Genomic DNA, 395347 nt, shown 5'->3' on the forward strand with positions numbered 1-395347 from the left:
TCATGCAATACTTCAATTTTACTACGGCTTTTTTTAGGAACTAAGATAAAATCAATATTTTGTGCGAGAACCTGTTTAGGTTCGATATGAGCATATTGAGGATTTTCCATATACTTTTTCAAAAATGGCTTTAGTTTTTCTGGAATCGTCGCAGAAAAAACAAGTATTTGAAGATTCTCCGGCATTCTGCTTGCAATTTGATCCACGTCTTCAATAAATCCCATTTCAAGCATGAGATCTGCTTCATCGATAACAATTGACCTGGCTGTATGAACAAATAATGCTTGTTCTTTTACAAGATCATTAATTCTGCCGGGTGTACCGACAACTACTTGAGGCTGGAATTTAAGTTTGTCAATTGCACGCTGCTTGTCCGTTCCTCCAACAAAACACTTGCTAGTAATAGACTGATTAAACCGATCTGTGATTTTTACCACTTCATGATGGATTTGCTTAGCCAACTCGCGTGTTGGTGCGGTTATGACAAATTGAACTTCATTTCTTTCCTGGTCAAGTCCATCTAAAAGCGGCAGCAGATAGGCATGTGTTTTTCCGGTTCCAGTCTGGGATTGCCCAATTGCACTTTGACCCTTTTTAATCATAGGGATCATTTTTTCTTGTATAGGTGTCGGTTCATGGAAACCTAAAGCGTTAATTGCTTCATCTATAAAAGGTTTAAATTCGTATCTTTTAAATGCTTGAGACATACGTCGATCACTCCTTTTTCATTATCCTCGATCAAATGAATCTTGGATGTGTCCAAAACTCTATTATAGTCAAGTTTATCACAAAACACCAGAAACGATTTTTAGGACTTAGATTAGAAGGACTACCCTTCCTCTTTTATTAAAATTGCATATACTGAATTAGGCATCAATGTAAAGCGAGGCGAAAAAAATGAATCGGAGACAAAACATTTCAAATACAGGGTTTCAACTGCCCGCTGGATTGCGGTCTCAGCATCAGTCATTCAATCAATTTTCTCAACGACAATCAATGGGTCCTTTTAGAGGCGTGTCACCTTTTTCTCAACGTCAGCAGCCAGCGCAGAAAAAAGGATTGTTTTCAGCTTTTGGCCGTCAGAAACAGCAGGGACAGGGTGGATTGAGAAATCTCTTTCAAGGAGCAGGGAACTCTTCATCAAATCAACTAACCCCTTTTTTTTCAAGTGCAAGTGAACCTGCCTCTGCTTCAAGAGGAATTGCTTCTCTGCTTTCCGGCGGGGGAAACTCAGGCTCTGGTGTAGCAAGTGCTCTCTCAATGGAAAGTATTCAAAGATGGGTTGGCAGTACGCAGCAAATGATACAAACAGCTCAGCAGGCTCTGCCTATGATACAGCAATACGGACCTCTGGTGAGAAATTTTCCTGCAATGTGGAAGCTCTACCGCAGCCTGGGTAGTGAAGAGAAAGATAGCGGTGAAGATTCTTCGATTGATGAGAAAGATGACCTGGCAGCAATTGAAAAAGGCAGTGATTTAGCTCAAAATACAGCGGTAGAGAAACCAAAGCCTGTAAAACCTAAGACCTCTGTACCCAGGCTCTATGTTTGAGTTTGACTAATAATATTTGTTCGCAGTGGTTAACTCCTTTATAATGATCATATACAGATCGTTCAAGTAGGAGGATTTTAATGAATACAATTAAAATAACACCAAGAGGCTATTGTTACGGTGTAGTGGATGCCATGGTTATCGCGCGAAATGCGGCAATGGACAAATCGCTGCCAAGACCGATTTATATACTAGGCATGATTGTACACAATAAACATGTAACAGATGCATTCGAAGAAGAAGGAATCATCACACTAGACGGCGAGAATAGAAAAGATATTTTAGAACAAGTAGAGGAAGGAACCGTTATCTTTACTGCACACGGTGTTTCTCCTGAAGTTAGAGAAATTGCTAAGCAGAAAGGGTTAACTTCCATTGATGCAACATGTCCTGATGTCACCCGCACACATGACCTGATCAGAGAAAAAGAGGCTCAAGGCTACGATGTCGTTTATATAGGGAAAAAAGGACATCCCGAACCTGAAGGGGCTGTCGGAGTTGCACCTTCAATTGTACACTTAATTGAAAAGCCATCTGATGTTGAATCTCTTGTCATTTCTAACGATAAAATTATCGTGACGAATCAGACGACGATGAGCCAGTGGGATGTACTTGAAGTAATTGAAAAAGTAAAAGAAAAATATCCTCAGACTGAAGAACATAAGGAAATCTGCCTGGCTACTCAGGTAAGACAAGAAGCTGTAGCTGAGCAGGCAGGAGCTGCAGATGTCCTGATTGTCGTTGGTGACCCTATGAGCAATAACTCTAATCGTCTGGCCCAGGTCTCACAAGACATTGCTGGGACACCTGCCTACCGCGTAGCCGATGTATCAGAAATAAAATCGGAATGGCTGACAGGCGCACAAACAGTTGCGGTTACTGCTGGCGCCTCTACACCTACTCCGATCGTTAAAGAAGTAATGAACTATGTGAATCAATTTGATTCAGAAGACAAAACAACCTGGCTGAATGAAAAGAAAGTTCCGCTTTCAAAAATACTGCCAAGAATAAAAACTCCTACAAAGCCGATAACTATCATGCCTTATCCGGCAAAAACCATGAATGCAGATAAATAAATCCCTATCAATATGGCTGGCAGCCGGACTTTATATCCGCTCTGCCAGCCTATTTTTGACGTAATGAATATCCTCAATCAGCTAAAAACATTCATTTCGCTTCAGTCAAACTGATTACTCCTTTTTCACAACGAATTATTTAAATGAAAAAGGATCTGTATTTAGAGACGATGCGATAAATTCCACTTCAAATCCTTTTTCCGCACATCTATTCCTCATTTCATCCGCGGTTCCATTTTTCATCACTTTTTCTATATTATGACCAGGATCCACGATAGACAGTCCCATTGAAGCAGCATCGTGAGCAATATGATAATCCACATCTCCAGTAACAAAAACATCAGCACCGCTGAACTTTGCAGCTTTCATGTATTTATTTCCCGTTCCGCCAAGAACTGCCACCTTTTGAATTGGAGCAGAAAGATCCCCTACAAACCTTAAAGAAGGCACGTCGAATTGTGTTTTAACAAAATCTATGAATTCATCAAGAGTCATTTTGTTTTCTAAAATGCCTACCCTGCCAAGTCCCATCATATTTCCTTTTCTTGATTCCACAAACAAATCATAAGCCGCTTCTTCGTAAGGATGCGCTTTTAGCATAGCGTTAATGACGTTTTTCTCAGTTGAATCCCAAATGATTGTTTCTATTTTTACTTCCTTCACTTCTTCCAGTTCATTTACTTCACCAATGTAAGGATCAGCTCCATCAACTGGCATAAAGCGTCCAGTGCCACGGCTAGTGAAACTGCAATGCGAGTACTCTCCTACTTGTCCGCCTCCAGCCTCTGCCATTGCAATTCGGACTTTTTCTGCGTGGCTTTCAGGTACAAATACAACTAATTTTTTCAAACGATCCTCTTTAGTTGGTACAAGAACTTTTGTGTTTGACAGCTTTAGTTGCTTAGCAAGCCAGTCATTTACTCCCCCGTCCGCTACATCCAGGTTTGTATGCGCAACATAAACTGCGATATCATGTTGAATAAGTTTTGCGATCAGTCGACCCTCCGGAACATCTGTCTGGATCGTTTTAAGGGGCCGGTAAATGATTGGATGATGTGCAATAATCAGTTTCACACCTTCTCTAATTGCCTCATCAACTACATCTTCAAGCACATCGAGCGCGACCAATACTTTTTCTACCTTCTGATTCAGTCTGCCGATTTGCAAACCTACCGGATCGTTGTCCATCGCAAGATTTTTAGGTGAAAACTGTTCGAAAACTTCAATTATTTCATACCCGTTTACTTTTTTCTTCATCCTAAAACCTCCTCTACGATTTTTATTTTCATTTTTAATTCCTCTTTTTTCGTTTCGATCATGGGGGATGGTTCTGCTTGATCAAGCTGATTTAAGATCCTCTCCCACTGTTTGTATTCCTCCTGCCACTTTTGGCGAAACACTGCAGAATTACCTTTCATTAAAAATGGGCCGAGCAATCGTTCTGTATATGAGAGCTGAATATTATTATTTGTCGGTTCTGCTACAAGAATCTCGTATATTTTCCCATCTTCCTCCAAAATATCTTCAGCTGACAGTTTCCAATAATTGTTTGTCAGCCAGTCTCTTAATGAAATGGCACTTATATTAGGCTGAAGAATTAATCGTTTTACACCGGGTAATAGACTCTTCCCGTCCTCTAAAATTTGGGAGATTAACGGACCGCCCATACCGGCAATCGTAATTACATCAACTTCATCCTTTTTTAAAACTGCCAGTCCGCTTCCTTTTCTAACGTCAATCCAGTGCTGTAAACCATCTTGAGCAACTTGTTTTATCGCCGATTGATAGGGGCCTTCAACAACTTCACCTGCAATCGCTGAAGCTGCTACCTTTTTTCGAACTAAATAACATGGCAGGTACGCATGATCTGAGCCTATATCAGCTACAACAGATCCGGCAGGCACGAAGGATGCTACTGCAGCTAATCGTTTAGATAATTGATCGCTGTTCATTTTTCCACCTCTAGATTAAATGATAAAGGGGCGCACCACGTTTAATGGCCGCCCCTTTTTATTGAATAAACTAAATCAAATCAGATCGTGCGAGTCAAAAAAAGGATTATGCTCCTTCTTCTGTACCTTCCTCGCCGCCTTCTTCAGATTCTTCTTCAGAACCTTCTTCTTCAGATCCCTCTTCTTCAGAGCCGCCTTCTTCAGAGCCGCCTTCTTCGAGACCGATTTGAGCTACCCATTCCGCCATAGCGTCTGCATTAGCGTCGTCTACCTGTCCGCCGGGCATTGCTCCTTTACCATTCAACATAATGTCAGCAATTTCGCTTTCATCAAGACGTTCGCCGACCCCTTCAAGAGCAGGACCAGTTCCGCCTTCATAGTTTTCACCATGACAGCCTATGCAGGTTGACTGGTAGTGAGCCTCAGGATCAAAATCTCCTCCGCCAGCTTCTTCACCGCTGCCTTCTTCTTCGGCTGCTTCTTCAGACTCGTTCAACCCTTGGATAGACATAAAAAACACCACGCCAAATCCAAGAACCATGATCAGTAAAAATGGTATTATAGGATTTTTATTCATACAGTACCCTCCCTTTTAAAAAAATTATGTAGCAATCATTCTTATGAATGCAAGTTGATCACTACATATTTTACTTTACTTTTCGACAATCGGAAAGACCCAATACTCAACTTTTCCCTTTTTGTCGCATTTTAGACACAAAGAAAATGTATTTTTTTTAAAAGGGTTTATTTCCAGTAATTTTACTGACAGCCGATTTCCCGTGAAATAACCATTCTTTGGACTTCAGACGTCCCTTCTCCAATTTCAAGAAGTTTTGCATCCCTTAAGTATCTTTCTACATGATACTCTTTCATATACCCATATCCTCCATGAATTTGTATTGCCTCATCACAAACTTCCATACAGATTTCAGAAGCGTATAGTTTCGCCATAGAAGCTTCCTTGGTAAACTTCTTTCCTTGATCCTTCAGCCACGCTGCTTTATACACCATGGTTCTGGCCAGTTCTATTTTCATTGCCATATCAGCTAATTTAAATTGCGTCACCTGAAAAGAAGAAATGGGCCTGCCGAATTGATGACGTTCTTTTGAGTAACTGAGCGCTCGCTCGTATGCTCCTTGTGCAATCCCTACGGCCATTGCAGCAATTCCGATACGTCCGCCGTCCAACGTGATTAAAAACTGTCTAAACCCCTCTCCACGCTTGCCAAGCAGATTCTCTTGCGGTACTCTAACATCCTCGAGTACAAGCTCAGTGGTATTGGAAGAATGCAGTCCCATCTTTTCATAATTATCAATAACTTTAAATCCTTGTGCATCTGTAGGAACAATGATCGCACTAATTTCTTTCTGCCCGTCATTCATCCCGGTAATGGCAGTCAAGGCAAGATATTTTGCCCAGCTGGCGTTTGTAATATAGCTCTTATTTCCATTGATAATAAAATCTTGTCCTTCTTCTTTAGCGCTTGTTTGCGTTCCCCCAGCATCTGAACCGGCATTCGGCTCGGTTAAACCAAAAGCGCCAAGCGATTCTCCAGAACAAATCTGAGGCATATACGCTTCTTTTTGTTTGTCGGTGCCAAACATATGAATAGGCGCTCCTCCAAGCGAGATATGAGCTGAGTACGTAATCCCTGTTGATCCGCAAACACGGCTTAATTCTTCTGTAACAATCGCAAAACTTGTTGTATCAGCTCCTGCACCTCCGTATTCTTCGGAAAACGGAAGTCCCATCATCCCCAATTCCCCTAATTGCTTTAGTTCATTTTTTGGAAATGCTTTTGTCCGGTCACGATCCAATGCTCCAGGAGCTACTACTTCCTGTGCAAATTCACGTATCGTTCGCTGAATCATTTGCTGTTCTTGTGTGAGTTCAAAATTCATGTTCATCCCCCTTATTTGTATCCGCTTTCATTTCTATTATAAGAGAAAAACGACTCAATCTACAAGTTTATCTCAATCTATCGAAAATATTGATAGAAGCTTATGATTAATGCAAGCAGCCCCAGTACCCCTGCTGCAAGTAAATACCGGATCTTAAACTTCAAGCCCATCAACATCCATGCTGAACATTGAGTGAGGATCAGTAAAAATAAAACATGAAGTTTGTCAGAAAAATAGCTTTCCCACATATGTACACTTTGAAAAAGAATAATAAAAATGGCTGTAACAATTAACAAATGTCTTAAAATATTGGTTGTTTTATTTTTAAATCCATAGATGAGAAGAAAAACGACAAAAATCGATAAAAACGCTGTTTGCAAAATAACAGATAACTCAGTAAAATTGAAAGCAACCAGAGAAAGTATTGATAGACATAGTAATGTGATTGAGAATAAAAGGGAAGACAAATTCTTTTTAGCCAATAAAGAAGGCTGCTTTTTTGTTTTATAAATTTTTTCACTCGTTTCTTCTCCCTGATTGTAAAGGGCGATAAGATAGTCACAGTAGTGTGGAGGAAGCATCTTATTCGTTTTCCAGTAGAGAATCTCAGTTGTAATAATTTCTTTTCTACGCTCTTTCATGAAAACAGCTCCTATTTTAAAATTCATAAAAAAAGCCAATTCCCTTTTTCCAAAGAGAATTGGCAAATAAGCCTATTCCAGAAAGTCTTTTAACCGCTTGCTTCTGCTTGGATGACGAAGTTTTCTAAGCGCTTTTGCTTCAATTTGACGAATCCGTTCCCGGGTCACACCAAATACTTTACCAACTTCTTCTAATGTGCGGGTGCGTCCATCATCGAGTCCGAAGCGCAGTCTCAAGACATTTTCTTCACGATCTGTTAATGTATCCAGAACATCTTCCAATTGTTCTTTAAGAAGTTCATACGCAGCGTGCTCAGAAGGAGACTGAGCTTCTGAATCTTCAATGAAATCTCCAAGATGTGAATCATCCTCTTCACCAATCGGTGTTTCTAACGACACAGGTTCCTGAGCTATTTTCAAAATTTCTCTTACTTTTTCAGGTGTAAGATCCATTTCTTCTGAAATTTCTTCAGGCGATGGTTCACGGCCCAAGTCTTGCAGAAGCTGGCGTTGAACACGAATCAACTTGTTAATTGTTTCCACCATATGAACCGGTATCCGAATCGTTCTGGCCTGGTCAGCAATCGCACGGGTAATCGCTTGTCTGATCCACCATGTAGCATAGGTACTGAATTTAAATCCTTTGCTGTGATCAAACTTTTCAACTGCCTTAATTAAGCCCATATTACCTTCTTGAATAAGGTCAAGGAACAGCATGCCTCGCCCAACATATCTTTTTGCAATACTTACAACAAGTCTTAGGTTTGCTTCTGCCAAGCGTCTTTTGGCCTCATCGTCTCCCTGTTCAATCCGCGTAGCAAGTGAAATTTCTTCCTGAGCGGACAATAAATCCACTCTGCCGATTTCTTTAAGATACATGCGGACGGGGTCATTAATTTTAACACCTGGAGGAACACTTAAATCATTCAGATCGAATTCTTCCTCTTCTTCTTTACCCAATTCAGTAACACTTGGGTCCCCTTCAGTGCCTTCTTTTACCACTTCTACGCCCTGTTCACCCAACTGTTCATAGAACTCATCCATTTGGTCACTGTCAAGTTCAAAACTTGCTAACTTTTCTGCGATATCTTCAAGGGTTATTTCACCATTTTTTTTACCGGCTTCAAGCAGCTGAGCTTTGATTACATCAATTGTAATTACTTCAGTTTCTGATTGTTTGGAACGTGTTGACTTTTCAGCCATTAGTCCCCCTCCTTCCAAGCTTGCACGACTTTATCTTTTCAAAGCTTTCCGCAAATGAATAATTTCCATTCCGATTTCTGCAGCTTTTCTGAAATCATTTTTACGTTCTGCTTCTTTTTCTTCCACTTCTTTTTCCTTTATCTTCAACAACTTTTGGTATTTTAACACTTCCGCCACATAATCATTCAGTTCATCGCTCCCCACTTCAGGGTTAATGTCCATCATGTTAATCTCCGTTGCAACTGCTCGAAGATGGCGATCGGGGAGCTTGTGAACGAATGCTCCCGCATCAGAATGGTGACCTTCTTCGTAATAGGCAAGCAAATAAATAAAAATGGCCTGATGCTCGTCTTTATTCATCACTTTCCCGCTTAAAAGATTCTGCACTGTATAGGCTGTGTCTTCATTGGCCATCATATGTGCTATAAGATGTCTTTCTGCTGTGAGATAAGCCGGCAGCAAAGTTGATTTACGCTGAAAGACACCCTGTGCTTTAGGCGGCTGTATCTCTTTCGCTGCCTGAGGCTGCTCAGTTGGCATTAGACTGCCCAGCTGATTAGAGAGACCTTCTACCGATAAATTAAACTCATCTGACAGCTGCTTAATATAAAATTCCTTATCTATAGCTCCTTTTAAAGAAGCTATTTCCTTTAAAATGGATTTTATATAGGACAGGCGTCCATCTTCTGTAGATAAATTATTTTTGGAGCGGTAATAATGCATTTTAAAGGCCATTTCCGATACACTCGAATCTATGATCTCCTGTTTAAATGCTTGTCCGCCTTTTTTTTGGATATAGTCATCCGGATCTAAGCCGTTTGGCAGCAATGCCACTTTTACGTTTAAACCTGATGAGGAAATTTCTTTTGCTGCCTTAAACGCTGCTTCGTATCCTGCCTGATCTCCATCATAGCAAAGGATAACCTGGCTGGTCAGCTTTTTGATCAAGCTGATATGCTGCGCTGAAAGGGAGGTTCCCATTGTGGCAATACCATTTGCGGCCCATTCATTTGATGAAATTACATCCGCAAAGCCTTCGAAGAGCACAGCAGATTGCTCTCTCCTAATGGCCCCCCTGGCACGGTGATAATTAAATAATATCCTGTTTTTTTGAAACAGCGGTGTTTCTGGAGAATTTAAATACTTGGGCTCATCTTTTTCAGCATCAATAATTCTTCCTGAAAATGCTACAATCTGACCCCTGTCATTTTCTACCGGGAACATAATACGTTCTCGAAAACGATCAAAATAAGAGCCGTTATCCCGTTTAATGATTAGTCCTGCCTGCTCCATAGAAGAAAGATCAAACCCTCTCTTTTTAAGCAGTTCAGACGTAAAATCCCAGCTTGGCAAAGCCCAGCCTATACGAAATTGTTTAAGCTGATCTTCAGTGAAACCTCTCTGAAGCATGTATTCTAATGCATGCTGACCTTCTTTGGTATTCATTAAGAGGTGATGATAAAATTTAGCAAGCAGCTCGTGTGCTTCTAATTGGTCTTTGTGAAGCTGTTTTGAATTTTGAACTGAATCATCTGCCGGTTCATCTTCAGGTACACTAATTTCCATTCCGATTTTCGAACCGGCTATGGCCACTGCCTCTTTGAAGGAAACACCATCATGGTCCATTAAAAAACTGTAGACGTTGCCTCCTGCACCACAACCAAAACAGTGAAAAATCTGTTTTTCGGGAGAAACAGAAAAGGATGGCGAGTTTTCCCCATGAAATGGGCATAACCCAAAATAGTTGCGCCCTTGTTTTTTAAGCTGGACATAGTCGCTGATAATGTCGACGATATCCGTTTTTTTTCGTATTTCCTCGACCATTTCATCTGGAATTCTCTCAGACACAAAAAACACCACCATTTAGTCTAGTGTGATAATAGTTTATTCGCCACTAATCATTCATTTCCTGCAAGATGCGCTAAATATTTTATGAGGCGGTCAGAAAATTGTTTTAAATCATCTTTTGACAGTTTTTTGGGACCGCCCCCATAGCGCCCTTTTTTGCGTTCCATCTGATGTAAATAGCGAAATGATAAACTTGTATCAATTGTGTCTTCTTGATATTGCTTTCCCCTGGTTGACAGGGCATAAACTCCCTTGGGAAGAACTAAAGAAGCCAATCCAATGTCTTGTGTTATAACCATATCCCCTGATTTAACATGATTTAGAATATACATATCCACAGCTTCTTTTCCTTCATCAATAAAGGTCCATACCTTTTGATCGGCATCGGCGCTAAAGTGCTTTAAAGATGCAATAAAAAGATAGCTTACATCATAAGCAAGTGCTTGTTCTTCAATAATCTTTTTTAAATCCTTTGGACAGGCATCAGCGTCAATAAAAATCATATTATCATCTCTTTGAGTCTCCATGAACAAGGTATTCTACAAAAAAGATAGAACTCCTTTTATTCAGAAAAATAATTACTGAAAAATATTTTTATCACAATTTTTTATTATAGTATATCAGCCTTAATTTCGCCATCATTTTATTTTGTATCTCATGTATGTCCTTACTTTTACATGTATTTTTTCTTACCCACATTAAATAATAAACAGAGACTCTGCGACAAATCGGCAGCACCGGTTATTTTTATTAAAAAGACCTTTCCCTTTTTAGAAGGCAGACATTCACACAATTCTGCTGCAAAATAAAGAATGGTCTCATGAATGTGGAATTATTCATGAGGCCATTCTAGTTTGCAGTTTAATGGATTTAGTACCCGCTTATTTATTCAAAATGTCATTTAAAATGATGTTAGCTGTTTCTTCCACTGCCTTGTTTGTTACATCAATCACAGGACAGTTTATTTTTTTTACGATTGATTCGAAATGTTCCATTTCTTCTTGTATTCTCTCCATTTTTGCATAGGTCGCATCATCGTTTAAACCTAATGCGATAAGCCTTTCTTTTCGAATGTAGTTAAGCTTCTCCGGACGGATCTTCAAACCGTAGCATTTAGAAGGATTTACTTTAAAAAGCTCTGCAGGCGGTTCAATCTCCGGCACCAATGGGACATTAGCCACTTTCAGCCTTTTATGGGCAAGATATTGAGACAATGGAGTCTTCGATGTTCTTGACACTCCCACAAGTACAATATCTGCTTTAAGTATGCCTCTGGGGTCACGCCCATCATCGTACTTGACGGCAAATTCAATGGCTTCAATTTTTTTAAAATAGTCTTCATCGAGCTCATGAACCATTCCTGGCTCATTAATTGGAAGCTCATCACTTGCTGATTGAAGAGAGGCTATAATCGGTCCTACTACATCATGAGCGGTGATATTAAAACGCTTAATCTGCTCCTGAATATATGTTCGAATTTCGGGTCTTACCAATGTATAGACAATTATACCTTCATCCTCTTTTGCAAGTGCGATGACTTCATCTACGTTTGCTGCTTCTTCCACATAAGGAAACCGTTTAATGATGATTGATTTTCGTGATTGTCTGAACTGACTTACACAGGCTTTAGCGACAAGTTCGGCAGTTTCTCCTACGGAATCAGAAACCACATACACATTAATTTCGTTCATTTTTACACCACCCATAGACTACGACTCATCCTTTGACAAGCTGACAAAGGCTTTTGTGATATTCGTTTTCGTTATACGGCCAAAGACTTCATACCCCTGTTCTGTTTTCCTTACAACAGGCAGAGAGTCAATTTGTTTATCTATCAATTTAGTTGCAACGCTAACCAAAAGATCATCTTTTTCACAATATGTTACATTCGGCATCCTTGTCATAATAACATTCACTGGCAGGTTGGTTAAATCCTGCTGGCCGATGCTTGCACGCAGCAGATCTTTCCGTGACAGAACACCCGCAAGAAGTGCGTTTTGATCAACAACAAATAAAGTCCCGACATCTTCTAAAAACATATGGCAAATGGCGTCATAAACCGATACGTTGTCATTCACGACCACAGGAAGAGATTGATAATCTTTAACATACAATTTCTTTAAATTCTCGGTCAAAAGCTGGGATCCTGATTTGCCTGTATAAAAATAGCCTACTCTCGGCCTTGCATCAAGAAAGCCCGCCATCGTTAGAATGGCTAAATCAGGCCGCAGCGTTGCTCTTGTTAAATGCAGTCTTTCTGCAATCTGTTCACCTGTTATCGGCCCATTTCCTTTAACAATTTGCAGAATTTCTGTCTGTCTTTTATTAAGTTCTATCGTGGTCACCACCTTAAAGCAGTTTATTGCGTTATACTTATTCTTAATATTATATACTATAAATGAATTTTTTTCGATCATTGCATCATAATATAATGAATGAATGCTTTTCTTACTTTAAAACGGATAAAGATGAAGTGCAACCGATTCGCTTTGATTGCATAATATATTGTGAATCTTTATTAATCATGGTAGAATAAGCGTACATACCATTCATAGTAGCGCGATGAAGGATCAATAAGTACTTGCGGAAAGAAGAAGCGACCAGGGGTGGTGAGAGCCTGGAATGCAAGGAAAACGGCACCCCTGAGCAATGCACTGACGAAGGTGAATGCACATCGCATTAACTAGGGTGGAACCGCGGACGTTAGCTCCGTCCCTGGGCTATATATTAGCCTGGGGACGGTTTTTTTATGTGAACTTTCGCTTAAAAAGAAAGAACGTACATTATTAGTAAGAAGTTATTAAGGAGAAAAGGAGTGCTGTTGAATGTCTTCAATGGACGAAATTGTACAATTAGCTAAACATCGGGGGTTTGTGTTTCCGGGATCCGAAATTTATGGCGGACTTGCAAACACATGGGATTATGGTCCACTTGGAGTTGAGCTCAAGAACAATATAAAAAAAGCATGGTGGAAAAAATTTATCCAGGAGTCGCCTTATAATGTTGGATTAGATGCAGCAATCCTGATGAACCCTAAAACCTGGGAAGCTTCCGGCCACATTGGAAACTTTAATGATCCGATGATCGATTGCAAAAGCTGTAAAGCCAGACACCGTGCCGATAAATTGATTGAAGAAGCAATTGAAGCTAAAGGAGAGGAATTAATCGTTGATGGCCTCCCCTTTTCGAGAATGCAGGAATTAATCGTCGAGCATGATATTGCCTGTCCTACTTGCGGGAAAAAGGACTTCACGGATATTCGTCAATTTAATCTGATGTTTAAAACTTTTCAGGGTGTTACCGAAGCTTCTACAAATGAAATTTTTCTGCGTCCTGAAACGGCTCAGGGGATTTTTGTAAACTTTAAAAATGTGCAGCGGACCATGAGAAAAAGAGTACCGTTCGGCATTGGTCAGATAGGTAAAAGCTTTCGTAATGAAATTACTCCGGGGAATTTCACTTTCCGTACACGTGAGTTTGAACAGATGGAAATTGAATTCTTCTGCAAACCTGGTGAAGATCTTGAGTGGCATGCGTACTGGCGTGAATTTTGTAAAAACTGGCTATTAAATCTTGGCATGCATGAAGAAAGCATGAGATTGCGTGATCATGATTCAGATGAGCTTTCGCATTACAGCAATGCCACTACCGATATCGAATACCGCTTTCCATTTGGCTGGGGAGAATTATGGGGAATTGCCGATCGAACAGACTTTGACTTAAAGCGCCATATGGAGCATTCTAATGAAGATTTCACGTATTTAGACCAGCAGACAAATGAACGCTATGTTCCTTATTGCATTGAACCTTCACTAGGAGCTGACCGGGTCACACTTGCCTTTTTGTGCGATGCTTATGAGAAAGAGGAGCTTGAAAACAACGAAGAGCGGACAGTCCTTCGCTTTCATCCTGCACTAGCTCCATTTAAAGCTGCTGTATTGCCGCTTTCAAAAAAATTAAGCGCAGATGCTCTTAAAGTACAGCAGGACCTTGCTGAGGATCTTATGGTAGATTTTGATGAATCCCAATCAATCGGCAAGCGTTACCGCCGTCAGGACGAAATTGGAACTCCATATTGCATTACATTTGATTTTGATTCTTTAGAAGACAAACAGGTTACTGTGAGAAACCGGGACACCATGGATCAAATCAGAATGCCTATATCAGAAGTTAAAACATTTTTAACGAATGCTATTAAATTTTAAATAAAAATTAAGAAGCAGTTCATTTGAACTGCTTCTTTTATGTTTGAGTTTTATTTTGCTGTTCCGAATCATCGCCATGTAATACTGTCCTCATGCGATCAAGCTGGTCCAGAAAAGATTTTGACTTTAAAAACACCCCTACATATTCATCATAGTAGGTTCGAATTACGAGCCTCAATTCCTTCTTTGTCTGTTCCTGCAAAGACACAGAACCCAGCCGGTTAAGGTCTAAGTAATAAAACAATTTTAATAAGCGGACGGTTTGAGGAGTAATCTTAAGCGCATAATGATCATTTGACCAACAGCGATGACACAGCAGCCCATTTTCCCTTATTGAAAAAGAAAAATGCCCCTCTGTTTCCCCGCAATGCGCACACCTGTCAAGCACCGGCTGAACGCCATAGACAGGCAGCAGTTTCATTTCAAAGATCAGACAGATCACTTCTTCATCATAACCATCATTAAGATATGATAACGATTGAGCCAAAAGTTCGAATAAAAATGGATTCGACTTACGGTCTTCAACTGCTTTATCCAGCAGCTCAACCATATAGGTAGCATAAGCAGATTTGAATAAATCTTCTTTTATGCCTCTTTGAGAAGCAACTAAATCTCCCTGCTGCAGACTTCCCATGCCGGTTCCTTTACGAAAAAGAAAGTGAGCATAGGTAAAAAGCTGGGATATAGATGATAACCGGCTATTTGCTTTTTTCGCACCTCTGGCCATAACGGCGAATTTTCCAAATTCCCTTGAAAAGATGGTCACGATTTTATCAGATTCACCATAATCACTTGTTCGAACAACAATGCCTTCACATTTTTGGAGCATAGTATCTCCTCCCTGCTGCTGCTATTACCGTTCGATGATTACTTTATATATGGAACTGAGACCCGGATAAGTACTCTGATTCATTCTCAGGAGCGGCTGCAGGAGAATGCTGTTCACTTTCTCCTTCGATTTCTTTAAATAAAAGATAAAGCTCCACATTCCCGGTTTGACTAAAAACTTCCCACGTGAAATCTAACATACGCCTCACACCTTTCATGTTTATCCATGAATGTCAGTACGCTTTTAGTGTGCCACTTATGCTGAAGAATGATGGCTCGAAACTTTTCCCAATCCTGTAGTCAGAATCCAACTTTAATAATCATCTTCCTTAAAACCAAAATCTCTTAAGTTACTCGCCTTGTTTCTCCAGTCTTTTTGAACTTTTACCCATAATTCAAGGTATACTTTAGAACCTAAAAGATTTTCAATATCTTCACGTGCACGCTGGCCTATTTCTTTCAGCATAGCACCCCGTTTACCTATAACGATCCCTTTTTGAGAATCCCGTTCAACGATGATCGTCGCCATAACGTTTATTAGCTCTTTTCCTTCTTCCTTGCTGATTTTTTCAATTGATACAGCGATGGAATGAGGAATTTCTTCACGTGTTAAATGAAGTGCCTTTTCTCGAATTAACTCTGAAATAATAAATCGCTCAGGATGATCCGTAATTTGATCTGCGGGGTAATATTGCGGCCCTTCCGGAAGGTTTTCGAGTATTTGCTCAAGCAGCGTTTCTACATTATTTCCTTCGAGAGCTGAAATGGGCACCACTTCTTGAAATGTCTGGCGGGTGCGGTATTGATCGATCATAGGAAGCAACTTGTCAGGATGGATCGTATCGATTTTATTTAGTACAAGGAAGACAGGTGTTTTCACATCTTTTAACAAGTCCATAATGAACTCGTCGCCCCGGCCAAGCCCTTCATCTACATTAACCATAAACAAAATAAGATCGACCTCACGAAAAGTATTCGTCGCCATTTTTATCATAAAATCCCCAAGTTTATGCTTGGGCTTATGAATTCCTGGTGTATCAATAAAAATCAGCTGGCTGTCATTTGTGGTAAGAACACCTTGTATCTTATTTCTGGTTGTTTGAGGCTTATCACTCATGATGGCAATTTTTTGTCCTATAACGCGATTTAAAAACGTGGATTTCCCGACATTTGGCCGTCCCACGATTGAAATAAACCCAGACTTATGTTTAGTTTGATTCTCCATTTAAATCCTCCGGTAAAAAAGCATCAGGAAGCAATGCAGCCACTGTCAATTCCTGAACATCTCCTTTTAAATTTGTTAAATACACCTTCATATCCTGACTGCATAATTCTGCAATCACTTGTCGGCAAGCTCCACACGGCGGAACCGGTCGTTTAGTATCAGCTACAACTGCAAGCGCTGAAAATTTCCGGTCACCTTCCGCATATGCTTTAAATAGTGCTGTTCTTTCTGCACAATTGCACATGCTATATGCTGCATTTTCAATATTACAGCCATGATGAATTTTTCCGTCCTCTGTAAGTAAAGCTGCTCCGACTTTAAATTTAGAGTAGGGCACGTATGCTTTTTCACGGGCAGATTTTGCTTCATTCATCAATAATTCTATGTTCATTACTCAACTCTCCTTTAAAATAACTACTTCTTTGTATGCATGGATGATTACAATCCAGTGAAGTATTTCTAATTGTACTATATTTTCAACCAAAAAAACGGTTTTGACTTTAACAATTCAACCTGCTAAAAGAAATTCGTTAAAAGCTTAGGCAAGAAAATAATAACTCCTGCTGCACCTGCGCCTGCTGCAAAAATGAAAACCGCAGCTGCTGAAGCATCTTTTGCTTTTTTTGCTAGCGGATGGGTGTCAGTTGTAACCAGATCAACAGCTCTCTCGATTGCTGTATTCATTAATTCCATTGCGAGAACTCCTGCGATGGCAAAGAGTATGATCAACCACTCTATTGTAGAAATCTGCAAGTATATACCGGCAAAAATAACTACAGCTGTTGAAAATAAGTGTATTTTAAAATTTTGCTCATGCTTGGCTACATCTTTTACTCCTTCCCAAGCATATAGAAAAGAATGTAATAAGCGTTTTGGGTTCATATTAAGACCTCGCTAAACCATATTCCTCTAATAAGACATTTTGCCTCCGAAACATAACGGCTTCATCGGATTCTTTTATGTGGTCATACCCAAGCAGGTGCAAAAAGCCATGCAAGGCCAGAAACCCCAATTCCCGTGCAAAGGAATGCCCATACTCTTCAGCCTGTTCTTTTGCAACTTGAACCGATATGATAATGTCTCCGAGCATTCTTGGCATTTCTTCTGAAAGAACGGATATTTCCCCTTCCGCTTCATCTTCCATAGCAAATGAGATCACATCAGTAGGCTGGTCTTTTCCTCTGTACATTTTATTTATTTCCTGAATTTTATGATTTGTTACAAAAGTAACGGAACACTCACCGTTTTTAACTTCCTCTTTATCAGCTGCAAAGCGAAGGAGTTCTTCTACTAACTGAATATCTTTGTCATTAAGTGATTTTGTTTCATCAAAAAAATCAATTTGCATGGTCATGCCTGCTTCTTCCTTTCTTGTTTCTTTGTAAATTCAGGGTATTCAATTCTTGAATGAAAGATCCCGTTTAGTGTCTCACAAAAAGATTTTTTAATGATTTCAAGCTCCTTCAGCGTCAGGTCACATTCGTTAAACTGAGCGTCCTGCAATCGATCTTGAATGATGGATTGAACAAGACTTTTAATTTTATCGGAGGTTGGATCCTTCATCGAGCGCACAGCAGCCTCGACACTGTCGGCCACAGAGATCACTGCAGCCTCCCTGGTTTGCGGTTTTGGACCCGGATAACGATAATCCTCTTCACGCACCTCAGCACCTGATTCTTTTGCTTTATAATAAAAATATTTTAAAAGCGTGGTACCATGGTGCTGTTCTGCTATATCAATAAAATCTTTAGGAAGTTTCCATTTCCTTAACATTTCAGCCCCGTCTAATGCATGAGAGATGATGATATCTCTTGAAGCCTCAGGGCTGAGCCGGTCGTGGGGATTTTGAATATTCATCTGATTTTCGATAAAGAAATGAGGCCGTTTTGTTTTTCCTATGTCATGGTAATAACACCCGACCCTTGCGAGTAAACCATTTGCGCCAATTGCCTCGCAGGCAGCCTCTGCGAGATTTGCTACCATAACACTGTGATGATAGGTACCAGGCGCTTCCGTTAAAATCCGTTTTAGCAGCGGATGATTGGGATTTGACAGTTCCACCAGCTTCATTGTCGACAGTATGCCAAATCCCGCCTCAAAAAGCGGCAGTAAACCAATTGTCAGAATTGATGCCAGAATTCCAGACACAACGGCGAAAATAAGATATAGCGTCCAGTCCAGCAGACTGTACTGAGCATTCTCTATTAATGCCATCGACAGCAGAACAAGTAAATTCGCAATCGCTACAAACAAACCGGCGCGAAGCAGATGCGTTCTATGCTTTGTATGAGACAGAAACAGCACGCCTGCAAGACCGCTGAATAAAAAGTAGATGGCAATCTCCACATTTATTGACCCGGTTATACTATCATTAAAAATAATACTCCCACAGGCTGCAAGCAGGATCGTAATGACCAGTGCAAGCCTGGTATTAATCATACTCCTGATCAGCATTGCCGCCATAGCAGCAGGGAATAAATATTGGATCTGAGCGATATCCAGTTCCCCGACCAATTCAGTAACCTTCATTAAACCAAGTGAAAGAAGAAAGATCATACTGACTAATGTTAGATAATTTTGTTTCTTTTCTTCTTCAATACTCCAAGATGAAAACTGGAAATACAATACTAAAAAGATAAGCAGCACAAACAGTATCAGTCCTGCAAAGGGAGCAATGGTATCATCATTAGTCGTTAATCCCAATGCATCAACCTGGCGGTAAATATCTCTGTCAATCAGGTATCCCTCTTGAACAATTACTTGTCCTTCCAGTATTTGTACCGGTTCAACACTTTCTTTGGCTTGCTCTCTTCTTGCTTCTGTTTGCTCTTCATCAAATAAATTATTCTCAACTAATGCAAATCGTCCTAATTCGATTGAAGCTTCTTTTAAATCATCCTGAATGGCCAATCCTGAAAGACGCTCTTCTAGTGAATCTCTGCTCGCAGTCAATTCTGTTTGTTTTATCGGATTGGACATGGTGGATTCAAGCTGGGAAACGAGTATCCCTTTGGTCCGCTCCAATTCACTGTCACTTGAGGACAAAAGCTGTTCAAAAACTGAATCATCGATGGCTGTGGTCACATTTTCTGAAACATCTTCAGACAGCGCTTCCTTTAGGTCTTCCATCATTTCATTCGTTACTGTAACAGTAAAGTCCGGCTCTTGTGCATCATCAGCTGCCGGATTATAGTCCATTGCAAAGTCAAAAATGGAAGAAATTAATGAAGTTCGATTTTCAAGAATTTCAGGCTGGTACGAAAATACCTCTGAGATTTCACTTGCAGCACGTTCCTGTTCAATTTCTGTACGTCTGACATCCACGATCGTTTTTGGTGATCGAATCGTCTCTTCTGCTACAGAAAAAAGACGTATATCATACGTTTCAATGCGGACATGACTGAATAATAATACAAAAGTTAATAATGCCACAATACTCAGCAGAAGCCATTTAAACAATCGATAGCTTAGCAGAGTTCGTATTCTTCTTATCCAATACTCCATATTTCCCACTCCTCTTGACGAGTAAGCTCACCGGCTTTGTTCTATAAATTGAACTTTCTTATGTAAGATAACTTGAGTCCCGTATTCATTTGCTAATTCATGCCATTCTTTATTAAGTATAGCAGAAATATTCCTAATAAAAATGAAAAGTCTGTCCCGCTTTTGAAATAAGCAGGACAGACTTTTTATTTCTCTTCTTTTTGTTCATACGCTCCAATAATTTTTCCGACAAGAGGGTGTCTTACTACATCAGCCTGTTCTAAATAATTAAAAGAAATGCCTTTGACATTTTTTAATATTTTCTGGGCTGCAACTAAGCCCGATTCCATTCCTTTTGGCAGATCCACCTGGCTTTGGTCACCCGTGATGACCATTTTGGATCCGAACCCGAGCCTTGTAAGAAACATCTTCATTTGAGCGCGGGTTGTGTTTTGGGCCTCATCTAAAATAACAAATGCATCATCGAGGGTGCGGCCTCTCATATAAGCAAGAGGGGCAATTTCAATCGTGCCTCTTTCAATGAGCCTTTGAGTATGATCTGCTCCTAATACATCATTTAGAGCATCGTAGAGCGGTCTAAGATATGGATCTACTTTTTCTTTTAAATCTCCAGGAAGAAAGCCAAGACTTTCTCCTGCTTCTACTGCAGGTCTGGTTAATATGATTCTTTGGACATTATTTTTCTTCAAAGCATTTACAGCCATGACAACAGCTAAATAAGTTTTACCCGTTCCAGCAGGGCCAATGCCAAACACCATATCGTTTTTCTTAATTTCAGTCACATACTGCCTCTGCCCCATTGTTTTGGCTCGTATGGACTTTCCTTTGACGCTTTTTGTGATTTCTTCGTCATATATTTCATCGAAATATTCTATCGTACCTCTTAAGGCCATTTGAGTTGCATAGATCACATCGCGTTCACTTACCTGAATTCCCTTTCGAATCACGGACAACAATTGGTTTACCACCTGCTGAGCCTGCTTCGTTTTATCCACTACTCCGGTAATACGTATCGTCTCACCGCGTGAAAGAATGGTAACATCAAGTTCGTTTTCAATCGTTTTTAAATGTGTATCTGACGTGCCAAATAAAGAAACAGCTTCATTTGGATCCTCTAATGGTAAATCGATCGTGATACGTTCATCAGTCATTCGCGTGTCTCCTCGCTAAAAGGTTGTACTTTTGCAATGTCTTCTAAAGCTTGAAAATAGATGATTAACTTTACTTTACCATTGTCATTTTGTTCATGCAAAAATTTCTCCTGCTGAATCTTGCCAGTTCCCCCGATAAGGGATAAAACTTCTTCTTTTGCTACTTTTAAAGCAATCTCTCTGGCAGCTTTCTGGTCTACTTTCGAGATCGTTTTCTCTGTTTCATATATATGAGTTGTTTTCTTCTTAATCGGAAAACGAAATCCTGCAACTTCGATGTCGTCACTTTTTATTTCTTCCACAGCAGAAGTAAACGGAACTTTTGTAAAAGGAATGGAAGGCGTCGTCCAGCCGAACAATTGAAGAGACCATTTTCTTTTTTCGTTGCCTGTTAAGGTTTCTCTAACAAGTTTATCTGGTACCGTTACATTCACTTCATACCATGTTTCCGCCATTACAACTCCCTTTGAAGGGACTGCCTGCTTGTCTTCTTCTCTGCCAACGAGTCCAGTGACAATGAGTTGCCCTTTCTTAACCACACTATTTACATTTTCGACTGCTTGTCCTGATTCAATCTGCATTGATTGTATCGTACCTTTTTTAGATGCCACGATATGGGACGGGGGCAATTTCACCGTTTGAGTGCTTCCTTTCTTTTCTTTCAAATGAACAATCAGCTTGGTTCCTTGCCATTCGAGTCCCATCCATGATAATTGATCAATTTCCTTGTATAGAATAGGAGAAATTTGATTTTCTGTCGGCAGGGACTTTTTAGATTTCCCGGGCGCATACCCCAGCTCTTTCATTGCGATTTCAACTTCCTGTCTTATTTCTGGAGTTGCCCCTTGTACTTCTACCGACCAGAGAAATCTTGTACTTCCCATAACCAGGGCAATTGCAATGACCATCCAAATAATAAAGGAACGAATTTTGAAGGCATGTTCAAGTTCAAATGCAAGTCCTGAGCCTTTTTCAAGCTTTACTTTGCATCCGGTTTTAAATACCGCTTTGCGAATATGAGAAAGTTCATAATGAGAAAGGTAAAAATGAATCTCATCTTCCCCGGATGAAGTAATGGAATGAAGAACAACAGATTGCTGGTAAAGTCTTTGCAAAACCACTGGGTATGCTTTTCCCTTAATGGTAACACCGATCGTTCCAGGTAACGTTGGTTTCATTCGTCTTCTCCACCTTGCTGCCGATTATAAATAATTTCAGAGACGTACCCCTTTATGGTCATTTCATCTGTAAGCATGGATTGAATTTGGAGTGAATCTCCATTGATTTTTAAGAAGCCATCAAAAACTTTAACTACAATGCAGTGGTCTTCAACTTTCAATAAACCTTTATGGTTTTCTATATGCAATAGAAAGGAACCGATCCATGTCACTCTAGGCAGATCAAGCAGTAAATCATCTGGAAGTTGAAGGGTACTGCCAATCCATTGTTTTGTTCGTGTCAGCCACCTTGACATTAAAAAAGCCCCCCTCTCTTTTCATCTATATGAAAAGAAAGGGGGACTCATAACTATTTTAACGAGACTGCCTTTGTGAATGTGTTTTTTTTGATCTTGGCGGTCCTAAAATTTCAGCCATAACGATGCCGTTTACTAAATCATTTTCTTTAAGGCCATTCTTAAGTGAAAGTTCTTCTACTTTGGGAAAAGCCGCCTTTTCTGCTGCTTTTCTTTGCTTACTGCCTCGTACCGGACGACCTTGTTCAATACTGACCGTTAAATCAGCAGCAGGCGTTTCGATTTTTTCAACCCGAGGCTGATTCCGCTGAGGTTTAGCCTGTTCAACATCACTTCTTTGACGCTGATATTCGGAAGCTAACTCTTTTGCTCTGCGATCAAACGCTTCACGAGCATTTTTCACACGGTCTTTTCTGGGCTCACGCTGGACTTCAGCTGCCGTTTGCTGCGGTTCACGCTGCTGTACGGGAGAATTTGACTGCTGGTTAGAAGAAGGCTTTTGCTGTCTTTCCTGCTCTTCTCCTTTTTTCTTTTGATTCCCAATCCAGCTGACAATCCCGGCTAAAATCGCCATTATGATAAGTTCCATGGAGGCATCCTCCCTTCAGGATCTATATGATCTGTTATCTGCTCGCTTCAAGCAAACAGTAGATTATTTTTCCTTTTTATCACCTGAGAGTTTGCCAATGGAATCACGCATATCTGTGTCAGCATCAATATTCTTAATGTTCATGTAGTCCATGACACCAATATTGCCTTCACGCAATGCTTCTGCCATCGCTAATGGAACTTCTGCCTCTGCTTCTACCACTTTTGCTCTCATTTCTTCTACGCGCGCTCTCATTTCCTGTTCCTGGGCAACAGCCATCGCACGACGTTCTTCTGCTTTTGCCTGTGCAATGTTTTTGTCTGCCTCTGCTTGCTCTGTTTGGAGCTCTGCGCCAATATTTTTACCGATATCAACGTCAGCTATATCAATCGACAGAATTTCAAATGCTGTACCTGAATCAAGTCCTTTTCCAAGAACGGTTTGAGAAATAAGATCAGGGTTTTCAAGCACTTTTTTATGGTTATCACTTGAACCAATTGTACTGACAATTCCTTCACCAACACGGGCAACGATGGTATCTTCACCAGCACCACCAACTAATCGTTCTATGTTTGCACGAACCGTAATTCTTGCTTTTGCTTTCACTTCAATCCCGTCCATTGCTACACCTGCAATAAATGGTGTTTCAATTACTTTAGGATTAACACTCATCTGAACAGCCTGAAGTACGTCACGGCCTGCCAGATCAATCGCGGCACAACGTTCAAAGGCAAGCTCAATATTTGCTCGTTGAGCAGCGATAAGAGCGTTAACGACACGGTCTACGTTACCACCAGCAAGGTAATGACTTTCAAGCTGGTTAATCGTAACATCAACACCTGCTTTAGATGCTTTAATCATTGGATTAATGACTCTGTTCGGAATTACTCTTCTTAATCTCATACCGACTAATGTGAAAATACTCACCTTTACTCCAGCTGCAAGAGCTGAAATCCACAGCATTACCGGCACAAATGTAAATAGTACACTAAGTGCAATAACAACTGCGATAATAATTACAACTAACATAATAGCTTCTGTTCCCATTTACTTATCCACTCCTTTTATTCTGCTTCCCGGACAACAATCCGCGAGCCTTCCACTTTTACTACCTTAACTTCCTTGTCTTTGTTAATGTAGCCGCCTTCAGTCACTGCATCAATGCGTTCATCTTCTATAACGATCGTCCCTGAAGGACGAAGTGGAGTTCTTGTTACACCTGTTTTACCGATCAATTCTAAACGATTCACATTTGAAACATATCCGCTTTCAGTGTTTGTAGAATCATTCAAGATAATCCGTTTTAAAACATGGAGATTTTTACCGAGAAATTTCACCATAATCACCATCCCGATTACAGCCACAAGCAACGCAATGGATAAGGCTATGCCCATATACACAATGCTGTCGCCTGATAGCAAGATACTTGCAACGATTGCAGTTAATCCAAGTATACCCAGTATACCACCCGGGACGAAAAACTCAGCTATTATTAAAGCAATACCAATTAAGAACAGTATCAGCACCTCAAAGCCTGCCAACCCTGCTACTAAGTGACCAAAGAAAAACATCATCATCGCACTCAACCCCATAATCCCTGCTACACCAAAGCCAGGAGAATATAATTCAACAATCAATCCAATGCTCGCAATGGAGAGAAGAATGGGAACAATGATAGGATTCGTAATAAAGCGTGCAACATTTTCCAGAAAACTTGGTTCTATACTTCGAATTTCAGCATTTTCAAGTCCAATTTCCGAAAGTACACCTTCAAGGTCTCCAACAGTAGCATTAGAATAACCCGCCTCTTCCGCCTGACTGTCAGTTAATGTAAGAAGCTTTCCCGCTGGAGCATTGTATTTTGGTAAATCGATGCTTTCATCCACCATCGCCTGGGCAATTTCAACATCACGTCCTGCTGATTCTGCCGCATTTGTCATCGCAGAAAACCATGAACTTCTCGCTTTTTCATCTGCCATATTACCAGCAGCATCAATAACAGCTGCTGCCCCCATTTTTCCATCAGGGGTCATATAAATTTCCTCGGCATACAGGGCAATAAAAGCGCCTGCAGATATTGCATTATCATTAACAAATGCTACCGTTCTCAAATCTGTATCACGAAAGGTTTTTCCAATTTCCTCAGCAGCGTTGACTGCCCCGCCTGGTGTATTTATATCAAAAATTATGGCATCTGCATCCGCTTCTTCTGCTTCATTAATTGCCCGTTCCAGAAAGGAGGCCAGCCCCCGTTCCACTTCTTTTTCAAGCGGTACAACATATACAACTTCATCTGCTGCCTGAGCTGAATGAAAGGGTAAGACAAGAGAAAAAAGGAATGCAATGGCTAAAAAAATGACAGTTCCTTTACGAATCATTTTTATCCTCCTTCCTTAAATGGAATAACGCTTATCATATTTACGTATGAAATTCAAAAAAGTTTCAAAAAAAATATAAAAAAAATAACCCCCTTACATTGTGCACTAACAGTTGGAAAATAATCAAGCCGTGATGTTTTTCCATCACGGCTTGTCATTTAAACTGAAAACACAAATTGGCGGTCAGTTTCTTTTATGATAAGTGCTTTAGAACAAGAGCGTTCACTCTTCCTCCATCAGCCTTGCCTTTAACTTTCGGCATAATTGCACTCATAACCTTGCCCATTTCAGCTTTTGAAGTGGCACTTTCCTCTTTGATTGTTTCGAGAACAACAGATTCAAGTTCTTCTTCTGTGAGCTGCTGCGGCATATAGGTTTCAATTAACGCAATTTCGGATTCAAGTTTTTCAGCAAGATCCTCTCGGCCTGCTGATTTAAACTCTTTGTATGAGTCTTTCCGCTGCTTTAATTCACGAGCAAGAACTGTTAACGCTTCGTCATCGCTCAGTTCCTGCCGTCCGAGTTTATATCCCTCGTTCTGCATTGCGGCTTTGACCATTCGAATAACGGAAAGATTATCTCTTTCTTTGTTTTTCATCGCTATTTTCATGTCTTGATTCAGACGCTCAAGAAGACTCAATACTGGCACCCTCTATTCTTAATTAGAACTTACGCTTTCTTGCTGCTTCAGACTTTTTCTTACGCTTCACGCTAGGCTTTTCATAGAATTCACGCTTTCTGAACTCTTGTAAAGTACCAGCCTTTGATGTAGTCTTTTTGAAGCGGCGAAGAGCATCTTCAAGCGATTCGTTTTTGCGAACAACTGTTCTTGACATCTCTCTTTCCCTCCCTCCGAACACACTACACTTACAAGTTCAAGCAAAGAGAACAACAAAAGCTATCCTTCATTGCATGCAGTAAGATAGGGATACTTACTGACATTCATGGATAATATCCCATGTACTTAACTAGTATAATATAATGATTTGTATCGGTCAACCATATTTAATACAAAACAGCGGTCAGATAAAAATAAATATCAATCTCATTAAATTAAAGATGAAGAGGACGGACCAAAACGGAATGATAAAAGTATATTTGAGAAGGAATCCGTTTCGTGCAAGTTTTCTCAACATAATCTTATGCGGGACGTGATAAGCTCATTGCCATCGCTCGTTCACTGTCTCATTCCATTGACTGTATAGCGTAGCTATCGAGAGTTCCCCGCTTTACACACTAAAATAAAGTTAAAAATCTGCATAAAAAAAAGAATGGCCTGGTGAATTCCTTTCCACCAGGCCGTTCTTTTATGCTTTAGATTTAGTTCTGCAGGATCTGACGTAATTAATAGTCGCTGTCTGCTGTTAGTCCTTGAAGAATTTTAACACCGGAGCTTGCACCAATTCGTGTAGCACCTGCTTCAATCATATTAGCAGCATCCTCAGTAGAGCGAACCCCTCCGGAAGCTTTTACTCCAATATCAGGCCCTACAGTTTTTCTCATCAATTGAATATCTTCAATTGTTGCACCGCCGGTTGAAAATCCTGTAGAAGTTTTAACAAAATCTGCTCCCGCTTTAACCGCAAGCTCACAAGCACGAACTTTCTCTTCATCAGTCAGCAATGAAGTCTCAATAATAACTTTCGTTAATGCTTTGCCTTTTGCAGCAGCTACGACCGCTTGAATATCCTGTTGCACCAATTCGTATTGACCGCTTTTCAACGCTCCGATATTGATGACCATATCAACTTCAGCAGCCCCGTCTTCAATTGCCTGCTTTGTTTCAAATGCTTTGGTTTCAGTGGCAGAAGCGCCGAGCGGAAAACCAATGACGGTACATACTTTAACATCTGTTTTATGCAGAATTTCATTTGATAAACGAACCCAGGCAGGGTTTACACACACTGACATAAATCCATATTCACTTGCTTCTTCACATAAAACAGTAATTTGCTCTTTTGTTGCCTCTGGTTTAAGCAGGGTATGATCAATCATTTTTGCAATATTCATTGTTAAAATCAGTCTCCTTTGATTAGATGTACGTACCTATTATACCATCTGCCTGATCAATAAGCTATAATGGTAATGATTGGAACAAAAAGATGTTTCCGATTGAAATGCCATTGAATTATAAAAAAGAATGCCTCCATGAAAAACTTTTTCATGAAAAGACATTCATAATCCAGCAGTTACAAACGTGTCTTGACTGCACAAATTAAGTTCAATCCTGATTTCAAAGGCTAATTTATAAGAGAAGGAACAGGTTCCATTACCCGCACAAATTCACCTTTATTGTATGGATAGCCCGCTTCACTGATTTTAACCTTGACCAGTTTGCCGACCATCTCTTCATTTGCAGGAAAAATAACTTTAAGATAGTTGTCAGTATAGCCTACGTAGAGTTTGCCGGAAGCATCCTCTTTAAATTTTTCTTCAGGAATTACTTCAAGAATTTCATTTTCAAAATGGGATGCATATTCTTTTGCAAGCTGGTTGGACAGCTCAATTAACCGGTGAACACGTTCATTTTTTGTTTCCTCTTCAACTTGGTCATCCATTCTGGCCGCGGGTGTCCCGGTGCGTTTAGAATATGGAAACACATGAAGTTCTGAAAATTTCTGATCATTTATAAAGTTGAACGTCTCCATAAACTCTTCTTCTGTTTCTCCAGGGAAACCGACGATCACATCAGATGTTACAGCGAGACCAGGCAATGCTTTTTTTAGCTTTTCCAGTCGTTCTGCAAAAAACTCCATCGTATATTTTCGCCGCATTCTCTTCAGCACCGTATTGGATCCGGACTGGAGCGGAATATGAAGATGACGGACGACCATATTTGACCGGTCAATGACATCAATCACTTCATCTGTCAGCTGACTTGCTTCGATCGACGATATTCTGATTCTTTTAAGTCCTTTAACCTCTTTTTCAAGATCCGTTAAAAGCATTGCCAGATTGTAGTCTTTCATGTCCTCTCCATAGCCGCCTGTATGAATGCCGGTAAGAACAATTTCTTTATAGCCTGCATCCACCAGCTGCTGTGCCTGGTGAAGAACTTCTTTAGGATCTCTTGAACGCATGAGACCGCGCGCCCATGGGATGATACAAAATGTACAGAAATTATTGCAGCCTTCCTGAATTTTCAGGGAAGCACGTGTGCGGTCTGTAAAAGCGGGTACATCCAGCTCTTCATACACACGATTTTTCATGATATTTGTTACACCGTTAATTGGTGTCCGTTCGTTTTTGTATTGCTCAATATAATCGATCATTTTTGTACGGTCCTGTGTACCAACTACCACATCCACACCGGGGATTGCCATAATTTCAGCTGGTGAAGTCTGTGCATAACAGCCCGTTACACAAATGACGGCATCCGGATTTTTTCTGATTGCTCTTCTGATCACCTGACGGCTTTTTTTATCTCCTGTATTCGTTACAGTACATGTATTGATTACATAGACATCTGAGGAATGATCATATTCCACACGTTCATATCCATTGGATTTAAATAGCTGCCAGATGGCTTCTGTTTCATAATGATTTACTTTGCATCCAAGTGTATGAAATGCAACTGTAGCCATTCTTTCACCTCATTAACTCAAATTGATACGAGATCGCTGCCAGCGCATATAGCGGAGCCGTCTCGCTTCTTAAAATTCTTGGTCCAAAACCGCAAGCGACAGCTCCATTTTCTACAAGCTGGGTCACTTCCTGCTCGGAGAGTCCGCCTTCAGGACCCACAACCACTAATATAGACTGACCGCAAGAAGCGGCAGCTAATGCATCTGAAAATGAAGAAACATTTCCTTGCTTCGCCTGTTCCTCATAAGCAACTATTATGGTATCAAATGATTCTGCCCCTTTTATCAACTCTTTAAAGGAAACCGGTTGATGAACCTCAGGCAGATGAAGTCGATGAGATTGCTCAGCTGCTTCTTTAGAAATTTTGTTCCATCGCTCTACTTTTTTTGATCCTTTTTTTTCATCCCACTTTACAATTGAACGTGAAGCTTTAAAAGGAATAAATGAATGGGCGCCAAGCTCTGTTGATTTTTGTATGACCAGTTCAAACTTATCTCCTTTTGGCAGACCATGTGCGATCGTTACATCAACGGGAAGTTCGGGTGACTGCTGAAGAAAGCTTGATACAGCGCAGAGCACATCTGTTTTATCCAGCTCAACAATTGTGCACTCTGCGGCTGTTTTATTTTTAAATACAGCAATAAACATGCTGCCAGGCTGCATCCTCATAACGTTAGTCATATGATGAGCATCCTCACCCGTTATAGAAAATGACTTGTTTTCATCTGGAAGACCCTGTACAAAATATCTTTGCATAATCAGCTGCCACGCAGACTTTCTGAAGGTTTTTTGGCAATAATGGCTACCCAATCCTCCATTGTCACCACTTCCTCGATGCTGAAGCCTGATTCAGTTAGTTTGTCTTTTACCAGCTGTTTTTTTGCTTGAATAATGCCAGACGTAATAAATGTACCACCGGGCTCTACAAGTTTAAATGCGTCGTCGGCAAACAAAAGGATTACTTCCGCTAGTATGTTCGCAACAATAACTTCAGCTTTTTCTGTTTGCTCATTTAACAAGTTCCCTTGCGACACCGTAATTTTTTCTGCTACATTATTTAACTCTATATTCTGTCTGGCAGCAGTCACAGCTACGTCATCTAAGTCGAGTGCCCGAATATGACTTGCTTCAAGGAGTGCTGCAGCAATGGACAGGACTCCGGAGCCTGTTCCTACATCAATTACTCGATCTCCTTTTTTAACTGTACGCTCAAGTGCCTGAATACACATGACAGTTGTCGGGTGAGTCCCGGTGCCAAAAGCCATACCCGGGTCAAGCTCGATTATTAACTCATCACTTGAAACAGGCTCATAGTCCTCCCAGGTGGGTACGATTGTAAAAGTGGACGAAATTTTGACCGGATTATAATACTTTTTCCAGGCAGTTGCCCACTCTTCCTCATTCACTTCGCTGATCTCAACTTTATTTTCTCCAATATCAATATCGAAGGCAACTAAGTTGCTAACTGCTGTTTTGATTCCATCAACCGTTTCTGCCAGAAAACTGTTGACAGATAGGTAAGCTTTAACAAGTACGCCTGTGTCGGGGTAATCTTCAGGATCGAGTTGGTAGATCTCACCGAATTTGTCTATTCGTTCTTTCGTAAGTTCTCTCGGATCTTCTATCACTACTCCGCTCGCACCAGCTTCGTGTAAAATATTCGAAATTGGCTCTATCGCTTCGTTTGTTGTATGGATGCTTATTTCAGACCATCTCATTCTACCAACTCCATTCCCAGTTTACTCACCCTTGAATGCGCGCTTTACTTTATCAAAAAATCCGTCATGCTGTTCGTCGGGAACATCACCGCTGATATCTGCAAATTCTCTCAAAAGATCTTTTTGTTTGTCTGTTAATTTTTTTGGTGTGATTACTTTCACACGAATATGCTGATCACCGGTTCCATAACCATGAACATTTTTCACGCCTTTACCTTTTAGCCTGAAAGCTGTACCTGACTGAGTGCCGGCTGGAAGTTTCCATTTTACTTTACCATGAATGGTCGGTACTTCAAGTTCATCTCCAAGAGCCGCTTGAGCAAATGTAATTGGCATGTCTAGATAAATATCATCGCCTTCACGCTCAAATATTTCATGTGCCTTTACTCTGAACACGACATATAGATCTCCTGCAGGACCGCCGTTTACACCCGGTTCACCTTGTCCGCTTACTCTCATTTGCTGACCGTCGTCTACGCCGGCAGGGATTTTAACGTGAATTTTTTTGCGTTTCTGCACTTTTCCGGATCCGCTACAAGTCGAGCATTTGTCTTTAACAAGCTTCCCAGAGCCCTCACAATAATGACAAACTCTGCGGTTCACAATTCTTCCGAAAGGTGTCTGCTGTTCAACGTTCAGCTGGCCAGCTCCCTTACAGTGATGGCATGTTTCAGGTTTGGTACCAGGTTTTGCCCCGCTGCCATCACACGTTTCACATGTTTCTTCCCGTGGGATTTCAATATCCGTTTCTTTTCCAAAAACGGCATCGTTAAAGGTAATAGTCATTGTATATTGCAGATCATTTCCTTGTCTTGGAGCATTTGGATCACGCTGTCTTCCGCCGCCGCCAAAAAATGAACTGAAAATATCTTCGAATCCGCCAAAGCCTTCAAAACCTGCTCCGCCGCCGCCAAAACCTTGATTTGGATCTGTATGACCAAACTGGTCGTAGTGAGCTCGCTTCTGATCGTCGCTCAGGTTTTCATATGCCGTTTTAATTTCCTTAAACTTATCTCCTGCATCCGCATCTTTATTAATGTCCGGATGATATTTCTTTGATAAGCGTCTGTACGCTTTTTTAATTTCTTCTTTCGAAGCACTTTCTGAAACTCCTAGCACCTCATAAAAATCTCGCTTACTCATCATCTACACACTCCCGAGTCCTTTTACATGAAGGTTATTTTATCATTACTCTGCTCTTCTGTACAATGGCTTCTCTATAAGTATTAATTTTGAAAAGTCCATTTATTGATTTACTTCTTGATTTACTTCAAGAAAAAAGCCAAAGCCATGCAAACAGCGGCTTTGACTTTTCTCCTATACTAACTATAAATTATTTTTTATCTTCATCTACTTCTTCAAAATCTGCATCCACAACATCGTCATCTTTAGACTCTGCTTCTCCGCCTGCAGCCTGTTGCTCTGCTTCAGCTTTTTTTGCAGCTTCTTCATACATTTTCATTGTCAGCGCCTGAATAATTTCCTGAAGCGCTTCTTTTTTAGTTTTAATTTCTTCGTACTCATTTTTCTCAATCGCTTCTTTCAACTCGTCGCGAGCTGATTCAGCTTTTTTCTTTTCGTCCTCATCAACATTTTCACCAAGATCAGCAAGTGTTTTGTCTGTTTGGAATACCAGTTGATCCGCTTCGTTTCGTACTTCCGCTTCCTCTTTGCGAGCCTTATCAGCGTCTGCATTTTCTTCAGCTTCTTGTACCATACGTTCGATCTCATCATCTGATAACCCGGTTGACGATTTGATTGTGATGGTTTGTTCTTTTCCAGTACCAAGATCTTTGGCACTTACGTTAACAATACCATTTTTATCAATGTCAAATGTTACTTCAATTTGAGGTACGCCGCGTGGTGCTGGAGGAATGTCCCCAAGCTGGAAGCGTCCCAGTGTTTTATTGTCAGCTGCCATAGGACGTTCACCTTGCAGCACATGTATATCTACAGCATTTTGGTTGTCAGCTGCTGTTGAGAACGTTTGTGATTTTGAAGTCGGAATCGTTGTATTCCGTTCAATTAGCTTCGTTGAAACGCCGCCCATTGTTTCAATTCCAAGCGAAAGTGGTGTTACATCCAGAAGAACAACATCTTTTACATCTCCTGTAAGAACTCCGCCTTGAATGGCAGCACCCATTGCGACAACTTCATCAGGATTAACGCCTTGAGAAGGTTCTTTTCCTGTTTCTTTGCGAATTGCTTCCTGAACCGCAGGGATACGCGTTGAACCACCAACAAGAATAACTTTGTCGATTTCAGAAGAAGATAATCCGGCGTCTTTAATTGCCTGACGTGTAGGCCCCATTGTACGTTCTACTAGTTTTGATGAAAGTTCATCAAATTTAGCACGTGATAAAGTCAGTTCCAGGTGAAGGGGTCCTGCATCTCCTGCAGTAATAAATGGCAGTGAGATTTGAGTAGATGTAACACCTGAAAGGTCTTTTTTCGCTTTTTCAGCTGCATCCTTCAAACGTTGAAGAGCCATTTTATCTTTAGAAAGATCAATGCCATTATCTTTCTTGAATTCTGCAACTAAATGATCGATGATGACCTGGTCAAAGTCATCTCCTCCAAGACGGTTGTCACCTGCTGTTGAACGAACTTCAAATACACCATCGCCAAGCTCAAGCAAGGATACATCAAATGTACCGCCGCCAAGGTCATAAACAAGGATTGTTTGATCCTGATCCATTTTATCAAGCCCGTAAGCAAGTGCAGCAGCTGTCGGCTCGTTGATAATACGCTCAACTTCAAGACCGGCAATTTTCCCGGCATCTTTAGTAGCTTGTCGCTCTGCATCATTGAAGTAAGCAGGAACAGTAATAACTGCTTTTGTTACTTCTTCTCCAAGATAGCTTTCAGCGTAAGATTTCATGTACTGAAGAATCATAGCTGAAATTTCCTGAGGAGAATATTCTCTGCCTTCAACTTCAACTTTATGATTAGTACCCATATGTCTTTTAATTGACATAATTGTGTTTGGATTTGTAATAGCCTGACGCTTGGCTACTTCCCCAACCTGCTTTTCACCGTTTTTAAACGCAACTACAGAAGGTGATGTGCGGTTGCCTTCCGGATTAGCAATTACTTTTGGCTCTCCGCCTTCTAAAATAGAGACACAAGAGTTTGTTGTACCTAAGTCAATTCCAATAATTTTACTCATAATGTAAACTACCTCCTAATCAGTATGTAACGAATTTATTCGTTTACTTTAACCATCGATGGACGGATCACACGATCTTTCAACCGGTATCCTTTTTGAAACTCTTCCACTACAGTATTTGACTCTACTCCTTCTTCAGAAACCTGCATAACAGCTTGGTGAAGGTTCGGGTCAAACGGCTGTCCAACTGCTTCAATAACTTCAAGTCCCTCTGTTTTTAACGCTTGAAGCAAACTTGAATGAACCATTTGCATTCCTTTAAGCAAAGAACCGGTAGAATCATCGGATGAATCTATAGTAAGCGCCCGTTCAAAATTATCAAGAGCAGGTAAAATATCTGTGATCAAACTTTGCGCACGATATTTTTCCTTAGCCTCTCCTTCTTTCTGAATACGACGGCGATAATTGTCAAAATCAGCACGCAAACGTAAATAGCGGTTTTCTGCTTCTTCAGCCATAGCTTTATAATCTTTTTCGACTTCGGCATTTTCGCCTTCAATTACTTCATCTGAAGAAATTTCATTTTCAATCGTTTCTTCGGCTTCAGTTGTCTGCGTTTCCGCTTGCTCGCGATCTTTTGTCTGTTCGTTCTCTGACATTTGTTTCACCTCCTTGAAATAAATCATCCTGCTTATTAACCAAACAACCTTTTCCCTGTTTTCTCAGGTTTAAACGTCAGCAGATAAGTCAGAGCAAAAAATCTGCTTCTGACTTAATCCCGGCTGCTGTTATGATTCCTGCGACTTACCGTAAAGATCTGAGAGAGCCTTGGATAAATCACCGCTGAGCATATTCAACAGGCTGATGACTCTGGAATACTCCATTCTCGTTGGACCTAAAATCGCAAGAGAGCCTTTTTGGCCGCTGGCAATTGGAAAAGTAGCGGTGATTAATGAACAATTCTCCATTGCGACATTTTCATTTTCTTTCCCGATTTTCACTTGTATGCCTATGCCGTCAGTGGGACGAATCAGATTGTATAAATTATCTTCCCGTTCAATCATATCCATAAGCAGTCTGAGTTTGTCAATATCGCTGAATTCAGGCTGGTTCATCATATTCATCTTACCGCCGAAAAATAATTTATCATGCACCGGAACATTCATGATTTCTGCGAATGCCTGAAGCATTAAATCGTAATTAGCAATATGACGCTTCAGCAATATAGCCATTTCTTTGTACAGCCGGTCGTGAAGCTCCATCAGCGGTGTTCCAACAAGCCGGTCATTTAACAGACGCACCATGTGCTCAATATCTTCCGCTTTCAAATCTTTCGGAAAAGAAAAGCGACGGCTTTCCACATGTCCTGTATCCGTTACGATAATAGCGATGGCAGTGCCTTCTGTCAGCGGGACCACTTGGATTTGCTTAACCCGGTTTTCCTGTAAATTAGGGCCCAATACAATCGATGTATAATTCGTTAATTCAGATAGAATTTTCGCTGATCGCTGAACAATATTTTCCATTTCATAAATTCTTTCTGCAAAGATCGAATGAATTTGAGAAATATCCTGTTGCTGCAGTGCTTGTGGCGAAAGCATATGGTCAACGTAAAATCGATAGCCTTTTTCTGATGGCACCCTGCCCGAAGAAGTGTGTGTTTTTTCAATAAAACCCATCTCTTCTAAGTCAGACATCTCGTTTCGCACAGTAGCTGAACTAAATTGAATTTCATTCTTTTTGGATAAACTTCTCGAGCCCACAGGCTGAGCAGAACGAATAAAGTCATCAATGATCACTTGCAAAATAAGTAATTGTCGATCCGTTAACATCGTTCATCACCCCTGTTAGCACTCTGTTACCCCGAGTGCTAAATCTAACACTAACTTACCAAAACAGCGTTTACCTGTCAATTAGTTCGTTTCAATTATCCCAATAAAAGATTGAAAAACTTCATTGCCTAAGAACTTCCCGTTATGAGTCAGCATAAGGTGATTATTTTCTTTCTTTAAAAGACCCTTTGATTGAGCATCCCGGATTGCCTCTTTAAATCGATCTTCTAAATCCTCATTATATCTTTTGTTAAATTTGCTGATTGATACACCTTTTGTTTTTCTAAGACCAAGAAACATTTCTTCCTCCATTTTTTCAAATGCAGGAACTGAATGTTCATTCATTGTAGGAAGGTGCATGTCGCTTACTGCCTCCATATACTTTGAAACAGGTCCAATATTTGAATACCTGATTCCATTCACATAGCCATGGGCACCCGCACCAAAACCGAAATATTCATCATTATTCCAGTAAACAATATTATGCCGGCTTTCAAAACCTTTTTTTGAAAAATTAGAGATTTCGTATTGATTTAGGCCTCTCTCTTTCATTTTTTTCATCAACAGTTCGTACATCCCGGCTTCCGTTTCTTCGCCCGGCAAGGGGAGCTTGCCTTTTCTCAATAAATTGTAAAAGACGGTTTTTGGTTCCACAATCAATGAGTAGCCTGAGTAATGGGGCAGATCTAAATCCAGCGCTTTATCAAGGGTTTCTTCAAAATCAGTCAGTGTCTGAGTCGGCAGTGCATAAATTAAATCAATGCTTATGTTTGAAAATCCCGCTTGCTGAGCATCTGTAATGGATCTGTAAACATCCGATCCCCTATGATTTCGACCGATTTTCTGGAGTAATTCATCATTAAACGATTGAACGCCAAAACTTAAACGGTTTACTCCGTATTTCCGGAGGACTTGTATTTTTTCAGGAGAAAGATCTCCTGGATTTGCTTCAAACGTATATTCAATGGTTGAACTGAAAGGGAGGATTTCCGCAATCCCCTTGCATAGCTGTTCAAGCTGAACATGATCGAGTGCAGTAGGTGTCCCTCCACCTACGAAAATACTTGTTAAAGGCTGCTGATTCGTATTAGTACGCATTCTGATTTCCTCGAGAAGCCGCTCAATATATAAATCTACAGGCTGGTTTTTCATAAATACCTTGTTGAAATCACAGTAGTGACAAATATGGTGGCAAAAAGGTATATGAATGTAAGCTGCCGTTGTCATGATTCCACCCTCTATTCATGCAAAAAGGGGATGAGTATCGCTTCATTACAAAGCACTCTCCCCGTTTGCTTTATTCATAAATCTGCTGTATGGCATGTTTAGCCGATTTTACTTTTCTGAATCGTCCATTTGAAGAACGGCCATAAAGGCTTCTTGCGGCACTTCAACCGATCCTACCATTTTCATTCTTTTCTTACCTGCTTTTTGTTTTTCAAGAAGCTTACGTTTACGGGAAATATCTCCGCCGTAACATTTTGCAAGTACATTTTTTCTCATGGCTTTAATTGTTGACCGCGCCACAATTTTTTGACCGACAGCCGCTTGAATCGGAACTTCAAACTGTTGTCTTGGAATCAGATCTTTTAATTTTTCAACAATGATTTTTCCGCGTTCATAGGCAAAATCTTTATGAACAATAAAACTCAAGGCATCCACTTTTTCAGCATTAAGCAAGATATCCATTTTCACAAGCTGAGATTCTTTATAGCCAATCAGTTCATAGTCAAAAGAGGCATAGCCTTTGGTACCTGACTTAAGCTGATCAAAGAAATCATATACAATTTCGGCTAATGGCATTTCATAAATGACGTTTACCCGGGAATCATCCATATACTGCATATCGATGAAATTTCCTCGCTTAGCTTGAGAAAGCTCCATAACTGCTCCTACATAGTCGTTTGGCACCATAATGGTTGCTTTAACATAAGGCTCTTCTACGTGATTAACTGCCTGAGCCTCTGGCATCATGGATGGGTTATCCACCGTCATCTGTGTGCCATCCTCAAGATGCACGTCATAGATAACACTTGGAGCGGTGGTAATCAAATCAATTTTGAACTCACGCTCAATTCTTTCCTGGATAATTTCCATATGGAGCAAACCAAGAAAACCGCACCGGAAGCCAAAACCAAGCGCTTGGGAAGTTTCTGGTTCAAACTGAAGGGCCGAATCATTAAGTTCAAGCTTTTCAAGTGCTTCTCTAAGATCCACATAGCGTGCAGTATCGATTGGATACAGCCCGCAATAAACCATCGGGTTCATTTTCCGGTAGCCGGGCAGCGCCTCAGCAGTAGGCTTGACTGCACTTGTGATCGTATCCCCGACGCGTGTATCTCCTACGTTTTTAATCGCTGCTGTCAGATAGCCAACATCACCTACAGACAGTTCTTCCTGCGAAGTCGCTTTTGGTGTAAAGACTCCGATATCGTTTACTTCAAATTCTTTTCCGGTCGCCATCATCCGGATCTTGTCCCCAGGTTTGACCATTCCCTCAACGATCCGTATGTATGCGACAACTCCGCGGTAAGGGTCATATAACGAGTCAAAAATCAGCGCCTTTAAAGGTGCCTCAGGGTCTCCTATAGGAGCAGGCACTTTTTCTACAATTTGCTCTAAAATCTCTTCTATTCCAATTCCTGCTTTAGCAGACGCAAGCACAGCTTCTGACGCATCCAGTCCGATGACATCTTCCACTTCCTTGCGCACCCGCTCAGGATCAGCTGCAGGAAGATCTATTTTATTGATAACTGGCAGGATTTCAAGGTCGTTGTCGAGTGCCAGATAAACGTTCGCCAATGTCTGTGCTTCAATACCCTGGGCTGCGTCTACTACGAGGATTGCTCCTTCACATGCAGCCAGACTTCTTGAAACTTCATAGGTGAAATCTACATGTCCTGGTGTATCAATCAAGTGAAATGTATACTCTTCCCCGTCTTTTGCCAGATACTTAAGCTGAACAGCATTCAGCTTAATCGTTATTCCTCTTTCGCGTTCAAGATCCATTGAATCCAGAAGCTGGGCTTTCATTTCTCTTGAGGTTAACGCTTTTGTTTTTTCTAAAATGCGATCTGCCAATGTTGACTTACCATGGTCAATATGGGCAATAATTGAAAAGTTTCGGATGTTTTTTTGTCTATTAGATCGTTGCTCTTGATTCATTCCATGTCCACTCCTGTTTTTTCGACGCAATTCTGCTAGGGTACAGTATAACAGGTTCGGAGCAACGTTTCAACGCACGGTTTACATTGAATCAGGGCTGGCTGACAGCTTCAGCTTCCAATACAATTTCCGACAGTACTTCAGCAAATAAATCTGCAGATAGCTGCATTTCCTCAAATGTATTGTCAACACCGCCAAGTTCAAGCAATAAAGAATTCACAGAAAGGTCCTGATTAAATTTCCCGTTCGTACCTGCCCCTTCTTTTAAATACACATCGCGGGAGATTCCAGGAATTATTTCGTTCATTTTATTGTGGACCAATTTTGCCAGCGCTAAATTTTTATCACTTTCAGCATGCTCTCCTCCAACGACAAAAGCGACCCTTGCATATACTTTCCCCTCATGCTCGAGGGCTGTTATGTCTCTTCTTGCTGAATCCCGGTGCACATCCACAAGATAGGTTAAACCCGGGGTGGTGGCAGTCACTGCCTGCACGACTTTTCTTGATTCATCGTATGCATGGGCATAATAGTCGAGTCCCTGATCCTTAAGGTTTCCTACTATATCTGTTTGATCAGACACCGTCCCGACTCCTCTTTTTTCAAAGGCTGATTTTAAATAGGGTCCCATTTGAGTAATATTTACTTTGGAATGGTGCGCTTTATTAGGATCTTTTGTATCCGGCAAATAAGGAAGAAACGATTCTCTAGAATGAGTGAAATACAAAAGAACTTTATTTGGAACAATGACAGATGCTGCAGGACTCTCCTGTAGTTCTGTCACCGGTTCAAGGGCGTCTTCTTCTTCTCCATTTAAAAACCATTCAGTTGGAGGAACAGATTCAAACGGCTCTGGAAAAGCAGACCCATGACTCGATTGGGCATAGACTGTGGAATCATTTGATAATATTCCTTCTGTAATAAGCCACCTTGAAGGATCAGAAACAGCAAGAGTAAAATCTTCATACAATTGATTCAGTTCAGTCGGGCCCTCTCCTGCTAAAGAAGAAGTTTCCATCTGAACAAACGTTTTCATCCACTTTTCGGAAAGACCATTCTGCCAATGATCGGCATAATGATCCGACCAATTCAGCACATACGGCATAGAGATGGCAGTAAGCGTCAGAGACAAGAGTAACAACGTAGTACGTACAATGGAATGGACCGTTTTAGATAAAACGGGTTCTAGTAGAATCATTTTTGTTTTTTTCATCGTTTCTCCCCACCTCTCAAATAAGACTCTCTTAACTTTATGCAGGTGGATAAATGAAAGAACAGATCTTTTACATAATTGATGTATACACTCTATATGGCTTACCGTAGAGCCCAGTACCTGATGATACACAGATTGGATCAGAACTAAAAAAAGAATCTCTTCACGAAAATCAATACTCCGTGAGGACATTCTTCTTTAAAGAATTATATTGCTCTAAAGACAATTTACTGCAGACAATGGAAAACGGAAGAACTTAATGAGTAAAGGTTGATCCCTGACCATTTGATAGACTTTCATGAAGAGCACTGTTAATTGCCATTGCAATGACATTTGCAGCCTGTTCCATAAATAAATCAGTGTCCTTGGGGGTAACAATAAGGTTGTGCCCTAATGGAGCCAGCACTTCTTCAAGAAGCTGTCTTTTTTCTTCTTCTTCCAATTCACCCATCATTCCAAGATATAGTTTCTTTTCATCTGCTGTCGGTTCGTCCTTATCTGTCAATTTCTTAGTTCCAGGCAGTGCACCAACCGACAGAGAGTTTGAGGGATTTCCCTTTTGCCGTCGTTTCTGTCCGAGTGTTTTTAAATAATAGTTCAATGTGTCCTGCGTTATGGTTACGGCATCTACGACAGTGGGAATTCCGATTGAGACAACAGGTATTCCGAGCGTTTCATAACTGATTTCTTTTCTTTTATTTCCAACACCGGCACCAGGCTGAATGCCGGTTGAGGATATTTGTATTGTGGCATGAATTCTTTCAACAGCTCTTGCAGCTAGTGCATCAATAACGATGACAGCTTCCGGTTTAATTTTTTCTACAATCCCATGAATAATGTCGCTGGTTTCCATCCCGGTTAACCCCATTACCCCTGGCGCAATAGCAGATACCTTGCGATAGCCATTTTCGACAGCATGAGGTTCATGTAAAAATAAATGGTTTGTTATAAAGACATTCTCACAAACAAGGGGTCCTAATGAATCGGGCGTCACTTGCCAGTTTCCTAAACCAACGATCAGAATATGTGCTTCAGAAGGTATTTGCGATAAGGGAAGAAACTGCCGGATCACTTTTTCAAAGGCAAACGAAATTGACTGCTGAAGTGTTTCATCCTGTGTTCTGAGCTGAGGAACCTCCAGTGTCCAGTAATGGCCTTCTTTTTTTCCGAGCAATTCTTCTGCGTCTTTATCGATAATGACTTTGCTTACGGTAAACTGATCAATTTTGTCTTCTGTTATTTGGATTCCTTTTTTTATTGAAGGCTCTTGAATAAGCTGTTCTTCAACTGCTGTTTCAAAAGCTTCAATCGCTAAATCAGTGCGCATGGAAATCATTTCATCCCTACTTCCTTTTTTCTTAGGATTCGCAGAGCAAAACCAATCCATGCATTTCATTTCATTTCTTTTTCTTTTTGTTCTAAAAACTGACTAATTTTCTTTACATCTATTGCATTATCTCTTCCTTTTTGATAAAATATCTCTTGTTCTTATGTAAAGGTAACACTTTGTTTTAAACTAGTAATTCGCATAGCGAGTGAACTAGTACTCGCGTATGCGGGTTTGAATTGTTAAATCGAGTCATATAGAACCTCGATCCAATTTGGGAGGTGACATGAATGCCAAATATTAAATCTGCTATCAAGCGTACGAAAACAAGTGAAGCACGCAAAGCAAAGAATATTCAGCAAAAATCAGCTATGCGTACAGCAGTTAAACGTTTTGAAACTGCTGCCAGCGAAAATGCTGACAATAAAACTGAACTTCTTTCAAGCGCTGTTAAACAAGTGGACAAAGCTGCTCAAAAAGGCTTAATCCACAAAAACAACGCGGACCGCAAAAAAGCGAGCCTAATGAAAAAAGCAAACGCATAATTTTCAAATCAAAAAGACCCTCATTTATTGAGGGTCTTTTTAGTGTTTCTATACTGCATATTGTCATACAACTCAGTAAAAATATAAACGCACGACATCATCCATTCTTTTTACTTGCGGGACGGAACAAAGTAAAGATTGGAGATGCGTGCAGTTGTATTGTAGTATGCCCTGAGAAAGAGCGTCTGTTAAAAAGGGCAGTGCTCGTTTTTTCAGAGTGTGCGGCACATTTGTTTAAAGTCTCTTACCTATTTTGCAGTCTGGTCAAAAAAAGTTCGATAATCATTTCTTTATTCAGTCCAGATGATTTCATTTCAAGATCACATTGAGCGAGTGACAGCATAATGCCGGTTAATTGATCATCAGTAAAAGCCTGTGCATGCTTGGAAGCAAGCTTCACTCTGAAAGGATGAATTTTCAACTGCGATGCAATCTGCTGCCCTCCGTATCCTTTTGATCCCAGTGATTTTACCTGATAGATCAATCTGAACTGTCCGGATAAAAGCGCAAGAATTTTAAGGGGCTCTTCTTTCTGCTTTAATAAATCCCAATACAGACGAAGCGCTTCATCGATTTTGTTATGTACCGCACGATCGATCAGCTCGAAAACATTTTGTTCGATGGATCTTGCGGTTAGTTTGTCCACCATTTCCTGCGTTATTTGACTTGACTCAAATGCGTACAGGGCGAGTTTGTCAATTTCACCAGAAAGAAGAAATAAATTTGTTCCAGCCAATTCGATTATTTTATTTACCGCCTGATCTTCAATTTGCACTCCTGCCTGTCCAGCCCGCTGTTTAACCCATGTAATAATATCATGTTCCTTTAATTTTCTTGCTTCTAAAACAGTCGCAGTCTTTTTAAGTTGCTTTGTAATTTTTTTTCTTTCATCCAATTTATCATACGGTGCAATAAATACTAAAATGGTATAAGGGGCTGGTGAATCTAAATACGATTGAAGGGGTGTTATATTGAGCTCCGCTTTTTCTTTCTTTTTTTCAGCAGTTAAAAACGATGGGTTGTGAATAAATACAAGCCTTCTTTCTCCCATAAAGGGAAAAGTTTCAGCATCTTCCATCGCCTGTTCGAGCGTATCCCCGTCCTCCAAGTCATAGGAGGAAAAATTAAAATCCATTTCTTCCTCAAGAATGGAATGTTTCAATAGCACTTGTTTTGTTTCCTTTATTAAAAAAGACTCATCTCCATATACTAAATATACGGGCGCAAATCTTTTTTGCTTCATGGCGGTCCATTCTTTTACAATCATCCTGCACGCTCCATTTCATTACATCCTGTTTCTATCGTAAGAAACTTTCGCGAGTTTGACAAGTGAAGCGTATGTAAAGGGAACCGCTTAGGCTGGACCACCAGCGTAAGCGGGTATTTGAACGCTTTAAACAGGGTCCTAGGAAATCCTGTGTAAAGCGGAGCACCTGAAGTTATTATCACCTTAAAAACGTGAACTATTTGTGATAAACGGTACCAGGATAGGAAAAAACTTTTCTGGGTATGGATTTTTTTTTATTCATCATCTATACTAAAAAAGAAATAGGAGGGGTATTTATGAACGAATTTGAAAATAATGTGCAGTCAAAACGAAACGATCTTATTGACTCCGGAGTAGCGTTCGTTGTATCTTTTGGCTTTTTTACAGTTCTATTCGCTGTGGGAACCATTATCTCAGTCGTAGGATCTTGATTTTCATTTGAAAAGGGCCGGCATATTGCAGGCTCTTTTTTTATTCTTTATTTTTTGACATGTTCCCGAAAGAATCAGCCTACGCGACTGGATCCATTTACATTTTTAAGACCTGCTAATTTTATTTTCTTTATTCTTCATCGTATGGAAGAATCCACTTAAATGTTCCCTTTTTTCCTCTAAATCGATATTCTATTGCTCCATGAGTGTGCGTACCAAATACTTTAACGCGGTGGGCTGCAAGCCTGTTAACAACTTCAGGATGAGGATGATTGTATCGATTCTTCACTCCCGCTGATATGATCGCATAGTCAGGGTCAAGCTCCCTTAAAAATTCTTCGGCTGTTGAGCTTTTACTTCCATGATGACCAACTTTCAGCACATTTGCATTTAAAGAATAATGTTCTAATAATTCCAATTCCCCCGCCTCTTCAAGATCTCCCGCAAAAAACCAGGTTAATCCCCCTATAGATGCCCATAGCACCAGTGAATCGTTATTGCCTTCATAAACCTCATCAAATGGATACACGAGCGTAAAATAACTTTCTCCTGTTTCCCAAGATAAAGGAGCTTTTTTTTCAACCACTCCAATTGACCGGTTATGCAGATCTTGCAACAACTCTTCAACAGACTCTTTTTCATGTGCGTTTGGTGAAATCCACACTTCGCTGATTTTAACATAATCGGCTAAATCTGCTGTCCCTCCAATATGATCCCAATCTCCGTGAGTAAGGATTATTTTGTCCACTGAGGTGATGCCTTTCCCTTTTAAAACAGGCCATACTATGTCTTTTCCAACAGAAAATGTTGTGTTTTCAAACTGTACTGCTCCTCCCGTATCAATTAAATATGTACCTTGCCCCCACGGAAGATCAATCAAAATACTGTCTCCCTGTCCAACATCAATAAATAAAACCGTGCCTGTCGGGTTAAATCTGCTTGAAAGCCAGTCCAGACTTATAAGGAGGATAAGAAAAATAAAAGGCTTAATGGATAAGCTGATTTCAATACGGTAAAACAAGTACAGCGTCACGCATACATAAATAAAGATCATTACCATGGAAGGCTGCCCCACTACGATGGAAGCAAAAGGAAAAGCAGCTAAATGCAGAGTAACGATGTCCAACGCAATTACGGCATCCTCGACCCATAATAAGACAAAAGATGCGAACTGAGGTGCTGCAAAAGATAGTAAATAAAGAAAAAAGATTACAGGCAGCAAAAAAGCTGTAAAGATCGGAATGTAAACTACGTTAACAAGAAATGAAACGATTGATAATTCATGGAAATGGTAAAGCAAAATTGGCAGTGCTCCAATTTGAGAGACTGCTGACACTTTTAAAATGGAGAGCACCTTTGAAGACCCGGTTAAAATGGAGGGTACACAAAGAAGGATCGTGAAGCTGACTGCATAGCTTAACTGAAATCCCACTTGAAGCAGACTCATTGGGTTGATTGACAGCTGGATAATAAAGCTCGCAGACAACGCTTGCATAAGTGTGATTCTTTTGGTGAAGAAAGAAAAAAGCAGAACGATTAAAACCATACTAACGGCTCTTACCACAGGAGGAGAAGCACCCGTTAAAAGAGCATATAAAGGCAAACCAGTAAAAAGGATCAATCGTACTTTTTCTCTGGTGAATCCAATTCGCAGCAACAGCCACCAAAAAATCGCCGTCATCATGCCTACATGCATTCCGGAAATAGCTAATAGATGGATTACACCTATTTTTTGATAAGCCGCCAGCAAGTCCTCATCCATACTTTCTCTTGACCCAAAAATCAGAGCTTCTGCAAGAGGAGCAAGCTTTTCAGGAAAAATCCCATCAATACGTTCTATGCCGGTTTGCCGGATAAATTGCAGCTTTTCTATTACGGTTAAAGAAATTTCGTAACATTGCTCTGCAGCATCTAGATCTTTAATTTGATAAATCCAATGAATATTTTGTTGTTTCAGATAGGATTGATAATTAAATGCATAAGGATTTCTTGCAGGTGAGGGTGCTTTTAACGTTCCTTTCCATTTGCAAAAGGTTGGAGAAAGTGTGGAAAGTTCGCGGAGTTTGATCTCAGGAGAGAGAATAAAGGTGATTTGAAGCTGTTCACCATTTAATGAAGTGGCTTGAACTTGCGCTGTTAGGCCATTTGTTTTTAGAGGTTCAGCAATACGCAGGTGAAGTTCAGTTTCATTACCTGTTAAAGCCGTGTGAAGACTGGATTTTTCAATAGTGGTTAGAACAAAGAAGAGAAGTGCGATGAATATGATGCCGGTAAGAAGAATGGTTCTGGGTGAATATCTTTTCCAGGCAAGTAAATAAAAGGGGATGAGCAAAGCGCCAAACTGAGGAGAGTGCGCCAGAGAAGCTCCCAAGAGAGCCATTAGCGCACAAGGAGTGATCCATTTCATTAGTTTATCTCAGGAACCGGATTTACTATTAATGGCTCAATGGACTTGGAATCAAATTTTACTTGTTTACATTCAACACCGGCCTGTTCAAATAATTCAATAGCATATGGATGATTTTTATAGTCTTCTGAGTAATATAATTTTTTAATCCCAGCTTGAATAATGGCTTTTGAACAAGGAAGACAGGGGAAATGGGTTACATAAATTTCAGCTTCTTCTGTAGGTACTCCAAATTTAGCACACTGCAGCAGTGCATTCATTTCTGCGTGGATCGTTCGGACACAATGCTGATCGATCACATAACAGCCTTCATCCGCACAGTGTGTTCCTCCAGCAATCGAGCCGTTATACCCTCCTGCTATAATTCGTTTCTGCCTGACGATGGTTGCTCCTACCGCTAGTCTGGTGCAGGTGCTTCTGAGTGCTAGCAAATGGCTTTGAGCCATAAAATATTGATCCCATGATATTCTTTCCATTTTACGTTGCTCCTTTCTGAATCTCCCTTGACTAATTATTCATTACTTAACATCAATAGACTCTTTCATTTTATCAAAGGTTTTATCTCCGATGCCGGAAATATTTTTAATTTCTTCTATCGTTTTAAAATCCCCTTCTGTCTCACGATAAACCATTATGGCCTGCGCTTTAGCAGGTCCTACTCCAGGGATGTTCTCGAGTACTGATGCATCAGCCGTATTAATATTTATTTTTTGAGATTGACCAGCCTCCCCTGCCTCACTGCCAGTTGAAGAAGTAACAGCCGGCATGTCTTCTCCGGCAGAGGGAACGTATATCACCATTTCGTCCTGGAGCCTTTGTGACAAATTGACAGCTTTCATATCAGCTTCTTGAGTTTCTCCCCCTGCAAGCTTTAATACATCTGTCACTCTGTCACCTTCTTTCATTTCATAGACTCCGGGTGAATGAACAGCACCTTTTACATCTACAACCAATGATAATACAGGTGCAGGCAGCGATGCATCTTCCTCTTGCATATTGGGTGGTTGGATATCAGCATTTGCAGGTAATGGGGTTGGCACAGGATTGTTGGCAGAAAAATTTAGCGGGTTAACTAATACGAGGATAATAAGGAAAACTGGAATAAGAATAAGCAGTGTACGAATATTTGTTTTGAGCCATACCATGGTATGTTCCCTCCTGATGATTAAGCAGGGAGAAAAAGAAAGGGGCAGAACCATTATTTCATAATTTTTTCTAAAAAAACAGCAGAAAGTAAAAAAAAGATGAGAAGGCTCTCATCCTTTTTAAGTCATCGAAATGAACTAGAATTATTTGCTGCATGTAAAAAAGATCCTTTCGCTTGTATCTGTGGGACTTGCTGCGGTTGAAAAATCCCCATTAACAGCCACAAGTTTAAAACCGGCATCTTTAATCAATGATTTATAATAGTCAATCGGATAGGTCCGTTGTTTATGAAGTTCATCAAAACGCAGATACCTATCTTGATTGGGATCGTCAAGTACAAAAAAAGATAATTCATGTTCCACGCTTAATGGGTATTCTCCTTCAAAGGAATTCCAAATATAAGCGATTGAACCATCATCGTAAGTAAATGTCTGGTTGATAAATTGTTCCTGTATTTTAAATGGTGAATGAACATCGAATAGAAGCAGACCACCATCATTTAACAGCGTGAACATATTTTGAAGTGTTTTTTTCAGCTCTTCTTCTGTTTCAAGATAGTTCAGTGAATCACAAAATATCGTTATCATATCAAAAGGGTCAAATCCACCCGCTTCAGCCATATCCTGTTGAAAAAGAGATAGGGGGATTCCGGCCTGCTGCGCTTTATGTGAGGCGACAGCAAGCATCGATTCAGAAAGATCAATTCCTGTAACTTCAAAACCATTTTGCGCAATTTGCAGCGTCCATTCTCCGGTACCGCAGCCAACATCGAGCAATCTGATTCCTTTAGTACCATGTTCATCTCTTTTTTCTAATAGAAATCGGGTCCATTGATCATATGGCATATCACTCATTAGATGATCATAAAAATGGGCAAAACGGCCGTAGCTCATTAGTTAATTTTGCTCGCCAAATCCTCAAGCGGAGCATCTCCCCATAGCTTTTCAAGTTTATAATAGTCCCGTTCTTCTCTATGAAACACGTGAACCACTACATCACCAAGGTCTACAAGCACCCATCTCGCCTCATCGAAGCCTTCAATGCGTTTAATCGCATAGCCATCTTCCTCTGCACGATCCTTTACTTCCTTTGCAATCGCCTGAACCTGTTTATCCGAATTTCCGTGACAGATTACAAAATAATCCGCAATTAAGGAAATTCCATTCATATTTAGCGCAACAATATCCTCTGCCCGTTTATCGTCCGCAGCCGTATAGGCAAGTTTTAATAATTCAGTTTGGTTCATATTTATTTTTCTCCTTTTGTAGCATCACGTCGTTATAACACTCTAAAGTATCAGGAAAGATGCGCTGTTTTTTTTGTAATAAAAATAAAATGGATTGTTTAACTGCTTTTCTAAGAGCTTTTTCCAGGTCGTCGTATGCAAGTGCTCTCACTTCTTCTACACCTGCGAATTTTCTTCCGGGTTCAATATAATCAGCAAGATAAATAATTTTTTCAAGCAGGCTCATATCCGCTCTGCCAGTTGTGTGATAGCGGATTGCATTCAATATATCCTGTGATTCAATATTTAAGGTCACTTTTGCCAAATAGGAACCGACCGGTGCATGCCACAACTCATGATGGAAAAGCAGCAGCCTGGAATCGAACTTTTCCTGTTCAATAATTTTTTTCATATCGTCTCTGCTATGATGCTTTGCAATGTCATGCACAATTGCTGCCATTTCGGCCTGCTTAACATCTGCTCCATGTTTAACAGCCAAAGCTTTTGCTGTTTCCACGACACCTAATGTGTGCTCAAATCTTCTTTCTGGAAGTATCTCTTTTACATAAACTAAAGCTTCTTCACAATTCATATAATCCCTCCATGTTTATATAGTCATAAACCTTTTGCGGAAGTAAGAAAGTAGAATCTTTTTTATTATTGAGCCGATCTCTAATCAATGTAGAAGAAAGGTCAATCATTGGTGATTGAAGCATTAGGACCGGGTATTCAGTCTTTCCTTCATAACCGGGACGCACAAAACCGGCAAATTGAACCTGATGAACCAGATCTTCAATTCTATACCAGCTGGGGAGGTAATCAATCATATCTCCGCCAATTAAAAAGATAAACTCAGTTTCAGGTTCTATATCCTTTAATTGTATAATTGTATCATACGTATAGGACAAACCTGAGCGTTCGAATTCGATTAATTCTAATTTAAAATATTCAATGTCTTCTATTGCCAGTTGAATCATCCGGATTCTTTGATCATCTTTTACTTGTAAATCCCTGCTCTTATGAGGTGGTTTTGCACTTGGCATGAATCTGACTTCGTCGAGTTTTAATTCATGATAAGCTTCATTAGCCATAATTAAATGACCAATATGCAGCGGGTTAAACGTTCCTCCGAGTATTCCCACTTTTTTTGGTTTCATTATTTGACCTTAGGAAGTTCCAGTTTTTTATTTTCTACGGACTCTTTGTATGCCACGATGATGCTGCCGATCTGCTGGACGATCTCACAATTCGTTCCTTCGCAAATCACTTCTGCTACTTCATCTTTGTCTTGTTCACAATTTTGAAGAATGCTGATTTTAATCAGCTCTCTTGCTTCTAATGCTTCACCTATCTGCTTAATCATATTTTCATTAACCCCGCCTTTTCCTACCTGAAAAATAGGTGAAAGATGGTGTGCCTCTGCTCGTAAAAATCTTTTTTGCTTTCCAGTTAACATGATGTTCCTCCTAGTTGTTTTGTAATCCTGCTGACAGCTTTGTCTGTGTCCGGGTTTGTACCGGTCCACTGATGGAATGCCAGGGCACCTTGATGAACAAACATCCCTACACCGTTTAATGTGTCAGCACCGTGCTTTTTTGCTTCTCTTAGAAAAGCTGTCTCAAGCGGATTATAAATAATATCAGCTGCAAGTGTACAATTCTTCATTTTGGTAACGTCTATTGGCATATTTTCCACATGAGGAAACATACCAACTGAGGTTGTATTAATCACGATGTCAAATGTTGAGAGCAATTTCTCGCATTCCCTTATTGTTATTGCCTGAGCTTTTTTATTGGTTTTTATGGACTGGATCAGAGATAGAGCTCTTTCTTCAGTCCGGTTAGCAACAGCAAGATGTGCAGGTTCGAGCTTAGCAAGAGCGTGAAAAATACCTTTTGCTGCTCCTCCTGCTCCTATAAGCAAGATGGATGATTGCTGAATCTCCTTCAGTGTTCTCTTTTCATAAAGGGATTCCACAAACCCTGCTCCGTCTGTATTACTGCCAATCAGTTTTCCCTGTTGGTTTATAACTGTATTAACAGCACCAATTAATTTTGCATCTTCTTCAACCTGATCAAGAAGGGGAATAATTGCTTCTTTAAAAGGAATCGTTACATTCCAGCCGGTAAAATTCAGGGCTTTCATTCCTCTTACTGCTTCTTCTAATCGGTTTGGATCAATTTCAAAAGGGACATATTTTCCATCTATTCCTTCCTCCTCAAACCAGTGATTATGCATATGAGGCGACCTGGAATGCGCTATCGGATTTCCTATGACTCCGAACAATGACGTCACTTTTTCCCCTCCTGACGTTAAATAAGTGATTTTCTTATCAAGACGCTGACTCCCTTAGGTGCATAAGCAGCTACTTTTGCTCCTTTTTCATTTATCGTAATCCAGCCTAAACCGGAGTAAACGATGTCCATTTTTTCTTCTTTAATCATAAATTCATGACGCACGAGTTCAGGGAAGCTTTCTGCATCTTCAGCACGCGGAGGCGACAGCAGCTCTCCTTTATGACGGGCATAGAGATCATCGGCTTTTTCAAGTTTCGTCCTGTGAATTTCCAATTCGTTAGAAACATAACAAGTAAACGACTTTCTCCCGCCGCTAAGATAATCAAACCGGGCAAGTCCTCCGATAAACAAAGTTTGCTCTTCATTTAATTGAAAGATTTTCGGCTTCATTTCTTTTCTGGGTATTACCTGTTTAAGATCCTTTTTATTGATGACATGCGCCATTTGATCCCGATTGATAATTCCAGGAGTATCTATGATGGCCTGCCCGTCGTCTAAAGGTATTTCAATCATATCTAAGGTTGTCCCAGGAAATTGGGAAGTGGTTATCACATCTTGTTCTCCTGTAACCTCTTTAATAACTCGATTTATAAATGTAGATTTGCCTACATTTGTACATCCGACTATATAAACATCTTTTCCGTTTCTTTGCTTCTCGATTGAAGCAAGCGCTTCTTTTATGTGATGACCTTTTTCTGCACTGCATAAAAGAACATCGATCGGCTTTAATCCGTGCTGCTTGGCTTCATATTTCATCCAATTAATTAATTTATTCGGCTTTACCGACTTAGGAAGAACATCCGATTTATTGCCTATTAAAAGCACAGGATTATTTCCGACAAAACGGTGCAGACCATTTAAGAAGCTGCCATTAAAATCGACAATATCTACAACTTTTACAATAAGAGCATCCACTTGTCCGAGTCCATTTAAAATTTTCAGGAAATCATCGTCTGTTAGAGCTACATCCTGAACTTCATTGTAATGCTTTAATCGGAAACAGCGCTGACAAATTATCTGATCTTTTTCGAGACTTGAAGGCGGAGCATAGCCGATCCCTTCTTTTTCCTCTGTTTGAATCTCCACGCCGCAGCCAATACAACTGATCGTTACTTCACTCACTTCGGGTCCTCCCATTGAATCATATTCTTCCGTTTAAAAAATTTTAAAATTCTTCTTTCAACTCTTCTATTTATTCTAGTAAAAAACCCATCTGTTTTCGCAACCGGTACAACCAATATCGTATAAAGTTTATTTCTATTTCCGCCTAACACATCTGTCAGCAGCTGGTCCCCGATCACAACCGTCTCTTCTTTTCTGACATTCATATCTTTTATTGCTTGTCTGAATGCTTTTCCTCGCGGCTTTCGGGCATGATAAATAAACGGCACACCAATTGGATCTGAAAAAGCAGAGACCCTTAGCTGATTATTATTAGATACAATCGTAACGAGAATATCGTTTTTCTGCATGGACTCAAGCCACTCTAAAAGTCTTGGAGTGGCATTCTTTCTATCCCATTCCACCAATGTATTATCAAGATCAGTGATGATCGCCTTTATTCCCTGATTCTTTAATTTTTGCGGAGTAATTTCAAATACACTTGCAACAAACTCATTGGGTAAAAATAATTTAATCACATCGATTCACCTCTTTTAGCTTTAAGTACTAATAATACAGCATCTTTTAAAGGATATCAAAACCATCTCAAAAAAATTAAATGAGAAGAATCGTTCGACAAAATCTGTCAATTTTTAAAAATGTGGATAACTCGCTTGTAAAATTTACTATGATGCTGTTGATGACAACATAGATATCTACATGTTGCACACAGCTTATCCACTGAAGCCTGTGGATAAGAGGAACAGTTGTTCTTTCAAAAACGATCTGCTAATCTAATATTACCAGCTTATTCGAAAGGAGTAATACCAATGGACAAACTACCATTGCACTTGTTAATGGAGGCTCTCTCAGAAGCAAAAAGACTTAACTTATCCGACGATTTTATCAAACTTATTCAAGAAGCAATTGAAAAAAGATCGATGACATTAACTCTTTAACCCCCAGAGGACGTATTAAAACGTTTGAATGCCATGTATGATTGAAGATGGTTTCCGGATTATGTTGTTTCCAGAAGCAAGTTTTACTACTCAAGTGACAAACTGCGGCAGCTCTAATTCACCTTTTTTCCCCTGTTCTTACGTGTGTTTTCTAATTAAGTTTACAACACCGCCCTGATTCACTAAAGACACAATACCTAAGCAATGTCGAAAACTCAGACGTCATCAGAGAGATTCTGATCACAGTCCGTTCTTTAAGAGGAACACCATATGGTTGTCTGGACAGGCTGTTTGAATTAAATGCCGTGCTCCCTTGCCACCTGTTACAGATGATCGATCAGATTGATGTGTATACAACAATGATTCTCTTCTCCGCCATTCCCCTTCTTCGCATAGCTCAAATACCTCTATTGTACCGTTATCACTTTTTTTTGACTTTACACCATACAGCGAGAACGATTCTTAAAATTCGGTTCTGCCGTCATCAGGTACTAAAATTCATGAAACCATCAAGTCCAGTGAACTTTGGGAGTAAATAAAATCTGATAATAATTAACAGCTATTTGTCATGAAGTCAATTTCAATTGTTTACATCAAAACGGTCTGGAAATTGTCATTATTTTTGTACTGCAAGGAGATAACGCAGATAAATTTAATGTACTGAACTATTATTATGTTCGTTATTTGGACAAATTTCCCGAATAATAATCTCCATATCATATCCTTCCTCCAAATTTCGAGGTAATTAGAGTCTTAACAATTCTTAACAAAAAGGTTACAATAATAATACTACTAATTACGGTTATGAGGAGGACCCGCGTGTCATTATTGCAGGTAATTGGTTTCACCTTTAAAAAAGTAAAATCTCAAACAGCAAATGCTTTAACTTTATCCAACCTGGTCCTTGGTGGTTTTGCTGCTATATACAGCACTGCCGGTCAGTTTTCTTTAGCGGCACTCCTAATTTTTATAGCAGCCTTTATGGATCGATTTGATGGCATGGCAGCAAGACTTTTAGGAATTGAATCCGAGCTGGGTCGGCAGTTAGACTCCATGAGTGACCTTGTGTCGTTTGGTGTAGCACCTGCACTCTTACTTTATCATTCATTTTTGCATGATTACGGAGTCAGCGGTATGGTACTTACCGTTTTTTATATAGGATGCGGTGCCTACAGATTAGCACGGTTTAACTCCAAGGAGCCTTCGCCTTATTTCGAAGGACTTCCTATAACAGCTGCAGGATGCCTTCTTGCTTTAAGTTTTCTTGCCACACCTCTGCTTAGTGCCGCTTCGCTAATTACAATCATTTTTGTTTTATCACTTCTTATGGTTAGTCCTCTTAGAATTAAAAAAATGTAAGTAAAAAGTAGCCTATATTTACAGGCTGCTTTTTTACGTTATTCCTAAACTCCCTTCCATTTAAATTGGTTTGTTTGTAGATTTTTAAAATAATTGGATCATACACGATTCCTCTAAAAGATAAAAGCCTTTCCGCTGGTCTAAACTAGTTGGAGCATTCGCCGGTCAGTTAGATCGAATGTTCAAAAATGCAAAGAAGCTGAGGCCGATTACGTGTGGACTGGCAAGTTTCTCTTTAACCTTTCATATAGTCTAATAAAGACGTGAAAGGGGGTCAAATTTTGTCCAGTATCTTATTGGCACTTTTAATGGCAATAGGCGATGGAACCGCTTTAATGGGCTATTTTAAGCAGAATGCATTTCCTCAGCCTCTTTCTAAAGAAAAAGAAAAAGAAATGATTGAAAGAACACTTAAGGGTGATGATGAAGCAAGAAGAATATTAATTGAACATAACCTCCGACTGGTGGCTCACATCGTGAAGAAATTTGAAAATACAGGGGAATCCAATGAAGATTTAATTTCCATCGGTACCATTGGTCTGATAAAAGCAATTGAAAGCTATTCCTTTGAAAAAGGAACAAAATTGGCAACTTATGCAGCACGATGCATCGAAAATGAGATCCTTATGTTTTTAAGGTCTTTGAAAAAAGTGAAAAAAGATGTCTCTCTTAATGATCCAATCGGTGAAGATAAAGATGGAAATGCCATAAGTCTTATCGACGTTTTACGAGGAGAAGAAGATGAGCTTGATCAATTAATTCATAATAAAATGAATCAGGAAAAAGTCAGATCGTTTATTAAGTCACTCGAACCCCGCGAAAAAGATGTCATTACACAGCGGTTTGGTTTAGATGGTTTAGAAGAAAAAACGCAGCGTGAAATTGCCAAAGAGCTTGGCATTTCAAGAAGCTACGTTTCACGAATTGAAAAAAGGGCTTTAATGAAGCTATTTCATGAGTTTTCACAGGAAGAACGGCTGACCGAAGATTCCTGACAGCTTATTTTTCAAAATGCTTACCAGAGACATTTTGGATGATGGCCAATACAAGATTAGCAGAATTTACGGCTGCTTTCTCCAAGTACTGATCAAAAGATACATTGGATTCTTTTCCGGCAATATCTGAAAGTGATCGGATAATTACAAAAGGCGTATTATATTGATGCGCTACTTGTGCAATTGAAGCGGCTTCCATTTCAAGCGCCTGCAGATTAATAAATCTGTTTCGAAGCGGTTCAACTTTTTCAGGATCATTCATAAAGGAATCTCCAGTGGCAATTAATCCATTAATCGTTTGAATGTCTTTAATCGTTGCTGCCTGTTCAGACGCGATTGCCAGCAGAGAGGGATGTGCTTCAAATGCAGCTGGAAGATTAGGCACCTGGCCATACTCATATCCAAATGCAGTGACATCTACATCGTGGTGGCGGACTTCCGTAGAAATGACGATATCTCCTACGTTTAAAGCAGGGTTAAAACCACCTGCAGACCCTGTATTTATAATGATGTCCGGCTGATATCGTTCCTGTAGTATGGTGGTGGTCATGGAAGCATTTACTTTCCCTATTCCACTTTTTACAAGCACTACTTCAGTATTACTGATTTTTCCGCTGGTAAATTCACTATTTGCTATAACAATTGTTACCGGCTCTTGTATCTTTGAGCGCAGTAACGCTACTTCTTCTTCCATTGCACCAATGACACCTATTTTCATGTTTTTCCCTCATCTCACAAATAATCAAAACTGACTTGACTTTACCACACGAATCTCTATAATTCAAACTCATTTCTCCCAAGCCGTGGTAAAATATAAAAGCATGATCAGTTTAGGGAGGAAATAGATATGTCATTTCAAATAGAGCTTATCCAAGATAAAGTGGAATTTTTTGAGGCTTATGTACTTAATGAACTTGAGAGAAAGATTGAGGTTAAAATTGAACAGAATCACGCAATCATGCTCCAGCTTCATTCAGTCTCTCATGCTGTACTACTTGATAATAAAGGAAGGACCCTTTATACAGCAGTTGCCCATTTCAAGGCTAAATAGCAGCTATACAGGGGACCTTGCCTGTTTCACATGTTCATGCTTATAAATAAGCATGCTTAAATTGCTTGATAACTAATAAAACCAAGACTGAATGTCATTTCAGTCTTGGTTTTTGATCTATCAGGCTCCAGGTACGAGCTTTTCCATTTTCACTGGTTTCCAGCCTTGCCCATCAATCCATTCGAGGTATACCCGATACTTTGTTTGTGAACCAGAAGAGGAAACGGTCCCTACAGATTTTTGAGGACTCCCTTCATGGTTGCCAATAAACCAAATGGTCATATCACTGGCACTGATTCCTGTGGCGTAGGATATGGCTTCGACTTTTTCATCCCAGTCTACAGTGCCTTCATCATAAGATGATGCATGTGCGCCTGTCTGAGACGTTCCGACTGGTTTCCAATTTTTATTTTTTATTACTTCTTCTACTTCGGGGTCATTACTTGGATTTGTTGCAACAGAACCGGATTCTGAATTAGATTCTTCTTCTTCCTCTGTTTCTTTTCGCTCTTTTTCTTTTCGTTCTTCTTCTTTACGTTCTTCTCTTTTTTCTTTTTCCTTACGTTCTTCTTCTCTTTTTTCTTTTTCCTTACGCTCTTCTTCTAGCTTTGCCTCTTCTTCAGCCTTTTTTTCAGCTTCTTTCTTAGCCTGCTCTTCTTCAGCCTTTTCTTCAGCTTCTTTTTTGGCCTGCTCTTCAGCCTTTTCTTCAGCTTCTTTTAGTGAGACTGATTCGCTTTCTTGTTTTGTTTCTTCACTGCTCCCTTGATCAGATGAATCGCTGTTCTCATCCTCAGACTGATTTGACTGTAAATGCTGCTCTGCAATCGATTGTTCCTCATCTTCTGAAGCAATATTAGAATCCTCATTATTAAAAAATATAAAAGAACCAATTATAACAATTAATCCAACTACTACTGCAATTGCAGAATTAAGGACCAGATTACTTTTGCGTTTCTTTTCCTGAAGCTTTAATCTTGAATACTTGTCCTTAGACATTTTTATCACTCCTGTATATGGTGTCTGTAAGAAAAAAGAATCTAAACAAGCATAACATGCCTATACATGAAATAGCCAAGTGAAATAGCTCCCCCTTTGCTATCTAGGAAAGTAGACCTGTTTGCTCAGTTAGACGGAAGAGGGTCCTAGAAGGTTTCAAAAAAAACTCCGGATGAACAGACTTCATCCGGAGTATCATAAGGAAAAATTATTTAATTGAAACAATTTTAACGTCCATATCCCCGCCTGGTGTTTGAACTTTTACTTTATCGCCTACCACTTTTCCAAGGAGACTTTTTGCGATAGGGGAATCATTTGATATTCGCCCCTCAAATGGGTCCGCTTCTGCACTTCCGACGATGGTATATGCTTCTTCATCGCCATTAGGCATTTCTACAAACGTAACCGTTTTTCCAAGCGCTACAATGCCATCTAACAAACCGTCTTCTTCAATAATTTTCGCATTACGGACCATAGCTTCAAGCGTGGATATGCGTCCCTCTACAAAGGCTTGTTCTTCTTTGGCTGAATCGTATTCTGAGTTCTCTGATAAATCCCCAAAGCTTCGAGCGATTTTGATGCGCTCCACCACTTCTTTACGTTTTACAGATTTTAATTGTTCCAATTCTTGTTCAAGCTTTTCTTTTCCCGCTTGGGTCATCGGAAATACTTTTTCTTTTGACAAAACCCTTCACTCCTTTAAATGCATAAAAACCAATTTTTCTTCTTTGACATGCTATGTGTTCACTACCTCTTTTATGAAGTAAGTGATAAAAGGGGAAATTGTGGAATCCCCTTTACATTCTTTGCTATCATATTACACAATTGACTTTTGTTCAAGAATCGTTTGAATTTTCGTTACCATAAGATCAATAGCCACATGATTTTGGCCGCCTTCAGGTATGATAATATCGGCGTATCGTTTAGTGGGTTCGATAAATTGATTATGCATAGGTCTGACTACATTGATATACTGGTCAACTACAGAATCGATCGTACGGCCTCTTTCATTTATATCCCGCAGAAGCCTCCTTATAATACGGAGGTCTGAGTCAGTATCCACGTAAAGTTTTATATCCATCAAATTTCGCAGCCGTTCATCCTCCAGCACTAGAATGCCTTCAAGAATAATAACATCTTTGGGTTCTACCGGTATCGTCCGGTCTCCTCTTGTATGCACAGTATAGTCATAAACGGGTTTTTCGATAGGTTCTCTTTTCTGAAGCGTTTTAATATGCTCAATTAAAAGATCATTATCAAATGCCAAAGGATGATCATAATTCGTTTCCAAACGCTCTTCATATGGTATATCTCTTTGATCCCTGTAATAATAATCCTGTTCAATCATGGCAATCGAATGCCCTTGGAAAAAATCGTAGATTGCTTTGGTTACTGAAGTTTTACCTGATCCAGAACCTCCGGCCACGCCGATTACTACTGGTTTATTTCTCATGGTCTTGAAACGAGCTCCTTTCGCATCATGTTGTGCGCACGCAGAGGTCGCTCAACTTTAAATTGTATTAGTTGTAGTGGGTGACGGGCTGCTTCTAGTTCATTGCCCTTCATATCCCAAATTTTATCTACTTTCTGTGAGAAGTTGTCCATATCAGGACCAAAAAATTCTACTTCCTGACCAGGTTTAAAATAATTTCTCTGCTGAAGTGTAACGATTTTAGATTCTTCATTGTAATCCAAAACATAGCCTGCAAAATCAAAAGCAGTCTTCTTGCCGTGCTCGCCAAACATTTGTTCCTCATGTCCGGGTACGCCTTCAAAAAAAGCTGTTGCTGTTTCTCGGTTAGCACATTTATCGAGTTCATCCAGCCATTCCTGCTTTATTTTAAAATCTGCAGGATCTTCACAATAAGCATCAATTACTTTTCGATAAACACTGACTACTGTAGCAATATAGTGAATGGATTTCATCCGGCCTTCAATTTTTAAACTGTCAACGCCAATTTCAATCATTCTCGGTATGGATTCTATGAGCTTTAAGTCTTTGGGGCTCATAGCAAAGGCTGCATCATTCTCACTATAAAGAGCCTTTTCTTCTCCATCTTCCCTCTCATACAAATCATAATCCCAACGGCATGATTGACAGCAGCCGCCTCTATTTGAGTCTCTTGCAGTCATATGATTGCTCAGCACGCATCTGCCGCTGTAAGCGATGCACATTGCACCGTGGATAAAACTTTCGATTTCAATCTCTACCTTTTCTTTCATTTCCCGAATTTCATCGCCGCTTGTTTCCCGTGCTAAGACTACCCGGTGAAGACCTTCTTCTTTCCAAAATTGAACTGCTTTCCAGTTTGAAAGAGATTGCTGGGTGCTTAAATGTACTTCCACCTCAGGCGCTACACGCTTGCACGTTTCAATAATCAAAGGATCCGCTACAATAATACCTGCCACGCCGGCAGAAGCAATTCCACGGAGATACTCCTCGAGGCCGTCTACATTTTCATTGTGAGCAAAAATATTGGTTGTAACATAAATTTTCGCTCCATATGTCTTCGCAAACTCGACTCCTTCTTTCATTTCTTCGAGTGTAAAGTTATCAGCGTTCGAACGAAGTCCGTATTCCTGTCCGCCAATAAATACAGCATCCGCACCGTAATGGACGGCAATTTTTAGCTTTTCAAGATTCCCGGCAGGAGCGAGTAATTCAGGTTTTTTTACGATGACGCGCTTTCCATCAATGATTGATGAAATTTTATCATTCCTGGTTGTTGCCATCTGTTTTCCTCCCATGTTAATAAACGGTTTCTTTGAAGAAAAATCCTGTATCAAGCGGACGGTGAGGCTGCTGCATCTGCTCGATCGCATTTAGCCACTGTTCTTTTTTTTCTTCGTAGGATTCAGTATTCTCAGCACATAAATCAATGGCTTTTCGATAAAGTGAAGTAACCATTGTTACATATTCAGGCGTTTGTAAGATTCCTTCGATTTTAAATGAATCTACTCCTGCTTCCATCATTTCGGTAAGTTCATCGATTATGCACATGTCATTCGGGCTCATGATGTGTGTCCCATTTTCATCTTCAAAAATTGGATATTTATTATTCCGTTCCACATCATGCAGCAGCATATTCTTCTTGTCTTTTCGATTTTCAATTTCAAGTGACTTGCCTTGATAAAGAAAGTAATTGCCGAGTAATGAACGTTTAGATTGAAACATACAGGTCATTCCATGTACCTGAATTTCAATTTCAACTTCTGCTTTTTCTTTCATTTCCACAATTGCATCCATGGAAAGCTCACGCGCTAATACTGCACGCTTCGCTCCCTTGCTTCCCCAATAATTGCAGGTAAAATAATTAGTGGCTGTCGTTTCGGTGTTCCAATGCAGCGGCAAGTTTGGAGCAGACTCGCGAGCTGCCATTAAAACTGCAGGATCTCCAAAAATAACGGCGTCTGCACCAGCTTTATCGCAAAAACTCAAATAGTCGTTCAATTCATCTACTTTATCATTATGAAAGATCGCGTTGACGGCGATATAAACTTTTTTGCCATACTCATGCGCAGTTTTAATCGCCATCTTACACTCATTTCGTGAAAATTCTCCAGCTAACCGCAGACCGTACCGCTGCTCACCAATAACAAATGCGTCTGCTCCTGCTTCGCATAGTTCTTTCAAATGATTCATCGAAAAAGGGGTTAAAAGCAGTTCTGGTTTTTTCATCTTCCTCACCTCTTTTTACTTATCGCTAGACCGTCGCCCACCGGCAGAATGACGGTTTGAAACTCTTTATTATTCATTAACCAATCATTATAATGATCAATTTTCCGCAGCAGCTGCTTTACATTTCGGGATACATCCGGCTCTTCTTCTGCAATAAGGCCTTTAAACAAGACATTATCAGTGTAAACCACGCCATTTTGAGATAGCAGCGGTGTATAAAGCTCAAAAAAACGTCCGTATTGACTTTTTGCAGCGTCGATAAAAATAGCATCAAAAGGTCCGTGTAAAGAAACGTCTTCTTTCATCTCCAAGGCGTCCCCGTATAATGTAGCAACTTGCTTCGTTTTTCCGAATTTCTCGATAAACATTTTCGCTTGATCCAGCCGTTGCTTGTCGCGATCAATGGAAACTATATGAGCATCCGGCAGTGCATCTGCCATCCGCAAGGCTGAATAACCGATTGCCGTTCCCACTTCCAAAATTTTTAGCGGCTGCTGAATCCGGAGCAACTGAAGCAACGCCTCCATGCCATCGAGTTCCATAATTGGAACATGATGAGTGTCAGCATATTCTTCCATTTCCATAAATAATGCAGGTCGATCTTTGTAAAATTTTTCTATATACTGATAAACTTGTTTATTCAATGAAATCCCGCCTTTACATCCATCAACACACATAAAAAAGAGCGTCCTCTTCTTTGACAGCCGCTCTACATGAAAAGAAGAAAGCTATTACAAGCTTTCCACTTTTTCCGACAATCTAAGTACGCTTCAAAATACTTGTTCTATTTTAACACAAAAGAAGGAGGAAAGTGAATAAGCTTTCCTCCTGTTTCATTTTTCACTCTTCTGCTTCTTCCGATTCATCCTCACCTGCACTATAAATGTATTCCTCTGCTTTTTCTTCATGTTCTTCAAGTGTTTCCGAATAATAAACGACTCCGTCTTCTGCAGCCGCTAGGAAATAATAGTAATCCGTACTTTCAGGATTCATTGTCGCTTCGATTGACTCTATACCCGGTGCAGCAATAGGTCCTGGCGGTAGCCCTGCGTTCTGATATGTGTTATAAGGATGATCAACTTCAAGATCTTCAAATAGAACCTGATCCTTCCACTCACCGAGTGCATATAAAACAGTTGGGTCCGTTTGAAGCGGCATTCCATCTGCCAGACGATTGTAAAAGATACCTGCTATAATTTCCCGGTCTGTTGAAGCGGTTGCTTCTTCTTCAAGCAAAGAAGCAAACGTCAATGCTTTATGAACGGTCATTTCATTTGGTTCTTCTCCTTCAGGCGTGAAATTTCCCGCACTGAAATCATTAATTGTCTCCAGGTATGGGGCAAAAGCAGCGTTTGTTCCTTCAACCATCTGTGTAATGATGATATCTAAGCCTGGATTCTCTTCATAGAAAGGATAGGTAGCTGGGTATAAATACCCTTCTAATGAATGTCTGATGGAATCGTCAGAAACCTCGTCTGTAATTAGCTCAGGAAACTGCTCTTGTAAGGAAGCTATAAATTCCTGATCTGTTGCTGTTTCCATAAATTCATCTTCTGTATAGTCAGTATGTTCCTCTACAATCGATGCAATTTCTTCTAAGCGAAGACCTTCAGGTACGGTCACAGAAAAAAGAGGCTCATGATAGACTTTACCTGTTTTTAGACTTTCTGTTATTTCAGAAAGCGTCATAGACGGGGCTAACTCATAAGTACCTGCCTGAAATTCAGACTCATTATTAAATTTCAAATAATATTTAAACACTCGTGCATCTTTTACGATCTCATTATCTTCAAGCGTCGTCGTAATCGAATCGACTGAAGAACCGATCGGAATTTCTACGGTCACCGGGTTATCATTATCAGGATTCTTTGGTTCTAGTGCAGAGGATATATAAGAATAACCGCCAATGCCTGCACCTATAATAACTAAAATTAAAACGATCATGGAATAAAAAACAATTCTTCTCACATGCTTCGCTTCCTTTTTCCGTTCTTGTAAGTTTTGAATCCATTGCTGATATTTTGACTGGTTCTCATTCAAACGTTTTCCCTCCACATAAGACAGCAACCAACAGAAGCTGATATTGTTCAATAGGTCTATTATACAATAAATAATCCCACAGGCAACAATTCCCTTTATGTCAATCAAACATCTTATTTGAAGCAAATTTATTCTCCTGCACAAAAAAACACACAGGCATTTTGCGCCTGTGTGTCTCCTAATTTGATTTTATTCTTCTTCCTCTTCTTCATCAAGAAATGTATTTAACATTTCTTCAATCATGTCCCACTCTTCTTCTGTTTCAATCGGCTTCAGTTCACCTTCAGCATTTTTATCGTCCTGTTCAAAGGAAGAAGCATGGATTTCAATTTCCTCTTCTTCTGATTCGCCGACCGGGAAATATAAGACATACGATTTTTTAAATTCATCTGAATCAAATGTGAATAGTACTTCACATAATACCTCAGTTCCTTGCTCATCCACTACTGTAATGTGTTTTTCTCCATGTTCCATTCTAAGCACCTCTTCATTTCCGGCTATTTAAGTAGCCTTGTAGTATCATGACTGCAGCCATTTTATCAATGACTTTTTTTCTTTTAGCACGACTGACATCTGCTTCAAGCAGCACTCTTTCTGCTGCCATAGTGCTTAATCGTTCGTCCCATAGCTTTACTTCAATTTGTAGCTTTTTATGCAGTTTTTCTGCAAACTGCTGACAAGCTTCTCCTCGGGGACCGATTGTATTATTCATATTTTTAGGTAAGCCGACGACGATTGAAGAAACCTCATGTTCATCAACGAGTTCTTTGATCCGCTTAAATCCAAGCTGACCTCCGCGCTCGTCAATTTTAATGGTTTCAATTCCTTGAGCCGTCCAGCCAAAAGCATCACTGATCGCCACACCAACTGTTTTAGTGCCGACATCCAGTCCCATTATTCGCATATTATTTTTCCTCTTTGTGCTGGTGTAAATAAAATTTCACAAGCTCCTCAATAATTTCATCTCTTTCAAGCTTGCGGATAATGTTTCGCGCATCATGATGTCTTGGAATGTAAGCAGGGTCGCCCGATAAAAGATATCCAACAATCTGGTTAATAGGGTTGTATCCTTTTTCTTCCAGCGCTTCGAAGACCTGTATCAGCACCCGCTGAACTTCTTTATCTACAGAATCATCTCCGAAATTAAATCGCATTGTTTTATCAAATGAGCTCATCTTCAGCACCTCACTCCGGAATAGCTTTCTATTCCTTTTGTCCAACATGTTTTAATTGTACACCAGTTCAGAAGAGAATCAAACGGATTTTACCCATTTAGGAACGAATTCCAGCGCCTCGTCCACTTTAGATGGATTCTTACCGCCAGCTTGAGCCATATCAGGACGGCCTCCGCCTCCGCCTTCACAGATTGAAGCCACTTCTTTCACCAGTTTGCCGGCATGATAGCCTTTATCAATTAAATCTTTTGTTACACCTGCAATGACCTGAACTTTTTCTCCTTGAACTGCGATTAACACAAGAATACCCGAACCTAATTTATTTTTAACATCATCAGCCATAGATCGCAAACTATTTACATCAGCTGCTTGAACTTTTTGGGCTAACACAGCTATGCCATCGACCGTGATGACATTGTCCATAATATTTTCCGCTTCAATATTAGACATTTTAGCATGAAGGGAATCATTTTCCCGCTGCAGATCTCTACTATCACTCTGCATGTTTTGAATTTTTGAAAACAAGTCATTCGGATTTGATTTGACAAGTGCAGCGGATTTTTGAAGCAGCTGAATTTGATCGTCCATGTAGCGGTAAGCCGCTTCTCCAGTCACTGCCTCAATCCGGCGGGTACCTGCCCCGATGCCCCCCTCTGAAACAATGCGGAATAGTCCGATGGAAGCTGTATTACTGACATGACAGCCGCCGCATAACTCCAGGCTGTAGTCGCCAATGGATACAACTCGCACCTGTGCGCCATACTTCTCTCCAAATAATGCCATAGCACCCATAGACTTTGCTTCTTCTAAGGATTTTACTGCGGTTTCTACAGAGTAACTGCCCCATACTTTACTATTTACTATTTCTTCAATCCGTTTAAGTTCATCAGCTTGAACCTGGCCAAAATGAGAAAAATCAAATCGCAGCCGGTCTTCCTGAACGAGTGAACCTGCCTGATTCACATGGTCGCCCAGCACATCTTTCAGGGCCTGATGTAAAAGATGTGTAGCTGTATGATTTTTGGTTATCTCCGTTCTTGATGTTGGATCTACAGCAGCCAGGACCGTATCACCCTTCTTCAGGATTCCTTTTTCAACAATTGCAGTATGAAGATTTTGGCCATTTGGTGCTTTTTTTACATCCTTAATTCGAAGCAGTGCTCTGTCGTTAGATATTGTCCCTTTATCTCCAATTTGCCCTCCGCTTTCAGCATAAAAAGGAGTTTCGGCCAGGATGAATTGTACTTCTTCTCCTTCACTCACAGAATCAGCAAACGCTTGATTACTGAGCAGGGCCTCAACAGTAGATTCATGCAGCAGTCGATTATAGCCTACGAATTCACTTGATACTTTAATCTCTCCCAGTACACCGCCCTGCACCTGCATCGAGCCGCTTTCCTGGCGTGCTGCACGGGCTCTTGAGCGCTGGGCATTCATTTCTTTTTCGAACCCTTCCACGTCTACTCCCAACCCGTTGTCAGCAGCATATTCCTCTGTCAGCTCAACAGGAAATCCAAACGTATCATACAATCTAAATACGTCTTTTCCATCAATTTGTCCTGACCCGTCTTCCTTCGCATTGTTCATTAGACCAGAGAGAATTGCCAGCCCTTCATTTAGTGTTTCATGAAATCGTTCTTCTTCTGTTTTGATGACTTTTCGAATGAAATCTTCTTTATTTTTAACTTCCGGATAAAAGTCAATCATAATTTCGCCGACAACAGGCACCAATTCATGCATAAATGGACGGTCAATGCCAATTTGTTTCGCATACCGCACAGCGCGTCGAAGAAGTCTTCTTAGCACATACCCTCTTCCTTCATTGGATGGAAGCGCCCCGTCTCCTATAGCAAAAGAAACGGTACGGACATGATCTGCAATAACCTTAAAGGAAACGTCTTTATCTTCAGCCTGCTGATAAAGCTGTCCTGAAATCTTTTCGGTTGCTTTAATAATGGGCATAAACAAGTCCGTTTCAAAATTAGTTGGCACATCTTGAACCACACAAGCCATGCGTTCCAGACCCATTCCTGTATCAATATTTTTCTTTGGCAATGGTGTGTAAGAATGGTCGGGATTATGATTAAATTGAGAAAAAACAAGGTTCCAGATTTCAAGATAGCGGTCGTTTTCCCCGCCTGGGTACAATTCAGGGTCATTGCCATCATTTCCAAATTCTTCTCCCCGATCGAAAAAGATTTCGGTATTAGGTCCGCTTGGCCCTTCCCCTATATCCCAGAAATTACCTTCTAATCGAATAATTCTTTCTTCCGGTACTCCGATCTTCTGTTTCCACAGGTCATAGGCTTCATGATCCTCAGGGTGAACCGTAACAGAAAGCTTTTCCGCCTCAAAACCGATCCATTTTGGAGACGTAAGGAATTCCCATGCCCACTCTATTGCTTCTTCTTTAAAGTATTCACCGATTGAAAAATTCCCGAGCATCTCAAAGAATGTGTGATGCCGAGCAGTTTTCCCCACATTCTCAATATCATTTGTACGAATCGATTTTTGTGCGTTTACAATTCTTGGATTTTCGGGAATCACCCGTCCATCAAAATATTTTTTTAGTGTCGCCACACCGCTGTTAATCCAAAGTAAAGAAGGGTCTTCATGGGGAACCAATGAAGCGCTTGGTTCTATATCGTGACCTTTTTCCTGAAAGAAATCCAAAAACATTTGTCTGATTTCTGCACCTGACCATTTTTGCATCGTAAATCCTCCTTTAGCATGTGTATGTATCTTAAGAAAACACAAAAAGGCCCTCATCCCCTACAGGGACGAGAGCAAACTCGCGGTACCACCCTGGTTATAAACTTTACTGCCAAAAATACGCAGCAAAATTTATCACTTTGAGCGCCTTAACGCGGCGAACGGCAGAGTTTACCTGCACTCAGGATTAGCGTTCCATTACGTTGCATAAATTCCTTTTCAGCCCAGGAGGAATTTTCTCTGACTTACTGCTTAAACAGGTCGTAATGTACTGGTTCCATCTTCGAGTTGCTCTTATTTTCCTACAGAAATTATAGATAAGAAAGCTGTCATTTGTCAATCCGTACTTCTCTGTCTCTTTGTTTAAACGATTTGAAAATCATTCCAATCACCATGTAAATAGGCACAACAGCAATCAAGCCGGCCATACCGCCAAGCTCTCCCCCTATTAATAGCAGCAGCATAATCATAACAGGATGTACATGAATGTTTTTCCCCATAATCCATGGAGCGAGAAGGTGACTTTCAACCATTTGTATACCAAATGCCGCAATGAGAACCCAAATCACCATACTTCCTGACACTGTGCTTGCCACAAACAAAGCTGGCAGAGCGCCAATAATTGGTCCAAGATAAGGAATTACATTAAAGATACCCAGCAGGAGCGACAAAGGCAGAGCATACGGAAGCTGAATTACATACAGGATTCCAAACGAAAAAATGGCTACTGCAGCGCTTAGCCACAGCTGCCCCCTGATATAAGCACCAAGCCTCTGATCCAAATCTGCTGCGAGCAATAAGATCTGTTTTTTCCTATACTGCGGCACAAGTTTCATAATGTACTCTCTAATCAGCACCCGGTCTTTTAGTATATAAAATGTCATAAACGGCACAAGAGACAAAGCTATAATCCATTTTAAAGAGTGATCTACTCCTGCAAGCAATTCATCTGCACGCTGCTCTATGTTTACCTGTATGGAATTAATAAAATCTTCTATTCTAGTGCGCACAGGCTGCGGCATGGAAGTGAGCCAGTCAGCAATTGAGTGGTTCCATGCGGAGAGACGGTCCAATAAATCCGGCAGATGGGTAAGAAAGTGATTCCATTCCCTGATTAAAGCTGGTATCCCCCATTGAAATAAAGCTCCTGCAACAGCGGTCAGAACAACAAAAACGATAGTAACAGCCAACCTGTTCGAACATTTTGCCCTCATTAAAAAATGCACAATTGGGAGTAAAAGATAAGCACACAGTATACTTAACAATAGCGGCACAAAGGCAAGCCATACCCCTGCAAAAACCGGTTGAATAAACCGCCATAAATAAGAGATAACCCAGCCGCAAAGAAGCAGCAACAGGAAGATGAACAGACGAGGCAGCCATTTTTTTACGAGTGAATCCATTTTTGGTCGCTCGATAATTCTGCTTCACTGAATAGATCGTTTAAGCTTTCAATGGATCCATCTTCTGATATTTCATATAACACCAGTTTTCCTCTATACACTAAAAATTCAATACAGCAATGACGGCAATAATAATGTTTGGTTCCTATTTTTCCGATATCACGATGATTACAGCATGGACAATTCATGAGAAGCCTCCAATACAGGATCTTTTGTTCTCATCGTTGCCCTGAATACTGACTATTATTCATTTGTATTGTAATCTATTGCAACCTATATACTATTTACCTTCGGAGGACAGCCTGTCTTGACTTGATAAGCAGCCGGATTCTTTAACCGTTTCATAAAAATAGAATCTTAAGCTTCCATAAAATCATACGGAGACAGTCCTTTCATTCCTACCATAGGATCTGCTGTTTCAATGTCTTCATTATGGGATTCTTCTGGCTTGCTTTCAGCAGGAACTTCAAGTGTTCCTTCCGCAAGCTTCGCGCGTAATGTAGTTAGACGGGCTGCATCATCTTTTCTTTCCACTCCAAAACGAAACGCTTCTTCTTCTCCACACATGATTAAAAATCGTTTGCTCCTTGTAATGGCAGTATAAAGTAAATTACGACGAAGCATACGATAATAGCTTTTTACCACAGGCAAAATAACAATGGGGAACTCACTTCCCTGTGATTTGTGGATGGAGCAGCAAAATGCATGCGTAATCTGATTTAAATCCTGACGGGTGTAGGTTACCTCCACCCCATCAAAAGAAACCAGCACCATATCTTGTTTTTCAGTATTTTCTTTTGCATAAAATATCGAAATAACTTCACCCATATCTCCATTAAACACGTGACTCTCCGGCTGATTGACAAGCTGCAGAACTTTATCGCCAATCCGATAAACAATATCTCCCCATTTTAGCTCTTTTCTTGACTGATCAGGATTCGGATTCATTAACTCCTGCAGCACTTTATTCAGTCTGTCTATACCCGCAGGTCCTCTGTACATCGGCGCTAGTACTTGAATGTCTCTTGCGGAATATCCTTTATTCATAGCATTTGTCACAACTTTACCCACAACTGCATCCATTTGTGAAGCATGGCAGGCAATAAATGATCGATCAGCATGCTGTTTTCTTAGGTCCTGTGGAAGCTTGCCTTCTTTCATCTGATGGGCTAATTCAATAATGGACGACCCTTCCTCCTGCCTGTATATATCCGTTAATTGCACAGTAGGTACGAGCTTTGAATGAATAAGATCCTGAAGAACCTGCCCCGGACCAACAGACGGAAGCTGATCCTGATCGCCAACAATAATTACCTGCATCGTGTCGGGAACTGCCTGCAAAAGCTGATTTGCCAGCCAAGTATCCACCATCGACATTTCATCCACGATCAAAAGCTTGCCTGAAACTAAGCGTTCTTCGTCATCTTCCAGTTCTTCCTGACCTGTAAAGCCGAGAAGCCTGTGGATGGTCATGGCTTTTAGTCCTGTTGATTCAGACATACGTTTAGCCGCACGGCCAGTCGGAGCTGCCAAAACGATGGGGAAAGGTTCTTCGCTCCCATATGCATCAGCGTCCAGAGACACACCATGAAGTTCTGAATAGAGCTCTACAATCCCCTTAATTACTGTCGTCTTTCCGGTTCCGGGTCCGCCTGTTAAAATCATAACAGATGAAGTTAATGCTGTTTGAATGGCTTCCTTTTGAGAAGGGGCATACGAAACTCCAAGCCGTTCTTCAAGGCTGCCAAGCGCTAGCAGAAACTCAGATTCAGGGAATTGATCCTCATACTCCTTATGAGACAGCAGCCGGTTGATATTGGTGACAAGGCCTTTCTCAGAAAAATAGAGAGAAGGCATATAAATGCGTTTTTCTTCTCCTATAACTTTGCCTTCTTCATGTAGTTCAATCAGTTGGTTTGAAATATCCGCGTATTCTATTTGTTCAGGCTGATGTTTTTGCAGCAGATCTTTTACTTTTATTAGCAGGTCTTTGGATTGTGCATACACGTGACCTTCCTGCAGGGAAAGCTGCTGCAGGCAAAATAAGCATGCTGCTTTTATCCGGTCCGGATGTTTACCCGATAACCCCAGATGTCTGCCCAGTTCATCAGCCTTGCCAAACCCTACACCTTCTACATGGTAAACAAGCTGATAAGGATTTTTCTGAAGAATTTCAAGAGTGGCTTCCTGGTATTGCTGATAGATCTTCATCGATAATTGCGGACCAAATCCCCAGTCATTTAAATGAACCATGATGCGCTCAAGGCCCTGATGTTCAATTAATACGTCATAGATATGTTTTGCTTTTTCCTGAGAAAGCTTAGGAACCTCTTGCAAAACCGACTCATCATTCATTATCTTTGAAATCGCTTTTTCTCCCAGTGTATCCACAATCTTTTCTGCTGTTCTTTTTCCAACACCTGAGAAAAGATCACTTGATAAATAATGAACGATTCCCTGTTTGGTCTGCGGGATATCTTTTTTAAAGCGATCCGCAAGAAACTGCATGCCAAACCGAGGATGCTCTTTAAATTTGCCATGAAAAATATATGTGTCCTCGTCCTGCATTTTAGGAAAATGACCTGTTACAACTGCCTCTTTTTCTTTATTTGCTGTGTTCGTTTCTTCGACGCGCACACGCACCACAGAATACATATTATCTTCATTGTGGAAGATCGTTACGATATGCCTGCCTTTTATGTAAGGCTCCTCTTCATTAAATAAATCCATGGATTCATTGCCCATCAGGTATTCCCCCTGCTCTTAACCCTTAGACTCCAAAGCCTGTCTCATAATTTCCCGTCCATTCAGCGCTAAATAGTGATCCGGCTGAGCGGCTATCGCCTGTTCAAAACAGCTTAATGCTTCCATTGCATCTTCCTGAAAACCAGCATACGCGACGCCAAGATTATAAAGTGCATCCGCATGCTGATCATTAAGGCGAACGGCATGTTTAAGCTGTTCAATTGCTTCATCAGCTATTTCAAGCTGTGCAAGTGCCAGTCCATATTGAAAGTGTGCTTCAGCATCATTCTCAGAAAGCTCCACTGCCCGCTGCAAATAAGGAAGAGACAGCTTTACTTTTTCCTCATTTTTCAAAGACATGCCAAGCATAAAGTACACGTCTGAATCATTTACTCCTTTTTCAAGCGTTTTCTCATATAAACGGGCACTTTCCGAGAATCGCTCTTCGTTATAGTACAAATTCGCAAGGGAGTAATACGCGAGACCTGCTTCTTCATTTAATACAATCGCTTTTTGAAAAAAGCGTTCTGCTTTTTCCGTTTCATTCATTTGAGCCAGTACATTGCCAAAATTGATATAAGCCGTTTCATCTTCAGGTTTTTCTTCAATTGCCTGATTTAAAAGTTCTATGGCTTCCTGGTATTCACCATCTTGCAATTTTTTTATCGCTTGTTCATTTAGGTTCATTTTACGTTCATCTCCTGCTAGTTAAAGGTTTCTGTTTTCCACTTAAATCATCGATATATTCTTTGTGTTGCTGCTGTTTAAAGCATGTGTTAACAGCAAAACATTTCAGTGTGAAAAAACTAGATACTGGTTAAAAGTATAACACACGCGGTCATATGAAGAGAAAAAAAGGAATGCTGCGGGATCCTTTTATGTTTTCCCCGTTTCGGAGCAAAAGCAAAAAGAGTTCCACTGCATTCCTTTCTTCAGCCTACATATTCCAACTGTTTCTGTTCTTTAAAGATTTTATCAATCGTTCCTCCGCCGAGACATTCATCTCCGCTGTAAAAAACGACAGCTTGTCCGGGCGTTATCGCTCTAGTTGGTTCGTCAAACACTACTTCTGCCTGACCATCGCTTTTGATATGCACCGTTACACCATGATCTGACTGACGGTAACGGAATTTAGCAGTACAACGGAAAGTGCCTTCCGGGTCTTTTAATGAAGTCCAGCTGATATCTGAAGCGATTAGTGAGTGAGAATATAATGCTTCGTGATCAAAACCCTGACCGACAAACAGCTGATTTTTTTCAAGATCTTTCCCGAGAACAAACCATGGTTCTCCGGAGCCTCCGATTCCAAGTCCGTGTCTTTGGCCAATAGTGTAATACATTAAGCCGTCATGTGAGCCGACTTTTTCCCCTTCCATTGTCACCATTTCACCGGGCTGGGCTGGGAGATATTGACCTAAGAATTCTTTAAAGTTTCTTTCTCCAATAAAACAGATTCCGGTACTGTCTTTTTTGGCGGCAGTAGCAAGACCTGCTTCCTCAGCAATCTTCCGGACTTCTTTTTTATTTATTCCGCCGATTGGAAACAGCACTTTAGAAAGCTGATGCTGGGTAAGCTGATTTAAAAAATAGGTCTGGTCCTTGTTTTCGTCCAGTCCACGGAGCATTTTAATCTCGCCTTCCCGTTCTTCCACTTGTGCATAGTGACCCGTTGCCAGGTAATCTGCTCCAAGCTTTAAAGCATGATCCAAAAAGGCATTAAATTTAATTTCTTTGTTGCACATCACATCCGGGTTCGGTGTTCGTCCTGCTTTATATTCTTCAAGAAAATACGTAAACACCTTATCCCAATATTGTTTTTCGAAATTAACCGCATAGTAAGGAATTCCGATTTGATTGCATACACGGATCACGTCGTTGTAATCCTCCGTTGCCGTGCATACTCCCGCATCATCTGTGTCATCCCAATTCTTCATGAAAATACCGATCACATCATAGCCCTGTTCCTTAAGCAGAAGAGCAGCTACAGAAGAATCGACACCTCCTGACATTCCTACGACTACACGTGTATCTTTCGGTGATTTCTTCATTTTTTTCACCACTTTATCTATTATTTCATCACACTCAATTTATTGTTTTAAGCGATTCACGATAAGAGCAATTTGATCCGCTATCATTTCAGCATCTTCTATGGTACTACCCAGTCCGAAGCTGAAGCGAATTGAATTTGATAAACGTTCATCATTTTTTCCATACATTGCTGAAAGAACATGCGATGGTTCAAGGGATCCTGCAGTGCAGGCAGAACCGCTTGAAACCGCAATACCAGCCAAATCTAAATTAACAAGCATCGCTTCGACATCTGTCCCGGCAATGCTTAAGTTTAGCACATGGGCAAGCGTGCTCTCAAGAGATCCGTTTACTTTATAGGACACCTGTTTTTCATTCAGCTCATCCAGTAAACGATCTTTAATCGCTTGCAAATGAACTTTTTTTTCTTCTCTTCCCTTAAGAGCCAATTCGGCTGCCTTGGCAAAAGAAGCCAGGGCAGGGATGTTTTCAGTGCCTGCTCTTCTTTTTCGTTCTTGTTCACCGCCAAGCAGCCCGGGTGAAAGAGGAATTCCATTTTTCACATAAAGAAAACCGACCCCTTTAGGTCCGTTGATTTTGTGAGCGGAAACAGAAAGCATATCTACTTTCAGGTCCTTCACATGTATTTCTTCCAATCCGAATGCCTGTACAGCATCGGTATGAAAAGTTGCCTGATGAGTTTCTAAAAGCTCTGCGATTTCACGGATAGGCTGAATAGATCCAACCTCATTATTGCCATACATAATAGAGACCAAAATGGTATCTTCGCGAAGAGCCTTCTTTAGCTCCTTAATTGAAATAACGCCCGTTTCATCCACATCCAGAAACGTCACCTGAAACCCTTGCTGAACGAGAGCTTCGCAAGGATGAAGCACAGCATGATGCTCTATTTTTGTTGTTATTATATGGCGGCCCTTATGTTTTAGCGCGTTAGCAGTGCCAACAATCGCGAGGTTATTTGATTCTGTTCCGCCACTCGTAAAAATGATTTCATTAAAATCAGCACCAATACTGGCTGCAAATTGACTTCGCGCCTCATCAAGAACCTGACGTGACCTGCGGCCGACAGAATGAATACTCGATGCGTTTCCATAATGCTCAGTTAAAGTATCTGTCATTACTTTTACAGCCTCGGGATGCATCGGTGTCGTCGCTGCATGGTCTGCATAAATTCGATTCACTGTATGTCCCTCCAGTTTTAAATATAAAACATATACCCGTCCGATTCACCTGTATCGGTGTAATTTGCCAAATCATCGATCGTTGTATGATCAAGTACATCTTTCACAGCATCCCTGATCCGCATCCATAATTCCCGCTGCGGAGGAGCTTCGTTTTCTATTCCTTCAACCGGAGAAATGGGACCTTCAAGTACCCGGATAATATCTCCTGCTGTAATTTCATTCGGTTCTTTTGCAACGATATATCCGCCATAAGCCCCTCGAATGCTCTTAACATATCCAGCATTTCGCAAAGGCGCAATTAATTGCTCTAGATAATGCTCTGATAAATCATGTGTTTTAGCGATCGCCTTTAAAGAGGTTGGTCCCTCTCCGTGCCTCTTCGCCAGCTCAATCATAATGGTTAAGCCATAGCGGCCTTTTGTTGAAATTTTCATGACTAGATCCACCTCTGCCCCTCGATGTTTAACTTTTGATAGTATAGCATAGAACTGCAATCGTTGGCATTTCATCTGTATTGCTACTATGATGAGTAATAAGAGAAATCATTACTAGTATGGAGTGAGCATATGAGCATCAAACCTTTAGCTTTTCGTATGAGACCCAGAACCATAGATGAAATGATTGGACAGAGCCACCTTGTTGGAGAAGGGAAAATTATTCGCAGGATGGTTTTAGCTAAACAGTTGTCGTCCATGATTTTATATGGTCCTCCAGGTATTGGAAAAACATCTATTGCTTCCGCTATTGCCGGAAGCACTCAGTATGCTTTTCGCACCTTGAATGCCGTAACAAATAATAAAAAAGATATGGAGATAGTCGTTCAGGAAGCAAAAATGTCCGGTAAAGTAATTTTGCTGCTTGATGAAGTTCATCGCCTTGATAAAACAAAACAGGATTTCCTGCTCCCCTATCTTGAAAACGGGATGATAACGCTCATCGGTGCTACTACAAGCAATCCTTATCATGCCATTAATCCCGCCATTCGAAGCAGATGTCAGATTTTCGAGCTGCATCCTTTATCACCAGAAGATATGAAGACAGCGATTTTAAGAGCATTGGAAGATCAGGAGCGGGGCTTGGGAAAACAAAGGGTGAACCTTGAGAAAGAAGCGCTGGAGCATTTTGCACAGGGCAGCAATGGAGATGTCAGAAGCGCACTGAACGGCCTTGAACTTGCCGTGAGATCTACCGAAAGTAAGGATGACTACATAACTGTCACGACAGAAATCGCAGAGGAGTGTCTTCAGAAAAAAAGCTTTTCTCATGATAAAGACGGGGATGCTCACTATGACGTGATGAGCGGTTTTCAAAAATCAATACGGGGCAGTGACGTTGATGCATCTCTTCACTATTTAGGAAGGCTGATTGAAGCAGGTGATTTACCGACCATTGCCAGAAGACTTCTTGTCATTGCCTATGAAGATGTCGGGCTTGCAAGTCCTCAGGCTGGACCTAGAACGCTTGCAGCAATTGAGTCTGCTGAACGTCTTGGTTTCCCGGAAGCGAGAATCCCGCTCGCTAATGCTGTCATCGAGCTTTGCCTTTCACCAAAATCCAACTCAGCTATAAGCGCAATTGATGCAGCGCTGAGTGATATTCGAGCCGGGAAAAGCGGAATAGTGCCAGACCATTTGAAAGATGCTCATTATAAAGGAGCAAAAGAAATGGGCAGAGGGGTTGAGTACTTGTATCCCCACAGCTATCCGACCGGATGGGTAAAACAGCAATACCTTCCTGATTCTTTAAAAAATGCATCTTACTACGAACCCAAAACCACCGGGAAGTTCGAACAGGCATTGAAGCAGATTTATGAAAAAATGAAGTAGCAAGCCAGTCTATACAATACAAAATCCCGGCTGCAAACGATGGTTTGCAGCCGGGATTTTTTTACTGTTCACTGATGAACTATTCGAATAGCTTTAAGCGGCAATATCTCGTTTAGTAAAGACGGTAAACGCCAATGCCACAAAAATACTGAAGTAAATCACAATCATGATAATGGAGAATGTCATGGTCATGCCTTCTACAAGCGGCATTCCCATTTCATACATTGAAAGGTTCGTATTGGCAAATAAACTGTATTTAGCCCAGTCATAATACATGGCAATAAATCCTGTAGCTGTTCCACCGACAAAATAGAGAAACAAGCTAATGCCAATTGCAAGCGAGCTATTTCTAAATACGGCCGAGATCATAAACGCCATCGTTGTTAAAAGAATAACATCCAGTGAGTTATACAAATAGATTTTCATCAAATAAGGAATCATATTGCTTTCCGTTACTTCTCCATTTGAATAAGTCAGCTGAACTGCTGAACCTGCATCAAAGAAAATAACTCCTAAAATCAATGACAATACTGTTAAGATTCCAATTAGGGAAAGTCCAAAGGTTGCAACTGTCAAAAGTTTTGATAAGAGAATTTTCCAGCGTGCAATTGGACGAATCATTAATAGCTTGACCGTTCCCCATGAAAACTCACCGGCAACAATACCTGATGCCACAATAATGGAAAATAATCCGACAAGTGCAATCATAAATGAATTATTTTCAAGATACGTCCACATAGAGCTGGCATCATTAGGAGCGATGTCATTGTCAAGGCGATACTCATTTATTGCAAGAGCTCCTTCTGCACTGGGGGTATAAAAACCTTCTTCACCTGATTGAATCGTCATTTGAATTTGTTCGTTTTCAGCTTCAAGAGCCTGTCGCCACTCGTCACCATCTGTATTAAAGGTAGAGTTAATAAAAAGCGTAATGACAGCGGAAGCAATGACGGCTAGAATCAACAAACCAGCCATCACATATGTACCAGGGCGATGCAGAATTTTCATCCATTCATTGCGAATCAAGTTACCCATGTTTCACCATTCCTCCCTCAGACGTAACCTCCAGGAATCGGTCTTCAAGTGTTTTTGTTGCCGGAGAAATGCCGTACACATCAATATTTTCCGCCACACAAAAACGAATCAGCTCCGGTATTTGTTCTTTGGTCATATCAATAACAAGCGATTGCTCTACTACCTCAACCGTCCATGATGAATGATGCATCAGGACCTTCTCTTTCACTTCATGCGGTTCTTTTACTTCAAGTTTGAATAGCTTGCCTTCTGTTGAAACGAAATCATCCATAGATTGTACATCAATCAATTTCCCATTTTGTATGATCCCGATCCGGTCACACATCATTTCCATTTCTGATAGCAAATGACTTGATACAATAACAGCCATATCCCGTTCCTTTGCTAAACGTCTTATGTAGTCACGTATTTCACGGATGCCTGCGGGATCAAGACCGTTTGTAGGTTCATCCAGAATCAAAACCTTCGGATCATGCAGAAGACTTTGAGCTATTCCAAGCCGCTGGCGCATTCCAAGAGAGTAGGTCTTCACTTTTTCATGAATTCTCTTTTCAAGCCCAACCAGCTTAACCACTTCATCAATTTTCTCTTTTGAGATCCCCTTGTACATTCGTGCATAATGAATTAAATTCTTATATCCAGATAAAAACTTATACATTTCTGGATTTTCCACGATGGCCCCTACATGCTGGACTGCTCCTTCAAAATCCGTTTTAATGCTTCTGCCTTCTATCAGGACATCACCATCAGTCATTTTCATCAAACCAACAATCATTCGGATAGTGGTCGTTTTCCCTGCTCCATTTGGTCCAAGAAATCCAAAAACTTCCCCGCCATATACATCAAATGAAACCTTATCAATGATGGTTTTTCCTTTAATTACCTTCGTTACATTTTTCAATTCTACAATCGATTTTTTCGTCATGCCTTCCCTCCTGTTTTTATGTATTTAAATTTCCTCTGTCATGTAAAGTACGTTTGGGTTGGAAGAAAGTTTCAGATAAAATACCATTTTATTTGAAAAAGATACGTCGACACCTTGCTTTGCTCGGGCTGAAACGATAAAAACCAGCCCAGAGTGCCTGAGCTGGTTCACAGATTATTGTACACGTTTAATCATAATATCTTTTAAAAGTGTATTAATGACATAGCTTGCAGCAATCAATCCTGCTACTGAGGGAACAAATGCATTGGAGGATGGAGGCATTTTGGCTTTTCTTATGACAGCCTCGTCATTACCCACTGTTTTTCTGACTTCTTCCCGAATGATTATAGGACTTTCATCTGAAAAAACGACTGGTATTCCTTTTGGAATGCCATCTTTACGCAGCTGTTTTCTAATAATTTTTGCTAAAGGATCCGTATGTGTTTTTGAGATATCAGCAATTTGAAAACGGGTTGGATCCATTTTGTTTGCTGCTCCCATACTTGAAATGATGGGAATATTCCTTTTCAGGCATTCTTTCATTAAATGAATTTTATAGGATATCGTATCGGATGCATCCACGACAAAGTCAAGGCCGTAGCTGAAAAACTCCTCAAACGTTTCTTCCGTATAGAACATTTTTAATGAAATTACTTCACAGTCCGGATTAATATCTTCAATTCTGGTTTTCATTAAGTCAGCCTTGGGCTGTCCTACTGTAGAGAGCAGCGCAATCACTTGGCGGTTTACATTCGTAATATCGACATCATCTTTATCTACGAGAATTAAGCGGCCAACTCCGCTTCTAGCAAGCGCCTCTGCTGAAAATGAACCCACACCGCCTATGCCAAGGACCGCGACTGTTTTACCTTTAAGGAGATCAATTCCTTCAGATCCGATGGCCAGTTCATTTCTTGAAAATTGGTGAAGCATCGTAAATCAACTCCAAATCAGATTATCATAACGGACTTAAGGATAGCTTATTTTACTTGTTAAATCAATCAGCTAAAGCTTACATCCAGGAATGTTGACAAAATAAAAAACCGCCTACTTATTTCGGCGGTTTTAACGTATGTAGGTATTGGCAAATCCCAATCGTGCCGTCTCTTTGGATATCTATTGTTTTGAACCCGCTCTCAGCAGGTGGGTGCCCTGTTTTCTGCTTAATGCGTCCTCGCAAAAGGCATGCACGGTGCAGAAAAACGCAGGCTCCCAATAATAGAATTGTTCGGTCAAAACGAATTGATGAGATAACGTACACATCAGGACTTGCCTTGTTTTTAAATAATAGCATACCTTTAATTAAAGATCAATCTTGAAAGGTGTAAGTTTATTTATTATTCTGAAGATTTATCGACAGATTTAATTCATCCAGCTGTGCTTCACTTACTTCCCCAGGAGCGTTCGTCAGGACACAGCTTGCACTTGCCGTTTTAGGAAAGGCAATGGTATCGCGCAAATTGGTGCTTCCTGATAATAACATGACAAGTCTGTCAAGACCCAGCGCAATTCCTCCATGCGGTGGTGTGCCGTATTCAAAGGCTTCTAGGAGAAATCCAAACTGCTGATTTGCTTCTTCTTCTGAAAAACCGAGGACGTTAAACATTTTTTCTTGAATCTCGCGCTCGAAAATCCGAAGAGAACCTCCTCCTAATTCATAACCATTCAGCACAATATCATATGCCTGCGCTCTTACAGCTCCCGGGTCCGTCTCAAGAAGCGGAAGGTCTTCCCTTACAGGCATTGTAAAGGGGTGATGGGCAGCATAATAACGCCCTTCGTCTTCTGCATATTCAAGCAATGGCCAATCTGTTACCCATAGGAAATTGTATAATGAATGATCGATTAGACCAAGTTCTTTGCCAAGTTTTAAGCGCAGTGCACCTAAAGAATCTGCAACAACTGATTTTTTATCTGCAGCAAAGAGCAGTAAATCTCCTTCTTGAGCATCTGTTTGAAGGGCTAATTGAGCTTGCTCGTCCGGTCCAAAAAACTTAGCAATCGGTCCGGCAAATCCTTCTGACGTCGTTTTTAGCCAGGCGAGGCCTTTTGCTCCATAGCGGGAAACAAATTCTCCTAAAGCATCAATATCTTTTCTTGAATAGTTGTCTGCTGCGCCTTTTACATTAAGTGCTTTAACTTGTCCGCCGTTTTCAACAGCACTGCTGAAAACCTTGAATCCTGAGGCACCCATTGCCTCAGACAAATCAATTAGCTCCATTTTAAAACGCGTGTCCGGTTTATCAGAGCCATACCGCTCCATTGCCTCGCTGTAAGTGATTCGAGGTAAAGGGAGTGAAATGTCGAGATCTTTTACATCCTTCATCATCGTTGAAAGCATGCGTTCATTTAAGTTCATGATATCTTCCTGGCTCATAAAACTTGTCTCAATATCAATTTGTGTAAATTCAGGCTGACGGTCAGCTCGCAGATCTTCGTCTCTAAAGCATCGTGCAATCTGGTAGTATTTATCAAAACCGCCAACCATCAGCAATTGCTTGAATAATTGAGGCGATTGAGGAAGGGCGTAAAATTCGCCTTCGTGAACTCTGCTTGGAACTAAGTAATCGCGTGCGCCTTCAGGTGTGCTTTTTGTCAAAACAGGTGTTTCTACTTCAATAAATTGATCATCATCGAGAAAACGGCGAATTGATTTGGTAATGCTGTGCCGCACTTTAAATGTCTCGGTCATGACAGGACGCCGAAGATCCAGGTAACGATATTTTAATCGAATATCTTCAGCTACCTCCGATTTGTCTTCAATAGCAAAAGGAGGTGTTTTCGCTTCACTAATAACTGTCACTTCAGAAGCATGAATCTCGATTGTGCCGGTTGTAATATTCGGGTTAATGGTCGCGTTTTCCCTTGCCTGAATGGTCCCTTCAATACTCAACACATACTCGCTTCTTATTGCCTCTGCTTTTTTTAATGCTTCTTCTGAGATAGCAGGATTGAATACGACTTGTATGATGCCTGTTCTGTCACGCAGGTCAATAAAAATCAGACCGCCAAGATCACGACGCTTTTGAACCCACCCTTTTACTATTAATTTTTCGCCTATTGCTGATGCGGGTACTTCCCCGCAGTAAAATGATCGTCCAAACATCGTTTCTCCCCCTTATGATTGCTTTAAGTAATCCACTAGCTTTTCAAATGGTACGTTTTCCTGATGACCCGTTTCCATATTTTTCACAACAATGCTGCCTTCATTCAGCTCGTCTTCTCCCAAAATCGCAACATATTTAGCTTTCAATCGGTCAGCACTTTTGATTTGTGCTTTCATTTTTCGATTCAATGTATCCATCTCTGCGTGCAGATGATGCTTTCTGGCTTTATATGTTAATTCAACTACCTTGTCCTTCGCCTGATCGCCCATCGCTACAAAGTAACAATCCAAAGCAGCCGCAACAGGTAATTGGATGTTCTCAGCTTCTAGTGCAGATAACAGACGTTCAATGCTTAAGGCAAATCCGATTCCGGGAGCACTTGGACCTCCAAGATCTTCAGACAGCCCGTTGTATCTGCCGCCGCCGCACAAAGTAGTGATGGCGCCAAAGCCTTCCGCACTGCTCATGATCTCAAAAGCAGTATGATTATAGTAATCCAGTCCACGCACTAGATTTGGATCCACTTCAAATTCAATGCCCATTAGCGTCAAATAGTGCTGAAGCTTCTTAAAATAAGCAGAGGATTCTTCATTTAAATAATCTGCAAGAGAAGGTGCAGTTGCCATCAGTTCATGATCGCGGTCCTTTTTGCAATCCAAAATCCGAAGAGGATTTTTCTCAAGCCGCATTTGGCAATCTGCACAGAATTCATCAATTCTTGGTTTAAAATGATTAATCAACGCTTCTTTATGGGCGATTCGGCTTTCTTTGTCTCCCAGACTGTTTATGACTAATTTTAGTTCTTTCAATCCCAGACGTTCATATAGCTCCATTGCAAGTGATATAACCTCTGCATCGATGCTTGGATCGTCACTTCCGATGGCTTCCACACCAAATTGAACAAATTGTCTGAAGCGCCCTGCCTGAGGACGCTCGTAGCGGAACATTGGCCCGTTGTAAAATAATTTAACAGGCTGGTTTACCTGGCCGAACATTTTATGCTGAACGAATGAACGAACGACGCCGGCCGTTCCCTCAGGACGAAGTGTTAAGCTTCTTTCTCCACGATCCTCGAAGGTATACATCTCCTTTTGGACGATATCAGTCGTATCCCCAACTCCCCGTTCAAACAATTCTGTATGCTCAAAAAGAGGGGTGCGAATTTCTTTATACTGATATTGCTCGCAAAGTTCCTTAGCGACTTTTTCAATGTATTGCCACTTTTCAACGGTGCCAGGCAGAATATCCTGGGTGCCTCTTGGAATTTGAATGGACATGATTTTTCCTCCTTCAATATTACAAATCATCGTAAAAGACAGACAAAAAACGGTTAAATTTAAACACAAAAAACTCCCGTCCCTTGTCCTAAAACAAGGGACGGGAGTTTGAAATTCCCGTGGTGCCACCCTAATTGAAGCCTAAAAAAGCTTCCACTCAAGGCAGTTAACGCCTGCATACGTCAATTCCTACTAAGACATCTTTTCAGAGTTGAACCTACGGGGTGTTCATTCAATAAGTCGTCATGTAAAACCACTTGCAGCCTAAGGCGGTTTTTCTCTGATCATGCGTGTTCTTATTTACTATTCCCCATCATTGGTTGTTTTACGTTTTGATAATGTAATCAATCATAATAATCCGCAACTTGATTGTCAAGCTAAAATGAATAGACTTTTTATTTGAATTTTCTAATGACGGATTTATTCAATCAGTATAAGATAGAAGGAAGATGAAAATGAGAGGTGTTGTGAATGAAACTATTAATTTCCATTTTAACCAGTGTTCTTATTATCTCCTCTTTTTCAATCCCAGTTAATACTGTCCTTGCCAACAGCGACAGCGCTGTTATTGCTTCGGATCACGTGAATATGAGAGAAGGACCCGGACTTGCATTTGCTACCATTGCAACAGCAAATGAGGGTGATACATATGAGATTTTGGATAAAGAATACGGCTGGCTTAAGGTAAGGTTATCCGGGGGAAAAGAAGGATGGGTCGCAGAATGGCTCACTTTGCAGAATGAAACAGTTCAAGATTCGGCTGGTTCCCAAACAAGAAAGGTCACAGCTGACGAATTAAGGGTTAGAAGCGGTCCAAGTACAGATGAAAGCATCTTGAGTTCTCTTAAAAATGGGGATGACGTTCAAGTTGCTTCAGAGGAAAATGGCTGGGTAGAAATCATTACCAAAGAAAACATTAAGGGCTGGGTTAAGGCGGAGTATCTTTCTTTAGCGTCTGCCGAAAGTGATTTGTCCGAAACTGACTCTTCCGCGAATTCGAATATGGGGACGATATCCGTTGACCGTTTAAATGTCAGAGATGATTTTTCATCTAATGCTGCTGTAATTGGCTCTTTTAACCAGGGCGACACCGTCATAATTATAGATGAGCAATATGGATGGCTTCACGTGGAAGGAAATGGATTGAATGGATGGGTCAGCTCCTCCTATGTGCAAACCAATTCAACATCAGCTCAACCTGATCAGGCCGATTCGATTACGGATGTAACACTGAAAGACTCTGCTGTCACCATTATGGTGGATGCTTTAACTGTCCGGGACGAGCCAAATCATGCAGGCAGTTCGTTAACAACAGTGAACCTTGGAGAATCGTATTCCATTGAAGAAGTATCTGGAGAATGGTATAAAATCAGTTTGTCCTCCGGTGAAAGCGGCTGGATCGCCAGCTGGTATACAGAACCAGGCGGCACCGTCCCATCCGCTGATTCGTCAAGTGAGGAAGGCAGTCAATTGACCGTTTTATATAACGGCTCCAATGTTCGCAGCATGCCATCTGTTCAATCAGAGGTAGTAGCTCGTGTTTATTCCGGTGAACAATTTAAAGCCGTTGCACAAAATGGAGAGTGGCACGAAATTGAACTTAGTGATGGCACTACAGGCTTTATAGCGGATTGGATCGTTTCCTCAGACGAAGCTGCTGCAGAAAATCAGACTGAAGAAGATGTGATTGAAGAAAAAAGTCAGACTGAAGAAGAAAATGTGATTGAAGAAGAAAGCCAGGAAGAGGTACCCGATCAGCCTGCAGTGTCTATAGAAGAGGCCACGATCGTCATTGATGCAGGACATGGAGGGCGGGACAGCGGCGCAGTTGGTGCAGGTGGATCTTATGAAAAAACCCTTACGCTTCGAACAGCTGAGATCTTGTATCATAAGCTTTCGAGTACGGGGGCAACTGTTATTATGACAAGGCAGGACGACAGGTATGTTGATCTGCACACTCGTGTCGCATCTTCAAAGCTAAACGGAGCAGATTTATTTATCTCGATTCATTATGATGCAATTGATGACAGAAGCATTAAAGGCTTTACTACTTATTATTACGGAGATATGGATCAGCCGCTTGCTGAGTCCGTTCACTCCGGCCTTGAAGATCAATTAAATTTACAGGACCGCGGTGTGCAGTTCGGCAACTATTTAGTCCTTCGGGAAAATTCCATTCCGGCGATTCTCCTGGAGTTAGGTTACATTAGCAACCCGACTGAAGAAGCCGTCATAAATAACGATCAGTTCAGGGAAATTGCAGCTACAGGCGTTTATAATGGCGTTGTAGATTATTTTGACTAAACAAGAACCGCACGCAGCTCTATCAGAGTTGCGTGCGGTTCTTGTTTTCTACTAAAAAAGGTGAAAAAACCCCCACTTCAATCGGCTAGTCTGCAGCCGGTATGTGAGGTTTATTCGCCAATTCTTGTTCTTTTGACATTATAATAAAAGTGAAAAAGGGGTTTTGACAGACGAAATCAGCAAAATCCCCCTCTGTAATCGCCCTCTTTTTTTTCGATGTGGTACTAAATTAAGGTGTTTCTACGATTAACGTGACAGGTCCATCATTTACCAGGGATACATCCATCATCGCTCCAAATACCCCTTTTTCCACTACTACACCTTTTTGCTCAAGCAAATCGTTGAATGCATCATACACTTTTTCTGCCACGTCCGGCTTAGCAGCATTCATAAAATTTGGCCGTCTGCCTTTTTTTGTATCACCATAAAGGGTGAACTGTGAAATGGATAAAATCTGCCCTTTTTGATCAAGCAGTGATTCGTTCATTTTCCCGCTCTCATCTTCAAAAATGCGAAGATTCGTTATTTTCTCTGCCATGTATGCTGCTTCCTGCGGTCCGTCTTCATGTGTTACCCCTACCAAAAGAACAAGTCCTGCGTCTATTTGTCCTTTTACTTCACCGTCTACTTTAACAGAAGCTTCTTTACTTCTTTGAACCACTATTTTCATAGCCTTCTCCCTCCAGTCGTTAATTCACTACCCGCTGAACGGAGTAAATATCTGAGATCTGCTTAATTCTCTCCACTACACGCTGTAAATGATTTACATTCTTGATCATAATGGACATATTAATCGTGGCCATTTTATTACGGTCCGTCCGGCCGCTGACAGCTGAAATATTCGTTTTTGTTTCATTGACTGCCTGCAGTACTTCGTTTAACAGTCCACGTCGATCGTACCCTGATATTTCGATATCCACGTTGTATTCCTTTTTATCCTGAGGCGTCCCTTCCCACTCAACGGGAATCAGTCGCGCATTGGCATCATCCTGAATATTAGGGCAGTCCGTTCGATGCACTGAAACACCACGGCCTCTGGTAATAAACCCGATAATTTCATCTCCCGGTACAGGAGAGCAGCATTTGGATAAACGGACGAGCAAATTGTCGATCCCTTTTACCGTTACACCAGCCTCCCGCTTCTTGCGGTGTGAAGGAGGTTTAATATCCGCCATCGCTTTTTCCAGCGTATCTTCTTCATCACGGAGCTTCCGCAGTTTTTCTGTCAAACGGTTGGCAATTTGCACACCCGTAATTCCACCGTATCCTACAGCAGAGTACATATCATCCACGTTTGTAAAATTAAATTTTTCTGAAACTCTTTTTATATTTTCATCTGTCAGAACTTCTTTTGGATTAAATTCAAGCGACCGTATTTCCCGTTCTACGATATCTCGGCCCTTATCCATATTTTCGTCTCTGCGCTGCTTTTTGAAAAACGCTTTTATTTTATGCTTAGCCTGTGACGTTTGAGCGATCTTCAGCCAGTCCTGACTTGGTCCATATGAATGCTTTGACGTCATAATTTCAATGATGTCACCTGTTTTCAGCGTGGAATCAAGCGGAACCATTTTGCCATTCACTTTCGCACCGATCGTTTTGTTGCCGATTTCTGAATGCACACGATAAGCAAAATCAATTGGAACCGACCCAGCCGGCAGTTCCATGACATCCCCTTTAGGAGTGAATACGTAAACCATATCTGAAAAAAGATCAAATTTAAGAGCATCCATGAATTCTTCTGCATCGGAAGAATCCTGTTGGAATTCAAGTATTTCCCGGAACCATGTCAGTTTGTTCTCAACTGATGCTTTGTTGTCTTCACTTACAATTGTCCCCTCTTTATAAGCCCAGTGTGCTGCAACACCAAATTCTGCAATGCGGTGCATATCCGATGTTCTGATCTGGACTTCAAGCGGATCTCCTTTTGGACCAATAACTGTCGTATGAAGAGACTGGTACATATTCGGTTTAGGCATGGCAATATAATCTTTGAACCTTCCAGGCATTGGCTTCCAGCAAGTATGGATGATACCAAGCACCGCGTAACAGTCCTTAATACTCCCAACGATGACTCTAACTGCAAGAAGGTCATAGATTTCATTAAATTGCTTATTTTGCATGGCCATTTTTTTATAAATAGAATAGATATGCTTTGGACGTCCGTAAATATCAACTTCGATATTTACATCTCTGACCTGCTCTTTAATTTCCTGAATAACTGTTTCCACATATTCTTCACGTTCATTGCGTTTTTTCTTCATTAAATTAACGATTCGATAGTACTGCTGAGGATTTAAATAACGAAGAGAAGTATCCTCAAGCTCCCATTTAATCGTTGAAATTCCCAGCCGGTGCGCTAGTGGAGCAAAGATTTCAAGCGTTTCATTTGAAATGCGAATCTGTTTTTCCACCGGCATATGTTTTAAAGTCCTCATATTATGAAGACGATCAGCCAGTTTAATCAAAATCACACGGATATCCTGAGCCATTGCAATAAACATTTTCCTGTGATTTTCTGCCTGCTGCTCTTCTTTGGACTTATATTTTATTTTCCCAAGCTTCGTGACACCATCAACCAGCATCGCCACTTCTTCACTAAACTGCTCGGCCAAATCTTTATAGGAGTAATCTGTGTCCTCCACTACGTCATGTAAAAAGCCGGCAGCGACAGTAGACGGATCCATTTGCAGATTTGCCAGAATACCCGCCACCTGTATCGGATGAATGATATATGGCTCCCCGGATTTACGAAACTGTTCCTTGTGGGCTTCAGCAGCCAGGGCATATGCTTTTTTTACTATATCCACCTGACTATTGTTCATGTAAGTTGATGCAATCACGAACACTTCATCCGCGGTAAGTACTCGATCGTTCGCCATACGCTATATCACCTTTATCGTTTGAAATAAATTTTTGTGTATTGTAACTATTATTAAAAAAAATTGTTCGTATGTAAAGCGATTATGGCTTTTTTCATAGCAAACAGGTTAAAAACAGCTTTTTTCGACATATTCTGTATATAAAAAGAGCCCCGAGTTTGGGACTCCTATCATTTATTAGTATTGCATTAATGTAAGCATATCATATCCTTCTAATTTGTCACGCCCATCAAGGTAGGTAAGCTCAATTAAGAAAGCAATTCCCGCCACAATTCCGCCGAGTTCTTCAACCAGCTTAATGGTTGCCTCAATGGTACCGCCAGTAGCAAGAAGATCATCTGTGATCAATATACGCTGACCCGGCTTAATCGCATCACGGTGGATGGTTAAAACATCTTTACCATATTCAAGTCCGTAATCCACTTTTACTGTTTCACGCGGAAGTTTTCCTTCTTTGCGGACAGGGGCAAAGCCAATACCCAGTGCATAGGCTACAGGACAACCGATAATAAATCCTCTGGCTTCAGGGCCTACTATTAAATCAATATCTTTGTCTTTCGCATATTCTACAATCTGATCCGTTGCATATCGATATGCATCTCCGTTGTCCATCAGAGTGGTAATATCTTTAAATCGAATCCCCTCTTTTGGCCAGTTTTCCACGATTGTTACATACTGCTTTAAGTCCATACCTTTTCTTCCTCCTCAGGTCTCTTCGCCCCGTCTAAATGTTGTTCAAACCAGCTTTTCAGCTGTTGAAAAGACGAATATAACAACTCCTGCTCCAAGTGCACCATTCTTTCTTTTGACTGGTAGGCAGCTGAATGGGATAAATCACGTTTTTGAACAGAATTGTTCACCGTAATGATTCCATCACTTATTGTAACAAATTCCAGTTCAAAAAACACCTTTGTCATAAAATTAATCGTTTCTCTCGTCCACCCTTTGTGAGTGGCAAGCGCCTCACCATTTTTTTGAAGATCAAAAGACTGTCTCTTCTTCAAAAAACCATAATACCAGGCAAAATGATCCCGTTTTGGCAAGCCGGTGAAAAATTGAGGGTCTTCCTGATAAAAATGGACATAAATCCGGGTTGGGGTCCCATTACGAATTAAAGACAAAATCTGTTCCTCTTCCTGTGGAAGATCCAGCAGAATAATTTGTTTGTGATCGATTGAGTGTTCAGCTGCCTGATCAACATTTTCAATTACTGTAATGGCACTGTCCTCTATATATTGTAAGAACGCTTTTTTGGTTTTTGCATCGAATGCAATAAACTGGCGGTCCTCAGGCAATGTTGGCAGCCATCTTTGCGGCTGGGATATTCCCCTTACGTCAAACAGCTGCCAGTCATTTACCTGGATATCCTGCACGAACAACTGGGGCTTTCTGCTATTATTCCACTCATTTATAGACAGCTCCCCTATTACATCCACTTTTGCAAGCGGTGAAATATGGTCGGCAATTTCTCCTAACCCAAAAGCAATCCCATCAAGCACCGACTGTTCTTTTTGCAGCGTAAGTTTTAAATGATTGTGGTTGGCTCCTATTTTTCTGAGGGAACTAACCGATGACTGTTCAATCAGAACTTTCGGTTTTGGGTTTTTCATGCCAAAAGGCGCGAGCAGCTGGACTTGGGAGATGGAATGTAAATCGATCTCTTCTAAAGATACAACTGTATCAATTGTCGATATTGGAACAAAGTCTTCATCAGAAAGTTTCTTTGCTTGTTCATTCAGACGCACTCTCAGCTCGTCAACATGGTTTAAAGAAAGTGTCATGCCTGCTGCCATGGGGTGGCCGCCAAAATGAGGGAGGATGTCCCGATTAAGAGACAGCTCTTCAAACATATTAAATCCTTCAATGCTTCTCGCTGATCCTTTTGCTTTATTGGCATCAGGATCCAGACAGAGCATAATAACCGGACGATAATAGCGATCTACTAATCTTGAAGCGACAATTCCGACTACGCCTGGATTCCAGCCTTCTTTTGCAAGAACGAGCACCCGGTTTTCTTTAAGCGGAAAGGCGGCCTCAACCTGTTCAATTGCTTCTTGCGTAATATCGCTGACTATCGTCTGACGCTCTTTATTTATCTGATCAATTTCCTGCGCAAGTGCTTCCGCTTCTTCTAAATCATTTGTCATAAGCAATTCAACAGCGGGGTCTGCATCAGCAAGTCTTCCAACCGCATTTAAGCGAGGACCGATAACAAATCCGACAGATTCTTCATTCAGCTCAGCTACAGTGGAACCAGCTACTTTACACAGCGCTTGAATTCCTTTTCGCTTCGTTTGACGCAGTTCATGCAGTCCCTTTTTCACAATCAGCCTGTTCTCGTCTTTTAGAGGGACTAAATCGGCAATTGTTCCGATAGCTGCTAAATCGAGCAGATGAACGGGCGGTTTCCCAAGGAGGGCATGAGCCATTTTAAAAGCAACACCCACACCTGCAAGCTCTCTAAATGGATAGTTTCCATTTGGATGATTTGGATGGATGATAGCAAGCGCATCAGGCAGTTCAGGTCCTGGTTCGTGGTGATCTGTAATAATCAAATCAACTCCAAGCTCTTTTAAAACCTGTGCTTCATGGAGGCCTGAGATTCCATTATCCACAGTAATAAGAAGAGAAACACCTTGTTCAGCCGCGAACCGGAACGCATCCTCGTTCGGACCGTATCCTTCAGTGAAGCGGTTTGGTATGTAAAATTCAACATTTGCCCCCATCTCCTGCAATGCGCTCAGCATAACAGAAGTACTCGTCACTCCATCGGCGTCGTAATCTCCATAGACCATAATCTGCTCTTGGTTATCTACGGCTGTTTTAATTCGAGTGACAGCCTGTTCCATGCCTAAAAGCAGAAAAGGATCATAAAAAGACTGGTTTTCAACATATAAAAAAGATTTTGCTTCTTCTACAGCTGTCAGTCCCCGCTTAACGAGTAATTGAGCTACAACAGCTGGAATTTCAAGAGCCTCTTGTAGTGTACGCACATGTTCTTCATTTATTGGATGGATGTTCCATCTTGTCTTAGATTGTAACATTTTATCACCTCTTTAGCGTTCTTCATTATACAGGAGGTTTGGCAGGTATTCAATGAGCCATGGATACTCCTTTCCATATAAAAAAACAATGGAGAAAGAAAGCTCCATTGTTTTTGGTGTGCTTATTCTTACTCTCCTGAACCATCAGGAGCTATTCGATGATAATCTGTGCGTGATGGCAGCGGTTCGCTTTGATTTTCTTCTGCTTTTGCCAGCTGCTCGTTCAATTTCAGATTTTCGTTTTCAAGATGCTTTACTTTTCGCTGAGTAACAAATAATCGGAATAAGCCAACAGATCCAATAATTAACCCGCCCATTAAAACCGAGCCTAAAATAACCAGGATCAGCGGTATTTCTGTTTCTGCAAAACCGAAGTTAACAGAAACCGGATCTACGTTTATAACAGCAAAAATTGCAACTAAAAGGGCAAAAATGATTCCTAAAATCAAAATCCACTGAAACTTCATGGATTGTCCTCCTTTCAACTCAACTATTGGTCTACTTTAGAAATACCCTTAACTAACACCTGCTAATCCTATATAAATGAAGAAGCAGCACATAAACTGATCGTCATAAATGTGATAAAACCGTAGAATCAATTGCGTGATTTATCATATTTATTCGAAAACATGAATTTTAGAGTCTTGTTTCGAGTGATAGTTAGTTCAATTCATTGAGGCATCTACCAGGATAAATTCCGAACAGGCACACCCTTTATTAAAGAAAGAGACCGCGACAAATGTCTCAGCCTCTCTCTTAATATGTTAGACAACAGGTTCATCTGACCATTCTTTTTTCTCTTTATACGTAACAATGGAGCCTTTTTTCTTTAATTCACGTTTTTTCAGTACATACCAGAACTGCGTTGCGATAAAGACAGAAGAATAAGTTCCTGCAATCAACCCGATCAATAGCGCAATGGAAAAATTCAAGATCGAGGTTGCACCGAAAATAATCATGGCAACAACAACGAGTACAACCGTCAGCACTGTATTCACTGATCTGCCAAGTGTCTGCCTGAGTGATTGATTGACAATCTTAGCCAGCTGTTCTTTTGACTCGATAAGCTTAAGTTTTCTCATGTTTTCTCGTATTCTGTCAAACGTAACAATCGTATCATTGATGGAATAACCAATAATGGTTAAGACCGCTGCGATAAATGTGATATCTACCTCAAGACGCAGAATGCTAAAGACTGCAATAATGAAGAAGGCATCATGAACAAGCGCTACGACTGACGCCAGAGCCATGTATAATTCAAATCGGATTGAGACGTACAAGATAATGCCAAGGGAAGCAATGGCAACAGCATAGAGCGCGTTTTCAGCCAGCTCTTCTCCAATAATCGGATCTACTGTGGAAATGTTCGGATCAGACCCGTACTTGTCTTTAAAGTAGGTTTTTATCTCTGCGATTTTATCCTGATCCAATGATTCCACGAATCTTGCGACGCCAATTTCCTGATTTTCACCGGAAATGATGATGTTGCTGGCTTCAAGATCAATCGCTGCAAGATCTTCTTCCATTACTTCCTCACTTAGAGCTGTATCAGCCAGCACGTCCATTCTTGTACCGCTTGTGAAGTCGATTCCCAGATTTAACTTGAATATGATCAGAATCGAAAGTCCTGCTACAAGGAGAATACCGGATAAAGCAAAGAATTTTTTGCGGTTCCCAACAAAATCGATTCGGTCGAATTTTGTAGGCAAGTCAAGTGCATCTACCTCTTCTTTGTAATCATTAACTTCGGAAGCCTTAACGCCGAACCAGCCTTTTTTATTATCAAGGAATTTACTTCTGACCCAAAGACTCATAAAGAGGCGCGTACCGAATACAGCGGTAATAAAACTTACAACTATACTGATTAGCAACATTGTGGCAAACCCTTTTACTGAGCTTGTTCCAAAGTAAAACAGGACGATGCCCGCTAATAATGTTGTAATATTCGCATCAAAAATGGTCCATAAAGAGGATCTGCTTCCCTCTTCGTATGCCTGTCGAACAGGCTTGCCGACTTTCAGTTCTTCTTTTATTCTTTCATAGGTAATGATATTGGCATCAATCGCCATACCGACTCCAAGGATCAGGGCAGCAATCCCAGGAAGTGTAAGGACACCATTTAACCAATCAAAAATTAATAAAATCAAATAAATATAGACCGAGAGTGTGAGTACACCGATGATTCCCGGGAAACGGTAAAAAGCAATCATAAATAAGAAAATCAGAGAAATCCCGATTATCCCAGCTAATATAGTCTGATCCATTGCCATTAAACCGAATGATGCACCAACAGAGGTAGAGTACACTTCTTCTAGTTCAACCGGAAGCGCTCCTGCATTCAGCAAATCGGCTAAATCCTGAGCTTCCTGAGGAGTGAAGCTCCCTTCAATGACCGGTGTGGTTGTTGAAATAACTTCTGAGACATTCGGTGCTGAAATGAATTTAGGTTCTTCTTTTCCCGCTTCTTCAGCGTAAGAATCTCCTTCTTCATAATCCAGCCAAATAACTAGCTTATTATTTGGAGGTCCCATTTCTAGAACTTCTTGTGTTACTTCAGCAAATTTTTGTCCGCTTTGCAATTCTAATCTGACGATAGGCTGATTTTCCTCATTAAACGTCTGAGAAGAACCACCTTCTACTAAATCGGATCCGCTCAGCATTTCGTTGTCATTTACATCTCGGAAGGTAAGATTTGCTTCAGTGGAAAGGATTTCTCTTGCCTGGTTCTGGTCTTCCACTCCTGCAAGCTGCACACGTATCCGGTTGCCGTTTTCCACTTGAATAACCGGCTCGCTTACGCCTAAAACATTTACTCTTCGATCAAGTGCCTGGGCTGTGTCGGAAACAACTTCCGGTGGAACATCCTCCCCGTCTTCACCCTTTACTTGATAAAGAACTTCAAAACCACCCTGGAGATCTAAACCCAGCTTGATATTTCCTAAAATAGTCTGGGTTGTCACCCCCATAGCGCCACCAATTAAAACTATCAGTAAGATGAAGGTGACGATTCTGCTTCTTTTTACCATTATGTATAAATCCTCCTCGAGTTTAAATGCACATTTGACTTTCATTAACCATTCCGAAGTTCTCCGTTATAACTTTAAGCGTACTGCAGGAGAATTATCCGAATTTTAACAACAAATTAATTATGAATCAGATATTATGGAGTGTCAATGGCTTTCCGTTTGATGCGTTTAAAGCGTTTCCCCGTTTTCATTTATCCCTTGTTCACCGTGCAGCAGCAGATGAAGTTCATCTTCATTTAATTTCACATTTTTTGATGAAGCCTTGTATTCATTGCGTGTGGTCCAGTTCATATAATCTCCTGAACGAATCGTAAGAACATCATTGACGACAACATGCAGGGGAATATCATTCTCTTCATTTTTCCATTTTTTCTGCACTAAATAATGCCACAGGGCCTGTTCTGTCACAGAATCGTACCCATACAAATGAAGTTCTTCTGCTTTACTTGTCAGCGCAGGACCTAACTCATTGAAAACTTCTTCAAATGAAGCATGCTTATTCATTACTCTCCCCCTATAATTGGCCTATCTTTATTTTTTCGTCATAGGCTGTCCTATTCCGAGCATATGGTTAATTGTACCGAAAAAAGTTCTCTTTGAGAAGGTGGATTGACAATTGTCTACATTTATAAAAGGAACCTTAATTCTCATCTTCGCCGCTATGCTGACTAAAGTGCTTGGGTTCATCCATCGTATGGTGCTTGCAAGAATGGTGGGAGAAGAAGGCGTCGGCCTTTATATGATGACGTTTCCTACATTAATGCTCGTGATAACAATTACTCAGCTTGGTCTGCCAGTAGCAATAGCGAAGTTTGTATCCGAAGCAACAGCAAAAAAAGAAGAACAGGTCGTCCAGCGGATATTGAACGTTTCTCTTTTGATCACCGGCACCCTTGCCCTCACCTTTACGCCTGCAATGTTTTTGCTTGCGCCATTTTTAACAGAAACCTTATTTGCAGATGACAGAACCTTTTGGCCGTTTGTTGCGATCCTTCCTATTGTCCCGATTGCCGCTTTCTCAGCAGTACTGAGAGGGTATTTTCAAGGCAAGCAGCAAATGGGCGTCACAGCAGTTGGATCGATTATTGAACAGCTTATCCGTCTTGTTCTGCTATACATACTCGTTGGCATGCTACTTCCAATGGGGATTGAATATGCTGCTGCAGGAGCTATGCTTGCCTCTATTGGAGGAGAATTATTATCTCTCGGGTATCTGTACTTCCATTTTGTTTACTCCAGAAGAAAGATTCTCAATCGCAATGCATCTGGGGTTCAGCCTGCGCGTAAGACGATTGCCAAACAGCTTCTGAGTATTGCCCTTCCTTCTACCGGAAGCCGGATGATTGGATCAATCGCCTGGTTTTTAGAACCGATTCTTGTCATGCAATGTTTGACAATGGTTGGATTTACAGCTGCATTCGCTACAAAAGAGTACGGCATGCTTACAGGATTTGTGCTGCCGCTTTTATTACTGCCTTCTTTTATAACGGTTTCACTCAGCACAGCTTTGGTCCCTGCTATCAGTGAAGCAAAAGCAAAAAATCAGTTTGTCACAGTTGAGCATCGTATTCAACAAGCGCTAAGAATTTCACTCGTTACCGGAGGGTTGTTTTCGATTCTTCTCGTGACGCATGGAACCTACCTGCTGGAGGCACTTTACCATTCCACAAATGGGGCCCCTCTTCTGCATTTCATGGCTGTTCTGTTTATATTTTATTACTATCAGGGCCCTCTACATGCCGTTTTACAGGCCTATGACGCTGCTGGTCCGGCTATGATTAACAGCTTAATTGGTGCTGTAATAAAGCTTGTAGTAATGGCTGCTCTCATGCTTCAGCCAGGGATGGGCATAACCGGTGCAGCGATTGGCATCATGGTGGGTCTTGTCATGGTCACTCTTCTTCATTTTTTTACAATGAGAAAGCTGGTTCCAATCAAAATTCCATACGCTCAGTATGGTGCTGTAGCGTTTTTAATGCTTAGTATGTATGTTCTTGAGAAAACGTTTTTCGACTCACTTCTTCCCGCTTATTTGCTGCATCCACTTGTTACGATGGTTATTCTTATCGGAACCTACCTTGTCATGGGACGTTTTTTAAATGTGATAAAACAAGAGGATTGGTCATTTTTCTCGAGCTGGAGAAAAACTAGATAGCCTGCTTTCGTCCGTACTTACAAACCATCTTCCATCTTCAAACGAACAAAAGAAAATTTTATGCAGCTGAGCGTAGCCTTCTTTTTCAAGCTCTTCTCTCAGCCAGTTTTCATCCTTGTCTATATTTGATAAATGATCATGCTGTATGATGCCATCCATCACCAGAGGAAGAGATAATTCCCCCTCTCTTCTTCCTTTTCTTAAAACGGTCAGAATCCCAGAGGGTTCCAATATCGCAAATTCAACATCATGTACATCAAAAATATCTTTTTCACGAAGCTGCTGCATTAAGTCATCGATGTTATACCGGTTTTTCCTCATTTCTTTTCTCATCAATTGTCCATGCCGAATTAGGACAGACGGCGTGCCATCCACCAAGTCTCTGAACGATTTGTTTTTCAAGGAAAACCAGGAAAGCAGTACTTGAAGAGACATAAGTAAAAGCATTGGAAACACAGCTTTAAACATATTAATGTCAGGATCTTCAATGGCAAAAACAGCCACTTCTCCTATCATCATGAACACGATTAGATCCAATAAACTCAGTTCACCTACTTCTCGTTTGCCCATCAATCGAAAAATTAACAGAATAAGACCATAAAGAATAATCGTTCTGATTCCGACTAAAAGATATTCTTCAACCAATGGCCTCATCCTTTCAAAAACGGCTTTTTTCAACTAGTATGACCTACTTTGGAGCTCACTACACAAAAAGAACAGGAGGATGGATATGTCTTCATGGCTGCAAATAGGAAAAGGAATTACGTATGGGATGATCGTCATCGCAGTTGCAGTTCTGGCGATTTCGATTATTATGGCTACTTTACTCGCGCTAACACCTTTAAAAGAACTGGAGATGACAAAGTGGCTGAATGGGTCTATGTTTGCAGTGGTGTTAACAGGCTCTATTGTAGGAGGCGCTGTGTCGAAAGTAAAAGGGCTTTTTGTAGGAGGAATAATTGGCCTTTTGATGGCTGCCCTTTCATTTCTTTTATCAGCTGAAGGCGCTCTATGGACAGCATCTTCCCTTCATGCTGCATTAACGTTATTTATTTCACTCGTTGGGGGAATTGCAGGAGTCAATCTTTTTGGAGGAAAAGGAGAAAAAGCATAATAAAAAAGCTGACGAGTTTGTTTTCCACTCGCCAGCTTTTTTGTATGGGATTACATTCCCACTTGCTTGTCTACAACTTCACGCACTGCATTGCGGTCATAAGTCAGACGGCTGCCATCGCCGCACTTCAGGATAACCTGTCCCTCGTCAAGTGCATCAATAATGCCGTGAAGGCCACCAATGGTTACAACTTTATCACCTTTTGCAAGGCTGCTTTGCATTTCAACTACCTTTTTCTGACGCTTTTGCTGCGGGCGAATCAAAAAAAGATACATTAAGGCAAACATTAAAATAAGTGGTACTAAAGTAATCAACGTTTCCATATTGCTTTAACTCCTCCTTCCTGCCGTTCAATCTATTAAAAGTTTTTTGCGTTCGGCTTATTGAAACCGTATTGTTCAAAAAACTCTTCCCGGAAATCTCCCAGGCGGTCTTCTTTGATCGCCTTGCGAACTTGCCCCATTAAGTTTATCAGAAAATGCAGGTTATGATAAGTAGTAAGTCTAATTCCGAACGTTTCTTCACATTTGATCAAATGCCTGATATAAGCGCGGCTGTAATTTTTACAGACATGACAATCACAATTAGGATCAATCGGTCCAAAATCCCGGGCATATTTTGCGTTCTTTACCACCAGTCTGCCTTCGCTTGTCATAAGTGTTCCATTGCGGGCAATTCTTGTTGGAAGTACACAGTCAAACATATCAATCCCTCTCATGGCTCCATCGATCAGAGAATCGGGTGATCCGACACCCATTAAATAACGGGGCTTATTTTCAGGCATCCATGGAGTGGTGAATTCAAGCACGCGGTTCATGACATCCTTGGGTTCTCCTACTGATAGTCCACCAACTGCATATCCCGGAAAGTCCATTGACACTAAATCCTTTGCACTTTGCTTTCGCAGCGCTTCGTATTCACCGCCCTGTATGATGCCGAAAAGACCTTGATCCTGCGGGCGCGAATGTGCTTCGAGACAGCGTTCTGCCCATCTTGTAGTCCGCTCCACTGAATCTTTCATGTATTTTTCTTCAGCAGGGTAAGGAGGGCACTCATCAAAGGCCATCATAATATCAGAGCCAAGTGCATTTTGAATTTCCATTGCTTTTTCAGGGCTTAGAAATAATTTGTCCCCGTTTATATGATTTCTGAAATGCACGCCTTCTTCCTTGATGTCCCGAAACTTGCTCAAAGAAAATACTTGAAAGCCGCCTGAATCAGTTAAAATCGGCTTATTCCAGTTCATAAACTTGTGCAGGCCGCCAGCTTCTTTAATAATATCGTGACCCGGGCGAAGCCATAAATGGTAGGTGTTGCTTAAAATAATTCCAGCGCCAAGTTCGGTTAAATCTTCAGGAGACATTGTTTTTACAGTCGCCATAGTCCCGACCGGCATAAAAGCCGGTGTTTCAAAGGAACCATGAGGTGTATGAACAATGCCGAGCCTCGCTCCCGTTTGCTTACATGTTTTTATATGTTCATAGCGAATAGCTGTCAATTGTTTAACTTCCCTTCTATTTTATTAGCATCGCATCGCCGAAACTGAAGAAGCGATATTTTTCCTTTACTGCTTCTTGATAGGCTAAAAGCGTCTCATCTTGTCCTGCAAGTGCACTGACGAGCATAATCAGCGTCGACTTAGGCAAATGAAAATTAGTCAGCAGTGCATCCACTGCCTTGAAAGTATAGCCAGGATAAATAAAAATATTTGTCCATCCGCTTGATGCACGGAACAAACCATCCGAATCGGCAATTGTCTCAAGCGTTCTTGTAGATGTTGTTCCAACCGTAATAATTTTACCGCCAGATTTACGCACTTGATTCAGTAATTGAGCAGTTTCTTCATTTAACTGGTAGTATTCACTATGCATATCGTGTTCTTCAATGGAATCAACCGATACAGGGCGGAACGTTCCAAGCCCAACATGCAGGGTGATAAAGGCGATGTTTACACCTTTTTGCTTTAATGTCTCGAGCAGCTCATCTGTAAAATGCAGCCCTGCAGTCGGAGCAGCGGCTGAACCTCTTTCTTTAGCAAAAACTGTCTGATACCGGTCCCTGTCATCCAGTTTTTCTTTTATATAAGGGGGCAGCGGCATATCACCTAAATGATCAAGCAATTCATAAAAGATCCCCTCATACGAAAACTCCATTATTCTTGAACCTTGCTCTCCAATAGATGTGCAGACCGCCTTAAGCTCTCCGTCACCAAACACAACCGTTGTTCCAACTTTTATTCGTTTAGCCGGCTTGGCAAGTGTTTCCCACTGATCACCGTTCACTTGTTTCAAGAGAAGCAATTCAATGGCGGCACCCGTATTTTCCTTTTCTCCAATTAAACGGGCAGGCAATACTTTGGTGTCATTTAAAACAAGGCAATCTCCTTTTTGAAGATAGGATTCAATGGAGCGAAACGACTCGTGTGAAATGCCGCCCGTTTGTTTATCAAGCACCATTAAGCGGCTCGAAGTCCGATCCTGCAGCGGCACCTGAGCGATCAGTTCTTCAGGCAAATAAAAGTCAAAATCATTTATATTCAATATCTTTACTCCTATCTTTAGCGAAAGCGACCGATAATAAAGAAAATTCCAGTTAAAATTACACTGATGAGAATCGATGTAACAATTGGAAAATAAATGGTCATATTTTCACGTTTTATAACAAAATCGCCGGGCAGCCTGCCCAGCTTAATAAATTGCATCAAAAATCCTGCTGCAAGAAGCACGGCCCCAATAAGCATAATGGTTTTTGGAATGGTCATTGCGGCATCTCCAGTTTAAAATGCTGATATACTTTATCCGTTACCATTCTTCCTCTTGGGGTGCGCTGCAGAAATCCAATTTGCAGCAAATAAGGTTCATAAACATCTTCAATTGTAGCAGATTCTTCCCCAATACTTGCAGCGATGGTATCGAGCCCCACAGGACCGCCCTTGAATCGGTCAATTATGGCGCGAAGGAGTTTATGGTCAATGTGATCGAGTCCAAGCTGGTCCACTTGAAGAAGCTCTAAAGATTCCTGGGCAATCGGAAAGGTAATGGCCCCTTCTGCTCTGACTTGGGCAAAATCCCGCACCCTTTTTAATAATCGATTGGCAATACGAGGTGTTCCACGCGACCTTCTCGCTATTTCAAGTGCACCCTCGCGATCGATTTCTGTTTGGAAAATACTTGATGTTCTCTCAACGATCGTCACCAAATCTTTTTCTTCGTAATATTCAAGCCTGCTTAAAACACCGAAGCGGTCCCGTAAAGGCGCGGAGATAGCTCCAGCTCTTGTCGTGGCACCTACTAGCGTGAACGGTGGAAGATCCAGCCGGACTGAACGCGCACTTGGCCCGGTGCCTATCACAATATCAAGGCAAAAATCCTCCATGGCCGGGTATAGGACTTCCTCAATTGCTCTTGGCAGACGGTGGATTTCATCAATAAATAACACATCGCCAGGTTCGAGTGACGACAAAATGGCTGCCAGATCTCCGGGCCGTTCAATAGCCGGGCCTGCGGTCGTACGCATATTTACGCCCATTTCATTCGCAATAACAGCAGCCAGTGTCGTTTTCCCAAGACCAGGAGGACCATAGAGGAGAACATGGTCAAGTGTTTCTTCTCTGTTTCTTGCAGCCTGTATAAAAATCTCCAGATTGCTTTTAACACGGTCCTGTCCAATATATGTCTCAAGAAGCTGCGGCCGCAGCGTTTGTTCAAACGATTGTTCTTCAGTATTTTCCGCTTCGCTTGATAGAATCCGGTCTTCCATTCTACGATCCCCCTCCGCTTTCTCGTTTTGTTACGAAAGCTTCAGCATCAGCTGCAATCCTTTTTTAATGTATTCATCCGTCGTTAAGGTTTCTTTCCGCAGTGTCGGTTCCAATTTCTTTACTTCCCGCTCTGAATAACCGAGTGCTTTTAAAGCAAGCAGCGCTTCTTCCAGCTCTTTTTTATCTGTGAAGGTGTTCCGGTCAGGATCTGCAAAAAGGTTAGGAAAATAATCAGGCACCACATCTTGAAGTTTTCCTTTTAAATCCAGAATCATTTGTCTGGCTGTTTTCTTTCCTACGCCTGGAAATTTCGTTAAAAAGGTCTCGTTTTCGTCTTCAATGGCTTGTATCACTTGCTCCGGCGCACCGGATGCCAAGATAGCCAGCGCCCCTTTTGGTCCAATTCCTGAAACATTGAGAAGTTTCATAAATAGCAGTTTTTCCTCCATGGAGGGAAAGCCAAACAGGGAGATCTGATCTTCACGTACATGCTGATAAATGAAAATTTGTGCAGATTGACCCTGTTTTTGCGACATAACAAAGGGATTAGGCATAAACAGCTGGTAGCCAATCCCCTGGTGGTCCAGCACAATATATTCCGTACTTATGTATGCAATTTCGCCTTTTATGTATTCATACATTACATTTTCGCTCCTTCAAGTCCATTCTTCATTGTATCATATTTTTACCTTCAAATAATTTTATGAATTTGTGACAGTTAAACAAAACGTCTGTTCTTATCTTAACAGACCTTTTTGTTTACTTCATCAAGAATGACCTAAAATAAAAAAACAACCGGCATGGAAAGTCGGCTGTTTTAAGGTGATACAGAGCTATATCCACTGAAAATGGTAAGAGGTGACAACTCGGGTACTTGAGATCTGAAAACCACTTCTTCTTTTGACATGTTAACAAGTTGCCAGGCTGTATATTTTGCCCAGAAATCCTCCATGGATTGTACGTTTTCAGTTCGGGTTTCCACTTTTTTATCTCCATCCTCGTAGATGGTTTCAAGCGTTACGAATATCGAATGGTCTGCTTCTGCATAGGCAGAGTGATGAGTAAACCCAAGTGCTGTAAATAAGATAAAACTCGTGAGAATCAATTTGCTTGCAGCTTTTTTCAATTCGAACACCTCCTTAAGAGTAGTGTCCCTATTCAGTGACTGCATTATACATAAAAAGGCAATACGGCTATGACATTTTTGTCATTAATCCTTTTAAATTTTCCATGTTCTCATGTTCCCATTTTTCATCATAGCCGATACGAAGCCCCCGATCCAATCCCTGAGCTGCGCGGTAGGTTGCTTTATCCTGTGACACATAGATGTGAAATTCATCTCCAACCTGCTCCCTGACCACATTATAAACTTCCTCTTCTACATCTTGTTCATTTGAGTGCGTGACTGCAGCGGCGATTTCATTATCATGCACAATCACTTTGACATAGTCCACACCCTCTATTTTTTTTACCAATTCCGCCAGGTGATCTGAAATTTCCCCCTGATGAATTTCATCCCTCGCTCCTGAATTCTGTACCCACAAACCATCCAGCTCAGCTATGTCCCGGTCTTCGTTCTGATCAAACCGATCGTTTTCTCTTGAAAGCACGGGTGGCTGCTGATGGGGGTCTACACCTTTATAGTCTGCATAGCAGCCTGAAATCATAAACGTCATTAATAAAAGTCCCGCATATTTTTTCATTTGATTGCCCTCCATTTGTTTATGGATAGCTTTTGATAAAATGTGCGGGTTCATTCGCTCAGGATCTCTCCAAATATTGTCGATTCAAATTATGTAAAAAGAAGACGTAGTAACCGTCTTCTCTATTTGATAAGATCAGGATTCATACCGTTCTTTGTTCATCATTTTAAACAATTGGTTTACTCGTCTTGTTCCTCATAAAAACGCGGCATCGGCTGCATCATGCCAGGCATTCCGTATGGTTCAAATCCCTGTCCGCTCATCATTCCGGGACCTTGATTCATCATAGTTGGATCCATTCCCTGGCCACTCATCATTCCAGGCATACCTTGACCGTTCATCATAGGCATTCCCTGTCCGTTCATCATAGGCATTCCTTGCCCATTCATCATAGGCATCCCTTGCCAGTTCATCATATCCTGACTTCCACTCATCCCCTGGTCAGGTTGGCCCATTTGCGGCATATTCCCCATGCCCATAAAAGGTTGATTCATTCCAGGCCCAGGTCCATAGCCCATATGCGGATGGTTGCCGTAAGGCATTGGCTGACCCCATTGATTCATTTGATGCATAGGGTGATGATTCATATTGTTTCCACAGCCGCACGGTTTCTTCATATGCTGGCCTGCACCGGCTGTCTGTTGTGGATTCCATTGAGACATTTCCATGCAATCCTGAGGCGGTGGCGGCATCATTTGAGCTCCCTGCACCTGAGGATGATGCATCATAGCGTGATCTTGATGCATTTCATGATGCGGGTGAGGCATCATTTGAGTTCCTTGAACTTGAGGCATGCCCATTGGATGTGGAAATGGATAATCAAAACCATCTCCCGGCATAACAGGTGTAACCGGGTGACAATCTTCCGGCATCTGCGGCATCATGCCTTCTTGAGTTCCTTTAACTGCAGGTTTTTCTTTCATTTCATTTTTAACTTCCTTTTTTACTTCTTTTTTAGGTGAAGGTGCTTTAGGCAGCTCCGGTGCCGGAATATGAGGCATCGGCATCGGCATTGGCATAGGCTGCTGCTGCTTATAGTGTGGCTGAGACTGATGCAATTGCAGGTTGTACGTTTGATGGATATCAATTTCCGGCTGCATCATTATTGGCTTTTGCTGTGGAATTGGCATCGGCATGGGTTGATACTGCATTTTTGGCTTTTGATCCATATAAGGATGCTCAACCACTGATTCTTTTACAACCGTCTCCTTAACAACCACTTCTTTCTTAGCCTTACTGTTGGATGGCACTTTGATTTTCATGCCAGGCATAATCATATCCGGGTTAGAAAGCTGCGTATTCGCTGCTTTAAGCTCTTCAAAAGAAACATTATATTTTTTGGCAATATTCCATAATGTATCTCCTTTTTGGACAACATGAATCTTCACACTATTCCCTCCTCTATAGATCATTCTTTATATCCTATGATTAACGCGGATATTTGCCACTTTTTTATCTAACAAAAGGGGCATTATGATACAATAACGACAAACATTTTCATGAAAGAGGTTGGATTAATGCCAAGGGACCGGAAAATAAATGGGGAAATCCGAAGACAGAAGATTTTAGATACGCTAAAAAACTCTCAGTCCCCTATAACGGGAGGAGAACTTGCTTCAAGTACGAATGTCAGCAGACAGGTGATTGTAAGTGATATAACATTATTAAAAGCGAAGCAGGAGCCTATACTTGCAACCAGTCAGGGCTATTTGTTTATGCCGCAGCAGCCACAAAACGCAAAAGTTGCTAAAACCATTGTATGCCGTCATACACCAGAGCAGTCGGAAGAAGAAATGATGATGATTGTCCAAGGCGGCGCATCTATTATTAATGTTTCCATCGAGCATCCCGTTTATGGAGATTTAACGGCCTCCATGATGCTGCATACAGTGACAGACGTTAAGAATTTTATGAATAAAATCAATTCAACTGATGCCTCTTTTTTGTCTCAATTAACCGACGGTATCCATCTTCATGAGATTGAAGCCGAATCAGAAGCCATCCTCCATAAGATCGAGGACACTCTTGATGAAGCCGGCATCCTTGTGAAGGATTAACCCATTCCATCAAAAAAAAGCCGCCGAATCATCCGGAGTTTGCGGATGATTCGGCGGCTTTTTAAGTTTACTCGCAGCCTGCAGAGTTTTTTCTCAGCAGTTTTAATTGGCAGGGATTGAGTATTTATGATAGCTGCCGAGCACTTTAACTGTACAGCCGAGGGCTTCGAGTTCATCAATAGCCCCTTTCATTAACACGCCTTCCATTGCCTGTTCAACATCTATTATAAAAAAATAATTGCCTAATCCCGTTTTAAGGGGACGTGATTCTATTTTGCTTAAATTCAAATGACGCCATGAAAAAGCTGAAAGTACCTGATGCAGCTTCCCTGGCCGGTCATCTGAAGGGAGCGTAACCATGAGAGTTGATTTTTGGGATCCACCTTCTAGAGTCAGCCGGTCTGCTGAAGCCTCGCGTGACAGCACAACAAAACGAGTATGATTGAAATGAAAATCATGTATGTTTTCTTCCACAATCGTTAATCCATATGTACGCGCTGCCAGAGCGTTGCCAATTGCACCTGCATTTTCATCCGGATGCTCACTGACATACTGAGCTGCCGCGGCTGTTGATGTCGATGGCTGCAGCGTTTTGCCTCTGAAACGGTAATAAAGATACTTATGGCATTGTGCAAGCGCATGAGAATGAGACATGATTTTGCTTACATCCTCCCATCTCGAATAATTAGATGGATGTACCATCAAATGCTGTTCGATTGGGGACACAAGTTCTGCTGTAATATGCACGTCCACATCATGGAAAAGGTAATCAACTGTAATAGGAACAGATCCTTCAAGAGCATTTTCGAGCGGAACTACTGCTCTGTCTACCTGAGATGCAGTCAGGGCTTCCAGGCAATCAGGAATGGTATCATATGAAGCAAGTTCGTCCTTTGCAAAGGCTTTCTTTACTGCATGGTGCGTAAAAGAAGCAACAGGTCCTAAATATGCGATTTTCATCTGATCACCTCTTTTAAATGGTTAAGCACCTGATCCAAGCACTTCAACTTTTTCCACAAACTCAAGACGCTTCAGTCTTGACATCATTTCATCCAGGGATACCGCCATATCGGTTACATTCAGTGATAAAGTCACATTCGCTCTTCCCTGCAGCGGAATTGTCTGATGAATCGTTAAAATATTACACTGACAGGAAGCCACAACACCAAGGAGTTCCGACAGAGTGCCCGATCGATCCTCCAAATAAAAAAAGAGCGTAATGATCTGCTCCTTTACCACTGTATGAAAAGGAAAAACCGTATCGCGATATTTATAAAAAGCACTTCGACTAAGATCGACTTGCCTCACCGCTTCCCATACCGAATCGGCTTTTCCACGCTCAAGCAATTCTTTTGCGTCGAGCGTTTTTTTCATGGCTTCAGGAAGAATATCTTCCCTGACCAGATAAAATTTTTCATCCAGTATCTTTTTTGTCACCTTCTTCACTCCTATGTTTAGGTCTAATTAATCTACAAAATCAAATTCAAATTCAACGATTTTAACAGTATCACCATTTTCCGCTCCACGGTCGCGCAAAGCGTCATCAATACCCATTGCTCGAAGCTGACGGGCAAAACGGCGAATGGATTCTTCCCGGCTGAAATCTGTCATCTTAAACAGACGCTCAATCGAATCACCGGTAATAACAAAGCTGCCATCCGAATCACGGGAAATTTTAAACTCTTCCTGGACTCCATCATGTTTGTATAAAACACGGTTAATGGTCTCATCCACTTCTGCCTCTTGCAGCGGGAATTCAGGTGTTTGTTCGATGAGATCCGCAACAGTGTAAATTAAATCTTTTAATCCTTGTCTTGAAATGGCAGAGATCGGAAACACTTTGACGTCCGGGCCCATCTTCTCCATGAAGATTTTCAAGTTTTCTTCAGATTCCGGCATATCCATTTTGTTGGCGACAACAACTTGAGGCCGTTCTGTTAGACGAAGATTGTATTCTTTTAATTCATTGTTAATCGTCACATAATCCTCATACGGATCACGTCCTTCAAGGGAGGACATATCCACAACATGGACAATTACACGTGTGCGTTCTATATGACGCAAAAACTGATGACCGAGTCCGACGCCTGTATGAGCGCCTTCAATTAAACCTGGCAGATCCGCCATGACAAAGCTTCTGCCGTCCTCTGATTCCACCATCCCTAAATTCGGGGCAATCGTAGTAAAATGATATTCTGCAATTTTAGGCTTCGCAGAAGAAACAACAGAGAGCAGTGTAGATTTTCCTACACTTGGGAAACCAACCAGTCCAACATCTGCCAATAGCTTAAGCTCCATGATTACTTCGCGTTCCTGTCCAGGTTCTCCTTTTTCAGAAAGCTCAGGTGCAGGGTTGGCAGGTGTAGCAAAACGGGAATTCCCGCGGCCTCCACGACCACCTTTGGCAATGATAGCCTGCTGGCCATGCTCGGTTAAATCGGCGATTACTTCCCCGCTGGCTTCATCTTTTACGACTGTGCCGGGCGGAACTTTGACGATCATATGCTGGGCGCCACGGCCGTGCTGATTTTTCGACATGCCATTGTCACCTTTAGGCGCTTTAAAATGGCGCTGATACCGAAAGTCCATGAGTGTTCTTAATCCTTCTTCAACGATAAAAATAACATTCGCACCCTGGCCTCCGTCTCCGCCAGCCGGACCGCCTTTTGGTACATATTTTTCTCGGCGGAATGCAACCATTCCATCTCCGCCGTCTCCACCTTTTACATAAATCTTAACCTGATCAACAAACATATGTGATCCTCCTTATTTCTCTATCTTTCCTGCTGCATTGCCCAAGTGAATGAAGTCTCTACGATAAATGATTCGTTAGAGTATTCATTCCATTTTAACTGAGGCCCTTCCGATACAGCCAATGCCTCAATCGGCGATGAACTTAATGGTCCGCCTTCATATTCTAGTGTTATAAAGAAAGACAAATTTCCTTCATCCACTTGAAAAATCAAATATAATTCATTATTTGCACGAGCTGGAACCATTGTTTCTATTTTGCCAACAACGTTCCTTAACCATGTAAAGATAGGAGAATCCATTTCATTAGGAATTTTCCCATGATTCAAAAGCTCAAATTTCAAGCAAAGATCAGACCGCCGTCTCCAATTGTAGGTTAACAGCCATTCACATAGCATTGGAGCTCCAAGTAAAGACAGCTGAGCTTCCTGCCTGGCTTCAATAATTATTTCTTCGATAACTTCTTTCGCGCGATCAATATTCTCTAATTCCAAATTGCCCTTAATCATTTGTAAACGATTCATCCAATCATGTCGACTGTGCTGAAGCAATTCAAGTGCATGAGCTGCATCCTTCATCAGCATCCTCCTACCATCACCAATTTCCTGTACTTAAGTATACCAAAACCTTAGCTGGACTTCTAAAAAAAGTTGCCTCCTCCTGCTGTTAAAAGAATTCTTATCACATGATGGATAAGAGTGCTTTTAGCAGCAGGAACCGAACACTTTGGCATGAAATAAATAAACAAGACCGGTCACTATATCAAGCATCCTATTCAGTACAAAAATCCATCCATTGCACTGAGATTTTAGCATTAGTGAATGGCATCTGAGCTGAAAAAAAAGAAAACTCTAACCGAATACGGCCAGAGTTTCTTATACCTTACGCTTCCTGAACAACAGGATATACGCTGACTTTTTTCTTATCGCGGCCAACACGCTCGTAGCGTACTACGCCGTCTGCTTTAGCGAAAAGAGTGTCATCGCCTCCGCGTCCTACGTTGGTTCCAGGATAAATCTTAGTTCCACGCTGACGGAAAAGGATAGAACCACCTGTAACAAACTGTCCATCCGCACTCTTCGCGCCTAGACGCTTTGAGATTGAATCACGACCGTTCTTAGTAGAACCTACTCCTTTTTTCGATGCGAAAAATTGAAGATCTAATCTTAACATTTACTCCACCTCCCACTTATTTGAAGGTTATTTTAATATATTGACCATACTCACGTTCAATCGTTTGCAACGATACGATCATTCCTTCAAGTAATAACTGAACCCGCTCATCATCAGCCGGTTCGGTATTAGAAGGGAAATCAATTCGCAAGTAGCCTCCATCAGGGGATTGTTCGATGACCGGTTCTGCAGCAGTGAGTGCATAGACTGCATTCACAGCTCCAAATGATACAGCAGAAGCTCCGGCACAAACCAGATCTTTTCCTGACTCATCCCAGTCAGCATGTCCATCCATCTGAAAAGCTTTTATACGTTTACCGTCACGCTCAATGATCACTTGTATCATATCATCCAACCTTATGCGTTGATTTTGCCAATCACGACTTTCGTGTATGGTTGACGATGACCTAGTTTACGATGTTGGTTTTTCTTTGGCTTGTATTTGAAAACAGTGATCTTTTTAGCACGACCCTGCTTTTCAACAGTACCTGTTACAGTTGCTCCATCCACTAATGGACTACCAACTTTCACATCACTTCCGCCTACGAATAAAACCTTGTCAAATGTTACTTCTTCACCAGCTTCAAAATTCAGCTTTTCGATGTAAACTTCTTGACCTTCAACAACTTTAATTTGCTTGCCGCCAGTTTCAATAATTGCGTACATTCTCTTGCACCTCCTTAAATCACTCAGACTCGCCATCTAACAGGTGATCTTAACGATACTTAAACCTGTAATGCGCGGTTGTAGCACGGGTGCTACAAACAGTAACATATGAATGTTATCATAAATGAATTGGTCATGTCAACGTATTTTCGACAGATTGAATAAATCAAGAAAGACGGCGAATCGAATAAAAAGGATGACTGTGCGTAATCTCTTTAAAACGAATCGAAAATCCAACGACTTGCTCAAACTCCTTTATAAATGACGCTTCCCTTCCATTAAAAGCAGAAATAATATCGGTGGTTGCTTCTATATCTGCAGCTGAATCAATTTCTCTACGCTTCTCAAATAGCTCACGTTCCAATTGAAAAGCTAAAGACTCAGGGGACAGCACTTTCCCTTTTCCGTCACATACAGGGCATCGTACCGTTCTCAGCTCTTCTAATGAAGGCTTCGTTTTTTTTCGGGTAAGTAAAAATAAGCTTAATGGAGCAAATCCGATCACTTCAAGATGTTTATAGTCGGAAGCAGCCCGTTTTTTTATAAGCCTCGTGACTGAATTTAAATCTTCCTGCTCAGCCATGTTAATAAAGTCAATGGCCACAATGCCGCTAATATCCCTTAGCTGAAGCTGGTGCATGATTTCGAGGGCAGCCCGCTCATTTATTTTGCGGATTGTCTCTCGATTATCACCCGACTTTGCAAGCTTCCCAGAATTAACGTCCACCACTGTCATGGCCTCGGTACTCTCTATTACAATTGAAATCCCGTCATTAAGCCATACAATTTTTTTAAAGGTCTTTTCTTCGATCGAATGATAGCCTGTAAAATGGAAAATATTTTCTTCTCCACTATAAGGTTCAAAGCGCCAGTTTAAAGAAGGGTTTGCCGAAACCTTTTCCTGCAGGCTGCGGCAGACTGACGTGTCATCCACTGAAACAATCCCTTCTTTATGCAGGCTCATCACTTTTTCCAGGCTGTCATTGAAGCTTGAGCGTTCGAAGACAATTCTATTGGATGAGTTGAAATCCATCACTTTTTGTTTCCACTTTCCTACTGTTTTTCTAAGGTTCTGCAATTCAATCGTTAATTGTTCAAACGTCATGCCTTCTGCTTCGGTTCGAACGATTAAGCCTTCCTTTTCTTCCAGCTGATTAGCGGCCCAGTCCATAACCTTCTGTCTCGTTGTATTATGTTCAATTTTTTTTGAGACCGCTGCCTTTTTCCCGTATGGAAAATACACCATTCCGATGCCTGTACATTCTACATTGCAAGTTAAGAGTGCACCTTTAGTGTTTGATTCGTCTTTTCGGACCTGCACCATTACTCTCTGACCTTGGTGAAGAACGGATTGGATTGTTTCATTTTTCCCTGCCCAAGGAATTTCATTTAAGGACAGGTAGCCATTTTTGCCGTTGTCAAAAGAAACAAATGCAGCATTTAATGAAGACTTGACTGAATGCACAATTCCAGCGTAGACATTGCCGACCTTAGAGGGCTGATCAGGAGGATAAATTTCGTATCTTATTACTTTATTTCCTTGTGATAATATCCATCTTTTCTCTCGTTCTCGTGCATTAATGATAATATGGTTTTCCAAAATGCCTTTCTTCCTCTCAAATTGATCTGTTAGTTGCAGTATAGCATGATTGACAGATCATCGAGCAAGGGAAGACGCTCAACTTTGAAGAAGGGAAGATACGGTCCGGGACGAATTTCCATGCTTAAAATAATATTCTATGATGGCATGGTCCGGAATCAAGGCAATTGTTTTTTGTTTATTTTTAACGATAATCATATCCCGCTGACCTTTTTTTAATGTAGATAATACCTGGCTGATTGGGGCCTGCATAGTAATGTTGATCATACGAGGCAGATGAGAAGCCGGCGTGTGCTTTGTTAATCGTTCAAGCCAGAATTGTCTTTCGAGCATGTGTCGATGCTTCCATTGTAAAACGCAGCTAAAAGCAACATACACCAAAATAAACACCCATTGAACGGTCAAGCCAAAAGAAAAAAAGACAACTAAAAAAGTGATCAACGTTCCCGTTATGCTGATGAGGAGAGTTTCTTTGACAGCCTGCTTATAAGGCATAATTTTAGCTAAAATTAAAAATAAAATCCGCCCGCCGTCAAGCGGCCATATGGGAAGTATATTAAATAGAAGCAATGCAAGATTTATTTGCTGTAAAAGTGCATAATAGGTCCACTCCTGCAGAAGAAAAAACGCTGCAGCCCCTATAAGAAGATGCTGAATCGGACCTGCTGCGACCACTGCAAGTTCTTCAGATAACGGGCGGTCTAATATACCTTCCACCTCCAGTTTCCCTCCAAACGGCAGAAGTGAAATGGAAACAATTTTCCACCGAAAGTACCATGCAGCTGCTGTATGACCGAATTCATGGATCACAATTATCGCAAATAAAACAAAAAAAGAAACAAACTGGCCGGTCAAAAATGAAATTCCGGCCAGCATCCAGGTTAAAGGATGAATTGATAATGTAACCCCTGCTTTACTCTTCATTTTCTAAAAACAAATCAGCTGGATCCACAAAGCCTTGCTTATCCCGCACAGAAAACATAAACCCTTCATCATCCAGAACTTGTCCAATAATTTGACCTCGCTGCACATGATCAAACGGGCGGAATGCTGCAGGATTGACCCGCTCATATATTGTTTCTCTATCATCGGCGTGCTGAATGACCATCATTTTCTCATTAGTACCTATGTAAAGAACAATTCCTGACTCGGTAGCATAAACATTTTCACCCATATCTGCTGAGATAACGAGCTGATCACCCTGCTTGGACATGGTTGAATCAGAAAATGATGAAACTGGAGCCGCATACAACAATTCTGAACTATAAACACTTGATTCCGGCCCCGTTTCGCCATATCCAAGATAGCCTCCCCATTTTTCCTGCAGGGAAGCAAAAGAAAAAGTTGTAGCTGCTAAAGTAATAATCGGTTCCTTTACTTTATCAGGAATGAGGTTTGGATGATCATGAATCCACAGTGCAGCTGCAACAATTACGACTGATACAATTGACTTAACTAACAGCCTGTTCACAAACCAGTATGCCTGGTCTGATGGAGGAGTCTGCAGTGTCTCTTTCTTCATTGTTGGTAAAGTCTTACGGTCGGATACTTTCCGGCCTCTTCCTTTTCGTTTCTCAGCTGCTTGTATTTTAATCAATGATGGATGCCTCATCTTTTCACTCCTCTTTTTTCGCAGGTTCTGTACTTTAACCATATGGCGAAGAAAAGAAAAATATGAAAAAACTGACCCCTCAGCGAAGGAGGTCAGTTTATGAGTTTTTATCTTTTATTTAAAAGTGATAGTAAATGATTGCTTGCCTGCGGTTACTTTTTAGATAAAAGGCCTAATAACTTTTGAAAGAACGTTTTTTTCTCCTCTGTCAGGGACATTAACGGAATGGATTCTCCTAATATCCGCTTGGCGATATTCCGGTAAGCGATGGAAGCTTTATTATCCGGGTTCATTGCAATAGGCTCGCCTTTATTCGATGCCGTAATTACCTGATCGTCATCGACAACGATACCAAGAAGATCAATGGATAAATGATTTGTGATTTCATCAATATCAAGCATGTCCCCGGATTCCATTAAGTGATTGCGGATCCGGTTAATAATCAGCATAGGAGGATCGATTTGTTCCTGTTCTAGCAGTCCGACAATCCGGTCTGCATCACGAACGGCGGAACGCTCAGGAGTTGTCACCACAATCGCTTTGTTCGCGCCAGCAATCGCATTTTTATAGCCCTGTTCAATGCCTGCGGGACAATCTATCAGGATATAATCATAGTCCTGTTTTAAGTCATCCACTAGCTCTTTCATCTGAGCCGGGGCCACCGCTGATTTATCACTGGTTTGTGCAGCCGGAAGCAAATAAAGCAAGTCATCAAAGCGTTTATCCTTTACCAGCGCCTGATGCACTTTGCACCGACCTTCAATTACATCGACCAGATCATAAATAATTCGATTTTCCAACCCGAGAATGACATCCAGATTTCGCAAGCCAATATCTGTATCAATTAAGCATACTTTTTTTCCTTGCATCGCTATAGCGGTTCCAAGGTTTGCGGTAGTGGTCGTTTTTCCTACTCCGCCTTTTCCAGAGGTAATAACGATTGCATCGCCCACTTTACATTCCCCCTTTGTAATTCGTAATGGATGGCCTGACGTGCCTTAAAACCTGCAGGCGGTCCACCACGATTTGTTCAGTGTCGTCTATGTAGGCGCATTCCATTTCATGTAAATCATCATCATTTTTAACCGGGTCCGGCGCACGGTTCAAATACTTGGATATCCTTAACTGCGACGGCAGCATTTGAGACGCTACGATCACAGCATCTTCATTTCCATAGCATCCGGCATGAGCCACTCCCTTTAGCGTTCCCAAGATATAAATGTTCCCGCCGGCTCTGATCATCCCCCCGGGGTTTACATCTCCAATCAGCAGGAAATCACCTTCCACATCAATAACCTGACCGGACCGGACAATTCCTGAGATAGTGGACATTTGGCGCTGTCTGATAATTTGTTCTGCCAAATCCACTGTAATCACATTACTTTGTATTTCATCCACAATCAGGCTTTTTTGACTTTTAACAATTTCTCTCAATTCTTCTTGCTGATCTTCGGATAAAAAGCGGTTTCCCGCTTCAATTTTTACTGATATCGCGTGTTGATCGTCCATCGCCTTGTACTGCACAGATAATTTTTCGATCAATTCTTCTTTTAACAGTTCATAGCCGCAGCGATCATCCAGTTTTAAAATGAAGCCATCTTTTGTACCTTTAATCATGACATTTTGCCGATTACCCATTTTTTCACCTCAATACCCTTGCATTCACTTACTTTTTAGTCCTCCAAATGCGCATGCTGCAAATTCCCTATCCATGATTTCAACGGATAGGCCAGCAGCAGCAAAAATAAAGAATTAAAAAGCAGTGTGGAGTATAATCGTTGTGTCAGAAACGTTGTAAAGTCAATTCCAGCAACCCCGATCAACGCGTTGAACTGATACACGGCACATTCCATGAGCGCAATAAGGAAAAGCCCGAGCAGACCAACAAGGAGAAGGTTCTGGTTAATTAATTTCAGTATAAATAAAGCAACATAGATTAATAAAGGAAATAAAAACATATAAATGCCGATAATACCTGTAAAAAACACATCATACATAAGCCCAAAGGTAAAACCATAAATATAAGCTGTTCTAGGTTTATAGTACACACTAAGGAGCAAGATAAATATAAACAAAAAGCGCGGAACGAGAAATCGGGTTTCGCCATACGCTTCGATTGGAGAGAAAGTAGCAAAAATACTTTCACTGTAAAAAATAATAATGCCAAGAATCGGAAGAATTAAACGCGTCATTCTTCTTCCTCCTCATCCTGGCTGTCTTCTTCAATTTCATCTTTGCCTGCTGATAACCGCTCAATAACCATCACATGCTCAAGGTCATATAAGCTTGAGGACGGTTTAACAAAGGCCGTTTGCGTGAGTCCGTATTCGTCCGACGATACTTCTGTGACTTCCCCAATTAGCAGATCCTTTGGAAAAACCCCGCCTAATCCGGATGTAATCACTTTTGACCCGATTTCCACTTCCTCATCAAACGGAATCTTCTTAACCATTAATTCATCCCGCGTAATATCAAAGCCTTCTACCAGACCAAATACATTTGATTCCTCTGATTGAATTAAAGCAGAAACGCGATTATTTGGATTTCTTGCACTTAACAGTTCAACAGTAGAAGTAAACTGGCTTGTATCTTTTACTCTGCCAATCATTCCACTGGCTGTCTGAACGGCCATATCTTTTTCGATTCCATTAATCTGACCTTTATCAATAATAATCGTTTCCTGCCATTGTTCAGGATTTCTTGCGATGACCGTCGCATTCACGACACTGAAATCCCGTAAATTTTCTTCGATGTCTACGATCGCGCGAAGCTCTTCGTTGTCACGGCTTAAATCACTTACCTGGGTTTCAAGAAGCACCAACTCTTCCAACCGCGCCTTCAGCGTTTGATTTTCAGAGTAGGTATTGGTTAAATCCTGTACATTTTCGATGATGCCTTTTGTGTATCCGGCTGGCTTAGAAGCAATATTTTGTCCAAAACCGATAATATCTTTGGCAAACTGCTCCGGCCAGGAAATTTTATCTCTTTCGCCCAGGGAAAAACCAATGAGCGCAACCAGGAGAATAATACTAAGCAAGAGCACAATAAGTCGTTTGTTCATAAAAAATGGGGGCATGGTTTAAAACACCTCAATTAAAGTTAACGCGATTATTTTTGCTTTTTAAAGTAATCAATATTGTCCAATGCTTTACCTGTTCCAATTGCTACACAGTCAAGAGGCTCTTCGGCAATATGCACCGGCATTTCTGTTTCCTGTGTAATCATTTGATCCAGTTTTCTCAAAAGTGCACCGCCTCCTGTTAACACAATTCCCCGATCCATAATATCAGCTGAAAGCTCTGGAGGGGTTTTTTCAAGCGTGCTTTTAACCGACTCAATAATAGATGTTACGGTGTCAGATAAGGCCTGTGTAATTTCTGCTTCTGCAATCTGAATTGTTTTTGGCAGTCCAGTTAATAAATCACGTCCTCTAATGTCCATTTCTCTTGGTTCATCAGATACAATGGCAGATCCAATCTCGATCTTGATTGTCTCAGCTGTACGCTCGCCGATCATTAAATTATACTGTTTTCGAATATAAGAGATAATAGAATCATCCATTTCATCCCCTGCTACGCGAATAGATTCACTTGTCACAATACCGCCCAATGAAATAACAGCTACTTCTGTTGTTCCTCCACCGATATCCACGACCATGCTGCCAGTCGGTTCCCAAACCGGCAAATTCGCACCTATTGCGGCTGCAAAAGGTTCTTCAATGGGAAAAGCATCCCTGGCTCCCGCCTGGCGTGCTGCATCAATCACTGCCCTGCGTTCCACCGAGGTGATTCCTGAGGGTACACAAACCATGACGTAAGGCTTGCGGGAAGAAAATCCGCTGTTTTTTAATGCCTGATTCATATAATATTTCATCATCGTGGAAGTCGTTTCAAAATCGGCGATGACTCCATCTTTCATAGGACGAAGCGCTACGATGTTCCCTGGCGTTCTTCCAATCATATTTCTTGCTTCATTTCCCACCGCAACAATATCTTTAGTATCCTGCCGCAAAGCCACAACAGATGGCTCACGCACAACAATACCTTTCCCTTTTATGTAAACGAGAGTATTTGCTGTTCCTAAATCGATTCCAATATCTTTTGATCCAAATCCAAACATGGAGTATCTCCCTTTCTAATTCCACTGCTAAAAAGTGCCTGACTTGATTCTAGCACTCTTGCAAAAACCATAGCTTTTATTATATATCACCCAGGATTAAAATAACAGAGTTACATATACCCTTTTTCCTTTAAGCTGACATACTTCTTGTCTCCGATGATTAAATGGTCGAGCACTTCAATGCCGATCATCTTCCCGCATTCAACCAGCCTGCGCGTCACATCAATGTCTTCCTTCGATGGCGCCGGGTCCCCGCTCGGATGATTATGCGCACAAACAATAGAGGCGGCCGACCTTCTAAAAGCTTCTTTAAAAACTTCTCTAGGGTGAACAATTGAAGCATTCAGGCTGCCAATGAAAATGGTCTGCTGATGCATCACCTGATTTTTTGTATTTAAATACAAGCATGTAAAGTAACCATAAATACAAAAGATATTATAGCATCCCATAGATAGACGGATTCATATAAGAAAAAGTTACAATTAAACCCTTCAAATTTGGTGGGCTTGTAATCAACTGACAATAATACTATGGTAATGTTAAAGTAATAAAAAGGGAGCTGATCATGTGACTAAAAAAGTAAAAAGTGTAGCATTTAATGTAGATGATCCAATCGAAAGACAAATGTATGACTATGCTTCAAATAATAAATACTTCTCAACATATGTAAAACGACTAATTCAACGAGATATGGAGAATGGACAGAAGGTAAGTTCACCAGGTCCAGGACGTGCTGGTGGAATAGGTAACGGCTAATAAAAAAAGACCCCTGCTCTTAGAGTAGGGGTTTATTCGTCAAATGTAATATGTTCTTGGAGCGCATTTACCGCCACAAGATCATTGTTGCTAAATTCGTATGGGTCACCGTTTTTAGTTTCGAAGCGATATTTGCGTGAGTGATAATCGATATAGAGTACATAGCCTTCAACTGACTGGATTTGTCCATTGATAAAGTAGTCAACCTTTAATAGAAGGTTGTGTTGGATCGCCTGATTTATCGTAAATTCAAACTCCATTAACATTTGCTCATCTAATACCGGCTTTTCGATTCGATTATACTCTGCTTTTGCTTCTGCCAAACCTTTCGCCAGTTCGGGCAGCATCATTGCAGATGCCCATTTAATATCACCACGATCTCGATTCATACCATCGCCCCCTGTTGGACTTATTATAGAACATACGTTCCCTTTTAACAACTTGAAATATATGTAATTTAACTGTAGTACTTTTACGTTCAACACATTCAAAAAAATTTATTATTTTTTTCCAATGATATATTTTATAATTGAGCCATCAATCATAGGAGGTTATATATGGCTACAATACCGTTTGACCAAATTAAGCAGCGCCATGATTTTGTACTCTTAGTAGAATCTGTTTTTAAAGAAAAAGATTGTATCGTGGAATTTCACGATGATACTTACCTCTCAGATAATCCTCAAGTAGCTCTATCCTTCAAGCATACACCGTACAAAGACTTCAAATTCATTATTGATATTAATAAATCCTGCAATTCGGTCCATCTAAAATAATAAAATCCCCTCTACCATTTAGGCGGAGGGGATTTCCTTTTAAAGTTTGCTGATGTACTCATCTACTTTTGCTGCAGTCGTAAAATAACTGTCTCCTGATAAGTTTGTTACCTTGTCTGCCTTAATACCAGTTGCGGATCCACCAACAACAATAGCCTCTTTTGCGTATTGCTCTTTTTTAGCATTAAACAAACTTACAAGACCAGCTCCAATACGGTTGCTCAATCGTAATGCTGCAGGAAAATCATCTGTTGCGTTGACCACTATTACTTGTTTTTTCATTTCCTCTTCCTCCTTTTTATCGTATAACTTAACAACCGCATAAGCTCCTTTGGCGTTACTGATCCATCCTCTACCTAAACGTAGCCATTCACCTTTAACCTCATATAAATGGACAGGACGCTCAGGATCAGCCCCATGATAAGCCGGAAGCTGTTTAACAATAGGGGCATTAATATCAGGTTCCGTACGATAATTCATTGTCGTGCCTTTTAAAACAACCGTACCTAAACGCTCTTCAGGTTTTGAAGTATATTTAGAATTGTATTTTGGTTTTGGCGGCACCACTACTTTTGGCGCCTCTATAACCGGAGCATCTATCCCAGCTAAAAAAGCGTTCCATGCAGACGGACTTGCCACATATGGAGCAGGGCAGTTTTTACCGGTAATGTCGTAATGTCGGACGAATCTGTTTTTAGTATCCCTTAAAGCCGGGAACTGTTTTTGTAGCCTCTTACAAACTAATTGTGTCCTAGCGATCGTATCAGGATGAAACGTCCCATCCTCTTCAATGCACATTTCGAGTCCGATGGTAAGAAGGTTTGCGTTACCTCCTGGATAAAACGATGTTGATGCTTTTAATGAAGGTAATAACGGACCAGCTTTGCGCTCATTAGCATGGTAAGCTACCTCGTCCAAAGGGATGATCTCTACGGCTTCATGTTTGTCAATAAAGATATGCGCTCCTGCGTATCGATAAGCGCCACCATCATCCCCATCAAAATATACTTGGTGATCCTCTGCATTTGCATACTTATTTGCTGTGTAATGAATCACACCCGCCTGCACTTTAAGGAGTTTATCTCCTGGTCGGCTATATTTGTTCTTCTTTACGTGGTCAACTCTGTAATTTATAGCTACCATTATTCATTTTCCTCCTTTGTAACGCCCTCGCGTTTGTTCGTTAACTCGAAAAGGCCTGTAGCAGATAACCCTGCAAACGCACCTGCCCATAATCGTAAGGTGGTATCTAAATCTGTAAATTGACTGGCTGCATAACCAATAAAAATACCCACTGCCAAGGCAATGAGTGGAAGATAATTTTTTGGTATTGGTGCGGTCCTTTTTATTACCTCGATTGCTGCTAAAACGATAGGGGCGATTACCGTTGCAAAAATAAGTACTGCTGTCATTTCACATCTTCCTCCTTTTTATCTTCCTGAATGGTTATTTCGTGATGTTGCTGCTTTACTTCTTTCAAAAGGACCGCCTTATCTATTTTGTCTAACAGCGGATCACGCAAAATGGCCTGCTCTTTCCCTGACGGATCCCGGTTCAATTTCTCTAAAGAGTTATAAAGCACTGGAGGAATAGGCAAGCCGAGCTGGGCGCAGTTCTCCATGATAGACAGTCCTTCGTTGACAATAAAAAAACTGCTCACCGTTAAGATGATCAGCCCTCCTGTGTCCTGTCCCATTTGCACAAAGAAATATTCAAGTCCAGCTGTCATGGCCAATATTACAATGACCGCAAACTTTTTAATCAATCCCGCCAGACCAATCGTGCTGTTTAATGATTTGGTTAGCCATCCCCTTAGGATTCCGGATACAAAATCCAGAAACATAAAAAAAACGAGGATGACAGTCACCTCGTTAATCACTCCAGCTACATATAAACTAAAACCTGTAATCAAGGACATTACTCCTTTCACAGCAAAAACCTCCCACCGCAACATATTCCCCTTCTCCTTCCAACATCTATGATCCCCCTTCATTCTGATCTCCTTTGCTAAAATCATATCTTCCATCGCACCACCCCTTTAAAGGTCAATGAAAAAAGCACCCCAGTGGGATGCTTATGTGTAACGCTTATGAGCGGACTGATTTCGTTCTTCCGAGACAAAAAAAGATGTCATTAAATAAACTCTTAGCTTAATGTATACTTGATATTAAAAATTTTATAAAAATCTTCTAATAGCATTTTACGCATCTCATCTAATTTGTAATGAGTTTTTGCGACTACATATGACAGCTGATCATCAACCTTGCTTATTAATCTATAGGCAGTCATGTCAGATATGATAGTTTCCTCTATAAAGAAAGTGTTTTCTAGACTACTATTCAATTGATATTTTCTTGGTACGAATCCAATCTCAATCCATTTGTTTAAATGTAAAACAGGAAGACCAAGTTCTTTTAAAATCAAGTCGAATTTCTTAAACACCTTAACTATAATTTGTCTAGTCTTAAAAGGATTATCGTATTCATTTTGAAGGCATATATTTGCTAATCTTTTTGCAAACTTATATTCTCTAGGACATGTTTCTATTAGGAACTTTTCAAATTCTTCTTTACGAAAATCATATAATACAAGTAAATCAAACAATTTAAGAACCAACCCTGGATTAACCATAGAATCCTTTTTAATTTCAGCAACATTTGTTAGTAAAATATTTTGTATTTGTTGGTTTAATTCTTCATCAATATTAATTTCCCGTCTTTGTTGTTCCCTAATAATTAACTTGTGTAGTACTGTGTTATATATTGATTGTCGAGCGATCATTAAGGTTCTTATAGATTCATTGAACTTACCATGGTATATATGATCAGGATAGTTTTGACCTATAAAATATGCATGGAGTAACTCATGTGAAATAACGTATTCATTGTTCCAATTCTCATGTATTTTTATAATTACTTCATTGTTATTAATGCTTTGAGACCCCATTACTTCAGAAGTATCACCAAATGAATCATCCTCAAAATTATCAACTATTTCAATACTTATTTTCTCAAATAAGACACTTGTATCATTATAAAGGATTTTTAAATTATCTGAAAAGTATCTAATATCAATCATACTCACGCTCCCTCTTTCACCCTAAATTCGGCAATAGAGGGTGGTATTCCTTCTAATAAATTTTAATTTTCATTACCTCACCATTTGTTCCTAAGCTACGATTTCTGCTTCGTGGAAATTATGTCCTCCGCCTGCGATTTAGTAATCGTTTTACCTATATAACTGTAAACCTCCAGTATAGATATTTCGTTCTTGATCCATTTATATAAAATCTCACCATAAAGCATAAGACCACCCCTTTGTTAATTACTATTATAAGGGCGTTTTGTTCTATTATAAGAGAGGCTGTTAGTTCCTCTTTTCCTAGTGGTCTAGCTATTACGCTTTGACTCCTCATTTAACTGTGAGCCTCACTATCACAGCACCTCTCTATTTATCTGTATTCTTAAATACGATCAACATTCCGCCTGGATCGTCAGTGAAATAATCTAAATCGCTTAACCTCTTATTAATTGCTCTTGTTTCCTGATATACCTTTCCAATATCCATGCTCCAGTCCAAATGGTAATAAATTCTCTCATTTGCTATATACAGTCGTAGAGGGTAAACGGGAGGGGTAATCGCTCCCCAATCAGAAAAAACTATGTTATAAGTAGCTGCCGGATAATCAGTTTTAATCTTTGAATTGTTGTCCATCAATTCTAGTGACATCTTGTCGAGATATTCTTCAAAATGTTCTAGTTTATTCCTAACATCAGTCCTTAATATTTCTTTCAAGTTGAGTTTTTCTAGTAAGTCTTTAAACATCTCAGCGCGTTGACTTCTCATTTTGAAAGTTTTAGCACTCTCTTTTTTCTTTTTTTCTTTAGATGTAGAAATCAACTTCTTTATATTTGCACTATTAATAACAATGTTATTAATTTTCGCATGAATTTCCGGTGAAACCTGAATCATATGACCTCCTTCTGGTATTTTAGCCTCTTTAAAAATTTCTTCACATTCCTTTTCGATAGATGTGCTCAAGGAATATAATTCGTGCAAATATAAGCCCAAAACTTCACTTTTGTAGATGTCTATATCTTCGATATTCATTATTTAACCTCCTTTCATGTCTTAACTATCTATTCGACATTAAAGGAGAATTCCTTTATTTTACTTCCAACAGTTTTGTTAATAATCTACCGCGCCTTCAAATTCATCTAAAGTTTTCAAGTGTTCATAACCCTGTTTAATAAAATTCTCAGAGCCATCTTTTACAGAAGGGGTAAACCAATATTCCTTTGAGTCTATTTTTATCTCCCTGTTATCAAATCTTTGATCTTCTACTTCTAATGCCAAAAAATCTTTTCCCCCTCTTATGTTGACGATGACTGTGTAACAATTTAATGTAGCAAGTTCTCCAAAAACATCTATCTGGCGATTTATTTTAAAAGCCATAAATTCCCCTCCTTATACTAGTGCTTAAGTTAATTTATACTTGATACCACACGTTGCTGCTTCTCCGTAAAAGAATTGTTCCGTCGGTCTGCAAGTTTACGTTAGTCTTACCAGATAACCTAATCTTTGCGTTATCATGTACGATAGTAGTGTTATTATTGTACGCTACTAAAAACAGTAACTGCCCGTTAAACCCGCCTGTTATGTCCGTCAATGATACCGGAGCAGTCGCACGCAATTGTAACTCTTCATATCCAGCTATGTCGATTGATGATCCGCTGAAATGTTGACGAACGCGATTCGTGAATGGTACGACTCGACCGAACTCCATGTTCCCTTGCATAAAGTTTTCAATACCTTGCACAAGATTCGTATTACTGGACGATACGTTTGCCACGATGTTGTTATATGACGTATTCACACCCGTAGTCACTCCGTAGTGAGGAGCAGCATCTAGTTCCGCTTGTAGCTGTGCGGTTGTTTTAACTCCGTCACCATAATAAAACGAAATATCCCCAGCTGATCGAGTCGTATTCGCAACGATTGCACCGCCGCCCACTTGATCGTTTATCTCAATTCCGTGCTTAGTCGGCATTTTAATGATGTTAGCTGTGAGAGTGAAATCACAACGTCTAATTGTGTTTGCTGACCGTCCGCCTATATCTAAACGAATGCCGGATGATATTTTCTTTTGTCCAGGCCATGCGATATTAGCGCCTATAATTTCAAGGTTTTCGAATCGACTGATAAGGATCGCTTCCTCGCCAGCTTCAAACATTTTGTCGCCGAATCCAATCGATACCCAGTTACAGAAGTCGAGGTAAATATTATGTTTTTTGATCTGGCTCTTATCGTTATAAGAACTTTGAAAATACTCGTTTCCTATCGAAGTAAATCCATCCACATTTAGTCCAAACACATTCGTGATAAATGCTCGACACGGGTTATTGTTTATCATTTTAACGTCACCAACTGCCCATACTCCATTATCAGAATGGCGATCCATGTATAGGTTATAACTGGTATTTGTGAATGTACATCCTTCAACCGTAAGCTTATTGGTGTGCTGATTTGTGTTCGTGAAAACCTTCTGAATATAAATCGCTTTATCCAAGTTTTGAAAGCGACACGATATATTTAATACGCGTGCATTCCGTATTTCTATTCCGTTTTTTCCGTTACTTACGTTTCCACCGTCAATTTCTACACCGTTTATTTTAAAATTCAGTGTTTTTATCTGCGTTTCGTGCCCAACTATTACGGCACCTCGGTATAAAGTCCCTACCCCTGCAATAGTAACGTTTGGATTTTTGACATATACGTTACCGGGAATATAAAAGCCGCCTTTTGGCAGATATACGATTCCCCCTCCGATCGATTCGATATAATCGATTGCAGCCTGAATTTTTGCGGTATCATCTGTAGTGCCATCGCCTACAGCGTTGTAAGGTGGCTGTTTAACGTTAATTCCGTAGTCTCGTAAATAGTCGTTATGTTTTTTAAGAACGTTATACACGTCCTCTTGTAACCATGTCGGCAATAAAGTTTTCTGTCCAACAAGTGCGCCCGCATCAGCCAACGCCCCGGAAATACTTGTGATTTTATCGCCTAAAGTATTGAATCCTTGACGGGCTAATATGACCTCTGAATCTTCTGTAACGCCCCCAACAGCTGCATGAAATTCCTCTTGTAGGGATTCAGCTCTTGTGAGTATATCTTGTATCTTCGGATCAATTTCAGCCTGGTACTGATTCTGCAAGGCTTGCTGTTCTTGTCTCAGTTGATCCGCGGTGATCGTTTTAACGCCAATATAGTCAAGATCATCCGAACCTCTATTTACAGTCAGCTTTCCTTCGTGATTATTTGACGGAAACTTTTCCCGGTAATTTGGATCGTTCGGATCGGTTGCGGTAAATTCCATGAATAATTCGCCGTATCCAATGTTTTCAGTTACCTGGACCCGAATAACTTTGTTCGCTGAATCAAAAGATGCAGAGTTCTCATAGAGAATGCCTGATCCTTTTTTATAAATCACAAGATCTATTTCTTTTCCGGTCAGGTCCACGATTTCTCCCTCAGCGTTTCTTGGTGCCAGCGCCAAGCTAAAGTGATGCCCTTGCCGGATTATAGATCCACCTTCCACTAACTCGATACTGGTTATGGCGGCATTGTACATTCCGCATCCTCCTTTTTTATTCAACAAAAAAGAGCACCTCGGTAGGCGCTCGTCTTTTATTCTTCTGTATTTTGTGGGTGAGCGATAATCTCATCTGCTTGTTCGACAGTAATAAACATTGGCACAAGTTTTCTTAAACGATCTTCACTCAAATTATTTTCTTGCCATAGAGTTAAGAGTAGATCGTAAAACATCGCTACTGTCACCTCCTGCCGCCGTCAGCTCCATCAAACCTAATATAGCGATTTCCGTTCCTGCCAGCCGTCGTTTAAGATCCTCTACTTGTTCAGCCGGATCAGGCTCTGCTTCATCCCAGTCGGCAGCATCCAGCAGCTCAAACGATTCAAAGTTGCGTACCCCTTTAAAGCAAAAGAGCACATCCCCTTCTTGACTCCATCCGGTCATCGTGTTCCCTTTAAATACAATCTTATCGGCTTCATAGATTTCAGATCCATTTTTTAAACGTTTCACTATGATCACCCTCACTCATATGTGATTTCAATTGTTGCTTTGTTGCTCATTTTGGCATACCCACTGCTACCATTAGAAATACCAATCCCTTTATACGTACCATTTTCAAAGCCCGCATGAAATGACTTAGAAAGTGTGATCCATTTTTCCTGACCTGTTGAAAAGCCTACACTTGTAATAGGTGATTGAAAATTAACATTTCCGCTCGGTCTTGTCGTACTTGTATGCGGTCTGAATTTAACGCTTATGAATCCACCGCTACCACCTGACAACCGTTTTGCTTTCACTCTGATTGATTTTATGGTCTTTCCTGACACGGTTGAGGATAATGTTGAACCAAAGAACCAAGCACCTGTAAATGGCCCGTATGCGCTGTATTTCCCTTGTGTAACCGCGTATAAGTAATTGTTTGGATCCATATCCCATTTGCCGCCAAAGTCAGAGCGCCATGTGCCGCTGTCAGAACGAGCACTTAGCGTCAGTTTCTTCGTGACTGGCTTCGGTGCAGGCGGTGGCTCTGGCGTTGGGAACGACCAGGTTCCGGTTACTTGCCCGCCTCGTATCTCCAGGAAGTTGCTTATCCCGGCTGTTGGCGCAGTATCTGCTCCTGCAATGACTGAATGACCGAACGCAATAAATGCGTACTCTGAAATCGTTCCGCGGCAATTTGAAACATAAGCCCCGCCGCCGTAAGATGCTCTGACCGCTGTTTTGCAATTGTCCATTCTCACGTTAATTATTTCGAAGTCCGCACCTGTGTTAATGTTTATCGCGTTCGTTGTGTTTGCTGTAGAGCCGTTTATCACACAATCTAATATTTTCCCTTGTGTCCCACGGCAAAAGATACCCGCATAATCATTCGTACTGTTCACGTCAATATCTCGCCATTCGATGAAATTACTATTACTTAAAATATTTACGCTACCGTTTAACGTTGGGTTGGTTGTTGAAGGCGCTGAGTTGCGAAGCACTAACGTTCCACCGCCTGTAAAACCCGATACTTCTATTTCCTCGTTAAACTCCTGTCCGTACGCCCATAGGATTTCTACAGTTCCTTTAAAGCACAGTGGCACACGCCGCAAAGCCTCGTTCACAGTTAATAAAGGCGAAGCCCAACTCTCTCCTGTGTTGTCGTCTGATGGCTCACTGATGCCACTTGTGCTTTCTGCAGCAACTCGTATTATTAATGGTTCGTCGCGGTAATCTGCATATTCAACAATATTTGGTGCGTGCAATTCCCCTACGTCCAGTTGTGGAAAATAGTAACGACCAAGTGCTGCATTGATCTCGGCTACAGGAATACCGTCAGCGCCTGATACAACAAAGATCCCGTCTTTATTATCTTCGCCACCAAAATAAGCGTTAGCTCCTCGCATAACTCCTGCAAAAATAAGATCTCCGGACTCATTAACATAAAAAACAGGCTTGAATACATCTGATATTGACGCTCTGGCATTAATACCGATTCCGTCTGTAGCGTTTAAATAGGTTTCGACAAGCTGATCGGTTCGATCTGACACAACCCCTCTTTCGGGAGAAAATGAAACCCCGTTATACTGCTTACCTATCTTTATTCCGCCGATCTCTTCAGCATCTGTAGGAGCGTACTTTTCCCACAAATCCGTATCAAAATTGAACGTTTTAGGTACAGGTATCGATTTGCTGGTATCAAGCCAAGTTGTATTCGATTGACCAGGGGGAGGTATCGGGCTTTTAATCTGTTTATAGCCATACATTTGCTGAATTTGACGAGCTGCCAGCCTTACTTCACTCTGTTTTCTGATCACAACGTTTCCAATAAGGTGCTCTCTTGATTTCTTAGTACCGAGCCACCGTTTTACACCTAAAATTCTCGCTTCAGCGTACAAAGGAGGATTGTACTTGATGTTTTTCACTTTAATCGGATCGCCAAGATATCCTTTTTCTAGTACAGCATCCGTCACGATATATTCATCCACTGCGTCAATTCGTTTTTTTAGTTCCATCTTTCCCAGCTGTTCTAATCGTGCGCGTGACATGTTTTGATCTTCAGTCTCAGGTTCATAGCGTTCAATCAAATGCAATTTATCAACATTCCAACGCTGATAAGCATCCTCATCGTAAACCATCACCTCATACCGAGAGCCATCCTCGCGTTCAGGCCCGATACAGATCAAACCGGTTACAATTCGTTCTGTATGAGTGCGGTGTTCAAATTCCATTAAATCCTTGCCGTATTCGAGTTCTTTTCCTCTTTGGTTCCCTTGCTTCTTGACCGCATCTATAAACCGATATACGCGATTCTGGATCACCTCAACACGAAAGATCAGCTCTACTCCGAATTCTGTTGCAACCTGACTGATAAAATCTAGACCACCAAGATGTTTATCAAAGGTCATCGTCCGAATGATACTGGATTCGATAAGTCCGATATTGTAAAAAGTCCCGGATGTAGCCACCCCGAGATACTGTCTCAAGGTAAAACCTTCATGACGAGCAGGAGGAACGTTTTTGAGTTTATTTAATTCAAATTCAGCGCCCTTTGCATACACTCTCTTTTTTCTAATGGACATCTGACCCACAGCGTCATAGCAGATAAATTCCTGCCAACCTTCACGATCTGCTGGAATTAAAAAACGGACGCGCTTCCGAACCATCGCTGATTCTGGAATGTCGTCGTCCATTTTAAAAGAAAAGGTATTGGTACCGTCCTCCGTTTGCTCATGTACCGCCTCGGTAAACGTTTTTTCACCTTCAAAATTTAACTCAGCTATAGGGATGCTACTCTGACTGTCTAAAAAAATGATTTTAGGCTGCATTACGTATAGACCTCCCTATAACTCAGCGTCGCTTTTGTCCTGTCAGCAGGAGCGTAAAGAAGAGTATGTTTTCCAGGAGCGACCCCGAAAAAATCTGCTCCAAAATCTTTTATCTCATTCACTTCTTCCCCGTTGATCATGCATTTGGACCGTTCAAAATCTATGTCTATAATGTCACCGGGATTTGCAATGATGAAAGGATCTGTATCAGGCACTTCATTGATCTTATCAATAGCCAAACGATAAAATTCAATTTTGGGAACTGGCAGATTACCCGACTTTCCAGCGTGAAGCTGTACTTGAGACACCGGCTGGTTGTATCGGTTTTCAGTATCTATATATGGTTGAGGGCGATATCGCGTGTGATGTTCTGACGTCCTCTGATTAACCATCGCAATATACGCTTTCCACACGTTACCGATCCTTTCGACTTGCAGCAGACCGGCGAAGTTGTTCCAAGCCCGTCCCGTTTCAGATGCGTAACTTACCAATACTTGTTGACTGCTGCCGTTTACTAAGATGACTTCAGCCCGATTCCCGGATGACCCTCCGCCTACCTTTTTCATCGCGACTTTTACAACGGTATTGCCTACATCATCTTTCAAGTACATTTCTGCACGTCCATATCCGCCCGATATGGTTGGCAGTTTAATTCTGCATTCAGCCCGAAAATCTTGTAATGGACTCGAGGGGATTAAGCGTTTCGTTGCGGGTCCATGCCAGTTAGGACCTGTGCCGTAGTCTGATACCACGAACGCACCATTCTCGGTTGTAAATCCACCATCAACATTTCCCCCATCAACACCAGTACCGGCTGTGGTCCAACCGATTTGACTATTTAAATCATCGGATAGCACTCGTTGGAATCGTTCAACAATCTGTTGACCAATATCTTGCGGGCATCCAATGCGCATGTATGAATCGCTAAAATCATTATAGAAATCTAAATGAGTGATCGGCTGCAGGACCTCAACCTTTAAAATCGGTTTTAGCTCTCTCGATCCGTTATTGATCACGAAGAAAGTTCCGTTTTCTGATTGAAGTTTCTTATTCAAACCATATTTATAAGGCTTAGGGCAAAAGAAATTAATCGCAACCTTATGAAATCCCTTCACCTCATATAATTCTTCTGTAGATTCTGGCACACCAAAATAAACCCTGTCCTTTTCATCATCGAAGATTAAAGGTGAGGGTTTATATACATGCAGTTCACGATTTATATCCTCTATCTGCTTCCGGAGGGATTCAGCATCACCTGCCGCAATAAGACCGATTACCCTGATTGTACGTGGATCTTCTAAAACGTCATTTAATTGGACACCAGGAATACCTGGCGTTCTTTGTGTTTCCAATGATCTATTTGTAACGCCTCGACCAAGAACGTCTACTATGATCATTTTGGTGCTTAAATCAAAGTTATTAAATAAAATAGGGAATCTCCTGATGTCGTCTTGATAAGAAAACACGTAATCCCTCCTTACTTAGGTTTTTTCCAATCGATGTTCCGTTCTTGTATCTCGGTCACATCGTCTACAACATATTCAGCCATCACTCGACCATCTACTGTTACAAGTCGGATGATTTCACGTGTCTGTTGATTTTCAGGTGATGTTGTAGTTGTTCCAAGCGTACCCTCGTGTTTCACACGTAGCTCAACATCCAGCGAGTTTTCAATGTCTTGTTTTAGTGCATCGATTTGCCAGCCTGAGTCCACCGCATTCATACCGATGTCAAAGGCTACATTTCTTTTTGGTGCGATATTATCAATCACAGCAGAACCTAAGCTTGCAGCTGTTTTCGCCACTTTGCTACCCATAGAAGCGATACCATTTACTAAGCCCTGGCCATTATACATTCCGAGTTTGTGTGTTTCTCTCGAAGGTGAATGCGTATCGGTTTTCCATGAAATCGCGTCCATAATATTGCCAGCTACTGTTGAAGCTGCATCCCAGACCGCCGCTGCCATCGATCCAATTCCGTTAATCAGGCCTTGAATGATGTCTTTACCAATCTGTAGCAAGTCGATTCCCTCAAAGGTGCTGACAATGGTATCCATGATATTTGAAGCGGTATCTTTTATGGTGGTCCAAGCTGTCTCCCAGTCACCTTGCAAAGCAGACATCGTCGCACTTATGATGCCAAAAACTAAATCTATCGCAATTTGGATAATACTGGTAATTAAAGACCAAGCAATTTGGACTATCCCAGAAATTAAAGGCCAGGCAACCTGAAATAAGCCAGTTATCAATCCTATAACCATTTGGATTACGGCCCACGCCTGATTAATATAATGAGAAATCGTTTCATAAAGAAAAGTCCATGTGTTTTTCGCAACCGTAGAAATGGTATCACCGTGAGCCGCCCAAAAATCAGCGATTCTCGAAGCGATTTGCACCACGATATCCCAGATGAAACCTAGAATTGACACGATGGCATTATAGATTAAATCCCATGTGTTTTTTGCTGCTGTATAGAAAGTTTGCTGATTAGCCGACCACCACGAGGACAGGGCAGAAAAAATGCTCATTGCCAACTCAGAAATAAAGGTGACGATCGCTGTAAAGGCTTCTTTTATTGCATTCCAGGCATTAATCAGGGCATTTCTGAAGTTTTCGTTTTCATTCCACAATCTAATAAAGACCGGAATCATCAACAAAAGAGCAGCTATCGCAATTCCGATCGGTCCTGCCAATAAAGCAATACCGGCGCGCAATAGGTTAAAACCGGTAAGTAAAAATGGGAATCTTGCACCTAAACTCGCCATCGTTGCCCCGAAATTTACGAATAACCCCTTTATAAAGGTGATAGCTGGACCGACACTCTTCATGATTGCCCCACCTAAACCCGAAAAAGCGACTCGTATCCCGACAATTAACGGAATAAGGGCAATTAGAGCGCCACTAATAACAAAACCTATCCCTATCAGGGTACCGATCACACGGTTGGATTCCATCATGGCATTTGTCCACTCTAAGAATCGGTTGACAAGATTCAGCAGGTAAGCGCCAATCGGTGCTAATCCAATACCTAAATTCACAAGAAACGTAATCAAATTGCCGATAAAGCTGATCACTTGTGGGCCGCTTTCATTCACATACGCAAGAAAAGTTTGAAATCCGTTATTTGTTCCGAGTGCAGCTGCCCATTCTTTAAAACGAGCCATCAATCCTACCAGATTATCCATCATGCCGGATGCGGAGGTGCTGAATCCTGCAAATAAGTATATAATTCCTGCGATTGCATCCCGAAAGATCGATCTGATCTTCGGCATGTTTTCATTTACGTAATCTACAAATTTATTGAATCCGTTCGAAGAACTCAATTTTGAGGACCATTCTTCGAATCGCTCCGACATGTTCAAAAAGCCCTCAGTTGTTGTTTTTGTCAACGGCTCAAAGGCGACCATCATATTCATAATGCCTTGTGTAATAAATCCAAATGATTTACCCAATGTTTCAAGCAAAGGGCCACCAGTTCGATTCAATGTGTCAAAAAAAGCAGCAGCACTTTTGGATTCAAAAGACTTGTTCAGGCTGCTCATTAAATTCTCAACCGCGGTAAATGTACCTGTGAAAAGTGGATTCAGCCTTTCGAGTGATCGACCGAGTAAATCCAGACTGTCACCAAAAATGCCAATGGACTGATCTTCAAATTGCTTTGTGATCTTGCCCCATGTATCACCGAGCTTATCCATAGAATTAAGCGCTTTTGTCTGATTGCCACTTAGAGAGTTTTGAATCTGTGCCATTTCCTCCGCGATCTTGTTTCTTTCTTTGCCTGTCGTGGCCATCGACATTTTTTCTTCAAGCTTTTTTAAATCCTCGTTCGCTTCGAATACACCTTTTAGATTGCTGGTCATTATGGATGCAAACCCGATTCCTGCAGCACCGGCAAAACCAAAAGCAGAGCCGAGCGCAAACGTAGAACCGGCAATAGTACCAAGCATGACACCTAAATTTCCTATAGCTCCTGTAATTGACGATATGACTGGCGCGATAATTGGACTCAGAGCCAGAAACGATCCTCCAATAGAATTACGAATGATCGTATCAAAGCTACGGATAGTCGTAGCAATACGGTCCATTGCTGATTCAAAACGATTAACCCTAGCTTCGATGGGGATAATCACCTTGTCTCGGGCTAGAGCTCTTGCTGCAACAGCGACCTGTGCAGCTTTGCGTAAAAACTCAGATATCTCAGCCCCAATCGGCTTGTCGGTACCCATTGCGGTTTTACGCACTTGGGCATCGACTTGCTTCATCTTCGCTTGAAATTCTTTAATTCGAGCACCGATCCGAGCCATGAAGTTTTCTTGCATACAATTTCCCCCTTTCGTTTATTCTGGCATCTGATAGGATGACATGGCTTTTTTCATGCGGTTATAACGTGATTTATCTATTGGCGCCTTTACTTCCTGACGCTGATATTGTAAGGACCCTTTCTCAAGCTCTCTACGTGCTTTCTGAGCGTCGAAAAGCTTTTTGGCTGTCGTACCCTTCTTATTCGCGGCGATCGCGTTCATCATCGCGCCTTTACTCATATTTTCAAGCTGATCGATCTCTCTCATGTGAGCGCCTTTTAATTTGGCTTTATATTCACTCATTGTCCAGGCGCCGATCACATCTTCGTCATATACACCGAGGTAACGAGCGCATAACTCGTATACCTTCAGCATGTCTATGCCGTTTTCTTTTTCGTTTCGAGAAGTTCTGTTCTGCTGTCTTTCATTCGCTGAACGTATTTCTCCATTTGAGCCTTTTCCTTCTCGTCCTTCGCGAACTCCGGAGCCACTTCGAGATCCTTCCAATATTTCTTCGCTTGTAGCTTGAAAAAACCCGAGTTATCCATTGCGATAAAAGCTTCTTTAAACAGCTGCTCTGTATCGTCATCCTTATCAATGACATCCATTAAGGCTTCTTCAATATCAGCACGAATCGGACGGTCTTTCAGGTGGTTAACAGCACAATCCCAAAAACCAATCAGGCCTTCATGGTCAAAATTAAGTAGCTTCTCATAAATGTTGTTAATGCCAGAAGATTTATTGCCGTCTTTATCCTCGCCGTAATATTTATCCTTCGCCAAGCTGTTAAATTTAAAAGTAACCTTCGATTCGTAATCTTTACCGTTCACATTAAGAATAGGCATGTATGATTCCTCCGTTTTCATTTAATAAATTCATAATAAAAAGGACGAGATATGCTCTCGCCCTTCTAGTTATCCTGCTGGTGCTTCTGAAGTTTGATTCGGAAATGATCCTGTTGTTTCTCCTGGTGCCTCAAAACCATATTGAGCGAACTGGATAAGATCTGCAGGAAGTTCCGGCAGCTCTCCTTTTTGAGATTGCAACATAACTGGCAGAGAGGTCGAAACTTCAACAAATCCATCAGTAGGCTCAGATGATTCAATGTTTTCGATAATGGTATAAGCGAAACGAGCGTCATGCTTGTCATTCGCATTCAGCTTCGTGTTAACCCTCCACACCTTCAATGTTTCTTCGTTGTCATAAGCATCCTCAAGAGCTGTTTGACCGTTATCTCCAACCTCCGAGTAAAAGGTAAGTTCAAACGTCTCTGACTTGGGACCATAACCTAATACACGTCCGAATTTTGTCTGTTCATCAACCATAGACTGTTCACGGTTATGATTACCTTCTGTTTGGTGACCAATCGCAAGTGGAGGCGCGCCGATTGCTGCTGTTACACGTTGCACTAAATAAATAATGTCTTTTCCTTGTTCCATTCTCTTCACTCCTTTTATTTAATCCAGAATTTCAACCGTATGACCCCGTGATAGGTTTTGCCATCAATGTCATCAAACACCTGTGTCCTCGGTTCATCCATTTTGACAATAGAAAAACCACCGTCTAATACCAGTGGTTGAGCATACAGTAATTTAATTGCGGCATTGATAATGTCGTAGCTTTGTTTTTTACCCATCGCTTCAGACCAGGTATGGATCACAAGTGAAACTTCTTCTCCATAAGATGTCTTGTTTGAGAATGGTTCTGAAATCGGCTCTCCTACCCGGATATACGGTTTAGGTTGATCGGCTGGCACATGGTCGAACACTCCTGTGACTAATGAGGATAACGCTCCACCGTTCAGCCTTTTAAATACTGATACCTGCAAGGGCCATAAGGCAGTTTGTATAGCCATCACATCACCCCAATTTCTTTATCTCACGTGAGAAGTATCTGCGCCCTTTATCTACAGATGGAAACCAAAATGGTTGCGCGTGCATCCCTCGCGTGAATACCCATCGATTTAATTTATCGGACCAGTAGACCCACGGTGTTTTTCTTCCGTCTCCACCCTCAGCATAAATGCCAGTGCCAAACTCCACATACACTGCGTAGTGAGCTCCTACCTCGACTGTACAGGACAACCCATCCATACTGCTGTAAAAGGTAATGGACTGCCTTAAATGACCGCCATCTATTTCACCAACCGGCGACATAGCCACCGCATTGTTATAGATGATCATTCCTGTTTCTTGGACAATCTCTCTTACACGCTTTAGAATCTCGTCACCGAATTCTTTTAAAGCGCGCTGCATCAATTTATTACCTACTTGAACCTGTCCGTTTCTAGCCACCTGGACTCACCAACTTAAGAGGCACCTTCATGATTTCGTTCTGGCCACCTTGATCCATTGGCTTGCTCACAACCTCATACGTATCGCCCTCACATACGACACGCATGCCAGGCGTAATGTCGGTTCGGTAAGGGTAGTAAAGATTGCGGTCAAAAGGATGCTGCAGTTGTTGAGCTTGATAGATTTCATTTGATGATGGTGTGTCGAGAAAACCTTCGTCTACGTCACGAGTGACCCAACCGCCGGACCCGGGAATAAAGCCACCGCCGCCATCAGGATTAGGCTTTGAATACACTTTATAGATGACCTCATGCGGAAATTCGTGCAAGTCGATCACCCCTTAATAAGTTCGATCAGATCCTCTTTGGTTGCATCCTCTTGATACTCAATCCCTTTATCATCAAGATAAGCGCTTAATTTCTCATTCTTGACTCGCTTCAGGGCGGCGGCTGTTTGGCTAGCATAGTCAGAGTTTTCTTCTGCCTTTGTTTCAGCCTCTTTCACTTCCTCTGCGCTCGGCTTAGCGCTCACAGACTTGTAGCCTTGAGCTTTATAAATCTCTTTATAGGCTCTTTCTGTGGCTCTTAGGCGTTGCCCTTTTGGACCGATAATATTGATCATTTGAATCGCACCTTTCTATAGGTCTGAATCTCTTTGTAATAACTAGCAGGAAAGTTCGTATCAAATGTATACGAAACCGATCCCATCGACTGAGATTTCAGACCAGCTTTATTTAGATTGAACTGGCAGCCTTTTGCTACGAATATTTTAATGCCTGCTGGCAATGCCTCTTCGCCGTTATGATCCTTGAAATCATTGTGGCAGTATTCTTTTGCCCGTTCGACAATCAAAGGGATCATTTCGGTCAAATAGGCATCATGCTTCGTGGTATTGGAAAAGCCGATCATGGACTTTACTTTTTCCACATCCATTTATCAACCCTCCAATGCTTGAATGAGTTCCTTTTGCTTCATAGATGAGTAGCCTTTAATTTCTTTCTCCTTGGCTACTTCTTTCAGTTCCGGCACCGTCATGTCTTTATAAGCTTTTGGCTCGTCAAGAGAATCATTCTCTGTAACCTCTTCTTCAGGCGTAGAATTAAGCTCATATTCAAGAGCGAGCTGTCTTTTCTCTACCTCTTCACGTTCAGCGGCCATTCTTTCCTGTTCAATACGCTCTGCCTCATTTAAATCAGCATTAACATCACCAGTTTTGGTTTTGCCTTTAATGATTTCAACATGCTGCGTATTGGTTTTCATTTCAGTGTTCTTTGTTTTCGCCTGCTCCCGGCGCATACGTTGGAACGATGTAGCTCCCATGTTTTCACCTGCTTTCAAAATAGTAGAAGGGGGCTCAAGCGTGCCCCTTCTCTTTTTATCCATTGGTAATCATTTTCACAATACGGATTTGCTTCTGGTGATACACTCGATCCCAGTTAGCAGCTGCCGCAAGATCAGCATTGCTCGGTGACTTTCCAGATACCTGAGATGATGTGAACGCTACTCCACGTGGGTGAAGGATGAAATGCTTACGATTAATTAGAATGTCATCACCAGCAAGCTTGTCACGATCTGTTTCTGTTTGAATATCAGCAGGCGTTCCATCTGCATAACCAAGAGCGCCAGGTCCAAACAGGTAAGAGGTATAAGCTCCACCAGAAACCGGCACGCCATCATCCACAATTACACGCTTGCCGTCGAACGTAGCAAATTCAGTGTTCGTAGCTGGATCAACCTTATACTCAAGCAAACGCATGATTTTAAGGTTAGAATACACACGAGAGTGAACCACCATCGCTGTCAATCCACCTTGCGCGTCACCAAGTAGCTGTGAACCTTCAATAATGGAATTGCCATCAGCTTTCGCTTCAGCGTTTGTTCCACCTTCTGTAAAGTCGATTTGATTGCCAGACATAGAGCTAGAAGCAAATACTCCGTTCAGCGTTGCGATTGTAGCCGCCTGCATTCGGCGCACCCAATAATTCGCTGTACGGTCACCGATTGCCGCCATTGGATCAGATCCTGCAAGATCACCAGCAAGATCATTCGCTGCCCATGCTTTACCACGGAATAGCTTTACAGCTACGTCTTGATCAGCATCGATTTTGTCTGGAGTAAGTGCCACTGTATCAGACAGCACTTCATCTTCTCCATCAAGATCATTCCAGAAAGGCATGTTTACAGTACGGCCGCCACCACTTGCAAGAATTTGAAGCTCCGGATTCGTTGAAATAATGCCAGATTGATAAAGAGCTGAAAGCTCCGTTGTACGATTGACCACATAAGGGTTAAATACCTCTGGTACGATTACATCTGAAATTAACGTTTTTGCCATTGATTATTACCTCCTAAGCTTGCGCTTGTAATTTTTTAGCGAGATCAGGGTCATCCCTAAGTAATCTCCCTTGCTCAGTTAGGTTGAGCGATTCCTTTTTAAATGGGTTTGGCTTGTTATATGAGCCAGGTGGTTGTTGCCCTGCACCTCTTGGTGAGCGCCCTGATAAGCCTGCAGGTTCTTCTGTTTCTGCAAATAAATAAGCGTCACTCTCTTTGAGCGCGCTTAGTTGATCGTCAAGACCTATTAACTTGTCGCCATCCAGTTTGATCTTCTCGATGTCAAGGTTAGCCTTAACAGATTTTATGTTCCTTGCTTTAGCTGAATTAAGAGCGTCTTTCAAAGCATCGTCAAAATCTCTTTGAGCCATCTTTTCTTGATAATCAGCATCTTTATCCGCGTTTTCTTTCTTTAAACGATTGATTTCGTCAGTTAGATCATCATGACCCTTCGCTTTCTTGCCTAAACTCTCAAGCTGATCATCACGATCTTTGATATCGTTTTGCAGATCCTTGATCTCGTTCAGCTTGCCATCAAACTTTTCTTTAGGAATCCAGCTGCCGTCATTTATAATCCCAAGCTTATTATCACCTGCTTTCTCGATCACTTGGTTATAAAGCTCTTCGCCTAACAATTCTTTTAAGTCCATTTGTAACGCTCCTTTTAATGTTTTGTTTACGTGTCCACCTCACGCATAAGGAATCCGTTTATTTAGAGTCGAACCTTTAAACGACCGGGTTTGCTATTTAAGTCATAGCTGACAGATAGTGGATCACCTTACCCTTTCTCGGATTTGGCTTTTGAATCAATGTGAGCTTGAAACTCAACAAGAGTGTCAGCATCAATTTCTACATGATCTGCAAAGAAACTAATATGACAATGATTAAATTCATCTGTCGCTAAAGACAAATGCAATCCATTAATGCCTGAAATTTCATGACCGTCAATCAAGACATCATAATTCGATAAACAGATACCTTTGTTGTTCGAGTCGCTTTCTCTCTTTTTGATTTTCAGTTTTGCCAATGTGATCCACCTCCTTAAGATGCCTTTTTAAGCCTTGAATTCCACTGCTCGAATGTTTCATACTCCCTAACCACAGACGGTGGTGAAATCTCCTTCTGAGCCTTTTTAAGCGCCTGTTTGTATGTCAGTGATTCATCAGCCATGAGCTTATCAATCCGATCAGCAAGCTTGCGCTGATAAGTAGGATCCATATAGTCACGACCCCGGCGATATTCTGGCAGCATTCCATTCACGATTCGAAGTTTCACACACCGACAATTGATTGAAAGCTTTGCTGAGTCAGGACCGACCCATAAGAGAGGCGCTTTCGTTCGATTGTCTCCATATGTGAAATACCCTTCATTGTTTGTATCAGTGCCATCGAGTCTGCGGTGTGATGATCTGACTTTCAGATCCAGCGCGCTCATCCATCTGCCTGTGATCTTGGCAAACTCTTTCGCTTTCTCTTCTGCCTTTTCACCTGACAAGCTTCTGACTCTGCCGCCCTCAGTCCTCACAACAGCCTTCGCTTTCTTCCTGCTGAAATCGACTGCTCGCTCTAATCGCTTTGCCATCTGAGCATATCCTTCGCCTGCTATGATGCCCTGGCTGATCTCGATATTAATTCTCCGGACAATTTCATTCCGGTGAGGCTCAAGTATTTTGTTCAATGTCATTTCAGCGACTGGATTCAGCAGAACTTCTCTGATGAAAGCGACAGAAGGGATCGTAAACCCCATTTCGGTTGCTGCTGTTTTTTCTAACAGGTAAGCCGTCCTTAAATACCCTTCAACATACTGCGATTCCAGCGATGCTTGAAGCTTCTGAATGATCATTAAATAATCTTCAGTGAACAATTGAGCGATGACCTTCATTTCCTTCTGCAGCCGGTTGTATTTATTAACGTCTGTCCAGCTTAATTCACCGTTCGTTTCATACTTGATGTACATTTGATTGACCTGACGCTGAATAACCTTTAAACGCCTTGTAAATACCTCGTCAACGTCCGTTTCCGTCTGTTGGAGCAATTTGTCGATATATTCTTCAATCTCCAGTTGGTTCATTTGTACCGCCACCTAACGGCTCTTGTCGCGCATCGAATTCAGCTTCTTCACGTGCAATGCGTTCCAATTCTATCTGGATGTTACGCACCCACGGATGAGATTCTAAAAGAGTTTCGCGTGATGTGATCCCGACTGAATCTCTTGCCATCTGAACAAGCTCCACTTCATTCGTCAGTAGCATCTTATTAAAGGTAAATGTCACATCTTTATGATCGTATTCACCCTGTCCGGATAGCTTCAAATACTCTACGACAAACCACATGAATTTCCGTAATGCTCGTGTGAATTTGCGTTCTAAGATGCTTGATTTCATATCCAAGAGTGAATATAGGTTCTTCAGTGCAACACCGCTTGGCGCGTTTCCTATGACGTCTGGTGATGGATTCACACCCTGCCCAAACGCAAAAATAGACTGCTTCAACTCTTCTATCTGAGTTTTCACAGCCTCAACCGGCACCTCTGCTTTTAATGTATCGATTCCAGACCCTTCTGCAGCATCAATCGGAATCGCTTTATAGCGTTTTAACTGCTGCAAGAACTCAGCTAAGTTCGTACCCTCGTACCCTTTTAAGACATAGATCAATGACTGCATATCATCCAGCGTGTTCGTTACATCAGAGAACAGCAGATCAAACGCATCGATTGGATCCTTGACAAAATGAAGATCACTCACACGTTCCTCATTATTCGCAAACTCAATGAATGGCACCTTGCCCCAATTGCCCGATTCCTTACCGTTAATGTAATGCGGCGCAGGATTCACTTCCTCCATCGCATCTGGTAGCAATTCCCCTTCGATAATCTCATAGTAAGAGACATCATCAGCCGTCCACCATTCAATCTTGATGACCGATTCACTGTATTTATAGAATCGAATGCCACCGATCAGTTCCTTGCGCTTTGTCGGCTCATAGATTGGAATGAACTGTTCAGCTGGTATGATTATGAATTGAAAGACTCCATCTTCATCAATGTATGGATGCAACCACTCTCTGCCTTTGTTGCTCGCGTTTTTAATGAGCTCAGGGATAATGTCTTCGAAATCTTCTCCGATCGTTTCCTCGATCAATTCAAGCAGCTGATCATTATCACTTTTAGTTCCTATTGTCATTGGTTCCCCGGAGAGATATGCAGTCTTTTGATCGACTAGCAGCTTGTGAAAGCCGGAAGCTAACCGGTGATTCGTTGCATCTGGATCTGCAATCATTGTTCCGTTATCGCCTGGCACCTTTATGGTACGCTTTTTAATCTGCGATTGATTGAAGTAGTATTCAACGCCCTCTGAATAATCAGTAGGATCGAAATCATCATATACACGCCTCAACATCTGCAGATCAGTAGGCTTGTTCTCTTTAATAAGTTCAATTAATTCCTCACCATGCGTCATGCTGAATGGATCCACTGGCTCACCTCCTTATTTTAGTACCGTTACCCCTCGTTTATTGACGATCTCAGCGATACCCGTTAGAGCATCAGGCGCATCATCATTTTTGTTCTTACCTTCTTTTTGGAATTCCGTTATGTGCTTATAAAATTCAGGCCAACGTTGCTTCCAATCAACGGGATAATACACATGATCTTGAATAAAAGAGCTGTTAGTCAGGATGCGGGCCATCTTATTCTTGCTTTGATGAAACCACTTCACTACTACACTCTTTGTCTGGAATTCTTCCCATATGATTCGTTTGACGTTTCGAGCAAAGCCACGACCGCCATTATTGGACTCAATCTCAGCCTTATTCACGTTATTACGCACAAAAAAAGAAGCCGTCTCTTTTTCAGTGACTTCCATACCGTCTTTGGTATAGTAGACGTCCAAAATGTACGCTTCTCCTTGATAAACACCAGCTATTATACTGCAAAGGTAGTCAGAACCTTCATCAGCTGTGTCAGTATAGTTAATGATTCGTTCAAATTGCGGAACATCTTCATAGGTTTTAAACGTCTTATACAGAATACCTTTCACATCAACCGGACGCTGATAATAATTGGCTTCCATAATTGTTTCATCCATCAAACGCTTAAGACTCTCAAATCGCTTTTTATTGAGCAATGGAGGACATAGCATGTTTCCTTGTTCATCCTCAGCAGGAATGAGCAGCACAAACCATTCATCTTTTTCTTCACTCTCTAAGATGCGGCCGCAAATGTCTTTCTTGCTCCACCTGGTCATGTTCACGATCTTGATGGACCGATCTGACTGCTCCTGCCTGGATAAAAACGTATCAGTGAACCATTGCCACTGCTTATCCAATGCATTCTCATTGAATGCTTCTTCAGCATTCTTTATAGGATCATCAACAATCAGAATGTTACCACCCTTACCAGTGATCGATCCTCCAAGTCCAGCACCTTTGTAATTGAAGAACTGCCCTTCTAATGCCCATTGTCGATAAGAGCCATCACCATGCTTAATCCTGACTTCAGGAAAGATGTCAGCAAACACGATTTCATGAGGATAAATCTTTTCTTCGCTGATTCCGTCACGTGTATAACGAGAGAAGGTTGTTGCTAAATCTTCATTATAAGACGCTGTGATGATCTTATTCTCTTTATCCTTGCCAAGCACCCACTCACAAAACAAGATGAGTGTTCTTGACTTACCATGTCTGGGAGGGATATTCATGATCATATTCTCGTATGGCTCGCCATTTGGCTTTAGCAAAGTTCCTTCATATAGACTCTGAAGCGTGTTTGCTATTCGCTTTAAATGAGGACGATCCTCTTTATAGAACGAAGGAGCTCGAGTCACACAATACTCCCAAAAAGACTCTCTGGATAATGCTATGCGCTTATTCCGAATCCTTCTGAGCTTTTCCTCTAGTAAATCTCTAGCTGTCACCATATTTGTTCAGCGCCTTTTCAAGCTCTTCATCTGATAAGTGAGAGAGATCTACGACATTGTTTGTGACGGTTCCGGAATGTTCAACGTCTTGCTTATCTCTCCACTGTTTAGGTTTGCGATTCTTTAACCAGAAGATTTGAGCAGTTGTATTTGGACGCTCATACTTTTCAACCCTGAACACATCTCCGCCTGGAGTCACATGATCCTCTTCATAATGGAACCCGAGAGCTGATCTGAGCATTGCGTTCTCTACTTGACGATCGATAACCTCTTTACCCTTTTTAAGGGCGTTAGTAATGTTGGGATGCTTCTTCTTCCAATCATAAAGCGTTTCCCTTCTAATCCCTATATTGTGAGCAATCTGTTCATCTGTAAGCCCGTCTCTTGCCCAACCTTCAAGTATTAACAGCCCTTCTTCTGTTATCCACTCTTGATATTTACCTTTAGCCACTTTTAAATACCACCCACTCTCGCGCTATTTGCTTTTTCAGACATACAAAAAACACCCCGAAGGATGCTTCTATAAATAACTATTTAATTTCTCAAAACTACTTACATGTACGAACGGCAGGTCTTGGTTATGAACATTAACACCAGGTGTAAGAACCCTATCGTATAAAAGGTCATAGATACAATCATTAATAAGTAAAACATCCTTATCAGACGCATCTTTGTGAGAAGTCATTGTCATCCCACCTGAATGTTGGGTTACTTCACCTATTAGATTCTTCTCCTGCAACTCTCTTAATGGTAAATTCCTTAATGTGCCTATATCTGTTTTAGGTTCCTTCTTTAAATACTCACATAAAATTGTTAAGATAGGTTCTTTCGTATCAAAATACGGTTTTGCTTGGTTCATTCTATTATTCCTCCTTTTCCTCATACATTCGAGAAAAAACAGGAGAATCCTCTAATTTTTATATCAATTAACACATTTCTCAGCATCTCAGCATAGAAAAAAGCACCCCGAAGGATGCGATTAATTGGTTTCGTTTATTTTTCTGCCAATATTATTTATTTTCAGCAAAGCCTCGTGTGAAAATCTCTTTCTTCCGATACTCATTTCCTCGAAAATCTCTCTTTCCATATCTAAATAATCATTTTTAAGCCATGACAACTCCCACAAATTATGCAGTTGAGAACCTCTATTTGTGCTATCCAAATCTCTAGTACAAGGTTTACATACTACTTGAAAGTCTTCAATTCTTTCATGGAAATTGCTACTATCAACCATAATATTAGCTGACCAGTTTTCAATATCTTTTTCGCATTCATCACATTTCACAAATGTATTCATTTTGGTTAGTGCCCCCTTTACTGTTTCTTTATCTATTCTATTCAACAGCAAACAGGTAAATCCTTCAATTATTTCAATTTATTTTTAGCACATTTCGCAAACGGACAATAAGGCTTACCAGCTGCTTTACTAAGCCAGATACATTTCTTACAGTTCTCATATGCTTTTTCAGTGATTTTCATAGGAACACACTCTTTTTTCCACACCTGGTGCATGTACCTTCAGCTCTGTGAGGATGCCATACAAATTTATAGTTCCTGAAATCATGAAAGCCTATGAAGCATAATAATTTTTTCATAGCGCGCCCCTTATGTGCAAAATAAAAACCACAAAAAACCACCCTGTTTAGGATGGTTTGAGTAAGTATATCTAAACGATCTTCACAAGGTTCAAACCTTCTTTTTTCGGTACCCCTCAAAAAGACCCCTTCACTTATATAGGGCAAACATACGTCAAACGTACGTCAAAAATTATCTAGAGATATTTGTCTTGGTACTTCTCATAATTTGGATCTTCTTTTCCATAAGTGGTTGTAAAACATCAACGGTTAATTCTATGATATACCTATTAATTTCATCCACGGGACCAATGAGGTTTCTATTATTCCCTGCATCTGGCTTTGCTAAATAACTTTCATAGCTGTATTTATAATTATATGTATTTCTTAATTCATTAAGGAATCTATCACATTCTCTCCCTATACATGAAATATAGTCTTGAGATCCCTCAATATAAAAACTAAGTCTTCTGAGAACTAATAAAGCTCTATAAATTTCCTTCTCCCTTACAGTTAATTCAGTTCTAATATTTCTGATCTTTTGTTCATACTCCTCTTGCTTCGATAGCTCGAGATTATCACGTCCGCTATAAAGTGATTCTGATAAGGTAATATAATAAACAAAGTCATTATAGACATTCGTAATTATTAAGTTGAAAGAATCAATATTCTTATAGAGATCCTCAAGCTTTTCATTCTCTAATTTAAAATAATATTGATGCATCTCACGATCTAGAGTAATTTGGTGTTCTCTTTCGATTGCCGTTAATTGAGTCTCGTGTTGAGCTTTTATTTGGAATCTTGACACAAAGTACACTACGCTAGCACCAATAATAGCTCCTAAGTAGCCTCCCCAATATCCTAACCATCCATTTGCGGTGCCTGGTGAAGTACTTACCCATGAGCTGTCCATCATTAAACTAAGTCCCAAAGGAGTAAAAATCGCAAGGAGTACAATAATCACAACTTTCCACATACAATGTCTCCAATCGTTTAAAATTTTCTTTTTATTCCAGTATATCAAAATATTAATTTCGAGGACCTATTTTAAATAAGAAACTTTTACTCGTACTTTTTCCTTAGCTCGATCAACATACTGTTGGACTGTTCTTTTCTTCAATCCAATCTCTTCAGCGATCTCTGCCAAGCTCATTCCCTGTGCCATATGGAGAAGATAACACTGTCTTTCCCTGTGAGATAGGATAATCAATACATCAAGCAATTTCTCTCGTTGTGAATCAGATAAATAGACTTGTTTGGGCTTCATATCAATCTGAGGGAATAAATCCATATCTAGTAGCGATGTACGCTCATATGCTGATCTTCTGTCAATGCCTCTTAGATTCCCTGGACGTCTACCCTTTCGCATCCATTCAATAGCATATTTCATGTCTGATATCATTTCAGAAACAATTCTATATTCTTCTTCATCTGCTGGATTAGTGAAATTAATATCACCGAATTGGTCAGTGTTTTTGGACAACAGGTAGCGAGAACGCTTTTCAAGTTCCTTCTTACCATCACTGTATTCACTGATTAACTTCTCGTTCCAAAATTCGATAGGTGTATTCGTGGTTGTGCTCACAGCAATTCCCCCTTTAAAATGTAAAAAAGGAGCACAAAGCAAAGATTGCCTCTCTCACAAGGTCTTTGCTTTAAGCTCCTTCTGGTTTTCAGATAGGATTATTTAGTTTGAACGTGCAGTTCATTATTTTTGATATTGCCTTATCATCCATATATTGCGTTCTATATTTTCATCGAAGCATTTCTTGTGCATTGTTTCTCCGTTTTTAAGTTGCGTATCATCATGTTCGTTAATTTGCTTCCTGCACCAATGACAGATATTCATATGCTTCACGCTAAACCCTCCTAAAACTTCTCACTTTCCTCACTCAGCACCCGATCCACCTTATTTTGATTCATAATGACCGTAGTTCTGCTATAAGGCTTTAACGGCACTACTTTTCGCTTCCCATCACCACAAACGATAATGTATGGCGTTCCTTTTGCTTCGAGCTCTTTTTCGTTCATGATGCCACCCCTAAGCCTTTCTGATAAACTCCCGACCCTTTTGCTCCACAATCACCAATTCAACGCCTGTCTGTTCTTCAAACAGTTTCTTACGCAATGGAAAGTCCTTACTCGCGGGCCCTCCTTTGATATCAATGAATTCTACATATCCATCCTTGTACGTGACCTTAAAATCTGCGGTATAGATCGCTCCACCTTTCTCGCGTTTGCCCTTACCCTTGCAGAGTGAGCATTGATTAAGATTCATGGTTTTTGGATTGAGCAGCCTGCCAGCACCCCGGCACCTCTTGCATTCCACTGTATAAGTATCAATGATCGTAAACTGAGGATGTGTTTCGATCTCCTGTACCATTTCATCTTTCAGTAGCCGTTTATAGTAAGCAGCCTCTGATAAACTATCAAACTCAATATCATTGATCACCATTCTCTTTGCGATCCACTGGCGTGGCTGTTTCTTCTGGCGTGGTCTGTTTGGTCTCATTTATTCAGCCTCCTGAAAGATTAGGTCCTTTCTCTCGAGCTCCTGTTCAGCCATTGCGGTTGCGACTGCTGCAACATGAATGATTTCTTTCAATTTGTTGTCTGCATCAGATTCCTTGCCCCATCCCTTTTCCTTCTGCATAGCCTGAGCTACTTCTCCGACTTCTTCAATGAGGATCTGTAGCCATGTTCCATCATCATGGCGCTGCACGCCCCATTTTTTATCCTGCCGCACACGTTCTTGATCGATTGCCATTAATACTCGACCTTTTAAGTTCATCTTCATCCTCCATTCTTACCTTTCCTAAACACTCACCGCATAGCGCGAACTTTCTGCGCACATTTCAGGCAAATTAGCTCTAACTAAAGCATCTGCAAATGGTGGCGGTACACTATTACCAACTCTTCTTATCTGATCTGACTTCGTTCCGATATTAAAGTTGTAATTACACGGGAATCCTTGACCAGCAAATAGTTCATGCGGTTGCAACATTCTCAATCCAATATCAGTGATTTGATATTCGTTTGTTTTAACTGCTACCAATCCAAACCGATCGCGGGTTGTTATCGTATGAAGAGGTTCGCTTAAAGGCTGCCCTACACCCTGACCGTAATATTTAGTGAGGAAAGCAGTTACCAGTCCAAAACGATTACCACCAGCCGTAATAGTGTGCAAAGGGCTGTTTAATGAAATGCCTCTTACTGTTTTTTCTGATTGTTCAGTGTAGTAACTAATCAGGAAAGCTGCTTTATTCTCGTCTGGAACCATAAAAGGTTTTGATTCATTCAACACAAATTTCTCTAAGCCTCGTTCGATTCTTTTCATGGTATTCTGCACCAAAGGCTTTTTACGGTTGAATATCGATGGAGCGCCGATCGACCAGTCAATAATTTCACTGGAGGTCTTCCATGGCTTTTGTTTGCCTCTTTGCACCTGTGGACTCTGTGGATCTCCATGAGTAGGTTCAGGCCATGTAATTGGTTTTCCGTCACATCTAGCGATCATAAATAATCTTTTCCGGATGGTTGGAGCTCCATAATCGCATGCGGACAGTAGTTTAAACTGGACTCTATATCCTAATGATTCAAGAGCCTTCACAAAACTTTGGAAGGTTCGACCTCGCATTACATCTATAGGTTTTCCTTCATTACTTAGAGGGCCCCAATCTTTAAATTCTTCAACATTTTCAAGCATTATGACTCTTGGTTTAACCGCCAATGCCCATTTAACAGCTATCCAGGCTAAACCTCTTATTGCTTGCTTTACAGGCTTGCCGCCTTTTGCTCTTGAATGATGAGTACAATCTGGAGAGAACCAAGCTAATCCTACTTTCCTCCCCCTGCAAGCTTCTTTAGGATCTACATCCCATACAGATTCGCAATAGTGTTCAGTGTCTGGATGATTTATCTTGTGCATTTCTATAGCAGCAGGATCATGATTAATGGCTATATCAACGCTCATACCGGTTGCCATTTCTATCCCTGTGGAGGCTCCGCCACCGCCTGCAAAGTTATCAATGACGATTTCTCTAAACATATCAAGCTGCTTCATTCAACGCCTAACCCCCTCAAATATAATGTAATCCGGTCTGTCAATCTTGCAATTAAACACCTCAATCACCGTGAGTCGCTCATCATCTACTGATTTTTCTTTCTTGATGCGAACGTAGCGTTTCATGCTCCTTCAACCTCCTTCTCAGTCAACTCCTTCAACCACTCATGATCATTAGTCGCTTTCGCCATTAAGATGTACTGCTCTTTCAATATTTCGTTGTAATCAATTTCAATCACCGTTTCCACCTTTTCAATGGATGTGATCGGCAGCGTATTCCTGAAGTATGCCTGCTTCGATTCACACCACATGTCACAAATCGCAAAGGGGTAATAGTTGAAGATGACAAAGCCTTTGATAACACCCACCCAACCGGTTTTTATATGTCTGACTGCATCCCCTATCTCCATTCAGATCACTCCTGAGCTTGTTTTTTGAGCTTTCGATACCTTCTAGCTACTCCGGTTTGAGAAAATCCAAGCATTTTCCCGATGTCGTGACCGGACATCCCCTTACTTAACCAACCTTCATAATCCTCTTTGGTGAATGTCATTTTTGTTGGTCTACCTTCTGATATTCGTTTCCTGTACCAACCTTGCTCATGGTCACTGAAAGAGGGAGATAGTTGACCTCCGATTTGCCTTAACTCTTTGTAAAAAGGGCAATCTCCGCATATCTCCTGCCTGACTACTGTGTGATCTATAACATTTCGATCGCAATGGTTGCAGTGCTCCAAAGTGATTTGAGTTTCGCGATGAAGTAACGCTATTCTTCGTTTCTTTTTTTCAGGTGATGCAATCATCACATTCCCTCCTGCTTCTTTCGTTTTCTTCGTTCCAAGTACGCCAGCTTCTTCGCTTCAAAGTCCTCTCCGGCTTCCTCTTGATAGTTCTGCTGATGCCTGTTTTCAAACCATTCAGGCAGCTGCTCTTTTCGTGCTGGCTTTTGATTAAAGGATCGCTTCGTCTGCTTTGATCGTTCATGCTGAAGATCCAGCCCCTTGATATCTTCTAAACTCTTAACATTCGCATTTGCCCATCGTTTTAAGATGCCCTCAGCGTAGCTCCAGGTCTTATTGTCTTTAGCAGCTCGTTTAATCGCTTCACAAACGATTTCTTCTGAAAAGTCCTCTGCCCACATGATGATTTCCTGTGTTGCCAGTGGTGATAATATGCCGATATTCTGTTGATAGAGCATCACCGCATCCATACCCTCTGCTTTGTCCTCTGTCGGCTTTTGAGGTTGTTCAGGTGCTTTGGCTTCCTTCTTTTCTGGTAACCTCTCAACCTCTTTATTCGATTCTCTATCAGGGTCCATAACGGTCACGACTGTATAAGAACGCTTAACTTTTTGTAGCTTTACGAATCCGAGCTTTTCAAGCTTTTCTAATTTGCGCCAGATTACTAATGCCTCCGATTTGGCATATCCTTCACCAGCAACCGCCTCTGCAAGTTTATTGCGGCCCGTGATCAATTGGTCCTCATGCAGCTCAACGGTGCCTTGCGTGAGGCGTGCGGTAGTTTTTTTATATGTTTTTTCAAATAAACAATAGGTGTAGACCCTCATCAACAAAGGATCGTGCCAAACCGTCTCCCTTGCTGACATATGCAGTTTGGCGAATCCCTTCACGTCCAATTCAATCCTCCTTAACTTGTTTGACGTAGCCCCGATAAACCAAAGCGATCGGTACCTCATATTTATCTGGTGCATTCATTCCAGCTACCCTGTGCGGATTTATTGCTTCATATTCTTTCGTGTACACCCATTTAAAGCCTTCCTGGGCAATTGCTTGACCTGTTGTATTTGCTACAGATATAGGCATGCGGTATCCTCCTTTTTCCGGTGCGTGTGGTCGAACGGTTGCTATATCAGTTTTTCAAGTTCAGGTTTTAAGTTTTTAATGCAGTCTTTCATAGTAAAACTGACATAAGAGCCTTCTTTATAATCCGAGTAACGTTTTACCACTTCATTTGGAGAGTAGGTGTATCCCATTAAACGAATGTATTTTTGTATTTTTTCGTATGGGTCTTGTTCTTCTTCAAAACTCCGATAGTTTTCTCTTTTCATGAATGCTGTCATACAAGCCGATTCAAGCGGTTCGTCATCTGGATCGCCTACAACAACATAATGCGGGACTACATAATATTGTTTTCCGCATTCAGTACACTTAGGATCATCAAATTCATAAGAGTTTGATTTTCCTACTTGTAAATTATTAAAATCAAAGTCCGCATTCTCGAATACTACAAACCCTTTACATTTAGGTACATTGCATTTATTAGCTTCAATAGACATCTCTTGCCCTCCTTATAGTTTTAACCGTTTGCTTCAACGGCCCGACTACTGACTGGCTACTTTTACGATCTTCCCAGTGACCTTCTGGACCTCTCTTTTGAAGAGCTCTTCATCTGAATTGTTATCGCTCAGATGCAGCAACCAGATCTCTTGGACCTTGCTTAGGTCATTCGCTTTGAAAAATCCCAGTGCGTTTTCTAAGCTAAAATGAGACTGCATCAATCTTTTCTTCATGATTTTCGGTACTCGACCAGAAGCGATATTCTCCTTCAAGATGTCCAGGCTATAATTGGTCTCGATCATGATGTGTGTTAGGTCTTTGAATTTGTATTTGATGTAATAGGTGTCAGTAGCGAATAGCAGCTTCTCACCAACATCGTTTTGAAGAAGGAAACCGAATGGCTCTGATACGTCATGCTGCACATCGAAAGGCAAGATGGTCCATGTTCCTACTTTGAATGGTTTCTTTGCTTCCACCTTATTGATCCGGTGGTGATTCTCTCCGATAGCCTCTGCGGTTCCTGGAGACATGTACACATCAATCCCTGCTCTCAGCACTTCTTTCAACCCTAATCGATGATCACCATGTTCATGACTGATCAGGCAGCCTGCTATGTCAGAAGTCTTGAAATTTAGTTTTCTTTGGATGTCGCGGAACTTTATGCCAGCTTCCAAGAGTAAAGAAGTACGCCCATCTGAGATGTGATAGGCGTTCCCCCTACTGCTTGAACCAAGTACCTTTATTTCAATCACCAGCCTGGACCACCGGACGATTCTGTTTCTTTCTCCGGCTCTTTCTGAGACTCTTCAAAATCATTGAAAAGAGAGTTTTCTTTTCTTTCTTCTACCTCATAATCAATGACATCTTTCTTTCTTTTAGGCTTTTCTTCTTCGAAATCAAGAGATTCTTTATTCGCTTTTTCTTTAATTTCATATTCTGGATTAAGCTCTTTTCTTTCATTTTCGAATTCGTTTTCAGTTGTGCGATTAACCGCACCGATGAACAAGTCACTATCATCTGAAGTGTTAATAAATGCTTTAGCTGCACGATTGATTACCGTTCGTTTTGCCATTTCTTGAGGGTACTTGTTTTGAACTGTACCCATGCTTGATTGCGACCAAGACGTTTTAATTTCTTCAATCGTCATAACGGTTAAGAACTGCACGCCATCCTCGCGTTCAATGATGCAGTAAGCACCTTCTATGTCATCTTTATTGCCCGTAGCTGCTTTCCAATCTACTTTGTGAGATTTAAAGGCTAATTGACCACGTTCGTTGTATTCGACTTCAAACTCTTCGCCTTTCCAGATTACGTTAGCCCAAATATCTTTTACTCCACTCATTCGTTTAATCACTGCTTGTGTGCCGTGATAAGAGCGAATAAACTGCATTTTGTCACCATAGACAATGAAATAACCTTGATTCTTTGCTACACTCAGCGCCTGGATCGCCATATCTTGCAATGAGAATGCGACGCTTTCTTTTGTGGCACTATCCATGAGAGAAGTTTTCTTCTTGAAATCCACCTCTGTTAATTTGAAGTAAGCTGCTTGAATCGCATTAACAATCGAATAATTTTCAGGGATGTTGATTTGATTGTTTTCAACCATGCTTTGAACCTTTTCAGCGACTTTAGTTACAAGTTCATTCTTCTTATTCGATTCTGCCGGCGCATTGTTTTGGCTTTGCTGTAGCTGTTTTGACATTTTTAATTCCTCCTAATATCTTTTTTGATCAATCGCAATATGAACGGTTGCAATGTGGACAACCTGTTACTAGTTGTTCGCTGGCTTTTTTAACTGTGATACCTGTGGTGTGTTCTTTTTCGAACTGAGTACCAGGGTTATAAGTTCTTTTATGCGCTGTATAAATGTTCTTTCTACAATTCCAACAGTTGCCACTGGCAGGAGCAAAGTGAGGTGCTCCTGATTCTTGGCAATATTCTTTTTGCGCTTTTATCGCTTCTAATTCATTGAATTCAGACATATTAAATGACCTCCTGGAGTTTGTTAGATTCTACTCGTAGTGTTTTATCTTGCTCAGATACGTAAAGCGTGATCAGCTGGGCATCAATATCGATCAGCTTGCTGACTGACTCTGCATTATCGATGAAGACCGATGGCTCAAAGCCATAGTGCATCGCAAGTGTGCGGCAGATATCCAAGCCAACGTTGATGCGTGCTGCATTGTTCAAACCAGATCCGTATGGAACTCCTTTATAAAGCGTTTCGCACGTTTCTTTAAGTCCGCCATTGATTTGCTCAGTGAATAATTTGAAGCGCGCATACTCAAAGCGACTGTTGATATTACTCTCGAGCAGATTTACTTTCGTGCGGATAAATTCTTCTGTAAGGAATAGCTCTTCTTCCAGTTCCTCGAACTTCTTAGCGAGCTCTCTTTCCTCTGCTTTCAGTTCCTCGATCCGTTTCTTAGCCTGTTCTGTCTGTTTGATCGATGCCAGAGACACGTTCAAATCATTAGACTGTCTTTTTAGCTCTGCAATCTCTTCCCGAATGCCTGATACCTGTTCAAACGATTTTGATTTTGCTTGCTCAATTTCAGACTTGATCGATTCGATCTCTTTTTCTTTTTCAACATAAGCCGGTACTTCTTCCACTTTGATCAAGCCTGCTTTGATATCCGCAAGTTCTTTTTCATACTTCTCGACATGCTTTAATTCGATGTCCAGGTCACGATCCAATTGGTTTTGTTCTTCTTTCAATTTCTCGATTTCAGCGGTGAACTTATCAACGTTTGATTTCATTTCTTTGCCCTGTGCTGTGATTCGCTCCAAGCTGTTTGCCTTATCGACATTAAAGTTTTCAAGTGCTTTATCACGAGCAGCCTTTAATTCATCTTCTGGCAATGCCTGGCCGCATGTTGGACATTCACATTGTTCTTTGTGTTCAAAGGTCTTTTTATCCACTTCAAACCATTTATTTCGTAATTCAGTTAGGTCATTCTTAATCCGTTTAATATTCATTTCTTTTTGCTGAATGTCGCGCTCTTTTGATTGGATGCTGTACTGGATGCTGTCTCTTGCTCGCTGTGCTTCAAAATAAACTTTCTGCACCTGGACAGTCTGATTATTCGTGTAGGCTTGATGCTCGTTGCGGATCTTTTGAAGCTCACCTTCTGCGATCGTCAAAGCTCTTTCTTTAGCTGCTACATCAGAGCCACTATTGATGCTGTTGATCTGCTCTTGCTTCCGATCAATTTCACCAGAAAGGAAATCCAATTCAGCGTTGACATCTGTTTCACTCACATCGGATAGATCCGGCATCGATCTTGTCAGTTCATCAATCCTGACCGGAATACGTTCAAGCTCTTCGTTGATCTTTTTCTTAGAGGAAGCAATAACCTTGCGGTGGTCCTCAATTGACCTTTTGCCCAGAACATTTAACAGCTTTTCAAGGTCCTTATGGCTGTTAATAACCTCTTGATCAGTGATGTCTCCTGCAATGTCTAACAGCGTTTGTCGGCGCTTTTCCCAGTGCAGTTGCTCATTGAAATAGGATGGATTGGTAAGGAGCTTGAACACTTCTTCATTCGCAATTGATTCAACGAATTTGTTGTACTCGCCCTTTTTAACTGGCACTCCATCAATCTCGTATTCTGTTTGGTGCCCCGAAAATTCTTTTGTTGCTTTGCCTCGTGTTTTCACCCATTTTTCAGAGTACGTTTTTTGAAGCGTGGTGACTTGTCCATCAATATCGATGGTTGCTGCTACCGAATGATCCAGACCACTTAAATGCTTGTTCTCTGAAGTGAGGGTTTTAATCTCAAAGTCCTTTTTATTCTGGCTGTCCTTGTCAAACAGCAACCAAAGGAATGAATCGAACAAAGTTGTTTTGCCAGTTGCATTATCACCGAAAACTTTCACATCGCCGCCGTTTAGCTCCAGTGTGAAATCCTTAATTCCTTTGAAGTTCAGCAAAGTAAGTGTGATCAGCTTCATCTTTTTCATTACGCTCTACCTCCCTGGTAAACTCTTAGTTCCTGTAGCGTGTCCATGCGATTCATTTCATAAATCTCATGCAATTGATCAAATGCCGGTGATCCGACCAATGTATCTTTATGCTTTTCAAGCCATTGATGCAGCTCGTGAATGACTGCTTCATCCTGAGTAAGTGGTTCTGCAATTGTTAAATTCATTTCAATTCCGCCTCCTTGTGTTTTGAGGCGCTGCTATGTATAATGAAATTAACGACTATAGCAACGCCCAAGACCGTTTCAGTGCCCTCTGTACGGTCTTTTTTATTTGTCCTCATCTACATCTTCGTCGTAAATATCATTCATGGAATCAATGAATTCCGCGTTACCATCCCCGTCTGAATCTCCCATATATTCACCGTTTAAAAAATATTGATAACCAGTGTATGGCACTTTCTCAACGCAATTGTCGCAATAGACTTCATTATCAATTTCGAAATGATCTGTCTCTGGCGGTATGCGTTCAGAGCAATCGAAACAAACTCTTTTGCTACTCACATCAGGCAATATAATCCCTCCTATTCCTATTCTTGCTTAATCCCCTGCATAAAATCCTGCGCCTGCTGCCTGTCATATCCTGCTTTTTCAAACCAGACATCAAAGTAGTCATACACTTCATCTGGCTTTGCACCTTCTGCCAGTAACCTTCTGACTTTGCGATCAAGGATCGGTTGGTATGATGTTTTCAATTAGTCACCTCCCCGGCTACAATCCCCCTGGCAACCCACTTTGCATCATTCTGCTCATAGGCTTTCCGTAGATTGATCTTGGTGTCATCTGATACGACTGCTTTCAGGATCTTCACCCATTTCTCTACATCGATCAGTTCCTGCACCAACCCTTCAACCTCCTGCAACTCCCACGAATCCAGATTGTCTAACGGTCTAGCAAAGTCGATCTTTAGAAGGTTCGAAATCCCTTCATTCAGTTCTCTCAATGCAATCTCTTTTACTGCTGATGGATGAAGCAACGCTTTCGGTCCATTCGGTTTACTTGGACCCATTCCCGTGTATTCCTTAATGACTTGCATGACCAGCCATGGATCAGGCCGTTTCTCGATGACCATATTGCAGATGTCCGAAGGAATGTCTGTGCGGTTATTTTCGTAATGAGACCATGATTCTCGTGAAATAGGTAACTCTAATTCCAGCACCAATTGCTCTTGATTAAGGTCTGCCCTGACCCGTCTCAACTCTCTACCAACGCCCATTTTTTCGAATCCTCCTACTACCAGTTATTTTGTGATTCCGATATATACTTTAGTTAAGAAGCAAAAGAGTCTTTTTCTTTCTCTTTTGCGACCCACTCAGGTACAACATGCTCTGCGAAGAAATCTGCCATTTCTCGCAAGGTCTCTTTACTTGGTGGAAAATCATGCACTGTATAAGTTTGATTAGCCATTGCCTCTCTCACCCTTTCTAAATGGCTTTATAGTTGGTTCCTAGAAACTTGTTCACGAAGTAGATTTGACCTCGACCAGTAACCTTGCTCGTTCTGGTCTGTCTGATCGCTCCGCCATTCCCACTGCGGACACCCTTTTTAATTTCGAACAATCCCATGTTCATTGCTTTTTGAGTAGGGAGGTTGTAACTCTCTCCTACCTTCCTGCTCAGGTATCCTTTTTCTCTTAACCAGGCGAATAATCGTTTCTCTCCGATCTCTACGCCTTTCTGTTTTAACAGGAGCGCTAATTCTCTGATTAAGATGGAATCCCTTGAAATCTCTAATGCTTCAGCTAAGACAACCTTTGGACGATCCTGCTCGATCTTTTGCTCGGCTGCCTCTCTCGCTGAACGTTCCTCTTTCAAGGTGGTTAAGATCTTGATCATGTTGTCAGGATCAGCAAGCATCTTGTCCAGTGTTTCTGGTGTGGCGTATGCGCCATGTTTTCTAATAGTCGGAATCACTTCGTGAGTGATCCACCGTTTAAACTTCTTGGCTTGCGGCCTTGTGCTTGTGATGACTAATGAGTAAAGCCCAGCTTCATTGACTACATTGGTTAACTGCTGACGATTAAGTGAATCGGTGAGGTAAACTTTTCTTACCTCATCTTCATCCAGCCTTGATACAGCTACTTTGTGGTTTGAATGATCAAGAACCTCGCATACATCTTTTGCAACGAACCAATGCTGATCATTTTGATCGATGATTCTGACCTGATGACCATCAAAAATCTTAGTGATTTGATTCACTCTGTTCACGACCTTTCTGAATGTCCTTAGTCGCTAATCCTTGCGTGATCCCGACACCGTAAGCGATCATGCATACCATCGTGCTGATGATGATGTAGCTCATACTCTCACCGCCTCTGCTTTTAGCATGTAAGCCTGGATGATCTCGTCCTGCACATCCTGGACACTGCGATTTGTTGCTTGCGCTATTTCTTGGGCCTGTGACTGGATGATGACCGCTAGGTCAGAGAGTAGTTCACGATACATTTGCTTTGTGGTCATCTGTTTCACCCTTTCTCATGATCTCTGCCAGCGCCGGATACTCTTCAACGTTACTGGCGAGTCGCTCTGCTTCGGCAATGACTTGGTTGATGAATTGGTCTGTCATGCAGTCACCCCTTAGCTTACATTTGATTTTGTTGCAGTTTTAGCAACATTTTGCTTAAAAAAATCCGATACTTTGCAATCTAAAACGGATGCTAACTTCGGCAACTGCTCGGCTTTGAAAAGATACTCGCCTTTCTCGTACTTCATGTATGTTGAAGCGTGTTTAAATCCAAGCTCTACCGCCATTGCTTGAAGTGATAACTTCTTCTTCGCACGCTGACTTGAAATGAAATCTAAGTTAAACTGTGTCATTTTCGACCCTCCTTTTCAGTTGCTGTTCTAACAACTTAACTTTAGTATAAATTGCGATTTTAGCAAAGTCAACACTTTTGTTGCGAATTTAGCAATTATTATTTTCTATATTAGCAAAAGGGGGTATGATTGTGTTGCTAGTACAGAAAAGGTGGGATCTTATGAACGAGCAAATAGGCGATAGAATTAAGCGTCTTCGTCAAAATAAAGGTTGGTCATTAAGAGAATTAGAATCACGAAGCAAAATTAATTACAGTGTGCTTAGTCGAATTGAATCAGGTAAGCGTCCATTGTCCGATTCTGAAATTATATTGTTAGCTAATCTATTTGAAGTGTCACCAAACAATCTCTTGGGGATCGCCAGTGATGTATCTGGTAATGAAGATTTAAGTGAGTACCAAAAAACTGTTCTCAAATGGTTCGAGGAAAAAGAACACTTGTGGTTTAAAAACAAGCCAGAGGATCTGCATGACTTTTTGGAGCGAGCTGAAATTATGTACGAAACCGAACAAAGGATTTTAAAACGCAAAAAGGATTCCGAGGGATCTTGATCTTAGAATTTCAAAGCGAAGCGATTTCCCTAACATCTACATGTCTTTTATCTTTTATCTAAAATCTAAGTTCTAATATCTAAGATCTATATATCTATAATACATGTCGCTCGCTAGTCGCTCTCTAGTCGGTGTCTAGTCGCTTGCTAGTCGGTCGCTAGTCGTTTTACATATTTTACAAGCTGTTTAGGTCAGTCATATCAAGGGTTTGAGGAAAGCGAGGCTAGTCGCTCGCTAGTCGGTGTCTAGTCGGTGTCTAGTCGGTGTCTAGTCGCTCGCTAGTCGGTTTTTTCTATTCAATAGAACAAAGAGGTGCTTTTTTGGATCAGAATATGTCCAGCCGATTGATTCATCCTCGGGTAAAGTATTTGCAGAAATAGTAAAAAAGTGAATCTTTTCTAGTATGAATATAGTAGAATGGATACCGTATTGCTTATATGGAATAAATAGGGGGTAATAGGTTGAAAAGGTTTATTATTGCAGGTTTTGTTGGTTTATTAACGTTAAGCGGATGTTCGTCTGATGATACTTCTAATACAAGTAGTTCAACTACTGCTGAGGAAGCTGAAGAACTGACGGTAGATAGTGTGCTAGAAGATTTTACTGATGCAGGATTGGAAGCAGAAGAAGTTAGAGATATGACAAAAGATGACTTCGGTATGGGACCTATGAAATCAGAAGAAGCAAAACGATTTCTTATACCTTCCTTAGGTGCTGATGCCGGCGGTCGAATTTTTTCATATGAAAACCAAGAAGACTTAGAAGAAATGAAAGATTATTATGAAACTCTAGGAGAAGAAAGTGCGATGCTTTTCTCTTGGACTGCTGCAAATGAAAACATTCTTATTCAAATTAATGGAGAACTACCAGAAGAAACTTTCACCTATTACGAAAAGGTTTTAGCTGGAGAAGAAGTTGAAGTGACTGAACAAGCTTCGGCAAGTACTACATCTTTGAGAGAAGCAGGCGAAGGTGAAACCTATACTGATGAGCTATTCGGTAAATACCAAGTTACTAAAGTTATAACTCCAGAGGCATCAGACTATCAAACAGGAACAATTAATTTCTCTTTGGATTCTGTTAAAATTGCAGATTTTACGCCTCAAGATCCGTCAATGTTTGAAGGACAGGAGAGTTTTTCAGTCGCTGTAATGTTTTTAACTTCTGAAAATACATCTGAAGAAACGGTTAGCTTCCATCCTTTTTCTTCTGTGTTAACTACCGATACAAAAAAACAAATAGAAGCTGAAATGTTTTTAAATGCAGGTGAATCAGAACATATTGGTCAAGTAATTCAGGAACATCAAGTTGCTTATAACTTGGGTGATGAGGGAATTGAAGATGTAACTGAGTTAACCTTCACAATTGACGGTCCGTCACAGGATTCAATGACGAACGGTGAAGATGTAACAATAACCGTACCTGTTGAGTAACATTGCCCCTTTAGAGGGGTTTTCTTTCAACCTTAGACCGAACATACATTCCCGTTAGGAGGGATCAAATGCGCTATGTACAAACCGGACTGGAGGATAAAATACAGGAAATCTATGAATCTCTCGGTATTTATCGGACTAGTCAAATAGACATTGAAAACATAGCATCCCGTATGGGTTTTGCGTTGGATTACATACTGACAGGATCGTACTCAACCGAGCTGCCTGATGGCACAATCCTGATCTGCTTGGACATCCGTTTAAATGAGCGCCAGTTATGGGCCGCCTTTTGCCATGAGCTCGGGCATGTTTTGGAGCATGCTGGGAATCAATTTCAATTACATAAGCTCTTTTGCGAGCTGCAGGAAAACAGATCCAATTTATTCGAGTGCAAATTCGCTGTACCCATCCATTTAGCTCGCCCCTACATCGATCCCCTCCCTACCCGCCAGGAGCGAATAAGTGAGATTATGAAGCGTTTTCCGGTAGAATACGACCTTGCGGAAAAGAGGCTGCAGATCTACGAAAGTAATTATGTAACGATTTAAGGAGGGATATACATGACAGTCGGAATCTACATTCGTGTAAGTACAGAGGAACAGGCAAAGGAAGGATACTCGATCTCAGCTCAACGTGAGAAACTGAAAGCGTTTTGTTTGTCTCAAGATTGGACAGACTTTCGTTTCTATCCAGATGAAGGAGTCTCGGCAAAGGATTTAAAGCGTTCAGAAATGCAGCTAATGATGAAACACATTCAGGAAAAGAAAATTGATACAGTGCTCGTGTATCGGCTGGACAGGCTGACTCGATCTGTACGGGATCTGCATGTACTATTAGACTTTTTCGAGCAACATGGATGTACCTTTAAATCAGCGACCGAGGTGTTTGATACGACAACGGCAATGGGCCGCTTATTTGTCACGATTGTCGGCGCCCTATCCAGCTGGGAACGTGAGAACCTGGGTGAACGTGTACAATTCGGGCAGATTGAAAAGGCTCGTCAAGGAGAGTTTGCCGCCCCTGCCCCTCTTGGCTATGACAAGATTAACAGCAAGCTACACATTAACGAAAAAGAGGCAGAGATTGTACGTGATATGGTTCAGCGAGCAATTGACGGACAGAGCGCTCGGCAGATATCGAATAATTTTAACGAGAGAGGCGTTCCGACCATCAGGGGATATAGATGGCATATCGCAACCATTCTATCCATTCTCCGTAATCCTGCGCTGTATGGAGCGACCAGGTGGAAGGATGAAGTGATTGAAAATACGCATGAGGGGATTATCTCAAAAGAAGAGTTTTTAAAGCTTCGTAAGATCATACAAAGCCGCCAGAATTTTAAGGTTCGGGATGTTAAAAGCATCTTTATTTTTCAGATGAAAATCGAGTGTCCGACCTGTAAAGCAAAGTTGACCTGTGAGCGCTCTAAATATGAGCGTAAGAAGGATAAAGTGCTGGTTGAGACCAATGGGTACCGGTGCCAAAATTGCACGTTAAATCAGCGCCCGGCAATCAGAGCAAGCGAATTAAAATTACTTAAAGCACTTGATACTTATATGGCAAATTTAGAAATAGCCCCCTCCCCTAAAAAAGCAAAAAGTCCAGCTGATGCTGCAGAAAAAATTCGAGCTGAGATTGTGGCCATCGATCGGCAGCGAACGAAATATCAAAAAGCCTGGTCAATGGACCTGATGACAGATGATGAATTTTCAGCGCGGATCCGGGAGACTAAAAACGAACGAGATGCTCTGGAGAAGAAGCTGAAAAAAACAGAAGGAAAAGAGCCAGAGGTTGATTATGCAAAAATGCATCGAGTGCTAAATAACTTTAATAAGAATTGGTCATTGATGAAGCCTGACACTAGGCGCAAATTTATGCAACGTTTCATTGAAAAAATCGAAATAAAAAAGGAAGATGGACGGGTCGAGATTACGCGCGTTCACTTCTATTGAGCGTTTACTTTGTATTTATGTCTACTTAGGGCAGACAAAATGCTCCTGATGCAAAAATCGCATATCGTTCATAAGAAAATTTGCCCCATCTTCTGGTGAGCGGATCACATAACGGTCTTCAAACGTAAGATTTGAAATGCGTCGGCCAATTTCAATGGCGGCCATCACCTGGACTGCTTTTACCTGTCCAATTCCGCTGATCGTCATGATCTCTTCAAGAGAAGCTTCTTTTAATAGACGTAATCCTTCGAACTGATGTAACAGACGGTTTGAAAGATTTAACACAGATTCTTTTTTTGTGCCTGTTCTAAGTAAAATGGCGATGAGTTCCTGATTGGATAAACTTTGGGGGCCTTGTGTGATGAGGCGTTCTCTGGGGCGGTCTTCTTCTGCAAAATCCCTGATCATTAATGTAGTCTGAGGCTTGGTGGTCACTGGTTTTCCCTCCTAAAGGCCTGAGAAAAGAAGAAGCATCAGCTAGTTAAAAAAGCGGCCAGCTCACGGTGAAGTCTCGAAACAGGCAGCCCCATTACCGTATAATAATCACCGCTGATCTGCTTTACAAACAAAGCTCCTCCGCTTTGAATGCCATAGCCCCCTGCTTTATCATACGGGTCAGCTGTTTTAGCATAATCGGTGATTTCCTGTTTTGTCAGCGGCCAGAATGTAACTTCCACGTGCTCAGCAAACTCCACTTTACGCAAGGGAGAAATAATGCTGACACCCGTCCAGACCGTATGTGTGCTTCCCGACAGCTCTTCAAGCATGCTGATGGCTTCTTTTTCATCTCGCGGTTTTCCTAGTATTTTTTTACTTGCCACAATTGTATCGCAGCCTATAACAATATCGTGCGGAAAGCGGCCTGCTACTTCCATTGCCTTTCCTTTCGCAAGACGCAGCACTGTTTTTTCGGGATCTTCATCTGGTGAAAATGTTTCTTCATAGGAGCTGGGATGAACAATATAGGGAACAGCTAAAAAGGAGAGAAGTTCTTTTCTTCTGGGTGAGGACGAAGCTAAAATAACTGTGGACATGAAATGCACCTCTTAACATGGAATTAAAATAGGGGATACGCTTATTGTAGCATATCCCCCACGGTCTTCCTATTGGTCTATTTCATTTTTTTGCGGAAGCTCCCAAAGCATTTCGACTGCCTGCAGGGAGGCTCTTTCCTGATCTGCTTCAGACCCTCCCGCTTTTTCAGCAAGTGTGGTGAAGGATGTAAATAATTCTTGCAAAAGCTCGCTTTCAGGAGGAGAGGAAATAAGTTTATCAAGTGCTTCTGTATTTTGATTCTGTGCCAGAATACTCTGGGTGAAGTCTGTGGCGGATTTTAGCCATTCGGCATCTTTCTCGCTGATTTGAAGTTCCGCCCCGCCATTAGAAACCTGCTTAATATACAAGGGAACCTCTTCTGATTGATGTTTTTCTGCAATCGCTACGGCAGATGACTCCTCTGAAGCCGCTCCAACCCACAAAGCAATAAAATCTTCATTAGAGGTTTGGATAACAGGCATTTTCTCTATAATTGAACGAAAATTTGTTTCAGCGGAAGCTGCTTCCTTAAAAACACCTGCTTGTACCACCCACATCGTTAATTCAGGAATTTTGACCATTTCTCCTGCACTGCCCGCTTCAGCAGCTACAGGATTTGTCTGCTCGGTCAGCGCAGCTTGATCCACTCTTTCGAGGTCAATAACCGTAAAGGCAATGGTTGCAAACAGAGTTGAAACCAAGGCTGCAAAAATAATAGGCCGTCCTTTTTTAATGACTTGATTAATGGAAGAAAGTCCTTTGCCCACCTTTTTCTTTGTTAATTTAGGCAGATAAATCACGGCATTCTGATTCGGCTGTTTTTCAATAGGAATCTCGTCCTTCTTTTGATTGTGCTGGCTCGGCTCCAAATGCAATCCTCCTCATATCCTGTTTGATCCTCAGCCTACCATGAACAAAACAAAAAAGAACAAGACTCTTGTCGTCCTGTTCTCAAAAAATAGTGACACGATTCGATTAAGAAAATAAAAGCTGCAGATAAAGACTGATCAGATCCTCACCCCAAAAATAAGTAATGACGGAAGCTGCTGCAATAGAAGGACCAAACGGAACAGGTTCCTTGCGATTTTTTCTTTTCCATACAATGCCTGCAACCCCCGCCATAGTGCCAATCAGTGTAGCAAGAAAAAAAGATAAAAGAGTCAGCTTCACACCAAGCACAAGCCCGATGACCGCATATAGTTTTATATCCCCGCCGCCCATGCCGCCTTTTGACACGATGGCAATGAAAAGCAGCAGACTGAACCCGGCGACGGATCCTGCATAAGCATCCCACCAAGGCGTGAGAGGCTCAAATACTCTCAGCACTAAAAGAGCTCCTCCAAAAAAAAGCAGGATTTTGTCAGGAATAATCATGTAAGCAAGATCTGAAACAGTAATGATGACGAGCAAGGAAATAAATAGAAGCGCCACGGCGAATTCGAGCGAAAATTGATATTTCCAATACGCATAAGCAAATAATACGCCTGTCAGCATTTCCATAGCAGGATATAAAAAAGAAATCTGAGAGCTGCATTTTCTGCATGAACCTTTTAGAAATAAAAACGACAGGACCGGAATGAGTTCAAACCACTTTAATTGATGACTGCACCCGGGACAGCTTGAACCGGGAAAAACGATGGACTGTTTTACCGGCATCCTCAGCCCGACTACATTATAGAAAGAACCTAAAATCGTTCCGTAAAGAAAGAAAATACTTGTATACATAAGAGTCATGACTATTCAGCACTCCTAACCAGAGAGGGTTTAAAATGATTCCACCTCGGCAATTTTTTCACGGGAGAGTAGAGAAAAAGGCAGCCCTTCGTTACCAGATTCTCCGCAAATTTCATGAGTGTAGCCTTTTAAACAGATCGACAGCGGCTCCTTATTCTGATAACGTATGTACGATGAATTGTGATCCTCAAATAGTTCACCTGTATAAGGATCCTTCACCTTTTCGATCAGACCTTCATGAATTAACTCAGTATAGGTGACAAGATCTGTATGATCCTTGCCTATTTGACGGTGATAGGCATATTGGCGTGCCGCTTCTTCAAGAGAATGAGCCGTAGCAAGAAAAGCGTCATGCCGTGAAATCATAATCGTGGTCTGCACCATCGCTGCTCCAATGCTGAAAAGAATCCCTGCAATAACGATAACCGCAAGCACCTCAATAAGTGTAAAGCCATTTTTCCTTATCATATAGACTCGTCTTCTTCCTCCTGTTCTCCAGGGAACGTTGATAGAGGTGTTTTCTTATTAGCAGGCGCGGGAGAATCAATAGAAGGAAGGTCCTCGATCAATTCATCAAGCCCTGGGTGATAATAGGCTGCGATGGTAATTGAAAATGACAGGTCAACAGCTGAATCGTTGAGTGAAATGACTTCTCCAGTGTCTGTAAAACCAATCTGCTCCACTTCCATGATACGCGGGAGTTCTTCAACTACCGTTAAAAAGCGCTGTAGTTCAAAGTATGTCGGAGACTGTACTGTTAGACTCACCGAAACTTTATGCAGTCCTTCCGTAATAAGTGCCATCTCTTCCGAACTCTCAGCAGAAACAGCCGTCGCTTCTTCTTCTGGTTCATCAAGTGGATTCTCCATTTGAGGATCTGCTGCCGGCTGCAAAGCGGCTGCTGATAGTTCGGTTTCTGTTATAGCAATCGATTCAATGAAGCTGTTCGATAGAAGTTCTGCTTTCTCAAGATCAAGAAGCAGCTGCTCTGTTAGAGGTTTCACAGGAATCTGTTTTTGAAGAGACGCGCTGTCGGTCAACACCTCTTCACCAGGATTCTCAAGCTGATTTTCAAGTAAAGCGGACACGAGAGCCTGTTCATTTTCAACCAGGCCTTGCTGGTCCTCGAGTTGGCTGTTGAGCGGATGAAGCCAGTTAAAATAAAGGATAAGCGGAATGAAAATTGCTGCAGCTCCAAGCAGTAGAGTGATTAAAAACGGACGGCTAAACCGATTATTCATCTGCCTCTTCCTCCATCCCTGCGTTGTCTGTAAGTGCAATGGTGTATTGAGCTAAATACCTGGGAAGAACAGCTCCCTCATCTTCGCTTGGTTCCTCTGCTTCGATCGTTTGCATCTCTTCTGTTGTAATGCTTGAAATTGTTGCGTCTTCTACCCAATCTGACTGCTGCAATTGAGAAAGATAATAGGCTGCTTCTCTGCTTGAATCAAATTGAACCGTCAGCACGATAATTCCTGATTCATTGTATTGAAAAGACTGAAAAAAACCTCTTTCAGGCAGTCTGGCAGTAAAATGATCAAGAATTGGAACTGTTTCGATCGGATAAGTCTTCATAAATTCAATGGCGATTTCAAGCTGTTCAACAGACCCGGCACCTGCATCAGCGACCTGCTGCTGCTCTAGTATTTCTCTTTCCTGCTGCACCTGGCTGTAGGCTGCTTCTGCACGGTTCAGTTCCTGCGACTTTGTATAATTCAGCACCGAAATAAAAATAGTTGAAAGAACTAAAAAAGCAGCAAGCGGAACGACAACCCAAAGCTGGAGCCGCTGACGGCGCTGTTTTTTCGGCAGGAGGTTGATCGAAATCCGCGTCATGCCTCCACCTCTTTCAGCCCGAGTCCTAAGGCGATTTCAAATTGATCCGGAACAATCTCAAGGTCATCCTCTGAATACACCGGCTGAAAAGGATATTGAAATTCAACATTCAATTCCCGCCTTAACCCTTCAGCAAAAGCATCAAGATCCGCCCAATCTCCGCTTAAGTAAAGCAGACTGATTTCACCGCTGCCCTGCTGAATGGAATAGCGGTAAAAGCTCAGGATTTTAGTAATTTCACTGTATAACTCACCGTATGATTCTTCTTCCCCATCCTTATCAAAGGCTATCGGGCGCATAAAATAAGGAAAACCTTTGTGAAAAATGGAAATGGTCAGCTGATTTTTGTCAAAGCGCAAAATCAGCAGATGGTCTTCTTCCCTAATCTCGCTGTACCGCTCGTAATATCTATAGAGAGCCAAAGGAGAAATATCTGCTGTAACCGGTTCAAGACCGGCAGCTTCGAGAAGGTCCCGGTAGCTCTTTACCACGTCTTCAGGTGAAGCGAAAATCAATAAATCTTTTCCGCTTTCAGACGGCAGCTTGACAAAATCAAAAACAGGTTCTTCAAACGGCAGCTGAATGCGATTGCCAAGCTCCATGTATAAATAACCCTGAATTTCCTGTTCAGACAAATTTTCTTTTAATTCAATTTGCCGGATAATGACAAATGGATCCGGCACAATAAATTGCACTTTTTTATGCTTGATTTTCCACTCAGCCACGCACTGCTCCACGATGGATTCCAGCAAGGGCAAATCAATGATTCTCCCTTTTTCAATCACACCTTCAGGAAGAGGGGTATGAAACGTGTGTTTAGACTCAAGCGGAGCGATCGACTTAAATTCGATCATACGAATCGCACTTTCAGTAAACACCATATGGACAAGCTGGTTCGATCGCTTAAAGAATGATTTGAGCATGAGATGTGACTCCTTTTTTGGGAAATCTGGCATAGTGACTGCAATTTATAGAGAATTTGAGAATAGTAGAAATGAGGCCGGGACTAATGTCACAGCCTCTTTGAAACCGGTTCACTGCGCTGCAGGCGGACGCTTTCCGCAGGGACGGTGCTGAGACTCCTTGGGCCTTGCCCTGCGGAGTCTCAGCCTTCCGTCACATCCTGCTGGAGTCGCCGCCTTCCGCTCCGTTCACCTTATTTAAAAATTAAAAGAACTAAACTATAAGAATTAGACCTTACGTTAGATTATTAATTATCAATCAAATATTGCTCTTCTTAATTCATCCTCTTCAGCTGGATCCGCTGCACTCCCAATTTGTCGTTCACTACCATTTAGAAAAACACTGTAAGTTAGTTGGGAAGTGTCAGCTCCACGGGTTACTACAACTAAACTGCCTGCATAATCAACATCTTCACCATCGTTACCATCCGGATCTTCTAATTCCTCAATAAAGCCATCAGCTATTAGGTCCGCCATAGTAATTTGGCTATCATCACCAGTGGTTGTTCCAGGAACTAAGCTATTATCCCCAGCAATCGCAATCTTCGCCGAACTAATCATCTGCTGAGCATTGGCCACATGGGCATCTTTACGTGTGTTGTCGATAATTCCTCCGATGGCTGGAATGGCGATTGCAGCAATGATTCCAAGGATAACGACGACAGCTAAAAGTTCGATCAGTGTAAGACCCTTTTCGTTTTTGAGCATTTTCTTCATTTGTTTAAACATTTTATAGCCTCCATTTCAATTATTATATCTTTTATACTACTTTATACTACCATATATAAACAATGAAAAAATACCTATTTTACAAAATTTTAAAAATTTTGCACATCGTTGAATATCTCAAACATTGGCACCATTATGGATGTGACGATTGTTCCTACCATTCCTGCCAGGACAACAATCATTAGTGGTTCGATTAGTGACTTTAGCTGCTCTGTCGCATTATCAACTTCCTTTTCATAGAAATCTGCCACTTTTCCAAGCATTGAGTCTAAAGCGCCAGTTTGTTCTCCTATTAGAATCATTTGAGAAATAAGAGGAGGAAAGGCCCAGTGGTTTTTCATGGGTTCGGTAAGAGAATTCCCTTTTTCGAGTGACTCTCTTGATTGCTTCACAACTCTTGCCATCACTTCGTTTTCCACGATAGATTCTGCGATGGTCAAAGCCTGCAGAATGGGAACGGAGCTTGAGAACAATGAGCTCATGGTGCGGGTTAATCTGGCAAGCACGGCTTTTTGAATTAATTTTCCGAATAACGGGATTTTCAGGACTGCATAATCAAAATGGTACTTGGTGGAAGGGTGTTTTTTAACTACAGATATCACTGCCGCAAGTCCAATCATCGCTGCCACAATTAAATACCACCACTTCACCATAAAGCCGCTTGCGTTTAAAACAAATTGAGTAATCAGCGGCAGCTCTCCGCCAAAGTCAGCAAACATGGTCACAAATGTAGGGACGACGGAAGTTAATAGAAAAATGACAACGCCAATTGCTACAACGCCTACAACGAGCGGATAAGACAGGGCTGACTGTATTTTTTTCCTTGTGTTGTATTGCTTTTCGTAATGATCGCCAAGGCGCTCTAACGTTTCATCAAGATTACCTGTTGCCTCCCCGGCGCGGATCATGTTAATAAAGAAAGGCTCAAAGATTCGATTAAACTTAACGCTTGAATCTGAAAGCGTATTACCTTCACGCAGTTCAAGTTCAATTGCTGAAAGTGCTTTTTTCAGCGCCTTGCTTTCTGTTTGCTTTGAAAGGATAGCTGTTGCGTCCACTACAGTCACACCTGCTTTTAGCAGCGTGGAAAATTGACGCACAAAAATAACGAGATGCTGGAGCTTTACAGGATTGCCGATTGCAAGATCTTTATTAAGCAGCGTTTCTTGCTGCTCCTGGATATCGAGCACACGGATGCCGTCAACTGCAAGCTGTTGAATCGCTTCTTTTCGTGTAACGGCTGTGATGATTCCTTTTTTATGCCCATATTTCGTTCTGCCATCGTATTTAAAACGAGCCATTTATTCCGCTCCTTACATATAAGGTTTTGCCGTTTCCAACGTGATTTTTTCTTTTTGATATAACTCGTTAACGCTAGACTGGATCAGCTGCATCCCCTGTGCCATGGAGGTTTGGATAACTGACGGCAGCTGGTGGATTTTTTCTGTGCGGATTAAATTGGAAACAGCAGAATTGTTCAGCATAATCTCAACAGCAGCGACTCTTCCCTTTTTTTGAGCAAGCGGAAGCAGGCGCTGGGAAATCACTGCTTTCAAAACCGATGCAAGCTGAATGCGGACCTGCGGCTGCTGGTCAGCAGGAAAAACATCAATAATTCTTTCTACAGTGGATGCGGCACTCGACGTATGAAGGGTTGCCAGAACAAGATGCCCGGTTTCAGCAGCCGTGATGGCGGTGTGAATCGTTTCTAAATCTCTCATTTCTCCTACTAAAATAATGTCAGGATCCTGGCGCAGCGAGCTTCGTAGACCGTTTGAAAAAGATTTGGTATCATAGCCGACCTCACGCTGATCAATTAAGCATCCGCCGTGGCTGTGCAGGTATTCAATCGGGTCTTCTAGAGTAATGATATGTTTTTTCATTGTGTCATTCATGAATTGAATCATGGACGCAAGTGTGGTTGATTTTCCGCTTCCAGTAGGTCCCGTCACTAATATAAGCCCTTGAGACAGCTGACAGACGTCTTGAATCACGACAGGCAGCTGAAGACTTTGAAGTGTCGGAATGGATGTGGGAATAACCCGGATCGCCATTGAAATGCAGTTTCGCTGGTGATATGCATTGATCCGAAAACGGGACACACCAGGCAGCCCGTAAGAAAAGTCCAGCTCTCCGTTTTGTTCAAACAGCTCCCATTTGCCTTTTGGGAAAATAGCCTTTGCCATATTTTCTGTATGATCACCTGTGAGCTTTTCTTTTCCCAATCTTTTCAACGTTCCATCGATGCGCAGGACAGGTGCTGATCCTACGGTCAAATGCAGGTCAGAGGCATGCAGTTCAAATGCAGATTTTAAAAGATAATGGATTTGCTCGATCATTTTCTATCTCCTATTCCATTGCGACGCGCAGAATTTCTTCTGTCGTGGTAATGCCCTGTTTCACTTTTAAAAGGCCGTCATCAAGCAAAAAGATTGTTTTGTTTTTAATGGCGATTTCACGAAGTTTAGAGAAAGCATCATTATTTAAGATGACTCTTCTCATTTCTTCATCGATCTCAAGCACTTCATGAATGGCAATTCTTCCTTTGTAGCCCGTCATATTGCAGGAAGCACATCCGCTCCCTCGAGTTACGGTTTCAAGAGACAGGCCTCTTTTGGCAAAAATCTCTTTTTCCCGTGGTGAAGGTTTCTCTTTTTCAGCACAGTCCCTGCAAACTTTCCGAACAAGACGCTGAGCTACTACGCCGCTCAGTGAAGATGCGATAAGAAAGGGCTCTACGTCCATATCAAACAGTCTAGTGATCGTACTTAATGAGTCATTCGTATGAATGGTCGATAGAACAAGATGCCCCGTTAAGGAAGCACGTATCGCAACTTCTGCTGTTTCCTGGTCACGTATTTCTCCTACCATGATAATATTAGGATCCTGACGCAAAATAGCACGCAGTCCTGCTGCAAATGTCAGACCAACATTCGCATTAACCTGTATCTGATTTATACCTTCCATCTGATACTCGACCGGATCTTCAACTGTGATGATGTTGACGTCTTCGCTGTTTAATTTATTTAACGCTGCATATAAAGTAGAGGATTTTCCTGAACCGGTGGGTCCTGTAATCAGAACAATGCCTGTTGGTTTTTCAATCATCGAAGAGAAGCGCTTAAGATTTAACTGGTTAAATCCAAGTGTGTGCAAATCATTTAACGAGCTGCTGAGATCTAAAATACGCAGCACAAGTTTTTCTCCATAGACAGTAGGGAGAGTGGACACCCGCAAATCAATCGGTTTGTAATCCACATTGATTTTGATCCGTCCATCCTGCGGAACGCGCTGCTCTGTAATATCCATATTGGCAAGTATTTTAATGCGGGCGGTCAGCATGCCTTGAATATGCTTAGGAAGAATTCGTTCTGTCCTGAGGACACCGTCAACTCTGATCCGAAAAAGAACCTTTGTTTCCTGGGGATCAATATGAATATCACTCGCTTTTTGAGAGGTTGCTGTTGAAAGAAGCTGGTTAACAAGGCGGATAATCGGTGATTCCATATCGGTTAGATCCTGATTGGAAATTTCCTGCTTGTCATCAAGCTTTAGTTCTTCGAAGCCTTCCTCTGTTTCGTAATACTTATTTACAGCGCGGATAATATCGTCCTTCGTCGAAATAACCGGTTTGATATTGAAGCCGGTAGACAAACGAAGATCTTCAATAATGAAATAATCCATCGGATCTGCCATGGCAACGTAAAGTTTGTCCCCCTCTTTTTTTAGAGGAATGATTAAATTGCGCTGCGCTTGTTCTTTTTGGATCAGCGTAAACAGATTCGTATCAATCGGGTAACGGTACAAGCTGACCTGCTCAATACCTAGCTGGATCTCAAGCACTTCAATAAGCTGCTGTTCTGTTATAAACCCTCTTTCAAGCAGGGCATCACCGAGCTTCATATGCTGCTGTTTTTCTTCGAGTGTGACGGCAAGCTGTTCCGCTGTTAAGACCCCTGCTTCAATCAGCATATCTCCGAGCCGTTTGCGTTGTTGTGTGGACATCAAGACACCCCAATTTCAGTGAATATCATCTATTTATCTTCTTCAATTTCGTCCTTCGTTTTCCCCTGTGGATTCTCTTGATCAGACTGTCGGACGTCCTGGCCCCGCTCTTTTTCTGCCGGTTCTGCACCAACGTCAGCCGACTCAGATGAAAGGCTAGGTGAAAGGCTAGATGAAGATGAATCAGCTTCTGGCTGCTCACGCCCTGCTTGTTCATTTAATTCTTCAGTTCCCTCATCGTTATTGGGTTCGTCCGTCTCGTCCTCATTATCTAAAGAAACTGAAGCTCCATCCTCCTGCTCAAATCGAATCTCAGGACGTTCCAGGCTTTTTATTTCAACGCGATGGATCGGCGGATAAAAATCTTCATATAAAAGTCTTTTCTCGACTTCTGTTCCGGCTGTGTCAAGCACCAGCTGATGAACAGGAATAAGATAACCGTCCCTGCCTTCTTCCGAAATTCTCGTGACATTCGATTGAACGAAAGGGCTGTACTGGTTAATGATTTTCGGTTTAATTGTTTGAACATCTCCTGCAGACGCTTCGTATGTAAGAGCTTGCTGCTGACCCTTAATTTGCACATAAAGTGACTGCTGAACAATTTCCATTTCAACAGTGACCGGAGCTAAAGTAGCATTCATCACGCGGTAATCAAGATTTGATTCTCTATCAACTCTTGCTTCTTTTCCTTTCTCCGCCCATTCTGGCAGAGATGTGCTGATTGAGCGTTCTGTGATGGTTAAAGGTGAATGCAGTACTGCGCCGTGAATGACACTTGCCAGCTGGGAAAATTCATCATCGGTCAAAAATTCCTCACCGTATGCAGAAGCAAGTAAAAGAATGGAAAAAGAGTCGCCGGCTTCAATTGATACGACTTTATGCTCTTCTATAAACAGCTGCTGGTTATTGGAAAGTGAAAAATCACCAGTCTCTTCTGCTATTAATGTTGGCTCCTGATCACTCGACAAAAGTGAAGCGAAAGGAATGGTCAACGTTTCATTTCCAGCAAGATTCTGAACATGATTTTCAACTTCAAATTGCAGCTTTGCCGGATCCACCCAGTCTGATGCAGGCACGGCAAGCTCCCGCTCGATTCCTAATAAAATCTCCTGGATATCCAGCGTGATCTTTAATGGGTTGGACTGTTTATTTAAAGCAGCATCGACTGACTCCTCTATCATAAAATGAATGAAAGATTTCTCGATCGGACTTGTTTGTTCGCTTTCTGATATAACAACAGATACTTGTTCTTTCCAGGTCTGAGTCGCGTCGATGAGGGCCGTGACCGCTTCATCAGTGGTCATCCCTTCTACATCCGTGCCGCCAATATGAGTGCCAGTTTCAAATACATTCGTGGCGCCGGCTAAGCCGGGAATGATTTTGGGTCCAGCCTGTGAGGTTCCGTAAATGATGAAAAAGGAAAGAAATGCAGTAAGCAGTAATTTTACCATCTGGCTACTCCCCATTCCTAACACCCGCTTTCTTTAGTTTACTGAGGTAGCCAATTTGGCAAAAACAGCAGGCCCCTTGCGCTGAGCAAGCTCTATATCTGCCTTTGTTAATTCGCTGCCAGCTTGCAATATGGCAATTCCTTTGTCGTCTTTAACATCAGACGTTAATCTGCGGCCAACGAGCAGACTGCTCTGCTTGTCTTTGATTTGCGAAAGCAGTGTAACACCTTCGTTTTGTTTTTCAACTTCAATAATTGGCTCATCATCAAAAAGCGAAGACTGAAAGGAGCTGTAAGCCGCTTCTTCAAGCACGATAATATCCTTGCCGTAGGTGATGACCATTTCCGCTTTTAAATATCCTCTATCCTGGGCAGATTCTATTTCAAGATGTTCAATTAATCCGCTGTCCTCGTTAAAATAGTATTCTTTAATTTCGCCTATTAATCTTCCTTTTTTACTCATCGCTTTAGTTTCTGTAATCGCAATCTTTCGATTTAAAAGCTGATTTGCTAATGGAATTTCATTTAAATCAATGATGGCGCTGCTTTGTTCAACGGTTACAGCGTATTCGCCAAGTCCGATTATTTTTTTGAATGGTATCGCACGGACACTTGTTTGCCAATCTTCGTGCTCTATGGCAATAAAATCAACAGATCTTTTTTCAGGATTCACCACAATTGATTTAACTGTGCCGATTTCTAATCCATCCGTAATTGAAATGACTGGGAGACCGATTAATTCTGTACTGTTTTTCATAAACTACCACACCTATTCTTTTCTATTTTTACTCTATTATCCAATGACTTATGAATGAGTGATAAACTGCTGAAATAGATTGATTTCCTCCATTACGACAGGGTACATCGAAAATTGTGCTGCCATTTCATCAGCGATCCGTGCCGCACTGTTTAGTTCCTCCTGCTCAATTAGGGAAAGCAGAAATGAACGATAGAGTGCCAGTTTCTGTTCCTGTGCAAGCGGCAGTTCGATCACACTCCGGATAGATGCTTCATATTCAGAAGCAGAAAGCGAATGCTGCATATAAGAAAACTGATCGAGAATGGTTTGAAACAATTCAGGATCGATCGCTGCCGGCTCGGATTCTGCTTCAGGATCTTTTTCTGAAATGATTTCCTTTTCTTCACCAGCAGAAACTTTCTCCTCTAGATCTTCTAATGGCGCCTCTGCAGGAAGTGGAATTCTTTCACTTTCGGCAGGCTCCTCCTCGATTGATTCAGGCAATACTTCTACCGGGATAACTTTCACCGCTGAATCTGCAGCTGACTCTTCATTAAGCTCAGAACCTTCACCAATGCCTTTTATATCGTCAGCCGCTATATCAATGTCATCAGGAACAGACTCATTTTCTACTATTTGAGGATGGACGTCTATTTCTACCAGTTTTTCATAAGGGGCATTTTCAAACGGAACTTCTAATAATTCTTCTTCAGAAGGCGCAAGAGGTATACTTTCTTCCTGCAATGCAGTATTTTCCTCCGCGATTCTATCAGCGGCGGCTGCCGTCTCAACGGAAGCAGCAGCTTCAAGCCATGAGCGATTAAATTGAGATTCATCAATTACATCATCATTGGTTTCAGCCGACTCTATTCTATTATCGTCTTCTTCAGGTAAATCATTGAGCATTATCTTATTTCTTGTATTTAAAAAGGCGGTTACTTCATCCTCTTCTTCACGCAATTCGGTCTCAATGGTATTCTGAACTTCTTCTCCGTTTAGGTTTTCATTCTGAACTTCATCTTCTTCGTTTAGATCTTCATACTGAAGTTCATCTTCTTCGTTTAGGTCCTCACTCTGAAGAGAAAGAACGCTCTCTTTCTTTATCTGCTCCGGCACCTCATTTAAAGTCTCACCCTCAATAGGCAGTTCATGCTCATCTTGGTCAGAAGGCTCTTCTTCTACTGAAACAGGAGCTAAGAACCACTCGATTTCTCTTTCACTAAGATCTTCTGTATCGTATGATTCTTTAATCACCTTGTTTTCTATTGATTGATCTTCTTGTTTTCTACTAGCGTTTGCTGCATACGGTCCTGCTGGAATCGGTTCAGAAAATGAAAAGATATCGGGATCTTCATCCTCTGCCGCAAAAATTCCAGAGGCAGCCCTGGGAAGAAAAAAAGCAGCCATAATCGTTAGCATAGAGCCAATAAGTACGCTTTGAAGAGTATGTAAAAACGGCTGAAGAGCGATCGCTGCAAAGGCGGATAAGAGAGCTGCCCCTGCAAGGAGCAATCTTCCTGTAACTGAAAAGCCAATAGGAATAAAATACAATACAGGGATTAACAGTAACATGCCAACAGCGGCAAAAATATATGAAGCCATTACTTCACTCCTAAAAGATAGAATTAGTACTTATGATTTATATATAGATTATTGTATAATAAAGTTAACTAAATTGAAAGAAGTGAAAAAGCTTGAAAATAGAACTTTTTTCAAACAATAAAGCGTTTTCGTTGTTAGAAGTACTGGTATCAATCACATTGCTTAATATTATCGTTTTTTCATTACTTACTTTTTTTCTTAATTCTTATCAATTTACTTTTTCAAACCAGGACAATACAGTCGGAGCAAATGCAGCTAAAAATGCGGTTACCTATGTAGAAAGTCAGGACTTTCATCGTGTCAGAGAGTATTTTTCACTGCAAGGTGCAGAAAAACTTGAATTAACCATCGACTCTTGCAGCGCACTAATCAACGGAACGCTATTATTTGATCATGAAGAAAGCTGCCGGTCGATTTTTGCCCCAACTATTAACAACCAGACGTATGGCGTCAATGTAAAACTATCCGAATACGAAGGCGCGAATGAAACTGAAACAGCCGAAATGAAAACCGAGTTAATTTCCATCGAAGCTACGGTTCAATGGGAAAGAAAGCGCCTGGAGGAAGTGCTGGTGAGAGGAGTGCTGCGAAATGAATAAGCTGAACAATAAAGGCATGACGCTTGTGGAACTACTCACCGGTTTGGCTGTATCTTCTATCTTTATCGTTTCGATCTATGGCGTTTTTATTTCAGGCTACAGTCTTTATGAAAAAACCTCCTCCTTAGGAAGTGCAAGAGATGAAGTGGACTATATTGCGACTATGATTTTAAATGAAATGGCTGAACAAAAACCTGATTTTGTTGAACCCTATTCTAATGGGAATCAACATGGTGTGAAACTAGTCCGTTTATCTGACAAGGTAGTTGAAAGTTATTTAATACGGCAGCCCGATACGTCAGACGATACCTATATTTATTTTGAAGAAAACAGAATCTGGATTGATACAGTTACCAACGAAGAAAAAGAAACCAGCGGCAGTGCGATTATTGTAGGAGATCAGCCTGAACTTGTACTTGAGGGCGAAACGATTCAGATTCTTACCGGACCGAACCAAAGCTTTCTTCAGTTAAGATGCACAAAAGCCATTTGCAATCAACGGGAAGCAAATGGGATTATCGAGCTTGAACTTTCTATATTGCCGCAAAACGAACGGGTAGCCGCTAGAATGGATCCCGTTACGCTGCTTTCGAGCTTTGGTTTTTAAAAAGGAGAGATTTCGATGAAAAAAGAAGGCGGGTACACTCTCTTGACGGTGATGCTGATCATATTGGTTTTCACTACGCTTGGAGCAGCTATTTTAACTGCTACGATCGGCGGGGCAAAACGAACCGAGATAAGAGAAGAAACAATTATTCAGGATTCTGAAGCGATTAAAGCGATTGAAGAAGGAGTGGCCGTATTAAAAAATAATATTCAGCGCTTTCCTTTTTCTCCACCCGGAGCCTTTTATCAACAGGAGCTTGAGGGCATTATTTCATCTCTTTTAACTCATCATTCTTCCCTGGACATTAGCGATCTGTCACATGGCTACACGCTTGATCTCAGCACAGATTATACGAGAGTTTACGAGATAAGCAGTAAAGGATATAAACAAAACTTCTCTAAAACGATTTATATAACAGCAATGCCGAGTTTTTTAAAGTATGGAGCAGGAGCCAGAGATACGCTGAGCCTGCATGGGGGAATGTACATAGACGGAGACATCTATGCGAATAACCGGCTGTTTATATCTGACGAAGCAAAGTATATCTATGAAGGAAATAAAAAAACGGTAAAAAGTTATTTTCCTACAGTAGAAAAAAATACCCAGCTTATTTTAAATGGAGTGGCTGCCCTATGCAAAAACTCATCTGCTTTTCCGTGTTTTGATTCGAATTTGGCCAGGTCGGGTAATTGGCAGCCGAGATCTGCTGACGAAATGATCGTTCAGGCTTTTAGTGTTCAAGCTCCTGTCATAGGTTCCAACAGTGATTATATTGATGTGAAACTGCTCCCAACTGTGTCATCCAAATTAAAAGAAATGGATGCATCATTTACAGAGCAGCATGCTGAAATGATCTCAGCGGGAGGGGATATTTTAACAATAAAAGGCCAGGAGACAATCGGCAGACCCCTTACGAAAGATGAATATCAAAGTCAGCTGTCGCCCGAGACTATGCTTCATGAAGAAAATGTAATTGGGAAGCTCGAACCGTCAAAAAATCACCTTTTCCTAAATGATTCATACCTCAACACAGAAGAGATTACCCTTCAAAAGGATAAGTGGCTAGTCGTTTTGGGTGACCTTATTCTTGAAAGCGCCGCCGGGCAGGAAGCAATTCTTCAGGCAAATATGATTGTATTTGGTGATGTCGTGATCCGGGGTGATCACCAAATGGATTCTGTCATGTATGTCCTGGGGAAAACGACTATTTTTAACGCCAATATTAAAAAAGTAGACGGAGATGGAGAGCTTATTTTAATGAGCAGAGGAAGGCTGGATATTGCTCTTTTAAATTCTTTCAATAATCCCGCGAGTTTTAATGAATTTACCAATCAATTAAATGCCTTTATTTATACAGATGAAGACGCTGAAATTTATTCCGTTGGCTCCTATGTGTATGTAGAAGGCGGAATCTTCAGCAAGGGCTCTCTTGAATTCAATAGTTTCAGAGGAGATACTGCCAAAGGACAGGGTGATATTGTGTTTTCCCTGGCAGACCCGGCCAATGATGGCGATGACTACTATAGTAAATCAAGATTATTCATCCGCAATGACCAGCGTCTTTTCATGGATAAGCAGCAGGCACTTCCAGCTGTTGAAAAACTCGACGTGATTGAAGAGCCTTATAAAAAAATAAAGTAGATATTTAAGATAAATTAGAATAAGTTAAAAGCCCGGGAGCATCCTCCCGGGCTTTTACTGATTGACCAATTCTATTATTTTCTTATTTTCCCACTTCCGGGCTAAAGTGATCGCAGTGTCCCCATCTTGATTCACCAGGGACCGGTCTGCTCCAGATTCAATTAATTCTTCTACGATCGTGTCAAAGCCAAAATCCACAGCAAACATAAGCGGCGTCCAACCCATCGAATTTGGTTTATTAACGTCATCAAATTCTTTCAGCAAGGTTACCCAGCCTTTCTGTCCGGATTTCACTGCTAATGACAGAGGTGTTTCCATATCTCCGTTGGCAGTGCCCTTTAGATAATGAGCTTCTTCAAAATAAAAACCCGTTTGATCTACTGGATATTTTACAGCCGCATGAAAGGTCGTCTCTCCGTGGTCATTGATCGTATTTGGATCAATCCCTTTTTCCAGCAGCCATGAAATCGTTGGCTTATGCTGTGACCGGATTGCCTCAAACAGAAGATTTTCTCCATTTGAAGCATGATATTCAAGGATACCCGGTTCTTTTTCAGCCATTTCCTTTAAGAGTTCAAATAACGAATCATTTAAGCTGTTTCCTTCATCAAGAGCAGGGTCCACCATAGCCTGAAGAACCGTTAGTGAAAAATAAGGCTCAATATTTGCTCCTTCATCCAGCAGCAGCCGGGCAATATTGATGGCATTTAGTTCCACGGCCGTCTCCAGTGCGGTTTGGTTCATGTCATTTTTTGCATTCGGCGACATGCCGCTATCAAGCATCTGTTGTACTTTTGCTGCATCCTGCTCATAAATCAGTTCAAAAAGCTGCTGTGGATTACTTTCCCCCTGGAGCTTTTGAGTGTGCATGTAACGAATCCCACCTGCTGCTGCCACAATAATAAAGAGTGCAGCCAGCGCGATGATGATTTTCCTGTTCATTAATTCACCTCTTTTTAAGTGGTTAGATTTCTCATCCATATGAACTGCTTAGTATCTGTCGTCACCTGTTTCACTGTTTTCTTCCGGGTCTGATTCTTTTTCTCTTACATGCACCAAAATTGTATCTTTGTATTCATTCCCTGCTTTATCTCGTACAGTCACCTCTACCATGCTGCCCTCGCCTATTCTTTTGCCGAAAACAGAACCATCTGGTTTTACAGTGATAAATGGATTAGCCGAAATCGTGTCCTTATAGATTATACTTTCGACTGTGGAGGCATCCGCCGGAGTCAGCATTAGATTTCCGGATAGAGGATACGTGTCCCCTTTTGAAATCACAATAAAGTCCTGATCGAATCCTGCATCTGTTAAAGGTGAATGAACGGTTACCTTAATTTCTTCTGTAACACCGCTTGGGGCCTGAAGAAGTATCGTAGTGACACCTGCTTTGATCCCCCTGATTTCACCCGGTGAGACAACCTGTGCGACAGAAGGATCTGCTGACGTCCAGGTAACGGTGGAGGCATCTCCATATTCCGGCAATACTGTTAATTCAAAATCGCTGAAAGTTTCATACTTATTTATCGTAATTTCGTTTGGATTTACCGTCAGCTGTTCTATTTCCCTGCTTTTGACGGTAACAAGTGCCTCTGCTTCAATGATCGTGCCATTTTCATTGACACCTCTGGCAATAACCCTCGTTGAACCGGGTTTGATTCCTGTTATTTTTTTCGTGGCTGTATTTACAGAGGCAATGCGGTCATTTTCGAAAGTAATCTCTACACTTCCAGAGGCATCTGCAGGATTTACTGTCAGTGGAAGATCAATCGTTTCCCCTGCAAACAGAACCATGCTGTCTAGCGAAATGGATTCAATCGGAACGCGGACCGAGACCGAGGATGTCTTGGTCATTTGATTTCCAAAGACATCTGTGACTGTGACCGTCACTTGTGCAGCCCCCTTACCGGCAGCCTTTATGACACCATTTTGCGATATGCTTACAATCGACTCGTCGCTTGAGGACCATTTAACCTCCCGAATTGCGGCATTAGATGGAGAAATCGTAAAATCGCCTGAAGCTCTCAGGTTACGTTCAAGCCCTTTGTCCAATACAATCGAAGGTGTAAGTTTCACTTCTTTTAATGCATGCGCTGCTGACAGGGAAAGACGATTAAACTCAGCTTCTTTTTCTTCAAGAAAGAAATCCTTATACGTCAAAACAGCCTGCTGTAAAAGATAAGTGCTGCTTTGTTCCGCACGAATGGTAAGTGTAAAATGAACAGGTTTTCCTGTATACGTCTTTTTGTCTTTCGTTTCATACTGGATATTTCGCAGATTTCCTTCTACTGTTATACCTGATTCTTTCGTTCCGGATTTTCTGAAACCTTGAGGCATCTCCAAAACGTCTATTCCAGGCGGAAACTTTTCACGAAAAGAAAGATCTGAGAGTATTTGATCTCCTTCGCCTGCAGATGAGCTGCGGTTGATCTCTTTAGGTGCGATGCTATATTTAACAGCTATCGAATCTTTTACTGCTTCATACAAAGATTTTTCAGGTTCAAACGTTCTCGCTACTTCCAGCAAATTCTCATTTTTTAAGATTTCGAGCGTAAGATAATGGACAGATTCAGCACCCTCCTGATCCTCTGCTGTAATTTTTATCTCTGCAGCCCCTCCGTCCTTTAGATAATGGTCAAGCTGCAGATTAAATGTCTTTCCATTTAAACTGGCTTTTTCTTCATATTGAAGTTTATTATTAACATAAACTTTTACATTATTTGTGGTAGAGGTGAGGTCAAAATCTTCTACTTTAAATGAAAGAGGGATTTTTTGATTTGATGGAATCGTTTCATTCGTTTCAGGTGACAGAACTGTGATGACCGGCGCATGGTTTGAACCTGAGAACGCACGGTACATTGTATTTACAAATAGCCGCTGTTCTGAATCGGGAAAATTAGATGAAGTATGCCCCGTTCCGGAATACGTAATATTTCCCTTTGAATACGTATAGTAATGATTCCAGCTGTCATTTGTATCTCTTCCACTTCCTGTTATGTTATACCAGGGAATGACGTTCGGATCTTCTAAATCAAGTGTGTAGTATTGATTGTGCGTCGTTTGAATTCCGACATTTTCAGGCAAATCAAACGGGAACGTTGTCACGAGTCCTTCATTAACTTTTTGGGTCGTTTTCGATTGATTTGGCGCATTAAGACCTAAGTTGGTTTCAGGATCCATTTGACCGGTTGTGCCTTTAAAATTGTTTACCCATACGTTATTCCGGTTGAAGATTGTATCGTGGGTAAACAAAATACTTTGCTTTGAATCTATAAACTTTTTTAAAGAGTTTACGGCACCCTGGCTTAAATTAGATGAGTTATACGTATCCGCGAAACCGAAGATCACCATATCGTATTTTCCGTTAATTAGTTCGTGGGAATAGAGTCGGCTGTTTTGTGAAGAACCGACACCTGAATTGAAAACAGAAAAATCGGTCGTATCAATTGAAATAGAATATTGCTTATCCTGGGTCAGGTAGCTTTGCTTCATGTTGTTTGCGTTTTTGAGAGAACTATTGCTGCCTTTAAATACTTGTAAAACATTAATTTTTATCGGCTCATCTTCAAACAAAAATTGACCTACTTCATAATCTTTTAAAACCGTATTATTTTTCACTTCGATCAGTTCAAGCTTCCATGTACGGACTCCTGAATAACCAAGCGGCAGTTCATACGATAAAGAAGGTGTTTGTGAGGATACATTGACTTCTTTTACAATTTCAGAAGATTGAAATTGATCATTAAAGTCCCTGTCAATATATAACCTAAGCTTCATAGAGCGGCTTGCTGCAGAGGATGGAGCATCAATTTTCATAGTAAACTGAACAGTCTCCCCACGCTTATATGCTTCATGCGAGTTATACTGAATGGATTTCGGCTTTGAAGTAAGTGTGAAGGAAGGTTTCTGCTGATATGTGCTGCTCATAAGCTGCTCAAAGTCCCTGCCCAGATTCGCCCAGTCTGCTTTTGCATAATAAATGACAGAGGATTGCGGTAAACTTCCCAGACGCTTTTGCAAGATTGCTCCGTTATTGACGCTGTCTTTATGTATAAATAAAGGCTGGCCCTTGTTGACAAAACTTTCAATCAGTTCATCTGCTTTCAAATTGGTCAAATCGTTCATTACGGACGAAGTATTATGATTTCTGCCATTTACCCCGGCTGGATTATAGAATCCTTCTCCTATAATAATCATGTCATATTTTCCATCCAATTCTTCACGCAAAGCAACAAAACGCTTCATTGCCATCGTCGCAATTTGAATATCGTATCCGTTAAACTGAAAGGAACTCTCTGTTGTCAGACTGCTTAGTGTAGTTAGTCCGTTTGGTGTGATTTCAAGCACATTTATTCTTTTAAGAGGGGATTCTGCCTGCAATGGATTATGGGGAACTGAAAAAGCTGATGTAAACATAATTATAAAAACGACAGTAAATAACAGTACTTTTCTCATGCGTCTATCCTCCTTTAGTTCTAGTAATTTTATCATAGCATACTGTCGTTACTTTAGAATATATTTTTTTATACACCTGCCGCTACTCTGTTTCTTCCCGCCCGTTTTGCACCGATATAAAGTGCACGGTCTGCATTTCGCATTAAATTTTGGGCATCATCTGTATCTTCAGGAGAAGTTGAAACCCCAATACTCACGGTCATTTCAACATGAATCGCTTCTCTTTTGTCACTTAAATCATGATATGTTTTAAAAGTCGTTTGTTCAACGGTGCTTCGGATGTTTTCCGCTAAGATAAGCGCTTCGTTTTTGGGCGTATCACAAAGCAGGACAACAAACTCTTCTCCACCGTATCTTGCCAAGATTCCTTTATCCCCAATGCGTTCGTGCAGAATCGAAGCGAGTGAGCGCAGCAAATCATTGCCGCTTTGATGGCCATACGTATCATTAATTTTTTTGAAATGATCTATATCGACTAAGAGTAAAGATAATTCTTTCAGATTCCCTTTTTCAAGCTTCTCAAATTCAAGACCTAATCTCTCATCAAAATAGCGATAATTGTAAAGGCCCGTTAATGCACACCGTTCGCTTTTAGTTAGTGTTGTTTGATGATTTCGGGCATTTTGAATCGCGACGGCAAAATAAGAACACAAAAGATCAACGATTGGAACCAGATGAGGGCGGTAGGCATTTTTTCGTTTAGATGCTACAAGCAGTACAGCCACAATTTTACTATTCCGTTTAATTGGCAGGGAAAGAATGCTTTCAATGTCCCGGGGCATATATCCTTCAACCTTTTCGTTCCACTCAATCTTTTTATTATGTAGGACAGGTTCCCCGCTGACCCACACCTGGCCGCTGATTCCTTCTCCTTTAAGAACCGGCGCAAGATTAGTTGATTCTATCTTGTCATTTTCAAATCTGCGCAGCAGCGTCAGCTTTTGATCCTCTTGTTCCACATCAAGTATATAAGCATAATCAACAGGCATGAGCTCTGTTAATTTCTCAACAAACAAATCCAGAACTTCGTTTACTTCAAGCTGTGCTGCTAACTGATGTCCTATTCTACCGGCTTTCCCCAGATCTTCATTAACCTGCTCAGAATTGTTATACAACCTGAGTACAATCGCTACGGCCAAAAATGGAAGGCCTAAATAAAAAGCTGCTGCTATGCCGATCTGGTCTAAAAGAAAGTAAAAAGCAAGTCCATAAGGCATACTCAACAAAGTGGCAAGGTAATCAAAAAGTGTGTCGCGGGAAAAAAAAGGAAAACCGTTCTTCACAATACGACTAAAAAAATACAAATAAAAATGATTAAAAATGATATGAATCATGATATACAGTGCCGCTCCTGCTGTAATTTTCCATAAGGAATCCTCCGTAACAGAGAAACCGAAAAAGTAATAGGTTGCCCCTGCTATAATGCTAATCACCAGCATCATAGAAGAATTTAATGCATACCGGTAGATAGTTTTCAAGTTCATTCCCGATCGAAAAAGAAGAGGAATCAGCACCATTTGCATGATAATGACTTCAAAAAATAGACCATATGTTAAAAAAGCCGCAAGATTAATCCAGTGAATAATAAATATGGTGGTGTTATCCACAGTAAACGGAAAAAAAGAAAAAAGAACCGCCAGTGCAATTAAGCATAACGGAAGCCCCCACGAATCAAAGGATGGAGGGTCAAATTGATAGGAGTAATAAAGACCGGCTGGAAAAACGCCCGACCAAATAAGCCATAAAGCCCATTTTATTTTGCTAGAGACTCCTTCCATCCTTCATCAACTCAGCTTTCATAAGATAATAGTCACAATATACACATAATTTTACCAAAATTTTCTGCCAAAGTCACTTTTTATTTTTACTGATTTGTTTCTTTACACTCTGTGCTATTGAAGACAGGTAATAAAGGGAACCAGTCATAATGTAGACATCTCCACTTTTCTTTTTCAATGCATTTTCAATCCACTCAGATGATTTCATGATCTCCCGGTGCTTATGTGAGGATAGCTTATAAAGAGTTTCTGCTGAAGCTGCTCTAGGCATCTCAAAGGTATCGAAGGTAATCGATGCGGCCGATTGCTCCAATTGAACGATCATACTCTTTAAATCTTTATCTCCTACAGCTGCAAAAAGAAAATGAATATTTCGTTCAGCAAATTTACGTTTTACAGTATTCAACAGTGCCTCAATTCCTTCTTTATTATGCGCACCATCCATCATGATCAGCGGATTGTCAGACAGAATTTCTGTTCTTCCCGGCCAGAACGCATTTTTAATACCTGTTTGGATCTTTTCTGTCGTTAAAGTGAACGCTAGGTCTTTTTGAAGAAGATGACTTGCAAATATAGCAAGACTTGCATTTTCTGCCTGATGCTCTCCTGTCATGTGCATTTGAACAGGGATCAGCTTGAGAGAATCCTGGTAAATGAAATTTTCTCCCGTTTGACTTGTTTTTTCTACATGAACTGAAAATTCTTCATTAAATTGAAAGAGTGGTGCCTGCTGTTTTTTTGCTGTATTTCTCATGACTGCCATCGCTTTATCATTTTTCACATTTACAATAACAGGTGTCGAGTGTTTTATAATGCCGGCTTTTTCAAAAGCAATTTCTTCGTATGAATCTCCCAGGATCGCCACGTGGTCTAGTCCAATAGATGTAATAATGGCACAAATAGGCTGTATAATGTTAGTCGAATCCAATCGGCCGCCGAGTCCAACTTCAATCAGTACGACATCCACGGGCTGATATTCGCCGAAATACAAAAACATCATTGCTGTAATGACTTCGAATTCAGTTGGTCCTCCGATTTCTGATTTTTCGAGCCGGTCTGCCAGAGGTTTAATTCTTTTTGCAAGACTAAGCCACTCTTCATCTGCTATCGGATGTCCGTCAACCGCGATACGTTCATTAAACGTTTCAAAAAAAGGTGATGTAAAGGTACCTGTTTTCTTGCCAGAAGCACTCAAAATAGAACGCAGGAACGTTACCGTCGATCCTTTGCCGTTTGTTCCCCCGACATGCACTGCTTTTATCTTTTTTTGAGGATTCCCAAGCTCCTCCATCATCCATTCCATTCTGCTAAGTCCCGGTTTAATTCCAAGGCGCAGCCTGCCGTGAATCCATTGGATCGCTTCTTCATAGGTATTCATGCTTAGACGTCCTTTCTTATGAAAAAGCGGACGGAATATTTATCCGTCCGCGCTAGTTTGGTTTATATATTTTTTAATTCTTCTATACGTGCCTGAACGGCTTTGTGCTTGGCTTCATAATCTAGCTTTTTGGCTTTTTCTTCATCCACCACCGATTGTGGTGCCTTGCTCACAAATCGTTCATTGCTTAGTTTATTATTTACCCGTTCAACTTCTTTGGTCCATTTTACTAATTCTTTTTCCAAACGGGCTACTTCTTCTTCCACATTCAACAAGCCTTCTAATGGAAGAAACAGTTCTGCACCTGTCACAACTGCACTCATTGCTTTTTCAGGAACCGTTATGGACGTTCCGAGCATGAGCGTTTCAGGATGGCAAAAACGATCCAGATATGCTTCATTTTTTTCAAGCTGGCGCAGGATTTTTTCATCTTGCGCTCTAATCAGCAATTTTATCGGCTTACTCATCGGAGTGTTAACCTCTGCCCGGATATTACGCACGGCCCGGATAATTTCGATTAACAGCTTCATTTCCTCTTCAGCCGCACGATCTGTTAATTCATGCTTTTCTGTCGGCCAGGCGGACTCTGTAATCGATTCGCATTCGTGAGGAAGGTTTTGCCAGATTTCTTCTGTAATAAATGGCATGAATGGATGAAGCAAGCGCATGGTTTGATCTAGTACATGAGCTAAGATGGATCGTGTTGTTTTCTTGGCCTCTTCATCTTCTCCATTTAAAGGAAGCTTCGACATCTCAATATACCAATTACAGAAATCGTCCCAGATAAAGTTATAGAGCGTACGCCCAACCTCTCCGAATTCATAGCGGTCTGCGAGGCTGGTTACATTTTTTATGGTGTCGTTCAATCGCGTAAGAATCCAGTGATCTGCTACGGATTTTTTACCTGATAAATCAATTTCTTCAAAGGTCAAACCGTCCATATTCATCAAAGCAAACCGTGAAGCATTCCAAATTTTATTCGCAAAATTCCATACGGATTCTACCTTTTCCATAGAAAAACGCAAATCCTGCCCGGGTGATGAACCGGTTGACAGGAAGTATCGAAGAGAATCTGCTCCGTACTGCTCGATCACATCCATCGGATCTACTCCGTTGCCGAGAGATTTAGACATCTTCCGGCCTTCAGCATCTCTCACCAGACCGTGAATTAAAACGTCAATGAATGGCTTTGTTCCTGTAAACTCTATGCCCTGAAAAATCATTCTCGACACCCAGAACGCAATAATGTCATAGCCTGTGACCAATGCAGCAGTGGGATAATACCGCTTAAAGTCTTCTGCCTCAGTATCAGGCCAGCCCATCGTTGAAAATGGCCATAAAGCAGAGGAGAACCATGTGTCCAGAACATCATTATCCTGCTGCCAATTTTCAGGATCTGACGGCGCTTCCTCTCCAACATGAATTTCGCCTGTTTCCTTATGGTACCAGGCTGGTATACGGTGTCCCCACCACAATTGACGGGAGATGCACCAGTCTCTAATGTTTTCCATCCATCTTACGTACGTTTGTTCAAAACGATTAGGAACAAAATTGACTTTGTCTTCACCTTTTTGCAAATCAATCGCTTGTTCAGCAAGAGGTGCCATTTTTACAAACCATTGAGTGGATAAATAGGGTTCAACGACTGCACCGCTTCGCTCTGAATGGCCGACAGAATGAAGATGTTCTTCAATTTTAAATAAAACTCCCTGTTCCTGAAGGTCTTTTGTAATTTGCTTTCGGCAAGCAAACCGGTCCATGCCGTTATACGTTCCTGCTTGCTCGTTCATCGTGCCATCTTCATTCATAACAAGAACACGTTCAAGATTATGACGATTACCGATTTCGAAATCATTCGGGTCATGGGCTGGGGTAATTTTAACGGCTCCAGATCCAAATTCCATGTCTACATAGTCATCTGCCACAATCGGAATCTCACGTCCTATAATAGGAAGTGTTACGCTTTTTCCGATCAGCGATTTGTACCGTTCATCTTCTGGGTGCACCGCAACTGCAGTATCACCAAGCATAGTTTCAGGACGTGTGGTGGCAATTTCAATCGATCCGCTTCCGTCAGTTAACGGATAGCGCATATGATAAAATGCTCCCTGCACGTCTTTGTGGATAACTTCAATATCTGATAGAGCCGTTTTTGTAGCCGGATCCCAGTTGATGATATACTCGCCACGGTAAATCAGTCCTTTTTCATATAAGGACACAAATACTTTTTGTACAGCTTTTGACAGGCCGTCATCAAGCGTGAAGCGTTCACGGGAATAGTCAAGGCCCAGACCAAGCTTCGACCATTGCTGTCTTATATGACCGGCATATTCATCTTTCCATTTCCATGTTTCTTCCATAAATGCTTCGCGGCCCAGGTCATAGCGCGAAGTCCCCTGTTCTTTAAGCTTTTGTTCTACTTTTGCCTGAGTGGCAATACCCGCGTGATCCATACCTGGAAGCCAAAGCACATCATAGCCCTGCATCCGCTTCATACGAGTTAAGATGTCCTGAAGAGTCGTGTCCCAGGCATGACCCAAATGCAGTTTCCCTGTTACATTGGGAGGGGGGATAACAATCGTATAAGGTTCTTTATCCGGATTGCTTTTTGCCTCAAAAACCTTTTCTTTCAGCCACCAATCGTATCGTCCTTTTTCAATGGACATGGGATCATACTTGGTTGGCATTGACAGTTCATTCGTATCCATTCTTTCTTCCTCCTCAACCATTTTAATAGTAGTGCCTTACCAGTTCTTTGTGCGACTGTGGTCACAAAACCTTACTAAAGCATTTGAATAAAATCGAGCAAAAAACAAAAAAACTCCTCTCGCCTGTAAAAGGACGAAAGGAGCGAATTCGCGGTACCACCTTTTTACACAAATCAACTAGACTTTGTGCACTTAATTCCGTTAACGGTGTTTAACCGGCTATAAACTAATAAGGAGCTTTCTCCTGTTCATTTAAGCAGCTCATGGGGGACTTCGACGGATTCGATTCTGGAAATTCTCTCAGCAAATGAATTTCTTCTCTGAAGAACGAATGATCGTGTACTCTTCCCAATCAACGCTTATAGTATGTATTCCTATAGTAGCGGATGAAGGATAGGTACGTCAATATTTTGATGAAGAATGTCCATTTTTTCAAACTGGCATATACTATCAGATGATGAAAAATGGAAAGGAAGAAACAAAATGGCTAAAAGAATGTTTCCTAAGCCCATGCCTCCATGGTGGAAAAAATGCCGCACCAGCTTTCAGGCACTGATTATTCCCTTTTGCTGTTTTCAGACTGTGCGGCTGATTTTACTTCCTACCACTTTTGATGTACTTCTTCTTGGCGTTCTAATCGGGATGGCCTGTGTTCTTTATTTTGAATGGATTTAAGGGATAAAAATGAGCTTGCCTTTTTCAAACGGGGCTCTTGATTCAAAATGATTGCTTTTCATTAAATGAACCATCGATACACCGTAGCGTTCAGCCACCATTTCTGGTGTTTCATCCTGCTGAGCAATACAGATTTTGATCGTCGTCATTTCTTCTTCGAGTGAAGATACAAAACTCATTAGCGCTTGATCATCATTCCGCTGCTGAGAATCCTCTTCATCTCTTGTATCATTTGTATCGCTTGGATCATCACCTGACACCTCAGCATGAGCCTCATCCTCAACACCATTATAATAGTCAGCGGAGGTATAATCTTCATTGTAAGGAGCATAGAGTGACTCTGCAGCCGGAGTCGCTCTTATTTCGATTTCTGGAACAACAGCTGATTGAGATGCAATAAATGGTTCAATTTCTTCCAATTCTTTTTTCTTTTCTTCAGTTGAGCTTGATTGATCATCGAGGTCAAATTCTACCTGCTGATCCTGCGGCACCTGACCATTCCATTCATTTAAAGGATTAGGCAAGAGACGAATAGGCAATTCATGTACTTCTTCTACTTCTTCATGTACTTCTTCCCGTTCTTCATCGACCGGCTCATTCACTTTATTAGATTCTTCTTCGTGCTCTTCTGGAGCTGGTTGAATGGTTTCGTTCTCTGATACACCATCGACAACGATATCAGCGTGTATGCTAAGAAGCCGTTCATCTTTTAATTCATAATCAATATGCTCAATATAGACATCTAGCTGGTGAATATTAGAGACTCGAGATGAAGAAACCGCTACCGTAATGGGAAAGTAATGTTCAAATTCAAGCTGCTCGTCCTGCGGATGATTAATAACTTGAATACGATCGTAGCCGCTGTAGGCTCTTTCATCGTACCTTGAATCCATGCTTGCAATCCCTTCTCCTGCTAAATAAAGTGATCCCTCAATTAAAATATGGTCTGCATGCTCAGTAATTGAAACGCTCGGTTCAAAAGAAAGAGATCGAATCTCTTTTAAACCGATTTCTCCATCAAGGACAATGGATTCGTTTAGCGATAGGGGCATGTGATTTTTCTTCATCGTTTCCTCCCTCATTTCTCCATTTGCAAAACTCCTACTCTTGCTTTATATGCAAATACAGATAAAAATATGACGGACTAGGAGAACCACAAGTTGAATCTCTTTTTGATCCTGCAGCAGTGAAAATCAACCCGCCTCTCTTAAAGATCTTTTTAATAAGAACACTGTAGCTGGAGCAGCAGCAAATAAAATGAAAAAGATCCTGAATAGATGAAAGCTCGTAACAGTAGACACATCTGCACCAACTGAATAAGCTGTAATCGCCATTTCAGCGACGCCACCAGGTGCAGCACTTAAAAACATATCAATCAGAGGAAATGAAAAAGCAGCGTTTAAAACAAAAGACAGGCCGATACAAAAAACAATAAGTGCTAAGTTGATGCCAACCACAATAGAAAGAGGCTTTAGGGATAATAACCCCCTCAATCCATTCATCTGCAGGCCGAGATGTGCCCCAAGTGCGATCTGAGCTGCACCAATAGAAAGCTCAGGCAACGCAAAAGGGCTCGAAGTTATAATATTAAAGCCAACCACACAGAGTAAAGGTGCGAGCATGAATGGAATGGGAAAGTGCGCTTTTTTCATTCCCTTTAAAACAAGGAGGACTGAACATGCAAGGAAAAAAAGCCACAACACAGGCATCGTCGTAATCATTGGCAGGACAGTTTGAGACATCCCTTCTTCAGCTGAGGGGAAAAAATATGTAACTAAAAACGGTACTACGGTAATGACAAGGAGGATGCGAATCGTTTGCATTAAAGCTACTGCAGAGGTCTGTGCACCTCTTACTTCCTCACTTAACAGAACCATCTGAGATAATCCACCCGGGAAACTTCCCAGCAGCGCCGTCTGATAACAATATTCAGTATTTTTTGATAAAGCCAGTGCTGATACGGCAGTAAATCCTACGATCATCAGTGTTAATAAGAGCATTAAAGGCAAATTCAACACCATAATGAGCAGGGCTTCTTTTGTAAAAGAGGTTCCCATCTGAAGCCCAATGATCAACAGTCCAGTATTACGCAGCCAATTTGGCCAATAAAATGGCCATTCTACAGTATTTTTTAAAATCATCATAATCACTAACGGACCTAACAGCCAGGGCAGAAAAATTCCTGCCGCATAAAAAAAGAGGCCCATCCCAGTGGATAATAAGGCAGTGACAAAAAGCCACTTCCACTTACTATATGCCAAAAGCACCACCTTCTTCCTGCATTTTAGTATAACAAAAAACCGGCCTCAGGCTGTTATCCCCGGACCGGCATGAATACTATCTTATTTTGCTATCGCTTTGAATGAAGCCTCTACTGCCTCAAGTGTTTTTTCTACATCCGATTTTGTATGAGCTGTGGATAAGAACCATCCCTCAAATTGTGACGGAGGCAGAAAAACGCCATTGTCGGCCATATGCCGGTAAAATTCAGCAAAGAGTTGTAAATCAGCTGATTTTGCTTGATCGAAATTGGTTACTTTTTCGTCTGTAAAGAAGAAGCCCAACATGGATCCCGCACGATTAACCGTATGTGGAATAGAATATTTTTGAGCCAGAGCCGTGAAACCTTCTTCAAGAAGATCACCAAGCTCAATGAAATAATCGTAGGATTCAGGCGTAAGTTGTGAAAGTGTCTCATATCCTGCTGTCATGGCAAGCGGGTTGCCTGATAACGTGCCTGCCTGATAGATCGGTCCTGTTGGCGCAATCTGGTCCATAATGTCTTCACGGCCGCCAAAGGCACCTACAGGAAGTCCGCCTCCAATAACCTTCCCTAAACAGGTAAGATCCGGCGTTACACCGAGGTGTCCCTGTGCACAATGATAACCAACCCGGAAGCCCGTCATCACCTCATCAAAAATCAGCAGTGATTGATGTTCAGTGGTCAACTCCCGCAATTTTTCAAGAAATCCTTCATTTGGAGGAACAACTCCCATATTGCCTGCAACCGGCTCAACGATCACTGCCGCAATTTCCGGGCCGAATTCGTTAAATACATATTGAATGGATTCCTCATCATTATATGGCACTGTAATGGTGTTTTCAGCAACACTTTTTGGTACGCCCGGGCTGTCAGGAAGACCCAGCGTCGCAACCCCGGACCCCGCTTTAATCAGCAGACTGTCACCATGACCGTGGTAGCAGCCTTCAAATTTCACTATCTTATCACGCCCCGTAAAACCGCGCGCTAAACGAAGCGCACTCATCGTAGCTTCTGTTCCGGAAGAGACCATTCGCACTTTTTCAATTGAAGGTACACGGTCAATAACCAGTTTTGCCAGTTTGTTTTCAAGAGTCGTTGGTGCACCAAAGCTTGTCCCGCCAAGCGCTGTTTCCTGAATGGCAGAAACTACTTGGTCATCTGCGTGACCCAAAATTAAAGGTCCCCATGAAAGGACATAATCAATGTACTCATTGCCATCTATATCGTATATTTTTGAACCTTTTCCTTTTTGCATGAAAATGGGATCCATGTTAACAGATTTAAATGCGCGAACGGGGCTGTTAACACCACCCGGCATAAGTGTTTCCGCTTCAGTGAATGCCTCTTTTGAACGATTATAACTTGGCATGTTTATCCCTCCATGATTGTTTAGTTAGATAACCATGCTGCAGCATCTTTAGCATGATAGGTAATAATCAAATCTGCTCCTGCACGTTTCATACTCGTAAGCTTTTCCATGACGATTTCTTTTTCGTTGACCCAGCCGTTCTGTGCAGCGGCCTTGATCATTGAGTATTCACCACTGACATTGTAGGCCACGACTGGCAGCGGAAAACGGTCTTTCACGTCTCTCATAATATCAAGATACGAAAGTGCAGGTTTAACGATTAAGAAATCTGCTCCTTCATTCACGTCGCTTTCTGCTTCGCGCAGTGCTTCCAACCGGTTAGCAGGGTCCATTTGATAGGTTTTACGGTCGCCAAATTGCGGAGAACTGTGGGCTGCATCCCGAAAAGGTCCATAGAAGCTCGAAGAATATTTCACTGCATAGCTCATAATTGGCGTATCTATGAACCCCGCTTCATCGAGTCCACGGCGGATTGCAGCAACAAATCCGTCCATCATATTGGATGGAGCAATAATATCTGCACCTGCTTTCGCTTGGCTGACGGCTGTTCTTGCCAGCAAATCAAGAGTGGGATCGTTCAATACTTGCCCATTTTCAATAATGCCGCAATGGCCATGGTCAGTATATTGGCAAAGACAAGTATCCGCAATGACAACCATCTCAGGAAACTCGCTTTTTATCAGGCGTGTTGCCTCCTGAACAATTCCATGATCATGATATGCCTGACCACCCAGTGGATCCTTTTCTTTTGGAACCCCAAAAAGAATGATCGACTTAATGCCGAGATTTACTAGTTCGGTCATCTCTTTTACTACCCCATCTAATGATAGATGAAAAACACCAGGCATTGAAGAAACTTCCTTATGAATATTTTCTCCTTCGACAACAAAAAGGGGATAAATTAAGTCTTCTTTCCGCAGCCATGTTTCACGCACCATGGATCGAAGTGTGTCAGACGTGCGAAGACGTCTGTGACGATCAAATTGAATGTCCTTCACTGCTCATTCCTCCTAGACTTCCTTAAATTTATACGCAGCGATGGCCTCAACCATCGCCTCCATTGTGTACACCTCAGGTTCAACATGAACAGGCAAGTGAAACCTTGTCAGCTCTTCTGTCGTGGTAGGACCAATGCTTGCGATCATCCAATTTCCTTTTAAAAGGTCATCAAAAAGATTATCGTTATCTTTTACAATCTTAACAAAATTCCTTACAGCTGAAGGGCTCGCGAATGTAATAATAGAAAAATCTCTATTTTTAAATGCATCCAGCAGCTTGTCTCTGCTTTCAACCGGCTGCACTGTTTTGTATAAAATCAATCTGTCACATTGAATGCTCCGCTGCTTAAACGCATGTAAGATGGTCGGCCGGGCAAGATTCCCTTGAGGAAACAAGACACGGGTTTCGCTTGCCTGGTCATATGGAAACTCTTTAATAAATTCAGCGGCGCGAAAGCTTTCAGGGCAGAAAGCAACGGGATAACCCCGGTCCTTAACATATTGCGCCGTTTTCTTTCCAATCACTGCAATTTTTATTGATTTCAACCATTCTGATTTTTGTTTACCAAACCAATTAAGCGTGTACTCAGCGCTGTTTTTGCTTGTCAGTACTATCCAGGAATAGAATGGCAGGTTGTTTGTAATGTCTTTTTCATTATCGCTCTTTATTGAATGAGTCTCAATCATCGGGATTATTATTGATCGACCCTGCCGTTTATTTATCAGATGCTGATCCTCCAGTGCGGAGGAATACGGTCTGGTGAGCAATATCTTCTTCCCGTCCAATGAGGTGTTCATTTTATTGGCCTTCTTGTTCTTGTTCAGCTTTGACCTGATCGATCAATGCTTTAGCACCTTGTTCGGTTAAAATGGCTGCTGCTTTGTGACCGACTGCCATCGGATCCTCACCGGTTACGACTTCTTTATAAATGGTTTTGCCGTCTGGAGATGCAACTAATGCTGTTAATGATATTTTTTCTCCCTGCAATGTGGCATAGCCTGCAATTGGGACCTGGCATCCGCCTTCCATTTTGTGAAGAAAAGCGCGCTCGGCAACTACTGTCACTTCAGTTTCAGGATTAGTGAATTGGTCAAGCAGCAAACGCAGCTCCGCATCATTCTCGCGGCATTCAATCGACAGTGCTCCCTGACCAATGGCCGGAAGACAGACAGCAGGCTCTAAGAATTCAGTTACAATGTCAGCCGACCAGCCCATTCTTGAAAGACCTGCAGCTGCAAGAATAATGGCGTCAAAATTCTCTGTTTTCAGCTTGTTTAGCCGCGTGTCAATATTTCCTCTGATCCATTGGATTTTCAGGTCGGGCCGATTCATTAAAATCTGCGCACTTCTTCTTAAGCTGCTGGTTCCGATTATAGAACCGGCAGGCAGTTGAGCCAGCGACTGACCGCTATTTGAAATCAGTGCGTCACGAGGGTCCTCGCGCTCCGGGATACTGCCAATGGTTAGACCTTCCGGAAGTTCTGCTGGCATATCTTTCATACTGTGAACCGCCATATCAATTTCCCCATCAATCATGGCTTGTTCAATCTCTTTTACAAATAACCCTTTACCGCCCACTTTTGACAGCATGACGTTTTGTATTTGATCCCCTTTTGTCACAATTTCTTTGATTTCAAATTCTACAGCTGGATCCAGCGCTTTCAATTGATTAATGACCCAATTGGTTTGCGTCATGGCCAGCTTGCTTCTTCTAGAACCTACAACAATTTTTCGCATTGTGCTTAATTCCTCCTATGTAAAAGGGCATTGAAGCTTTCACCCTTCCTGCTCACTTACTAACTGTTTTTATTGCCATCCTCATCGTCAGCATATTTTTTTAAGAATACCAAAAATGAAAGGATGACCATCTGCTGCCAAGCAGAAAATTAATCAAAAGGCACAGAAAAGCAGCTATATTCAGCATAGCCAATGTTTTTCCTGATAAACCCTTTCCTACCTTCAAATACAAGAATACTCCATAAATAGCCAATATAAAAAAGGAGCCCACGATCTTCACGTCATACCAGATCATGTATGGCAGCGTAATGACCGCCCACTGAACACCTAAAATCAAGCTGAGCAGCAGCATAGGGAATCCTATTACATTTAAAATGAATGACCCTTTTTCGAGCTTTGATAAATCTGTAATTCTCTGAAGCTTCTGTCCCCACTTTTTTTTCTTTAGCATTCTATATTGCAAGAGATAGAGTATGGAAAAAACAACAGATAGAGAAAAAGCCCCATACGACAGTAATGCGATTGTGATATGAATGAGCAAAAGTTCAGACATCAGTCTCTCGGCAGCCGCATTCGAAGATGCCTGTATAGGGGCAAATGTGTGAATAGCCATAAAAATAAAGCCGATAACATTGACAAAAAAAACGGTGAAGTCTACACGCATCAGACGATTAATCGCCAATGACAGTGTAACCAACACCCATGCATAAAAATAAATACCTTCAAAAAGAGTAAGAACCGGAAACCTTCCTGTTCTAGTCATGTATAGAAACAAAAAAATTGTTTGAAGGACCCAAACAATTGCTAAAAGCCAGAAGGCAAGCTTATTTGCCTTCTGGTTCTTTTGTAGAAAATCCATAAAATAAAGCAGGACACTTACGGAATAAAGGATAATCATTACCTCGTGAAGACGAGTCATAGACAATTCAAACATCTGTGGTCCCCCGCTCAGGGCTGTAAGGAAAGCTGCGGCTCAGGCTTAGCCAACCAGTCAGATTCTTTTGCTGCTTCCTCAGAATCATGGAGTGAGCCTTTCACCTGTTCTTGCAGGTTAAAAATCTTCATAAAAAGCTCAAGCTTTTCCTCTCCATCCGGTAAGGCGGCCAATTCCTTCGCTTGTAAAATCGGATCCTTTAACAGCTGGTTAATAATACTTTTTGTGTGCTTGTTTAAGATTTTACGTTCCCGATCCGTCAAGCTTGGCATTTTTCGTTCAATGCTTTGCATCGTTTCAGCCTGTACATCCAGTGCTTTCTCGCGCAGCGCAGATATTACAGGGACAACACCAAGCATATTAAGCCATTCCTTAAAATTCACAATGGTTTCTTCTACCATAATTTCAATCGCTTCAGCAGCTTGCTTCCGCTCTGCAAGATTCGCCTGAACGATTCCTTCCAGATCATCTATATCATAAAGAAATACATTATCAAGGTCGTTAATTGCAGGATCTAGATCACGAGGCACGGCAATGTCAACCATGAAAAACGGGCGGCCTTTGCGCATACGCTCTACATAAGTCATCATTTCTTTATCAATCAATGCATCTTTTGAGCCTGTGGAAGTAATCAAAATATCTGCTTCCATCAGTGCACACTGCAATTCGCGCATTTCTTTCGCCTGGCCGTCAAACTTTGCTGCCAGACTCTGAGCTTTCTCGAAGGTCCGATTGATTACGGTAATCTTCGTAGCACCGCTTCCCTGGAGATTTTGAATGGCAAGCTCGCCCATTTTTCCTGCGCCAAGAATTAAGACGTGCTTTTTATTTAAATCACCAAAAATCTTTTTAGCGAGCTCTACAGCAGCATACGAAACCGATACGGCATTAGAAGCAATATCTGTTTCTGAATGTGCTTTCTTTGCAAGCGTAATGGATTGCTTAAACAGCTCATTGAATACTGTGCCCGTTGCGCCTACCTGCTGTGCAGTAAAAAAGCTTTTGCGAACCTGACCAAGAATCTGAGTTTCTCCGACGATCATCGAATCCAGCCCGCAGCTCACTTTAAATAAGTGCTCCATTGCACCATCTTTTTCATATATAAATAAATAAGGACTGAATTCTTCCTTATCAATTCCGAACCATTTTGCTAGAAAATCTTTTATATAATAACGACCTGTATGAAGCTGATCCACGACTGCATAAATTTCTGTGCGGTTGCACGTAGATACAATCACGTTTTCCAGTATGCTTTTTTTTGTCTGCAGAGACTCCATTGCATGCTGAAGATCCGCTTCCTGAAAAGAAAGACGCTCTCTTATCTCAACAGGGGCCGTTTTGTAATTCAATCCTACCACTAAAATGTGCATGTTTTGAATGACACCCCCACCATTTAATCATTACCTCTATTATAACACGTCAAAATCTGTGCCTTTGTTTCAAATGTGAACATCCATTGAAACCATATTCGACACAGTTGGTCACGTTTTCACATAATGTACAGGAACAGTTCCCGAATCGCACCATTATGTGACAGTTATCTCTTCATCTAGATTACCAAAGTGGAATGCTTGTTTCAACTGTTCGGCTCATTTTCCATTAAGTTACGTTATATAGATATTATTGCCTAGGCTGAAATCATTAAACCTTGCTTTAAAAATTCTTTTTCTAGCTGTTAAAATGAGGCTGTTCACTATCGAGGCAGATTGCTATTTACAAGGGTTAAATCTTGAGGTTTCTATGTACAATTCAGGAAGGTGACAAATGAAATAAAAAGCCGCTGCTAGTTCCAGTTTTATAGAATTAGCAGCGGCTTAAAGTGAATGATTCTTAACGATCTATACGTAAGGTTAAAATATCAGATTCTCATAAAGTATTAATCATTCATTTGGTGCGTTAAAAATTTCCACGCTTCATCTTTTCCCAGACCGGTCTCTGATGAAAACATAATTAATTCATCACCATCTTCAATCTGCAGCGCCCGTCTGGTTACACTCATATGCTTCTGCCATTTCCCTTTAGGAATTTTATCTGCTTTCGTCGCGACAACCAGGCAAGGGATATCAAAGTGCTTTAAAAAATCATACATCATAATATCATCATTTGTTGGAGGGTGACGCAAATCAACAATGAGTACTACTGCTTTTAAAGGCTTTCGATCTGTCATATAAGTCTCGATCATTTTCCCCCATGCTGCACGCTCCGTTTTAGAAACTTTTGCATAGCCATAGCCTGGTACATCGACGAAATAGAGCAATTCATTTAGTAAATAGAAATTTAACGTCTGTGTTTTACCCGGCTTTGAAGAAATCCGTGCCAACGATTTCCGGTTAATCATTTTATTAATGAAAGAGGATTTCCCAACATTAGAACGCCCGGCAAGAGCGAACTCAGGAAGTCCGCCCTCTGGGTATTGTTCTGGCTTTACTGCGCTTATTACGATCTCTGATTTAGTTATTTTCACTTTTCATCACCTGCTAACGCCCGTTCAAGTACTTCATCCACATGTGAGACAAGAATAAAGGTTAATTCGTTTCGTATACTTTCCGGAATGTCGTCTATATCCCGCTCATTTTCTTTAGGAATAATAATGGTTGTTAATCCTGCTCTATGTGCGCTTAAGGATTTTTCTTTCAACCCTCCGATTGGAAGAACTCTTCCTCTAAGGGTTACCTCTCCAGTCATCCCAATTTCTCTTCGTATCGGACGGTTTGTTAGAGCTGACACGAGCGCTGTTACAATCGTGATACCAGCAGAAGGACCATCTTTTGGCACGGCGCCTTCTGGCACATGAATATGAATGTCATATTTTTCATGAAATTGCTCTTCCAAATTTAATTCTCTGGCCTTGGAACGGACAAAAGAAAAAGCTGTTTGAGCTGATTCTTTCATTACATCACCAAGTTTCCCCGTGAGGACAAGCTTTCCTTTTCCTGGAGATAAAGACACTTCAATTTGAAGCGTGTCCCCGCCGACCGATGTATAGGCTAGCCCTGTTGCCACACCAATTTGATCTTCTGTTTCGGCTTGCCCGTAGCGGAATTTTCGCTTGCCGAGAAAATCAGTAAGACTGTTTGCTGTAACGACTACGCGTTTTTTATCTCCACTGACAATAATTTTCGCTGTTTTTCTGCTGATGGTAGCAAGCTGGCGTTCTAAACCACGGACACCGGCTTCCCGTGTATGATACCGGACAATTTCCTGTACAGTGTCGTCTCGGAGTTGAAGCTTACTCTTAGTTAGGCCGTGCTCTTTTAACTGTTTTGGAAGCAGATGATTTTTAGCAATACTGGTCTTTTCCTGCTCTGTATAGCCTGCGATCGTAATGATCTCCATCCGGTCTCTCAGCGGACCAGGGATGGTAGACAGGTTATTGGCTGTAGCAATAAACAGTACCTTGGAAAGATCGTAAGGCTCTTCAATATAGTGGTCGCTGAACGAGTTATTTTGTTCAGGGTCAAGCACTTCAAGCATTGCCGAGGAAGGATCGCCTCTGAAATCGTTGGACATTTTATCGATCTCATCTAAAAGAAACACCGGATTAACGGTCGTTGCTTTTTTCATTCCTTGAATAATACGGCCCGGCATTGCCCCAACATAGGTTCGACGGTGGCCGCGAATCTCAGATTCATCTCTTACCCCGCCAAGTGAAATTCTTACAAATTTACGCCCAATGGATTCTGCAATCGATCGAGCTAAACTTGTTTTCCCTACACCAGGAGGGCCTGCCAGGCAAAGAATAGGGCCTTTAAGTGACTTCGTCAGCTGCTGAACAGCTAAATACTCTAAAACGCGTTCTTTAACTTTTTCAAGACCATAATGGTCACGGTTTAAAATGTCTTCAGCCCGTTTAATATCCAGATCATCGGCTGTGGATTTAGTCCATGGAACCTGAATGAGCCAGTCTATATAGTTTCGAATAACGGAGCTTTCTGCAGAAGCTGCCGGGATTTTTTCATAACGGTCAAGTTCCTTCATCGCCACTTTCAAAACATTTTCAGGCATTTCAGCTTTTTTAATTTTTGCTGCCAAATCAGATACTTCGCCGGACTTGCCGTCTTTATCTCCAAGTTCTTTTTGGATCGCTTTCATCTGCTCACGCAAATAATATTCTTTTTGGGTGCGCTCCATTGATTTTTTAACACGCTGTCCTATTTTTTTCTCAAGGCTCAGGACTTCTTTTTCGTTATTAATGGTTTCAATCACCCGTGTAATTCTTTGTTTAATGTCTGTTGTATTCAGTAATTCCTGCTTCAGCTTAAGCTTCAGAGGAAGATGAGACGCAATAATATCTGCAAGTCTTCCCGGTTCTTCAATATCTGTAACGGTGTTCAATGTTTCAGTAGACACTTTCTTTGACAAATTAATATACTGTTCAAAGTAATCCGTCAACGTTCTCATTAACGCTTCGAGTTCAGCTGTTTTCTCCGGGGAATCCGGAACCGACTCCACCTCTACCGTGTAATGACTTGTTTCATCGAGGAATGACGTGATTTTCGCACGCTCCAGTCCTTCCACGAGCACCCGTATTGTTCCGTTGGGTAGCTTAAGCATCTGCTTTACTTTAGTAAGCGTTCCCATCGAATATAGATCTGTTTGATCCGGCTGATCTACTGTCATATCTTTTTGAGTGGAAAGAAAGATCAAATGGTCATCCATCATTGCTTTTTCTAATGCTTGCACAGAACGTTCCCTGCCTACATCCAAATGAAGGACCATCGTTGGGTAAACTAATAATCCTCTCAGCGGAAGCAGCGGCACCGTATAGTTGTTCTTGTCTGACATTAAAACTGCACCTCCATTAAACTAAGACCTGAACAGCTTTACATGTCAGGTACGATTTTTAAATTGAAAATTATAAGATGTAATTACTGTACCCTTTTCTTATGGTCAGCATCCATCATCATGCTCATAATGGCAAAAAAAACTGACTCGATAGTGGGTCTAACGAGTCAGCCTCTTTATTTCTTTAATTTTTAAGCAGATGTTTTCTGTTCATCACTTGGACCGATCTTTGTTCCATCTTCTAAAACAAGGATTGGACGTTCATTTTTTTCGACTGTGTCCTGAGTGATGATACATTTTTTAATATCTTCACGAGAAGGCAGATCGAACATGACATCAAGCATAATGTTTTCAATAATAGAACGAAGCCCACGAGCTCCAGTTTTGCGCTCAATAGCATTACGTGAAATTTCTAGAAGTGCTCCTTCTTCAAATTCCAGCTCTACATCATCAAGCTCAAGCATTTTTTGATACTGTTTCACAAGAGCATTTTTAGGCTGAGTCAAAATTGAAACCAGCGCTTCTTCATCAAGCGTCTCTAGCGTTGCAGTAACAGGAAGACGGCCGATAAACTCAGGTATCAATCCGAACTTCAAGAGGTCCTCCGGTACCAGCTTAGCGAGGAGTTCTCTTTCTTTTACATCAGCTTTATTTGGATCAGATCCAAAACCGATGACTTTTTGACCGAGGCGTCGTTTTACGATTTGGTCAACGCCATCGAATGCTCCTCCGCAGATAAAGAGGATATTTGTTGTATCAATTTGAATGAATTCCTGATGAGGATGCTTACGTCCGCCTTGTGGTGGAACGCTTGCTGTCGTACCTTCAAGAATTTTAAGCAGCGCCTGCTGTACCCCTTCACCTGATACGTCCCGAGTAATGGACGGATTTTCTGATTTGCGGGCAACTTTATCAATTTCATCAATATAGATAATGCCTTTTTCAGCGCGCTCTACATCATAATCAGCTGACTGAATTAGCTTTAGCAGGATATTTTCAACATCTTCCCCTACATAACCGGCTTCTGTCAGAGAGGTTGCATCCGCGATCGCAAAAGGTACATTCAAAATACGCGCAAGTGTCTGAGCAAGAAGTGTTTTACCAGAACCGGTAGGACCGATAAGACAAATATTACTCTTAGAAAGCTCCACATCGTCAACTTTACTATTGGAATTGATTCGTTTGTAATGATTATATACCGCAACGGAAAGGGATTTTTTAGCTCTTTCCTGACCAATTACGTATTCATCAAGTATACCCAGAATTTCTTTTGGCTTAGGTACATCTTTAAACTCCACTTCTTCTTCTGTACCCAGCTCCTCTTCAACAATTTCTGTGCAAAGCTCGATACATTCGTCACAAATATACACACCAGGTCCCGCAACTAATTTACGAACCTGCTCCTGCGTTTTTCCACAAAAAGAACATTTAAGCTGTCCTTTTTCATCATTAAATTTAAACATTACGTTCACCCCTTATTTCAAACTCATATCATACTTGTGATGCACATTCAAGACAACTTTTATGCTCATCACATAAAACACCATCGAATTTAAACAGCTTATATAGAAATTGTAACACAGCGGTTAAAGAGACGGAAATAACACGAATCGGATCATTTGCCCAAATGCTTTTTGTCCAAAGGACTATGTATAATTGATATGTATGTAGAAAACAAGGCACGAATACCTTCGCGCCTTGCATTTCTATATATATTATTATCTTACTTTCAATTATGCAACTGTTTGGCTGTTATCAACAAGAAAATCGATCGCTTTTTGCATTTTAAGATCATTTTCCAAAACTTCTGTAGATCCGCCTAGAGCTGTTTTAATCTGCTCAACTGACATACCGAACTGCTCTGTCATTTTGCTTAATTCAGCTTCAACATCTTCTTCTGTTACCGTGATGTTTTCAGCTTCTGCAATGGCTTCAAGCGTAAGATTTGTACGAACGCGTTTTGATGCATCTTCTTTCATTTGAGCGCGAAGAGCTTCTTCGTCCTGACCGCTGAACTGGAAATAAAGTTCAAGATTCATTCCTTGTGAAGATAGACGCTGTTCGAATTCTTGAAGCATACGGTCAACTTCTGTTGTAATCATCGCTTCTGGAACTTCGATTTCAGCATTTTGAGATGCCTGTTCTAATAAAGAATCGCGCAGAGCTGCTTCAGCATTATTTTTCTTTTCTTCTTCTAAGCGTGCTCTGGTCTTTTCTTTAAGCTGATCAAGCGTTTCGATCTCTTCATCATCAGTCTCTTTCGCAAACTCATCATTAAGAGCTGGAAGTTCTTTTGCTTTAATTTCATGAACCTTTACTTTGAAAACTGCTGGTTTACCGGCAAGTTCTTCAGCATGATACTCTTCAGGGAAAGAAACATCAACCTCTTTTTCTTCTCCTGCAGAAAGTCCAACAAGCTGTTCTTCAAATCCTGGAATGAAAGAACCAGAACCAATTTCAAGAGAATAATTTTCAGCCTGGCCACCCTCAAATGCTTCGCCATTCACGAAGCCTTCAAAATCCATTGTAACGGTATCGCCATCTTCAATTGCGCCTTCTTCTTTAACAACAAGCTCTGCCTGACGTTCCTGAAGAGTCTTCAATTCAGCAGCAACATCATCTTCTGTTACTTCTGTTTCCAGCTTTTCCACTTCAAGTCCTTTGTATTCACCTAATTTAACCTCAGGCTTTACAATTACTTTTGCAGTGAAGATAAGTACTTTTCCTTTTTCCATTTGCTCTACGTCAATTTCAGGACGATCAACCGGCTGAATGCCAGCCTCATCAACAGCACTTGCGTAAGCTTCAGGAAGAATCAGGTCAAGTGCGTCCTGATAAAGAGACTCCACACCAAAACGTTTTTCAAACATTTGACGGGGCATTTTCCCTTTACGGAATCCAGGTACGTTAATTTGCTTAACTACCTTTTTAAATGCGTCATCTAATCCTTTGTTTACTGTTTCAGTATCAACTTCTACCGTTAATACTCCTTCATTACCTTCTTGTTTTTCCCATTTTGCTGACATACTCAATTCCCTCCAACACATCTATAGTAATTTTAATGGTTTCACGCTAATCAGCGGTGAGACGTTGACTTTGTGAATTTAGGCATCACAAGTCCCATTATGCAACCATTGTATTATAACATAGGATAACACTCTTTCAACAGGTATGCATTAGTTCATATAATGGGAACCATTTCTAATGTTTCAATTTCATCTGCAATACCGTCTGTTTCATCTTCGTTCCATTCCATTTCCAGTCCCATATACCTTTCGCCTAAGTGAAGATAGGCAATGGCAATAATCGCAGGATCCTGTTCTGCCCATGAATAAGGATAGAGAAGAAAAAGATGTCTTCTCATGAGATCGATTGCCAATTCCACTAGATTTGGATCTTCATGCCCCGCCTGGTTTTGAATACGCATCAGTACTTCTTCAAATCGATCAGACTCAAAAGGTTCTTTTAACTCAGACGGATTAACAAGCGTTTTCCTTCCCCATTTTTCCACGAGAATGTCGTCCTGAATGCCCTGTTCTCTTAAAATATTCAACAACATCGTTTTAATAAAAGGGTGTGTTTCCTTTACTTGAATAACTTCAATGAGAGAATCTTTAATAGGGTGAATATTCTGTTTAGAAAGATTTGCTACTTGAACCATTTGCTGTTCAAGATCTTTTTGCAGGCTGAAGGATTGAAAAGAAGTATCTTCCCGCTGAACCTGTTGATCCTGCTTATGACTAATGGATAAAAGATGCTCAAAGCGATCTCTTCTCTCAAGAGACAGCACTCCTTCATCAAGTACCGTATGAATCGTTTCTGCAATACTTTCATGTTCTTTCAGCTGAAATAGATTCATTATATATAATTCGAGTGTCTCTTCATAGTCACCAATACCTTCATGAAGCATTTTTTCACAAAGTTCCTTTGATTCTGTCCAGTTATGGTCTTCATACAAAGCGACCGCTAGAGAAGTCAGGGTGACAGAATCTTCCTGATCCAGTGCATAAGCATCTTTAAGCAGCTGGATCGCTTCTGCATGATGCTGTTCCTGCAGCTTTTCAAGCCCTTTTTCTACCAGCCGGTCTTTCAGCTGCGGAAAGGGAACTACTTTTTGATCATTCGATTTCTTTTTTCCTGGACGTTTAGCCACGGATCATACATCCTTCCGATATTGTAAGTGATTTGAGTTTAGCATGACTTTTACTAAAACCAAAACGGAAAGCTGCAGCGTCGCCTAAACAATTTGAAAGCTCTATAGAAGAAGATAGGATCTCTTCCTGCTTAAACAAGTTTAAGCTTCAGCAGAGAACCTATCGGGAAAACGCCTCACTCGATTCAGCAGGTTAATCTCTTACTATCAAAGCTGCTGACTCCGTGAGTAGTTTCATTGTGTAATTGATTCGTAAAAATATGAAAAATGATTGGGCTAATTCTGCATTCATTTTGCGAATATTTCTCCCACTACCCACATAAAAAACGGAGCAACCAGCCCAACTGACCACATAAAGCGGGTTTCTAATGCGTGTAAATCTCTTGTATTTACCTGACCATCCTTCGCTATTTCGTTTGCCTTTTCTTCAGCTTGATCAGCTAGTTGATAGGCTTCGTCTGCAAGCTTTTCAACACGCAAAATGGTATGCTGCTTTTCATCAATCCGCACCATCCAATTTTCGAGCTTTCTGATTTCCTCTGACAGTTTTTTAATTTCGGCATTTTGAAATTGATCGTTCATTTCCTGCACCCCCGCTTTATTTTTGTTTGTTTGTTTGTTTGTTTTGTAATTGTTATTTTAGTATTCTATCAATCCTTTAATCTGCGAATATATGTTTGTAGGTTCAAAGCATTGTTTTATTATTTTACTAGTTCAACGGTTTAAAAATGGGCTCTCCTGTGTATAATGAAATATGGGATGTGTTTCGTTTGCAGCTATTCACATTCCATCGGGCGCTTATCTGGTGTTCGATTAAGCGGTTAAATAATCGGCCAGCCAAAGGTTTCGGCGCTTTGCTGCAATCTTTAAAATTCGATTTTTAACCGTTTTATCACTTGTTCCGAGTTGCTTGGCGGCTTCGCGGAATGAATATGACTTTGCGAATGCTACTAGAGCTTGGCGGCTTGGTAAGGTAGCGTTCGCAATGAGATCCTCGAGCAGTTGGCGCTGCTCTTTTTTAATAGCATAATTTTCGGTCGTGTCACAAATCTGTTCATTTTCTGTTAAGGCAAACCTTTTGACATATTCATCATAGGTACTTACTTTTTGGCCGATATTAGCAATTCGGCGCCTGAGCATCAAAAACAGGAACGGCTCAAAATCTCCAATCCGGGTATCATACACTTTTACAGCCTGATAAAAAGTCTGATTCGCTTCAGATTCTACATCCTGCCAAATTAACCCCCTCTTATACGCTTGCTTTCGAGCATAGTTAAACACTTTTGAAGCATAAATTACATACAGTTCGTTGAAGCAATCTTCACTGCCCGTCACCTGATACTCCACTATTAAGTTTTTAACGTTCAGCATTTTTATCCTCTCCTTTTTATTTTCTTATTTGTATATCCTCCCTTAAATTAAAATGCGGCAGATTTTTAAAAAATTGTTATCTTAAGTATTTTCAGTAAAGAATAAACAGTTATTTTGCATAGTTATATAAAAACGACGCCCTTCTGAATAGAAGAACGCCGCTATTTTAACTCCACATCAAAGGTATAGGTTTTAATGGGAATCCAGAGATCTTGTTGCAATGTTTGCAGGGTACAAAAGCGCAGATTTAAGGAACTTTCTCATCGACCTCCGTATGATGCCCCGGCCAGCGCTATTTGCAGTCCAATTTTGCAACGATACACCCCCGCTACAGTAAATCGCACATCCCACTTTTGCAAATCTAAAGAAAAGTTGAGATATGACCTTCCGCACGTACATTTGTTCTTTCATTATAACGCACAGATTTTTAACCTTGAGTCGAATACTGTCGAGGAAATATTGGGAAAAATGTTCTAATAAATCATTAAAAAAATCATTAAATATTCATTTTACTCTCATCTATATAAAAAAAACTATATATAGTAAGAGACGGGATAGTTTTGCCAGTTGGGAAAATAGTTAAAATAATTATTAAGTAATAATTATAATACTCTAATGAATATGCTGGTTTATTTACGATAGCGAACAATTTAGGCTCTTTGCTTTTTAAATTCAGTAGAAAGGCACGAATTTATCTTATCATAGCGCATTCAAAATGTTTGTCGTTAAGTGGTAATTGTTTAATTTTTTTACCTACGTAACTCCTGCAATTTCTTCAAATTAAACTTAAACCTATACCAGAATTACCGGTTGAATCATTAATCGTGCTTAATTGTATTTTTTTTACTGAAAAAAGTGAGAATCATCTTATTATTATGATAATATAGCTGTAACTACATTAAGAAATGGGCGATAAATATGCGCAGTCTAAAGATCATGATGGCAGGTATAATGTCAATTCTTATCCTCTCTGCTTGTCAGGAAAGCATAACTCAACCTGCGGAATTACTTCCAACACGCCCTTTTGAGCTCGTCTCAAAAGGCACCTCTCCGTCTTGGCATACGAAGGAGACGACAGTGACAATTGGAGCGATTGGAGACGTTCTGCTGCACGATCGGGTTTACGAACGTCAGGAAACAGAGCCTGGTGTGTTCGATTTTGGTCCGCCTCTAGAAGCAATCGAACCACTGGTCTCTTCTCCTGATTTCCTAATGGCTAACCAGGAATCTGTTCCAGGAGGCACAGCGTTCGGTTTATCCGCTTATCCATCATTTAATAGCCCCAAGGAAATTGTATATGAACTAAAAGATGTCGGGGTTGATATGATTATTGCAGCAAATAATCACACGATCGACCGTGGCATACCACCCCTAATGAGTGCACTTGATTTATACGATGAACTTGAATTGCCCTATGCGGGTGCTTACCGCGATGCCGCAGACAGAGAAAACCACCGAATAATCGAAGTAGATGGAATCACTTTTGGTATTTTATCTTATACATTCAGCACAAATGGAATCCCCATTCCAACAGGTTTTGAAGATTCTGTTGCGCTGATTGAAGAAGACCGGATACGGACCGAAGTCGGATCTTTACGTGAAAAAGCGGATGTACTGATTGTACATATGCATTGGGGGAATGAATATGAGCGTCTTCCAAACCATTTTCAAACCTCCTATGCTCAACTACTTGCAGATGAGCAGGTTGATCTTATATTTGGTCACCACCCCCACGTGCTGCAGCCGATCGAGCAGTTAAAACAGCCTGACGGAAAAGATACGATCGTTTTTTATTCACTGGGCAATTTTTACTCCGGTCAGGATTTCGATTTTACGGATGTAGGCGGAGTGGCAACGGTAGAAGTGACAAAAACGGTTAATCAGGATCAAACAGATATTCAGCTTACAAATCCATTTATCGAACCTACACAGGTCATTAGAGGAGAAGATGGAGAGTATATTGCCGTACCTATGAATGAGGCCGACTCTCCATCCATAGCAGGAGAAACATATGAAGAAACCGTTGAGCATGTTACGCAATGGCAGAATTAAACATTTTTTACAGACAAACATCCTGATGAATTTGGATATGCATCAGGATGTTTTGAAGTTCTAAGTGTCCCAGGAGAGATTTGAACTCACGACCTGCGCCTTAGGAGGGCGCTGCTCTATCCAGCTGAGCTACTGAGACAAAGTTTTGTCTTAATCGACAAATAAAACGAATATGAAGTGGCTAAAAATAGAATAAACGAAAATTTTTCAATTAGAGTGAAATGAAAGATGTAAAAAAGATGCTGTCACAGTATAGAAATCTGTGACAGCATCTTTTTTGATTCCAAAACCTAACGTTATCAAGGCTCTGTCAGTTAAGAAAGTAGCGTCCCAGGAGAGATTCGAACTCCCGACCGACGCCTTAGAAGGGCGTTGCTCTATCCAGCTGAGCTACTGGGACAATATGTAGTGTTTTTTAAGGACAATACTTATTATAGTAGCAGAACAATTTAAAGTCAACGATTTTTTCAAAAAAAAAAGGCGCTGCATAATAGCGCCTTTCTTTTTATGTTAATTGACCGTTCCATGAGGTTATTTCATTATGCTTCTCATCGTAAAAATGGACAGAAACGTCTTTTGCCTGTTTTTCAACAATGGCATAGGATGCTTCCTTTCGATCACGTGGAAGCAAAATACTGCCTGGATTAACATACAGGCGCTGATCCACAACTTCCGCTCCCAAAGAATGAGAATGACCGAAAAAGATAATGTCTGCCTCTTCCTCGGTTGCTTTGTAGTGAATTTTATCCAGGGACTGTTTAATTCCATACAAATGACCGTGTGTGAGGAACAATGTGGTATCTTTTATTTTAATGACTTTTTCATCTGGATACGCTGAATCCATGTCGCAATTTCCGCCGACCTTTTCAAAGCCTTCCATTTCGGGTGAATTGAATGGAAGTTCAGAATCTCCGCAGTGAAGCATTGCATCCACAGTATTTTCATAGCGTTCTTTCAAATCAATTAACCGTTCTTTGTCTCCATGATTGTCACTAACAACAACAACTTTCATCTAATCACCTCAATTAATGATTTTAGGCAGAACCTCTTTCAGTTTTTCAAGTGCCTTGCCTCTATGGCTGATTGCACTTTTTTCTTCTCTTGTCATTTGAGCAAGGGTGCACGATTGGTCTTCAATCCAAAAAATCGGATCATATCCAAATCCGCCATCACCCAACTTTTCTGTCGTAATCATTCCTTCGCACTCTCCCGTTACCGTCAGTGTTTTTTCACCCGGAACACTGACGGCAAGTGTGCAATGGAACCGAGCTGTTCGTTTTTCGGCAGGAATTCCTTGCAAATTGCGAAGCACTTTTTTGATGTTCTCTTCGTCATTCTTTTCTTTACCTGCATAACGGGCAGAATAAACACCAGGATCCCCATTTAATGCGTCAATTAATAAGCCGCTGTCATCTGCTATCGCCATTACCTTAAATTGGTTCGATGCTGCTTCAGCTTTTAAAATGGCATTTTCCTTAAACGTCTCCCCTGTCTCTTCTACTTCCTCCATTTCAGGATAATCCAGCAATGTAGTCACTTCAAAACCAAGAGGCGCAAAAAGACTTTCGAATTCTTTCGCTTTTCCTTTGTTCGCTGTAGCAATTAATACTTTTTTCATATAGGATCCACCTTCGAAATGTTTGAAGGTATAAGTGAAGCCGCAGGTCCAAGTGCTCTGCGCTGTTCTTCTATAATTTTTTGGATCCCCTGGTCTGCAGCTTCGAGCATACTCGCTAGTTGAACATGCGAAAAAGTAGACTCTTCGCCTGTTCCCTGCAATTCAACAAACTCTCCAGCACCAGTCATGACCATATTCATGTCAACGTTCGCGGTGCTGTCTTCTGCATAATTCAAATCAAGAATGACCCCATGTTCTTTACTGATGCCAACGGATGTTGCTGCAAGAAAATCAGTAATAGGAAAGGAAGTGATTTTTTTATTTTCCACAAGCTTGGCAACAGCCATGGTCATTGCCACAAAAGCACCTGTAACAGAGGCAGTTCGTGTTCCCCCATCCGCTTGTATAACATCACAGTCAATCCAGATTGTGCGTTCACCTAATGCCGGCAGGTTCACAACGGATCTGAGTGCCCTGCCTATTAAACGCTGGATCTCCATCGTTCTTCCCTGCACTTTTCCCTTGGAAGATTCTCTAATGGTTCTTTGTCCTGTTGCACGGGGAAGCATGGCGTATTCAGCTGTTATCCAGCCTTTTCCCTGCCCTCTCATAAATGGGGGCACCCGTTCTTCAACACTTGCTGTACAAATTACTTTTGTATCGCCAACAGAGATTAATACAGATCCTTCAGGGTGTTTTAAATAGTCTTTTTCAATTGTAATAGGTCGAAGCTCATCTGCTTGCCGGCCATCTGTTCTCATCATCATGTCCCCTCCTCTGCCCGCTAAAATAAATATGTATACTGCGGGGATTATCATCCGCGTTTATTCTTACATAGTATAACAAAGTCTGTCTGTTCTGAAACATGGATTCAGTATAATCAAGCCTCATCAAAATAAAAAAGCCTTGGGAAGCTACTCCCTCGGCAATCGAATCATATCAATCAAAAGATGATCATCCTGCAGCCATTCCTTTGCTACTTGTCCAAAAATTTTAGAAGACCCGGTAGTATAGAAACTATGGCTGATTTTTTCGTGACGTGCGTTCAATTCGCCCCGATACGCAAGTATTGCACTGACTTCCCTGGCTGTTTCGTCACCTGAACTAATAACCGTTATGGAAGGTCCCATATACTGCTCAATCAGAGGCTGAAGAAGCGGGTAATGTGTACACCCTAATATTAATGTATCAATTTTCTTATTTTTCATCTCCACCAGGGTTTCTGCTACAATTTTCTTAGCCATTGCCCCCGCGTGCTCCCCGCTTTCAACAAGTGGTACGAATTTTGGGCAGGCTAACGGAAAGGATATAATGGACGGTCTAAGATCAGCTAAAGAATTCTCATAAGCCTTACTTTTAATCGTTCCATAGGTCCCCAGGATGCCAATTCGGTCATTTTTCGTCCATTTTACAGCAGAGCGCGCTCCCGGAGAAATAACCCCTATCACCGGTATATCAAATGCAGTCTGTATTTCTTCCAGCACAACCGCAGTTGCAGTATTGCAGGCAATGACCAGCATTTTTATATTCTGATTGTATAAAAAACGGGCCATTTCCCATGTGTATTTTTTCACTTCTGAACTCGGTCTCGGGCCATAGGGACAGCGTGCTGTATCACCAACATAAACAATGTTTTCGTTGGGCAGCTGGCGCATAATTTCCTTTGCCACAGTCAAGCCTCCAATACCTGAATCCATCACACCAATTGATCTGCTCAAAAATAGTCCCTCACTCTTATTTCATTTCGTTATGCAAACGATTAAGTCCTTTAGAAAGCTGTTCTACTTCTTCCTGGGAAAAATCGATTAAAACTTCATTTAAATAATGCTGCCTTTTTTTTATTACTTCTTCAATGATTCGCTCGCCTTCTTTTAATAAATGAATGCGAACAACCCGACGGTCATTTTCATCTTTAACTCTCATGACCAATTCATTTTTTTCCATCCGGTCCACCAGATCTGTGGTGGTACTGCAGGCTAAATACATTTTGTTTGAAAGTTCTCCAATCGTCATATCTCCTGCTTCAAATAACCATTGCAAGGCTATAAATTGTGGCGGCGTAATTGTATACTGGCTTAAAATTTCACGGCCTTTTTGTTTGATTATACCGGAAATATAGCGCAGATCTTTTTCAATTCCTGCCATCACTCCTGCAGGATGAAGCTCTTGAGTTCCTTTCTTTTCCATCAGCCCTCGACACTCCTTCAAATTGATTCTACTTTGATTGTGACCTCTTTTACGCCAAATATCAAGAATCTTTTTCTATTCGGTTCATATGTATAATTGTAAAAAGGGAAAATCCCCTTTTACAATTTCAGTTCACCCATTCTAAGCAGTTCCACGATTGCTTGCGCTCTTCCTTTCACACCTAATTTCTGTATTGCATTAGAGATATGATTGCGCACGGTTTTTTCACTAATAAAAAGCTCACCAGCAATATCTTTAGTGGTTTTATCTTGAAGCAGCAAACCAAAAACTTCCCGTTCTCTTTTTGTTAAAATAGACGCTCTGTTGTACTGTGATCGGCTCATCGAATTTCTTCCCCCTCACTTGCTAAACTGAAGCCAGTTTATCCAGTTTATGAGTCAACATTGCAAGGAGTGCGTTGATTTCCGAATCTATTTTACATAAGAAGGATTTCTTTTTGCCAACATGGCGTTTTTTTGTTCTTCACTCCACTGTTTGCTTTTTCCAGAGGCTTTATAAATTTGGACCATTGCCCCTCTGCCAGTCAGCACAACTTCTTCCCTTTCATTCACACCGCAATAATGAAGATCTACAGAAGAACGCCCGACAGATGCTGCTTTAACATAGATTTTTAAAAACTGATCAAAATAAATTTGCCGAAGGAAGTCACATTGCAAGTCCGCTACAACCGGAATACTGTCCTGATCATCTTGTACCCACTTTTGCATAAAGCCAAGTTCTTTTAAAAATCCGATCCTTGCTTGTTCAAAATAGACAAATGGTACGGTATTATTCATATGCCCAAATAGATCTGTCTCAGAGAAACGCACTTTTATCTCAATATAAAATGTAAATTCATTTTTCCAGTTTTCCAGATCCTCTATGTAACTGCTTTTCATTTTATCTCATCCTTCCAAAATATGAATGACTATTCATTTGTTTTAGTATAGCGTATCGCAAGCTCTGGTGCCACTGATGTCAGGATCATATAGCGAAAACTCGATCAACAGGGAAGGCGTTGCGTTTTTAAACCCTAATAAACATACAAAGCTGCAGAGGCACTATGCCCTGCAGCTTTTTTTAAGGAATACAATTAAACTTCGTTGTCACTTCCGAAAAAGTTTCTAAACATCTGCAAATTAGTATCACGGTTCAGCGCAGCAATCGAAGTCGTTAGCGGAATGCCTTTCGGACAAGCCTGAACACAGTTTTGGGAGTTACCGCAGTCTCCAATACCGCCATCTCCCATAATCGATTGAAGCCGTTCGTTTTTGTTCATTGCACCGGTTGGGTGTGCATTAAACAAACGCACTTGCGACAGAGGCGCTGGTCCAATAAAGTCAGATTTGCTGTTTACATTTGGACAGGCTTCCAGACAAACACCACAGGTCATACATTTAGATAACTCATATGCCCATTGTCTTCTTTTTTCAGGCATTCTTGGACCGGGTCCAAGGTCATACGTTCCATCAATCGGAATCCAGGCTTTCACTTTTTTCAAGGAATCGAACATCCGGCTGCGGTCTACTTGAAGATCACGCACGACCGGAAAAGTCTTCATCGGTTCCAGACGAATCGGTTGTTCAAGCTGATCAACCAGCGCAGTACAAGACTGGCGAGGGGTGCCGTTTATCACCATCGAACAAGCACCGCAAACTTCTTCCAGACAGCCCATGTCCCAGGCAACCGGTGTTGTCTTATCCCCTTTTTTATTAAAAGGATTACGGCGAATTTCCATTAAAGCTGAAATAACATTCATATTGGCACGGTAAGGAATTTCGAATTCTTCCATATAAGGAGTGGAGTCAAGGTCATCTTGTCTGTATATTTCGAATCGAATCATTTTTTGTTCTTTCATCGTTTCTGCTGCAGTCATGATTACTTAGCTCCTTTCTTTTTCGAATAATCACGCTTACGAGGTTCAATCAGGGATACGTCTACTTCCTCATAATGAATCTCGGGTGAAAGGGTATCTGGATTAAATTTCGCCATTGTCGTTTTCAGGAATTCATCATCATTTCGTTCCGGGAAATCCGGTTTAAAATGAGCCCCGCGGCTTTCATTACGCTGAAGCGCACCGATTGTAACTACTCTTGCAAGGTGAAGCATATTCTTCAGCTGGCGCGTGAAGACTGCACCCTGATTGCTCCATTTATTCGTATCATTAATATTAATGTTTTCAAAGCGCTCAAGAAGCTCCTGAATTTTTGCATCTGTTTCCTGAAGTTTGTCATTATAACGGACAACCGTTACATTATCTGTCATCCATTCTCCAAGCTCTTTGTGAATCACATAAGCATTTTCTTCGCCGTCCATTGACATAATATGATCCCATTTATCTTGTTCTTCTTTTACGTGACGATCAAACACATCTGATGAAATGTCTTCTGCTGTTTTTTCAAGTCCATTAATATAAGCTACTGCATTAGGACCTGCAACCATTCCTCCATAAATGGAAGAAAGGAGTGAGTTTGCTCCGAGGCGGTTCGCTCCATGGATAGAGTAATCGCATTCTCCGGCTGCAAAGAGACCCGGAATATTCGTCATCTGGTCATAATCAACCCATAGTCCGCCCATTGAATAATGTACTGCAGGGAATATTTTCATAGGAAGTTTTCTTGGGTCATCTCCCATAAACTTTTCATAGATTTCAATAATTCCGCCAAGCTTTACATCAAGTTCTTTTGGATCTTTATGTGAAAGATCCAGATACACCATGTTTTCACCGTTAATGCCAAGCTTTTGGAATACACAGACATCAAAGATTTCACGGGTCGCAATATCACGAGGAACCAGGTTTCCATAAGCGGGATATTTCTCTTCAAGGAAATACCATGGCTTTCCGTCTTTATACGTCCAGACACGGCCGCCTTCTCCCCGCGCTGACTCACTCATCAGGCGCAGTTTATCATCTCCGGGAATAGCAGTGGGATGAATTTGTATAAATTCTCCGTTAGCATAGTATGCTCCCTGCTGGTAAACAATTGAAGCCGCTGAACCTGTATTAATAACAGAGTTCGTTGACTTTCCGAAAATGATTCCCGGGCCGCCTGTTGCAATGATAACAGCATCTCCCGGGAACGACTGGATTTCCATGCTGGAGAGGTTCTGCGCTACGACTCCGCGGCAGACTCCATCATCATCGAGCACGGACCCAAGAAATTCCCATCCTTCGTACTTCGTTACTAGACCGGCTACCTCATGTCGGCGCACCTGCTCATCTAAAGCATAAAGAAGCTGCTGGCCGGTTGTTGCTCCTGCGAAGGCTGTACGGTGATGCTGCGTTCCGCCAAAGCGGCGAAAATCAAGCAGACCCTCGGGCGTTCGATTGAACATAACTCCCATACGATCCAATAAATGAATAATGCCTGGTGCAGCGTCGCACATTGCTTTTACTGGAGGCTGATTAGCTAAAAAGTCTCCGCCGTAGACGCTGTCATCAAAGTGTTCCCAAGGAGAATCTCCTTCTCCTTTCGTATTCACTGCTCCGTTTATTCCGCCTTGTGCACAAACGGAGTGTGAACGTTTAACCGGTACGAGTGAAAACAGATCCACTGCCATTCCGGCTTCCGCTGCTTTGATCGTTGCCATGAGGCCTGCAAGTCCCCCGCCGACAACGATAATTTTGCCTTTGCTCATTTAAACACTCTCCTTACTTTTATCCGCTGACTGAGCGTTTGCTCGACGATCTATACTGTTGACTAAATTGGTTGATTAAACGAATGCCAGGATTGCGCGAATCCCGATGGTTGTAAGTGCCAGGAAAATCCCTAAAGTCACATAAGTGGAAATTCTTTGTGAACTCGGGCTGAGCGTTACACCCCACGTTACTAAGAAAGACCAAAGGCCATTAGCAAAATGGAAGGTAGTAGATACGACACCTGCTATATAAAATGCCAGCATAAATGGATCAGCTAAAATCGACTCCATCATTCCAAAGTTGACGTCTGCTCCACGAGCTGCGGCAATACGAGTTTCCCAAATATGCCAAGTAACAAAAATCAGCGTAAAAACACCTGTTACACGCTGCATGATAAACATCCAGTTTCTGAATGTACCAAATTGACGCGGATTATTTCTCGAGGTAAAAGCGATATACACGCCGTAAATCGCGTGAAAGTATAGCGGTAAAAAGATAATAAAAATTTCCAGAATTAGTCTAAACGGCAACCCTTCCATTACGTGAGCTGCGTTATTGAATGATTCTTCTCCTCTTGTAGCATAATGATTTACAACAAGATGTTGCATCAGGAAGATCCCTACAGGAATAACCCCCAGTAAAGAATGCAGCCTCCTCCAGTAAAACTCTCGACTATTTGCCATCGAACGTTACCCCCTCCAAAAAATACCAGCTTATGAATCTCGTCAAATTTTTTTCAAACTAGTTCGACGAAAATCAAGCTATTCCGCACAATATAACATTTATGTGACAACTTAATTGTACTCCGATAAGAATTGACCGTCAAGAAAACGTATACATAAAAATAATTCTGAATGTTAACTTTTCAAATACGATAGGTTTGCTATTCTGCTATAACGCTTATCTATTAATTTAGTGACTTTTGACCCGCTTTTTGAAAAGATAAGGGGACAATTCCATTATTTCACGCAGGGTCACTTACACTTTATCAAGTAACCTCGTATAATAGAAGAGTGGAAAGTGAGGGTCACAGCATGTCTGAAGAAAATGAGATCACTACAGGGTCTTTTGGCTATTCCCTTATCAGGGATGAGCTTTTGCCTGAATTATTAGGAAATCATACAAATGAAATTCTTTACTGGGCAGGTAAAAGTCTAGCCCGCCGGCACCCTTGTCAAAATGAAGGAGAACTGATTCACTTCTTCGAAAAAGCAGATTGGGGTACCCTGGAGCTTACAAAACAAAAAAATGACGAAATGCTTCTTGAACTTGGAGGCCCGCTGTTAAAGCAAAGAATTCAAAAAAATAATGCACAGCACTTTACGCTTGAAGCAGGTTTTCTTGCAGAACAATTTGCGATGATGAAGCAATGTCAGACAGAAGCCATAAGCCAGCGTCAAAAAAATAACGCAATTATTCAGTTTACTCTTAAATGGGACGCGAAAGATCCTTATGGAATGCCATTAAGGAAAAATAAATAACATGCATAATTAGTTAAAGAAGCTGAGACAAACGTTGAAAAGAGATTAAATTGGTTCTTTGTTAAACATATGTTCGAGGTGCACAGAGTACCAGGCGGCTACTCCCTGCAGCATATGACAGCTGCCTGAGCCTGCGGAAGCGTCTGATTAAAAGCGCAAAGAACCGATTAGAAGAGGTTGAGACATATTTGTGTCTCAACCTCTTGTTGTTCTCACTTTGCCAGCTGCGGTTTTGGCTGCAAAGATTCTAATGAAAAACTGTCATGAACAACCTGGGCAGCCCTGAGCATGTCATTCATCTCAACGACAGTCGAGACTTTAATTTCTGATGTGCTGACCATTTTGACCGCAATAGTGTGTTCGGCTAACACCTGAAACATTTGTGCGGCTACACCAGGGTTTGATACCATTCCAGAACCTACTATAGATACTTTTGCGAGCCCTGCTTCATGCTCGATTTTCGAAAAGCCTAAGGCATCTTTATTGTTCAGCAGGACGCGTCGTGTTTCTTCAAGCTCCTCTTCTTTAATAGAAAAAGAAAGATTGGTGGAATTCAGCTCTGTCTGGCTTTGAATAATAATATCCACATTAATATGATTCTCGGCTAAAACAGAGAATATAGCGGCAAGACCGGTAAATTCATTTTCTAATCCATACACTGTAATTCGTACAATATCCCCTTCAAATGCTACACCACGGACTACCAGATTTTCTTCCAACATCGATTCCTCCTCAATCAGCGTACCTTCAATATCTTCTATACTCGACCTCACCGTAAGAGGCAAGGAATGATTTTTTGCGTACTCCACAGCACGGGGGTGCAGAACGCCAGCCCCGAGATTTGCCAGTTCAAGCATCTCATCGTACGAAATTCCTTCAAGCTTTCTGGCACCCTTTATGTATCTTGGGTCAGAGGTGTAAACGCCGTCCACGTCTGTATAGATATCACATCGCTCGGCCGCTAGAGATGAAGCTAAAGCCACAGCTGTGGTGTCCGAGCCTCCTCTTCCAAGAGTAGTAAGCTCAAAATTAGCATCCATTCCCTGAAAACCTGCTACTACCACTATTTTTCCTTTTGCGAGCTCCTGTTTCATCCGGGTAGTTTCAATGTGTGTGATTCTTGCTTTGCTGTGCACTGCTTCTGTTTGAATTCCAGCCTGCCAGCCAGTCATTGAGACACTTGAATATCCTTCGCTCTGAAGTGCCATGGAGAGAAGCGAAATGGTCATCTGCTCACCCGTAGATAAAAGCATATCCATATCTCTTTTATTGGGTGTTTGGGTAATGCCTGCTGCAAGACGGATCAGTTCGTCTGTCGTTTTGCCCATCGCAGAAACGACGACGACTACCTGGTGTCCTTTTTTAATTTCCTGTATGACTCTGGATGCGGCATGCTGAATTTTTTCTACTGATCCAACTGATGTCCCGCCAAATTTTTGAACGATTAAACTCATGATACGCCTCTTCTCACATTATTATTTCTCATTCCTGATCAGCTGAACTTGCATCCGGTTTTCGTGCAGCGCCAGCTTCCAAAAAATTTAGACACAAAAAAAGCAATGGGAAGAGTATCCCCATTGCTTTTGAACTGAATTGTCCATTGCTGCTCAGGTGAGATAGCTCTCCAAGATGAGGAATCATCTTGACAGCTCTGCATTTATTAAATACAGAACCAGTTTGCATCCTGATGAAAGGATTGCAGACTTCGGCGATTGTCCCTTTTTCCGCGCTTCTTCGGATTCATCTTCCTCCGCACGGGTACTTTTGACTTTCGCACCTCTATCACCACTTTAAAAAGAAAAGTGAGTGTATATTAACTTGGTGTTATTATAGCAAAGTGATCTTATTGAATCAATTTATTCTTTGAGTTTTTTTACAATATCTTCAGCCAGCAGCGATGGCATGCCTGCACTAACTACTTCTTCTAAGGTAGCTTCTCTCAGCTTTTTAACAGAACCAAAATGTTTCAGCAGCTGCTTTTTTCGCTTGGGACCAATGCCTGGGATTTCATCCAGAACGGATTGAATTGAATTTTTCCCCCGCAGCTGACGGTGAAATGTTATGGCAAATCTGTGTACTTCATCCTGAATTCGCTGCAGCAGATAAAACTCCTGACTGCGCCTGCTTAAAGGAATCATCTCAAGCGGACTTCCAAAAAGAAGATTAGACGTCTGGTGGCGGTCATCTTTTGCCAGTCCAGCGAGCGGAAGATCCAGACCAAGCTCCTGTTCAAGCACTTCCCGGGCCGCTTCGATCTGTCCCTTTCCTCCATCAATTATCACTAAGTCCGGCAGCGGAAGCCCGTCTTTAAGAACCCTTGTGTACCGCCTCCTGATCACTTCCCGCATAGAAGCATAGTCATCAGGACCCTGAACGGTTTTAATCTTGTATTTGCGATACTCTTTTTTTGCGGGCTTTCCATCAATGAAAACAACAAGGGCAGACACTGCGTCAGCCCCTTGAATATTAGAGTTATCAAAAGCTTCAATACGAAGGGGCGGGTAAATGTTCATGGCCTCGCCAAGCTGTTCTACTGCTTTAATCGTCCGGTTTTCGTCCCGTTCAATCAAAGAAAACTTTTCTAAGAGTGCAAATTTCGCATTTTTTTCTGCAAGCTGCAGCAAGTCTTTTTTCTGACCGCGGACAGGCTGGCGTACATTTACTTCAAGCAGCTTTTCAGCTATTTCAGCATCAATTTGCGGAGGGACAAGTACTTCTTTTGGTTTAAAATGATTCGGTTTCATATAAAACTGACCAATAAAGGTCAAAAACTCCTGCTCAGGTTCATCATAGATCGGGAATAAAGAGACATCCCGTTCGATCAGCTTACCCTGACGAATAAAAAAGACCTGAACACACATCCATCCTTTGTCGACACTGTAGCCAAAAATATCACGGTTTGTAAAGTCATTCATGGCCATTTTTTGTTTTTCCATAGTTGCTTCAATATGATTTATTTGATCGCGAAACTCCATCGCTCTTTCAAATTCCAGATTTTCTGAAGCGGACTCCATTTTTTTCTGAAGGTCAATTTTCACTTCTTTAAAGCCGCCGTTTAAAAATTTGGCAATGTCATCTGTCATTTGGCGGTACACTGTATCTTCCACTTTAAATTCGCACGGTGCAAGACATTGTCCCAGATGATAATAAAGACAGACACGGTCCGGAAGCGTATTGCATTTTCTAAGGGGGTACATGCGGTCGAGCAGTTTTTTCGTTTCGTTTGCTGCCTGCGCATTTGGGTAAGGCCCAAAATAGCGGCCCTTATCTTTTTTCACTTTGCGGGTAATGAGCAGCCGCGGGTGTTTTTCTGCTGTTACTTTTAAAAAAGGATAGGATTTATCATCTTTTAGCATCACATTGTATTTAGGGTCATGCTTTTTAATTAAGGTAAGCTCTAGTATTAATGCTTCAATCGCTGATGAGGTGACAATATATTCAAAATCCTGAATCTCTGAAACAAGTCTTTGCGTTTTACCGTCATGCGATCCCGTAAAGTAAGAGCGCACTCTATTTTTTAATACTTTTGCTTTCCCTACATAAATGATTGTATCTTGACGATCCTTCATTAAATAACAACCTGGCTGATCAGGCAGGACAGCAAGTTTATGCTTAAGCAGATCGTTCATTACTAGCCCTCCTGTGTTCAAAAATTAGTTTCTGATTCAATCATAAGGAATGGCTCGGATAAATGCAAAAATAGGGGGTCGTATGTTCGAAAAATATTTTTGGTGCTATGTATGAGAAGACATAAATAAAGACCAGGCGCTGTTTGCCTGGTCTGATTTATTAAGCGTGCTTGTTTAGAAGTTCTTCAAGTGCTTCTTTCGGCTGGAATCCAACCACTTTATCTACAACTTCGCCGTCTTTTAGTACCACAAGTGTCGGGATACTCATAACGCCGTATTTGCTTGCTGTTTCTTGGTTTTCATCCACATCAAGTTTTACGATTTTTACTTTTTCACCCATGTCTGCATCCAGTTCTTCAAGAACAGGTGCAATCATTTTACATGGTCCGCACCAAGGTGCCCAGAAGTCTGCAAGGACTAAGCCCTCTCCAGTTTCAGTTGTAAATGTTTGATCAGTTGCATGTGCAATCGCCATGAATAATTCCTCCTTTATAATGCGTAATATAGAGAAAGTATAGCACCCCTAAATGAGGGAATCCACTTTTTTGCCTGAGCATCAGAATATCTATGCCTGTCAGGATATAACGCTTTTGTATCTTGCCCATTTTCACTTTAATTTATCAATGTTATGGTTATGAGAATCTTTAAACCCTTCAGCTGGACCGAAGGGTTTGTATACAATCAAGATGCTTTAATTTTTTTAAATTCTTCAATCAATAAAGGGACGACGTCAAATAAATCACCAACGATTCCATAGTCAGCTACTTTAAAAATATTTGCCTCCGGATCTTTGTTGATCGCAACAATGACCTTCGAATTGGACATCCCCGCCATATGCTGAATCGCTCCGGATAGTCCACAGGCAATATAAAGGTCAGGCGTAACAACTTTACCTGTTTGACCAATTTGTAGTGAATAATCACAGTATTCTGCATCACATGCCCCGCGTGACGCTCCTACAGCTCCGCCAAGAAGGTCAGCAAGTTCTTTCAGCGGTTCAAATCCTTCCTCGCTTTTGACTCCGCGTCCTCCTGCAACAATTACTTTAGCCTCTGAAAGATCTACTCCATCGGTCGCTTTTCGGACGACATCCTTGATGATTGTCCGCAGATCTTTAATATCTGCATCTAACGAAGTAACCTCTCCAGAACGGCTTTCTTCCTTTGGAAGCGGATCAATATTGTTCGGCCGGATCGTAATAAAAATAAGTCCATCTGTGACGACTTTTTTTTCAAAAGCCTTCCCGCTATAGATAGGACGCACAAAAACAGGTTCACCGCCGTCCTCCTCTATTGAAGTAACATCTGAAATAAGTCCGCTGCCAAGCTTACTTGCGATTCTTGGTGACAAATCTTTTCCTAATGCAGTATGGCCAAACACTAAACCTTCAGGATTTTCCTCGTCCAATACAGCAAGCAATCCTTGTGCATAGCCATCTGAAGAATACTGCTTCAGCTTTTCACTTTGTACTGTGATGACTCTGTCAGCCCCGTAAGCGACAAGCTCCTGGCCTAGCTCGGAAACATTATCTCCGATTAAAACGCTTACAATTTCTCCCCCGTCTGCGATCTTTTTCCCCGCTGCAATTGCTTCAAATGATACGTTGCGCAAAGCACCTTCACGTGATTCTGCTAATACGATTATTTTTTTGCTCATTGTTGTCCCTCCTGGTAAATGATATATATTTTGATCGACTCAGACCACTTTGGCTTCTTTATGAAGCAATTGAACCAGTTCTTTTACTTGAGAATCAATTTCACCCTCCAAAATACGCCCTGCTTGTTTCTTAGGCGGGAGATAAATATCAATTGTCTTTGTTTTTGGTTCAACATCGTCTTCATCCAAATCTAAATCATCCAGCTCAATTTCATCTAATGGTTTTTTCTTCGCTTTCATGATGCCTGGAAGAGAAGGATAGCGGGGGTCATTTAGACCTTGCTGTGCTGTAACAAGCAGAGGAAGCGACGTTTCAATCGTTTCTGAGTCTCCTTCTACATCTCGTACGATTGTGACGGTTTCACCGTTTACTTCAATGCTGGTAATGGTCGTTACATACGGAATATTCAGCTGTTCGGCAACACGCGGCCCGACTTGACCTGAACCTCCGTCAATTGCTACATTGCCCCCAATAATAAGATCTGCTTCCTTATCTTTTAAAAACTCTGCTAAAATACGGGCAGTGGTAAATTGATCACTTTCTTCCACGTCATCTTCAATATTTATCAAAACTGCCTTATCAGCACCCATCGCAAGTGCTGTGCGAAGCTGCTTTTCCGCTTCATCTGATCCTACAGATACGACCGTAACTTCTCCGCCGTGCGCGTCTTTTAACTGAATAGCTTCTTCAATTGCATATTCATCATAAGGGTTAATAATAAATTCTGCGCCGTCATCAGCAATTTTACCGTCACTTATTGAAATTCTTTCCTCTGTATCAAACGTTCTTTTCATCAACACATAAATATTCATTTAAAATCCCTCCATTTTAAGTATTTTTTATTCTCCTTTAAATACCGGCGTCCGCTTTTGAATAAAAGCGTCAATTCCTTCCTTTGCATCGTTTGATACAAAGACCTCTCCAAACCAGTCAGCTTCTTTTTGAACTCCTTGTTCAAAGTCAGCAGTTTTTGCGTACTGGAGCAAATCCAGTGCAGCTTTCACAGACAGCGGGCTTTTTTGAGCCATTTTAAGTGCAAGCGCTTTCGATTTTTCAAATACTTCTTCTTCAGGGAATGCTTGATTGGCAAGTCCCCATTGAACAGCTTCTTTACCCGAAATAGGTTCACTTGTCAGCAGCATTTCAGCAGCTTTTGCAAAGCCCACAAATCTCGGAAGGCGTTGAGAGCCTGCAAACCCCGGCACTAGACCAAGCTGCAGTTCCGGCAGTCCCAATTTTGCCTCTTCACTGACATAGCGGATATGACATCCCATCGCCAATTCGAGACCTCCGCCAAGTGCTGCACCGTGAATAGAGGCAATAATCGGTTTTGAGAACGATTCCATTCGTTCAAAAACACGCTGCCCCCTTCTTGCCAGTTCACTGAAAGCTGCCCCATCCTCAATTTGTGTAAATTCTTTAATGTCTGCACCTGCTGAGAAGAAGCGGCCTTTTCCATGAATAAGCAGGCTCCTTACTTCAGGGTCATGCTCCACCGCTGTCAGCCATTGATCTATCTCTTCAATTAACTGACTGGCAAGAGCATTTGCAGGAGGACGCTCAATCGTGGCTGTTGATACCATTTGTTCATTTTCCCAAGTTAAAAAGCCCATCCTTTTCTCCCCTTTACTTTTTTAATCCGTTCACAAGCAATGAATGAATGCCCGGACCGAGTTTAGTAATATCATATTTTTGGTCATTAATGACCCAAGTGGTTGCCACCTCATCTATCGTACCAAAGACCATTTGCCTTGCCAATCGAATGTCTAAATCTTCAGTCAATACACCGCTTTGGACACCGTTCTTAAGTACCTCGTCAACCACCAGTAAATATTCTTTTAACACCTTATTAATTTTCAAGCGTATGTCTTTATTGGACTGTCTAAGTTCCAATTGCGTCACAATTGCGAGATGATGATCGTCTGCAAGCATTTGAAAATGACTCTTTATTAAAATTTCAAGCTGTTTGATCGCATCTTCTTCCCCGGTCATTTTCCCCCGGATGGACGTTACAAACTGTCCCATTTTTTCTTCAAATAAGGATATTAAAATATCCTCTTTATTTTTAAAGTAAAGATAGATGGTGCCATCTGCAACGCCTGCCTGTTTGGCAATCTTAGAAACCTGGGAGTGGTGATAGCCATTTTCTGCGATGACCACAACGGCTGCGTCTATGATCTGCTTATATTTAGGTTTATCTTTCTTCAAGTGGGTCATCACCTTTCGTACCGTATTCACATTTAAAATAAAAAAAGAAATTATGAATGAATAGTCATTCATAATTTCATCTTACTAACTACTATCTTATTAGTCAAGTATAAACCCATTATTTTAAATTTGGAAAGAGTGGGTTCTTCACTCTTCCCCGTACAAGCTAACCTGACTTCTGGTTTGATTGCTTTTCTTTTTCTTCCTCTACAAGTTTTCTTCTAAGAATTTTTCCTACTGCTGTTTTAGGAAGTTCTTGTCTAAACTCATATATTCTAGGAACTTTATAAGAAGCAAGGTGCTGACGGGCAAATTCATCTAATTCTTTTTCAGTCGCTTGCTGACCCTGTTTCAACACGACAAAGATCTTCACTGTTTCTCCCCTGTATGCATCAGGTACGCCAACAGTAACCACTTCCTGTATCGCAGGATGCTCATACATAACTTCTTCAATCTCACGAGGATAAATATTAAATCCACCTGCAATAATCATATCTTTTTTACGATCAACAATATAGAAAAATCCTTCTTCATCCATGTACCCAAGGTCGCCTGTATAAAGCCAGCCGTCTCGTAAAATGGATGCTGTTTCTTCAGGCTGATTCCAATAGCCTTTCATTACCTGCGGGCCTTTGACTATAATCTCTCCAATTTCTCCAGCAGGAAGAGGTTTACCCGTCTCCATTGAGATGATTTTTGAATCTGTATCAGGCCACGGGACCCCTACGCTTCCTTTAATCCTTTTTTGATCCCAGATAAAATTTGAATGCGTTACAGGTGAGGACTCGGTCAGACCATATCCTTCTACAAGTTTTCCTCCAGTGAGTGATTCGAACTTTTCCTGCACCTCAACCGGCAAGGGAGCAGAGCCGCTTATACATGATTGAACACTTGTCAAATCATATTTGCTCAATTCCGGGTGATTCAAAATCCCAATATAAATCGTCGGGGCTCCAGGGAAAATAGTCGGGCGCTGCTTATGAATCGTCTTAAGGACCGTATCGACATCAAACTTTGGCAAAAGAATCATTTTGTAGCCCTGCATGACAGATAGAATCATAACAGTCGTCATGCCATATACATGGAAGAACGGCAGGATTCCTAAAATAGTTTCTTCCCCTTTTTTATTTTTATAGAGCCAGGCGTCACACATGGAAGCATTGGCAATTAAATTTTTATGAGTGAGCATCACTCCTTTAGGATGCCCGGTTGTTCCGCCAGTATATTGCAAGATGGCGATATCTTCTTCAAAATCTAATACGTGCTCAACAGGATCTGGTGTGGAGATCTTCAGAATTTCCGGCAGTAAGTGGTTGCTGCCGCTATGCTCAACCTTTACCGTCATGCCGTACTGCTTTTTTTGAATAAATGGATAAAGAAGATTTTTAGGAAACGGCAGAAAATCTTTAATGCCTGAAATGATCATATGCTTCAGGTCTGTGCTGTTAAATACGGCTGAAACTCTAGGGAACAAGATATCCAATGTAACGATGGCTTTCGCTCCAGAATCCTTCATTTGATATTCAATTTCTCTTTCTGTGTAAAGCGGGTTGGTCTGAACGACTACGGCACCGGCGTACAGAATTCCATAATAGGCGATGACAGATGCCGGTGTGTTGGGAAGCATAATCGCTACCCGGTCTCCTTTTTCTATCCCAATATCCTGCAGATACTTCGCCATTTTTAAAGAACTTTCATGCATTTCCTTGTACGTAAATTCTTTCCCCATAAAATGAACTGCTTTTTTGTCCGGATAACGCTCTGCTGCTTCTGTTAAATAAGCATGAACTGGCTTATGTTCCAGATCAATATGCGTCGGAATCGTATCCGGATAAAGATTCAGCCAAGGCTGATTTCCCATGTAATTCCCTCCCTTTATAAAGTGAAAATATTAGAAAATTCTCATTTCTTATTTTATTATAATCGAAAAGGAAAGCGGTTACAATTTTACTATGAGAAAAAAGACACAGTTTACTGAACAATATATTTCAAGAATGCTGAATACATCATAAGCAAAACACAGGCCGCAGCAGGACCCATGTTTTGCCCCAGGTTAAAGAAGCTGTATCTCTTAATTTATTATTACAGGGCTAAATAAATGACTCCAATTACGATAAATACTGCACAGCAGGCAATTAAAATTTTCGCCAATGTTTCCACGCTTGTCCCCCCTACGTAATACTTGCGCCGATCACAAACGATAGTCCAACCGAAATCACCATCGAGATAAACCCTACCGCTTTGTTGTTATTCATGATTTCTTCGTCGACTTTAAAACGAGGTGTTAAAAATTCAAACATAAAATAAGCAATAAGCAGGAGGACGAAGCCATAAATACCCCAGCCCATCATTGAAATGAGCGTATCATGCTGATCAATGGAATACCGGAAAATATTTGCAATACCAAAAACCTTTCCGCCTGTAGCCATTGCAACAGCAATGTTTCCCTTTTTGATTTCATCCCAATTATTGTACTTTGTAACCATCTCAAATACTGCTAGAAAGACAATCATACAAAGGACTACAACGCTGTAATATCCCGCCGTTTCGACTAATGGATGCTGCCAGAAGTGATCCATCTATCTAAGCTCCTTAAATACAGATTTATCATCATTTGAATTCCACTACGGTAACTCCGCTTCCGCCTTCACCGCTTTCACCCAGTCTTACTTTTTTTACAGAACGGTGACTTTTTAATTTTTCCTGCACCCCGGATCTCAGTGCACCGGTTCCTTTTCCGTGAATAATCGATACTCTAGGATATCCGGCAAGCAGTGCGTCATCGATATATTTATCTACTTTCATAAGGGCATTTTCAAATCTTTCCCCGCGTAAATCAAGCTCTAATCCAACATGGTACTCTTTCCCTTTTACAGTAGCAAGCGGCTTCGGCTCAGCCTTTTTCTCTGCTTTTTTAAACTCAAGATCTTTTTCTTCCACTTTCATTTTCAATATCCCGATTTGAACGCTCCATTCTTTCTCAGAAATCTTGTCCAATAAAATCCCGCGCTGTCCGAAAGTAAGCACCTGTACTTCATCTCCTGGTTCGAGAACTCTTGAAGATGGTTTTTTAGCGGCTGTCTTTTTATTTTTAGCAGAAGGAGAAGGTGCAGCTTCCTCGAGTCTTTTTCTCGCATCGATTAGTTCATGTTCCTTCACGTCTGCATTTTTTTCAAGACGAAGTTTTCTAAGATCTGAAAGAACTTCCTCTGCTTCTCTTTTTGCCTGTTCAACCAATGAATTGGCTTTTTGACGAGCCTTCTCATACATATCGTCCCGTTTGTCCCAGAATTCGCTCATTTGCTTCTGCATATCTTTATGCAAATTCTGCGCATCTTTTAAATAATCGTGCGCGTCTTCATAGTCCTGTTCAGCACTTTTACGGCTCGTTTCAAGCGAAGCAATCATCGACTCTACTGCTTTGCTGTCTGTGCCTACGAATGTCTTTGCATGCGCAATAACATGTTCTCCAAGTCCAAGACGCTTGGATATATCAAAGGCATTGCTTCGCCCCGGTACTCCAATTAAGAGCCTGTATGTTGGACTTAACGTGTTTACATCGAATTCAACGCTTGCATTGACAACACCGTCGCGGTTATAGCCATACGCTTTCAACTCAGGATAATGAGTCGTGGCAACGACCCGTGACCCTTTGCTATGCACTTCGTCCAATATGGAAATGGCAAGTGCTGCACCTTCCTGGGGATCGGTTCCTGCACCCAGCTCATCGAACAGAACAAGACTGCCGCTGTCGGCTTGCTGCAGAATTTTTACGATATTCACCATATGAGAAGAGAACGTGCTTAAGCTTTGTTCAATGGACTGCTCGTCTCCAATATCTGCCCATACCGATTCGAAAACAGCAATTTTAGAGCCGTCAAGAACGGGCAGCGGAAGACCCGCCTGCGCCATCAGTGTACATAATCCAATGGTTTTTAATGTGACGGTCTTTCCTCCCGTATTGGGTCCTGTAATAACAATAGCGGTAAAATCTTCCCCAAGAAAAATATCATTCGCCACAGCTTCTTCCATTGGCAAAAGAGGATGCCTTGCTTTATTTAAGTGGATGATTCCCCGGTCATTTACTTCAGGCTTTGTCGCTTTAATAGACCTGCCGTACTTGGCTTTTGAAAACATAAAATCAATATCTCCCAGGACATCTGTAGTCAGCAGAAGGTCATAGGCTTCTGCGCTGACGGCTAGACTTAATTCAAGCAGGATACGCTCAATTTCTTCCTGTTCTTTCAGCCGCTGTTCACGAAGCTGATTATTAAAGTTTACGATCGCTTCAGGTTCTACAAACACAGTTTGCCCTGATGAAGATTGGTCGTGCACAATCCCTCCATAATGACCTCTGTATTCTTGCTTAACCGGTATAACATAACGGTCATTTCGTATGGTAATGATAGCGTCCGAAAGCATTGTCTGTGCATTTTTCGAACGAATGGTGCTCTCCAGCTTTTCTCTGATTCTGCTTTCACTTGATCGGATTTTCTGACGAATGGAACGAAGATCTGCACTGGCTGAATCCAGGATCTCCCCATTCTCATCAATTGCATCATAAATTAGATGCTCTAAATGAGTCAGCACCGCCATTGCTTCTTTTTTATTCTCAAGAATTGGAAGACTGATCTCCTCATCGTCAATCAATTTTTCTATAAAATTCCGGATCGTTTTGCTTGCCCGAATCGTGCTGGCGATCTTAACAAGCTCGAACGGACTAAGCGAACCGCCGATTTGTGTTCTTTTTACATGAGGACGGATATCAAATATTCCCCCGAGCGGCATGCCGCCCTTTATCCGGAGAACTGTTGCCGCCTCATCTGTTTCATCCTGAAGCTGTACGACCTCTTCGAATGAAGTGGATGGTTCCATTTTATTAATTCGTTTAGTCCCGAGTTCGGATGCTGCGTACTCTTTTACTAGCTGTTTTATTTTTGTAAACTCTAATGTGTTTAATGCTTTTTCGTTCAAAGAAGTTCCTCCTTACGTATGACGGTTCAAAAATCGGGACAGGTCTTTCCAGGATCGGGTATTTAAAACGGAATCCGGTTTCAGCCATCCTTTTCTTCCAACTTGCACGCCGTATTCCATAAAATCGAGATGAGTTCGGTCATGAGCATCTGTATTGATGACGACCTGTACTCCTTTGGCTTGAGCGAGTTCTACATAATCGGCACTTAAATCGAACCGGTTTGGGTTGGCATTGAGCTCTAGTGCCGTTTGTGTTTTGGCCGCCATATCAATCAGTTCCTCAACATTTACTTTATAGCCTTCTCTTTTTCCAAGAAGTCTGCCTGTAGGATGGGCAATAATGTCTACATGCGGATTTTCAAGAGCCGTCTGCAAACGCTTCATGATCTTTTCCTCTGATTGAGAAAAACTGGAGTGAATGGAAGCGATCACAATATCCATTTTTGATAAAAGCTCGTCTTCATAATCAAGTGTTCCGTCTGGTAAGATATCCATTTCTACACCTGAAAGAATTTCAATATCTGAGTATTTTTTATTCAGCTGCTTAATTTCTTCCAGCTGTTTTTCAAGACGATCAGCAGAAAGTCCGTTTGCCACCTTCAAGTAATGTGAGTGATCAGTAATGGCCATATATTCATAGCCTTTTGCTCTGCATGCCTCAATCATTTCCTCTAAAGAATAGGCTCCATCAGACCAGGTCGTGTGCATATGAAGATCCCCTCTTATCTGAGAACGCTCAATCAACACGGCGGAATCTTTATGCTTTTCTACTTCTCTGCCATCTTCTCTGACCTCTGGAGGAATGAAAGACAGCCCGAAGTGATCAAAAAATTCAGATTCTGTAGAAAAATGCTTCACTTCACCGGTTTCTACCGATTCAACGCCATACTCGCTGATTTTTTCCCCACGCACTTTTGCCAGCTGACGCATTTTTACATTATGATCTTTTGAGCCGGTAAAATGATGCAGCGTAGTAGCAAAGGATTCTTCCTTTACGAGTCTGATATCAACTGATACATCCCATCCGCGGTCGAGAACAATTGAAACCTTTGTATCGCCGTTAGAAACCACTTCTTTCACACCTGAAATAGCCACAAGCTTTTCTCTAACCTCTGCAGGCATCGAAGTTGAGACAATGTAGTCCAGGTCTTTGATCGTTTCTCTTGCTCTTCTTAAACTTCCGGCTCTTGAAAAGCGGTCGACCTCTGAGATGGTTGAGAGAATTTTATCGAGTTCTTCAGCAATCGGAAGCATAAATGAGATTGGAAGGCGGTCTGGTCTTTTCCCCACTTCTCCAATGACTGCAAGTATTTTTTCCTCTGTTTTTGCCCCGAAGCCCGCAAGGCCCCGGACCTGATGTTCTTCACAGGCTTTTTTTAATTCATCTATATTTTTTACATCCAGTTCCTGATAAAGTTTTGCAATCTTTTTTCCACCTAATCCAGGCAGCTTAAGCAAGGGAACGAGTCCTTCAGGAACTTCTTTCATTAATGAAGCAAGAACACTGGACTCTCCTGTCTCTATGTATTCCTCAATCACTGCAGCTGTGCCTTTGCCTACCCCTTTAAGCGTTTTGAAATCACTGATTTGAGAAAGGCTCCGGTCATCTGTTTCAATTGCAAGTGCAGCTTTTCTAAATGCACTGATCTTAAAGGAGTTTTCACCCTTCAATTCCATATAAACTGCAATCGTCTCCAATAATTTTATTAGATCTTTTTTATTCATTTACGTTCCCTCCGCTTCACTGTTCATCTTAGCAAATTCTTGCTCATAATAAAAAGCCTGGCCCCATAAATGGAGATCCAGGCATCCTATTAAGCAGGTTTCCCGGCCTACGAACGAGTTTCCAGCCACCATTCTTTTACTTGCTCAGAAAATATAGGTGTTTGCTGTAAAACAAATTCAGCAAGCCAGGAGCCGCTCAATGCACTTTGAACTGAATTAATTGGCAGCATTGCCGCTATATAAAGTAAAACAAACAGAACGATATAAATCTCAATTAACCCCAGCGCTCCGCCTCCCGCTATATTTAACGGCCGCAAAAGCGGGAACTGTGAAACTGAATCAAACATGGAGCCAATGAGCTGCATTATGATTTTAGCACCAAAGAATATAATGGCAAATGCAATAATCCGGTAGTAAGCATCTTCAAAATTCACGGTGTCTGCGATCATCCCTAGCTGCGACTGACTATCTAAATTCGGATATGGAATCCAAAGCGTCAGTTTAGGAGCGAGAACATCGTAGTAAACATAGGCAACGTAAAACGCAATAAAGAAGCCGATCATATGAATAAACTGCAAAATAAATCCTCTTCTTAGTCCTACTAAAAACCCCATAATCAGTAGAATCAATAAAATCAAATCCAGCATCAAGCATTCAATCCTTTAACTTTTTTAATTCACTCTCTAATTCTTCTATTTCTTCTTTAAGCTTTAAATAATCGTGTACCGCATTTACAGCCGTTAGAACAGCAAGTTTTGATGTATCCAGAGAAGGATTTTTACTGCTGATCTCTCTCATTTTATCATCAACCATTGAAGCGACAAGCCGGATATGAGACGTGGACTCACTGCCAACAATGGAGTATGATTGTCCATAGATATCAACGCTTATGCGATTTTTTTCATTCTGAGACAACGTATAAGCCCCCATTCTTCGAGAATCCTAATCACTATCATAACACGTACCATTTCAAGATGAAAAGAAAAGATAATAAGCAGCCGGAAAATAGTCCGGTTTATTGAAATGAAGGAGTTTTATATATGCCAAACGCTGTCTTGACGCTGCCAATTGATGTAATTACTAACATGAAAGAACATTATTCACACATTTTGAAAGATACTACTCCCCCTGGGGCTGTCTTTGCAGCTAAGTCTGCAGCCTATTCTATTACAGCTTATAAATCTGGAAAAGTGCTCTTTCAAGGAAAAGATGGCGAGAAGGAATCAGCTAAGTGGATGAGTAAAGCGGCCTCTGCCGCTCCATCGAAAAAAGCATCTTCTTCTGTAAAAAATAAGCCGCCTCTTCCTTCTTCTATATCCTCTATGTCGATGATTGGATCAGATGAAGTTGGAACAGGAGATTATTTCGGACCCATTACAGTCGTAGCCTGTTACGTAGAACGGAGTCAAATGGCTCTTTTAAAAGAGTACGGCGTCAAAGATTCCAAACATCTTAAAGACCCGGCTATTATAGAGATCGCCAAAAAACTGATTCTGACCGTTCCCTACAGTCTGCTGACGTTGCCTAATGAAAAGTACAATGAGCGCCAGGCTCAAGGATGGACCCAGGGAAAAATAAAAGCTGTGCTGCATAATCAGGCTATTTTGCATGTCATGAAGAAAATAGCCCCGGAAAAACCAGATGGAATCTTAATTGACCAATTTGCAGAAAGAGATGTCTATTACCGTCATCTTAAAAACCAGCCTGAGATTATGAGAGAAAATGTTTATTTTAGTACAAAAGCTGAAAGCATCCACTTAGCGGTCGCTGCGGCCTCCATTATTGCCCGCTATGCTTTCCTGCGTGCGATGGATGATTTAAGCAGGGAGGCAGGTTTTACTCTTCCAAAAGGTGCCGGCGCGAAAGTGGATCTCACAGCAGCAAAACTCATTAAACAACATGGCCACAACAAATTAAACCATTTTGCAAAAGTTCACTTTTCTAACACACAAAAGGCACAGCGTTTGTAGAACGCATTAACTCAAAAAAAAGGCCTGGCCCCTTTTATACGTTAATGGACCACCATACAAAAAAGCCGGCACAAAACTGTGCCGGCTTTTGTTTACTATTCTTTTTTATCCTCTTAGCTCTGCTCCAGCCTGATCTTTAACTGCCTGCAGTACTTTTTCATGCGCTTTTACTACTTCGTCATCTGTAAGTGTTCGTGCAGGATCCATATAGATGAGAGAAAAAGCCAATGACTTTTTGCCCTTTTCCATGTGTTCTCCCTGATAAAGGTCAAACAGCTTCACAGATTTTAGTAGACTGCCGCCTGCATTTTTAATGATTCGTTCAAGGTCTCCTCCCAAAACTTCACTCTCTACAACAAGAGCGATATCCCGGACAATAGATGGATAGCGTGGGATCGCTGTATAGTGAAGAGCTGCTGTTTCATACCGGTACACCGATTCAAGCTTCACTTCAAAGACATAGGTTTCTTTAAGATCAAGTTCTTTTTCTTTTGAAGGGTGGACCTGACCAATGTATCCGATTTTTTCGTCTCGCAGATAGATGGCGGCTGTTCGGCCGGGGTGAAGATGTTCTTCTTTGCTTTGTTCATAACGAATAGCTTCGGCGACTCCTAGTCGTTCCCAGAGTAAATCCAGGATTCCTTTAACTGCATAAAAGTCCACAGGTTTTTTTTCTCCCTGCCAGGCATGAGAGTGCCAAATACCTGTAACGGCTCCAGCAAGATGCTCGTCTTCACGAGGCAAGTCCGAATGTTCTTCCTCCAAAAAGACAGATCCTGTTTCATAAAATGCGATGCGATCCTGCTGACGTGCCAGGTTATAGGAGACACTTTCAAGCAGCTGCGGCACAATACTTAAACGAAGATTGCTTCTTTCTTCGCTCATCGGCATCATCAATTTAACCGGTTCACGCACATCAAGAGCAAATTCCTTTGCTTTTTGATCATTCGTTAATGAATACGTAACAGCCTGCATTAATCCTGCCCCTTCTAAAACCTGGCGAATTAAGCGTCGTTTTTGCTGACGGATTGAAAGTCCCCCAGGCTTCGTTTCGTGCACAGGAAGAGTCATTGGAATATGATCGTATCCGTAAAGACGGGCCACCTCTTCAATTAAATCTTCTTCAATGAGCAGATCCCCGCGGCGAGTTGGTGCAGATACTTGGATCGTTGTCTGATCTGCTTCTGCCTTAATCTGAAGTCTTCTGAATAAATCAAGAACTTCTTCTACCGTCAGTTCCATCCCGAGTACCCGGTTGATTTTTTCTAGTGTAATAGTCAATTGTTTTTCCGATTTATCCATGTCATCCAGTCCAACAGTGCCGCTTAAAACCTCTCCACCTGCATACAGTGAGAGCAGTTGAGCAGCACGCTCTGCAGCGAGTTCAACCCGTTTTGGGTCCACTCCTTTTTCAAAGCGTGAGCTTGCTTCACTGCGAAGTCCATGGTCTTTTGAGGTTTGACGGACGGAAGCTGGAGCGAAATAAGCTGATTCGAGCAAAACAGTCGTCGTTTTCTCCGTTACTTCACTATTTGCGCCGCCCATCACTCCTGCAATCGCAATAGGTTCTTCACCATTTGTAATGACAAGATGATGAGGCTTAAGCTCTCTTACTGCATCATCAAGCGTTTCGATTTTTTCATTTTCTTTCGCCAGCCGCACGACGATTTTATTTGTTTTAACTTGATCAAGGTCAAAAGCATGAAGCGGCTGTCCGTATTCAATCAATACATAGTTCGTGATATCCACGACATTATTATGCGGACGTATACCTGCAGCAGTTAAACGGCTTTGCATCCATTGAGGAGAAGGACCGATTTTTACGTTTTGGATTACTTTTGCCAGATAAATCGGGTTTTCTTCTTTTGCTTCCACTTCAATGGTTACACGATCAGCTGCTTGTTCCGAGTGTTTGTTGTAATCAAGCTCCGGTAAATGAACTTCACGGTCGAGGATGGCTCCCACTTCATAAGCAACACCCAGCATACTCATAGCATCTGCACGATTTGGTGTTAATCCAAGCTCTAGAATCGAATCATTCAGCGCTAAAACTTCAATCGCATCTTCTCCAACCACAGCTTCACTCGGAAAATTGAAAATCCCTTCAGCAAACTCCTTAGGTACAAGCTTTCCTTCTACACCAAGCTCCTGGAGTGAACAAATCATTCCATTTGATGCTTCTCCTCGGAGCTTTGCTTTTTTTATCTTAAAGTTGCCGGGTAAAACCGCACCAACCTTTGCTACAGCCACTTTTTGATTTTCTCCCACATTGGCTGCCCCGCATATAATTTGAACCGGCTCTTCTTCTCCAACATCCACACTGCATATATTGAGTTTATCTGCTTCCGGATGTTTTTCACAAGATAGCACATGTCCTACAACCACATTTTCGATGCCTTTTGCAGGCACTTCTATTCCTTCAACTTCAATGCCAGATCGGGTTATTTTTTCAGCCAGCTCTTCTGGCGAAACATTCGATAAGTCTACATAATCCTGAAGCCATTTATAAGAAACAAACATGTCATACCCTCCTTTTAAATTACTTAAATTCCTTTTGTCCAAATTGTGTTAGAAAACGCTGATCATTTGCGTAATAATGACGAATATCATCTATTCCATATTTCAGCATCGCAATTCGTTCAGGTCCCATTCCAAATGCAAAGCCTGTATACTTTTTCGAATCAAAGCCAGCCATTTCAAGAACATTAGGGTGTACCATTCCTGCACCTAAAATTTCAATCCAGCCTGTTCCTTTGCAGACGCTGCATCCTTTACCCCCGCAAATTTTACAGGAGATATCCATTTCAACAGAAGGCTCTGTAAACGGGAAGAAGCTTGGGCGCAATCGAATTTCGCGGTCTTCACCAAACATCCTTTTTGCAAAAACGTTCAGTGTTCCCTTTAAATCGCTCATGCGAATATTTTCATCTACGACAAGACCCTCAATTTGCATGAATTGATGTGAATGAGTCGCGTCATCATTATCTCTTCGGTAAACCTTTCCAGGGCAAATGATCTTTACAGGACCCTTCCCTTCGCGGCGCTCCATCGTTCTTGCCTGAACCGGTGAGGTATGAGTACGCAGTAAAAGATCTTCTGTTATATAAAATGAATCCTGCATATCCCGTGCCGGGTGTCCTTTTGGCAGGTTTAAGGCTTCGAAGTTATAATAGTCTTTTTCCACCTCTGGTCCTTCTTCGACTGTATAACCCATTGAAAGAAATAAATCTTCAATGTCTTCAATCACACTCGTCAGCGGGTGATGAGTTCCGCTGTTAACCGGCCGGCCGGGCAGCGTCACATCAATCGATTCCTCTGTCAGTTTTTTTTCAATTTCTGCTGTTTCAAGCAGCTGCTGTTTTGTTTCAATCGCTTTTGTAATGTCATCCCGCACTTCATTAGCAAGTGCTCCCATTTTTGGACGTTCTTCAGCTGAAAGCTTCCCCATGCCTTTTAATACTTCTGTTATTGGACCTTTTTTTCCCAAATAGGCAACGCGCACATCGTTCAGCTGTTTTAAATCAACCGACTGTTCAACTTTAGCCGTTGCTTCCTGCTGCAGCTGTTTTAATCTTTCTTCCATCACGAATTCCTCCTTGTTTCCCATTTATTTTGAACGCAAAAAAGCACTTCTCCCCCTAAAAGGTTAGGGACGAAGCGCTTGGATTCCGTGGTACCACCCTAGTTAACAGCCAAAAGCTGTTCACTCTTCATTGGATAACGGCTATTCGCAGCCGGAGCATCTTTACACGTAATGTGGTCCCGATGTCAACTCTGGAGGTGAACTTCAACAAGCTTTACCATAAGTACCCTTTCAATCAAGGGGCGCTTTCCCTGTAATGCATCTGCCTGCTTACTTTTCTCCGTCAATGTTATTATTAATTGAATGGTATTAGTATAAACTAATTCACAGTTGTTTCAAACCTTTTTCTTACCCTTTTAAATGAAATAAGAGGATGCCGGCAGCTACTGCCACATTCAGCGATTCACTTTTGCCGTAAATTGGAACATATAAATTCTCATCCGCGAGTTGCAGCAGCTCACCATTAACCCCCGCTCCTTCATTTCCCATGATCAAGGCGAAGGGTCCGCCTGAATTAACTTTTTGATACGGTGAAGCATTCTGCAAAGCTGTTCCGTAAACAGGTATTCCTTTTTCCTTTAGAGCGGGAATACTATGATTGAGGTCTTCCTTCACAATCGAAAGATGAAAATGACTGCCTTGTGCAGATCTAAGAACCTTAGCATTATATGGGTCCGCTGAACCTTTTCCAAGGACGACCAGGTCTATTCCGGCAGCATCCGCTGTGCGAATCATTGTGCCGATATTCCCTGGATCCTGAACCGCATCAATCAGCAAAATTCTTTCTGCATTAAAATCTGTCAACTCCCTCGATTCCTGAGAGCAAACTGCAAAAACCCCTTGAGTATGTTCAGTTTCTGCAATCGCTTTTGAAATTTCATCCGTTAATCCGGTGACTGTGATCGATTCATCGTCCATCCAGTGAGGAATTTCGATGCCTTCCCGGATCATAATTTCCTTTACTGCACCTGATTTGAATGCTTCCTCAACTAAATGAAATCCTTCAACTATAAAAAGATTCGCCTGATCGCGCCCTTTTTTTGTTAACAGCTTTTTCCAAGCTTTTACTTGCGGGTTTTGTAGTGAGTGTAGAAAATTCATCTTAATTCCTTCTTTCCTGTAACTAGTCATTCCTTTATTATAACCAAGCTTCTGCGGATAAAAAAGAATGGTTTTGGGGAAAATAAATTGACTCTATATGATAGGAGGTATTTCTATGGATTTAAATATCAGAAAAACGGTTATCCATAATGTTAAGGATAATTCTCCTCAGGAATTAGAGGCAACCATTGTGGATTCCATCGAGCGTCAAGATGAGCATCTGCTTCCTGGTTTAGGCGTTTTGTTTGAGCTTATCTGGAATAAAAGTTCAAAAGAAGATCGGGATGCAATGATCGAAACGCTTGAAGGCGGATTGCAGCATTAAAAAAGCTGTATGAACTGACAGCTAAACGTTGATGCACCCTTTGCCCGTATGCTGATTCATTAGTTATTTGGCAGGCATGTAACGAGGGGATCAACGCCCTGCTCATTCAGTACTCTCACCTGCAGCTGTCTTAAATGGACAGCTGCATTTTAATTTTCCTGTCCCTGTACAAAGAAATCAAATCCAAGCATCGTTCCTACGCCAAATACCAGAGACCATACCCCAATGCTGATTGTCAGCCATAATAGCGTCCACGATTTTTGAGCCCCCAGACTCATGCCGATAAATGCAGCAATATGAGTTCCAATTAAAATTGGCCCCAAAAGAGCCAGCCCCGGCAGACCATACTTGTTCCAGATTTTCCGGCCTCTTTCCTGCCGCTTATTCTTCTTTGGTTTTTCATTTTTAGATCGTTTCGCAAAATACGTTTTTACTTGTTCAAATAACACAATTAGCAGCACAACAGTCAGCATATTGCCAAGAAATCCTGTCAGCATGACAAGAATCGGCGAATGGCCTCTAACAATGCCGAGTGGTATAACAAGCGCAATCTCAAGCCAGGGTGTAGCAGCTGCCAGAAAAATTAAAGCATATTCAGCAAATATCATGTTTATCCCCCCTAAAAAAACCTTCACCTCTTCTTTTACGATAGAGGTGAAGGCAGGTTTCATCATTAAGTAAATGTAATCGTATTTACTTGGTCACGATCTAACTTTTTGATTAATTCTACAATTAATTTCACTGCATTTTCATAATCATCTTTGTGAATCATTGCAGCATGAGAGTGAATGTAGCGGGACGCAACAGTGATGGCGATTGATGGTGCCCCATTTGCAGCAAGATGGATAGATCCAGCATCTGTTCCGCCCCCTGCAATTGCATCAAACTGATAAGGAATTCCATGCTCATCTGCAACAGCAGTGACAAAATCGCGCAGCCCCTTATGGCCAACCATTGAAGCATCATATAAAATTATTTGAGGCCCTTCGCCCATTTTTGAAGTGGCTTCTTTGGAAGTCACACCTGGGGTATCCCCGGCGATGCCCACATCAACGGCAATTCCAATATCAGGTTTAATGACTGAAGCGGCCGTCTTCGCTCCGCGAAGGCCAACTTCTTCCTGTACTGATCCCACACCATACACTTCATTCGGATGATTAGTATCTTTTAATCCCCTAAGCACATCGATCGCAATCGCACAGCCAATACGGTTGTCCCAGGCTTTTGCAAGAAGCATTTTTTCATTGTTCATAACAGTGAATTCGAAGTATGGAACGACCATATCACCGGGTGTAATTCCCCATTCAACTGCTTCCTCACGGGAAGATGCACCGATATCAATAAACATATCTTTTATGTCCACCGGTTTTTTTCTTGCTTCCGGAGGCAGAATATGCGGCGGTTTCGACCCAATTACGCCGGTAATGTCTCCTTTTCTGGTCACGATCGTTACGCGCTGTGCCAGCATGACCTGTGACCACCAGCCTCCGACCGTTTGAAAACGCAAAAAGCCTTTATCATCTATTTGCGTAATCATAAATCCTACTTCATCGAGATGACCTGCCACCATGACACGAGGTCCGCCTTGTTCACCGGTTTTTTTCGCGATCAAACTGCCGATACCGTCCGTTGTGACTTCATCAGCGAATGGAGCTATGTATTTTTTCATGACTTCACGAGGTTCCCGTTCATTACCGGGGATTCCTTTTGCATCCGTTAAATCTTTCAGCATTTGCAATTGCTCAGTTAAATTTTCCATTTTTTCAGCCTCCCAATCATTCTGTCCATTAAGCATTATACCATTTCGTCTAAACATTCACAAAACTTACCCGTTAAGATTCATCCCTTTTTAATAGCCTTGCTGCTGTCTTAGTATGTTTATTTCATTCTTATCACGATACGCCTGTAAGACTTCTTCCTCCGTGAATTCAAGCGTATGGCCTATGTCAAGATAAGCAGCCATGGTACGCTCATACGTCCGCTTGCTAGGTTGAACAGCAAACTCATGAATACAGCCATATAATGCTTTAAATTGATCCGTCAGGTCCGTTGGCTCAGCGCTGCGCTTTAATCCCTCAAATCTGAATCCTTTTTCAATTCCTAAAGAGAGCAGAAAATGAATGCCATCAACATACTCCTCAAGGATGACATCTTTGTCTGAAGGATCCTTCTCACTCCAAAATTTAAAGCAGCGCGTTTCATTAGCCAGTTCTCCAACTTCAACAAACAGCGCTACGATCTTTTTAGTAAACAAATCTTGATTCTCAACATTTTTCTCTTTTTCAATAAATGCATCCAGCTGCTGCTGCATGTCATAAAGCCTTGTCCATTCCATTTTTAACACGCCCTTTCTATCACAGTGTATCAGAAAAGCCGGAATGAAGAAGCGGCAGAAAGTTTAAAAATCAGTGAAACTTTCTTCTCTCTTGATCGTATATAAAGAAGGACTGACTTTTGGCAGGGGGATCGGAAAATGATATTGATCGTTCTTCGTTTAGTGATTACAGCTCTTATACTTTATTTATTATACAAAGGCATTAAGTATTTATTTGATCCTAAACGGAAACTTGAATTGGCTCATGATAAAGAAGAATATTATTTTTATGATGACGCAAAAAACGTCCGCAAGAATTTTTTTCTGACGTATAAAGGCGTCCTGTTTCAAGGTGAAAAGTACCTGGGTGAGTCAGACCGCTCCTTTGAAGTACTGTCCATTTTTGTATGGACAAAAGATCCATCGAAACTCCACGGCTTCACGGTAGAAGATTTTCTTTTTCTTGAAACAGACATAAAAAGCAGCTATCCGATGGCTCAAATTGACTGGAAGAGCCCAATAAAAGAATTAATGATAAAAGCAAAAAAAGAGGAAGAAACGCGATAAAATTTGCGTTTCTTTCTCTTTTTTTATAGCCATAGCAAGAGTAAGATTACTGCATAAGCAGTTGCGAGGACAGGAAGACCATATTTAAAGGAAGCGTGCTTCGTTTTATGCCGGAATTTTTTCATGCCGGTAAATGTACCGATCGCGCCGCCTAAAATCGAAATTCCCCATAATGTGTTTTCTGATATTCGGTATTCGTTTTTCTGCGCCCGGCTTTTATCTGCTCCCATAATAGTAAAGCCGATGATCGTCATGATCGCCAGGTACATGGTAACGATGATGGTAAAATCTATCGCAGGCATATTGTGGCTCCTTAAAAATTTATTGGTCACATAAGAATAAACGCTGCTTTATTATATCAGATATTTTTATCTTATTGGCTATCCCAAGAGCCAATATTTCTGCATTCAAAAAGACTGCCCTATATAAGGACAGCCTTAAAAATCAAATTATTTGTTTAGTTGATTTTTAGCAGCATCAGCAAGCTGAGTGAATGCTTTGTCGTCTGCTACAGCAAGATCAGCAAGCATTTTACGGTTTACTTCGATACCAGCAAGCTTAAGTCCGTGCATTAAACGGCTGTATGAAAGACCGTTCGTGCGGGCAGCTGCATTAATACGAGTAATCCAAAGTTTACGGAAATCACGCTTCTTTTGACGACGGTCACGGAATGCGTAGTTTCCTGATTTCATTACTTGTTGGTTCGCTACTTTATAAAGAGTATGTTTTGAACCATAATAACCTTTTGCGAGTTTAAGAACTCTTTTTCTACGTTTACGAGAAACGATTCCACCTTTAACACGTGGCATATTAAAACCTCCTAATAAATCGTTGTACTATTTTAGTTTGATTAGATCATGTGTTTGATGCGTTTGTAATCGCCAGCTGAAACCGTTGAGCTCTTACGCAGTTTACGTTTAGCCTTCGTTGATTTGTTAGCGAAAAGGTGACTTGTGAACGCGCGTGAACGCTTAAGCTTTCCAGAACCAGTCTTTTTGAAACGCTTAGCTGTTCCGCGGTGAGTTTTCATTTTCGGCATGAGTATTGTCCTCCTTAAAACGTTACTTTTCGTTCGTTGGTGCAAGCATTAGAAACATGCTGCGGCCATCCATTTTTGGCTTCGTTTCAACGGTGGAAACGTCCTTACATGCTTCAGCGAAGCGCTCAAGTACACGTTGTCCGATTTCCTTGTGCGTAATCGCACGGCCGCGGAAGCGAATAGATGCTTTCACTTTGTCTCCTTTTTCAAGGAACTTGCGTGCATTGCGAAGCTTGGTATTAAAATCATGTTCTTCGATCGTAGGACTTAAACGTACTTCTTTCAAATTTATGATTTTTTGGTTCTTACGCGCTTCTTTGTCTTTCTTTTGCTGCTCGAACTTAAACTTACCGTAGTCCATGATACGGGCTACTGGCGGCTTTGCATTCGGTGCAACTAGTACTACATCAAGGTTTACACGAGCTGCGATTTCAAGGGCTTCATTTTTGGATTTAATTCCAAGCTGCTCCCCGTTTTGATCGATCAGCCGAACTTCACGTGCACGAATACCTTCGTTTAATAATACATCTTTGCTAATAGTAATCCACCTCCGGATTGATGTCGCGAATACGCAATTTGGGCTAAAGTGTCTATTCGACTGCTTTCTCACGTAAATGATCACACAAAAAAAGCCGGAAACTAAGCTGTTTCCCGCATCAGTGCTTACTATACAGACAATGTCTTATAGGATCACGTGTTACCTGTCAGCTGCATGTTGCGCCAGTCAGGTGAGAAGCGGGCCGCTTCTTCTTTTACCACAAACTTGTATTCAATTCACTCTTTCGATTGTAACCGAATGATGAGTGCTTGTCAATCCCTATCGATTAATCAACATGTTTGATCATACCATGACAATCTATATACATGCAACCTAATTTTGTTTAAAAAAATGTAATTAGGCTATTATTAAATACGAACAGTTGATTTAATACACTAGGAGGTTTTTATATGAAAAAATTATTGCCACTCACTCTTGCAGGATCTGTCTTACTCATATCTGCATGTGCTCAAGAAGATGAAACAGTTGAGGAACCGGCAGATGCGCCTTCTATTGAGGAAAATGAAACTGCTGAAACGGACTCACAGGATGAAGCCCCTACAATCTCTTTTCTGAAATTTGAAATGGATGTTGATTATGAAGGGACTGAAAATGATTTTGAGGTTTCGTATGACGCAGATGAGAGTGTGGAAGCAGCTTATGAAAACCAAAGAAATGCACTTACTCTTGCAGGTGATGATGCTTACGACGAAATTGAGCCCGTCCTGAGCGAATTTGATTTTACAGCAGAAACTTCCGAAGAAGAAATTGTCAAGTCGGTTATCAAAGGTTTTGAAGTGGAAGATGGATACGATTCTATTGAAATCGAAATTACCTTTGAGGATGGAACTGAAAAAGAAATTGAGCAGGTAGAAGAATAACTGACTTTTTTTTTAAGGATAAAAACCCATTTAATAAAATATAGAGTGTCATCATGAATAGATTCTAATTCACGATGACACTCTTTTGTTTTGCGCAGAATCAATTTTCTTTTCAACTGCTCTACGAACCATTTTACTGCTGTTTTTATTAAAGCAGTAGAAAAATGGTTCGAAGACTTATCAGCATCTAAACGACTCGCATCCTGCTGTGCTAAAGATGGAAATGATCTGGTCCTTTTTTTAAAAAAATAAGAATGGACATAGTAAAATCAGGATAGAACTTATTGCGCACCAGCGATTAATGAGAATTCCTCACAAGAAAATCATGTTCTTTTGATCATACAACAAAGGATAGGTTCATTGCAGTGTAAGGCGTCGACTCCTGCGGGATGCAGCGGGAAGGGTGAGAATGTGAAGATGCGGCAGCATCAAACAGGCTCACCTCCCGCCCCGCGGAAAGCGTATGCCTGAAACGGAAATGAACCGGTCCCGTTATAAAAAAATCCTTCAGTCTAAATGAATTATAATTTATGTGTTTCTTTCTTCAATGCAGCAGTAAAGTCCGCAAATGAAATCGTTTCAGAATTTTGCTCTCCGTATTTTCTTACATTCACTTCTTCTTTCTCCGCTTCCTGATCTCCTACAACGAGCATGTAAGGAATTTTTTTCATTTGTGCTTCTCTGATTTTATAGCCCATTTTTTCATCGCGAAGATCTATTTCAACACGGGCGCCGTTTAAGCGCAGTTCGTCCTGAACTTTTTTGGCATAATCCAGGTGAATATTCGGCGACACAGGGATGACTTGCACCTGTACAGGAGACAGCCACGTAGGAAGTGCACCTTTATGCTCTTCAATTAAGAAAGCAACAAACCGTTCCATCGTTGAGACAACGCCGCGGTGAATAACAACCGGACGGTGCTGTTTTCCGTCTTCGCCTATATAATTCAAGTCAAAACGTTCCGGAAGCAGGAAGTCAAGTTGTACAGTGGAAAGCGTTTCTTCTTTACCGATGGCTGTTTTCACTTGAACATCAAGCTTCGGACCGTAAAATGCTGCTTCGCCGTCTGCTTCGAAATAATCATGACCCATTTCGTCCATGGCTTCTTTAAGCATTGCCTGTGCTTTATTCCACATCGCGTCATCATCGAAATATTTTTCTGTGTCCTTTGGATCACGATAAGATAAGCGGAATTTATATTCATTCAGTCCGAAATCTTTATACACTTCTTCTATAAGACGAACGACACGCTGAAATTCTTCTTTAATCTGGTCAGGACGCGCAAAAATATGAGCATCATTTAACGTCATCGCTCTTACACGCTGAAGGCCGGATAGAGCTCCTGACATTTCATAGCGGTGCATTAAGCCTAGTTCTGCTATTCGTATTGGCAGCTCTCTGTAGCTGTGTATATCCTGTTTGTACACCATCATATGATGAGGGCAGTTCATCGGCCGCAGGACTAATGTTTCGTTGTCCATTTCCATCGGCGGGAACATGCCTTCTTCATAATGCTCCCAGTGTCCGCTTGTTTTATACAGATCAGCGCTTCCGAGAACAGGTGTGTAAACATGCTCATAACCCAGTGAAAGTTCTTTATCGACAATATAGCGTTCAATTGTGCGGCGGATTGTTGCCCCTTTTGGCAGCCAAAGAGGAAGCCCCTGTCCAACCAATTGTGAACTCGTAAACAAATCAAGTTCCTTACCAAGCTTGCGGTGATCTCGTTCTTTTGCTTCTTCGATCATTTTCAGGTGATGATCAAGCTCTTCTTTTTTAAAGAATGCTGTTCCATAAATTCTTTGGAGCATCTTATTGTCACTGTTGCCCCTCCAATAAGCTCCCGCCACACTTAATAGCTTGAATTCCTTGATATGCTTTGTAGAAGGTACATGGATGCCTCTGCATAGATCGAAAAATTCACTTTGTTTATAAATTGTTACATCTTCATCTGAAGGAATGGCATCGATCAGTTCAAGCTTATAAGGATCTTCGATCGCCTTAAAACGCTCAATCGCTTCATCTCTGCTGACAACCTCTCGTTCTACATCGATGTTGTCTCCAATAATCTTCTTCATTTCTTTTTCAATTCGCGGAAGATCTTCTGTCGATATGGAAGATTCTGTGTCAATATCGTAGTAGAAGCCGCCCTCAATCACAGGTCCAACCCCAAGCTTTGCATCCGGATAGAGACGTTTTACTGCCTGAGCAAGCAAATGCGCAGCACTATGACGCATAATTTCCAATGACTCTTCATTGTCCGGTGTTAAGATTTCAACCGCTCCGCTTTCTGCAAGAGGTGTGCGCAGATCAATTACTGATTCGTTAAATTTCCCTGCTACTGCTTTTTTCTTTAATCCCGACGAAATGGATGAGGCTATTTTTTCGATTGAAGTTCCTTTAGGATATTCTTTTGAATTCCCATCAGGAAATGTAATCTGAATCATTTCTGACATTCTTCTCACTCCTTAAGTTTATGCCGTTTTATAGGCTGAATTAAACACAAAAAAGCCCCATCCCCGGAAAGGGACGAGGCTTGATAAGCATACTCGCGGTTCCACCCTTATTTCTAATCAATGGTTCAATTAGAATCTCTGGTTCAGCTAACGGGCTGCAGCCGATATGAACTACTGTTACTTCGCTCATACAGTTCAAAGGGGGTGAAGAAGTTACTCGTGATTAAAGGGGTTTCAGCCAATGCCCCTCATTCTCTGGGAATCCGTGATAACTAAACATGTCCTCATCAATACTTTTTGATATGGAATTAAAGTGTTTCATTTGATGTCATTTTAGAGGATAGCTTTTAGAAAAGCAAGTCTCATTTTTCTTTCGTTTTAATTTCTGCGGTTTTTTCCGCTCATGTGAACGGGAATCGTCAGGAACTTTATTCTCTCCATGATTCTTGCCGCTTTAATCGGCTCTTCTTCTCCTCTTTGAGAATAAGTAAGGTGATGCTCGAGCCCCTTGTAATCAAAGTTAGATGTAAAAAAGGTAGGCAGCTCTTCGGCCATACGATACTGCAGAATCGTGCCAAGCACTTCATCTCTGGCCCAGCTCGATAGTGATTCAGCACCTATATCATCAAGCATAAGAATTGAGCTCTTTTTCACTGCATCCATTTTGCTCGAAAAGGACTGATCGCCAAGTGACTGCTTCATTTCACGAAGGAACTCAGGAAAATAGAGGATGAAGCTTGCGCGATTATTTTTTTTCAGCTCATTTGCAATCGCTCCTAAAATATAGCTTTTCCCTACTCCAAATTCACCATGAATAAACAGCCCTTTGTAATGCTCGGGATCTTTAATCAGTCTGTCCACCAGGTCATCAGCCATTTCGTGAACCTGCATACGGTCGGCACTATCCAAATCTACGTCATCAAGTGTCGCTCTTAAAACATCTTTCGGTACATACATGCTTTGAATAAGGGTTTCGGTCCTGCGCTGCTCATCATGCGCCATTTTTCTTGGACATCTGTGATATTCAAGATCTATCAGTCCACTTTGAATGATTATTTTTGGTTCATATCCAGCCATCGTGTTAATACAGCCTTCAAGGTTCGGACAGCTTTTGCAGGAACTGGAGCGATTAATAAATTCATATAGCTTAATCATTCCCTGGTCTAATGCATTTGGAGCAAGCTCCTCTTTATGCTGTTCGAAAAACTGCTGTACTTCAGGATTGCCGGTTATTTGTTTTTTCATTTCATTGTATCGTTCCTGAAAACGGTCAGACCCAGCTAATTTCTTAAGCGTGCGGTTTATTGGATCCATTATTGATCACCTGCCTCAAGCTTCTTTTGACGACGCTTCTCCAAATACCTGCGTTTTTTTTCTTCGAACTCAAGATCATCTTGTTCCTCTTGAGGTTTATCAGCACTTTCTGATTGCTGCCTGTTCTTAAACCAATCCGGCAGCTGCTCTTTTCGAATGGTCTTGTTGCTTTTTCGTCTTTTAGTGCCGTTATTTGTTTCTTCTTTCCATTCCATGTACTTTTTATGTTCTTTTTTTGCTAACTCCATTGCATCTTCAACGGTCGTGATATTAGAACGCGCCCAATGGGTAGCAATTTGCTCAACAAATGCTTTCGTCAGTTTCATTCCTGTGCGCAGCAGCACAAATTGAAGCAAAACATTCACCACTCCCTGAGGCAGCTTTTTCTCATATAGCAAATCCTCAATGAGGGTCAGCTCCGATTTGGTTGGCTCTACTCCATTCGAAGCATCTTTTAAGACCTGTACAGGTGAAGCTTTCTCAAGGTAATCCATCAGTTCAGAATCATCCGACTCAGAACGGACTGATACGGTTTTTTGATCATTCGGCTTTTTAACAGCCGAAGTAAGACCTGGAAGAATCTGACTTCGATTTAATTGATAAAAATCTCTCGCAGCTTTCCTCAATACTTCAAGATCTATCTCATTTTCCTCATCAACTGCAGAGATCACAATGTTTTTCATGTCCATTTCAGTTAATCCATAAAGAGCAGCAAGTTTTGAAACCATACTTTTGACCTTATAGTTTATCGCTTTTCTCGGGACCATCATTTCTGAAAGACCTGCGAGAAGCAAATGAAAATCAAACGATGTAAAATCGGTTTGAAGGCCGGCATTCTGAGCAGAAAATAAAAGCGACTCATTTTCACCAGGCATACGGTCCGCTTCAGGCATTCTATTCATTAACGCTTCTGATTCATAGACATCCTGAAATGAACGAGTAACTTCTCTATAGGACGTCAGCGCTTCAAATGAAACACAAAATCTTTTTTTCAACCGCTGAAATTGAGTATTTCCCACTTGTCTGTACAAAAAAACACTTAGCATCGGATCTTCAAAAAATTCATTTGCCTGCAATGGAGGCTGCAATTGATATAGAAATTCCTTTGTATCTCCACCCTTAATATAAGTCTTAAGAAGACCCATGCCCTCAAGATGGATGCGGGCATCAAAAATCTGATCAATTGAAACATTCAACATGCCAAGCAGCGTTGCGTGAGTCGCAGGTTTGCTTTCAAGCTGAAAATGCTGCACCTCTTCCCACAGCATAAAATACAAACTGATGGATGAAGCTCCTACCAGCGGCTGGTATAGAGACTGAATGATGGACCTGTCCGTTTCATGTAATAATCCATTCAACTGAACACGGTAGTCGTCTGTGGGCTGTACTTCTCTCCACATATTTGTCATGATACAATCGGCCCTTCCTTTTAATGCACTAGACAAAAAAAGAGCTAAGGGTTATCTCAGGCTCCCTTATGCTCGTTCCTTATTAATTAATTCTTTTAATTCATCAATAAAAACATTTATATCTTTAAACTGCCGGTAAACAGAGGCAAACCGAACGTACGCGACTTCATCTACTTTTGCCAGCCGGTCCATTACAAGCTCCCCGATATCAACTGATGGCGTTTCTGATATCCCCTGATTACGTAGCTCTCTTTCGATCGAAGAGGAAATATTTTCTAATTCTTCAAAAGGGACAGGACGCTTCTCACATGCCCGAATAAGACCTCTTAGTATCTTTTCCCTGCTGAACTCTTCACGAATTCCGTCTTTTTTTACTACGATCAAAGGAATTTCTTCCACTTTTTCAAAAGTAGTGAACCGATAGTGACAGGATTCGCATTCTCTTCTTCTCCGAATCGCTTTGCCTTCATCGATTTGTCTGGAATCAATGACTCTTGTCGTATTTTCATGACACGACGGGCATTTCATAAAACCAGCTCCACAACGTGATTATTTGCTTCTATCATAATAAAAATACTCCGAAAGCACAAGAAGACTCATCGCTGATCTTTTCTAAGCTCCTTGCCTAAATACGTATAGCATGCAGCGATCTCCTGCTTTAATTTCGGATAAGCACCGCCAATGATGGCAGAATCAGCAGATACTTTAATATCCACCGCTGTATGTAATGGTCTGGTGCTAACAATCGTTGCAATAATAAACATTTTTGGATTGCTCGTTTTTTGAATCATCATTTCACCATGTTCTTTTGATTCTGAAGTTATCGTATAGCCGGGCGAAGAATAAAACTTTTCGACTTGACTATAGGCCTTATCAAAAGAAGCTTTATAATAATGTGTCTGCAGCTCTTCTTCTTTATGCTGATCTGATGTTTCACACTCTGAACTAAATCGTTTAAACAACCCTCGTATTCCTGCCAATCAAATCTCCTCCTGTAACGCTCTTCTATCTACCATTCTATCAATGTTTACAGGAAAGGACAAAATCATTAAGGAATTCTTTTTACTACAACGATTTATTAGAAAGATAGTAGTAAATAAAACGGGTCATTTCCGTCTTCAAGAGGACGAGTTATGCTTCTGATCTATCCTAATGGTCAAATAAGAAAAACCATCTATACAAAATAAAGAATGTCTTTATGAATGAAGCATTCATAAAGACATTCTTTGCTAGTAATAAGATTAGTTTTTTTCGAGCCTATGAATCAAATATATGCTTAAACGGCACTGACTGTCGGCTTCCCAACACGTACAGGACCCATACCTCTTGGCACTTCGATTGTTTCGTTTGATGTCGCTCCCAATGATTGGGCTATATGATCAGCAGCAATTGTCGGATCAAGATCTCCGCATGTGTATACATCAATACTGGCATAACCGTGCTCCGGAAAGCTGTGAATGGTTAAATGCGATTCAGAAATGATCACAACACCGCTGACACCCTGTGGCGCAAATTTATGAAATGCTACTTCTCTAACTTCTGCACCTGTTTTTAGTGCCGCATCTACAAACACCTGTTCAATTAAATCCACGCTGTTTAACTTTTCAAAGTCACAGCCCCAAAGTTCTGAAATTACATGACGACCCATTGTTTCCATGATCGTTCCCCCTTAATACAAATTTGATTTTATCTGGTTGTTCATACGATCCTTACCACGGGGGAAAGTTAGTCCGATGAGGTCCTAACCCTTTAAGTAAAGATGTGCTTTGTGTGGAACCAAATAAGATCACGAAAAACAGTATACGTTTTTTTTCAGCTTTATGCAATCAATTAATTAATTTTGAAACAATTTGAAAAATAAAACGTATAAAGAGTAGATTGGAGTCTTTACCGTCACACCCCGTCAAGGAGGAAGAAATCATGGCTGTCATTTTAGGACTCATTGGAGATATTTTTGCTGCGATTGCCGGTTCTTTTTCTCAGGCAATCGACAAAGAAAAAGAAAAAAATAATGAGTCTGACCCGTTAGAATAAACAAAACAAAAAACTGGAAGGATCCCAACTGCTGATCCTTCCAGTTTTTTGTCTTATATAGAGATTGGTTGCCTGTGATTAAAGACTTATGAGACAGAAATTTCTGATGAAACCTCGTGCATTTTATGGGCGACATGCTTAACAAGATCCACTACTCTGCATGAATAGCCCCACTCATTGTCATACCACGCAAGCACTTTGACTTTTGTTGCTCCAATAACCATTGTTGACAGCCCATCAATAATGGCGGAATTGGAATTTGTATTAAAATCGACAGAAACCAGGGGTTCAGTCGTATAGGAGATGATGCCATTCAATTCATCATCAGCCGCCTGTATAAATGCATGATTGATTTCATCAACTGTTACTTCGCGTTTAACATCCACTACCAGATCTACGAGCGAAACATTCGGAGTCGGCACTCTTAGAGCCATCCCATGCAGCTTGCCTTGAAGGTTAGGAAGCACTTTGCCAAGGGCTTTTGCTGCTCCTGTTGAGGTTGGGATGATCGATTGACTGCATGAGCGCGCTCTTCTAAGATCTTTATGAGGATTATCGATATTATTCTGATCATTCGTATAGGCATGTACAGTTGTCATCAGACCATTTTCTATTCCAAATGCTTCATCCAGTACTTTCGCTACCGGCGCAAGACAGTTCGTCGTGCACGAAGCATTTGAGATTATATCATGCTTTTTTATTTCTAAAGCGTTTTCATTTACTCCCATAACGATCATAACATCTTCTTGTTTACCAGGCGCAGTCAGCACTACTTTTTTCGCTCCGGCATCAAGATGAAGTGCTGCTTTATCACGTGCATTAAACTTCCCTGTGGCTTCTATCACTATATCGATGTTCATTTTTTCCCAAGGAAGCATCATCGGGTCCCGCTGATTAATTAAGATAATTCTATGTCCATTTACAATTAATGCGTCTTCTTCCGCATGAACTTCCCCATTGAACACTCCATGAGTCGTATCATATTTTAGCAGGTGGGCTAGCGTTGCAGCAGGATAACTGGCATTAACAGCTACAATGTTAAGAGCCGGCTCCATCACTGCTTTTCTAAACACCATTCTTCCTATACGTCCAAAACCATTAATTGCAATATTAGTCTGTGTCATATGGATCCCCCTAATTACGTTATACTGATAGTGAAATAACTAAGATTAGTATAACATATTGATCACATTTTAAAAGATAATTTTCGCATATGACCTGAAAGTTCATCTTTATTTAATCACTCTCTAAAACCAGCAGTCATATTACAACATGATAGAGATCTTTTTTTCACTCAACAGAGTCCCCGATGCTAATCCCATTGGTAAAGCCCCCTCCAAAAAAAGGTAAAAAAAAAGAGCTCAAACGCTCTTCTTTTACTAAATCTGTTTGGTTCTAAGGGGCAGCCTTCCACTGAACGAGAAGCTCTTCCATTTGTATAAAGGACTGCTCTACCGTCCCGGAATTATCAATGACTGCATCGGCCTGCGCTTTTTTCTCGCGGAGAGGGAGCTGCGAAGAAATTCTCGCCTGCGCTTCCTCCGCTGAATACTGATTTCTTTCCATTAGTCTTTTTAACTGAATGTCTTCCTGAACATACACCACTACAATTTTATCGACCATCCATTGAAGTTTGCTTTCGAAAAGAAGCGGAATATCCAGAAAAATGGTTTGTTTCCCAAGATGCACAGCTTTTTGCTTTTGTTCAAGCATCTCTTTTCGCACGGCCGGGTGTACAATGCTGTTCAGTTTTTCCCGTTCTGTCTTACTGCCAAAAATGATCGCTCCGAGCTGAGCACGGTCTATCGTTCCATCTTCAGCCACAATCCGCTTGCCAAACTGTTCTACTATTTTACGGTACGCCTCCTGATTTGGTTCCACCACTTTCCTAGCAGCCAAATCGGCGTCAATCACTGCGTATTCTCGCTCAATCAGCCAGTTGGCAATCGTGCTTTTTCCACTGGCAATGCCCCCGGTCAAACCAATGATCATACTAGCCCCTTCTTTCTTTAACGCTGACATTTTCCACAGTAATGGGAATTTCTCCCTCCAATTACAGCCTGTTTAACATTGCTTCCACACTTCGGACATTCTTTCCTGCCGTACATCTGCAGTCTGTCCTGCATGCTTCCTGCCTGACCATTGACATTCCGATAATCCGAAATGCTGCTTCCGCCTGCGTCTATTCCTTCCTGCAGGACAGAAACAATGTTGTTAAATAATTCAATTCTTTTACCCAGACTGATTCGGGAAACCGCCCGTTTAGGATGTATTCTTGATTTAAATAAGGCTTCAGTCGCGTATATATTTCCGCATCCGGCAATGACCTGATGATTCATTATCACTTCTTTTACAGGCTTTGAGTTAAATTTTGGCAAGTTCAGTGAAGCCAAAAATAATTCCTGGGCATTTTGATCAAAGGGTTCAGGGCCAATAGCAATGATTGGCGGATGATCTTCCAGTTTATCTAAAAACCGCAACTCGCCAAAGCGCCTGATATCTGAATAAATAAGCAGCCTGCCGCTTTCAAATGTAAAAATCACATGAACATGGCTGCGGAATTTATCTTCTGTTATTTGATCAACGGAATCAATTGCAAACCAAGCACCTGACATGCCTAAATGAGACAGTAGAAAAGCGGTTGATGATGCTCTTTCCACATGAAACAGTAAATATTTGCTCCGCCTTTCAATCCGGTTCATTTTGTATCCTTTTACGTGGTCTGAGAAATGTGCAAGACCCTTGCCTTTTATAATGGCCTGTTTTCCATTCTCATGTGACTTTTTAACTTGTTCAGAAAACTGCACCGAAACAATTGTTTCCCCAATCACGTATGGTTCAAGTCCTCGTTTCACATGTTCTACCTCTGGTAATTCGGGCATTCCTTACACTCCCTAGTGTTCAATTACTTTGCATCATACCAGGTATTGCCGAATGAGTAATCCACTTTAAGCGGCACAACTAGTTCAACCGCTTTTTCCATTACTTCCGGTACAATACGCTTTAGAATTTCAACTTCTTCTTTTGGACATTCAAAGATCAGCTCATCATGCACCTGCAGAAGCATCGTGGCTTGTAAGCCCTCTTGTTTTAATCGTATCGCCATGTCAATCATCGCTTTTTTTATAATATCAGCTGCAGTTCCCTGGATCGGTGTGTTCATTGCCGTTCTTTCAGCAAACCCGCGGAGGTTAAAATTACGGCTCGTAATTTCAGGAATGTATCTTCTTCTATGGAGAAGTGTTTCAACATAGCCCTTTTGTTTAGCCTCTTTAATAATATCATCCATATATTCCTTTACTTTTGGATAGCTGCTTAAATATCGTTTAATAAATTCAGCTGCTTCCTTTCTTGGAATATCAAGACTTTGAGATAGACCGTAATCGCTTATTCCATAAACAATACCAAAGTTTACGGCTTTTGCATGTCTTCTCATACCCTGCGTTACCTCTTCCTTGCTGACGCTAAAAACATCCATTGCTGTTTTCGTGTGGATATCCATATTGTTATTAAACGCCTCAATTAATCCATCGTCTTGTGAGATGTGGGCAAGAACTCGCAGCTCAATCTGGGAATAGTCCGCTGCAAACATGATCCAATCCTTCTTTGACGGAATAAAAGCCTGGCGTATTTTACGGCCTTCTTCCAATCGGATCGGTATGTTTTGCAAATTAGGATCCGTTGAGCTCAGCCGGCCTGTTTGCGTTAAAACCTGATTATATCTTGTGTGTATTTTACTCGACTCTTTATCCACCACTTTGAGGAGTCCTTCAATATAGGTAGATTGAAGCTTCCCAAGCTGCCTGTAAATCAGGATATGATCAATAATTTCATGCTCAGATTGTAATTTTTCAAGTACATCTGCTGAGGTTGAATAACCTGTTTTCGTTTTTTTCACTGCAGGAAGTTCGAGCTTTTCAAACAGGATAACACCAAGCTGCTTTGGAGAATTAATATTAAAAGACTCCCCGGCGATTCTGTGAATATCTTGTTCAATCTGGGCTAATTTTGTTTTTAATTCTTCACCCATTTCCTTTAGCCGGTCAACATCAACCAGTACCCCTGTTTTCTCCATTTCAGCCAATACTTCAGCCAGCGGCAGTTCAAGCTCGTCAAATAAGTCAAACTGTTCATTTCTCTCAAGGTCCCGTATACAAGTGTCTTTTATTTTCCCTATCGCAGCGGCTTTTCTTGCAATGTGCTCACCAAGTATTTTCTCATCTGGAACTTTCTTTTTCGCTCCCTTGCCATATAAGGCTTCATCTGACTGAACAGCATCGGCGCCGTGTCTTTTTGCAATCGATGCAAAGTCAGCAGCTGCTTGTGAAGCATCAATGACATAAGAGGCAATCAGAAGATCAAAGTCAATTCCTTTTAAGTCCATACCCAGACGGCTCAATGCCACAATCGACTGTTTTGAATCGTAGACGGACTTTTGGTTTTCCTCATCTTCAATCCATTTTTTAAACAGTGCGGATTCCCTGGCTTTTTCTACCGGAATAAAATACGTGCCGCCCCTATGGTGAAGCCCTATTCCTAGAATGTCCGCTGTATGATAATTCGGATCATATAGTTCAATGTAAAGCTGAGATTCTGAAGGCAGCATGTCTTCTGTAATTTCTTCAGCATAGATCCAATCCAGATTTTTCAATTCAATTTCTTCTTCAGTGCTGTCTCCTAATTTATCAAGAAGTGTCTGAAACGAAAGCTCGTTAAAAAGAGAGCGAAGCTTTTCCTGATCAGGCTCCTGTCGCATTAGGTCATCGAGTTTTATTTCTACTGGCGCAACTCGAGTGATGGTGACTAGCTCCTTGCTCATTTTTGCCTGATCTTTAAATTCATTCAATTTGTCCTGCAGCTTGGCTCCCTTTACTTCACTTATAGAGTCGAGCAGTGTTTCAAGTGTTCCAAATTGCTTCAGCAGTTTTATAGCGGTTTTTTCCCCTACTCCGGGAACGCCTGGTATATTATCAGAAGAGTCTCCCATCAGACCCTTCATATCAATAATCTGATCCGGTGTCAGTCCATATTTTTCCTTAATGTGATCAGGTGTATAAGACTCCATATCCGTTATACCCTTCCGTGTGATTTCCACTCGGGTGCTTTTAGAAGAAAGCTGTGTTAAATCTTTGTCCCCTGATACGACAACTACCTCGTATCCTTTATTTTCTGCTTGCAGAGATAACGTACCAATAATGTCATCCGCTTCATACTGGTCTAATTCATAATGCTTAATGGAATAAGCAGCAAGCAGGTCACGGATAAACGGAAATTGCTCAGAAAGCTCTGAAGGTGTCTTCTGTCTGCCGCCTTTATACTCGCTATATGTTTTATGGCGAAAGGTTGTTTTCCCCGCATCAAAGGCCACTAGGATATGGGTGGGTTTTTCATCATCAATCATCTTAGTCAGCATGGTTGTAAAACCATAGATTGCGTTTGTATGTACGCCTTTGTCATTGTTGAGTAATGGCAGTGCAAAAAAAGCGCGATAGGCGATACTGTTGCCATCAATCAGCATTAGTTTTTTACTCAAATAAACTCCTCCTCAAATGAATGTTCCCGTATGCTCGGCAGTTTTGACAAACAAAAAAGCCGCTGCTTCTTTCATTTTAGCATGTCTAAAATGAAAGAGAAAACAACGGCTCATATTCTGGATTGATTTTCTAGGCACTTATTCTAATGCACCTGACAATAAACTGGCATATGGAGAATCTGCTGGAAGAATAATCATCGTTTTATCATCGATCGTCGTTTTATAAGATTCAAGTGTACGATAGATTTCGTAAAATTCAGGATCCTTTGAGAAAGATTCGTTATACAGTTTTGCTGCTTCCGCTTCACCCTCAGCCCGAATAACGTCGGCTTCAGCATTTGCTACAGCAAGCAGCTCCCGGACTTCACGATCAGTCTGAGCTTCTATCCGGTTTTTATTAGCATCACCTGTAGATAAATATTCCTGCGAAGTGGATTCCCGCTCGGAAATCATTCTGGTGAATACAGACTGTTCATTTTCTGTCGGAAGATCGGTTTGCTTCATACGGACATCTACGACCTCAATCCCAAATGATTCCTTCGTCAAAAGCTCGTTCACACGTTCTGTTACCCGGTCATTTAAACTTCCTCGGGAAGATTTTTCGTCATTAATAATATCCTCGTAGTTTAACTGCCCAAGCTCAGTTCGAACAACCGAATAAATATATTCTTCCATACGCGACTCCGCATTAATCATCGTACCCGCATTTGAAATCATGTCTTTTGGACTTGTAATGCGCCATACAGAATAATTATCAATAATAATTCTCTTTTTGTCACGCGTATTAATTTCAGCCTCTGAAACATCATAGGTCATTTGATATTTCGGGAGAGAAGTAACGCTTTGAATAAATGGAATTTTGGCGTTCAGACCAGGATCTTCAATAATCTTAACTACTTCCCCAAATTGTCTGACAACACGGTATTCCCCTTCTTTTACGATAAAAACATTTAATATAGCAGTGATTAGCAGAATGAAAAATACGATGAGTGTAATGCCCAATTTGGAGTATTTTTTCCATTCCAATGAAGAACCGTTGTTTTTTTTCTGAGTTGAAAAATCAAATACCTTGCTGTCCGATTTTTTATCATCGCTCATTATTGCCCCTCCTCACTTTCGGCCTCTTCTGTCGGTGCCGGCTGAGAACGTTCTAAAGGATTAAGCGGCAAGTACTTCAACGTGCCCCCATCATCGTTCATAATATACACTTCAGCATTCGGCAGCACTTCTTCAAGTGTTTCGATAATCAATCGCTGACGCGTGATGTCCGGGTTTGTCTGATATTCAGCATATAACTTATCAAAGATCGCTACGTCTCCTCGCGCCTGCTCGATTCGGGCTGTTTTTTCCCCTTCTGCCCTGGATTCAATCGCATCTTTTTCACCTTCTGCTTCATTGATCAATTGGTTTCTATATTTATTTGCCTGATTTTCTTTCGTATTCATCGTTTCTCTCGCATCCGTAACTGCGGTAAATGCCTGACGCACTTCTTCGTTCGGCAATTCCACATCCTGCAGCTGAACAGCCTGGATAGAGATGCCTATATCGTATTTTTCCATTAGTGAGGAAAGAAGGTCTCTTACTTCCAACTCGATTTCTGCTTTTCCTGAAGTCAAAGCATCATCAATCTCTGAGCTGCCAATAATACTGCGGATTGAAGCAGCCGTTGTATCATAAAGAACTTCTTCCGGGTCCTCAGCATGAAATAAGTACTTTTTAGCATCCACGATCTTCCATTGAACAACAAGATCTGCCAGTACAATATTTTCATCCCCTGTAATCATTTTTGTTTCTTCAGGGAAAGATTGAATTTCACCGTCTTCCTGCTCATACCCAAACTGAAGACTGAACGTTTCCTTGGACAGAACTTCAACCTGCTGGATCGGCCAAGGCATTTTAAAATTTAAACCTGACTCTGTGATCGTTTCGTTCGCTTCCCCAAATGTCATCACAAGCGCCTGCTCGGATTCATCAACTGTATACCAGGAAGTAAATAAAATAATAATGAGGAGGATGGCGGTCGTGATAAGTCCTAGACCCGCCATAATTCGTTTTACGCTCATTTTAACCTTCCTTTCAAAATCGTTATATTCTTTTTACGAGTTATATATTGAAAAGTTTCAATAACATTTCATTTTTATTACAGGAAATAAATATGAACATGAAAAAAGACGTGAACGGGGTCTGTTCACGTCTTTCTTCTGGGTTCCTTGGATGAAGGGGTTTTCACTAAACATCTTATCAACTAAATGTTAAGAAAAAACCCTTTTAATGTAAAGTGAATGTAAAGTCTCTATTCATTCATCCAATATTTTTTAGGTAGCGAGATTAAAAAAGCTGTACCCTTATTTGGTTCACTCGTAACAGAAATCTCTCCATGGTGAACCTCCACAATATGTTTCACAATGGCAAGCCCCAGTCCAGTACCACCTGAATTTCTGCTCCTCGCTTTATCTACGCGATAAAATCTTTCAAAAATTCTTGGAATTTCTTCTTGTTCCATTCCTATTCCATCGTCTTCAACCTTTATCAGCACACGCTCTGTCTGATCAGTGACAGTCAGCCTGATTTCACCCCTTGGCTGTGAATAAGTCAGCGCATTACTAATTAAATTGATGAAGACCTGTTTCAGCCGGTCGTGGTCTCCTTCAATAAAAAGGTTCTGATCTCCATCCAGGAGAATCTCCATACTTTTCTGGTCAGCTTTTTGTTTCATAATGGCTCTGGCTTCCTGAAGAAGATCAGTAATGCTGACATTAGATACTGCCAGATTAAAGCCCTGCTGCTCGACCTTGGACAAATCCAATAAATCTTGAATCAAATCCTGAAGACGGTCACTCTCCTTCAAAATAATCGTCAGAAATGATTCCAGCGCTTCTTTGTCATTCATCGCTCCATCTAAAAGCGTTTCAGTAAATCCTTTAATGGAGGTGATTGGCGTCTTTACTTCATGAGAAACATTTGCAACAAAATCTTTTCTCATCTGCTCCAGCTTTTTCAGTTCGGAAATATCATGGAAAACAAGAACAATACCCTGCCAAATACTTCCATCACCAATAATCGGAGCTCCATACACTTCCAGATGAAGCTTAGAAAACACGGATTTAACGTGGATTTGTTTTCTAATTCGCTGCTCGGTCATAAAGACTTCTTCAGCTACTTCACGAACCTGCTTATCGGAGATGATATCCACATATCGTTTGTTAATTACTTCGTCTGTTTGTAAATGAAAGAATTCTAAAAAAGTGCGGTTCACCAACACAATATATCCCTGACGGTCAATCATAATTAGACCGCTTCCCATATTTTCGATCAGGGTCTGCAGCCTGTCCTGCTGAATGGCTTGCAGAGTTACCATTTCCTGCAGGTTTCTTGCGAGTACATTAATAGCATTACTCAGCATTCCCGTCTCATCTACTCGATCTTCATACGTTCTGGCCCGATAATTGCCTTTTGCCAATTCAATCGCAACTTTAGTAGCGGATTCAATTGGTTTCGTATATTGATTGGTGATTCTCGATCCCAGCAAAATGATAATAAACATCGCTACACCAAGAGTAATTCCTAAAATAATCCAAATCTGACGATAAACTGCTTGTAACTCGTCAAACTTTGTTGCTACGATGACTAATCCCTCTGTTTCCCCAGCTGTCACACCCTTGGCATAATAAATCGTGTTTTCATTCGCTTGATATTGTGTAATCGGATCTTCAGAGGACAAATCATCCTCACTTATCGATTGTACCGTGCTAGTATGAGTCCTTATATTCACATTGTTTTCACTGTCATAGATAACATTGCTTGACTCGCTGATCATCAAGATTCGGATATCGAGCACGTCGCTGAGCTCATCAAATCGCGAAGAGGCTACAGTAGTAAAAAAAGGCTGAAGCTCAACTTCATTGACAACGATCTGTACTTCTTTTTCCATCCTTGAATGTAAGGCATTTAAATAATAGGATTTAAACAGTTCACCGATCAACACCCCAAGCCCTACCAGAACTAATACGATGAGCGAAATGAGCGCAAATAAGAGTCTTGTTCGAAAACTAGACATTTTCAGTCTTTCTTCGGCTGTTCCATTTTATAGCCAAGTCCCCTGATGGTTTTGATATAAAGAGGTTTCTTCGTATTTTCCTCAATTTTCTCTCGAATATGGCTGATATGCACGTCCACAATCCGTGTATCACCAGCAAAATCATAATTCCACACAGCCTGTAATAGCTGATCTCTCGTCAGTACTCTTCCTTTGTTTTCAACCAGGTAGAGCAGAAGCTCAAACTCCTTTGGTGTTAAATCCAATTGCTTATCTTTATAATAGGCCTCATATTGATCTGGAAAAACCTTAACATCCCCTACTTTAAAGGAGTGATCCTCATCTGCTTCTTCCGGTGCTATTACTTCTGCTTGTTTTGTCCGTCTTAAAATAGCTTTGGCTCTCGCTACAACTTCCCTTGGACTAAATGGCTTTGTCATATAATCATCTGCACCCAGTTCAAGTCCAAGAACTTTATCAAACTCATCGTCTCTTGCTGTCAGCATAATGATCGGCGTCTGAATTTGTTCCTGTCTGAGCTGTTTACATACCTCAATTCCATCCATTTTAGGAAGCATTAAATCAAGTACAATCAGATCCGGCTTTTCTTCAATCGCTTTTTGCTTGCCGTCTTGTCCGTCTAAGGCTGTTACAACTTCATAACCCGCCTGCTCTAAATTATATTTTAATAAGGTTACAATTGATTGCTCATCATCTACAACCAGAACTTTTTTACTCATGTTCTACCTCCGCATCGTGTAGTAAAACCAGTCATCCATCCAATAACCACCTTCATTATAGTATACATTTAAGCGCTTTTCGATAGAATTCAAGGGCTTTGGTAAACTTAAGTACATATTTCTCCACGGTATGCATACCGGTTATAACAGGAGAATGACAAATAAAACGCTTTCATTGTTGCGTAGCCTAACTTGGTCGAGAATTAGAAGGTGTGATCATAAAAGGAAAAAACTTATCCCAAATGTACATGATAAAAAAAAGCACACCGCAGTGTGCTCTATACGTGTAGTATATACTTTCGCTTTTCTATTCATCCGCAGTACTGAAATGATTTTTTATAAAGAAATCCTGCTTTAAAAGTTATCTAGTGCCGAGTTTTCAAATCTCTCAAGTTTATGAGGAGGGCATACGGTAACTGTACCAGTCACAACAACTTCACCATTTTCATCAAACGCCTTCACTTTTATTTCAATTTGGGCATTTGGACGATCGATCGACATCACTTCAAACAAAAACTCCACGGTCGCATAATGTGGAAGCGCTTTCGGAAAAGATAAGTTTTGACCAATGATATGCGACCCGGGTCCCGGCAGGTATTTTGAAACTGCGGATGTAATAAAGCCTGTCAGCATAATAGACGGAACGATTGGTTTTTTATGAGGTGTTTGTGATGCATAATCGTGCTGAATATATAATGGATTTGCATCGTTCGTGAGCCCCAGGAAAAGAAGAAGATCCTTGTCTTCTATTTTTTCAGTCAGGGTTAATTTTTCCCCAATGGTCATATCTTCAATATTTCTCCCCATTTTTCTCTTTTTTCCCATCAGCAAGCTGATCTCCCCCTTTATTCGTTTAACTGCTGCTTTAATCTCGTTTCGTTTTATCCTTATTTTAAGAAAGAGCTTGGGACAAAAGTCTCAAGCTCTTTGACCGGTTCGCTGCGCTTCAGGCGGACGCTTTCCGCAGGGACGGGAGCTTGAGCCTTTTCAGGGCCTTGCCCTGTAAAGGCTCAGCTTGCCGTCATATCCTGCAGGAGTCGCCGCCTTCCGCTCCGCTCTCCTATTACTATTAATAAATACTTCTTCATTCTTTAAACTTTTTTGAGTTCTGTCCAAGCCTTTTCAATTGATCATGACGATATGGTGAAGCTGTTAATCATGTGCTTGTAAGTGCACCCATCACACTTTTGACTGAATGAACTGATTTCTGCAGCTGGTCTTTCTCGCTTTCAGATAACTCAAGCTCTACGATTTTTTCAATCCCATTGCCGCCAAGGACAGTCGGAACACCAAGGTAAATTCCTTCAAATCCATATTCACCTTCAAGATACGCAACAGCTGGCAAAACCCGCTTCTGGTCTTTTAAAATGGCCTCTGTCATTTCCATAAGGGAAGCTGCAGGAGCATAGTATGCAGAACCATTGCCTAAGAGAGCAACAATTTCACCGCCGCCCTTACGTGTACGGTCGATAATCGCATCCAGACGATCTTTGGGAATCAACGTTTCTAACGGGATGCCTCCAGCATTTGAATACCTTGTTAGTGGAACCATGTCATCTCCATGGCCCCCAAGTACGAACCCCTGAATATCTTTAACGGATAAATTCAGTTCCTCAGCAACAAATGTATTAAAACGTGCTGTGTCTAATACACCCGATTGCCCAATGACCCGCTCCTTAGGGAAGCCGGATTCCTTATACACTGTGTAAGTCATCGCGTCGACAGGATTAGATAGGACAAGGATCGTGCTTTCCGGAGAATGAAAGGTTACTTCTTTTGTCACTGCTTTCATGATTTTCTCATTCGTTTGAACAAGGTCGTCACGGCTCATCCCAGGCTTACGCGGAATACCTGCAGTAATAATCACCACATCCGACCCGGCTGTATCTTTATAATCAGAGGTACCTTTTATCGACACATCATAGCCAAATACCGGACCTGCTTCGAGCATATCCAGCGCCTTTCCTTTGGTGGGATCTTCATTTTGCGGAATATCAACTAATACGATGTCACCAAGTTCTTTTTGTGCAAGAAATAGGGCAGTGGTTGCTCCCGTAAATCCCGCTCCAATAATTGAAATCTTGTTTCGCTTGAATCCCATTGCAATTCCTCCCAATCTATGATTAATGGCTAGTATAAAGAGGTTGGGACAAATAAATATGCCTCAACCTCTTATAACCGGTTCTCTGCGCTTCAGGCGGACACTTTCAGCAGGGACAGCGCTTTAACCTCCTTCAGGCCTTTGCGCACCTGGGAAGTCTCAAGCAGCCGTCAAATCCTGCAGAAGTCGCCGTCTTCCACTCCGTTCACCTCGTACTTAGAAAAAAGACTCTTTGTAGATGAAGAAACTAAAAAACTAGTTTTTCTGATTACATATTTTCGATAAGAGCTGTTCCAAACTCAGAACATTTAACTTCTGTTGCCCCATCCATTAAACGTGCAAAATCATACGTTACTACTTTAGAAGCAATTGTTTTTTCCATAGAAGAAAGAACAAGAGCAGCTGCCTCACTCCAGCCAAGATGTTCTAGCAATAGAACGCCTGAAAGAATAACAGATGAAGGATTTACTTTATCAAGACCTGCATATTTTGGCGCAGTACCATGAGTCGCCTCAAAAATTGCATGGCCGGTATCATAGTTGATATTCGCTCCAGGGGCAATTCCAATTCCGCCAACCTGTGCTGCAAGTGCATCAGAGATGTAGTCACCGTTTAAGTTCATCGTAGCTACTACATCAAACTCAGCAGGACGTGTCAGGATTTGCTGCAGGAAGATATCTGCAATAGAGTCCTTGACAATAATTTTCCCAGCTGCTTCAGCATCGCTTTGTGCTTTATTTGCTGCATCCAGTCCTTGCGCATCCTTAATCTCATCGTATTGAGCCCAAGTGAATACTTTATCGCCAAATTCTCTTTCAGCTAAATCATAGCCCCATGATTTAAAAGCACCCTCAGTAAATTTCATGATATTCCCTTTATGAACAAGCGTGACCGATTTGCGGTTTTCTGTCAGTGCATAGTTAATTGCTGCACGAACCAGACGCTCTGTCCCTTCTTTAGAGACCGGCTTAACACCGATGCCTGATGTTTCAGGGAAGCGGATGTTTTTAGCTCCAAGCTCGTCCTGAAGGAAAGCAATCAGCTTTTTCACTTCATCAGATCCCTCGGCAAATTCAATTCCAGCATAAATATCTTCTGTATTTTCACGGAAAATAACCATATCAGTGTCTTCCGGACGTTTAACAGGAGAAGGTACACCTTCAAAATAGCGGACCGGACGAAGGCATGTAAACAAGTCAAGCTGCTGGCGAAGCGCCACATTTAATGAACGAATTCCCCCGCCGATTGGAGTGGTTAAAGGGCCCTTAATCGCAATAAAGTACTCATTAATCGCGTCAAGAGTAGCTTGTGGAAGCCATTCGCCAGTTTGATCAAAGGCTTTTTGTCCAGCAAGTACTTCTGTCCAGACGATACTTCTTTCACCATTGTATGCTTTTTGTACTGCTGCATCCAGAACACGGGAAGAAGAAGCCCAAATATCCGGACCAGTGCCGTCCCCTTCTATAAATGGAACAATCGGATTATTTGGAACGTTCAATATTCCGTTATCAACTGTAATTTTTTCACCTTGTGTCATCAGAAATTCCCTCCAGCTTCATTGTTTAAGACCGGCATGCGTAAAAGCCGGTCTCTTCATCATCTAGTTCATTACATCAGTTTAATCAGGATTTGTAAACTAAAAGCCGTATTAGTTCCGTTTTTCTAACGGTACATATTCCTGCATTCCCGGTCCAACATAGTCAGCGCGCGGGCGGATAAGACGGTTATTCGAATATTGCTCCAGAATATGCGCAAGCCATCCGGAGACACGGCTCACAGCAAAAATAGGCGTGAATAGATCGTGATCGATGCCCAGGCTGTGGTATACAGAAGCAGAATAAAAATCAACGTTAGGCGGAAGTTCTTTTTCCGAGGTTACGACTTCTTCTATTTTAATCGACATCTCGTACCACTTTGATTCTCCATTTAGTTCAGTCAATTTTTTAGACATTTCTCTTAAGTGTTTGGCACGAGGATCTCCCTCTCTGTAAACACGGTGACCGAAGCCCATAATTTTTTCTTTGTTCTCCAGCTTTTTACGAACAATTGCTTCTGCATTTTCTACTGAGTCAATCTCAGTAAGCATTTTCATTACCTGCTCGTTTGCGCCGCCATGAAGTGGACCTTTAAGGGCACCAATCGCAGCTGTAACGCCGGAATAAACGTCAGACAGCGTGGCAACACAGACACGTGCAGTAAAAGTGGAGGCATTCAATTCATGATCCGCATGCAGAACAAGTGCTTTGTTCATTGCTTCTTCCTGAATTGCAGCAGGTTCTTCACCGGTAAGCATGTACATAAAATTAGCTGCAAAACTTAAATCAGCTTTTGGCGCAATCGGTTCCTGACCTTGTCGGATACGTGAAAAAGCTGTAACAATTGAAGACATCTTTGCTTGCAGGCGAATCGCTTTGCGGTAGTTTGCATCATCTTCCATTACATCCGCTTCTTCATCATAAAGACCAAGTGAGGAAACAGCCGTACGAAGCGCCGCCATTGGATGAACAGATTTTACCGGCATTGCTTTCAGCTGAGCGATGACCTCCTCAGGCAGTGACATATTATCAGCCAATTGTTTTTTTAGTTCAACAAGTTCAGTTTCATTTGGAAGACGAAGATGCCAAAGAAGATAAATTACTTCTTCAAAGCTTGCATTTTCTGTAAGGTCGTCGATATTATACCCAACATATGTAAGTGTGTCATCAATAATCGAACTGATGGATGAAGTCGTAGCTACTATACCTTCCAATCCTCTTGTTGCAGTCATACCAATCTCTCCTTTTAAAATGTATTTTAGCCCCTAAACAGCTGCTCTATAGGCTTGGACAAGGGGTAGTCATCCTGATTCTTTAGCAGGCTTATCGGGTGAAGCTGAGCGCCTGCTCATTTTACAGCCAATAAAAAAGCGTAGTTCAACAAAAAGTAACAAAGGATGCGCTTTCATCCTTCATTATAATCAATAATTTGAACTTTGTGAATGAAAACGCATAAATTAACGATTTTATTTTCCAAAACTCTATGAAATTTGACTAATCCACTCATAGATTTTCATAGCAAAATAAGCGATGCCTGCTCCAATAAGAGGCCCAACCGCAATCCCTTTAAAGAGAGCAACAGCAAGAATCGTTCCCAGCACCAGTGCCACTGTGATGTGCGGGTCATTTTCCAGTAGGGAGATGCCACCTTTGGCAATTAGCGCCACTAAAATACCGGATGCCAGCGCTATCCATGCATACGGGGATTTTACCGCGTCTGTTAATTCTTTAAATCCTATGGCTCCGCTTGCGATCGGCGCGAGCACTGCGATAGTAATAATCGTGACACCCCAGTTAATTCCTTTTGACTGGATGGTCTCGAAGATCTTCTGGTCGGCACCTACTACTTTGATGACAAGCAGCAGGGCAACAGCAAAAATGAGTGAGTTATTTTTAGCCAGCACTGCAATACCAAGAAGTAACAATAAAAAAAGTAATGCCTGGTCCATTTTAAACGACAGCTCCTCTTATACACATTAATTTCCCCTATTGGTCATAGACATAAACAAACAACCACTAAGAAATGTTGGTGTGCTCATGAACTCGACAACCGTATCAAGCAGGTTTTTATGGATGGCCGCCGGGCTGCTGGCACTGGTCGGCTTGTTTGGTCTTGCTTATACATACATGCTGCCCGTATTAGTGGGAGCGGTTATTTCTTTTGTATTGTATTATCCATCACTATGGGTTCACCGATACTGCAGACTTCCTTTTGCTATCAGTATTATTATAACCATTCTAGGGTTTTGCAGTTTGATAGCTGGTTTTATCACCGTTATCGGATTCTTATTTTGGCATGATATCGTCCGCTTTATCGAACAAATCCCGGGACTATTTTCTAAACTGAGCAGAGCGATCGAAGAGAGCATTTCACGGTTACTGCCGATTATCGAAGAAGTTGAAACTTTTCTTATATCAAAAGGGCTTATCACTCGGTCTTCTGGTGATTCTTTTATTCATTCATTAGAAGATCAAGCACTATCGTTTATTAAAAATACGGGTGAAATGTTATTTATTGAGTTGTCCCTTTTTCTTTCCTCTCTGCCGGGTATGGCAGTTGGTGGAGTCATTGCCTTAATCTCAGCTTACTTTTTTATAAAAGAAATGGCCGCTCTAAAAAAAGTGTTGAAACCATTTCTAGGCAAGTCATTGTCTGTTCACATATCTTCTTTATCAAAAGCAGTGAAGTTTTATACATGGTCATATGTACAGGCACAAATGCTTCTTACGGCTATTACAGCTGCCATTGCGCTATGCGGGTTATTAATCCTTAACGTAAGCGGCGCACCAGCTATTGCGGTTTTTGCTGCTATATTGGATTTAATCCCTATTGTTGGGACAAGCCTGCTTTTTATTCCATGGATATTTTATTGCTGGGTAAGCGGCGATATGGTTATGATGACAGGTCTTGCTATCACTCAAGTGGTCATTACTGTTTCAAGACAGGTTCTTGAACCCAAAATTATCGGTCAAACCCTGGGAATCCATCCTTTTATAACTTTTTTGATTATTTATATCTCATTTCAAAGTGTAGGCGTCATGGGTGTTTTGTTTTCACCGCTTCTGCTGCTGACGATCAGCACGCTGATAAAAGCAGGAACAATCCGGCTGATTTGGATTTATATAAAAAAAGGAACTATCCTTTAAAATAGGATAGCTCCTTTCAGATCTTTACATACATTTATTTCGCATCCCGCTACCTGTAAATAATCAAATTTCCTTTGCCCATCCTTTTTCGAAACCAAGCATAGATTAGAGGCTTAAAGCGGTTACGGGTTTGAGGAATAAGCAGCAAAAATCCTGTTAAATCTGTTAAGAAACCCGGGGTAAGCAACAGAACACCACCGATTAATATACAAACTCCGTCAAGGATTATTTCGCTTTTAGGCAGTTGAATGCCCATTTGATTCTGAACATTTTTAATGGCTTGAAGTCCCTGGGATTTAGCCAGGTAAGCCCCGAAAACGCCTGTTGCTAAAATCAGCAAAAAGGTCGGGATAATGCCAATTGCGTTGCCTACTGAAAAAAGAACGGCAATTTCCACTGCCGGGACAATAATAATTAGCAGCATGATCCATCTCAATGGCGGATCCTCCTTCTATTTAAAACTTACCTTAATTATAGCATATTCTATGAAAGGGAAACAGAAAGAAGAATAGGGCTGAAATCAAATCAAAAAGAAAAAACCTGCCCTTCCTAAAATAGGAGAGGACAGGTCTATACCATTTAAAGTACGCTTGCGTGACCGTTGTATACAACGCCGCGCTCAGCATCCACTGTTAATACCTGATCATCTTTAAATAATGATGTCGCATTTTCTACCCCGACAATTACCGGTAAACCAAGGTTGAGTCCTACCACTGCCGCATGGCTGGTAAGTCCGCCCTCTTCAACGATAAGTGCAGAACATTTTTCAAGCGCAGGCACCATGTCTTTATCTGTTCCTATTGTTACTAGAACAGAACCTTCTTTTACTTTATCAAGTGCTTCTGCAGCATTTGAAGCAATAACAGCACGGCCATAGCCGGATCTGCGTCCAATTCCCTGGCCTTTTGCCAATACGTCTCCAACAATGTGGATTTTCATTAAGTTCGTTGTACCTGATTCACCTACTGGTACTCCCGCTGTAATCACGACGAGGTCACCATGTTTAACACAGCCGCTGTTCAGGCTTTCTGATACTGCCATATCAAGCATTTCATCCGTTGTAGAGGTTTGTCTTCCAACCTGTGGATAAACACCCCACACAAGCGCGAGACGGCGTGAAACAGCAGAGTCTGCTGTCACAGCTACGATCGTTGCTTCCGGACGGTATTTTGAAATCATGCGAGCAGTGTGTCCACTCTCTGTTGGCGCAATAATTGCATTCACTTCTAAATTCAAAGCAGTGTGCGCTACAGCTTGTCCAATAGCATCTGTCATGTTCGGTTCAAAACGTTTACTCCGATTGGACAAAATGGTTTTATAGTCCAGCGCTGTCTCAGCACGTGAAGCAATGTTGTTCATTGTACTGACAGATTCTACAGGATAGTCACCTGCTGCTGTTTCACCAGAAAGCATAATGGCATCTGTTCCGTCAAAGATTGCATTTGCCACGTCGCTTGCTTCTGCACGTGTAGGACGAGGATTACGCTGCATTGAATCAAGCATTTGCGTAGCCGTAATGACCGGCTTTCCAACTGCATTACATTTTTTGATTAAATCTTTTTGAACCAAAGGTACTTCTTCTGCAGGAATTTCAACCCCTAAATCTCCTCGGGCAACCATAAGGCCGTCTGATACTTCAAGGATTTCACTGATGTTGTCTACGCCTTCCTGATTTTCAATTTTAGGAATAATATTAATGGCTGCAGCTCCGTTTTTCTCAAGCAGCTCACGAATTTCCAGCACATCAGACGCACGGCGTACGAAAGAAGCGGCAATAAAATCTACTTTCTGTTCTACTCCAAACAGGATATCCTGTGCATCTTTATCAGTTATGCCCGGCAGCTGAACAGATACACCCGGCACGTTTACGCCTTTTTTATTTTTAAGCGTTCCGCTGTTTAGAATTTTAGTTGTAAGTTCACGTGAATCACGATCGATCGACAAAACTTCCAAACCGATTAATCCGTCATCAAGAAGAATTTTAGAACCAACTTCCACATCTTCAACGAGTCTTTCATACGTAATCGAGAACTTTTCTTCAGTACCTACTACTTCGTTCATAGACACGATGATTTGATTTCCCGCTTCTAAATGAATCGCACCGTTTTCCATTGTGTTCGTGCGGATTTCAGGTCCCTTTGTGTCAAGCAGGATTCCAACACTTTTTCCAAGCTTTGAAGCAGCTTCACGGATATTTTTGATTCTTGCTCCATGCTCTTCAAAATCACCGTGTGAAAAGTTAAGACGCGCTACATTCATGCCAGCTTCCATTAATTGCGTCAGTTTTTCGATGCTCTCACTTGCAGGTCCAATTGTACATACAATCTTTGTTTTTCTCATAATCGATTAGTACCTCCTAGTAGTTCTGTTTTCTTTGGATTAATTTAGATCGAGAGTTCCTGTGATAAGCGATACAAGTCCATATCCGCTTTGCGTTCCATTTTCAATGCTTCAATGATGTCATAATCTACAAGGGCATTTTTTTCAATACCTACAGCACGTCCGCCTTTTCCTTGCATTAGCAGCTCAACTGCTCGTGCTCCAAGGCGGCTTGCCAATACTCGATCCGAGACAGTTGGGGAACCTCCACGCTGCATATGTCCAAGAACTGATACGCGTGTCTCCAGCGAAATTTTTTCTTTCAGCTTCTGAGCTAGTTCGTTTCCGGACATAACGCCTTCAGCCACAATAATAATACTGTGCTTTTTACCCCGGGCATGGCCTTTTAAAATTCGCTCTGCAATATTATCAAGATCATGCGGATCTTCAGGAATCAGGATCGTTTCTGCACCACCGGACAAACCTGCCCAAAGCGCTATATCACCCGCATTCCGTCCCATAACCTCTATGATAAACGTACGCTCATGAGAGGTAGCTGTATCTCTGATTTTATCGATTGCATCAATCACGGTATTAACTGCCGTATCAAAGCCAATTGTAAAGTCTGTTCCAGGAATGTCATTATCAATTGTTCCAGGTACACCCACACAAGGGTAGCCGTGCTCTGTCAAGGCTTTTGCTCCCATATAAGAACCGTCGCCGCCGATGACGACTAAACCTTCGATACCAAATTTTTCGAGCTGAGCAATCCCCTTCTTCTGACCTTCGACCGTTTTAAATTCTTCACAACGGGCTGAATAGAGCTTTGTGCCTCCGCGGTGAATAATATCTCCTACTGAGCCAAGTTCAAGTTTTTCGATATTTCCGGAAATGAGCCCCTGGTAGCCTTGGTAGACTCCGTATACTTCCAAGCCATGAAAGATCGCTTTACGCACGACTGCTCTTACAGCAGGGTTCATCCCCGGTGCATCTCCTCCGCTGGTTAATACACCGATTCTTTTCATTCTCTTATTCCCACCTTTTAGTAAAATAATTGAATTTATGTTAAGAACTTCACACATTCACTCGGAAGCGAAAATGAAGTTGGGTATACAAGTCATCTTTCTCCCCATTAAAAATACCATGAAGACGATTGGTTCTCAATATCTAGACCGCATGTTCAGCAATAGACGAAATAATCGTGCGACTGTAAGCGCTTAATTTAAGATAAAATTCACTTTTTAGACATAATTCTACAAGATCTGACTAAGCTTACTTAGGTCTTATCCTATTATCCGCCTAATAACAGCAGGTGCTTTCCTGCTGCTTCCATAAATAAATAACAAAGTTTATTTCAGGATCGTTCTTTATTAAAACAGTAGACGTGTACTGAAACCAGTACACGTCTACTATTCCCTAAAGGATTTCGCTCAAAACAGTATGGGAACCAATCTTTTGAAATTTTTCATGACGGTGAGCAATCAGTTCCTCACCTGAAAGAGAACACAGGGTTCTTAATGAAGCGTGGAGCACTTCATCAATTTTTTCTGCCTGCTCTTTTATGCTATGGTGAGCACCGCCTCTTACTTCAGTAACAATTTGATCAATAATCCCCATTTCCTTTAAATCAGGTGCTGTGATCTTCATTGATTCTGCCGCTTTTTGGGCAAGTGATGCATCCTTCCAAAGTATAGAGGCCGCTCCTTCTGGAGAGATCACAGAGTAGGTAGAGTTCTCAAGCATATGCAAGTGATTTCCAATCCCCAGCGCCAGTGCACCACCGCTGCCTCCTTCACCAATAACCAGGCACACGATCGGAACAGTCAGCCCTGCCATTTCAAACAAATTCCGAGCAATGGCTTCGCTTTGACCACGCTCTTCAGCTGCCTTCCCCGGATATGCTCCTTTTGTATCAATAAAACAAATGATGGGACGGTTAAATTTTTCTGCCTGCCTCATTAACCGCAATGCTTTTCTATACCCTTCAGGATGAGGCATTCCGAAGTTTCTTTTAATATTGTCTTTCGTTCCTTTTCCTCGTTGATGTCCGATTACAGTAACAGGTTTTTCTTTATAAAATGCGATTCCGCCCACAATCGCATGATCATCGCCGTACAGCCGGTCACCATGAAGTTCTATAAACTGTTCAAACAGTTCTTCAATGTAATCCAGCGTGGTCGGTCTTTCAGGATGTCGTGCAATTTGAACGCGGTCCCACGGCTTAATATTCATATAAGTGTCTTCTTCTAATTTCGCAAGACGGGATTCAAGTTTTTCAATTTCAGAAGAAAGATCCACATCTGAATCCACCGTAAAGGTCTTGAGTTCATTGATTTTTTCTTTCAGCTGAACGAGCGGCTTTTCAAATTCCAGTTCATTTACCATGCTGATCCCCCCTGCTGATGAATAGCGAGAACAGTTGTCAACGTTTCTCTTAATTCCGTTCTTGGAACAACAGCATCAAGCTGGCCGTGTTCAAGCAAAAATTCTGACGTTTGGAAGTCCTCCGGCAGCTTTTCCCGGATTGTCTGTTCAATAATTCTTCTTCCTGCAAAACCAATTAAAGCACCGGGCTCAGCGAAGTTGTAGTCTCCAAGAGAAGCAAAACTGGCTGAAACGCCGCCGGTTGTAGGATGAGTCATAACGGATATAATCAGTCCGCCTGATGTGCTGTATTTTTTTAATGCAGTGCTTGTCTTGGCCATTTGCATGAGTGACAGCACACCTTCCTGCATACGTGCTCCTCCGCTTGCAGTAAAGATAATAAATGGCACAGAAAGCTCTTCGGCGAGAGTGATCGCTCTGGATATTTTCTCACCTACTACAGATCCCATACTGCCCATCCGAAAATTAGAATCCATTATGGCAAGGACAACTTTATGCCGGTTAATACTGGCACTTCCGGTCACTACCGCTTCGTTCAAGCCTGTTTTTGTACGGTCCTTCTCCATTTTTTCCATATAATCCGGAAAGTTTAGCGGATTTTGCGAAGTCATATCCTCATTAATTTCATGAAAAGTATCTGCATCAATTAAACTGCTGATTCGCTCTGCTGCAGTCATCGTATGATGATATCCACAGTGCAGGCATACTTTTGCATTTTTTTTCACTTCTTTTGTATACATGATCTTTTTGCATTTAGGACATTTTGTCATAATCCCTTCAGGAACATCATGTTTAGCATTCTCCGAAGGAATCGTTGCGTATTTTTTCTTCTTCGGTTTGTTTGATTTTGTAAAAATATCTTTAAGCAAGGTAAATCCTCCCCCATGTGAATTTATCTATTTAGCGCCAATTCTTTTTTCTCCACACATGAAATGCATGTTTACTTTGCTTTTTGTAAGGATACGGGCTCAGCACAAAATGTCCGGATCGTTGTCATATCCTTTGATAGCGCTGCTTTTTTCACAGTGTATATAAGATCCTCATCAAGAGCGGCAGATTCTTTGCTCGACATACGGTCAAAATCATATAAGACCAGCCAGACTTTAAAGGCTAAGCGGTTTCCTGAAGATCCAAAAAGTGAGGATTTGAAGTGGTTGATGGTTGTAATCTCTCCGTTTTGATAGCTTGTTAAAATCGAATCAAACAACCAGTTAATGGTGGAGGCGTCATTTTGCAGCAGCCGGTTCATGCTGCCCATTTCAACCCATATTTTCATTTCCAAAACATCTTTTTCTGCTTGTCCATTCTGAAGAATGAACATTCCTAGAAGTTCCACTAAGTGGTGATCTCTGAAATCCCTCAAAAATGTTCCTTCGCCATGCCTGGTTTCAATTAAACCGAGCAATTCTAATGCACGAAACGCTTCTCTTACAGAAGACCGTCCCACACTCAGGCGCTCGGATAATTCACGCTCTGAAGGCAGGCGGTCTCCAGCTGTTAAGCCGTCACGTTGAATCATTTCCTTCAATTTGTGCACAACGGATAAGTAGACTTTTAATTGAGCAGGAGATTTAGTCACTGCATTTCATCATTCTGACTTTCCGATTAAAGAAAGGCGTTCTGTTTTAAGTCTTATTTCTTCAGGATCCATTTTTCTTCTAGCTACACCTGTTTCCATCGCAGCCGTTGCAACTGCTGCTGCCACTGCAGGTGCTACTCTTGGATCAAAAGGGGCGGGAATCACATAGTTTGCATCCAGCTCTTCTGCTGAAATTAGGGAAGCAATCGCCTCCACTGCAGCACGTTTCATTTTCTCATTTATATGAGTGGCACGGACATCCAATGCCCCCCGGAAAATTCCTGGAAATGCCAGCACATTATTAACCTGGTTGGGATAATCAGATCGGCCGGTGCCAATAACTTTTGCTCCGGCTGCTTTCGCACGCTCAGGCATAATTTCCGGCACAGGGTTTGCCATAGCAAAAATAATGGCATCGTTATTCATTGTATTAACCATTTCTTCGGTTAATGCTCCAGCTACAGAGACTCCTATGAACACATCTGCCCCGTGGATGGCATCTTGAAGTGAGCCGTCAACCCTGCTGCGGTTTGTTATTTTCGCAACGCCTTCTTTAACCGCATTCATGCCATATGGACGCCCCTCATATACTGCGCCTTTTGAGTCACACATAATAATATCCCGGACACCATAGCTGTACAAAAGCTTGATGATTGCAATTCCTGCAGCACCTGCGCCATTCATTACAATTTTAATATTTGTTAATTCCCGGTTGGTTAATTTAAGTGCGTTCACTAAACCGGCAACTGTTACAATAGCCGTTCCGTGCTGATCGTCGTGAAAAATTGGAATGTTGGTTTCTTTTTTCAGACGTTCTTCAATTTCAAAACATCTGGGAGCAGCGATATCTTCTAGATTCACTCCGCCAAAAGTAGGCTCAAGTAATTTTACTGTCTCGACAATTTTATCAATTTCAGTAGTATTTAAACAGATTGGAAAAGCATCCACGCCAGCAAAGCTTTTAAATAAAACGGCCTTTCCTTCCATTACTGGCAGCGCAGCTTCTGGACCGATATTTCCAAGGCCCAAAACTGCGGTCCCATCCGATACGACTGCCACCATATTTCCTTTCATGGTGTAATCGTAAACTGTTTCAGGTTTATCATAAATTTCTTTGCAAGGCTCAGCTACTCCAGGTGAGTATGCAAGGCTCAGATCTTCCGCATTTCTGACAGAGACCTTTGACTTTGATTCAAGTTTCCCCTGGTTCACTCTGTGCATATGTAAGGCTTCATCGCGTAATGACAAGGTAATTCACTCCCTGATTTGACGGGGGTTCCCCCTAAATTTAACAATTGGTCAGACCACATAATTCTCTAAACCACTATATCAAAAATTAGTTTGTAAAAGCAATTGATTCTTTAATATAGAAAGAAGAAGGACAGACTGATTGCAACAAGACCGGTTCATTTCCGTTCCAGGCGGAGGCTTTCCGCGTGGCGGGAGGTGAGCCGATTTAATGCTTTCGCATCTTCACCGTCTCACCCTTCCCGCTTCATCACGCTGGAGTCCCCGCCTTCCACTCCATTGAACCTATTCTATTTAAAATGGATCGTACGAAACTATGTAAACCTCTGACTGTTTACAAACCGCACTCCTGGACGGACTTATAAAGATGAAGGGGACCGGTTCATTTCCGTTTCAGGCGGAGGCTTTCCGCGTGGCGGGAGGTGAGCCGATTTGATGCTTTCGCATCTTCACTGTCTCACCCTTCCCGCTTCATCACGCTTGAGTCCCCGCATCCCCTTCATAGAATCTGGACTTTTTTAGCAGCATAATAACTGCTTATTTTTTCGGTGTAATGCAAAGGAATAAAAAAAGAATGATCTCATGAAGTAAGTTCATGAAACCATTCTAGTGAATAAATGATTGAGTTCTGTCCCTTGATGGTTTGTAATCTGTAAAAAGGCAGCCGTTTTTCACAGATTGCTTATTTGGCCACTACGTTCTTATCTCCCAAAAGCTCCTTCAGCTGTTTGATCACGGGGGTCTGTATATTGACCCATTCACTTTGCTGCAGCTGAATCGTTCGCTTTGTTTCTTCCATGTGAATAATCACTGGTGAATTCCCCTGATGCTGAAGGCAGAGGTTTCGAACCTTCTTCAAAAGGGAAGATTCTTCAAGCTTGGGAGGAATTCGCAGAAACAGTTTTTTTCTGCTCGGTTCACTTGTCCAGTCCTCTGCCCGTTTCACATCCTGTAATATGACCTGCAGCTTCCCATTTCGCTGGTCTGCTTTTCCTTTTGCAATGATCAATATCCCCTGTTTAAGGAGCGCTGAAGCATGACGGTACGTATCTGGAAAGGCTACTGCGTCTATATCGCCTGATGCATCACTTAACACAAGAAAAGCCATCGCGTCTCCTTTTTTAGTACGGATCATTCGAATGTCTGTAATGAGTGCTCCAACCAAAAAGGACGGCTGATTGCTTTTAATCTCATCTATTGATTGGGCCTGAAGCTGATCGAGTTTTGATTGGATGGACGATACAGGATGGGCAGATAAGTATAAGCCCAGCACTTCTTTTTCAAACGACAGCTTTTCCTCAGCAGGCATTGGAGATTTTTCAATGTATTTTGGAGATATCGAAAAATCATCTTCAAATAACCCTCCGTCTTCACTTTTCATTAATGAAGCATGTTCAATCGCCACATCGATGGATGCAAGCAGTGTGGAACGGTCTTTCTCAAACTCATCAAAAGCACCTGAAAAAACCAGCGCCTCAAGAATTTTTCGACTGACAGATTTAGAGGGTACTCGCACGCAAAAATCAAATAAATCTTTATAAGCTTTTTGCTGTCTCGTTTGAATTAAATCGACTGCCACACCTTTCCCGATCCCTTTAATCGCGCTGATGCTAAATCGTATTCCATCTTTTTCAACTGCAAAGTAACGATCGCTTTTTTGAACCGATGGCGGGAGAACTGGAATCCTCAGCCTTTCGCATTCTCTGATATAAAGGCGCAGTTTGTCCTCGTTGCCCGTAACGGAAGTCATCAGCGACGCCATAAAATGTGTAGGATAATGAGTTTTTAAGTAAGCAAGCTGGTAACCGATCAAGCTGTACGCCACAGCATGGCTTTTATTAAAACCGTAATTGGCAAATTGAACAATTAAATCGTATATTTCCTGAGCTGTTTTCTCCTCATAGCCTCTGTTAATGGAGCCTTTGACAAAGCGCTCTCTCTCCCGGTCCAGGTCTTCTTTCTTTTTCTTGCTGACAGCTCTTCTCAGCATATCTGCCTGCCCTAAAGTAAAGCCTGCCATTTGAGAGGCAATTTGCATGATTTGTTCCTGATACACGATGATCCCATAGGTTGGCGCGAGAATTTTAGTCAAATCCGGATGAGCATAGCGAACCGGTTCCTGATTATGCTTTCTTTTAATAAATGAAGGGATATGGTCCATTGGGCCTGGCCGATACAATGCATTGACCGCTACTATGTCATCAAATGCGGTAGGTTTTAGTGACCGCAGCACATTTTTCATGCCATCGGACTCAAGCTGAAAGATGCCCACAGTCCAGCCTTTGCTCAGCAATTCAAATGTAGCTTGATCTTTCGTTGGAATCTCTTCCAACCGAAACTGCCGATTTTCTTTTTGAACAATAGATTGTGTGATTTTTTCAAGCAGCGTCAGATTGCGCAGCCCTAAGAAGTCCATTTTTAATAAACCGATATCTTCAAGCAGGTCCATTGGCCACTGGGTTAAGTGAACATACTCCTGTCCCTTCTGCAGCGGGACAATGTCTACAAGCGGCCTGTCGCTAATGACAACGCCCGCAGCATGTGTTGAGGTATGCCTCGGAAGTCCTTCCAGTTTTTTTGCCACTTCAAACCACTGCTGATGTCTCTTGGACTGATCAGCAAACTGCCGAAGCGGAGCAGATTCTTCATAGGCTTCACGAAGAACAATGCCTAAGCGGGATGGAATGGCTTTAGAGATAACCTCCATTTCCCCGGAAGTAAATCCAAAAACTCTTGCGGTGTCCCGCGCGATGGCTTTCGCAGACAATGTGCCGAATGTGACAATTTGCGCAACATGCTTAGAGCCGTATTTCTCGGCGACATATTGAATCACTTCGTCACGGCGATGATCTGGAAAATCAATATCAATATCAGGCATGGAAATCCGTTCAGGATTCAAAAACCGTTCAAAAAGCAAATCATGTTCAATTGGATCAACATGAGTAATAAAGAGCGCATAGGCCACTAAAGAACCTGCAGCAGAACCCCGCCCGGGACCGGTTAAGATTTTCTTTTCTCTTGCGAACTTCATAAAATCCCACACAATGAGAAAGTAATCATTAAAGGACATTCGGTCGATAACGGACAGTTCATATTCAAGGCGTTCTTTGTAAATGGAGGAAATGGATTGTTGTCTTTTTTTCAAACCCTCGCTGCAAAGGTGCAGCAATACCTCTTTCGCTGTGACATCATTGGGAACGGGATAGCGAGGCAGATAAGACTGGGAAAAATCTATTTTTATATTACATCGTTCTGCGATTTCCAACGTATGCTCAAGTGCTTCCGGCATCGCCGAAAACAGCTCCTTCATTTGGTCCTTATGCGTGAAGGCGAAGGTACCTGCGAGACTTGCTTCTTCTATCTTTACACCATCCCGTATTGACGTGATCACCTCAAAACTGAATGCATCCTCTTTTTCAAGGTAACGAACATCAGCAGCTGCCACTAACGGAATCTCCAACGTCTTACTAAGATCAGCAAGTTTCTCTGCTAACTGCCGATCCTGTGAACGCCCGTGGTCCTGAACGGAAAAAAAGAAGGAATCAGCCCCAAACATCCCGCGGTATCTTTCTGCTCTTTGGGCTGCTTTTTCATTTTCCTGTTCCATAAGAAGCGTCTCTATCTCTCCTTCAGCCCCAGGGGTTAAAGCAATTAATCCTTCCGAATAAGAGGACAGCCATTTTAGAGGGATTCCTCTTTCATGACCTGTCTGAAGGACACTTGAAATTTTAATTAAATGCTGATACCCGTTTTGGTTTTCTGCAAGCAGAACCAGCGGATAAGCCCGTTCATCCTCTTCAACCCAGACATCAGCAGTTAAACCGATAATCGGCTTGATCTTTTCTTTTAAGCACTCTCGGTAAAATGGCACTGCACCATACAAGACATTTCGATCTGTCAGGGCAATGGCAGATGCATTGTCAGACTTTGCTTTTTTTATTAAAGCAGAAAGCGTAATAGGACTAGACAGGAGGTCAAAAGAACTCGTGACTTGTAAATGAACAAACGGCATCCTGCTTCCTCCTTTATTTTTCTTCGTTCTTGCAGATTCCCTGTAGCTTATGAATAATTTCTTCTGATTCGTTCCAGTTTTTTATAGAAGCTCCCGCAGCAAGGGGATGTCCTCCACCTCCGTATTCTTTAGCGAGTTCATTAATCACCGGTCCTTTGGAACGAAAACGCACACGAATTTCAGAAGCTTCTTCAATAAAGAATACCCAGGCTTTGATTCCTTTCACACTTCCTAGCGTACTGACTAGAAGAGATGCTTCTGATGGCGTCGCACCATATTCATTTAAAAGCGGCTGCTGCATCTTGATATAAGCAGCACCGTTGTCATCTATCGAAAAATTCTGCAACACATAGCCTTGCAGTTTAAGCTGATGAGGTTCCATCTCATAGAGAGAGTTAAAAATAGAAGCCCGGTCAAATTCAAACTGAATTAACTCACCAGCGTACTGAAATGTTTTCTGCGTAGCATTCGGGAAAAGAAATCTGCCCGTGTCTCCGACAATGCCGGCAAACAAAAGCCGTGCTGCTTTTTGACTCATTTGCAAGCCTGCGTTACGGCCCTCAAGATAAAATTCATAGATCATCTCGCTTGCAGAACTAGCTGATGTGTCCACCCACAGATAGTCTCCGTAAGGATCTTCATTAGGATGGTGATCAATTTTAATTAATTCGGCCCCGAGCTTGTACCGTTGATCATCAATCCGCTCCTCGTTAGCCGTATCACATACAATAACCAGCGACTCTTTATATAAATCATCAGATACGATATCCATTTGGCGTAAAAAAGATAAGGATTTTTCTTCCTGCCCAACTGTATAGACGGTTTTCTCAGGGAAAGAAGCAGTGATCAATTCAGCCAGACCGCCTTGAGAGCCATAGGCATCGGGGTCAGGGCGAACATGCCTGTGAATAATAATTGATTGATATTGTTTTATGACGTCAAGTATTTGTTTTTTCATTTGAATCAATCCTTTCGGGAACAAAAGTGGATTTTCATGTTTATTGCCGCTACAATATGTAAAGATCAAGTCATTTTTGGAGGTTGTTACATGCCGATTTTAGTATTTATTATCATTTTATCTGCTGTTGCTTATTTATATTTTAAAACGAAGCAAATACGCTCACCTCGTCCAGTGGAAAAACAATGGCAGGCCAGCCGTGCAGGGATCGCACTTGGGCTGGGAATGGGCGCTTTTGGAATAAATCAGCTGTTTTTATTTAATTTTGAAGTATCAACCGAGCTGATCCTTACTTATGTAATTGCTGCAGCATTTATTTTAATTGGCTTTGGCAGCGCCTGGCTGCGCTATAAAGCATATAAGCACCTTACTCCTTTTTTAAAAAAGGAAGATGATGAGTGGAAAAAATACGAAAAAGAACAACAATCCTGAGCTTTTTTTAGAAAAACATGCATGGACATTCACTGGTGCGGATTGTATCATAAACCCTCTCTCAAACCGGCTTAATTAGCCGGTTTGTTTTCATCACCGGTCCAAAAGCTGACACATCATCATTGCTTTCCCTACTAAATTCCCTTCACTAAATACCTCTACATCTACTTTTCCGAATTTGCGTCCTACATCAAGCAGCCTTGGGTGAATTTCTATTGTATTGTCCAGTTGAACTGGCTTTATAAAATAGATTGTAATATTTTCAATGACAAGGTCGCTCCGCTTAAATTCCTTAAGCGTGCGGTTTGCAGCTTCGGTAATGAGCGACGTAAAAACCCCATAGGAAATGGAGCCGAGCTGATTCGTCATTTGCGGAGTCACGCGAAATTGATAGGGGTTTTCAAGTGTCTTATCGACTCTCAATTCTTTAAACACTATGTCATCAATGGTTTCCCCAATTTGCGGCTGCCTTTGAATCATTTGCAGAGCTTTTAAGACATCCTGGCGGCTGATCACTCCCTCTAAATGGTCGTGATCATCGACAACAGGAAGCAGTTCTATTCCTTCCCAGATCATGATATGGGCGGCAGATGCAACACTTGTCTTCACCCTTACTGTTAAGGGGGACTTCGTCATGACGCGCTCAATGGACTCCTGACTGTCTTTTCCTAAAATATCCTTTGAAGTGACCATCCCCACTACTTTTAGCGAATGTGGATCTACCACAGGAAATCTGCTGTGATGTGTTTCATCATTTAAAGCTGTCCAGTGGGAAACTTTATCTCTTGAAGTTAAAAAATACGCTCGATCAAATGGAATTAAAATGTCTTCTACCAGCGCAATCTCTTTTTTTATAAGCTGATCGTAAATGGCGCGATTAATCATCGCTGCAACTGTAAAGGTATCATAGGATGTTGAGATTACGGGCAGTTCAAGCTCATTCGCAAGCTTTTTTATTGACTCATCCGCATCGAATCCTCCTGTAATCAGCACCGCTGCACCCGCCTGAAGAGCGAGCTCGTGGGCACGTGTGCGGTTTCCTACAATCAGCAGGTTGCCCGCTTCCGTGTATCGCATCATCGCCTCAAGCTTCATTGCGCCAATAACAAATTTATTTAATGTCTTATGCAGGCCCGCTCTGCCTCCAACAACTTGTCCATCAATAATGTTCACTACTTCAGCAAAAGTAAGGCGTTCGAAGTTTTCTTTTTTCTTTTTTTCAATTCTAATTGTACCAACACGTTCAATCGTACTGACAAGTCCTTGATTCTCTGCTTCTTTTATTGCCCGGTACGCTGTTCCCTCACTTACGTCGAGCTGCTTTGCGACCTGACGCACCGATATTTTGTTTCCTACGGGCAGGGAATCAATATGAGATATTATTTGTTCATGTTTCGTGGCCACAGGCTGTCCCTCTCTTTCAATCCGATCATGTATTCGCCTTTTTATTATACTCATTATGAGGCCTTAGGTTCAACGAAAGCAAAATAAAACAAAAAAACCGCCGAAAAAACCTCGTTTTTCCGGCGGTCTTTGCTATTCGATTGAATCCCCTGCATGTAATACCCTGCCTTGTCCTTCCGGTAAAAGCTTCACGAATTTTTCCGGATCCTGTTTTATTGGCGGGAACGTATTATAGTGAATCGGAATGACCGTTTTTGCATTGAGCAGACTTGCTGCATAAGCTGCATCATCCGGTCCCATGGTGAAATTATCTCCGATCGGAAGAAATGCTACATCAATCGTGTTGCGCTCTCCGATTAATTTCATGTCGCCAAACAGACCTGTATCTCCTGCATGATACAACGTTCTTCCTTCAACCGTCAGCAGGACACCTGCAGGCATGCCTGTATAAATAATCTGCTTGTCCTCAGTTTCATAAGAGGAGCCATGAAACGCCTGTGTAAGCTTTACTCTGCCAAAATCAAAATCATAGCCTCCGCCTATATGAAGCGGATGCGTTTTTAAGCCCTGCCATTCCAAATAATTGGCAAGTTCAAAGGGGGCAATGACGAGCGCATCACTTTGCTTGGCAATTTCAACAGTGTCTCCTACATGATCATTGTGTCCATGTGTAAGGATAATCACATCGGGCTTTTCGTTTTCAACCTTTAAATCCGTCAGTTCATTTCCATTAATAAAAGGATCAAATAAAATTGTGGTGCCGTTTGTTTTAACTTTAACAATTGAATGACCGTGGTAAGAAATATTCATAAACTGATTCCTCCTCAACAGTAATTTCATTCTCCTTAACTCATTCCCTCTCCATTTTGACTAAAACCTTAAGAATTGCACTTTATTCCTTAGACAATGGGTAAACTTTCAGACGTCCCTACTCAATTAGATGCTTATGCGCTAGATGGCTGATTTAATATTTTTAACATGTATGCTACGATTTAATTCAACATGCGCACCATTTTCACACGAATCACATACATACAATGACTTGATTAATAAGGAGGAATCAATAGTGAAAGGAAAAATCAAACAGATTCAACAATACTTATCGAGCCGTTCTATTGATGCGGCATTTCTAACCTCAACAGAAAATGTTTGCTACACAACAGGTTTTAGAAGCAATCCGCATGAAAGGTGGCTCGCAGTGTTTGTTCCGCAAACTGGAGAAAGCACATTAATCTGCCCGGGTATGGAGGAAGAAGAAGCGCGTCATGCTGGCTGGGAATACCGGATCATTGGATACAGCGACACTGAAAACCCAATACAATTACTGCATACTCTTCTACAAACCAAAAATATGGCTGTTTCTTCACTTGCGATCGAAAGCAGTCACTTGACCGTTGATCGGTTAAATCTTTTGAAAGAATCATTTGGCAGCTTCGACATTCACTCTATTGATCAGCAGATGAATGATCTTCGTGTAGTGAAATCACAAGATGAGCTAGTCCTTCTACGCAAAGCGGCTGAACTTGCTGATTTCGCCATTGAGACTGCTTGCAGTGAATTAGCAGAAGGAAAAACAGAACTGGAAATCCTCGCAGCGATCGAGTTTGAATTGAAACGCAAGGGGATTACAGAAATGTCATTTTCCACAATGGTGCTGACAGGGAAAAACGCCGCTTCCCCACACGGCAATCCCGGATTGAACAAAATAAAAAGAGGAGACCTTGTACTATTCGATCTTGGAGTCGTTTATCAAGGCTATTGTTCTGATATTACTAGAACCGTTGCTTTTGGAGAACTTTCAAAGGAGCAGATAAAAATCTATGAGACGGTGCTGGCTGCGGAGCTTAAAGCACTGGAAATGGTAAAGCCGGGTGTAAAAGCAAGTGACCTTGATTTAGCCGCAAGAAAGGTTATTCAAGATGCAGGGTACGGCGACTTTTTCCCTCACCGCCTCGGACACGGTCTTGGTTTAAATGTTCATGAATATCCGTCCATTACTTCTGACAGTGACTTTATTCTTAAAGAAGGCATGACATTTACCATTGAACCGGGCATTTATGTTCCAAACATTGCCGGAGTCCGGATAGAAGACGATGTACTTGTTACTGAAAATGGATATGAAACACTGACAAAATTCCCAAAAACGCTTCAATACTATTAAATATTGCGTAAGAGAGCCGCTTTAATGCTGTCGCAGAAAAAAAGTGTGCAGACCGAATTAAATCTTCGGTCATGCACACTTTTTTGCTTTTTTATTCAGCTTTCACAGGCACCAGCAGTTCGCGCACGCTGGCATAGTTTAAACCGTGCGCTTCTGCTACAGCATTATAGGTCACATAACCGTTTGCACAGTTAATTCCTTTTAATAATGCTTCATTATCCAGGCAGGCTTGTTTGTAGCCTTTATTGGCAATTTGAACCGCATATGGCACTGTCACATTCGTCAGCGCAATTGTAGAGGTACGCGGAACAGCTCCCGGCATATTGGCTACAGCATAATGAACGACTTCATGCTTTGTGTATGTCGGGGCATCATGTGTCGTGATGCGGTCAGTTGTTTCAAAAATCCCGCCCTGATCAATGGCAATATCCACTACGACTGAACCAGGCTTCATTGATTTTATCATCTCTTCTGTTACGAGCTTAGGCGCTTTGGCTCCCGGTATTAATACAGCTCCAATCACAAGATCTGACTCTGCGATGGTATCTGCCAAATTTAGCGGGTTTGACATCAGCGTTGTAACATCTTTGCCAAATAAATCATCCAGTTGGCGCAGGCGATCCGGACTTAAATCAAGAATCGTAACATCAGCTCCCAATCCAACTGCCATTTTTGCCGCATTGGTTCCTGCTACTCCACCGCCAATAATGGTTACTTTTCCTCTTGCTACTCCAGGAACACCTCCAAGGAGAATGCCCATTCCGCCATGAATTTTTTCGAGGAATTGAGCGCCAATTTGAGTTGCCATTCTTCCTGCCACTTCACTCATTGGCGTTAACAGAGGCAAAGAGCCATTAGGCAGCTGAACGGTCTCATAAGCTATTGCAACTACTTTATTTTCAATTAAAGCTTTCGTTAATTCAGGCTCAGGGGCAAGGTGAAGATATGTAAATAAAATTAAGCCCTCTTTAAAATAGGGATATTCACTTGCAATTGGCTCTTTCACTTTCATAACCATATCAAATGACCATGCTTCCTGTGCTGTTGCAGCAATATTTCCCCCTGCTGCAAGATAATCCTCATTTGTAAATCCTGAACCGATACCGGCATCATGCTCAACAAAAACTTCATGCCCCTGGATCACCAAATGATGCACACCAGAAGGCGTAATGGCTACTCGATTTTCATTATTCTTAATTTCTCTTGGAATCCCAATACGCATAAAAGCCCCTCCATTTATCTCTAAATCCTCATCTGTCAGCAAAACACCGAATTCTAAGGATTTAGGACGGTGTTAGGCAATACCATTTTAACAAATGAACTGAATGCTGTCTCATTTTATTTCTGTATTCTAAAAAAACTATTAATTCTAATTATTGAGCAGGCAGTCTTGTGTATTTAGTATGGTAAACTTGGACTAAAACCATGTACGTTTACAGAAGAAATGGAGATTATTATGCAGAGAATGAATAAACAGCCCAGGATTGAAATTGAAAGATTTGGCCTTGAAGCAATCCCAACGGCACAGAAACAAACAAAATGGTTTGAATATGCAGGCATTCAGCTGGCTTTTTCAGTGAATACCGGAAATGTTCTCGTTCCGGCGCTTGCTGTTTTGACTGGAGGATTGTCAGTAGGCTGGGCCGTGACATCTACTATTCTCGGAGCTGTGCTTGCTTTTTTGCTGGTATCACTGCTGTCGCTGCCAGGGGCACGGTACGGACTGCCCGCTCAATTTGTTATTAGAACGATGATTGGAACCAGGCTTTCAAGATATTTTGCTTCTCCCATACGCTCTTTAACTTCTCTCTATTGGTTTAGTGTACAGACCATCGGGGGATCAATGGTGTTTATTTCATTGCTGACCCCAATAACCGGAGTCTCGATCCCCTTATGGCTGATTGCTCCCATTCTTTCTGCTGGAATGGCTGTTCTCGCATTAATCGGTTTTGATGCGGTGAAGAAGGCAACAAAATGGTTTTTGCCCATTTTATTTTTAGGTCAGGGAGCCATGATCTATCTTATCCTGACTCACAGTTTTTCTGCCTCATCTTCCATTTTTGAAACTGGGGATTTTCATTTTACTTCCTTCTTCTTTTTTTCAAGCTTAGCTTTTGTTCAGTACGTTTCCGGTGTCAGTGCATCCTCAGATATGACCAGGTATGCAAAGTCGCCAAAACAGGCCTTTTGGGGAGTTCTGGCTGGTAATGCTGCCGGTTTTGTTCTTACTGCTTTTCTTGGCACACTTTATGCAGCTGCACTCGGATCTCTTAATCCATTTGCATCTGCCGGGGAGCTGACAGATTCCTATTTGCTTCTCGCCATTATTGCAACCGGTGCACTTGTATCCATGATTTCGATAAATTTAAGTAATGCTTATACAGGCGGGTACAGTTTATTAAATGCTTTTCCGGCACTTGGACGGATTAAAAGTGCTGTACTATTCGGTGCAGCTGCAACGCTCTTAAGTTTCTTTCCCATTATTGTGGAACAGGCGGAGCAATACATTTCCATGCTCGGTGCAGCAGTCATTCCTTTGTCAGCCATTATTGTCTTTGATTTTATTTTTATAAAAAAAGGGAGGATTCTGGAAATAGATTTACGATCCTTATCATCAGGAAAGAACGTTATAAACTTCGAAGCATTACTTACGGCAATTATTTTTATACCCGTTTATTTAATTATTCCTTCTTCCTTTTCACCAGGCTTTATTGTATTTTTGCTCGCTGGTTTCACGTATTCAGCCCTGAAATACCACCGCTTTAAAAAGAGGAATTAAAAAAAACAATTTGTTTTGAATTTTATAATAATTGGTAAAGATATTCTTCGCTTCAGGGTGTACAATAGAACTAAGGAGGAGATAGCGATGACACTTAGTTATGATCATATTTTAGTTGCGGTAGATGGATCGAAAGAAGCAGAGTGGGCTTTCAAAAAATCAATCGATATTGCAAGACGAAATAACGCAACCTTGAATCTGCTTCATGTTATTGACACTCGATCATTTGCTGTAGTAGAAGCATACGACCGGAGCGTAGCGAAGAGGGCTCAAACCTTTGCTGAAGAAATGCTTGGTGAATACAAAGCGGAAGCGGAACGAAAAGGTGTGACCAAAATTAATGTGTTCGTAGAATACGGCTCCCCGAAAGTACTTGTGCCTAAAGAGTTTGCCAATAAAGTTGAAGCAGACTTAATTATCTGCGGGGCTACAGGCCTTAATGCCATGGAGCGATTTTTAATCGGCAGCATCTCCGAGCATATTGTAAGAGCGGCTAAATGTGATGTGCTTGTCGTCCGGACAGATCAGGCGCCTGAGAAAGATCCTTCAGAAAATGATTTTACGATTTAATTTACATTCAAAAGCGGCCCTGGGATCGAAACAGGACCGCTTTTATCGTTTATGCCGAGGAAACAGATTGCAGGATTTCCTTTGCTTGTGCTACCTGATTTCTTACTTGTTTAAAGCCTGTTCCTCCGGCAGATTCCCGTCTCTTTACCGCTTGAAGCGGTTCAAGCACCTGAAAAATGTCCTCTTCTATTACAGGAGATGCCTCTTTGAGTGTATCAAAAGGCAGGTCTTTTAAATAAATGCCCTGACCAATACACACCAGCACCAGTTTTCCGACAATTTCATGTGCTTCTCTGAACGGCACACCCTTGGCTGCTAAGTAATCTGCCAGTTCTGTAGCGTTAGAGAAATCTTCATTAACTGCTTTCTTCAGGCGATCCGTATGAACATGCATCGTATCGATCATTCCAGCAAAGATTTTCAATGACCCCATCAGCGTGTGAACAGTATCAAACATCCCTTCTTTGTCCTCCTGCATGTCTTTGTTATAAGCAAGAGGCAACCCTTTGAGTACGGTTAACAAAGAAAGTAAATGGCCGAACACTCTGCCTGTTTTCCCTCTGACAAGCTCTGCCATATCAGGATTCTTCTTTTGCGGCATAATGCTGCTTCCTGTTGAAAAGGCATCTGCAAGTTCAATAAATTGAAATTCCTGGCTTGACCAGATAATCAGTTCTTCAGAAAACCTTGAAAGATGCATAATGGTCATGGACGCATTGGATAAAAATTCAACGATAAAATCCCGGTCACTTACCGCATCCATGCTATTTTCATAGATTGAAGAAAAGCCGAGCAATTCAGCAGAACGATGACGATCAATAGGAAAGGTTGTACCTGCGAGCGCACCTGCTCCCAATGGTGATTTGTCAATTCGTTTTAAGGAATCTTCAAAGCGCTGATAGTCCCTCTCAAGCATCCAGAAGTAAGCCAGTAAATGATGGGCAAATGAAATCGGCTGAGCACGCTGCAGATGCGTGTATCCTGGCGCGACAGTTTCAACATGCACTTCTGCCTGCTTAAGGATCGCTTTTTGAACGGACCTGATCAGCACGCCGATTTCTTCTACTCTGTTTTTAAGGTACAGATGCATATCAGTGGCAACCTGATCATTTCTGCTTCGGCCTGTGTGAAGTTTTCCTCCAACCTGCCCTATTTCCTGAATAAGAAGATGCTCCAAGTTTAAATGAATATCCTCATTCCCCACTGAATAAGTCAATTCATTGCTTTCAGCTTTTTCTTTTAAACGAGCAAGGCCGCCAAGTATGTCATGAACCTCTTCAGCTGATAGAATGCCGCATTCTCCAAGCATCGTCACATGGGCAACAGAGCCTTGCAGGTCTTCAAAAACCAATTGCTGGTCAAAACCAATGGAAGCATTAAACTCATCTACCCATTCTTCAGGCGATTGCGCGAATCGACCTCCCCACAATTTACTCATGAGACCGTCTCTCCTTTTTTATTTTGCACCATTGAATGCACCTTCGTTGGCAGTCCCCATAATTGAATGAAGCCGATTGCTGCATTATGATCGAATTCATCCTCCGCTGTGTACGTAGCGAGTTTTTCATTATATAGGGAATTTGGAGAGGTTCTGCCTTCAACTATCGCATGCCCTTTAAACAGTTTTACTCTTGCCACGCCATTCACATACTGCTGTGTCTCCTTAAGAAAGGCTTGAAGAGCGGGAGTTAATGGTGAAAACCAAAGCCCTTCATAAATCATTTCCGTTAGTTTTTTTTCAATGACAGGCTTAAAGTGAGCCAATTCTTTTACAAGTGTTAAATCCTCAAGCTCTTTATGTGCGTTCATTAACGTTACAGCACCTGGACATTCATACACTTCTCTGGATTTAATGCCGACAAGTCTGTTTTCTACGTGATCAATTCTGCCCACTCCATGCTTTCCTGCAAGATCATTTAATTTAAGAATCATGTTGGAAAGCGCCATTTTTTCTCCATTTAAGGCGGTCGGGACGCCTTTTTCAAATTCTATTTCAATTAGATCCGGAGCGTTGGGCGTTGTTTCAAGGGAGGCAGTCAGATCGTATGCACCTTCTGGAGGAGCTGTCCACGGATCTTCCAAAACTCCACATTCATTACTTCTTCCCCACAGGTTTTGATCAATTGAATAAGGGCTGTCAAGGTTGATAGGGATCGGTATATTGTGTTTTTTTGCATAGTCAATTTCCTCTTCTCTAGACCAGCCCCACTCTCTCACCGGAGCAATGACTTCAAGTTCAGGATTCAAAGCCTGAATCGCGACTTCAAATCTGACCTGATCGTTTCCTTTGCCTGTACACCCATGCGCCACTGCATCTGCTCCGCTTTGTTCAGCTACTTCTACCAGCTTTTTAGCTATCAGAGGACGTGACAGGGCAGAAACAAGCGGATATTTTCCTTCATACATTGTATGAGCTTGCAACGCAACTAAAGCATATTCCTGTGCAAATTCTTCCTTTGCATCAATTACATAGCTGTCAACTGCCCCAACAGTCAAGGCCTTTTCTTTCACAAAATCAAGATCTTTTCCTTCACCAACATCCAGGCAGCACGCCACAACTGCGTAACCCTGATCTTTAAGCCATTGAATGGCAACAGAGGTGTCCAACCCTCCGGAATAAGCTAAAACTACTTTTTTATTTTGGTTCATGTCTATCAACCTCTTTCGTATTTTTATTTATAGTAATGTATATTTATTCTTTATAAGATGTGTACATACTAACAGGTCCTTTTAGAACTTACAATACATAATAGCTAAAATAAAAAAGTTTTAATATTCTGATAAATATACATAAAAAAACTACCGTGTTAGCTTAACATGGCAGTTTTTATCTTTAGATTCTGTTCTTATCGCATAAAAATCGATATTGATAAAACTTTTCAGCGAAATCTGTTACTCTTCTTGTCAGCTGATAATTTGAAAAAGCACCAATAGACATAGAAAGCAGAGGCAGGTTTGACAATTTCTTTTTCCTGAACAGGCTGATCGCAGTAGATTTAAATAGCTGCTTAACGGGACCTTCAAGCCAGCGTTCATTTGTCAATTCATCATTTCCATTAAAAAAATAGCCCAAATCCTGCGTTTCCAATGATTGTATTAATTCGTCCCAAGCTTCTGCCTGATATCGGATCGGCAACGTAGCAGCGTGAAATAGTTTTAATGAAAGAGTCATTTCATAGGGCGTTTGCACATCCCGGCCATATGCGGTGGCTACAAATTGTATGGCCCGGATATTCAAAATCGTCATGGCAAGTAAATCCGTTCCAAATGCTACGATTCCTCCTGTACCTGCTACTCCTCCCTGAATAAACGAATAAAATTTATGACGTCCGCTCTGCTGGATCGCCATATAGTGAAGCTGATCAATTCTAAGCTGAGTAAAATCATGAAGGACACTGACATTTTCTTCAAATGCCTTGGCAGTAGAGACCAGCCGTTCAACTGCATCTTTATGAAGATGTGTGCCCTGGATGATGCTGTGCAAATGAAAGAGAGTGGCATCGAGTTTTGTAAACACCTCTTCTTTTATTGCTGCCGGCAGGCTCTTAAAAGACCCGTCCACCCACCTTGAAAACGTCATCGATAAATCATGGCCTCTAAATGATCCAAGCTCATTCCGCCAAGTGGTAATTTCATTAAATACTTCCTGTTCACGCATAGACCAGCTCATGGAGAACCCACCTCATTTTTCCATTAGTATACCCGGACTAAGGATCATGTATAAGGATAGCAGTCAACCTGTATACATTAATTTTATGGGATGGAAAGGAAGTTATTCATTTAAAAAACCTGCATTCCTTTTCAGGAGTGCAGGTTCAGTACTAAAGCATTAAGAAAGGCGTGTAACATCCCTTGCTATCATAACTTCTTCATCGGTCGGGATGACAACTACTTTCACCGGAGAATGAGGGTAATTAATAAACGCTTCTTCTCCACGTGTTTTGTTTAGCGTCGGATCCCAGTAAACGCCCATAAATTCAAGGCCGTTAAGGACTTCAGCACGAATGGTCTCACTGTTTTCACCAATGCCTGCAGTGAAAATGATCGCATCTACTCCGTTCATTCGTGCAGCGTAAGATCCAATGTATTTGTGGATACGGTTTGAGAAAACATCGAGCGCAAGTCGTGCACGTTCATTGCCTTCTGCTGACTGAATTTCGATGTCTCGCAAGTCGCTTGAGAAACCGGAAACACCCAGCATGCCTGATTGTTTATTCAGAACATCTAAAACGCCTTCGGCTGATTTATCTGTTTTTTCCATAATAAACGGAATTAATGCAGGGTCAATGTTTCCGCTTCGCGTTCCCATTGTAACACCTGCAAGCGGTGTGAAGCCCATTGAAGTATCAATCGAGCGTCCGCCTTCGATCGCAGCTATACTAGCGCCATTTCCTAAATGACAGGAAATTAATCTTAATTGCTCTAAAGGACGTCCAAGCATTTCTGCGGCGCGCTGCGATACATATTTATGTGATGTGCCATGGAATCCATACTTCCGAATACCGTACTCTTTATAGTATTCGTATGGCAGGCTGTATAAGAAAGAACTCTCAGGCATCGTCTGATGAAAGGCTGTATCAAATACCGCAATCGCCGGAGTGTTCGGAAGAACGTTCTGAAATGCACGAATTCCTGTAATATTAGCAGGATTGTGTAAAGGGGCAAGATCTGAAAGCTCTTCAAACTTTGCAATCGTTTCTTCAGTAATTACCACTGAGTCATTAAATACTTCTCCACCATGAACAACACGATGGCCCACGCCATCAATTTCATTAAGAGACTGTATGATGCCTGTAGAAGTAAGCTTTGAAAGCAGCATTTGAACGGCTACATCATGGTTTGGAATATCTGTGATGTCTTTTTGCTTTTCACCGTCAACTGTAATGGTAAATACCGCATTGTCTAATCCGATCCGTTCAATAATTCCTTTGGTAATAACCGTTTCTTCCGGCATGTCAAAAAGCTGAAATTTCAATGACGAGCTTCCTGCATTTATTGCAATGACTTTTGTCATAAGGGGAATCGCTCCTTCTTTTTTAAATAACGCTGTTTAAAGCGGGGGGTGATTTTAAAACAGACTGACACCTTCATGCGCCTAACCATCAACACATAACTTTAAGGCAGCTTTTTACTTAATTCGTGATCCTATTCAAACCCTGGTTGGTTATCTTCTTCATGTAGTCTTTTTCATTTAATCATTGAATGTACTCTACTTCAAGGGAAAGCTTGCCGTGACAACGTTTACACGTAGAAGTGTTTATTTTCAGAAAAAAAGGCCGGGACAAATATGTCTCAACCTCTTCAAACCGGTTCTCTGCGCTTCAGGCGGACGTTTTCCGCAGGGACGGGAACTTGAGCCTTTTCAGAGCTCTGCCCTGCAAAGTCTCAGCTTGCCGTCAAATCCTGCTGGAGTCGCCACCTTCCGCTCCGTTCACCTCAAATTTACTATTAAAAAAACTCAATTTAAATATCTGTTTCAGTCTCTTTTTTTATGAATGCTCTATCTCTGACCGTATCAGTCTTTGCGGCAAGATCAATTTTTATACTTATAGGTAAAAATCATTTGAATCAAGGTTATTTTTTATTTTCTTCCATCCACAAGCCGATCTTATTCATCATTGATTGAACCGCCTGAGCATTGCTTAATTTAGGCATTTCAGCGAGCAGCACTTGACGAGGCGGATTCACCCCATCTTTTTGGCGCTGTAAAATTAAAACACTTTTTCCAGATTGCTCACTTTTAAAAAGAGAGTCCGGTAATTTAAGCAGCCCTTGAATATGAACCTTTTTTTGCAAGTATTCATGAAGCTGACTTGCAAAAGGCGATTCAAATAAGCCATTGGGAACAAGCAGGAAAAGATAGCCGCCCTCTTTTACATGCTTAATGCTTTGTTCAATAAATAGATGATGAGCATAAGAATGACCTTCTTGTGCCTGAAGCTCGTAATCGGCTGCTCTTTCATCGTTTGGATAGTATCCTACAGGCAAATCACTAACCACTGCATCTACCGGGTCGATAAATAATGGCTCCAATGAATCCTGTGTATAAAGATGAAGAGGCTGCTCAGTAAGATTTGCTCCAACATAAGCTAATCTTACCAGCACTTCATCAATTTCCACTCCATGAGTAAGCGAAACTTTACCTTCAAGCTGGTTCATAATTGACAGCGTCAGATTGCCAGTGCCAAGAGCCGGATCAAGCAGTGTGAGTTCCTGTTCTTTGGCGGTGAATTTATCGAGTAAAAAGCCGATAACCATCGCAATTGAATCCGGAGTCATTTGATGATTAGGTTGAATATGCTCTTTCATGCCTTTCAAAATGGCCAGCTGATAGGCCTTTCGGATTTCTTCTTTCTTAAACTTTTCTATTGGCTGGTCTTCATAAGTGTGATCAAGCCGTTTTCTTAACACATCGTCGACATCTTCATTTATTTCTCCACTAAACCAATACTCTCCGCTTTCAGCTAAAGCTTCTAAATAAGAAGAAGCTCTGGCTTCCTGCAAAGAGGTGGCTGTGTCATTTAACATGCTGAATATCGTTTCAACCGGAGAATTATTCATTCCGGGTAATCCCTCCTGTCCCTGTATCTCAACAATCCATTCTAACGCCCATACACAAAAAAAGAAAGAAAAGCGATTGTCATTTGTTTCGGTAAAGGACTAAAGGGGCCAGATCACTTTAGTCCTTTAAATAATTAAACCCCCGCAAAAAATGCAGGGGTTTTAATTATTTAGCTCTTTTTACTGCATCGATGGCTGCTTCATAGTCGGGGTGGTCAGTTGCTTCTTTAACATATTCAACATAAACAACTTCATCATTGCTGTCGATGACAAATACGGCTCTTGCAAGCAGACGCATTTCTTCAATTGCAACGCCGTATGCTTTTCCGAAAGAAAGATCACGATGGTCTGATACGGTTTGAACATTTTCAATTCCATTGTCCCCGCACCAGCGACGCTGAGCAAATGGAAGGTCAACTGAGATAGTGAGCACCTTTACATTGCCGAGCTTGCTTGCTTCTTCGTTAAATTTTCTTGTTTGTTTGTCACATACACCGGTGTCTAACGAAGGAACCACGCTGAATATACGCACTGTGTCCTTAGTATCCTCCAGTGTAATGGGAGAAAGATCATTAGCTAACACAGAAAAATCAGGCGCTTTGTCTCCAACCTTTACCTCTGAGCCTTGCAATGTAACCGGTTTTTCTTTAAATGTAATAGCTGCCATTTCTATCATTCCTCCTTATATGTATTTACCGTTTTCACGTTCATCATACTGAAAGAGTATTGATATAAGCAACTAATTCGATTTGATCTATTGATATTTTTCATGATCCTGCGAGTACGTGGATCCTTGATTTAACTGGTGCTGGATTTTTGACACGAGGCCGGGAGCTAAATCCATAAGTTTTTCAAGCAGATGTGTCCCTTCATTCAGATGATGCATTTTTATCCCGTCTTTTCCAACGATTAAAAAAGCAATGGGTGTAATCGAGACCCCGCCGCCGCTTCCTCCACCAAAAGGGTGACCCGATCCACTCGCACCATCTCCAGCGCTGCCTGATTCAGATTGAAACTCACTTCCTCCTGCTGCAAATCCGAAGCGAACCTTTGATACCGTCATAATGGTGCTTCCATCATGCGTTTCTACTGGATCACCAATAATCGTATTCACATCTACCATTTCTTTTAAATGCTCCATCGCTGTGGCCATTAATCCTTCTATAGGATGCTCCATGAATTACACCAACCTTTTTATGTTTTTGGCACTCTTTGATCCATCCGAAAGCGAATGCCGATTACTATAAGGTGCCCTAATCGTATCGATGCTATGCAAGACAGATGAAGGGCAAATGCATTTACGCCAAACAAAGAATGGACATGATGTTCTGGCTTGCATTTTAACTGAAAGACAGAAGATAAAAGAAGCGTAATCCAACTATGGAACATCCACACTCCACTTGTTAAATAAGCAGTCCAATCCGCTTCTTCCAATCCGATTTTTACGTCAGTTGAAAGCTTTTCTATTTTAACCTTCTTCACTAGTTCCTTTGTATGCCTTTTCACGTGATTGTATTGTTGAAGGAAGCGGTCATACAATTCTTTGGCTTGATTCATATCCTGAATCGTAAACAACTTTTCTGTTTCTTTCTCTTCTTCTAGATTTGTCTGTTCAGCATAAACGATCCCCTCTCCTTTTTGTTCAAACAAAGGGATCGAAAATTTCTTTTTGTATACTCCGTTAAATACTTTAAACTGAATATCTGCATGTTTAAGGCCTTTTTGAAAGTTAATTCGAATAGTCATGGTGATTTTAGAATAAAACAGGTAGATCAGAAGGATTAAAATGATAAAGCTTATTCCAGCGAAAATCCACATATGTATCCTCCCTCTTCCTTTTCTCATTTTTCCCTATTATGTCCAATCTGTATAAAAAAAACCTGTCTAATTAAAGACAGGTTCACTCGATATACTCGTATTTTTTTGATCCATTTGTAAAAAATTACGCACTCTTCTAACCCGAATCTATACTCGATCTGTTGCCAGCGGCTTGTAAGAAGAGTTAAGTGATGCCATAACTGTCCGCTCGTGCACTACAGCAGTATCAGCAATAAAATCGTGCAGTCCCTGCTTTTTTGGAGTAAATGCAGTAACCGCATATAAAAAGAGAAAGACTGGCAGACCGAAAATTGTAAAAACACTTTGAACATATCTGCCAACTAGTTCTCTGAAAAGAACGGCTGTCCAGCTTAATGGCGATCCGTTTAACGATCTGACCCTCAGACCAAACACCATTTTACCAAGAGTTTGTTGAAAGAATTTGGTCATCAGAACAAAATACGTTAAAAAGACAATACTCGTTGCAATACCCGCGATACTGAACAGTCCAACTGGTTCGGTTAAACCGGTCAGGCGAAGCAGCGGATAGACCAAAAGTCCATTAATAGCTGCAATAACCAGCACATCAAATAAATAGGCCCACACTCTCATCCAAAAACCGCCGAAATGAGGCGTAATGGATTGTGGCTGCGGAGAAAGATCTACTGGTTTTTCTTCGTTTGCCATCTGCGCTTCTCCAGGGGGCAGTGGTTTTTGTGATTGTTCATCTTTGTAATCCATCTCTGCACCCCCTAGTCAGTGTATAAGTACATAGGACGTGGTCCGCCTACTTTGTTCATTAAGTCTGACAGGACCTGTCCTTCCATTCCGCCGAATATTTTTTGCGTCTGATAAGTAAATAAGGAGCCCCAGTCGCTTCCCATCGTATAATTAATAACCTCTGCATTGGGAAGATCAAGATCTTCTTTTATTCCTGCAATTACATCTTCTTCATACCCGTATTCATCAATTAAATCGAGTTCTAATGCCTGGATGCCATTGTAAATTCGGCCGTCTGCTATTTCACGGACGCGATCTTCCGGCATTTCACGGCCATTTGCGATTACTTCAACGAATCCATCATAAGAATCATCGAGCATGCTTTGCACAATTTCAAGATCTCTGTCATCCACCTCTTCAGTAGGGCTCAGCATATCTTTAAATTCACCCGATGTAACAGTAACAAAGTCAATCCCATAACGCTCGGCCAGTCCTGCAAAGTTGATGCTCTGCATAATAACACCAAGTGATCCGGTCATGGTTTCTTTGCTTGCAAAAATTTTATCAGCTGGAGCGGCAACATAATAGCCGCCGGACGTTGCCTGTGCACCCATTGATACATAAATCGTTTTCCCAGCTTCTTGAATTTCCAAAAGCTTATCATGTATCTGTGCACTTTCAACCACACCGCCGCCTGGTGTATTCACACTCATTACGATTCCCTTTATAGTGGAATCATCTTTGATTTGATTTAACTGCTCCATAAAGTGACTGTGGTTATATTCAGCACCTGCAAATAATCCTGTTTGCTCTCCCGTGTCCTGTATCGTTCCATTTAAATCAAGGACAGCAATCCGCTCTGATCCATTGCCCCCTTCAATAATCTCTTCTGGCAGCCCAGTCGACTGGCCCCCTGAAAAGGCTTCTTCAAAATCCATTGTGATTAAGGCTGTAGCTGCATTTACTCCGATCGATACGAAAAATAATGCGGCCGCAATTCCTAATGCAATCCACCTTTTTGCGGTCATGTAAAAATTCCTCCTTTAAACGTATCTCTTTCATACGGTTGAGTTTTCGATATGTTTCATTTCATGGTACACTTTATAAGTATTCCTTGTATGTACAGACGAAGAAAAGATTTTTTCTGCCATCTGTGCTGAATTAAGGCGAGCATTACATATTGTACCAAACATGCAGGCTAACTAACAATGCTATTGGAGGTCAGGAAGATGGAAAAACGTCGTAATATGTACTTTTACGCAAGAAAAGACGATAAAACGAAAGAACAGATTCTTACGCTTACTGATTTAGCCGAACGATATGGTTTTACTATTGTGAAAGATTTTAAAGAAGCGAATATTATTGTCAGCATTGGCGGAGACGGTGCATTCTTACAGGGTGTTCGCAAAACAGGCTTTCGCCAGGATTGCCTGTACGCGGGAATTTCCACTTCAGGCAGCAAAAGTTTGTACTGTGATTTTCATATTGACGATCTTTCCACAATGATTGAAGCCATGACGACAGAACAAATTGAAGTGCGAAAATACCCAACGATTCAAGTAACCGTCGATAACGAAACAAAGTTTTTATGCTTAAATGAATTCAGCATCCGCACCGGTATTGTGAAAACATTTGTCATGGATGTATCTATTGATGACCTTCATTTTGAAACCTTCAGAGGCGATGGAATGATCGTGTCCACACCAACAGGAAGCTCAGGCTACAGTAAATCCGTAGGGGGATCTGTTGTAGATCCGATGCTGCCATGTATGCAAATTAGTGAACTGGCTTCTCTGAATAACAACCGATTCCGTTCACTTGGTTCTTCATTTATTTTGAGCGGGCAGCGCAAGCTTAAATTATCCGTGACTCAAGATGGCAATGACTATCCTGTTATGGGACTCGATAATGAAGCACTTGGCATCAGCCATGTAAAAGAAGTAGATTTGATGTTAAGCGACAATGTCGTTAAAACCGTCAAATTAAAAGATAATTCATTTTGGGAAAAAGTAAAGAGAACTTTCTTATAACTTTAAAATAAAAGGCAGGGACGAAACTTTATTCGTCTCTGCCTCTTTTTTATACGGTGACTTACTGACTGGCTGCTTTTTTTACTCCACCGGGTTTTGCTAAATACCATTTAGAACGTGAAAATGTAAACAATGTTAAGCTTGACCAGATAAAAAGGAAGGAGATTAAATCAATTAAGCTAAAGGGTTCTTTATAAATAAAAATACCAAGAATCAAGGTCAGTGTCGGAGCAATATACTGCAAAAAGCCGATCATGTATAAAGGGATCTTTTGAGCCCCTTTAGCAAAAAACAGCAAAGGAACAGCCGTTGCAGCCCCTGCTCCGATCAGCAGCAAATCAGTGGTCCAATTCCCTGAAAATAAGGCTGGTGAACTGCTCTGAAATAAATATCCCATATAAAGCAGGGCAATAGGCATAATGGTTAGTGTTTCAAGCGTCAAACCGATGGCAGGGTCTACCTTTATCATTTTCTTTACTAGTCCATAAAGACCAAAAGAAAAGGCAAGAGTAAAAGCAATCCAAGGGAAAACGCCATAGGAAATCGTAATTATGAGTACCCCGATCAACGCTAAAATAAATGATACGACCTGTGCTTTAGAAAGCACTTCCTTTAATACAATCACTCCGAGCAATACAGATACTAAAGGATTGATATAATAGCCGAGACTTGCTTCTACCATTTGGTTCGTATTTACTGCCCATATGTAAAAAAACCAATTTATACTGATTAAAGCAGAGGCGGCAAACAAAGCAAACAACCTTTTTTTCTTTTTCAAAAGTGAAAAACCTTCAGCCTTGAATGCGCGGATATTTCCGTTTACTGCCAACAATACGATCATAAACCAAAACGACCAAAAAACACGGTTAGCTAGAATTTCATCGGGATTCACTTGAGATAAGAATTTCCAGTAAATCGGCAGGAGTCCCCATAATGCGTACGCGAAGGCCGCAAAAAGTATCCCCTTTCTCTCTTCATTTTCCATAAAGGTCTCCATTCTTTAGGTAGTCGAAATAAATTTATTATACGCCCGTTTTTAAATGTGTCAAGAGAGTCTGTCCATCCTCATTCTCTTTTCTTTCAACCATATGAGAGTTTTTTCTAATGAACGATAGAAGCCCCCGAAAAATTCGGGGGTCTCCTTTATTTTTCTGCCAGATAAACGGTTTTGCCATCTACTACAGTCCGTCCAACTGCTAAGGATAACAAGTCATTAACATCGGATTCAAATGGATCTTTTTCAAGAACTGTAAAATCCGCAGCATAGCCTTTTTCTAAAATGCCCCTGTTATGTTCATGGTGACAGGCAAATGCGCTTCCTTTAGTAAATAGTTCAATTGCTTCAAACAGGGTGAGACACTGATCTTCGCCGTAAACGGTTCCTGACGGGTCAAGAGGATTTGTTCTTGTTACTGCTGCATGTATGCCTAAAAGCGGGCCAAGCGGTTCTATAGGTGCATCTGAGCCGCCTGCACAGGCAATCCCACGATCCAGAAGGGTTTTCCATGCGTAATTCCATTTCATTCTTTCTTCGCCAATCCGCTCGACTACCCACGGAAAGTCGGAGGCAACAAATCGGGGCTGAATATCGAGTACAATGGGAAGTTTTTCAGCCCGTTTTACCAAGTCCTCGTTTAAAATCTGTGCGTGAATAAGACGGTCCCGCTGAGCGTTGACAGCTGGATATTGTTCAATAGCATCAAGCATGTATTCAAAAGCCAGATCACCGATTGTATGAACCGCGATGGGCATATCATACTGTCTCGCTTTATAAACTAATTGCTTTAGCTTCTCAGGATTATGAATGGCGACACCGTTTGTGGATGGATCATCTGCATAGCCGCTTTTTAATAAGGCCGTTCTGCCACCCAGTGCTCCATCTGCAAAAATTTTCATTGCGCCGAATTCTACATATCTTGAACCAGACAAAAAGGAGTGGCCTTGACGATGCCAATCTTCAATTACCTGATGATGCACTAGAAGATGAGCTCTGAAGTGGTTCCCTTCTTCTTCTATCACCTTTTGAAATGCGCGATACGTGCGGGTAAAATCACCATAATAGCTTAAATCTTCTGTGTGACCACCTGTTAAACCAAGAGACCAGGCATGTTTAAGTCCTTCTCTCAGCGATTTTTGAATGTATTCTTCTTCAATGGGAGGAAGGGCAGGAATCATAAAATCCTGTGCCTGGTCCTTTAATAATCCTGTGAGTTCACCAGCCGGCGTGCGATCAATGAGCCCTCCCTCGGGATCTGGTGTCTCCCGATCTATTTTGGCTGCTTCAAGTGCAATTGAGTTTACAACTGCTGCATGTCTGCAAATCCGTTTTAAATACACCGGATGATTCGGTGCAACAGCATCCAGCTCTGCAGCCGTAATAACTTCAGGATTTGTCCACTGGTTTTCATTCCAGCCGTCTCCAAGAATCCATTCACCTTCAGGCAGTTCCTTTGCTTTTAGTCCTACCGCTTCCATTACTTCCTGCTTTGATCTAAAAGAAGACAGGTCTAACCGAAGCAAAGTTTCACCTACACCGATTAAATGAAGATGACTGTCCACAAAGCCCGGAAAAAGCGTTTGTCCTTTCAAGTCAATAATTTCAGGCTGGCCTATTGCACCTGCAAGCAGATCCTCTTTAGAGCCTACCTCTACGATTTTTCCGTTATCGGTCAGAATTGCTTCTGCCTTTTCTCCTTGTTCCCTCATTGTATAGATTGTTCCGTTTGTCCAAAGCTGCATGCTGCTTCCCCCTAAACCTATGTAAAAAATTACTTAAATGTATATTGTGCTAGTACAAGTTTACAAAATATTTCTTCAAAGATGAAGCTTAATGCTCAACTATTGCAGTATAGGGTGAAAGAGTTGCATCAAGGAGAGGGTAAATGAACATAAAAAAGCCGACAGCTCAATTTAGCTGTCGGCTTTTTGGGGAATAATTATTTTGAAGAACCGCCTAATTGCTGTTCAGCCATTTGAACAAGACGTTTAGTGATTTCTCCACCTACAGAACCGTTAGAGCGAGCTGTAGAGTCTGGTCCTAATTGTACTCCAAATTCAGTTGCAATTTCATATTTCATTTGGTCTAGTGCTTGTGCTACACCTGGAACAAGCAGTTGATTTGAACTTCTGTTTGCCATGTGTTTTCACCTCCTTGTGAGAATAGAATGTGCAGAAACAAGGAAGTTAACACTGGTAATTTATTCTATTATTTTTTTGCTCTTTTGCTCCTCTGAGATCACAGTTTAAAACACATGGTTTAAGGGTTTAAAACGAAGATTAAACACCATAACACACCACTGTCTTTTCCTAAAATAAATCAGAAAATGCTTCACTGCTTTCAGCAAATAAGGTATTTGGGGTAATGATTTCAGCTTTTGTCCCGTTTACTGCTTCCTGGATCAGCAGCTCAAAATCAATAAAGCTTTCATAAAAAACTACCTTATCAAGCTTTGGTTTCGTTTTTGGTGATGCAGGTGTAAAAATTGTACAGCAGTCTTCATATGGAAGAATAGACAGGTCATACGTGCCTATTTCTTTGGCTACTTCAATAATTTCTGTTTTATCCATCGTTATAAGCGGCCGCAAAACGGGTGTTGCTGTGACGGCATTAATTGCTTGCATGCTTTCAAGTGTCTGGCTCGCTACCTGTCCAAGACTTTCACCAGTCACTAGCGCCTTGGATCCTGTATTCTCACGAATCACATCTGCAATTTTAAGCATCATTCTTCTTGTCGATGTCATCGTGTAGTTTTCAGGCACTTGCTTTTGTATGGCCTGCTGGATCGCTGTAAATGGAACAATGTGAAGCTTAACCCTTCCGGAATAACCTGCTAACTGCGCTGCGAGCTTTCGTACTTTCTGTTTGGATTGTTCACTCGTAAAAGGAGGACTGTGGAAATGGATTGCTTCAACTTCTACCCCGCGCTTCATCATGTGAAAACCTGCGACCGGACTGTCGAGACCGCCGGAAAGCATCAAACTCGCTTTATTGGAAGCTCCAATCGGCATCCCGCCAGCACCAGGTATTTTCTGGGCAGATAAATAGACCCCTTCCTCACGCACTTCTGTCACCAGCTCAATTTCAGGGTTCTTCATTTCAACAATTAATCCATTTACATTATTTAAGACGTATGAACTGATTTCTCTATTTAGTTCATTGGTATCGAGCGGAAACGATTTATCGGCTCTTCTGGCAGATACTTTAAAGGTAGCCTGTTCATGAGCAAGAGATTCAACAAGTTTTACTGCCTGTTCTTTCATCTCTGTCAAATTAGCTGCTGTTTTGACGACCGGGCTGAACGACTGAATGCCAAATATGGGCTTGAGCCTTGAGATGATGTGATCTACCTCATTTGGGTTTTGCAGATAAATATGCATTCGATCTCTGCCTGCTTCGATTTTCACTGCTGATAACCCGGTAAGTGATTCCTTTATATTCATTTTCAGTTGATTAATAAAACGGTTGCGGTTTTTTCCTTTAGTTGAAATTTCACCGTAGCGGATTAATATTCGATCATAATTCATTAGTAGTTAATTCCTTTCAATAAAGATGGAATCTCTGAGCTCCATGCTTTTTGTAATTGCTCAATTTCAAGCTGAGTGGTGGTATGGGCCATACTGATTCGCACCGACCCCTTGGCAATTTTATGAGAGTAGCCCATTGCCTGGATCGTCCGGCTTACTTCTGCATTTTTTGATGAACAGGCACTCGTTGTCGAGACAATAATTCCTTCTTTTTCAAGCGCATTCACAATGACCTCTCCCTTTAACCCCGGTACAGAAACATTGATAATATGCGGAGCGGAAAATTCTTCGGGAGTCACCATACTAGTGAAAGGTGAGTTTGAAAAAAATTGAATAAGCTGCTTTTTAAGACCTTCAATATGGCGGGAATTAGATTGTTCCGTTCCTTCTCTCATCGCCTTAGCCATGGCTACAGCACCTGCCACATTTTGGGTTCCGCTTCTAAGCCCGTTTTCCTGATTGCCTCCAGCCACTTGGGCAAGCAAAGGAGCTTTCATGCTTTTATAGAGGAGACCTGTTCCTTTCATGCCATGAAATTTATGCGCAGAAATAGAGAGCAGGTCCACTGTGCTTTGATTTACATTCACCGGAATCTTTCCAAAGCTTTGAACGGCATCCACATGAAAATAAGCGCTGGAAAAGGTTTTAATAAGTTCGCCTGCTTCTTCAATAGGCTGAATGGTTCCAGTCTCGTTATTAACATGCATAATGGAAACAAGAATGGTTTCTTTTGACAGAAGCTGTTTAAGCTGATTCAATGAAATTCTGCCATCTTTCCCTACTTGCAGGATCGACAGCTTGAATCCTTTTTGCTCAAGCTCCTTATATACATTCCAAACAGATGGATGTTCAATTTGAGTCGTAATAATATGGTTTCCTTTATGTTTTAAAGATTCTGTGATTCCTTTAATGGCAAGATTATTGGCTTCGGTGCCCCCGGATGTGAAAATGATCTCATCCTTTTTTGCACCAATTATTGCTGCCGCCTGCGCTCTTGCTTTATCTAAAAGAATAGCGGCTGTTGAGCCAAAACCGTGAAGAGAAGATGGATTACCGTAATAGTCTTCCGTCACAGTCATAAAGGAAGCGAGCACCTCTTTAGAAGGCTTTGTCGTAGCACTGTTATCGAGATAAATCATGAAAACTCACTCTTTCGTCATTCCTTGAATTAAAATACTGACTTATCATATCACATTTTAGACCATTAGCAGAATCTCTCTGTTGGATAAGGGCAGGCTATGCATGGTTGAATAGAATTTATTCAAAAGAATTCAGAAAAGTGTTACTTCTGCAGTGTTTAATATTCTGACTATTTCAATTTTCGACAAATTTCTCACATTCTATGGTAAGATATTTCAGTGTAAAAATGGTTTGTCTATTGGAGGTAGTTATGAAACAGCATACATTGTCATTCAGCGGCATTCTTACAATTGGTTTAATGCTATTTGCTTTATTTTTAGGTGCAGGGAATTTAATTTTTCCACCCTTACTGGGGCAGCAAGCAGGTGAACATCTTGCTTTAGCCATAATCGGATTTTTAATTACCGGAGTTGGACTGCCTTTATTAGGTGTCATTGCAATTGCTCAGTCAGGTGGAGACCCGCAGAAGCTGGCAAGTCGTGTACACCCAATTTTCGGAATAATCTTTACATTTACATTATATTTGGCTATTGGTCCTTTTTTTGGAATCCCAAGAACTGCCACAGTATCCTATGAAATCGGAGTTCTTCCTTTCTTGTCAGAGAGGTTCATGGAATCAGGTTGGTTTTTATTTTTATTTTCTCTGCTGTTTTTTACCCTGACAGCTCTTTTGTCACTTAATCCATCCCGGCTGGTAAATCGTATAGGGAAAATACTGACGCCCGCTCTGATAATTGTCCTTAGTGTTCTTGTAGCAGGGGCATTTATTACTCCAATGGGTGATCCTGGACAGCCCGCTGCCGGATATCAAGATTCTCCGTTTTTCACAGGATTTATTGAAGGATATCTGACGCTTGATGCAATTGCAGCTCTGGTCTTTGCCATTGTCGTCATTACAGCAATAAAGGAAAAACAGGTACATGACAGAAAATCCATTGTACGGGTGACCATCTTCGCAGGCTTAATCGCGGCGGCAGGATTAGTACTCGTTTACATCGCTCTTAGTCAATTAGGTGCTACGAGCATATCTGCAGTAGGCGAACAAACAAATGGCGGGGCCATCCTTTCGGCAGCAGCCTCCTATTTATATGGCTCAAGCGGTGCCGTAATTTTAGGCCTTGCAATTACGGCAGCCTGCATTACAACATCGATCGGACTCGTGTCCTCGACTGCCACTTATTTTTCAAGACTTCTGCCGCGTATTTCTTATAAAGCATTTGTTTTTATATTTGCAGGCTTTAGCATGATTATTTCTAACATAGGCTTAACACAGTTAATCGCTTTTTCGGTTCCGGTTCTTGTCATGATTTATCCGATGGCGATTGTGCTCATCCTTTTAACGTTTCTTCATTCAGCTTTTAAAGGCTATCAAGCCGTCTATGTTGGAGCAATCATCCCGACCTTTATAGTCGGTGTCAGTGATGGACTTGCTGCTGCTGGATTTACCGGTAATTTCCTGACTTCTTCTCTCTTCTTTCTTCCGTTAATGGAACAAGGAGTCGGCTGGACTGTACCGGCGATTGCAGGAGCAGGCATTGGTTTGTTGACAGCCATTGTCCTGAAGCATCCGTCTAAACCCTCTGCTGATCAATAATAAAAAAAGCTGGCTTCCAAATCTCTTTGGAAGCCAGCTTTTTATTGCTTAGCAAATTGTTTTTCTTCAATTGGATTCCCAGAGAGCTCTTCGATCCGCTTTAAAGCTCCCGGCTCAACCTTTTCAATGGCACTTGCAGCTTGTTCTAGTGCGTCCTGATATTGACCTTTTCTAAACATTAGCTCAGCTTCATTCAGACCAATGAATACAGTTTCGTGTCTGCTGCGGTAGCGGTTGCCATATTGGATGACCCGTTCAACAGATTTTGCCGCCAGAATCATTTCTTCCGTTTCTTTGCAAACCGATTCTACCATGGCTTCAGATGTGGAAGAGTTCTGCTGGATTGAAATAATATTTAACGGTCTATCGTTTAAGCTTTTTTCAAGAAGATCCAGCTGATCATACGCGCTGTCAAATTGAGCGGAAATATAGTCCGGACATCTAGGAAGATTAGCATGACGCAGCAAACGCTCCTGCTCTTTCAACAATCCTCTAAGCTTGAAGTCAATTTCCCGAACTCTCACTTCATCCTGGCGAAGTCGCTGCAGGCGGTCTTTGAAGTCAGTTTGAGCAGGCTCAATCTCCAGCAGTTCCATTCTGATCCCGTCAAGTTCTTCTGAGAGGGCAGAAAAAGCAGTATCATCGGTCAGCCTGCGTTCTTTTAAAATTGAAAACCTTTTTTCAATCCGTAAAAGTTTTTTATCCAATTCTTTTGGGATCCCAAAATCATTTTGATCAAGCTGATACCCCTGACGAACAAATTCAGTTTCTGTTTGAAGCGCCTGATTTTGATCAACCAAATGATTTAGCAGGTCTGTGGTGGTGTCCCAATTCTCCATTACAAATGAACGGGCTTCCACTTCTTTTTCAAGTGAATCATACAATGTATCCACATGCTCGTGAATGGCAGCAACCAACCGTTTGGCTTCCTCCATTTCAAGCTGATTGACGCAGATTTTTCCCTTTTCAATTGAAGCCTGAATTGAATCAGTATCTTCTTCGATAGGAATATGAGAAAGTGGAAAACCAGCATGTTTCATTTCTTCAAACCCTTCTTTTAACTCTGAAAGCTGAGAAGGAATGGAGTAATGGGTTTCATTATATAATTCAGGAAGTTCTTGGAGTAAGAAAAGAATCATCGCTACTTCATCAGCTAATGTAAGGACAAGTTCCCGGGCAGCGAGGTAGTTTCCCTTCTCAGTCATTTCATTATACTGAGATAATTTAGGCTCTACCGCCTCAATTTTCCGTTCAATGGCTTCAGCAGCCTTGCCGTATGTATGACGCTGTGAGAATAATTCATTCTTAGCCAGTTTAAAATCAGCTTGAATCGTTTCCATTTCCTCTTTGTTCTTTTCGTCGCTTCCCATCAGTTCTTCGAGTTCTTCTAAAATCTGATTCATTTCTTTTTCTGCTTCACTTAACATATGCCGGATCTTATCTCTGATTTCTCTCGATTTTTTAAATCGAAACTTATCAATGTATTCTTCAGCATCAAATAAAAGAGTATTGGCTTCTGCAAGCTTTACATCCACAATGTGAATCCAAGATGCTCTCCAGCCTTCAAATAATTCTTCTGTTTGACCGTTCATATTTAACTGTTTCACCTTTGTCATTTCCTCGAGAATTGGGCGATGTTGAATTTCAAGTTTTGCAGCCTCAAGCTGGTCTACTTCTTTATATTCTCTCTTTCGCCAAAATAGGGCTATGGCAATGATTATTACGATCAATATGACGGAACCGATTAAGTACTCCATCCTACGCCTCCTGTCCAAACAACCGATATCCTGGTTAACAATCATTGGATGTTCATGATAATGACTTTATGATACCATGTTATCAGTGATTTTTCTTGCTTTTTCTAATTTTTTTGACAGGATTATATAGGATTCTAACTTTTTCTTATGTTTCTAGTAAAATTCACCTTTTTAAACTATTTAATTGAAGGAGTTCAGACAGATGAAACTTCGAGATGGCCATGTACATAGTCCCTATTGTCCGCACGGAACGAAAGATTCTTTTAAAATGTATATCGAGCGCGCTCTTAAACTTGGATATACTGAACTATCCTTTACAGAGCACGCTCCGCTGCCACCGTCTTTTGAGGACCCTGCTCCCGAACGCGACAGCGGCATGAAGCTTGAATTCCTCGAACGCTATTTGTTCGACCTTTCTTTATTAAAAAACGAATATAAAAAAGACCTCATTATTCATGCAGGTCTCGAAATTGATTATATAGAAGGTTTTGAAGAAGAAACATCCCGCTTCATAGCAGAATATGGACCTGCATTAGACGACTCCATTCTTTCGGTTCATTTTTTATTAAAAGATGGTAACTATGACTGCATGGATTTTAGTGACACAGTATTTTCCACTATGGTTACCCGCTACGGCTCTGTTGACCAGGTTCATGACGCTTATTATCAAACCGTGCTTGCCTCTGTGAAAGCTGATTTGGGTCCTTTTAAACCGAAACGGATTGGCCATATGACCCTTTCGAGAAAGTTTCAGCATCGGTTTAAACCTGCCCATTCCCATAAAAAGATAATCAGCGGCATTTTGCATGAAATTAAAAAAGGGGAGTATGAACTCGACTACAATGGAGCTGGTATTTTCAAGCCCTATTGTCTAGAGCCTTATCCATCTGATGATATTGTAAAAGAAGCATTTTCATTAGGAATACCTCTTGTTTATGGTTCGGATGCCCACCAGTCAAAAGATCTTCACCAAGGCAGAGATCAACTTCTATTCCCGGATGCATTATCCTAATGTGATAGCAGATTCGCAAGTCACACCCAAATACCATTCCCTCAGAATACAGCTGTATTCGCGGGTAAAATGTTTTTCACTCGGGTTGATGTTCCATAACTCCTGTATAGTCTGGCTCTGCAGAAACGGCATGGAAAGCATGGAAGTTAACTGAATAAGGAAAAAGGATGGGGATATTTTAATTGATATCCCTTTTTCTATATCCTGCGCCAGCAGAAGCTTCCAGATATATTGTTCTTTTCTTAAATAACAGGACGTCATTTCTCTAACCATCTGACTGTCCATTGTAACTTCTCTCCAGGCAAAGCGGGCGAATCGGTGGTTTTGCTGCTGAAATTCAATAAGGGAAAAAGCAGCTTCCATCATATGAGATCTTGTCGGGTCATTTTTTAAGATAGAGGAATCTGCGACTTTTTGAAGAAGGTCAAGATACGGCTCGAAAAAAGCAAGTAAGCATTCTTCAAGCAGCCCTTGTTTCCCTGCAAAATAATACGAAACAGTTGCAACATTTACTCCCGCTTTTGAAGAAATTTCGCGTATACTTGTTGCATGGTAGCCCTTCGTATAAAATAAATCGACAGCTGCAATCATGACCTCAGATTTTGTTTCACGCTGCTGTAAAATGGCCATCTCCATCCATCCCCTTCTTTATGATTGCTTCCAATCATAGATTGTGCTAAAAATAGATTACTGTCTTTATAAATATTCTTCATATTTACCTGCACACCTTTATAAACTTGTCATCAAATATCGAGTAACTATGCGCAATAGACAGAATATTCTATAAAAAGAAGGTGAACAGTTTGTTTACTGTCGAAATGTATAAAGGAACAAAGGAAGAAAAGTACAATACCGTTCAGAAGCAGCTAAGGGCTCTCTTAGAAGGTGAAAGCAATCAAATTGCCAATTTAAGCAATGCTTCTTCTTTGCTGAATCAGTTTCTTGAGCAGACAAACTGGGTCGGTTTTTATTTAATTGACAAAGAAGAATTAGTCCTAGGACCTTTTCAGGGATTGCCTGCGTGTGTCAGAATTCCCTTGGGAAAAGGGGTATGCGGAACCGCTGCATCTGAGCGCAAGACGATGCGCGTTGAAGACGTTCACTCATTTCCAGGACATATTGCCTGTGATTCAGCCTCTCAATCTGAGATTGTAATTCCAATTGTTAAAGACGGGCAATTGCTTGGAGTACTGGACATTGACAGCCCCATCCAGTCACGTTTTGATCAGATCGACCAGGAGCAGCTTGAAAAGTTTGTGGAGATTTTGACGGATTACTTGTAATTCAAAAAAACCGTTCGCCAAAAAAGGAATCGGTTCATACTCTTTTCAATCGGGAGCTTTATTTGTAGGAACCCCACTTATTCACTGTAGAGCTAAGTCTTTAAAACGTTTAATGCAAACTTAAAGAGAATGCTGTCACGAAGTTCTTAATTCGTGGCAGCATTCTCTTTTCGTTTTCCTGCGTTTTGTTCTGACTCTTTATCCCTTATTGGGTAGTTGGAAGCGCTGCAGCCTTGAGTTTTTGAAAAGCCTGTTCAAGGTCTTCACAAATATCTTCCCATGCCTCAAGCCCAACCGACAGTCTTAAAAGTGTGTCGTGAATGCCCATCTTTTCTCTGGATTCGGCCGGCACAATGGAATGAGTCATACTGACAGGATGCTGAATCAATGTCTCGGCATCTCCAAGACTAACAGCAATTTTTACCATGGATAATTCATTCATGAATTGCTGCGCTGTTTCTATGGTTCCTTCAATTTGAAAAGATATCAGTCCGCCAGCTTTTGTCATCTGTGCTTTGGCGATGTGGTAATCCGGATGATCCTTATTGCCCGGATAATAGATCGTCTTCACCTTTGCATGACCGGCTAAGTAGCGGGCAATCTTTTTAGCATTGTCACAATGGCGATCCATTCTGACAGCAAGTGTTTTTAGCCCCCTCAGTAAAAGCCATGCATCAAATGGAGACATAATTCCGCCAATATCCTTTTGAGTAGTCATGCGAATGGTGTTCATTTGTTCAATAGAATCTCCTATCAGCAATCCCCCTACTACATCTCCATGACCGCCGATATATTTTGTAGCGCTGTGAACAACATAATTGGCCCCGTATTGAAGCGGCTGCTGGAGGTAGGGCGAGCAAAAGGTATTGTCAACAACCACCGGGATATTCAGTTCATTGCCTATTTTGCAAATCAGCGAAAGATCAACCAGTTCCATTGTAGGATTTATTGGTGTCTCGACGTAAATACAAGCTGTATTTTCTTTAATTGAATTCCTAATTCGTTCTTCATCTGCCATTTCGATAAAATCATGCTCAATTTGAAATTTCCCTTCAAGCATCTCAAGCAATCCAAAGGTGCAGCCATAAACCCCTCTTGAACATAAAATATGGTCACCTGATTGAATCAAATGAAACAATATAGCCGATACAGCTGCCATGCCTGAGCCGAAAGCAAGCGCTCCTGCTCCATTTTCCAAAGCAGCGATGCGTTCTTCTAATACTCGCACAGTAGGATTTCCAAGCCGTGAATAAATATATCCATCGTCTTCACCCGCAAAACGCTCTGCCCCCTGTTCTGCGTTGGAGAAAGTAAAAGTTGATGTTTGATAGATTGGCGGCGTTAAAGACCCCAGATGTTCTGCTGCTTGATAGCCTGCATGAATCATCTTGGTTTCTAACCGCTTGTTCCCCTTGCCCATGAAAAGCTCCCCCTAAAATGTAATCGCTTTCATTACCTATTTTATGCGATGAAGTCCAATGTGAAAAGGGGAGAATTGATTTTCTTCTATTTTTTTAAAAACATTATATATTTTCTAAAAAAAATGAGCCTGGGACAAATATGTCTCAAGCTCTTTCACCGGTTCACTTCGCTTCAGGAGGACGCTTTTCGCAGCAAGCTTGAGCTTCCTCACGCCTTGCCCTGCGGAAACTAAAGCATCCCTCACATCCTGCTGCAGTCGCCACCTCCCGCTCCGGTCACCTCTTGCTAATGATAGATACTGCCTCATTTTATATCTTTTATTACAGTTATGTCCCAACCTCATCTATAGCTTGTCTAATTTACCTCAACAGACGGGTTTGACTGAAAAATAAGCTGATTTTTGCCGTTGTTTTTTGCTGCATATAACGCATCATCCGCTCTCTTTACTAAATGAATCAAGGTATCCCCATTTTGGCCCTGCCATTCTGCAGCTCCACAGGAAATAGTGATAGGCGGGTTCGTCCGATTTGGCACAAGCTTGAGAAGAGTTTCCACTACTTTCAGGGCTTCATCTGTTTTAATGTTCGGAAAATATAAAGCAAGTTCTTCTCCTCCCCATCTTGCCCCAAAGCCAATGGATTGTGATGCTTTTTTTAGTTCATCGGCAAGCTGAATAATTACTGCATCTCCAATTTGATGACCGTATGTATCGTTCACTTTTTTAAAATCATCAATGTCAATTAATATAAATACACCCGTATCGTGATCAAGCATTGATTTTTCAATATATTGATCCAGGTAGCTCCGGGCAAATAAATCTGTCAGATGATCTTTGTTAATCATTTCCTGCAGTTCTTCCCTGAGCAAAGAATTGGCTACTGCAAGAGAAGAATGATGGACGATGGATTGAAGAAGCTTATACATTTCAAACGTAAAGAAATATGGCTGTTCATGAAGAACGATGCAAAAACCTTTGAGCTGATCATTGTGAATCATAGGAACCGCCATAAGTGATTGATAGGCTGTTTCCCGACTGATTTTAGAGGACAATTCTGCTATGTACAATGATTCCGCGCCATTTTTAAACTGGTCTCTGGCAAGTTCGATATACAATTCACTTTCAGGAGAAGTAAAAAACGGACTGCTTCCATTTAAAATTGTCCGTTCTTTTCCTTTAATTAAAATAAACCCGATTGCGGTAGGAGAAAATGCTTTTGATATCTGCTTAACGAGATACGCCATCATATTTGACAAATTCAAGTTGGAATTCAGCTCATGTGAAACATCATTAATTAGCTGAAGGTCCTCAATCAACCGCTGTGATTGCTCATACAGTTTTGCATTCTCCAATGCATTGCCCGCTGTAAAAGACAGGATCTTAATGAATTCCTGATCACTTTCTGAGAAAGCCCCCGACTTGGCCGCTTTAGCCTGAAGAAGTCCGTAAACGCCTTGCTTTCCTTTTAAAGGAGCATATAAAGTTGCTATAGACGTTGATTCATCAATAAGCAGCTCTGAGGTTACAAAAGCCTGTAATATCGTTGGATTCGTTGTTTGATAGTCCAAATATTCAATTGGCAGGTCTTTCGTTTCGTCATGATCATCAGACAGCAGCAAAGTAAACGTAAATTCAGGGAATGTTTTTCGAAGCGATTCAATAATTCTCGACAAAACTTCATTGACATCCATAATTGAATTGAAAGCTTCTGTTACTTCAAACAGCTCATGGTACCTTTTGCGCTCTTTTGTAGTAGAAATCATTTTCATTACATTTTGATAGAGAACACGTAAATGAGCTGCCAGTTCAGCCGTAAATTGCTCATCTTGAAACAATTCGCTGTTTTTCTTTGGACGAATGCTGACGAATCCCACCAGTACATCATTTTCAGTGCATGGGATAAAAATATCCTCGTCCTCTATCAGTTTTCCGCTTTTTTTGCCTGCACGGGAAAAAGGTTTATTCTCCAGATTTTTTAAAAGAGCTTTCCCTTCTGCAAGACACTCAGGCTGATATTTTTCATATGAATACAACTGATCATTTTTTACATAGAAATATTGTACGAACTCAATTTCGAATTCAGTTATAAGAAGTTTTTTCAGCTCTTCATACCATAGTTGAATTGAAGGCTGACTGCCCATTGACAGAGATAACAGATCAAATACACCTGCTTTAAATCGATCCATATTATGAGAGATATTTACCAATCGAACCACCTCCAGCTGAACTTTATGGAATCTGAGCATGCTGTAATCGCTTTACTGGGTATCGTTTAGAATCAAAGCTGCTCTTATCAAATATTACCATTTATTGATTGTATCATAGGATGCCAAATATGGGCTGTAATATAGGAAAATTGACTTATATTTATTTTATCATTCAATTGAGATTGCACAAGAAATAGTACGCATAAAAAGTTTCTCTTCTTGCATTTTTTGTTGACTTTCAATCGGGAGCATTATATGATGGTTGTTGTGTAAAATAATGCAGCCTATTGTGAATGCATTGATTGATCATTTTGTTCCTATATCATTTAGGTGCATCGCGTAACCCTTGCTGCAGGGCGATGGTGCAAGATGACAAAATGACAGTGAATGATAAATCACGCGTACGGTTTTTATTTTACAACAAAATAAAAACACAAGGAGGAGTCAACTTATGGCTCGTTATACAGGTTCTTCATGGAAAATCTCCCGTCGTTTAGGAATTTCACTAAGCGGTACAGGTAAAGAATTAGAAAAGCGTCCTTACGCTCCAGGTCCACATGGTCCAACTCAGCGTAAAAAACTTTCTGAGTATGGTCTTCAATTACAGGAAAAACAAAAGCTTCGTCATACGTATGGTGTGACTGAGCGTCAATTCCGCAACTTGTTTGACAAAGCAGGTAAATTGCAAGGTAAACATGGTGACAACTTCATGATTCTTCTTGAAACACGCCTTGATAACCTTGTTTATCGTATGGGTCTTGCGCGTACTCGCCGCCAGGCACGTCAGCTTGTTAACCACGGACACGTTACAGTGGACGGATCTCGCGTAGATATCCCTTCATTCAGCGTTAAGCCTGGTCAAGTAATCGGAGTTCGTGAAAAATCACGTAAACTAAACATTGTAAAAGAATCAATGGAGCTTAACAGCTACAAGCCTGAATATGTATCATTTGATGCAGACAAGCTTGAAGGAACGTTCACTCGTTTCCCAGAGCGTACAGAGCTTGCTGCTGATATCAACGAAGCACTTATCGTTGAGTTCTACTCTCGTTAATTTTAACGAAGATCAGCTTTTCATTACAAAGTCCAGAAGCCTTGTTCATCAAGGTTTCTGGACTTTTCTTTTTTAATAAACTATTTTTTCTCTGACTCAATGACAGATACAATGCAGAGAACTATTTATTTTCAGTACCTAACGAAAGCCCTTCCTCAATATGATAAGATAAATTCATCTTAAACTGATACTTTACCATTTAGGAGTGACTGTTCTTGGAGAAAAAAGATATTGCCGGTATAAAAAAACAATTTAAAGCAGACAATGACCTGCTGAAAATCTCTGATATATTTAACGTTTATATAATGAAGGATTCAACAGAAATCTATCATGCCCAGAAACAGCCATTTGAGATGCTGGATATTGATCAGCAGGAACTTTTTATGAACAACTTTAAAAAAGTGCTGACTGGAGGATTAAATGAAAAATTATTTGAATTAAAATTCCAGCGCGATGCTGATGACAGCAGTCAGCTTATTTTACATAAAGGATTGCTCGGCGGAACGGATGACTGGCAGGACCAGATGCTGCTCATGACTGAAAAAATGATTAAGGACCACCCTAATGAGAAAGATACAGTTATTACCTTTATCCGTGCAGAGTATATGAAGCCGATGAAAAGCCGGAGCGACGAAGCGGAAACAAGCGACCGTGATGCTGTTTATGCTCATCGCTTCATCCTGTGCAGTGTTAACAAGACAGAGGAACCGAAAAAAGAAATCCAATTTGATTATATTGAAAAAGAGTTTAAATACAAAATAGAAGTGGACCCTGTCATCGATTTGAAAAATCCGCTCACAGGTTTTCTTTTCCCATGCTTCACCAATCATTCTGCTGATGTAAATCACATTTTGTATACGGCCGGTAAAGCAAATGAGCCTGACTATCGCTTTATAGAAGAAGTATTAAATGGCGAAGAAATAATGACAGCTAAAGAAGATAAAGCAGTATTTGAAGAAGTGATCAAGAATGTAGTAGGAGATCAGCTTTCCCCTTCTACTCTTGCGAAAGTTTACAGTGAAATAAATACTACAATTGAAGAAAATGAAGAAGAAGAATCACCTAAGCTAGATTATAAAGATGTAGAGCGTGTATTAACCAACAGCGGTGAAAAAGTGGACAGTGAAAAGATCAAAGAAGCGTTTGGACTGATCACCGACAATGAATCCTATGAGTTGAAAGCAAGCAGTATCGTTCCAAAATACAAATCAAAATCCATCAAAATAAATACAAAAGTCGCCAGTATTTCAATCAGCCCCCAGGACTTGCAATATGTAAGGCAAGTTAACTATGACGGCAAACGATGTATTATGATTGAAATCGAAGAAGATGCAGAGATTGATGGATTTAAAATGCTGCCTGAAGCATTTGGTGAATAAATAATTATTCCTTATAAACAAGAGCCTGGGACATAACCTTACTTTTGACCAATTAACTAACAGGAAAAGGTTCTATTGGTAGAATGGGGTCTTTATCTACTACACATTTCTTCAGCAAGCCTTTTCAATTCAACAGCACGATTGGACAGGAAATTTTTCATGTATTTTTCCAGGAACAATTTATCGGCACCCCTCCCGAGAAGGCCTAAAGGCGAACGATAATCGAAAATATCCGTCATTACGGTGAGATTGCCTTCTTCTTTAAACTCATGGGAGTGTATAAAGGATTTAAATGCACCTTTTATCATCTTATCTTGAAAAAAATAGGCACTTTCATTCTCCCCTTTCTGTACAGATCATAAAATGATTCTTTATACAACAAATGAGTGTGGGATCCCTGTAAAGGTCCCACACTCATTTTCTTATGCATACTGAATCATAAAGTACTTTTTCTTTCCTCGGCGGACGATGGTAAATTGCCCATCGAGCCGGACGTCGCCTTCTAGAACAGCATCCAGTTCAGTGACACGGTCGCCATTTATATAAACAGCACCGTTTGTTACATCTTCTCTCGCCTGGCGCTTAGAAGAAGAGATGCCCGCATTAACTAGTACATCAATTAACACAGCAGAATCTTCTTTTCCTAAAGTATGAGTCGGTACGTCTTTGAAGCCTTGTTTTAGTTCTGTGCTGTTAAGAGATTTCAGATCTCCGCTGAACAGAGCAGCAGTAATACGCTGGGCTTGTGCCAACGCCTCTTCCCCGTGGATCATGCGTGTCATTTCTTCTGCCAGTGCTTTTTGAGCTGCTCGCAGATGAGGCTCTGTTTGAACAGATTTATCAAGTTCGATAATGGCATCCTTCTCAAGGAACGTGAAGAATTTAAGATATTTCACTACGTCCGCATCTGATGCATTAAACCAAAATTGGTAAAACTCATATGGAGACGTTTTGTCAGGATCAAGCCAGATTGCCCCGCTTTCGGTTTTACCAAACTTTGTTCCATCCGCCTTTGTTACGAGCGGAATCGTCATGCCGAATGCTTTTGCATCGTGGTTCATCTTGCGTATCAGTTCAAGCCCCGTTGTAATATTTCCCCACTGGTCACTGCCCCCGATTTGAAGTTTACAATCCAGTTCTCTGTATAAGTGGTTAAAATCCATAGCCTGAATGATCGTGTAAGTGAACTCAGTAAAAGAAATGCCGCTTTCCAATCGTGAGGCAATCGTATCTTTTGCCAGCATGTAGTTAACACCTACATATTTACCGAAATCACGAAGGAAAGAAATCATATCTATTTTGCCAATCCAGTCCAGATTGTTTACCATTACGGCACCCGTATTTCCAGAGATGGCGAAGATTTTTTCAAGCTGAGCCTGGATGGATTTCACATTGTGCTCGACCTGGTCTGTCGTTAACAGGGAACGTTCTTCTTTCTTTCCGCTGGGATCACCAATCTGTCCGGTTGCTCCCCCCACAAGAACCACAGGACGATGGCCGTGGTTTTGAAATCGTTTCATCGTTAAAAAAGGGAGAAGATGGCCGATATGCAGGCTGTCTCCTGTTGGATCAGCCCCGCAATATAAAGAAACAGATTCTTTTTCCAGCAGCTCTTTCATTCCTGCTTCATCTGTCTGCTGATAAATTATCCCTCTCCATGTTAAATCATTTAGCAATTCCATCTTTTTTCCTCCTTCATTCTCATCAATCCGCTGGTCCCGCATCAACGGAGGCAAATATCAGCCTCCTTTTGCTCCGGGCCTTAAACTTGTCGGGCCTAAGCGGGCCGCTTCAGCTTTTACTTTATCCAGCTTCTGCGGCCAGGCCCTCGAGGTTTTAAGTCCCGCATCAACGGAGGCATGAACCCCCCTCCTTTTGCTCCGGGCCTTAAACTTGTCGGGCCTGAACGGGCCGCTTCAGCTTTAAATTAAAAAAGCGCATAAAAATAGCCCCTTGCTTATGCAGGGACGCTTTTATGCGCGGTACCACCCAGCTTAAGAGCACATTGGCTCTTCCACTTCATTTCATAACGGATTGTTATCCGGTTTTCTACGCGGGCAGAAAACAGCTCAGAGAGTGTAATTCGATCAATCCTTTGTAGCGGTTTTCAGCAGCCACCGCTTCTCTAAGTAACAGGGAGGATTTTCTACTTATTCTCTTCATTGCTTCGTTATTTAATTAGATAACGTATTTTTACCACACTGTTTAGTTTTATGTCAAGCTCCTTCTTTTTAGCTCGTGCACTTTATGCCGCAATATCCATTGAATTCCTGCAAAATATGTTATAATAGGGAGGATGTTTCAAGGAGGATGATAACTATTGGCAGATCGCAAACTACCCTTTAAAGAACGTATCGATTCTATAAAATCCGCTTTCGTGAAAGCGGGTGCCGCAAAGAAATTCAGAATATCCTATCAGGTTTTGTGGAATATTTTTTTACTGCTCATTATTTTTGGTGTTCTGGGTGCAGCTTTTGCAGGCGGAGTAGGAGCCGGATATTTTGCGTCTCTTGTAAAGGATGAAAAAGTGCTGTCCTATGAATCCCTTCAAACGGATTTATACGATTACACGGAAACTTCTGATATTTATTTTGACAATGAAGTGTATTTAGGGAAAATCAGAACGGATTTAGAACGCGAAAAAGTAGTCCTCGATGATGTTTCTCCTCTTCTGATTGATGCTGTAATTTCCACGGAAGATGAATATTTTATGCAGCATGATGGCGTCGTCCCAAAAGCTATTATGCGTGCTCTTTTCCAGGAAGTCACCAATTCAGCGAACCAGACCGGGGGCAGTACCCTCACCCAGCAATTAATAAAAAATCAGGTACTTACAAATGAAGTCTCTTTTGACAGAAAAGCAAAAGAAATTCTGCTTGCGCTTCGTGTCGAACGTTTTTTTGAAAAAGAGGAAATCCTACAGGCCTATTTAAATATGGCGGATATGGGAAGAAACTCCTCCGGTAATAATATTGCCGGCGTTCAAACGGCAGCTCAAGGTATTTTTGGTGTAGATGCCAAAGATCTAACCCTTCCTCAGGCAGCTTTTATAGCCGGACTGCCCCAGGCACCTTATGGTTATACCCCTTTTACCAATGCAGGGGAATTAAAGTCGCCTGAAGGTCTTCAGCCGGGTGTGGAAAGAAAACAGGAAGTTCTTTTTCGAATGCTTCGGGAGGGCTCCATTACACAGGAAGAACACGATGAAGCACTTAATTATGATTTAACACAGGATTTCATCCCTCCTGCCGCCAGTGCTGTGGATCAATATCCGTATGTAACGCGAGAAGTGGAAGACCGTGCAGTGGATATTTTAAAATACTACCTGGCTGAACAAGACGGCTATCCTAAAAAACAGGTGGATGATAGTAAACAGCTTAGTGATGAATATAAAGCAATTGCAAAGAGAGATTTAGGACAAAGAGGCTATGAGATTCATTCCACGATTGACAAAGAAATATACGATACGATGGAAATAGCGAAAAATCAATACGAAAATTATGGGCCGAATAAAACTGTGATGGATATAGACGATGAAACAGGTAAAAGCGTGGAAGTAAGCGCCCCTGTTCAGGTAGGATCGATCCTAATGGAAAACCATACAGGGAAAATTATCTCTTTCACCGGCGGCCGTGATTTTGAACAGGAACAGACGAATCACGCCACACGTTCTTACCGATCAACCGGTTCAACCATTAAGCCGCTGGTTGTGTATGCGCCAGCTGTTGAATACGGATTGATTGGAGCAGCGAGCCCGGTTGTGGATGTAAGCTTTACTCATAATGGCTGGTCGCCTGTTAACTTTGTAACAGGCAAGGAATACGGTATTTTGCCTGCAAGAACGGCTCTTGCCAAATCCCATAACCTTTCTGCCGCACGGCTTTTCGGAAAAATGCTTGCGGATGGGTATGATCCTGGTGAATTTCTTCGAAAAACGAATCCTGAACGAATCAGTGAGGCTGAATATTCGTATCCTGCTTTTTCTCTCGGCGGACTCGATCATGGACTGACCGTTGAAGAAAATGTTTCTGCCTATGCAGCGCTCGGAAATATGGGGCAATTTAATGAACCGTATATGATTGAAAAAATTCTTGATCAAGAAGGCAATGTGATTTATGAGCATGAAACTGAACCTGAAGAAATTTTTTCACCTGCAGCCTCGTATGTGACGCTTGATATGATGCGGGACACGATGATAAATGGCTCAGGTGTTGCAGCTCCGCAAACGTTAAATTTTTCTACTGACTGGGCATCAAAATCTGGTACCTCAAGTGAGTTTCATGATAACTGGTTTATTGGAACAAACCCAAATATTACATTTGGCATTTGGTTTGGCTATGATCAACCTTCTTCAATGGGTTCAGAGGCCAGTCGAAGAGCCATTACGCTTTGGGCTCAGATGATGAATAATGCACGAGAAGTAAATCCTGATCTTATTGATCCATCGGATAAATTTGCACGTCCTGATGGGGTCGTAAATCAATCAATTTGCTCCTTTACAGGTCTGCCTGCAGACAGTGCATGTTCAGCAGCGGGACTAACAATCGATACAATAGCCACCGAAGCCTTTAACCCTTCAGGAGAAAATGAAGGATTATCCACATCTAAATACGTAACCATTAATGGAAAGCGGTATGTTGCACTTGATTCAACGCCAGATGAATTTTCATCAACCGGTGCTTTGTTAAGTCCCAATTTCGCTGAAAAAATGTTGGAACCGTATGGCGGAGATGCTTCAAAACTTTTCCCGGATACCAATGATTATTTTGATAACCTACTTGTTGCAGATAGCAGACTTGAAGATGACGGCAGCAATCCTGGAACTGTTACAGCAAGAGTTTCAGGGAATTCTGTAACCTGGACTCCTTCAGGAAGCAGTGATGTTGTCGGTTACCGGGTTTATTCCGGATCCAGAAAAGTCGCGATCAGAAAAGTCGATGAATCTTTAACTTCCTCTCTTTCTGCTGGAACATATGAAGTAGTAGCAGTAGATGTTGCAGGAAAAGAATCTGCACGGTCAAACGAGGTAAGAATTGGCGCTGCTCCACCTCCTGAATCTGAGGAAGCTGATGAAACTGAGCAGACTGAAGAATCTCAGGACACTCAGGCGACAGCAACTCCGCCTGCTTCTACTCCACCATCAGGAGGAAATGGCAGCAGTAATGACGAGGATGAGGATGTAGAAGAACCTGAGGAGCCGGTTGAATCTCCTGATCCTCCAGAAGACGAGGAGCCTGAAGATCCACCGGAAGAAGAAGATCCTCCAGCTGAAGATCCTCCTGAAGATGATACTGAAGAGGAAGAAGAAACTTCTTCTGATTCAAGAGAAGAATCCCCGGATGATGATAATTCTTCCGATTCAAGTGATGATAATACAACGGATGAAGAAGAATAAGAAAGAGGTCAACCTTAGGTGGTTGACCTCTTTTACGCTTTTTATTACTCTTCCATTGTAGACAAATCACCTGTAGGCAAATCAAGCTCCCACGCTTTAAGCACGCGTCTCATAATTTTTCCGCTTCTGGTTTTAGGAAGCTTGTCTTTGAACTCAATTTCTCTTGGAGCAGCATGAGCTGACAGCCCTTTTTTCACATGCTGGCGAATTTCTTCTTTTAATTCATCCGTTGCTTCATAGCCTTCACGCAAAGCAATAAATGCTTTAATAATTTCTCCCCGCACAGGATCCGGCTTGCCAATAACACCTGCTTCGGCAACAGACGGATGCTCCACTAATTTACTTTCAACCTCAAACGGTCCAACCCGTTCTCCAGATGTCATAATAACATCATCGATTCTGCCCTGGAACCAGTAATAGCCGTCTTCATCTTTATAAGCAGAATCACCTGAGACGTACCAGCCATTTGGCATAAAATAAGACTCATATTTCTGCTCATTATTCCAGATGGTATTCATCATCGATGGCCATCCTTTTTTCAATGCCAGGTTCCCCATTCGATTGGCTGGTAATTCATTCCCCTGATCATCAACGATTGCCGCTTCAACTCCCGGAAACGGTTTACCCATAGATCCCGGTCTTATCTCAAGTGTTGGATAGTTGCAGATCATTTGTCCGCCTGTTTCTGTCATCCACCATGTGTCATGGATACGGTGGTGAAATACCTTCATGCCCCATCGAATGACTTCTGGATTAAGCGGCTCTCCAACACTGAGCACATGACGCAAGGAAGAAAGGTCATATTTTTTAACCAATTCATCACCAGCACCCATGAGCATTCTAAATGCAGTAGGGGCACTATACCATACCGTTACCCCATACTCTTCCAATGTCTGATACCACGCCTCTGGACTAAAACGTCCTCCGACAATGACGGACGTCGCTCCAGTCAGCCACGGACCAAAGATTCCGTAGGATGTTCCTGTCACCCAGCCAGGGTCGGCCGTACACCAATAAACATCATCTTCACGTAAATCAAGCACCCATTTAGCGGTCTGATAGTGCTGCACCATAGCTTCCTGAACATGCAGAACGCCCTTTGGCTTACCGGTTGAACCAGATGTATAATGCAAAACCAATCCATCGTCCCGTTCAAGCCATTCAATTGAAAAAGACCGGCTCGCATTGGCAAAGTGCTTCATGAAATCGATGTGAACACCGTCTTCCTCCACCTTATCCCCTACTACAAAAATATGTTCAAGCTGAGGCAATTCATTTACAGGAATCCGTTCCAGTAATTCAGGTGTCGTTATAATAGCCTTTGCTTCACTGTCCTCTAAGCGGTCTCTTACGGCTCCTTCCATAAATGCTTCAAATAGAGGCCCGACGATCGCTCCTATTTTTAGTGCCCCAAGCAAACTGAAATACAGTTCAGGTGACCGCGGCATGAAAATAAAAACCCGGTCTCCTTTTTCAATGTCTCCCTGGCTTTTTAATACGTTTGCTGCTTTGTTTGTTAATTCTTTCATTTCTCTAAAAGTATATTTTTCATTGCGGCTCCCATCTTTATAATACAAAGCCACTTTGTTCTTTCTATCGCCTTCTGCATGGCGGTCAATGGTTTCGTACGCCATATTCATTTTCCCTGTTTCATGCCAGGAAAAGTTTTTTTCAGCTTCTTTCCAGTCAAACGATGATACCGCTTCATTATAATCTTCCATGTTGTATTTTCCTTTAATGGATGGTAACGCTTCCAATTTCATAAAATCGTCCCCCTATGTAAGAAATGTCCACTTTAGTATAGTACAAAACTATAATTATCTCAATTTTTTAAAATAACAGACTATATCGCATGTGTTTCCTTTCAAATAAATGTTTTAGTTGAAAGCGCTTTATTTTATAAGTATGCTATAGATAGAACATCAACGAAATGAAGGTGAGCCATCATATGGACCATATAAAAATTTACAATGCAAAAGAATTAAAAACGACGAAAGGTTCAATTGTGATTGAAGGTCCCGTATCAGCAAACGATCTCTCATCACTTGAATTCCATGAAGATCTTGTGGCATTTCGCCCGCCGGCTCAACAGCACAAAGCGCTGATAGAAATTGCTGCTCTGCCGGAAGGAAGAATCATTGTAGCAAGAGAACGCAATATGGTTGTCGGGTATGTGACCTATTTGTACCCGGATCCCCTTGAACGCTGGTCACACGGGAAAATGAAGAATCTGATTGAGCTTGGTGCAATTGAAGTGATTCCGAAGTTCCGCGGCGCATCTGTAGGCAAGAACCTTCTTAAAGTCTCCATGATGGATGATGCGATGGAGGATTATATTATTATTACAACTGAATATTACTGGCATTGGGATTTAAAAGGAACCGGTCTGAATGTGTGGGAGTATCGTAAGATAATGGAGAAAATGATGAATGCAGGCGGGCTGGAGTATTATGCAACAGACGATCCTGAGATTAGTTCCCATCCGGCAAATTGTTTAATGGCAAGGATCGGTAAACGCATCAAACCGGAATCAATAGAGCAATTTGATCAGCTGCGCTTTATGAATCGATTTATGTATTAATTGCTAGGAGGAAGTCAGCCATGATTATAGAAGAAATGATGATTCGTAATGTGCATACGCTTGCTCCAGATTCAACTTTAGCACAAGCGATCGAGATAATGACAGAATTTAAAATCAGACATTTGCCCGTTGTGGATTCAGCCCAAAAAGTGACTGGAATTTTAACAGACAGGGATATAAAGGAATTCTCTCCTTCTCCTATTCAAACAGCAGATTCAAGAGAACTCTACGATACGAAAGTAAAAGACATCATGACTACACCAGTAATTACGGGACACCCCTTGGATTTCGTAGAAGAAATTGCAGTTCTGTTTATGGAAGAGCATATTGGCTGCCTGCCTATAGTAAGTGAAGGCAAGCTGCTTGGCATGGTGACAGAAACAGATTTACTACATACATTAATCCAATTGACAGGCGCCAGACAACCGGGTTCTCAAATTGAAGTAAAAGTGCCCAACAAAGCAGGCATGCTTTTTGAAGTAGCAGGCATCATCCGTAAAAATCATTCGAATATCCACAGTGTGCTCGTCTATCCCTTTAAGAAAGATGAAAACTACAAGATTTTAGTATTTCGCGTACAAACAATGAATCCCATGTCTGTCATTGCTGATCTGCGCGAGGAAGGGCACGATGTAATATGGCCACAACTTCCCAACAATCCACTGTAAAAGAAGCGGTATTTATTTATTCGGATGAGCTGTTGAATTACCGTTTTTCAAATGATCATCCGTTCAATCAAAAAAGACTGCAGCTTACTCTTGATTTGCTGCGAAAAACAAATGCTATCTCTGATGAAGATATCATCCCGCCAAGGCTTGCTACTGATGAAGAACTCGCGCTGGTTCATGATAAAGCTTATATTGAAGCAGTCAAGATAGCCGGCGAAGGAAAACTCGCTTTGGATAAAGCTGAAAACTATGGGCTTGGAACGGAAGATACACCTGTTTTTAAAGACATGCACGAAGCAAGTGCAAGACTGGTTGGAGGCACTCTTACAGCCGTAGATATGGTGATGTCGAATAAAGCAAAGCATGCTGTCAATCTTGGCGGTGGTCTCCATCACGGCTTTAGAGGAAAAGCATCCGGGTTTTGCATTTATAATGACAGTTCTGTAGCCATTAAATACCTGCAGGAAAAATTCGGGGCAAAGGTTTTATATGTGGATACAGATGCCCATCACGGGGACGGAGTTCAATGGTCATTTTATGATGATCCATCTGTCTGCACTCTCTCCATTCACGAAACAGGACGGTACCTTTTTCCTGGAACTGGAGCAGTCAACGAACGGGGACACGGGAAAGGATATGGTTATTCTTTCAATATTCCGCTAGATGCATTTACGGAAGATGAGTCCTTTCTTGCAGCATATGAACAGTCTTTTCGGGAAATTATTGAGTTCTTCAAACCGGATGTTATTCTTACTCAAAACGGAGCCGATGCTCATTGCTTAGATCCTCTAACTCATCTTTCATCTACTATGAAAATCTATTGTGAAATTCCGAAGATCGCTCATCAGCTTGCTCATGAGTATTGTGACGGCAAATGGATCGCAGTCGGCGGCGGCGGCTATGATATTTGGCGGGTAGTTCCAAGAGCGTGGGCTCAAATTTGGATGGAGATGTCAGATTTTGCACTTCCCTCTGACTCAATTTCTCCCGAATGGCTTAAACAATGGCAAAAGGAATCGCCTGTCCCTCTAATCAGCACCTGGTCAGATCCTGCTCAGCTATATAAAGAGATACCCAGAAAAAAAGAAATCTCAGAAAAAAATCAGCAAACCGTTGAGAAAGCTCTTTACCCTATTCGATCGCAAGTAAAAAAGTAAATATAAAAAAAGAAAGAGCTTGGGACAAAAGTGTCTCAAGCTCTTTGACCGGTTCGCTGCGCTTCAGGCGGACGCTTTCCGCAGGGACGGTTGCTTGAGCCTTTCCAGGGCTTTGCCCTGCAAAGGCTCAAGCAACCGTCATCTCCTGCTGGAGTCGCCACCTTCCGCTCCGCTCTCCTCATACTATTGATATATACTGCTTCATTTACTAAACTTTTTTAGATTTGTCCCAGCCTCTTTTTTTTGAATGCATGTAAGATAGGCTGCTGTGGAGCAAGCTTGAAAGGTGGTTAACTGCAGATGCGACATTAAAGGAGCTTAAACTTCCTCCTCACAGAAAGCAGCAGCCTGCAATATAAATAAACCGATGCCCTACAATAAAAATGGTCAACTTTCACTTTACTATTCTGATTCTTCTTCATAAAAGCGATTTAAAATAACAATTTCTACTCTTCGGTTTAAGGTCCAATTAGCTGGACCGTCATTCGCAACTTCAGGCCTTGTGTCTCCATAGCCTACAGCAGCAAAACGCTCGCTTTCAAGCTCTCGAGTTTCAAGCATATAACGAAGAACGCTGCTTGATCGGGCCGTTGAAAGCTCCCAATTTGACGGATATTGAGCAGTTTGAATAGGGCGGTTATCTGTATGCCCTTCAACCCTTACAAAATTAGGAATTCCTTCAAGAAGTTCTCCTACCCTATCTAACACCGGATGTGCCTGAGGCAGAACACCTGCTTCACCTGAGTTGAAGATCACCTGTTCCTGAAGGACAATGACTACTCCTCTATCTGTGCGAGAGGCGACCACCGTGTCCTGGAGATTTTCTTTTTCCAAATACTGCTGAATTTGAAGCATGAGATTATCTAGCTGCTCATCATTCTGCTCCGTTCCATCGATCGGATCTTCGAATGGACTAATAGAAGGAGAAGAATCGAATACCCCCTCTTCTCTAAACGATTGAGCAATTGCATCAAATTTAGCTTCATCCATCTGAGAAATAGAAAACAAAAGAATAAAGAAAACAAGGATCAGCATAATAAAATCAGCGTATGTAATCATCCATTTCGGTGTATCAGACGATCGGTCCTCCACTCTTATAATGGATCTTTTTCTTTTAGTCATTGTGATCTCCAGCAGAAGTTTCTTCACTAGTCAAATACACAGCGAGCTGATCCTCTAATACTCTCGGATTCTGACCATTATGTATGCCAATGACGCCTTCTACAATCACTCTTCCCATGAAAAGTTCTTTTTCAGTTGAGGACGCAAGCTTCGCAGCCATTGGATTAAAAACGAGATTCGCCAGCAGTACACCATAAAAGGTTGTTAACAGGGCAATGGCCATATTCGGCCCCAATGATGCAGGATCATTTAATTCCTTCAGCATTAAAATTAATCCGATCAACGTGCCGATCATCCCCCAGGCAGGCGCATAATCGCCAGCTTTTTCCACCATTCTTCTTCCTTTGCGGTGGCGTTCTTCCAAAGAAACCATTTCAGCATGGAGAATATTTTCAATGGTCTCTGCTTCGACACCATCGATTGTTAAATAGATTCCTTTTTTGATAAAGGGACTTTGAATGGTAGCAAGCTCTTTCTCGAGCGAAAGAATGCCTTCTTTTCTGGCAATCTCTGAAAGATGAACAAATAAATCGACTGTTTCTCTAAGATTGTCTTTAGAACTTTTAAATGATTGAGCGCTCACTCTGCCAAATCGTTTAAGTTCACGTATAGGAAAGCTGACGAGCATGGCTGCCAATATGCCCCCAAAAACAATCAAGAAAGATGGAAGATGGAAAAAAGAAGAAAACTCTTCCAAACCTCCATTCCATGTAATGGCGATACCAATCAGCAGAACGCCTGCTGCCACCCCAGCAGGCGTCATTAAATCAAGCTTTTTCATAACTCTCTCCCCTGCCGTCTTCAGTCAGGCTGATTAACCCTCGTTTTTTGTTGACTGTCTTTCTTCGATTCGATGAGGAAGAACAATTGTTTGATTATCTATTTCTTCTTTGTTCATAAGTTTTGTCAGCAAACGCATCGCAACTGCACCGATATCATATAAAGGCTGAACCACAGAAGTTAGCTGCGGGCGAACCATTAAAGCCAGTTTAGTGCTGTCAAAAGAGATGACTTCAGCGTCGTTCGGAATGCTTAACCCCTGATCCTGTGCACCGTGCACCACGCCAAGCGCCATTTCATCATTTCCTACAAAAATTGCGGTTGGTTTTGTTGAAAGTTCCTGCAGACGAGACCATGCTTCAAGACCGCTGTCATACGTGTAATCACCTTCAATGACTAGTTCGTCAGTATATTCAATATCTGCTTTTTGAAGAGCCTCGCGATAGCCTTCAAGCTTCAGCGCCCGGTTGATGGTATCGTGAAAAGGACCGCTGACAAACGCAATTTCTTTATGCCCTTTATCGATCAATCGGGTGACAGCTTCAAACGAAGCCTGATGATAATCAATATTTACCGATGCAGTTTCACTTGTCGCATCTACAGATCCTGCAATAACAATTGGAACAGGCGATCGTTTAAATTCAGCCACATGCTTCTCTGTGATATTACCGCCCATGAAAACAATGCCATCCACTTGTTTTCCGAGCATGGTGTTTAATAAATGAAGTTCTTTTTCTTCATTTTGATCTGAATTGCTTAAAATAATATTGTATTTATACATTGTGGCAATATCTTCAATACCTCTTGCCAATTCAGCAAAGAAGATATTAGAGATATCAGGAATAATGACACCTACCGTAGTTGTTTTTTTACTTGCCAGCCCTCTTGCTACAGCATTCGGACGATAGCCGAGACGATCGATGACTTCAAGTACTTTTTTTCTTGTAGCCGGCTTTACATTTGGATTGCCATTGACCACTCGTGAAACAGTCGCCATAGATACATTAGCTTCTCTTGCTACATCATAAATCGTTATATTCATTGTTAGCGCTCCTTTAAGCATTCTCATTTTCATTTATTTTCATTTTACACGATAAATCGAACAGAATCGAAGAAAAACTCGTCGGTTCACCTATTTGTTCACATATGTACATAATCATACGCTAGTGTTGTAACGCTTTCAATCATTAGAGTAATAAGACATAAAATGTTCGTATTTTCTAGTATAGGCAATTGGTAAAAATGCCAAACAAAAAACTCCTCCCATCCAACGCATCTGCATTAGACAGGAAGAGTTATTCTCAATTAGGATTTTGCATGAACACCCATAAATTCTTGAATAGCAGCCCAGAAATGATCAAATTGCTCGAAGTTCATCTGCTGAGCAGAATCAGATAAAGCAACCGCCGGATCCGGATGCACTTCTGCCATTACACCATCTGCTCCAACAGCAAGAGCAGCTTTTGCTGTAGGAAGAAGCAAGTCTCTTCTACCAGTTGAATGGGTCACGTCTACCATGACCGGCAGATGTGTTTCCTGTTTCAAGATTGGGACAGCTGAGATATCGAGTGTATTTCTTGTCGCTTTTTCATATGTTCGAATTCCACGCTCACATAAGATAATCTGATCGTTTCCTTGAGCCATAATATATTCAGCGGCATTAATAAATTCGTCAATAGTTGCTGCAAGTCCGCGTTTTAACAAGACAGGTTTTTTAGCAGCACCAGCGGCTTTTAATAATTCAAAGTTTTGCATGTTCCGTGCGCCTATTTGAATAACATCAATATAGTCAACAGCTTCTTCAATATGAGCTGGATTCACAATTTCGCTGATTACAGCAAGATCGTACTCATCTGCCACTCGCTTTAAAATTTGCAATCCTTCAAGACCGAGACCCTGAAAGTCATAAGGAGAAGTCCGTGGTTTGTATGCTCCGCCACGCAGTAATTTAAGTCCCTTTGCCTGTACCTGCTGTGCAACGGCAGCTACCTGCTCATAAGATTCTACTGCACATGGACCGAAAATAAATTGCGGTTTGCCGTTTCCAATCTGTTCACCTCTGAGCTCAACGATTGTATCCTCTGATTTCTTCTTTCTGGATACAAGGAGCGCTTTTCGGTGATCGTCTTTCTGAAGTTCAAGCCCCGCTTTAAATATTTCTTTAAAAATATGCTCAATCGTGGAATTGAGAAACGGTCCTTTGTTATTTTCATTTAAAAGATCAAGCATGGCACGTTCACGTACTGGCTCAAAGCGGTTAACACCCTGCTTTTCTTTTACTCGCCCAATCTCTTGAACCAATTCCGCACGCTGGTTAATGACGTCCAGTAATTGAAGGTTCATCTCATCTACTTTTGTTCTAAGCTGATCCAATTCCACATTGCTCATATTATACATTCCTTTCCTTTGAGTCTCAGTTAAACGTTATACTCGATTTCACCTCAGGAAAGTATTAAAAGAACGGTTTTCTATCGAACAGTTCTTTACTTTCTCTCCAGCACCAGATGTAAATAAGTAAATCATTTTAACAGACTCTTTTTCAAGTAATTTAATTAATTGATCTCGACTTTTCCCTCTGCCAAAATAGTAAAACTCTCTTACGAGAAGACTTACAATTTTAATAAAGAGAGGAAGCTGAAAGCAACTCATCAATTGTTCCTTATTATAATCCAACCTTCCTCGAATGTCACGAAAAACTTTATTTATTAAACGCTTTTAAGCGTTAAAGCAAGTTAGTAAAAAATAAACATAAAATGAGGTGCTTTAAAAATTTTCGTTTTAACGATCGGAAAGCAGAGTCTATTACCTGCCGTCGCCTAACTTCTTAATGAAATGAATCTAATGGAAATTTGTCTTTAAGGTTCAAGCCAATGATGCCGCTGCTGGATGAACATTATAAACCACAACCATTTCCGAGGAAATAATGCCTTAACTCATCATCCCTCCCTATGCTCGTTACGGCAATGGATGTTGTTCATGGTCTATCATAAAGTATAAGTATTCACCTTTCAGGATATGTTTCGTTCTATTGCCTGGTACCTCCCTTCAAATATATTCGAAAAAGATGTGATACGAATATATGTGGATGAATGATAGCTTCAATAAAAAAAGCCGACATCCCTTCCAGAACGGAAAGAATGACGGCTTTTTATGTGGATTCTTATTTTAGCAGGGTAGAAATTACTGGCGCTGCCAGATTCAGGAGTCATTTTTATAGCTGCTCTTTTAATGCCTTCTCTTTAATTTTAAAATGTGAGGCATTCCATACAGGTTTTTCATTCTTAAAATAAAGAACTTGTGGAGATTCATGCCTAACACCATATTGGTTAGCTATATGAGCTGAAAGATCCTTGGCTTCTTGCACAGCCAGGTAATAAGTAGCTGCTTGTTCATTTTCATCAAAATTCTTATATTCCTCATAAGCTGATGCACTAATTGGACATGTAAGGCTGTGCTTTAAAAGAAAAAATGGCTCTTGCTGAGTGATTAGTTCGTCAAATTCGCTAATTTGTTCAATTTTTTTCATTGTAAATTCTCCTTTACCTATCGTTTATTAAACTGCTTCCAAGAAAAAACGATGAAGAAAAGCTTCACCGTTTTATTCTGGGGATTAGTTATTTAATTTTGTATTTTTGTTTAGTGGTGCAGGGTCTGTTTCAGGAGTAGCCGGATCAACAGGCGTTACTGAAGGGATAGTCGATGCAGCATTTTCACTCGGTGAAAATTCCGCTGAACCCTCTTCTCTTGAACCATCCGTTTCTTGAGTATCATCGTTTGATTTATCTTTCAACGATTTAACTTTTTCCACAAGGGAGTTTGACTGGGTTTGAACAGTCTGTGTGATGCCTGCAGATTTTTCTTTAGCAGTTGACGCCAATTCATTGCCTTTTGTAACCGCCTGATCTTTCCACTCATAAGATCGTTCTTTTAGAAGACCTGCTTGGGTGTTTAAATCCTGACGAAGCTCTGTGCCTGATTTAGGAGCTAAAAATAATGCGGTAGCCGCACCAATTGCTCCGCCGATCACTGCACCTAAAATAAATTCTTTTGAACTGCTTTCTTTTGTTGATACAGTATCATAAGTTGTATTTTTATCGTACTGAGCCATGAAATTACCTCCTAATTATCTTACTGAATTTGAAAACTTAATAAGATCTTTGTTCATCAGCTGGCGGCAATGCACGCTGAGGCTCAGGATAGTCTGTTGAGAAGTTAGCAGGCTGCGCACCGCGGGCCTTCCACTTGTCGCGAATTTCCATTGCCACATTGCTCCACTGAACGACTTGAGCGATTTTCTCTTCATTGTTTTCAACCGAACGGCTGATTGAATGAGTGATTTTTCCGATTGAGCTATTAAGCTGCTGGACATTTGTTCCAACACCTTTCACCGCATCAACAACAGTATTTAACTTTAACGACTTGTCCTGGATATCTTCGGCTAGGCCATTCGTTTTATGTAATAAATCTGTTGTCTCTTTCGTTATACCATCCAATTGATTTTGAAGAGCTCCTACTGTTCCTGCGAGATTGTCCAACGTCTTCTTCATAGCAGTAAGTGTAATGGCAAGGCTGACACAAAGTACTAAAAAACCAACAGCTGCGATCGCTGCACTAATGTAAAGTATGATTTCCATGAATGTTCATCTCCTTCCTATTGATATAATGGATATACCCTTGCATTTTATACACTAAACTTGCCATTCCATATAATTTCTATTTATACCCTCCTAATTCCTTCTATTAATAAAAATTTTATAACACTTTGCTTTAGCGAAGCTTCTTCCACAGCATCTATCCATACTGCAGAATCGCAGTCGTAAAATGCAAAAAGAGCTTGAGACAAATGTCTTGTCTCAAGCTCTTTGACCGGTTCACTGCACTTCAGGTGGACGCTTTCCGCAGGGACGGGAGCTTGAGCCTTTTCAGGGCCTTGCCCTGGAAAGGCTCAGCTTGACGTCATCTCCTGCTAGAGTCGCCACCTTCCGTTCCGCTCTCCTCATACTATTAATAAATTCTACCTGATTTTTAAACTTTATTGAGTTTTGTCTCAAGCTCTTTGAGTTGTCACAGTTTCTCAGCTTTTTGCTAAAAGCCAGTTTTCATAAGACTGCTGGAACTTTTGTATGTCTCCAGCGCCCATGAAAATAAGTACCGCTTCTTTATGCTTGGAAAGAAGTGAAGGATCTTCTGCACCTAAAAGAATCGCTCCATCAATTTTTTCCTGAAGATCGTTAATTGTCAGTTTACCGTGATTTTCCCGTGCTGATCCGAAAATGTCGCATAGGTATACCTGATCTGCCTTGTTCAGACAATCCGCAAAATCATTTAAAAATGTTTGTGTGCGGGTGAAAGTATGGGGCTGAAAAATCGCCACAATCTCCCGGCCTGGATATTTTTTAGAAGCAGAGTCAAGCGTAGCTCTAATTTCAGTAGGATGATGAGCATAGTCATCAATCAATATCTGCTTTTGAACCTTTTTTTCGGTAAAGCGTCTTTTAACTCCAGTGAACGTTTTAAGCTGTTCCTGAACGACTTCTGTATCAAAACCTTCATAATGACAAAGAGCAATAACAGATAAAGCATTCATAATTGTATGATCACCGAACATTGGAATCGTAAAAGTAGCGTAAAACTCATTTCGCACCTGCACGTCAAAGGTTGTTCCTTCAGGAGTGGTTACGATGTTTCTTGCTTGAAAATCGTTATCTTCGTCAAATCCATAAAATAAGACAGGAACATTTGCCTGCATTTTCTGCAGCTGCTCATCATCTCCGCAAGCAATAATCCCTTTATTTACCTGCATAGCCATTTCCTGAAATGCTGAAAATACATCGTCAACATCCGCGAAATAGTCAGGATGATCAAAGTCGATATTCGTCATAATCATGTAGTCAGGCGAATATGAGAGAAAGTGCCGTCTGTATTCACATGCCTCAAATACAAAATATTTGCTGTCTTCCATGCCTTTTCCGGTTCCGTCCCCAATAAGAAAAGAGGTTCTGTCTCCCCCTTGCATCACATGGGCGAGGAGTCCGGTGGTGGACGTTTTGCCATGTGCACCTGAAACCCCAATAGAAATATACCGCTTCATGAAATCACCAAGAAATTTGTGATACCGGATCACTTCCAGTCCCTGTTTACGGGCTTCATCAATTTCTTCATGTTCATCAGGATAGGCATTCCCGGCAATCACCGTCATACCCGGTTTAATATTGTCCCGGCTAAACGGCAGGATTTGAATTTCCCGTTCTTCGAGTGGAACTTGTGTAAAAAAATGTTTGTCTATATCAGAGCCCTGAACATGATGGTTCATGTCGTGTAAAATTTGAGCTAGAGGACTCATTCCAGAGCCTTTTATTCCTACAAAATGATAACTTGTCATTAATTAAACCTCCAACGATCCTCTGCCTTGCCACAATATATGTCCGGCAAAGAATGGTGTGTAATCAGATTATTTTAAAACGCATATTTTTTTATTATAGCACGTTCTTCTCTTTCAATAAACTATGTGCTTTAAATCAGAATTGTATAGACTAATGACTTGTTCCTGTATTTTGCAATGATTCCAAGTCCTCATTTGTCATGAGGACATCTCTTGGCTTGCTGCCTTTCGCCTCTGAAATCCAACCCTGCTTTTCCATCATATCGATCAGACGTGCGGCGCGATTGTATCCAATTCTGAATTGTCGCTGCAATAGCGAGGTCGAAGCTCCCCCATGAGAAACGACAAGTTCACATGCCTCTATTAACAGTTCGTCTTCTTCTTCCTGTATTTCTACTTTCGCCAAAAGTTCTTCCTGGTGGAAAAGGTAGCTGACTTCTCTTTCTTTTCTTACATGAGATACGACAGCATCTATTTCATCATCTGATACAAAGGTTCCTTGAAGACGGACTGGTTTAGAGGCTCCGTTACCTAAAAAGAGCATATCCCCTCTTCCAAGAAGCCTGTCCGCTCCGGATGTATCAATTATTGTTCTTGAATCCACCTGTGAGCTGACTGAAAAGGCAACACGTGTTGGCACATTGGCTTTGATCAAACCGGTTATAACATCCACTGAAGGCCTCTGTGTGGCAATTAGTAAGTGAATACCACACGCTCTGGCTTTTTGTGCAATTCGGCAGATAGCCTCTTCTACATCCGCAGGAGACATCATCATTAAGTCTGCTAGTTCATCAATCACGATCACTAAATAAGGAAGTTTTTGATTAAATTGACGAGCTTCTTTTGCTTTTTGATTGTACCTGCTTATGTCTCTTACTCCCGCATGGGCAAACAGCTGATATCTTCTTTCCATTTCTTCTACTGCCCACTTTAAGGCAGCCGTTGCAGCCTTCACGTCAGTAATTACTGGACTGACCAGGTGGGGAATATGATTGTAAGGCGCTAGTTCAACCATCTTCGGATCAATTAGCAGCATTCTGAGATCATCAGGAGATGAATGATAAAGCAAACTGATTAAAATCGAATTTATACACACACTTTTGCCTGAACCCGTAGCTCCTGCAATCAGACCATGCGGCATTTTTCCAATATCTGTTACAACCGGCTGACCTTCAATATCAAGCCCCAGTGCGATCGGGAGTGTGGCAGATGAGTCCTTAAATGCCCGGTGATCAAGTATTTCCTTCAGTGCAACAGGACGGCTCGAAGGGTTTGGTATTTCAATCCCTACCGCCATTTTACCTGGTATCGGGGCCTCCATCCGAATATCACGTGCTGCAAGACTGAGTTTGATGTCATCTGTGAGGCCTGTAATTTTACTGACCTTCACTCCCTTTTCAGGAAAAATCTCAAACCTTGTAACAGAAGGACCTTGCGTTACATGTCGTACTTTAGCATTTACGTTAAACGAAGATAATGTTTCATCAAGCATTGCAGTTTGCTCATCCAGCCAGTCCTGATCAACTTCGGCATGTACCGGTGCCATCAAAAGATCCATAGACGGGAAAGCAAAGTAAGGCAGCTCTTCCTGTGCAGTTTCAAGTGAAGCACTTGGTATGACTGTGTCTTCTTTTTGAGGTTCTTCAGGATGAGTAATGCTCTCAGATAATTTCTGCTTCTGCTGATTAGTTACCGTTTTTTTTTGATCTCTATCTTGGGCTTTTCTTCTATCCTGCTTGAGCATTAGAACATTAAATGGTAAGCTTCCTGCCTTTTTTTCCTTCTTTACGGGTGCTGCCTGCTCACTGACTGATGGAGAAGAAACAGGTTGTTCTTTAGGCAGCGGTTGAACTTCATTCATGGTTGTATCCGCTTCTTCTGTCTCTTCTTCAACGTGAATGCTGTTTTCATCTACCTCGATACCAGCAGAGTCAGACACAAGTTTAAGCGGCACCGGTTCTTCATTGATTTCCTGAACCTCTGTTTGGTGTTCATCACTGCTGTCTGCTTCAGCTGTCATGTTCTCGTTCTCTAGTTCTTCGCCCAGCTCAGGTTCTGCAACTTGTATTTGACTGGCTTGATTTTCAAGCCCTGTAAAAGAAGTCCCTCCCCTAATTTCAAAGGGTGGTTCAGAGGAAGAAAAATCATCACTTTTCTCTTGTTCAGAGGCGAATCCCTCTTTTTGTTCTGCAGCCGCTTCCTCTTTTTTTACAGCATGTTGCCCTAATTCAGTCTGCTGTCCGTAGTCTGCAACTTCTTCTTTTGACATTCCTACCGCTTTAAATGGACTAACTTTTTTCTCAGTAATCGGAAGCTCGTATTCAATCTCTTCTATCGTTGGTTTTACTGGTCTTTTTTGAAAACCATAAATAGGTGATGGAACTTCTGTCGGTGTAAAAGGCTTTTTTGATACCTCTCTTTTCACCTTCACATTTTTATCATACTCACGCTCAGAAGCTGTTCTTTCAGCATCATAATTATTTCTGTCACTCTTTTTATTCTGTTCTCTTGTTGTGCGTTCACTTTTTTCATCAGGGATGATAGGGAACCTGAATGCTCCCTTCGGATACTGATAAACCATTTTTGTATCCATTTGTTTGCTCTTTTGAACAGGGGGAGACTCCTTTTTTAGTATCGAGGGTGAACGTTTAATCTGCTCCCCTTTTTCTTCCTGCTGAAGATAGGAAAGAACTTTCTTAATCCAACTCATTACGATCACTCATTTCTTTAAGTTCCTTTACATTTTATCAGTTTTTTTCTCAAATTCGAGTTGAAACCATGAATTGGGAAAAACGTTGTGCTTTATGTCAAAAAAAGGGCATAGCCATATAAAGAAAGGATCATTTAAAGGCCCATTTCTTTAGCGTCACACAGAGGCGATAAAAAAAGCCCTGCTGATCTTCCTAACCTTATAGGAAAACAAACAGGGCTGCGTTCCACAGACACATTACGATTGAATAAATGGCTCTCCCGCTTCATATGAATCTTCAAGTACTAAAATTCCTTTTTCCTGCGGAGCATCTTTTAAATTCAGCTCTTTAGCAGAACAAATCATCCCGCTCGAAGGAACACCTCTTAACTCAGCGTCTTTAATCACCATACCACTAGGCATAACGGCTCCGACTTTTGCTACTACGACTTTTTGACCCTGGTCCACATTCGGAGCACCGCAAACAATTTGCAATGTTTCTTCTCCAACTTGAACCTGACAAATGTTCAGCTTGTCTGCATTTGGGTGCTTTTCTTTCGATTCAACAAAGCCTACAACAAATTTGGGAGAAAAATCAGCTGTTAATTCCTCAGAAAATCCATTTTTACGAAGTGCTTCATTTAGAGCAACGAGTTTTTCTGCATTCATCTCAACTGGTCCAGTTTCTGCTGTCTGAATGTATGCAGAAGCATTGAATAAATTGTAACCAGCTGTTTCGCCTGTTTCACTGTTAACGATTTTTGCCACATCTTCTTTACGTTCAAACGTTCGTACATCTGCTGGTATTGATGCCAATGTAATTAGTAATACATCTCCAACACCCTGACGGTTATAAAAAACATTCATGTTTGTTTCTCCTTATTCTCTTCGTTTATTTTTTCCTAAAATGAATACCGGCTCAAGCTCTCCATCTTCGTAAATGAAGGAAAGAGCGGTAATCGGAACATGTCCATTGGCAAAGAAAGCCATAGCCATTTGCGCAAGCACATCAAACCCTGTTTCATTTCTCATATCACCGATAATTAATACATCCTGATGTGGAACGGCTACTGTCATTTCACCTTCCATTTTCGCTGCCATTTCTTTAAGGAATGACTCATTTAATATCCTGCTTGCGTCGTAGCCGTCATTTGTGTTCATAAAATAAAATATATTCCCCGCAACTTCATCTTTTTTCACCTGGGTCGGGAGTGATCTTACGTTAAAAAGGGCCATTTCTTTTATTTGCTTTTTTGTCCACCCCTGCTTAGCCATAAATGCCTCATCAATTAACCGGTACGTATTGCCAAGATCTACGGCATAGAAGATGCGTGTTTCAGCAGTGTGCTCATCAAACACAAAGGAAACTCCTTCTGAATCTTCCACCGGGAATGAAGTGGAGCGGATAACAGGCAAAACCTGTTTTTGAGCTGATTCTACCTTTGTTTCCTTGCCCATAACATCAAGGGCTTCTTCAACATAATAGACAACTTCATCAATAGCCGCATCTTTCTTTTCATTCCATTTGCCAATCACGCTCGGAAGAGAGACTTCAATCCCTTTTTTCGTTTCATTATTTTCAATTCGGATCTGATCTTTTTCACGGTCGTAGCTGATCGTTCGATCGTCTCGCTTAAGTCGATCTTCAAGCAACCGTTTCATTTTAATTGAATCCATTTTTCCACTCATTTTTTTCCTCCTGACTTAGGAGAGTGCTGTTTCATCCTACACTCTATTGTACATGAAAACGACCTGACCCTAAAGGAGAAATCCTTACTCGGGAGCAGGCCGGCATTTCATTTTAATTATTTGTCGATCTAACGATTAAGCGTGCAATTCAGATAGAAAATTCTCGATTTGTTCTTGTGTTTTTCGCTCTTTTCCGACATAACGTCCTGTTTCACTGCCATTTTCAAATGCCACAAAGCTTGGAATCCCAAAAACATCTTGTTCAATGCAGAGGTCAATAAACTCATCTCTGTCTACATACACAAATTCAATGTCCGAGAATTTTTTTTCTATTTCAGGCAAAACAGGGTCAATTACCCGGCAATCCGGACACCAGTCAGCTGAAAACATAAAAACATGCTTACCGTTATTTTTAAATTCCATAAATTGTTCAACAGACTCAAGTTTTTTCATTTTTCGCTGCCTCCAGTATGAATTTTCATTTGACCTTCTTTGATCAGGCCTATTTTTCTCATATACTGAGATAGTAACAGGGCAATGACAATTGGTCCAATAAAATGCAGCAAAATAACCTGAATCATCACTTCAGTAGTGAACCCCATCGTTTGAAACGTCATAATCTGCCCCACAAATCCACTAGTTCCCATACCTGCACCAGGTGCATTGTTTTCCATAATCCATATGGTTGTACCGATTGGCGCCATGAGCATGCCCGCGATTGTTGGAGGAAGAAGAATGAGAGGGTTGCGCAAAATATTGGGAACCTGAAGCATGGAAGTCCCCATGCCCTGAGCAATCAGCCCGCTGAATTTATTTTCCCTGTAGCTGGCAACAGCAAAACCGACCATTTGTGCACTGCATCCAATGGTTGCCGCACCTGCAGCGATTCCACTTAAATCAAGCATTAATGCAATAGCAAGACTTGAGATAGGCGCGGTCAAGGCAAGTCCCATCAGCATCGCCACCAGCATTCCCATCATAATGGGGCGCTGATCCGTTGCCCATACAATCCATCCCCCGAATGATGTCATAAAATCTGCAATAAACGGTCCGATATAGGCAGCTGCAGAGTATCCTGCTGCAATCGTGACAAATGGCGTAACAATAATGTCAATTTTGGTTGATTGACTTGCCAGTTTGCCAATCTCTGTTGAAAAAAGTGCAGCAACGTAGGCTCCCGCAGGTCCTCCTAGTGAGTACCCTGCAGCACCTGTCACAGCTGCGGCAAATAATACAAGCGGAGGCGCTTTTAAACCATAGGCTACCGCCACACCAATTGCAGGTCCAGTCATGCTCATCGCAAGAGCACCCATTTCTTCAAAAAACGGAAGATTAAACTGTTCTCCAGCAGTTTTAATAATAAGCCCTATTATAAGAGATCCAAAAAGTCCTAAAGCCATATAGCTTAATCCATCGAGTAAATACGTTTTAAATGACAAGCGTATTCCTTTTTTCTGCAGCCATTTCATCCTCTATCCCCCATTCTCGTCACAACACTAGTGTAAAGACACATGTCAAAGTTGTAAAGAACCTTTGATTTAATAAAGCAGACGTCAATTGAGACAGGAAAATCTTTATAGTAAAAAAAAAGACTTCTATAAAAGAAGTCTAAACTAAATGGTTAAGATAACAAACGATGATTTTATTTATCCTGCCATTCAACAGAACGTGCGGTTTCCATCATCCACTTAGCCTTTTTAGATAAATCCCCTAACGATGAGACTGTCGTAAGCTTTACATAATCTGCACCCGTTACAAGTTCATACTTTTCTTCCTCTACCTGCCTTACAAGAACATAACCAAAGCGGCCGTCTTCTGTAAATGTTTCATTTACAAGCCAAGATTCTTCAGTAGCTGTCGTCATGTGATAAACACTTTCATTTCCTGCTTCGGTATTGCGGTGATGAAAAAGAACGAAGGGATCATTCCCTTTTTCTAAAACAATATTATGCTGATCTTCTTCTTCAATCGATGTATTAAATGGCAGACGAAAAGACAGCTCATCAATTTCTTCATTCGTGTTTTTGGGCTGATCTTGAAAAATTTCTTTCACTTCATCAATCGTTTTCTTTTTTTCTTCTTCGATTGATGGACTGCATGCAACTATAACAGCAGATAAACTTAAAATCGCTGTTAATAAGAGTGCTTTTTTCACGATTTGTTCCTCCTACATCTGTAAAAATGCTTCGTCTCTCATGATACCTGTTCTCTCTATCATTTGACAATAGAATATGGCAGACAATTTTTAGCAAGATTCTGATTATGATATACTAAGGAAAAATAGGTAGAGGAGTGGTATTTTGGAATTAACCATTTACTTAGCAGGAGAAATTCACAGCAACTGGCGAAAGCAGCTTACATCTATGGCGAAAGAGCTCCCTTGGACGCTGCATTTTGTCGGTCCAATGGAAAATCATGAGCGCTCCGATCACATCGGGGAAGAAATTTTAGGAGAACAGCCGAACTCTATTTTTAAGGACGATGCAGCTTCAGCAATGAATAATCTGCGCACAGAAGTGCTTTTACAAAAATCTGATCTCGTCATTGCGTTGTTTGGTGAACAATACAAGCAGTGGAATACAGCTATGGACGCGAGTGCTGCTCTCACTCTGCATAAACCGCTGATCTTAATCCGCCCGGAAAAACTTCACCATGCACTTAAAGAACTTTCTAGAAAAGCAAGTGTAACGGTTGAAACACCTGAACAGGCACTACAGGCAATTTCCTATATCTTTGAAGAAAATTAAACAAATAGGTCGGAGAGCTCAAATCTACTTGCCTTTTTTGCTGCTATTTAACTACCAAGTTTAAGGAGAGCAATCGCGTATGGAAATAACGAGGTATGAAAAAAAGGGGTATCAGGATTTAACGGTCCCTTATACGTTCTTTAAGCAGCAAAAGCCTAAGGGACTGCTTATCGTCCTTCCAGGTCTTGGCTATACTGCCCAAGCCCCGCTTCTGCATTATTCTACGGGGATCTATTTGAATAGAGGCTACGATGTCCTTCAAATAAACTACCGCTACTCGAACCCCGAATATGACCATTTCACTCAATCTGAATTAATTAACGCTCTAAATTCTGATCCACAGAAAATCATTTCTACCATAGCAGGCAACAGATCTTATAGTGATTTCTATTTAATCGGCAAATCTCTTGGAACCATTGCAGTCAGTTCCTTTTTGAAACTTGAAATGTTCAGGCAGGCAAAGGCAATATGGATGACACCTTTGCTTCATAGAGAGGATGTTCATGCTGCCATGTTGAATCACACTGAGGCAAGTTTATGCTTTATTGGCAGTGAGGATCCCTATTATGAAGAAGAGCGATTTAGTCAATTAAATACCAACCCTGATCTATCCACTTATTGCATTCCTAAAGCAGATCATTCACTCGAAATAAAACATGATACGCATGGCTCCATCAACATTCTTAACAGTATAATGGACCAAATCCATTCATTTTAAAAATTACACATCTAACCGAATATTTAACCATTCAAAAATAAACATCCCGGTCCAGCCAACGAAGGCTTGAGCCGGGATTTATTTTTTCTTTTGTTAAAAGGCTCCAGAGCCTCCGCCGCCCCCTCCGACACCGCCTCCTCCAGCACCTGACGCGGAGGAATTAGATGAACTTTGGATAGAAGCAGACTCATTAGCTGAGTGAAAGCTTGGACCTGCAACTGCAGACAGGACCGCAATCGTTGAAATATCTACTGAATAAGCTGTTGAAACGGCAGAAGGGATTGGTTTAAAAGCGGAAAGGAGCTTATCATTTTTATCGATTATATCTTTGTCATTTGAGCCCAAACCGTATAAATACATTCTCATCTTGTCATCCTCAGACCATTTTTCCCATTCTTGATTAGACGTATTAGTATAACTCCGCTTCGCTTCTATCCACTCATTTCTAATCTGTACTCCTTTAACCGTTCTCGGTGAGTAGGCTATAGCATACACAACGGCTGCAATAATTAGCAGTATGGTAAAAAACATTTCTGCAAATAAGCCGTGTAAAGGAAATAGAACGGCTAAGGGCAAGAGAATAAGTGATGAAAATCCTGCTGCAAGCCGGTGTTTCGTCTTGTTCTCAAACAGCTGACGGTCTTTCACTTCACGGTGTACAGCTTCTTTCCATCTCGTCTCCGAACTCTGGTATTCAGTATGGTTTTCCGTTTCAGAGGTATACTTTTCAAGCTCTTGTAAAGTGAACTCTTCCCCGCTCCCGATTTCACCAAAAAGCCAATCGAGAAGAATCTCTTCATGTTCGTTTACATCTATCCTGTGAGCAATCCTGTATGAACTTTCATCGCGTTGAATAACGTTTCCTTTTCGTACTAAATTTAATAATGATGCGCCTATTGCTTCATTGGGCAACAGTGAATTCATATACGCAATTAAAGCGGGCAGGGACAATGTCTCAGGTGGAAGAGCCCCTTTTGAAGCAGTCAAATTCTGTGCTTCCTTTTGAACTGCTTTTGATCGCTTTAGACCCCTTATGATCAAAAAGAAAAGGTATAGTCCATAGATGACGAGAATAGGAATACCAATCATCGCGATCAGATCACGGCGGTCATTATAAGTAGCAGCCTCCTGTTCAAGGGACTGTTCTGCTGCTGCTAATTGAGCACGAAGATCTTCTTCTGTGTTAACAATAGAAGAACTGAATATCTCTGCATCCCAGGCGGCTCGAATATCCCCTTTTGTTTCAGCCGGAACTTTTCCATATTCATATACGACGGTTCCGTTATCTTGAATGGTCTCTTTATTAAAAGCGCGGTCGTAGCCAAACGCTATCACATCACTTGTTGATGACGGGGGCACCAAAGTAATAGACAGGTTTTCATAGTCCGATTCATTAACATCTCCAAAAAAAGCCCAATAAAATTCCGCAAGATCGCCGTTTGATTGTATAACATTGGATATGGTATACGTAATGGTGACTTCAATGATTTCATCGTCTCCAGATCGGTATATGCGATAAAGATCATTTTCAGCAGATAGATCCAGTTCTTTCCCACTCTCGGTTGCTTTTACATTTTCGATAGCCGAACCCTCTTTTGGCGCCAACTGACGGGTTATCCCATTAAATTCACTGTCAAAATCATACGTATGCGTCTCGGTAACTTCTACTTCACCTGATTCCTGAAATTCTGCTAAAATCTCAGACTGTGAGATTGAGTAGTCAACCGCATGCCCTTTATGTGGAAACATAAAAAACAGAACGGCGATTAAAAGTGGAATCCATTTACTCACTTTCATGGTCTTCACCTTCCCTCTCTAATAAGCTTTACGGAAAAGAGCTGAAGAAAGTTTCATCTGGTTTTATTAGGAGCGGGGAAACGAATCTTTCATAAAGTGGGCAGGGCTTAATTTTTCACTTTCAATAACAATGGCCATCAGGCCGTTCTCTGTTCTTGTTTCATGCCACTCATCTTTCTCCCAAAAGACAGCATCTCCTGCTGTAACAAAGGAGTACTTTTCATCTTTACATCGCACTTCTCCTTCACCATTTACGATCAGAAGCAGCTGCGGCATGACGGCTTGATGGTACCCGATCACTCCATTTTCTTCTAAATGCATGCACCCGATCATAGAAGGGCTGCTTGTTTTCAGAATTTGGGACAAGACAAAATCTGATTGAAAAGCTTCAATTCTTTTTCCGGTTTCTTTTGTAAAAGAAAAAAATTTCAACTCTTTCCCTCCTCTGAAAAAATCACTCTCGTTCATTTCCTCTTCAATCAGACGCTTTCCGTGCAGCGGGAGGTGAGACGTTCTTCCCCCTTACCTCTTATTAAACGCAGCGCTTGAAGTGAGTTTCCGTGGTCAGACGCTAAAAGATATAAAAAAATAGGATCGCCTCCGCATTGCTTATTCCTGAAGGCGATCCTATATAGGTTAACTGGTTATAATTCTTAGCGTTTTTCAATCTGTTTTTCTTTGCCGCTTTTGATTTCCCATTGGCCATAAAGAAGTGCAACGATATGTGAAAACATTTCAGCCCGTGTCATACGGCCATTGGTAAAGATCCCTATGGCGCCTTCTTGCTGGCGTATATCTTTTCTTTGGCTGAAGCTTTCCATAACAGGGCCAAGTTCTTTTCCTGCTCGTAACTCGTCAGCTACTGCATTCGGCAGAAGAATCCTTGCTCCTCCTGCAAAAATGGGCGCGTTCATGTTTTTATCTTTTAGGGCTCCCCAGTTGCACAGGAAAAGGCCGTGAGACGTCTCAATGACGCCTCCTTCTAAGCCAATTCCAATCTGTGCGTGAGGAGAGGATAGCAGCGCATTGCTTGCACGATTAACTGCGCCAGCCATTGTTTCTTCGTCTCCAAGAGGCTGTTCGCTTACTTCCGATGAAACAGCATACGCCTCCAGTTGAAAAGGAGCATCGGCCATCGACCGGAGTGATTTCTCTATCGCTGCTATTTTTGCTTTATTTTTTGTTCCCGCTGCAATAACAATAGAATCAGACATTGGTCTTATGAATTTTGACGGATCGCTTCAATAGTTGATCGATCGCAGGATTTTACGAGTTTAACAAGCAGTTCTTTTGCTGCCGCATAATCGTCTATATGAATCATGGAAGCATGTGTATGAATGTATCGTGAGCATATACCCACCACTGCACTTGGCACACCTTCATTTGAAGTATGAACACGGCCCGCATCTGTTCCACCTGCAGAGACAAAATATTGATATGGAATACTGTTGGATTCCGCTGTATCAAGAACAAATTCTCTCATGCCCCGGTGCGTAACCATACTGCGGTCAAGAATACGCAAAAGTGTTCCTTTACCCAGCTGTCCGAATTCATTTTTGTCTCCTGTCATATCATTCGCAGGACTCGCATCCATCGCGAAGAAAATATCCGGGTTAATAAGATTTGCTGCTGTCTGTGCTCCTCTCAGGCCGACTTCCTCCTGAACAGTTGCTCCGCTGTAAAGAGTCGAGTTAAGTGATTCTCCCTGCAGTTCTTTCAGCAGTTCAATGGAGAGACCGCAGCCGTAGCGGTTGTCCCAGGCTTTGGCTAAAATCTTTTTGTTGTTAGCCATCGGTGTAAACGGGCAGATCGGTACAATCTGCTGACCTAAACGGATGCCCATAGATTCAGCATCCTTCTTGTCATCAGCTCCTACATCAATCAGCATATTTTTAATATCCATTGGTTTTGCCCGTTTCTCGGGACTTAATAGATGGGGAGGTATGGAGCCAATTACACCGGTTACCGGAGCTGCATCTGTTATGATTTCAACTCGCTGTGCAAGCAGCACCTGGCTCCACCATCCGCCAAGCGTCTGAAAGCGCAGCATGCCGTTTTCCGTGATGCCTGTTACCATAAAGCCCACTTCGTCCATATGTCCTGCTGCCATTACAACAGGTCCATCTTGAGGGCCTTTTTTTAAACCAAATAGGCTTCCTAGTCCGTCCTGTACGATTTCATCTGAATATTTTGAGAGTTCCTGTTTCATAAAAGCGCGGACAGCATGCTCATTGCCTGGTGCGCCTGGAAGCTCAGTTAACGTTTTAAATAAGTCTAATGTATCTTGATTCACAAAAAAATCCCCTCTCGTTTTTACCTGCTATATGTACATTCATTTTTATTTTACAGAACTTTCTTTCGACTTGCCACTCTTAAGAAGAATTCTAAGCGATTGGCAAAGATAGGTGATTTACTTAGAAGAATTCTGTATACTTAGGATAGTTTGAGCAATTCGGAGGTGAGATCAAATGAATTGGAAGGATGTTACGGTTGGAGCAGTTGCAGGACTTGCTGCTGGAATCGCAATCAGTCAAGGTACTTCAAAAGCCGTTTCTGTACCTGCTGATAAAGTGCTTCAGGACGTCAAAAATCAATTTAAAAAACGCGGATCAATCGATGGTTCGTGGATTCAGATGAAACCCGAAGAGCATGAAATACTCGCTATAAAAAATCAGGTTTACCGGGGCGGAATATCCCGTCACCAGGGAAATGAGTTAGAGCAGTTTGAATTTATTGCTGATGCAAAAACCGGTACTGTAATGAATGTTTATAAAGTTTAAGTTTAAAAGATTCTTGTCTTAAATGGGACAGGAATCTTTTTTTGCAATGCCCTTTGATCACTCTTTATTTTTTATCTAAACTCCATCTTGATTTTCTATTTACATCTTCACAAGAGAAGCTTTTATAGAATAAACTGTCTATACACTTTTCCGCCACACGCCTCCTGCGCACGAGTCAAATCCGCTACTCCTATAAAAATCCTTATGATCATATGCAAATGTTACGGTCACGATCTCTAAGCCGGTCCGTTCAGCTTCTTGAAGCAATGCTGAAACCAACTGCTTCCCAAGACCCTGCTTTTGATAAAAGGGATGGATCAGGATATCTTCCATATAACCGTGTTCAAGCCCAGTCCCTGCTACATACCCAAATCCAATTAATAGACCTTTTTCATTACGTATAGCCGCCCAGAAAGTACAGCAGCCGAACAGCGCTGGATAATCTCTATCCCGCCTCGCCCATCCAACTGCTTCCCTGAGATCAGGCACTTCAGAATCACGAATTTCACTATTGATTTCGGGTAAACGATTCATTTTCTATACCTCCTGTTTTCTTTTAGTTATCCCTGGAGAAGGTAATCGCAAAAAACTGCAGCGCATATTAAAAGCGCTGCAGGCAGTAGAAATACTCTAAATCTTTACAATTGATTACTTCTCAAAAGAATGTCTTTTCACAGAATCAATCATTTCTTTTCCTGACTGATCCCACTTACAGGCCCGATAATAGGAATCATGGTAAAAGCTGAACCACCAATTTTCTTCCAGTCCTTTTTGAATCCACTTTTGCTTTGCTTCGATCGAGTTCATTGGATAGTCGTCATAGGCTAATACCCATAATGGGTTTTTGTGGGCATGTGTGGGCATTAAATCTGCCATGTGAATCATTGTTTCCCCATTTTGTTCTAGAAGCACTACACTATGACCATCACTATGACCGCCGGTATGGACCATTTTCAGGCCAGGCAAAATAGTGACCTCACCCTCAAATGCCACGACCTGCTCTTCTATTGGCTTCCAGTTTTCTTCCCAGTATGTATTTTTCGAGCGAATGTTCGGCGCCCTCATTTCATCCCATTCAATTTTAGATGTATAAATTTTTGCCTGTGGAAATGCAGAAACCAATTTGTCATCTTCTTTCCTGGTCAGACCGCCTGCATGATCAAAATGCATATGTGTCATAATGACAAGATCAATATCATCTCTTGTTAATCCCAGTTTTCCGAGTGACTCCTCAATATGAGATTCTCTCGTCACACCATAATTCCTCTTTTGCTTATCGCTCATTTTCCCGGTTCCTACGCCCGATTCAAGTAAAACCCGATGCCCGTCCATTTCAATCAGAATGGGCTCAGTGGGCAGTTCGATTTGATTTTGTTCATTAGGAGGATATTTTTTCGACCAAAGCGGTTTTGGAACTACACCAAACATTGCACCGCCATCCATATTGGTCACTCCTCCGTCAAGCCATCTTAATGTCCACTCTCCAAAGCTGAACGAATCCACCATCATCACTCCTTTATTTGAATACGCTTTCAACAATAGTATAGCAAAGAAAGAGACTGGGACATATGAGTCTCACTCTCTTTTAACCGGTTCTCCTGGTTTTCAGTCAAGTGCTTGAGCCGCACGAAAAGGAAACCTATTGATATTGAACTTCACAACGATAAATACGCTGGCCTTTTTTCGAAAACTTTTCTTCGTACTCGGTCATAATATTCCCTTCAAAGTCACTGTTGTGAAGATCCAGACTTAGAAATGTTAATTTAAGACCATATTCCCAAAAGCTCTGAAGGGAAAATTCAAATAACCCCTGATTATCCGTTTTAAAATGGATCTCTCCTTTATCAGGAAGAACTGTTTTATATAAATCGATAAATTTCTTATTGGTCAGCCTTCTTTTTTCATGACGGTTTTTTGGCCATGGATCAGAAAAGTTCAAATATACACGCTGAACTTCTCCCTTTTCAAAAATGGCTGCCAGGTCTTCCGCATTACTATTAAGCAGTTTTACATTTGGCAGCTCAGCTTCAATGACACGGTCAAGCGCCGTGACGATGATGCTTTCTGAAAGTTCTACACCTATATAATTCACATCCGGATTCGCACGTGCCATTTCAGTGACAAATCGCCCTTTACCTGTACCTACTTCAATATGCAAAGGATTTTCATTCCCGAATTTCTGTGCCCAATTTCCTTTAACTTCTTCTGGAGCAGGCACTGCATATTGAGGATAGTCTGCTAGCCGCTCGGCAGCCCACGGTTTGTTTCTCATTCTCATTTTCTTGCACCTCTTCTTTTCATTAAAAATAGCCTCGGCAATTTTCTAAATGGTTCTTTTAGAAAAGGCACCGGGCTATTTCTTATTCTCAGCCGGACATTCACTTTGAAAGCAGCGCTGGAGGAAGTTCATCCATTTGGCTACATCATGAAGACGTCCTTTATCTTTTTGCCACTGCAGCATAAGCAGTGCTTGACAGACTACATACCATTTCATGCGAATGCGAAAGTCATCGGTTAATTCTTCACCATACTGCGCCATCCACTGTTCCCAGTCTTTTTCCGGTATGTACCAATATAACAGCATCCCCACATCAACTGCCGGATCTGCCAGCATAGCACCATCCCAGTCGATCAAGAACAGTTCGTCCACTTCTGATAGAAGCCAATTATTATGGTTCACGTCTCCGTGACAAACTACATAGTCATCTGCAGCAACTTTCCCGGCATGTTCCTGTAAAAATTCTATTGCTTCCCGCACTGGCTTTAGCATATTTAACTCTATATCAAGGGTTGATTTCACCTCATCGAGCATCAAAAATGCTTCATACGGCTCTTTTCCTAAACGGCGCAGCATAGAGGTCAGTGCTTTGGAGCTATGAATTTTTTTAAGTAACTTAGCCACTCTTGCACCTGTCATCTCGTCTGCTTTCAGTTCACGTCCGTTAAGCCAATGCTGAGCTGTGATCACATCGCCATTCTCAAGACGCTTTGTCCATTTTAATCGAGGGACAATTCCCTCAGCTGAAAGGACAGCAATGAAAGGGGAAGAATTGCGTTTTAAGAATAGTTTCTCTTCATCAAGCCGTGCGAAAAAAGCTTCACCAGAGGCACCGCCTGCCGACATGATTTCCCATTCTTTGTCAAACAAATGTTCCAAATTCATTCACCTTCTACGTCTTTGTCTTTAAAGAAGAAATCTCCGTTTTATTGTTGAGTATACGATCAGTTCACTGTTGTTTTAAGCTGACACATCAACCGTGTTCCTGTCAGACTAAAAAAAAAAAAGATAGCTATTGGTGCTGAAAAAGACAATAGCTATCCTTTTTAAAATTCTATCGTTTAGAGGGTGCATTCGTCAAGACCCTTGTTTTTCCGGTGGGACAAATAACCAGCTTTTAGGTGCAACTTCGACAAAAAGCGGATGATGTTGAGTCAGCAAGCCGCCAAACTCCCCATCTGTGTGTATAAGTGCTTTATCTGCTGTTTCAATCTTTATTCTTTTACCTTGCTTTGTTTTTACTTCTTTGAATCGCAAATGCCATCCGAAAAACACAGACAAAAAGACCGCGAGAAACTTAATACGTGATAAGCGGTGAACGATCGTCAAATCTAATTTCCCATCATCTGAGCAGGCAGACGGCGCAATCATCATGCCGCCTCCATAGTAGGGCTGATTTGCAATGGTTATAAACCAGACTTTCTCCAGTTCCAGCGTTTTCCCGTCAATTTCAACAGTCATTGACTGAGGTTTATAGCGTAGAAGGTGAAAAATCAAATAATAAACGTAGATGAGTCTTCCCAGCTTTAGTCGATTAAGCCATTTTTTGACCCGCGAACGATTCGATGAAATTGCTACTGCTGCATCGAAACCAACTCCCAGATTATTAACAAACCATCCGTTTTTATCTCCCTTAAATTGAGCAGCATCATGCTTTTCATTTCTGCCATCCCATTTTGATAATTCATGTATCGATTCGCTGTCAAAAGGAAAAGAGTTGAAATGCCGTCCAAAATCATTGCCGGAACCTGCCGAAATAGAAGCCACATAGGCATGAGGAAATCCGGCAGCTCCATTGACCAGTTCATGCATGGTTCCGTCTCCGCCGATTCCTGCAAAAAGCGTTTTTTCCTCTGGATGTTCGGTGCAGAACCTGCGGATTTTCTCCACTGCCTGCCATGGGGTACCAGTTATCCAGTATTCTATCCCCTCCCTGTCGCACATGTCCTTAAGCGTTAAAAACTTGCTGTAGGCATAGCCGTTTTTAGCATGGGGGTTTACAATCAGGATAAGTTTCATTCAGTATTCTCTGTCAGATCCGGCTGTTCATTGTCTTCTGACCACAGCATTCTTCTGACAGATGTGGTCTGGGTAAGCTCCAGAACGGTTTTCACGGCACGCAGCTGAACGCTCTTTAATGGAGCACGCATGCTTCTTTGCTGAGTGAACCATGCGGGGAAGCTTTTTTTATCGAGCAGTGTTAACCCATATGGAGCATCTTTAAAATCAATATAACCATTCCTGGATATAATCGCTTTTTTAATTGGAAAGTCAAGATTTTGTTGATTAAATAATCCTTTTATAATGGTTTCTGTCCGGTCCAGAGATATGGCCGGGTTCAGCATTCGTTTTTCCTGTTCACCTGCTTTAACTGTCCAGAATCGGTCCATAGAGCCGATATAAGCGGACTGGTCAGCCCCTTCCAGAAGAGTTATGCACCAGAGCTCTGTCGGGGTAAATACGAGAATGTCCAAATCAATTGGTGCTTTTTTAATCAGCATGACAGGTTCATACATAACAAGATACGTATCCGGAAATCGCTGAAGAAAAAAACGAAGCGGTTCTTCCCTTGCATATTTTCCGTCCACATATGACTTTTCTGTCAGAGTAGAGCTCGCCCAGGTCAGCTGAATCTGATAGAGCTGATCCATATAGAGATGTTTTAAATCTTCAAGCGTATCTGGACGAAAATAAACCTTTGGCTGAAAATCAAAGGAATTGTTCTCAGAAGCCTGTTCTCCTGTGTCTTCTGCAGGATGCTCCTCTTCTTTAACCCATATTTTCTTAAAGCGTTTAATCAGCGCGTGTTTGCCCTGCACTTCATTTCTGAATTGTTCAGCATCTTTATCATTTAAAAAAATAGAACCGTCTTCCCATTGCTGTTTTATTTTAGTCCACTGCTGCTTTTTTAATCTGACAAACTGCGATGGATATCGGAGACTGTCTTTTTCATATCTGGAAACATAGTCTTGCAGTTTAATTAATTGTGCCACTTTGCCACTCCTCTTTTTTAGAGGTCTTTATTTATCTCAATCTATACTGGGATACCACTTCATATTTAGGTGTTTCCTGCGGATGAATCCGATAAAGGCAGACCGATGAAACTTTCATATCAAAAGGAACAAATGTTTCAGGCTGTTGAAAATCTTTTGTTCCCTGCCATTTTTTAGCCAGCGTAATATGCGGCCTGAATGGACGACTCTCTGGATTCATTCCTGACTTATGGACTACTTCCTGCACCTCATCATAGATCGGCTGCAGCTCCTCTCCGTTTTCTGGACCGATCCAGAAGATTCGAGGAGATTCATTTTTTCCAAATGTATTTATTTTATTAATTCTAATTGAAACACTGGGAAGAGAAGCAATGGTCTCTTTAAGGAAACGCTGAATGTTAACCAGCACCTCTTCCTTTACTGAACCTAAAAAGGCTAGCGTAATATGAACATCCTGTTTGTGTGTCCATTGCTTAAACGGCAAAATTTCCTGCCAGGCGTTTTTTTGAGCCTCAATTTTTTCTTTGACAAAAGGAGAAATTTCAATAGCTATAAAATAATGTGGTGTGGACATCTTTGACACCTCCGCTAAGCATTTCCTTTTTATCTATTATACCTTTGTTGATCTAATTGGTATATCTTTTCATGGAAGTACACTTAATTGAATGAAAAGCCGGTTACGGGTAGAATGAAAGGAAGAGATATGAATGGATGGAATGTGTGAAAGGATGATTGAAATGAAGGTTGTACAAAATATTGCAGAATTAATCGGAGATACCCCGCTCGTAAAACTAAATCGGCTTAATCCTAAAGGAGGCGCCGCTGTTTATGCAAAGCTTGAATACTACAATCCGAGTAAAAGCGTCAAAGACCGTGCTGCATTTAATATGATGATTGAAGCAGAAAAGCAAGGTCTTTTAAAGGCTGGCTCTACCATAATCGAGCCTACTAGCGGCAACACTGGAATCGGCATTGCCATGAATGCTGCTGCAAGAGGCTACCGGTCGATTCTTGTCATGCCGGACACAATGACCTCTGAACGGATCAATCTTTTAAAAGCGTATGGAGCAGAGGTGGTGCTCACTCCGGGTGATGATAAAATGCCGGGAGCTATAAAAAAAGCAAAAGAGCTGGCTGAAGAAATCCCTGACAGTTTTCTTCCGATGCAGTTTGATAATGCAGCCAATCCGGATGCCCACCGCAATTCAACCGCTCTTGAGATAATAGAAGCCGTTAAGCAATTAAAAAAACCACTTGGCGCATTCGTTGCAACCGCAGGAACGGGAGGAACGATCACGGGCACCGGTGAAGTCTTGAAACAAGCCTACCCTGATCTTCAGGTTCATGTTGTTGAGCCTGCCGGATCACCTGTCCTATCCGGAGGAAAGCCCGGCAAACATAAGCTTGTAGGAACCAGTCCCGGCTTTATCCCTTCTATTTTAAATCAATCTGTTTATGACGAAATTCATAAAATAGAAGATGAGGATGCCTATGACATCACACGCAGACTTGCACGTGAAGAAGGAATTCTTGTAGGACCTTCCTCAGGTGCTGCCTGTTATGCAGCGCTTGAAACCGCGAAAAAGCTTCCCGAAGATTCCATCGTCATTTTTATCGCATGTGATACGGGCGAACGTTATTTATCAAGTGATTTATTTAGATTTGAATCATAATACCGGCTCCATCCAATCTGTAATTGGATGGAGTTTTTTATGCCCAGCTCTTTCTATGGAGCTGTATAAATTCAATATCTTTCATATAATGCTCCGCATGCCCTTCTTTTTTCATCTTAAGAAACGCGGCCTCTCCATCCTCTGCCTTTGTTTCAATCATGTTATGAAGCGCCTCTAAACGCAGGCAGATGATCTCCATCAAATCAGCCGGTTTTTCTACTCCATACGCTTTAAAGAACAAGTCAATTCTTCGTTTTCTATTATTTTTATCCATTTTATCATTATAAAAACAAGCTTCTCCTGATTCTGCCAAATAAAAGCGGCTCAAAGGAACACATGTGTACAGTGTATAAGCCATATCCCAAATCCTTGGACCTGGCGCGGCTATATCAAAATCAATGATTCCAACGGGTTTTTCAGCATCAAAAATAATATTGTAAACCGCTAAGTCATTATGGCAAATCATTTCTTTTGGATCAGGAGTTCCTTCTAACGGCAGCCAATCGCTGGTAAACTCGAAATCCTCCACGGCATCATGGAAGGAGCGCTGCATTTGAGCGATTTTGGTAAGAGATTCATCTGACCACATACGATGTTTTAAAGGGTAATTTCCCGCTTCACCTTCTATAAAGCTTAAGATTTCCCTCCCCTTTTCGTCGATTCCCCTGAATCGCGGAGAGTATGGATACTTTTTATGTTCTAGATGCTGTAAAAGCAAATGGATGTTCGCGCTGTTTTCATTGAGTTCTCTTCTGACTGTCCCTTCGGCAAGATAAACGTTTGTCATATTGCCGCCTGTTAATAACGTTTCATTCCTATCATCCTTCATTTGCTTCACCCACTTCCCTTTTCTCTTACTATCACGGGTCATTCTAACAAAAAACTGCAGCTCCATTGCCAGACCTGATATCTGAGCAGCAGAGGTGCAGTTTTGTTATTATTTACGTTTAGCTTTCTACACTCACTAATTCTCCGCATTGTTCCTGGATAGAAGCTTTTAAAACAGACTGCAGTTTTTTTGTCCATTCACCAGGCTTGCGATCTGCTACATCTTTTCCGTCGATCTGAACAATCGGCGTGATTTCAGCAGTTGTGCTTGCGATAAATACTTCATCCGCAGAAAGAAGATCATCGAGTGTGAATGCTTCTTCTTTAACATCAAGCCCGATACCTGGGCATAAGCGCAATAGTTCTCTGCGGGTAATGCCATTTAAAATCAAATTCGTAGCAGGATGTGTGATGAGCTGATTATTTTTTATTATGAAAGCATTGGATGAAGAACCTTCTGTTACTGTACCGTCCCGATGCAAAATGGCCTCAAAACTTCCCTGAGAATAGGCTTCTTGTTTGGCAAGAAGATTTCCCAGCAGATTTAAGCTTTTTATGTCGCATCTCAGCCAGCGGACATCTTCTGCGATGATCGCTGCTACCCCTTCGTTCATCTGGTTTTCTGGACGGGGCACTTCTTTTGTATACGCAGTGAAAACAGGGTTGCCTTCAAGAGGAAATTGATGCTGTCTCGCAGAAGCACCTCGAGTAACCTGCAAATAGATCGTTCCTGTATGAAGCTTGTTTTTTTCAACTAGTGTAGAAAGGTTTTTTGTCAATTCTTCTTTCGTGAACGGAAGATCAAGTTTAATTTTTTCAGCAGACTCAAACAGACGTGTAATATGCTCCTGACTTGTGAACATTTTCCCGCTGTAAATGCGTATTACTTCGTATACGCCATCTCCAAATTGATATCCCCGGTCTTCCATATCCACCGTGCAGGCTTCACGGGAAACAAAGTTGTTATTATAAAGGACTGTCGACATTGCACTCTCTCCTTTTAATCTTTAAAATATTTGAATTAATCTTGTTTAATTGCCATGCTTTGTTCCCTGTTTTTCTGAACAGCGAGTAATATAGAATCAATCGTTATTTTAAGCAGGCAAGTTCGTATATTGCCTGGGTATAAATGGCGGTAGCTTTAAGAAGATCTTCAATTTCAATATATTCATCCTTTTGATGGGCTACATCATCTCTGCCTGGGAAAAGAGCTCCAAACGCGACGCCTTTTTGAAGTGATCTGGCGTAGGTCCCTCCGCCGATCGCTAAAAGTTCCCCTTTTTGATTTGTTTGTTCTTCATAAACTCGAAGCAGGGTTTGAATAAACGGATCGTCCCCATCCACGTGATGAGGTGAAGAATTATCAATATTTTCGATTTTGATTTTTTCCTGATCAAGCATGGAAGTCAGTGCAGCAAGAGCCTTCTCCATATCATATGTAACCGGGTAGCGGACATTCAATCCGAAATAAGCTTCTTCTTTGCTGTAGCGGATTTTCCCTGTATTAACCGTCAAATCACCGCTGATTTCATCTTTTCCTGCAAGTCCCAGATTCGTTCCTCTTGAGTCATTATGAAGCATCGTCTGTGCAAACTGACAGAAAGCATGGGCATTTACATCGAGTTCAAATCTTTCAAGAAAAGTAAGCAAGTGAAGACCGGCATTGACCCCGTTATCCGGTTCCATCGCATGAGCCGACTTCCCGTATAATTCAATGGTAAGATCGCCTCTTTCAATATAATAATTACCTGTCAAGTCATTTTCCTTTAAGTACTCCTCAAACTCCTGAAGTAAATACGTTTGATCTAATATAGGGATTAAAACTGCGGCTGCACGATCAGGAACCATATTGTATCTTTCTCCCGACACAAATGATTTCATCTCCATACGCGGCGCTTTTTCATCTTTTAGTTTTTTATCAACATATAAGTCAAAATCGATAATTCCTTTTTCAGCATGAATAATGGGAAAATCTGCATCAGGTGCAAAACCGATCGACGGCATTTCTTCATGCTCAAAATAATGATCGACACAGCGCCATTTACTTTCTTCATCTGTACCGACGATCATTCGCACGCGTTTATCAAAGGAAACATCGAGATTTTGAAGAATTTTCATGGCCATATAGGCAGCAATGGTCGGACCTTTATCATCAATGGCTCCTCTGGCATAAAGCCTGCCATTTTCCACGACCCCTTCAAAAGGCGGGTAGGACCAGCCATCTCCTGCGGGCACTACATCAACGTGACAAAGAATACCTACTATCTCAGATCCCTGTCCCATTTCGATATGACCTGCAAGGTTTCCTGTGTTTCTAGTGGTAAAACCGTCTTTATCTCCTTGAGTGAGCATCCAGTCCAACGCTTCTTTCACAGGCTGCCCCAAAGGTGCTTCTTCAGTTGTATTCTCTTCATCTAAAACACTCGGAATTTGAACGAGCTGCTGAAGATTTTGAATAATTTCCTCTTTATACTTATCGACTTCTTTTGTCCATTGAATGGGCACTGAAGCTTCACCCCTTTTTCGTAATGTCTCTCATTATAGTCGATTGTTCAAAGACAAGCACGTATTGTTTAATCAAATGAGGAATTTGTCTGACTTTTAATTACTTAAGTAAGAAGAGTCACCATCGCAATAACCATTATTGGAGTCAGCATTGCAACGGCAGTCCAGTTTTTAGCCTGCTCATAGCTTTTATCATAACGGTACTTAACGCCTATGGAATGTTTATCAATGAGCGTTTCCCACATTAATTTATGAATGGTCACACACCCCGCTGCTAAAAGTGCTGCTGCAGCTGCAAACAGCCAGCCCATCGGTATAAGGAAGGCGCTTAACACAATCAGGCCCAAGATTCTCACGTAATAATAAATGAACTTCCGATTTCTGAGATGATGTTTCAGGAAGAGCTCAAGCATTCCTGTTACTGGAGTTATAGGCTTTAAAATGCGCGTTGATTTGCGAAAAAGAAGGGGCCTTTTCCTCGACTTAGTATGAGGAGGCGTCTCGACTTCCTTAGACAGGGTGAAAACAAGCCGAATCCAGCGCACCTTCCACTTTGCCTCCTGTAAACCATGGTTTGGCAGCCATTTCGGGTCAGCCATCGTCCGGTTAAACAGGCGTTTCAACCACCAAAAGCCCAATGGAATAAACAAGATCATAAGCACTGGAAACATAGTAATTCCTGTCAGAACGAGCGCAATTCCGAATGCAGCTGCCAATAGAAAGCCTGCTGTCATTAAGGTGTTTCTGCTGCCTGCAGCGTAAAAGTCAATCCAGCTTAAGAATAATTTGCAGGTCGTTCGAATAATAGTCAGCATAAGAAGGAGAAGCACAATTTGGAGGAGAGATAACGTTAAAATCCCTATTGTAAATGGTAAAAAAAGTAACGATACAACTAAACTAAAGAAAAAAGAGGTGCAAAGATTATAGAAAAACCCTGACTGTAAAAGTTTCCTGATCCATTCCGGACGTTTTGCAAGATAAACAGTATCTGCTTCATACAAATACGTACGCCATTTACTTGATAGCGATAAGAAGAAAAATAACAGTCCACAGCCCGTCCAGTTAATAAGAGTAAACCAGACAGGAGGATCAATCCAAAGGGAACGATAATATAAACCACTGAAGAAAATCGCTGGTATGATCAAGTAAAGAACGATCGTCCAATCGATGACACTCGATAGAATACCTTTTTGATACCGCCAGTCTTTTTTAAGACGGTCAGTAAAAAGAGTGTACTGCATCTTTAAAGATCTCCTTCCGGAATGCAGTCATATAAAGTTCCAGAAGACACATTACATGCTTCAAGCACCTCATCTAAAGAGCCAGATACATGCACGGTGCCGGAACTCATAATAATGAACCGGTCTGCAATTCGCTGGGCGGTGTCGAGTACATGGGTGCACATAAGAATACCAGCCCCTCTTTCCCGCTCGTCCTGAAGTGTTTCTAAAAGCAGCTTAGTTGCAGAAGGGTCAAGTCCCATGAAAGGCTCATCGATGATCCATAAAGAAGGCTTCGACATGATCGCTAAAATCAGCATGGATTTTTGCTGCATGCCTTTAGAAAAAGATCCTGGTAAATCATGAATGACACGTTCAAGTCGAAAACGGGACAGCCATGAATGAACTAAGGGCTCCCACTCAGATTTTTCAAGTTCTTCAACAGCTGCAACAAATTCAATATGCTCCCACAGTGTTAAATCTTCATAAAATACAGGTCTTTCGGGAATAAACGAGTAACGCAGACCTTTTTTTATTTCCGCTTCTCCTTCGAAAAATGGCAATTGTCCCATAATCGCTTTTATTGTTGTGCTCTTGCCCGCACCATTTGCGCCAATCATCGCGACCAATTCACCCGGTCCTACAGAAAAATGAACGTTCTCAATCCTGGCATCATTTGGCTCATAGCCGCCTTCTATAACGTCAACATTCAACATTTTTTTCAACACTCCTTCTGTCTGTTCTACGGAATGAATAGGAAAAGGGAGTCATATTTTCCTGAAAATCCTCCAATATAAACTTGTTAAATGTTAACGTCATGTAAAAACTGTCCGTTAGTACTAGAAAAATCAATCAAATAATTGTACAATGAAATTGTCAGATAATATGACTGTCGAATTTTAACGAAAAGGGGCTGTCGAAAGGCAACCAATTAAAACGTGTCGTTGAGCGATACTCAACAATAAAGTTCATCGCAGTCATTGCCCATGGAAAAAAGATGAGGGAGAGTGGTTTTTTGAAACCAACTACGAATCGGATGCTAACTCGCATCAAATCTGTGTACATGTTCATCAAAGAAAATGGAACGGTAACAACAAATGATTTGGTTGATGAATTCGGCATCACACCTCGCACCATTCAGAGAGATTTGAATGTGTTAGCCTATAACGATTTAGTGAGCAGTCCTAGTCGTGGCAAATGGACGACGACACATAAAAAAGTTAAAATATCGTAACAAAGCTAAAAACAGCCCTTTCCGCTTTTTATTCGGAAAGGGCTGTTCTATTTATTCTTCGCCGCGAAGGCTCTTAAGCTCTTCTTGTGTTAACTCCCGGAATTCCCCCAGTGCAAGTGAGGGATCAAGCTCCAAAGAACCCATAGAGATCCGTTTTAAATAGGTCACTTCTTTGCCAACCGACTGAAACATCCGTTTAACCTGATGAAACTTACCTTCCATAATGGTCAGTTCAATATGGGAGACAGGCCCTGATTTTAAAATGACGAGGTCTCCAGGCTTTGTCACATAGCCATCCTCGAGCATAACGCCCCTTTTAAATGCCACAATGTCATCAGGTGTCACTTCCCCTTCAATTTCTGCAAAGTACGTTTTTGGAACATGCTTTTTGGGTGAAAGCAGCTGATGGGAAAGGTGTCCGTCATTCGTTAACAAAAGAAGACCTTCTGTATCCTTGTCTAACCGTCCAACTGGGAATGGTTCAAAAACAGACAGTTCAACCGGCAAAAGGTCAATGACGGTTTCATGCTGGCGGTCTTCCGTTGCTGATATTACGCCTTGAGGCTTATTTAATAAAACATAAATGAACTCCCGGTAAACGATTTTTTCACCATTAACGGTTACTTCATCATTAAATGGGTCTACCTGCATTTTTCCTTCTTTTGCAGGCGTTCCTCCTACAATAACTGCACCGGACTTTAGTAATTTCTTCATTTCTTTGCGGCTGCCATAGCCCAAATTTGCAAGTAGCTTGTCTAATCTCACCCGGTTTCCTCCTTTTTTCCAAACCAAAAGCCGGCTTAGGAACCGGCTTATGGACATTTATGATGTGAATCGTTTACGCAGTCTTGTAATTCTGTCACCAAACAATTGATCTGCTAACCGCGATTTTAAACTTAAAACAAAGTAAACGAATGCCCCGATCCCGCCGCATATCACGAGAATCAGCAACGCCTGCAGGCGGCTTTCCGGATTCAGGAATGATGCAAGTCCAAAGTAGACTAGCAATACAGGCACAGCCATCACTGCATTAAAAATAAGCATGAGCAGCGTCCGTTTAACCACTTTACGATATTTGTAGGAAGCAAAATGACGCAGGACTAGCAGATTAATAATAATGGCTGCTATATAACCAATTGCGGTCGAAAGCACAGCTCCCTGCACTTCAAAAAGCTGTACCAGCGGAATATTGATCGAAAGCTTCACAAGAAGGCCAGCGAGCAAACTCAGCACACTCCAGCGCTGTTCATTTATTCCCTGCATCATCGCTGCTGTTACAGTGTACAGAGCAAAAAGAATCGCTACAGGGGAATACGTCCGCAGTACATCTGTTCCAAGTTCACTGTAGCCGTAAAACACGGTATAAGCCGGTTCAGCCAACAAGGCCAAGCCTATGGCTGCTGGCATCGTAAGAAACAATAGAATCTGGAACGTCTGATCAAGCTGCTGGTTAAGTGATTTCCAGTTACCCTTTGAAAAAGTACTTGTGATGACAGGAATTAATGTCATCGCAAATGCTGTAGCAAGTGATACGGGAATAATCACAAGTTTATGGGTGGTAAACGTTAAAATCCCAAACTGAAAATCCGATACAGCTGCAAGACCAATCTCAGCCATGGCACGGTTAAATGTCAGGATATCCATTAATTGAAAAAGCGGATTTGCAACTCCTACCAATACGAATGGAATCGAGTACAAAATAATTTCCTTATACATTTCTTTAACCGAAATTTGAACTTCGCCTTTATTTTGTTCAAGCATTTTATCCAGATGAGGTTTTCGTTTAAAATAATACCAGATTAATAAAGCTAAACTCGCGGCACCACCGACAAATGCGCCAAATGTTGCGACAGCAATCGCCGTTGTAATCGATCCTTCCATCACGTATAACACGACATAGACGCCGACTAGTAAAAACACGATCCGGACGATCTGTTCGATAACATTTGATACAGCTGTAGGACCCATTGACTGATGCCCCTGAAAAAATCCTCGTATTAAACTCATAAAAGGAATAATAATAAGCGCAAAGCTCACAGCCCGAATGACGGTAGTGACCTGATCTGCAGAAATATCCTGTTCGTTTGCCGGTATCGCCAATTCAGCAAAGAAAGGTGCAAATAAAAACATGATTAAGAATGCGATAAAACCTGACAGTGTCATGAACCACAATCCGGACCTGAAAAGCCTTCGCCCAATCTCATATTCCTCAAGTGCATTATATTTGGCAATAAATTTTGAAACGGCAAGCGGAACGCCCGCTGTTGCGATAGATAGAAAGATCGTATACGGAACATAGCCGTATGAATAAAGTGCAACCGGACCTTCTTCATTTCCAAGCAAGGCATAAAACGGAATTACATAAAACAGCCCTAAAAATTTCGATATAAAGGTTCCTAACGTTAAAATAAATGTTCCTCTTACTAATGTAGATGTAGACATTCTTATTTATTCACTTCCCAATCTAAGGAAAACTCATATTTCGACACTAACCAATAGTGTACTACTCCATCGTTTGAATGACAATTGGTTTTCTGACTCTTTTAAAAGAGAAATGATTGAACATACCATTAGAGCACGATAAAATAAGGCAAGTGTAAGCTTGAGAAAAGATGGTGAAAAAATGAGATATGATGTAATTATTGTCGGCGGGGGACCTTCGGGGCTGATGGCTGCGATTGCCGCAGGTGAGAAAAAAGAGCATGTACTGCTTGTGGATAAAGGGACGAAGCTTGGTAAAAAGCTCGCGATCTCCGGCGGCGGCCGGTGCAATGTAACAAACCGCCTCCCAGTAGAGGAAATTATAAAGCATATACCTGGCAACGGACGTTTCTTATACAGTGCCTTTTCTGTTTTTAACAACGAAGATATTATTGATTTCTTTGAAGGACTTGGTGTTGCGCTGAAGGAAGAAGACCATGGGCGTATGTTCCCTGTGTCAAATAAAGCACAATCAGTCGTCGATGCACTGCTTCGCAGACTCGGCGAACTGAATGTAGAGATCCGCACCAATGTAGAAGTTCACGATCTTCTTGTTGGGGATGGTGCAGTTGAAGGCATAAGCCTTGCAAATGGGGATGAGATCAAAGCAGCAGCCGTTGTTCTGGCAGTCGGCGGAAAATCCGTTCCTCAAACTGGTTCCACCGGGGATGGGTACCCTTGGGTAGAAAAAGCCGGACACACTGTAACGGAGCTTTTTCCCACAGAAGTACCGCTTCTCTCGCAAGAAGCCTTTATTCAAAATCGCGAGCTCCAAGGACTTGCTCTTAGGGGAGCTGCAGTCAGCGTGCTGAACAAAAAGGGAAAACCGCTTGTAACCCATGAAATGGACATGCTTTTTACTCATTTCGGCTTATCGGGACCAGCTATTTTGCGCTGCAGCCAATATGTGGTCAAAGAAATGAAAAAACAAAAAGGCGAACCTGTCACAATTCGTATTGATGCTGTTCCTTCTATAAAAGCAGAAGAGCTTTTTCAGCAAATGTATAAGGAAGCAAAGGAAGAAGCAAAAAAAGCCATTAAGAATGTGTGGAAAGGCCAACTTCCTGAACGCTATCTTCACTTTTTAATGGAGCGAGCAGAAATTGACCCTGATCAGCAGGCAGGAACGATTGCTACTGACAAGATCCGGCTCGTTTGCCAGATGATAAAATCCTTCGATCTTTCCGTACACGGAACACAATCAATCGAAAAGGCCTTTGTTACTGGAGGCGGTGTATCGGTTAAAGAAATAGAACCAAAAACGATGCACTCAAAAAAATGCAGAGGACTGTTTATTTGCGGTGAACTGCTGGATATCCACGGGTACACCGGCGGCTATAACATCACTTCAGCTCTTGTAACTGGGCGTTTAGCTGGAACGAACGCAGGAGATATAATGAAAGAGAATTAGAGTTTGGGACAATTATGTCTCAAACTCTTCAAACCGGTTCTCTTCGCTTCAGGCGGACGCTTTCCGCAGGGACGGCGCTGAGCCTTTCCAGGGCCTTGCCCTGCAAAGTCTCAGCTTGCCGTCATATCCTGCAGGAGTCGCCACCTTCCGCTCCGTTCACCTCAAATTTACTATTTAAAATAAACTAATTTAAAGATCTTTCACAGTTCTGATATCCTCCCAGCCTCTTTTTATAGCTATGTAAAAATCCTGAGATGACAACGTATTATCCAACTGGAAATTAAATACGCACTTATAAAGCAAAGTGTTTTTTAATTTTTTCTGCTGTTTCTTGTGCGCTCAGGTTTGTGTTGTCGATTCGTAAATAATGGTCCTGTTGGATTTCACCCGGCATAGAGTTTAATCGATGCTTTTGAACAGACATGAGTAAGTGTTCTTCGGATTGTTTTATATTTCTTTTCGTCGGCTTCTCCTGAAGACGGTTTGGGCTGACGTTGCGATCCAGTCTTTCTTCAAGGTTAGCTTCAAGCTCCACAAAGTAGAGATCGGCTCCTTTTTCAGTGAATATTGAACTAACCTTTTCGAGAAACTCCCAGTCTCCCTGCAAATCAAAAGCCCAAACAAACGTAAAAATCATTCCGTACTGATTTGTTTTAGCAAATTCCTCAAAGATTTCTTCACGAAATAAAGTTGTTAATCTCCACATCTGGGGACTAAAGTCGAAAAACGGCACCAGTAAATCGATCGTCATATGATTGTGAAATAATTTTAATTCCGTGAGTTTCGACAGCTCCTGCCCCACTGTCATTTTGCCGACCGCTTGTGGTCCAAATACTAAAATTAGTTTCATTTCATTACTCCTCTTTTGCTTCAAAGATTTTAAATACAATTATTTCAAATGGTGTAAAATCATGCAATCTATTTTTCGCACATCAATTGAATTGTTCTGCAAGAAGTTGAATAATGAGCAGCACGGTTATAATACGAAGCAAAGGCTTTACGTACCCCGCTTTCATTCGCTGGGCCAGCCGGACACCCGTTTGCGCGCCAATCCAGGAACCAGCCATTAAAGCAAAAGTAAGTCCCCACATAATATGACCCGCTGCTACATAAACCGACGCTGCTCCAATACACGACGAAAAAGTGGCAAGACGGACATGCCCTACCGCTTTTAAGTATGAAATCTTAAGCCAGCTGAATAAATAAAGCATTAGCGTTCCCTGCCCCGGCCCAAAAAGTCCATCGTAAATCCCGATCCCATATAGCCCCGCCCCGCTAAAAGGTGACAGGGTAAATGGTTCTGATTTTTCAAAAGATGCTTTACTGAAAAAGGAGGTGACCATAGCAAATAAAAGTAGAAAAATCGCAGCCAGCGTTAAATTTTCCGAGGACAGAAGTGATGCAACAATTCCTCCTGTGATCCCTCCAAGCAAACTAACTGGTATGAGCCAAAGAGATTCTTTCACATTTACTTCTTTTCGTCTGGCAAGATAAACAAATGCAGATAGTGAACTAAATGTATTTGATACTTTATTTGCCCCAATGGCTGAATGAACCGGCATGCCAATTAAAAGCATTATCGGCAGACTGATCAGGCCTCCTCCGCCTGCAAGCGTTCCAAGTGTTGTAGCCGCGATACCTGTTAAGAAAATTAATAATAGTTCCATGGAGATCGCCCCCCTACTTATAGAATATAGAAAGCTTTTTTATAAGTAAATTCGATAATAATTATTATATTTAATAAGAATAGCTTATGATTTGAATCACTTATAATAAAATTAAACTAAAAAACCATCCCTTTAAGCTTGGAATGGTTTTGTATCTGCTGTTTATTTTTACTTTCTTCCATTCTTCTGCATTGAAATTGATTTATAAGAAATTAATTTAACTCATCTAAATATAAAAAGAATATCCTCTGAATTAGTTTTTCAGAGGATATCTTTTTTGTTGCAGAATATTTTGTAGTCCCGGGTTCTTACGTTTATTTTTCGCTTGCTCCGTTAAATGTCCGTTTTCCTAATTCGTTTTCAAGCATATAAAACATATTGCTGTCTTTATCGATTCGTTTTAGTTTTTGAATAATCCCATCAAAGGTTGCCTGTTCTTCAACCTGCTCTTCAATAAACCAGTTTAGGAAATTCATTGTTGCGTGTTCTCTCTCGTCCATGGCTAAATCTGCCAAAGCGTAAATTCGTTTGGTTACTTCTTTTTCGTGACCAAGAGATACTTCAAAAGCTTCCAATACAGAATCAAATTGATTATTAGGCTTTGCCATGCTGTCAACTTCTGCACGGACGCCCATATCAATAATAAATTGATAAAATTTCATGGCGTGAAAACGCTCTTCTTCAGCCTGAGCAAGAAAAAAGTTCGCAAATCCATCCAGACTTTCATTGGAACAATAAGCTGCAGTTGCCAGGTAGATATGAGCTGAATAAAACTCATAATTCATTTGATCATTTAACCCTTTAATTAACGTTTGACTTAGCATTGCCATCACCTGTCCTTTTGTCTGATTTTAAGAAAAGTTTCTTTTTATATATCCTGAAATCTCGTTAATTTCTCAAGAGGATTTGTCCGTTTTCTTGCTTGAGGAATGGACTCTTCTTTGAAAAATCCGAGATGCAGAAATCCGATTATTTTTTCACCAGGTTTTACCCCGAGCATAGAACGCACCTTAGGATCCACTATATGCGGATTGGTTTTCCACACCACACCAAGCTTTTTCTCCCAGGCCAACAGCTGAATATTTTGTATGAGGCAGCTTACTGCTCCAAAATCTTCTTCACGCTGTTTATAGCGGGGATCTTCCGGCATAACGATAATCAGGAATGCTGCGGGCTGATTAAAATATAGACGTCTGTTTTCCTGCATTTCTTTCGGAAATGTTTGTACCAGCTTCTCTATAAAGTTTTCTTTTTCCTTAGAAGAGACGAAGACAAACCGCCATGGTTCTCTCAGACCGTGATTCGGTGCCCAGACAGCGTCATCAAGTATGTCCATGATCAGCGATTCCTGTACTGGCTCGCTAGTGTAGTTTGTTTTGATGGATCGGCGTTCCCGAATCACTTTTGACAGTTGTGAACTTGTGGTATGGTTATTGATTTGTATCATGGAACTCATCCTATCTTTTTAGTTATATAGTCTATTTTATTTGAAATTGATAATCACTCTCAATTAAAAATTTACTATACAACCTTCTAGCAATCAAGCTGTTTAAATGATTTAAGGTCACTTTATCAAAAAGGAAGTCGGTTTCTTTGCAGAAGACGTATCAAACTACTTGTTTTCTTCCTTGCTTTTACGATAGAAAAATATTCTCCAAATGAGTAAAGGGATTAAAAATGAATTAATAAAAATGCTAACAATGGCTTTTAATGGCTCTAATGACAAATTCAAAGTCACAAAAACTGCCAACCCACTACAAACACTCGCTAGAATCGTTAAAATTTTTTGTGATTTATTTTGATTCTTAAACACTTATCATGCTCCTCTTGTAAGGCATTATCTAGGTCTGAATAATATTGAGAACTCTTGGAGCGCGAGTTTTAATATTCTGACTATACCATCGTTGCATACTTTCAACTAGTTTTCTACTCAATTATTACAAAAAAAGACATGTACTCAGATGTTCATGAGCACATGTACATTTATATTTACAATTGAGTTAATGTATTTGTCACCATAATAACCGTCACAACAATACCATATATGATTCCGCCTAAATATGGATTATTTGTAGCGAGGTAAATTCTTCGGGTTACAATCGCTGCTAACGGAATGATGATAATCATTGGAAGCAGCCAGATCCCGATAATTGGAGAGAGTTCTGTAAAATAGATCTCTCCTGTAACAAAAAAGCTAGTGTACTGAATAACAGCTAATACCGTTACACTTAAGCCATTAAATAATGCAAGCAAGGCGATGTTCATCCATTTTTTTCTGCCGCCTGCCACAAAATTAAATGAATTAACTGCAATGGAGTTGGCTACGTAGAACGCAAGAAAAAATGGCAGATATTTGAGAACTATCAATAGTTTATCAGGTGTAAAAGCCTTAACAGCGATGATCCATATCCTGAAATCTGTTTTGAAGAAGTAATCGGCTATAAATACTAAACTGAAGGCTGTAAAACAAACAATTAAAGCTAGTGCAATCGTTTTAAGTAACGGTTTAAACCCGATGATAACACCTGTATCACGAAGATTCATTCCCTGACCTTTTGAAAAGAATTTGTAAGATAGAAACAAAACTAAAAAGGTCACAACACCCATTACAGCTGACCACACACCAATATAGAACACAGGAACCTGATTATAAAAAGCAGGAATATTTTCAATACTCCAGTTGTATAAACCCAAATAAGATAAACCTGATATAATCGCGCTTACAATAAGTCCGCCCCAGAACCATAAAGCCCCTGCACCTCTTGGAGCCGCCTGAGGTATCACGCTCTTTTGAGCTCTTAAAGAGTGGAATGTATCTGTATAGAGCATGAATTTAGTAAAACTTATGATAAACATCACAAACCCTATTAAACCAATAAAATTAAAGAGCACTTTAAATTGCCAAATTTGTTTTGTAGTGTCGATTGAATTCGGTGCTCCTATTGATTCATCAAAAAATTCAAGCGTACTTTCAACTACATTTGCTGAGAAGTGATTCCATGGGTGAATCTGTGCTGGATCGTAAATTACACGGACAGCTTCTTCTCCGTCAATATCCTGACGATACACTGTATAGCTTTCTCGCTCTTCCGCTTCTGCAGGGTCTTCGCCAAAATTAAGAAAGGATTGTGCATATTGTGTATTAATATACTCACGCGGTACCGTAATACTGCCGTCATCTGCAATGCTTCGGAAAAAGAATTCATCGTATTGAGCGGCAACAATTCCTACGTCACGTGATCCATATACATTTGCATATTCCTGCTCATCTGATCTCATCGCCCAATATAATGGTTCCCCGGGGTCAGCTGTGTACATTGCATCATTCGCTACAAGCAGCACCGATGAAATTAGCTGGTCTTCCTCGCTTTTTTTATTATCTTCTAAAATTGACCAGTTGGCGGCTCTTGCACCGTTTGAATGTCCAGTCACACCAATGCTCGCGGTATCAACATAGGGCAGGTCTGCCAATAATTCAACTGCGTCGTACATACCAGTTCCACGGTTCGGCCATTCGGATGGTTCAACTATATCGGAATTACCATGACCGTACATGTCAATCGACATAACGACGTAGCCTCGACGAGCCATTTCCACATAGTTTAGATCCTGCATTTCTCTGTTATTATACCAACCATGACTTGTAACCAGCCCCGGTGCCGGCGTTTCTTCGGTGGCATTCTCCGGAATTAATAGTAATGCACTCATTAAGTGACCAGATGGAGTTTCCCATCGTAAATCCTTAATAGTAACGTCACCTCCGGAAGTTTGAACAAATGACGCTCCGATCATGCTGACCAGACATAAAATAATTGATATAAGTAAAAATTTTTTTACCCCTTTTTTCTCTCTCATACGTAAAACCCCTCTCGATTATAAAGAATGAAGCACAAGATAATTATGATAACGCTTACTTTTTTATGTTTTTTACCAAACGAACTCCTCCTTTAAATTTGACCTTTTCAATGACAAGTTTCCTAGTTTTGGTGCGCTATACACAAATAAAAGATCACACGAAGCCCCCATTCATTGAAGACTGTCGTGTGATCTCTCATTCTCTGTCACTAGTATTAACTTATCTTTTATTATAGTAACGCATGAAAGCGTTGTCAATTAAAAAATGAAATAAAACCCATTAATTAGCTTGCGTTTAGATATTCCTCATTCTTCTATAGACAGGTTCAATAGGTAAGAAGGAGATGGACCTAGTCCTCACCTGGAAACTAGAAAATAACAAAAAAGAATGTCCTCATGAAAATGCACTCATGGGACATCCTTTATTGTGAAGAGTTAACTTTTGTCTGCAAAGAATTAGAATCATTGCAGTGTATACATTGAGTACCTTCAGTGGGAGTAAACGTGAAGGGTGAACCTCATCAATAGTCCACCACCGGAACGAAACGACCCCTTCACCTATGAAATAATGATTATTAATCCCCCAAAGTAATCCGGCCTAATTTTATTTAAAGTGATATAACCAATAATTTCTCATAACATTATGCCTTTGGTTTTGTTTCCCCAGTATACTCAAGCATTCCGCCTGTCATATTGACAACTTTATAACCGTGATCATGCAGGAACCAGCCAACATTTTCACTGCGTTTGCCAGACCGGCAGATTAAGACGTATTCATCTTCTTCATTTAAGTCATCTAAATGCATAGCGACGTCTCCCATTGGTATATGTTTCGCCTGAGGGATCATGCCCTCTGCCACTTCGTCCTCTTCCCGAACATCTATTAAATGGATCGGTTCACCTGCTTCAAGCTTCTTCTGGACTTCCTGTGGTGTCATCGTTTTTAATTCTGACATGTTGATCTTCCTTTCCAATTTTAATGTATGTTAAGTATAGCAAATAAGAAGGCCGGTCACTCCAAAAAAGAACTGGGCGTGTCTCCGGCCATCTATTTTACTTAGTTCGCAACTATATTCACGAGTTTGCCAGGTACAGCGATTACCTTGCGTACGGTTTTGCCTTCAATGGCTGATTGAATGGTTTCTTCACTTGTCGCAAGCTTTTCCATTTCTTCTTTGCCTGCATCACGTGCAATCATCATTTTAATTTTCATTTTCCCGTTCACCTGAACGACAATTTCCACTTCATTATCAACGAGTTTAGATTCGTCAAAACCCGGCCAATCTGAATAAGATAGATTGGTTTCTCCAAGCTTTTCCCAAAGCTCTTCGGCCAAATGCGGAGCAAACGGAGCTAAAAGCTGTGTAAATCCTTTTGCGTATTGGGTTGGAATGACATCTGCCTTATAGGCTTCATTTACAAAGACCATCATTTGAGAAATAGCTGTATTGAAGCGAATGCCTTCAATATCTTCTGAAACTTTTTTAACCGACTGATGATATACTTTTTCAAGCGATTCATATGGCATGTTCTGTATCTTGGTTGTCAGGCTTCCATCTTCCGTTACAAAAAGCCTCCAGATGCGGTCAAGGAACCGGCGGGAGCCATCAAGGCCGTTTTCAGACCAGGCGATAGAAGCATCAAGCGGCCCCATAAACATTTCATATACACGGAGTGTGTCTGCACCATGCGTTTTAACAATTTCATCCGGATTGACAACATTCCCTTTAGACTTACTCATTTTTTCATTATTTTCACCAAGAATCATTCCTTGATTAAATAACTTTTGGAACGGCTCTTTCGTTGGTACGACACCAAGATCGTAAAGAACCTTGTGCCAGAAACGGGCATAAAGCAAATGAAGCACTGCATGTTCAGCACCACCGATATACATATCGACCGGAAGCCAATGTTTGATTTTCTCAGGGTCTGCAATGGCATCTTCATTGTTTGGATCAATGTAGCGCAAGTAATACCAGCAGCTTCCTGCCCACTGAGGCATTGTGTTGGTTTCACGCTTTCCTTTTTTGCCTGTCACCGGGTCTGTAACATTCACCCACTCATCAATATTAGCAAGCGGTGATTCCCCCGTCCCTGATGGTTTAATATTTTTTGTTTTTGGAAGCTCAAGCGGCAGCTCTTCAAACGGTACGCCGGTTGAAGATCCATCTTCCCAGTGAATAATCGGAATTGGTTCTCCCCAGTAGCGCTGACGACTGAACAGCCAATCTCTGAGACGGTAGGTCGTTTTCTTCGTGCCCAGCTCTTTCTCTTCAAGCCAGGAAATTGCTTTTGAAATACTTTCTTCTTTTCCAAGGCCGTTTAAGAAGTCCGAATTAACGTGAGGTCCATCACCTGTGTAGGCTTCTTTAGAAATATCTCCGCCTTCCACGACTTCAACGATTGGAAGGTTGAATTCAACAGCGAATTCATAATCACGTTCATCATGAGCAGGTACGGCCATAATAGCACCACTTCCATAGCTCATCAGTACATAGTCTGCAATCCAAATCGGCATTTTTTGATTGTTAACGGGATTAATGGCGTAAGCACCGGTAAATACGCCCGTTTTTTCTTTAGCCAAATCAGTTCTTTCCAAATCACTTTTTGATTTAATTTTATCAATATACGTTGCAACAGCTTCTTTTTTATCTTCCTCTGTAATCTTGTCAACAAGTGGGTGCTCAGGAGCAAGCACTGCATAGGTTGCGCCAAATAGAGTATCTGGGCGGGTGGTGAATACTTCAAAGGATTCATTAGTATCTGCTATATGAAATCGAATTTCGGCACCTTCTGATTTTCCTACCCAGTTGCGCTGCATATCTTTAATGCTTTCCGGCCAGTCAAGGTCTTCCAAATCTTCAATCAGACGATCTGCGTAAGCGGTAATTTTGAGCACCCACTGTCTCATTGGTCTGCGTTCAACCGGGTGGCCTCCGCGCTCACTTTTGCCATCGATTATTTCTTCATTTGCAAGGACTGTGCCAAGTGCAGGACACCAGTTAACAGCTACTTCATCAACGTACGCAAGACCCATTTCATGCAGTTTAAGAAAAATCCATTGCGTCCATTTATAATAGCTTGGGTCGGTTGTACTGATTTCGCGGTCCCAATCATAGGAGAACCCAAGTTCCTGAATTTGACGGCGGAATGTATCAATATTTTTTTTCGTAAATTCAGCAGGATCATTCCCTGTATCGAGTGCATATTGTTCAGCCGGCAGACCAAATGCATCCCAGCCCATCGGATGAAGAACATTATAGCCGTTCATTCTCTTATACCGTGACAAAATGTCTGTTGCTGTCATGCCTTCCGGGTGTCCAACATGAAGACCTGCTCCGGATGGATACGGAAACATATCAAGGGCATAAAACTTCTTTTTTCCGATATCGTCGGATGTTTTAAATGTTTTATGATCTGACCAATGCTGCTGCCATTTTTTTTCGATCTTCTGATGATTAAAACTCATTCCATTTCCTCCTCTAGTTACAATTACCTATAAAAAAACAAAAAACCCCCGCCCCTATAATGGGACGAGAGTTTATTTATTGTCTCCCGCGGTACCACCCAAATTCGTGTACACGCACTTTGAAAAAGTTATCATCCTTATCGCGGAATACGGATTGCACTAATACAGTTTCGCGCAATCGACTCAGAGGTGAGTTCGACATTCATTCGGCTGACTTTCACCATCCGTCAGCTCTCTTTAGGCTCGAAATGAAATTTCTACTATTCCTCTTCAGCGTCTTATTTATTGAATTCTCTTTTATTGTATGCAATTCATTGGCGGTATGCAAGCCTTTTATCAGGTTCAGCATTGACAAAAACTGAACAGTTTAACCACTGAATGGAACGATTTGCTTTTCTTTTTTTAAGAAACGATCATAAACAAGTGTCAATCCAATGGAAATAACAAGCAGGAAGATTAAAAAACCGAATAGAATTTGCATTCCATAAGCATCCACAAGCACGCCTCCCATAAAAGGACCGATCATTCTTCCCCCAGTTGCAGTTGAGTTAACGATGCCTTGATAAAATCCTTCTCTTCCTTTAGGGGCAAGCTGATTGGCAATCGTAGGGACCGCCGGCCAGATCAGCATTTCCCCGATCGTTAAAATCACCATAGCCGCAAGAAAACCCTGAAAAGATCCGGCATAAGCCGTTACAGCAAATGACACCATGAAAATGAGGATCCCAATGACCATCTGTTTTTTTAAGTTCTCTTCAAATTTTTTGACGACAGGGCGAATCAGCGGCTGTCCTAATACGATCAATGCACCGTTCACCGTCCAAAGCAAACTATATTGGGTCAGGGTTATATTAATTTGCTGAGTATAGGTTGCGATCGTAGACTGCCACTGGACGTAACCGACCCAGCAAAGCAGGTATCCGCCACATAAAACCAGAAGCGCAGTAAATGATGCCTTGTTTTTTATCTGACTTGATTCATGCAGCACACTCGTTTGAATATTCGCTTTGATCGTAATTCCTCTATAACTCACAACCGCAAGCAGAAAGAAAACCACGTACATAAGAAAATTGGCAAGAAAAATATAATCAAATGAAACAGAAGCAACGATTCCACCGAGCGCAGCTCCTGCAGCGACACCAATGTTTTGAGCTAAATAAATCGCATTAAACGACTTTCTTCCTCCTTCAGGCCAAACAGAGCCCGCCATTGCATACATTGAAGGAAAAACAATGCCTGATCCAAAACCAATAATAATTAAGAAAAATAAGTAAGAAGGCCATTCGTGAAAAAAGTTCAGCCCGAGAAGAGCACACACAGAAATGCTGATGCCTATCATAATGGACCGGTATCCTCCGATCCGATCGAACATGAGTCCGCCCAGTAAATTCCCGACCACGCTTGCAGCTGCATTTGCCATCAGCACGAGGCCTGCGACTGATAAGGACTTTCCCAGATAATCATGTATGTAAATCGTATTGAGCGGCCAAAGAAAGGACGCCCCGGTCACGTTTATCATCATTCCAATAACCAGCACCCACAATTTTCGCGGCATACAAATTCCTCTTTTCAGTTATTCGGTTTATTTCGAGTACCAAATTAGTTTAGCTAGTTTTAAGAAAATGCACAAGAATCAAATCGTCAATAATGATACTAAATTTACTTGCATTCTTCTCCCCTTTTCCGTCGGTTGACTCTTTTTCGTAATTCACTTTTAAAGGTGTTTTAAGTTTATAATTTGATTTAATTCTTTGAGTTGCTACTAAGTATCAGTCATGTGGTCATCGTTCATCTTCTGCGTGCCAATTTTCCTATTTGCTTCCCAAGTGATTGGTATGACCTGCTAGATCATGATAGAATGCGCTATAGACGCACAAAGAATCAGGTCATCAGCCTGCTTTAAAGGAGTACAAAAATATGAATGAATCGAATCCGTTTTTATATGCGGAAGATCAAAAACGGTACCATACATGGAATTACCATCTCCGAAACCATTTCGGACACAAAGTCTTTAAGGTCGCGCTCGATGGCGGCTTCGATTGTCCAAATCGAGACGGCACTGTCGCACATGGCGGCTGTACGTTCTGCAGCGTCGCCGGATCCGGCGACTTTGCAGGAAATCGGGTCGATCCACTTGAACAGCAGTTCAATGAAGTAAGAGACCGCATGCATCAGAAATGGAAAAACGGTAAATACATGGCTTATTTTCAAGCCTTCACCAACACGCACGCTCCTGTAGATGTGCTTCGTGAAAAATATGAAAAGGTGCTCGGATTTGATGATGTAGTGGCGCTTTCGATCGCAACACGTCCAGACTGCCTGCCTGATGATGTGGTTGATTATTTGGCAGAATTAAATGAACGGACGTATTTGTGGGTTGAACTGGGGCTGCAGACCGTTCACGAATCCTCAGCCGCCCTTATTAACCGTGCACATGATTTTGAATGCTATAAAGAAGGCGTCCAAAAACTTCGGGACCGCGGAATACGCGTGTGCTCCCATATCATTAATGGCCTTCCTGAAGAGGACTACGGCATGATGATGGAAACAGCAAAAGCAGTAGCAGAGCTTGATGTACAGGGAATTAAAATACATCTTTTACATCTTTTAAAAGGTACGCCTATGGTAAAGCAGTATGAAAAAGGCAAACTGGAGTTTTTAACACAAGAAAATTATGTGAGCCTTGTTTGTGACCAGCTTGAGATTCTGCCACCGGAAATGATCATCCACCGAATTACAGGAGACGGTCCTATCGAGTTGATGATCGGACCTATGTGGAGTGTGGATAAATGGAATGTACTAAATGATATTGACAAGGAATTGATCCGAAGAGGGTCCTATCAAGGAAAACATTTTAAAGAGGTGAGTCCGCAGCGATGAATTTTGACCGCATATTGCCATATGCACGCCAATTGCTCGAGCGGGTTGTCGATAAAGGCGATGTGGTAGTAGATGCTACAGTCGGAAACGGCCATGACACGCTTTATTTAGCGCAGCTTGTCGGGGAGCATGGACGTGTATATGGGTTTGATATTCAGCAGGAAGCCATTGACGAAACTGCTTCAAAATTAGAAGAACACCATTTAAGAAACCGGGTCATGCTGTTTCAGGAAGGTCATGAACTTGCAGATCAGGCGATTCCACCGGTTCATCACGGGGCGATCTCCGGAGCTATTTTTAACCTGGGGTACCTGCCTGGAGGCGATGAAACACTCGTTACCAGGCCGCGGACAACCATTACAGCAGTCGAAAAACTGCTCGATATGATTAAACCGGGCGGAATGATTGTCATGGTCATTTATCACGGTCATCCTGAAGGGGCGGTAGAGCGCGATTATCTGCTGCGCTTTGTTCAAACAATTGATGGTGAAACCGCTCATGTTCTGAGATATCAATTTATGAACACGCAGACCCCTTCACCATTTATTATCGCGATTGAGAAGCGCAGCCTTCGGAATTAGCATCCGTGTATAGAAATTCAAGTAAAAAATGAATCTGCACAAAAATAAGGGCTGAGACAAATCTATCTCAGCCTTTTTTTGTGTTTAAATGGATTCATTCTTATTCAGGCTGAGGCTTTCCATTACATCCGCTAAGAAAATCCGGCATGATATTCTGTTCTTCTTTATTAATAAGTTATAGCAAACCTGCCCGTTTCAATCCTTCAGCGATCCCAAATTCATCAACAGCTGTGGTTGTAAAATCTGCCGCTTCCTTGGCTTCGCTGCAGCCATTTCCCATTGCAATGCCGCAACCGACAGCAGCCAGCATTTCAATGTCATTTAAACCGTCTCCAAATGCATACACATTTTCCATCTTTATCGAAAGAATCTTAATAACTTCTTCGATTCCTCTCGCCTTTGAGCCTCCAGCTGGTATCACATCTACGGATTGAGGGTGCCATCTGATAAAGTCAAACCGCTCAAATTTCTCATCATATGCTTCTTCTTCATTTCCTTCGCAAAAAAGCAGGGTTTGATAAATTTCTTCCATGTGAAAGTAAGAAGGGTCATGCGTAGGAAAGGATTTAATTTTTAATGAATTAAAGCTGTTGGTAATTCTGTCGTGCTGTTCAACATTTGCTTTCATTTCGCTTCTGCCCATATAAACAAGCGGATGATTGTTTACAGCGGCTGCTTCTGTTAATTCTTTTAAACTGTCATAATGAAGCGGATTGCTTACGATGGTTTTGCCATTATGCTCCACGTATTGACCGTTATAGCTGATAAACGTATCAATGGACAGCTCCCTGCGCAAGTCCTCAAACATAAATGGTGCTCTTCCTGTTGCAATCGCTACATGATGTCCCTTGTCTCTAAGCGCGTTAATCGCTTCTTTAGTGGATGCGGGCAGTTTTTTATTATGATCTAAAAGTGTGCCATCGATATCAAAAAATATCATTTTTTTATTACTCATCCTGTCACCTCTATATAAAAATTGTTCATTTCTATGAAGACCCTCTCCCATAATACCAGAAGCGTTGGGAGAGAAAAATAATCTGCCTTTTTGCATCATAGATTACCGTATGCCAAAAAAATAGAACATCGCTCAAGCAATGCTCTCACACTTACTTCTTATCAATTACTTCAACATTTCTTTCACCAGTTCTTTGTTTCTCTGTTTAAATACTTCATTATGGGATGAAACCATTGCCGCGCTGCTGGCATCAGGCTGTATAAATTGTTTAGCTTTATTAACAGCATTGGCTGCATCCTGAAAAGCACCTGCTATTAGATGAAGTTTGCCATCGTGTTTTAAGATGTCACCCGCAGCATACAAACCAGGGACGGATGATTCACTGGTGGCATTCCCTGAAACATAAAAATCATCGATCATCTGAATACCGAGCTCACTGTTTTTAATTAGGGCTGAGTCGATTTCATATCCATGATTAATAACCACTTCGTCGATATCGAGTATGGTCACATCCCCATTTTCTTGATTGGTGAGTTCTACTTTTTCGATCGTTTCATGATCTGCAGCAGCTGTGAGTTTGGTTATGGAAGTGGAAAGCATACAAACCGCCGAACTGTTCAAAAGCTGTGTTACTTGTGCTTCATGCCCTTTCAGAGAATCCTTTCTGTATGTCAGATAGATTTTTTTGGCAATAGGCTCTAATTCATTTGCCCAGTCAATCGCTGAATTTCCGCCTCCTGAAAGCAGGATCGTTTTATCTTTGAAACGCTGCAAGGATTTAACTGTATAATGCAGATTCGTTACTTCAAACCGGTCAGCACCTTCTATCGTCAGCTTTTGAGGGTTTAAGATGCCGCTTCCTACAGCTACAATTACCGTTTTTGATACATGCTGGTTTCCAGAAGTCCCCTCTAATATAAATAGTCCGTCAGCTGTCCGGCCGATTGATTGTATTTTCTCATTTAATATGACTTCAGGATTAAACGTCAGCCCTTGCTCTACCAACTGATCAATTAACTTTGCTCCGGGCAGAGGAGTTTGTCCGCCTACATCCCAGATCATCTTTTCAGGATACACATGAATTTTCCCGCCAAGCTGAGGCTGATATTCAATCACTTTCGTCTTTAATTCCCTCAGTCCGCTGTAAAAAGCTGAATAGAGACCCGCAGGACCTCCTCCAATCACAGTAACATCAAATATTTCCTGGTTATGCATAGCTGCCCACTCCTCTTTCTATATTACGATTGATTATCATTCTCATTTAACTATACTCCCTATCTGAACTAAAAACAATATTAGCCGCTGATTCATTCGCCTCTTCTACTCATCTCTTTCATTACATACAATAGTTTATTGCGGAAAGACCGGAGATTGCTTTAACGCACTTACCTTTAAAGATAAAGAGGGAGATCAAGTGAAACCATGGAATAAGGCGTGTCAAATCGCAGCCGTTTATGTTGGAACAGTGGTGGGAACAGGGTTTGCTACGGGAAAAGAAATTGTTGAATTTTTCTCCCAATATGGTTTGTGGGGGCTGCTTGGCATTATTGTAAGCGGATATTTTTTTATTACGCTCGGGACAAGCCTGATGGTTAAAGCGATTGACTTAAAGGCACGATCTTATGAGGAGCTTAATGAGTATTTATTTGGCAGAAGGATAGCAAAAGGAATAAACCTGATCATGTTGGTGATGCTTTTAGGATTTTGCACCGTTATGCTTTCAGGAGCAGGGGCGATATTTGAAGAGCAGCTTGCACGCCCGAGGATAGCAGGAATTTTGCTGACGATCATTTTGCTACTAGCGGTAATGACCTTAGGCACTAAAGGGTTAGTAGCGGTTAATACGTTTATTGTACCGCTCATGATCGGGTTTACTCTTTTATTGGCGTTTCATTCTGTTAGGACTGACGGATTTATCGAAAATATGCTCATGGTTCCTGAACAGGGTACCGGTTGGAAAGCCTTTGCTTCACCATTTATCTACCCTGCCATGAATTTAGCCATGGCACAGGCGGTTCTTGTCCCGCTCGCTGCTGAAGTGAATGACAAAAAGGCAGTGCGTTTAGGCGGATTGATCGGAGGAGTCGTCTTAACTCTGATTCTTCTTGCGAGTCATATGACGCTTGTTACATTGCCGGATTTTACTCAATTTGAAATACCAATGGCTGAAGTTATGAAAGGAGCCATGCTTTCTTTCTACTGGATTTACATACTCGTGATCTATGGAGAAATTTTCTCTTCCATAGCGGGGAACCTTTATGGCGCGGAAAAGCAAATCAGCACGTATATTCGTGCAGGACGTATGTGGATCATGGTCCTGGTGTTACTTCTTTGTGCAGCATTTAGTACTTTTTCTTACAGCACCCTTTTAGGCTTTTTATATCCTTTATTTGGCTATATCAGTCTTGCGTTCTTTTTTTTATTATGGTGGAAATCTTCAAAGCGGTTTCAGTCTTAGCCAAGACCGCTCAGTCCATTAGCGCATCAGCCTTCCTCTGCTTTCAGCGTTACAGCAATAATTTCAGGGCGGTTGAATACTCTCAGTGGAAAAAGACTATTCCCAAGGCCGCGGCTGACGACCATTGCAGTCCCATTTTCTGTGTACTCACCTGCAGTATATTCAGGAAATAAACCCTGTCCTGGTGCGATCATTCCGCCGATCCAGGGAAGCCTGATCTGCCCGCCGTGTGCGTGACCTGAAAAAACAAGGTCCACCTCAAACTGACTGTATAAAGAGAGAAGTTCCGGACGATGGGAAAGAAGAATCATGAAATCGTCTCCATTCATCTTTTCAGTAACTCGAGCAAGCCTTTCCTCCATCGCATTTCGTTCATCGTCATCAGCAGGCTGCAGCGGATCATCCACGCCTAAAAGCTGAATGAATTCTCCCTGTCGTTCCAGCTCAACTGATCTATTTCTCATCACATGAATACCGGCTGCTTCAAGCTTGTTTTCCAACCCCTTAAACTTCCCTGATCTTGCTTCGTGGTTGCCCGTGACATAATAAACAGGTGCAATGTCAGTCAGCTGCTCCATCAGGTTCATACTGGTCTGTTCATTGTACCTTCTTGAGTCAACAAGATCCCCTGTGAACACAAAAATATCCGGCTCCAACCCTTGGATTTCGCCTATGAGTTTATGTTGATCTTCTCCAAAGCTTTTGCTATGTAAATCGGATAAGTGAACAATCTTATAATCGTCAAATCCAACAGGTAGATCCTTTGACTGCATCGTTAAATGTGTTGTGACAATCGAGTTGTTTTGATTATAAAAGAACCAAGCCAGAACTAAAACACCAGCTGCTCCAGCGAACATCTTATGTTTTTTTTTCATTTTAACACCTCTGTAAGCCTTTCATCTTCATTATTTTCCTGCTGCACGCATAGTATGCCACGGCTTAAATTTAAAAATAAACCACATCCACCAGACCAGCTGCAGTGCATGTCCAGCCACAACAAATAAAGCCCATGCTTCTCCTTCCTGAAAAGCTGAAAACCAATGATCGTATTCATTTTGTCCTTCTGGCCTTGCGATGCCGTTGACTAAGCCCGCCACAGGGATCAAAAACGATAGGAATAGGATGAGGAAAGCCATCACTCTATTCCGTTTATGGACGATGCTGAAAATGGCTGATGCTGCTGTAGCAGCTATAAACAGATAATAAATCAACCAAAACCAAATGGGCAGTGTTTCAGTGCTATACATAGCGTCCCCCTATCCTTCTCGCAATAATTAAAACTATAAATTTATGCCCTTTAATTTTTAATTCCAAGTAATAACTCCTGACATTTTACGCAAACCAACTATAATCCAGCCTGCCACTTTGACAGTGTATTGGAAGAAAAATTCCGGCGATTAAACAATTAATGCCCAATTAAAGGGTATAGTTTGCTTTCTTCTAAGGTATCATTCACCAGACGGAGTTCCTCTGCATGGAAGTCAAGGGCAGTGAGTTGAATTGCGTTTTCAAGTACCGTCTGATCATCTTCCGTTACGATTTCATCATCCACTGTATAATGAACTTCAGCAATGCCATCTTCGAGTGAAGCGCTAACAACTTCCAGCCCCTCTATCATGGCCGAACCGTAAAAAGCTTCTTCCTTTTCAACCTTCTTCATTGCGTCTATTGTTTCTGAGAAAGATAAAGCCTCTCCGCTCTCATCAGCTGCTTTTTCCTCAAGCATTCCTCCTGGCAGGAACAAGGTTTGCTCTAAGTCTTTATCGTAGATTGTATAATATCCACGCGTTTGACCTCTCTCCTCTTTAATCATTATAGGTTCATCGATGGGGCTTTGGGCTACTATTATATCTTCCTCACCATCAGGATTGAAAAATAAAATTTGTTCAATTCCAAATAAATCGCTAATGCCTATCAGCGAGTCATAAAACATACCCGTTTGAGCAGTGGTTGTGGACAATATGTTTCCCTCTTCTGTAAAATTCACATGCAGCTCTGGCCACTCTGCAGTCATTTCAGTATAGGTGCCAAGAATCTCTTGTTCGGAAGGATCACTTTCAATTAGCGACTGCTTCAGCCGCTCCTCTTTTGAACTGTTTAGTCCGTCCTTACGATCAATACTATATGCTGTCAAAAAGGCGGTTTCAGCACTATACGTGTGTGAATGAATGAAGTATTCAGACGCCATTGTTTCTTCTTTGCCATCTGATTTAGTATCGGATGCATCACTTGAGGAGTCCTCTTCCATATCCTCTTCTGCGCTGTTCTCATCCGTGTCTTCTTCGGTTTCAGGTACTTCCTTATCTTCTACATCCGTTTCATCTTGAGAAGTTTCATTAACCGATTCCACACTATCCTCTGTTGTTTCATTTTCAGCGTCCTGACAGCTTGCCAGCAAAAAAGCTAAAGCAGCTACTCCGCCAATTTTTGTTAGTTTAATCATTTAAAATGCCCCCTTTTTTTCCATGTACCCTTAGCTTTAAGAAAAAAACCAATTTAAGGAATAAAAAGGAACACGCAACAGTGTATTTCTTAAATTTAAACTGCTGTAAAAGAATCATTTCTTTAACGGGAACAGCTGCAGAACATTTCTAAGCTCAGGGTATGCGTCCCTCAATATCATTTTCCGAAGAGTGTGTTTCCTTCAAGACCACATCCTTTTATTTATTCTGCATACTAACAGAAAAAACCTCGGACTCTAATAGGTCAACGAGGTTTGAAAACTTATTTACATTTGGAAGATACGACAATTTTTAAATATACGGAGTCAAGACGCCGGCTGGACAAATTTAATTTTGTTGATTTTGCCCGGAAAAAGAAATAAGGACCGGTTCATTTCCGTTGCAGGCGGAGGCTTTCCGCGGGGCGGGAGGTGAGCCCCTTTGATGCTGTTGCATCTGCATGGTCTCACCCTTCATACTTTATCCCGCTGGAGTCCCCGCCTTCCACTGCAATGAACCTATTCTTTTTACTTATCTTTATTTTATTGCAGATAATACAGGTTAAGTGGAACCTAACACCCATTCTTGATCTATTATTTTGCTAACAACCTGTCAATTGTTACTAATTCATAGCCTTCTTCCCTTAACTGGTCAATCATCTGCGGCAATGCATCAACTGTACCTTGTAATTTGGAGCTTTGAAAATTGTGCTGGAGGATAATACCTCCAGGAGATTTATCCCGTTGAACAATAGTAAGAATTTCCTCTGCTGATTTACCGCTATAATCAATAGTATCTACAGACCACAGGATGTTTTTAAATCCAAGCTTATCAAATACAAGGGCATCAGCTGAAGTATAGTCTCCATAAGGCGGTCTAAATAAATTGGCTTTCACTCCTGTTATCTTTTCAACGATTTCATTAGTAGATGTAATCTGCTGGATGACTTGGGAAGTGTACAATTTGGATAATTCAGGATGATCCCATGTATGATTTGCAATGGTATGACCCTCCTCGACCATTCTTTTAGCCAACTGCGGATAATATGAAACTTGCTCCCCAACGACAAAAAATGTAGCTGGTACACCTTTTTCTTTTAAAATATCCAAAATTTGAGGTGTAATCATTTTGTCTGGACCATCATCGAACGTTAACGCGATCCTCTTTTCAGTGGTGTCCCCTTTTTCAATAGCACTTGACTTGTTCACTACTGGAGTGTTTGTTTGAATAAAGGTTCGATTGATTTTAAAATCGTAGGTAACAGTCATCCCTAATTTTTGTGCAGTTACCAATAATGGAATGTACGGACGGCCATTAATAACAGTTGTTGTGGTTGCAAGGTACTCGCGGATCCATTTATTTTTTTCTTTCACGTAGTAGTCCATATATGTCTTTTCCAATGGGAAAGCAACAATATTATTTCTCTCAACAGCAATAGAGTTATATTTTTCATTCTTGTCAACAGTAGCACCTGTATGCTTAAAAAATATATCTGGTACCATTACACGGCCATTTTGCATAAAGTAATTCGTCTTAATAAGCTCACCATCGACTGAAAAATATGCAGAGTCTGTTGCTGCCTTGACTGGCGATGACCCATAAAGGCCCGATATGATGAATGAAATGAGAAGAAGAGACAAAATCCCTTTTTTTCCTGCCATTTTATTTGTTTTTATCATTATAATAATCCCCCTGTATTTCTTTGAATTTTCCTCAAGAAAGGATTATATCAACAAAGCATAAGTAACAAAACAGTTTATTATTGGTAAATAGATTGTTACGAGCATTAAAACAGCTTGAGACATATTTGTCTCAAGCTCCGGATTGTCTGTCATAGCACAGACGATCTATTTCCATGGTTAAATGGAGGTTTACCTGTGACGTGAAAATTAATGTAATGATAGTATATGAATTTTCTTATGTTTATATGTGTTATAGATATGAAAAGGGCCGATATCAGGGCCTCAAAAGAAAGAACGTGTTAGATCACGCGAATTGCCTGTGATGTGACAGGTTATGTAGTCTGTACCCTATGTGTAAGACACTTTAAATTAATACCAAGTCCCCATTCAAACCGGGAAGAGATTCTTTATAAGTCTCCTGGATCAATATCTCCTAAATGCGTTTTAATTCAAATCTTGCTTACTGCTCTAGACACTTAGGCCATGGTTACAGAGTTAAATTGAAGTGAGCAGCTAACACTTCTCTTGCCTTCTCCTGATTTTTATTTCCATCTTTTTACTCTTGTTGTTCCTTGGTTTTTCTATTTATTTCTATTTATTATGTCAAAATGGTTACTCCCCTCAATAGAAATTTTCATTAAAGCCGATAAGATGGTATCGTTAATGGGGAGCATTAAAATTTTTTTTGAATTTAAGAAACCTTTTTGTATCCTGGCCGTATTAATGAATGTAGCCAATCAGAAAGGGTGAAAAGGACGTGATGACGTTATGAGCTTTTTCAGTAGATTATTCGGCAGTAAGGAAAAAGAACGTCCTGCTGTGGAAGAACGCACGGTCATGAATTTAAAAGTGAAGGATATTGTAACGTACGACCTTGAGGATTATGAGGTTGTAGGAAAGCTTTCATATAATGACCACGGATTCAAGTGGTATGCTTATCAGCTGCAGGGTGTATCTAAGGTTATATGGCTTAGTGTGGAGATGGATGATGAACTTGAGCTTGGCATATATGAAAAAGCAACACTAAAGCTGCAGGAACCTCTGCCTAAAAAAATCGAGCATGAAGGCGTACTCTATTATCAGGATGAGCATGGTACAGCAACCGTGCGTGGAGAAGGCAGAAGCCAGAATGTCGATGGTGCTCAGTGCCGATATTTCTCCTATTATGATGACGATGATGAAAAAGCGTTGTCCATTGAGATCTGGGGAAATGATGTGGAAGCAAGCACCGGGTATGAAATTGAAGAATACGAGCTGAAAATTATTGCCGGCTCTCAATAAAAAAAGAATGTACAGGAGGAATTGTGATGTTTCAATTTTTTAAACGAGTAAAAACAGTAGTAGGTTCAGAATTAAATGCGATGCTTGATAAAGCGGAAGATCCGGTAAAAATGCTTGATCAATTTATGCGTGACATGGAAGCGGACATCCGTGAAGTGGAAAGTGCTGTAGCGAAACAAATTGCAAATGAAAAATTGCTTCAAAAGAAAGTTGAAGACGCCAATAATATGGCTTCAAAACGCGAAGAACAAGCAATGAAAGCCATTGAAGCCGGTAATGAAGATTTGGCAAGACGTGCATTGGAAGATAAAAAGATCCATGCTGAGCAAGCGGCTTCTCTTCAGGAATCCTATACAAGAGCAAAAAATGATGCATCTGTTCTACGTCAAAAACTTGACGAGATGAAAACCGAATACAATCAAATGAAGTTGAAAAAAGATTCTCTTAAAGCGCGTGCAGAATCTGCACAGACACGCACGAAGATGAACCGCACAATGTCCGGAATCGGCTCAGATGAGTCCCGCGGCGGCTTTGACCGCATGGAAGAAAAGGTTCTTCAATTTGAAGCTGAGGCTGAAACAAGTGAAGACATGCGTTCATCTAACCGCAGCCTCGATGATGAATTTAAAGAGCTTGATAACGGCGTAGATGATGAGCTTGCTGCATTGAAGAAGAAAATGGGCAAAGCGTAATACATGACAGCACGATAGGATCTGATTAACAGATCCTATCCCTTTTTTGTGCGATGCAACAAAGAAAGGCAGGTGAACAAGTTGAAAAAATCCATTTTGTCTGTTTTGATCGCAGCCGTTCTTCTTTTTGTCGCTGCCTGCGGAAATGGTTCAGGCTCCATTTTTAAAGATGGAATCGAGGAATTTATCAGCAATACATATCCTTTATACGACACGATTGCCAGTACAGAAAACAGTGATCAATATGCCCGTGTGTACAGAGCTGAAAATCAGGATATTGCATCTGTAGCAGATTCTCTTCAAGGACATGAAGAGCCAACAGAGATGAGCGAAGAAAACGAAGGTAAACAAATTTTTATTTATGATCAATATTTTGTTACGTTAACCCAATCAGAGGATAATGCTTCAAATACTATGATCGAAGTTGCAGAAGAAGAATTTGTACGAAATAATTACAGCCCCGGCTTTTTTGAAGGGTACTTGTTAGCAAGTCTGCTGGGGAATATTTTCGGAAACAATTGGAGCACACAGCGAAATCAAACCTGTAATTTAAATCCTGAACGGTGCTATGGCGGCTATAATTCTTCAGGGAGCTATGTAGGAAAAACATCCACCCCGACCATTCGAGGGGCTTCTACCAACCGCGGCGGCGGTACCGGTTCTGGAAAATAACGTATTTTGAGAGGAGATTGAATGATGGAACCATTTTTGCTGACTATTATGTATTTTGCTATTGCCATTGCTATTGTGGTTATAGGACTTGCTATTTTTGAGGTACTGACAAAGAAATACAAAGACTGGGATGAAATTTTAAATGGCAATAAAGCCGTTGCACTTTCGATCAGCGGAAAAATTATCGGCATATGCATTATTCTTGCGTTCGCGATTTATAATAGCTTTGCTGTGACTGAGACCTTAATTTGGGGCGGCATCGGTGTAGTTCTGCAGCTTGCTGCTTATGTACTTTTTGAAGTACTTACCCGTAAATTTTCCGTGGAAGAGCAGTTACATAAAGGCAATCTGGCTGTTGGAATTATCAGCTTTGGTGTGTCTGTCGGACTTGCGTTTGTTATTGGCGCGTCCATCACGTAACATCTGCCTTCACGTTGCAGACGAAGGCGGTTATAAGGAGTTTAAATCATGAAAAGCCTCAATGATTTAGGAATAAAACAAAGTAAAGCCATCTATTGGGCATCTGGAATTGTATCGATATGCGGTATTATTTTTGAAGTATTATTCGGAGCGGCGGGCTCTTACATTTTGGGAGATGGTGTGAAGCAGTATACGCTCACCATCTCACTTTTTTTAACTGGAATGGGAATCGGAGCGTCGATCAGTGAGCGTGTCACAAAAAACCTCATCACATCATTTATCTGGATTGAATATGCGATTGGCTTAGTTGGCGGATTTTCCACCTTCTTGTTTTTTGGTGTTACGGCATTTCTTCCTGGCGGTACAGACGCTATTTTTCTTTACACCATCACGCTGATTGTCGGCGGGTTAACGGGGCTTGAACTCCCTATTCTTATTCGAAAAGCAAATGAGATTGGCGTTACGCTGAGCAAAAGCACCGCGCGTGTCCTTTTCTCCGATTACGCAGGCGGACTTATTGGCGGTCTTCTTTTTGTATTTTATCTTCGGCCGGAATTTGGTCTTGTTAAGACGGCTTTTATCGTAGCATTGATTAATGTTGGAGTGGCTCTTTGGGTATTAAACTATTTTAAAAATGAAATTGCCCGCTTCCGTTTGCATCTGATTTCCGGTGTGTCCATTTTTATTGTGCTGCTGTCAGGGGTTTTCTGGGGAGACGAAGTTGCTTTTACCTTTGAACAAAGGCTTTATCGGGATCCTATTATTTATCATGACCAAACCGATTATCAGCAAATTATTTTAACGAAAGAACAAGGAGATGTCAGGTTGTTTTTGGACGGACAGCTGCAAATGAGCTCAACAGACGAGTACCGCTATCATGAAACGCTTGTCCACCCTGCCGTAGCAAGCGCAGACGAACCTGAAAATGTCCTGGTGCTCGGCGGCGGTGATGGACTTGTTCTGCGTGAACTATGGAAGTATGACGGCATTAAAAACGTGGATTTGGTGGACTTAGACCCCGCTGTAGTTGAGCTGGCTGAGACGAATTACGACCTGCTTCAGCTAAACAACGACTCATTTTCCGACCCAAGAGTCAATGTTCATCACGCGGATGCTTTTTCTTTTCTTGAAGAAGCAGATGGTTTCTGGGACGTGATTATTGTTGATTTGCCAGATCCAAATAACGAGTCCCTAAATAAACTGTATACGCTGCAGTTTTATCAGCTTATACGAAATCATCTTACCCCTGGTGGAACCGTTATGATTCAATCCACCTCCCCTACGTTTGCAACCGAGGTCTATTGGACGATCGATCACACCGTTCAGCAGGCTGGTCTGCACACAGAAAATCTTCATGTTGATATTCCAAGCTTCGGGGATTGGGGCTTTGTGATGGCCAAACGGGAAGATATGAATGGCGTATTAGATGAAATCGAATTGGACGTTGAGACAACGTTTTTAGATGAAGACGTCCTTCAAGGCTTAACTGTCTTCGGTAAAGATATTGACAGTGAAATCACAGATGAGAATGGTCAACTATTTGACTATCAGCCTAACACGCTGATCGAGCCAATTCTTCTTCAGATGTATGAAAGAGCCTGGCAGCACTATTAACATTCCCTTCACCATCCAACCGCTTTCGATTTTAGAAAAGCGGGCTGGATGGTTATTTTAATTGGTCTTTTCTAAGCTCATCCACTGCAGCTTAAATTAAATGAAAAAGAAAAACCAAGTTTCGATTTTTTTGAATTGGGAATACATTTCTTATAACAAATAAAACCAATTTTATTTTAAAATTTAGCAAACGTGGAGGGAATTTAATGACTAATCAACAGCCAAGCCGTCAATATGAAGAGATTCCAGTTCAACAGCAGCATCAGAAACCGGGCAAAGAATCCGAAATGGAGCCTCGTCCCGTTTTTCGCGGAAAGTCTTATCAGCCAAGTGGAAAACTGGCCGGAAAAACCGCCATCATTACAGGCGGGGACAGCGGCATTGGACGCTCTGTGGCCATTCACTTTGCAAAAGAAGGTGCAGATGTAGTCATTGCCTATTTAGATGAACATGACGATGCACAGGAAACAAAAGCATTGATTGAAGAAGAGAACCGTCAATGCTTGATTCTTGCAGGAGATATTGGACGAGAGGCTTTTTGCCAGGAAATCGTTCAAAAAACAATCGCCGAATTTGGCAAAATCGACATTCTTGTCAATAATGCAGGTGAGCAGCACCCGCAGGAAAGCCTTGAAGATATCACGGAGGAGCAGCTTGAGCGTACGTTCAGAACCAATGTATTCTCTTATTTCTTTCTTACAAAAGCAGCACTGCCTCATTTAAAAGCCGGAAGTTCTATTATCACTACTGCATCCATCACAGGATATGCCGGCAAGGAAATTCTGCTTGACTATTCTGCTACAAATGGTGCAAGAACATCCTTCATGCGTTCTCTTTCTCAATCGGTTGCCAAAAAAGGCATCCGCGTAAATGGAGTGGCACCCGGACCAATCTGGACACCGCTTATCCCTTCCACTTTCGGCGAAGAAGATATCGAGTCCTTTGGTGACGAAACCCCTCTTGGCCGTCCTGGACAGCCTGAAGAACTTGCGCCGGCATACGTCTATTTAGCAAGTGATGATTCTTCCTATGTTTCCGGTCAAATGATTCATGTAAACGGTGGTATGGTCGTGAACGGCTAATAAAATAGTGGAGCAGAACAGTCCGCACACTTCTTCTTGAAACCGCTGAAATACCAACTAGATAATTAATCGTCGACATTGCAGCCGCCACGAATTCTGTTCAGTAGAATTTTTGGCGGCTTTTGTTGATTGAAATTATAACTAAAATCCAATTTAAGGAGGAAAATGAAAATGCCTGTGTATCCTTACTTAGTTTTTAATGGAAATTGTTTAGAAGCCGTCCAATTTTATGCAGAGGTATTTGATGCAGAGTTGCAGCCTATGATGAGGTTTAACGACATGCCGGAAAACCCTGAATATAAGATACCCGAAGAAGCTAAAGAATTCATTATGCATACTCAGCTTGGGATTAATGGAACAAATGTGATGTTTTCTGATCAAATGCCTGGTATGCCATACACTCAGGGGAATAGCATTTCACTTGCATTCGTTCAATCAAATGAAAACGAAATCCGCACATATTTCTCAAGATTGAAAGAAACCGGACAAGTGAATATGGAGCTACGTTCATCCTCTTGGAGCAGGCTCTATGGTCAGGTAACGGATCGTTTTGGTGTGATCTGGCAGTTTAATCAGGATGAATAATTAAGAATAAACAACCACCCTTTACCTGATAGATAAACGTTTAACGGCTTCGGCACGCTAATGGCTTATTCATTAGTTTGCTGGAGCTTTTTTTATGTCTCTCACCTTTTTAGCTCCTCTTCACTTATTTATAAATTCATCAAGTTGACATTCTCCTAACAAGTCCTTATAATCAATAATTAGTTTGTATAGCAACTAATTGGAGTGATGAGGTTGAATCTTCGTTTTCAAGATTATATTAGTATCAAACTCCATAAGACGGATCTCGTTTTGACAAGCTTTATTAAATCAAAGCTTGAGCCTTATAATCTTGCACCGGAGCAAAACCTGATTATGATGCTGCTTTGGGAAAAAGATGGACTCACTCAAAATCAGCTGGGTAAATTCCTCCATAAGGATAAAACAAATATTACCCGAATGGCCTCAAGCCTTGAAAAAAAAGAATTAATCAAACGGATTCAATGCCAGGAGGATAAACGGGCTACTAAGATATTTTTAACACCTAAAGGCAGAGACTTGGGCAATGAAGTCATTCCGGTTGCAGAGCAGTTTAATGGAGTCGTCTGCAAAGATCTTACAACCCGGGAGCTCACTGAACTGGACCGTCTGCTGAGTAAAATCAGCCAAAATGTTCAATCCGTGTAATAACTTGGCTAATAGTTGCAATCAAATTCAAATTCTGTCACCTCATCTATAAAGGTGGCAAAACAAAACATCTGGAGGTTTTTCATAATGGCAAACGTACTATTTATTAAAGCAAATTCTCGTCCACTCGAACAATCGGTAAGTGTGAAACTTTACAAGGAGTTCCTTGAGAATTATATAAAAACAAATCCTGAAGACAACATTACAGAGCTGGATTTATTCAAAGAACAGCTTCCATATTACGATGTAGATATGATTAATGGCATGTTCAAGCTTTCTAAAGACATGGAACTGACTGCGGAAGAAGCAGAAGCTACAATTCTTGTGAATAAGTATCTGAATCAATTCCTTGAAGCCGATAAAGTAGTATTTGCATTTCCGCTATGGAATTTTACTGTTCCTGCTGTTTTGCATACGTACCTTGATTACCTTGCTCAGGCAGGCAGAACGTTCCGTTATACAGCAGAAGGTCCTGTAGGTTTACTTGAAGAGAAAAAGGTCGCTATTTTAAATGCACGAGGCGGGGTATATTCTGAAGGCCCGGCAATGTCCTCTGAAATGGCTGTAAATTATGTTGAGACCATGCTTGGTTTCTGGGGCGTAAACGATATTACTTCTGTTATTGTTGAGGGACATAACCAATTTCCGGACAAAGCAGAGCAAATCATTGAAAACGGAATTGAAAAAGCTGCAGTTGCAGCTGGCTCCTTTTAATCTTTGATTTTAAAATAAGTCCGAACAATCCTTTATATAAGTTTTTGAAAAAGAGAGGCTGCTCCCGTAAATTGGAGCAGCCTCTCTTTACTCTATTCACTCCATACATAAATTCGGGCTTCGTAAGGTTTTAGAGAAATGGAGTGCGGCAAATTAAATAGTCCATTTTCTCCTCTGTCGTAATTACCTAGTAAACAGTGAACAGGTCTTCCAATACATCTTTCCTCAAATTTATACGGTTGTTCTTCGTTTGAATGATTCAGTAAAATGAGCCAGGAGTGACCTTCAAACGAACGTGTATACACATAAAGCGTTTCATAGTCTTGAGACAGATCTTCAAAATCGCCATAAACCATTACCGGATGTTCTTTTCTTAGTGAGATCAATTGCTGATAATAATAAAAGATGGAGTCAGGATCTTTCAACGCTTGCTTCACATTTATGTCTTTTTTATTGGGGTTTACCTTAATCCACGGTTTTCCTGTGGTAAAACCCGCCTGCTCTCCCTCATGCCATTGCATCGGTGTACGGGAATTATCACGGCTTAACAGCAGCAGACTTTCAAACACTTCCTGGGGGTCACGGCCTTTCTCTACCTCTTCTTTATATTTATTTTTCATGGCAATATCCTCATAATCCTCAATGGAATCAAACCGGACCCCTGTCATACCAATTTCTTCTCCTTGATATACGTACGGCATTCCCGGGAGCGTATGCAGCATTGTGGCAAGAAGCTTTGCAGATTCCACTCTGTATTCCTGATCATTCCCATAGCGTGTCACTTGACGAGTATGATCATGATTGTTTAAAAACTGCGAATTCCAGCCTTTTCCCTGAAGTCCGTCATACCAGCTCTGTTGGATGGTTTTATATTTCGGAAGGTCCATAACCGGCATTTCATCCGCTATTTGAAAATGAAAAAGAGTGTTCAATTCATTTCGGCTTTCATCTACATATAACAATCCTGTCTCCGGAGTAACAAACGGAATTTCACCTACTGTCATCGCGTCATAATGACTTAACACTTCACGGTTCATTTCCTGTAAATAGTTATGGATCCCAGGGTTGTCGGCCAGGTAAGAAATATGGTCAGGATCTTCTGCATCTGGAAACCCTTCCTGCTTGGCGAGTAAATTAATAACATCCATCCGGAAACCGTCAATTCCTTTATCCAGCCATGACCTCATCATCCGGTAGATCTCATTACGCACTTCTTCATTTTTCCAATTAAGATCTGGCTGCTCAACAGCAAAAGAATGAAAGTAGTACTGACCAGTTGCTTCATCCCAGGTCCAGGGGGATGGCTCAAAATAAGATCGCCAGTTATTCGGTTTCTCTCCATTTTTTGCATCTTTCCAAATATACCAGTCACGTTTGGGGTTATTTTTAGAGGATTTAGATTCCAAAAACCATGAATGCTGGTCAGAAGTATGATTGACAACCAGGTCTAAAATAACTTTCATGCCGCGTTTATGAATTTCTTCAAGCAATGTGTTAAACGTTTCCATCGTACCTGCTTGTTTCATAACCGCTTCATAATCTGAAATGTCGTAGCCGTTATCCCGATCGGGTGATTCATAAAATGGATTCAGCCAAATTACATCAGCTCCGAGTTTCTCTATGTAATCCAGCTTTTCAATTACGCCCTGAAGATCTCCGACGCCATCTCCGTTGCTATCGTAAAAGCTTCTCCAATATACCTGATAAACGACTGCTTCTTTCCACCATGTTTTTTTCATGCATGACTCCTTTCCGATCTGTATTCTAATCTTCATACGTACACCTTTATCCAACTTTACCTTCTAAACCTGTACATCAAACACATTCATTTTTTGAATAGAAAATCCGATGGGAGACCAGTCGAATTATTTCCGCCAAAAAGTAGTACAGTCTGATTTTTCCTGAATATTAAATTGGATTATTTTCTCCAATAAATCATAGTCCACCGGTTGATTCCATTTGATTCGAAACAATCCTTTTGTGGCACTGTAGTCTGCTTCTTCGATAGCCTCTGCAAAATGCTTCATGGCCGCTTCTTCTGGTGCAAAGCTTAAATGGTGCTTCGCTTTGTCAATGCCGATGATAAACGTACCATGATCAGTGAACATGGGAGTATTCCACTTCATTTGCTGCTCTAAACTTGGAAACCGGTTCTCAATCCACGCATAAACGTCTTCCGCTTTACTTCGATGGTCAGGGTTATCAATCCCTGCTGTGTACTCTTCAAAAACCTTCATACTTCTTTCCTCCTCTAAAAATGGACCCATCCTTTGCTTTATTGTATCATGATCATTCTTCCGAAACTTTTGACGTCAGGTGAAAAAATGAAAAAGAAGAAAGGTCTGATGAATGAACACATTTACTTTCATCAAACCTCTCTCTATTAGGTAACTAATATTATTTGCCTTTCTTCTTAAAGAAAGATAGCTTCATTGTGTGGAAGGCGTCGACTCCCGCCCCGTTAAAAAGCGTACGCCTGAAACGGAAATGAACCGGTCTCCCTTTTAAAAAATGGCTTTGTTAAATTTAAATGTTGATATTCAATATTAAAAACGAGCTTGTGACAAAAGTGTCTCAACCTCCTTGACCGGTTCACTTCGCTTCAGGTGGACGCTTTCCGCAGGGACGGCGCTGAGCCCTCCTCAGGCTATGCCTTGCGGGGTCTCAGCTTGCCGTCATATCCTGCTGGAGTCGCCACCTTACGCTCCGATCACCTCATACTAATGATAAATATACTGCCTCATTTTTAAATTTTTTCAGTTATGTACCAACCCATTTAATAGTTCGTAATCTAATTCTTAAGAACGTTCATTTGATTTATTATCTTCATAATTGATTTTCTTATTTCTTAACACGCTATAAAAAACCAATACAATAAACAGAAAAAATAAAACAGTAAAAGCTGCTCCATAGGCTATTTCTTGGTTATTAAAATTTCCATAAGCATATAGTGCCATTGAAATAGAACTCACTATTAAAGCGAATATGATTAATGGATTGATTTTAACCTTCTTCAAAACAATTTCCCTCATTTCTTCAGATTAAAAGCGTGCCCCCAATACATCTTTTTATTTCACGAACTTAGATAAATTAAGTTTAGCATACGCTTCAACGATTGGAATTTAATCTCCATTAATTACCATACCATTTCATTTCATATAATAAATTCATAAGATATAAATAAATTTATCCTTACGATAAGTCCTTCTTCTTTTTTAATATCTATGTACATAAGGATAGGTTCATTGCAGTGGAAGGCGTCGACTCCTGCGGGGCGAAGCGGGAAGGGTGAGACAGCGAAGATGCAATAGCATCTAGCTGGCTCACCTCCCGCCCCGCGGAAAGCGTACGCCTGAAACGGAAATGAACCGGTCCCCCTTTTTTAAAAAAGAAAAGCGAATACGATCAACGTCTGAAAATCATAGTATAACCTGCTTTGTTGATTTATCCATCCCATAAATCTATAAGACACAAGTGACTTTACCCTTACGATAAGTCCTTCTCCTTTTAATATCTATGTACAAAAGGATAGGTTCATTGCAGTGGAAGGCGTCGACTCCTGCTGGATGAAGCGGGAAGGGTGAGACAGCGAAGATGCAATAGCATCTAGCTGGCTCACCTCCCGCCCCGCGGAAAGCGTACGCCTGAAACGGAAATGAACCGGTCCCCCTTTTTAAAAAAAGAAAAGCAAATACAAACAACGTCTGAAAATCATAGTATAACCTGCTTTGTTGATTTATCCTTCCATAAATTTATAAGACACAAGTGACCTTACCCTTACGATAAGTCCTTCTCCTTTTAATATCTATGTACAAAAGGATAGGTTCATTGGAGTGGAAGGCGTCGACTCCTGCGGGATGAAGCGGGAAGGTGAGACCATGTAGATGCGATAGCATCAAAGGGGCTCACCTCCCGCCCCGCGGAAAGCGTACGCCTGAAACGGAAATGAACCGGTCCCCCTTTTTAAAAAAAGAAAAGCAAATACAAACAACGTCTGAAAATCATAGTATAACCTGCTTTGTTGATTTATCCTTCCATAAATTTATAAGACACAAGTGACCTTACCCTTACGATAAGTCCTTCTCCTTTTAATATCTATGTACAAAAGGATAGGTTCATTGGAGTGGAAGGCGTCGACTCCTGCGGGATGAAGCGGGAAGGTGAGACCATGTAGATGCGATAGCATCAAAGGGGCTCACCTCCCGCCCCGCGGAAAGCGTACGCCTGAAACGGAAATGAACCGGTCCCCCTTTTTAAAAAAAGAAAAGCAAATACGATCAAAGTCTGAAAATCATAATATAACCTGCTTTGTTGATTTATCCATCCCATAAATCTATAAGACACAAGTGACTTTACCCTTACGATAAGTCCTTCTTCTTTCTTAATATCTATGTACAAAAGGATAGGTTCATTGCAGTGGAAGGCGTCGACTCCTGCGGGATGAAGCGGGAAGGGTGAGACAGGGAAGATGCGGCAGCATCTAGCTGGCTCACCTCCCGCCCCGCGGAAAGCGTACGCC

Annotated in this window: 392 protein-coding genes, 2 tRNA genes, 1 other RNA gene, 3 pseudogenes, 1 riboswitch and 7 other annotated features (1 of these 406 running past the window's edge); of the genes and pseudogenes, 64 read left to right on the plus strand and 334 right to left on the minus strand. The window is 41.3% G+C overall.

Annotated features, from left to right (window positions below; translation table 11 throughout):
• Positions 1-707 carry the 5' portion of a DEAD/DEAH box helicase gene (locus KR50_RS12900; RefSeq protein WP_041059376.1) on the minus strand. 604 nt of this gene lie to the left of the window's left edge, so only the first 707 of its 1311 coding nucleotides appear in the window; it begins with the start codon at positions 705-707; the stop codon falls past the left edge of the window.
• A gap of 190 nt (positions 708-897) precedes the next feature.
• Here KR50_RS12900 and vrrA point away from each other — a divergent pair, with 190 nt between their 5' ends.
• Positions 898-1551, plus strand: a complete 654-nt coding sequence (gene vrrA, locus KR50_RS17995) for a VrrA/YqfQ family protein (RefSeq protein WP_052477090.1) — start codon at positions 898-900, stop codon at positions 1549-1551.
• Between the two features lie 80 nt (positions 1552-1631).
• A complete protein-coding gene (locus KR50_RS12910) occupies positions 1632-2627 on the plus strand; it encodes a 4-hydroxy-3-methylbut-2-enyl diphosphate reductase (RefSeq protein WP_052477092.1) in 996 nt (331 codons plus the stop codon).
• 135 nt (positions 2628-2762) lie between these two features.
• On the opposite strand, the gene KR50_RS12915 is transcribed toward KR50_RS12910, so the two are convergent.
• The 10 genes from KR50_RS12915 to KR50_RS12960 form a co-directional block, all read right to left on the minus strand.
• Positions 2763-3884 carry a Nif3-like dinuclear metal center hexameric protein gene (locus KR50_RS12915; RefSeq protein WP_041059379.1) on the minus strand — a complete coding sequence of 374 codons (1122 nt, stop codon included), beginning with the start codon at positions 3882-3884 and terminating at the stop codon, positions 2763-2765.
• Positions 3881-4579, minus strand: coding sequence for a tRNA (adenine(22)-N(1))-methyltransferase (locus KR50_RS12920; RefSeq protein ID WP_041059390.1), 699 nt, complete (start codon positions 4577-4579; stop codon positions 3881-3883). Before KR50_RS12920 ends, KR50_RS12915 begins: the two co-directional genes overlap by 4 nt.
• 106 nt (positions 4580-4685) lie before the next feature.
• Positions 4686-5156 carry a cytochrome c550 gene (gene cccA / locus KR50_RS12925; RefSeq protein ID WP_084215594.1) on the minus strand — a complete coding sequence of 157 codons (471 nt, stop codon included), beginning with the start codon at positions 5154-5156 and terminating at the stop codon, positions 4686-4688.
• 182 nt (positions 5157-5338) lie between these two features.
• The gene (locus tag KR50_RS12930; RefSeq protein ID WP_041059393.1) at positions 5339-6481 is read right to left on the minus strand and encodes an acyl-CoA dehydrogenase family protein; all 1143 of its coding nucleotides are present in this window, start codon (positions 6479-6481) and stop codon (positions 5339-5341) included.
• Between the two features lie 77 nt (positions 6482-6558).
• Entirely contained in the window at positions 6559-7122 is a 564-nt protein-coding gene (locus tag KR50_RS12935; RefSeq protein ID WP_041059395.1) for a hypothetical protein, read from the minus strand.
• Between the two features lie 72 nt (positions 7123-7194).
• Positions 7195-8325, minus strand: a complete 1131-nt coding sequence (rpoD, locus tag KR50_RS12940; protein ID WP_041059397.1) for an RNA polymerase sigma factor RpoD — start codon at positions 8323-8325, stop codon at positions 7195-7197.
• Between the two features lie 30 nt (positions 8326-8355).
• Positions 8356-10173: a DNA primase gene (gene dnaG, locus KR50_RS12945; RefSeq protein WP_041059399.1), complete on the minus strand. Its 1818-nt coding sequence runs from the start codon at positions 10171-10173 to the stop codon at positions 8356-8358.
• A gap of 50 nt (positions 10174-10223) precedes the next feature.
• Entirely contained in the window at positions 10224-10676 is a 453-nt protein-coding gene (locus KR50_RS12950) for a YaiI/YqxD family protein (RefSeq protein ID WP_232304282.1), read from the minus strand.
• A 378-nt stretch (positions 10677-11054) separates the two neighbouring features.
• Complete coding sequence (locus KR50_RS12955; protein WP_041060312.1) at positions 11055-11864, minus strand: pyruvate, water dikinase regulatory protein; 810 nt, start codon at positions 11862-11864, stop codon at positions 11055-11057.
• A gap of 18 nt (positions 11865-11882) precedes the next feature.
• Positions 11883-12518: a helix-turn-helix transcriptional regulator gene (locus KR50_RS12960; RefSeq protein ID WP_198134250.1), complete on the minus strand. Its 636-nt coding sequence runs from the start codon at positions 12516-12518 to the stop codon at positions 11883-11885.
• 480 nt (positions 12519-12998) lie between these two features.
• Between KR50_RS12960 and KR50_RS12965 the strand changes: the two genes are divergently transcribed.
• Entirely contained in the window at positions 12999-14378 is a 1380-nt protein-coding gene (locus KR50_RS12965) for a glycine--tRNA ligase (protein WP_041059401.1), read from the plus strand.
• A 37-nt stretch (positions 14379-14415) separates the two neighbouring features.
• Here the strand turns inward: KR50_RS12965 and recO are convergent, their stop codons facing one another.
• The 27 genes from recO to gpr form a co-directional block, all read right to left on the minus strand.
• The gene (gene recO / locus KR50_RS12970; RefSeq protein WP_041059409.1) at positions 14416-15207 is read right to left on the minus strand and encodes a DNA repair protein RecO; all 792 of its coding nucleotides are present in this window, start codon (positions 15205-15207) and stop codon (positions 14416-14418) included.
• Positions 15208-15250: 43 nt separating this feature from the next.
• Positions 15251-15406 (minus strand): YqzL family protein, encoded by a 156-nt coding sequence (locus KR50_RS18315; RefSeq protein WP_084215595.1) that lies wholly within the window; start codon positions 15404-15406, stop codon positions 15251-15253.
• 113 nt (positions 15407-15519) lie between these two features.
• A complete protein-coding gene (era, locus tag KR50_RS12975; protein ID WP_041059412.1) occupies positions 15520-16431 on the minus strand; it encodes a GTPase Era in 912 nt (303 codons plus the stop codon).
• Positions 16415-16822 (minus strand): cytidine deaminase, encoded by a 408-nt coding sequence (locus KR50_RS12980; protein ID WP_041059415.1) that lies wholly within the window; start codon positions 16820-16822, stop codon positions 16415-16417. The genes era and KR50_RS12980 overlap by 17 nt, the downstream gene beginning before the upstream one ends.
• Before the next feature lie 125 nt (positions 16823-16947).
• Positions 16948-17313, minus strand: a complete 366-nt coding sequence (locus tag KR50_RS12985) for a diacylglycerol kinase family protein (RefSeq protein ID WP_041059419.1) — start codon at positions 17311-17313, stop codon at positions 16948-16950.
• A gap of 1 nt (position 17314) precedes the next feature.
• Positions 17315-17785, minus strand: a complete 471-nt coding sequence (ybeY, locus tag KR50_RS12990) for an rRNA maturation RNase YbeY (protein ID WP_041059420.1) — start codon at positions 17783-17785, stop codon at positions 17315-17317.
• A complete protein-coding gene (locus KR50_RS12995; protein ID WP_041059421.1) occupies positions 17782-19935 on the minus strand; it encodes an HD family phosphohydrolase in 2154 nt (717 codons plus the stop codon). The genes ybeY and KR50_RS12995 overlap by 4 nt, the downstream gene beginning before the upstream one ends.
• Before the next feature lie 185 nt (positions 19936-20120).
• Positions 20121-21086: a PhoH family protein gene (locus KR50_RS13000; RefSeq protein ID WP_041059424.1), complete on the minus strand. Its 966-nt coding sequence runs from the start codon at positions 21084-21086 to the stop codon at positions 20121-20123.
• Positions 21083-22264: a sporulation protein YqfD gene (locus tag KR50_RS13005; RefSeq protein WP_041059427.1), complete on the minus strand. Its 1182-nt coding sequence runs from the start codon at positions 22262-22264 to the stop codon at positions 21083-21085. Before KR50_RS13005 ends, KR50_RS13000 begins: the two co-directional genes overlap by 4 nt.
• Positions 22261-22560 carry a YabP/YqfC family sporulation protein gene (locus KR50_RS13010; protein WP_041059430.1) on the minus strand — a complete coding sequence of 100 codons (300 nt, stop codon included), beginning with the start codon at positions 22558-22560 and terminating at the stop codon, positions 22261-22263. Before KR50_RS13010 ends, KR50_RS13005 begins: the two co-directional genes overlap by 4 nt.
• Positions 22561-22618: 58 nt before the next feature.
• Positions 22619-23149: a hypothetical protein gene (locus tag KR50_RS13015; protein ID WP_041059433.1), complete on the minus strand. Its 531-nt coding sequence runs from the start codon at positions 23147-23149 to the stop codon at positions 22619-22621.
• A gap of 63 nt (positions 23150-23212) precedes the next feature.
• The gene (floA, locus tag KR50_RS13020; protein WP_041059438.1) at positions 23213-24196 is read right to left on the minus strand and encodes a flotillin-like protein FloA; all 984 of its coding nucleotides are present in this window, start codon (positions 24194-24196) and stop codon (positions 23213-23215) included.
• 17 nt (positions 24197-24213) lie between these two features.
• Positions 24214-25527, minus strand: a complete 1314-nt coding sequence (locus KR50_RS13025) for an NfeD family protein (protein WP_156969526.1) — start codon at positions 25525-25527, stop codon at positions 24214-24216.
• Positions 25528-25720: 193 nt separating this feature from the next.
• Positions 25721-26167 carry a GatB/YqeY domain-containing protein gene (locus KR50_RS13030; RefSeq protein WP_041059443.1) on the minus strand — a complete coding sequence of 149 codons (447 nt, stop codon included), beginning with the start codon at positions 26165-26167 and terminating at the stop codon, positions 25721-25723.
• Positions 26168-26189: 22 nt separating this feature from the next.
• A complete protein-coding gene (rpsU, locus tag KR50_RS13035; protein WP_041059446.1) occupies positions 26190-26363 on the minus strand; it encodes a 30S ribosomal protein S21 in 174 nt (57 codons plus the stop codon).
• Between the two features lie 508 nt (positions 26364-26871).
• Entirely contained in the window at positions 26872-27537 is a 666-nt protein-coding gene (gene deoC, locus KR50_RS13040; protein WP_041059449.1) for a deoxyribose-phosphate aldolase, read from the minus strand.
• 230 nt (positions 27538-27767) lie between these two features.
• Positions 27768-29111 (minus strand): tRNA (N(6)-L-threonylcarbamoyladenosine(37)-C(2))-methylthiotransferase MtaB, encoded by a 1344-nt coding sequence (mtaB, locus tag KR50_RS13045; protein WP_041059450.1) that lies wholly within the window; start codon positions 29109-29111, stop codon positions 27768-27770.
• Positions 29112-29115: 4 nt separating this feature from the next.
• A complete protein-coding gene (locus KR50_RS13050; protein ID WP_041059451.1) occupies positions 29116-29868 on the minus strand; it encodes a 16S rRNA (uracil(1498)-N(3))-methyltransferase in 753 nt (250 codons plus the stop codon).
• A gap of 2 nt (positions 29869-29870) precedes the next feature.
• Complete coding sequence (gene prmA / locus KR50_RS13055; RefSeq protein WP_041059452.1) at positions 29871-30830, minus strand: 50S ribosomal protein L11 methyltransferase; 960 nt, start codon at positions 30828-30830, stop codon at positions 29871-29873.
• Between the two features lie 21 nt (positions 30831-30851).
• On the minus strand, positions 30852-31973 hold the full coding sequence (gene dnaJ, locus KR50_RS13060) for a molecular chaperone DnaJ (RefSeq protein ID WP_041060321.1): 1122 nt from the start codon (positions 31971-31973) through the stop codon (positions 30852-30854).
• Between the two features lie 190 nt (positions 31974-32163).
• Positions 32164-33999, minus strand: a complete 1836-nt coding sequence (gene dnaK, locus KR50_RS13065) for a molecular chaperone DnaK (protein ID WP_041059456.1) — start codon at positions 33997-33999, stop codon at positions 32164-32166.
• Between the two features lie 35 nt (positions 34000-34034).
• Complete coding sequence (gene grpE / locus KR50_RS13070) at positions 34035-34598, minus strand: nucleotide exchange factor GrpE (protein WP_041059458.1); 564 nt, start codon at positions 34596-34598, stop codon at positions 34035-34037.
• A 129-nt stretch (positions 34599-34727) separates the two neighbouring features.
• Complete coding sequence (hrcA, locus tag KR50_RS13075; protein WP_041059459.1) at positions 34728-35771, minus strand: heat-inducible transcriptional repressor HrcA; 1044 nt, start codon at positions 35769-35771, stop codon at positions 34728-34730.
• A gap of 81 nt (positions 35772-35852) precedes the next feature.
• On the minus strand, positions 35853-36998 hold the full coding sequence (gene hemW / locus KR50_RS13080; protein ID WP_041059462.1) for a radical SAM family heme chaperone HemW: 1146 nt from the start codon (positions 36996-36998) through the stop codon (positions 35853-35855).
• Positions 36999-37106: 108 nt separating this feature from the next.
• Positions 37107-38936, minus strand: coding sequence for a translation elongation factor 4 (gene lepA, locus KR50_RS13085; protein WP_041059466.1), 1830 nt, complete (start codon positions 38934-38936; stop codon positions 37107-37109).
• A 91-nt stretch (positions 38937-39027) separates the two neighbouring features.
• Positions 39028-40149 (minus strand): stage II sporulation protein P, encoded by a 1122-nt coding sequence (spoIIP, locus tag KR50_RS13090; protein WP_052477094.1) that lies wholly within the window; start codon positions 40147-40149, stop codon positions 39028-39030.
• Between the two features lie 256 nt (positions 40150-40405).
• Positions 40406-41485: a GPR endopeptidase gene (gene gpr / locus KR50_RS13095; protein ID WP_041059468.1), complete on the minus strand. Its 1080-nt coding sequence runs from the start codon at positions 41483-41485 to the stop codon at positions 40406-40408.
• 281 nt (positions 41486-41766) lie between these two features.
• On the opposite strand from gpr, the gene rpsT reads away from it, so the two are divergent.
• Positions 41767-42021: a 30S ribosomal protein S20 gene (gene rpsT / locus KR50_RS13100; RefSeq protein WP_041059480.1), complete on the plus strand. Its 255-nt coding sequence runs from the start codon at positions 41767-41769 to the stop codon at positions 42019-42021.
• Positions 42022-42265: 244 nt separating this feature from the next.
• On the opposite strand, the gene holA is transcribed toward rpsT, so the two are convergent.
• Entirely contained in the window at positions 42266-43288 is a 1023-nt protein-coding gene (holA, locus tag KR50_RS13105) for a DNA polymerase III subunit delta (RefSeq protein ID WP_041059483.1), read from the minus strand.
• A gap of 296 nt (positions 43289-43584) precedes the next feature.
• Here holA and KR50_RS18320 point away from each other — a divergent pair, with 296 nt between their 5' ends.
• A complete protein-coding gene (locus KR50_RS18320; RefSeq protein WP_041059486.1) occupies positions 43585-43719 on the plus strand; it encodes a YqzM family protein in 135 nt (44 codons plus the stop codon).
• A 130-nt stretch (positions 43720-43849) separates the two neighbouring features.
• Here KR50_RS18320 and KR50_RS13115 read toward each other — a convergent pair whose 3' ends face one another.
• The 11 genes from KR50_RS13115 to KR50_RS13165 form a co-directional block, all read right to left on the minus strand.
• Positions 43850-46126 carry a DNA internalization-related competence protein ComEC/Rec2 gene (locus tag KR50_RS13115; protein WP_052477096.1) on the minus strand — a complete coding sequence of 759 codons (2277 nt, stop codon included), beginning with the start codon at positions 46124-46126 and terminating at the stop codon, positions 43850-43852.
• Complete coding sequence (locus KR50_RS13120) at positions 46126-46602, minus strand: ComE operon protein 2 (protein WP_041059489.1); 477 nt, start codon at positions 46600-46602, stop codon at positions 46126-46128. The genes KR50_RS13115 and KR50_RS13120 overlap by 1 nt, the downstream gene beginning before the upstream one ends.
• A gap of 42 nt (positions 46603-46644) precedes the next feature.
• Complete coding sequence (locus tag KR50_RS13125; protein WP_052477098.1) at positions 46645-47271, minus strand: helix-hairpin-helix domain-containing protein; 627 nt, start codon at positions 47269-47271, stop codon at positions 46645-46647.
• A 144-nt stretch (positions 47272-47415) separates the two neighbouring features.
• Positions 47416-48165: a class I SAM-dependent DNA methyltransferase gene (locus KR50_RS13130; protein WP_041059491.1), complete on the minus strand. Its 750-nt coding sequence runs from the start codon at positions 48163-48165 to the stop codon at positions 47416-47418.
• Positions 48165-48518: a ribosome silencing factor gene (gene rsfS / locus KR50_RS13135; RefSeq protein ID WP_041059494.1), complete on the minus strand. Its 354-nt coding sequence runs from the start codon at positions 48516-48518 to the stop codon at positions 48165-48167. Before rsfS ends, KR50_RS13130 begins: the two co-directional genes overlap by 1 nt.
• On the minus strand, positions 48505-49089 hold the full coding sequence (gene yqeK / locus KR50_RS13140) for a bis(5'-nucleosyl)-tetraphosphatase (symmetrical) YqeK (protein ID WP_041059498.1): 585 nt from the start codon (positions 49087-49089) through the stop codon (positions 48505-48507). The genes rsfS and yqeK overlap by 14 nt, the downstream gene beginning before the upstream one ends.
• A complete protein-coding gene (locus KR50_RS13145) occupies positions 49079-49654 on the minus strand; it encodes a nicotinate-nucleotide adenylyltransferase (RefSeq protein WP_041059501.1) in 576 nt (191 codons plus the stop codon). Before KR50_RS13145 ends, yqeK begins: the two co-directional genes overlap by 11 nt.
• Positions 49654-49953 (minus strand): ribosome assembly RNA-binding protein YhbY, encoded by a 300-nt coding sequence (gene yhbY / locus KR50_RS13150; protein ID WP_041059504.1) that lies wholly within the window; start codon positions 49951-49953, stop codon positions 49654-49656. Before yhbY ends, KR50_RS13145 begins: the two co-directional genes overlap by 1 nt.
• On the minus strand, positions 49947-50792 hold the full coding sequence (gene aroE, locus KR50_RS13155) for a shikimate dehydrogenase (protein ID WP_041059507.1): 846 nt from the start codon (positions 50790-50792) through the stop codon (positions 49947-49949). The genes yhbY and aroE overlap by 7 nt, the downstream gene beginning before the upstream one ends.
• Before the next feature lie 17 nt (positions 50793-50809).
• Positions 50810-51931, minus strand: coding sequence for a ribosome biogenesis GTPase YqeH (gene yqeH / locus KR50_RS13160; RefSeq protein ID WP_156969527.1), 1122 nt, complete (start codon positions 51929-51931; stop codon positions 50810-50812).
• The gene (locus KR50_RS13165) at positions 51913-52434 is read right to left on the minus strand and encodes a YqeG family HAD IIIA-type phosphatase (RefSeq protein WP_041059512.1); all 522 of its coding nucleotides are present in this window, start codon (positions 52432-52434) and stop codon (positions 51913-51915) included. The genes yqeH and KR50_RS13165 overlap by 19 nt, the downstream gene beginning before the upstream one ends.
• Positions 52435-52725: 291 nt before the next feature.
• Here KR50_RS13165 and sda point away from each other — a divergent pair, with 291 nt between their 5' ends.
• From sda to sigK, 3 genes are all read left to right on the plus strand, one after another.
• The gene (gene sda / locus KR50_RS18325; protein ID WP_084215598.1) at positions 52726-52854 is read left to right on the plus strand and encodes a sporulation histidine kinase inhibitor Sda; all 129 of its coding nucleotides are present in this window, start codon (positions 52726-52728) and stop codon (positions 52852-52854) included.
• Positions 52855-53673: 819 nt separating this feature from the next.
• Positions 53674-54213 (plus strand): CDP-diacylglycerol--serine O-phosphatidyltransferase, encoded by a 540-nt coding sequence (pssA, locus tag KR50_RS13170; RefSeq protein ID WP_041059518.1) that lies wholly within the window; start codon positions 53674-53676, stop codon positions 54211-54213.
• A gap of 281 nt (positions 54214-54494) precedes the next feature.
• Positions 54495-55208 carry an RNA polymerase sporulation sigma factor SigK gene (sigK, locus tag KR50_RS13175; protein WP_041059521.1) on the plus strand — a complete coding sequence of 238 codons (714 nt, stop codon included), beginning with the start codon at positions 54495-54497 and terminating at the stop codon, positions 55206-55208.
• Between the two features lie 4 nt (positions 55209-55212).
• Here sigK and mtnN read toward each other — a convergent pair whose 3' ends face one another.
• The gene (gene mtnN / locus KR50_RS13180) at positions 55213-55926 is read right to left on the minus strand and encodes a 5'-methylthioadenosine/S-adenosylhomocysteine nucleosidase (protein WP_041059525.1); all 714 of its coding nucleotides are present in this window, start codon (positions 55924-55926) and stop codon (positions 55213-55215) included.
• Between the two features lie 129 nt (positions 55927-56055).
• Here mtnN and KR50_RS13185 point away from each other — a divergent pair, with 129 nt between their 5' ends.
• Positions 56056-56259: a DUF2536 family protein gene (locus KR50_RS13185; protein WP_041059527.1), complete on the plus strand. Its 204-nt coding sequence runs from the start codon at positions 56056-56058 to the stop codon at positions 56257-56259.
• Positions 56260-56379: 120 nt separating this feature from the next.
• Here the strand turns inward: KR50_RS13185 and KR50_RS18000 are convergent, their stop codons facing one another.
• The 18 genes from KR50_RS18000 to cymR all read right to left on the minus strand — a co-directional run bounded on the left by KR50_RS18000 (position 56380) and on the right by cymR (position 74676).
• Positions 56380-57255: a DUF1510 family protein gene (locus KR50_RS18000; RefSeq protein WP_052477100.1), complete on the minus strand. Its 876-nt coding sequence runs from the start codon at positions 57253-57255 to the stop codon at positions 56380-56382.
• 208 nt (positions 57256-57463) lie between these two features.
• On the minus strand, positions 57464-57940 hold the full coding sequence (greA, locus tag KR50_RS13195; RefSeq protein WP_041059530.1) for a transcription elongation factor GreA: 477 nt from the start codon (positions 57938-57940) through the stop codon (positions 57464-57466).
• A 132-nt stretch (positions 57941-58072) separates the two neighbouring features.
• Positions 58073-58708, minus strand: coding sequence for a uridine kinase (gene udk, locus KR50_RS13200; protein WP_041059531.1), 636 nt, complete (start codon positions 58706-58708; stop codon positions 58073-58075).
• Positions 58705-59988 carry a peptidase U32 family protein gene (locus tag KR50_RS13205; protein ID WP_041059534.1) on the minus strand — a complete coding sequence of 428 codons (1284 nt, stop codon included), beginning with the start codon at positions 59986-59988 and terminating at the stop codon, positions 58705-58707. Before KR50_RS13205 ends, udk begins: the two co-directional genes overlap by 4 nt.
• A gap of 16 nt (positions 59989-60004) precedes the next feature.
• On the minus strand, positions 60005-60934 hold the full coding sequence (locus KR50_RS13210; RefSeq protein ID WP_041059537.1) for a peptidase U32 family protein: 930 nt from the start codon (positions 60932-60934) through the stop codon (positions 60005-60007).
• A gap of 5 nt (positions 60935-60939) precedes the next feature.
• Positions 60940-61578, minus strand: a complete 639-nt coding sequence (locus tag KR50_RS13215) for an O-methyltransferase (protein WP_408606158.1) — start codon at positions 61576-61578, stop codon at positions 60940-60942.
• 196 nt (positions 61579-61774) lie between these two features.
• The gene (gene mltG / locus KR50_RS13220; RefSeq protein ID WP_052477103.1) at positions 61775-62974 is read right to left on the minus strand and encodes an endolytic transglycosylase MltG; all 1200 of its coding nucleotides are present in this window, start codon (positions 62972-62974) and stop codon (positions 61775-61777) included.
• Positions 62975-63163: 189 nt separating this feature from the next.
• The gene (locus KR50_RS13225) at positions 63164-63448 is read right to left on the minus strand and encodes a DUF1292 domain-containing protein (RefSeq protein ID WP_041059543.1); all 285 of its coding nucleotides are present in this window, start codon (positions 63446-63448) and stop codon (positions 63164-63166) included.
• A gap of 13 nt (positions 63449-63461) precedes the next feature.
• Positions 63462-63878 (minus strand): Holliday junction resolvase RuvX, encoded by a 417-nt coding sequence (ruvX, locus tag KR50_RS13230; protein WP_041059553.1) that lies wholly within the window; start codon positions 63876-63878, stop codon positions 63462-63464.
• 1 nt (position 63879) lies between these two features.
• A complete protein-coding gene (locus tag KR50_RS13235; RefSeq protein ID WP_041059556.1) occupies positions 63880-64149 on the minus strand; it encodes an IreB family regulatory phosphoprotein in 270 nt (89 codons plus the stop codon).
• Between the two features lie 78 nt (positions 64150-64227).
• Positions 64228-66861, minus strand: coding sequence for an alanine--tRNA ligase (gene alaS, locus KR50_RS13240; protein ID WP_041059559.1), 2634 nt, complete (start codon positions 66859-66861; stop codon positions 64228-64230).
• Between the two features lie 329 nt (positions 66862-67190).
• Positions 67191-68264 (minus strand): AI-2E family transporter, encoded by a 1074-nt coding sequence (locus KR50_RS13245; RefSeq protein ID WP_041059566.1) that lies wholly within the window; start codon positions 68262-68264, stop codon positions 67191-67193.
• A complete protein-coding gene (locus KR50_RS13250; RefSeq protein WP_041059568.1) occupies positions 68249-68452 on the minus strand; it encodes a hypothetical protein in 204 nt (67 codons plus the stop codon). The genes KR50_RS13245 and KR50_RS13250 overlap by 16 nt, the downstream gene beginning before the upstream one ends.
• A 169-nt stretch (positions 68453-68621) precedes the next feature.
• Positions 68622-71009: an SF1B family DNA helicase RecD2 gene (gene recD2, locus KR50_RS13255; RefSeq protein WP_041059571.1), complete on the minus strand. Its 2388-nt coding sequence runs from the start codon at positions 71007-71009 to the stop codon at positions 68622-68624.
• A gap of 18 nt (positions 71010-71027) precedes the next feature.
• Positions 71028-71696 carry a tetratricopeptide repeat protein gene (locus KR50_RS13260; protein WP_041059574.1) on the minus strand — a complete coding sequence of 223 codons (669 nt, stop codon included), beginning with the start codon at positions 71694-71696 and terminating at the stop codon, positions 71028-71030.
• Between the two features lie 245 nt (positions 71697-71941).
• The gene (mnmA, locus tag KR50_RS13265; protein WP_269746095.1) at positions 71942-73078 is read right to left on the minus strand and encodes a tRNA 2-thiouridine(34) synthase MnmA; all 1137 of its coding nucleotides are present in this window, start codon (positions 73076-73078) and stop codon (positions 71942-71944) included.
• 18 nt (positions 73079-73096) lie between these two features.
• Entirely contained in the window at positions 73097-74239 is a 1143-nt protein-coding gene (locus tag KR50_RS13270) for a cysteine desulfurase family protein (protein WP_041059579.1), read from the minus strand.
• 17 nt (positions 74240-74256) lie between these two features.
• Positions 74257-74676 (minus strand): cysteine metabolism transcriptional regulator CymR, encoded by a 420-nt coding sequence (cymR, locus tag KR50_RS13275; protein WP_041059583.1) that lies wholly within the window; start codon positions 74674-74676, stop codon positions 74257-74259.
• 132 nt (positions 74677-74808) lie between these two features.
• Here cymR and KR50_RS13280 point away from each other — a divergent pair, with 132 nt between their 5' ends.
• Positions 74809-76068: a replication-associated recombination protein A gene (locus KR50_RS13280; protein ID WP_041059586.1), complete on the plus strand. Its 1260-nt coding sequence runs from the start codon at positions 74809-74811 to the stop codon at positions 76066-76068.
• A 93-nt stretch (positions 76069-76161) separates the two neighbouring features.
• Here KR50_RS13280 and KR50_RS13285 read toward each other — a convergent pair whose 3' ends face one another.
• The 6 genes from KR50_RS13285 to hisS all read right to left on the minus strand — a co-directional run bounded on the left by KR50_RS13285 (position 76162) and on the right by hisS (position 82412).
• A complete protein-coding gene (locus KR50_RS13285) occupies positions 76162-77103 on the minus strand; it encodes an ABC transporter permease (protein ID WP_041059589.1) in 942 nt (313 codons plus the stop codon).
• Positions 77096-78028, minus strand: a complete 933-nt coding sequence (locus KR50_RS13290; protein WP_041059592.1) for an ABC transporter ATP-binding protein — start codon at positions 78026-78028, stop codon at positions 77096-77098. Before KR50_RS13290 ends, KR50_RS13285 begins: the two co-directional genes overlap by 8 nt.
• A gap of 174 nt (positions 78029-78202) precedes the next feature.
• A complete protein-coding gene (locus KR50_RS13295; protein WP_041059595.1) occupies positions 78203-78961 on the minus strand; it encodes a tRNA threonylcarbamoyladenosine dehydratase in 759 nt (252 codons plus the stop codon).
• Between the two features lie 151 nt (positions 78962-79112).
• Positions 79113-79300, minus strand: a non-coding RNA gene (ssrS, locus tag KR50_RS18330) — 6S RNA.
• Positions 79301-79358: 58 nt separating this feature from the next.
• Positions 79359-81134: an aspartate--tRNA ligase gene (aspS, locus tag KR50_RS13300; RefSeq protein ID WP_041059598.1), complete on the minus strand. Its 1776-nt coding sequence runs from the start codon at positions 81132-81134 to the stop codon at positions 79359-79361.
• Positions 81135-81146: 12 nt separating this feature from the next.
• On the minus strand, positions 81147-82412 hold the full coding sequence (gene hisS / locus KR50_RS13305; RefSeq protein WP_041059601.1) for a histidine--tRNA ligase: 1266 nt from the start codon (positions 82410-82412) through the stop codon (positions 81147-81149).
• 93 nt (positions 82413-82505) lie between these two features.
• Positions 82506-82738 (minus strand) — a binding site (T-box leader).
• 145 nt (positions 82739-82883) lie between these two features.
• Here hisS and KR50_RS13310 point away from each other — a divergent pair.
• A complete protein-coding gene (locus KR50_RS13310) occupies positions 82884-84716 on the plus strand; it encodes an SH3 domain-containing protein (RefSeq protein WP_041059604.1) in 1833 nt (610 codons plus the stop codon).
• Between the two features lie 229 nt (positions 84717-84945).
• Here KR50_RS13310 and dtd read toward each other — a convergent pair whose 3' ends face one another.
• The 7 genes from dtd to KR50_RS13345 form a co-directional block, all read right to left on the minus strand.
• Positions 84946-85386, minus strand: coding sequence for a D-aminoacyl-tRNA deacylase (dtd, locus tag KR50_RS13315; protein ID WP_041059609.1), 441 nt, complete (start codon positions 85384-85386; stop codon positions 84946-84948).
• Between the two features lie 19 nt (positions 85387-85405).
• Positions 85406-87598 carry a RelA/SpoT family protein gene (locus KR50_RS13320; protein WP_041059612.1) on the minus strand — a complete coding sequence of 731 codons (2193 nt, stop codon included), beginning with the start codon at positions 87596-87598 and terminating at the stop codon, positions 85406-85408.
• A 177-nt stretch (positions 87599-87775) separates the two neighbouring features.
• A complete protein-coding gene (locus tag KR50_RS13325) occupies positions 87776-88288 on the minus strand; it encodes an adenine phosphoribosyltransferase (RefSeq protein ID WP_041059614.1) in 513 nt (170 codons plus the stop codon).
• Positions 88279-90642 (minus strand): single-stranded-DNA-specific exonuclease RecJ, encoded by a 2364-nt coding sequence (recJ, locus tag KR50_RS13330; RefSeq protein ID WP_041059624.1) that lies wholly within the window; start codon positions 90640-90642, stop codon positions 88279-88281. Before recJ ends, KR50_RS13325 begins: the two co-directional genes overlap by 10 nt.
• Positions 90643-90770: 128 nt before the next feature.
• Positions 90771-91109, minus strand: coding sequence for a LapA family protein (locus KR50_RS13335; RefSeq protein ID WP_041059628.1), 339 nt, complete (start codon positions 91107-91109; stop codon positions 90771-90773).
• Between the two features lie 297 nt (positions 91110-91406).
• Positions 91407-93668, minus strand: a complete 2262-nt coding sequence (gene secDF / locus KR50_RS13340) for a protein translocase subunit SecDF (protein ID WP_041059632.1) — start codon at positions 93666-93668, stop codon at positions 91407-91409.
• Between the two features lie 168 nt (positions 93669-93836).
• Positions 93837-94172 carry a post-transcriptional regulator gene (locus KR50_RS13345; protein ID WP_052477105.1) on the minus strand — a complete coding sequence of 112 codons (336 nt, stop codon included), beginning with the start codon at positions 94170-94172 and terminating at the stop codon, positions 93837-93839.
• A gap of 112 nt (positions 94173-94284) precedes the next feature.
• Between KR50_RS13345 and spoVB the strand changes: the two genes are divergently transcribed.
• Positions 94285-95823, plus strand: coding sequence for a stage V sporulation protein B (gene spoVB / locus KR50_RS13350; RefSeq protein WP_041059635.1), 1539 nt, complete (start codon positions 94285-94287; stop codon positions 95821-95823).
• Here spoVB and KR50_RS13355 read toward each other — a convergent pair.
• Positions 95791-96468, minus strand: a complete 678-nt coding sequence (locus tag KR50_RS13355; RefSeq protein WP_232304283.1) for a DUF421 domain-containing protein — start codon at positions 96466-96468, stop codon at positions 95791-95793. The genes spoVB and KR50_RS13355 overlap by 33 nt on opposite strands.
• Positions 96469-96553: 85 nt before the next feature.
• Here KR50_RS13355 and KR50_RS13360 point away from each other — a divergent pair, with 85 nt between their 5' ends.
• Positions 96554-96937 carry a TIGR04086 family membrane protein gene (locus KR50_RS13360; protein ID WP_041059638.1) on the plus strand — a complete coding sequence of 128 codons (384 nt, stop codon included), beginning with the start codon at positions 96554-96556 and terminating at the stop codon, positions 96935-96937.
• Between the two features lie 50 nt (positions 96938-96987).
• On the opposite strand, the gene yajC is transcribed toward KR50_RS13360, so the two are convergent.
• The 9 genes from yajC to safA form a co-directional block, all read right to left on the minus strand.
• Positions 96988-97260 carry a preprotein translocase subunit YajC gene (gene yajC, locus KR50_RS13365; RefSeq protein ID WP_041059641.1) on the minus strand — a complete coding sequence of 91 codons (273 nt, stop codon included), beginning with the start codon at positions 97258-97260 and terminating at the stop codon, positions 96988-96990.
• A gap of 35 nt (positions 97261-97295) precedes the next feature.
• Positions 97296-98435 carry a tRNA guanosine(34) transglycosylase Tgt gene (tgt, locus tag KR50_RS13370; RefSeq protein ID WP_041059644.1) on the minus strand — a complete coding sequence of 380 codons (1140 nt, stop codon included), beginning with the start codon at positions 98433-98435 and terminating at the stop codon, positions 97296-97298.
• Between the two features lie 16 nt (positions 98436-98451).
• A complete protein-coding gene (queA, locus tag KR50_RS13375) occupies positions 98452-99477 on the minus strand; it encodes a tRNA preQ1(34) S-adenosylmethionine ribosyltransferase-isomerase QueA (RefSeq protein ID WP_041059646.1) in 1026 nt (341 codons plus the stop codon).
• Positions 99478-99494: 17 nt separating this feature from the next.
• Entirely contained in the window at positions 99495-99698 is a 204-nt protein-coding gene (locus tag KR50_RS13380; RefSeq protein ID WP_052477107.1) for a DUF2905 domain-containing protein, read from the minus strand.
• Complete coding sequence (gene ruvB, locus KR50_RS13385; protein ID WP_041059649.1) at positions 99695-100696, minus strand: Holliday junction branch migration DNA helicase RuvB; 1002 nt, start codon at positions 100694-100696, stop codon at positions 99695-99697. Before ruvB ends, KR50_RS13380 begins: the two co-directional genes overlap by 4 nt.
• A gap of 30 nt (positions 100697-100726) precedes the next feature.
• Entirely contained in the window at positions 100727-101338 is a 612-nt protein-coding gene (ruvA, locus tag KR50_RS13390; RefSeq protein WP_041059652.1) for a Holliday junction branch migration protein RuvA, read from the minus strand.
• A gap of 176 nt (positions 101339-101514) precedes the next feature.
• Positions 101515-101823, minus strand: a complete 309-nt coding sequence (locus tag KR50_RS13395; protein WP_052477108.1) for a BofC N-terminal domain-containing protein — start codon at positions 101821-101823, stop codon at positions 101515-101517.
• 67 nt (positions 101824-101890) lie between these two features.
• Complete coding sequence (locus tag KR50_RS13400; protein ID WP_041059656.1) at positions 101891-102400, minus strand: YhcN/YlaJ family sporulation lipoprotein; 510 nt, start codon at positions 102398-102400, stop codon at positions 101891-101893.
• A gap of 179 nt (positions 102401-102579) precedes the next feature.
• Complete coding sequence (gene safA, locus KR50_RS18755) at positions 102580-103788, minus strand: SafA/ExsA family spore coat assembly protein (protein WP_052477109.1); 1209 nt, start codon at positions 103786-103788, stop codon at positions 102580-102582.
• A gap of 129 nt (positions 103789-103917) precedes the next feature.
• Between safA and KR50_RS13410 the strand changes: the two genes are divergently transcribed.
• Complete coding sequence (locus KR50_RS13410) at positions 103918-104457, plus strand: transcription repressor NadR (protein ID WP_041059659.1); 540 nt, start codon at positions 103918-103920, stop codon at positions 104455-104457.
• A 102-nt stretch (positions 104458-104559) separates the two neighbouring features.
• On the opposite strand, the gene pheA is transcribed toward KR50_RS13410, so the two are convergent.
• From pheA to radC, 16 genes and pseudogenes are all read right to left on the minus strand, one after another.
• Complete coding sequence (gene pheA, locus KR50_RS13415; RefSeq protein WP_041059661.1) at positions 104560-105417, minus strand: prephenate dehydratase; 858 nt, start codon at positions 105415-105417, stop codon at positions 104560-104562.
• 21 nt (positions 105418-105438) lie between these two features.
• Entirely contained in the window at positions 105439-105894 is a 456-nt protein-coding gene (locus KR50_RS13420) for an ACT domain-containing protein (RefSeq protein WP_041059665.1), read from the minus strand.
• A gap of 27 nt (positions 105895-105921) precedes the next feature.
• Positions 105922-107211, minus strand: a complete 1290-nt coding sequence (gene obgE, locus KR50_RS13425) for a GTPase ObgE (RefSeq protein ID WP_041059668.1) — start codon at positions 107209-107211, stop codon at positions 105922-105924.
• Between the two features lie 20 nt (positions 107212-107231).
• Complete coding sequence (locus KR50_RS18010; protein ID WP_052477110.1) at positions 107232-107786, minus strand: Spo0B domain-containing protein; 555 nt, start codon at positions 107784-107786, stop codon at positions 107232-107234.
• Between the two features lie 304 nt (positions 107787-108090).
• On the minus strand, positions 108091-108381 hold the full coding sequence (gene rpmA, locus KR50_RS13435) for a 50S ribosomal protein L27 (RefSeq protein WP_041059671.1): 291 nt from the start codon (positions 108379-108381) through the stop codon (positions 108091-108093).
• 16 nt (positions 108382-108397) lie between these two features.
• On the minus strand, positions 108398-108727 hold the full coding sequence (locus tag KR50_RS13440; RefSeq protein WP_041059674.1) for a ribosomal-processing cysteine protease Prp: 330 nt from the start codon (positions 108725-108727) through the stop codon (positions 108398-108400).
• A gap of 11 nt (positions 108728-108738) precedes the next feature.
• Entirely contained in the window at positions 108739-109047 is a 309-nt protein-coding gene (rplU, locus tag KR50_RS13445) for a 50S ribosomal protein L21 (protein WP_041059677.1), read from the minus strand.
• Between the two features lie 15 nt (positions 109048-109062).
• Positions 109063-109137: a sequence feature (ribosomal protein L21 leader region), on the minus strand.
• 76 nt (positions 109138-109213) lie between these two features.
• Positions 109214-110647, minus strand: a complete 1434-nt coding sequence (locus KR50_RS13450; RefSeq protein WP_041059679.1) for a ribonuclease E/G — start codon at positions 110645-110647, stop codon at positions 109214-109216.
• 78 nt (positions 110648-110725) lie between these two features.
• Positions 110726-111571, minus strand: coding sequence for a M50 family metallopeptidase (locus KR50_RS13455; RefSeq protein ID WP_052477111.1), 846 nt, complete (start codon positions 111569-111571; stop codon positions 110726-110728).
• The gene (locus tag KR50_RS13460) at positions 111561-112259 is read right to left on the minus strand and encodes a M23 family metallopeptidase (protein WP_041059681.1); all 699 of its coding nucleotides are present in this window, start codon (positions 112257-112259) and stop codon (positions 111561-111563) included. Before KR50_RS13460 ends, KR50_RS13455 begins: the two co-directional genes overlap by 11 nt.
• A gap of 152 nt (positions 112260-112411) precedes the next feature.
• Positions 112412-113212 carry a septum site-determining protein MinD gene (gene minD / locus KR50_RS13465; protein WP_041059683.1) on the minus strand — a complete coding sequence of 267 codons (801 nt, stop codon included), beginning with the start codon at positions 113210-113212 and terminating at the stop codon, positions 112412-112414.
• A gap of 1 nt (position 113213) precedes the next feature.
• Positions 113214-113897, minus strand: coding sequence for a septum site-determining protein MinC (gene minC, locus KR50_RS13470; protein ID WP_041059685.1), 684 nt, complete (start codon positions 113895-113897; stop codon positions 113214-113216).
• A gap of 35 nt (positions 113898-113932) precedes the next feature.
• On the minus strand, positions 113933-114451 hold the full coding sequence (gene mreD / locus KR50_RS13475) for a rod shape-determining protein MreD (RefSeq protein ID WP_041059687.1): 519 nt from the start codon (positions 114449-114451) through the stop codon (positions 113933-113935).
• On the minus strand, positions 114448-115335 hold the full coding sequence (gene mreC / locus KR50_RS13480) for a rod shape-determining protein MreC (protein WP_041059689.1): 888 nt from the start codon (positions 115333-115335) through the stop codon (positions 114448-114450). Before mreC ends, mreD begins: the two co-directional genes overlap by 4 nt.
• A 32-nt stretch (positions 115336-115367) precedes the next feature.
• A complete protein-coding gene (locus KR50_RS13485) occupies positions 115368-116378 on the minus strand; it encodes a rod shape-determining protein (RefSeq protein WP_041059691.1) in 1011 nt (336 codons plus the stop codon).
• A gap of 110 nt (positions 116379-116488) precedes the next feature.
• Positions 116489-116794: pseudogene (gene radC, locus KR50_RS13490) on the minus strand (RadC family protein); the annotation flags it as partial.
• A 151-nt stretch (positions 116795-116945) separates the two neighbouring features.
• Between radC and KR50_RS13495 the strand changes: the two are divergent.
• Complete coding sequence (locus KR50_RS13495) at positions 116946-117134, plus strand: hypothetical protein (protein WP_041059695.1); 189 nt, start codon at positions 116946-116948, stop codon at positions 117132-117134.
• Between the two features lie 32 nt (positions 117135-117166).
• On the opposite strand, the gene KR50_RS13500 is transcribed toward KR50_RS13495, so the two are convergent.
• Positions 117167-117523: a YolD-like family protein gene (locus tag KR50_RS13500; RefSeq protein ID WP_052477112.1), complete on the minus strand. Its 357-nt coding sequence runs from the start codon at positions 117521-117523 to the stop codon at positions 117167-117169.
• 168 nt (positions 117524-117691) lie between these two features.
• On the opposite strand from KR50_RS13500, the gene KR50_RS13505 reads away from it, so the two are divergent.
• A complete protein-coding gene (locus tag KR50_RS13505; RefSeq protein ID WP_041059697.1) occupies positions 117692-117910 on the plus strand; it encodes a hypothetical protein in 219 nt (72 codons plus the stop codon).
• A gap of 39 nt (positions 117911-117949) precedes the next feature.
• On the opposite strand, the gene KR50_RS18015 is transcribed toward KR50_RS13505, so the two are convergent.
• The 53 genes from KR50_RS18015 to KR50_RS13750 form a co-directional block, all read right to left on the minus strand.
• Positions 117950-119053, minus strand: coding sequence for a peptidoglycan recognition protein family protein (locus KR50_RS18015; RefSeq protein ID WP_052477113.1), 1104 nt, complete (start codon positions 119051-119053; stop codon positions 117950-117952).
• The gene (locus tag KR50_RS13515; RefSeq protein WP_041059700.1) at positions 119053-119322 is read right to left on the minus strand and encodes a holin; all 270 of its coding nucleotides are present in this window, start codon (positions 119320-119322) and stop codon (positions 119053-119055) included. Before KR50_RS13515 ends, KR50_RS18015 begins: the two co-directional genes overlap by 1 nt.
• A complete protein-coding gene (locus KR50_RS13520) occupies positions 119319-119840 on the minus strand; it encodes a phage holin family protein (protein ID WP_198134251.1) in 522 nt (173 codons plus the stop codon). Before KR50_RS13520 ends, KR50_RS13515 begins: the two co-directional genes overlap by 4 nt.
• 215 nt (positions 119841-120055) lie before the next feature.
• Positions 120056-120988, minus strand: a complete 933-nt coding sequence (locus KR50_RS13525) for a hypothetical protein (RefSeq protein WP_041059703.1) — start codon at positions 120986-120988, stop codon at positions 120056-120058.
• Between the two features lie 369 nt (positions 120989-121357).
• Positions 121358-122020, minus strand: coding sequence for a hypothetical protein (locus KR50_RS13530; protein ID WP_041059704.1), 663 nt, complete (start codon positions 122018-122020; stop codon positions 121358-121360).
• A gap of 78 nt (positions 122021-122098) precedes the next feature.
• Positions 122099-122365: a hypothetical protein gene (locus KR50_RS13535; protein WP_041059706.1), complete on the minus strand. Its 267-nt coding sequence runs from the start codon at positions 122363-122365 to the stop codon at positions 122099-122101.
• Positions 122366-122399: 34 nt separating this feature from the next.
• Positions 122400-124541, minus strand: a complete 2142-nt coding sequence (locus KR50_RS13540) for a glycosyl hydrolase family 28-related protein (protein WP_041059707.1) — start codon at positions 124539-124541, stop codon at positions 122400-122402.
• A gap of 153 nt (positions 124542-124694) precedes the next feature.
• A complete protein-coding gene (locus tag KR50_RS13545; RefSeq protein WP_041059710.1) occupies positions 124695-125012 on the minus strand; it encodes a hypothetical protein in 318 nt (105 codons plus the stop codon).
• Positions 125013-125023: 11 nt separating this feature from the next.
• Positions 125024-127810, minus strand: coding sequence for a phage tail spike protein (locus KR50_RS13550; RefSeq protein WP_041059713.1), 2787 nt, complete (start codon positions 127808-127810; stop codon positions 125024-125026).
• Positions 127810-129276, minus strand: coding sequence for a distal tail protein Dit (locus KR50_RS13555; RefSeq protein ID WP_041059716.1), 1467 nt, complete (start codon positions 129274-129276; stop codon positions 127810-127812). The genes KR50_RS13550 and KR50_RS13555 overlap by 1 nt, the downstream gene beginning before the upstream one ends.
• 11 nt (positions 129277-129287) lie before the next feature.
• Positions 129288-132128, minus strand: a complete 2841-nt coding sequence (locus KR50_RS13560) for a phage tail protein (protein WP_041059719.1) — start codon at positions 132126-132128, stop codon at positions 129288-129290.
• Between the two features lie 18 nt (positions 132129-132146).
• Positions 132147-132485, minus strand: coding sequence for a hypothetical protein (locus KR50_RS13565; protein ID WP_041059721.1), 339 nt, complete (start codon positions 132483-132485; stop codon positions 132147-132149).
• A 2-nt stretch (positions 132486-132487) separates the two neighbouring features.
• Complete coding sequence (locus tag KR50_RS13570; protein WP_052477114.1) at positions 132488-132955, minus strand: tail assembly chaperone; 468 nt, start codon at positions 132953-132955, stop codon at positions 132488-132490.
• 69 nt (positions 132956-133024) lie between these two features.
• On the minus strand, positions 133025-133549 hold the full coding sequence (locus KR50_RS13575) for a phage major tail protein, TP901-1 family (RefSeq protein WP_041059723.1): 525 nt from the start codon (positions 133547-133549) through the stop codon (positions 133025-133027).
• Positions 133550-133563: 14 nt separating this feature from the next.
• A complete protein-coding gene (locus KR50_RS13580; protein ID WP_052477115.1) occupies positions 133564-133965 on the minus strand; it encodes a DUF3168 domain-containing protein in 402 nt (133 codons plus the stop codon).
• A gap of 4 nt (positions 133966-133969) precedes the next feature.
• The gene (locus KR50_RS13585) at positions 133970-134404 is read right to left on the minus strand and encodes an HK97-gp10 family putative phage morphogenesis protein (protein WP_232304284.1); all 435 of its coding nucleotides are present in this window, start codon (positions 134402-134404) and stop codon (positions 133970-133972) included.
• Positions 134397-134732 (minus strand): phage head closure protein, encoded by a 336-nt coding sequence (locus KR50_RS13590; protein ID WP_052477116.1) that lies wholly within the window; start codon positions 134730-134732, stop codon positions 134397-134399. The genes KR50_RS13585 and KR50_RS13590 overlap by 8 nt, the downstream gene beginning before the upstream one ends.
• Before the next feature lie 5 nt (positions 134733-134737).
• Positions 134738-135025, minus strand: a complete 288-nt coding sequence (locus KR50_RS13595) for a hypothetical protein (protein WP_041059726.1) — start codon at positions 135023-135025, stop codon at positions 134738-134740.
• Entirely contained in the window at positions 135022-135336 is a 315-nt protein-coding gene (locus KR50_RS13600) for a phage head-tail connector protein (RefSeq protein WP_041059729.1), read from the minus strand. Before KR50_RS13600 ends, KR50_RS13595 begins: the two co-directional genes overlap by 4 nt.
• Before the next feature lie 3 nt (positions 135337-135339).
• Positions 135340-135786 (minus strand): Rho termination factor N-terminal domain-containing protein, encoded by a 447-nt coding sequence (locus KR50_RS18760; RefSeq protein ID WP_041059732.1) that lies wholly within the window; start codon positions 135784-135786, stop codon positions 135340-135342.
• Positions 135779-136738: a major capsid protein gene (locus tag KR50_RS13610; protein WP_041059740.1), complete on the minus strand. Its 960-nt coding sequence runs from the start codon at positions 136736-136738 to the stop codon at positions 135779-135781. Before KR50_RS13610 ends, KR50_RS18760 begins: the two co-directional genes overlap by 8 nt.
• A 13-nt stretch (positions 136739-136751) precedes the next feature.
• Positions 136752-137387, minus strand: coding sequence for a phage scaffolding protein (locus tag KR50_RS13615; RefSeq protein ID WP_041059743.1), 636 nt, complete (start codon positions 137385-137387; stop codon positions 136752-136754).
• A gap of 128 nt (positions 137388-137515) precedes the next feature.
• Positions 137516-137764: a hypothetical protein gene (locus KR50_RS13620; RefSeq protein ID WP_041059745.1), complete on the minus strand. Its 249-nt coding sequence runs from the start codon at positions 137762-137764 to the stop codon at positions 137516-137518.
• Between the two features lie 14 nt (positions 137765-137778).
• Positions 137779-138807 (minus strand): phage minor head protein, encoded by a 1029-nt coding sequence (locus KR50_RS13625; protein WP_041059747.1) that lies wholly within the window; start codon positions 138805-138807, stop codon positions 137779-137781.
• Entirely contained in the window at positions 138788-140209 is a 1422-nt protein-coding gene (locus KR50_RS13630) for a phage portal protein (protein WP_052477117.1), read from the minus strand. The genes KR50_RS13625 and KR50_RS13630 overlap by 20 nt, the downstream gene beginning before the upstream one ends.
• Positions 140210-140221: 12 nt before the next feature.
• A complete protein-coding gene (gene terL / locus KR50_RS13635) occupies positions 140222-141559 on the minus strand; it encodes a phage terminase large subunit (RefSeq protein ID WP_232304285.1) in 1338 nt (445 codons plus the stop codon).
• Between the two features lie 79 nt (positions 141560-141638).
• A complete protein-coding gene (locus KR50_RS13640) occupies positions 141639-142103 on the minus strand; it encodes a hypothetical protein (protein WP_041059760.1) in 465 nt (154 codons plus the stop codon).
• Between the two features lie 69 nt (positions 142104-142172).
• Positions 142173-142511, minus strand: coding sequence for a hypothetical protein (locus KR50_RS13645; RefSeq protein ID WP_041059763.1), 339 nt, complete (start codon positions 142509-142511; stop codon positions 142173-142175).
• A gap of 120 nt (positions 142512-142631) precedes the next feature.
• Positions 142632-142949: a hypothetical protein gene (locus tag KR50_RS13650; RefSeq protein ID WP_041059765.1), complete on the minus strand. Its 318-nt coding sequence runs from the start codon at positions 142947-142949 to the stop codon at positions 142632-142634.
• Positions 142950-143419: 470 nt separating this feature from the next.
• A complete protein-coding gene (locus KR50_RS18020; RefSeq protein ID WP_052477118.1) occupies positions 143420-144202 on the minus strand; it encodes a hypothetical protein in 783 nt (260 codons plus the stop codon).
• Between the two features lie 66 nt (positions 144203-144268).
• Complete coding sequence (locus KR50_RS13665) at positions 144269-144811, minus strand: sigma-70 family RNA polymerase sigma factor (RefSeq protein ID WP_052477119.1); 543 nt, start codon at positions 144809-144811, stop codon at positions 144269-144271.
• Between the two features lie 284 nt (positions 144812-145095).
• Entirely contained in the window at positions 145096-145257 is a 162-nt protein-coding gene (locus tag KR50_RS18545) for a hypothetical protein (protein WP_156969530.1), read from the minus strand.
• A gap of 10 nt (positions 145258-145267) precedes the next feature.
• Complete coding sequence (locus KR50_RS13670; RefSeq protein ID WP_041059770.1) at positions 145268-145738, minus strand: DUF1064 domain-containing protein; 471 nt, start codon at positions 145736-145738, stop codon at positions 145268-145270.
• Complete coding sequence (locus KR50_RS13675; RefSeq protein ID WP_198134253.1) at positions 145739-146017, minus strand: nucleoside triphosphate pyrophosphohydrolase family protein; 279 nt, start codon at positions 146015-146017, stop codon at positions 145739-145741.
• 24 nt (positions 146018-146041) lie between these two features.
• Positions 146042-147289, minus strand: coding sequence for a DNA cytosine methyltransferase (locus KR50_RS13680; RefSeq protein WP_041059775.1), 1248 nt, complete (start codon positions 147287-147289; stop codon positions 146042-146044).
• A 122-nt stretch (positions 147290-147411) separates the two neighbouring features.
• The gene (locus tag KR50_RS13685) at positions 147412-147699 is read right to left on the minus strand and encodes a hypothetical protein (protein WP_041059778.1); all 288 of its coding nucleotides are present in this window, start codon (positions 147697-147699) and stop codon (positions 147412-147414) included.
• A 5-nt stretch (positions 147700-147704) separates the two neighbouring features.
• Positions 147705-148091 carry a hypothetical protein gene (locus tag KR50_RS13690; protein WP_041059781.1) on the minus strand — a complete coding sequence of 129 codons (387 nt, stop codon included), beginning with the start codon at positions 148089-148091 and terminating at the stop codon, positions 147705-147707.
• On the minus strand, positions 148091-148918 hold the full coding sequence (locus KR50_RS13695) for a DnaD domain-containing protein (RefSeq protein WP_232304295.1): 828 nt from the start codon (positions 148916-148918) through the stop codon (positions 148091-148093). Before KR50_RS13695 ends, KR50_RS13690 begins: the two co-directional genes overlap by 1 nt.
• A 7-nt stretch (positions 148919-148925) precedes the next feature.
• Positions 148926-149111: a hypothetical protein gene (locus KR50_RS18645; protein WP_041059787.1), complete on the minus strand. Its 186-nt coding sequence runs from the start codon at positions 149109-149111 to the stop codon at positions 148926-148928.
• Positions 149112-149152: 41 nt separating this feature from the next.
• Entirely contained in the window at positions 149153-149584 is a 432-nt protein-coding gene (locus tag KR50_RS18650; protein ID WP_198134254.1) for a hypothetical protein, read from the minus strand.
• A 45-nt stretch (positions 149585-149629) separates the two neighbouring features.
• The gene (locus KR50_RS13710; RefSeq protein ID WP_041059790.1) at positions 149630-150337 is read right to left on the minus strand and encodes an MBL fold metallo-hydrolase; all 708 of its coding nucleotides are present in this window, start codon (positions 150335-150337) and stop codon (positions 149630-149632) included.
• Positions 150334-151290, minus strand: a complete 957-nt coding sequence (locus KR50_RS13715; protein ID WP_041059793.1) for a RecT family recombinase — start codon at positions 151288-151290, stop codon at positions 150334-150336. The genes KR50_RS13710 and KR50_RS13715 overlap by 4 nt, the downstream gene beginning before the upstream one ends.
• Positions 151291-151318: 28 nt before the next feature.
• Entirely contained in the window at positions 151319-151570 is a 252-nt protein-coding gene (locus tag KR50_RS13720; RefSeq protein ID WP_041059796.1) for a hypothetical protein, read from the minus strand.
• A 1-nt stretch (position 151571) separates the two neighbouring features.
• On the minus strand, positions 151572-153551 hold the full coding sequence (locus KR50_RS13725) for an AAA family ATPase (protein WP_041059798.1): 1980 nt from the start codon (positions 153549-153551) through the stop codon (positions 151572-151574).
• Positions 153551-153739 carry a hypothetical protein gene (locus tag KR50_RS13730; protein ID WP_041059801.1) on the minus strand — a complete coding sequence of 63 codons (189 nt, stop codon included), beginning with the start codon at positions 153737-153739 and terminating at the stop codon, positions 153551-153553. The genes KR50_RS13725 and KR50_RS13730 overlap by 1 nt, the downstream gene beginning before the upstream one ends.
• Positions 153740-153841: 102 nt before the next feature.
• A complete protein-coding gene (locus KR50_RS13735) occupies positions 153842-154084 on the minus strand; it encodes a hypothetical protein (protein WP_041059803.1) in 243 nt (80 codons plus the stop codon).
• A gap of 17 nt (positions 154085-154101) precedes the next feature.
• Positions 154102-154266 carry a hypothetical protein gene (locus KR50_RS18550; protein WP_156969531.1) on the minus strand — a complete coding sequence of 55 codons (165 nt, stop codon included), beginning with the start codon at positions 154264-154266 and terminating at the stop codon, positions 154102-154104.
• Positions 154263-154787: a helix-turn-helix domain-containing protein gene (locus KR50_RS13740; protein WP_041059808.1), complete on the minus strand. Its 525-nt coding sequence runs from the start codon at positions 154785-154787 to the stop codon at positions 154263-154265. The genes KR50_RS18550 and KR50_RS13740 overlap by 4 nt, the downstream gene beginning before the upstream one ends.
• A 53-nt stretch (positions 154788-154840) precedes the next feature.
• Positions 154841-154978, minus strand: coding sequence for a hypothetical protein (locus KR50_RS18555; protein ID WP_156969532.1), 138 nt, complete (start codon positions 154976-154978; stop codon positions 154841-154843).
• Between the two features lie 17 nt (positions 154979-154995).
• Positions 154996-155769: a phage antirepressor gene (locus KR50_RS13745; protein WP_041059811.1), complete on the minus strand. Its 774-nt coding sequence runs from the start codon at positions 155767-155769 to the stop codon at positions 154996-154998.
• Between the two features lie 99 nt (positions 155770-155868).
• Positions 155869-156030: a hypothetical protein gene (locus KR50_RS18560; protein ID WP_156969533.1), complete on the minus strand. Its 162-nt coding sequence runs from the start codon at positions 156028-156030 to the stop codon at positions 155869-155871.
• Positions 156005-156136 carry a hypothetical protein gene (locus KR50_RS18825; RefSeq protein WP_269746083.1) on the minus strand — a complete coding sequence of 44 codons (132 nt, stop codon included), beginning with the start codon at positions 156134-156136 and terminating at the stop codon, positions 156005-156007. The genes KR50_RS18560 and KR50_RS18825 overlap by 26 nt, the downstream gene beginning before the upstream one ends.
• A gap of 11 nt (positions 156137-156147) precedes the next feature.
• Entirely contained in the window at positions 156148-156387 is a 240-nt protein-coding gene (locus KR50_RS13750) for a helix-turn-helix domain-containing protein (protein ID WP_041059813.1), read from the minus strand.
• Positions 156388-156548: 161 nt separating this feature from the next.
• Here KR50_RS13750 and KR50_RS18025 point away from each other — a divergent pair, with 161 nt between their 5' ends.
• The 4 genes from KR50_RS18025 (at position 156549) to KR50_RS13770 (ending at position 160323) form a co-directional block, all read left to right on the plus strand.
• Positions 156549-156938, plus strand: coding sequence for a helix-turn-helix domain-containing protein (locus KR50_RS18025; protein ID WP_198134255.1), 390 nt, complete (start codon positions 156549-156551; stop codon positions 156936-156938).
• 461 nt (positions 156939-157399) lie between these two features.
• Positions 157400-158371 (plus strand): hypothetical protein, encoded by a 972-nt coding sequence (locus KR50_RS18030; RefSeq protein WP_052477121.1) that lies wholly within the window; start codon positions 157400-157402, stop codon positions 158369-158371.
• A 68-nt stretch (positions 158372-158439) separates the two neighbouring features.
• Positions 158440-158919 carry an ImmA/IrrE family metallo-endopeptidase gene (locus KR50_RS13765; protein WP_052477122.1) on the plus strand — a complete coding sequence of 160 codons (480 nt, stop codon included), beginning with the start codon at positions 158440-158442 and terminating at the stop codon, positions 158917-158919.
• 12 nt (positions 158920-158931) lie between these two features.
• Positions 158932-160323 (plus strand): recombinase family protein, encoded by a 1392-nt coding sequence (locus KR50_RS13770; protein WP_041059816.1) that lies wholly within the window; start codon positions 158932-158934, stop codon positions 160321-160323.
• A gap of 30 nt (positions 160324-160353) precedes the next feature.
• Here the strand turns inward: KR50_RS13770 and KR50_RS13775 are convergent.
• The 15 genes and pseudogenes from KR50_RS13775 to KR50_RS13845 form a co-directional block, all read right to left on the minus strand.
• Positions 160354-160731 (minus strand): annotated as a pseudogene (locus KR50_RS13775) (UPF0758 domain-containing protein); the annotation flags it as partial.
• 65 nt (positions 160732-160796) lie between these two features.
• A complete protein-coding gene (locus KR50_RS13780) occupies positions 160797-161357 on the minus strand; it encodes a Maf family protein (RefSeq protein ID WP_041059818.1) in 561 nt (186 codons plus the stop codon).
• A 69-nt stretch (positions 161358-161426) separates the two neighbouring features.
• On the minus strand, positions 161427-162227 hold the full coding sequence (locus KR50_RS13785; protein ID WP_041059819.1) for a hypothetical protein: 801 nt from the start codon (positions 162225-162227) through the stop codon (positions 161427-161429).
• 106 nt (positions 162228-162333) lie between these two features.
• Positions 162334-163092 carry a prepilin peptidase gene (locus tag KR50_RS13790; RefSeq protein ID WP_041059820.1) on the minus strand — a complete coding sequence of 253 codons (759 nt, stop codon included), beginning with the start codon at positions 163090-163092 and terminating at the stop codon, positions 162334-162336.
• A 30-nt stretch (positions 163093-163122) separates the two neighbouring features.
• Positions 163123-163560, minus strand: coding sequence for a type II secretion system protein (locus KR50_RS13795; protein ID WP_041059823.1), 438 nt, complete (start codon positions 163558-163560; stop codon positions 163123-163125).
• The gene (locus KR50_RS13800) at positions 163557-164333 is read right to left on the minus strand and encodes a hypothetical protein (protein ID WP_041059826.1); all 777 of its coding nucleotides are present in this window, start codon (positions 164331-164333) and stop codon (positions 163557-163559) included. Before KR50_RS13800 ends, KR50_RS13795 begins: the two co-directional genes overlap by 4 nt.
• A complete protein-coding gene (locus KR50_RS13805) occupies positions 164326-164928 on the minus strand; it encodes a PilN domain-containing protein (protein WP_041059828.1) in 603 nt (200 codons plus the stop codon). The genes KR50_RS13800 and KR50_RS13805 overlap by 8 nt, the downstream gene beginning before the upstream one ends.
• Positions 164925-165851, minus strand: coding sequence for a type IV pilus biogenesis protein PilM (gene pilM / locus KR50_RS13810; protein WP_041059830.1), 927 nt, complete (start codon positions 165849-165851; stop codon positions 164925-164927). Before pilM ends, KR50_RS13805 begins: the two co-directional genes overlap by 4 nt.
• 294 nt (positions 165852-166145) lie before the next feature.
• Positions 166146-166619 (minus strand): prepilin-type N-terminal cleavage/methylation domain-containing protein, encoded by a 474-nt coding sequence (locus KR50_RS13815; RefSeq protein ID WP_052477123.1) that lies wholly within the window; start codon positions 166617-166619, stop codon positions 166146-166148.
• Positions 166620-166708: 89 nt separating this feature from the next.
• Positions 166709-167920, minus strand: coding sequence for a type II secretion system F family protein (locus KR50_RS13820; protein ID WP_041059833.1), 1212 nt, complete (start codon positions 167918-167920; stop codon positions 166709-166711).
• 12 nt (positions 167921-167932) lie between these two features.
• Positions 167933-168958, minus strand: a complete 1026-nt coding sequence (locus KR50_RS13825; protein WP_041059836.1) for a type IV pilus twitching motility protein PilT — start codon at positions 168956-168958, stop codon at positions 167933-167935.
• A 10-nt stretch (positions 168959-168968) separates the two neighbouring features.
• Complete coding sequence (locus KR50_RS13830) at positions 168969-170624, minus strand: GspE/PulE family protein (protein WP_041059838.1); 1656 nt, start codon at positions 170622-170624, stop codon at positions 168969-168971.
• Between the two features lie 29 nt (positions 170625-170653).
• On the minus strand, positions 170654-172075 hold the full coding sequence (locus tag KR50_RS13835) for a VanW family protein (RefSeq protein ID WP_041059839.1): 1422 nt from the start codon (positions 172073-172075) through the stop codon (positions 170654-170656).
• Between the two features lie 33 nt (positions 172076-172108).
• Positions 172109-172831: a PRC-barrel domain-containing protein gene (locus tag KR50_RS13840; protein WP_041059841.1), complete on the minus strand. Its 723-nt coding sequence runs from the start codon at positions 172829-172831 to the stop codon at positions 172109-172111.
• A 48-nt stretch (positions 172832-172879) separates the two neighbouring features.
• Positions 172880-174415, minus strand: coding sequence for a hypothetical protein (locus KR50_RS13845; protein ID WP_041059843.1), 1536 nt, complete (start codon positions 174413-174415; stop codon positions 172880-172882).
• A gap of 92 nt (positions 174416-174507) precedes the next feature.
• On the opposite strand from KR50_RS13845, the gene KR50_RS18035 reads away from it, so the two are divergent.
• Genes KR50_RS18035 through KR50_RS13860 form a run of 3 tightly spaced genes read left to right on the plus strand, consistent with a single transcriptional unit; the run spans position 174508 to position 177262 of the window.
• The gene (locus KR50_RS18035) at positions 174508-175014 is read left to right on the plus strand and encodes a type IV pilus modification PilV family protein (protein WP_052477124.1); all 507 of its coding nucleotides are present in this window, start codon (positions 174508-174510) and stop codon (positions 175012-175014) included.
• A complete protein-coding gene (locus tag KR50_RS18040) occupies positions 175007-175621 on the plus strand; it encodes a PilW family protein (RefSeq protein ID WP_052477125.1) in 615 nt (204 codons plus the stop codon). Before KR50_RS18035 ends, KR50_RS18040 begins: the two co-directional genes overlap by 8 nt.
• 15 nt (positions 175622-175636) lie before the next feature.
• Positions 175637-177262, plus strand: coding sequence for a type II secretion system protein (locus tag KR50_RS13860; protein ID WP_041059844.1), 1626 nt, complete (start codon positions 175637-175639; stop codon positions 177260-177262).
• Positions 177263-177316: 54 nt separating this feature from the next.
• Here KR50_RS13860 and KR50_RS13865 read toward each other — a convergent pair whose 3' ends face one another.
• From KR50_RS13865 to KR50_RS13885, 5 genes are all read right to left on the minus strand, one after another.
• Positions 177317-178204 (minus strand): ankyrin repeat domain-containing protein, encoded by an 888-nt coding sequence (locus KR50_RS13865; RefSeq protein ID WP_041059845.1) that lies wholly within the window; start codon positions 178202-178204, stop codon positions 177317-177319.
• Positions 178205-178252: 48 nt separating this feature from the next.
• Entirely contained in the window at positions 178253-181717 is a 3465-nt protein-coding gene (locus tag KR50_RS13870; RefSeq protein WP_052477126.1) for a DUF5057 domain-containing protein, read from the minus strand.
• 68 nt (positions 181718-181785) lie between these two features.
• Complete coding sequence (locus KR50_RS13875; protein ID WP_041059848.1) at positions 181786-183495, minus strand: sensor domain-containing diguanylate cyclase; 1710 nt, start codon at positions 183493-183495, stop codon at positions 181786-181788.
• Between the two features lie 73 nt (positions 183496-183568).
• Entirely contained in the window at positions 183569-184873 is a 1305-nt protein-coding gene (locus KR50_RS13880; protein ID WP_041059849.1) for a bifunctional folylpolyglutamate synthase/dihydrofolate synthase, read from the minus strand.
• 62 nt (positions 184874-184935) lie between these two features.
• Complete coding sequence (locus tag KR50_RS13885; protein WP_041059850.1) at positions 184936-187581, minus strand: valine--tRNA ligase; 2646 nt, start codon at positions 187579-187581, stop codon at positions 184936-184938.
• A 126-nt stretch (positions 187582-187707) separates the two neighbouring features.
• Positions 187708-187946, minus strand: a binding site (T-box leader).
• A gap of 118 nt (positions 187947-188064) precedes the next feature.
• On the opposite strand from KR50_RS13885, the gene KR50_RS13890 reads away from it, so the two are divergent.
• Positions 188065-188256, plus strand: coding sequence for a hypothetical protein (locus tag KR50_RS13890; protein ID WP_041059852.1), 192 nt, complete (start codon positions 188065-188067; stop codon positions 188254-188256).
• Here the strand turns inward: KR50_RS13890 and KR50_RS13895 are convergent.
• The 15 genes from KR50_RS13895 to KR50_RS13965 form a co-directional block, all read right to left on the minus strand.
• On the minus strand, positions 188253-189323 hold the full coding sequence (locus KR50_RS13895; RefSeq protein ID WP_041059855.1) for a hypothetical protein: 1071 nt from the start codon (positions 189321-189323) through the stop codon (positions 188253-188255). The genes KR50_RS13890 and KR50_RS13895 overlap by 4 nt on opposite strands.
• A 126-nt stretch (positions 189324-189449) precedes the next feature.
• On the minus strand, positions 189450-190517 hold the full coding sequence (locus KR50_RS13900) for an AbrB family transcriptional regulator (protein WP_041060406.1): 1068 nt from the start codon (positions 190515-190517) through the stop codon (positions 189450-189452).
• An 81-nt stretch (positions 190518-190598) separates the two neighbouring features.
• The gene (hemL, locus tag KR50_RS13905; protein ID WP_041059857.1) at positions 190599-191888 is read right to left on the minus strand and encodes a glutamate-1-semialdehyde 2,1-aminomutase; all 1290 of its coding nucleotides are present in this window, start codon (positions 191886-191888) and stop codon (positions 190599-190601) included.
• Positions 191889-191908: 20 nt separating this feature from the next.
• Positions 191909-192886, minus strand: coding sequence for a porphobilinogen synthase (gene hemB / locus KR50_RS13910; protein ID WP_041059864.1), 978 nt, complete (start codon positions 192884-192886; stop codon positions 191909-191911).
• Positions 192887-192898: 12 nt separating this feature from the next.
• Positions 192899-193684: a uroporphyrinogen-III synthase gene (locus tag KR50_RS13915; protein WP_041059866.1), complete on the minus strand. Its 786-nt coding sequence runs from the start codon at positions 193682-193684 to the stop codon at positions 192899-192901.
• Position 193685: 1 nt separating this feature from the next.
• Positions 193686-194624, minus strand: a complete 939-nt coding sequence (hemC, locus tag KR50_RS13920) for a hydroxymethylbilane synthase (protein ID WP_041059868.1) — start codon at positions 194622-194624, stop codon at positions 193686-193688.
• Positions 194625-194724: 100 nt separating this feature from the next.
• A complete protein-coding gene (locus tag KR50_RS13925) occupies positions 194725-195558 on the minus strand; it encodes a cytochrome C assembly family protein (RefSeq protein ID WP_041059871.1) in 834 nt (277 codons plus the stop codon).
• Positions 195559-195572: 14 nt separating this feature from the next.
• On the minus strand, positions 195573-196928 hold the full coding sequence (gene hemA / locus KR50_RS13930) for a glutamyl-tRNA reductase (RefSeq protein ID WP_052477128.1): 1356 nt from the start codon (positions 196926-196928) through the stop codon (positions 195573-195575).
• Between the two features lie 506 nt (positions 196929-197434).
• The gene (gene yihA, locus KR50_RS13935; RefSeq protein WP_041059874.1) at positions 197435-198022 is read right to left on the minus strand and encodes a ribosome biogenesis GTP-binding protein YihA/YsxC; all 588 of its coding nucleotides are present in this window, start codon (positions 198020-198022) and stop codon (positions 197435-197437) included.
• Positions 198019-200343, minus strand: a complete 2325-nt coding sequence (gene lon / locus KR50_RS13940; protein ID WP_041059876.1) for an endopeptidase La — start codon at positions 200341-200343, stop codon at positions 198019-198021. Before lon ends, yihA begins: the two co-directional genes overlap by 4 nt.
• Before the next feature lie 191 nt (positions 200344-200534).
• Entirely contained in the window at positions 200535-201806 is a 1272-nt protein-coding gene (gene clpX, locus KR50_RS13945; RefSeq protein WP_041059879.1) for an ATP-dependent protease ATP-binding subunit ClpX, read from the minus strand.
• Positions 201807-202076: 270 nt separating this feature from the next.
• Positions 202077-203369 carry a trigger factor gene (gene tig / locus KR50_RS13950; protein WP_041059882.1) on the minus strand — a complete coding sequence of 431 codons (1293 nt, stop codon included), beginning with the start codon at positions 203367-203369 and terminating at the stop codon, positions 202077-202079.
• Between the two features lie 155 nt (positions 203370-203524).
• A complete protein-coding gene (locus KR50_RS13955) occupies positions 203525-204496 on the minus strand; it encodes a tetratricopeptide repeat protein (protein ID WP_041059884.1) in 972 nt (323 codons plus the stop codon).
• 288 nt (positions 204497-204784) lie between these two features.
• Positions 204785-205078, minus strand: coding sequence for a hypothetical protein (locus KR50_RS13960; RefSeq protein ID WP_041059887.1), 294 nt, complete (start codon positions 205076-205078; stop codon positions 204785-204787).
• A 231-nt stretch (positions 205079-205309) separates the two neighbouring features.
• Positions 205310-205867 carry a sigma-70 family RNA polymerase sigma factor gene (locus KR50_RS13965; protein ID WP_041059890.1) on the minus strand — a complete coding sequence of 186 codons (558 nt, stop codon included), beginning with the start codon at positions 205865-205867 and terminating at the stop codon, positions 205310-205312.
• 1077 nt (positions 205868-206944) lie between these two features.
• Between KR50_RS13965 and KR50_RS13970 the strand changes: the two genes are divergently transcribed.
• Positions 206945-207919, plus strand: a complete 975-nt coding sequence (locus KR50_RS13970; protein ID WP_232304286.1) for a CapA family protein — start codon at positions 206945-206947, stop codon at positions 207917-207919.
• A 65-nt stretch (positions 207920-207984) separates the two neighbouring features.
• Here KR50_RS13970 and KR50_RS13975 read toward each other — a convergent pair.
• The 12 genes from KR50_RS13975 to KR50_RS14030 form a co-directional block, all read right to left on the minus strand.
• A tRNA-Arg gene (locus tag KR50_RS13975) sits at positions 207985-208058 on the minus strand.
• A 187-nt stretch (positions 208059-208245) separates the two neighbouring features.
• Positions 208246-208319: transfer RNA gene (locus tag KR50_RS13980), tRNA-Arg, on the minus strand.
• Positions 208320-208424: 105 nt separating this feature from the next.
• The gene (locus tag KR50_RS13985; protein WP_041059895.1) at positions 208425-208931 is read right to left on the minus strand and encodes a metallophosphoesterase; all 507 of its coding nucleotides are present in this window, start codon (positions 208929-208931) and stop codon (positions 208425-208427) included.
• A gap of 9 nt (positions 208932-208940) precedes the next feature.
• Positions 208941-209537, minus strand: coding sequence for an XTP/dITP diphosphatase (locus KR50_RS13990; RefSeq protein ID WP_041059898.1), 597 nt, complete (start codon positions 209535-209537; stop codon positions 208941-208943).
• Entirely contained in the window at positions 209534-210298 is a 765-nt protein-coding gene (rph, locus tag KR50_RS13995; RefSeq protein ID WP_041060412.1) for a ribonuclease PH, read from the minus strand. Before rph ends, KR50_RS13990 begins: the two co-directional genes overlap by 4 nt.
• Positions 210299-210451: 153 nt before the next feature.
• Positions 210452-211255: a glutamate racemase gene (racE, locus tag KR50_RS14000; RefSeq protein ID WP_041059901.1), complete on the minus strand. Its 804-nt coding sequence runs from the start codon at positions 211253-211255 to the stop codon at positions 210452-210454.
• A 16-nt stretch (positions 211256-211271) separates the two neighbouring features.
• The gene (locus KR50_RS14005; RefSeq protein WP_041059904.1) at positions 211272-211724 is read right to left on the minus strand and encodes a MarR family winged helix-turn-helix transcriptional regulator; all 453 of its coding nucleotides are present in this window, start codon (positions 211722-211724) and stop codon (positions 211272-211274) included.
• Positions 211725-211843: 119 nt separating this feature from the next.
• A complete protein-coding gene (locus KR50_RS14010) occupies positions 211844-212068 on the minus strand; it encodes a helix-turn-helix domain-containing protein (protein WP_041059907.1) in 225 nt (74 codons plus the stop codon).
• Positions 212069-212155: 87 nt separating this feature from the next.
• The gene (locus KR50_RS14015; protein WP_041059910.1) at positions 212156-212623 is read right to left on the minus strand and encodes an acyl-CoA thioesterase; all 468 of its coding nucleotides are present in this window, start codon (positions 212621-212623) and stop codon (positions 212156-212158) included.
• A 194-nt stretch (positions 212624-212817) separates the two neighbouring features.
• Positions 212818-213582 carry a succinate dehydrogenase iron-sulfur subunit gene (sdhB, locus tag KR50_RS14020; RefSeq protein ID WP_041060415.1) on the minus strand — a complete coding sequence of 255 codons (765 nt, stop codon included), beginning with the start codon at positions 213580-213582 and terminating at the stop codon, positions 212818-212820.
• A gap of 20 nt (positions 213583-213602) precedes the next feature.
• Positions 213603-215363, minus strand: a complete 1761-nt coding sequence (gene sdhA, locus KR50_RS14025; protein WP_041059913.1) for a succinate dehydrogenase flavoprotein subunit — start codon at positions 215361-215363, stop codon at positions 213603-213605.
• A 75-nt stretch (positions 215364-215438) separates the two neighbouring features.
• Positions 215439-216047: a succinate dehydrogenase cytochrome b558 subunit gene (locus KR50_RS14030; protein ID WP_041059915.1), complete on the minus strand. Its 609-nt coding sequence runs from the start codon at positions 216045-216047 to the stop codon at positions 215439-215441.
• A gap of 351 nt (positions 216048-216398) precedes the next feature.
• Between KR50_RS14030 and KR50_RS14035 the strand changes: the two genes are divergently transcribed.
• Entirely contained in the window at positions 216399-216845 is a 447-nt protein-coding gene (locus KR50_RS14035) for a YslB family protein (RefSeq protein WP_041059919.1), read from the plus strand.
• 212 nt (positions 216846-217057) lie between these two features.
• On the opposite strand, the gene KR50_RS14040 is transcribed toward KR50_RS14035, so the two are convergent.
• The 13 genes from KR50_RS14040 to zapA all read right to left on the minus strand — a co-directional run bounded on the left by KR50_RS14040 (position 217058) and on the right by zapA (position 231968).
• Entirely contained in the window at positions 217058-218299 is a 1242-nt protein-coding gene (locus KR50_RS14040; protein WP_041059922.1) for an aspartate kinase, read from the minus strand.
• 155 nt (positions 218300-218454) lie between these two features.
• Positions 218455-218635: riboswitch (Lysine riboswitch) on the minus strand.
• A gap of 66 nt (positions 218636-218701) precedes the next feature.
• Positions 218702-220474, minus strand: coding sequence for an excinuclease ABC subunit UvrC (gene uvrC / locus KR50_RS14045; protein ID WP_041059924.1), 1773 nt, complete (start codon positions 220472-220474; stop codon positions 218702-218704).
• A 160-nt stretch (positions 220475-220634) separates the two neighbouring features.
• Positions 220635-220949 (minus strand): thioredoxin, encoded by a 315-nt coding sequence (gene trxA, locus KR50_RS14050; protein ID WP_041059927.1) that lies wholly within the window; start codon positions 220947-220949, stop codon positions 220635-220637.
• 206 nt (positions 220950-221155) lie between these two features.
• The gene (locus KR50_RS14055) at positions 221156-222130 is read right to left on the minus strand and encodes an electron transfer flavoprotein subunit alpha/FixB family protein (RefSeq protein WP_041059930.1); all 975 of its coding nucleotides are present in this window, start codon (positions 222128-222130) and stop codon (positions 221156-221158) included.
• A gap of 39 nt (positions 222131-222169) precedes the next feature.
• Positions 222170-222943, minus strand: a complete 774-nt coding sequence (locus KR50_RS14060; protein WP_041059933.1) for an electron transfer flavoprotein subunit beta/FixA family protein — start codon at positions 222941-222943, stop codon at positions 222170-222172.
• Positions 222944-222970: 27 nt separating this feature from the next.
• The gene (locus KR50_RS14065) at positions 222971-223744 is read right to left on the minus strand and encodes an enoyl-CoA hydratase (protein ID WP_041059935.1); all 774 of its coding nucleotides are present in this window, start codon (positions 223742-223744) and stop codon (positions 222971-222973) included.
• A 13-nt stretch (positions 223745-223757) separates the two neighbouring features.
• Positions 223758-224339: a TetR/AcrR family transcriptional regulator gene (locus KR50_RS14070; protein WP_041060418.1), complete on the minus strand. Its 582-nt coding sequence runs from the start codon at positions 224337-224339 to the stop codon at positions 223758-223760.
• Between the two features lie 166 nt (positions 224340-224505).
• Positions 224506-226200, minus strand: coding sequence for a long-chain-fatty-acid--CoA ligase (locus KR50_RS14075; protein WP_041059938.1), 1695 nt, complete (start codon positions 226198-226200; stop codon positions 224506-224508).
• Between the two features lie 310 nt (positions 226201-226510).
• On the minus strand, positions 226511-226918 hold the full coding sequence (locus tag KR50_RS14080) for a DUF350 domain-containing protein (protein WP_041059942.1): 408 nt from the start codon (positions 226916-226918) through the stop codon (positions 226511-226513).
• Positions 226919-226949: 31 nt separating this feature from the next.
• Positions 226950-229313 (minus strand): endonuclease MutS2, encoded by a 2364-nt coding sequence (locus KR50_RS14085; protein WP_041059943.1) that lies wholly within the window; start codon positions 229311-229313, stop codon positions 226950-226952.
• A gap of 12 nt (positions 229314-229325) precedes the next feature.
• Positions 229326-231038 carry a DNA polymerase/3'-5' exonuclease PolX gene (gene polX / locus KR50_RS14090; RefSeq protein ID WP_041059944.1) on the minus strand — a complete coding sequence of 571 codons (1713 nt, stop codon included), beginning with the start codon at positions 231036-231038 and terminating at the stop codon, positions 229326-229328.
• 107 nt (positions 231039-231145) lie between these two features.
• On the minus strand, positions 231146-231685 hold the full coding sequence (locus KR50_RS14095; RefSeq protein ID WP_041059945.1) for a CvpA family protein: 540 nt from the start codon (positions 231683-231685) through the stop codon (positions 231146-231148).
• 7 nt (positions 231686-231692) lie between these two features.
• Positions 231693-231968: a cell division protein ZapA gene (zapA, locus tag KR50_RS14100; protein ID WP_198134256.1), complete on the minus strand. Its 276-nt coding sequence runs from the start codon at positions 231966-231968 to the stop codon at positions 231693-231695.
• Between the two features lie 110 nt (positions 231969-232078).
• Here zapA and rnhC point away from each other — a divergent pair, with 110 nt between their 5' ends.
• Complete coding sequence (gene rnhC, locus KR50_RS14105; RefSeq protein ID WP_041059959.1) at positions 232079-233008, plus strand: ribonuclease HIII; 930 nt, start codon at positions 232079-232081, stop codon at positions 233006-233008.
• Positions 233009-233113: 105 nt separating this feature from the next.
• On the opposite strand, the gene pheT is transcribed toward rnhC, so the two are convergent.
• The 3 genes from pheT to KR50_RS14120 all read right to left on the minus strand — a co-directional run bounded on the left by pheT (position 233114) and on the right by KR50_RS14120 (position 237692).
• Positions 233114-235528 (minus strand): phenylalanine--tRNA ligase subunit beta, encoded by a 2415-nt coding sequence (gene pheT, locus KR50_RS14110; RefSeq protein ID WP_041059963.1) that lies wholly within the window; start codon positions 235526-235528, stop codon positions 233114-233116.
• A gap of 19 nt (positions 235529-235547) precedes the next feature.
• The gene (gene pheS / locus KR50_RS14115) at positions 235548-236591 is read right to left on the minus strand and encodes a phenylalanine--tRNA ligase subunit alpha (RefSeq protein ID WP_041059966.1); all 1044 of its coding nucleotides are present in this window, start codon (positions 236589-236591) and stop codon (positions 235548-235550) included.
• A gap of 62 nt (positions 236592-236653) precedes the next feature.
• Positions 236654-236887 (minus strand) — a binding site (T-box leader).
• Positions 236888-236939: 52 nt separating this feature from the next.
• Positions 236940-237692 (minus strand): TrmH family RNA methyltransferase, encoded by a 753-nt coding sequence (locus KR50_RS14120; RefSeq protein ID WP_041059969.1) that lies wholly within the window; start codon positions 237690-237692, stop codon positions 236940-236942.
• 115 nt (positions 237693-237807) lie between these two features.
• On the opposite strand from KR50_RS14120, the gene sspI reads away from it, so the two are divergent.
• The gene (gene sspI / locus KR50_RS14125) at positions 237808-238017 is read left to right on the plus strand and encodes a small acid-soluble spore protein SspI (protein WP_041059972.1); all 210 of its coding nucleotides are present in this window, start codon (positions 237808-237810) and stop codon (positions 238015-238017) included.
• Positions 238018-238166: 149 nt separating this feature from the next.
• On the opposite strand, the gene KR50_RS14130 is transcribed toward sspI, so the two are convergent.
• The 3 genes from KR50_RS14130 to KR50_RS14140 all read right to left on the minus strand — a co-directional run bounded on the left by KR50_RS14130 (position 238167) and on the right by KR50_RS14140 (position 240352).
• Positions 238167-238625, minus strand: a complete 459-nt coding sequence (locus KR50_RS14130; RefSeq protein WP_041059975.1) for a small multi-drug export protein — start codon at positions 238623-238625, stop codon at positions 238167-238169.
• 65 nt (positions 238626-238690) lie between these two features.
• On the minus strand, positions 238691-239776 hold the full coding sequence (locus tag KR50_RS14135; protein ID WP_041059978.1) for a M42 family metallopeptidase: 1086 nt from the start codon (positions 239774-239776) through the stop codon (positions 238691-238693).
• A 90-nt stretch (positions 239777-239866) separates the two neighbouring features.
• Positions 239867-240352, minus strand: coding sequence for a dUTP diphosphatase (locus KR50_RS14140; protein ID WP_041059981.1), 486 nt, complete (start codon positions 240350-240352; stop codon positions 239867-239869).
• A gap of 138 nt (positions 240353-240490) precedes the next feature.
• Between KR50_RS14140 and KR50_RS14145 the strand changes: the two genes are divergently transcribed.
• A complete protein-coding gene (locus tag KR50_RS14145; protein ID WP_198134257.1) occupies positions 240491-240898 on the plus strand; it encodes a sigma-w pathway protein ysdB in 408 nt (135 codons plus the stop codon).
• 23 nt (positions 240899-240921) lie between these two features.
• Here KR50_RS14145 and KR50_RS14150 read toward each other — a convergent pair whose 3' ends face one another.
• From KR50_RS14150 to infC, 4 genes are all read right to left on the minus strand, one after another.
• The gene (locus KR50_RS14150; protein WP_052477129.1) at positions 240922-241200 is read right to left on the minus strand and encodes a DUF1294 domain-containing protein; all 279 of its coding nucleotides are present in this window, start codon (positions 241198-241200) and stop codon (positions 240922-240924) included.
• Between the two features lie 147 nt (positions 241201-241347).
• A complete protein-coding gene (gene rplT / locus KR50_RS14155; RefSeq protein ID WP_041059983.1) occupies positions 241348-241707 on the minus strand; it encodes a 50S ribosomal protein L20 in 360 nt (119 codons plus the stop codon).
• A 41-nt stretch (positions 241708-241748) separates the two neighbouring features.
• On the minus strand, positions 241749-241937 hold the full coding sequence (gene rpmI, locus KR50_RS14160) for a 50S ribosomal protein L35 (protein ID WP_041059986.1): 189 nt from the start codon (positions 241935-241937) through the stop codon (positions 241749-241751).
• A gap of 22 nt (positions 241938-241959) precedes the next feature.
• Positions 241960-242475, minus strand: coding sequence for a translation initiation factor IF-3 (gene infC / locus KR50_RS14165; RefSeq protein WP_041060427.1), 516 nt, complete (start codon positions 242473-242475; stop codon positions 241960-241962).
• A 79-nt stretch (positions 242476-242554) separates the two neighbouring features.
• Positions 242555-242695 (minus strand) — a sequence feature (ribosomal protein L20 leader region).
• 190 nt (positions 242696-242885) lie between these two features.
• On the opposite strand from infC, the gene KR50_RS14170 reads away from it, so the two are divergent.
• A complete protein-coding gene (locus KR50_RS14170; RefSeq protein ID WP_041059989.1) occupies positions 242886-243356 on the plus strand; it encodes a YusW family protein in 471 nt (156 codons plus the stop codon).
• Between the two features lie 521 nt (positions 243357-243877).
• On the opposite strand, the gene thrS is transcribed toward KR50_RS14170, so the two are convergent.
• From thrS to KR50_RS14265, 19 genes are all read right to left on the minus strand, one after another.
• Positions 243878-245812, minus strand: coding sequence for a threonine--tRNA ligase (gene thrS, locus KR50_RS14175; RefSeq protein WP_041059992.1), 1935 nt, complete (start codon positions 245810-245812; stop codon positions 243878-243880).
• 378 nt (positions 245813-246190) lie between these two features.
• Entirely contained in the window at positions 246191-247126 is a 936-nt protein-coding gene (gene dnaI / locus KR50_RS14180) for a primosomal protein DnaI (RefSeq protein ID WP_041059994.1), read from the minus strand.
• The gene (locus tag KR50_RS14185) at positions 247126-248535 is read right to left on the minus strand and encodes a replication initiation and membrane attachment family protein (protein ID WP_041059996.1); all 1410 of its coding nucleotides are present in this window, start codon (positions 248533-248535) and stop codon (positions 247126-247128) included. Before KR50_RS14185 ends, dnaI begins: the two co-directional genes overlap by 1 nt.
• Positions 248536-248601: 66 nt before the next feature.
• A complete protein-coding gene (gene nrdR / locus KR50_RS14190) occupies positions 248602-249063 on the minus strand; it encodes a transcriptional regulator NrdR (protein WP_041059999.1) in 462 nt (153 codons plus the stop codon).
• Positions 249064-249131: 68 nt separating this feature from the next.
• Positions 249132-249515: a hypothetical protein gene (locus KR50_RS14195; RefSeq protein ID WP_041060002.1), complete on the minus strand. Its 384-nt coding sequence runs from the start codon at positions 249513-249515 to the stop codon at positions 249132-249134.
• 296 nt (positions 249516-249811) lie between these two features.
• Positions 249812-250192 carry an adenosylmethionine decarboxylase gene (speD, locus tag KR50_RS14200; RefSeq protein ID WP_041060005.1) on the minus strand — a complete coding sequence of 127 codons (381 nt, stop codon included), beginning with the start codon at positions 250190-250192 and terminating at the stop codon, positions 249812-249814.
• A gap of 463 nt (positions 250193-250655) precedes the next feature.
• Positions 250656-251693, minus strand: coding sequence for a glyceraldehyde-3-phosphate dehydrogenase (locus tag KR50_RS14205; protein WP_041060008.1), 1038 nt, complete (start codon positions 251691-251693; stop codon positions 250656-250658).
• 271 nt (positions 251694-251964) lie between these two features.
• Positions 251965-252561, minus strand: coding sequence for a dephospho-CoA kinase (gene coaE / locus KR50_RS14210; RefSeq protein ID WP_084215624.1), 597 nt, complete (start codon positions 252559-252561; stop codon positions 251965-251967).
• Between the two features lie 17 nt (positions 252562-252578).
• A complete protein-coding gene (mutM, locus tag KR50_RS14215; RefSeq protein WP_041060015.1) occupies positions 252579-253451 on the minus strand; it encodes a bifunctional DNA-formamidopyrimidine glycosylase/DNA-(apurinic or apyrimidinic site) lyase in 873 nt (290 codons plus the stop codon).
• Between the two features lie 23 nt (positions 253452-253474).
• Positions 253475-256102 carry a DNA polymerase I gene (gene polA, locus KR50_RS14220; protein ID WP_041060018.1) on the minus strand — a complete coding sequence of 876 codons (2628 nt, stop codon included), beginning with the start codon at positions 256100-256102 and terminating at the stop codon, positions 253475-253477.
• 138 nt (positions 256103-256240) lie between these two features.
• Positions 256241-257200, minus strand: a complete 960-nt coding sequence (hflC, locus tag KR50_RS14225) for a protease modulator HflC (protein WP_041060021.1) — start codon at positions 257198-257200, stop codon at positions 256241-256243.
• Positions 257200-258165: an FtsH protease activity modulator HflK gene (gene hflK, locus KR50_RS14230; RefSeq protein ID WP_041060023.1), complete on the minus strand. Its 966-nt coding sequence runs from the start codon at positions 258163-258165 to the stop codon at positions 257200-257202. Before hflK ends, hflC begins: the two co-directional genes overlap by 1 nt.
• 230 nt (positions 258166-258395) lie before the next feature.
• Entirely contained in the window at positions 258396-260159 is a 1764-nt protein-coding gene (gene pnpS, locus KR50_RS14235) for a two-component system histidine kinase PnpS (RefSeq protein ID WP_041060025.1), read from the minus strand.
• 2 nt (positions 260160-260161) lie between these two features.
• A complete protein-coding gene (locus tag KR50_RS14240) occupies positions 260162-260878 on the minus strand; it encodes a response regulator transcription factor (protein WP_041060027.1) in 717 nt (238 codons plus the stop codon).
• Positions 260879-261232: 354 nt separating this feature from the next.
• Entirely contained in the window at positions 261233-261709 is a 477-nt protein-coding gene (locus tag KR50_RS14245) for a hotdog family protein (protein WP_041060029.1), read from the minus strand.
• A 325-nt stretch (positions 261710-262034) separates the two neighbouring features.
• Complete coding sequence (mdh, locus tag KR50_RS14250; protein ID WP_041060032.1) at positions 262035-262979, minus strand: malate dehydrogenase; 945 nt, start codon at positions 262977-262979, stop codon at positions 262035-262037.
• A 268-nt stretch (positions 262980-263247) separates the two neighbouring features.
• Positions 263248-264516 (minus strand): NADP-dependent isocitrate dehydrogenase, encoded by a 1269-nt coding sequence (gene icd, locus KR50_RS14255; RefSeq protein WP_041060035.1) that lies wholly within the window; start codon positions 264514-264516, stop codon positions 263248-263250.
• Between the two features lie 111 nt (positions 264517-264627).
• Entirely contained in the window at positions 264628-265746 is a 1119-nt protein-coding gene (gene citZ / locus KR50_RS14260) for a citrate synthase (protein ID WP_041060038.1), read from the minus strand.
• Between the two features lie 249 nt (positions 265747-265995).
• Positions 265996-266463 (minus strand): DUF441 domain-containing protein, encoded by a 468-nt coding sequence (locus KR50_RS14265; protein WP_041060041.1) that lies wholly within the window; start codon positions 266461-266463, stop codon positions 265996-265998.
• 124 nt (positions 266464-266587) lie between these two features.
• On the opposite strand from KR50_RS14265, the gene KR50_RS18045 reads away from it, so the two are divergent.
• Positions 266588-267661, plus strand: coding sequence for an AI-2E family transporter (locus KR50_RS18045; protein ID WP_052477130.1), 1074 nt, complete (start codon positions 266588-266590; stop codon positions 267659-267661).
• 49 nt (positions 267662-267710) lie between these two features.
• Here KR50_RS18045 and KR50_RS14275 read toward each other — a convergent pair whose 3' ends face one another.
• From KR50_RS14275 to KR50_RS14315, 9 genes are all read right to left on the minus strand, one after another.
• Positions 267711-268097: an FxsA family protein gene (locus tag KR50_RS14275; RefSeq protein WP_041060044.1), complete on the minus strand. Its 387-nt coding sequence runs from the start codon at positions 268095-268097 to the stop codon at positions 267711-267713.
• A gap of 143 nt (positions 268098-268240) precedes the next feature.
• Positions 268241-270001 carry a pyruvate kinase gene (pyk, locus tag KR50_RS14280; protein WP_041060047.1) on the minus strand — a complete coding sequence of 587 codons (1761 nt, stop codon included), beginning with the start codon at positions 269999-270001 and terminating at the stop codon, positions 268241-268243.
• A 44-nt stretch (positions 270002-270045) separates the two neighbouring features.
• A complete protein-coding gene (gene pfkA, locus KR50_RS14285; protein ID WP_041060050.1) occupies positions 270046-271005 on the minus strand; it encodes a 6-phosphofructokinase in 960 nt (319 codons plus the stop codon).
• A 391-nt stretch (positions 271006-271396) separates the two neighbouring features.
• Positions 271397-272365: an acetyl-CoA carboxylase carboxyl transferase subunit alpha gene (gene accA, locus KR50_RS14290; protein WP_041060053.1), complete on the minus strand. Its 969-nt coding sequence runs from the start codon at positions 272363-272365 to the stop codon at positions 271397-271399.
• Positions 272359-273234 (minus strand): acetyl-CoA carboxylase, carboxyltransferase subunit beta, encoded by an 876-nt coding sequence (gene accD, locus KR50_RS14295; RefSeq protein ID WP_041060056.1) that lies wholly within the window; start codon positions 273232-273234, stop codon positions 272359-272361. Before accD ends, accA begins: the two co-directional genes overlap by 7 nt.
• 71 nt (positions 273235-273305) lie before the next feature.
• On the minus strand, positions 273306-273884 hold the full coding sequence (locus KR50_RS14300; RefSeq protein ID WP_084215626.1) for a FadR/GntR family transcriptional regulator: 579 nt from the start codon (positions 273882-273884) through the stop codon (positions 273306-273308).
• A gap of 69 nt (positions 273885-273953) precedes the next feature.
• Entirely contained in the window at positions 273954-275192 is a 1239-nt protein-coding gene (locus KR50_RS14305; RefSeq protein ID WP_041060058.1) for an NAD(P)-dependent malic enzyme, read from the minus strand.
• Positions 275193-275874: 682 nt separating this feature from the next.
• Positions 275875-279204: a DNA polymerase III subunit alpha gene (gene dnaE, locus KR50_RS14310; protein WP_041060061.1), complete on the minus strand. Its 3330-nt coding sequence runs from the start codon at positions 279202-279204 to the stop codon at positions 275875-275877.
• Positions 279205-279217: 13 nt separating this feature from the next.
• A complete protein-coding gene (locus KR50_RS14315; RefSeq protein ID WP_041060063.1) occupies positions 279218-280162 on the minus strand; it encodes a DHH family phosphoesterase in 945 nt (314 codons plus the stop codon).
• 90 nt (positions 280163-280252) lie between these two features.
• Here KR50_RS14315 and KR50_RS14320 point away from each other — a divergent pair, with 90 nt between their 5' ends.
• A complete protein-coding gene (locus tag KR50_RS14320) occupies positions 280253-280594 on the plus strand; it encodes a YtpI family protein (RefSeq protein WP_041060065.1) in 342 nt (113 codons plus the stop codon).
• 93 nt (positions 280595-280687) lie between these two features.
• On the opposite strand, the gene KR50_RS14325 is transcribed toward KR50_RS14320, so the two are convergent.
• Together KR50_RS14325 and KR50_RS14330 are read right to left on the minus strand one after the other, a co-directional pair.
• Positions 280688-281998, minus strand: a complete 1311-nt coding sequence (locus KR50_RS14325) for a CBS domain-containing protein (protein WP_041060067.1) — start codon at positions 281996-281998, stop codon at positions 280688-280690.
• A gap of 132 nt (positions 281999-282130) precedes the next feature.
• Positions 282131-282808, minus strand: coding sequence for a metal-dependent hydrolase (locus tag KR50_RS14330; protein WP_041060070.1), 678 nt, complete (start codon positions 282806-282808; stop codon positions 282131-282133).
• A gap of 256 nt (positions 282809-283064) precedes the next feature.
• Between KR50_RS14330 and KR50_RS14335 the strand changes: the two genes are divergently transcribed.
• A complete protein-coding gene (locus KR50_RS14335; RefSeq protein WP_041060072.1) occupies positions 283065-284159 on the plus strand; it encodes a M24 family metallopeptidase in 1095 nt (364 codons plus the stop codon).
• A gap of 91 nt (positions 284160-284250) precedes the next feature.
• Here KR50_RS14335 and ald read toward each other — a convergent pair whose 3' ends face one another.
• The gene (gene ald, locus KR50_RS14340) at positions 284251-285381 is read right to left on the minus strand and encodes an alanine dehydrogenase (RefSeq protein ID WP_041060074.1); all 1131 of its coding nucleotides are present in this window, start codon (positions 285379-285381) and stop codon (positions 284251-284253) included.
• A gap of 234 nt (positions 285382-285615) precedes the next feature.
• Here ald and KR50_RS14345 point away from each other — a divergent pair, with 234 nt between their 5' ends.
• Positions 285616-286938 carry a purine-cytosine permease family protein gene (locus KR50_RS14345; RefSeq protein ID WP_041060078.1) on the plus strand — a complete coding sequence of 441 codons (1323 nt, stop codon included), beginning with the start codon at positions 285616-285618 and terminating at the stop codon, positions 286936-286938.
• Between the two features lie 87 nt (positions 286939-287025).
• A complete protein-coding gene (locus tag KR50_RS14350; protein WP_041060081.1) occupies positions 287026-287508 on the plus strand; it encodes a universal stress protein in 483 nt (160 codons plus the stop codon).
• A gap of 49 nt (positions 287509-287557) precedes the next feature.
• On the opposite strand, the gene argH is transcribed toward KR50_RS14350, so the two are convergent.
• The 10 genes from argH to sppA all read right to left on the minus strand — a co-directional run bounded on the left by argH (position 287558) and on the right by sppA (position 297635).
• On the minus strand, positions 287558-288946 hold the full coding sequence (argH, locus tag KR50_RS14355; RefSeq protein WP_041060084.1) for an argininosuccinate lyase: 1389 nt from the start codon (positions 288944-288946) through the stop codon (positions 287558-287560).
• Positions 288943-290157, minus strand: a complete 1215-nt coding sequence (locus KR50_RS14360) for an argininosuccinate synthase (RefSeq protein WP_041060087.1) — start codon at positions 290155-290157, stop codon at positions 288943-288945. The genes argH and KR50_RS14360 overlap by 4 nt, the downstream gene beginning before the upstream one ends.
• Positions 290158-290341: 184 nt before the next feature.
• The gene (locus tag KR50_RS14365; protein WP_041060090.1) at positions 290342-291178 is read right to left on the minus strand and encodes an EcsC family protein; all 837 of its coding nucleotides are present in this window, start codon (positions 291176-291178) and stop codon (positions 290342-290344) included.
• Between the two features lie 159 nt (positions 291179-291337).
• The gene (locus tag KR50_RS14370) at positions 291338-292522 is read right to left on the minus strand and encodes an acetate kinase (protein WP_041060093.1); all 1185 of its coding nucleotides are present in this window, start codon (positions 292520-292522) and stop codon (positions 291338-291340) included.
• Positions 292523-293082: 560 nt separating this feature from the next.
• Complete coding sequence (locus KR50_RS14375) at positions 293083-294069, minus strand: class I SAM-dependent methyltransferase (RefSeq protein WP_041060096.1); 987 nt, start codon at positions 294067-294069, stop codon at positions 293083-293085.
• A gap of 166 nt (positions 294070-294235) precedes the next feature.
• Entirely contained in the window at positions 294236-294736 is a 501-nt protein-coding gene (tpx, locus tag KR50_RS14380; RefSeq protein WP_041060098.1) for a thiol peroxidase, read from the minus strand.
• A gap of 87 nt (positions 294737-294823) precedes the next feature.
• Entirely contained in the window at positions 294824-295246 is a 423-nt protein-coding gene (gene ytfJ, locus KR50_RS14385) for a GerW family sporulation protein (RefSeq protein ID WP_041060101.1), read from the minus strand.
• A 17-nt stretch (positions 295247-295263) separates the two neighbouring features.
• Positions 295264-295887, minus strand: a complete 624-nt coding sequence (locus tag KR50_RS14390) for a hypothetical protein (RefSeq protein WP_041060104.1) — start codon at positions 295885-295887, stop codon at positions 295264-295266.
• A gap of 147 nt (positions 295888-296034) precedes the next feature.
• Positions 296035-296628, minus strand: coding sequence for an RDD family protein (locus KR50_RS14395; protein WP_232304287.1), 594 nt, complete (start codon positions 296626-296628; stop codon positions 296035-296037).
• 11 nt (positions 296629-296639) lie between these two features.
• Positions 296640-297635: a signal peptide peptidase SppA gene (sppA, locus tag KR50_RS14400; RefSeq protein ID WP_041060107.1), complete on the minus strand. Its 996-nt coding sequence runs from the start codon at positions 297633-297635 to the stop codon at positions 296640-296642.
• 201 nt (positions 297636-297836) lie between these two features.
• On the opposite strand from sppA, the gene KR50_RS14405 reads away from it, so the two are divergent.
• Positions 297837-298637, plus strand: a complete 801-nt coding sequence (locus KR50_RS14405; RefSeq protein WP_041060110.1) for an NAD kinase — start codon at positions 297837-297839, stop codon at positions 298635-298637.
• Between the two features lie 61 nt (positions 298638-298698).
• Here the strand turns inward: KR50_RS14405 and rarD are convergent, their stop codons facing one another.
• From rarD to KR50_RS14430, 5 genes are all read right to left on the minus strand, one after another.
• Complete coding sequence (gene rarD / locus KR50_RS14410; RefSeq protein ID WP_041060113.1) at positions 298699-299622, minus strand: EamA family transporter RarD; 924 nt, start codon at positions 299620-299622, stop codon at positions 298699-298701.
• A gap of 158 nt (positions 299623-299780) precedes the next feature.
• Complete coding sequence (locus KR50_RS14415; RefSeq protein ID WP_041060116.1) at positions 299781-301376, minus strand: amidohydrolase; 1596 nt, start codon at positions 301374-301376, stop codon at positions 299781-299783.
• A 197-nt stretch (positions 301377-301573) separates the two neighbouring features.
• A complete protein-coding gene (locus KR50_RS14420) occupies positions 301574-301774 on the minus strand; it encodes an alpha/beta-type small acid-soluble spore protein (RefSeq protein ID WP_041060119.1) in 201 nt (66 codons plus the stop codon).
• Between the two features lie 169 nt (positions 301775-301943).
• On the minus strand, positions 301944-303161 hold the full coding sequence (gene thiI, locus KR50_RS14425; protein WP_041060122.1) for a tRNA uracil 4-sulfurtransferase ThiI: 1218 nt from the start codon (positions 303159-303161) through the stop codon (positions 301944-301946).
• The gene (locus KR50_RS14430) at positions 303161-304300 is read right to left on the minus strand and encodes a cysteine desulfurase family protein (protein ID WP_041060125.1); all 1140 of its coding nucleotides are present in this window, start codon (positions 304298-304300) and stop codon (positions 303161-303163) included. Before KR50_RS14430 ends, thiI begins: the two co-directional genes overlap by 1 nt.
• Before the next feature lie 251 nt (positions 304301-304551).
• Here KR50_RS14430 and brnQ point away from each other — a divergent pair, with 251 nt between their 5' ends.
• A complete protein-coding gene (gene brnQ / locus KR50_RS14435; RefSeq protein WP_041060127.1) occupies positions 304552-305895 on the plus strand; it encodes a branched-chain amino acid transport system II carrier protein in 1344 nt (447 codons plus the stop codon).
• 41 nt (positions 305896-305936) lie between these two features.
• Here brnQ and KR50_RS14440 read toward each other — a convergent pair whose 3' ends face one another.
• On the minus strand, positions 305937-307652 hold the full coding sequence (locus tag KR50_RS14440; protein ID WP_052477132.1) for a septation ring formation regulator EzrA: 1716 nt from the start codon (positions 307650-307652) through the stop codon (positions 305937-305939).
• Between the two features lie 202 nt (positions 307653-307854).
• Between KR50_RS14440 and hisJ the strand changes: the two genes are divergently transcribed.
• Positions 307855-308664, plus strand: a complete 810-nt coding sequence (hisJ, locus tag KR50_RS14445; protein WP_041060129.1) for a histidinol-phosphatase HisJ — start codon at positions 307855-307857, stop codon at positions 308662-308664.
• Here the strand turns inward: hisJ and refZ are convergent.
• Positions 308656-309300, minus strand: a complete 645-nt coding sequence (gene refZ, locus KR50_RS14450) for a forespore capture DNA-binding protein RefZ (protein WP_084215616.1) — start codon at positions 309298-309300, stop codon at positions 308656-308658. The genes hisJ and refZ overlap by 9 nt on opposite strands.
• Positions 309301-309467: 167 nt before the next feature.
• Here refZ and KR50_RS14455 point away from each other — a divergent pair, with 167 nt between their 5' ends.
• Positions 309468-309947 (plus strand): GAF domain-containing protein, encoded by a 480-nt coding sequence (locus KR50_RS14455; RefSeq protein WP_041060132.1) that lies wholly within the window; start codon positions 309468-309470, stop codon positions 309945-309947.
• A gap of 205 nt (positions 309948-310152) precedes the next feature.
• On the opposite strand, the gene megL is transcribed toward KR50_RS14455, so the two are convergent.
• Positions 310153-311367 (minus strand): methionine gamma-lyase, encoded by a 1215-nt coding sequence (gene megL, locus KR50_RS14460; RefSeq protein ID WP_041060134.1) that lies wholly within the window; start codon positions 311365-311367, stop codon positions 310153-310155.
• Positions 311368-311723: 356 nt separating this feature from the next.
• Positions 311724-313574 (minus strand): sensor domain-containing diguanylate cyclase, encoded by a 1851-nt coding sequence (locus KR50_RS14470; protein WP_052477134.1) that lies wholly within the window; start codon positions 313572-313574, stop codon positions 311724-311726.
• Between the two features lie 451 nt (positions 313575-314025).
• Here KR50_RS14470 and rpsD point away from each other — a divergent pair, with 451 nt between their 5' ends.
• Positions 314026-314628, plus strand: coding sequence for a 30S ribosomal protein S4 (rpsD, locus tag KR50_RS14475; protein ID WP_041060139.1), 603 nt, complete (start codon positions 314026-314028; stop codon positions 314626-314628).
• Positions 314629-314843: 215 nt separating this feature from the next.
• On the plus strand, positions 314844-316007 hold the full coding sequence (locus KR50_RS14480; RefSeq protein WP_041060144.1) for a DUF4317 domain-containing protein: 1164 nt from the start codon (positions 314844-314846) through the stop codon (positions 316005-316007).
• Between the two features lie 422 nt (positions 316008-316429).
• Here the strand turns inward: KR50_RS14480 and tyrS are convergent, their stop codons facing one another.
• Positions 316430-317689 carry a tyrosine--tRNA ligase gene (tyrS, locus tag KR50_RS14490; protein ID WP_041060451.1) on the minus strand — a complete coding sequence of 420 codons (1260 nt, stop codon included), beginning with the start codon at positions 317687-317689 and terminating at the stop codon, positions 316430-316432.
• Between the two features lie 278 nt (positions 317690-317967).
• Positions 317968-318179, minus strand: a binding site (T-box leader).
• Between the two features lie 148 nt (positions 318180-318327).
• On the opposite strand from tyrS, the gene KR50_RS14495 reads away from it, so the two are divergent.
• Positions 318328-321402 (plus strand): transglycosylase domain-containing protein, encoded by a 3075-nt coding sequence (locus KR50_RS14495; protein ID WP_084215618.1) that lies wholly within the window; start codon positions 318328-318330, stop codon positions 321400-321402.
• Between the two features lie 44 nt (positions 321403-321446).
• On the opposite strand, the gene acsA is transcribed toward KR50_RS14495, so the two are convergent.
• Positions 321447-323165, minus strand: a complete 1719-nt coding sequence (gene acsA / locus KR50_RS14500; RefSeq protein ID WP_041060147.1) for an acetate--CoA ligase — start codon at positions 323163-323165, stop codon at positions 321447-321449.
• 185 nt (positions 323166-323350) lie between these two features.
• On the opposite strand from acsA, the gene KR50_RS14505 reads away from it, so the two are divergent.
• The 3 genes from KR50_RS14505 to KR50_RS14515 are packed head-to-tail and all read left to right on the plus strand — an operon-like array spanning position 323351 to position 325808.
• Positions 323351-323983, plus strand: coding sequence for a GNAT family N-acetyltransferase (locus tag KR50_RS14505; protein WP_041060149.1), 633 nt, complete (start codon positions 323351-323353; stop codon positions 323981-323983).
• A gap of 20 nt (positions 323984-324003) precedes the next feature.
• Positions 324004-324651, plus strand: a complete 648-nt coding sequence (locus KR50_RS14510) for an acetoin utilization AcuB family protein (RefSeq protein ID WP_041060151.1) — start codon at positions 324004-324006, stop codon at positions 324649-324651.
• Positions 324621-325808, plus strand: a complete 1188-nt coding sequence (locus KR50_RS14515) for an acetoin utilization protein AcuC (RefSeq protein WP_041060154.1) — start codon at positions 324621-324623, stop codon at positions 325806-325808. Before KR50_RS14510 ends, KR50_RS14515 begins: the two co-directional genes overlap by 31 nt.
• A 402-nt stretch (positions 325809-326210) precedes the next feature.
• Here the strand turns inward: KR50_RS14515 and motS are convergent, their stop codons facing one another.
• From motS to KR50_RS14590, 14 genes are all read right to left on the minus strand, one after another.
• On the minus strand, positions 326211-326930 hold the full coding sequence (gene motS, locus KR50_RS14520; RefSeq protein WP_041060157.1) for a flagellar motor protein MotS: 720 nt from the start codon (positions 326928-326930) through the stop codon (positions 326211-326213).
• Entirely contained in the window at positions 326923-327711 is a 789-nt protein-coding gene (locus tag KR50_RS14525; RefSeq protein WP_041060159.1) for a MotA/TolQ/ExbB proton channel family protein, read from the minus strand. Before KR50_RS14525 ends, motS begins: the two co-directional genes overlap by 8 nt.
• A 33-nt stretch (positions 327712-327744) precedes the next feature.
• Positions 327745-328752, minus strand: coding sequence for a catabolite control protein A (gene ccpA, locus KR50_RS14530; RefSeq protein ID WP_041060161.1), 1008 nt, complete (start codon positions 328750-328752; stop codon positions 327745-327747).
• A 263-nt stretch (positions 328753-329015) separates the two neighbouring features.
• Complete coding sequence (locus KR50_RS14535) at positions 329016-330098, minus strand: bifunctional 3-deoxy-7-phosphoheptulonate synthase/chorismate mutase (RefSeq protein ID WP_041060163.1); 1083 nt, start codon at positions 330096-330098, stop codon at positions 329016-329018.
• An 823-nt stretch (positions 330099-330921) separates the two neighbouring features.
• Complete coding sequence (ytxJ, locus tag KR50_RS14545; RefSeq protein ID WP_041060167.1) at positions 330922-331236, minus strand: bacillithiol system redox-active protein YtxJ; 315 nt, start codon at positions 331234-331236, stop codon at positions 330922-330924.
• 84 nt (positions 331237-331320) lie between these two features.
• Positions 331321-331818: a YtxH domain-containing protein gene (locus KR50_RS18050; protein WP_052477136.1), complete on the minus strand. Its 498-nt coding sequence runs from the start codon at positions 331816-331818 to the stop codon at positions 331321-331323.
• Between the two features lie 37 nt (positions 331819-331855).
• On the minus strand, positions 331856-332344 hold the full coding sequence (locus KR50_RS14555) for a DUF948 domain-containing protein (RefSeq protein WP_041060169.1): 489 nt from the start codon (positions 332342-332344) through the stop codon (positions 331856-331858).
• A 440-nt stretch (positions 332345-332784) separates the two neighbouring features.
• Entirely contained in the window at positions 332785-334092 is a 1308-nt protein-coding gene (gene murC, locus KR50_RS14560) for a UDP-N-acetylmuramate--L-alanine ligase (RefSeq protein WP_041060171.1), read from the minus strand.
• Positions 334093-334243: 151 nt separating this feature from the next.
• Positions 334244-336802 (minus strand): DNA translocase FtsK, encoded by a 2559-nt coding sequence (locus KR50_RS14565; protein ID WP_041060173.1) that lies wholly within the window; start codon positions 336800-336802, stop codon positions 334244-334246.
• 237 nt (positions 336803-337039) lie between these two features.
• A complete protein-coding gene (gene ytpR / locus KR50_RS14570) occupies positions 337040-337648 on the minus strand; it encodes a YtpR family tRNA-binding protein (protein ID WP_041060175.1) in 609 nt (202 codons plus the stop codon).
• Between the two features lie 12 nt (positions 337649-337660).
• On the minus strand, positions 337661-338470 hold the full coding sequence (locus KR50_RS14575) for a DUF1444 domain-containing protein (protein WP_232304288.1): 810 nt from the start codon (positions 338468-338470) through the stop codon (positions 337661-337663).
• Between the two features lie 135 nt (positions 338471-338605).
• The gene (locus tag KR50_RS14580) at positions 338606-338923 is read right to left on the minus strand and encodes a thioredoxin family protein (protein WP_041060177.1); all 318 of its coding nucleotides are present in this window, start codon (positions 338921-338923) and stop codon (positions 338606-338608) included.
• Positions 338920-339939: a PTS transporter subunit IIC gene (locus KR50_RS14585; RefSeq protein WP_041060179.1), complete on the minus strand. Its 1020-nt coding sequence runs from the start codon at positions 339937-339939 to the stop codon at positions 338920-338922. The genes KR50_RS14580 and KR50_RS14585 overlap by 4 nt, the downstream gene beginning before the upstream one ends.
• A 173-nt stretch (positions 339940-340112) precedes the next feature.
• Positions 340113-340625: a hypothetical protein gene (locus KR50_RS14590; RefSeq protein WP_041060180.1), complete on the minus strand. Its 513-nt coding sequence runs from the start codon at positions 340623-340625 to the stop codon at positions 340113-340115.
• Positions 340626-340770: 145 nt separating this feature from the next.
• Between KR50_RS14590 and KR50_RS14595 the strand changes: the two genes are divergently transcribed.
• Together KR50_RS14595 and KR50_RS14600 are read left to right on the plus strand one after the other, a co-directional pair.
• Complete coding sequence (locus KR50_RS14595; protein ID WP_041060182.1) at positions 340771-341217, plus strand: YtoQ family protein; 447 nt, start codon at positions 340771-340773, stop codon at positions 341215-341217.
• A gap of 79 nt (positions 341218-341296) precedes the next feature.
• Entirely contained in the window at positions 341297-341935 is a 639-nt protein-coding gene (locus tag KR50_RS14600) for an alpha/beta family hydrolase (protein WP_041060184.1), read from the plus strand.
• Positions 341936-342028: 93 nt separating this feature from the next.
• Here KR50_RS14600 and KR50_RS14605 read toward each other — a convergent pair whose 3' ends face one another.
• The 4 genes from KR50_RS14605 to KR50_RS14620 form a co-directional block, all read right to left on the minus strand.
• Entirely contained in the window at positions 342029-343732 is a 1704-nt protein-coding gene (locus KR50_RS14605; protein WP_041060187.1) for a DUF2207 domain-containing protein, read from the minus strand.
• A 66-nt stretch (positions 343733-343798) separates the two neighbouring features.
• Positions 343799-344164 (minus strand): cupin domain-containing protein, encoded by a 366-nt coding sequence (locus tag KR50_RS14610; RefSeq protein ID WP_041060189.1) that lies wholly within the window; start codon positions 344162-344164, stop codon positions 343799-343801.
• Positions 344165-344385: 221 nt separating this feature from the next.
• Positions 344386-344946: a DUF84 family protein gene (locus KR50_RS14615; RefSeq protein ID WP_232304289.1), complete on the minus strand. Its 561-nt coding sequence runs from the start codon at positions 344944-344946 to the stop codon at positions 344386-344388.
• Positions 344947-344951: 5 nt separating this feature from the next.
• The gene (locus KR50_RS14620; RefSeq protein ID WP_041060192.1) at positions 344952-346025 is read right to left on the minus strand and encodes a M42 family metallopeptidase; all 1074 of its coding nucleotides are present in this window, start codon (positions 346023-346025) and stop codon (positions 344952-344954) included.
• Positions 346026-346200: 175 nt separating this feature from the next.
• Here KR50_RS14620 and KR50_RS14625 point away from each other — a divergent pair, with 175 nt between their 5' ends.
• Entirely contained in the window at positions 346201-346512 is a 312-nt protein-coding gene (locus KR50_RS14625; protein WP_041060193.1) for a peptidase M4, read from the plus strand.
• 138 nt (positions 346513-346650) lie between these two features.
• Here the strand turns inward: KR50_RS14625 and KR50_RS14630 are convergent, their stop codons facing one another.
• The 7 genes from KR50_RS14630 to thpR all read right to left on the minus strand — a co-directional run bounded on the left by KR50_RS14630 (position 346651) and on the right by thpR (position 352357).
• Entirely contained in the window at positions 346651-347046 is a 396-nt protein-coding gene (locus KR50_RS14630) for a GNAT family N-acetyltransferase (RefSeq protein ID WP_041060196.1), read from the minus strand.
• 114 nt (positions 347047-347160) lie between these two features.
• The gene (locus tag KR50_RS14635) at positions 347161-348015 is read right to left on the minus strand and encodes a YtnP family quorum-quenching lactonase (RefSeq protein ID WP_408606160.1); all 855 of its coding nucleotides are present in this window, start codon (positions 348013-348015) and stop codon (positions 347161-347163) included.
• 136 nt (positions 348016-348151) lie between these two features.
• A complete protein-coding gene (gene trmB, locus KR50_RS14640; protein WP_041060201.1) occupies positions 348152-348790 on the minus strand; it encodes a tRNA (guanosine(46)-N7)-methyltransferase TrmB in 639 nt (212 codons plus the stop codon).
• 75 nt (positions 348791-348865) lie between these two features.
• Complete coding sequence (locus tag KR50_RS14645) at positions 348866-349669, minus strand: phosphotransferase family protein (protein ID WP_052477137.1); 804 nt, start codon at positions 349667-349669, stop codon at positions 348866-348868.
• Positions 349670-349867: 198 nt separating this feature from the next.
• On the minus strand, positions 349868-350809 hold the full coding sequence (locus KR50_RS14650; protein ID WP_052477138.1) for a diacylglycerol/lipid kinase family protein: 942 nt from the start codon (positions 350807-350809) through the stop codon (positions 349868-349870).
• A complete protein-coding gene (locus tag KR50_RS14655; RefSeq protein ID WP_041060203.1) occupies positions 350806-351783 on the minus strand; it encodes an NERD domain-containing protein in 978 nt (325 codons plus the stop codon). The genes KR50_RS14650 and KR50_RS14655 overlap by 4 nt, the downstream gene beginning before the upstream one ends.
• A 31-nt stretch (positions 351784-351814) precedes the next feature.
• On the minus strand, positions 351815-352357 hold the full coding sequence (thpR, locus tag KR50_RS14660; protein WP_041060206.1) for an RNA 2',3'-cyclic phosphodiesterase: 543 nt from the start codon (positions 352355-352357) through the stop codon (positions 351815-351817).
• 163 nt (positions 352358-352520) lie between these two features.
• On the opposite strand from thpR, the gene cysK reads away from it, so the two are divergent.
• On the plus strand, positions 352521-353456 hold the full coding sequence (gene cysK / locus KR50_RS14665) for a cysteine synthase A (RefSeq protein ID WP_041060470.1): 936 nt from the start codon (positions 352521-352523) through the stop codon (positions 353454-353456).
• Positions 353457-353493: 37 nt separating this feature from the next.
• On the opposite strand, the gene KR50_RS14670 is transcribed toward cysK, so the two are convergent.
• From KR50_RS14670 to KR50_RS14690, 5 genes are all read right to left on the minus strand, one after another.
• Entirely contained in the window at positions 353494-354285 is a 792-nt protein-coding gene (locus tag KR50_RS14670; RefSeq protein WP_041060208.1) for a phosphotransferase, read from the minus strand.
• Positions 354286-354403: 118 nt separating this feature from the next.
• On the minus strand, positions 354404-355270 hold the full coding sequence (gene dat, locus KR50_RS14675; RefSeq protein ID WP_041060210.1) for a D-amino-acid transaminase: 867 nt from the start codon (positions 355268-355270) through the stop codon (positions 354404-354406).
• A 103-nt stretch (positions 355271-355373) separates the two neighbouring features.
• Positions 355374-356789 (minus strand): dipeptidase PepV, encoded by a 1416-nt coding sequence (gene pepV, locus KR50_RS14680; RefSeq protein ID WP_041060213.1) that lies wholly within the window; start codon positions 356787-356789, stop codon positions 355374-355376.
• Positions 356790-356893: 104 nt separating this feature from the next.
• The gene (locus KR50_RS14685; RefSeq protein ID WP_041060216.1) at positions 356894-358030 is read right to left on the minus strand and encodes an ABC transporter permease; all 1137 of its coding nucleotides are present in this window, start codon (positions 358028-358030) and stop codon (positions 356894-356896) included.
• Positions 358031-358032: 2 nt separating this feature from the next.
• Entirely contained in the window at positions 358033-358725 is a 693-nt protein-coding gene (locus tag KR50_RS14690; RefSeq protein ID WP_041060219.1) for an ABC transporter ATP-binding protein, read from the minus strand.
• A gap of 299 nt (positions 358726-359024) precedes the next feature.
• Between KR50_RS14690 and KR50_RS14695 the strand changes: the two genes are divergently transcribed.
• Complete coding sequence (locus KR50_RS14695; RefSeq protein ID WP_041060221.1) at positions 359025-359243, plus strand: DeoR family transcriptional regulator; 219 nt, start codon at positions 359025-359027, stop codon at positions 359241-359243.
• A 51-nt stretch (positions 359244-359294) separates the two neighbouring features.
• On the opposite strand, the gene KR50_RS14700 is transcribed toward KR50_RS14695, so the two are convergent.
• A complete protein-coding gene (locus tag KR50_RS14700) occupies positions 359295-360008 on the minus strand; it encodes a pseudouridine synthase (protein WP_041060223.1) in 714 nt (237 codons plus the stop codon).
• A gap of 57 nt (positions 360009-360065) precedes the next feature.
• Positions 360066-361685 carry a putative polysaccharide biosynthesis protein gene (locus KR50_RS14705; protein ID WP_041060226.1) on the minus strand — a complete coding sequence of 540 codons (1620 nt, stop codon included), beginning with the start codon at positions 361683-361685 and terminating at the stop codon, positions 360066-360068.
• Between the two features lie 181 nt (positions 361686-361866).
• Between KR50_RS14705 and KR50_RS14710 the strand changes: the two genes are divergently transcribed.
• Positions 361867-363135 carry a BaiN/RdsA family NAD(P)/FAD-dependent oxidoreductase gene (locus tag KR50_RS14710; RefSeq protein ID WP_052477139.1) on the plus strand — a complete coding sequence of 423 codons (1269 nt, stop codon included), beginning with the start codon at positions 361867-361869 and terminating at the stop codon, positions 363133-363135.
• 292 nt (positions 363136-363427) lie between these two features.
• Here KR50_RS14710 and KR50_RS14715 read toward each other — a convergent pair whose 3' ends face one another.
• The 9 genes from KR50_RS14715 to KR50_RS14755 all read right to left on the minus strand — a co-directional run bounded on the left by KR50_RS14715 (position 363428) and on the right by KR50_RS14755 (position 373681).
• On the minus strand, positions 363428-363985 hold the full coding sequence (locus KR50_RS14715) for an AAA family ATPase (protein WP_041060229.1): 558 nt from the start codon (positions 363983-363985) through the stop codon (positions 363428-363430).
• 82 nt (positions 363986-364067) lie between these two features.
• Positions 364068-364802, minus strand: a complete 735-nt coding sequence (locus tag KR50_RS14720; RefSeq protein ID WP_041060231.1) for a sulfite exporter TauE/SafE family protein — start codon at positions 364800-364802, stop codon at positions 364068-364070.
• Between the two features lie 314 nt (positions 364803-365116).
• Positions 365117-365626, minus strand: a complete 510-nt coding sequence (locus tag KR50_RS14725) for a ferritin (protein ID WP_041060472.1) — start codon at positions 365624-365626, stop codon at positions 365117-365119.
• 44 nt (positions 365627-365670) lie between these two features.
• Complete coding sequence (locus KR50_RS14730) at positions 365671-366249, minus strand: nitroreductase family protein (protein ID WP_052477140.1); 579 nt, start codon at positions 366247-366249, stop codon at positions 365671-365673.
• Between the two features lie 165 nt (positions 366250-366414).
• Entirely contained in the window at positions 366415-366615 is a 201-nt protein-coding gene (locus KR50_RS14735) for a hypothetical protein (protein ID WP_041060233.1), read from the minus strand.
• A gap of 176 nt (positions 366616-366791) precedes the next feature.
• Entirely contained in the window at positions 366792-368657 is a 1866-nt protein-coding gene (locus KR50_RS14740; protein ID WP_198134258.1) for a dienelactone hydrolase family protein, read from the minus strand.
• Positions 368658-369298: 641 nt separating this feature from the next.
• Positions 369299-369613 carry a rhodanese-like domain-containing protein gene (locus tag KR50_RS14745; protein ID WP_041060235.1) on the minus strand — a complete coding sequence of 105 codons (315 nt, stop codon included), beginning with the start codon at positions 369611-369613 and terminating at the stop codon, positions 369299-369301.
• 101 nt (positions 369614-369714) lie between these two features.
• On the minus strand, positions 369715-372126 hold the full coding sequence (leuS, locus tag KR50_RS14750) for a leucine--tRNA ligase (protein WP_041060237.1): 2412 nt from the start codon (positions 372124-372126) through the stop codon (positions 369715-369717).
• A gap of 57 nt (positions 372127-372183) precedes the next feature.
• Positions 372184-372409: a binding site (T-box leader), on the minus strand.
• 84 nt (positions 372410-372493) lie between these two features.
• Positions 372494-373681 carry an MDR family MFS transporter gene (locus KR50_RS14755; RefSeq protein WP_041060238.1) on the minus strand — a complete coding sequence of 396 codons (1188 nt, stop codon included), beginning with the start codon at positions 373679-373681 and terminating at the stop codon, positions 372494-372496.
• A 362-nt stretch (positions 373682-374043) separates the two neighbouring features.
• On the opposite strand from KR50_RS14755, the gene KR50_RS14760 reads away from it, so the two are divergent.
• Positions 374044-375006, plus strand: a complete 963-nt coding sequence (locus KR50_RS14760; RefSeq protein WP_041060240.1) for a TIGR01212 family radical SAM protein — start codon at positions 374044-374046, stop codon at positions 375004-375006.
• Positions 375003-375587 (plus strand): tRNA (mnm(5)s(2)U34)-methyltransferase, encoded by a 585-nt coding sequence (locus KR50_RS14765; protein WP_041060242.1) that lies wholly within the window; start codon positions 375003-375005, stop codon positions 375585-375587. Before KR50_RS14760 ends, KR50_RS14765 begins: the two co-directional genes overlap by 4 nt.
• 175 nt (positions 375588-375762) lie before the next feature.
• Here KR50_RS14765 and KR50_RS14770 read toward each other — a convergent pair whose 3' ends face one another.
• Positions 375763-376542 (minus strand): Cof-type HAD-IIB family hydrolase, encoded by a 780-nt coding sequence (locus KR50_RS14770; protein WP_041060243.1) that lies wholly within the window; start codon positions 376540-376542, stop codon positions 375763-375765.
• A 165-nt stretch (positions 376543-376707) separates the two neighbouring features.
• Entirely contained in the window at positions 376708-377757 is a 1050-nt protein-coding gene (locus KR50_RS14775; RefSeq protein WP_041060245.1) for an NAD(P)/FAD-dependent oxidoreductase, read from the minus strand.
• 199 nt (positions 377758-377956) lie between these two features.
• On the opposite strand from KR50_RS14775, the gene KR50_RS14780 reads away from it, so the two are divergent.
• Entirely contained in the window at positions 377957-379000 is a 1044-nt protein-coding gene (locus tag KR50_RS14780) for a YkvI family membrane protein (protein ID WP_041060247.1), read from the plus strand.
• Positions 379001-379026: 26 nt separating this feature from the next.
• On the opposite strand, the gene KR50_RS14785 is transcribed toward KR50_RS14780, so the two are convergent.
• The 3 genes from KR50_RS14785 to KR50_RS14795 form a co-directional block, all read right to left on the minus strand.
• Complete coding sequence (locus KR50_RS14785; RefSeq protein ID WP_041060249.1) at positions 379027-379875, minus strand: metallophosphoesterase; 849 nt, start codon at positions 379873-379875, stop codon at positions 379027-379029.
• 30 nt (positions 379876-379905) lie between these two features.
• Entirely contained in the window at positions 379906-380247 is a 342-nt protein-coding gene (locus KR50_RS14790) for a hypothetical protein (protein WP_041060251.1), read from the minus strand.
• 158 nt (positions 380248-380405) lie between these two features.
• Positions 380406-381443 carry a hypothetical protein gene (locus KR50_RS14795; protein ID WP_041060253.1) on the minus strand — a complete coding sequence of 346 codons (1038 nt, stop codon included), beginning with the start codon at positions 381441-381443 and terminating at the stop codon, positions 380406-380408.
• Positions 381444-381725: 282 nt separating this feature from the next.
• Here KR50_RS14795 and KR50_RS18765 point away from each other — a divergent pair.
• Positions 381726-381824 (plus strand): annotated as a pseudogene (locus KR50_RS18765) (trehalose operon repressor); the annotation flags it as partial.
• A gap of 210 nt (positions 381825-382034) precedes the next feature.
• Here KR50_RS18765 and KR50_RS14800 read toward each other — a convergent pair.
• Positions 382035-383120, minus strand: a complete 1086-nt coding sequence (locus KR50_RS14800; protein ID WP_052477141.1) for a polysaccharide deacetylase family protein — start codon at positions 383118-383120, stop codon at positions 382035-382037.
• A 771-nt stretch (positions 383121-383891) separates the two neighbouring features.
• Between KR50_RS14800 and KR50_RS14805 the strand changes: the two genes are divergently transcribed.
• The 9 genes from KR50_RS14805 (at position 383892) to KR50_RS14845 (ending at position 390828) form a co-directional block, all read left to right on the plus strand.
• The gene (locus KR50_RS14805; protein ID WP_041060255.1) at positions 383892-384404 is read left to right on the plus strand and encodes a DUF4178 domain-containing protein; all 513 of its coding nucleotides are present in this window, start codon (positions 383892-383894) and stop codon (positions 384402-384404) included.
• Between the two features lie 26 nt (positions 384405-384430).
• Positions 384431-385096 carry a PspA/IM30 family protein gene (locus KR50_RS14810; protein WP_041060257.1) on the plus strand — a complete coding sequence of 222 codons (666 nt, stop codon included), beginning with the start codon at positions 384431-384433 and terminating at the stop codon, positions 385094-385096.
• 81 nt (positions 385097-385177) lie between these two features.
• The gene (locus KR50_RS14815; RefSeq protein WP_232304290.1) at positions 385178-385768 is read left to right on the plus strand and encodes a DUF4247 domain-containing protein; all 591 of its coding nucleotides are present in this window, start codon (positions 385178-385180) and stop codon (positions 385766-385768) included.
• Between the two features lie 24 nt (positions 385769-385792).
• Positions 385793-386188 (plus strand): DUF350 domain-containing protein, encoded by a 396-nt coding sequence (locus KR50_RS14820; RefSeq protein WP_041060259.1) that lies wholly within the window; start codon positions 385793-385795, stop codon positions 386186-386188.
• Between the two features lie 48 nt (positions 386189-386236).
• A complete protein-coding gene (locus tag KR50_RS14825; RefSeq protein WP_041060260.1) occupies positions 386237-387802 on the plus strand; it encodes a polyamine aminopropyltransferase in 1566 nt (521 codons plus the stop codon).
• A 206-nt stretch (positions 387803-388008) separates the two neighbouring features.
• A complete protein-coding gene (locus KR50_RS14830; protein ID WP_041060261.1) occupies positions 388009-388884 on the plus strand; it encodes an SDR family oxidoreductase in 876 nt (291 codons plus the stop codon).
• Between the two features lie 171 nt (positions 388885-389055).
• Positions 389056-389469: a VOC family protein gene (locus KR50_RS14835; RefSeq protein ID WP_041060262.1), complete on the plus strand. Its 414-nt coding sequence runs from the start codon at positions 389056-389058 to the stop codon at positions 389467-389469.
• A gap of 207 nt (positions 389470-389676) precedes the next feature.
• Positions 389677-390114: a MarR family winged helix-turn-helix transcriptional regulator gene (locus KR50_RS14840; RefSeq protein WP_041060263.1), complete on the plus strand. Its 438-nt coding sequence runs from the start codon at positions 389677-389679 to the stop codon at positions 390112-390114.
• 87 nt (positions 390115-390201) lie between these two features.
• On the plus strand, positions 390202-390828 hold the full coding sequence (locus tag KR50_RS14845; RefSeq protein ID WP_041060264.1) for an FMN-dependent NADH-azoreductase: 627 nt from the start codon (positions 390202-390204) through the stop codon (positions 390826-390828).
• 92 nt (positions 390829-390920) lie between these two features.
• Here KR50_RS14845 and KR50_RS14850 read toward each other — a convergent pair whose 3' ends face one another.
• The 3 genes from KR50_RS14850 to KR50_RS14860 form a co-directional block, all read right to left on the minus strand.
• Positions 390921-392567, minus strand: a complete 1647-nt coding sequence (locus tag KR50_RS14850) for an alpha-glucosidase (RefSeq protein WP_041060265.1) — start codon at positions 392565-392567, stop codon at positions 390921-390923.
• Positions 392568-392693: 126 nt separating this feature from the next.
• Positions 392694-393065 (minus strand): iron chaperone, encoded by a 372-nt coding sequence (locus KR50_RS14855; protein WP_041060266.1) that lies wholly within the window; start codon positions 393063-393065, stop codon positions 392694-392696.
• Positions 393066-393626: 561 nt separating this feature from the next.
• Positions 393627-393845: a hypothetical protein gene (locus tag KR50_RS14860; protein ID WP_156969535.1), complete on the minus strand. Its 219-nt coding sequence runs from the start codon at positions 393843-393845 to the stop codon at positions 393627-393629.
• Between the last annotated feature and the right edge of the window lie 1502 nt (positions 393846-395347).

Origin of the sequence: Jeotgalibacillus campisalis (genome assembly GCF_000829515.1) — a bacterium.
GTDB lineage: Bacteria > Bacillota > Bacilli > Bacillales > Jeotgalibacillaceae > Jeotgalibacillus > Jeotgalibacillus campisalis.

Excerpts from the sequence above, each read along its gene's own strand:
- KR50_RS14760 (WP_041060240.1), top strand. The coding sequence starts at position 374,044 with ATGAATGAATCGAATCCGTTTTTATATGCGGAAGATCAAAAACGGTAC.
- obgE (WP_041059668.1), bottom strand. The coding sequence starts at position 107,211 with ATGTTTGTTGATCAGGTTAAGATTTATGTAAAAGGTGGAGACGGCGGA.
- dnaK (WP_041059456.1), bottom strand. The coding sequence starts at position 33,999 with ATGAGTAAAATTATTGGAATTGACTTAGGTACAACAAACTCTTGTGTC.
- trxA (WP_041059927.1), bottom strand. The coding sequence starts at position 220,949 with ATGGCGATTGCACATGCAACTGATCAAACATTTACAACTGAAACTGGA.
- KR50_RS14850 (WP_041060265.1), bottom strand. The coding sequence starts at position 392,567 with ATGAAAAAAACATGGTGGAAAGAAGCAGTCGTTTATCAGGTATATTGG.
- KR50_RS13765 (WP_052477122.1), top strand. The coding sequence starts at position 158,440 with ATGCGCTATGTACAAACCGGACTGGAGGATAAAATACAGGAAATCTAT.
- KR50_RS13870 (WP_052477126.1), bottom strand. The coding sequence starts at position 181,717 with ATGAGAAAAGTACTGTTATTTACTGTCGTTTTTATAATTATGTTTACA.
- KR50_RS13295 (WP_041059595.1), bottom strand. The coding sequence starts at position 78,961 with ATGCTTCACCAATTTTCAAGAAATGAACTGGCCATCGGATCTGAAGGA.
- KR50_RS13505 (WP_041059697.1), top strand. The coding sequence starts at position 117,692 with ATGGCTACAATACCGTTTGACCAAATTAAGCAGCGCCATGATTTTGTA.
- recJ (WP_041059624.1), bottom strand. The coding sequence starts at position 90,642 with ATGTTACAATCTAAGACAAGATGGAACATCCATCCAATAAATGAAGAA.
- uvrC (WP_041059924.1), bottom strand. The coding sequence starts at position 220,474 with ATGAACGATCTGCTTAAGCATAAACTTGCTGTCCTGCCTGATCAGCCA.
- KR50_RS14420 (WP_041060119.1), bottom strand. The coding sequence starts at position 301,774 with ATGGCAAACAGAAGTTCAAATCAACTGCTTGTTCCAGGTGTAGCACAA.
- rnhC (WP_041059959.1), top strand. The coding sequence starts at position 232,079 with ATGCCAAACGCTGTCTTGACGCTGCCAATTGATGTAATTACTAACATG.
- KR50_RS13845 (WP_041059843.1), bottom strand. The coding sequence starts at position 174,415 with ATGGCTTCATATATTTTTGCCGCTGTTGGCATGTTACTGTTAATCCCT.
- KR50_RS13825 (WP_041059836.1), bottom strand. The coding sequence starts at position 168,958 with ATGATCGAGCAAATCCATTATCTTTTAAAATCTGCATTTGAACTGCAT.
- KR50_RS13235 (WP_041059556.1), bottom strand. The coding sequence starts at position 64,149 with ATGAGCTCATTTGATAAAACAATGCGATTTAATTTCGGAGATGATTCT.
- KR50_RS14015 (WP_041059910.1), bottom strand. The coding sequence starts at position 212,623 with ATGAAAAGCAGTTACATAGAGGATCTGGAAAACTGGAAAAATGAATTT.
- KR50_RS13000 (WP_041059424.1), bottom strand. The coding sequence starts at position 21,086 with ATGACTGATGAACGTATCACGATCGATTTACCATTAGAGGATCCAAAT.
- rplU (WP_041059677.1), bottom strand. The coding sequence starts at position 109,047 with ATGTACGCAATTATTGAAACTGGCGGCAAGCAAATTAAAGTTGTTGAA.
- ruvA (WP_041059652.1), bottom strand. The coding sequence starts at position 101,338 with ATGTATGAATACATAAAAGGCGAAATTGCATACATAAGTACGGAATAT.
- sdhB (WP_041060415.1), bottom strand. The coding sequence starts at position 213,582 with ATGAAAGAACAAAAAATGATTCGATTCGAAATATACAGACAAGATGAC.
- KR50_RS14120 (WP_041059969.1), bottom strand. The coding sequence starts at position 237,692 with ATGAATTTTCTACACTCACTACAAAACCCGCAAGTAAAAGCTTGGAAA.
- KR50_RS18040 (WP_052477125.1), top strand. The coding sequence starts at position 175,007 with ATGAATAAGCTGAACAATAAAGGCATGACGCTTGTGGAACTACTCACC.
- rpsU (WP_041059446.1), bottom strand. The coding sequence starts at position 26,363 with ATGTCAAGAACAGTTGTTCGCAAAAACGAATCGCTTGAAGATGCTCTT.
- KR50_RS13895 (WP_041059855.1), bottom strand. The coding sequence starts at position 189,323 with ATGAAGAAAAATCACATGCCCCTATCGCTAAACGAATCCATTGTCCTT.
- KR50_RS14805 (WP_041060255.1), top strand. The coding sequence starts at position 383,892 with ATGAGCTTTTTCAGTAGATTATTCGGCAGTAAGGAAAAAGAACGTCCT.
- KR50_RS14515 (WP_041060154.1), top strand. The coding sequence starts at position 324,621 with ATGGCCACAACTTCCCAACAATCCACTGTAAAAGAAGCGGTATTTATT.
- KR50_RS13360 (WP_041059638.1), top strand. The coding sequence starts at position 96,554 with ATGTCTTCATGGCTGCAAATAGGAAAAGGAATTACGTATGGGATGATC.
- KR50_RS12995 (WP_041059421.1), bottom strand. The coding sequence starts at position 19,935 with ATGGAGTATTGGATAAGAAGAATACGAACTCTGCTAAGCTATCGATTG.
- mreD (WP_041059687.1), bottom strand. The coding sequence starts at position 114,451 with ATGACGCGTTTAATTCTTCCGATTCTTGGCATTATTATTTTTTACAGT.
- KR50_RS13335 (WP_041059628.1), bottom strand. The coding sequence starts at position 91,109 with ATGAAGTTTCAGTGGATTTTGATTTTAGGAATCATTTTTGCCCTTTTA.
- thiI (WP_041060122.1), bottom strand. The coding sequence starts at position 303,161 with ATGAATTATGATCGAATATTAATCCGCTACGGTGAAATTTCAACTAAA.
- KR50_RS13650 (WP_041059765.1), bottom strand. The coding sequence starts at position 142,949 with ATGAATACATTTGTGAAATGTGATGAATGCGAAAAAGATATTGAAAAC.
- KR50_RS13210 (WP_041059537.1), bottom strand. The coding sequence starts at position 60,934 with ATGAAAAAACCAGAACTGCTTTTAACCCCTTTTTCGATGAATCATTTG.
- KR50_RS13830 (WP_041059838.1), bottom strand. The coding sequence starts at position 170,624 with ATGTCCACACAACAACGCAAACGGCTCGGAGATATGCTGATTGAAGCA.
- KR50_RS13550 (WP_041059713.1), bottom strand. The coding sequence starts at position 127,810 with ATGCAGCCTAAAATCATTTTTTTAGACAGTCAGAGTAGCATCCCTATA.
- KR50_RS13515 (WP_041059700.1), bottom strand. The coding sequence starts at position 119,322 with ATGACAGCAGTACTTATTTTTGCAACGGTAATCGCCCCTATCGTTTTA.
- mutM (WP_041060015.1), bottom strand. The coding sequence starts at position 253,451 with ATGCCCGAATTACCAGAGGTAGAACATGTGAAACGAGGACTTGAACCA.
- lon (WP_041059876.1), bottom strand. The coding sequence starts at position 200,343 with ATGTCAGACAAGAACAACTATACGGTGCCGCTGCTTCCGCTGAGAGGA.
- KR50_RS14320 (WP_041060065.1), top strand. The coding sequence starts at position 280,253 with ATGCCGATTTTAGTATTTATTATCATTTTATCTGCTGTTGCTTATTTA.
- KR50_RS14600 (WP_041060184.1), top strand. The coding sequence starts at position 341,297 with ATGGAAATAACGAGGTATGAAAAAAAGGGGTATCAGGATTTAACGGTC.
- KR50_RS13770 (WP_041059816.1), top strand. The coding sequence starts at position 158,932 with ATGACAGTCGGAATCTACATTCGTGTAAGTACAGAGGAACAGGCAAAG.
- KR50_RS18650 (WP_198134254.1), bottom strand. The coding sequence starts at position 149,584 with ATGTCTATTGAAGCTAATAAATGCAATGTACCTAAATGTAAAGGGTTT.
- spoIIP (WP_052477094.1), bottom strand. The coding sequence starts at position 40,149 with ATGAAAAAAACAAAAATGATTCTACTAGAACCCGTTTTATCTAAAACG.
- KR50_RS14650 (WP_052477138.1), bottom strand. The coding sequence starts at position 350,809 with ATGAAACTTATCCTGATTGTAAACCCCCATGCTAAAAACGGCTATGCC.
- KR50_RS13025 (WP_156969526.1), bottom strand. The coding sequence starts at position 25,527 with ATGATTCGTAAAGGAACTGTCATTTTTTTAGCCATTGCATTCCTTTTT.
- KR50_RS13205 (WP_041059534.1), bottom strand. The coding sequence starts at position 59,988 with ATGGCAACAACCAGGAATGATAAAATTTCATCAATCATTGATGGAAAG.
- KR50_RS18015 (WP_052477113.1), bottom strand. The coding sequence starts at position 119,053 with ATGGTAGCTATAAATTACAGAGTTGACCACGTAAAGAAGAACAAATAT.
- KR50_RS14820 (WP_041060259.1), top strand. The coding sequence starts at position 385,793 with ATGGAACCATTTTTGCTGACTATTATGTATTTTGCTATTGCCATTGCT.
- deoC (WP_041059449.1), bottom strand. The coding sequence starts at position 27,537 with ATGAATATTGCAAAAATGATTGATCATACCCTGCTTAAACCAGAGGCA.
- KR50_RS14240 (WP_041060027.1), bottom strand. The coding sequence starts at position 260,878 with ATGAGTAAAAAAGTTCTGGTTGTAGATGATGAGCAATCAATTGTAACC.
- KR50_RS14185 (WP_041059996.1), bottom strand. The coding sequence starts at position 248,535 with ATGACAAATATGTGGAGAGAAGTACAGCCCACAGACGACTACCGTGTT.
- KR50_RS14330 (WP_041060070.1), bottom strand. The coding sequence starts at position 282,808 with ATGAATATTTCTTACCACGGTCATTCAATTGTTAAAGTTAAAACAAAC.
- KR50_RS14845 (WP_041060264.1), top strand. The coding sequence starts at position 390,202 with ATGGCAAACGTACTATTTATTAAAGCAAATTCTCGTCCACTCGAACAA.
- KR50_RS13670 (WP_041059770.1), bottom strand. The coding sequence starts at position 145,738 with ATGAGACCAAACAGACCACGCCAGAAGAAACAGCCACGCCAGTGGATC.
- zapA (WP_198134256.1), bottom strand. The coding sequence starts at position 231,968 with ATGGGGGCTTATACGTTGTCTCAGAATGAAAAAAATCGCATAAGCGTT.
- KR50_RS13595 (WP_041059726.1), bottom strand. The coding sequence starts at position 135,025 with ATGATCAATATTATCGGTCCAAAAGGGCAACGCCTAAGAGCCACAGAA.
- KR50_RS13345 (WP_052477105.1), bottom strand. The coding sequence starts at position 94,172 with ATGAATAAGCATGCTTCATTTGAAGAAGTTTTCAATGAGTTAGGTCCT.
- KR50_RS13860 (WP_041059844.1), top strand. The coding sequence starts at position 175,637 with ATGAAAAAAGAAGGCGGGTACACTCTCTTGACGGTGATGCTGATCATA.
- sdhA (WP_041059913.1), bottom strand. The coding sequence starts at position 215,363 with ATGAGCAAAGGCAAAATTATCGTTGTCGGCGGGGGACTTGCAGGCCTC.
- KR50_RS14370 (WP_041060093.1), bottom strand. The coding sequence starts at position 292,522 with ATGACAAAAGTCATTGCAATAAATGCAGGAAGCTCGTCATTGAAATTT.
- hrcA (WP_041059459.1), bottom strand. The coding sequence starts at position 35,771 with ATGTTAACGGATCGACAATTACTTATTTTGCAAGTGATCATTGATGAC.
- KR50_RS12950 (WP_232304282.1), bottom strand. The coding sequence starts at position 10,676 with ATGATTTTTATTGACGCTGATGCCTGTCCAAAGGATTTAAAAAAGATT.
- hemA (WP_052477128.1), bottom strand. The coding sequence starts at position 196,928 with ATGCACATTTTAGTGGTAGGATTGAATTACAAAACGGCCCCTGTTGAG.
- KR50_RS13680 (WP_041059775.1), bottom strand. The coding sequence starts at position 147,289 with ATGAAGCAGCTTGATATGTTTAGAGAAATCGTCATTGATAACTTTGCA.
- KR50_RS13805 (WP_041059828.1), bottom strand. The coding sequence starts at position 164,928 with ATGACGCGGATTTCGATCAACCTCCTGCCGAAAAAACAGCGCCGTCAG.
- KR50_RS13260 (WP_041059574.1), bottom strand. The coding sequence starts at position 71,696 with ATGAACCTAAATGAACAAGCGATAAAAAAATTGCAAGATGGTGAATAC.
- KR50_RS14040 (WP_041059922.1), bottom strand. The coding sequence starts at position 218,299 with ATGAGTTTAATCGTTCAAAAATTTGGCGGGACATCAGTTGGATCAGTA.
- accA (WP_041060053.1), bottom strand. The coding sequence starts at position 272,365 with ATGGTAAATGAACTGGAATTTGAAAAGCCGCTCGTTCAGCTGAAAGAA.
- recO (WP_041059409.1), bottom strand. The coding sequence starts at position 15,207 with ATGCTCCAAAAATGTGAAGGCATTGTTGTTCGAACAAGTGATTATGGT.
- mtaB (WP_041059450.1), bottom strand. The coding sequence starts at position 29,111 with ATGGCTACAGTTGCATTTCATACACTTGGATGCAAAGTAAATCATTAT.
- KR50_RS14565 (WP_041060173.1), bottom strand. The coding sequence starts at position 336,802 with ATGAGTTGGATTAAGAAAGTTCTTTCCTATCTTCAGCAGGAAGAAAAA.
- rph (WP_041060412.1), bottom strand. The coding sequence starts at position 210,298 with ATGAGAACAGATGGCCGGCAAGCAGATGAGCTTCGACCTATTACAATT.
- KR50_RS14265 (WP_041060041.1), bottom strand. The coding sequence starts at position 266,463 with ATGGACCAGGCATTACTTTTTTTATTGTTACTTCTTGGTATTGCAGTG.
- KR50_RS12980 (WP_041059415.1), bottom strand. The coding sequence starts at position 16,822 with ATGAACATAGAATTATTGATGAATGAAGCAAAATCTGCCCGTGAAAAA.
- dnaI (WP_041059994.1), bottom strand. The coding sequence starts at position 247,126 with ATGGATCCAATAAACCGCACGCTTAAGAAATTAGCTGGGTCTGACCGT.
- KR50_RS13185 (WP_041059527.1), top strand. The coding sequence starts at position 56,056 with ATGTCATTTCAAATAGAGCTTATCCAAGATAAAGTGGAATTTTTTGAG.
- pheS (WP_041059966.1), bottom strand. The coding sequence starts at position 236,591 with ATGGAAGAAAGATTAAAACAGCTGCAGCAGGAAGCAACGGCTAAAGTT.
- KR50_RS14765 (WP_041060242.1), top strand. The coding sequence starts at position 375,003 with ATGAATTTTGACCGCATATTGCCATATGCACGCCAATTGCTCGAGCGG.
- rsfS (WP_041059494.1), bottom strand. The coding sequence starts at position 48,518 with ATGAACCAAACTGAATTATTAAAACTTGCCTATACGGCTGCGGACGAT.
- KR50_RS14415 (WP_041060116.1), bottom strand. The coding sequence starts at position 301,376 with ATGCAGCTTTGGACAAACGGAACAATCTATACAATGAGGGAACAAGGA.
- mdh (WP_041060032.1), bottom strand. The coding sequence starts at position 262,979 with ATGGGATTCAAGCGAAACAAGATTTCAATTATTGGAGCGGGATTTACG.
- KR50_RS14790 (WP_041060251.1), bottom strand. The coding sequence starts at position 380,247 with ATGTATAGCACTGAAACACTGCCCATTTGGTTTTGGTTGATTTATTAT.
- KR50_RS13965 (WP_041059890.1), bottom strand. The coding sequence starts at position 205,867 with ATGCTGAACGTTAAAAACTTAATAGTGGAGTATCAGGTGACGGGCAGT.
- KR50_RS13310 (WP_041059604.1), top strand. The coding sequence starts at position 82,884 with ATGAAACTATTAATTTCCATTTTAACCAGTGTTCTTATTATCTCCTCT.
- KR50_RS14300 (WP_084215626.1), bottom strand. The coding sequence starts at position 273,884 with ATGATTCAACGTGACGGCTTAACAGCTGGAGACCGCCTGCCTTCAGAG.
- KR50_RS13720 (WP_041059796.1), bottom strand. The coding sequence starts at position 151,570 with ATGTCTGAATTCAATGAATTAGAAGCGATAAAAGCGCAAAAAGAATAT.
- KR50_RS14055 (WP_041059930.1), bottom strand. The coding sequence starts at position 222,130 with ATGAGCAAAAAAATAATCGTATTAGCAGAATCACGTGAAGGTGCTTTG.
- KR50_RS14005 (WP_041059904.1), bottom strand. The coding sequence starts at position 211,724 with ATGGAAAAGAAAGGAACTCAAGAGCTTCATCCTGCAGGAGTGATGGCA.
- ald (WP_041060074.1), bottom strand. The coding sequence starts at position 285,381 with ATGCGTATTGGGATTCCAAGAGAAATTAAGAATAATGAAAATCGAGTA.
- era (WP_041059412.1), bottom strand. The coding sequence starts at position 16,431 with ATGGAGAATCAAACTAAACATAAGTCTGGGTTTATTTCAATCGTGGGA.
- KR50_RS14145 (WP_198134257.1), top strand. The coding sequence starts at position 240,491 with ATGATATTGATCGTTCTTCGTTTAGTGATTACAGCTCTTATACTTTAT.
- KR50_RS13410 (WP_041059659.1), top strand. The coding sequence starts at position 103,918 with ATGCCAAGGGACCGGAAAATAAATGGGGAAATCCGAAGACAGAAGATT.
- KR50_RS18315 (WP_084215595.1), bottom strand. The coding sequence starts at position 15,406 with ATGTTAGATTTCACGTGGGAAGTTTTTAGTCAAACCGGGAATGTGGAG.
- trmB (WP_041060201.1), bottom strand. The coding sequence starts at position 348,790 with ATGAGAATGAGAAACAAACCGTGGGCTGCCGAGCGGCTAGCAGACTAT.
- KR50_RS13115 (WP_052477096.1), bottom strand. The coding sequence starts at position 46,126 with ATGAAATGGATCACTCCTTGTGCGCTAATGGCTCTCTTGGGAGCTTCT.
- KR50_RS12920 (WP_041059390.1), bottom strand. The coding sequence starts at position 4,579 with ATGAACAGCGATCAATTATCTAAACGATTAGCTGCAGTAGCATCCTTC.
- KR50_RS14080 (WP_041059942.1), bottom strand. The coding sequence starts at position 226,918 with ATGGATCACTTCTGGCAGCATCCATTAGTCGAAACGGCGGGATATTAC.
- rpmA (WP_041059671.1), bottom strand. The coding sequence starts at position 108,381 with ATGTTAAGATTAGATCTTCAATTTTTCGCATCGAAAAAAGGAGTAGGT.
- yqeH (WP_156969527.1), bottom strand. The coding sequence starts at position 51,931 with ATGGGAGGACCCGAAGTGAGTGAAGTAACGATCAGTTGTATTGGCTGC.
- KR50_RS13725 (WP_041059798.1), bottom strand. The coding sequence starts at position 153,551 with ATGAAAAAGATGAAGCTGATCACACTTACTTTGCTGAACTTCAAAGGA.
- KR50_RS13455 (WP_052477111.1), bottom strand. The coding sequence starts at position 111,571 with ATGAAGAGTAAAGCAGGGGTTACATTATCAATTCATCCTTTAACCTGG.
- KR50_RS18320 (WP_041059486.1), top strand. The coding sequence starts at position 43,585 with ATGAACGAATTTGAAAATAATGTGCAGTCAAAACGAAACGATCTTATT.
- KR50_RS13525 (WP_041059703.1), bottom strand. The coding sequence starts at position 120,988 with ATGATTGATATTAGATACTTTTCAGATAATTTAAAAATCCTTTATAAT.
- KR50_RS12910 (WP_052477092.1), top strand. The coding sequence starts at position 1,632 with ATGAATACAATTAAAATAACACCAAGAGGCTATTGTTACGGTGTAGTG.
- KR50_RS14685 (WP_041060216.1), bottom strand. The coding sequence starts at position 358,030 with ATGCAGTACACTCTTTTTACTGACCGTCTTAAAAAAGACTGGCGGTAT.
- KR50_RS13290 (WP_041059592.1), bottom strand. The coding sequence starts at position 78,028 with ATGACGAAAAAATCGATTGTAGAATTGAAAAATGTAACGAAGGTAATT.
- KR50_RS13690 (WP_041059781.1), bottom strand. The coding sequence starts at position 148,091 with ATGATTGCATCACCTGAAAAAAAGAAACGAAGAATAGCGTTACTTCAT.
- KR50_RS14740 (WP_198134258.1), bottom strand. The coding sequence starts at position 368,657 with ATGAGAGAGAAAAAAGGGGTAAAAAAATTTTTACTTATATCAATTATT.
- KR50_RS14710 (WP_052477139.1), top strand. The coding sequence starts at position 361,867 with ATGAGATATGATGTAATTATTGTCGGCGGGGGACCTTCGGGGCTGATG.
- KR50_RS13795 (WP_041059823.1), bottom strand. The coding sequence starts at position 163,560 with ATGATAAGGAAAAATGGCTTTACACTTATTGAGGTGCTTGCGGTTATC.
- cysK (WP_041060470.1), top strand. The coding sequence starts at position 352,521 with ATGAAGGTTGTACAAAATATTGCAGAATTAATCGGAGATACCCCGCTC.
- KR50_RS14395 (WP_232304287.1), bottom strand. The coding sequence starts at position 296,628 with ATGGATTACAAAGATGAACAATCACAAAAACCACTGCCCCCTGGAGAA.
- KR50_RS14835 (WP_041060262.1), top strand. The coding sequence starts at position 389,056 with ATGCCTGTGTATCCTTACTTAGTTTTTAATGGAAATTGTTTAGAAGCC.
- hflK (WP_041060023.1), bottom strand. The coding sequence starts at position 258,165 with ATGAGCGTAAAACGAATTATGGCGGGTCTAGGACTTATCACGACCGCC.
- leuS (WP_041060237.1), bottom strand. The coding sequence starts at position 372,126 with ATGAGTTTTAATCATCAGAAGATCGAAAAAAAATGGCAGCAGCATTGG.
- rarD (WP_041060113.1), bottom strand. The coding sequence starts at position 299,622 with ATGGAAAATGAAGAGAGAAAGGGGATACTTTTTGCGGCCTTCGCGTAC.
- KR50_RS13560 (WP_041059719.1), bottom strand. The coding sequence starts at position 132,128 with ATGCAAGAAAACTTCATGGCTCGGATCGGTGCTCGAATTAAAGAATTT.
- dat (WP_041060210.1), bottom strand. The coding sequence starts at position 355,270 with ATGTCGACAGTCCTTTATAATAACAACTTTGTTTCCCGTGAAGCCTGC.
- KR50_RS14800 (WP_052477141.1), bottom strand. The coding sequence starts at position 383,120 with ATGATAAAAACAAATAAAATGGCAGGAAAAAAAGGGATTTTGTCTCTT.
- KR50_RS13880 (WP_041059849.1), bottom strand. The coding sequence starts at position 184,873 with ATGAATACCTATGAAGAAGCGATCCAATGGATTCACGGCAGGCTGCGC.
- ruvX (WP_041059553.1), bottom strand. The coding sequence starts at position 63,878 with ATGCGAATAATGGGACTGGATGTCGGCACTAAAACAGTTGGTGTGGCG.
- KR50_RS14830 (WP_041060261.1), top strand. The coding sequence starts at position 388,009 with ATGACTAATCAACAGCCAAGCCGTCAATATGAAGAGATTCCAGTTCAA.
- nrdR (WP_041059999.1), bottom strand. The coding sequence starts at position 249,063 with ATGAAATGCCCGTCGTGTCATGAAAATACGACAAGAGTCATTGATTCC.
- KR50_RS14775 (WP_041060245.1), bottom strand. The coding sequence starts at position 377,757 with ATGCATAACCAGGAAATATTTGATGTTACTGTGATTGGAGGAGGTCCT.
- KR50_RS14810 (WP_041060257.1), top strand. The coding sequence starts at position 384,431 with ATGTTTCAATTTTTTAAACGAGTAAAAACAGTAGTAGGTTCAGAATTA.
- KR50_RS14010 (WP_041059907.1), bottom strand. The coding sequence starts at position 212,068 with ATGAGCCGATCACAGTACAACAGAGCGTCTATTTTAACAAAAAGAGAA.
- ytfJ (WP_041060101.1), bottom strand. The coding sequence starts at position 295,246 with ATGGAGCATCCTATAGAAGGATTAATGGCCACAGCGATGGAGCATTTA.
- KR50_RS13530 (WP_041059704.1), bottom strand. The coding sequence starts at position 122,020 with ATGAATATCGAAGATATAGACATCTACAAAAGTGAAGTTTTGGGCTTA.
- ccpA (WP_041060161.1), bottom strand. The coding sequence starts at position 328,752 with ATGAATATAACGATTTATGATGTAGCAAGAGAAGCTAATGTATCTATG.
- icd (WP_041060035.1), bottom strand. The coding sequence starts at position 264,516 with ATGACACAAGGTGAAAAAATTACAGTTGATAACGGAATATTGAACGTT.
- sspI (WP_041059972.1), top strand. The coding sequence starts at position 237,808 with ATGGATTTAAATATCAGAAAAACGGTTATCCATAATGTTAAGGATAAT.
- dnaJ (WP_041060321.1), bottom strand. The coding sequence starts at position 31,973 with ATGAGTAAGCGAGATTTTTATGAGGTGCTAGGAGTTTCAGAAAGTGCT.
- KR50_RS13925 (WP_041059871.1), bottom strand. The coding sequence starts at position 195,558 with ATGTTTGAATTGTCTATGACTCGTCTTCACGAGGTAATGATTATCCTT.
- KR50_RS14075 (WP_041059938.1), bottom strand. The coding sequence starts at position 226,200 with ATGGGAAATCAGCCTTGGCTGAATCTTTATCCGGATACGATTCCGACG.
- KR50_RS13865 (WP_041059845.1), bottom strand. The coding sequence starts at position 178,204 with ATGAACAGGAAAATCATCATCGCGCTGGCTGCACTCTTTATTATTGTG.
- KR50_RS13820 (WP_041059833.1), bottom strand. The coding sequence starts at position 167,920 with ATGGCTCGTTTTAAATACGATGGCAGAACGAAATATGGGCATAAAAAA.
- KR50_RS13285 (WP_041059589.1), bottom strand. The coding sequence starts at position 77,103 with ATGGGTAACTTGATTCGCAATGAATGGATGAAAATTCTGCATCGCCCT.
- KR50_RS13645 (WP_041059763.1), bottom strand. The coding sequence starts at position 142,511 with ATGAACCAAGCAAAACCGTATTTTGATACGAAAGAACCTATCTTAACA.
- udk (WP_041059531.1), bottom strand. The coding sequence starts at position 58,708 with ATGAGAAATAAACCAGTAGTAATCGGCGTGGCCGGAGGTTCTGGATCA.
- KR50_RS13990 (WP_041059898.1), bottom strand. The coding sequence starts at position 209,537 with ATGAAAAAAGTATTAATTGCTACAGCGAACAAAGGAAAAGCGAAAGAA.
- hflC (WP_041060021.1), bottom strand. The coding sequence starts at position 257,200 with ATGAGCGATGATAAAAAATCGGACAGCAAGGTATTTGATTTTTCAACT.
- KR50_RS14840 (WP_041060263.1), top strand. The coding sequence starts at position 389,677 with ATGAGGTTGAATCTTCGTTTTCAAGATTATATTAGTATCAAACTCCAT.
- dtd (WP_041059609.1), bottom strand. The coding sequence starts at position 85,386 with ATGAAAATAGTGGTTCAAAGAAGTAAAGAAGCTTCTGTTAAAGTAGAC.
- floA (WP_041059438.1), bottom strand. The coding sequence starts at position 24,196 with ATGGGAACAGAAGCTATTATGTTAGTTGTAATTATTATCGCAGTTGTT.
- KR50_RS14505 (WP_041060149.1), top strand. The coding sequence starts at position 323,351 with ATGGACCATATAAAAATTTACAATGCAAAAGAATTAAAAACGACGAAA.
- KR50_RS14375 (WP_041060096.1), bottom strand. The coding sequence starts at position 294,069 with ATGAATAATTCTCCGGTTGAAACGATATTCAGCATGTTAAATGACACA.
- KR50_RS13005 (WP_041059427.1), bottom strand. The coding sequence starts at position 22,264 with ATGAAACCAACGTTACCTGGAACGATCGGTGTTACCATTAAGGGAAAA.
- tpx (WP_041060098.1), bottom strand. The coding sequence starts at position 294,736 with ATGGCAGCTATTACATTTAAAGAAAAACCGGTTACATTGCAAGGCTCA.
- ytxJ (WP_041060167.1), bottom strand. The coding sequence starts at position 331,236 with ATGAAAAAAATTGAACAAATTAGCGAATTTGACGAACTAATCACTCAG.
- KR50_RS13250 (WP_041059568.1), bottom strand. The coding sequence starts at position 68,452 with ATGAATTGTCCATGCTGTAATCATCGTGATATCGGAAAAATAGGAACC.
- KR50_RS14670 (WP_041060208.1), bottom strand. The coding sequence starts at position 354,285 with ATGAAGGATGATAGGAATGAAACGTTATTAACAGGCGGCAATATGACA.
- acsA (WP_041060147.1), bottom strand. The coding sequence starts at position 323,165 with ATGAAATTGGAAGCGTTACCATCCATTAAAGGAAAATACAACATGGAA.
- KR50_RS13015 (WP_041059433.1), bottom strand. The coding sequence starts at position 23,149 with ATGGAACTTATCATAATGGCGATTTTAGCCGGGATTGTCAGCTGGATT.
- KR50_RS13730 (WP_041059801.1), bottom strand. The coding sequence starts at position 153,739 with ATGAATTTAACAATTGCAGAACCACTTACTCAGGATGAAGCAGTCATT.
- KR50_RS18050 (WP_052477136.1), bottom strand. The coding sequence starts at position 331,818 with ATGGCTCAGTACGATAAAAATACAACTTATGATACTGTATCAACAAAA.
- KR50_RS13800 (WP_041059826.1), bottom strand. The coding sequence starts at position 164,333 with ATGAATAATCGGTTTAGCCGTCCGTTTTTAATCACTCTACTGCTTGGA.
- KR50_RS14095 (WP_041059945.1), bottom strand. The coding sequence starts at position 231,685 with ATGCTGGATTTGATTTTATTGATTCTACTGATTATGGGGTTTTTAGTA.
- KR50_RS14580 (WP_041060177.1), bottom strand. The coding sequence starts at position 338,923 with ATGAAAAAACTTGAGTCTGTTGAACAATTTATGGAATTTAAAAATAAC.
- KR50_RS13780 (WP_041059818.1), bottom strand. The coding sequence starts at position 161,357 with ATGTCCACAGTTATTTTAGCTTCGTCCTCACCCAGAAGAAAAGAACTT.
- pfkA (WP_041060050.1), bottom strand. The coding sequence starts at position 271,005 with ATGAAAAGAATCGGTGTATTAACCAGCGGAGGAGATGCACCGGGGATG.
- gpr (WP_041059468.1), bottom strand. The coding sequence starts at position 41,485 with ATGATTTCCATGCGCACTGATTTAGCGATTGAAGCTTTTGAAACAGCA.
- KR50_RS14510 (WP_041060151.1), top strand. The coding sequence starts at position 324,004 with ATGATTATAGAAGAAATGATGATTCGTAATGTGCATACGCTTGCTCCA.
- KR50_RS13610 (WP_041059740.1), bottom strand. The coding sequence starts at position 136,738 with ATGGCAAAAACGTTAATTTCAGATGTAATCGTACCAGAGGTATTTAAC.
- KR50_RS12930 (WP_041059393.1), bottom strand. The coding sequence starts at position 6,481 with ATGAATTTTGAACTCACACAAGAACAGCAAATGATTCAGCGAACGATA.
- mtnN (WP_041059525.1), bottom strand. The coding sequence starts at position 55,926 with ATGAAAATAGGTGTCATTGGTGCAATGGAAGAAGAAGTAGCGTTACTG.
- KR50_RS18555 (WP_156969532.1), bottom strand. The coding sequence starts at position 154,978 with ATGGCTAATCAAACTTATACAGTGCATGATTTTCCACCAAGTAAAGAG.
- pyk (WP_041060047.1), bottom strand. The coding sequence starts at position 270,001 with ATGAGAAAAACAAAGATTGTATGTACAATTGGACCTGCAAGTGAGAGC.
- KR50_RS13280 (WP_041059586.1), top strand. The coding sequence starts at position 74,809 with ATGAGCATCAAACCTTTAGCTTTTCGTATGAGACCCAGAACCATAGAT.
- KR50_RS14725 (WP_041060472.1), bottom strand. The coding sequence starts at position 365,626 with ATGCTAAGTCAAACGTTAATTAAAGGGTTAAATGATCAAATGAATTAT.
- megL (WP_041060134.1), bottom strand. The coding sequence starts at position 311,367 with ATGGGCAAGGGGAACAAGCGGTTAGAAACCAAGATGATTCATGCAGGC.
- hisJ (WP_041060129.1), top strand. The coding sequence starts at position 307,855 with ATGAAACTTCGAGATGGCCATGTACATAGTCCCTATTGTCCGCACGGA.
- brnQ (WP_041060127.1), top strand. The coding sequence starts at position 304,552 with ATGAAACAGCATACATTGTCATTCAGCGGCATTCTTACAATTGGTTTA.
- KR50_RS18645 (WP_041059787.1), bottom strand. The coding sequence starts at position 149,111 with ATGCCTATATCTGTAGCAAATACAACAGGTCAAGCAATTGCCCAGGAA.
- KR50_RS13915 (WP_041059866.1), bottom strand. The coding sequence starts at position 193,684 with ATGAACACCTCATTGGACGGGAAGAAGATATTGCTCACCAGACCGTAT.
- minC (WP_041059685.1), bottom strand. The coding sequence starts at position 113,897 with ATGGGTAATCGGCAAAATGTCATGATTAAAGGTACAAAAGATGGCTTC.
- KR50_RS14430 (WP_041060125.1), bottom strand. The coding sequence starts at position 304,300 with ATGATTTATCTCGATAACAGTGCTACGACAAAGCCTTCTAAAGAGGTG.
- aspS (WP_041059598.1), bottom strand. The coding sequence starts at position 81,134 with ATGTTTGGACGATCATTTTACTGCGGGGAAGTACCCGCATCAGCAATA.
- pheA (WP_041059661.1), bottom strand. The coding sequence starts at position 105,417 with ATGAAAATCGCATATTTAGGACCTGTTGCTTCTTTTACGCACCATGCA.
- KR50_RS14615 (WP_232304289.1), bottom strand. The coding sequence starts at position 344,946 with ATGTCTGATTCTATTGTTATTGCAGCGGGAACAAAAAATAAAGCAAAA.
- pnpS (WP_041060025.1), bottom strand. The coding sequence starts at position 260,159 with ATGTCTAGTTTTCGAACAAGACTCTTATTTGCGCTCATTTCGCTCATC.
- KR50_RS13740 (WP_041059808.1), bottom strand. The coding sequence starts at position 154,787 with ATGGGCGTTGGTAGAGAGTTGAGACGGGTCAGGGCAGACCTTAATCAA.
- KR50_RS13535 (WP_041059706.1), bottom strand. The coding sequence starts at position 122,365 with ATGGCTTTTAAAATAAATCGCCAGATAGATGTTTTTGGAGAACTTGCT.
- yajC (WP_041059641.1), bottom strand. The coding sequence starts at position 97,260 with ATGGAAACGTTGATTACTTTAGTACCACTTATTTTAATGTTTGCCTTA.
- KR50_RS13885 (WP_041059850.1), bottom strand. The coding sequence starts at position 187,581 with ATGGATACGAATGAACTGTCAATGCCAACCAAGTATGATCCCATGTCC.
- KR50_RS12935 (WP_041059395.1), bottom strand. The coding sequence starts at position 7,122 with ATGAAAGAGCGTAGAAAAGAAATTATTACAACTGAGATTCTCTACTGG.
- argH (WP_041060084.1), bottom strand. The coding sequence starts at position 288,946 with ATGAGTAAATTGTGGGGAGGTCGATTCGCGCAATCGCCTGAAGAATGG.
- KR50_RS13485 (WP_041059691.1), bottom strand. The coding sequence starts at position 116,378 with ATGTTTGGATTTGGATCAAAAGATATTGGAATCGATTTAGGAACAGCA.
- KR50_RS13125 (WP_052477098.1), bottom strand. The coding sequence starts at position 47,271 with ATGGTATGGCTCAAAACAAATATTCGTACACTGCTTATTCTTATTCCA.
- KR50_RS18560 (WP_156969533.1), bottom strand. The coding sequence starts at position 156,030 with ATGACCACAAAGCAAATGTATCGTGAACTACTCTCTGACCTAGCGGTC.
- citZ (WP_041060038.1), bottom strand. The coding sequence starts at position 265,746 with ATGACTGCAACAAGAGGATTGGAAGGTATAGTAGCTACGACTTCATCC.
- KR50_RS13615 (WP_041059743.1), bottom strand. The coding sequence starts at position 137,387 with ATGGACTTAAAAGAATTGTTAGGCGAAGAGCTTTATAACCAAGTGATC.
- cymR (WP_041059583.1), bottom strand. The coding sequence starts at position 74,676 with ATGAAAATTTCAACAAAAGGCCGCTATGGCTTAACCATTATGATTGAG.
- KR50_RS13245 (WP_041059566.1), bottom strand. The coding sequence starts at position 68,264 with ATGGATTCACTCGTAAAAAAATGGCTGCCTCGTCTGTTCATCTTCCTG.
- KR50_RS18545 (WP_156969530.1), bottom strand. The coding sequence starts at position 145,257 with ATGAACGAAAAAGAGCTCGAAGCAAAAGGAACGCCATACATTATCGTT.
- KR50_RS14745 (WP_041060235.1), bottom strand. The coding sequence starts at position 369,613 with ATGTCAGAATTAAAAACGATGACACCACAGGAAGTCCAGAAGAAGCTT.
- polX (WP_041059944.1), bottom strand. The coding sequence starts at position 231,038 with ATGAATAAAAAAGATCTAATAAAATTATTGGAGACGATTGCAGTTTAT.
- KR50_RS13225 (WP_041059543.1), bottom strand. The coding sequence starts at position 63,448 with ATGGAACATGGAGAAAAACACATTACAGTAGTGGATGAGCAAGGAACT.
- KR50_RS18760 (WP_041059732.1), bottom strand. The coding sequence starts at position 135,786 with ATGGATAAAAAGAGAAGGGGCACGCTTGAGCCCCCTTCTACTATTTTG.
- KR50_RS14720 (WP_041060231.1), bottom strand. The coding sequence starts at position 364,802 with ATGGAACTATTATTAATTTTCTTAACAGGTATCGCGGCTACAACACTT.
- KR50_RS14205 (WP_041060008.1), bottom strand. The coding sequence starts at position 251,693 with ATGACACAGACTAATATTGCAATTAATGGTTTTGGACGTATAGGAAGA.
- KR50_RS14755 (WP_041060238.1), bottom strand. The coding sequence starts at position 373,681 with ATGCCGCGAAAATTGTGGGTGCTGGTTATTGGAATGATGATAAACGTG.
- KR50_RS14065 (WP_041059935.1), bottom strand. The coding sequence starts at position 223,744 with ATGGGCTTTTTAACTTGGGAAAATGAACAAATGGTATCAACAGCCACG.
- pilM (WP_041059830.1), bottom strand. The coding sequence starts at position 165,851 with ATGCTCAAATCATTCTTTAAGCGATCGAACCAGCTTGTCCATATGGTG.
- KR50_RS14705 (WP_041060226.1), bottom strand. The coding sequence starts at position 361,685 with ATGTCTACATCTACATTAGTAAGAGGAACATTTATTTTAACGTTAGGA.
- rpsT (WP_041059480.1), top strand. The coding sequence starts at position 41,767 with ATGCCAAATATTAAATCTGCTATCAAGCGTACGAAAACAAGTGAAGCA.
- KR50_RS13675 (WP_198134253.1), bottom strand. The coding sequence starts at position 146,017 with ATGAACTTAAAAGGTCGAGTATTAATGGCAATCGATCAAGAACGTGTG.
- KR50_RS12965 (WP_041059401.1), top strand. The coding sequence starts at position 12,999 with ATGTCTTCAATGGACGAAATTGTACAATTAGCTAAACATCGGGGGTTT.
- KR50_RS14690 (WP_041060219.1), bottom strand. The coding sequence starts at position 358,725 with ATGTTGAATGTTGACGTTATAGAAGGCGGCTATGAGCCAAATGATGCC.
- thrS (WP_041059992.1), bottom strand. The coding sequence starts at position 245,812 with ATGTCAGAAATGATTCAGATTACATTTCCTGATGGGAATTCAAAAGAA.
- murC (WP_041060171.1), bottom strand. The coding sequence starts at position 334,092 with ATGACAAGTTATCATTTTGTAGGAATAAAAGGCTCTGGAATGAGTCCT.
- yqeK (WP_041059498.1), bottom strand. The coding sequence starts at position 49,089 with ATGAATTGTGAAGAAGCTTTAGTTTATGTAAAAGAGATACTTCCAGAA.
- motS (WP_041060157.1), bottom strand. The coding sequence starts at position 326,930 with ATGACTAAAAGAAAAAGATCCATTATAAGAGTGGAGGACCGATCGTCT.
- KR50_RS14770 (WP_041060243.1), bottom strand. The coding sequence starts at position 376,542 with ATGAGTAATAAAAAAATGATATTTTTTGATATCGATGGCACACTTTTA.
- thpR (WP_041060206.1), bottom strand. The coding sequence starts at position 352,357 with ATGTCCACACCACATTATTTTATAGCTATTGAAATTTCTCCTTTTGTC.
- rpsD (WP_041060139.1), top strand. The coding sequence starts at position 314,026 with ATGGCTCGTTATACAGGTTCTTCATGGAAAATCTCCCGTCGTTTAGGA.
- KR50_RS14365 (WP_041060090.1), bottom strand. The coding sequence starts at position 291,178 with ATGAGCTGGTCTATGCGTGAACAGGAAGTATTTAATGAAATTACCACT.
- KR50_RS14060 (WP_041059933.1), bottom strand. The coding sequence starts at position 222,943 with ATGAATATTTATGTGTTGATGAAAAGAACGTTTGATACAGAGGAAAGA.
- KR50_RS13500 (WP_052477112.1), bottom strand. The coding sequence starts at position 117,523 with ATGAATCGAGATCGTGGTGATATTAAATGGGCATCTGCAATGATGCTG.
- KR50_RS14170 (WP_041059989.1), top strand. The coding sequence starts at position 242,886 with ATGAAAAAATTATTGCCACTCACTCTTGCAGGATCTGTCTTACTCATA.
- tig (WP_041059882.1), bottom strand. The coding sequence starts at position 203,369 with ATGTCAGCAAAATGGGAAAAACAAGAAGGTAATGAAGGAGTATTAACG.
- rpoD (WP_041059397.1), bottom strand. The coding sequence starts at position 8,325 with ATGGCTGAAAAGTCAACACGTTCCAAACAATCAGAAACTGAAGTAATT.
- KR50_RS12915 (WP_041059379.1), bottom strand. The coding sequence starts at position 3,884 with ATGAAGAAAAAAGTAAACGGGTATGAAATAATTGAAGTTTTCGAACAG.
- KR50_RS14795 (WP_041060253.1), bottom strand. The coding sequence starts at position 381,443 with ATGATTAAACTAACAAAAATTGGCGGAGTAGCTGCTTTAGCTTTTTTG.
- KR50_RS13715 (WP_041059793.1), bottom strand. The coding sequence starts at position 151,290 with ATGTCAAAACAGCTACAGCAAAGCCAAAACAATGCGCCGGCAGAATCG.
- secDF (WP_041059632.1), bottom strand. The coding sequence starts at position 93,668 with ATGGTAAAAAGAAGCAGAATCGTCACCTTCATCTTACTGATAGTTTTA.
- KR50_RS13010 (WP_041059430.1), bottom strand. The coding sequence starts at position 22,560 with ATGTCAAGGTGGCTGACACGAACAAAACAATGGATTGGCAGTACCCTT.
- alaS (WP_041059559.1), bottom strand. The coding sequence starts at position 66,861 with ATGCAAAAATGGTCAGGTGCAGAAATCAGACAAATGTTTTTGGATTTC.
- KR50_RS14315 (WP_041060063.1), bottom strand. The coding sequence starts at position 280,162 with ATGAAAAAACAAATACTTGACGTCATAAAACAATATCAATCAATTATT.
- vrrA (WP_052477090.1), top strand. The coding sequence starts at position 898 with ATGAATCGGAGACAAAACATTTCAAATACAGGGTTTCAACTGCCCGCT.
- clpX (WP_041059879.1), bottom strand. The coding sequence starts at position 201,806 with ATGTTTAAATTTAATGATGAAAAAGGACAGCTTAAATGTTCTTTTTGT.
- hisS (WP_041059601.1), bottom strand. The coding sequence starts at position 82,412 with ATGTCCATTCAAATTCCAAGAGGCACCCAGGATATTCTGCCTGGCACC.
- KR50_RS14785 (WP_041060249.1), bottom strand. The coding sequence starts at position 379,875 with ATGAAAAAAAAACATAAGATGTTCGCTGGAGCAGCTGGTGTTTTAGTT.
- KR50_RS13985 (WP_041059895.1), bottom strand. The coding sequence starts at position 208,931 with ATGAAAGTTGTTGTTGTTAGTGACAATCATGGAGACAAAGAACGGTTA.
- KR50_RS13815 (WP_052477123.1), bottom strand. The coding sequence starts at position 166,619 with ATGTTTAAACAAATGAAGAAAATGCTCAAAAACGAAAAGGGTCTTACA.
- KR50_RS13320 (WP_041059612.1), bottom strand. The coding sequence starts at position 87,598 with ATGGCGAACGATCGAGTACTTACCGCGGATGAAGTGTTCGTGATTGCA.
- KR50_RS13400 (WP_041059656.1), bottom strand. The coding sequence starts at position 102,400 with ATGAAAAAATATGCGGGACTTTTATTAATGACGTTTATGATTTCAGGC.
- KR50_RS14405 (WP_041060110.1), top strand. The coding sequence starts at position 297,837 with ATGGAAAAACGTCGTAATATGTACTTTTACGCAAGAAAAGACGATAAA.
- KR50_RS13790 (WP_041059820.1), bottom strand. The coding sequence starts at position 163,092 with ATGACTCTTATGTATACAAGTATTTTCTTTCTTTACGGAACGATTTTA.
- hemW (WP_041059462.1), bottom strand. The coding sequence starts at position 36,998 with ATGACAACGGCAGCTTACATTCATATACCTTTTTGCCACCATATTTGT.
- holA (WP_041059483.1), bottom strand. The coding sequence starts at position 43,288 with ATGATTGTAAAAGAATGGACCGCCATGAAGCAAAAAAGATTTGCGCCC.
- KR50_RS18020 (WP_052477118.1), bottom strand. The coding sequence starts at position 144,202 with ATGTGGAAAGTTGTGATTATTGTACTCCTTGCGATTTTTACTCCTTTG.
- KR50_RS13890 (WP_041059852.1), top strand. The coding sequence starts at position 188,065 with ATGGCTAAAAGAATGTTTCCTAAGCCCATGCCTCCATGGTGGAAAAAA.
- KR50_RS13685 (WP_041059778.1), bottom strand. The coding sequence starts at position 147,699 with ATGGAGATAGGGGATGCAGTCAGACATATAAAAACCGGTTGGGTGGGT.
- KR50_RS13875 (WP_041059848.1), bottom strand. The coding sequence starts at position 183,495 with ATGGAAGGAGTCTCTAGCAAAATAAAATGGGCTTTATGGCTTATTTGG.
- ytpR (WP_041060175.1), bottom strand. The coding sequence starts at position 337,648 with ATGAATGTTTTTTATAACCGTCAGGGTGTTGGAGATGTATTACTAATT.
- KR50_RS18000 (WP_052477100.1), bottom strand. The coding sequence starts at position 57,255 with ATGTCTAAGGACAAGTATTCAAGATTAAAGCTTCAGGAAAAGAAACGC.
- mreC (WP_041059689.1), bottom strand. The coding sequence starts at position 115,335 with ATGCCCCCATTTTTTATGAACAAACGACTTATTGTGCTCTTGCTTAGT.
- KR50_RS14625 (WP_041060193.1), top strand. The coding sequence starts at position 346,201 with ATGAATTGGAAGGATGTTACGGTTGGAGCAGTTGCAGGACTTGCTGCT.
- KR50_RS14440 (WP_052477132.1), bottom strand. The coding sequence starts at position 307,652 with ATGGAGTACTTAATCGGTTCCGTCATATTGATCGTAATAATCATTGCC.
- KR50_RS14030 (WP_041059915.1), bottom strand. The coding sequence starts at position 216,047 with ATGGCAAATAGTCGAGAGTTTTACTGGAGGAGGCTGCATTCTTTACTG.
- KR50_RS14555 (WP_041060169.1), bottom strand. The coding sequence starts at position 332,344 with ATGGAAATCATACTTTACATTAGTGCAGCGATCGCAGCTGTTGGTTTT.
- KR50_RS13325 (WP_041059614.1), bottom strand. The coding sequence starts at position 88,288 with ATGGACTTAAAGCAGTATGTAACAATCGTGGAAAACTGGCCAAAAGAG.
- KR50_RS13580 (WP_052477115.1), bottom strand. The coding sequence starts at position 133,965 with ATGGCTATACAAACTGCCTTATGGCCCTTGCAGGTATCAGTATTTAAA.
- KR50_RS18825 (WP_269746083.1), bottom strand. The coding sequence starts at position 156,136 with ATGACAGACCAATTCATCAACCAAGTCATTGCCGAAGCAGAGCGACTC.
- KR50_RS13575 (WP_041059723.1), bottom strand. The coding sequence starts at position 133,549 with ATGGAACAAGGAAAAGACATTATTTATTTAGTGCAACGTGTAACAGCA.
- KR50_RS13145 (WP_041059501.1), bottom strand. The coding sequence starts at position 49,654 with ATGAAACCAAAAAAAGTGGGAATACTCGGAGGAACGTTTAACCCGCTG.
- KR50_RS14140 (WP_041059981.1), bottom strand. The coding sequence starts at position 240,352 with ATGGAATGGACAAGGCTTTATGACATGCAGCAGCAGCTGGATGCATTT.
- KR50_RS14715 (WP_041060229.1), bottom strand. The coding sequence starts at position 363,985 with ATGAAACTAATTTTAGTATTTGGACCACAAGCGGTCGGCAAAATGACA.
- rplT (WP_041059983.1), bottom strand. The coding sequence starts at position 241,707 with ATGCCACGTGTTAAAGGTGGAATCGTTTCTCGTAAACGTAGAAAAAGA.
- KR50_RS13600 (WP_041059729.1), bottom strand. The coding sequence starts at position 135,336 with ATGGATGTGGAAAAAGTAAAGTCCATGATCGGCTTTTCCAATACCACG.
- dnaE (WP_041060061.1), bottom strand. The coding sequence starts at position 279,204 with ATGCCGTTTGTTCATTTACAAGTCACGAGTTCTTTTGACCTCCTGTCT.
- speD (WP_041060005.1), bottom strand. The coding sequence starts at position 250,192 with ATGGAAACAATGGGTCGTCATGTAATTTCAGAACTTTGGGGCTGTGAC.
- KR50_RS14035 (WP_041059919.1), top strand. The coding sequence starts at position 216,399 with ATGTCTGAAGAAAATGAGATCACTACAGGGTCTTTTGGCTATTCCCTT.
- hemC (WP_041059868.1), bottom strand. The coding sequence starts at position 194,624 with ATGCGAAAAATTGTTGTAGGTTCTAGAAGAAGCAAGCTGGCCATGACG.
- KR50_RS18010 (WP_052477110.1), bottom strand. The coding sequence starts at position 107,786 with ATGAAGGATGCAGCTCATGCACTTGAATTGCTTCAGCACAGTCGACAT.
- coaE (WP_084215624.1), bottom strand. The coding sequence starts at position 252,561 with ATGATCATTGGTTTGACCGGGGGCATTGCCAGTGGAAAAAGCACGATT.
- KR50_RS12985 (WP_041059419.1), bottom strand. The coding sequence starts at position 17,313 with ATGAACCCAAAACGCTTATTACATTCTTTTCTATATGCTTGGGAAGGA.
- KR50_RS13625 (WP_041059747.1), bottom strand. The coding sequence starts at position 138,807 with ATGAACCAACTGGAGATTGAAGAATATATCGACAAATTGCTCCAACAG.
- KR50_RS13750 (WP_041059813.1), bottom strand. The coding sequence starts at position 156,387 with ATGACACAGTTTAACTTAGATTTCATTTCAAGTCAGCGTGCGAAGAAG.
- cccA (WP_084215594.1), bottom strand. The coding sequence starts at position 5,156 with ATGAATAAAAATCCTATAATACCATTTTTACTGATCATGGTTCTTGGA.
- KR50_RS14135 (WP_041059978.1), bottom strand. The coding sequence starts at position 239,776 with ATGGAAAATTTAACTGAGCAATTGCAAATGCTGAAAGATTTAACGGAT.
- grpE (WP_041059458.1), bottom strand. The coding sequence starts at position 34,598 with ATGTCAGAGAACGAACAGACAAAAGATCGCGAGCAAGCGGAAACGCAG.
- prmA (WP_041059452.1), bottom strand. The coding sequence starts at position 30,830 with ATGAGATGGTCTGAAATAAGCATCCATACAACAAACGAAGCGATAGAG.
- KR50_RS14855 (WP_041060266.1), bottom strand. The coding sequence starts at position 393,065 with ATGAAGGTTTTTGAAGAGTACACAGCAGGGATTGATAACCCTGACCAT.
- yhbY (WP_041059504.1), bottom strand. The coding sequence starts at position 49,953 with ATGTTAACTGGAAAGCAAAAAAGATTTTTACGAGCAGAGGCACACCAT.
- KR50_RS18045 (WP_052477130.1), top strand. The coding sequence starts at position 266,588 with ATGGCCGCCGGGCTGCTGGCACTGGTCGGCTTGTTTGGTCTTGCTTAT.
- KR50_RS13540 (WP_041059707.1), bottom strand. The coding sequence starts at position 124,541 with ATGTACAATGCCGCCATAACCAGTATCGAGTTAGTGGAAGGTGGATCT.
- rpmI (WP_041059986.1), bottom strand. The coding sequence starts at position 241,937 with ATGCCGAAAATGAAAACTCACCGCGGAACAGCTAAGCGTTTCAAAAAG.
- KR50_RS14150 (WP_052477129.1), bottom strand. The coding sequence starts at position 241,200 with ATGCCTGCGATAGATTTTACCATCATCGTTACCATGTACCTGGCGATC.
- recD2 (WP_041059571.1), bottom strand. The coding sequence starts at position 71,009 with ATGGGCAATGAATCCATGGATTTATTTAATGAAGAGGAGCCTTACATA.
- ruvB (WP_041059649.1), bottom strand. The coding sequence starts at position 100,696 with ATGGAAGACCGGATTCTATCAAGCGAAGCGGAAAATACTGAAGAACAA.
- KR50_RS13840 (WP_041059841.1), bottom strand. The coding sequence starts at position 172,831 with ATGAAAAACAGTACAGAATTAATCGGTCTCCCAGTCATTTCAATTACG.
- KR50_RS13120 (WP_041059489.1), bottom strand. The coding sequence starts at position 46,602 with ATGGAAAGAATATCATGGGATCAATATTTTATGGCTCAAAGCCATTTG.
- KR50_RS13460 (WP_041059681.1), bottom strand. The coding sequence starts at position 112,259 with ATGAGGCATCCATCATTGATTAAAATACAAGCAGCTGAGAAACGAAAA.
- KR50_RS14350 (WP_041060081.1), top strand. The coding sequence starts at position 287,026 with ATGACACTTAGTTATGATCATATTTTAGTTGCGGTAGATGGATCGAAA.
- sppA (WP_041060107.1), bottom strand. The coding sequence starts at position 297,635 with ATGACCGCAAAAAGGTGGATTGCATTAGGAATTGCGGCCGCATTATTT.
- KR50_RS14345 (WP_041060078.1), top strand. The coding sequence starts at position 285,616 with ATGCAGAGAATGAATAAACAGCCCAGGATTGAAATTGAAAGATTTGGC.
- KR50_RS13570 (WP_052477114.1), bottom strand. The coding sequence starts at position 132,955 with ATGCCTATTCTTAATGTGAACGGTAAAGATTACGAATCGAAGGTTACT.
- sda (WP_084215598.1), top strand. The coding sequence starts at position 52,726 with ATGGACAAACTACCATTGCACTTGTTAATGGAGGCTCTCTCAGAAGCA.
- KR50_RS14630 (WP_041060196.1), bottom strand. The coding sequence starts at position 347,046 with ATGAATCGTTTACCCGAAATCAATAGTGAAATTCGTGATTCTGAAGTG.
- refZ (WP_084215616.1), bottom strand. The coding sequence starts at position 309,300 with ATGGAGATGGCCATTTTACAGCAGCGTGAAACAAAATCTGAGGTCATG.
- KR50_RS13565 (WP_041059721.1), bottom strand. The coding sequence starts at position 132,485 with ATGCTGAAGGTATACGAGTTATGCGCTCGTTACCTCGGTGTATATGAC.
- KR50_RS18025 (WP_198134255.1), top strand. The coding sequence starts at position 156,549 with ATGAACGAGCAAATAGGCGATAGAATTAAGCGTCTTCGTCAAAATAAA.
- KR50_RS14360 (WP_041060087.1), bottom strand. The coding sequence starts at position 290,157 with ATGAACCAAAATAAAAAAGTAGTTTTAGCTTATTCCGGAGGGTTGGAC.
- tyrS (WP_041060451.1), bottom strand. The coding sequence starts at position 317,689 with ATGGAATTGCTAAATGATTTAACATGGAGAGGGATAATTTATCAGCAG.
- KR50_RS14730 (WP_052477140.1), bottom strand. The coding sequence starts at position 366,249 with ATGATACAAATCAATAACCATACCACAAGTTCACAACTGTCAAAAGTG.
- KR50_RS14605 (WP_041060187.1), bottom strand. The coding sequence starts at position 343,732 with ATGAAAGTGAGTAAATGGATTCCACTTTTAATCGCCGTTCTGTTTTTT.
- KR50_RS12955 (WP_041060312.1), bottom strand. The coding sequence starts at position 11,864 with ATGAACGAAATTAATGTGTATGTGGTTTCTGATTCCGTAGGAGAAACT.
- KR50_RS14525 (WP_041060159.1), bottom strand. The coding sequence starts at position 327,711 with ATGAAAAAGCTTGATTTAATGACGCCTGCTGGGGTGGCAGCAGGCGTT.
- KR50_RS13960 (WP_041059887.1), bottom strand. The coding sequence starts at position 205,078 with ATGAACGATCAATTTCAAAATGCCGAAATTAAAAAACTGTCAGAGGAA.
- KR50_RS13835 (WP_041059839.1), bottom strand. The coding sequence starts at position 172,075 with ATGGTAAAATTACTGCTTACTGCATTTCTTTCCTTTTTCATCATTTAC.
- lepA (WP_041059466.1), bottom strand. The coding sequence starts at position 38,936 with ATGAATCAAGAGCAACGATCTAATAGACAAAAAAACATCCGAAACTTT.
- KR50_RS13440 (WP_041059674.1), bottom strand. The coding sequence starts at position 108,727 with ATGATACAAGTGATCATTGAGCGTGACGGTAAACGTATAAAAGCTTTT.
- KR50_RS14575 (WP_232304288.1), bottom strand. The coding sequence starts at position 338,470 with ATGAGTGGAAAAATGGATTCAATTAAAATGAAACGGTTGCTTGAAGAT.
- hemL (WP_041059857.1), bottom strand. The coding sequence starts at position 191,888 with ATGCCAAGTTATAATCGTTCAAAAGAGGCATTCACTGAAGCGGAAACA.
- KR50_RS14585 (WP_041060179.1), bottom strand. The coding sequence starts at position 339,939 with ATGAAATGGCTGCAGAAAAAAGGAATACGCTTGTCATTTAAAACGTAT.
- pheT (WP_041059963.1), bottom strand. The coding sequence starts at position 235,528 with ATGTTTGTTTCTTATAAATGGCTTCAGGATTATGTAGACTTATCGAAT.
- KR50_RS14130 (WP_041059975.1), bottom strand. The coding sequence starts at position 238,625 with ATGATATTTGCTGAATATGCTTTAATTTTTCTGGCAGCTGCTACACCC.
- KR50_RS14825 (WP_041060260.1), top strand. The coding sequence starts at position 386,237 with ATGAAAAGCCTCAATGATTTAGGAATAAAACAAAGTAAAGCCATCTAT.
- KR50_RS14535 (WP_041060163.1), bottom strand. The coding sequence starts at position 330,098 with ATGAGCAATGTGGAATTGGATCAGCTTAGAACAAAAGTAGATGAGATG.
- KR50_RS13380 (WP_052477107.1), bottom strand. The coding sequence starts at position 99,698 with ATGACCATTCCAAAAACCATTATGCTTATTGGGGCCGTGCTTCTTGCA.
- ybeY (WP_041059420.1), bottom strand. The coding sequence starts at position 17,785 with ATGACCATGCAAATTGATTTTTTTGATGAAACAAAATCACTTAATGAC.
- KR50_RS13050 (WP_041059451.1), bottom strand. The coding sequence starts at position 29,868 with ATGCAAAGATATTTTGTACAGGGTCTTCCAGATGAAAACAAGTCATTT.
- KR50_RS13130 (WP_041059491.1), bottom strand. The coding sequence starts at position 48,165 with ATGAGCTACGGCCGTTTTGCCCATTTTTATGATCATCTAATGAGTGAT.
- KR50_RS14390 (WP_041060104.1), bottom strand. The coding sequence starts at position 295,887 with ATGTGGATTTTCGCTGGAATAAGCTTTATCATTTTAATCCTTCTGATC.